This window comes from Oceanobacillus manasiensis (genome assembly GCF_000724085.1).
Lineage (GTDB): Bacteria > Bacillota > Bacilli > Bacillales > Amphibacillaceae > Oceanobacillus_B > Oceanobacillus_B manasiensis.
Genome location: NZ_CCDL010000002.1, coordinates 461,374 through 875,389 on the forward strand (window position 1 = coordinate 461,374; position 414,016 = coordinate 875,389).

A 414,016-nucleotide genomic window follows, 5' to 3' on the forward strand; every position below is an offset into this window, starting at 1 on the left:
ATTGGATTAAATGTAAATCAGGAAAATACAGAAATACCAGACTCCATTCATTACAAGGCAACTTCCTTAAAAATGGAAACAGAGAAAGAATGGCCGATCGTAGAATTAGTGCAACAAATTCTTGAAGCACTTGAAAAAGAATACAATGCTTTTTTAGAGAACGGTTTTCCAAGTGTAAAGACAAAATGGGAAAACTATGGGTTTAGAATTGGTGAAAAAATTTCTTTACATAGTGGGAATAAACAAAAGAATGCCATTTTTACAGGCATTGCTGAAGATGGTGCACTATTGATAGAACCAACAAAAGGAAAAACAGAGAAAATTTATTCAGCTGAAATTGATTGGTTTGTGGAATAATAATAAATAGTCTTATACTGTACGGAAAATAAGGCAAAGACAGTTAGAGGGAAAGTGAGGTGGTCGAGTGGAACGTTTTGTCGTAATCGACCTAGAAACTACCGGCCATTCAGCAGTAAAAAGAGATAGAATTATTGAGGTAGGTATTGTGGTTATTGAACAAGACGAAATAGTTGATAGCTATGGCACCTTCCTCAATCCAGGTAAATCTATTCCAGAATTTATATCAAGTCTGACAGGTATTAAGGACGAGGATGTTCAAGATGCACCAACTTTTGACCAAAGGGCAGAAGAAATTGCTGCCTTATTTGAGAATAGTTACTTAATTGCACACAATGTCCCGTTTGATATGGGGTTTCTTAATGCGGAATTTGCCGCGGTAGGTATGGAAATTCTTACAAACCCAGTTTTAGATACGGTAGAGCTGGCTCGTATACTTTATCCTAAAGCTCCTAGCTATAAATTAGGTCAACTTGCAGAGTATTTGGGAATTCAACATGAGGACCCACATAGGGCATTGTCTGACGCCTATGTGACTGCCAAGCTTTTCTTAAAGTTACGGGAAAAACTCGGTAGTCTTCCTTATGAGACGATATCACATTTAATTCGTCTAGAAAAAATGTTTAAATCAGATCTATATGAATTACTTGCAGCTAGAGAAAGTGTTCTCGCCTTTTCAACTGATGAGAATCCTGAGATAGAGACTTTCCAAGGAATGGCATATAAAAAAATTAGGGAAGTAAAGCAACTCCCTCCATCTGAATTAGGTTCCTATGGGGATTTTTTAGATGCAATCTATGAAGATGGGGGATCACTTTCTCAGCAAATGTCGCGATATGAAAAAAGAGCAGGCCAGCGTGAGATGTCAGAAGTCATTTATAATGCATTTGAATCTAAAAGCCATGCCTTAATAGAGGCAGAGACTGGTACAGGAAAATCATTAGCTTACATACTCCCTGCAATTTTTGAGGCTGTTAAAACAGATCAACGATTGGTTATAAGTACCTTTACCACACAGTTACAAACACAGCTATTGGACGAGGAAATGCCACTTGTACGTAACCTTCTTCCTTTTCATTTTAAAGTGGCATTATTAAAAGGTAAAAGCCATTATATTAGCCTAGAGAAATTCGAGAGGGAGCTTTCATCCACAGAAAAGGATAATTATGATATTACACTAACGAAAGCTATGATCTTAGTCTGGTTGACCGAAACGACAACTGGAGATATCGACGAGGTTCAATTACCTTCTAGTGGCTATTTGTTCTTCAAACGTATTTCTACAGATACAGAAGCCAGTGTGGATCCACAATCTCCATGGTTTTTAAGATCCTATTACCAAAAAGCAAGAAAAGCTGCTCAGCAAGCTGATGTTGTGATTACTAATCATGCTCTCCTTGCAACTGACATGTTTCGTGATTATCAGCTATTGCCTAGTTATGAAAAAGTAATTATTGATGAAGCACACCATTTTGAGGAAACAACTTCCAAGCATTATGGCCTCAAACTTGATTATATGAATATGCAATACACTCTTAATCAAATAGGGGAGACCAACGATCCAAAGTTTATTGGTCATTTAATAACAAGGTACAGAGAATATATAGAAGAGGAATTTATTGATAAGTGGGACGACCTTATAATCGATGCAAAGTATGAAACCGATGATTTATTCCGTGGTATTTTCCAGTATGTTGCCGAACAAAATAAGCATCAAAAGTCACTAAGTGATATCGGGCGGACGCAATATCGATTTGAGAACAGTAAGGAAGATACTGCAAAATGGGATACTATACTGGAAATGACAAATCGATTAATGTTTTTCCTCCGCGACCTGATTTTTATTTTAGCAAGGCTAGATCAGATACTAGAGAAAGAATACCAGGATAAACATGATAAAAATGAAGTTCAGCAGTATATTGAGCAACTGCAAATATATATGGACCACTTGGAAAGCCTCTTTATAACCAAAGATTCGCCAATGCATGTTAAATGGATAGAAGTGGAAACATATGGAGCTAAAAATGCTGTTTATATATATAGTGAGCCCACAGATATATCTAGCTATCTTTCCAATGATTTCTTTGCAAAAAAGGAAAGCGTCATTTTAACTAGCGCTACTCTTACGATGAAAAACTCTTTTGCATTTATAAAAAAACGATTAGGACTAGAAGATGAAGATGCAAGGGTAGAAACAAAGAAAATTCCATCTCCTTTTTCATATAAAGATCAGGTGCAGCTTATGATACCGACTGATTTTCCTGATATTAAACATGGCAATCAAGACGAATTCATTTATGCCACCTGTGAGGCTATCTATTCACTTGCCGAAATCACAAGCGGGCGAATGCTTGTTCTGTTCACTTCCTATGACATGTTAAAGAAATCATACTACCTATTGAAAGAGATATTGGACACATCCACCTATGCTTTAATAGCGCAAGGGATATCAAGTGGGAGTAGGAGTAGGCTAAAAAAGAACTTCCAAACTTTTGACCAATCTATATTACTTGGAACAAATTCGTTCTGGGAAGGTGTTGATATACCTGGAGATGACTTGTCTAGTTTGGTAATCGTCCGACTACCATTTCAGCCACCTGACCATCCTATATTTGAAGCTAAATCTGCAAACTTAAAAGAAGATGGAAAGAATGCGTTTATGGAATTATCATTACCAAATGCAGTTATTCGCTTTAAACAAGGATTTGGCCGACTAATACGTTCGAACACAGATAGAGGAATTGTTTTCGTTTGTGATTCTCGAATCATCAACGCACGCTATGGCAAGTACTTTCTAGACTCTATTCCTGAGATCCCATTAACGAAAGATACCACACAACGTTTAATGCGAAAAGCCGAGGACTGGTTTTAACACTTGTCCTATTATTAGGTTGTAAAAAAACTACTGATGCGTCAATTGTGCATCAGTAGGAAAGATGGTATGGTATAGGTTGGAATTAATTTATTGAATTCAATAAAACAAAACACAATTGTTCGCTTACTTGGTATACTGTAATTGTGCTTTATCTTACATCAATATATCTATAGTATAAGCAAGAAGCCCTTCGCTATGTCTAACAAATTTTGATAAAAAAAGCAGTTCTTTAACTGGAGGGGAAAAGATGGATAATAAAATACAAACACTGTCTACAGTCAAGCTCCAATATTCATCAGATCTTTATAAAATTGTCGATTCATTAAATCGTACGCTTAAAGAAAATGATTTAATGTTCGGCTTAACCTTGGATGAAAATGATGAGAATCAGGCAATTTTCACCATATACAAAACCTAGCTGGCTAAAATGGAGCTTGCTGCTAGTGGGCATTGTGGTAATTGCAATAGGGATTTATGCTGCATTTTTGTATCATGACATAAACGAGAGTCGAACTGCCGGATATGAAACAACAAAAAAACAAGTCTTATCTGCTACATCCGTGACGGAAATTGAAAAAGTTGTCACTTTTAATGGGGCAGAGAGTTACCACGTCGTATTTGGAAAAACCGAAAAAAATGAGGGAAGACTTGTCTTTTATCCTTTAGAGGGCAATGAGAAGACTTTAACAACCATGAACGAAGATGAAATGGTAAGTGAAGAGAATATGCTACAAGAGTGGAGTAGCAGGTGTACAGATTGTAAATTTATTAAGATTGTACCAGGTATTGTTGATGAAAAAGTGTTATGGGAAATCACCTATCGTGATGCTTCAGATCGATATGTACTAGACTATTATGCCATTGAAGATGGTAGCCAGTATGAACAATATCGATTAAAACAAATGTTTAAATAGAAAGGTGTAAAAGTGAATGAACTTAGCGAAAAGAGTAAAAACATTATCACCATCATCCACTCTTGCCATTACGGCAAAGGCGAAAGAATTAAAACAACAAGGACATGATGTAATTGGGCTTGGAGCTGGAGAGCCTGACTTTAATACACCTCAATATATTCTTGATGGTGCTATTAAGGCCATGAAGGATGGCAGAACAAAATATACGCCATCTGGAGGGGTTCCAGAATTAAAAGAAGCCATCGTTAATAAGTTTCAGGCGGATAATCAACTTGGTTACAGTTCAGACCAGATCATTGTAACCACAGGAGCTAAACATGCTTTATATACATTATTCCAAGTGTTATTAGACGAAGATGATGAAGTTATCGTCCCAGCACCATATTGGGTAAGCTATCCAGAGCAAGTTAAGTTAGCAGGAGGGAACCCAGTTATTGTAACCGCTAGGGAAGACAACCATTTCAAAATGACGCCACAAGAACTAGAGGCAGCAATTACTGATAAAACAAAAGCGGTTATTATTAATTCTCCAAGCAATCCTACAGGAATGATGTATTCACAGGAAGAATTGCAGGCCTTAGGAGATATTTGCCTTAAGCACGATGTTCTTATTGTATCTGATGAGATCTATGAAAAACTTATTTATACAAGTGATAAGCATGTTTCAGTTGCCCAGTTGTCTAAAAGATTATTTGAAAATACCATTGTTATTAATGGTGTAAGTAAATCACACTCTATGACAGGATGGAGAATTGGATACGCTGCTGGTCCTTTGGAAATTATTAAGGCTATGACAAATCTTGCTTCCCATTCAACATCGAACCCAACTTCTGTTGCTCAATATGCAGCTTTGGCAGCTTATGAGCAGAGTGAAGACACATTAGATGAGATGAAAAGAGTATTTGCAGAACGATTAGATATGTTACACGGTTTATTAATTGAAATACCTGGAATTACATGTATTAAGCCTAAAGGTGCCTTTTATTTGTTTCCTAATGTGAAGGAAGCTGCAAGCAATTGTGGCTATGCTAATGTAGATGATTGGGTAGCAGCATTATTAGAAGAGGAAAAGGTTGCAGTTGTACCTGGCTCTGGATTTGGCTCAGAGGATAATATTAGGTTGTCTTATGCTACTTCAACAGAAGCACTTGAGGAAGCAGCTGAAAGAATTAAACAATTTGTTTTAAAACACCAATCATAGTTGCAGGAGGTAGGAAAGTGAAAATAACCATTTCGCAAGCACCAAAAAATAATGAACAAACGGTTACCATCGGAGCATGGTTGTCGAACAAACGTTCCAGCGGTAAAATTGCATTTTTACAGTTACGTGACGGGACAGGTTTTATTCAAGGTGTCGTTGTAAAAAACGATGTCAGCGAGGAAGCTTTTCAGCTCGCTAAAAATATAACACAGGAATCTTCCATGTACATAACTGGTAAGATAGTGGAAGATACAAGGTCACCCTTTGGATATGAAATGCAAGTAAGTGACATTGAATTAATTCACGAAGCAACAGATTATCCCATTACACCAAAAGAACATGGTACAGAATTTCTTATGGATCACAGGCATTTGTGGCTTCGTTCAAAGCGCCAGCATGCTGTTATGAAAATTCGTAATGAAATAATTCGTTCCACATACCAATTTTTCAATGAAAATGACTATGTAAAAATAGATCCACCAATCCTTACTGGATCTTCCGCAGAAGGAACAACAGAGCTATTCCATACAAAGTATTTTGATGAAGAGGCATACTTGTCACAAAGTGGACAACTTTACATGGAAGCTGCAGCGATGGCATTTGGAAAAGTATTCTCATTTGGACCAACCTTCCGTGCAGAAAAATCGAAAACGAGAAGACATCTTATTGAATTTTGGATGATCGAACCAGAAATGGCTTTTGTAGATCATGAGGAAAGCTTAGAAATACAAGAGCAATATGTAAGCTTCATTGCACAAAATGTGTTAGAGAACTGTAAATTAGAGTTGGATGTTCTCGAGAGGGACACATCCAAGTTGGAAGCCATTAAAGCTCCGTTTCCAAGAATCTCTTATGATGATGCAATTAAATTACTTCAAGAAAAAGGATTTACAGATATTGAGTGGGGCGAAGACTTTGGAGCTCCACATGAAACGGCAATAGCAGAAAGCTTTGATAAGCCAGTTTTCATTACAAACTATCCAAAAGATATTAAGGCCTTTTATATGAAACCACATCCTGATCGTTCAGATGTCGTCTTATGTGCAGATTTAATTGCTCCAGAAGGGTACGGGGAGATTATTGGTGGTTCACAGCGTATCGATGATCTAGAGTTAATGCAGAAGAGATATGAAGAGCACGGTTTAACTGGACAGGCTTATAAATGGTATTTAGAGCTTCGCCAGTACGGTAGTGTTCCACACTCAGGCTTCGGGCTTGGCTTAGAAAGAACGGTAGCTTGGTTATCGGGTGTCGACCATGTACGTGAGACTATTCCGTTTCCACGCTTACTAAATCGTTTGTATCCATAATTGTTTGATTGAATTTAAGAGTATAAAATCCCTTGCCTAGTACAGTGCAAGGGATTTTTGTTCCACTATGAAGTATCATTTTTAAACCCACAAAAGAGCAATGTAATATCGCAGAGTTATTCGAGTATTTTCTCACAGTGTCGTGCTATAATTATAATTGAGGTGCTACTATGAAAAAATCTTTACAGATTCAACAAATTTTATTGGATCAGATTCATATTCCGATAAAACTTATAACATCCTTCCAAACGTTAGGGCTTGATGAAAGAGATGTTATGTTAATTTTACAAATTCAACAATTTCAACAAAAGGGCATTGGATTTCCCACACCAGCTGAACTTTCCGCTAATTTGACAATGGATGAAAAAGAGTGCTCCAATATATTGCGTAAGTTTATTCAAAAGGGAATACTTGTCATTGAGCAGGATACCGGTTTAGCTACAGAAAAAATTAGCGAAGTTTATTCTTTAAATGAATTGTGGGAAACGTTATACAGTGAAAAGGAAGCTAAAAAGGAAGAGGAATCCACAGATGGCACGTTATTCATCCTTTTTGAGCAAGAATTTGGTAGACCATTATCTCCTTTTGAAATCGAAACGATTAATGGGTGGCTTGATGAAGACAAGCAGGCTCCATCTTTAATAAAAGCAGCCTTAAGAGAATCGGTTCTTATGGGCAAGTTGAATTTTAAGTATATCGACCGTATTTTAAGAGAATGGCAAAAGAAGGGGATTCATTCCGTAGAGCAAGCAAGAGATGCAAGTAAAAAATTCCACGGTAATCAGACTACTAAACAAGAAATCCCTCGTACCAAACGTGATACATCCTTTTACTATAATTGGCTGGAAGGGGAGGATTAGCCAATGCTAAATAAGAAACAGATTCGTTTTTGTCTTGATGAAATTACAAAAATGTTTCCAGAAGCTGCATGTGAATTAACTCATAAAAATCCTTTTGAACTCGTTATTGCCGTGTTGTTATCTGCGCAATGTACAGATGTACTCGTGAATAAAGTTACAGCGGAGCTTTTCAAAAAATATAAAACACCAGAGGACTATTTAGCCGTATCACTTGAAGAACTACAGCAAGACATACGTTCCATTGGTTTGTATCGTAATAAAGCCAAAAATATTCGCAAACTGTGTGATGTTTTAATTGAAGAATATGGTGGGGAAGTTCCGAGAACAAAAGCAGAGCTAGAAAAACTAGCAGGTGTTGGCCGTAAAACAGCGAATGTAGTGGCTTCCGTTGCATTTAACGAGCCTGCCATTGCGGTTGATACCCATGTAGAAAGAGTATCTAAACGATTAGGAATATGCAGGTGGAAGGATTCTGTAGTGCAGGTAGAGGAGACGTTAATGCGAAAAGTACCTATAGAAGAATGGACGGATACCCATCACCGATTAATTTTCTTCGGCAGATATCACTGCAAAGCACGTAATCCTGAGTGCCATACATGTCCGTTACTTGATCTCTGTAGAGAAGGTCAGAAACGAATAAAGAAAGAAAAAGAGGTAAACGCATAGAATCGCGTTTACCTCTTTTTTTAGCTTGAAATAGAAATTCAATTCTATTCTTCGTTGTCCCCATCATCAGAACCAGTATCACCGTCCTCGCTTTGGTCATCGGTACCATCTCCATCTTCGTCATTATCCGGGGTGTCGTCATCCTCATCATCTGACCCTTGGCCCTCGTTTTCTTCGCCGCCACTATCTTCATCGTTACCCTCGTCATTATTACCGCCATCTTCTTCCTGTGGTACAGTAACGCTTGTTGATTGGGATTCTCCCTCAACGCCTTCGTTTGCACCATTTTGGCCAATAGGTGTTACAACGATGTCATAAGTTTGGCCTGGGGTTGCACCACCAATCTCAATACCGTTTGCCTCAACTGTTTGTGATTGATTATTAACCGTAACTTTAAAGGCTGCGGGTGGGCCATTATAATTCCACGAGACATCAATGACACCATTATCTTCATTGTATTGAGCAGATAAACCACTTACAGGTGGAATATTTCCTTCTTCTTCTTCTTCGTCACCATCTCCAGGGATAGTAACCGAAGTTGTAGCAGCTTCACTTCGCATATCTTCATCGTTACTCGCTGCTACTACCTGAATTGTATAGGTCGTACCTGGCTCTACTTCTGATATTTCCATAGAGGTATCTTCTGTGGTAGAAAGACTTTGCATTTGCCCGTCATCTACCTGTGCACTAACTTCAAAGGAGACATCAGCTTCTTCATCATAGTTCCATGAAACTTCTATTGAGTTATTACCTTCATTGTAACTTGCAGACAACCCACTTACAGCATCAAGTTCATCAAATTTCTCCGATGTATCATCTGGTTCTGTACCCTTTACAAATAGCTCTGTCACAATTTGTGATGAAGGGGTGTATTCACTAGGTTTTGCTGCAGGGCGGGAGCCTTTTTCTACTTTCGCCTCCACAACAGAATTTGGTTTCACAAAATCACTATTATCAACATTCTTCGATATCTCTGCCATCGTATTACTGAATAGGGCATGCGGTATTCTCGTTTGCCCATCTGGAATGGCCGATCGATTACCTTCCTCGTTTGTATAACCACCAGTCCAGACAGAAATAGTGTAATTCGTTGAGTAGCCAGTAAACCAGGAGTCGGGACTCCCTGACTCATCAGGTAAACTTGTTGTACCGGTTTTTCCTGCAACTGGTACTCCAGGTACATTAGCAGCAGTACCAGTTCCGTCTGTAATTACCGTTTTTAACATATCCGTAATCATGTAGGCAGTGTAATCTGCCATTACGGCTTCAGCTTCCGGTTTTATTTCAACCGTTCTGCCATCCGGAAATTCCACACTGGTAACAGCATATGGATCGTTATATAATCCTTCATTTCCAAAAGCTCGGTAAGCTCCAGCCATTTGTAACGGTGTTACATTTGTTTTGCTTCCTCCAATGGCGTCACCTACCACGATAGGATCATTAGCGAACTCAATGCCTAGACCCTCCGCAAAACCTTGTGCTTTCTTATATCCAACTTCTTCTAATGTTTTAACAGCAGGAACGTTAAGAGATTGATTTAGTGCATGTCTTGCACTCATCCAACCTGCATAGCTTCGGTTCCAGTTTCTAATTGGATTACTACCGCCATAATCAAATGGTTTATCATCGTTTATTTGATGGTAGGTGGACATTTTATTGTATTCGATCGCTGGACCGTAAGCAACAAGTGGTTTCATGGTCGAACCAGGCTGTTGACCACCTTGTATAGCAAAGTTGTAACCAGTACCATCTCCATTCCTGCTACCACCGATTGCTCGAATCGCACCATTTTTTGTGTCTAACACTGTCATTCCAGCTTGCATTTCATCATCAGGATAGGGGATAGGGTTTTCTTCACTATCTGTAAGTAAGAACTCCACATGGTCTTGGATACTTGTATCAATGGTTGTATGAATTTTTAAACCATCTGAGTAAATATCTGCACCATCTACTTTTTGCTCCACTTCACGCTGTACTTGTTTTAGAAAGTCCTTATAAGGAATAGAATTTTCGCTTACTCCTACTAGCATGGATGGGATATCCACTTCTCTTGCTTCATCCGCTTCTTCTTGGGAAATCTTTCCATGGCGTACCATGAGAGTAAGCACTGTGTTCATTCGTTCTTTCGTTAATTCAGGACTTTCATAAGGATTATAAGCAGTTGGTCTTTGCGGAAGACCTGCTAATATAGCAGCTTCTGGAAGGGTAAGCTCACTCAAATCTTTCTTACCAAAATATACTTCAGCTGCTCTTGCTACTCCATATGCATTACTACCGTAGAAAATTTTATTTAAATACATTTCCATTATTTCCTCTTTGGAGTATTCACGTTCTAATTTCAAAGCAAGCCATTGTTCTTGAACCTTTAAACTGACTTTCTTTTCAGCTGATAAAAAGGATTTTTCTACGACCTGTTGGGTAATGGTACTTGCGCCCTCTGATCCAAATCCATTTTTAAAGTTAGCTAGAACTGCTCCGCCGATACGGCGCAAATCAATACCGGAATGCTCAAAAAATCGGGCATCCTCTGTGGCTGTAACGGCATCCACGAGCACCTTTGGTAAGTCGTCGTAACTAACTTTTGTTCTTTTCTCATCTCCTAAAGTTGCAAAAACTTCACCATTCATATCTAAAACTTGTGATGCCAGTGGATCGGAAAGTTTTGATTCATCAAGATCAGGAGCCGTAGCAATCCAATAAGCAGCTGTTGCTCCTGCTCCTAGTCCCATTATGACAAAAATAAGTAGCAATATAAGTAGGGTTTTTTTCCAAACTGGTTTTTTCTTCGCTTTTTTTTGTTTTCTTCTAGCTGTACGAGATTGGCTATTGTTGGCCATAACTCATTCCTCCGTCTCTAATAATAAAGCTTATCTATGATAGCTAAATAATCAATTCTTGCCTTGTATTGGAAGGGGATAATATAGCCCTCCTGACATATCTGTTCATAACTAATTGACTTTCTTCCGCCTTTTAATTTGTCGTCCCAGTGCTTGAAAAGTTTCTCTGCTGGTAACAAATATGTTTGTTGATATACAGTAAATCGGATCAATAAGAAGCAAATACCACCATGCTCCACAACGGAACGCATATGAGCTACCTGATGGTTATGAATATTAGCTAATGGAAATAAGGTTTTGTTTTTCGTTTCCTTTGCTTCAAAATCTATATATTTATTTCTGTACACTCCATTATAATCAGTGGTTGAAGCCTGTTTGAAATATGCTTCTGTTATTACAGCAGCACTCCTTTTTGGGTAATTCACTTTTACAATTTGTAAAGGTGTAGGTTTCTTATGGATAATTGCCATGTTCATATCAAGGTAATAACGGTTGGTATCATTAATATCTTCTTCTAGTGTCATTCCTCTGTTACTAAAAGCTTGGTTCGCTGCACCACGCCTGTCTGGGGCAGCTTTTCCTGACGTCCCTTTTTTTCCATTGGGGTAGTTCATTGATAATATCCTCCTTGCATATTACAGTATCATATCAAATATAAGCGAAAATGATAACTTTAAAATGCATCATTTGGATGAGAAAGAGACAAAATAAAGAAAACGAAAGCAGGATCATCCATGTATGGAAAAGAATCGTTGGATTCATATATCCATTATATAATAAACACTACAAATAAGCATAATAAAGACAATATAACACGGACAAAGGCCTACTTGAACTTTTATATGGATTGCCCAGAGATTAAGTGGGCATTCCTGGCGAGCATGGTTTCTAGAAATGCTGGCTGGAATATGACCGATCTCCATTTACCACCTTTTAAAAAAATGTTGGGGAGAGAAGAGAGAAACCAGTTATTCATGACATATGAGAGAGCAAATTGGCTAATATTCTCAGATGCATTTCCTCAGTTGTTAGTTTATAAACTCTCAAAACAAATAGGAAAACCAATGTTTCATTTACTGAAATGGTTACATGTATCTAAATTTATGGTGAACCAATGGAAGCTATTTTGGAAAAGGCAGGAACAAAATAGGCTTATGCTTTCCCTTATTATAAATGAACAAAATGTTATCCAGGGACCTGTGGTGAAACATACGTACTTTCAGTATCATGTTTTTAAACAACTTCCATACATGATGCAGAATTTTTTACGTTTGAATGCTGTATTATTGCCAACTAGTAATACAGAAATATATGGAGCATCAGTTCAGGGATTCACAAATATAACAAAACGGATCAGGCTAGGAGTCCAACTAGCTAATATACTCTATACCCCGAATGTCTATGATAAATTCTTGTTATTTGCTAAAACCCAGGAACATACTGGTTCACGTAAAGATTATGAAACCTTTTTTGATTCCCATTATTCGCATGCTCCCATCCTACGTGTACTCTACCCAGTTATTAAACATCAAGATAATATTCGGGAAGATTGGTGGAAGATAGGGGGTGTGCCATCTAAATGGTGGCATGAACCAAAAGTTACTGCTTTAGAGGATATGAAGAAAACGTATTACAGAAAACGAGATTTATTATATGGCTATTATTATATGAAGTATGCAATTAAACCCGACTGGTAAGAATTCTCCCAGTCGGGTTTAATGGTGTTTATCCCAGAGCCACCGTCCGTAAGACTCCCACTTCAAAGCATGAAGGGAAACCGTAGTTTTGAGTGGGAGTCAACGGACGCTAACACCCCGATTCGTTCAACTAACAATCAGTGGGGGATGAAAGAAAACCCCCACTGATTGAAGTTTCACTTTATGTGGAAGGACGGTTAGGACCTTGCAGCTTTTTATCCCCCGTTTTAAGGGAGTGTGATTTTTCACTTTCTGCTTTTTGCTTTTGCTTTTTCTTATTCATCTTTATCCCTCCTTTGCATCTTAGTTTGTCTCATTATCGCTAAAAGATAAGTAATTTCACTTGTTTTGTTACCTTCTTTCTAGTTTTGTCGAACAGGCAGGACACTTTAGTTTAAGAGCGAATAATACAAATACCAAAGGAGAGAGGTGTGTTTAGATGGGCCTAGCGATTAAGTACGTTGACAATAAATTTAACGGAGTAGAAAAGAAAATTGTGGAAATAAAGTTACAGGGTCTTGCTGACCAAGTTAGAAGGATGGATCAAAGAATAACAACACGTGTAGATCGGTCAATTTGCGAAGACTTTGAAACACAGCAGCTTGCAATCAGTTATAGCCGTTCATCCATTAGAGGAGCGTTTAGGTAAAGTGGCAGGTGCAATTTATCTAAATAGATGATAAAGTATTGATGAAGAGTTATGAAGCTAAAAGGCGGTTTTTTAATATGGAATTACTTAAACAGACAGAAAGATTACAACAATATCTAACATCATTGAGAGACAAATTTGAACAAAGTGAACCACCTGAGAATAAAAAAGATAGAGAATTTTTCATTCTAGTTAAAGAGGAAACAAAACCTATTTATGAACTTCTTAACAAGTGGGAGGAACATGCATTACATGCTGTGAAGAATAGGGAAGTACAAGTACACCCGCACCAGGTTTCTTCCACTAGAGAAAATATGGAATTATTACTTATGCATAGCTACTATATTGATGCGAGACGTAAACGGTATATGGAACTATACAAATCTATCCTATATGTATTGGACCAAATTCATCATGAACTAAGTCAGTCATAGTTAAATTTCTGTACCGTTTTACATATATTAGAACTTATCACAGGGGGCTACAATATGACAAAAGATCAATTGATTGAAGAAGCATTACAGATGAGAGAAAAAGCGTATATCCCTTATTCTTCTTTTCCGGTAGGTGCTGCCTTGTTAACTAAATCTGGCAAACTATATACGGGTTGTAACATTGAAAATGCTGCATATCCTGTTACATGTTGTGCTGAAAGGGTTGCTATATTTAAAGCTATTTCAGAAGGAGAAAGAGATTTCGCAGAGATGGCTGTTGCAGCAGACATGAAGCGACCAGTACCTCCGTGTGGATCATGTAGACAGGTAATGAGTGAATTTTTTGATAGTGAGATGGTTATCCACTTGACGAATAATGAGAAAATGGTTAAAACTGTAACGATGGAAGAACTACTTCCATTCTCATTCCAACAAGCTGATATGGATAAGTAAATGTCATCACTTAAATAAACTACTTAAAGGAGGGGGCTGATTTTTCAGGTTCCTTTTTTAGTGGTAAACTGGTACCATAAAGACACGAAACAATTAATTTGTTTTTAGATGTATAAAATAAGTTTCGGATAAATAGACTTTACATTGACAATAAGTTTGTGTTTTGATTATAAAACAAGCATGTAAATAGGATGAGGTGATGAAATTGAGTTTAAATCAAGTTCAATTTAGTGGGAAAGACATACTTGAAAAAGAATTCAAGACGGGGATGCGAGGGTATAATCAAGAAGAAGTGGACGAGTTCCTAGATAAGATTATTCAAGATTATGATTTATTGAAACAAGAAATTGATCGCCTTCAACAAGAAAATGAACGACTAAAGAAAACAAGTTCCGATCATACTAGAACCAGATCTGCTCAACCAGCTCCACAAATGAATTATGATGTATTAAAGAGATTATCAAACCTCGAAAAAGCCGTATTTGGGAAAAAGTTTGCTGATACGGAGAACGAAGGTTAAATAAAAGTATTTCTTGTCGAAATAACAAATTAATGGTATAATGTTAGAACTGAATATAAATACTCATGTAATCGCTGCATGCTACATGCAGAGGAAAGTCCATGCTCACACAAACTGAGATGTTTGTAGTGTTCGTGCTTGACGAATTCATAAGTCAAGGTAACCATCATGGTTAACGGCAGGTCGTATTCCTAAGTCTTCGGATATGGGATACATACCTTGAAAGTGCCACAGTGACGTAGCTGAATAGGAAACTGTTCAGGTGGAACGAGGTAAACCCCACGAGTGAGCAACCCAAATTTTGGTAGGGGCATCCTTCAGTAGGGAAATGAACCGAAGTAGGGACAAGTTATATACTTGTAGATAGATGATTACAACCAATGTACAAGGCTGACCACCGTTTGTAGTACGTTGGATACAGAACATGGCTTATCGAGTATTTATGGGTCCATCATAAAACAAATGAAACCTTGCTTACAGAAAAAACTGTTAGCAAGGTTTTTTATTTGGCTCACTTGAAATCCTTCGACAAGGACACCATGCCGAAGAAAGCAGTTTCACGTAATAGATATGAATTCATCTTTTACAAACGATTGTGATAAACTATAAAAGAATTAATTTCGAGATATGAAAGGATACATTACATGCAGAATGTTACATTAATTGCAACGGCAGCAATGGGACTTGAATCAATTGTTGCGAATGAAGTAAAAAGCCTGGGGTATGAGGTGCAAGTAGAGAATGGCCGTGTCATTTTTGAAGCCCCGGTTTCCGCTATTCCACGGTGTAACCTATGGCTTAGAACAGCTGATAGGGTCCGATTACTTATAGGAAGATTTAAGGCCTCCACGTTTGATGAATTATTTGAAGCGACAAAAGCCTTGCCATGGGAATACTATATTTCTGAAGAAGGACAGTTTCCGGTATCAGGGAAATCAGTTCAATCAAAATTATTTAGCGTTCCAGACTGTCAGGCGATAACTAAAAAGGCAATTGCTGAACGACTTAAGCTTAAACATGGTGTTGCATCTAAAATGCCAGAGACGGGGGCTCTTTACAAGGTTGAAGTTTCCCTACTAAAGGATGAAGCAATGTTAACCATTGATACATCTGGTGTAGGTCTCCATAAAAGAGGGTACAGAGTTGGCCAGGGAGAGGCACCGCTTAAGGAAACGATGGCAGCAGCACTAGTACTATTAACAAATTGGAAACCCGAGAACCCATTAATTGATCCATTCTGTGGTTCAGGTACCATCCCGATTGAAGCAGCTATGATTGGTCAAAACATAGCTCCAGGTTTTAATAGAGAGTTTGCTTCAGAAGGTTGGTCCTTAATTAAGTCGAAGTATTGGGAAAAGGCTTTTGAAGAAGCGGAAGATAAGGCTAACTATGATCAAAAATTAGATATAACAGGCTCTGATATTGATCATAAATTAATCCGAATTTCTGCGGATAATGCAATGGAAGCAGGTTTTGGTGATTTAATCTCATGGAAACAAATGCAAGTAAAGGACCTAACTATAAAAAAAGAAAACGGTTATATTATAGGCAATCCACCATACGGCCAACGGCTTAGTGATAAAGATGCTGTTGCAAAAATCTATAAAGACTTTGGGTCTGTTATGCAAGACCATCCGAGCTGGAGTGTTTATATCCTAACTGCTTTTGAACAATTTGAAAAACAGTACGGACTAGCTGCTACTAAAAAAAGGAAGCTGTTCAACGGTTTTATTAAAACAGACTATTACCAATACTTTGGAAAGAAGAACAAGGGGGAGAAGTAATTGGAAAATACGTACTTAATTGAAAAGGACTTTAAGGAACTATTAAAAGAACAAAGTGCATACAAAGAAGCTATATCTCTTGCACATTGGGACATGAGAACCAAGATTCCCAGAAAAGGTGTAGAACAACGCTCAGAGGTAGTAGGTTTTCTAGCTGAGAAGTTACATCAGTTAGAGACTTCTGAAAAAATGAAGTATTTCATTGACGTACTTAAGGATAATACAAAAGATGAAATTATTCGAAAAACAGTCGAAGAATGTGAACAAAATTATGAGCGTAACCGTAAAATACCACATGATGAATACAAAGAGTATGTCATGTTGCAGTCAAAATCTGAAGCAGTTTGGCAAGAAGCAAGGGAAAAGTCAGATTTTTCCCTTTTTCAGCCATACTTAGAAGAATTAGTAGAACACAACAAAAAGTTCGCGAATTATTGGGGTTATGAGAAAAATATATATGATGCTCTGCTACATAATTATGAACCAGGTGTTACAACGGAAACATTAGATCAGGTGTTCCCTTCGTTACGAAACTCGCTAACAGGATTATTGGAAAAAATAAAGCATAGCAGTGTAAAGCCAGATCCTCAAGCACTTAAAGGACATTTTCCAAAAGCGAAACAGGAAGCATTTACGTTAGATATTTTGGAAAGAATGGGCTATGATTTCAGTTCAGGGAGATTAGATGAAACTATTCACCCTTTTGCTATTTCCTTAAATATGAACGATGTACGTGTTACAACTCGATATGATGTAGAGGATTTTCGTATGGCAGTTTTCGGTACGATCCATGAAGGTGGCCATGCGCTTTACGAACAAAATATTAACCCTAATTTAGCAAATACACCATTGGCAACTGGAACTTCCATGGGCATTCATGAATCACAATCCTTATTTTGGGAAAACTTTATAGGGAGAAGTGAATCATTTTGGAAGAGCCACTATGATCTATTTAAAAACTATGCACCGGATGGCTTTCAAACTGTACCATTAGATCAATTCTATCGGGCTGTTAATGAAGTGAAACCATCATATATTAGAATAGAAGCAGATGAGTTAACTTATCCACTTCATATTATGGTACGCTATGAGCTTGAAAAAGCACTAATGAATAATGATATACAGGTGAAAGACTTACCAGGTCTGTGGAATGAAAAGATGAAAGACTATTTAGGGATAATACCACCAACAGATAAAGAGGGTGTATTACAAGACATTCATTGGTCTGGAGGAGATTTTGGTTATTTTCCATCCTATGCTTTAGGTTACATGTATGCAGCACAATTTAATCATACGTTGAATAAGGAAATGAATGTAAACAACTTGATTGCTTCAGGAGATTTTCAACAAATTCGAGAGTGGTTTACGAAACATGTTCACCAATTTGGTAAGATGAAAAAACCATTAGAAATTGTTAACGATGTTACAGGTGAATCTTTAAATGCAAAGTACCTGGTCGACTATTTAACAAAGAAATATAGCGGTATATATCAGTTTTAATACAAAATTTATTAGAAGGTGCGCTATGACATATATTTGTTCAACAGGAATAGGTGTTCCAACCAATACTATTACTCAGGAGGAAATTACAGAGCTGGTACAAGATATTTTTCTTGACTCTAGTAGGCATATCACAAAATTGTTACCCGTGTTTCAAAACGCCGAGGTTAAAAGAAGGCAATTTGTTGTTGAAAAAGATTGGTTTCGCACAGAGCATAGCTTCCAGGAACGAAACGATCTTTACAAAGAGCATGCAGTGACCACTTCTCTTGAGGCAATTGATCAATGCCTTACAAACGAAGTGTTTTTAGAGAGTGATATTCCTCACTCGGCAATTGATATGTTATTATTTGTTTCTAGCACTGGTATAGCGACACCTTCTATTGACACGTACCTATTTAATCAAAGAGAATTTCGTAGTGATATTATACGAATGCCATTATGGGGCTTAGGATGTGCTGGAGGGGCTATAGCTTTAGCACGTGCCCATGATTGGATCACAGCTAATCCAGATAAGACAGCGCTTGTGGTTTGCTGTGAGCTATGTAGCTTAACTTTTCAAAAAAGTGATCTTAAAAAAAGTAATATTATAGGTAGTGCGTTATTTGGTGACGGAACAGCTGCGGCCTTATTAATTGGCGAAAACTCACCTTATAAAAGCAATCTCAAGCTTAACCCCGCAAAAATATTGCAAACAAGCTCTAAAACGAAAAAGAACAGCACGGATGTAATGGGGTGGAATGTAACAGATCAAGGACTTGAGGTTGTCTTTTCTAAGAGCATTCCATCCTTGGTTGAAACTTTCTGGCGTGAGCATTGTCAATCATTTTTTAAAAAAACTGATTTAGAAGAGAGCAGTATACATAACTACATCGCCCATCCAGGTGGTAAAAAGGTGTTAGAAGCGATGGAGAATGTTCTAAAAACGTCAAAGAAGAAACTGAATCACTCTTATAGTGTCTTAAGAAACCATGGGAATATGTCTTCAGCTACTGTTATATATGTTTTAGGTGAAGCGATGAGAGAACAAAACCCTTCGAAAGCAAGAAGTGTACTCTCTGCTCTTGGACCTGGTTTCAGTTCAGAATTACTTTTGTTGGAGTGGACATGATGTTACCAGGCCTATTATGGGGATTGTTTATCTTCTTAATTATCCAACGATTGCTTGAGGTTTATATAGCGAAGCGGAATGAGCGATGGCTTAAAGCCCATGGGGGAATAGAACGAGGAAAAGAACATTATAAATGGTTTATCATTGTGCACACTCTCTTCTTTATATCTTTACTATTGGAAGTTTTTATTAAACAGGAAGTAGTACATAACCCTGCGTTCATACTAGTTACCCTCTTCATTCTAACGCAAGTGTTTCGGGTTTGGTGTATTACGTCGCTTGGGAAGTTTTGGAATACGAAGATTATTGTTTCTCCAAACTACCCACTGATTAAAACAGGACCATATAAATACATTGCTCATCCTAATTATGTAGTAGTTGGGATAGAGCTCTTTATTATTCCACTTATGTACGAAGCTTATATTACTAGCATTGTTTTCCCTATCTTGCACATTCTCCTGCTCTTGATCCGTATACCAGCAGAAGAGCGAGTACTCCGGGAGACGACGGTATCTAACTCATGGAGCAGTCAGCGTTAAGCTAGCTGTTCTTTTTATATTAATCGAAAATATTAATTGAATATGCTTCTATCATGATCTCATAATTTACGAAATGATTGCTCATACTAAACCGAAAAGTAGAGTAGAGGAGAGGGTTTTCGTGTTCGTACCTTGGATGTGGTTTGCGATACTTGGATTAGTGGTCGAAAGGATTGCTGCCACTCAAATTTCTAGCAGGAATGAGCGGTGGCTTTTAGAGAAAGGAGGGAGAAGCTCCATTGATAAGCATTACCTCGGCTTACTATTTGTCCAATATTTAAGTTTTGGAGCTATCATGGTTGAAATATTATTTATTAAGCAAACAGCAATGTCATTCCACGTTTTCTTTTTTGTTTGCTGTGTTATTGTTCTTTGTGCGAAATGGTGGTGTATTCGATCTGCAGGAATGTTCTGGAATGCAAAGAAAATCACATTACCGCGGGTACGGTTGTTTAAACAAGGACCATATAAATATGTGAAAGAACCAGAGTATCTTATTACGTTATTTGAAATTGCTTTTATTCCCCTCTTTTTTGGAGCGTATATTACAGCATGTGTTTTTCCGCTTTTATATATGTTCTATTTCAAAGCTACCCAAAGCGGGGGAAGCAAAGTATATACGAATGCATAAAAAAAGCCAGCATTAGCTGGCTTTTTCGTTATTCATTCTTTTTGCGATATACATAAATGGAGTATCTATTACTGCAACAATAAATTTAATAACATACGTCGTTAAGAGAATCTCAAGCCATACGGACAATGGAAATTGACCATAAAAAGCTATTGTACAGAACACGACGGAATCCAGCAATTGACTTATTACTGTACTACCATTATTTCTAATCCAAAGCTGCCGATCAGATGGAAATAACTTCCTTAGCTTGTCATATATCCATACATCGAAATATTGACTAACAATATATGCTGCAAGGCTTCCGGCAGCGACACGCACTACCAACCCAAAAATCGTAGCAAGTGAACCATGTGCAATGTCATCACCAGCTGGTTGAAAGGAGAGGGAGAACTGCATGACAACCGTCATAGTTATTAAGGTAGCAAAACCTATCCATACCGCTTTCTTTGCTTCCTTTTTCCCATACTTTTCGTTGAGAATGTCGGTTGCTAGATATGCTGTTCCATACATGATATTTCCCAAGGTTGCTGTCAAACCAAGTAGTTCGACAGTCTTGAGTACTTGCATATTTGCGACGACAGTTGACATTCCAATCCACACAAATAAACCTGTTTTACCAAATAGTCGATAAAACAAGAGTAAAAGAGAGAAATTAATAATTGCAAACAAAATCCATATAAATTCATTTGACATAAAAATGCCTCCTTAGTTTTGATAACGCGGGAGTTTGCGAACCGCGAAAGTATTATTATAGCATATTTTCCGTTTTATGTGCGAAATAGATACAGAAACAGAAAAAGCGGTAATCCTTTTACAGATTACCGCTTCTATATACAGTACACTTATTTTTTTGTTACATTAGCAGCTTGTGGGCCACGTTCGCCTTCAACTATTTCAAAAGAAACTTCTTGTCCTTCTTCTAATGATTTGAAGCCTTCCTCTTGAATTGCAGAATAATGTACGAATACATCATTTCCTTCTTCTAATTGGATGAAGCCATAGCCTTTTTCTGCGTTAAACCATTTTACTACACCGTTTTCCATGAATATAATCCTCCTAGAAACTTTCACGCTTACAATAATGAAACGTGTTAATACAAAGTAGAATTATGGAACATAAATAAAGGCAGCATCTATAGAGGAGTAGGATCACGTTACATCCACTTCTATAGAAGCTGCCTGTGTCATTAAGGATCCATACATCTTCTTTGCTTGTACCTAATATAGCTTATATAGACTTGTCAGTCAAGAAGTAGCCATTATTTCTTCTAGGATTTTTATAAAAGTACAGGTATAATTAAACCGTTTCAACATATTCAACAAACCACTAAGACAGAAGGGAATAATGAGAGTGAAATCAGACATTGAAATTGCCCAAGAAACAACATTAAAACCAATTCAAGCTATCGCATTACAACTAGGTTTGACTGATGAAGACTGGGAGCCCTATGGAAGAACAAAAGCAAAGCTTTCCACTGGACTTTTAGAGAAATTAGATGAGCGACCTGAAGGGAAAGTCGTTTTGGTTACGTCCATTAATCCGACAGCAGCTGGTGAAGGGAAATCAACCGTAACTGTTGGTTTAGGACAGGCATTAAACAAGCTTGGAGAAAAAGCTATTATTGCCTTGCGTGAACCTAGTCTTGGTCCTGTAATGGGATTAAAAGGCGGAGCAGCTGGGGGTGGGTACTCGCAAGTTCTTCCAATGGAGGATATTAACTTGCATTTTACTGGTGACCTCCATGCTATTACGACAGCAAACAACGCATTGTCAGCACTTATAGATAATCATATACATAGAGGAAATAAGCTGCAAATTGACCCACGAAGAGTGGAATGGAACAGAGTAATCGACATGAACGATAGGGCATTAAGAGAAGTCGTTGTAGGGCTAGGTGGACCAGCCAAAGGCGTTCCGCGAGAAGAAGCGTTTAGCATTACAGTTGCATCAGAGATTATGGCTGTTTTGTGTTTGGCTAAAGACCTAAAGGATTTGAAACGCCGACTTAAGAAAATTGTAATTGGCTACACATATGAAGAAAAGCCCGTTACGGTTGAGGATCTAGAAGTGGAGGGGGCTTTAACTGTTTTGCTTAAAGAAGCTTTAAAACCAAACCTTGTCCAAACAACAGAAAATACGCCTGCCATTATACATGGAGGTCCATTTGCAAATATCGCCCATGGCTGTAACAGTATTATCGCTACGAAAACAGCTGCAAAACTAGGAGATTATGTTGTGACCGAAGCTGGATTTGGAGCAGATCTTGGCGCAGAGAAATTTTTAAATATAAAATCCAGAGCTGGGGAAATTCAACCAAGCGCTGTCGTTATTGTTGCTACAATCCGTGCTTTAAAGATGCATGGAGGAGTTGGGAAGTGTGAACTAACAACAGAAAATGTAGAAGCTATTTCAAGTGGTGTCGAAAACTTAAAGAAACATATGGAGACGATTGAATCCTTCGGTCTTCCATATGTTGTAGCAATTAATAAATTCCCAACAGATACAGAAAGAGAAATAGACTTTTTGAAAGAATGGTGCTCCACTAATAATGTGGAGGTAGCATTAACAGATGTTTGGAAAAACGGAGGAGCAGGTGGTTTCGACTTAGCAAAAAAAGTCATACAAAAAGCAGAAGAGCCGGCCACAAACTTAAAATTTACGTATGACCTACATGACTCTTTAGAGGAAAAGATTAGGAAAGTAGCGCAAACCGTATATGGGGCAAATGATATTGTTTTAAGCGCTAAAGCACGTAATCAGTTAGCGTTTTTTGAAAAAGAGGGTTGGGGGAACTTACCTATTTGTATGGCAAAAACCCAATATGCTTTATCTAATGATCCTTCACAAGTAGGCCGTCCAACGAATTTCACCATTCAAATTCGTGAGCTTCGAGCCTCTGTCGGAGCAGAATTTATTGTTGTCTTAACTGGGGATGTAATGACAATGCCGGGCTTACCTCAGCATCCTGCAGCATTAAATATGGATGTTACGGATGATGGTAAGATTGTAGGGCTTTTCTAATGGATAAACACAAACAATTATCCGCTATTCGAGAATATGTGAAAGCTCTTTTTATAAATGAACGCACAGGCCACGACCTATACCATTTACAACGTGTAACACACACGGCGAAATTAATTGCTTGTGAAGAGGATGCTAACTTATTTCTAAGTGAGGCTATCGCATGGCTACATGATACGACAGATCATAAACTTGTTGAAAGCGAAGAACAGGCCAAAATCACACTAAGAAAATTTTTAGACTCTATTCTTTTGTCTGAATCGGAGATAGAAGAGATTTTGGAAGCAATCACCACTATTTCGTTTAGCAAAGAGGAAGAGCCCTCCACGCTAGAGGGTAAAATAGTACAGGACGCAGATCGCCTGGATGCAATGGGTGCTATTGGTATTGCAAGAGCTTTTACTTATGGAGGCGCTAAAAAAAGGTTTATGTATCATGAAGAGGAAAAAGATCACACGATTCAACATTTTTATGATAAATTATTAAAGCTGAAATCTACTATGCATACAGCCTCTGCAAGGACTATAGCTGAGGAAAGACATCTATTTATGCAACAATTTCTTGATCAGTTTTATAAAGAATGGAACTAGAAAAAGCAGGCATCTTTATAAGGATGTCTGCTTTTTAATTTCTTTTTATCGCAAAATGCCTTCTCTTTTAATTTTTCCACTTTGAATTAACCAATTATGCTGAAAAATCTCTGTGATAACGAGAAGGACTGCTGTCAGTATGGCACCAAGTGGTGTAACACCAGTATTAGCAAACACCCATGCACCGATATAAATACCAACAGCGGAGATAACAAAATCCAATGCCAGAACAGAACCTTTCGTTTTTTTACTAAGTAACATTAACTCGGCAGTATAGCCGATAACGGCAAGCAATGCTCCAATTAAGATTGGCTGATACCAATAAGCGAATTGCACATTTGGTAAGAGCCAGGAGGCAATAATAATTCCTAAGGGTGTGATAATTAATTTTAGTAACATGCCAGTCATAGAACCCACCTTTTATTCATTTGATAGGTTAGTATATGTAGCCCATGATTTTCTATACTACTTAATTTCGCTTATTGTATTACACGTTTTACACCGATGTATCTTTCTTTCCAATAACTGTTTTCTAACTCAGTAATCTGAACACCGCTTGATTCACTGGCATGAATAAATTTACCATCACCAATATAAATACCCATATGGGATGGACCAGGTTTATAGGTTTCAAAGAAGACCAAATCTCCAACAGACTTTGATTCTACACTTGTGGAAAAATTCCACATGTCACTTACTGTCCTTGGGGTTTCAATTCCCTGTATATTGAACACATATTGGATAAAACCACTGCAGTCAAATCCATTGGGTGTCGTACCACCCCAAAGATAAGGAACGCCAATAAAGGACCGGGCCTCGGTAACGAGATTTCCACCATTTATCCCTTTAACGTCTACCTCCTTGACCTCGTTTACTTCTTCTTCTTTTTCATTGTTATCTTGTTCGTTTGATACACTATCTTCTGACTTTTCTTCTTTAACTTTCTTATGTGTCTTAACTTTTACTGCTGGTGCTTCTGCTAACTTAATACCATCATGTTCTCCACTAGCGATAATAAGCGCTTCTTTTGTAAGAGGACCGTAAATTCCATCAACGTTTCCTTTGTAATAACCAAAATACTGTAGGGCGTGTTGAATTGTCTCTATCTTATCTCCAGTTAGCCCAGGATATACTTCAGAAGAAAGATTTTGAACTTGTTTTAGATAAAGGTCTTTTTCGGTTTCGATTAGAGCGAGTATCGTTTCCTCATCTGCCTGGCCATTAATTTTTATATTGTGATCCGCCTGGAAATTTTTTAAAGCATGTGCAGTCATTTCACTAAATTCTCCATCGAAGTTAGAGTCAGTATAATTAAGTTTGTTAAGCTTTTTTTGCAGAAGCTTAATCGATTCTCCATGTTCTCCAAATTCTAGCTGCTCTGTCTCTATTAATAGTTTATTTTGCAGTTCAGGGTATGCATCAACGTAATTAACGAGCGGTTGGCTAAGTACATAACTATACAATATGGAATGTTTTACTACATGTTCCATTGTCCCATTCAGCATGCAACTATCCCCTTTCCCGGTATGTTAGCTCTTAACAGATTTATGTAGAAAATTATATTTTCATGCGTTACGAGTATGTTACAATAAGATGAAACTTCAATCAGTGGGAGGGGCATGCACCCACAATCATGGTTGGTACCTCATGGGGATGACTTAATGGCCCTTGAACAGAATCAGACATCTACTGGCAGTTTAGCCCCCAATTTCCCATCATAGATGGAGGTGGGTGTTTTACTGCCATTAACATGCTTGATAAATATTAATTTTAGAACATATAAAGTGAGGAGATCATAATGATAAATGGTGAACAGGCTTATTTAGACTTATGTAAGCATATTTTAAATAACGGTACAAAGAAAGAGGACAGAACAAATACTGGTACATATTCAGTATTCGGTCACCAAATGCGATTCGATCTTAACAAAGGCTTCCCATTATTAACAACAAAGAAGGTTCCATTTCGTCTTGTTGCTTCAGAATTGCTGTGGTTTATTAAAGGGGATACGAACATACGTTTTCTATTGGAACACAATAATAATATTTGGAATGAGTGGGCATTCGAAAAATGGGTAAATAGTACGGAATACAAGGGTCCGGATATGAAGGACTTTGGTAACCGTAGCCAAGTAGATCAAGGTTTTAACGAACAATACCAAGAGCAAATGAGCCTTTTTAAAGAAAAAGTCTTGCATGATGATGAGTTTGCGGCTACATATGGAAGTTTGGGTTCGGTATATGGAAAACAATGGCGAGAATGGAAAACTTCTAGTAATACGACCATTGATCAACTAAAGGATGTTATTACATCCATTAAACAGAAGCCGGACTCCAGAAGACACATCGTATCCGCTTGGAATCCAGAGGATGTACCGACGATGGCTTTGCCACCATGTCATACACTTTTTCAATTTTATGTAGCAGATGGAAAGTTATCTTGCCAGCTTTATCAGCGGAGTGCAGATGTTTTCCTTGGTGTTCCTTTTAATATTGCAAGTTACGCATTACTAACACATCTTATTGCATATGAATGTGGGCTTGAGGTTGGAGAATTCGTGCATACATTAGGTGATGCACATATATACTCCAACCATATTGAGCAAGTAAAAACACAATTAAAAAGAGACATTCGCACGATGCCTAAGTTAAACATTACAGCAGACAAGCACTCGATTTTTGATTTTGATATGAACGATTTTTCTGTAGAGGGGTATAAACCCCATCCGTCTATAAAAGCACCAATAGCAGTTTAAATGAAGAAAGGTGGGATAAAATGATATCTCTTTTATTAGCTATGGACAGGAACAACCTTATCGGTCGAGACAATGATCTTCCCTGGCATTTACCTAAAGATTTACGCTTCTTTAAAGAGAAAACGTTAGGTCAAACTATCATTATGGGCAGGAAAACATTTGAATCAATTGGATATCCACTACCTAAGAGACAAAATGTAGTGATTACTAGTAATACAGAACTTCCTAAAGGGGTAACCTGTATCTCTGATGTAGCGACAATTAAGAATTGGAACGAGTCAAACCCAGATAAAGAATACTTTGTAATAGGTGGTGGGCGCTTATTTGAGCAAGTCTTGCCATTTGCTGACCGAATGTATATTACATTAATCGACGAAGCGTTTACTGGAGACACTTATTTTCCTACGTACTCTCAAGAAGAATGGAAAGAGACTTCTAAAGTTAAGGGAGAGAAAAACGAGACTAATCCTTATGATTATTATTTCATGCAATATGACCGGGTAAACTAATTGTTCAAAGAATGCATGAGATTGTAAGAAGTGTTTAAACTAGAAGAACAACAGAAAAGCTTGTTCATGGAGGGGCTTCCATGGTAAACTAAGGAAAACTAGTCTGTACCATCAAGACATAACTTTAAAGAGTAGAGAAGGTGTTTAGATGTTATCAAGTATTGGAATTCCTGGGTTAATTCTCATCCTTATTATAGCACTCGTTATCTTCGGTCCGAAAAAGCTGCCCGAAATTGGAAAGGCTGCAGGCCAGTCATTAAGTGAGTTTCGTAAATCTACTCATGATCTAACCCATGATGACTCAACTGAGGAAAAAGATGCTAAAAGAAGCGAGACAAAATAAATCTTGGGAGTGAATTGAAATGTTTAGTAGTATCGGCATCCCGGGTCTAATATTAATTTTAATAGTTGCATTAGTCGTTTTTGGTCCATCAAAGCTACCAGAAATCGGAAAAGCTTTTGGTACCTCTCTAAAAGAATTTAAAAACGCAACAAGAGACATTGTTTCAGACGAAGAGACCACAACTAAAAGCAATAATCATACATCAACTAAAAACTAATGAATGAAGGTGTAAGGTACATACCCTTGCATCTTCTTTTGTGTCTGCTAAGATATAATTCAGGAGTGTGGAATATGTCGGACAACAAAACGGAATTTAATGAAAAGGAAATGAACGTAACAGGCCATCTAACAGAGTTAAGAAACAGAATTATAGTTACAGCAGTTTTCTTCATAGCGTTTTTCGCACTAGGGTTCATATATGTGAAAGATATATACCATTTTTTCACAGCTGATCTTAGTTTTCAGTTAAATATTATCAGCCCCGGAGAAACGATATGGCTATACTTTACGATGGCGAGTCTAGTTGCTATAGCTGGAACCATACCGGTATTAACTTACCAAATTTGGGCTTTTGTAAAACCCGGATTGACTGATGTTGAAAAAAAGGCATCCATTGCATACATACCTACAGTCTTTTTACTTTTCATCGGAGGCTTAGTATTTGGTTACTATTTATTCATTGAATTAATTTTGCCTTTTTTACTTGGTCTAAGTGAAGGTATGTTTAACGAAATGTTTACAACGGAGAAGTATTTTAAATTCATGCTTAGGGTAACCTTGCCATTTGCAATATTGTTTGAGATCCCGATTATAGCAATGTTTCTTACAACTATCGGGGTACTAACCCCAGAATTTATGCGGAAGACACGGAAATATGCCTATTTAATTTTAATCATTATTGGTACTATTGTTACGCCACCTGACTTCTTATTACAGCTAGTTGTAGCGGTACCGTTGATTATTTTATATGAAATTAGTATACACCTGTCTGCTGTGGTATACCGCAAGAAATTGAAAAAGCATCAAGAATTTATGGAGCAGGAGGAGCAGGAATAGGGGGGATATTTTATGCGCTCTTTTTATCATTTTTTACTAACCTATCGTGGAAAGAAGAAACCCGATGAAAAATCAAAGCTTGCTGATTGGGCTTTTTTTGACCATAACTTTCCTAAGCATTCAACAGATTATGATGAACTAAGTAGCTACCTTGAGTGGAATAGCCCTTTTACTAGTGCTTTGGTGACTTTTGATACATTGTGGAATGAGTATACAAGATAACATTTAAAAAACGTAAGGGCTGCTAATAAAGGCAGCTCTTTTTATATCACAAAAATCAAACAAACGTTTGATCAATATTCTAAATGTAACCCTAACGCGCATAAATACAATAAACGTTCTTCATTCGACAAAATAATCTAATGAGTAAGAGGAACCTGTTGAATCATGCGGTTGCCCGGGAAATATTCCTTTGTATTTCCCTTAACAGTTAGCCTACACCTTTTTCTTTTCGTGACGTATTCTATAAGTGATGCAAATTCTAAAATCATAAAATAAAGGGGAAGTGCAGCATGGTATTTCCATCACCTCGGGGCCAGCAATTTCAGCGTCCAATAGAGCATAGGCAAAATCCATTTATGTTTCCCAATCGTAATGTAAGTCCTTCTAGACAAGGCTTACCTTCACTTTTAGGTAAATTTACGAATCAGCAAGCTTCAGCTGGATTGATAAATAAAGGAGTGGGGGGGCTCTCCTCGACATTAAACAATGTGCAACAAGTCTTAAAGGTGGTACAGTCCACAGCACCAATCGTGCAGGAATACGGTCCAATGGTGAAAAACTTACCATCCATGTATCGTATGATGAAGGCGTTTAAGGATTTGGAAGCAGAAGATAAAAAGTCAGATGATAAACCAATTGAATCGAAAGACAACAAATATGAGAAAGAACAAGTATCAAAAAGCCAATCTAGCAAACATATTAAAAGGGAAACGAGCGGTGATTCTAAGCCAATTTTATTTATTTAAAGAATATAAGGCCCCCGACTTGATTTTTTCACTAATAAACGAAAAAATAGAGATAAGCTGAAATATTGCAATGGAGGTAATAGCATGAGTTCAAATAAAGAAATTGCAACATTTGCCGGGGGTTGCTTTTGGTGTATGGTAGAACCATTTGATGAACGACCTGGAATTCATAGTGTTGTATCCGGATATACTGGTGGACATGTAGAAAATCCTACTTATGAACAAGTTTGTTCAGATACTACAGGTCATGTTGAAGCTGTTCAGATTACATTCGATCCTGAAGTAATGCCATATGAGGATATTCTTCAAACTTTCTGGCAGCAAATTGATCCTACAGATACTGGAGGGCAATTTAATGATAGAGGAGAATCCTATCAAACAGCCATCTTTTATCATAACGAACAGCAAAGAGAAATAGCAGAGCAATCCAAACAAGAGTTAGACCAAAGTGGTAGGTTCTCCAAACCAATCTTCACACCAATTCTTCCAGCCAAACCATTTTACTTAGCGGAAGAAAAGCACCAGGACTACTACAAAAAACAGTCTTTTCATTATCGGCTCTACAAAAAAGGTTCAGGACGCGAAGATTTTATCAACAACAACTGGAAAAAAGTAATAAACAAAGAAGAATTAAAACAAAAGCTTACTCCTATTCAGTACCATGTCACGCAAGAAAACGGTACAGAAAGGCCATTTCAAAATGATTACTGGGATAATGAAGAAGAGGGGATCTACGTCGATGTAATCACAGGAAAGCCATTGTTTTCATCAAAAGATAAGTATGATGCAGGCTGTGGGTGGCCAAGCTTTACCAAACCAATTGATAAATACCAAGTAGAAGAAAAAACAGATTCCACTCATGGTATGATTCGAACTGAAATAAGAAGTAAAGACTCCGATTCTCACCTTGGACATGTTTTTGAAGACGGCCCTATGGAAGCTGGTGGGCTTAGGTATTGTATGAATTCTGCAGCAATGCGTTTTGTACCTGTTAGTCAAATGGAAAAAGAAGGATACGAAAAGTTGCTACATTTATTCAAGTAGACCATAATAATATTATGTAAACAAAGCGAGGAAAAATAATGATTCATCTAAATTGGGAAAATAGAGAAACAGTAAAACAGATAAAGTGTGTGCATGCTGATGCTAAGAAATTTATAGTACACAATAAGTTAACACCAGGGAAAACCTATGATGTAAAGAATGAAACAGATGAGTTTTATTTTATCATAGACAATAGTAATCGAATTGGTGGCTTTCGAAAAGATTACTTTGAAGAGGTAAAATAACAGGGGTAATCCCTTGTTATTTTACCTTTTTCTTTTCTGCTTATAAATATAAATTGGCTAGCATGATTCCTAATTTTTCCTGGTAGATTTCCTCGAATTGTTCAATTGGTAATGGGTTCACACCACTCCCTAATTCTACTGTAAACCCCGGAAGTTGAAACTCTTGAATAAACCAATCCTTATAACCAGCGTAACTATCAATATATTGGACAGGCTCATAACCGCTAACCCTAGCATATTCCATTACGATTTGTTCTGATTCTGGTGGCTCAAAACCTTCAAAACCCCAGTAAATTTCCTCTCCTTGTGTATGAAAAGCATTCATTCGTGCAAATTGACGTAGTCTTGCTAGTTCAGCCATTGCGATCGCTTCAGGTTCGGTTAGCGGGGCATATCCAGGGAAATCCCTTGGCTCAGGGGTAGTCGGTTTCCGTTCCGCTTCAACATTCCAAAGTGCAGGGTATTGGTTATTTAAATCGACTCCTCTAATGTTTGCTTTCCAATTTGAAAAATCCGCTTGTTGATTATTTATTTCTAAAACTTCTTGTTCTCTGTCTTCTGCTGATGAAGCGCCGTTTATAACGAGGTTTACACCGTCCGGATTAACCATTGGAACAATGGATAGCGTGGTGTCAGTAAACAAAGGTAGGGCAAATATACCTCTTATAGGTAAATGATTCGTTAGTGCAAGTGCATATTCATTTAGAAACCGCATGATAACAGATGTTGTAATCCATTCATTTGCATGAAAGGAACCATTTAAGTGGACTTGTTTTGTACCATTTCCAACTTGTAATTCTATTAAATCTTTACCCATTACAGAATTCCCTATGACGTTTTGCCGGATAAAAGGGTAAACAATCAACAATGTCTCCAAATTATCAAGCATTTTATCATACGTATAGTTATCTGGATCAGTGAAGAGCATAGCATTTACTTTTCGAGGAACCTGTAGTATCTGACCTTGTTGCAAATTATTTGGATTAAGCAAGGTATTTGCCAAAAACAACATATCCAATGGCACGTTATTACGTATCGAAATAGAATATAATGTATCTTGTTCCTGTATGCTGTACGGTTCTGTTACGTAACCGGGAATTTTTATTTCCTCACCTATGGATAACTGATTGGGTGACACGCCTGGATTTGACTGTTCTATAAGAATCAGAGGTATACCAAATAACTGGCTGTAATACCAAAGTGAATCCCCTTGTCGTATTGTAACCTCCATGCATTTCTCCCCCTTAACATGTATTACTAAATAATATGGTTATATATTTCAAAAGTGCATCTAAACGATTTTGGATACTCTACTACTATGCATTAATAAACGAAATAATGTTAATAGAAAAAAAGAGAGAAGGATAAGGGTAAGTTCTAGGTTTGTCCTTTTAATTTTTGGTGAAAATAAGTTATAATAGCTTGTAGCAACCAATACGCAACGGATATGGAAAGATTAGAGGAGGAAATGGTTTTATGGCTTTTGTAATAACTTCACCATGTAAGGAAGAAAAAGCAGGCGAGTGTGTAGAAGTTTGTCCTGTAGACTGTATAGAAGAAGGAAAAGATATGTTTTATATTGATCCTGAAATTTGTATTGACTGTGGGGCATGTGAAGCTGTTTGTCCGGTTGAGGCTATATACATGGAAGATGAGGTTCCAGAAGAGGAAACCCCTTATATTGCGATAAATCAAAAGTTTTTTGAAGAAAAATAATTTAAACAAAGATCAACTGGACTTCCTCCAGCTGATCTTTTTGTTTCTTTAGGCTATCTTGTTTGAAAGCTATCATAGCCATTATTTTCTTTGTTTGTCACATACATTTGTTCGACACGTATAAACTTGTTCAAACCTTTATCAAGATCCTGTAGATAAGCATTAAGCTTTTCTTCTTGTCCTTCTACCTCTAATTCTACAGTACCGTCATCTTTGTTACGAACCCATCCATTTAAGTCCATCTCCTTAGCTTTCACCTGTGCAGAACGTCTAAATCCTACGCCTTGAACACGTCCACTTATAATTACATGCTTTCTCATATTTTCACCTCTCTACTCTTTTCTAATTACCTGTTTACCTGTGAATAAAACACATATATTCTACAAAAATAGCTAATAATACTACTAACCAATAGTGAAGAAGAGGAGACAAAAGTGTGAGTGAAAATCAATTACCACAATTTCCAGAGCCGTTTTGGCGAGAAACAGAGCTACCCACTTTCAAAAAACTGGATACATCTATAAAAGCTGATGTTGGAATCGTAGGAGGGGGGATAACAGGAATTACTACCGCCTATTTATTATCCAAGCAAAACTTTAAAGTAGTTTTGATTGATTCTGACGAAATACTTAATGGTACAACAGGTCATACGACAGCTAAAATAACGGCACAGCATGGTTTGATTTATGATGAATTCATAAAGCACATGGGTGAAGAAAAAGCAGCAAAGTATTACAAGGCTGCTATGAAAGCAAAAGAACTTATTGAGAAGTTGATAACCGAACACAAAATTGATTGTGATTATGAACAACAAGATGCTTATGTTTACACAAGTGATGATGGTTATATGATGCAGCTAGAAAATGAGATGAAGGCTTATGAGAAATTACAAATTAGCAGTGAATTCCTTTCAGAAATTCCTTTAAAGCTACCAATTAAAGCAGCAGTGAAAATGCATGACCAGGCACAATTTCACCCTTTAAAGTATTTAAAAGAACTTGTGCAAGAGTGTAAGAAAAACGGTGTTCTCTTCTACGAAAATACAACTGCTGTAGATATTGAGTATAATAAACATCCTAACATTGTGACAAGAGATGGACACCGTATAACATGTAACCATGTAATTGCTGCATCACATTTCCCGTTTTATGACAAGCAAAGTTTTTATTTTGCTAGAATGTACCCGCAACGATCGTATGTTCTTGCTATTACTTCTAAATTAAAATTCCCTGGAGGAATGTACATTAACGCAGAGAATCCTACAAGATCAATTAGAACTACACCAGGTGATAAAGGACCTTTATGGTTGATAGGAGGAGAAAGCCATAAAACAGGCCAAGGGGAATCTGTTATCCACCATTATGAAAAACTAGAACAATTCTCTTCAAAGCATTTTGATATTCAAGACATTGTCTATCGGTGGTCTGCTCAGGACTTAACAACAATTGATAAAGTACCTTATATTGGTCCGGTCAGCAAGGGAGAAGAAAATGTATATGTAGCAACCGGTTACAGAAAATGGGGAATGACGAATGGAACGGCTGCAGCAATGATGCTTGCTGATAGAATAACCGAGACTCCAAACGAATTTGCAGAAATATATGAGCCATCGCGTTTTCAGCCAGATCCGTCAGTTCGTAAATTTATGGAAATAAATGCAGATGTAGCAAAACATATGTTAAAAGGAAAATTGGATTTTTCTAACAACAAATTAACAGAACTAAAAACTGACGAAGCAGTGGTAACACGCATAAATGGGACAAGAACTGGAATTTATAAAGATAAAAAGGAAACGTTACATGCTGTAGATACAACTTGCACACATTTAGGCTGTGAAGTGGAATGGAATTCTGGAGATCGAAGCTGGGATTGTCCATGTCATGGGTCTAGGTTTACCTATGAAGGTAGTGTAATTGAAGGACCTGCCAAAAAACCTTTAGCTAAAGTTGAAATTCCAAACGAATAAGTTAAATAAAAAACTACGCCTATAAGAAAGTTTTGGCGTAGTTTTTTTAAAATATCTCACTATCTCAAGTATACTTTGGTATTAAGACGCGAAAAGTAGTTTTTGCTATAACTTCCTATAATATATATTATGTAAACTAGAAAAGAATAAAAAAAGCAAGGTTATATGATTTAACATATTGTTCACCTCGCCCTACTTTTTATCCGATATTCGAAACCTAACTTATGCTACTTTTTATGACGATAAAAGATGGTCTTCTTTTTTCATTGATCAACTTGGGCATTTTTTGTAAGCCTATTGAATTTGACTGTGGTTCAATTATTTTTTCTATTCTTAATCCATTTTTTATGAGCGTATTCATTAATGTTGATACGGTACGATGATAAATAATGACACCCTCAACATACCAATTATGCTCCCGTTTTCCTTCTTCTTGATAGTTGTCTACAGCCCAGTGTAACTTTTCACCATCGACGTCCTTAACCCAATTGTTAGCTTCATTTCGAGCTGTGACAATAGGATGTTCGGTTGAAAATATGAATTCTCCATTTTCCTTTAGTAAGCTTTTTATCTTTACAATTAAATTCGAGTAATCTTCTATATAGTGTATTGCTAATGAACTAATTATTAAATCAAAAGTTTTCTGAAAATCTAGTTCTTCTATTGGCTTACATATATACTCAATTCTCTCATGATTGTTCTCTAGTTTGGCTAGATTTATCATATTCTTTGAAATATCTACCCCAGTAACAGTTGAAGCACCTTCACTGATACAGTATTTAGCGAAATAACCTGCCCCACAACCTAAATCTAATACGGATCTATCTTTAAAATTTGGCATAACAGACTTTATGGCTGGTTGCTCAACAAAATCATTATACGTTATTCCACTTTTTCGTAAGGATATATATTCCTTAAAAAAATCATGGTTATCATAAATGTTTTGCATGAATGTTTTCACTCCCCTTTTAGCCTTTATTCGTACAGTTATTTACAATGTTATGTATTTTAACTGATTCCATAGTTATCATGAATTTGGCTCCTTATGGTCCTTCATATGGAGGATTTAGCAATGATCTGCAAAAGTCTCTTTCTCTGTAGCGTGTTTGTTTTAAGAATTCTTTCAGAAGCTCTTTTTGAGTCATACGCTGTTATCAATTGTTAAAGTTTTCTGTATTAATCTCACATTCTTCCTTAGTAAAATAATCTCAATCCAATTATAATTATCATAATATCTGCACATATATGGATAATCCATGACGCCCAGATGGTTCTATTCTTCTCATTTACTATATGGAAAACTAAACCAATTAACCATAAACCAAAAAAGCAAAGTAAGACAATTTCAGCTGTAAACCACAGCATAATCATTGGAATATGGTAAGCTGCAAATAATAGCGGACTATATACATACCCCCACTTACGCGGCAATTTAAAAAATATAAAACCCCTGAAGAAGTACTCTTCAAGTAAAGAGTTCCCAAAGGAAATATAAATCCCAACAAAAATAAAACCAGCTGCTGTAATGCCGAGTCTCTCTGTTAAGTCTTGTTGAATCAGGCTAAGATCAATGTAAGGTAGAAATAACAAATAAGCAGTAAGCACAATACCTGCTGACGATAAACCGAGAAGCGTTACCTTCAGCCAGTCTCTCTTCCCTAACTTAGATAATGCAAGTACATCTTTAAAACGAAAATCCTTAAATATCATTTTATAAGTCCATACTACAAGGAAAAAGAAGCTAACCTTACAAATCGTCTTTATAACATAATTAATCTCTAACCCATGCTCAATAAAGGCAAGTAGACCACAGGTAAATAATGTACTTAGCAAAATATAAGCGATTCTCCTATTCATGTTCTCCCCCACTTACCTTCCAATTACTGCAAATAAATAACTAACCTTTTAATTTTAAGTCAAAAAAGACTATCTTTATTTTAACATAACAAATATTCAAAAATGTTATCCAATTAAAAAAGCCTGCTTTCCAAGAAATACAGGCTTTTAGCTATATATTCAAATCTATAAAATGGTTTTTAGTTTTTTGGACTCTTACTATTTGTGCTTATAAGGTCCTGTCTTTAAAAAAAATTACGCATAATCGTCTTCAAACAAATTCATACTTAGATATCTTTCACCTGTATCTGGTGCGATACAGACTACACGTTTCCCTTTCCCTAAGCGAACTGCTTCATCTATAGCTGCTGAAACTGCAGCCGCTCCTGACAAACCAATGAATATTCCTTCCTTTTGTGGGAGCTTTTTATACATGGAAATCGCAGTCTCGTCATCTGTTTGTACAATTACATCATAAATGGAAGTATTTAAAATGTCTGGAATAAATCCTGGACTTGTTCCTACCAGTTTATGGCTTCCTGGCTTACCACCTGAAAGAACTGGAGATCCCTTTGGTTCTACGACAGTTATTTTTAGATCAGGCAGCTTTTCTTTTAATGCTTCACCTGTCCCTGTCACCGTTCCTCCTGTCCCGGCAGTACATACAAATGCATCAAGCTTTCCTTCCATTTGTTTTAAAATTTCTGGAGCAGTTGTTACACGGTGTACATCAGGATTCGCCATATTTTCGAACTGCTGAGGAATAAAGCTGTTTGGTATGTCTTTTTGTATTTCCAATGCTTTTTGAATCGCACCTGGCATTTTTTCTTTACTTGGTGTTAATACTACCTTTGCACCAAATGCTTTTAAAAGGTTTCTCCGTTCTTGTGTACTATTATCAGGCATAACTAGAATTGCTTTGTACCCTTTAGCAGCAGCATTCATAGCTAATCCGATACCCGTATTTCCACTAGTTGGTTCTATAATGGTATCCCCTGGTTTAATAAGTCCCTTTGCTTCTGCAACTTGGATCATATTATATGCAGCTCGGTCCTTTACACTTTTACTCGGATTAAACATTTCCATTTTAATATACACATCTGCTGCTCCATCTGGTACAAGACTGTTTAGTCTTACCATTGGTGTTTCTCCAATTAATTCTGTTATATTCTCAACAACTTTCATTCCGATAATCACCTCTACATACTCTACATTTCACTTTATTTTACCACCAAAAAGTTAATATAAACAAGTGAACCACTCGGGATTAATTGGAAGTAATTGGCATATATAGAGAGTGAATAAAATTGTTTTATAAGGTTAAAATACTTCATGTAATTGCTATGTGGCAAACAAAAAGCCTGCCATGTAGAAAAAAATAAAAAGGAGTGTTAGCGATGAGCAACAATAACAATAACAATAACAACAATCGTCAAAACAACCGTAACAACAATCGCAATGACAACAACAATAACAACCAGGAAATTAACAATGTTGAATTTGCAAATGAATTTTTAGACGATAACAACAATAACCGTAACAACAATAACAATCGCAACAACAACAATAATAATAATAATAATCGTAACAACAATCGCAACAAATAGTCTAACACTAAAAAAGCTGCTTCCTTTGTGAAGCAGCTTTTCCATATTTATTAGAAAAGTAATCAAGATAAATAAATCTTCATCACCTTTACTTATCTAAGCTTTTTAGTGACTCTACTGCTGGACCTTCGATTACTTCACCCGTTCCACTAAATCGTGAACCGTGGCAAGGGCAATCCCATGTATTATCTCCGTCATTCCACTGAACACCGCAACCAAGATGTGTACATGTGAGATCCACGTAATGAAGTTTTCCATTTTCGTCTTTGTATACTCCTACATCTTCCCCATCGCGTTTCGTAATCATCCCTTGGTTATCAGACAAATTTTCAGGGTTATTTTCTTCACTTGCACCATCATATTGATCTGGATTTTTTTCTTCAGGTTCTACAGAGGTGCTCTCCTGTATGTTTCGATTTGGTGAGAATAGCGATTGATATGGATTTTCTCTCTGAAGAATAGTATCGGTCAGAATTTTAGAACCAGTAGCAGAAATGGCTAACCCCCATTTACTTAATCCTGTCACAACTAATACATTAGGCTGATCTTGGGATAGTACACCTATAAATGGAAGTCTATCCTCTGAAATATAGTCATGTGCGGACCAGCGATTTATAATTTCTTTCACTTCGAAAGTTTCTTTGGCGAAATTCTCTAGTTCATGATAGCGTTCAGCAGACGATTTACCGTCCCCGGTAGAATGGCTCTCTCCTCCGACTAATACAACCCTTCCTGTTTTACTATCTAACCCACGTAATGTACGTTTCGGAAGATCGGCGTTTATATACATACCATCCGGGAATTCGTCTTCTGTTTTCACTGCAAGTGCATAAGAACTTTCTGGATTGTTCTGTTGGGAGTAGAAATTTCCTTCCGGCTCAAGGATAGGTAAGTGTGTTGCCTGAATAACCTTACTAGCTGTTACCTTCAGTCCGTTTTCTGTCTTACATTGAATTCGGCCCCCATCGTCTGTTATATCCATTACCCTTGTTTGATCGTAGATTTGACCGCCAAGCTTTACAAACTCGTCTAATAAGCCAGATAGAAATTTAACTGGATGAAACTGTGCCTGATTACGCATCATAATTGCCGCTTCAATTTCAATATTTAGCGGAAGGTCTTCAATAAATTCTCCTTCAATACCTAATTTTTCATAGGCTTCTATTTCTTTTATGACTTTATTACGATTTTGCATTTTTTGTGTATAGACAAAAGCCTCTCTTTCTTCTAATTCGCAGTCAATACCATACTGGTCAGAAAGTTCCTTAATGGAGGCAATGCCCTCCATATTCGCTTGATAGAATTGCTTAGCTGATTCTTGTCCATATCGGTTTATTAATTCATCATAAATAAGATTGTGCTGTGCAGTCAGTTTTGCTGTAGTAAAACCGCTTGTACCACTAAACAACTCTCGTGCCTCTAGTAAGGCTACTTCTTTTCCTTCTTTGGCAAGCTGATAAGCTGTCATGACACCCGCTATACCTGCTCCAACTACTGCAACATCCGTGCTAATATTTTCTTTTAACTCACCAAATGAAGGAACCTTACCTGTATCTCTCCAATATGATTCAATTTCCTTAGGTAAAATAGATGTTTTCTCATTTTGTTTCAATGTAATACCTCCAGGTTAAATACTTGATTATGTTATTCTAATAACCTGTATTGGTAAGGTATAAACCACCAACGAAGCAGTTTCTATTGCAATAAGTGATTTATATGGGACCGAATTCGCGCAACATATGAAGGTGACAATATATCCGATGCTCCACGCAAAATTTCATTCGCATACCTTTCAGTTGGTTTAGTTTCAGTGTGTTTATCCACACTTACAAAGGTAATTCCATCTACTTCTTCCCCTTGATTTAATGTTAGCTTGATAATCGTCGGGCGATACCTTTTACTATAAACTCCCTCTCTCTTGTACAAATAATCGATTGCTTCTAATGGTACTTTGTAAACCACACCTTCTACTTTCTCCAATGGCGATACGATAATATCTGCTTTTCCACCATCTTCACTCGATCTCGTGAAGCGAAAACCATAATTCTCTAAGACTCCTTTTCCAGCTATAGATGTAAAGTATTGATCAACATTTGCCATTTTAAAACGATTATCATCCATACAGGACCCATAAGCGAAATAGTATAGAGTTTCATTTTTTAAATAACGATAAACCTTCCAGTCACCAAATGGTACTTCTTCCAATTTGTCCTCATTATTTGGTTCTTCTCTATATATGAAGGCGTTATATTGCTCATCTGTAGAAGAACTTACAGACGTGTTAGATCGTTCGCTGTTCAATTCTTCATCAAGTTTTTCTAAGTTTTCCTCACTAATCTCGACTAACTCTCCATATGTTGATGCATCCTTGTCATCAACTAAATAGGGGCTCCCGTTACAATCGTAAAGCTTTCCAGTTACCCATACTTGCTCATCTATACTAGTAGCATGTTTTTTTAGTGTTTCTGTTTTATCTGTTCTAAGATCTCCGTAGATAAATAATAAACTCATAAAATCTCTCCTTTCTATATTCCATTCCTTTTGAAGGGTCTGATAAAACGAAAATGACCTGTGGGTATAGATTCTTTTCCTTTGATAAAAATAAGGTAAACCTCAATAAAAAAGTAGGAGTTTGATAAAACATGAAAGCTGTAACATATCAAGGTAAATATAGCGTAGCAGTAAAAAAAGTCCCTTTTCCAACAATACAGGATTCAGAAGATGTCATTATTCGCATTACTTCTACAGCTATTTGTGGGTCTGACCTTCATTTATACCAAGGGAATTTTCCATTACCGATCGGGTATACAATTGGCCATGAACCGATGGGGATTGTAGAGGAAGTCGGCCCAGATGTAACAAAAGTAAAGAAGGGCGATCGTGTTGTCATTCCTTTTACTGTAGCCTGTGGGACATGTCCTTATTGTGCTAATCATCAAGAGAGTCAGTGTGATAACTCCAATCCACACTATGATTCAGGAGGATATTTTGGATACTCCGAAAAATTCGGCGACTTCCCTGGTGGACAAGCGGAATATTTACGCGTCCCTTATGGAAACTATACCCCCTTTTTAATTCCAGAGGATTGTGAATTAGAAGATGATCAATTGCTTTTCTTATCCGATGTTCTCCCTACAGCTTATTGGAGTGTCGAACATGCCGGTGTGAAACAGGGAGATACTGTCATTGTCCTTGGATGTGGGCCTGTTGGATTAATGGCTCAAAAGTTCGCCTGGCAAAAAGGTGCTGAGCGCGTTATTGCCATTGACTATTTTGATTACCGCCTCCAACATTCTAGGCAGACAAACAAGACAGAGATCTTTGATTTTACAAAATATGATGATATGGGTGAAACGTTAAAAGAGTTAACAAAAGGTGGAGCTGACGTCGTAATTGATTGTGTAGGGATGGATGGAAAGAAGTCAGCTTTGGAATTTGCTGAGCAAAAGTTAAAACTTCAAGGCGGGACATTAGGACCTATTCAAATTGCTACAAAAGCGGTTAAGAAGTGGGGTACAGTCCAATTGACCGGGGTATATGGCGGGCTCTACAATATGTTTCCATTGGGGCCATTCTTCACAAGAAATATTACCCTAAAAATGGGACAAGCCCCTGCACGAAGTTATATGCAGGAGCTTTATCGCCAGATTACAACAAACGAAATTGATCCAACCGATATTATTACTCATAAGTTGCCATTAGATGATGCTGCGACAGGATATAAACTATTTCAGAATAAAGAAGAAGACTGTATAAAAGTTATATTAAAACCTTAATCCTTAAATTAATTTGACGAGATTTTTGAACTCAAGCTCGTCAAATTTTTTCTCTATTTTATCTTTATCATAGTTCCATAAAGCTCCATCTAGTTCACAGGATATCGGTACGTCGCATTTTATTTCAGCGAGTGATCTAGATAGGTGTAACATATCTAAGTTCGCTTTAATTTTAGTCTGGACGCCTTTTGGTAGCGAGTCTATATTAACAAGCAGTTCGTCTATTGTTCCATGCTCTTTAATAAGCTTGAGAGCGGTTTTTTCCCCAATCCCTTTAACACCAGGATAATTATCAGAGCTATCCCCCATTAATCCTTTTAAATCAATGACTTGTCTTGGGGTAATTCCCTTCTTCTCATAAAAGTTTTCATTTGTGAAAACCTCATAATTGCCTTGTCCCTTACGCATAATAGCTACTTGAATATGTTCCTCTACTAGCTGTAGGATATCTTGATCGCCTGTTAGGATTGTCACATCATTCTCTGTAGCATATGTTCTGGCTAGTGTGCCAATGCAATCATCCGCTTCAAAATTTTCTAACCCAATATTTGGCATATCAAATGCCTCGACAACTTCTTTAACCAGGTCAAATTGTGGGACCAATTCTATTGGTGGGGCATCACGGTTCGCCTTATAGCCTTCATACATTTCTGTACGGAACGTTTTACTCCCCATATCCCAGCAGCATACTACATGTGTTGGTGAGAAAGTTTCCACGGCATCTAGAAAATAGCGCATAAATTGGTATACACCATTCGTAGGAACACCTTGTTTGGTAACCATAAAGTTACCTCTAAATGATGTTGCGAAAAAGCCCCTGAATAAAAGGGCCATTCCATCGACGAGCAAGATTTGTTTTCTATCCATAATTTTTCAATCCTTTGTAATTTGATTCGTTAAGATGCGTTCCATTTTCTGAATTTTTTCTGTCAGTACTTCCGTGTCCAATGGGGAGGTTAACATGGCAAGGGAATCCTCCACATACTGTGTGACTTTCATATGGAGATCCTTTTGTACTCTTGTTACATTTTCTTCCCATTGCCTTGTATATTGTTTTTCCAACAGTCCTTTCATTTCGTCTAAATAAGCTGATGCTAGAGGGCGAATCTGTTGGAAAAGAGCTTCCTTCATTTGTTCTTTTTCATTCTTTGCAAAGAAAGCTTTCGTGCCCCTGTATGTTGCTAACACAGCATGAAAATCTCTTGTGCTTACAGACTGAAGCCCTTTGTTGAGTGTTGGTGTCTCTAGATGAATTGTATCTAAATCAGCTATACGGAATTGGGTATCTTGTTCATTCAATTTCGTATAGAGTTCCTGATAGACTTCATGAAGTAGCTTATTCAACAATGCTTCAATCCTTAACGACACCGCTTGTATTTCCTGTAGTAGTTCAAACGCCGTATAGTCAAGGAGCTGCTGCAACGCCACCTTTAGTTCTGACTGTGCAGTCTTTCCGGACTGAGTAATGGTAGTAGGATTAAATGTTTCCTTAAACATGTCATGAAATCGAATCCCAAACCGTTCTAGTACATGAAATAACTGTTTGCTTATTTTTTGCTGAATTTGCCGAGACAGAACATCTGTTTCATATACTTTGATAACCTTTTCCATCTCATGCTTTTTACGAGAAATAGCTAGTTCATGTTGTTCTTTCTCTTTCTGACCCAGCTTGCTAGATTCCAATAAATGAACCAAAGCAGATTTTGCTCGCTCTATATCTCTTGTCGCTGAAGCTATCGTAAGTGAGCTTAAATCCTGCTTAATAAAGGATTGAAATGCATTTTCAAATTGTACCATCTTTTTATTCAGTGGCACAGCCTGCCTCTTTTCTAGAAGTGACTGTTTGCTTGATATTGGATAGAGCTTTGCAAAGCGAATTCCTAATTGATTTAATTGATCTTCCACATAGTCTGTAACAAGTTTAAGTTCTTGCTCATCTTGTGCTAGATCAGCAGCATTAACTAAAAAGAACATTTTATCAAGCTCAAATGTATCTTTAACGCGGCCAAGCTGCATAAGGAAGTTTTTATCTGCTTGAGATAACGCATGATTATAATATGTCACATATAAAATAGCATCAGCATGTTTGATATAGGTAAAAGCAGAGTTTGTGTGCCGGGCATTAACCGAATCAGCCCCTGGTGTATCAACAAGCGTAATGCCCTGTCTTGTAATTTCACAATCATAGTAGAGATCAATGACATCAATATAACATGCTTTCTTTTCGTCCGTAACATATTGACTTAAATCGTCTAATTCGATTCGGAGTTGTCCACCAATATACCTTGCCATCCCATCATATCCATCAAGGATTGCCTGAAGGTAGGATTGGTATAATGGGTTTAATTCCTCGCTGTGTTGCAATTCATGCTTTTTCACCCAAGTTAGTAGCTCTTCAAAGTGTGCATCAGGTGGCTGAAATATCTTTAAGATCTCTAATAAGTCTTTCTCAAGGTCTGTTTTTTTCTTCAAGGTAATGTATACATCACCATGTAAAACTTTGTCCGTGATTGGATTTATCCTATTTACAGCTGCTGTAGTAGGGTTCGGGGAAACAGGCAGCACATGATTTCCAAGTAATGCGTTAGCAAAAGAAGATTTCCCCGCGCTAAAAGCACCAAATAACGCCACCGTGTAAGATCGGTCTTCCAAACGCACTTTTTTCTGTCGAAGGTCTTCGAGGAGATGTTTAACACCTGGTACATCTTCTAATACCTTCATTGTCTCTTCCAATTGAGGGAGAACATTTTCTTGGCTAGATGTACGCTTTTCACCAGGTTGCTTCTCTATTTCCTTTTCTACATTCTCTTTTTGTATAGAATAATTTTGATCTGCTGCCAAAGTTTGCTTCCATTTCACTTTTCGCTTTAAATGGGCATTTTCAAGAGATTCACTGGATTTGAAGAAAGGCTGGTCTGTTTCTAATTGTGTACGAACCCATTCTTTTTTTTCAGCAAGCTCTCTTTCTAACCTCAGAGTGCCTTCCCTAGCAGATGCTTCCCTCTCAAGCTCACTGATGTCCCTTTCCCATTCCTTTACCTGCCTGCTATATTGCTCCGTTAAAGCCTCTTTTACTTGGTCCGTGAGGATTTTTGCTCTACCTTTGTATTTAGATTTGATATCTGATGATACATCGTTTGTGTAATTTAATAAATAATCCCCGTTCAACGTTGCGCCTGTTTTCATCAAACGGATTAGATCTTTATCTGTATAATTTACTGCGATGTCTTGGATCTTTTGGAAAAGAACAGTATCATGTATCTGATATTGGGATAAAATTGCGGATAGCTTTTCCTTCAACCGCCATTCAATTGAGGACTTAACCGACTTATTTAACTCCTCTAAAAAAGCAAAAAGTCTCGCTTCCTGTTCTGCCTTCGTTTTTTTCTTCGAATTGAAAAGACCTACCTTATAATCAGGCTGGTGAGAAGCAAGAAATTGTTCAGCCTTTTCTCTTAGGGTAGCTGGCATAAGATATGCATTTTTAATTGTCTGCTGTGTTTCTATCATTAATTGATCCTGAATATGTTCTGGCCTCTCTGTTAATGCATCCTTTTGTTCAATGAGGTAATGCTTCTTTTGTTGGATTTCCTCAAGAGAATGCTTTTGGTCAGTAAACGGCATTCTTTCTCCATATAGGCTATCAAGATAGTCTTCATGTGCTCGGACGAGCGTCTCTAGCGAATGGTCGGTCGTGTCATAGGCTTTTGGCTCATTTCCAATTAAGTCGTTAATAGTCTTTTTAAGGACTGAAAATTCGTTGCGAATAGCAGCACCGTTCGTTAAGGAAGAGTAAAATATACGTTGGGGTAATATGCCCCACTGTTCAAACGTTTGTTTGATACTCTCCTCAAATGAAGCAAATGAAAGCTCTGATTCGTCATGTTTATCAATCTGATTAATGACCACATAATATGGAATACGTTTGTCTTGAAGCGACTCCAGAAATTGTAAATTGACTTCTGATTGCACATGATTGTAATCCATAATATAAAAAACTACATCAACCAAATGCATAGCAGATTCTGTCATAAGACGGTCGGCATCATCCGCTGCATCAATTCCTGGTGTATCCATAATAACTGTTCCTTTTGGAAGCCCGCCCTGTTTTAAACGTATATCAAGCTGCTTTATTTTATCTCTATCCTTTGAATATTGCTTAATCAATTCGAGGTCATATGGTTCTTCTATTTCTAGAACCTCGCCATTATGATAGTGGACCCGAATATAGCCATCCCCATGAGAAATGGTCACGATATTTGCACTTGTTGGTACAGGACTTTTTGGAAGGAGATCCTCATTTAAAAGCGCATTAGTCATAGAGGACTTACCAGCAGAAAAGTGACCAGCAAAACTAATGACAAACTGATCGTTCTGTTGTTTTTCATAGAGATCGAGCAACTTCTCCGCATTTATATTATCTTTTTGGTCAACAAAATAGTGATATAAGGAAGCCATTCTTTGTATTACCAACTGTTTTTCTTCTTTTTGCATGAGCAATTTCATGACCCTTTCTTTAGAACATTCTCCATCATCATTATACGCCCTTTAAGCTCGATTATCTACACCAGCTTATGACTTACTCATCAACAGCTTGATCAATTAATTGTGTTGTAATATAACGAATTAAATCTCCGCGGCTGATTACCCCAATGACCCTATTAGCCGGGTTTACGACTGGTACCTTTTTGATATGATGTTTCGAGAAAACATCCATTGCTTCATCAATCGGACTTTTTGGATTAACTGTAAAAATATTCTTCTGCATGATTTCTTTTACTGGTCGATTCAATGAATAGCGCAAACGGTCAGTAAGATCTGCCTGCTCACTAACTAAAATTAAGGAAAAGATGTCATAAACCGTTCTTCCTTTTGGTTGTATATGCCTTATTACATCACCATCTGTGACCATTCCGAGTAGCTTGCCTTCCTCGTCGACAACTGGGACACCAGTAATTTTATGGTGGACAAGCTTTTCAAGAAGTGACTTAATGGTTGTTTCTTTGCTAACACTAATAACGTCTCTAATCATAAACTCTTCAATAATCATTATGTACCCTCCATCTCATAGTTCTGTTACGGTTTATTATTCTATTTTTTCTTGGAATGTCAAACACTAGCCATTTAAATTATTCTTTTTATTGTTTGTTTACATAATACTATTATGGTCTACTACATTACTCCATATGTTTGTCCTATCTAGGATATAAGATATCAATTTTTTCAATTTTTCCGATTTGCATTGGGTAGCTTTCTTGAATCGGTCCATTCGCCTCCACTGAAATATAATCTCCATTCTCTATACCATTAGCGGCATTGTCATGAATTGTAATAAGCTTCAACCCATTAATCTCTTCAAAATAGTCATTATAACTTTGTTCATTAACGTCATCACTCTGTGTCATCTCAAAAAAATCTTCGTAGTAACTTTTAAAATGGTTGTCCATATGATAAAAGTATATATCCTCGGCATCATTACTCATTTTTTCTCTTTCATCTAAAAATCCAAAATAGTAATACCCCTTTAATTCAATTTGATGCTGTTGGCTACCACCTGTATTAGGTATATCTTCAGAATCATTTTGACCTTTATTGTTATAACTATTTGAGTCAATTACTAATAATACTGTGCTTAATATAATGATAAAACTAAAAGCAACAAACAGTAACTTCTTCATAAAAACCCTCCCTATAATTAAATTAGTCTCTTATTTCAAAGTACAGTCTTCATTTTAATTAAAGCACTTTTTGGATTTAGTTATGAATATGTCGTTTTAATCTCCTTAATGGAGGCTCATTTAAATTCTTCGCCACTACAGCCATAACTTCGCAACTTAAAAACCAGAGGGGATATGTGCCACCTCTGGTTAAATGCTTTTCTTATACAGGATAAACTCCGTGCTTTCTTTCTGTGAATGTCACATTTTTAGATTCATAAAGAGTAAAACGATTGGACAGTTCTTCTCTTAAATTTTCAGGATCCACCACATCATCCACAATCATTTCTGAAGCCATCCGGTAAATGTCAATATTATCTTTATACTCATCTTGTTTCTCCTTAATAAAAGCAGGTCTTTCAGACTCAGGTAGTTCTGCGATCTTATTTGCATAGACCGCATTCACAGCAGCTTCTGGTCCCATGACTGCAATATGAGCTGTCGGCAATGCAATACAGCTATCCGGTTCAAATGCTGGACCTGCCATTGCATACAAACCAGCTCCATATGCTTTTCTGACAATAACAGATATTTTAGGAACAGTTGCTTCACTCATCGTTGCAACCATTTTAGCCCCATGTCGTATGATCCCAGCCCGCTCCACTTTCGTACCAATCATAAAGCCAGGTACATCCACTAAAAATAAGAGCGGAATATGAAAGGCGTCACATAACTGAACAAACTTTGCAGACTTATCTGCTGAGTCAGGAAAAAGTACTCCACCCTTTACCTTAGGTTGATTGGCAATAATACCAATTGGTTTGCCATCAATTCTTGCTAATGCTGTAATTAGTTCAGGAGCAAACTTCTTCTTTATTTCACAAAGGCTATCCTCATCGATTAATTTATCAATCAAGTCATACATGTTAAATGGCGCATTTTGGTTTTCCGGAATAATATCTGTTACAGACTTTTCTATGAATTTCGCTTCTCTTGTTTCAGTTGCCTTAGGGTTTTGCCTAAAGTTAGTAGGAAAATAGCTTAAGTATTTTCTAGAAAATGATATAGCCTCTTGCTCCGTTTGAACCAACACATCGCCTACCCCAGAAACACTGCAATGCATGTTGGCTCCCCCCATTTCTTCAAGGCTCACTTTTTCTCCAATTACTTTTTCAGCCATTCTTGGTGATCCAAGATACATAGAAGCATTGCCATCGACCATGACTACAATATCACAAAATGCAGGGATATATGCTCCGCCAGCTGCTGAAGGACCAAATAACAAGCATACTTGAGGAACGCGTCCCGACAGTTTAATTTGATTATGGAAGATCCGCCCCGCTCCCCTTCTTCCTGGGAACATTTCTACCTGATCCGTAATTCTCGCTCCAGCTGAATCTACTAAATAAAGCATTGGAATTTCCAACTTCATTGCGGTCTCTTGTATACGAAGGATTTTCTCAACCGTTCGTTTTCCCCATGAACCCGCCTTAACTGTGGAATCATTTGCCATAACACAAACCGCTTCACCGTTAATTCTTCCAATTCCTGTTACCACTCCATCTGAAGGGAGCGTATCATCCATACAATTGGCAAAAAAGGCGTCCTCTATTTTTACCCCTTCATCAAATAGCAATGCAAGCCGTTCTCGGACGAATAATTTCCCCTTTTCTTCATTTTGTTTGTGGTACTTTTCCTTGCCACCACTTTTTATCGACTCGATTTTTTGGTTTAACGTATCTCTATAATCCATATCTGCCCTCCTGCTTATACTAATGTCCTTTGAATTGTGGTTTTCTCTTTTCTTTAAATGCAGTAAGTCCTTCTATTCGGTCCTTTGTAGGTATCGTATTCTGATATGCCAAGTGTTCTACCCTTAACGCTGTTCTAATATCTACCTGCATACCAGCATCAATGGCAAGCTTTGCCTGGCGTATGGCGATCGGTCCATTTGAGGCAATTTTTCTTGCCATTTCTGTTGCCTTCTCAATTACATTTTCCGGCTCCGTTATCTCTTCTACTAATCCGAGCCTATATGCTTCAGAGGCACTAATCGGATTACCTGTGTAAATTAATCTTTTTGCCTGGCCCGGTCCGATTAAACGTGGTAAGCGTTGGGTACCTCCAGCTCCAGGAATGATTGCCAAACTAGTTTCTGTCAGTCCCAATTTAGCTTGATTTCCAGCTATTCTTATATCACTGGCTAATGCAAGTTCCAATCCTCCACCATAAGCAGCCCCATTTATTGCCGCTATAATTGGTATAGGTAGGTTTTCTAGTGCTGTGATGGTTTCTCCGATATAGTTTACTGCTTGCATGACTTGGGTTTCTGTCATTTCTTTACGTTCCTTCAAATCAGCTCCAGCACAAAATGCTTTATGGCCAGCCCCTGTGACAATGAGACAACGAATAGAAGGTGATTGACTTATTAAGCGAATATGTTCACTCAATTCATCAAGAAGTTCTCTTGATAAAGCGTTTGCCGCTTTTGGCCTATTGAGGGTAATAACCCCTATGCTTTCGTCTATAAGATGATAGGTTGTAACGCTCATAGATACCTCCGCTACTAACTATTTAATAGTTTCATTTGATGGCTTGAAAGTGCCGGTACATGCTGTGAAATATAAGTTGCTGCTTCACTAACTTTCTCTGAATTTATGCCTGTGTGAACACCCATTCGATGTAACATATATAAAAGATCCTCTGTTGCTAAATTCCCTGATGCCCCTTTTGCATAAGGACATCCACCAAGACCTCCGACCGTGCTATCAAACTTGGAAATACCTAAGTTCATTGCCGTAATTACGTTAGCCAAAGCCGTCCCTCTTGTATCGTGAAAATGCATCGCGATACGATCTTTAGGAAAATGATTTAGTAACGCTTTGGTAACATTCTCTACATGTAAAGGGTCTGCAACGCCAATAGTATCGCCAATAGATAATTCTTGCACTCCCATTTCTAATAACTTGTCACAGATAAAAAGAACCTGGTCGATAGAAGTCTCCCCTTCATATGGACAACCGAACACAGTAGAAATATAGCCTCTGAGCTGTTTTCGATTTTGTACAGCCTCGTTTGCTACTTTATCAATAATAGGAATTGTATCTGCAATGGTTTTATTTACGTTTTTTAGATTATGCGTCTCACTAGCTGATATAAAAACACATACTTCATCTATGTCTACCTCTAGTGCCCTCTCCAGCCCTCTCTGATTTGGGACAAGGGCAGCATACGTAACATTAGGGTCCCGTTTAATCCTTTTCGCAACCTCTGTTGCATCTTTTAACTGTGGAATCCATTCTGGTCGGACAAAGGAAGATATTTCGATATAGGACATTCCAGTTTCACTTAATAAATTAATCCATTCTACTTTTGCGTCTAGCGGAACAACCGTTCGCTCATTTTGCAATCCATCCCTTGGACCAACTTCTTTAATTGTCACCTCTGGTGGAAAGTTCATGTACAACCCTCCTTCTAATCAGCTTATTCAATTACAGCCAGAACGTCTCCTTCGTTTACAAAATCGCCTTCTGCAACATTTAACTTCTGCAAGGTACCTGTTTTTTCTGCGGGTATTGGTATCTCCATCTTCATTGACTCCAGAATGATAACGTCCTCTCCCTCGTTCACAGAGTCACCTTGCGCTACATTTATTTTCCATACACTTCCTGCCATGCTTGCTTTTAATTCCATTTACAATTCCTCCTTATTTTGCATTAATATTAGGTATATAGTGTTCTTGAACATATGCTGTTGTGACATTGCCTTTTCTGAAGATTTCATCCTCGGAAATGTACTGAAGCATCGGTAAGTTCGTTTTTATTCCAACTACTCTATATGTTTGCAACGCTTTTGTTAGTTTGGCAATTGCATCCTGTCGATCCGTTCCATGTATAATAAGCTTTGCGATCATCGGATCATAGAAGTGGGTTATATCACTCGGCCCCGTAATTGCTGGTTCATTACGTGCATAATCTTCGTTAGGAAATGTTATCTGGCTTACATGTCCTGGTGAAGGCATAAATGTAACTGGATCCTCTGCATAAATACGCACTTCAATGGCGTGCCCATTCGTATAGATATCTTTTTGGGAAATGTCCAAAGATTCACCTGCAGCAATTTTAATCTGTTTTTCCACAATATCGATCCCTGTTATTTCCTCAGAGACAGGGTGTTCTACTTGGACTCGGGTATTCATCTCAAGAAAATAAAAGTTTTCCTTGTTATCAACTAAAAACTCTATTGTACCTGCATTGGTGTATTCAAGCGCCTTGGCTGCATTGATTGCAGCTTCCGTCATGCGTCTCCTTGTTTCTTCAGAGATAAAAGTGGACGGCGCTTCTTCTACTACCTTTTGATTACGACGTTGGATAGAACAATCTCGCTCAAATAAATGGATCACATTCCCATTGTGATCTGCTAGAATCTGTACTTCTATATGTCTAGCATTCTTAAGTTTCTTTTCCAAAAACATGTCGCCGTTCCCAAAAAATGTTTTAGCACGTTTTGCATTACTTTCAAAAGCACGAACTAACTCCTCATCGTTTTCAACAACTTGCATACCAATTCCTCCACCACCAGCAGATGCCTTCAGCATAATGGGATACCCAATATCTTGTGCGGCATTTAATGCTTCTTCTGCTGTAGCAAGCGCCTCCTTTGTTCCAGGGATTGTTGGTACCCCAGCCTTTTCCATTAACTGCCTTGCTAGCACTTTACTTCCCATTTGTTTCATTACAGAGGCTTTAGGACCGATAAATGTAATTCCTGCTTCTTCACATTTCCCTGCGAACTGATCGCTTTCACTTAAGAAACCATATCCTGGATGTATCGCATCCACCTTTGCCTGCTTAGCTATAGAAATTATTTTTTCAGCATTTAAATAGCTTTCATTTACTCTTGGTGGTCCAATTAAATAACACTCATCAGCCATTTTTGTAAAATCTGCTTTTTGGTCAGCTTCCGAATAAACTGCCACAGTCGTAATGTTCATTTGCTTACAAGTTCGAATTATTCTAGCAGCAATTTCCCCTCTATTTGCTATCAGTACCTTTTTAATCATGGAATCTCTCCTATTGCATCAAGTTTTTTCACTGCTTCTTCTCTCAATTTGAATTTTTGAATTTTGCCACTAGCTGTCATAGGGTAGGAGGAGACAAATTGAACATATTTCGGGACCTTGTGTCTTGCAATATTTTCTTTACAGTACTTTTGAATATCTTCAACTTTAACCTGTTCTGTTTTCTTTAGAATGATCGATGCAAGTACTTCCTCACCGTATTTCTCATCAGGCACCCCAATGACTTGCACATCTAGAACGGCTGGATGCTGATATAAAAACTCCTCAATTTCCCGTGGATAGATGTTTTCCCCTCCACGAATAATCATATCTTTCATTCTCCCGGTAATTTCTAAATAGCCATTTTCGTATTGAACAGCAAGATCTCCAGTATGGAGCCAGCCCTCTTCATCGATTGCTTCAGCGGTAGCTTCTGGGTTTTTATAATAGCCCTTCATTACATGATAGCCTCTTGTTAGTAACTCTCCTGGTAGCCCTCTTTTTTGCTCCTCTTCTGTACCAGGAATTACAATCTTCACTTCCACATTCGGATGCGGCTTTCCTACTGTACTGACCTTTCTTTCAATCGGATCATTTGTCCTCGTTTGTGTAATAACAGGAGAAGATTCAGTCTGACCATATGCAATGGTAATTTCTTTTGCTCCCATCCTTTCCATCACCTTTGTCATAACTTCCATAGGACAGGTCGAGCCAGCCATTATTCCCGTTCGTAAAGTGGAAACATTATACTTGTCAAAGTCAGGATGGTTTAATTCTGCAATAAACATCGTCGGCACACCATGTAATGCCGTACAATTCTCGGATTCAACCGCTTTCAAAACAGTCCCTGGATCAAACTGTTCAAGGAGTACCATGGTTGTTCCTTTCGATACTGCGGCCAATATGCCTAGTACACAACCAAAACAATGAAAAAATGGTACGGGAATACACAATCTATCTGCCGTTGTTAATTCCATACAATCTGCAATCTGATTACCGTTATTTACTATATTATGGTGTGTAAGCATCACACCTTTTGGAAAGCCAGTGGTACCCGAAGTGTATTGCATATTAATAACATCATATGGATCTAGCGAATCGCTACGTTTCTTTAATTCTTCTACGTTTACAATACGCCCTGCTTGGTTAACTTCTTGCCAGCTATAAGCGTAATGTGGTACTTGTTCTTCTAAAACAATAATATTTTCTAGGTTTGGTAGATTTTCAGAAAAAACATTACCTTTGTCACTCGCTTTTAATTCTGGGCAAACCTTTTCTAAAATATCTAAATAGGATGTACCTTTATAAGATGTAGCCATAATTAATGTCTTTGTATCAGATTGTTTCAGTAAATACTCTAGCTCCATTGCTTGATAGTTAGTATTTACAGTTACAAGAACAGCGCCGATTTTTGCAGTAGCAAATTGGGAGATAAGCCACTCTGGTTTATTATCAGCCCATATGGCAACATGGTCTCCTTTCTTAATTCCTAGAGCTATAAAACCTTTTGCTGTTTCATCAACCATTTCATTAAATGCTTTGTAGGATTTCCTAAAGTTTAATTCTGGATAGACTACTGCTTCTTGATGAGGATGTTCATTCACTTGCTTCTCTAAAAGTTCACCAACTGTTAAGGATATTAACCCCATGAATTATCTCCTCTCATCGTTCTTTCTTAACTAGCAGCCTAGTTGTCTAGCAATTACAAGTCGTTGCACCTCTGATGTCCCTTCACCGATCTCAAGTAATTTAGCATCACGTAAATATCTTTCCACTTCATATTCCCTCATATATCCGTAGCCACCATGTATTTGAATTGCTTGATTTGCTGCTCGAAATGCTGTTTCGGTTGCATAAAGCTTGGCATAAGCCGCTTCTTTACTAAACGGTTTATCCTTATCTTTTAACCAGGCAGCCTTATGAACCATATTCCGCGCTAATTCAATCTCCATCGCCATATCCGCAAGCTTGAATTGAATAGCCTGGAAACTAGATATGGTCTTGCCAAATTGTTTTCTTTCTTTAGCATAGCTTAAAGCTTTATTCAAAGCTCCCTGGGCAATTCCTACTCCGAGTGCGGCAATCGAAATTCTTCCACCGTCAAGGGTATAAAGAAATTGATTAAATCCTTTATTTGGATCACCAAGCAGATTAGCCCGCGGTACGCGTACGTCTGTTAGCACAATTTCCGCCGTATCTGATCCTCTAACCCCCATCTTTTTGTATTCACTCGAAATGGAAACGCCTTTCGTGTCAGTTGGGACGATAATTGCTGAAATGATATTTCTTCCTTTTTCATTTCTCCCAGTAACAGCTGTGACAATAAGGGTTTTTGCAAAGCTGGCATTCGTAATAAAACATTTTTCTCCATTTATAACAAAGTCATCCCCATCAATGATTGCCGTCGTCTTAGTACCTCCAGCATCAGATCCGGCATTAGGCTCTGTTAAACCAAAGGAACCGAGCGACTTACCACTTGCGAGCGGTTTCAAGAATAGCTCTTTTTGTTCCTCTGTGCCAAAATAATAGATTGGACTTGCTCCTAACGAAACAGCAGCAGCGTAACTTAAGCCGGTACTTCCACAAACACGACCAATTTCTTCGACAGCAAGTGCATAGGAAAGGGTGTCGCCACCTGATCCACCTAACTCTTCCGGGAAAGGAATTCCAAGCAGTCCAAGCTCTCCCATTTTATCGAATATATCAGCTGGAAATGTTGCCGTTTCATCGATCTCAATTGCTCGTGGCTGAATAACCTCATCAGCAAAGTCTTTTACCATTTTTTTAATCATGGATTGTTCTTTTGTGAGTTCAAAGTTCATAATAAACCTCCTTTGAATTGATCAGACCGACTGGTTGGTCTGTTGAGCCTAATAAAAAAATATGCAAAGACGCATACATTTAAAACATATTTTCAAAGGGAGCGTATTCTACTTCCTTATTTAAGACAGACCGGAGAATAAGATCAACGAAAATATCTCCAATTTCATTAATAGACTTCTCCCCAGATTGCTTATACCATTTGTACGTCCAATTCACCATTCCTAAAATGGCCATACTAGTGATTTCTACTGATAGGTCTTGGCGAAATTCACCTGCTTTTTTTCCGTCTTTAATTGCTTGTATAATCATTTCTTTGAATAGATTACGTTTCTCATTTATAAGTTTCGCATAGTGGGGTTTTAAGTAAATGTTCTCCTGGTAAAATACAGAAATATGTGGTTTGTAAAGATCAAAGACCTTTACAAAATCTTTTATGATAGCTTGAAGTTTTAATGTAGGTGATGTATGTATCGCATTAGCTATCGATGCTTTTTCTAGGACATACGATATGAAAGTATCATGTATTACATATAATAATTCATCTTTTGAAGAAAAGTGGTGGTAAAATCCACCCTTAGATGTCCCAACATTTTCGACGATCTGTTTGACCGTAACACCATGAAATCCATCTTGTTCAAACAAAAGCAGAGACGATTCTATAATTTTCTGTCGTAGCTCCGTTATGGCCCCTCCTTTCTCCTCTTACAACAAACTTTATCATACTTTTCTGATTAAAGAAAGCGTTTTCAATAGTTAAGAAAAAGAACAGCCCAATTAAGAGCTGTCCTTCCTTTATTCATTTGTTTCTTCAAAAGGCTTCCGATATTCTGCTTGCTTCCATGCTTCGATAACTTCACCATCATGGTCTGCATCAATTACAAAGGAACCATTGCTATAACGATCGCTTGCAGAAAGGGCGAGTGGATAGATGTTATGGGTTTTTCCATTTGCAGTATTATAGCAAATCGTATCATGATCATCTACTACAAAAAAGCCTTGTATACGATGTGGCTTGCTCTTTAACTCCCTGAGCATAAGCAAACCACGTTTAGCTCTGCTCGTTTTTTCAAATTCTTGGAGCTTCATTCGCTTGCAAGCCCCACGTTGGGTAATAATTGCTAAGGATGGGGTTGTCATATCATCAAAAACCTGTCCATTTACTACATATTCTTGCTCTTTTAATTGAATTGCTTTTACTCCTGCAGCTCGTTGTCCAACAACTGTAACATCGGATTCATGATACCAAAGTCCATAACCTTTGTTGGAAGCTAAGAATATATCAGCATTTCCGTTTGTCTGGAAAACATTTACCACTTCATCGCCTTGTTTTACGTTTAGGGCGATCAAAGCTTTAGAAAATCGTTGAGAGTCATATTGGGCAAGCTCACTACGTTTAATCATCCCATTTTTTGTAAAGAAGAGGAGATAGTGACCCTCCGAAAACTCTCTTATTGGTAATACTTGGATGATACGCTCATCTTTATCTATTGAAGCGATATTGGAAATATGCTGTCCAATGTCTTTCCAACGAATATCTGGAAGTTCATGGACAGGTATTGGCAAGTATTTCCCTTTATTGGTGAAGAGGAGAACTTTATCAGTCGTATTTAACTCCACTAAACCAACTAAGTGGTCTTCATCCTTTATTGCCAAATCATCGCCATTTGAAGCGCCATAAGAACGTAGACTAGTCCTCTTAATATAGCCATCCTTAGTGACAGAAACAAGTACGTCTTCACTTGCAACCATTACTTCTATATTAATTTTTAACTCTTCAATTTTGTCTTCAATTAAGGTTCGACGTGAAGTAGAAAACGTTTTTTTAATTTGCTTTAAATCTTTTTTTATTGTTTGTAGAAGTTTTTTCTCACTTTGGAGAATAGCTTCAAGCTCTGTTATACTTTTTCTTAATTCCTCTGCTTCTTTTTCAAGTGATGTAATGTCAGTATTTGTCAAACGGTATAATTGTAGCATCACGATTGCTTCAGCTTGTGCCTCGGAAAAAGCATAGCTTGCGATAATGCGCTTTTTGGCATCCTGCTTGTCCTTTGATGCACGAATAGTGGCAATTAGTTCATCTAAAATTGAAATTGCCTTAATGAGGCCTTCAACAATATGTGCTCTATCCTTTGCCTTACGTAAATCAAAATTAGTTTGTCTTGTTACGACTTCCTTTTGATGTTCTATATAGGCATCAAGCATTTGTGGGAGCGAAAGAAGCTTCGGTGTTTTATCCTGAATAGCCACCATATTGAAATGGTAAGTAATCTGTAGGTCTGTGTTTTTAAAGAGAAAGTTTAAAATTCCTTCACTGTTTACATCTTTTTTCAGCTCTACAACTACTCGTAAACCAGTACGATCTGTTTCATCACGTACTTCAGCTATTCCTTCAACTTTACGATCTATGCGAAGTTCATCTATCTTCTTTACCATATTTGCCTTATTTACTTCATATGGAATTTCGTCTATCACAATTTGCTGTCGGTTACCGCGGACTTCTTCTATCGAAGTTCTCCCCCGAACAATAACCTTACCTTTTCCTGTCTCATATGCTTTCTTTATTCCTTCAACTCCCTGAATAATACCGCCTGTTGGGAAGTCTGGTCCTTTCATTACTTGCATCAATTTGTCAACAGGTACCTCTGAATCATCAATTCTCATAATTACAGCATCAATTACTTCAGAAAGATTATGTGGTGGTATGTCAGTTGCATACCCGGAAGAGATACCGGTAGATCCGTTAACTAATAGGTTAGGAAATTTAGCAGGTAAAACTACTGGTTCCTCAATGGTATCATCAAAGTTTGGGATGAAGTCCACCGTTTCCTTATCAATATCCCGTAACAATTCAGAGGAAATACTAGAAAGTCTTGCCTCTGTGTAACGCATTGCTGCTGGTGGATCGCCATCAATACTCCCATTATTCCCATGCATTTCAACAAGTACATTGCGAATTTTCCAATCTTGGCTAAGTCGAACCATTGCTTCATAAACCGATGAATCACCATGTGGATGATAGTTACCAATTACTGTACCAACCGTTTTAGCAGATTTTCGGAAGTTTTTTTCAAAAGTGTTTTTCTCAACATGCATTGCATATAAAATTCTTCGCTGTACTGGCTTTAAACCATCTCGGGCATCAGGTAAGGCCCTATCTTGAATAATATATTTACTGTACCTTCCAAATCTATCGCCAATTACTTCTTCTAATGGAAGGTCCAGAAATGTCTCCGGTTGTGACAAATGAAATCCCCCTTAATTCTTAAAACATTAGCTTTCCTCATGTATCCGTTCATTTTCTAGTATGTTGGTGTCTTCCTGAAGTCCAAATTCTACATGGCCTTCAATCCATTTTCTCCGTGGCTCTACTTTATCTCCCATAAGGGTAGTGACTCTGCGCTCTGCCCTGGCAAGATCTTCAAGCGTTACTCTAATTAGCGTACGAGTATCGGGGTTCATTGTTGTTTCCCATAATTGATCAGCATTCATTTCACCGAGACCCTTGTAACGCTGTATCATATAACCGTTTTTAAATTCAGCTACCGCTTTTTTCATTTCAGCTTCATCCCAAGCGTAAACAATCTTCTCTTTTTTACCTTTCCCTTTGGAAATTTTAAAGAGTGGGGGTAGAGCTATATAAATTTTACCAGCTTCGACAAGTTGTCGCATATAACGATAGAAAAAAGTAAGCAATAATACCTGAATATGTGCACCATCTGTATCAGCATCAGTCATGATAACAATCTTGTCGTATTGCACATCTTCCAGGTCAAAGTCGCCACCTACACCTGCTCCAATGGTGTGTATAATCGTGGATATCTCTTCGTTTTTAAAAACATCTTGTAGCTTTGCCTTCTCTGTATTAATAACTTTTCCGCGCAGTGGAAGTACAGCTTGGAATTTTCGGTCCCTTCCCTGCTTTGCAGAGCCACCAGCTGAATCACCCTCCACAAGGTATAATTCGTTTCGTTTTGGATTTTTCGACTGAGCTGGAGTTAACTTTCCACTTAGTAGTGTATCTTTTCTGCGTTTTTTCTTGCCAGAACGAGCTTCATCACGCGCTCTTCTCGCAGCTTCCCGAGCTTCCTTCGCCTTGATCGATTTTCTAATCAGCTGACCAGATACTTCGGGATTTTCTTGAAGAAAGTAGGCAAGTTTCTCTGATACTACACCATCTACCGCCGATCGAGCTTCGGAAGTACCCAATTTCCCTTTAGTCTGCCCTTCAAATTGTAGCATTTCCTCGGGTACACGTACTGAGACGACTGCTGTAAAACCTTCCCTTATATCAGTACCTTCCAGGTTTTTTTCTTTTTCTTTTATGAGTCCGTTTCTTCTGGCGTATTCATTAAAGGTTCTAGTGATCGCTGCACGTGCTCCAGATTCATGGGTTCCCCCATCTCTTGTGCGGACATGGTTCACGAAGGAAAGCATACTCTCTGCATAGCCATCATTAAACTGGAATGCAAAGTCAACTTCTATCCCCTGCTGTTCCCCTTCGAAGGAAACAACTTGATGCAATGTATCTTTTTCTTCGTTTAAATAACTGACAAACGATTCAAGGCCCTCGGGATACTCGAATACTTCTTGAGTGTCCTGTCGAAGATCATCCAATTGGATTGTCAGACCTTTTAGTAAGAAAGCCGCTTCACGTAGTCGTTCAGATAAGGTTTCATAATCATATACGGTTACGGAGAAGATGCTAGGATCTGGTTTAAAGTGAATTATTGAGCCTTTTTTCTTGGTTGGGCCCTTCTTCTCGAGTGATCCAACTGGCTTTCCACCGTTCTCAAAACGCTGGTAATAAGTATGCCCGTCACGATGAATTGTAACATCAAGCCACTCTGAAAGTGCGTTTACTACAGAAGCTCCTACCCCGTGAAGACCTCCACTCGTTTTATATCCACCTTGTCCAAATTTACCACCTGCGTGTAGGACAGTAAAAATTACTTCCGTTGTCGGTCTCCCTGTACTGTGCATACCAGTGGGGATTCCTCGTCCATTGTCTGCTACAGAAATACTATTATCTTTATGAATCGTCACTTTTATTTTATTTCCATAACCAGCAAGTGCCTCATCTACTGAATTATCGACGATTTCAAATACTAGATGGTGTAAACCTCTTGTATCCGTGCTACCAATATACATACCAGGTCGTTTGCGGACAGCTTCGAGTCCTTCTAGTACTTGTATAGAATCATCACTATATTGTAATGGTTGCTTAGTCAAAATATCTTACCCCTTTCAAATACCGCTTTTTTCCACACATGTATGTATTATCATAGAACAAACGTTTCGATCTTGTAAAGACTATAAACATTAGGATATGAATTAGAGTTGATGAGAAAGCCCTATACGTCTTCCTCTAATTGGAAACATGTTATTAAGTATACTATAAAAGAAATCAGCTTGCATAGGTGAATCGCAATGCTAGACCTTTTCAAACTCATTTCGAGTACAAAAAGCAAGTAAAAGGATGGCATCATCTGATACCATCCTTTAATAATTAGGATTTTACTAGAACGGCATGAACCACTTTAATACAAAGGTCCATAATCACAGTAAAATCATTCTCTTTAAGATAATCATAGGCCTCTTGGTTAACGATTCCTTGTTGGGCCCAAAATATATTACAGTTTGTTTGCGTCGCTTCTTCTGCTATTGCTGGTAAGAATTCGGGCCTTCTAAAAACATTAATAATATCAATGTCTTCAGGTACATCTTGCAAAGAAGGGTAGGCTTTCTCACCCAAAACTTCCTTAACTGTTGGATTAACCGGAATGATTCTATATCCCTGTTTCTGCATAGCAGCAGAAATTTGGTAAGATGTTCTTTCTTGATTATCAGAGAGTCCAACTACTGCAATTGTCTTTGCGTTTTCTAAAATTTGTTTTATATTCTCATTTGATGGATTTTCCCAAGCCAATGATTATACCTCCTATCTATTCAATTAACCCTTCATTTCGTAAATATTCTTCAGCTACTTGCCGTGGTGAACGGTCTTTATAATCTACTTCATAATTCATCTCACGCATTTCTTCATCGCTAATTTGTCCACCTAGTTGATTGAGTATATCCTTTAACGCTGGATATTCTTCTAATGTTTCATTACGCAATAATGGCGCCCCTTGGTATGGTGGAAATAGGTTTTCAGGGTCATCTAATGTAACAAGGTTCAATTCTACCATGTAACTATCTGTCCCATAAGCGTCAATTATATCAACTTCTCCCTTTGCTAAAGCATCCTGTCTAATCCCTGGTTCCATCGTTCTTATGTTACTAATATCTAGGTTATACACATCCTGCATGCCTACATACCCATCATAACGGTCATTAAACTCTAATGTAAAGCCTGCAGTCAGCTCATTCTCTACTTCTTGTAAGTCTCCAATTGTTTTAAGATTATATTGTTCTGCAAGTTCCTCTGTAGTAGCAACAGCATACGTGTTATTAAATGCCATGGGCTGTAATAAAGCCATGTTATATTTTTCATCCATGCCATTTCTCGCCTGTTCATAAACCTCTTGAGCATCATTGCTTTCGGCTTCTGCTTCCATATGTGTCACAATGGCTGTTCCGGTAAATTCTGGATAGATATCGATACTACCATTATCTAAGGCATTAAACACGAAGGAAGTTTTCCCCAGCCCTGTTTCTAATCCAACATCTAAATCTGTGTCCTCTTCAATTAAGAGCTTGTACATATTAGCTAATATGGCTGGTTCAGAACCTAGCTTACCACCAATAATAATATCTGCCCTTTGATTGCTGTTAAATATAAATGGGGACGTAACAACAAGAGCAGCTATAAGTAACATGATAACCAAAGATTTAAAACCAGCTCTTTTTGAAACACGTTCAAATCCGCGAAGAATTAAATCAAGTATAATAGCCAGTAATGCGGCCGGTATAGCCCCGAGAAGTATTAAATTAATATCTGCTCCTCGATCAATTCCCAAGAGAATCAGTTCACCAAGCCCACCTGCTCCAATTAATGCAGCGATTGTGGTGGTGCCGACGATGAGTACCATAGAGGTACGTATCCCTGCCATTATTACCGGCATGGCAATTGGAAGTTCTACTTTAGAAAGTCGCTTAAATGAGTTCATTCCCATACCGATAGCTGCTTCTTTCAGCGCAGGGTCGACCCCTATAATTCCCGTATAGCTGTTCCGCAATATTGGAAGCAAACCATAAGCAGTTAGTGCAATGATGGCAGGTACTTTGCCTATACCCAAAAATGGAATAAGAAACGCTAACACTGCTAAGCTTGGTATGGTCTGCATTACAGCAGATATGCCTATTATTGGCTCAGCAACTCGAGGATATCTTGTGAGTATAAGCCCTAAAGGAACGGCTATAAGAATTGCGATAAGTAAACTTATTAGTGAGATTTGCAAATGTTCCCAAAGCGTTTCTAGTAATTGTCCTTTTCTATCCTGAAAAACCGTAATAAAGTCTGCCATTACTGAATCACCCCATTTTCTAGGGTTGTTTTACTTCTTAGATAGTCTAAAATAATCTTATTACTTAAAACTCCAATAAACTTTCCCTGTTTAACAACAGGAAATAGTTCCTGATTTTCATTTTGCTCCATCAACCCTGCTGCTTTATAAAGTGGAAGATCATTTTCCAAAGTTAAAAATTCATCGTGGATGGAACCCTTGCTGACAGTTGCTTGGTACATACTATTTTCATCGGTAACGATGTAGGATAAATGTGGTTCAAACTCCCCTTGTTCAACATTTTCTTTTGTTATAACACGTTTTTTTGATTGGTCGCAAATAACATCTACAGCTGTTTGCCAAGGTGATTTCCTTTCTCCAATAAAGTTCTTCACAAACTCAGTTTTAGGATTTAGAATCAGCTGCTGTGGCGTATCAAACTGGACGATTTTTCCATCCTTCATTAAACATACCCTGTCCCCAAGTGCCATTGCTTCATCCATATCATGGGTAACGAATAGAATGGTCTTTTTTATTTCTTTTTGCAATGTCCGGATGTCAGTTTGTAGTTGCTCTCTGCTAATCGGATCGAGGGCACTAAATGGCTCGTCCATTAAAATAATATCTGGATCGGCTGCAAGCGCCCTTACGACACCTATCCGCTGTTGTTGACCACCAGATAGCTCTCTAGGCATTCTTTTTTGATAAGTAACAGGGTCTAAACCTACCATTTCCAGTAAATCATCAATCCTGTTTTTCACTTTATTTTTTTTCCATTTTTTCATCTCAGGTACAACAGAGATGTTTTCCCCTATAGTCATATGTGGAAATAATGCTATTTCCTGAAGAACATATCCAATATTCCAGCGAAGTTCGTTAATGTTATATGAATTAATTTTCCGTTCATTTATGTATATATCACCAGCCGATGGTTCAATTAAACGGTTAACCATCTTCATCGCAGTGGTTTTTCCACAACCACTTGGCCCAATTAGCGTAACAATTTCACCAGGCTCAACCTTTAACGAAAAATCACTTATAGCTTCCGTGCCATCTGGATAAACCTTTTTCACTTTATCAAATTCTATCATCTATTTTATTCCCCCTAATAGTAAACAAACCTCAACATCTCTAATCCTAGATACCATACCCTATCTTACTTGAATAAAAACTTTTCTTTCAATGTTTCAGTTTGAAAATGCTAAAAATGGTTCTTTCCCTACGTACTTCGTGCTAGAATATAAATAGATTTTTTTTGCTATATACTAACCAGAGAGAAGGAATGACTATGGAATATGTTATATTCGCTATTGTTGCTTATTTATTAGGATCTATTCCAACAGCATTGATTGTTGGAAAGCTCGGGTATAATTTGGATATTCGTGAACACGGAAGCGGTAACCTTGGTGCCACTAATACATTTCGTGTACTTGGATTTAAGGCAGGGAGTATCGTAATTGTTACAGATATATTGAAGGGAACGGCCGCTACGTTGGTTCCTCTTCTTTTTAATGCAGATGTGTACACGTTAGTAATTGGACTTTTTGCTGTTATCGGTCATACCTACCCATTGTTTGCTAAGTTTAAAGGTGGTAAAGCAGTCGCTACCTCAGGTGGAATTATTTTAGGAATAAACCCGTTACTATTTGTGATTATGATTAGTACTTTTTTAATTAGTCTCTATTTATCGAAGTATGTTTCAATGTCTTCCATTATTACGGGATTTGTTGCAATAATCGCTTCTTTACTTTTTCAAGATACTGGATTAATTATCGTCACTTCCTTGCTAACACTGTTTGTCGTTTACCGTCATAAAGCAAACATTAAACGAATTAGGGATAAGACGGAGCCAAAAATCACATGGATGTAGTAACGCTTAAAACCAATGAATTGAATAATAATAGGTGCTCACGTATACTTGTTTACACATGAATAGAAAGGGGACTGCGTCGTGAATACGAAAATCTTCCCACTAAAACAACTGCCCTCAAAGGCAGAACGACATAAATTATTTGGTTCAGTATTACCAGTTCCGAAAACAAAACCAGTTGAAAAAAGTCAGATGGCTGACTTACAAAATACAAAAAAAGATTTTCTTTTTGATTTGGATGCTGTAGGGATTTCAAATGTAAAACATCCTGTGTCTGTTACTGGTAACCTAGACCCTAAAGTACAATCCAGTATAGCTAACATTTCCTTTTCAACTAGCTTGAAAAGCACAAGTAAAGGGACGAATATGAGCCGTTTTACAGAGCAGCTAAGCACCTATTACAGGCAAGGTGGCTTTCAAGCTGATTGGCAAACATTAAAAACATTCACGAAAGAACTAGCAGATCGACTTGATCAACAGGATGCAACCATCGAATTGCAATTTCCTTGGTTCTTCGAACGGCGTGGACCTCAAAGTGATCTTGCAGGATTAAATCACACGGATATAACCATGAAAGTAATCTATGACTACCAAACAGGTTATACCCTTTCAGCTTCTCTTTCGGCATTAATTACCACACTTTGTCCTTGTTCCAAGGAAATTAGTGAATATAGTGCTCATAACCAAAGAGGTGTTGTAACAATAGAAGTGGAACTAAACGAAGGTGCAGTCAGCACGGATATGGATTGGAAAACAATGCTCTTAGAAGCAGCAGAAAGTAATGCTAGTGCACGTATTCATCCGGTACTTAAGCGACCAGATGAAAAAATGGTAACAGAGCAGGCTTATGAAAACCCTCGATTTGTGGAGGATATGGTTCGTCTAGTCGCGGCTGACCTATACGAAATGGATATAGTTGATAAGTTTAAAGTTGCTTGTCGAAATGAAGAGTCTATCCATATGCATGATGCCATTGCTTCTGTTAGTTACGATAAACGCACTGAGAACCTCGGGTAATAAATATGAAACATTTATTCATTAGGCTTATTACCTTTTACCGTAAAGCAATAAGTCCATTCACCCCTAGAACATGTCGTTTCTATCCAAGCTGTTCTGAATATGGCCTTGAGGCATTTAATAAATTTGGAGCCATCAAAGGGGCATATCTAACAGTAAAAAGAATTAGCAAATGCCACCCATTTCATAAAGGCGGAGTTGATTTAGTACCGGAGAAAAAACAAAATCTTAGGAAATAGTTGCAAAAGGAGTTGTCTCAATTGATGTTGCAGGTTAGCAAGGAAGTTGCTAAATGGTATAAAGAGGAATTGGAGTTAGAAGAGCACAGCACATTACGTTTTTATGTTAGATATGGTGGTGTAGGTGGAAATCTTCCTGGTTTTTCCCTCGGAGTTGCGGTTCAAGATCCGGAGAACGAGCATACTTCTGTTATAGTCGAGGGTATTACCTTCTACGTAGAAACGAAGGACGCATGGTACTTTGAAGACAAGGATTTAAAAGTACAAATGAATAATAAACTTGCAGAACCTGTATTTAAATATACGTCCCTTAATAATTAAAAGGTTTAACAAAAAACAACAGCACAGGAAAGCTCCAAGTGCTGTTGTTTTTTTACTTATTCATTAAATTAAATTGTTCTAGTTGCTTCCATTGCTTTTCGGAAATTAAAACATCCCGCTGTCTTTCTCCAAATAAATCATAATGGGGAAACCTTTTGTCTCTATGAACCCATTCAGCTTCTAAACCGTATTGACTCCCCCATTTAGTTAGTTTCTCAAGATCGTTACAGCCAACTTTTGTAACGGATGTACACCCAGGAAATCGATTATCGAGCCAATAATGTGTCAAGATTGCAATTTCTCCGGCAAGTACTTTCTTCTTCCAAGAAATTAACTCATCTCTTTTCAACCCAAACGCCATGCCTATTATCCCTCTTTCAGTTTGTTACTGTATGCTTCATGCCACTCTGGAAAAGCTTTTCTAAGTGAAAGTGGACGAAAACTGTCTTTCTTCACAATTACATGTTCCGTCTTACCACTAACTGCTATATCCCTTTCTGAATTAAGAACTTGATACCCATACACCGTTCGTAACCCATCGTAACTTTCCAGCCAGGTTACTACAACTGTATCTTCTCCGTAGCGAATGGGCTGTTTAAAGCTAATTGTAGCATCGGTTACAGGTGAAACCACCCCCTGCTCTTCCATTGCTCCGTATCTCAACCCGAGGGATTCTACAAATTTTGTTCTCCCTATTTCAAACCACACTAAATAATTGGCATGGTATACGACGCCCATTTGGTCGGTTTCCTGATAACGTACTTCAATTGGTGTTTGCACTTTATTCAACAGTAATTCCTCCAATACAGCTTGTTACACCTTATATCCTATCATATCTTCTAAAGACTTCGCCTAACGAAACACTTATGAGAGTAGAAGGAAAATGTAAAACCAAAGGAAAAGTCGAACGAATGTTCAAAACCTATACTAAGGGTTCGAATTCGTCCGACTTTATCTACTGTCTAAAATTATTAAATGTAATTTTCAATGTCTAATCTAACGCATTATACTCATCTTTAATTTCGTCACGCATTGCATCAATTGCTTCTTCACGTCGTTTATTCTTGGCTTCAATTTCCTGCTTTTCTTCCCCATCTGTAAAACGCATGGTTTCATGTGACTTCTCGATGTTTTGAATCGTATCTTGTACCATACTTTGCAATTTTTCTACATTATCGCTACGATCATCTGGCTTTGGTTTGTTTGAATGTTTATTAGCCATGTTAATGCTCCTTTCCTTTTCTTTTTTATTCTGACTTAATCTTAGAAAGCTATACCTCAAAAAGTATGGCGAATTTAAGATAAACATCCGTGTTATACGCATTGACTCTTATTAGCTCAACAAAATTCAATTAAAAAACTCCCCTGAGACACAGGAGAGTTTACACATTTAAGATTCTTTCCGATTGAGAGTTTGATTCATTTTCATTTCTATGTCTCTCTCTATCCTCTCCAATAAAGAGGAATCTTGCAAAATTTGCTTTTTATTTTCCTGTACCAACTGCTCAAAGGAAATCTTCTTTTTTAAAGAAATGGTAACTCACTCCTTTTTTAAATAGAAGTATTACCATTTCTTTTTATTTTCATACTATTACTCCATATTTGAAATACTTTCTTCCATAAACTCATATGTCATCGGCCCCGATTTGCGAGGCATTGCTATTCTACCATCTGTTCCGATAAAATACGTTGTTGGTACGGTAAATACATTATATGCAGCACTAATTTCACCCTCAATATCAAGTGGCATAGGATAAGAATATGCAAATTTCTCATTAAATTTTTTAACATCATTTTGCCCACTAGTCTCAGTTTTGGTCATATTAACAGCCAATACTTCAACTTCATCACCATACGTTTCATGAAATGTTTGCATCTCAGGCATTTCTTCCTTACATGGAGGGCACCATGTTGCCCAAAAATTCAGAAGAACTTTTTTCCCCTTCAGCTCAGAAAGTTGAATTTCTTCTCCGTTTAATGTTTGCAGGGTGAAATTTGGTGCCATTTCACCTGGTTCCAGTCCAGCGCTTTCTACAGGGGCAATAGCGCCGCCTTCAGAGCTTGTATTCTTTTGACTGTAATCCTCTGTCTCAGCTTCTTTTTGATCTTCAACAAAATTAAAAATGACAATCCCCGACAAGACAAGCAAAACAAAGGTTCCTAAAAACTTTTTTATCATATTAAATCTCCTCTTATTACACGTTTAAATGAATTCGATTTACTATTAATGTTAGATAGAAAGTGACTATTTGTAAAGAGTCATTTCTAATTATATTCTTATTCAAAATTTCAAATGAAATCTCAAGGATGATACCACTATACTAAAAAACCGCATCTACACAGTATCACTGTGTAAAGCGGTTTTTTAGCGATATGGCTCTATTTCTAATTCTTTATCATGAAAACTACATTATTTTTCAAGCTTGTCGCGAAGTACCATTTGCAAAATACCACCATGACGATAGTAGTCAATTTCGACTTCACTGTCAAAACGAGCAACTGCTTTGAAAGTGGTAATTTTACCTTTTTCATCTGTTGCTGTAACATTTACAAGATCATGTGGCTGTACACTTTCATCAATTTCAATGTTGAATGTCTCTCTACCAGTTAGACCAAGTTTTTCAGCACTTTCACCTTTTTCGAACTGCAATGGAAGAACACCCATCATAACTAGGTTTGAACGGTGAATACGTTCAAAGCTTTCGGCAATTACTGTTTTAATACCTAAAAGGTTTGTACCTTTGGCTGCCCAGTCACGTGATGAGCCCATGCCGTAATCTTTTCCACCCATTACAATAAGTCCTGTGCCATCTTGTTGATATTTCATTGCTGCATCATAAATTGGCATAACTTCTTCTGTAGGCCAGTAGGTTGTATAACCACCCTCTGTACCAGGGGCAAGTAAGTTACGAATACGAATATTGGCAAACGTACCACGCATCATTATTTCATGGTTTCCACGTCGTGAACCATAAGAGTTAAAGTTTCGTGGAGAAACGCCTTTCTCCTGTAAATGCTGACCAGCTGGCATATCTTTGGCGATCGCTCCTGCAGGTGAAATGTGGTCAGTTGTAACTGAGTCTCCAAACTTTCCAATAGCCCGTAAATTCACTAATGAATGTACTTTACCAGCTTCTTCAGTTAGCCCCTCAAAGAATGGTGGGTTTTGTATATATGTTGAATCTTCATCCCACTTGAATAATGGCTCATCTGTTGTATCAATTTCGTTCCAACGCTCGTTGGAATCAAATACGTTTTCGTACTCTTTACGGAAGATTTCCGGAGTCACAACATTTGCAACCTGTTCTTTTATGTCTTCCATAGTTGGCCAAATATCATTCATATAAACTGGCTTTCCGTCTTTATCTTTCCCAATTGGCTCTTTCGTTAAGTCTACATCAACTGTACCAGCAAGAGCGTATGCAACCACAAGTGGTGGTGAAGCCAAGTAATTTGCTTTTACTAGTGGATGTATTCTTCCCTCAAAGTTACGGTTACCCGAAAGGACAGAGGAAACCAATAAGTCGTTATCCATGATGGATTTCTCTATTTCTTCACGCAATGGACCTGAGTTTCCGATACAAGTTGTACAACCATAACCAACAAGGTTGAAGCCAAGCTTATCAAGATAAGGCATTAAGCCAGAGTCCTCTAAATAGCGAGTTACAACTTTAGACCCTGGTGCCAGAGATGTTTTTACATAGTCAGGCACGTTTAGGCCTTTCTCAACAGCATTCTTTGCCAGTAGCCCGGCACCAAGCATTACATATGGGTTAGAAGTGTTTGTACAAGAAGTAATAGCTGCAATAGCTAGTGCTCCTGTTTTCATAACGGAAGTGTTACCATTTGGATGGTTAACCGTTACTTCTTTATCAAACTCTTTCTTATCCATACCGAAACCTTGATTTCCTTCCGGTGCAGTTATTGCTTTATTAAATTCTTTCTTCATATTGGATAATGATATCAAGTCTTGAGGACGTTTTGGTCCAGAAAGGTTTGGTTCTAAATCAGATAGGTTAATTTCTACCAATTCGGTATATTCCGGGTCTGCCTGATCAGAGGAATACCAAAGATCATTTTCTTTACAATATGTCTCTACAAGATCTATTTGCTCTTCGCTTCGACCAGTTAGACGAAGATAGTTTAATGCTTCTTCATCTACAGGGAAGAAACCACAAGTAGCTCCATATTCTGGTGCCATATTTGAAATAGTTGCCCTGTCAGCAAGAGGCATATCTTTTAACCCTGGTCCAAAATATTCAACAAATTTACCTACCACATTTTTACCACGAAGTACTTGAGTAACTTTTAAGGCTAAATCTGTTGCGGTAGTACCATTAGGGAAACTACCCGTGAATTTAACACCTATTACCTCTGGCGCTGGGAAAAAGGATGGTTGACCAAGCATACCAGCTTCTGCTTCTATTCCTCCAACTCCCCAACCTAGTACACCTAGGCCGTTTATCATCGTTGTATGCGAGTCTGTACCAACTAGTGTATCTGGAAATGCATCATACTCACCATTTTCATTTTCAAGACCATGTACAACATTAGCAATATATTCTAGGTTTACTTGGTGAACAATACCTGTAGCAGGTGGCACGGCACGGTAGTTATCAAAAGCTTTTTGAGCCCAATTTAAAAACTCATAACGCTCACCATTCCGCTTAAATTCAAGATCCATATTTGCTTTAAGTGCATCTGCTGTTCCATATTTGTCTACTTGTACGGAATGGTCAATTACAAGATCAACCGGAACTTCCGGATTGATTTTATTTGGTTCTCCGCCCATATCTACCATGGCTTTACGTAATGATGCTAAGTCAACTACAGCAGGTACTCCTGTAAAGTCCTGAAGGATTACTCGTGAAGGTTTAAAAGGAACATCTACCCCTTTTCCCTCTTTCGTGCCCCATTTTGTTAATTTTTCTACATGCTCATCCTTAATTTGACGACCATCATGCTGACGTAACAATGACTCTAGCAATACACGTACAGAGAATGGTAAACGGCTAATTTTACCGTGTCCAGCTTCTTCGAGTGACTTTAAACGATAATAGTTGTACTTTTTACCATTTAAATCAAACTGCTTCTTCGCATTATAATTGTTGAAATTCCCCATTTTGTTTCCCCTTTCATTCATTGCTTCATTTCACATTTCGCATATACTACAAATTTCGACTGCTTTTACACTATTATTCTATTAATCATATAAAAGCGATTTCCTTACAGTTATATCTTAAAGGATAATCGTGGAGAAAACAAACCATTCCTTCCTTCTTGCGTATATTAAAATCTTATGTAGAGTGATAAGCAATACTTATTAGATTGTTTTAAAAAAACAAGAGTATCAAATAGCAAATTACTTATGAAAAACGATAAAGAACGTACTCCCACCATTCTCATTTTGACTAATCTCTAGTTTAGCTTGGTGTGAAGCAAGAATTTGTCTAGTGATCATAATCCCAAGGCCAGTTCCCGTTTGCTTGGTCGTGAAAAAGGGCTCACCTAATTTATGTATAATTTCTTCTGGAATGCCGGGACCTTCGTCAACAATACTAACTTTAACAAACTTCTCATTGTCTTCCACCAAAAACGTAATTAATCCTGGTGTATCCATTGCTTCTATCGCATTTTTCAATAAATTTATAAGAACTTGCTTAATTTGTGATCGATCACAATTAATGCGTGCTTGTCCTGAACTTATTATCTTAATGTCTATATTTTTAATTTTAGCTTGAGGACCTAGTAAAACCGTAACATCGTGAATCATATCATCAATCGATTCTATTTTTCTATTATCCGTTAAAGGCTTGGAAATAAAGAGAAGTTCTGAAGTTATCGTTTCAATTTTCTCTATCTCTTCCGTCATAATCTGATAATACTCCTCTTTTCCATTAACACCTGCTTGCAAGAGCTGAAGAAATCCTTTAAGAGAAGTTAAGGGATTGCGTATTTCATGTGCAATACCTGCAGCAAGCTGTCCAGCTACTGACATCTTTTCAGAACGAATCATCATTTCTTCTGCTTCTTTTTTATCTGTAATATCTTTTAATGTCGAAATATAGTACTTTCTGTTAGAAGACTCATCTGTTAACTTGGCAACATTGCACTCCGACCAAATATACTTGCCACTATTATTTAAAATGTTTACATTAATTTTTTGAAAGGAGTCCGATGCCCTTTCCAACCTTTCCCTAATATAGCTAACATCTTCGGCAGATATTTTTTCATACCAGTAGGTGCCTCTTAGTTCAGAAGTGTGATAACCCAACAGCTGTTCTATTGAACTTGAAATGTAAATCACTTTACCACTCTCATCCCAAACTGTCACAATATCATGGTTGTTTTTCTCTACCCAATCTATCATGTATAGGGGTAACTTCGATAATGCTTCATAGGTATCCTGTGTATTGGCGGGTTCTGCTTTTTTTACAGTATTATTAGTTTTGTATTTACTTTCATTTCTGTCCTTAAAAGCCATATTACTCCCCCTCTTGTCATTATGTAACAACCATTTAGCGTCTTATAATTCTATGTCTATGAGATAATATGAGATAATATGTCGATTGTATCCAGTAATTTTTACTATTATAATATGATATAATTGTTTTACTTCTTTTCTATTTAAAATATATACCCAATTATTAGTAATATTACTATAACTGCGTTAAAAAATAAATCACTAATGTAAAATGCTTGTAACATTTTGTAATTTCATTAAATAATTTGAAGAAATAGGTGACATTATGTCAGGAATTGTAGATTATTCCATATTAATTTTATTATGGGGACTTTTCATGATTGTGTTTATGGCAATCGGCGGCTTTTTTATGTTTCGTAAATTTCTAAAACGTCTTCCCAAAGAAGATGGCAAGTCCATAATGGATTGGGAAGAATATTATATGGAACAAAGCCAGGACATGTGGAAAGCAGAAGAAAAAGAACTTCTCGAAGAATTGGTTTCTCCCGTTCCTGAGCTATTCAGGGATATAGCAAGACACAAGATTGCGAGTAAAATTGGAGAAATTGCTATTAAGAAAGAAATGAGTTATATCAACGAGGAAGTTCTGATTGAAGGGTACATTTTAGCAACACCTAAGAGGGATCATAAATTCCTACGAAAGAAACTTGCGGAAAAAAATATACAGGTGGCTCCTTATGAACATTTATTTTTAATGTCGAAAGAGGATTATGAATCTGATTGGGAAGCACGCATAAGAAACAAATAAAAAGAAGTCCGAACCATTCGTGTTTCGGACTTCTTTCTATGCGTTAACGTGTAACTGTTTTTCAAGTTGAAGAAATTTAAACAACATACAGCATCTCCATGTGAAGATCATGCCGAAAGCTAGGATAAAAAACATCCCACTTGTTTCCCCAGCGGAAATACTGCCACCGATAATCAACTTCATCACAATTCGAAATACCAGTAAACCAAAGAGAATAAAAATAAATGATTTAGAAGGAATTAAAAAAATTGCTTCATCACGTATTTCAAATCTTGAAGCTTTGACTAGAAAAATAGAACAAACCATCCCTACAATGAGAGCTTCAAGAAATTGGCTTAAGCTTATTTGAAATACAGGAAATATGAACATTAATGCCCCTGTACTCATAAAAAGAGGGGGTAACATTATTTTTTTTACAGAAGCCGGCTTCTTAGCTCCCCTAATACGAATAAAAATCATAGCCACAGCCATACATGCTGCAATAAGTGTACTGGCTACCAACCAAAACATAATGGCATTACCTCATACTTTCTATCAGGTTATTTTCTAGATGCCGTTTCACTACATGATTCGATTAACGGTTTCTAGGACCTGGCTTTCATCAAATGGTTTGACAATAAAGTCTTTTGCACCTGACTCTATCGCTTCCACCACAACCTTTTGTTGTCCCATTGCTGAACAAACAATTATAGTAGCATTGGGGTCATAGGCCTTAATTGCCTTAATAGCATCAATTCCATTCATGACAGGCATTGTTATATCCATCGTAACGAGGTCAGGATTCAATTCTTTGTAGAGCCTTACCGCTTCAGCACCATCTCCTGCTTCCCCTGCGATTTCATGCTTTTCTTTTTTTAGTATAGTGGATAATGTTACCCTCATAAAATTCGCATCATCAACTACCAATACTCTGGCCATATTATTCCTCCCCTGATCGTTACTGATCTTTTGCTATGGTTAGAATGATTGTCATCATTACTCCGATTACAGTGAAATAAACACCTAGATCAAAAAGCATTGCGGTTGCCAATTCAATCTTACCAAACAAAGGAAATGTATAGTAATCAAAAGTTTGGGATAAGAATGGGACACCGAATATGAATGAGCCTATGCCTGTTCCAAGTGCAATGGCTAAACCAATTGGAATTAGCATCATAAAATTAACTGGTAGTACTTTCTTAACAGCTTCCACCCCATATGCTATGTACATAAGCAAAATGGCAGCTGATGTCATAAGCCCACCGACAAATCCACCACCGGGAGAGTTATGCCCTGCAAGCAATAGATAAACTGCAAAACCAAGCAGGATAAAGGCTATCAATGATGTGGTAGTACGTAAAATTAGATCATTCGTTTTGTACATGTAAAAGCTCCTTTATACCTATATATCTTAATATTAATATACTCCGTTAATAAAATCCATTAAAATCCTGTAAAACCGAACAAGCCTGCAAGATAGGATGTTAGTTTATATATCCAGTCAAAAAACAAAGCTATACCAATTGCAACCATCAAATACCCGCCAACTTTTACAATAATAGGACTGTGTCTTTTAATCCACCCTAATTTCCCCACAAAGAAGGATAATACAAAGAAAGGAACCGAGAAGCCAAGAACATAACTGATCATCATAATCATTCCTGATTGCGGCTCTGTTGAAGCAAGTGACAGAACTATACCCAGTATAGGGCCAGTGCATGGCGTCCATCCGAGAGAGAAAGCAAGACCAATGATGAAAGAACCGACAAAGCCAGCTGGACGGTTTTTAAACTTAATTTGTTTGTTCTTCATCAAAAACTCAAAATTGAGTACTCCAGCAATTACTAATCCAAAAAATATGATTAGAATTGCGCCAACTTGTCTGATTAATTCTTTGTATGTATTAAGAAATTCGGAAATATACAGGCTGGTAAATCCCATCATAATAAATACGCAAGAAAACCCTAGCAAAAAGAACAAAGTATGTATCATGCTCTTTATATTAAAATTTCGGTTATCCTCTTTTAATTCATTTACACTCATTCCTGTTATATATGAGATAAAAACAGGAAACAAAGGTAAAACGCAGGGAGATATAAAAGATAAAAAACCAGCGCCAAATGCTATAAAAATATTTACTTCAGACATATTCTACCTCCTTCACAACTAACTTATCACAGTATAACTAGAAAAGTATTGTAACATGCATTAAATTTATGACGATAATTCGAAAATTTTTAAGACAATTAAAAGCAGATTACGGCATTCTGTTTGAGGCTTTTAGTCCTAGACAATTTGTCTCTCGCTCCTCGGGCCACTTCTATATACTATGCCTTCAGTTGAGGAGTAGTCAAAAAAAGCCCCTTACATTATACAGTAAGGGGCACTTGTGCGGATGCTTCCAGCTAAATTATAAAATAATTGCTTATTTACCAGCTTGGTTATTCATTGAACGCATCATTTGATTAATCTTCTTCTGGGATGGTTTTTGTCCCATTTGCATCATTAACGTACGAAGCATTTGCTCATTAATTGGTGGATTCTTTTTTAAATAGCTCATCATATATTTTCTAGCAATGAAAAATCCAAGAGCAACACCAGCAATCAATGCTGCTACAGCAATTAGTACTACCCAAATCGTGCTCATGTCACGCCTTCCTCCTTCGTGTTGTCTCTTTTACAGTATAGTAAATTAATGATAATAATACAATCAAATATGAAAAGAACGTCATAAAAAATCGTTTAACGTCAATATATCACTGATTTTACACTTTTATAGATAGTTATTCAAACACATGAAGTTTATATTTCAATGCTACTATTTTACTATAAAGATTTACAAAAGCGAAAACCAGCCCTTACAACAATATCTTAAATTACAATTTACATTTTAAGAAGTGATGAAGTGGTGGTTTGTTATTCTCGCTATTTTAGTAATAAGAATAATTGTCACTAACCTTAATGGGGATAACACAACTGAAGAAAACAGAACGGCTACCGCTCTAGGTAGATAAAGAAAATGAAAAAGCTAGTCAAAATAGGAAAATTTATCTTTTTAGGTTTTAAAAGAAGGCAGCGCTCAAATTACGAAGTGCAATGTCCTGAACTTTATACATTAATTTAGTAGATAATCATCGGGAAGCTTTCCTTTATAAAGGATTTCATAATTAGAATAATTATGCTCTTTGCATCTAACTAAGGTCATATTAATCAAATCTATTTTTTTTACGAAAACAGTAATATCAGTAGTATCTGCGAAACAAATTACTACATCACAGTCAGAATTTAAAAATTGACCTAAAGTCTTCATACTAGTATGGCTTATATCGTTGTTAAAGTAGACTGAAAATGTTGCATTTATGATGTAATAATCTTCTGAGGAATACGCATGCTCTTTCATTTGTTCATTTGTAAGTATTTTTTTATTCAGCAGCCTGGCCCTACTATCAACTGGAGTGGTTAATTCCTTCGAAGCTCTTATATTCTCAATATCTTCTTCATACAAGATTTCGTGAGAATCCCCTGTAACCCAGACAGACGGAAACTGCATAAAATCTTGGAATAACTCAAACAATATTTTGCCAGATTTATTTTCAACCTCAAGTTTTACTCCTATTTCGTTCATCTTTTCCTCCTCATTACAAGGCTTATAGTTACCTTCACAGAATTAATGATAAGAATACAATACTTGTCCACTTTTAGGCTCACGTATACGAACAACTGGGGAAACCCAGCCATACTGAGCTATATTTTCTCCGATGATAAAAAAGGTAGAATCTATCTCCCGTAATATCGGAAACAATACCTCTTCAGCTTCTAATATTGTTTTACAACGGAACTTCAGATGGTTCTCACATATATGTAAGGGAATGTTTGTCGAGTTTTTAACTAATCGTAAATTGTCTGCAGATTCATACGAAACCATCGAATTATCCATCTTTTCTTCTACTATTTTACAAAACTGTGTGCCTGGGAAAGGGTATGTACTATAATCATACTGCATTTGTAACTCTGGTCTTTTTTGATACTCTTTTTGGTAATGTTTTATAAATCGATAAAGAATATCACTTTTGTGAAAGTAGTGCCAAGAGAATTCTTCCTTAATCCGGAAAACAGTATATTCATACATCTAAACTTCCCCCTTTTCAAACTATTATAAAGGAAGGTCTTATAAAAAAATGTCAGTTTCTCTGCAGAATGATAACTAGTTTTGTCGAGAAAAATTTACTATTCATCTTCTAAGGTTTAATAGAAAGTTCTTAGAATGGCAGCAACTCAATTTGTTTTCTAAGCATAAAAAAAGATGACCTTCATAAAAGGTCATCTTTTTAATAAAATTACTTGGTAAGTGATTCTACATGTTCCACTACATTCTCAACTGTAAAACCATATTCCGCAATAACTTTGTCTCCATTAGCAGAAGCACCAAATCGATCGATGGCAATAATCTTCCCATGATCTCCTACATAGCGATCCCAACCAAAGGATGTTGCCATTTCGATTGCTACTCTATTTTTTACAGATGATGGTAATACCTTTTCTTTATAAGCTGCATCTTGAACATTAAAACGATCCCAAGATGGCATACTTACAACACGAGCATCAATCCCTTTTTCTTTTAATGCGGATTGCGCAGATACAGCTAGTTGTACCTCAGAGCCCGTAGCTAAAAGCAATGCATCGGGTGTTTCTTTATCGGCATCACTTACGATATATGCCCCTTTTTTCACACCTTCATACGCATACTCTTTTGTGCCTTCAAGAGTAGGAAGGTTTTGACGTGTAAGCACAAGTGCTGTTGGTTGATTGGTTGATTCAATAGCAAGTCTCCATGCAGCCTGTGTTTCATTAGCATCTGCCGGACGGATTAGAGACAGTCCTGGCATTGCACGCAATGCGGCTAGTTGCTCAACTGGTTCGTGTGTTGGGCCATCTTCACCTACAGCAATGGAATCATGCGTGAATACATAGGTCACTGGTGTATTCATGATAGCAGACAAACGAACCGCTGGACGAAGGTAATCACTAAATACAAAGAAAGTACCAGCATAAACTTTCAACCCACCATGTAGAGCCATACCATTTAAGGCAGCGCCCATTGCATGCTCCCGTACACCAAACCATACATTACGGCCAGCATAATTTTTACGAGAGAAATCCTCTTCATCATTCATCATTGTTTTATTGGACCCTGCCAAATCTGCACTACCACCAAAGAAATTTGGTACAGCTTGTGCAATAGCATTCAATACTTTTCCAGAAGAAGCACGAGTTGCAAGCGTATCTTTACCTGCTTCAAAAACAGGAAGTGATTTTTCCCAATCGACAGGAAGTTCACCTTTCATTGCTAATTCGAATTCCTTAGCTAATTCAGGATACTTTTCATTGTATGTTGCCAATAAAACATTCCAATTATCCTCTGCTTCAGCACCTTGGTTTCCAATCTTCTCTTTAAAGTCTTCATAAACTTCATCAGGAACATGGAAATCTTGCTCGTATGTCCATTTATAATAATCTTTCGTAAGTTTTACTTCGTCAGCACCCAAAGGAGCTCCGTGAGAAGATGCTGATGCTGATTTATTAGGAGATCCGTAACCAATAATAGTTTTCACTTCAATTAAAGTAGGTTGATCTGTATTCTCCTGTGCTTGCTTTATTGCTTTTCTTAAATCATCTATATCATTACCATCTTCAACACGAATTACTTGCCATCCATAGGCTTTAAAACGCTCTTCTGTGTTTTCAGAGAAAGATTGGTTTAGATCGCCATCTAATGAAATATCATTGGAATCATATAATGCGATAAGTTTTCCAAGTCCTAAGTGACCTGCAAGTGATGCCGCTTCATGTGAAATACCTTCCATTAAATCTCCATCACTTACAAGCGCGTAAGTATAGTGATCAACAATCTCAATATCTTCTTTGTTAAATTTACCTGCAAGATGTGCCTCTGCCATTGCCATTCCAACAGACATTGCGATACCTTGACCCAATGGACCTGTTGTAGCTTCCACACCGTCTGTGTGGTGTACTTCTGGATGGCCAGGTGTTTTAGAATCCCATTGACGGAATTCTTTTAAGTCATTCATTGATAAATTATAACCAGATAAATGTAGCAAGCTGTATAGAAGCATAGACCCATGACCTGCTGAAAGGACAAAACGGTCTCTGTTAAACCATTTTGAGTTTCTCGGATTATGGTTCATAAAGTCTGTCCAAAGCGTATAGGCCATTGGAGCAGCACCCATAGGAAGTCCAGGATGGCCAGAATTTGCTTTTTCAATTGCATCAATAGATAATGTACGGATTGTAGCGATTGATTTTTGTTCTATGTTGTTTAACATATTGTTTTAAAACCCCTTTCAAGAATAACTGCTTGTAATTACCTTCTCATTCTATAACGAAACCCATCCAGGAACAAGTTAAATGGACAGGCTTCCTTATAATGAGGTTAGTTTCGGTTTAAGTGTGGTACAAAATTAATGTTTTTTATTTCTATCCTGTAAGTCTTTCACTTTTTTGGGGGTTACGTCATTCCCTTGAGGATCTACAACTGTCATGGATTTAAACTGGTTTTTAAAAGAGCTTCTTACATTGTTAAGATATTCTTCGCGAAGCTCTTTTTGTTCCTTTTTCTCTTTCTCAGTTAAGCCCTTAGCTTTAGCTTTTTGGGATAGTACATTAATTCGTTCAATTTTATCTTTAGATAACATTTCGCTACCTCCTCTTCCTTAATCTATTAGGTAAGACCCTTAGCTTGTCTTATGTTATAAAGCTGCAATAATTTAACTTAATCTCAGCACTCGCCAAATTAATTTACTCGGATCACCAATTCCTTATCAACAGACAATTACTGTTTAAATTTGAAAAACATAAAAAACAAGAGCATTAGCCCTTGCTTCATTATTTTACGCCTGTTACAGCTTATATTCAAGTATCTTGCAATTCCTTATATCTTCGATGAACAGTTGCTTTGGAAACATTGTATCCCAGTCCATTTAATGTGCTTGTAATCTCTTCAAATGTAAGTTTCTTCTCTCTGAGCCTCACGACTTCTTCAATTGGGAAGTCGAGTCTATCGCGGCCTGGAGCGAGATGCTGATTTCTTAGATTATCGGCAGGATTATATCCTTGTTCTACAGCACGTCTCATCCCTCTTTTTATTTTTGCATTGTGTATCTTACGTTGATATTCTTCCACAATCCCAACAATTTGCAATACCATAGAGTCTGACTCTGATAGTTCAAGCTCTCCATCATGCATTGCGGTGTAGACAGAGATATTAAGCTTATGAAGTTGGTGGAACAACGCAATTTTGGTGTTTCCCCTGCCCAGCCTTGTTTCATCTTGTATAAGTAAACAATCGGCATCTTTGGCGCCAAATAAATCTAGCATTTCAAATATACCTTCACGTTCTATTTCATAACCGCTCTTTTGTTCCTCTATACATGCTACAACATTAAAGTTATATCGTTCAGCTAATCCTATTAATTCTACCTTTTGTCTAGCAAGAGAGGTCTCTTGGGTATGTTTGTCCGTGCTCACACGGCAATAAATAATGGCATTCAACACGCTTTCTCCTTCTTATACCTATTAACTTGTAATCATAGTAAAGTACAGGAATCCTAGCGTCAAGGCAAAGGCAACTATATAAAACAAATCCGTTTTAGTAAGTTTACTAAACATAGTCTCATTCCCCCCTTTTCCATAAACAAGAACTTCTGTTCGCTTTTATAGTTTGATTATAACAGAACATATGATCTTGTCAACCGTTTATTCGAACGAATGTTTGCTTTTTGTGGAATCAAATGGTAAACTATTAATAATTAATCTTATGGGCGAGGTGAAACATTTATGTCAAAACTATCAAAACGTCAGCAAATGATTTTAGACTATATTAAAGATGAAGTTACGAAAAAAGGATATCCGCCTTCCGTCCGGGAAATAGCTGAAGCAGTAGGACTCGCTTCCAGTTCTACAGTACATGGACATCTATCTCGAATTGAAAGCAAGGGATATATTCGACGTGACCCGACCAAGCCGCGTGCGATTGAGATAATTGATTTGTCGGAAGGAAATGATATTCCGAGAGAAGAAGCTCGATATGCTCCAGTAATTGGGAAAGTCACTGCTGGTCTTCCTATTACAGCGGTAGAAAACATAGAAGAATTTATCCCATTACCAACAACAAGTGCTGGCCCGGATGATAATCTATTTGTATTGGTTATCGAGGGAGAAAGTATGATAGAAGCAGGAATACTTGATGGTGATATGGTTATAGTAAAACAACAAAACATAGCACAAAACAGTGATATCGTTGTAGCGATGACAGAAGATAATGAAGCTACTGTGAAACGGTTCTTTAAAGAAAAAGATCATATACGTTTACAGCCTGAAAATGCAACAATGGAACCATTAATTTATGATAATGTAACAATACTTGGTAAAGTTATTGGTCTGTATCGCAACATACATTAAAAAACAGCTGCTCAATAGCAGCTGTTTTTTATTATTTCTCCATTATTTTTTGAACTGATTGATATAGAACCTTAACAGCCGGTAATAATGTTTCTTCATTAATATCAAATCTTTCATTATGATGACCAGCCGCCAATTCTGTTCCAAATACACAATAGGTTGCCTGTCCTCCATTTTTCTGTACGGCTTTCATAAAATAAGTGGCATCCTCCGACCCTCCTGGTGTATTATCCTCCAGTCTACTTTTTTCGATATCTGGGGATGCTTCCGCACACTGATGGAGGATTTCTGCTAGGTCTAACGAACATTTACAGCTTAGTGCCTCGCCTACTGTTTCAATCTTATGTTCTACCTGGTACATGGTAGCCGCTCCACTGACGATGGATGTCACCTGTTCTTTTACAAAATCATTAATTTCAGAAGTCTCTCCTCTTGTTTCTACTTTCATACTAGCATGATTGGCAATTATATTTCTTCCTGCACCAGCTTCTAACTGCCCAACATTTACCCTGGTAGCTCCTCCTGAATGGCGAGATATACCATGAAGACTTAGCACACTAGCCGCAGCTGCTAAGAGTGCATTCTTTCCTTCTTCAGGGCTACCTCCGGCATGTGCTGCTGTTCCTGTATAGGTTATATCTAACTTGGAGGTAGCAAGAAAGCCACTATTGGCAGCAATGAATTGCTTATGCGGAACACCGACCCCAATATGGGTAGCAATGAAATAATCAACATCTTCTATTACATTTGCTGCTGCCATAGCTTTTGCACCACGTGTACCTTCCTCAGCTGGTTGAAATATTAGTTTTATCTTTCCCTTAAGCTGATGCTTGTTTTCAATAAGAAGGGTAGCCAGCCCTAGTCCCATTGCGGTGTGGGAGTCATGACCACAAGCATGCATTTTACCGTGAAGTTTCGAGCTAAATCCTTCATTTAGTGGGAAATGATCGTTACTGTCTGATTCTAAAATGTCCAATGCATCCATATCAAACCGATAAGCAATGGTTGGACCTTCCTTACCTGAATCCAAAGTAGCTACAATTCCTGTATAACCTTCAGAAAATAAAGGGAGATAGTCTTTTTTCGCTCCATTTTCTTTCGCCCATTGATAATGTTCTTTTGTTTCTTCGTCAGTTGGCTTTCCCATGCAGTCTTGCTCAGACATTACTTTTTTCCCCATTTGCAAATAGAAACCAAGCTCATCTAAAATGGATGCTACAATAGAGGCTGTCCTCATCTCTAAAAATCCTGTTTCGGGATATTGGTGAAAATCTCGGCGCCACTGAATTAATTTATCTCCTAATTGTTGCATACTGCTCTCCTCCTTCTATAAAAGTGGGTATATTCCTGGACCAAATGGTAGACCAGAATAGTAAAATACTAGAATTAGTATAATCCAAGTAGTTAAAAACGCAATACTATACGGTAGCATTAATGAAATATAAGTACCTATACTTGCTTTTTTATCGTATTTTTTTATAAAAGCCAAAATGATAACCATATAAGGAAACAATGGAGTAATAATATTTGTTGAAGAGTCAGCTACTCGATAAGCTACTTGTGTAAAGGCAGGGTGGTACCCAAGCTGCATAAACAGAGGGATAAACACAGGTGCCTCTAACGCCCACTTCGCAGAGCCTGACGTTATTAGGAAGTTCATTAGTGCTGTAAAGATGATATAGCCAATAATTAACCAAATACCTGTAAAGTTAATATCTTTCAGATAATCAGCTCCATTAACAGCTACCCAAGTCCCTAGATTTGACCAATTAAAATATGCAATAAACTGAGCAATGGCAAAAACTAAAACGATATAACCCGACATGTCTTTAATAGAATCGGCCATGTAGTCTCCTACATCCTTACCAGATCTAATTTTACCTACTGTTATACCAAACGTAACACCAATTATCACAAAGAATATTAAAACGATTGGAACAATACCATCTAAGAAAGGAGAAGGAACAATACTACCATCCTCACTCCTTAATGGGCTATTTGGTAAAAGTATGATCGTCAAAATAATCGCTATGTATGCTAGGCCAGCAATAAGCGCATTACGAAACCCTTTCCCACCATTTTTTAACTCCTCGCTGTTCTCTTCTTCAACGGCTCCTCCTTTGTATTCTCCCAAACGGGGTTCAACAAATTTAGTAGTAACGAGTCCGCCAACAATTGTCATAATAAAGACAGAAACAATATTAAAGTACCAGTTATCTACAGGTGTGATCACCAGAGAATCATCAAGGATGGCTGCTGCTTCTGTGGAGATTCCTGCTAACAATACATCTGTTCCTGCGATAAAGATATTTGCCGTAAATCCAGCTCCTGCGCCGGCAAACCCTGCAGCTAATCCAGCTAATGGATGCCGTCCTACTTTATAAAATACCATCGCAGCAAGTGGTGGTATCAATACAACTGCAGCATCAGAAGCAAGGTTCCCAAGAATTCCCACAAATACTACCGTATAAGTAACTAAACTTGGAGGTGAACTTAAGATTGTTTTTCTGATTGCATAATCCATCAGTCCAACTTTTTCAGCTAGACCAATTCCTAGCATCATAACAAGAACTAGTCCCAGTGGAGCAAAACCAGTAAAGTTATCGAGCATGGAAGATAAGATAAACTGCAACCCTTCACCTGATAGCAAATTTTGAATCTCTAGCTCTTCCCCTGTACCTGGATGTACAACGGAAGCATTAAACAAACTAAATATATAGGAAACAACGATCATTAATAGTGATAAGCCAATAAATAAAACAAACGGATCCGGTAGCTTATTTCCTACCTTTTCCACTAAATCTAAAAATCTTTGAAATAAACCACGCCTCTTTTCCATAATATCCCTCTCATTCTACATTAATATTACTAACAAACTATTTGAAAAGCCTATTTCTCATGCAACTTTGAAGGAGTTACACCCTCAGGAATAGGATTGCTGTAAGGATTAGCTTTCTTAAATGCCTTGAATTCTTCTTTTATGTTTTCTAGATCTTCTGGGCTATCAAATAGCTGAATACCTGCTAAGGCCATTGTTTCTGAAGCGCGGAACATGCCATTTAGTGCATAGTTTCTTAATCCCTGTGTCGTCATTTGCCATGTGTGTAAAGCTGTACCCAGCACTGAAGTTGATGCTGATAATTGAGCTGTTGGTACGACCCAGCTTACATCTGCAACATCTGTAGATCCAGCAAGGATTTCCTTGGATTCATGATAAGGGGAAATAGAGTCAGAATAATACTTACCAGCAAATTCACTACCATCTCCTACATAACCAAAGCCTTTCATTGGGTCTAGGAAATTTTCTTTTTCACCGTCTGTAAAGGTATTCCATATTTTCTCTGCAAATGCATTCTCTTCATCTGTTGGCTTTTGTACCCCAACCTCAGTAAATTTTTTATATAAGATCTTTTCCAGTGAACGATTGGGAATATAATTAGAACATGCCTTATCAAAATCAATTGTTACTTCAGTTTCTGTCATGAGTGCAGCACCTTCGGCAATTTTCTTTACTCTTTGGAAAATGCTGTCCACTTGCGCCACCTTTGGAGCTCTTACCAGGTATAGTACCTCGGCGTTTGCTTGAACCACATTTGGGGATATCCCCCCTGTGTTTGTCACAGAATAATGAATACGTGCCTCTGATACAATATGCTCTCGTAAATAGTTGACACCCACGTTCATTAGTTCAACAGCATCCAACGCACTCCGACCCAAATGAGGCGTGTTTGCAGCGTGAGATGAAATGCCTTTGAATTTAAATGAAACTTGATAGTTTGCTAAGCTTGATAAACTCATAATTGCATTTGCAGGAGAGGGATGCCATGTAAGCGCAGCATCGACGCCATCAAACACACCTTCTCTTACCATAAATGTTTTTCCAGAACCACCTTCTTCTCCTGGACAGCCAAAAAATTTCACAGTACCTGGCAGGTTATTTTCTTCTAAGTATTTTTTTGCAGCACATGCAGCAGCAAACGCTCCTGTACCTAACAAATTATGACCACATCCATGTCCAATATCTTTCTCTAAAGGTTGATAGCTCGTTTTATTAGGCTTCTGACTTAAACCTGAAAGTGCATCAAACTCTCCTAGATATCCTATTACAGGCTTACCTTCGCCATATGTAGCAATAAATGCCGTTTCTATCCCAGCAACATTACGTTCAACAAGAAAGCCTTGTTCCTCGCAAACCTTAGCGAAATAGGACGCTGATTCATATTCTTCAAATCTTGTTTCTGGATGGTGGTAAATATAGCTACTCACCTGTTCAAAAGTATTCCTATTGGTAGATAAATAGTTTGCTACAAATTTATTCATGTAAGTTCCTCCTTTGTTAACCTTTAAGAATGATTAACGACATATTCAACAACATTCTGAATTTTCATCTTGCAATTTAAGTCGAGAAATGTAGATTTATTTTACCATTAATCTAAAATATTTGACAAATGAAATCATTAGAAGCATAGGAATGTTTTGACATCTTAGGTAAAAAAGATAGAGGGTTTGTATCATAGGACACCTGCTCTACCTCCCTTTATTTTCAAAACGATCAAGAAATTAGTATAATTTTATTAAAAATACCGCCCATATATGGACGGTATTTTTATGCATTTAATATAATACTTCCAAGCTTCCTTAATGCTTAGTATGTGCTTAAATATTGTTCTCTTTCCCATGGATGTACCTGCGTACGGAACATATCCCACTCTATTTCTTTTGCTTCAATAAAGTGTTCAAACAAGTGCTCACCAAGTGAATTTACAATTACTTCATTTTTCTTCAATTCTTCTAGTGCTTGAGCTAATGTACTAGGCAGATCTTCAATTCCAGCTTCTTCACGTTCTTCTTTTGTAAGAACATAAATATTACGGTCAACAGCTGGTGGTGTTTCCATTTTCTTCTCAATTCCATCTAACCCTGCTGCTAGCAATGAAGAAAGTGCCAAGTATGGGTTTGCTGCCGGGTCAACACTTCTCGCTTCTACTCGCGTGCTAATTCCACGAGAATTAGGAATACGCATTAGACAGCTTCGGTTAGAGCCAGACCATGCAATGTAGCTTGGAGCTTCATAGCCGGGAACTAAACGTTTGTATGAGTTAACTGTTGGATTTGTAACAGCGGTAAAACTCTTTGCATGTTTGATTGTGCCTGAGATAAACTGATAAGCTGTTTCACTTAATTGCATATCTCCATTTTCATCATAGAAGGCATTTTTTCCGTCTTTGAATAAAGACATGTTCACATGCATTCCAGATCCGTTAACACCAAATAATGGTTTTGGCATGAAAGTCGCATGAAGATTATGCTTTCTAGCAATTGTTTTAACTACTAGTTTAAAAGTTTGAATATCATCTGCATGTTTTACAGCATCAGAATATTTAAAGTCGATCTCATGCTGTCCAGGTGCTACTTCATGATGGGATGCTTCGATTTCAAAGCCCATTTCTTCAAGTTCAAGTACGATATCACGACGGCAATTTTCACCTAGATCGGTAGGTGCTAAGTCAAAATATCCACCTCTATCATTTAATTCTAGAGAAGGGTCTCCTTTTTCATCTAATTTGAAAAGGAAAAATTCTGGTTCTGTCCCAATGTTAAAAGCGTCAAACCCTAGCTCTTCCATTTTTTTAAGGTTTCGTTTCAAATTATAACGAGGGTCTCCTTCAAATGGTGTACCATCAGTCTTGTAAATGTCACAAATAAAGCGAGCTACCTTTCCTTTTTCTGAAGTCCATGGGAATACAACGAAGGTATCCAGGTCAGGATATAGATACATATCAGATTCTTCAATGCGAACAAATCCTTCGATAGAAGAACCGTCAAACATCATCTTATTATCCAATGCTTTATCTAATTGACTTAGAGGGATTTCAACGTTTTTGATTGTCCCTAACATGTCTGTAAATTGAAGACGGATAAACCTTACGTTCTCTTCTTTAATTTGTTTCAGGATTTCATCTTTTGATAATTTCTTTCCCATTCTTTCTCCTCCTAATAATTTATATATTTGAATAAAAAAATGGTTATATAAGCTAGGCTATGTATCCATATTTTTTATACATTATTAATGATTTGTAAAGAATCTGGATAATTCACCTTGGCGTAGATTCGTCTTCCCATGTCTGCCCGCATCGGTAAGTTCTGTTCGTAAAATTTTCCGAAGCTCCTTGTCTGTCAATTCATTGGAGGTAGGCTTGGGAGACTCTTCAACTATTCCGGTAACATCCTCTTGAAGCATTAGCTTTATGCCTGCTATATTTAATCCTTTATCCAGCAGATCTTTTATTTCTAGTAATCTGTCCACGTCATTAAATGAAAACAATCGTTGGTTTCCACCTGTTCTCTCTGGATGAATTAAATCATGCTCTTCATAGTACCTTATTTGTCTTGCAGTCAGTTCTGTAAGCTTCATTACAATACCAATTGCAAATAAGGGCATGGAACGTCTGTCTTGATCATTCAATTCATGACCCCCTTGTAACGAATTAGTTATATTATATGCAATGTCAGGTTACACGTCAACCTTATGTAAGGTTTTCTAACATAAAAAATAAAACAAAACTTGTTTTATTCAGTAAAAGAAGCATCTAGCTTTTTTTATACCCTAATTTTTATCAATCAAACCTTGTTTCATAAGTGTCTCTACTGAGGCAACAAGTGCTAGTTTAACATGGGAATAGGTTAACCCACCTTGTACAAAGGCTGTATATGGTTGTCTTAAAGGCCCGTCTGCTGAAAGCTCAATGCTGGCACCTTGTATAAATGTGCCTGCTGCCATAATCACTTTGTCTTCATAGCCCGGCATCTCACTAGGGTATGGGGTAACGAAAGAATTTACTGGTGAATTACGCTGGATTTCCTGACAAAAGAGAACCATTGGCTTTTCTTCCCGAAAGGTTACAGACTGAATAAGATCAGTTCTTTTATCGAGAAAATGAGGGCTTGTCTCAAAACCAGCCAACTCTAAAAAGCGAGAGGTAAAGACTGCACCTTTCAGGGCTTCTCCTACAATATGTGGTGCAAGGAAAAACCCTTGATACATTTCCTGAAGTGTATGGAAAGTAGCTCCCGTCTCCTTTCCTAAGCCAGGAGCAGTTAAGCGATTAGCGCACTGTTCGATCAAGTTTTTACTGCCTGCAAGATAACCACCAGCTCTTACGATCCCACCACCAGGGTTTTTTATAAGGGAACCAGCGATGATATCAGCGCCTACATGCAAGGGCTCTCTATCCTCCACGAATTCTCCGTAGCAATTATCAACAAAGATAATAAGATTTTCATTAATTCCTTTAACAAATGCTATCATCTCTTTAATTTCATCAATGGTGAAGGATGGGCGGTCGTCATACCCTTTAGAACGCTGGATTCCAATTACCTTTGTTTGGCTATTAATAGCTTCCTGGATTCCATTGTAGTTGACTGCTCCATTATCCTTCAGGTTCACTTGATTGTATGAAACTTGAAAATCTTTAAGCGAACCTGTGTTATCACCACGTATCCCAATAACCTCTTCTAACGTGTCATATGGTTTTCCCGTAATATAAAGCAATTCATCATCAGGCCTTAATAGTCCAAATAACGCTGTTGTAATAGCATGGGTACCTGATACAATCTGGGGCCTAACTAGCGCATCTTCCCCACCAAAAACTTCCGCATAAACAGCTTCAAGCGTTTCTCTTCCTATGTCATCATATCCATAGCCACTAGTTGAATGAAAATGACTATCACTAACACGGTGCTTTTTAAAAGCCTCTAGTACCCTTTTTTGATTCATTTCTCGAACTTCTTCTATATTTTTATACTGATTGGCACAATCTATTTCTGCCTGCTGTATCATGTCTTTGATCATGTAATGTCTTTACTCCTCTAAAAAGCCCCTTAATGGGTGATCTTGTTTTATATAACCTTGTAGTATATATCGATTTATTGATTCATCAAACTCTTTGTGCATAATAAGAGATCCTTGTTCAAGCTTGTTCAATTGTTTACCATCCTCAGGGTTTAATTGGACATTGTAGGGTTGCCATATTTCCTGTAAGACAGCTTCCACTTGAATTAACATTTTTTCAATATCTTCTTGCTTATATGCGCTCATAAAAAAGTAAGGATGCTGCATAGGTATTACTTCTTCTCCATTTAGTCGATCCTCTTTGTTATAGATAGTTAGCATAGGAATAGAACCAGCATCCAATTCATCCAATAGCTTTATAACTGTATCTTGTTGTTGTTCCTGGTCAGGGTGGGACACATCCACGACATGTAATAAGAAGTCGGCTTCTTTGACCTCTTCTAATGTAGAGCGAAAGGCAGCAATTAGAGCTGTTGGTAGATCCTGCATAAAACCTACTGTATCTGTAACAAGCGCTTGAAAGCCAGATGGAAGCTGAAGTTGCCTAGTTAAAGGGTCTAATGTAGCAAATAATTGATTCTCCTCTAGAGAGGAACTATTCGTCATTCGATTAAACAATGTTGATTTCCCTGCATTTGTATAGCCTACGATGGCAATTTGAAAGGCTTCATTAGATTTCCTGCGTTTTCTGTACTGCTCCCTTTGTTGTACGATCGTTTCCAATCTTCTTTTTATATCATAGATTCTTCTTCTAATATGACGTTGATCGGATTCAAGCTTGGTCTCACCCGGTCCTCTTGTGCCAATTCCCGCGCCTAGACGAGACATTTCAATACCTTGCCCGCGGAGTCTAGGTAACGTATATTCGAGTTGTGCCAATTCTACCTGAAGTTTACCTTCCTTCGTTCTAGCCCGCTGGGCAAAAATATCAAGGATAAGCTGACTCCTATCGATAATCCGCACACCAAATTCTGCACCAAGGTTTCGCAATTGGCCAGCTGAAAGTTCATCATTAGAAATGACTAAATCTATATCAAGTTCTTGAATAGCTTCTTTTATTTCTTCCATTTTTCCTTTACCAATATAATGAGCTGGATCGATTCGGTCCCTGTTCTGTGTCATAACCGTCTCAACTTTCCCACCTGCTGTTTCACTTAGGGAAATAAGCTCATCTAAAGATGACTGGAATCTTATTTCATTTTGCTGTTTATTAATTACGGCTATAATTAGAATTTTTTCGGACATAACTGCAACCTTTCTTTGCGATGAGTGTTTTTGTTATCAGCATTGTAGCTTTATCTTATCAAAATTGGCAATTGAGTACAAAATTGAGATGGACTAGTTACTACTCGACACGTCCTCTCTTGTTAAATGAATTAAGTCTTGTGTCGAAAAATGCTCTTCCGTTAAAAGCCTTACAGCATGCATACGAATAGCATGCTCTATCACATTTCTAACATACCGGGCATTGGAGAAGTTCCGCTCTTCATCTAGCATCTTTTTTGTTAATTGCTCCCTAAGTTCATATTTTGCTTCCTTTGTAAATCGATATTCACGTTCGGCTGCCATTTGGGTAGCAATCTCCATTAATTGGGATACTTCATAGTTATGAAAATCAAGTATAAATGGAAAGCGCGATTTAAGTCCTGGATTTAATGATAAAAACCGCTCCATCTCATAAGGATACCCAGCCAAGATAAGGACGAAATCATTTTGATAGTCCTCCATATGCTTTACCAGTGTATCAATAGCTTCCTTTCCGAAATCCTTATCCCCACCTCGAGCTAACGAGTACGCTTCATCTATAAATAGGACACCACCCATCGCTTTTTGGATAAGGGCCCTTGTCTTTTGAGCTGTCTGCCCGATGTATTCACCAACTAAATCCGCTCTTTCTGCTTCTATAAAGTGTCCTTTCGATAGTTGGCCCATATCAAAATAAATTTTAGCTAATTTCCGAGCTACTGTTGTTTTTCCGGTGCCAGGATTACCTTTAAAAAGCATATGAAGTACTTGTTTAGAACAAGTTAAACCTGCTTGCTTTCTCTTTTCGTTAATTATTACTGTAGCATAGACTTCTTTTATTTTTTGCTTCAACTCATACATGCCGACAAATGAGGAGAACTCACTGTCAATGTGTTTAAAAGAGTTATTATCAGCCATTCGACTTTGTTTTTTTGAAACTGCCTTTATTTCTTCTTTTCTATCCTGTAGTATAATGTTAATTTGGTTGCTCTTACTACGCATTAACTGTGTTTCCATGCCATCATCCCTCCGTCCTTTATTATACGCGGAGGCATAAAAGGTGTGACATTAGCCTAGTTATGCAACAGTTTTACTTTTACTTCAAATGAAAAACGGGCGCCTATTAGCACCCGTGTAATTGCTTATTCTTTTTCCAATGTTACATTTTTGGCAGGAGCGAATGTGGAAATTGCATGCTTAAATATCAGCTGCTGTTTTCCGTCGGTTTCTAAAAGAACGGTGAAATTGTCGAATGCTTTTACGACTCCCCGTAACTGAAAACCGTTTGTCAGAAACACAGTCACCGCAATATGGTTCTTTCTCAATTGGTTTAAATATTGGTCCTGGATATTTACTGTTTGCGCCATTTTCCTTCCTCCTCTTTTCTATCTATATAATCATTTCTACTTTTGTTTTAGAAATCCTGCAATATCACGTAAAATTAGTCTAGATTTTTCGCTAGCATTTTCGGGAGTGAGCGAATACCAGTTTACTTCCATTTTGTTTCTAAACCAGGTATACTGTCGCTTAGCAAATCTTCGAGAATTCTGCTTAAGTGTGTCAATTGATTCTTCAATTGACCGCTGATGTTTGAAATAAGGAATTAACTCCTTATAACCAATTCCTTGCATTGCCGGCTTATCTGCATATCCTTTTTCATAAAAAGACTGTACCTCTTCCACTAAACCTTGGTTAATCATTTTGTCTACACGTTGATTAATGCGGTTATACAAAATCTCTCTATCCATCTCCAACCCAATTAATTGTACATTATATGGAGACGTTAACTGCTGTGATTTTTGCCATTCTGTCATGGTAATTCCTGTTGTTTCATAGATTTCAAGAGCTCGAATTACACGCCTAGCATTATTAGGATGTGTTTTTTCCGCCTGAATAGGGTCCAACGCCTTAAGTCTAGAATATAAAGCAGCTGCCCCCTCTTCTTCCATCTGCTGTACAAGCTGCCTTGTGACAGTAATGTTTCGCTTATTATCAGCAAAATTATAATCATATAAAGCTGCTTGCACATACAGACCGCTTCCTCCCACAAGAATGGGCAATTTACCTCTTGCTGTAATGTTCTCTATGTGCTGTTTAACTCTCGTTTGAAACTCAGCAACAGAAAAGGATTCCCAAGGCTCTTTGATATCAATCATATGATGAGGGACACCGGCCATTTCTTCTTTTGTTACCTTAGCAGTTCCAATATCCATTCCCTTATAGACCTGCATTGAATCCCCACTAATGATCTCACCATCAAATTGTTTCGCTACTTCAAGACTAAGATTTGTTTTACCTACCGCAGTGGGCCCAATAATTGCAATAACTGTTTGTTTCATAATTATCCCCTAAATTCTCAATGTTTAATCATATGCCATGTACGCTCTAAGCATCCAGCATCTTTTCTCTGTCTTAGCTTGGATTGCTAGCAACAAATCTTCTGTAGGTCCATCTTCTAACTCTCTTGCAAGTTTAAGGCCACTTGATTGGATTTCCTTTACTAACTGTATAAAGTCATCATATAACTGACTAATTAGTTCACTCTCTTTATCATCTGCATTAGCTTCTACTAGTGTCGCCTCTTTAATATATTTCACCATAGTTGCTAGCGGCTTGCCTTCTATCATTAAAATTCGCTCTGCGATTTCATCCAAATCTTTTGCAATATCCGTATACATTTCTTCAAACTTCTCATGCAATGTAAAGAAATGTCTTCCTTGCACAAACCAATGATATCGATGTAACTTTACATATAACACAAAATGATTGGACAACAATTGATTGAGAAAATTAATTAGTCTTTGATTTTCCACCTGAATGCACCTCGTTATTCTTTTTTATCTATCATCGGCGAGGTGCATACGGTTTATTCACTTTTACATTACTCTTTTAAACATTTTTTCAAGCTCATATGAGGAAAAATGCACGATAATCGGCCGTCCGTGTGGGCAAGTAAAAGGATCTGTCGTTTTTCTTAAGTCTTCTAACAGGCGAAACATATCTTCTTGTCCTAAATAATGGTTTGCTTTAATCGACCGTTTACAGGACATCATGATTGCGGCTTCTTCTCTAATTGATTCGATATTAATTCGGTCATCTGCCATTATTTGTTCAAGCATTTCCCTAATTACTTCTTCCTCAAAACCATCCGGGAACCAATTTGGATGAGATCTGATTACATACGACTGGTGGCCAAATGACTCAAAAAACAAGCCTACTTTTTCTAACTCTGCTTTATATTGCTCGATGAAGATTGCTTCTTGTTTAGAGAAATCAAATGTTAAAGGTAACAAGAGCTCCTGTGATTCATTGTGCGTGCTTCCAAGCTTTGCTTTAAAAAATTCGTACTTTATACGCTCTTGGGCAGCATGTTGGTCTACCATATATAATCCATTTTCATTTTGTGCCATTATATAGGTTCCGTGCAACTGTCCAATGGGATACATTATTGGAACTCGCTGCTTTTGTTGAATAGTATCCGTGTTATCTGATTTAATAAATGTCTCATCTAATCTCTCGTCTGTAGTAGTTACCGACGTACCACTTTGTTCTTGTTCTATACCGCTATTGTAATTCGTGAAAGGAGAGGATCCAGCTTCAAATTGTTCTACTTGCTTTTCTTTCGCATTTTTCTCGCGAATTGTATTCATCTTGCCCCAAGCTTCTTCTGAAACCGATTCTGCTTTCTTTTGCTCGAAATCCATTGTATGTTGAAAAGATTTTTCCCTGGCTACAGGTTTCGATTGTAATTCAGGTATTAAAGTTAATTGTCTAAATCTTTCCCGTATTGTTTCTTCAATGAGCTGAAATAATTCTTTTTCTTTACTAAAACGCACCTCCAATTTAGTCGGATGAACGTTCACATCCACTAGAATTGGATCCATTCTTATATCCAAAACAACAATGGGGTTCCGTCCAATAGGAAGCAATGTATGATAAGCCTTCAATATAGCTTGTGACAATGGGATGCTTTTAATATAGCGACCATTTATCATAGTAGAAATAAAGCTTCTTGAAGCCCTTGTCACTTCAGGCTTGGCAATATAGCCTTTAATCGAAAAATCCAGCGTTTCCTGCTCTATCCATAGCATCTGCTTCGCTATTCCCATGCCATACACATTGGAAATGACCTGTAAAAGATCACCTGTACCAGGAGATTTGAAAAGACCTTTTTCATTATGAGTAGCTTCAAAACGGATTTCTGGATGGGAAAGAGATAAACGGTTTAATAGGTCTGTAATATGCCCAAGCTCTGTATGAATTGTTTTCATATATTTAAGTCTAGCAGGTGTATTAAAAAAAAGATCCTCTACTAAAATCTCTGATCCTTTTCTTGCATCGCTTTTGGCTTTACGAATGACCTTACCGCCTTCTAGTTGAAGCAAAGTACCCGCTTCCTCTCCCTGGGAGGTTTGTATCGTTAGTTTGCTGACAGATGCAATACTTGCTAAAGCCTCTCCGCGAAAGCCCAAGGTTCTAACATGGAAAAGATCGTTTTCGTCTCTAATTTTACTTGTAGCATGACGTAAAAAAGCCCGTTCGCAATCATCCTCTGCCATTCCGTCACCATTATCTGTAATTTTAATTTGCTGAAGTCCAGCCTCCAGCAGGTCTACTTTTATCCATGTGCTATTTGCGTCGATGCTATTTTCTACTAGTTCTTTTACGACAGAAGCGGGACGTTCAACCACTTCACCAGCAGCAATTTTATTTGCTAACACATCAGGCATCTGCACAATGCTCATACTAAACAACCCTTTCTACTTCACACTCTTTGCTTGCTTCTGCAATTGATACAATGTATTCATGGCATCCATTGGTGTCATGTCAAATAAGTCAATCTCTTGCAACTGTTTTAATAGCTTGTTATCTAGATTTGAGGATCCACTAGGCGCGCTCGATTCTTGCCGATTCTCTTCTACAAAAAAGGATAGTTGGTCAGATTCTAGCGCATCTTCTTGCAATATTGCTTCTTTTTGTTCTCCTTCTAGTTGCTGTAGGATAAGCGTAGCACGGTCAATCAATGTCTCTGGCAGGTTGGCAAGCTTTGCTACATGGATACCATAGCTTTCGTCTGCTGCTCCTTCCTTAATTTGATGAAGAAAGACGACATTTCCTTCGTATTCTTCTGCACGTACATGTATGTTCTTTAAGCGATCAAGTGAATTTTCTAAGCTAGTTAGTTCATGATAATGGGTAGAAAACAATGTCTTGGCTTGGATATTATCATGAATATATTCCACAATTGCCTGCGCAAGTGCCATTCCATCATAAGTGCTCGTACCACGGCCTATTTCATCAAGTAATATCAAGCTCTTATCTGTTGCATGCGAAATTGCATGGTTCGCTTCAAGCATTTCTACCATAAACGTGCTTTGACCGGAAACAAGGTCGTCTGCTGCCCCAATTCTAGTAAATATTTGATCAAATAATAGGAGATCAGCTTCCTCACAAGGAACAAAGCAGCCAATTTGTCCCATGATCACTGTCAAGGCAAGTTGACGCATATACGTGCTTTTTCCTGACATATTCGGACCTGTAATTAGCAACATATTCTTTTCTGCATCCATGGTTACATCATTAGGTACAAAATTACCATCACGCATAACCTGTTCAATAACAGGGTGACGACCACTTTTAATGGCAAGCTTCTTCGTGTTAAAAGTCGGCCGCTTATAATTATTCATCTCACTAACTGTAGCAAAGGTTTGAAGTACATCTATTCGACTGACGATATCAGCCAAGTATTGAATCTCTGGGATATGTTGTTTAATTTTTTCTCGAATTTCTAAAAAGAGTTGGTATTCTAGATCAACGCTCTTTTCTTCTGCTTCTAATATAAGTTGTTCTTTTTCTTTTAATTCAGGGGTGATGAACCTTTCTGCATTGGTTAATGTTTGTTTCCGTTCATATTTATTCTCGGGTAGTAGGTGAAGGTTCGCCCGTGTTACCTCAATATAATAACCAAAGACCCGATTATAGCCGATCTTCAAGGATTTAATATTTGTCTCCTGTTTTTCTCTCTTTTCTAGTTCGGCGATCCACTGTTTACCATTTCTGGAAGCATAACGGTACGTATCAAGTTGCTCGTTATACCCATCTTTAATAATAGATCCTTCTTTTATAGAAATAGGTGGATTGTCTACTAAACTATCATTTAATAATGCTACTAAATGTTCTGGATATCGTAAATCATTTGCAAGGTTCCCAATTTCTTTTTGTCCTATTTGATTCAAGGTATCCCTAATGGCTGGGATCTTTTCTAGTGACAACTTTAATTGCTGAAGATCTCTAGCATTAACATTTCCAAAAGCAATCCTACCAGCAAGCCTTTCAAGGTCATAGACTGATTTTAATGTCTCTCTTAAAGTATCTCTTTCTAAAAAATGTTCATAGAATGCTGTTACTGCTTCCAGTCTGTCCTCGATTTTATCCTTATTTAATAAAGGACGTTCGAGCCATTTTTTTAGCATGCGAGATCCCATTGCCGTTACGGTCTTGTCTAAAACCCAAAGCAGGCTTCCTTGCTTTCCCTTTTTCATAATAGTTTCGGTCAATTCAAGATTTCGTTTAGAGTACATATCCAGTGAAAGATAATTTCTTCGGTCAATAATCTCCGCTTGTTGTAAATGACCAAGGGATCGCTTTTGCGTATCCTGCACATAATTAAGTAGTCTACTAAACGCTGTCATTAACCTTTCATCATTCAAATTTTCACTAAGATCACGATATTCCGCACTAAATTTAACCTCATCTTGGTAGGACAAGGTCACCTGTAAGCGTGTTCGAAGCTGACTTTGCAGTCCTTCAGGAAGAGATGATGGAATCACGATTTCTTTAATAGGTTGATTGTATAATTCATGAATGACCGCATCAAACCCCTCCTCAATAAGGGCAAGTCGATTTTCTCCTGTAGACAAGTCATTATACGCAATTACAAACGTTCCATCTTCAAAGTGAGAAAGACTTGCGATATAATTATTTTCTCCTTCTGTAAGCATCGCGCTCTCCATGACTGTACCAGGCGTTACAAGTTGAACGACCTCTCTTTTCACGACTCCCTTAGCGGTTTTCGGGTCTTCCACTTGCTCACAAATCGCTACTTTATAACCTTTTTCTACAAGTGTTTTTATATAATTTGCCGCAGCATGGTAAGGGACACCACACATTGGAATTGGTTCTTTTTGTCCAGAGTCTCTCTTGGTTAGGGTTATCTCTAACTCTCTCGCAGCTTCTATTGCATCATTAAAAAACATCTCATAAAAATCGCCTAACCTAAAAAATAGAAAGGCATCTTTATAAGCTGCTTTTATTTGTAAATATTGCTCCATCATGGGTGTATGCTTTGCCATGTTTCATCCTCCAAAACTACTTTATACTAAGTTATATTATAGCATATACACCCTTTCTCATACGAATTTCCAAAAAAGCTACTTCTTCTGGCTGTATATTGCCTTTACCATCGGGTAACAAGAAATGTGCATGTCCAAGTGTACATGACAAAAAATTACGAGAGAGGTTATCCCTCGTAATTTTCATTAGTCTTTATGGTGAAGAAAATCTGGTTCAACTTGCTCTAGTTCATCATCAGTCAACTCAAAGTCCCAGTTGTCATCATCGTCATCATAACTGTTTTCATTAGGATCAACGCGGACAGCAATTTTGGTTTCACCAATAATCTGCACAACAAACTCTCTTTCAATCTCTACGACAATCTTGTGTCCCTTGCTAGCAATTTTACATTCCAAGCAATTTGGCTGCTGTGTAACCTTTGCAATTACATCAAACTCATCATTGATACAATTATTATCTTTAACAGATAGTGGAATTAAATCCGTGTAGGTAACTCTTTCTGTTACAACCTCTGTTTTGGTATTATCATTATAGGAATACCATACGTTGATATCGTAGCTCCCATTAATTTCTACCGTGTCTTCAGACTTTTTCTTCGCATTGTATAAATGATTGATCACCCAGCAACCTAAGATGCTTGATGGTCTATGAGATGGCGTAATGGAATGTGAAGCTTGCGTAAACTTTTTTCCTTTTCCACAAACGGCTTTTGTAATGATTTCTCTATAGTCTTTTTCAAGAAAAGTCATAATTACTTTTACCTCCTCTTTTTTCATTCTCATTTTATGCAAGACAAATACCTAAAGTGCATAAGTTATTTGATGAAATTAAGAAAAGTATTTAGTTTCGGTTGATTAAGAAGGCGTGGTGTGAGTTTAAAATAAAAAAAGGAAGAGGGCATAATGCCTCTTCCAATATATAATTAGTTACCACAACTGTGATTCTTTTTTGCTTTTGAGCCAGTTTCTCCTGCAAGAAGGTCGCCACCAGTCGATTCAATAACATTATTCGTAACTTCCCTTGCAATAGTGCCTGACACTAATTGTAATACATCATTTACAACAATTTGTGTTTCTTTAAATTCCTGAACAACTGGAATTTCATCAATCTCACCTTGCAACCTGTCAATCTCTTCTTCAATACGTTTTAAAGCTTCTCTTTTTTCGTAAGCTTGGAAGTTCACTGCTTGTTTCTGCAATGCTTTTATCTTCGTAATTAGCTTCTGTACTTTTTGGTTTTCATTTATTTTTGCTTCAACTTGCTTAAAACGATCGATTTCTTCTGTATTTGCAAGCATCGAAGCGAGTTTTTTCGCTTCCTCTAATACTTGCGAACGTGTGTATTCCGCCATATTAATTCACCTCAACTGTATTTTCTACCATCACGCCATTTAAAGACCATGTTTTTGTATCCGTTACTTCTACTTCGACAATACTACCAATTGCAGATTTTGGTCCTTTAAAATTAACTAACTTGTTTTTCTCCGTATATCCCGCTAACACATCAGGGTCTTTCTTACTCTCCCCTTCTACAAGAACTTTTACTGTTTTATTTTTATACGTTTTCATGGATTCGGCCGATTGCTTATTTACAAGATCATTTAAACGATATAGGCGTTGCTTTTTCACTTCTTCAGGTACATCGTCTTTTTTCCTAGCAGCTGGTGTTCCCTCACGTGGTGAATAGATAAATGTATAAGCAGCCTCAAAACCAACTTCTTCCACTAATGTCATGGTTTCCTCGAATTGCTCATCTGTTTCATTTGGGAAGCCAACAATAATATCAGTGGTCAATGTTGCATTTGGCATTGCAATACGAATTTTTCTTACGAGTTCAAGATATTCTTCACGTGTATACTTTCGGTTCATTTTCTTTAAGATTTCACTGCTTCCAGATTGAACTGGCAGGTGAATGTGATCAAGTAGATTACCACCTTTGGCCAGCACTTCAATTAAACGGTCATCAAAATCACGCGGATGGGAAGTAGTAAAGCGAACGCGTGGGATATCAATCTTGTGCATATCATTCATTAAGTCACCAAGACCATACGTGACGTCTTCAAAATCTTTTCCATATGCGTTAACGTTTTGCCCTAATAACGTTACTTCCTGATAACCTTGTGCTGCTAGGTGTCGCACTTCCTGTATAATATCTTCAGGTCTGCGACTTCTTTCCTTACCGCGAGTCATGGGAACAATACAATAGGTACAAAACTTATCACATCCATACATGATATTTACCCATGCCTTAATTTTCCCTTTCCTTGCTTTTGGAAGATTCTCTATGACGTCGCCTTCTTTAGACCACACCTCTATAATCTTTTCTTTACCAAACATTGCTTCTTTTACTAAGTGTGGTAAACGATGAATATTATGGGTACCGAAAATTAAGTCTACGTGCTGGTGCTTTTTAAGTATGCGGTTTACAACGGATTCTTCTTGTGACATACATCCACAAACACCTAATATAAGATCAGGTTTTTCTAGTTTCAAAGGTTTTAAATGACCAATTTCACCAAACCCCTTATTCTCCGCATTTTCTCTAATGGCACAAGTATTTAATAAGATAATATCTGCTTCATTCGTATCAGAGGTCGACTCATACCCCATTTCGGTTAAGATCCCTGCCATTACTTCAGTATCGTGCTCGTTCATTTGACAGCCATATGTACGTATTAAAAATTTCTTTCCTTCACCAACGCGCTCCATGTCTTCCGGGATAGCAAAGTCATAGTGAACGTTTACTTTGTCTCGTCCACGCTTCCGAGCCTTATTTAGATTAGGTGGTTCATAAGTAGTTTCAAAGTATTTCGCGAAATCAGCACTCGTTTTTTCCTGTAAAGGCTTCTCCTGTCCGGATTTTCTGTCCGCGGCATCTACCTGGTTAATTTGCGACTGTTCTTTTCGTTGCTGTTCATTCATTTAAAAGACTCCTTTCGTGTGTTGCCACATCAAACTATACCTATACAATACTACAGTATAAATGGTACAAGCAAAATATACAATATTATTAAACAAAAGCGTAGAGCGCCTGTTTAAAAACGTAGCGACTGGAGTAAATCAACTGAGATAAAGGAATTATGCCCCTGCAAAAGGGGTATGTCGGCGTTGGCCGGCAAGGCCGATTTTAGTCCGACCTACTTTAATTTAGAAATCGATAATGACTTTCACCTCTCTGGGTATAAGTGCGACCAAGCCTCTGGTTAACACCAGTCGGCAAGTCTTCTATATCGTAAGGCAATTTGCGAAGTAGCCTAGTTTTTGGCGCTCGAATCTAGACGATCAAAAGCGGAGAGCGCGAGATGGGAGTGGGGCTGTTTTTTTGGAGCGTTTAAATTAGAAGATACTATTTTGTCACTAACATATACTTTAAAACAAAATAATTTTCATAGAAAAAATAAAAACCTCCCTGGATCTCGGGGAGGTAAATAATCTACTATTATTTATCTAGGTTCTACAATAAGCTTAATGGCTGTTCTTTCTTCATTATCAATCATAATATCTGTAAATGCAGGAATACATATTAAGTCCACGCCACTTGGTGCTACAAATCCTCTTGCAATAGCTACAGCTTTTACGGATTGGTTTAATGCACCCGCCCCGATTGCTTGAATTTCTGCTGAGCCACGTTCTCTTAGGACATTCGCAAGTGCGCCTGCTACTGAATTTGGACTTGATTTAGCTGAAACCTTTAATACTTCCATTACTAGTACCTCCTTTATTGGCTATTGTAGTTCTATTGCTACTATATTCTTGGAGATGTTAGCTTATTACAGTATGGACAAATAATTCAAAGAATCAATGAATCAACCAAAAAAAGGGTGATCTTCGTTAATTATGATCCGCTCTACATTAGTAGATTTCCCACTATTCTTGTCAATTGAAACCACTAAGCCATTTAATTGTGTTCTTCCCTCTTTTGTGATTTCAAAACGTACCGGCATGGATGTGAGAAACCTTTTAATTACAGCCTCCCTATTAACTCCAAGGATTCCGTCATATGGCCCAGTCATCCCAACATCTGAAATATATGCTGTACCTTTTGGTAATATCCTTTCGTCTGCTGTTTGTGTATGCGTATGGGTTCCGACGATAGCACTTACCCTTCCATCTACATACCATCCCATTGCTTGCTTTTCACTGGTTGCTTCTCCATGAAAGTCGACAAAAATAATGTTAGTCCGCTGTTTTGCCTCTTCAATTAGAAGATCCATTTTTGTAAAAGGATCATCAATGGCCGGCAAAAATGTGCGACCTTGCATATTAATAACGGCTATTTCTGTACCATTAATATTCAAATATACTATCCCTTTTCCTGGATTGTTTTCTGGAAAGTTCGCTGGACGAATCATGTATTTCGCTTCATCAATAAACTCAAAGATCTCTTTCTTATCCCATGTATGGTTTCCCATCGTAACGACTTGTGCGCCCCATTCTAAAAATTGCTTATAAATTTTCTCAGTTATTCCTTTACCAGACGCTGCATTTTCTCCATTAATTATCGTAACAGTTGGGCGATATTTCTCTTTTAGTTTTGGTAAATACTCTTGCACCATATCTCTTCCTGGCGAACCTACGACATCACCAATAAATAGTATTTTCATAACTCGTTCATCCTATCTCTATTAGATATATTTAGTTTTTCATATATGATTACCGTTGTCAAAATGTAGCTGATTTTCTAGACACCTAAAAAAGCAAACAATCATACTGGATTAGGTGACATGATTTTAGTAAGTTCTTTCTTCTCAAATAAAAAAAGCGGTCAATGACCGCTTTTTTTGAGAAGCTATACATTATTTTGCATATTCAACTGATCTGGTTTCTCTAATTACCGTAACTTTAATGTGTCCTGGGTAATCAAGTTCACCTTCAATTCGTTTTCTAATATCTCTAGCAATACGAACTGATTCGATATCATCTATTTCGTCAGGTTTTACCATGATTCGAATTTCTCGACCTGCTTGAATAGCAAAAGATTTTTCTACTCCTGTAAATGATTCAGAAATCTCTTCTAGCTTCTCAAGCCTTTTAATGTAATTCTCAAGTGTTTCACTTCTTGCACCAGGTCTAGCAGCAGAAAGTGCATCTGCAGCAGCTACAAGGACAGAAATGATAGAAGTAGGTTCCTCATCACCATGATGTGAAGCAATTGAGTTAATCACAACTTCGTGCTCTTTGTATTTCATAGCTAGTTCTTTTCCGATCTCGACATGACTACCTTCTACTTCATGGTCAATCGCTTTACCGATGTCATGCAGTAATCCGGCTCTTCTAGCCAATGTTTCATCTTCTCCTAATTCAGCTGCAAGCAAACCAGACAAATAAGCAACTTCTGTTGAATGCTTCAAGACATTTTGTCCATAGCTTGTACGATATTTCAGTCGACCAAGTATTTTCACTAGATCTGGATGGAGACCATGAACGCCAACTTCGAATGTTGTTTCTTCACCAATCTCTCTTATATATTCGTCCACTTCACGTCTAGATTTATCCACCATTTCCTCAATTCTCGCAGGGTGAATTCTTCCATCCTGTACGAGCTTTTCAAGTGCCAAACGTGCAGTTTCGCGTCGAATTGGATCAAATCCAGATAGAATTACCGCTTCAGGTGTATCGTCTATAATTAGATCAATTCCAGTCAATGTTTCCAGTGTACGTATATTGCGTCCTTCTCTACCAATAATACGTCCTTTCATTTCATCATTTGGAAGATTCACTACAGAAACGGTTGTTTCCGCAACGTGGTCTGCTGCGCAGCGTTGCAGGGCAAGGGATAAAATGTTCTTCGCCTTCTTGTCTGCTTCTTCCTTCGCTCGATTCTCAGCTTCTTTAATCATAAGTGCAGACTCATGTGCAACATCTTTTTCAATACGCTCTAAGATAACCTGTCTAGCTTGGTCGGTCGTGTATCCTGAAATGCGTTCAAGCTCTGTTTGCTGCTCCTGCTTCATAGCTTCCACTTTGCTTTCCATTTCTTCAATTTGTTGTTGTTTTTCTGTTAGTGACTGTTCTCTTTTCTCTAACATGAGCTCACGCTTGTCTAATGTATCACTTTTTCTGTCCAGATTTTCTTCTTTTTGCATCAGACGATTTTCTTGCTTCTGTACATCTAAGCGACGTTCCCGCAACTCTTCTTCTGTCTGCTGACGAAGCTTATGGTTTTCATCCTTCGCCTCAAGAAGTGCCTCTTTTTTAGCGGCATCTGCATTTCGATGTGCTTCATCCACTATTTGTTTAGCTAAGGTTTCTGCACTGGAGATCTTAGCTTCAGCAATAGATTTACGAATCCAATAACCAACAACAATACCGACGATTAGAAGCAAAATGGAGATGATTATAAAGATAGAATTGTCCATAATTTCACCTCCTATTGCTATTAAATTTTACAAATCATTATTGTCGGCGTTTACCGTTTTCAAATGCTAAAGAACAATAATTCATATAATATAAATTATAAATTTATACATTTTTAATTTTAATTGTCTATATAAGGAATGTCAAGGAAACGTCACAAACTATTTACGTTCCCTTATATAATATAGAAGAAACACATTTAATTAGCTCTACATATTTTATTTTCCTCACGAATAATTCAGTTGTAAAGGCTTCTCATATAAATTAGGAGTGTGAATGGAAATACATTTCTATATCCTTAGTTTCATATACTTATATTCAAAAGAAAACCGGACAAATTCGACACAGCTGTCGAATGATCGTCCGGTTTTCAAAACTAATTAAGAAAATGCTTCCTCTTTATACATCAAAGCTTTCCTGGCCAACCTCTTCTTCTTCATCAGGCTCCTCATCCAATTTATAATGTTGACGAATTGCCTCATGGATTTCTGCCATCATATCTGTATTTTCTTTTAGGAATTGCTTCGCATTTTCGCGACCCTGTCCTAGTCTTTCTTCATTATAAGAATACCAAGCGCCACTTTTTAGTACGATGTCCAGATCTGATCCAATATCTAGGATTTCACCTTCTCTTGATATACCCTCACCATACATGATATCTACTTCTGCTTGTCTAAAAGGTGGAGCTACTTTATTTTTTACAACTTTAATTCTAGCTTTATTTCCCATAATATCATTACCTTGTTTTAAGGTTTCCGCACGGCGAACTTCTAGTCTTACAGATGAATAGAATTTAAGTGCACGTCCACCTGGTGTCGTTTCAGGGTTACCGAACATAACACCTACTTTCTCACGGATTTGGTTAATAAAGATAGCAGTCGTTTTTGATTTGTTAATCGCTCCAGATAGTTTTCTAAGTGCTTGAGACATTAGACGTGCTTGAAGACCGACGTGAGCGTCTCCCATTTCACCTTCTATTTCCGCTTTAGGTACAAGGGCAGCTACCGAATCCACTACTACGATATCTACTGCACCACTTCGTACAAGAGCTTCTGCTATTTCCAATGCTTGTTCCCCGGTATCTGGCTGAGACAACAGTAATTCATCAATATTTACGCCTAAAGCCCGTGCGTAAATTGGATCAAGAGCATGCTCAGCATCAATAAAAGCAGCTTGTCCACCTTTTTGTTGAGCTTCAGCAATAGCATGTAAAGCAACAGTCGTTTTACCTGAAGATTCAGGACCATATATTTCGATAACACGCCCGCGTGGATATCCCCCTATTCCTAAGGCCACATCTAAAGCTAGTGAGCCACTTGGAATGGTAGCAATCTTCCTTTGCTCCTGCTCACCCAATTTCATTATTGATCCTTTACCAAATTGCTTCTCTATTTGTCTAAGCGCCATATCTAACGCTTGTTTTCTATCACTCACAACGTATTCCTCCTTCAATTCTTCTATTTACATCATACATTGTTTTTTTCCTTTTGCCAAGAAAAAAACGAATAAATGTTCCCTTTTTTTAAGTGTGTTCTATTGAGGAAAATATCATTTTACTATGTAAAGTAATACTATAATCAGTTTCTCTCCTAAAACAAGCTATTCAATAGAGGATTTTAAATATTTATAAAAAAATTCTAATCCTTTTAACGCAGACCTGCTCCTTACCGTGTTACGGTCCCCTTGAAGATGATAGGCTTGTGTTTCATGCCGGTTACTCAGTTGATCATAGATGGAAACAAACACCGTACCTGGTTCTTTATTTTCAATCGAGCCTGGTCCTGCAACTCCTGTTAGCGAGATTCCATAAGTACTTCCTAAAAGAGTGCTTACTTTTTCTGCCATTTGCATTGCACAAGCTTCAGAAACAGCGCCCTCATTTAAAAGCACTTCATTAGAGACTCCTAGTACATCCTGTTTCACACTCGTATCATAGCATACAATGGAGCCCTTGCAGACCTGTGAGGCGCCGGGCACGGAAACTAGTTTATCGGTAAACATACCACCTGTTAGACTCTCTGCCCCTGCTACCGTTCTACCTTTTGACTTAAGTAAATCTATTATTTGATTTTCAAGTGTTTGCTCGTTCATACCATAAAGATAAGAGCCAAGGCGCTCCTCTACTTGTCGTTTCGTATGATCTAGCAACTGATCTGCTTCGGCTTCAGAACTATGTTTAGCAGTAAGCCGGATTACTACACCACTATCTTGCGCCAGGGGTGCAATAGTAGGGTTAGTTTGATTTTGAATTAAATCATAGAGTTCATGTTCAAGCTGAGATTCTCCAATCCCGACAAACTTCAAGATCATAGACTTGATAACCTGCTTATCACCTGTTAATCGTTGTAAATGTGGAAAAACAGCTTCACTGGCCAAACTTTTCATTTCTCGCGGAACACCAGGAAGAAATATCCATGTCCTTCCTTCATACGTGACAATCATTCCTGGAGCCATACCCGTGTGGTTTTCCAACACTGTGGCATCAGCAAACACCCGAGCCTGTTTCCGGTTATTTGGTGTCATTTTTGTTCCACGTTTTTCGAAGAAAGCAACTATTTTATTCATAGAAGGTTCATGCTCCACAATTTCCATCCCCGTCATAGACTGAAAAGCTTCCCTTGTTAAATCATCGTCTGTCGGTCCGAGGCCCCCTGTCACAATAATTACATCTGAACGTGCATGTGCTTGATTAAACACTGTTTCCACTCGTTGCAAATTATCTCCTACTACAGTGTGATGGTACACATTCACCCCAAATAGGGCAAGTTGTTGTGACAGCCACTGAGCGTTGGTATTTGAAATCTGTCCAAGCAGAAGTTCTGTTCCAACAGCAACGACTTCCGTTTTTAGTTGCTTCATCATTTAGAATCCCTCATTACATGCCAGTTTTTTATAAAATAGTCAACTCCAGATATAACCGTAAAGATTAGGGCGGCATAAAGCATGACTGTCCCAAAAGGGAATCCAATATATGAGAATGGAAATTGATGTAAAAGCAAAATAGCAATTGCAATCATCTGTGTCGCAGTTTTAAGCTTTCCCATGCTCCCGGCAGCCAGCACAATACCTTCACCTGCTGCAACCAGACGTAATCCAGTGACAGCGAACTCTCTACTTATAATGATAATAACGAGCCAAGCTGGTGCCATTCCCATTTCAACTAAAAGAATGAGTGCAGCTGATACAAGAAGTTTATCAGCAAGCGGATCTAAAAATTTCCCAAGATTCGTAACAAGGTTATGTTTACGTGCATAATGGCCATCTACCCAATCTGTGGCAGCAGCTATAATGAAAAGTAGTGCTGCTATAAAATGTGTTAATGGGAGTTCCGTTTCCCCAATGTCCCACGAACCCCAATTAAACGGGATACTTAGTAAAATAATAAAGATAGGTATTAACAATATTCTTGAAAGCGTAATTTTATTTGGTACATTCATTTGTACATCCTCCTACTATGTCTACTATAAGTGATAAAACCCTTCCGTGTATAAAAAGGAAGGGCTTCTCTACAATTATTCTGTTTCCTGATTAATTTCCAGCCAAATATCCTGACGAACTTTTGCATTCGCATCGACCGGATATTCCATCTCAACACCATTTATTGTGATGGTTAGGTGAGAGGCATTTCCTATTTTAAAAAATATACGTTCTTTTCCACTCATGTCGATTTCTAATGGAGATTGGTCACTTGTAAACATTCCTTCTTGAAAGAATGTCTCTCCATCTTCAGATTCCACAAGAAGCCAAGTATCATTTTCCGCCTCAAGGGTAGCTGTTACTTCCTCACCCGCATTATCTAACGCAACAGTAGATCTCGGGGTAGAACCAGTCCCCTCCTCTACTACAGAAAAGGTAGGATCCGGCTGATTTTCTTCTTGTTCTTCCGCATTGGAACCTTCTTGTTCGGCATCATCACCAGTGCTCGACTCGTCTTCATTGCTTTGATCCTCTTCATTTTCTGAAGCATTATCCTGTGAATTTTCAGGGTTTGTAATAATAATCTCTTCATCATCTTCGTTTTGCGTATTGTTGCTATTATTATTCCCCATTGACTGCTGAATAAAATACCATGCTGCGAAAAGAATACCTATAACTAGTACAATCGTAATAATTGTAGGCAGAATAGAAGAATTAGAATTGCTTTTTTCACTATTTCCGGCTCGCTTCGTTCGTTGCATACGAGTATATTGAACCTCTTCTTGCTCTTCAGTTTTTGGGACTTCTTCTTTATATTCTTCTAACAATTCGTCTGGATCTAATCCAACTGCATTGGCATATTCTTTAATAAATGCTCTTGCATAAAACTTACCTGGAAGAATCTTCATATTCCCTTCTTCTATCGCCACAAGATAGCGTTTCTGTATCTTAGTTGATTCCTGAAGACTCTCTAAAGAAATATTCTTTGCTTCTCTAGCTTCTTTTAACCGTGCACCAATTTCCATATATAACACCATCCATTTTAAAAATCAAACATCGAAAAGCCATCGTCCTGGCTAAATTCTTGCCTTTCAATCGGCTCATATGTAATAACCTCATCTTCGTGGCTACGAAGTTCAATGATATAATCGAAATCATCAATTTTATACTCCGTTGCCTGTACAAAAATATCTGGGTGCTCAACTACCTTAATAGAAGGGAGTTGCATCACCTCTCGTATTAGTTGCCAATGTTTCTCATTTGCTCTGTTTTTCGATACAACACCATCAATAATATAGATATTATCGGGGTTATATTCGCCTTCAATCAATTTACTGCGCACTGTCTGCTTGAGTAATGTACTTGAAACAAACAACCACCGTTTGTTAGCACAAACACTCGCTGCAACCACTGATTCCGTCTTGCCAACCCGAGGCATCCCCCGAATCCCGATTAGCTTATGGCCTTCCTGCTTATATAATTCGGCCATAAAATCTACTAGTAAACCGAGTTCATTACGAACAAATCGAATGGTTTTACGGTCATCAACATCCCTATGAATGTACTTTCCATGTCGAACAGCTAATTTATCGCGGAGTTTTGGCTTTCTAATCTTTGTCACATTAATTGTATCCATTGTTTGTAAGATTGTTCTAAGCCTTGTAATATTTTCATCATACTTGGAAAGGAGAAGCATCCCTCTCCGAGAGTTTTCCACACCGTTTATCGTAATAATATTTATTGACAACATCCCTAACAAAGAAGAAATATCACCAAGTAACCCGGGTCGATTTATTTGAATTTCATATTCAAGATACCATTCTGTTCTATCCATAAAATTACCCCTTAGTAAATAACATCAAACGATCTAACATGTCAATCTCTCTCTATATATAATAAATGATTTTAACGTAAGTGAAAAGAGATTATCCTCCATTAGTAAAAATAAAAATTAAAAAGCGTAGCGACTGGAGCGAATCACCTGTGGTATCAATGCTTCGTATAAAAAAAGAAAAAGGAATTGTATTTATTTCTCAACAATTCCTCTTTCTCATGTGTTTTCATTTGCCTTTTACTTTTGAACAAGCTTGATCATAGTGTTTGCAATCGCTTGTTGTTCCTGTTCAGAAGCAGCATTCCAAAGTTCACGTAACACAGCCTCTTCTTCATTCTTAGCTTCTACGCTTTGCGAAAGGTAATCGCCTACTTCTTGTGCTACACTTTGGATTGTTTTTTCACTCATACCTTGTTGCTGGGCCTGTTGTAATTTATTCGATAAGAAACCCTTCCAGGATTCAAAATTATCCAATACTGACATACAAATGCCTCCTTCCATATTATACATCCATAGTATTTGATGAAAAGGAGGCTTTATACATGAATTATGGAATTACCATCCACCAGTCATGTTAATAATTTCACCATGAATGTAAGAAGACTGCTTCTCAAGTAAAAATGCAACTAAATTTGCTATTTCTTCAGGCCTGCCTGCACGTCGTAACGGAATCTCATCCATAATAGCTTCCTTTTCGTCCAGGTCTAGCTGTCCATTCATTTTAGTTTCAATAAACCCAGGACTTATCCCATTAACTGAGACTCCTGCTGATCCGACCTCTTTTGCCAATGCTCTGACGAAGCTGTTTTGCGCTCCTTTTACCGAAGAGTAGACGACTTCATTGCTAGCCCCTTCTTCACCCCATATGGAAGTGATAAAAATAATGTTTCCATCATTATTTTGAATCATTTCCGGTAGCAGACGCTTAGTGAGCTGCCACGGGGCTTTGACATGCAATGTTAACATCTCGTCCATTACCTTATCCGGAGTTTGCTGAAAGACCCCATGGTAGGAACGACCACCAGCAAAGATAACACTATCCACCGAATAGGCAAGCTTATTCATAAATTCTTGTATGGCAGAAGGGATAGCAAAGTTTGCCTCCAACACATCTAAAACAACTTCTGGTTTATGTTGCATTCTAAACTGATGCAGCCTCGATACATTTTGATGTCCATGTAAAAGAAGAGTATAACCGCTCAGGGCGAGTTTTTCAGCAATCGCTATCCCTATATCTCCACTTGCACCTATAATCAATACTTTCTTCCCCATTATATCTCCTTATTCGTTTGTAATCACATGTGTTGTCATCTGTTCATCTGAAATCCACTCATTTAAAAATGCATGTGCATCTTCTAACTTAAACGCCTGAATCTCGGGAATCAAGTTGAAAAAGTCAATTCCAAGCATGTGATAATGCGTATATTTACTTGCTATAAATTCAAGAGAATTCATTGATCTTAATAATTGACCAATCTTTTTCTTCTTCATTCTGTTAAAATCTTCTTTTTCTAATCCGATATCCCTCGTTGAAAGAAGCATTTCTTTTACCTTTTTGGCGAAAGCTTCAGGCTTATGTGTATTGCTACCAATAAGGGTATAACCAAAATTCCTTTCCAAGTTGGTTTCATAGAAAAAGCTATCATCAATTAATTCCGATTGATATAATTCTTGGTAAAAATCTCCACCTTTAGAGAAGTAGTGATCTAATACCATGCTTTGCAGGAGTTCACGTTTTAAAAATTCCTGCTCTGATAATGTAGAGACTGTGTCTTTTATACCAATGGTGCACTTTGGTACGGAAACCGACATCGTTTGCTCCGAATTTTCACTCGCTACTTCTAGCTTTTCTTCAGGGAATTGACGTTTAATTTCATCCATTTTTTGGAAAGATTTTGCATTTTGATTTGTTTTAATCAATTCCATCATCGATGTTGGGTCAAAATTTCCCGCTAAAAAGAAAACCATATTTTCTGGGTGATAGAAAGTATTGTAGCATGTATACAAATCATCTTTTGTAATAGTGTAAATGGAATCCACTGTTCCAGCAATATCAATGTTTACAGGGTGTTCCTTAAACATGCTTTTAATGGTCCCCATAAAAGATTGCCAATCAGGCTGGTCGTCATACATTTTTATTTCTTGTGCGATAATACCTTTTTCCTTTTCGACCGATTCTTCTGAGAAATATGGATCTTGAACAAAGTCTAAAAGGGTTTCGACATTCTTATCAATATGATTCGTTGCAGAAAATAAATAGGCTGTTTTCGTAAAAGAAGTATATGCGTTAGGTGAAGCACCCTGCTTACCAAAATCTGCAAACACATCTCTATCTTTTTTTTCAAATAGCTTATGTTCTAAAAAGTGGGCAACCCCTTCCGGAACTGTAACAGCCTCATTAGAACCAATTGGTGTAAAGGTCTGATCAATGGAGCCATAATTTGTAGTAAACAGTCCGTACGTTTTTGCCATTTCTGATCTCGGTAATAAGAAGACCGTTAGTCCATTATCCATTTTTTCAGTGTAGAGGGTTTCTGAGATCTCTTCATATACTTGCTTATTCATTTCCTTCACCATCCTTGCTAGTCAGTAGATAAAGGGTATCAGCTTCTATTTTTTTCGCCGCAGTGATAACCTCATCACGTTTTACTGCTTTGATTCCCTTGATTAACTGCTCGGGAGACCGTTCAGTTTCAGCTAAAACTTGTTGGTAAAGAAGCTCTACCATTCCTTGAGGGTGATCCATTGTTTCTCGTAACTGATTAACAATCAGATCTTTTGTTTCTTCTAATTCTTCTTCCGTAAAATCGCCGTTTTTCATAGCTTCAAGCTGCTCGTTCATTATTGTACTAGCCTGTTTGTAATCCTTGGGTGCAATTCCACTAAATACAATCAAAAGTCCCTTTTGACTTTCAAGACGGGATGAAGCATAATAAGCCAAACTATTTTTTTCCCTAACGTTTATAAATAGTTTAGAACTCGGAAAGCCACCAAACATTCCATTGAATACCTGCAATGCATAATAACCTTCATCACGATACGTACAATTAGTACGGTAACCAATATGCAACTTTGCCTGTTGGATATTTTCTTTTTCCACTACTTCAGAAAATTCTCTAGCATTTTTTTCACTATTTGTTGTTTCCTTTTTAACTGGAGAATTCACTTCTTCTCGCTTCAATTTGGCGACAAGCAGTTCTTGCAAAGCTTTTTCATCAAAATCTCCTTGAACATAAACATCGAGCTGATTTTCGGAAATTGCCTGTTTATAATAAGTATAAAGATTTTCAGGTGTAATCTTCTCGAGGTCCTCTTGGTAACCGTGTACATGGAGGGAAAAGGCTTCTCCTTTGCACATTTCATCAATTAATCGCAAATTTGCATAACTCATTTTATCATCTTTTATGGCATGTATTTTCTGTTTCAGAGTATCCTTCTCACGTTTTACAACTGACTTACTAAATGCTTCGTTTTCTACGTTTGGTTCAAAAAGTAGCTCACCTAGTAAATTTATCCCTTCTTCTACAATCGCTGACTCATTCGGAATAAACTTCTCATTAGGCACTTCCAAACGAAAGCTTATAATATGTTGCTCTCCTTTTTTTGAACCATCGACCGAGAGTACAGCACCGTATAATTCATCCAATTTACGTTGTAGTTCCTTTTTACCTGGATAGTTAAGCGTTCCTTGTTGCAAAATATAAGGTAGTAATGCTCTATGGGTGATCGTTTCCCTTTCCAGTGGTGCTTTCAGTTTCACAACTATATTGATGGTTTTGTATTTCTTATTATGGATAAAGTGTAAATTTAATCCGTCTGAGTGGACGACGTTTTCTGTAACAGCTTCCATCCTGTTTTCCTCCTGTTCTTTTATACGTAACTTTCTTAGGTACTTAAATTATTCTGTTCATTTTTACCACTTGTAATCCATTATAAATTAAAAAAATCTGACTTGCTACTAAATGCAAGTCAGATTTCTGAACAGATTTTATCTGCTTCCTTTTATATATGGCTCACCGTTAGCTCGTGGAGCCTCAGAGCGACCGATAAATCCAGCCAGAGCTAAAATAGTCAGTACATATGGTGCAATTAATAAAAATACCTGTGGTACATCAGCTAGCAACGGAATTCCCGCACCGATCACACTTAGGCTTTGGGCAAATCCAAAAAATAATGCTGCGCCCATCGCGCCGAGGGGATGCCACTTACCAAAAATAACTGCTGCTAAGGCCATAAATCCTTGTCCAACGATAGTAGCGTGTGAGAAATTAAGTGCAATGGTTAAGGCAAATACAGAACCACCCAATCCACCAAATGCTCCAGAAATAATGACAGCTACGTAACGCATTTTTGTAACGCTAATTCCATTGGTGTCTGCAGCCATTGGATGTTCTCCAACTGCACGCAGTCTTAAACCAAATGGGGTTTTATACATAATATACCAGCAAACTAGTGCTAATATAATGGAAATATAGGAGATAACATAGATCCCTTCAAAGAAGATAGGCCCTAAAACTGGTATGTCTGACAAAAGCCAAATATCTGTTGTGTAAAACGGTTGTGTGACCATGTCGGTCTGTCCCTTACCATAAAATTGTTTGGTTAAAAATATACCGAGTCCTAGTGCCAGGAAATTAATAGCTACACCACTTACAACCTGATCTGCTCTAAACGAAACAGAAGCTACTGCATGTATTATAGAGAAGATTGCAGAAACAACCATGGCAACTAAGATGGAAACCCAAGGCGTCCACGCACCTAGAACGTCTGCAAAAGTTAAGTTAAACACAATACCGACAAATGCTCCCATAACCATTAGCCCTTCAAGGCCAATATTAACGACACCTGATCTTTCACTGAACACTCCGCCAAGCGCTGTGAAAATAAGCGGCGCAGAGAAGAAGAGTGCTGGTGGTATGACCGATTGTAATAGCTCAATAAACCCCATCTATTTCTCCCCCTTTTTAAAACGAAGTAATACCCAGCGAATAATATAGCTTGATGCAACAAAAAAGATAATGAGTGCAATGATAATATCAACTAACTCGTTTGGCACTCCCGCTTCTGTCGGCATGTTCAAAGCTCCAACTTTTAAAGCACCAAAAAGAAATGCCGCCAAGATAACACCAATTGCTGTATTAGCACCTAATAACGCTACAGCAATTCCATCAAATCCAAGGTTTGTAAAGCCTGAACTAACAGACATATTTCCATACGTTCCGAGACCTTCCATAGACCCAGCAAGACCAGCAAATGCTCCTGATATAACCATTGCTAAGACTATATTGCGAGATACATTCATTCCTGCATATTTCGAGGCATGTTTGTTATAGCCAACAGACTTTAATTCATACCCTATAGAAGTGCGCTCAATGATAAACCACATTAATACGGCAGCAAATAAGGCAATCAAAATACCATAATGCATTCTTGAGAAAAAAGTAAGATTTTGTAACCATTCAGAAGCAAGTGAAGCGGAAGAAGAAATTTTTTCAGTTTTATCTTGATTATCAGATAGTACTGACCGAATTAAAGCGTTAGAGCTATATAGCGCTACATAATTTAACATAATGGTTACGATTACTTCATGAACTCCAAGTCGTGCTTTTAAAAGACCTGGAATAAATCCCCAAACTGCGCCAGCCAGAGCAGCAATGACAACTGCAAATGGGAGATGAAGGTACATTGGTAAATCAAATGTAATACCTACCCAAATTGCAGCAAGCCATCCCACAATAACCTGGCCTTCTGCACCGATATTAAATAAGCCAGTACGAAAAGCAAATGCTACTGCCAATCCGGTAAGGATATATGGCGTTACTTGCCTGATTGTTTCACCTACAAAATACATATCACCAAAGGCGCCTTCCCATAATGCAGCATATCCCTCGATTGGGTTGTATCCAAAAGCAAGCATGATAATGGCACCGGAGATAAGCCCGATGAACACTGAAATAACCGGAACCAAGATGTTAAACAATTTATTCGAGGTCATCTACAACACCCACCTTTTCTTCTGAACTTCCGGCCATCAGCAGTCCAAGTTTTTGTTCATTTGTTTCTTCTGGTTTGACATTTGCTACAATTTCACCATCAAAAACAACTGCAATTCGGTCACTAACATCAAGGATTTCATCGAGTTCAAAGGAGACTAATAATATTGCACGTCCTTTATCTCTTTCTTCAATCAGCTTTTGATGAATAAATTCAATTGCTCCTACATCGAGTCCTCGTGTAGGCTGTGCAGCAATTAATAGATCTGGTGAACGGTCTACCTCACGACTGATAATCGCTTTTTGCTGGTTTCCACCCGATAGTGCACGGGCTTTTGTATAGACACTAGGCGTTCGAACGTCATATTCCTTAATCAATTTTTCTGCTTTATCGTAAATTTCTTTGTAGTTTAATACTTTGTATTTAGAATAAGGCTTTTTATAATAGGTTTGGAGCACAATATTTTCGCCAATTGGAAAATCTAGAACTAATCCAAACTTATGCCTATCTTGCGGAATATGTCCGACACCACTTTCCGTCACTTTACGAGGAGATAAATTTGTGATTGCTTTTCCATTTAACTCGATGGATCCTTTTTGAGCTTTTTTTAATCCCGTAATGGCTTCGATTAATTCACTCTGTCCATTACCATCCACACCTGCAATTCCAACAATCTCCCCTGCACGCAATTCTAAGTTCAACCCTTTTACCATATCAACTTTACGTGAATCTTTTACATGTAAGTTGTCAATTTTTAAAACCGTTTGTTTAGGCTGAGCTGGTGTCTTTTTTGTTTTAAAGGAAACATCCCTACCAACCATTAGGGAGGCTAATTCATTAACAGAGGTCCCCTCTACATTTACTGTGCCAATACCTTTCCCTTTTCTTATTACCGTACAACGGTCACATATTTGCATAATTTCTTTTAATTTATGTGTTATAAGAATGATAGATTTCCCTTCTGCAATTAGAGACTTCATAATCTGCATCAATTCAATAATTTCTTGTGGTGTTAATACAGCAGTAGGTTCATCAAAGATAAGTACATCTGCTCCACGGTATAAGGTTTTCAAGATTTCTACCCGTTGTTGCATTCCAACAGAAATATCTTGGATTTTTGCTTTTGCGTCCACTTTTAGACCATACTTATTGGATAACTCTTGTACTTCTTTTTCTGCCTTCCGTAAATCAATTTTCCCCATGGCAGTCGGTTCAGTACCTAAAATAATATTTTGCGTAACAGTAAAAGGCTCTACAAGCATAAAATGTTGATGTACCATACCAATACCATGGTCATTCGCGACATTTGGATCGGTCATGTTTACCGGTTTCCCCTTAACTCGGATTTCTCCTTTTTCCGGCTGATATAAACCAAAAAGCACATTCATTAATGTTGATTTTCCTGCACCGTTTTCTCCAAGCAATGCATGAATTTCACCTTTTTTTAGCTGTATGGTAATGTCATCATTCGCTACAATTCCTGGAAATTCTTTTCGTATATTTAACATTTCAACAACATAGTCCACCAAACATCAACCTCCTTATGAGCAGAATAGTCTGAATAAATCTTTACATTGAAAATGAAGATCGCCAACTGAAGGAGCGGGATACACATTCCTTCAGTTGAAGATCTTCTTAATAGAACACCACATAATGGCAATGGTTAAATTTACAACCTTAATTTAATAATGAAAAAGGCTGTCTATCAGCCTTTTTCACGTTTTCTATTACCTTATAATTCTTCTTCGAATGCTTTTAGTTCGTCACGTGTTTGTGGAACCTTTACATCACCATTTTTAATCTTTTCTTTCCATTCGTTAACTGCTGTAGCAATTTCTTCTGTATATGCTTCTTCATTTGTTTCAGCGATCCCGATACCTTCATCCTCAAGTCCGAATACGAGTACTTCTCCTCCTGGGAACTCTCCGTTAAGTCCTTGATTACTTACTTCTATTACAGAAGTATCTACACGCTTCACCATAGATGTTAACGTTACGTTATGATCACCGATTGCTCCTTCTTCATATTGGTCACGGTCAACACCAATAACATAGATCTCTCTATCTTCATCTTTTTGTTTTAAATCTTTAGCCTGTGCAAATACACCGTTTCCAGCAGCTCCTGCAGAATGGTAGATTACATCTGCACCGTCATTGTACATACGTGTTGCAATTAATTTACCATCAGCTGCAGAGCTAAAGTTACCAACATATTGAATGTCTACTTCAATATCAGGATTTACAGACTTAGCACCTGCTACGAAACCGGATTCAAACTTATTAATTAAAGCTGAATCTACACCACCAACAAAACCAAGTTTGTCTGTATTTGTCTTCATTGCTGCTGCAACACCCGTAAGGAATGAGCCTTCATGTTCAGCGAATGTAATACTTGCTACATTCGGAGCTTCTACTACTGTATCTACGATTGCAAAGTCATTGTCTGGGTTTTGTTTAGCAATTTCAGTAATTGCATCCTCTAATAGAAAACCAATACCAAATACTAGATCATAGTCATTACGAACAAGTCTTGTCATGTTTGGAAGATAATCAGATTCGTCCTCTGATTGGGCATAGTCAAAACCAGCACCTTTTGATAATCCATGCTCTTCGCCCCAAGCTTGTAAACCTTCCCATGCAGATTGGTTAAATGACTTATCATCTACGCCACCTTCATCTGTTACCATACCTACATTATATTCTGAAGAACCTTCTTCAGAAGTGCCTTCATCTTCTCCTTCATTGTCACTTCCTGATTGATCTTCACCGCCACCACATGCAGCTAATACAAGACCAAGACTTAGCAATAATGCAAACAATAAGATAAATTTACGATTTTTCAACATTGTTACCCCCTGTTTTTCTATAATATTTTGAATATAGTGCTCGCAGTTCTCGTAAACTATCACCTCCCTAAATGCTTCGTAATTCATTACATTCTTTTTCGCAACACGTGAAAACTAAAGACATCGGAACGAAAATAGTTTGCAGAATAAAGAACTGGTTCGTCTGCTTCAGTGTAATGCATTTGCTTTAGCAATAAGAGAGATTGTTCAGGTTCACAGTTAAGAATACTGTAAATCCTGTCATGATAGCTAACTGGTTCAATATAGGTAACGGCATAAGCTACACGCTTGTCTGTATATTCCTCAAGTAATTGAAAAAGTGAATCTTCTTCGTGTACCCTTTCCATTGGAATCAAGTGTGATGGAATCTTATCAATACAGAAAACGACTGGCTTATTATCAGCAGTTCTTACACGTTCTATCTTTGCAAGAATGTCAATTTGATCAGGTGCAAATTTGCTCCGTTCATCCTCGGTTGGTTCAAGAAACTCTGTGGACAAATACTGTGAAGCAGCCTTCTTACCTGATTGCTCGATCATATCCGTAACACTAGTTAATTGTTCTATACCTGATGAAAAAATCGGCTTTTGATTAACAAATGTTCCAACACCATGTCTTCTTGTTACCACATTATCTTCTTCTAAAATACGTAACGCTTCCCTAAGTGTAGCTCTAGATACTCCAAGAAGCTTAGACAACTGAAACTCAGAAGGAAGCTTCTGCTTTTCTTTATATTTACCGCTTTCAATATCCTTTTTAATTTCGTCTATTACCTGTAAATATAGATGTCTGGAATCAATTTTTATAGACATGGTTAGCTTCCTCCTAACTGTCCGGATATGTATGGTTCATAGAGATCAGACCTCTGACGTTGGACATATTTCTCATTTGTTCGAGATAAATCATACCATTAATAGTCGAATAAATAAATAGTTATAGGACAAATTCCTTAAATAATTTGCTAACTATTCGACGTTTTTCTACAATAAGCATATTTCTATCATATCTGTCTTAGGAATATTATGATAGCGTTTTCTTTTTATGGGTAGGATCTTAAAATCTATCTCAAACTTCCATATACTTATTTAAAACGTTTAACTACACTTTCTAGATATGTTTTAAGAATTATCAAGCACCATTACGATTGTAAATCTCAAAAAAACAGCAGGCCATTCTCTGAATGACTGCTGTTTTTTAAAAAGGATACGCTTCGTTTAGGATGATTTTTCTTCTGATTGTGTGACAAGTACTGTACGCGGTTTGCTTCCTTCATATGGTCCTACGATACCTCTATCTTCCATGGCATCAATTAATCTAGCAGCCCTGGTATAGCCTATTCGAAATCTTCTTTGTAACATAGAGACACTTGCACTTTGCATTTCAACGATTAATTGGACAGCTTCCTCATACAATTCATCTCCAACTTCTTCTTTCACATCATTTGTATCATCAGGAATCATTTCTTCCTGATAAGAAGCCTTTTGTTGGTCAATACAGTGATCTACTACCCTTTCTACTTCTTCATCAGATAAAAAAGCACCTTGAACTCGAGTAGGTTTAGAAGCACCGACTGGAAGAAAGAGCATGTCCCCTCGTCCGAGTAGCTTCTCTGCACCACCAGAATCAAGAATTGTTCTAGAATCTGTCTGAGAAGAAACACTAAATGCAATCCTGGAAGGGATATTAGCTTTGATGACTCCAGTAATAACATCTACAGAAGGACGTTGTGTCGCAATAATTAAATGGATTCCAGCTGCCCGGGCCATCTGAGCAAGACGAGTAATCGCATCCTCTACATCGTTAGAAGCAACCATCATTAGATCGGCCAACTCATCGACTAGTACAACAATATACGGTAAATTAGGCTGGGTATCCTCAGTAGTTTGATTATATTTTCTTATATATTCATTATACCCCTCAATATTGCGGGTGCCCGTATCTGAAAATAACTCATATCTTCTTTCCATTTCGGATACTACTTTTTGTAATGCTCTAGATGCTTTTTTTGGATCTGTCACTACGGGAGCCAAAAGATGAGGAATACCATTATAAACATTTAATTCCACTTTCTTTGGATCTATCATCATCATCTTAACCTCGTGTGGTTTAGTCCGCATAAGAATGGTTGTAATAATTCCATTTACACACACACTTTTCCCGCTACCGGTTGCTCCTGCGATAAGCATATGCGGCATTTTATTAAGCTCTGCTACCACCGCTTCTCCCGATATATCTCTTCCGAGCGCAAACAATAATTTTGATGTTTGGTTTTGTAACGTTTTATCTACCACTTCACGAAGGCTTACCATCGCAACTTCCTGGTTAGGCACTTCAATCCCGACTGCTGACTTTCCAGGAATAGGCGCTTCAATCCGAATATCCTTTGCTGCAAGAGCGAGCGCTAAATCATCATGTAACCCGACAATTTTACTCACCTTCACCCCCGCTTCTGGATACACTTCATATTTTGTTACAGCAGGTCCAACATGAACCTTAGTGACTCTAGCCTTAACACCAAAACTATGAAACGTTTTTTCTAGTTTTCTAACTGTAGCTTGAATCTGAGATTTCTCCTGTTGCTGTGAGTTGTTTGCAGGTTCTGCTAATAGCTTAGGAGATGGAAGCACATATTCGTGGTTTTCTGGCTCCGTCATAGGCATATTTTCCATAATATCGTCTACACTAGTATCTTCTTTTTCAGCATCATCAATCTTTTCCTGAGGAGCATCCTCTTTTGATAACTCTGAAGCAGCGTATGTAACATCAGTGAAGTCCTGTATAACTGGCTCTGTTTCATATGCTTCTGCCAGTTCTTCTGGTTCCTCATTTCGATTATACGCTTCCTCCTCTTTTTCCTTCTTACGTTTCCGTTTGTCTTCTTTATTACCTGCTGTTTTTTCTTTGTAATTGCTTATGACTTGGTTCAATTTTTTTCCTAATTTGGAAAATAAGTCACCAATCGAGTATTCAGTCATAAAGATTATTCCAATTAAAATTGAAAATACGGAAACAATTTTTGCTCCTACTAAAGAAAACAAATAATAGCAAAATGTAAAAAGTAATGCAGCAACCATTCCTCCCCCAAGCATAGAGCTACTGACCTCTCCATTTAAATGGGAAATAAAACTATCCCATGAAGCAGCTAAAATGGAGACATTACCTGTCAAAATAACTTGTTCGAATGCCTGGATATGTGTTAGCAATAGAACACCTGCAAATATGATATAGAAGCCTATTAATCTTTTGTTTGTAAAATCTGGGTATCTACGTTTTACAACAAGTAACACTCCAGTAATGAGTAATAGAAGGGAAGCAACAAAGTACCATATTCCGAAAAAGAAACGGAAGACATGTTCAAGTCCGCCCGGTATAGCACCATCGCTTATCGCACTTGCTCCGCTACCAAGAATCGCTAGAAAAATAAATAATAGACCTAGCAGTTCAAATTTTAATTGTGTTTTTAATTTACTGTTTCGTTTCTTTCTTCTTTTTTTAGCCATTTTCTCACCTCTGTCCTACCATGCAATATGACGATGAAACCCCTGCCGCTTAACGACAAGGGTTATTCCTTCATTTACCTCTATTATATCACAAAATACTTATTCTAAGATAAAGTGAACATTAACTAGGTAGCATTTTATTCATTCCCACTAATAGTTAATATAATAAAGCTCTATTTGGTTGGGGAGTTCCCTACTTTTCACCAAATGTTAGTTAGCTAAAAGCGGATGCTAAACCCCAGTACATTTAAGATAAAATCGTTCCAGGGCTAAGCGAATCGTTCAGGTAATCCTGGGGATCTGTTGATAGCAGCTGTAGCAACTGATAGGATCCATCTTCCTTTTGCTCTACATACATGCTTTTCCCTTGATGCACAACACATTGGCGCTTTGCCGTGACATCTTCCTGTTGTGGAAAAATCTCCTCCTGTGACAATGGTGTATAAAGTATCATTGAATCACCTGATTTTCTTCCATTTTTGGACCAATCAATTCGTTGATTTTTTGCATCGCTTCTTTTACTCCACCTACACTATCGATCAAGCCATATTCCACAGCATCCGTCCCCACTACATTTGTGCCAATATCCCTCGTTAGGTTGCCTTTATCGAACATTAGATCCTTAAATTTTTCTTCTTTTATGTTGGAATGGCTGACAACAAAATTGATTACCCGCTCTTGCATTTTATCGAGGTATTCAAACGTTTGCGGCACACCGATTACCAAGCCAGTTAACCTCACAGGATGGATGGTCATCGTTGCCGTCGGTACAATAAAAGAATAGTCTGTTGCAACTGCTATTGGTACTCCGATGGAATGACCACCACCGAGGACTATGGAAACAGTTGGTTTGGAAATAGAAGCAATCATTTCAGAAAGAGCAAGTCCAGCCTCTACATCTCCGCCTACTGTATTTAACAGAATAATTAATCCTTCAATTTTCGGGTTTTGTTCAATAGCAATGAGCTGAGGTAATAAATGCTCGTACTTCGTAGTCTTGTTTTGCGGTGGTAGTTGAATGTGTCCTTCTACCTGACCTATGATGGAAAGTACATGTATATTTGAGTCTGGCGCCTGTGGAACATTTGATTGTCCCAGCTGTTGAATCTTTTGTACCAAAGCAGAAGAGTTTTGTTGCCCATCCTGATTTTGATCTTCTTTTCTACCTTCTTTATTCATTTACGAACACTCCTTATCACTAGTAGCTCTTACTAGTATGAACGTAAATTAGTGACTCCATGCAAAAAACAAAATACCAGCTTAAAGAACTGGTATTTTGCAACATTACCTATCCATTTTTTCTTTTAAAACACTTCGTTCTTCATCTGTTAACGGAAGAAGTGGCAATCGTACACCGCCTGATTCAATACCCTTCATTTGTAAGGCAGCTTTTACTGGTGACGGAGATGGGGCAGTAAATAATGCATTCATAACAGGAACTAACTTCCTGTGCTTGGCAGCAGCCTGTTTAACCTCCCCGGTTTCGTAATGATTCACCATTTCTTTCATCTCATTACCGACAATATGAGAAGCTACAGAGATAATTCCATTTGCCCCGATTGATAGCATTGGCAATGTCATGCTGTCATCACCACTGTATAAACTAAAATCATCACTTGTGTTCTCAATAATTTCAGCTGCTTGATCGAGATCACCGGTTGACTCTTTAACTGAAACAATGTTTTGGATTTTACTAAGTTCTATTATCGTCTCTGCTGTGAGCTTTACTACAGACCGACCTGGTATATTATATAGCATGACTGGCAAAGTGGTTGCATTTGCAATTGTTTTAAAATGCTCAAACATGCCTCGTTGATTTGGCTTATTGTAATAGGGAGCTACTAGCATAACCGCGTCTACCCCAGATTTTTCTGCTTCACTCGTTAAATCAATTGAAGCTTTCGTGCTGTTGCTACCTGTACCAGCGATTACAGGAACACGTTTATTTACAACTTTAACTACATGCTTAAAAAGATTTACTTTTTCATCCATTGATAAAGTTGGTGATTCCCCCGTGGTTCCAGCAATAACTAAACCATCAGTGCCGTTCTCTAGTAAGTATTCAATTAAAATGTCAGTTTGATCATAATCAATCTCTCCATTATGATCAAAAGGGGTTACCATTGCTGTTAAAACCCGACCAAAATTCATTTCTATCACCTTTCTCTTTCTAATCTTATCTAGGATTGTTACTGTAAACCACTAAGCTCAAATACATCATGCAATGCATTTACTGCAGCCCTTAAATCCTTGTCATGTACAAGAACCCAGATCGTTGTATGACTGTCTGCAGATTGCAGGATCTGTACCCCCGCATCAGTTAGTGCTTGAACAATCATCGAAGCAACACCAGGTACACCGGTCATCCCTGCTCCAACTGCAGAAACCTTGGCACAGCTTTCCGTAATTTCCGGATAAAAACCTAATGTCTTCAAAATATGCACAGCCTTCTCCGTATGTCTCTCTGGGACCGTGTAAGCCACTCCTGATGGGGAAATGTTAATAAAATCTACAGAAATACCGGATTCGGCCATTGCTTTAAAAACTTCTGACTGTAAACGATATGCTTCTTCTTTCGTCTGAACTCTTATCTGGGTAATGGATGATATGTGTGCAATACCCGTGATAAGCCGTTCTGTAACATCCATTCCTGCTTCTTGTAGTCTTGAAGAAGTAACAAGTGTGCCCTCTTCTTGTGAATATGTTGATCTAACACGCATTGGAATTTTCGATTGCATTGCTATTTCAACTGCCCGTGGGTGAACAACCTTAGCCCCCTGGTATGCCAAATTACAGATTTCTGTGTAAGTCACCACATCAAGAGGTCTTGCAGATTCCACCACCCTGGGGTCTGCCGTCATAATACCATTTACATCCGTGAAAATCTCTATACGCTCAGCTGCAAGCGCAGCTCCCAATGCAGCAGCAGTGGTGTCACTCCCACCACGACCTATTGTCGTTATTTCACCTTCTTCGGTCTGTCCCTGAAAGCCAGCAACAACTACCACATCATGGTTTTCCAATTCTTTAAGAATTCTTTCTGGATGTACTGCTTTAATTTTCGCTTGATTAAAATCATCATTTGTAATAAAGCCTGCTTGAGCTCCTGTTAATGCAGTGGAGGTAATATGTTGTTTTTTTAGTTCATTTGACAAAACGACAGAAGAAATAACCTCACCACATGAGAGAAGCAAATCAATTTCCCTAGCAGAACTTTTACCAGCAGGATAATCAACCAGACCTAGCAATGTATCTGTTGCATATGGGTCTGGTTTTCTTCCAAGAGCTGAAACAACCACTACAAGTTTATATTCTTGCATTAACGCATTTTTTATATGTTTTACTACATGTTCTCTATTTTTTTCGGACTGGACTGATGTACCACCGAATTTTTGAACAACTATTTGCATTGTCACACCTCTAGTACTTATAAGCCTTTATTTTCAATTAAAGTTTCTGCAATTTGCACCGTATTCCACGCTGCACCCTTCATAAGGTTATCAGAGACAATCCACATGTGAAAACCATTGTCTAAGTCTGGGTCTTTACGGACACGTCCGACAAAAACCTCTTCCCTATTTGCTGCACTTAACGGGGTCGGATATGTTTGAGTCTTTGGATCATCTTCCAATATGACTCCATCAGCATCGTCTAATACTTTTTGAATATCTTCTACGGATAAATTAGTACTGTTTAATTCTACATACACGCTCTCAGCATGTGAAGTAAAAATTGGCAAACGGACACAAGTTGCCGCAACAGATAAGTCAGGCGCATGCATAATTTTCTTTGTTTCGTTAATCATTTTCATTTCTTCAAATGTATAACCATTATCCTGAAAAACATCAATTTGTGGCAACGCATTAAATGCAATTGGGTAGTGTTTTTTATCACTTTTTACTGGTAAAATTTCAGCATTCATTTCTTCATTATTTAAATGACTTGCAGATTGATTTTCAAGTTCTTTGTTTGCACTCATACCAGCTCCAGAAACGGCTTGGTAAGTAGACACAATTACACGACTAAGTCCAAATGCTTTTTGCAATGGCTTTAATGCAGCAACCATCTGAATTGTAGAACAGTTGGGATTAGCAATAATTCCATTATGCTTTAAGATATCTTCTTTATTCACTTCTGGTACGACTAGAGGGACATTTTCATCCATTCTATATGCACTCGTATTGTCAACAACTACCGCTCCGTGTTTAACTGCTTCAGGGGCCAGTTGTTTTGAAATAGAACCACCAGCTGAAAATAATGCTATATCTACACCTTTAAAACTCTCAGGTACAGCTTCTTCTACTGTGACTTCTTTGCCATTAAATAACACTTTTTTACCGGCTGATCTGCTTGAGGATAAAAGCTTGATCTCATCTATTGGAAAATTCTTTTCTTCTAATAATTTTATGATTTTTTGACCTACTGCACCTGTTGCTCCTACTACAGCTACATTGTATGCTACTTTATGCGACATCCCCATTTCTCCCTTCACTTATAAAAATATTTCTCTACTAGCTATTCATTCTACCACATTCTAATCCATATGCGGAATAATAACAGGTTGTAACTGGCGATGTTCTAAGGCAGCTTCTACTGTATCACTCAGAAGGTCCATTTTTGCTACTAATGAATTGGGTTTTTTATAAGGGTCATCCTGGCCGTAAGGAATAAAGTAAATATATTTGCTTGCCATTAGGCGCATTAAGTTTACTCCATTTAAACCAAGAGCATCATTTGTGGAAATTCCTAAAACAACAGGACTTCTGTTACGCATTGTAGCTTTAGCAGCCATTAATACTGGTGAATCTGTTAATGCGTTAGCCATCTTGCTTAAAGAATTTCCCGTTAGCGGGGCAATCACCATACAATCAAGTGGAGCAGTTGGACCCAGTGGTTCTGCCTCCTGCATAGTGGAAATAACTCGTTTTCCTGTTATAGCTTCAATTTTTTCAATATGATCTTCTGCTTTACCAAACTTTGTACTGGTATTTCTCACCGTATACGTCACAATTGGAACAACCTCTGCTTTTTGTTCCATTAACTTCTCCAACTGTGGAAAAACTTGGTCATATGTGCAATGAGAACCCGTAACTCCAAAACCAATTCGTTTTCCTTCCAAACTCATAAATAATACCCCTTTTCTGCTAATTTCCTATTTTTGCGTGTTTTCTTGAAGAAATTGCTTTATAACGTCCGCTAGTATCCTACCCGATGTTTTAGGTGCCACGATCCCCGGTAAACTTCTTGCTAAAATGGCTTTAATGCCTCGTTGCTTTGCATAATCAAAATCTGTTCCACCTGGTTTTGATGCTAAGTCGATAATGATTGCATGTGTCGGAAGGCGTTGAATGGTTTTTCGATCTATAACAGTTGCTGGAATCGTATTGATAACCACATCGTATTCATTAGCATAGTCTGCCATCTTATCAAGGTGGATAGCAGTTAGCGCCATTTCTGAAATCCTAGCAAGTTCTGCACTGCTTTTTGTGGCTACAGAAACCTTCGCACCCAACGCAGCAAACTTGTTGGCAATCGTTTTCCCCACTCGGCCAAATCCAGCAACCATTACACGAGACCCATGTATGGTATAGTCTGTATGTTCTATTGCCATCATAATGGATCCTTCTGCTGTTGGTATGGAATTATAAATCGCTACATCGTCTCTGTTTAATAAAGGAATTAATGAAATATCTTCTTCTGTCGTTACTTTTTTCAAATAATCACTTGAAATACCAGTAAAAATAATAGCCGTATCCTTTAATCGCCGGAACCATTCTGGTGCTATGTGAATCGTCTCATGAGAAAAAACTGTCTCTACATTTCCTTTATTATCTGTCCCTGTAATTGGTAAAATGAGGACATCAAGCTCTTCTGGTTTTAGCTCACTAAACTCCAATTGTTTTAATCCGGTAAACCCTTGTTCTAATCTATCAAAGCCGACAAGATTAATGTTCGCACCTGAAATAGCCTGTAATTGACGAATCAATTCCAGATAGCGGGCGTCGCCTCCTATTACTGCAATTGTATGACTCATTATTTTGAACACCCTCCAAACATCGAGTTCCTTAAATCATTTCCATATAGCTTATGAAATGGTCGATTGTTAGTGATTGGTTATTTTTAAAAAATAGGAAAAAGGCTGATACCCTTGTTTGTAGGTCCAGCCTTTTCTTTCAAAATAAATGAGTTTTACAACTTAATTGAAACGATCCGTGTCAATAATGATCATATCTTCTCCAATCTTCCTTATTGCCTCCCATTTAATTTTCGTTTCCTCCCCTTCTTTTTTCAAACCAAACCATTTATAATTCGGTATGATGAAGGATTCAATTTGTCCGGTATGTTCATTAATCTCCAGGTCTGTCTGACCAAGCACTCCCAAACGAGACCCTTCATTTACATTTACAATTTCTTTACCACTAATATCCTTATATCGCATTCTTGTCACCCTCCCAAATGCTCGTTATTTTTATTTCTTTAAACCTTATTAAGTCAACTAGCTTGATCATACTTACAGTTCAAACAGTAAAAAATAGCTTATCCTTACTAGTATAGTAATAGACATAAAAAAAAGAACCTATGGTTTACATAGGTTCTTTTGTTGGAGCAATTAATGCACTTGAAGAAGGTTTTTCAAAAACGGTATCGATTACCTTCCTAATCGACTCATGGTCTACTGCATCAATTTCTTGAATCATTTGATCCATTGTTCTGTGGCGACCAAGAAGTAACTCGTTTTTTCCATTACGGCTCATTCTGCTGTTTGTGCTTTCTAAGCTGAGCAAAAGATTACCTTTTAATTGTTCTTTATTGTTTTTAAGTTCTTTATCGGTTATGCCATCTTGGATTAATTTATTCACAGTAAGATCTATCGTCTTCCTTAATTGTGGTAATTGGTCATTGCCCGTTCCTGCATAGATAGTCAACATTCCATTATCCAAAAAAGAAGAATGATAGGAAAATACCGAATAAGCAAGACCTTGCTTTTCTCGAATATCTTGGAAAAGTCGAGAACTCATACTACCACCTAGAACATTATTCATTATAATAAGACTATATATCTGATCATGCCCCGTTTGTAGTCCATCATAGCCAAGGCAAAGATGCGCTTGTTCTGTATCTTTATTCCGCTCAAGATTATTGGCTAGAAATTCAGGCTTCACAAGCGAGCTAGGCTGGTGGTATGACTCATAAGAACCAAAATATTCATCCACTTTGTTTATAAAAGCACTATCAACATTACCTGCAACCGAAACTACAACGTTTTCTGGGTTATAACATTCTCGCATGTAATCTTTTAATGACTGTGGCTTAAAGGAACGCAACTGTTCTTCAGTCCCTAAGATTGGATAACCTAAAGGATGGCTCCCGTAAGAGGCTGTTGCTAGCAGGTCATGAACGATATCATCTGGAGTATCTTCATACATTTTTATTTCTTCATATACTACTTTCTTTTCTCTCTCCATTTCCTCTTCATCAAATGCAGAGTTAAAGAACATGTCAGCCAAAATTTCTAAAGCAAAATCTTTATGTGTATCAACAACTTTTGCATAATAGCAAGTGTATTCTTTGGATGTAAAGGCATTTACCTGCCCACCAATTGAATCAAATGCTTCAGCTATATCTTGAGCTGAACGAGTATGGGTTCCTTTGAAAAACATGTGCTCTAAAAAGTGAGAAATTCCATTATTTGTTTTCATTTCATTTCTAGAACCGGTTAATACCCATATTCCAATCGTAACAGATCTTACAGCAGGAATATTTTCTAGAACAACCCTCAGGCCGTTTTTACTCTTGTGTTTTTCAATCAACGTATTTCCTCCTATGCTAGATATGTAAGATGAACGCTTGATTATCTTTCAGGGCTAACTAATTGTTCCACTGTACCTATTTTGTAACCTTTATCCTTAACTGAATCTATCAATTCATCAAGGCCATCTGCTGTTGAAGCTGTTGGATGCATTAAAATTGTTGCCCCCGGATGCAGCTTACTATTCACTCGGTCAATCATAACAGATACTGTTGGATTCTTCCAATCAATTGTGTCTGTTGTCCAAAGCACTGTTTCCATTTTGAAATTATGTGCTGCATCAACAACATATTGATTATAACTTCCACTCGGGGGAGCAAACCAAGCAGGTTTATCACCCGTAATAGCCTTTAGAATATCATTGGTTTGGTTTATTTGCTCAACCATTTGTTGGTTCGTTAAACGTGCCATATCGGGATGATTATATGCATGATTGCCAATTAAATGGTTCTGGTTTTTTATCATTTTAACAAGCTCAACATTCTCCTTAGCCCATTTCCCTTCGATAAAGAATGTAGCTTTAACCTGCTTATCTTTCAGTATGGCTAATAATTTTGGGACATATTCCGTGCCCCATGAAACATTAATTAATAAGGAGACCATTTTCTTTTCTGGATTACCTCGATAGATCGGCGATGGGGGCAAGTCATCCAGAGAAACACTTGGAGAGATTTGCTTGAAGACAAGCATGCTTTCATCAAATTCACCTTCTTTTTTCATTTTTTCATAAGATTTAGTAACATCCACTTCCACTCCATTACGGCCAGGTGTTTTTTTCCATACCTCGTCAATGTACGGATCCACAGGTTCTTCCTTATACTCTTTAGCCTGTTCTTCTATTTCCTTATAAAGCGTTTCATTTGTTTTTGCTGTCGGCATAAAGGTTGTACTACTTTCCATCGAAAATGGATTATAAGAAGTATTGAATGAAATACCAACTATAATTAGAAAAACGATTATATGTGTTATTTTACGTAATTGGTCCATACTTACCCCCTCCTATTTCAAACTTATGTTGAAAGAGGACAAGGTATGCTTGAAACTATATAGACAAGTAGGGAGAATTAAATGGTTTCCTAATTCTTCTCGTACAGCTTTCCAATTAAAAAATCCGAGAAGCATTTTAAATAGCCTCTCGGATTTTTCTTCGATATTCATTTCAACCCATAATTTAAAAGCAAATTTTAATTAAGAGTTCGCTTTTTCTTGTTTTTCTTTTTCCTCTTTTAATACTGCTTTTCGAGAAAGGTTTACTCTACCTTGGTTATCAACCTCTTTAACTTTAACCATGATCTCATCACCGATAGAGACAACATCTTCCACTTTATTGGTTCGTTCTTCAGCCAACTCAGAGATATGAACTAGTCCATCTTTTCCTTTAAACAATTCTACAAAGGCACCGAACTTTTCAATACGCTTCACTGTACCAAGATACATTTGTCCAACTTCCACTTCTCTTACTAGGTCTTCAATGATTTTTTTAGCTTTATAGTTCATTTTGGCATCTGTTGACGAAATGAACACACTACCGTCTTGTTCTATATCAATTTTCACACCAGTTTCATCAATGATCTGATTTATTTGCTTACCGCTTGGTCCAATAACATCACGGATTTTGTCAGGATTAATGGACATCGTAAGGATCTTCGGAGCATATTCAGATAATTCTTCTTTTGGCTCCTTAATCGTAGCAAGCATAGAATCAAGAATTTGCATTCTTCCTTTTTTAGCCTGGTTAAGTGCTTCTTCAAGAATCTCTCTTGATAGGCCATCAATTTTAATATCCATTTGTAATGCTGTTACACCTTTAGATGTACCAGCTACCTTAAAGTCCATATCACCAAGTGCGTCTTCCATACCTTGAATATCCGTAAGAATAGAATAATCTTCCCCAGATTTAACAAGACCCATTGCAATTCCTGCTACCGGTGCTTTAATGGGTACACCTGCTGCCATCATTGCTAGTGTGCTTGCACAAATACTAGCCTGTGAAGTGGAACCATTAGATTCTAGTACTTCAGATACAAGGCGAATAGTATATGGAAAGTCCTTATCTGAAGGAATAACTTTCTCTAATGCACGCTCTCCTAATGCACCGTGTCCAATCTCTCTTCGACCTGGTCCTCTAATTGGACCCGTTTCCCCTACACTATACTGCGGGAAATTGTAGTGATGCATAAAGCGTTTAGATTCCTCTAAATCGAGACCATCCAAAATTTGCACATCTCCGAGTGCACCTAATGTACACACACTTAATGCCTGTGTTTGTCCACGTGTAAATAACCCAGAACCATGTGTTCTTGGCAATACATTAATACGTGAAGATAATTGGCGGATTTCATCTATTTTACGGCCATCTGGACGAACTTTTTCTTTCGTGATTAATCTGCGGACTTCATCTTTAACCATTTTGTCTAACACAGATTTAACTTGTTTTAGGATGTCAGCATCCTCTTCATCTTCATAGGACGCAAGGACCTCTTCTTTAACCTTACTGATAGCATCTTCTCTGGCATGTTTTTCTTTCACTTGGATAGCTGCTATAAGGTCTTCTGCTGCTTCAGCTTCAACCTTCTTCTTAATTTCTTCATCCAAATCGAAAAGCTTTACTGCAGACTTTTCTTGTCCAACAGCCTTTACAATTTCTTCTTGGAACTCAACAAGTCGAATAATTTCTTTATGCCCAAACATGATTGCTTCAAGCATTACCTCTTCAGGTACTTCATCTGCTCCTGCTTCTACCATGTTAATAGCATCTTTTGTACCGGCAACTGTTAGTTCGATATCACTTTTTTCTTCCTGCTCAATAGTTGGATTTATAATAAATTCTCCGTCAACTCGTCCAACATTAACACCAGCAATTGGCTCTGCAAATGGAATATCTGAGACGCTTAAAGCAATAGATGAACCAACCATTGCAGCAATTTCTGATGGGCAATCTTGATCCACGCTCATCACTGTACTAATAACTTGGACTTCATTTCGAAAGCCATCAGGGAACAGTGGACGAATCGGACGGTCAATTAGACGTGAAGAAAGGATTGCTTTTTCACTTGGACGTCCTTCTCGTTTTATAAAACCTCCTGGAATTTTCCCTACTGCATATAGACGCTCTTCATAGTTAACAGTTAATGGAAAAAACGGCAGATCTTTCGGTTCCTTTGAGGCAGTCGCAACAGACAAAACAGACGTATCGCCATAATGGATCATGCAAGCACCGTTCGCTTGTTTTGCTAATTCCCCTATTTCAACGGTGAATTTTTGACCTGCAATTTCTGTAGAAAATATTTGCTTCTCTTCTGGCATTTGTAGTACTCCTTTCAATAAAATCATGCCCATGTTGAGCATTGTAGTAGCTTACTTAAGATAATCACGGTTAACAATTTATTGATTGCCTTATGGCTTACAAACTGTTTACCCGTTATAAAAAACACTCCTAATATTATATTATAGTTTATAAGCAGGAATGTAAATTTTATGTAGAAAAATCTTGTCGATAATGTCGTAACGTTTCTTTTTTTAAACTGATTTGTACTTATTAACCACTCTCAAAAACAGATGTGAAAAATTTTACTTATAAAAAAAGCAGGATTTCTCCTGCTTTTTGAATAATTATCGGCGTAAGCCAAGATTTTTAATTAATTCACGATAGCGGGTAACATCTTTATTACGTAAGTAGTTAAGTAAATTACGACGTTTACCAACCATTTTCAAAAGACCTCTACGTGAGTGATGATCTTTTTTGTGAACACGAAGATGTTCATTTAGAGTTGTGATTTCTTCAGTAAGTACAGCGATTTGTACCTCTGGAGAACCAGTGTCACTTTCATGAACCTTGTACTCGTTGATAATTTCATTCTTACGTTCCTGTGTGATTGCCATATGGCGCACCTCCTATAGAATATTGAATCCCCATTCCCCTAGCAATCGTCGGAGTTACGAATTGCCAAGCGATGGTTTTACGTTGTTAATATTACATCTTTTTATGACAAAATGCAAGTAAAACATAGGTAGTATTGATCTGTGTTTAAGAGTTAAAGTAAGTTCTGACTTCTGTTTCGTCCTTAGCAATTTCGTGAACTAGTTCCTCTACGCCAGAAAACTTCTTTTCCTCTCGAATAAAAGCATGCCATTCTACCCTTAATTCTTCCCCATAAAGGTCGTTGTTATAATCAAAGATATTGACTTCCAGGACCGGTTCTTCGATTTGATCTGTGAAGGTTGGTTTAAAACCTAAACTCGCCATCCCCTCATATACTTCATTTTTATAAAGTACTTTAACGGCATATACACCGATCATAGGTAGTAATGCTTTATCGCTAACCGCAATATTTGCTGTTGGATACCCAATTGTTCGGCCTCGTTGATCACCTTTAACTACAATACCTGTTACAGATAATGGTCTACCGAGTAGTTCTGTCACCTTATTCATTTGCCCTTCCCTCATTAAACTGCGTACCTTGGTTGAACTAATTTTTTCTTCGTTTAACAAAACTTTATCGACCTGCGTTACAGTGAACGCACCATCTGCATGCTCTTGAATAGTCTCCATATTCCCTTTTCCTTTGTGCCCATATGAAAAATCGAATCCAGCAACCATATGTTTAATATGAAGTCCAATTAAAAAATGATCAACAAATTCTTGGGGAGATAAAGATGCAAGCTCATGATTAAATTCAATAATATAAAGTCTGTCCACCTCAAGTTTTTGCAATATCTCCTGCTTCTCGCGTAATGGTGTAAGATATTTTACATGTTGAATATCTTTTTTTAACACAACAGTTGGGTGTGGATAAAAAGTAATGACTGCACTTTCCATCCCTTTGTCTTTTGCTTCTTTTACAGCAGTTTGAATGACTTTCTGATGCCCTTTATGTATTCCATCAAAAAAGCCGATGGCTGTAACAGTTTCAGGTAGTTCATTTAACATCATAGAATGTGGGTATGTTAGTTCAAAAGTCCTCATATTCCTCACCTGCACTTTTTATCCGTTAAAAACACGTACGGGTTTAATTTCCGCAGGTTTTTCCGGATGGGTTTGATAGATTGCCAATAATTCATTCTTAAACATTATTACAAATGGCTCTTTCAATATTTTATCAGGTTTTAAAAGTTTTTGCCCGTTTCGTACTTTAACTGCTGTTTCTTCATCTACTTGTAAGTGTTCTAGATGCTCTAAACCTCTTTGGGCAGGCAATAATAGAGAGGATGGTTGTGTGGTTTTTAATCTTTCTTCAACCTGTTCTAGTGTAATAGCTTCCTGCTGAGTGAACGAAGCGACCTGTGTCCTTTTAAGACCAGACATATGGGCTGGATACCCCAATTTCTTTCCAATGTCCACACAAAGTGTGCGAATATAAGTACCTTTTGAGCACACTACGTGAAAAGAAATACTGTTTTCCTCTGGCCTTATAAAGACATTTGAAATGGAGAAAATTTTAACCTGCCGTGTTGGTCTCTCGACAACCTGATTAGCCCTAGCATATTCGTAAAGTTTTTTGCCATTCACCTTTACTGCTGAATACATTGGTGGAACTTGCGTGATTTCACCAATAAAACCATTTAACACCTCTTCTATCTGGCGCTCAGCTGGAAATTTATTAACAGTCTCTTCTTCAATCACTTTACCATGTGCATCTTCTGTATCAGTTGCCACTCCTAGTTTGAGCTCTGCAATGTATGTCTTATTTGTCTCTGTTAGAAAGGGAACAATTTTTGTTGACTGCCCAATACAAATTGGTAAGACTCCTTCTACTTCAGGATCTAATGTACCTGTATGGCCAACCTTTTTGGTTTGAAATAATTTTCGAATCTTAAAAACACAGTCATGGGATGTCATTCCCTTTGTTTTCCACAATGGCAAAATTCCATTCATATCTTCACCTCCATTTAACACAAATATTGAAAAAGAACCTCTCTTTATACATATAAACAGAATTACAGCTTTGGATACACATGGAAAAAATCTGGCTCAATAAAAGAGCCAGATTATCCTTTTACCTTATTTATTTAAATCACGTAATATTGTTTCAATCCTATTGCCATATTCAAGGGCTTCGTCGAATTCAAACATGAGCTCAGGTGTTTTGCGAAGTCGAATTCGCTGTCCTATTTCGGAGCGAATAAAACCTTTCGCTTTAGCAAGACCTAATAGCGTGTCCTGTTTTTGTTGTTCGTCACCTAGTACAGAAATAAACACTTTTGCCTGCTGTAGGTCCCCTGTTACTTCTACATCTGTAACTGTAACAAATCCAACCCGAGGATCTTTAATTTTTCTGGTCAAAATTTCTCCCAGTTCTTTTTTCATTTGCTCTGCGATTCGGTTTGCTCTCATTTCTGCCAACTCATTCACCTCTTTAAAAATACGCACACAACTCGTCTGTTAATCAATCGAACATCTACATTCTTTCAATCGTGGTTTGTGTTCTTTCAAGTTCCACGTACGTATCAATGATTTTCAACACTTCTTGCATGACCTTTTCAGAATGTCCGTAGTCATTAGAAATGGTCACAATGCCAATCTTTGTTCGTTGCCATAAGTCATGGTAGTCAAGCTCTGTTACAGCTACATTAAATGTGTTCTGCAGCTTTGCAATTAACTTTTTTAAAACAGACCTTTTTTGTTTAAGGGAATGCCCATCATACATCATACACTCCACTTCGGCGTATACGATCATTTACGTTCAATTTCCTCCATCACATATGCTTCAATAATATCGCCTTCTTTAATATCATTAAAGTTTTTAATTGTGATACCACACTCATAGTTCTGTGCAACTTCTTTTACATCATCTTTAAAACGTTTTAATGCATCGATTTCTCCTTCGAAATGAACAACGCCATCGCGAATCAATCGAATTCCAGCATCTCTTGTAATTTTACCTTCTGTTACATAACTACCAGCTATTGTACCGATTTTAGACACTTTAAAGGTTTCACGAACCTCTGCTTGCCCTGTTACTTTTTCTTCAAATTCCGGGTCAAGCATTCCCTTCATAGCAGCCTCAACTTCTTCAATCGCTTTATAAATAACACGGTGAAGACGGACATCTACTTTTTCGGATTCTGCAGCCTTTTTAGCATTTGCGTCAGGTCTTACGTTGAATCCAATTACGATAGCGTTTGATGCAGAGGCTAAAATGATATCTGATTCAGTAATTGCACCTACACCAGTATGGATAATCTTAATATTAACTCCCTCTACCTCAATCTTTTGTAAGGAAGAAGCTAATGCACCAGCAGAACCTTGAACATCTGCTTTTATAATAATATTGATTTCCTTCATTTCCCCTTGTTTGATTTGTTCAAACAAGTCATCCAGACTAACTTTTGTTTGTTCAGTTCTGTTTTCCTGAATTTGTTTTTGTTGACGGGCTTCCCCAATTTGTCGTGCCTTCTTCTCATCGGTAAATACAAGGAACTGGTCTCCAGCTTGTGGGACTTCATTTAATCCTGTGATTTCAACAGGAGTAGATGGGCCTGCCTCAGTTACCCGTTGACCAAGATCATTTACCATAGCGCGTACTCGACCATGGGTATTCCCTACTACTAGAGAGTCTCCCACATGAAGTTCTCCATTTTGTACTAGTAATGTAGCAACAGAACCGCGCCCTTTATCCAACTGTGCATCAATTACGGTACCAAAAGCATTTGCCTTAGGATTAGCTTTTAATTCTTCCATTTCAGAAACGAGTACGATCATTTCTAACAGGTCATCAATCCCCTCATTTTTGATGGCTGATAAGTTCACAAAAATCGTGCTACCGCCCCAATCTTCAGGGATTAGTTCATATTCCGTTAATTCTTGCATAACACGGTCCGGATTGGCGCCTTCTTTATCCATTTTGTTAACTGCAATAATGATTGGTACTTCAGCAGCTTTTGCGTGGTTAATTGCTTCCACAGTCTGTGGCATAACACCATCATCTGCAGCAACCACTAAAATAGCAATATCTGTAACTTGCGCACCTCTTGAACGCATGCTTGTAAAAGCAGCATGGCCAGGTGTATCAAGGAACGTGATTTTCTTACCATCGTTTTCTACTTGGTATGCTCCAATATGCTGTGTAATTCCACCAGCTTCTCCAGCTGTAACTTTTGTATGGCGAATAGCATCCAATAATGTTGTTTTTCCATGGTCAACGTGTCCCATAATGGTAACAACAGCTGGACGTTCTACAAGATCAGCTTCTTTATCTTCTTCAAGGTATTTATCAAAGTCTGTATCTTCTAAAATTATTTCTTTTTCAACTTTAACGTCAAACTCGCCACAGATTAACTCAATTGCATCATCATCTAGGTCCTGGTTTTTTGTTGCCATAACACCTAGGAACATTAATTTCTTAATAATCTCTGAAGCATCTTTGTTTAATTTAGCAGCAAGATCACTTACAGTAAGTGTTTCACTATAGGTGATTTGCTTTGGTGTTTCTTTCACCACAGGTTGTTTAGGAGCCTGGTGTTGTTGATTACCTCTTCTATTCCCTTTTTGCTTTTTGTTTTGGAAATTTGAATTACCATTGTTTCGTTGTTGATTGGAATTCGGCTTATTTTTCCCTTTATTCCCTTGATTATGATTTTTTTTAGTCTCCGATGTATTAGTGTTCACGTTTTTTGTCCCACCATTACCGCCTGATGTCTGGTTTGGTTTCTCAGATGTCTTAGGCGTTGAGTTGAATTTTTCATCTAGCTTACTAACGGTATCAGCTGAAATGGTAGACATGTGGTTAGACACTTCTACATTAATTTCTTCTAAATAATTGATAACATCTTTACTAGGTTTATTTATTTTTTTTGCATATTCATATACACGCATTTTACTCATACGTTCACCCCCGAATTTAATTACCCGAGTAACGATTGAATCTTAGTAGCAAATCCTGCATCTAAAATCGCAACAGCTACTCTTTGGGATTTTCCAATAGCTTGTGATAGTGTCTCTCTATCATCAACTATCTCATATGGTACATTGTACGATTTGCACTTGTCCGTGAGCTTTTTTCTCGTTTGCGGACCTATATCACTAGCCAAGAGGATAAGCTTTGCTCTGTTTTGTCTAATATCCTTGACAATTGCCTCTTCTCCCAAGGAAATTTTTCGCGCTCGGTATGCAAGTCCAATCATATTTAAGTACGAATTATTATTATGATTCATTTTTTTTACCTTCAACCAATTGTAATAAGTCCTCGTAGATCTTTGCGTTCACTTCTGTATTCAATTGGCGGTTTAGGACGCCGGTTTTCTCAGCTTGTCGGATAACTTCAGGATCCCTTGTTAAATAAGCCCCGCGGCCATTTTTCTTACCTGTCTCATCCACAAACACCTCGCCATCCTTATTGCGGACAACGCGTATAAGCTGTTTCTTCGGCTTCATTTCATTTGTTACGACACATTTACGCTCAGGTATTTTTCTTTTTTGCACCATTGGACAGCCTCCTACTCGAACAAGTCTTCCTCAGTGTCTGGTAGAACCTCTTCCTGTTCTTTTAACAAGCCCTCTTCTCGTGCCTCAGATTCACTCTTAATATCAATCTTCCAGCCAGTAAGTTTAGCAGCAAGACGAGCATTCTGACCACGTTTTCCGATAGCTAGGGATAGCTGGTAATCTGGAACTATAACCGTGGTAGCTTTCTCTTCCTCATTCACTAACACATCTACCACTTTAGAAGGGCTTAGAGCATTGGATACATATACTACTGGATCCTCAGACCACTCGACCACATCAATCTTTTCACCTTTTAACTCGTTTACAATCGCTTGTACACGTTGACCCTTTTGACCAACACATGATCCTACTGGGTCTATTTCTGGATCTGGTGCGTGCACAGATATTTTAGAACGGTCCCCAGCTTCACGTGCAACAGACTTAATTTCTACAATACCTTCATAAATTTCTGGTACTTCCATTTCAAACAAACGTTTTAAAAGGCCTGGATGAGATCTAGAAATATAAATTTGTGGACCCTTGCTCGTATTTTCTACTTTGGTCACAAACACTTTCAAACGGTCGTGAACATAGTATTCTTCTGTTGGCATTTGTTCAGCTTCAGCTAGCTTCGCCTCTATTTTACCAAGGTTTACATACACAAATCTTGGATCCTTACGCTGAATAATACCGGTCATTACATCCTCTTCACGGTCAGCATACTCAGAGAAAATCACTCCACGTTCTGCTTCTCTAACTCGTTGTGTCACAACTTGTTTCGCCGCTTGTGCTGCAATACGTCCAAAGTCTTTAGGTGTTACTTCAACTTCTACCACGTCTTCAATTGTGTAGTTAGGATCAATCTTTATCGCTTCTTCGAGGGACATCTCTTCTTGGTTGTCTTCGACTTCCTCGACAACTGTTTTTCTAGAAAAGACACCCATCTTGCCAGTTTCTTCATTAAGTTCTACTCGAACATTTGTAGCGGATTTAAAATTCTTTTTATATGCAGAGATTAAAGCTGCTTCCAGTGCCTCTAGAAGAATATCCTTGTCAATCCCTTTATCCTTTGCCAAATAATCAATCGCTTCAAACAACTGATTGCTCACGTTCTTTTTCCCCCTTCTAAAACATTACAGCAAGTCGTGCTTTTGCTATTTTATCGTATGGTAGTTCTACTTGTTTTTTTCTTGTTTTTTCCTTGTACTCTATTGTTAAGAGATCATTGTCAAAGCTTTTTAGAATACCTTCATATTCCTTCTCACCTTGTATTGGCTCGTAAAGTTTTACAAAGATATTTTTTTCAATGTTATTTTGGGAATCTTCTTTTTTCTTTTATGGTCGCTCTACCCCAGGGGAAGATACTTCTAAAAAATACGCTTCCTTAATAGGATCTGTGCTATCCAGTTTCTCACTTAGTTCTTCAGAAACTTCACCACATTCGGTAATATCTACTCCGCCTGGTTTATCAATATACACACGTAAGAACCAGTTTTTTCCTTCTTTTACGTATTCTACATCAACAAGTTCCAGTTTTTTGGGTTCCAAAATCGGCCGCAATAATTCCTCTGTTGTTTGTATTACTTGAGAACTCACCATTCATCCTCCTTTATTCAGTTGTTTTGCTGCCTATCAGCTAATATTAGCCGTCTTTTCTGATAGTATGAACCATCACACTACTTTTCATTTGATCATGTTCTAAATCAATAGAAAACCCCTGCCGTAATGCGGTGGCAAGGGGGAGTTTACGCGAAGTTGAAAAGAAGTATGAAGAAAGAGTGGGCGTATACCCACTCTTTTAACCGTTCGTATCATTACTTACCAAAAAATAGTATATCATAAAGGTTTATCTAATGCAAGATGAGGGGGCACGTTTATAGTATAGCCGTAATCGTTAACTCTTAAACGAAGAGAGCACCTTTTCCTCTTTATCTTTATTGGTGAAAAGTCCTAGAGCTTGTTGAAGATTCCCTGTTGTTTTTACTTTTTCACCGAAGGATACGTCAAACGCTATGATCTCTCGAACAATATCTGGTCGTAATCCGGTTATCGTTGTTTCACAACCCATCATGGAAATACCATCAAGTAGTTTAAGGAAATAATGTATTGCCTCTTTATCCATTTCTGCAATTCCTGAAAGATCCATAAGTAATTTCTCGACATGATTTTTCCCAATTTCCATAAGGACCTTTTCTTCGATTATTCCTGCTCTATATGTGTCAATGGTACCAATTAAAGGTAAAATACTTGTGTTATTCGTAATTGGAATAATTGGCACAGATAAATTCTCAACAAGCTTTCGCTCTTTCTCTAATAACTCTTCCTTATAATCTGAATAAGAAATAAAGAAGCCTTGAAAGAACTCATCAATTAATTTATTTATTTTGATAACCATCTCATAAGAGTTTTCACTCAATGGCTTCATATCATAGGTTTTTTCATATTCATATAAGAAGCTCCAAAAAGATTTTCTGATTGCTTTTACCCATTCAAGCTTAAATGATAAGGTGAGTGTCGTTTTCGCCCAGGCAACACCTTCTTTTTTGGCAAAGTCTATCACTTTCTGCTCCTCGTTATTAACGAACATAAGAATAAGATGATAAGCATTTTCCACCAGATTAATACCACCGATAAGCTTAATTTCTTCTATTTTATCATAGCCAATTGATGCTTCATTAAGTAGCAGTGCTTCTAGTTCCTTTCTGTTTTTTATAATAAAATTTTCTAAATCAGCTTTATTATTAAAAATATAACTCATAAATAGCTGCATCTCCTTCATCTTATGTATAGTACCGCCAAGTAAATTCTTTGAATATTCTGCACCGATTATATCATAACATCTTACATCCACAAAAAAAGAAATAGGTGGACCCTACTTCCAAATATAGGAAAAAGGGTAGACTAGCTACCCTTATTTTCCCTCTTTTCTATAATTTAAAACAAGGATAATTGATTTTTTTCTGCCATTCCTTCAAGGCATCCATGGTTATCAAGATATTCTAATACTGTTTTAGAAATTTTACTTCTTTCACGTAAATCTTCCTTCGAGAGAAATTCCCCTTCTTCTCTTGCTTTCACAATATTGAGCGCAGCGTTTGTACCCAAGCCATCTACTGCATTAAACGGGGGTAATAAGGAATTGCCATCTACAATAAATTCAGTAGCACTAGATTTGTAGAGGTCAACCTTATTAAAGTGAAAACCACGTTCACACATTTCCAAAGATATTTCCAGTACTGTTAGAAGACTTTTTTCTTTTGGAGGTGCTTCGTTCCCCTTGGCTGTAATGGAATCAATCCGTTGTTTAATAGCAGCCGGCCCTTTTATCATGGTATCTAGTTCAAAGTCATCCGCTCTTACAGTGAAGTAAGCAGCATAGAAGAAGATCGGATGGTGGACTTTAAAGTAGGCTATTCGAACAGCCATCAAAACATAAGCTGCGGCGTGTGCTTTAGGAAACATATATTTAATCTTTTTACATGATTCTATATACCAATCCGGCACACCGTGTTTCTTCATTTCTGTAATCCATTCATCCTGCAGCCCTTTTCCTTTTCGTACAAATTCCATAATTTTAAATGCCAAAGAAGCTTCCAAACCTTTATGCATTAAATAGACCATAATGTCATCACGACAACCAATCACGTCCGGCAGCTCACATATTCCATCGTTAATCAGTTCCTGTGCATTACCAAGCCAAACGTCTGTACCATGTGAGAGACCAGAAATAATGACCAGCTCCGCAAATGTACTTGGTTTTGTATCTTCAAGCATTTGTCTTACAAATTTAGTACCAAACTCTGGAACCCCTAATGTACCTGTTTTACAATAAATTTGCTCTGGTGTAACCCCTAATGAATCTGTACCTGAAAAGATCTTCATTACCTCAGGGTCATCTGTAGGAATTGTTTTAGGGTCAATTCCGCTTAAGTCTTGTAGCATCCGTATTACCGTAGGATCATCATGACCTAAAATATCAAGTTTAAGCAAATTATCATGTATGGAATGGAAATCAAAATGTGTTGTTCTCCATTCACTTTTACGATCATCTGCTGGAAATTGAATTGGGGTAAAATCAAAGATTTCTTTATCATCGGGTACAACAATAATGCCACCAGGATGCTGACCCGTCGTGCGTTTAACACCAGTCGTTCCTTGTACAAGCCTGTCTACCTCAGCATTTTTATATACAAGCTGTTTGTCAGAAGCGTAACCTTTCACATATCCATAGGCGGTTTTCTCGGCAATCGTTCCAATGGTACCTGCTCGGTAAACATTATCAACCCCAAATAATTCTTTAGTGTAGTTGTGTGCTTGTGGCTGGTATGCCCCTGAGAAGTTTAAGTCAATATCAGGGACTTTATCCCCTTTAAAGCCAAGGAAAGTCTCAAATGGAATGTCCTGGCCATCTTTAGTAAGGGGTATGTTACATTGCGGGCAATTTTTATCATCAAGGTCAAATCCGCTTCCCACAGAACCATCTGTAATAAACTCATGGTGATGACATTCTAAGCATACATAATGTGGCGGTAATGGGTTTACTTCTGTAATTTCCGTCATTGTTGCTACAAAAGATGACCCTACGGAGCCACGAGAACCAACAAGATACCCGTCGTCAAGCGACTTCTTCACAAGCTTATGAGAAATTAAATAAATAACCGCAAACCCATGTCCAATTATACTTTCTAGCTCTTTCTCAAGGCGATCTGTTACAATTTGTGGCACCGGTTCACCGTATATTTTCTTTGCTCTGGTATAGCAAAGATCACGCATTTCCTGGTCAGCACCTTCAATTGTAGGAGTGAAAAGACCATCTTTCACTGGTGAAATTTCGTCAATTTCATCGGCAATTTTATTTGAGTTTTCCACCACAATTTCATTCGCTTTCTCCTCACCAAGAAAATGAAATGCCTTTACCATTTCAGTAGTCGTACGGAATGGTGTTTCAGGAAGTGTTTGACGATTGAGTGGGTTACCAGCTTGAGCAGCTATCAATATTTGTCGGTAAACCTTGTCATGGTCATCTAAATAATGTACATTACCTGTGGCTACAACAGTTTTACCCAAACGATCTCCCATATCCACTAACTTTTTTATAATATCTAGAATTTGAGCTTCATTCTGTACGAGGTCTTTCTCAATTAAGTGTGCATAGTTTGCAGGTGGCTGTACTTCAATGTAATCATAAAATTCGGCCACACTTTCCGCTTCTTCAGCTGATTTCTGCATCATAGTTTCAAAAACTTCGCCTTTATCACATGCAGAACCGATAAGCAGACCCTCTCGGTACTTTTTCAAAAGAGATCTCGGTATACGAGGGACCCTATAAAAGTAGTCGATATGCGCATGGGAAACGAGCTTATAAATATTTTTCAACCCTTCATCTGATTTTGCCATTATGGTGCAATGAAATGGTCGTGAACGCTGGTATGCATTGCCTTCTCCCATATGGTTATTCAAGTGAAGATGATTTGCGATTTCTTTTTCCAAAAGCTTTTGCACAAGCTTCCATAATAAATAACCTGTAGCTTCTGCATCATAAATAGCTCTATGATGCTGTGTAAGCTCAATGTCAAGGTGCTTACATAATGTATTAAGTCGATGGTTTTTTAATTCAGGGAATAAAAATCTGGCAAGCTCTAGCGTATCCATTACAGCATTTTCAGCCTTAGGATAATCTATTCTTTTAAAACCTTGGTTTAGAAATCCCATGTCAAAACTAGCGTTATGCGCAACTAAAATATCCTTACCCATCCATTTATGAAAGTCTTTGAGAACAGTCGATACTTCTGGTGCATCTTTTACCATGTCATCTGTAATACCAGTTAAGTCTGTCGTTGTTTGTGACAAGGGGTGATGTGGGTTTGCGAATGATTCAAACCTATCAACAATCTCTCCGTTGCAAACTTTTACGGCAGCAAGTTCAATAATGGTGTCATACACTGCAGACAATCCAGTCGTTTCCACGTCAAAAACAATGTAGTTGGCACTTGCTAGATCAATATCCTGTTCATTATAAGCAATTGGTACGCCATCATCTACAAGATTTGCTTCTACTCCATAAAGGACTTTAATTCCATTCTTTTGACCCGCAGCATGTGCGTCAGGGAAACCTTGCACACCTGCATGATCAGTAATAGCAACTGCCTTATGACCCCACTTTGCTGCCTGGGCTATTAAATTACTAGGCGAAACAACAGCATCCATTTGACTCATAGTGGAATGAGCATGTAGCTCTACCCTTCTTTTATCTTCAGGAGCATCATCCATCCGTGTTTCAACTTTTATTTCGTGAATGTCATTTGCCATCATAGCTAGCTCATTTGTATACATATCTGTTTGAATGCTACCCCTAGCTTTAATCCACATCCCTTTTTTCACTGTTTCAAATTTTTCAGCATCTTCATCACCTTTAGAGAACATTTTAATTTGTAGGGAATCCGTGTAATCTGTGGCTTTAATAATTAAAAGACTTCTACCAGAACGTAACTTGCGAATGTCTACATCAAAGATGTAACCCTGGATGGTAACGCGGCGTTCTTCGTCTTGTATCTCTTGGATTTGAAGAGGTTCATCTTGTATTTTATAGCCCAATGTTAGAGGACGATTGTCTTGCTGTATTTTCTGAGTATCTCTTTTCTCTTTTTCTTGAACAGTCTTAAGAACGAGCTTCTGATCCTCCATCGCTTTTTGTTCTTTAAACTTTTTTAGTGCTTCTTCCTCAGCTTTGACTTCTGTTTCAATTGGATAATAACGAAGACCAGCTTTTAAGCAAAACAATTTAAAATCTGGATCAAGTCGTTTTTTCAGGGCAGAGCCTTCTGCTTCATTTCTCACAGTTAACATAATCTTATTACTGTTTACTTGAGGTATTTGCTCATGAATTAAGTCCTTGTAAGCAGGCGACAAATCTGTCTTACTTCCTACGAATAGTTTCCAGTATGCTGTAATGGTCTCTTCATCACAGCTATTATCTTCTGTTAGAACAGTTAATTCTGTAGTGGCGACATGCTCAAAAGTGTCATTTAATTTACCAGCCAAAAGCTGGTAAACCTGTATTGGCAATACGCGTTCTACATATATATGAAAATGCCACGTTTTGGTTTTTTTATATATTTCGAGTTTTTCTAGATAACTATCATTAAAAAAGGCTTCTACATCTTCTCCAGCAATTTGCAGCTGTTTTAAGAGAAGACGCATTTTTTCTTTTTTTGTTAAGTCCATCATATATCCCCCTGTTACAGCTGTGAATCGTTTTTTGACTCCTCAACATATTTTACCAAAAAAACGAGGTAAAATCAGCGAGAACCTTTGTCGATTTCAAGACAAAGGTTCTCAACTCTTGCTGTATTATTTGTAGTTCACTGTGAGGCAAATACTGCGCTAACTTGACGCAATTGCTACGTACATTTCAGCCTTTGAATAATTTAGTAGCGATTTCTATTTATCAGTCTTAACGCTTAAATATCTATAATCCTACAGGAATAAGCGTTGGATATCGTTCCAAGTTACGACGATCATGAGTAACATTAATAATGCAAAGCCAACGAAGTGAAAGATCCCTTCTTTTTCAGGCGCAATTGGTTTGCCGCGAATCGCTTCAACTCCGACAAACAATAGTCTTCCTCCATCAAGTGCAGGAAGCGGAACGAGATTGACAATACCAAGATTAATACTTAATATTGCTGTCCATAAAAGGAAATTCATAAAACCAGTTTGTACAACTTGGTCTGTAGCATCATAGATACCGACCGGACCCGACAACATATCAATAGAAACCTGTCCAGTAATTAACATACCAAGATTCGTTAAAATTAATTTTGTTGTGTCATAGGTTTGGGTAAAACCATATTTGAGTGTACCAAGTACTGATTTTTCATAAGCTAGATTCACACCTAGTTGACCAATTGTTTCTTTCCCATCTACACCTTCCACTTCCAACTCTCTAGGAGTTACCGTTAGTGGAACTTGTTCGCCATTACGCTGGACAATAATATCTAATTCTTGACCGGGGTTGGCTCTGACAATTGTAGTAAACTCATCCCAGGTGGACACAGATGTATCGCCTATTTTCACCACTTCATCATTTTTTTGCAAACCTGCTGTTTCAGCCGGACTACCTTCTTCTATTTCTCCCATTTGTGCCTGATCAACAGGTGCCCCTTGTATAATACCAAGAATGAAAAAGATCACCATTGCCAAAATAAAGTTCATCATAGGCCCAGCGAACAACTGCATTGCTCGCTTTCCAACACTTTTAGAAGCAAACTGTCTGTCATATGGCGCGATTTGTGTCTCTCTTTCATCCATAACAAAGAATGCTTTTCGGTCTACTTCAAATTGTAGTTTTTCATCATGATCGTCTGGCTCATAACCTTCGATTACTAAACGATGATCCAAATCAGCATACTCAATCTCCACGACCCTAGCATTAGGATGCTTGGACTTATTATTCACAATAATGCGATTCACTTTGCCATCATCATTAAATTCAAGTCCAACATGGTAGCCTGGTTTTAATTCTATTATCTCAGGGTCTTCTCCTGCAACACGTACATATCCACCGATCGGTAATAGACGTATTGTATAAACTGTCTCATTGCGAGTAAACGCGAAAATCTTGGGTCCGAAGCCAATTGCAAATTCACGTGCTAACATGCCAGCACGTTTGGCGAAAATGAGGTGACCCCATTCATGTATAAACACGAGTAGTCCAAACATGAAAATAAATGCGATAACTGTGTTCAATAAAAACACCTTCCTTTAACCGATATCAGTATATGATGATCAGGAGATTGTCATTATTTCGTATTGGGTGACTTTTAAGTATACGATGACCGAGTCATAAATATTTCTATAATTATACAAAGCCTATGAAATGCAAGACAGGTAAAACAAACAACATACTGTCAAACCGGTCTAATATCCCGCCATGACCTGGTAGTATGTCCCCAGAATCCTTCACCCCATAATGTCGTTTAAATGCCGATTCTACAAGATCTCCAACTTGGCCAAAAATGGAGGCTAATACTGTCACTAGTACAACCACTAACATAGAATGCTGTTGAATTGGACTAAACAAATGGAATATGATGGCTACAACACATGCTAGTAACACACCACCAACTGCGCCTTCCACTGTCTTATTAGGACTAATCTTCGGCCAGAGTTTTTTCTTTCCAAATGCTCGTCCAAAAAAGTAAGCCCCTGTATCTGTTGCCCAAATAACAAGGAATACATATACAATTGTTGCAAGGCCATCCGTTGTATAATTTCTTGTTTCAATTAAGAACGAAAAGCCCATTCCTACATAAATCGTTGCAAGTAACACAAATCCTGCATGGTCAAAAGAAAACCTGTTCTTAACAAGAACAGTATAAGATAATAAGAGCAATACAACTAACATAATAACATCTGATTTAATGAATAGCGACTCGGGTATTGAAATAAATTCAAATCCATTTGCTGGAAGCATGAGCATCCAAAGTAATAAAATCCCTAACGCTGAAGATACAGAATACTTTCCAATCTCCCTCATGCGCATAAGCTCTATTAACCCAATTGTAGCCATTAAATAGACAAATAATTCAAAGGGTAACCCTCCAAATATGACAAATGGTACAAAGATAATTAGTGCTATAATTGCTGTCAGTATTCTTTGTTTCATAATACTTTAATCACCTAAATTCCTCCGTAGCGGCGCTTTCGCTGCTGATAATCATTTAATGCTTCTACAAAAACAGCTTCACTAAAGTCAGGCCACAATACATCAGTAAACCAAAACTCTGTATAAGCTAGTTGCCAGAGCAGGAAGTTACTCAATCGTTGCTCACCACTTGTACGTATTAATAAATCTGGGTCGCTTAATCCCTGCGTATATAGGTAATCAGAAAAGGCCTTTTCATCCAATGTATCAAGCGAAATTTTCGAGCAATCAATATCGGTCATGATTCGCTTAATGGCCTGCATGATTTCATACCTACTACCATAGTTTAATGCAAAATTTAATAATAATCCATCATTATTCTTTGTTTTATCTTTTGCATATTGAACTGCCTTTTTAGTATGAGCGGGCAACGCATCAAAATCACCAATTGTTTCGATTCGAACATTTTTTTCCATTAATTCTGGAAGGTAGATATGTAAGAATTCCTTGGGAAGTTTCATTAAAAAATCAATCTCAGATTTTGGTCTTTTCCAGTTCTCTGTAGAAAATGCATATAATGTAAGAACTTTTACGTTGTAGTTACTAGCAGCACGTACAACTTTCATAACAGCACTTACACCTTCTTTATGCCCGGCAATACGTGGTAGTGAACGTTTTTTTGCCCACCTGCCATTACCATCCATGATGATGGCAACATGGTTTGGGACATTTTCTATATCCTTTTGTTCTATTGGATCATCTATTTGTTTCGTTTTTAAAAATGGAAGTTTCATTGACATCTTATGTCCTCCGAATGCAGTTGATTATCCATACCCTCTCGCACACACTATATGTTTATGCTTGGATCAATACATTCTATTCAGTATAGGTGGTATGAATTATCATTATATCATTAAAAGCCATGAGAATTATATCGAAAAAAAGGAATACGTTATGTAATCTTTTCATTGAATCCTTTATCATAACTACTCTCATACATCTTTTTAGTTTTTTATCGTAATTTCTTTCTATTACTTTACTGGTAGTTCATTTACTGACCGGTAAACCTTCTTTCCACTATACCATGATTTATACAGATATGATACGAATGGTACCTTCTAGGTATGAACCTGCATATAGATGGAAGAAAAGAAAAGCCCCCTTATAAGAAGAGGGCTATTACAACTTATTGTACAGAAAAAGGTATGAATTAAACTTCCGTAATTTCTTTTTCTTTGTCTTTTGCAAGTTGATCAATACGAGCAATGTGCTGGTCTGTTTCCTTTTGTACATCATCTTGCGCAGCGCGCACATCATCTTCTGTTAAGTCATCTGACTTTTTCAGCTGATCATTGGCATCTCTACGAATATTACGAATTTGCACACGAGATTCTTCTGCATATTTTCCAACAACTTTAATTAGGTCTTTACGACGTTCTTCCGTAAGTGCAGGAATATTAATACGGATAACATTTCCATCACTAGACGGAGATAATCCTAAATCTGCTTTTTGGATTGCTTTTTCTACTTCTTGAATCGCTGATTTATCATATGGTGTAATAACAAGCAGCCTAGCTTCTGGAGCATTAACTGAAGCGAGTTGATTTAATGGAGTGGAAGCTCCATAATAATCCACATAAACATTATCCAAAATACCTGGATTAGCTCGCCCCGCACGAACAGTAGCCAAGCTCTTTGAAAAAGCCTGCACTGCTTGGGACATCTTATCCTTCATATCTTTCATAATTGATTCTGACATTATTATTTCCCCCTTATTGTTGTGCCAATGTTTTCACCTTGGACAACGCGTTTTATGTTACCTTCTTCCGTTATTGAGAAGACAATTAGTGGAATATCATTATCCATACAAAGAGTAGAAGCTGTTGAATCCATTACACCTAATCCTTCATTTAGCATTTCCATATAGGATAGCTGCTCATACTTCTCAGCGTTTTTATTGACTTTCGGATCATCAGTGTAAACACCGTCAACATTATTTTTGGCCATCAAAATTACTTCAGCTTCAATTTCTGCAGCTCGTAACGCGGCTGTTGTGTCTGTAGAGAAATACGGATTACCAGTACCTGCCGCGAAGATAACAACTCGCTTTTTCTCCAGGTGACGAATAGCTTTCCTTCTTATGTAAGGCTCTGCAACCTGACGCATTTCAATGGAAGTCTGAACTCTTGTTGGTATACCAATGTTTTCAAGTCCATCTTGCAATGCGAGTGAGTTCATGATTGTAGCAAGCATCCCCATGTAATCGGCATTTGCACGATCCATACCCATTTCACTTCCAACTTTTCCACGCCAGATGTTACCACCGCCAACAACGATCGCTATTTCTACATCTAATTCTGAGATTGCTTTCACCTGTTCAGCAACGGATTTTATAATCTTTGGCTCAATGCCATAACCCTGTTCACCACTTAAGGCTTCTCCGCTTAACTTTAGTACTATTCTTCGGTAACGAGCTGTTGTCATAATAACCTCCATGAATAAATAAGATTTTATAGGGTTTCCCTATGCAAAATTGGTCTTTGTTTGCTTTTTTGTTGTAGATAAAAACAACAGAAGCAAAAGAAGAGTAAAGTAATTTGGAGAAATAGGGAACAACGAGTGCTCCCTATGTGGTTTATTATTTTTTAATTTGGCTCATTACTTCATCAGCAAAGTTTTCTTCACGTTTTTCCATACCTTCTCCAACTTCATAACGGATGAATGTTTGAACAGTCGCACCTTTATCAGCTACAATTTTCTTAACTTTTTGGTCTGGATCTTTAACAAAACTTTGTTCTAAAAGACAAATTTCTTCAAAGAATTTCCCAAGACGACCTTCTACCATTTTCTCAACGATATTAGCAGGTTTTCCTTCATTCAATGCTTGTGTTTTTAATACTTCGCGCTCATGATTTACCTCATCTTCAGATACTGCGTCACGAGATACATAACGAGGGTTAACTGCTGCTACATGCATAGCTACATCTTTTGCAAGATCTTCGTCAGTTGTACCTTCAAGCAATGATAGTACACCAATACGTCCACCCATGTGAAGGTAAGAACCGAATGCATCATTATCTGTTTTTGTTAATACTGTGAAACGACGTAGAGAAATTTTTTCTCCGATTGTTGCAACAGTAGAGTTAATAAACGTCTCAACTGTATCCCCATTTCCATGGAGCTCTTGTTGAAGTGCTTCTTCTAGAGTTGTTGGCTTTTGGTTAACAATATGTTTACCAAGTTCTGACAATAAATTCTTAAACTGATCATTTTTTACTACGAAGTCTGTTTCACAGTTTACTTCTAAAAGAACAGCACTATTGCCTACAACTTCAATGTATGTAGACCCTTCAGCAGCAATACGATCTGCTTTTTTAGCAGCTTTCGAGATGCCTTTTTCACGAAGATAGTCTGCAGCTTTATTAATATCCCCATCTGTTTCTGTAAGTGCTTTTTTACAATCCATCATTCCTGCACCTGTTTTTTCACGTAGTTCTTTAACCATTTTTGCTGTTACTGCCATTGTAATTCCTCCTTGTTATAAGTCATTTCTAGGTTTTTCGCTGTAAAAAAGGGTGATAAAAGGCTCTTATCCTCTTATCACCCTCACCTTTTACTTGAATTTACTCTTGATTTGATTCAGTAGCAGTTACTGCTTCTTCTTCAGTCTGCACTTCTTCTGTTTCTTCGCCTTGTTTCACTTCCAAAATAGCATCTGCCATTTTAGATGTCAAAAGTTTTACTGCACGGATGGCATCATCGTTTGCAGGAATAACATAATCAATTTCATCTGGATCACAGTTTGTATCAACAATTCCGATAATCGGAATGTTCAATTTGTGTGCTTCCGCAATTGCAATGCGTTCTTTACGTGGATCGATAACGAACAATGCATCAGGCAATTTGTTCATTTCTTTAATTCCACCAAGGAATTTAACTAGACGATCTTTCTCTTTTAAAAGATCTACTACTTCTTTTTTAGGCAGTACTTCAAAAGTACCGTCTTCTTCCATACGCTCAATGTCTTTAAGACGGTTGATACGTTTACGGATAGTTTGGAAGTTAGTAAGTGTTCCACCTAACCAACGTTGGTTAACATAGAACATTCCAGAACGAGTTGCTTCGTCACGGACAGAATCCTGTGCTTGTTTTTTTGTACCAACGAAAAGTACTGTCCCGCCATTTGACGCGATTTCTTTCACGTAGTTATAAGCTTCATCAACCTTCTTAACTGTTTTTTGTAGGTCAATGATGTAGATGCCGTTACGCTCTGTAAAGATGTATTTTTTCATCTTTGGATTCCAACGGCGAGTCTGATGTCCAAAATGTACACCAGCTTCAAGTAATTGCTTCATAGAAATTGCTGACATAATATTTTCCTCCTAAGGTTTTATTCCTCCGTTCAGGTCATCTTTATATAGAGACTGTTATACAGCACCCACTATATAAATCACTAAACGTGCGTGTTATCGTACCTCGTTCAATTTTATGAACATAGTATTTACACCAAAAGTTAATATATCATACCATTTAATACTAAGCAAGTATTATTCTCCATTTTTTGCATGCAATTTTATCATTAGCTCAACTTCTGTCTTTCCACAGTCTAATTGCTTCGCGATTTCGGTATTGCTTTTTCCAGAATGATGTAATTGAAGAATTCTGCTTTGTAAAGATGCTTCAACATAATCTTCTTCCACAGGTGATGGTGGAGTGTACAATGTATCTTCTTGATCCGGCTGCGACGATGTAATAACTTCATCCTTTATTATTGAAGACGAATTCGCCTCATTTCTTTGAATAGTCTCCTGCAGCCTATCATTTTCTTCTTTTACTTCCTGAAGATACGTTTCTAATAAAGCGACCATGTCTTCTGTATGGGAATCGTGTTTAGGTTGAGACTTTTGTTTAAAAAGCTGAAATAGAATGGTAAGTGTCACAATATGTAATAAGAAACTAATAATTAGTAAAAAAGATTCCATAAAATTAAAATTCTCCCTACTATCCGTTGAAATCTATCCTCTGCCCTAGAAAAGGGTGAACTTCCTTTTCTAGAAGTTGTTGTTCCTTCTTTTCCTGACGATTTTGCAATTCATCGTTCGTATTATTTTCCTTCTTTATCTTTTCCGTATCCCCGAGCTTATTTACCTGTTTTCGTTTCATCACTTGCTGCTTTAACTGTATTCCAGCTAAGGACTCTTGAAAATGCTGGGGCTGCTTCATCTGTTGTTCCTGTAATTTGCCTACATCTTGGGTTCTCGGCAATGCCACTTGCATCTCTATCGAGCGCCAACTCATAACAACACTTCCCTTTTGTCGGGTGAATTCACTGAATCCGCTGAATAATGGATGTGTTATGAATCATTTTTAGTTAAACCAAATCCCTATATAATCCTAAAAACTTACTCTTAGATGCTTTCATCCATTTACTCACTGTAAATAGATTCGCCGTCGAAACCTCTAATTCCTTTTTTAAATAACTATTCATTTTCAGACATCTAGAGTGAGAGGGATTGCAGTCAATTAACAGCCTGTATTTTCTTAAGTGTACTTCTTAATTTCACAATAGACTTTTTGTGAATTTGCGAGATACGTGAAGTAGTTAAACCCAGCACTTGTCCGATTTCTGTTAAAGATAGTTCCTCATGATAAAACAAGCTAATGACCATTTGCTCATTGTAATTCAAACTACTAATTCCTTCTGTAAGTTCCTTTTTTAACTCGTTTGTTAAAACATTAACCTCTGGTAAAACGGTTGTTTCATCAGGTACAGCATAGCCAATTCCTTCTTTCAGCTCGCTTCTTCCATCTTTTGGTTTTTCTTCAATAGAAAGTACATTTGCAAATAAAGAATCATTCAATATAGTTTCCACTTCCTTCACTCCCAGTCCAGCCATTTCTGCAATTTCTTCAGTTGTCGGCATACGCTGAAGTGATTGTTCTAGGGAATGACTTAGTTGCTCCAGCTTCTTTGTTTTCTCGCGTAACGATCTTGGAAGCCAGTCTTCTCTTCTTAAACCATCCATGATTGCTCCCCTGATACGAAAAGATGCATATGTATCAAACTTTAGATCACGAGCCGGCTCAAACTTTTTAAGTGCATCATACAACCCAAGCAAACCAAAGCTCTTTACATCATCTTTATTAACACTGCTTGGCAAGTGACTGGAAATACGTTCAGTATGATAGTTTACAAGATACATATATATTTGGATAAGCTCATTTGCAGCATCATTATCTTTTTTATTTTGCCAATCATGCCACAATTTTTGTTCCTGAGAAGACTTGTTCACCGCCATCGTTAACTCCTCCCTCTAAATTAATAAACAAATTAGCTATCATTAAATCAGTTGTTCCTCTTTACTGGCTTTCTTAATTTTCAGCTTACTTGTGTCTGGGTTAAACTCTATTGTTCTCCCCACGTTACCGCCAATATCTGAAGCGATCACAGGTATACACATATCCTGTAAGATAGCTAAAACGGCTTCAGAATTTCTCGGGCCGATCCGCATGATATCGGAATTAGATGTAAAATGAAACATTTGAGCCCCACCAGCGAGCTTGGCCTTCAATGCATACTTCCTGGCCCCATCATCTATCAATTTATTAACTAAGACTGGTATGGCTGTATCTGCATACTTGAATACATTTATTTCAGCCTGTTTAGCTAAACTTGATTCTGGCAGAAGGATGTGTGATAGTCCTGCGATTCGCTTACCTTCATCATATATAACAACCCCTACGCACGATCCAAGTCCGGAAGTCCGTATAATTCCCGGTGCTCTAACTATATTTAAATCTGCTATTCCTACTTTCACAATCGTTTTAACATCAGTCATAGTCGGTAATCCCTAATGCCTGGAATAGCTTCGTTAGTGAAGCAGGGTCAGGTATAAGTAGGAAGTTTCCTCGTACACCTTTTTGCTCTTCCTGCTCATTAATTTTAGTATCAATTATAAGAGCATAATCCGAGACCTGAGACAACTCCAGTAACCCAACCGTCAAAATGGCCCCTGCCATATCAATGCTTAAATAGGGTACAGATGGCTGCATGTTTATATTAGTAAAATCAGATAGGGCAGATAAATAGGATCCTGTTAAAATGTTACCTGCTTCCTGAAGAGCAGAGATTGCAAATTCATTGGTGGAATCTCCAAATAGACTAACCTTATTTCCTGGTACAATTTCATTTACCAAGAATTCTGCCTCTTCGATAGATAATATAAAATATACTGTTCCTGGAGCTTCTCCTTGAATACGAAAAAAAACTGTAGCAATTAATTTATCTGGCCCTCCAATTAATTCCATTACTTCATCGAAACTAACCACTTTAACGGAAGGGACTTGCATATCAATCTTTTTATTTAGCAATTTCGCCATAGAAGTTGCAGCATTTCCTGCACCTATATTACCAATTTCCCGTAGCACATCTTTTTGTACATTGGTTAGATTTGTATAGTCCTGCATTTGTTAAGAACCTTCCACTCCATGTAATTCTTTAATGTTGTCTTCGGTCAAGACCTTTTCAAGATCAAGGAGAATAAACAATCGATCTTCCAGCTTAACAACACCTTCGATATAGTCTACGTCTACTGTTCCAATCACTTCTGGTGCAGGTTCAATTGCCTCCTCGGAGATATCCAATACATCATTGGCAGCATCCACAATTAGACCGACTTCCATGTTCTCCAAATTAATTATAATGATTCTAGTAGACTCATTGTAGTCTGTAGCTTCTAGGTTAAATCTAACGCGTAAATCGATAACCGGGGTCACTACTCCTCTCAGGTTTATCACACCCTTAACGAAGTCAGCGGTTTGAGGAACTCTTGTAATAGGAAGAACCCTTTCTATTGCTCCTACTTGCTGCACTGATACTGCATATTCTTCATCACATAATTGAAAAATGATGACTTTTCTATTGAGAGTAGTAATTGATTCCATACTTGACGCCTCCATAATTAATTATTTTTTAATGTTAATATAGTTACTTAAAACTGTTTTGTAATTATTTATAAAACTATTAATCAAGAGTTAGTTTTTTTAGCGTTTCAGCTACTTGATTTAGTGCAACAACGTGATTAACACAATTGGTTTTAACAGCAGCCTTTGGCATTCCGTATATAACTGCCGTCTTTTCTGATTCAGCTATGGTAATAGTTGAAGGGTCCTTCATTTTCAGCCCCTTTATTCCATTTGAACCATCGCTTCCCATTCCAGTTAAAATGACAGCAATTTTATTTGTTTGATTCAAGTCACTTGCAGATTCAAACAGCACATCAACAGATGGCCGATGCCCATTGACTGGAGGGTCTTGAGATAATTCCAATAGCATAGTTGTTCCATGCTTCTTTATTCGCATATGGTAATCGCCTGGTGCTATATATGCTGTACCATTCTCGAGAACTTCTCCTTGCACCGCCTCTTTAACATTGATTGGCGAAAGCGAATTCAGGCGCTGTGCTAGAGACTTGGTGAAACCTGGGGGCATATGCTGGACAATTAAAACTGGAGCCGGGAAATCAGCCGGTAGCCCTGGAATCACTTGTTGGAGAGCTCGTGGACCTCCAGTTGATGTGCCAATAGTCACGACTGTCCGACTATATTGTTGTAAACCATTTTGGACAGGCAGCTCAGTAGATAGAACATGGTCTTCTTCTGGACCTTCAATCATTGTCACACCGGACGCGGCAATTACTTTGTTTATAATTTCTTGTACTATTTGACCATTCTCCATCGTTAAATTGCTTGATGGCTTTGTTATAAAATCAACAGCCCCATTGGAAATAGCTTGTAGCGTTTTTTCTGCACCTTCTGCTGTGGCGCTAGACAACATTACAACCGGAACAGGGCATTCATGCATAATATGCTGAAGTGCTGTAATACCATCCATTACCGGCATATGTACATCAAGTGTAACAACGTCTGGTGATAATTTTTTTATTTTATTTATTCCATCCTCACCATTACGGGCTGTAGCAACCACTTGGATATGCTGGTCAGATTCCAACATATCCTTAATAATCTTTCGCATAAAAGCAGAATCATCAATTACCAGAACACGAATGAGATTCATCATAATCCGTTACCTCTCTGTCATAAGTTGTTTTAATTTTTGTAAGAAGTTCTTACGGCCAGATTGCTGAAAATCTTGCGGCATATCATCCGCATAATGATAGGCTAACTGTTTCATAGCCTTACTAACAGGAGCGTTTTCATTATATAATGTGTACGGTATCTGCCGAATAACGGCCTGCGTTACGTGCTTATCATCAGGCAAGATGCCAAGAGCGTCTATTTCTATTTGAAGAAAACGTATTACCACATCGCGAAAACGTTGTAAAGCACGCTTGCCTTCTTTCACACTGGGAGCTCTATTCATAATAACTTTTAAAGGCATGTCCGGATTGTTGGTTACAATGTGTTTTATCATACCATAAGCATCTGTAATTGACGTCGGTTCTGGAGTGGTAACAACAATACATTCATCAGAGGCCAAAATAAAAGACATCGTATCTTTAGTGGCACCAGCACCCATGTCGAAAATAATATAATCATATGATGAAACAAGCTTATAATACTGTTCAAAGAAATAATCTCTGCTGTTGGTATCAAGAGAAAATAACTCATTTAGTCCTGAACCACCTGCAATGTAGCCTAAACCAAGTGGGCCAGTCTCAATTATATCCTCTATGGCCTCATAGTTATGCAGGAGATTCACTATTGACTTTTGTGCCGGCATTCCCATTAAGATGTCTATATTTCCCATGCCGATATCCAAATCAAATAATAGCACCCGCTTGTTCTGACTAATTAATTCTAACGATAAATTGAGTGCTACATTTGATTTCCCTACGCCGCCTTTACCACTAATAATTGAAACGGTCTTCGCCTCTTTTATCTTCTGGGGAGGACTCTTTTGCTGTTTCAATCTTTCCCGCAGGTTTGCTGCTTGATCTTCAAGCATGTCGTAAACCTTCTATAATATAATCACAAATTAGGGAAGGTGTTAACCTGACTAGATCTTCAGGGACATCCTGACCATTTGTTGCGTAAGCAATCCCAGTATTTTTGCCAAGTGAAATGTTTAGAAGACTACCGTATTGTCTAGTCTCATCGGTTTTTGTAAAGATTACTTCTTTGACACCGATTGGAGAAAACTGATCATAAATGGTACTAATATCTTCTGATTTTGCAGTTAATGCTAGTACGAGATATGTATCCATGTTCCACTCCGGACGGGTAGACTCTTTTAACTGTTTTATATACTGCTCATCTCGAAAATTTCTCCCTGCTGTATCGACAAGGATGACATCATACTCTGCAAATTTTTCAAACGCTTGCTTAAAGTCTTCTGCTGTATAAGCAACCTCCATTGGAACTTCTAGTATCTTGGCATATGTTCTTAACTGATCTACAGCAGCTATACGATACGTATCAGATGTGATAAGTGCTACTCTTTTCTGTTCCTCTAACATACATTTCGCTGCTATTTTGGCAATTGTAGTTGTCTTACCAACACCAGTTGGTCCCACAAATTGCGCTATTTTTTTTGTTCCATCTAAACCATTATAAGAGAGAGCAGACAGTGCTGATCTTAATTCCTTAGCTAAAACATCCACTACATCTTGATAGTCGAGATCTTGGGAATCAAACTCCCCTACTGTCTCTAAAACCTTATCTACAAGCTGGTGTGCTAGGTGAGGATCAACTTCTTGTTTAAGAAGACCTTCATATACAAGGCGAAAATTCGCTGGGTAATTTTTAGTATTATCCGTTGTGTAATCAAGCATTTTCTTTAGCTGCTTTATTTCCTCAAGCACCTGATTATTAGAGTTGTTCCTCATTTTAACTTGGTTGCTCTCAGGCTTTATATTATCAAGATATTCATTTTTAGGTTTGGTGTTGCTTGCTCTAATAGGATCGGGATCATGGGCTGCCACTACTTCAATTCTGCTTTTTTTAAATAGACCCATAAAACCTTTGCTTTTAACTTCTTTGGAATTTAAGATGACAGCACCTGTACCTAATTCCTTTCTTACCTGTTTCATTGCTTCCGGCATAGTAGCCGCTGTGTATTTTTTTACCTTCATTGAATATTCACCACCCCTACACTTTGTACTTGCACTGTTGGTTCCAATTCGTTATAGGATAGTACTACAACCTGAGGAAGAAAGCGTTCAACAAGTTGTTTTAAATACATTCTTACTGCAGGTGAACAAAGTACGATCGCGGTCTCTTCCTGTAACGATAGTTTTTCTGTTTCACTGTGAAGGGACTTTATAATTTCTTGCTGCGAATCAGGATCCAGAGCTAAATAGTTCCCATGCTCTGTTTGCTGGATGCTTTCTGCAATAAGCTTCTCAACTTTCCCTGAAACTGTCAGTACATGCATGGAAGAATCACTTTCTGCATATTGTTTGGTAATTTGTGTCGATAAAGCTTGTCTTACATATTCACCTAGCAGTTCTGTATCATTTGTTAATTTGGAAAAGTCAGCCAGTGTTTCGAAAATTACGGGTAGGTTTCGTATGGAAATATTCTCTTTCAACAATTTAGCCAGCACTTTTTGAATTTCTCCAACAGATAAAGGCTCTGGTGTAACTTCTTCCACTAATATTGGATAGCTTTCTTTTAAATGATCGATTAATTGCTTTGTTTCCTGGCGCCCTAATAGCGTATGTGCGTTCTTTTTTATAACTTCGGTAATATGTGTGGAGACAACAGATGGTGGATCTACAACAGTATAACCAGATAATTCAGCTTCATCTTTCATTTCTTCATTTATCCATTTAGCAGGAAGGCCAAATGCAGGTTCCTTTGTATCAATACCATCAATATCGTCCTCTGCCATGTCGGGAGACATAGCAAGGTAATGATCAAGCAGTAATTCTCCTTCTGCCACTTCGTTTCCCTTGATTTTCAACTGGTATTCATTTGGATTAAGTTGAATGTTATCTCGTATACGTACAACCGGTATGACAATTCCTAGTTCTATCGCCAATTGTCTTCGTATCATAATTATTCTGTCCAACAGGTCCCCGCCCTGATTTGTATCTGCTAGGGGAATTAGAGCATAACCAAATTCAAATTCTATCGGATCCATATTGATTAGACTAACCACATTTTCTGATGTCTTCATGGCACTGCTTTCTGTCTGAACCTCTTCTTCCACTTCATCAACTTCTGGCTGTTCGGCTTGCTTCAGTAATAAGTAGCCACTAAGCGCTAGCACACCAGCAATAATAGTAGTAAGAAAGAAGTTAATTGGTGTTAAACCAAGTAAAAATATCGTTCCAGCTGCAATAAAAAGTAACTTGGGGTATTGCAGAAGCTGTCCCGTCACATCTGTTCCAAGGTTTCCTGTACCTGCCACACGCGTTACGACAATACCTGTCGCAGTTGCGATTAATAACGCAGGTATTTGACTAACGAGTCCATCCCCAACTGTCAGTCTCATATATGTATTAATTGCTTCTTCAAATGGCATACCCAGTTGTACCATGCCAATAACTAAGCCGAAAATAATGTTAATGAGAACGATTATAATACCAGCAATAGCATCCCCTTTTACGAACTTACTTGCTCCATCCATTGAACCATGGAAATCTGCTTCATTCTCTACTTTCTCCCGCCTGTCTTTTGCCTGTTGCTCAGATATCAGTCCGGCATTCAGATCGGCATCAATACTCATTTGCTTTCCTGGCATGGCATCAAGTGTAAACCTTGCTGCCACTTCCGAAACGCGTTCTGACCCTTTTGTTATAACTAAAAATTGAATGATAACTAGTATAATAAATACAACGAATCCTACTAGCGGATTATCGCCAATTACAAATGTACCAAACGTTTCTACGACGCCACCAGCTTCAGCCTCCGAAAGGATAGACCTGGTGGTAGAAACATTTAATCCTAAACGGAAAAGCGTTAAAAGCAGTAAGAGAGATGGAAATATAGAAAACTGCAATGCTTCCTGGGTGTTCATAGATACAAGTATAACGATTAATGCAAGGGTTATATTACTTAAAATGAGTATACTTAATAGCCATCCCGGTAATGGGATGACAAGCATTACAATAATTAATATAACACCTAAAAGAACGGATAAATCACGAGCTTTCATTATTGTCTCTCCTTATTGCTTAAGCTTTTTTCTCTAATTTATAAACATACGCCAGCACTTCAGCCACAGCCTGGAAAAAATCTTCTGGAATGATATCCCCAATCTCTGCAGCTTTGTATAAGGATCGTGCCAGAGGCTTGTTCTCAACGGTGGTTACCCCATTTGCCTTTGCAACTTCTTTTATCTTCAGGGCAATATCATCTGAACCCTTTGCAACAATATACGGGGCATCTGCCTTTGTCTCATCGTACCTAATGGCAATGGCAAAGTGTGTTGGATTGGTAATGACCACATCAGCATTGGGAACCTCGCTCATCATTCTTCTGGTTGCCATTTGCCGTTGTCTTTCTTTTATTTTCGATTTAATTAAAGGGTCACCCTCAATATTTTTATATTCATCCTTAACATCCTGTTTAGACATTTTCATATTTTTTTCAAAGTCGTAACGTTGGTAAGCATAGTCGAAAACAGCTAAAAAAAGTAGTGCTATCGTTGCCGAGATAGCCATAATAACCGTTACCCTACCAAAAAAGGCAAGTGCACCGTCAACCGATTTAAAAGACAACATCATCATGTCATCCTTATAAATCCAAATCACAAGAAATGTAATAGCACCAATAAAGACGATTTTAAGTAATGATTTCAACAATTCTACTAACGCTCGTATAGAGAAGATCCTTTTAGCCCCTTGGATAGGATCTATTTTTTTTAAGTCAAATTTAAGTGGCTCTGTAGTAAATAAGAACCCAATCTGCAAAAAATTAGCTGCTAACCCTGCTATTATCGCAATTAGCATGACTGGTGCTAGCATTTTAGTAGCTTCTATTGCAGCACCTGTGAAAACTTGATGAACCGTGTTTTCCGTAACATCCCATTGTACAAATTCAGAAAAGGTATGTTCAAAGAAATCCATTAAACTATTCTTTATCGAGTTCCCAAAAACAATGAGAATAATGAAAGTAAAAAGTAGCAATATCGCTGTATTAACGTCCTGGCTCTTCGCAACCTTTCCTTTTTTTCGTTCATCCTGACGCTTTTTCGGAGTCGCTTTTTCGGTTTTTTCACCTGCGAAAAATTGTAAATCAAGCTTAAGCAAGTTACGCACCCCCGAATAGCTGCATTAGTCCCTGCATGGTCTGAAACAGGTATGTAAATAAATTTTTCACAAGCACTATATAGAGGCTTAAAAATACGAATAATGTTAAAAAGCTAACTAAAATCTTTAATGGTAATCCGACAACAAATACATTGAGTTGTGGGACTGTTCTAGCAATGATTCCAAGTGCTACATCTACTAAGAATAAGCATCCGACAATCGGGATAGCGATTTGGAAAGCAATTAAAAACATTTTATTAAATGTTTCAATAACAAAATCAGCGATTGATTGATTTCCAAATGGTATATATGTATCAATTGGAATAAATGAATAGCTATTATAAATCCCATCGATTAATAAATGATGACCATCTACAGCTAATAAAAAAAGCAATGAAAAAATATAGAAATATTGACCAGTTAGTGGACTTTGAGCACCAGTTTGCGGATCTATAACGTTTGCTATAGCAAATCCCATTTGAAAATCTATAAATCCGCCTGCGATCTGAACTGCAGAGAGAATGATATAAGCAAGTAAACCAATTAACAGTCCGACCAAAGCTTCTTTAATTAAGAGCAATAAGTACATTTCATTAAATATAATATCTGTTGGCCCTATTGTATAAAACATAATAAATGCTAAAAAGAAACTAAAACCAATCTTAAATGGTGTCGGGATAGTTCCATAAGCAAACAATGGTAGTGTGACAAAAAAAGCTAACACTCTAACAAATACAAGAATAAAAACTGGCAAACTATTTATATTAATTAATTCAAGCATGGATTACCCTACAAACTGATTTATATTTTGAAATATGTCTGCCGTAAATTTAACCATTTCTGTTAGCATCCATGGTCCAAAAAAGATGAGGCCAACTAGAACTGCTACAATCTTTGGTATAAATGCCAGAGTCTGTTCCTGTATCTGTGTTGTTGCTTGAAAGATACTTACTAGCAAGCCAACGGCAAGCGCTAGTATCAATAAAGGTCCTGTGACTAAGATAATGGTATAAACACCTTTTTCAGCAAGGCCTAATACAAATTCACTGCTCACCTAAACCACCTACTTTTCTTTAATGTGCAAATTAGAAACCATCCAAAAGAGAATGCGTAATCATATACCATCCATCGACTAGTACAAATAATAGAATTTTAAATGGCAAGGAAATCATGACAGGTGGCAGCATCATCATACCCATTGACATAAGAACACTGGCAACAGCCATATCAATAATTAAAAAAGGCACGAAAATCATGAAACCCATTTGAAAGGCAGTTTTCAACTCACTTATGGCAAACGCGGGGACAAGCGTTGTTAGTGGTATTTCCTGAACAGTTTCCGGCTTTTCTAATTCAGCATAATTCATAAATAAAGCAAGGTCTTTCTGTCTTGTATGCTCTGCCATAAAGTCCTTCATCGGAGTACTTGCTCTTTCATAGGCTTCATCAAGCGTTATTTCTTCATCAAATAGTGGTTGCAATGCTTCGTCGTAAACCTCTGTAAATACAGGTGCCATAATAAAAAATGTTAGAAATAAAGCAATACCAATTAATACCTGGTTCGGTGGCATTTGTTGCGTTGCTAATGATGTTCTCACAAACGATAAGACAATAATAATTCTAGTAAAGCTAGTCATTAAAATTAAGATACCGGGTGCAAGAGACAATACTGTCAATAAAAGTAATAGTTTTACCGATGTCGCTATATTCGAAGGATCTGAACTTGAAAACATGTCTACGAATTCATTCATGACTATCTTCCTTTTGCTTATGCTGTTGAATCAATTTGCCGCGATTATTCTTTAGCTTTTTTAATTCAGTTGAGAAAAGATCTTTAAAGTTAGAACTATCTGATTCAGAAGCTGAAGGAGAACCCTTTTCTTTTGAAGAAAAGATATCTGCTAAAACTCCACTAGTTCCTTGTTGCATTTCACCCTGTCTTTGTAATTCAGCCTTCACACTGGCATCTGTGATTTCCTGTAAGAGATCTACATTGTCCCCCACCCCTAACAGGTAAAAACGATCTCCAAGACGAATTATTTGAACAGATTTATTTTGGCCAACCGATACTCCTCCAAGGCTTTCTAGTGCTCTTACCTTAGAAAATAATTTATTTCGCTTATTTAGGAATTTTAAAAGCACATAGATAAGAGCTAAAACAAGTACTAAAGCAAAGAATAATCTAATTAGATCAAACAGCATAGAGCCACCTTCCTCGTCTTGCCCCTGTTCCAATTGTTCGTCTTGATTCATCTGTTCTTGGTCAGTTTGACTATCCTTCCCATTCTCCTCTTCATTCACCCAGTCTGTCACATTGGCAGTACTTGCTATGGCTTCATGAGAAAATATAGAGAAGGATAGTAATGTCATGAAACAGATAACCATACAAATTTTTTTAATCAACATACTCACTCGTTTCTTAATTCAGTGCCTTCTGTATTGCTTCAATTACGCGGTCAGACTGAAACGGCTTCACGATAAAATCTTTTGCGCCTGCCTGAATAGCATCAATCACCATTGCTTGCTGCCCCATTGCAGAACACATAATGATTTTCGCATTTGGATGCTTTGTTTTGATTTCTTTTAATGCTGTAATGCCATCTTTTTCTGGCATGGTAATATCCATCGTAACCAAGTCAGGTTCTAATTCATTATATTTTTCAACAGCTTGTACACCGTCCTGTGCTTCTCCTACTACATTAAATCCATTTTTAGTCAAAATATCCTTAATCATCATTCTCATGAAAGCTGCATCATCTACAATCAAGATTCGTTGTGCCATTTGAAAATCCCCCTAAGTAAATTACTATTTAAGTTTTCTTAGCCGATCTGACTGGCTTAATATGTCTGTTACCCGTACACCAAAATTCTCATCTATTACTACTACTTCTCCTCTGGCAATAAGCTTTTCATTTACGAGAATGTCTACAGGCTCCCCAGCTAATTTATCTAACTCTATAATTGAACCGGCAGATAAATCTAAAATATCACGGATTGTACGTTTCGTTCTTCCTAGTTCAACTGTTACTTTCAACGGTATATCCATCAACATGTCCAAATTACGATGTTCCGATTTGTTCAATTCTACTGGCTCAAAACTGGAAAAAGCTGCAGGTTGAACAGTGCTATGCTGATTCGCGGAATTACCTAGTATGCTTGGGTCCTCGTGTTGCGAGTGGTGTACCTCATTGTATTGGTGTACAGTCTCTGCCGGCTCAGATTCATAGTTTCTTTCAAGCTCTTCTACTGTCACTGCGGCTTCGGCTTCGGCTCCTCCGTTAAGTAACTCATCTACTAGTTTTCTTGCAAAGCTCATCGGCATAAGCTGCATAATATTTGAATCTATTAACTCGCCCACTTTCAACTGAAAAAAGACCTTCACATAGGCATCTTCTGTAAACCTATCCTTGGTGTGATCCCCAGGGTCTTCTAATAGTATGTTTGGTGGTGAGATATCAACTTTCTTGTTGAATACTGTTGACATACTTGTTGCAGCTGCCCCCATCATTTGATTCATTGCTTCCTGGACAGCACTCAAGTGAATTTCATTTAATTCCTCTGCTGGTGAAGTTCCATCTCCCCCTAACATAATATCAGAAATAATTGCTGCATCTGCTGATTTTAGCACAAATACGTTTTTTCCAATAAAGCCATCAATATAGCTCACTTCGACACTTACTGGTTCAAAGTTAAACTCTTTTTCTAGGTCTGTCTTCTGAATTACAGATACGGTTGGTGTTGTGATATCTACTTTTTGGTTTAACAAGGTTGATAGTGTCGTTGCTGAACTCCCAAAAGAGATATTTCCAATCTCCCCTAGTGTATCTTCTTCAATTGTAGTTAAAGTCTGATGTACAGGTGTATTGGCATCAGCATCATCCGCTTCATCTTCACCAATCTTTAATAATGCATCAATTTCATCCTGTGACAGCATTCCATCATTCATCATCTATGTTCACCCCTTTAATTTCTTCCATTATTTGCACTGACAATTTATTTTTTTTCTTGCCAGGCTGCACATAAAATTTTGGCTTATCATTAACTTCAAGTATAAGTGGATCTTCGATTGTCTGATCCAGACCGATCACATCATTCGGCTTTAAATTAAGAAATTGTTCAATATTTATATTTGTTGTTCCTAGCAACGTTTTAGCTTCTACTTTTGCAGTTTCCAGATTTGTAGACAATTTACTATATGCTTCGTCGTCTCTTTCTTTAGTAGAAGTTTGCATCCAATAATGGACAGATAGTTTCGAAATAATTGGCTCAAGGACAATATGAGGAATACAGATGTTTATTAATCCACTTGTATCACCTATGGCAGTATTTAAAGAGACAACAACTACCGTTTCATTTGGGGAAACCATCTGTAAAAACTGTGGATTTACTTCAAATTCTTCCATAACAGGATCAATTTCTACGATCGAAGACCAAGCTTCTTGCAGGTTAACAATTGCCTTTTCAAAAGTTTGTGACATGAGAATGGTTTCTATTTCAGTCAGGTTGTCAACTTTATTTGCACTATATCCCTTGCCCCCGAGTATTCTGTCCAATAACGCATACGCGATATTTGGGTTAATTTCCATCACTATTCTTCCATCTAGTGGTGCCACACTGTATGTATTAAGTACTGTCATCTTTGGAACTGACCTTATAAATTCTTCGTATGGTATTTGATCTACAGATGCAACATTAATGTTTACATATGTCCGCAATTGAGCAGAGAAAAATGTTGTAAGCATCCGTGCGTAGTTTTCATGAATTCGAGAAATACTCCGTATTTGATCTTTTGAAAAACGTAAGGCACGCTTAAAATCATATATACGAACTTTTTTCTCTTTCTCTTCTTTTTTAAGTTCTTCTGCATCCATTTCGCCTGACGTAATAGCAGACAGGAGAGCATCTATCTCATTTTGTGAAAGAACTTCATCTACCAATTAACTCACCTCCATGCTGGAGTTTTACATCCATATTTACTGCAAAATCTTATTTATTGTATAAACATCGGTAATCTTTCCATCTGTCATCACTTCGTTTAACTTGGATTGAACGGTCCCTTCTAAATCAGATAGTCCTGCTTTGAAGTCCTCTTCATTCAGTACAGCTAACTCTTTAATAAGGATGTTTTTGAGCTGGAAATCTCGTTTGCTTATTTCTTCCTTGGCAGCTTTACTGTCTGTCACAATTTGAAATTGGATACGCACAAAACTTCCATCCTCCAAATCTGTTGTTATCTCAGGTGATTCGTAGGAATGCTCTACAATATCATCGATCGTCTTCGCTTTACCTTCGTTTTCGTCTTTATTGAAATTAACGATTACTAAAAATACTGCAGCTGCTCCAACAATCAGTATAACTATAGAGGAAAGCATCACCTTAACTAACTTACTCATCTTTGCCTTCACCTGCTTTATTTAAAGATTGTTGCAATCCAATTTTGTTGTAAAAATCGGTTGCCATTTCAATTACCGTTTGTTCCTTTTCTTTAACGACAACTTTTTTGCCGTTTAATAACGTAATGGTTGTGTCAGGGAATGCTTGAACCTGTTCGATCATTAACGCATTAAGCGTAAATGTTTCATTATTTAAGCGTCTCAACTCAATCATAAAATGGGCGGGAGTGCCAAGATATGGCACTCCCTACCTCCTTATCGTTTTAGATTTACTAGCTCCTGAAGTATTTCATCTGATGTCGTAATAATACGTGTATTAGCCTGGAACCCACGTTGTGCAGTAATCATCTCTGTGAATTCTTCTGAAAGATCAACGTTTGACATTTCAAGTGAACCACTAACGATGCTTGCTGTTCCTTCTGTTTCAGGAGCAACTAATCCCCCTTCTTGCAACCCAGCATTAGTACTGTCTAAGAAAAGATTACTTCCGGCTTTTTCCAAACCAGCAGGATTAGAAAAAGATGCCAATCCAATTTGTCCAGCATCTTGTGGTTCTCCAGCTGCATTAATATAGGAGACTGTTCCATTGCTTTGAACACTAAAGCTTTGTGCATCATTTGGAATACTTATTTTTTGGTTATTTAAATCTTGTAGGTAATAACCTTGTGAATTTACAATATCGCCACTTTCATCCAAATAAAAATTACCTGCTCTTGTGTAAAACGTTTGATCACCATTTTGAACAACGAACATTCCGTCACCTTCCAATGCAAAATCCAGCGGATTATTTGTTGTCTGTCTAAAGCCTTGTGTGTGGATGTTGTCAATTGTTCCAAGCTGTGAACCAAGCCCCACTTGGGATGGGTTAACTCCACCTCGTGTGCCATCTATAGCACCCTGTGCACCAGCTGTCGTTTGACTCATCATATCCTGAAAGGTTACCCTTCCTTTTTTAAAGCCTGACGTGTTTACATTGGCGATGTTGTTCCCAATTACGTCTAATTTATTTTGAAAGCCTTTCATACCTGAAATACCAGCATACATTGAACGTAACATTATACATTTCCCCTTTTTGGTTTTTTCGATTTCGCTGTATCTATCCATCAACAGCGTTTGGCCTCCCATTAGGGTCCAGCCTAGTTATCTAACAGAATCGTTCCATTAATATTTGTAAATATACGGCTTGAAGCTTCTTGTCTATTCATTGCAGTAACCACTGTATTGTTTTTCGCACTAACTAGCAAAGCTGCCTGATCTGTAAGGACTAATGAGTCTGTTATCCCTTTTGACTTTGCTTCCTTTACTTTGTCGCCAATTTGTTCCCATTGCTTTTCATTAATCGTAATGTTTCTTTCTTGAAGCCGCTCCGAGGCATGCTTGCTAATTTTTAACCCTGTCTGTTCTGTTAAAACATCTTTAAAACTAACGGTTGGTGTGGAATTTGGTTTCCTAACAGGTGCAGTTACATTTAGGGCATGCTGGTGCGGCAATTGATGAATACGGTGATCCATCGTGCTCACATCCTTTTTCTACCATTACGCTTTTTCTTCTGTATCTTCGGTTGGATCACTTACTTGAATGGCAGCATCCGCATAAATTTTATCTCCGTTTTTCAGTTCAAGAACTGCCCATCCCTCATGCTGACTCACCGAAACCACTTGACTTGAAATCTCTTCACCTTTTTCTCCGGTTTCTTCATCAACAGCCCGATAGCTTACTTCCTTTCCAATCATATGACTATACTGAATGACTGGAGAAATCATTTGACTCTCTACTAGTCTATCTATCGATTTTGCCATATTCATTGTCTGCTCTAGTGAAGAAAATTGGGCCATTTGCGAAATAAACTGCTTGTCATCCATCGGGTTGCTAGGATCCTGATTTTGTAGCTGTGCCATAAGAATTTTTAGAAACTCATCTTTTCCTAGATTCGTACTTGGTGTCCTGTCATTAGGTTGATTTTTTAAATACAAGGACGGGTCTAGATTCACAGACATTATTTCCACCTACACTTTCTCGTTCATTATTAACTCATGAAACTGTGTTGCAAAATCATCTTCTGGTTGATCATCTTCTTCCTGCCTTGTATCACTAGATCGGTTTTGGTTTTGCTCAGAGTGCTGGCTATCTTGGTCCTCTTGCAAATTCTGAGTTTGTTGAACTGTCGGATCCTGTTTCTCTATTACAACTTGGTTTGGTGAGAACATATTGCGCAACTGGTGAATATTCCCTTCCATCATCTCTTTTGTTGCCTGAGAAGAAACAAGTATTTTCACAGTCATTTCACCATTTATTTGTGTAAGCTTTATCATCATATCACCAAGGTTTTCAGGTCGTAATGAAATAGAAAGCTGTGTCGTTCCATTTGATTTAGCCGCAAATTTGCTTGAGTGGATAAGTTGTTGAAACTGCTCGACTAATTGTTTATCTGGTGACTTTATAGCTGTATGGGAAGAGTTGATGTGAATAACAAGCTGTTCCGTTTGACTCATTGGCCCAGTTAATGTAAATGAGCTCTGCCCTGCACCTTCCACTTTAGTGGTACCTTCTGTCTGTTGTGCTAATGCGTTTGTGACCCACTTCGCAACATCACTACTTGTTACCTTGGAATCAGTGTTGTACTGATTCTTTGAAGCCATCTGGTTACGTTTTTCAAAAGATTGTAGTAATTCCTTCCAAACCCCTTGTAACCCAGATGTCTCCTTTTTCATTAGGTTAAGTACAGTATCTCCACTTTTCTCTACGCCCGACTTCTTATCCAACGACATCCATTGTTGTAAAAAGTGTAATAACGTTGGCGCTGCTTTTTCTGCATCTTGTTTAGAAGATATTTGGGATAGAACAGAATTTACCTCACTTAACAATTGAGCGAATTCACTAAATAAGGGTGGCAGGTTAGCCATTTCATTCAGTTTTGCCCCTACATCTAACTTTTCAGCATTACTCTCGGATTCCATTAGGGTTGCTAAGAGATTCATAAGCTGCTCCTGCTCTTCCTCAGTCAATTCAACTCTTCCTCTTATCTCACCAACCTGAAATATAATCGCTAAATCTGGTTGTAATACATTAGAATCTATCTCCTGGTCGGTCCCATTTGGAAGCTCAGCTGTCTTGTTATTGCTATTTTGTTCTGTTTGCAAAAGCAATTCTCCTAATTCATTCGCTTCGTTGCCATGCTCACTATCTAGCATTGCTTGGAACAACCCCCCTTTGCCTGGCGTCTTTTCAGAGGTCGCAGGTATCTTAGTGAATTGTGCTAGATCTGAAAACATCCCGATCGCATTCATTTTATATCACCCCCTCTCAAATCTTTTAGTTCCCTGCGTCAATGAAACGTTTTGTTAAGTCTGCTGCTTTTGCTGGTTCCATCTCTGCCAAGATAGCGCCTCTAACTTTGTTGGAAACTTCCTTTAATATAGATATAGCTGTTTGATTATCTAGATCTTGTATAATTAAAGCTGCCTGTTCGCCGTCCATGTCTTTAAAAGAACTTGCGATTGTCTGAATTGTGCTGTTCGCCGTTTCTTCTTCTTCTTTATCCATTTCAGCAGTAGCCTCATTTTGCTTATTCCGATTTTCTAATATTATGGCTTCCTCTTCTAAGCGATCAATTATTGCTTTCATGTCTTGTACTTGTTGGTTAAGTTGTTCAATTTCTTCATCTTTTGCAGTCAATTGTTCAGCCGTCTGCTCCAATGCTTCTTCGCCTGACTCTTTTTCAGGCTCCGTTATAAGCGAAGAAACAACTGGAACGCCACTCCCTTTTTCCTTTATCCAGTCCATTACGTTTACTCCTGCCATACTAAAGGCAATTGCCGCAATGACTAATGCGATAAGTAATGGAATCACAATCGCAAAAAGGAACCAAAGGAATGGATTTGTTTTCTTTTTCTCTTCTTTTAATTCTTTTTCCATTCCATCACCTGTTTATATGACTTAAATATTGCTGAATTGAGACTTCATCCATCGAGGATTTCTCCATTTTCTCCTGGATTACTTTCTTCTCTTCCTGTCTCATTTCAATAATCTTATCGAACTTCTTCATTTCTACATGTGCTTCGGTAAGTAAACTTTGCTTCAATTCCATATCATTTCTTGCATGCTGAACAGCATTTTGCATGTCCATAATTTGCTTATTTAATCGCTCAATATATGCATTTTGCTCTCTTATTCTATCAAGCGTTATAGCTTGTTGAATCGCATCCTCATAATCTCTTTCAGCATTTTCCTTCTTCTTTAATAACTGGAACATTTTTGTGGCGATGTCCTCAAAAAATTCAGTCGACTGATGATAGGCTTTCTGTGCATCATTTTTTTCTTTTTCCCGGACATTACGAATTTTAGATAAAGCCATTAATTCCGCCATTAGTTCGTGCCTCCATTTATTAATGCTGACATTTGTTCAATTGATTCATTTCGTGATAAAACCTCGTTTACGTCTTGTTTTAAAAAGGATTGTATCTTTGGTTGATATGAAATTGCTCTATCTATTAATTGGTCTGTACCTCGCTTGTAGGCACCAATATTAATTAGTTCACTATTCTCTTCATATTTTGCCATTAGTGAACGTATTTCCTGGGCTATTTGCTTGTGTGCATCCCCAGTAATTCCATTCATCACACGGCTTATAGATTTTAAAATGTTAATTGCCGGAAACTGACCGCGCTCTGCAAGCTTTCTGTCCATTACAAAATGTCCGTCTAAAATACCTCTAACAGTATCCGCAATTGGCTCATTCATGTCATCACCATCAACTAATACTGTGTAAAATGCTGTAATTGTTCCATTTTTGTTTGTACCTGTTCGTTCAAGTAATTTTGGAAGTGTAGCAAATACGGAGGGTGTATATCCTTTTGTTGTTGGTGGTTCCCCAGTAGCAAGTCCAACCTCACGTTGGGCCATGGCCACTCTTGTAACAGAATCCATCATAAGGTTCACATTATAACCCTGGTCACGGAAGTACTCACTAATAGCTGTTGCAGTATAGGCCCCTTTTATTCGCATTAACGCTGGTTGGTCAGAAGTGGCGACCACCACAATGGAGCGTTTAAGTCCTTCTGGACCAAGGTCCTTTTCAATAAATTCTCTTACTTCTCTTCCTCTTTCACCTATTAGTGCTATAACATTAATATCTGCATCACTATTTCTAGCTATCATACCTAATAGTGTACTTTTCCCAACACCACTTCCAGCAAATATTCCGATACGTTGCCCCTTCCCTACCGTTAGAAGGGAATCAATAGCTTTAACCCCGACCTGAATTGGTTCAGAAATGGGGGGCCTCTCCATTGGATTTGGTGGAGACTGATCAGTTAGATAACGGGTTAAACCTTGTGGTAGAGAAGAATGATCTAATTTTTCTCCTAATGAATCGACTACATTACCAATCAGGCCTCTGCCCACTTTTATCCTGAGGGGTTTTCCTGTGGACTCCACAAGACACCCAGGTCCGATTTCATTCACTTCAGCGTAAGGCATAAGGATTATTCTTTCATTATTAAAGCCAACAACCTCTGATAATATAGGAGAACCACTTTCAGATGAATGAATATAACAAACTTCTCCTATATTGGCAGCAGGACCTTGTGACTCTATCATTAAGCCAACCACCCGGAGTACTTTCCCGTAGCGTTTATATGTATCTGCTTGTTCTACTGCTGAGAGGTATTGTGAAATGTTCATTGTTTTTGCTCCAATACAATTTCATGTAATACTTCCCTAATTTGCTTTAATTGAGTATCTATTCCAATGTCTAACTCACCAAAAGGATGTTGGATCCGACATCCATTTTCTTCAATGGTATCCTTTAGATAGATTGCAAGTTTTGTATCATCATTTAATATTTGTAGCAATTCTTCTTTTTGCTGAACTACAATCTCATAGTTCTTAGGATTTAGATAAATGGAAATGATTGATTGATCCTCTAGTTCCTGAATCGCTTTTTTTATAATTTGCAAAAAAGATGTAGGTTCCTCTTTAATATGTTGGTCTATTATTTTTTCAGCAGTATGTATTGCTATATTTATAATTTCATCCGTACTTTTTTCTACAGTTTGCTCGAATTCTTTCATTGCACGATCTGTTAACTGGTTCACCTCATCTAGTTTTGCTTCATAAGCCAACCAGCCTTCTTCTTTTCCTTTATTAAACCCATCTTGGTATCCATCATTGCTAGCCTGTTCAATTAGGAATTTCTTTTCATCTTCCCAACTTAACCTTGCTTGCTCAATCTCTTTATGCGTCTCTTCTAGCATCTTCGTAGTCTTTTCCTTTATTTCAACTAAAGACTCCTGTGCGACTTGGAGTTCTGCCTGGACTTGTGCTTCAGTATCAAGACCTTTTTCCACATCGTTGCTTGTTCTTACTGGCTTTATCTTAATCAACCTGCCACCAGTCACGTGTGAATCAGACAATGATATCATCTCCTCCACCTCTGGCAATGACTATCTCTCCTATGTCTTCCAATCTTCTAATCGTTCCAACAATTCTTGTTTGTGCTTCCTCTACATCTCGTAAACGTACAGGACCCATGTATTCCATTTCTTCTTTAAAAGTCTCTGCCATTCTTTGGGACATATTTTTAAATACAATATCTTTCACTTCATCACTTGCTACTTTAAGAGATAAACGTAAATCATCGTTTTCTACTTCTCGAATCACCCGTTGAATTGCTCTATTGTCAAGAATAACAATATCTTCGAATACGAACATTCTTTTCTTGATTTCATCAGCAAGCTCTGGGTCTTGGATCTCAAGTGCATCTAATATGGTCCTTTCTGTACTGCGATCTACGCCATTGAGTACTTCTACAACCGCTTGAATTCCACCCGTTTGTGTATAATCTTCTGTCACAGAAGAAGATATATTCTTTTCTAAAACCTGTTCAACCTGGGTAATGATCTCAGGTGAGGTAGAATCCATTGTTGCGATTCTTCTTGCTATATCAGCCTGCATCTCTTGTGGTAGCGCAGATAAAATTTGACCAGATTGCTCTGAGTCTAAATAGGATAGAACAAGTGCGATCGTTTGCGGATGTTCGTTTTGAATGAAATTCAATACCTGCTGTGGCTCTGCTTTTCTTGCAAAATCAAATGGTCTTACCTGCAAGGAAGAAGTAAGCCGATTTATTATATTGGAAGCTTCCTGACTCCCAAAAGCTTTTTCTAAGACTGTTTTCGCATACCCTATTCCACCCTGTGAAATAAAATCTTGCGCTACAGCAATTTGATGAAATTGATCTAAGACATCTTCTTTTAAAGAATTATCAACTTTTTTTACTGAAGAAATTTCCAGGCTAAGCTTTTCAATCTCTTCCTCGGTTAAATGCTTGTACACCTGAGCAGACACATCTGGACCTAAGGAGATCAGAAGAATCGCTGCTTTTTGTTTGCCTGTTAAAGTGCCTTTTTGTCTCGCCATTTAATCTCCTCCTAATCTTCCCCAATCCAGCTACGTAATAGTTTTGCAAAATCTTCTGGCTTGTCTTGCGCAATCTTTTCTAATTGCTTTCGACGGACTTCTGATTCTGTTTGTTCATTCTCTGGTAAATCTGGTATTTCTACCGGTGTTTCTTCTGACGTATAACTTTCCTCAATAATTTCTTCTTCTTCCCCACGGTTACGCAGCAACATAATAACTAATACAATAATGATTAGTAGTAAGGCTCCCCCTGCTACATACATCCATAACGAAATACTAGCAGTTGTAGGTACAGCAGTATTAGCTTGTTTTCCACTAAACTCTTGGAAGGTGATTGATACATTCCCTTCAGGAGCAGTTTGCTCAAACTCTGCGTCAATCGTGGTGGTAGTAATGGAGTTTAATATAGAAGAGATGCCTTCTTCTACAGTAGTCTGTTCCTGTTGTGATAAATATTCTACTGTGTCTCCATCGTCGTTTTTAACATTATTCACAGCTACCTGTATTCCAAGGTTACGAACTTTATAAGGACTTTCTACAATTTCTCTTTGAATCCGGTTATACTCATTGTTTACCGTTTCTTTAACAAGCTCGTAATCTCCGTTTTCGCCTTCTGCTGCACCTTGATAATTTGCTATATCTTCATCACCAGTACCAGCATTTCCGCCAACAGGAGGATTACCACTATACGTTTCTTGTATTGTTTCAACACTGACTGGCAAGCCTTCCATATTCTCCTCGTCAGCAGGTTCTACAAGATTTTCCGTTCTGTTTTCTTGAGTAAAGTCAATATCAGACGTTACAGATACGATTACATTCTCCCCGCCAACCATGGCACTAAGCATCTGTTGTAGTCTTTTTTGGATATCTCGTTCTATGTCTTTCTTTACTGATTGTTGATATGTATGTGCATCCTGTGTTCCATTTGCTGTCTGACTATTTCTATCAAAGTATTCAAAGTACTGATTCATGATCACGATATTGTCTGCAGGTAGATTGGGTACCGCTTTTGATACTAAATGATAAAGCGACTCCATTTGGTTACCTTCAAATTGATATCCAGGAGTCGTATTTACGACAATGGAAGCACTAGCCTCTTGAGCCGCGTCACTAACAAAGACTGGATCCTCTGGCATATTGATCATAACTTCAGCACTTTCTATCCCGTCAATACCTTTCATCAAGTTAGCCAATTCAGTTTGCATCGCATCTAGCTTCATTACATTAAATTCATTATCTGTCACACCCCAAGATGCATTTTCACTAAAAAAGGAATAATCAATATTCCCGCTATTTGGCAGACCCTGTCCTGCAAGATCAACAAGCAGAGTATCCACCTGGGTTTCTGGAACATTTATAGATGTTCCCCCATCTTGCAGCTCATATTGTATACCTCTCGTCTCAAGCTCTGTCTTTATTTGTCCCACTTCTTGTAAAGAAAGATTGCTGTATAACGGAACTAATTTAGTGCCAGGCGACAAAAATAATATCCCACTTATCAGCAGGATGACTAAAAATATAGATCCGATAAAGACTCCTTTTTGCGTATTGGAGCGCTTTTTCCAGAAACCAGTCGTACTTTCTTTCCAACTCATTATCTTCTCTTTCATATATTCCCCCACCATAGTGCCAAAGTTGATAAAAACCTCTAACCATACTATGTACATTACTATACCTAATTAGTATTTTGATTAAAGTTCTTTTTTTGAATTTAAATTGTTTGTTAAGAAGTACACAAGCCTGTCCCCGCGTAAAAGGAAATTAAACCTGCATTCGCATAATTTCATTATAGGCATCTATAGCTTTTCGTTGCATTTGAACACTCGCTTCCAATGTAATGCTTGCCTTTTGTGCTGTTATCATTACATCGTGCAAATCATCAATTTGGCCAGAAGCAAGTGCTTCGGTTTTTTTGTCTGAGGCTATTTGCTGGCTGTTCACATTATTAATAGCGGCCTTTAAAGTATTCGCAAAGCTTGCTTGTGCTTCGCCTGGAGTTACTGCAGCCTTGCTAATTGGTTGATTTGCCATATTTCCCATTGTTATGTTATTAATCATTATTTATAGCTCCCAACATAATTATTTTCCAATTTCTAATGCTTTCATGAGCATTCCCTTGCTTGCATTTAAAGAGGTTATATTTGCTTCATATGATCTGGTAGCACTCATTAAGTCAACCATTTCTTTTAAAGGATCAACATTTGGTGTTTGAACATAACCAGTATCATCAGCGTCTGGATGTGTTGGGTCATATATTAATTTAAAAGGGGTTTCATCTTCTGTAATACCTGTGACCTTCACGCCATTCCCAGTTCCGTTAACTGTTCCTGTTGCTTTATGTAAAAAAGATTTAAAACTTCCGCCGTTCGGCTCAACCGAAACCATTTTTCTTCTATAAGGCTCGTAATCACCATTTTCATTGATTGTCGCTCTAGTGGTCTGCGCATTAGCTATATTTGAAGAGACGACATCCATTCTAAGTCGTTGTGCGGTAAGCGCACTTGCGCTTGAATTTATTGCATTAAAAATGGACACTACTAATTACCTCCCTGTAAAACTTTTTGCAAACTACCAAACTTACCATTTATCCGATCCACTAATGCCTGATAGTAGATTTGGTTTTTGGCAAGTTCTGCCATCTCTTTGTCTACATCCACGTTATTTCCGTTACTATTGTAGGATGTATTGTTTTTTGTCATTATTTGGTAAGATGAATCAGAAGTACCATTAAAGGAAAGGTGCCTCTCATGTGTCCTTTTTGCCTCTACATTCTGTGACATGCTCTCATTTAATATATTTTTAAACACAGCATTCTTTGCCTTGTAATTCGGTGTATCGACATTTGCTATGTTATTAGATATGGTTTGGTTCTTTGCTGACGCGTACTGCATTGATTTTTCCAAAGTGGAAATAGTGCCTCTAAACAGATCCATCCATTCCCCTCCTCAATCTTTTTTTCGACGGTCAAAAATATTCTTAACATACGAATATTGTAATTTATAAAGACGGCAAAGTCTATCACTTTTCGACATTTTCCTTATTAAGAACATAATATAGTTAAATGTAACTAGGTCTTATTTATCAATAAATTGGCTTTTTAATTGTTAATTTTCCTTAACTTTACTTTTTTCCATATAATTTTATCCCATTTTCGTCGAAAAACATTAAAAAATGTAGTAAATTTTTTTCAGTTTTATTAACCAACAAAAAAGACGCCCCGTCTAGACCAAAGTCTGACAAGGCGTCTTCTAAAAGTTTATCTTGAGCGAAGTTTCTCAAGCTCAACTAAAAATTTACTGTTTAGTACTTTAATATATGTCCCTTTCATTCCTAGTGAACGGGATTCAATTACTCCAGCACTTTCAAGCTTTCTAAGGGCATTAACGATAACTGACCTTGTGATTCCTACACGATCCGCAATTTTACTTGCAACAAGCAAGCCTTCATTACCATTTAATTCTTCAAAGATGTGATCGATTGCTTCAAGTTCACTGTATGAAAGAGAGCTGATTGCCATTTGTACTACAGCTTTACTACGTGCTTCCATTTCAATCTCTTCCGTTTTCTCATGAAGGATTTCCATTCCTACTACAGTCGCACCATACTCTGCAAGTAATAGGTCATCATCATTAAAGCTATCTGTTAACCTTCCAAGCACTAATGTACCTAATCGTTCTCCACCGCCGATAATCGGCACAATAGTAGTTAACCCAGTTTTAAATAGTTCACGATTCTCAACAGGAAATACTGTTTGCGGGCTGTCCATATCAAGGTTTGCTGTTGTTTCATGAATGTTGAATAACCCTTCTGTATACTCTTCAGGAAATTGTCTTTGTTCTAACATATCCTTCATACGTTCGTTTTCTATTTCTTGATTGATCGCGAAACCTAATAATTTACCTCTTCTGCTAAGAATGTAAACATTCCCTTTGATTACGTCACGTAAAGAAGCTGACATATCGTTAAAATTCACTGATTTACCTGTAGCCTTCTGTAGCATTGCATTAATTTTTCTTGCGCGTCCTAATAATTCCATTAATGATCCTCCATTCAATTGTTTGATATTATAGTATAAATTGACTTAAGTCCTTGTTTTTAGCAATAGTACTTAGTTTTTCATCCACATAAGCTGGTGTTATTTCGATTTGCTCCATATTAATTTCAGGTGCTTCAAACGACAAGTCTTCCAAAAGCTTTTCTAGGATAGTGTGCAGTCTTCTCGCACCAATATTATCAGTCTCTTGATTTACCTGATAGGCAATCTCAGCTAATCTTTCTATAGCTTCGTCTGTAAAAACAACTTTTATACCTTCCGTTTGTAACAATGAAGAATATTGTTTTAGTAAGGCATTAGAAGGTTCACCTAAAATCCGTTTAAAATCTTCTACTGATAGTTTATCCAATTCCACTCTAATAGGAAATCTTCCTTGGAGCTCAGGGATAAGGTCAGAAGGCTTTGCCATATGGAAGGCGCCAGCTGCAATGAAAAGCATGTGATCTGTCTTAACAGGCCCATGTTTTGTCACAACAGTTGAACCCTCAACAATTGGAAGAATGTCTCTTTGTACACCTTCTCGAGATACATTTGCATTGTTATCTTGCTTACCAGCTACCTTATCAATCTCATCGATAAATAGAATACCGGATTGTTCTGCCCTTTCTACGGCAATTTGAGCAGCTTCCTCTAAATCAATCAGTTTACCAGCCTCTTGTTGGGTCAAAACGTTTCTTGCTTCTGAAACAGGAAGCTTTCGTTTTTTCTTCTTCTTAGGCATAAATTGGCCAAATGCGTCCTGCATGTTCATCCCCATTTGTTCCATTCCCGAACCTTGTAGCATATCAAACATGGAAGGAGGAACTTCCTCTATCTCAATTGTGACCATGCTGTCTTCTAGTTCACCTAGGGCTAACTGGTGCTCAACGCGTTTTCGTTTGTTTTTAATTTCCTCATCATTTTCTTCCTTGCTCTCAGACTGTTCATCGTCATTTCCGCCAGAGAAGAGCATCTCAAAAGGATTCTTCATAGAAGACTCTTTTTTTGCCTGGGGCACGAGTAATGCGACCAACTTTTTATTGGCTTCTTGTTCTGCTTTAGCCTTTACTTCTGTCATTTTCTCTTCTTTTACCATACGTAGTGACATTTCTACAAGGTCTCGAATCATCGATTCAACATCTCGACCGACGTATCCTACTTCTGTAAACTTGGTGGCTTCAACCTTAACAAACGGCGCACCAACCAATTTTGCTAATCGCCTGGCGATTTCCGTTTTTCCTACTCCTGTAGGGCCAATCATCAAGATATTCTTAGGAACTATTTCGTCCTTTATTGTATCATCAAGCTGCATCCTTCTGTAGCGGTTGCGCAAAGCTACCGCTACAGATCGTTTAGCACTCTTTTGACCAATTATATATTTATCCAATTGACTGACAATCTGCTTTGGCGTGTAATCAATACCCATTGTCCAAAGGCCTCCTTTTAGTCAAGTACCTCTAAGGTTATCTGGTCGTTTGTATACACACAAATCTCACCTGCTATTTCCAATGCTGATCTTGCTATTTCTTTTGCAGTTAAATGATCAGCCTTCCTGGCAAGCGCTCTACCAGCACTCAAGGCATAATTACCCCCAGACCCTATGGCCAAAATGCCATCATCCGGTTCAATTACTTCTCCAGTACCTGAAACTAAAAACATATTCTCTTTATTCATTACAATTAGCATGGCTTCCAGTTTACGGAGTACTTTATCACTTCTCCATTCCTGAGCCAGTTCAACAGCAGCCCGTGCTAAATTACCATTAAAGGCTTCCAGTTTTCCTTCAAACTTTTCGAAAAGCGTAAAAGCATCTGCTACAGAACCAGCAAAACCCGCTAGTACTTGACCACGAAATAATGTACGAACTTTTTTAGCCTTATGTTTCATAACAACTGCATTTCCAAGTGTCACTTGACCGTCACCACTCATTGCACATTGTCCATTATGGTTGATGGCAAATATAGTCGTTGCATGCATCTCGTTTGCCAAATTAATCACCTCTTCTAGTCATTTGACTGGTTATTTGCCCTTGGGTGGCTATTCATATAGACACTGCGCAAATAATCCTTTGTAACATGAGTGTAAATTTGTGTAGAAGACAGATTTTCATGCCCAAGTAGTTCCTGCACACTACGCAAATCAGCCCCTTCATTTAATAGATGGGTCGCAAACGTATGTCGTAACTTATGGGGATGAACGTGGACTGTTAAAGCAGCTTTTTCAACCATTTTATTAAGAATTAATCTTATTCCTCTAGCCGTCACAGGATTTCCACGTGCATTTAAAAAAACAGCTTCGGTCTGCTGTTCCGTCTTTTTCAGTAGCAATTGTCGCCCCTCATTTATGTACGTTTCCAAAGCAATTTCTGCAAATCTTCCAAATGGAATGTACCGTTCCTTTCTTCCCTTACCTCGTACAAAGATAGTGCCAATTGTAAAATCGATATCCTGTAACCTTAATCCTTGGCATTCACTTACCCTCATACCTGTAGCATAAAGCAATTCAAGCAATGCTTGATCTCGCTGGCCAGTCGGCTCGCCGAGATCGTTAACGTCAAACAGTTTTTCAAGTTCCTGCTTGTATAAGAAACCAGGAATAGGTTTTTCGGTCTTGGGAAGAGAAATATGAACAAAAGGGTTGGAAAGAAAAATATTTTCTCTTTCTAAATACTTGTAAAAGCTCCTCAACGTAGAAATTTTTCGAGAAACAGACCTCCTGCCTAGCTGATTGTTATATAGCATTGTCAGGTATATGCGCACAACTTTCTGGTCTACATCACGCAGATCAACGATACCTTCCCCTTGTAAAAAACGAAAAAATATTTCCAGATCATTCTGATAATATTTCACAGTATAAGGGGATGCGTTCTTCTCAATCTGCAAGTAGGACGTAAATGCTTTAATTGCTTCATCGAAATTCAGCAAAACTTCACCCCATTGATTAGCGAATAAATCATATCATAGAAAAACTTGAAGTGCAATAAATTTAACAAAATTGCAACAAAATTCTGAATTACTCCATGGCTATCCTACACTCTTCAATCAATATATTTAAGTTCATAGCAATTAAACACCCATAAGACGTAGTCTTTGCTGTCAAGGCATTACACTTACCAAGGCGTAATTATAACTGTTTCCCTAATGATAGTCAACAATCTTCCCTTATAAGCATATTAATCTTTCTTAACATATTTATTTACTAGTCCCTTTAGATATTATTTGGCTTTAAACGTTTTCTTTTAAAATCTAATTGATGAAGCCTTCACAGCAATACAGTCAAGTTATCAATAGGGTAGCCTTTTTGTGCCATGCAGATGTTAAGACTTCGATAACATTACCAATAGTTACCAGTTAATCGAAGAGGTATAGCATTACTAGAACTCTATCTGGTTATAGAGCGCCACTAATATAGAGTGAAATGTTTTTTTAGAAAATAGTCTATAGAAGCAATCTTCTTTTCTTAATATCGTCCAAATATAACTAGAGTATTCCTAATTCACCTATTTTTTCCTTTGTTTTATCTGTTCCTAATTTATAAACTTTACGATAAACAGTTATGAGATGATCATCATAGCTGTTTCGTTCATCATCTGCGCCCCATTCGTCAAAAGGCTTGGATAAATATTCTACTGAGTTTTTAGCATTTTTATTTTCGTGAAGAAAAAGCTCCCGTATTTCTTCAACCTCTTCATTATTAGCCACAATTTCGTATTCTGCAGAACGATCTGGTATGGACACCTCATTAATTTCTTTTTCCGTTATCTTTACGAAATAATGTTTTCTTTGGTCCACTAGATTACCTCCTTCAAACTTATATTAGCTACTGTTCCCTTTTTGCACGGACAAAAAACACTTAATAGACTATACACTCATGTAAATTAGCTTAAGAAAAAAACTGCCCACTCAATTTGCGGACAGTTTTTTTACATTGCGCTCTATGCTTGCGCTGTTTCTTTATATTCACAATTTGTACATTGTATTTGTGTTTCCTTCTTACTTTTCTTTTCTACTAACAGAGATTCACATTTCGGACACGGTCTTGAAATTGGTTTATCCCATGAAAGGAAATCACATTCCGGAAAACGATCACAGCCATAGAAGATTCGACGTTTTTTTGATTTTCTTTCAACGACATTTCCTTCTTCACATTTTGGACACTTTACACCAATCTCTTTAAGAATTGGTTTCGTGTTTCGACATTCAGGAAAATTAGAACAGGCAAGGAATTTTCCATACCTTCCCATTTTATAGACCATCTCATGCCCACAGTTCTCACAGTCTATGCCTGCTGGCTCATCACGAATTTCAATTTTTTCCATTTCCTTTTCAGCTGTTTCCAAGCGCTTTTCAAAACCTTTATAAAATCCATCAATGATAGTGATCCATTCTGTCTTACCCTCTTCAATGGCATCCAGATCACCTTCCATTTTAACTGTGAAGTCCACATCTATGATTTCTGGAAAGAATTCTTTAACCAGATCCAATACGATAGTTCCAAGCTCGGTAGGTATAAAACGCTTGTTATCAATCGTCACATAACCTCTCCGCTGAATCGTATCAAGTGTGGGGGCATATGTGGAAGGTCTCCCTATTCCTAATTCTTCCATTGTACGAACAAGTCTGGCTTCTGTATAGCGCGGTGGTGGCTGTGTGAAATGCTGATTTGGTTCTATTTCTTCGGATTTAACTGTCTGTCCTTCATGAAGGTCTGGGAGAAATTTATTTTCCTCTTTTTTATTATCATCCGTTCCTTCAACATATACCTTCATAAACCCTTTGAATTTTACTTTTGATCCAGTCGCTCGAAATTCTACTTGGTTATTTAAAAGGTGAACAGTCATGGTATCTAAGACTGCAGGTGCCATTTGGCTAGCGAGAAATCGTTCCCAAATTAATTTATATAGTCTAAGCTGGTCTCTCGATAAGATAGCTTTTAAGGACTTTGGTGTACGAAGGGCTGAAGTTGGCCGAATTGCTTCGTGAGCATCCTGTGACCCTTCCTTCTTTTTAGTAGCCTTACTTGTTCCCAAATAATCTTCCCCATAAGTCTCTTCTATATAATCCTTTGCTTCGTTTTTGGCTGTATCTGAGATCCTTGTGGAATCTGTACGCATATACGTTATAAGTCCGGTAATACCACCTGATTTTTTTCCTAAGTCAATTCCTTCATACAATTGCTGAGCAACCATCATGGTTTTTTTTGCACGAAAATTTAGCTTTCTAGCGGCTTCCTGTTGCAAAGAAGAAGTAGTGAACGGCTGGGATGGGTTTCTTTTCCGCTCTCTTTTATTAACCTTATCAATTGTAAAACCTTCTTCATCGAGCTGGTTGATTATTTGTTTCACATCATCTTCTGTTTTTAGCTCTTGTTTCTTACCATTTACACCATAAAAAGATCCACTAAATAACTCTTCATCTTTTTTAAAGCTTCCTTCTATCGACCAGTATTCCTCTGGTTTAAAATCCTCTATTTCTTTCTCTCGATCAAGGATCATCTTCACTGCTACAGATTGTACACGGCCTGCGCTTAGTCCTTTTTTCACCTTTTTCCAAAGTAATGGACTAATATTATAGCCAACCAACCTATCTAAGATTCGGCGTGCTTGTTGTGCATCTACTAGGTCTGTATCAATTGATCTCGGATTTTTAAAAGATTCTTTAATAGCTTCTTTGGTGATTTCATTGAAAACAACACGGCACTTAGAGTTTTCGTCCACATTAAGTATATGGGCAAGGTGCCAAGCAATTGCTTCTCCTTCTCTATCGGGGTCGGCAGCAAGATAGATTTTTTTCGCTTTTTTGGCTGCTGTACGTAATTCTTTTAATACATCGCCTTTTCCACGAATTGTAATGTATTTTGGTTTATATTCGTCTTCTGTATCAACGCCCATCTGACTTTTTGGCAGATCACGGATATGTCCCATTGATGCTTTTACTTTATATTTTTTCCCCAAATAACGTTCTATCGTCTTCGCTTTTGCTGGCGATTCTACGATTACTAGATAATCTGACATTATATTTTCCTCCCACATGAGGTTACAAATAATTTAAATTGGAAATCTTCACTAATAGTAAATATATACGTTCCATTTGTCAAACATACAATTTAATGAAGAAGTTGGCTTTCGCTTCTTTCCCTATCACTAATCCCTGCTAATCGATGCAAAATAAGAACCTTGAGTATCCCAGTCCTCAAAAATACATTGGGCATCGATTACAAGTTTCGCACCTTCCTGTATCATACGATGACATCCTTTGGTTTGTGCTACTAACGGGGAACCTGGAATGGCATATACTTCCCTTCCTTGATCTAGTGCTTGATCAACTGTTATTAACGTACCGCTTTTTTCAGTTGCTTCTATTACAAGGGTACCAAATGTCAACCCACTGATGATTCGGTTGCGCTCCGGAAAATGGAATCGGCTAGCTGCTGCACCAGGTGGATACTCTGAAAGGACTATACCACTTTTACTAATCTCTGTAAATAATGCATGGTTTTCCTTAGGATAAATATGGTTGAATCCACTTCCAAGTACAGCAATCGTATTTCCATTATAAGCTAAAGCTTCCTGATGAGCATAGGTGTCGATTCCTCTTGCCATTCCGCTTACAATAACCCACCCCTTTTCCACAAGAGGCTGCACGATTAATTTTGTTTTTTTTCTTGCTTCAACTGTTGGCTTTCTTGTTCCAATTACACTAATAGAAGGAACTCTTGATAATAAATTTAGATTACCCAAAGTATACAAGACCAAGGGAGGATCTTTAATTGTTTTTAAACTAGTGGGGTAAGCTTGATCAAAAATAGAAATAATGGAATATAGTTTTTTATCTTGCTTAATTTGATCAATGAGGTCAGAGTTATGGAGATCTTGATATAGAGGAATTGCTTTCTTTTCAGGGATGTGAAAATATTTTGTAAGGTCTTTTGGGGATAGATAGTAAATCTCTTTAAGTTCAATATCTTTCTGGATAATATACGTTAACATACGTCTGGTCATACCTTTGCTTCTTGATAGATGAATTAATCTATCACTTTGTCTACTCAATATACATCATCCTTTCATGGAGAAAAAGCCCAGGAATTTCATCATTCCAGGGCTTCTTCACTAGTTCTTTTTAATGCGTTTTACATTTCTCTTTTAAACCGTTCTCTTCTAATACACGGATCATCGTGTCACCCATTACAGAAGGTGTTTCTGCTACCTGAATTCCGCATTCGTTCATAACTCGAATTTTTTCGTCAGCAGTGCCCTTTCCACCAGAAATAATGGCACCAGCGTGTCCCATTCGTTTTCCTGGAGGGGCAGTAGCACCACCAATAAATCCTACTACCGGTTTTTTCATATTGGCTTTCACCCACTCTGCTGCTTCTTCTTCAGCAGTACCGCCAATTTCACCAATCATTATTACGGCTTCTGTTTCACTATCTTCATTAAATGCTTTTAGTGAATCGATAAAATCTGTTCCATTTACCGGGTCCCCACCAATTCCTACTGCAGTGGACTGACCATAGCCAGCTTCAGATAATTGATGAACAGCCTCATAGGTTAACGTTCCTGAACGTGAAACAACGCCAATATGACCTTTTTTGTGAATGTAGCCAGGCATGATACCAATTTTACATTCTTCCGGGGTAATAACTCCAGGGCAGTTTGGTCCAACCAGACGAGTCTTTTTCCCTTCCATATAACGTTTCACTTTCACCATATCCATTACAGGAATATGCTCTGTAATACAGATAGCTAAATCCAGCTCAGCATCTACTGCTTCTAATATTGCATCTGCAGCAAATGGGGCCGGAACATAAATAACGGAAGCATTTGCTCCAGTTTCTTCAACTGCTTCTTTAACTGTATTAAATACAGGTACGCCTTCTACTTCAGAGCCGCCTTTTTTTGGTGTAACCCCTGCAACGATATTAGTACCATACTCTAGCATTTGCTTTGTATGGAATTTTGCTGTACCACCTGTAATTCCTTGTACAACTACTTTTGTATCTTTATTAACAAATACACTCATACTTGTCCGTCCTTTCCATGCAAACTATTACGTTTTTATTTTACTAGAGAAACAATTTTCTCAGCGCCGTCTGCCATTGATCCAGCAGATGTAATATTTAAGCCTGATTCCTCGAGAATTTTCTTTCCTAATTCAACGTTTGTTCCTTCCAGACGAACAACAAGCGGAATTTCCAAACCAACTTGCTTAGTTGCTTCCACAACACCTTCTGCAATTACATCACATTTCATAATTCCACCGAAGATGTTAACAAAAATCCCTTTAACATTGGCATCAGATAAAATAATCTTAAATGCTTCTGTTACTTTCTCTGCTGTAGCACCGCCCCCAACGTCAAGAAAGTTTGCGGGGTCTCCGCCATAATGCTTAATGATATCCATTGTGGACATTGCAAGTCCTGCACCATTAACCATACAGCCAATATTACCATTCAGAGAGATGTAGCTAAGATCGTATTTGCTTGCCTCAATCTCTTTTTCATCTTCTTCATCAAGATCACGCAATTCCTGAATATCTTTTTGACGGAATAAAGCGTTATCATCAAAGTTCAATTTAGCATCAAGAGCCAGTACTTCTCCGTCGCCAGTTGTTACCAATGGGTTAATTTCCGCGATGGAACAATCCTTTGCAACAAATGCCTCATAAAGCGCCATCATAAATTTCACAGCTTTGCCCATTAATTCATCTGGAATATTAATGTTGAATGCAAGTCTACGAGCCTGATAGCCTGATAGTCCTACTACAGGATCAATTACTTCTTTAAAAATCTTTTCTGGTGTAGCTTCTGCTACCTCTTCAATCTCTGTTCCACCTTCTTCAGATGCCATCATTACAACACGAGAAGTGGCACGGTCAAGAACCACACCAACGTAGTATTCTTTTTTAATATCGCAGCCCTCTTCAATAAGCAAGCGTTTTACTTCTTTACCTTCTGGACCAGTTTGATGTGTTACTAGTGTTTTTCCAAGTATCTCATCAGCGTATGTACGCACTTCATCCAAGCCTTTAGCAACTTTAACACCGCCCGCTTTACCGCGACCGCCGGCATGGATCTGAGCTTTAACTACTGTTACATCAGTACCTAGTTTTTCAGCCGCTTGTACAGCTTCATCAACTGTATAGGCAACATAACCATTAGGAACGTTTACACCATACTGACGCAAGACATCTTTGCCTTGATATTCATGAATGTTCATCCTTTATCCTCCCATCAAAATTCACTGCATTTCTATTGTATTAAAAAAAAAGAACTTTCACAAGAATAATAGAATACTTGTAATCACAATATTTGAAAATAGGGTTACGATTTATCCAATTTACGGTCCACTCTATAGACGAAAGCAAACACTTCTGCTACCGCTTGGTATAATTCTTCAGGAATAGTTTCATTAATATTTAACTCTGCCAATATCTCAACCATAGAACTGTCTTCCATAATAGGTACATTGTGCTCTTCGGCTTTTTGTATGATCGCCTCTGCCCTCATCCCTTTACCTGCAGCTGAAACGATTGGGGCAGTTCCTTTTTGTAAATCATAGGATAATGCTGCTGCTTTTTTTCTATTTTCTGTCATATTCGAAAATCAACTCCTTGATACGAGGCAGGATGTGATTGCTGCCGTTTTGACGTAATCAATTCCTCTTCTCGAGCAGGCTTAAACATCACACTTGATAAATGATAATCTAGTTCATTCAGACCTTTTTTTAAAACAGCCTGATAGTCTTTGGCTAAAGGTCTTATTTCTTCTTCACTTTGACTGTATATTGTAACGGAAACATTTCTGTTTTGTACCGTCATATCAATAATTGTTTGATTTAAGTTAGCTAAATCCAAATAAAACAAAACCCGACAATGACTAGAATCTATTTCCCCATCTTCCGTTTTTCTCCCCTCAAACTCTAGCTGAAGGTCTGTAGCTAATCCTAACTTTTCGCCTGGCAGTTGCAAGCTAGCATACATCGAATTACCTGTATCCTGAACAGATTGTAACTGAAGACCGTTAATAAAATGAAGGAGTTGTTTGCTTTGTTCGGTTGTATTGTGGTCGCCCTGTTGGATGAACTGTAGGAGTACACCTTTTAAAGAAGTTTGTTCCTGTGTTACCTTGTTTGCCAAATCATGCTCATACGAATATCCTGTGAAGGAAAGCGTGTGTTTAAGATGCTGCAAGAATTGATCCTTTGGCGAAGCCGCCATTAATAGATTTACATCTCGTAACTGCTTCATAGTAACTTCTAAGCTTTCTGGAGTATCGGAAGCCGCATTTTGCAAAAATTGATATACTTGGGATAGAGCATGGCGATTGTTTTGCAGCATAGAAGATACTGGGAAAGTAGTATCCTTTGGCAGATATTGGAGTACAGACTGGGTAAACTGCTCCTTTAATCGTGAAAAAAGTTGGATATCTAAGGGTCTTTCATTAGCAATGGACTGTGATAGATTATGGAAGCTATTTAAGAGAAGCTTTGCATTCTGTTGCAAGATGGCTTTATTTTCCATTACAGTTTGCAGATTTCGCAACTGTGCTTCTGAGATTTGGAAAGGTGTATCTTGTTTTCCACCATGTTCATTTGCAGTATTAGCCTTCCATGCATCAAATGTTTGGGCAGGATCAATAGCACCTGAAAGTTTTAGTAGGTGATATAGATTCTGATTGTTTATTCTCTCCCCCATTAACTGGCTTTCTTTTGAAATGACTGATTGATTGCTGACTAACCTGTTTAGATTTTGGCTTATATTTGGTTGGAAATTAGCTCGGTTCAATTCTGGCATAGCGTTTGCTAAACGATCCGAAAAGCTAGAATTGGATACAGCCTGAAGAGCATCTAGCACATTTTTGGTTATGGGCAGACGATTTGCAATCATGTCTACAAGTACCTTTCCTGTCAATTGTTTATCTTTCGAGCCTTCAAGAAGTTGTAAAGATTGTGTGAGCTGCGTTTTTTCAAATGGAATCTTCTTTGTGAATAGCTGTTGCAGAAAAACAATGTTCCGCTTGGATGCCTTTAGTCCGAGCTGATGAAGCAAGTGGAGACTATTAAGATGGTCCTGCTGTTGTAATTGGTCCCCTATCACTTTTAATTGAATAACAGGATCTGTTGATTGCACCATAAAGTGATACTTCCCACCAGCAGAGAGAGAAGCCTCTAATTGAGCAACCATTTTTTGGGATCCCAGCTGTATTTCAGCTTTATTTTCTGGATAGATCTTTAAAATACTTCCCTTAATAACTTGTCCTGGTTTAATTGTATTAGGCGTTGGTTGAAGCACACGTAAACTCTCACCTGTTTTTTGAATGCCCAATGGATTGTCCTCCTATTTCACTTCTACATTACCGACCGGTGCGAATGACCTACGATGGTATGGCGTTGCACCTTCATTCCTTAATGTCTCCATATGGTGTTTCGTTCCATAACCCATATTAGAGGCAAAATCATATGCAGGATAGGTCATATGTATCTTTTTCATAAAACGGTCCCTTGTTACCTTAGCTAAAATGCTGGCAGCTGCAATAGAAATACTTTTCGAATCTCCTTTTATGATGGATTCAGATGGGCAATTTAACCCTTTTAATGGAACAGCATCTACTAACACAAAATCGGCAATTGGATCCAATTGATTAATTGCCTCGTTCATAGCAAGCTTGGTTGCTTCATAAATATTCACGCTATCGATTACGTTATTATGGATAATGCCAATTCCATAACTAATAGCATTATCTGTAATAACTTCATAATAAGATTCTCTTGTAGACTCACTTAACTGCTTTGAATCGTTCAACCCTAGTAGCTTAAAGTCTTGCGGCAAAACTACGGCAGCGGCAACAACTGGTCCTGCCAATGGGCCTCTTCCCACTTCATCTACTCCAGCTATATTCACATAACCATTATTCCGGAGCTTAAGTTCAAATTCTGACATGGCTAAGAATTGTTGCTCTAATGCTTTCATTCTATCCTGCTTCACGTCATATCGTTTAAGCAATGTTTGAACGCCTTTGCGCTCATCCTGCCGCATTTCTGCTATCTTTTGCTCCGTTAATTTATCTTCTTCAAATAACTGTTTTAGCAAAGCTATTGAATCTTTTTGCATACATCTACCTGCTTTCTTCCTTTTATCGGTTACTAAATAGTAAAAATGAAACAAAATGCCCTATTTTGCAACCCCAAAGCTGAGATTTATAAATTTTAAAATTACCATGTTAAACTTTAACAAGATAGGCTGTTAACGGGCAAATGAAAATCTAATAAGCAAAAGGCCGCACTAAAACCCTAATGATTACAGATCAGGTTTTAGTACGGACAGTTATTCATTGTTAGGTAATTAAAATTAGAACAAACTTAAGCGGAGGAAAAATGCAAACCTTTTCGCATTTTCTGCGTGCGATGAGTTGCTAATGTAGCCTTACTTGTCCTGTGGGAACAGCACGAGTCTTAAGGCCCCGGAAGACAGGGAAGGAACAAAGGCTAAGAGCGCCACGTCCTGTGGCAACGCCTTCGTGACCCACATCCTGTTGGCCCGAGACTGAGGCCGTGCCCACGGAAAGGTAGTATTTTCCATAGCGGTGATTTAACAGTCCTTTGGATTTTCAAAATGAAAGGAATGTTATGTCACTGCCTCTCTATTCTTCAGGGTTCTCTAGCGTAATGTTACCAAGTCTTCCTGTGCGTAAGTCACGTATCACTAGATCTGACACTTTTTCAAAGTTAACGCCCCCACCACTTTCCAAGGCTCCACGTTGTTTTCCTATTGCTTCAAATATCTCCCACATATCTGTCATTTCACGGTCTATCGGATAGCGTTCCTCTAATCTTTCAGGATAATGTTTTTGTAGATAAGAAATAACAAAAGCGACGATATCCTGCATGGAAAGAAGTTGGTCTTTGATTGTACCTATTGCAGCTAATCTATAACCAACAAGCTCATCTTCGAATTTTGGCCACAAAATACCTGGTGTATCAAGTAACTCAAAATCTTTTTTTACTTTAATCCATAATTGCTGCTTTGTTACACCTGGTCTGTCACCTGTCTTTGCGATTTTCTTGTTGGCAAGTCTATTAATTAGGGTAGATTTACCCACGTTCGGTATCCCCACAATCATGGCTCTTGATGGACGCGGTTGAATTCCTTTTTTAATAAGTTTGTCCAGCTTTTCTTGTCCAAGGTCTTTCGCAAGTTGAATTACTTTTTTTATATCTGATTTGTCATTTACATTAATTGCTATAGCGGGGATGGACCGTTCTTTAAAGTATGAAATCCATTCCTCTGTTTGGCGATTGTCTGCCAAGTCTTTCTTCATCAGGACAACCATTTTTGACTTCTGTTGTAGAACTTGCTGAAGCATAGGATTTTGCGAGGACAAAGGTGCACGAGCGTCCACAAGCTCCATGACAAAGTCTACAAGCTTTAATTTTTCTTCTACTTCTCGACGTGCTTTCGCCATGTGTCCGGGAAACCATTGAATTGTCATAATAATTTTACTCTCCTAATTTCATAATATCTATACGATCAAATGGCCAATAACGTAAACTAGTTTTTCCGACAACTTGATCCATTGAAATCATTCCTAAAATACGGCTATCTGTAGAATTCCCGCGATTATCACCCAACACGAAAACATGGTCTTCAGGAACAGTATTAAATTCACCCGGAAGTTCCTCGAGCTCAAAATCATTCGTAAGGATTTCATTACTATAACCGGTTAAAAAAGGTTCCTCTATTGGTTCGTCATTTACATACAGTACATTATCCCTTACTGCAATATGTTCACCTGGTAGTCCGATGACTCGTTTTATAAAATCCTTTTTATCAGAAGCGTGAAAGACAACAATTTCAAAACGTTCTGGCTCGCCAAAACGATAGCTAAATTTATTTACAATCATTTGATCTCTATCATGCAGTGTTGGGAGCATGGATGGCCCATCTACTACAATAGGTGCGAACAAAAATGTCCTTACAATAAAAGCTAACCCAAAAGCTATTAAAAGTGCCTTCAGCCAATCTAACCACTCATTTTTTTTCTTATCTTGCTTTCCCATTCTATCTCCTCCACGCCAAGCAATCTACTGTTAGTTTAGTCCGACCTAATGCAGATAATACAAATGTAAGTCTTATTCTGTTTTCTAATAGCAAATATGTATGTTCAATTTCTAGTTTGTCCTTCATTCCCCTTTAAAAGGAACGTATAAAAGCAAAAAGGAGCTTGTGCATATTGCCAAGCTCCTTTCCAATAATTTTTGTTACAACAGCTGTATTCAGCTTTAACGGCGTTCTTTAATACGCGCTGCTTTACCACGTAGATTACGTAGATAGTAAAGTTTAGCACGACGTACAATACCGCGACGAGAAACTTCAATTTTATCAATACGAGGGGAATGTACTGGGAAAGTACGTTCAACACCTACACCGTAAGAAATTTTTCTTACAGTAAATGTTTCACTAATTCCACCGTTTTGACGTTTGATGACAACACCTTCGAATACCTGAATACGCTCACGAGTACCTTCCACAACTTTCACGTGGACTTTTACAGTATCTCCTGGACGAAAATCAGGATGATCTGTACGAAGCTGATCTTTTGTAATGTCTTCAATTAGTTTTTGCATCCTGTTACACTCCTTCCAAACCAATGTTCATCCCCATTAGATGACAGCGGAACATCGTTTATAGTACAAAAAGTCGACACTTTTAGCACAAAATTAAATATACCATAACCTAACAAAGACTTCAAGGAGTTTTATTATAAAACTTATAGAATCTTATTAAGAGTTTTCTTCTGATTTAAATTGCTTTAAATAGTTAGTGTCCTCTTCAGACAACTCCTTATCTGTAAGCATCTCTCTTCGGCGTTCATAAGTTCTTTTAAGTGCCTGCTGTCTTCTCCACTCACTAATTTTCGCATGATTACCAGACAATAAGACATCAGGTACCTTTATCCCTCTAAAATCAGCTGGCCTCGTATAGTGCGGATGCTCTAGTAATCCAGTAGAGAAGGAATCCTGTGGTGCGGAATCTTGATTGCCTAAAGCATCAGGTAACAAGCGGATTACGCTGTCCATCACTACCATCGCTCCTAGCTCACCACCCGTTAGCACATAATCCCCTATCGAGATCTCGTCTGTAACCAAGTGTTCGCGTATCCGCTCATCGAAGCCTTCATAATGACCACAAATAAATACCAAATGATCCTCCTCAGCCAATTCTTCTGCCTTCTTTTGATTGTAGGGCTCTCCCTGGGGACACATTAACACCACACGCGGTTTTGTGGAGCTTTTGGAAGTAATGTCATCAACTGCATCAAAAATAGGTTGTGGGGTCAGTACCATGCCAGCACCACCCCCATAAGGATAATCATCCACCTTGCTATGTTTGTTCTGCGTATAATCTCGAAAGTTGACCAGATTATATGAAAAAGTGCTTCTTTCGTGGGCTCTTTGAAGAATAGAAGACTGGAAGACACCTGCAAACATTTCTGGGAATAGTGTCAGAACATCAATATGCATTAGTCAAGCAACCCTTCCATCGGCTCAATGACAACCTTTTTATCCTGAATGGATACTTCTTTTACCACATCATCAATATAGGGAATTAACAAATCCTTCTCTTTCGGGCGCTTTACCACCCAGACATCATTAGCACCTGGAGACAAAATTTCTTTAATAACACCCAAGCTTTCACCGGAAGCTGTAACAACGTCACAGCCGATGATCTCATGGTAGTAATACTCATCACTGTCTAACTCTGTTAGTTGTTCCTCAGAAATCTTTAGGTAGCTTCCTTTAAAATGCTCCACATCATTTATGTTTGCGTAATCTTCAAATTGAAGAAGGTCGAACCCTTTGTGAATCCGATGTGCAGCTATGGTTAATGCAACTGGCTCTGCTTTATCTTTTACTACAAAGACTTGGTTTCCAACGGCAAAACGTTCTTCAAAGTCACTAATTCTAACTACTTTTACTTCACCACGAATACCATGCGTATTTACAATTTTTCCGATGTTATACATTTCATGATTCATTTCATCACCTGCTATTCATCAATTCTTATTACCACATTATCTTTTATAATAATGGTTTTCTCTCCCATGATTTCATCCCAATGCGAGCCTTCGGAAACTTCAACAAGAGCTTCAACTTCTTTTTCCGTGATCTCACTGCCTAATTCCAGCATATCTAGTTGTTCTAATTTAAAATCGACAAGTTTAATTTTTTCTTTTCGATTATTTATTTCTTGTTGAAACTTGTGACTGATATCCTGTTTGGAAACCTTTGATTTATTCTCAAATTTCCGTTGCTCAAACAGCAATTGTTGACACTCTTGTTCAAGCCGCATTTTATGATTATAGAAGTTTGTATGCAATAATTTTTTACTATTCTCTGTGACTACTTGTTTCACAATAACTTTCGTAATAATTTTCACGTTATATCCTCACTCTCAAAAATGATCTTCCTTCAGAAATTCCTGAGGTGTTAAGAAAAGCGCAGATCCCCCATGTCAATGAATGCAATCTGCACATATATTATACTTTCTCACATGTATAAAAAGGGAAAGGTTTCCCTTTCCCCTTTACATAATATCCAAATAAATACGTTTCTTAGTGTCTGTCTTTGCAGCATAGACAACTGTGCGTATCGCTTTGGCAATACGTCCGTTCTTGCCGATAACCTTTCCGACATCATCCGGATGAACAGCTAAATGATAAACCAATTTGGCATCTTCTTCTGTCTCCGTTATTTTAATATCCTCAGGATTATCTACCAATGACGAAACAATTGATTCAATTAGGGCTTTCATGATATCACACTACTTTACTACTGATTTTTCTGGTCGTGGAATTTCTTCATGATGCCTTCATTTGAAAATAGGTTACGTACTGTATCACTTGGTTTTGCTCCATTAGTCATCCAGCTAAGTGCTTTCTCTTCATCAATCTTCACTTCAACCGGGTTTACAACAGGATTATATGTTCCAATTTGCTCGATTTGACGTCCATCACGTGGAGCACGAGAATCAGCTACAACGATACGATAGAAAGGATTTCTTTTAGATCCCATACGTTTTAAACGAATTTTAACAGCCATTTATTTGCACCTCCAAATATTAATGTTTTACACAATTTAAGATTCTATCAGAAACAGGGAAGTCTGTAAAGTGTTTTTACATTACAATGTTAAATTCCCTTTTAAATAGGCTTCTTTACATGAATGGGAGTTTCATCCCTTTGCCTTTTTTTCCTTTTTGCATGTTTGTCATTTGTTTCATCATTTTTTTCATTTCGTCAAACTGTTTAAGCAATCTATTTACCTGTGATACAGAAGTACCTGAACCTTTTGCAATCCTTTTTTTGCGACTCGCGTTCATCAGTCCTGGATCCTGACGCTCTTTCTTAGTCATGGACTGTATAATTGCTTCCACGTGGGAAAGCTGTTTCTCATCAAGCTGTGCATTTTTTAGGCCTTTCATCTTGCTAGCCCCTGGGATCATGGCCATTAGATCGTCTAGTGGTCCCATGTTTTTAACCTGACCCATTTGTTCAAGAAAGTCATCGAAGGTAAAGGACATTGTTCGCATTTTTTCCTCAAGTTCCTTCGCCTGTTTCTCATCCACATTTGTCTGTGCTTTTTCGATTAGGGACAACACATCACCCATACCGAGGATTCGTGATGCCATTCGCTCAGGGTGGAATGCTTCCAGCTGATCCAGTTTTTCACCCATACCAGCAAACTTAATTGGTTTATCGGTGACAGCTTTAATGGATAGAGCCGCACCACCCCTAGTATCGCCATCGAGTTTCGTTAACACAACGCCTGTTAAATCTAGCTGCTCATTAAAGCTTTCAGCAACATTAACAGCATCCTGACCAGTCATGGAGTCAACCACAAGAAAGATTTCGTCAGGCTTTACAGCTGTTTTAATTCCTTGAAGCTCGTCCATGAGTTCATTGTCTACATGCAAACGACCTGCTGTATCAATGATCACATAATCATGATGCTCTTCTTTAGCTTTTTCAATTGCTTTTTTTGCAATATCGATCGGGTTTGCCTCTGTGCCCATTGAAAATACAGGCATTGTTAATTGTTCGCCCAACGTTTCTAACTGTTTAATTGCTGCCGGACGGTAAACATCACAAGCTGCTAGTAAAGGGGTACGATTATGTTTTTTACGTAGTAGGTTCGCCAGCTTACCAGTAGTCGTTGTTTTTCCGGCTCCTTGAAGCCCCACCATCATAATGACAGTGGGAGCACGGTCAGCTACAGCTATCTTGCTGTTCTCTCCACCCATTAATTCAGTTAATTCTTCTTTAACTACTTTAATGACCTGTTGACCTGGAGTCAGGCTTTCCATTACTTCTTGTCCAATAGCCCGTTCTTTAATACGCTTTATTAAATCCTTAACAACTTTGAAGTTAACATCTGCCTCTAGTAAAGCAAGACGAACCTCGCGTGTCATTTCTTTTACATCTTGCTCATTAACTTTCCCTTTACCTGTAATTTTTTTTATCGTACTTTGCAGGCGGTCGGCCAGTCCTTCAAATGCCATAGAGGGTGTCCTCCTAATCTAATTCTTTTAATTGGTTAAGCTTATCAATGATTACCTTATCTTTACTTGCAATAACTGTCTCTAGTTCTTTAATCAAAGAATGCCGTTGTTGAAATTTATCATATAGTTGAAGCTTTTCTTCATAAGATTCCAACATGGATTCCGTCCTCTTAATATTATCATAAACTGCTTGTCTGGAAACCTCGGCTTCCTCAGAGATTTCTCCAAGTGAGTAGTCTTCAAGATAATACATTTCCATGTAGTTTCGCTGTTTAGGGGTCAGTAACGCCTGATAAAAATCAAATAAATAATTCATTCGCGTAGTTTTTTCTAGCATCGGGTACTCCCCTTGTTAAGTGAATTTGCTTTACATTCCATGATAGCGAAGTGTTACTAGAATTGTCAAGCAATGGTTTATTCTGCTTCTTCAAGCATATCTGCAAATAAACCATAAACAAACGCGTGTGCATTAAATTCCTGCAAGTCGTCTATTCTTTCACCGAGACCTACATATTTCACAGGGATATTCAGTTCCTTACGTATAGCTAATACGATTCCACCCTTGGCTGTTCCATCCAATTTTGTTAGAACAATCCCAGACACATTTGTCGACTCCGAGAATGTCTTTGCTTGATTAAGCGCATTCTGACCGGTGGTAGCATCTAAAACAAGGAGCACCTCATGTGGAGCATTAGGCACCTCACGCTCAATTACTCGTTTTACTTTAGAAAGCTCATTCATTAAGTTTACTTTGTTCTGCAGTCTACCAGCTGTATCACATATTAGCACATCTGCATTTTTAGCTTTGGCTGATTTTATACCATCGAAAATTACAGCTGCAGGGTCACTTCCTGCACCTTGCTTAACAACATCGACACCAGCTCTTTCACCCCATACTTCTAGTTGTTCTATAGCTCCTGCCCGAAAGGTGTCTCCAGCAGCAAGTACAACTTTTTTCCCTTGTAACTTTAATTGGTTTGCCAGCTTTCCAATGGAAGTTGTCTTACCCACACCATTCACTCCGACAACTAAAATGACAGACAGTTCTTTTTCTTCTAGCTTAAGACCTTCAATTTTTTCGTCATCTTCACCATAATAGATTTCTACCAGCTTTTCGGAAATGGTTTCTTTTATGTCCTTTGTGTCTTTAATATTTTGTCGCTTCACTTCCATTTTGAGCTCTTCCACTAAATCCATGACAGTCGTTACCCCAACATCTGCGGAAATAAGAACTTCTTCTAGTTCTTCAAAAAAGTCTTCATCTACTTTTCGATAGCGTGCAATTAAATCGTTTATCTTACCCGAAAAAGTTTGTCGAGACTTTTTCATTCCTTCTTTATATTTTGTAGAGACTTCTTCCGCTTCTTCATTTTGTTTAAAGCGATTTTTTAATTTATCCATAAATCCCATAGTTATAACCTCCTTATGATTTCACTAGTGATTTCGTATCTTCTAGCCGGACAGACACCAGCCTTGAAACACCTGATTCTTGCATGGTAACCCCATACAGTACATCAGCTTCCTCCATTGTACCTTGACGGTGGGTTATCACAATAAATTGCGTGTTTTTACTATAATGATTGACGTATTTCGCAAAACGAGCAACATTTGCTTCATCCAAGGCAGCTTCTACTTCATCCAATACACAAAAAGGAACCGGCCGGACTCTTAGAATAGCAAACAGCAGTGCAATAGCGGTTAAAGCTCTTTCGCCTCCGGATAGAAGACCAAGGTGTTGGAGTTTCTTACCAGGGGGCTGTGCAATGATATCTACCCCTGTATCTAACAAGTTTTTGGGATCAGTTAGCTTCAATTCCGCATGACCGCCCCCGAACAGCTGGCGAAACACCTCCGTAAACTCTGCTTTAATCTTGGAAAATGTTTCGTCAAAACGCTTTTTCATCTCCTCGTCCATTTCTGCAATAACCGTATATAATGTTTGCTTTGCTTCCACTAGGTCGGTTTGCTGATCTGTTAGAAAGGAATAGCGCTCTGATATTCGCTCATATTCCTCAATTGCCCCTAAATTCACTGTGCCCAACCTATCTATTTCAAGCTTTAATTGTTTAACATTTTCTTTAGCTGCTTCCATATCCTCTGCTTTTTTATAGGATTGCTGCGCTTTTTCAAACGTAATCATGTATTCTGTCTGCAAATGAGTTAGTCGATTTTCAAGGTCAACATCTACCCGGTTAACCTTCACTTCTTGTTCATTTATCTTCTTAACTTGTTCTTGATGTGCATTGTTCTCTTCCTTTAGTTCTTTCTCTTTTTCTTGCAATAACTTGGCTCTTTCGTGTCGTGTTGTACGTTCTTTCTGAATGTCCACTGTTAAGCTTTGTTTTTCTTCGCTTTTTCTTTCAATTGTCAACTCAATTTCTTTTTCACTTTCTTCTGATAGCTCATATTCCAATAAGTCATTCAATTCTCTAGCATAGCGATCATATTGCTGTTTTGCTTCTGATAATTGTGTTTCTAAACCATCAGATTTTTCTCGTTGGTTCTTCATGCGTTCTTCCTGTTCAGCTAACTGTACCTGTTTTTCATGGAGCTCTTGCTGCATTTCACCATAATTCTCTTTCATAATTGCTTCCTTGTTGGAAAGCTGATCAATCTCTGCCTGAATATTTTCTAATGATTGTTTAATCTGATCTAACTCTTTTAAAAGCTGATTTTCTCGAGTTTTAAAGTAATCTCTATCCTCATCAAATTGTTGTTTGTCTTGATCATAAATCGTTAGGTTGTCATCCAATGTTTCCTTTTTTAATTGCAATTCTCGTAATTGAGCATGTGTCTCTTGCATTAATCTTTGTTTCTGTGAAAGTTCCTCTTCTTTGCTAGGAAGCTGTTTTTCAAGCACTGCAACATGTGATTTTTGTTCAGCAACTTGCTTTTCAAATGCGATGGTTTTCTCTTGGAAAGTGTTTAGTTTGCCTATCATTTCCTGTAAATCTTTTTCCCGTGAAAAGAGGGATTGATTGGTCTTTTTCTGAGCCCCACCTGACATGGCCCCTCCTGGATTAACAACATCCCCTTCCAAGGTTACAATTCTATACCTACGCATCACCTGTTGGGCTATGTCATTTGCATCTTTTAATGTGTTTGCAATAATAACGTGGCCCATCAAGTGATTTACAGCACGTTGATAGGTTGGATTTGTTTGAACGAGCTTAGATGCTATGCCAATAAACCCAGGGTGATTCTCAATCTTTGCTAATAGGTCGTTGGAAATAAAACGCTCCTGAATAGACTCTAGCGGAAGAAATGTGGCTCTCCCATTATTTGTTTGCTTAAGCCAGGAAATTGCTTTGCGCGCAGCTTGATCATGCTGGACAACGATATGCTGTGATTGACCACCCAATACTGTTTCCATTGCTGTTATATATTTTTTGGGAACATCAACAAGCTCGATGACCGCACCATGAATCTCTTGTAGCTGATTTTCTTTACGAGCTTTTAAAACTGCTTTAACGCCTTGGAAAAAACCTTGGAAATCCTCTTTCATTTCTTCTAGCATTTCTTTTTTTGATTTCAGTTTCTCTATATACTGATAGCCTTGATAGAGCTTAGTCTGTTGTTCTTGAAACGTATTCCTAGAAGTACGGAGCTCTGCCTTAATGGATTCCATTACATCTTTATGTTCTTTGAATTCTTTTTCCTGTTTTTGATAATCAGCTTCATATGCTTGAAGTTTCTCGAGTAACTCCTGTCGTGATTTTATAAGATCTTGGAATTTCCCAACCTGCTTGTCCCTTTTACCATTCATTTGAAGCATCTGTTTGGCAATGGATTGCTTTTCGTTTCGCTTTGCCGCTTGCTTGTTAAGATACTCAATATACTCAGATTTTAAGTCTTCAATTTTCTCTGCAATGTCATCCTGACTTGTTGTTAAATCTTTTTCTAAATGTTTTACACGCTTAGATGTTTCCTTTCGAAGTTCCTGAAGTTCATGCAGGTTCTTCCGTTCTATAATTAATTGTTCGTGCAAAGTCCCAACACGAGAGGATGCTTCCTGCTTTTGTGCTTCTAGCTTTTCTTTATTCTCAGAAAAATGTTTGGACCTCTCAAAAAGCAACTGCTTTTTCCCTTCATTTTTTTCAAGCTCTTCTGTAGCAGAGAGTAGCTGGGCTTGCATTTCCTCAATCTTACTGTCAAGACGATTTATTACCTGTTGGTCTTCTTCTATTGCTGCTTCTTTTTGTTGAATGCCTTGTTTCATTTCCAACTCAACGTGCTTATTTTTCTCTAAATCTTCTAGCAAACTTTTCCATTCACTGTGCAAATTCTCAATATCTGTAATTAGGAAAGCAATTTCTTCTTGTGATAACTTTTCCTTTAGTTCCACATATTTCTCTGCCTTGTCAGCTTGAGTCTTTAGTGGGTTTACCTGTTGCTCTATTTCATGAATAATATCTTCAACACGATTTAAGTTTTCTTGTGTTTCCGCTAGTTTGTATTCTGCTTTTTTCTTTCGTTGCTTGTACTTTAGTACACCTGCAGCCTCTTCAAAAATGGTACGTCTTTCTTCCGCCTTTGAACTCAAAATCTCTTCAACTTTACCTTGGCTAATAATAGAAAATGCTTCTCTACCAAGCCCTGAATCCATAAATAGATCCACAATATCTTTTAGCCTACAAGCTTGCTTATTCATGTAGAATTCACTGTCACCAGATCGATAAACCCTTCTTGTGACACTTACTTCTTCATAATCCACTGGCAAAGCCCGATCCTGATTGTCCAAAACAAGTGTCACCTCTGCAACGTTCAGTGCCTTTCTGGAATCACTACCTTGGAAAATAATATCTTCCATTTTGGAGCCCCGTAGTGATTTAGCCGATTGCTCCCCAAGGACCCAACGAATTGCATCAGTTATGTTACTTTTTCCGCTGCCATTTGGTCCAACTACTGCTGTAACTCCTGGAACAAAATCCACAGAAATTCGTTCAGCAAATGATTTGAAACCTACACTCTCCAGCCTTTTTAAATACATATACATTCTCCTATTTGAAAAGTTTGGTAAACGGCACACAAGTTAAAATTAAAGGAATAAGGCATCTCCATACATCCACTTGTTGTAAATCTGGAACCAAGACCTTTATTTAATGTATCCTTCTAAGCATTCACTTATCTTGTATTTACTTTACCAAACATTTAATCCTCTTTATTGAACACTTACGTTTATATAAAAAACCATTATGCTACCTCTTAGTGTATAAATTTTAATTGCCCTCCAGACTACTATAAATAAACTAATTTATATACCTCTTTAAGATAAAACCGCGTTTTTTATATGCTTGTCATGTTTTTATGTAGTTTTTACCGCATTTATTTTACCACAATCATAGCATACTGACATGTTTAGAAAGAAAAAAAGCCTAATGTCCGAATGTTTGATTGTACTTCACAATGTTCACTTATGTTATGATAAGACTTATGATAATCATTTTATATGGGGTGTTGTAATGAATTTAGAAAATCCAAGCAAAGAAAATATGTCTTTTATTCTTGAACAATTAGGAGAGCGACTTGATGTAGTTAACCGATCAATCTTAGACCCGGAAGACTACGATTTAAATAAATATGATGACCTCAAGCTTATGTATGAAATTGTTGAACAAAAAGGTCGACTAAGTGCTTCTGAAGCACAAGCATTTATTGAAGAACTACGCTCTGTGCGAAAAAACTAACGAGACAGACAAAGGCTGTGAGCATTTAAAACTCACAGCCTTTTATGTTTTAACAAGATTGTTGCTCTCTGTCCAAGAAAACGGCCCGGGTCTACTTTAAATACTTTCTACACGAGCAATATTAATTTACTATTTTATGGATGATAACGATCAAGTGCAGCTTTTGCTGCTCTTTGCTCTGCCTCTTTTTTTGTTCTTCCTTTACCTGTACCTGTTACTTCTCCACTCACCTGTACTTCGGCTGAAAATTCCCTATTATGAGATGGCCCTGTTTCATCAATAATACTATACGTAATCGTTTGATGCTTATATTGTTGCACAAGCTCTTGTAGCTGGCTCTTATAATCCATCGCATGCGAAAAAGCACCTGTAGTGATCTTCGGGAAGACATGACGCTCTAAAAAGTTTAAAGCCTCTGAAAAGCCTTTATCCAAATAAAGAGCTCCAAGAAATGCTTCAAATACGTCTGCAAGTAGAGCAGGACGTTCTCTCCCACCTGTCTGTTCCTCTCCTTTTCCGAGACGAATAAATTTACCAAAATCCAAATCTCTTGCAAAATTTACAAGGGAAGGCTCACAGACTATTGCCGCTCGGAGTTTTGTCATTTCACCTTCTGGCATTGCTTCATTTTCTTTGAACAAGTACTGGGATACACCGAGTTCAAGTACAGCATCACCTAAAAACTCCAAACGTTCATTATCTACACCCGTTTCATTACGATGCTCATTCACATAAGATGAATGTGTAAAGGCTTGTTTAATTAGCTCGTGATTCTCAAAATGAATCGCTAACTCTTTTTCTAGTTGTGCAATATCCATTTTATTTCACCTCCTTGAATATTATTGGTTATATACGGAAAGTCCCGCTAAAATGCGAGACTTTCAATTTTTATACTTTTGGTTGGAGTGAAACTATAAACTGTTTATGTAGTTTACAGCGTCACCCACTGTATTAATTTTTTCAGCTTCTTCATCAGCGATTTCCATATCGAACTCGTCTTCAAGTTCCATAACTAATTCCACAACATCTAAAGAATCTGCCTCAAGGTCATCTTTAAATGAAGCTTCCATTGTTACTTTTGACTCGTCAACGTCTAAACGATCTACGATAATAGCTTTTACACGATCAAACACGTCTGCCATTCTCTCTTCACCCCCTTTCAAAGATCTCTCATTTGGAGAATTGTTACATTACCATTCCACCGTCAATATGAATGGTTTGTCCAGTTATATAAGAAGCATCTTCTGAAGCAAGGAATCGTACCACTTTAGCTACTTCTTCAGGTCTGCCTAATTTACCTAGTGGTATCATATCTAGCATTCCTTCTCGTTGTTCCTCTGTTAGTGTATCGGTCATATCAGTAGAAATAAAACCTGGTGCTACAGCATTCACACGGATGTTTCGAGAAGCCAATTCTTTAGCGGTTGTTTTTGTTAGACCAATAACTCCAGCTTTCGCTGCTACATAATTGGCTTGACCAGGATTACCGCTCACACCCACAATAGACGCCACATTAATAATTTGGCCTGATTTTTGCTTCATCATTTGACGAGTTACCGCTTTTGTACAAACAAATACACCTTTTAAATTGGTATTAATAACCTGATCAAATTCTTCTTCCTTCATACGCATTAATAAGTTATCTCTTGTGACACCAGCATTGTTCACAAGAATATCCAACGTTCCAAATTGAGCAATAACTTCTTTTATCATTTCTTTGACATTAGCTTCATTGGCAACATCTGCTTGCACCTTAAAAGCGTTACAACCTATGGCTTTAATTTCATCGACGACTTCTTGTGCTTTTGCTTCACTACCTGAAAAATTAACTGCTACATTTGCACCTTGTCTTGCCAGTTCTAATGCTATTTCTCTTCCTATACCTCGTGAAGCTCCGGTTACCAAAGCGCTTTTCCCTTGTAACATTATGCTTCCTCCTTATACCAGGAAATGAATTCTTGAAGTGATGCTGTGTCTTGAACAGCAAACGTTTTAACACGTTTATCAATCTTTTTCACAAGCCCACTTAACACCTTACCATTTCCTACTTCAACTATTGCATCTACATCTTCATCAAGCATGTGACGAATAGATTCTTCAAAACGAACTGGTGAATATAATTGTTCAATTAATAACTCTCTAATCTGACCACTATCTGTTACAGGTTTTGCGGAAACATTTGCATAGACTGGGATAGATGCATCCGTGATCTTCACTTCATCCAAATAATGTGAGAATGCTTCACTCGCAGGTTGCATTAATTTCGAATGGAATGGACCACTTACATTCAACGGAAGAACCCGTTTTGCACCATGCTCCTTTAGAAGGGAAGTAGCTTGCTCAACACCTGCCTGTGATCCTGAAATGACCACTTGTCCTGGACAATTAAGATTAGCAATATTTACCGTCTCACCCTCCACTTTTGCAAGGGAAGCGGCAATTGTTTCTTCATCAAGACCTAGAACAGCCGCCATTGTGCCTTGCCCTTTAGGAAAGGCCTCTTCCATAAGTCTTCCTCTTGTGGCAACTAATGGTAAAGCATCCTCAATAGATAATGATCCAGCAGCAACTAAGGCACTGTATTCCCCCAAACTATGCCCTACAGCCATAACTGGCTGTATTTCCTCTTTAAGTAACAATGTATGTAAAGCAATACTTGATAGTAGGAGTGCTGGCTGGGCGTTTTCTGTTTCTGTTAATTCTTCTTTCGGTCCTTCAAACATTAAGCCAGACAGGTTTTTATTCAGTACTTGATCAGCTTCCTTAAACAATTGTCGAACATCAGAATATTCTTCATGAATATCCTTACCCATTCCAACAGCCTGTGATCCCTGCCCTGGAAACATAAGCGCTATTTTTTTCATTCGTTATCCTCCTTATCTATTCCCAATGTTTCGATTGTTTCTTTTATCGTATCTGTTACATTAAATTCAACCATATGGCATGCTTGTTTAATCGCATTATATATTGCTCTACTATTAGAAGAACCATGTGCCTTAATCACAGGAGCACCAAGCCCAAACAATCCGGCCCCACCATATTCTGAGTAATCTAGTTGATTTTTTAGTTCTTTTAAATCTTTTTTCATTACACCTGCTGCAAGCTTAGTTTTGAGTGATCCCATAAATACTTGCTTTAGCATAGAAAACATAGACTCAGCAGTTCCTTCGATTGTTTTTAAAGCAACATTTCCACTAAAGCCATCTGTTACAACTACATCTGCAACCCCAGTTAGTAAATCTCTTGCTTCGACATTGCCAACAAAGTTAATTGGTGCTCCTTCCAAGAGGGAGAATGCCCGTTTTGTCAAATCGTTTCCTTTACCGCTCTCTGTGCCAACATTCAGCAAACCAACTTTTGGTTGTGCAATCCCTCGTACTTTCTGAGCATATACAGAACCCATGATAGCGTACTGTAAAAGGTGCGAGGGTTTAGCATCTACATTTGCACCTACATCCAATAACAAAAAACCCTTTCCGTCTAAGGTCGGGAGTGTAGGACTTAGTGCTGGACGCTCTATACCTGGAATTCTTCCCACAACAAACAACCCAGCGCTCATTAAAGCGCCAGTGTTGCCAGCGGAGATACAAGCATCTGCTTGATTTTCTTTCACTGCTTTAGCCATTAACACTAAAGAAGCATCTTTTTTTCTTCGGACCGCCCTTACTGGTTCATCATCACTTGTAATGACTTCTGTAGTATGTACGACATTAATTTTTGGGTTCGTCGTTAAATATTGGTTAATTTTTGCTTCATCACCATATAACGTGACATGCAAATTGTCAATATCGGCAACTGCTTCGACGGATCCACGCACAATTTCTTCTGGGGCATGATCTCCACCCATTGCATCAATTGCTAATCTCATTATCTCGTTCTCCCTTGTGTCCACTAGTTTGGTACATATGGAATACACCTGTGAATACCAGTTCATTTTCTACAAAGCTATTAACACAAACAATTGACTGCCCTTTGTCATCCTTGCCTTCAACAGTAGCCTTAGCTATCACTCGTTCTCCCTGTTTCACCTGACGTATGAATTTAAGCTCCGTTTTCACTGTAAGAGCAAGTTCATCGTTAATAACGGCGACAGCAAGTGAATTAGCCTGGGCAAACAAATGATGGCCTCGAGCAATTTTATTTCTTGAGAAGACAAGATCACTGCTAATATCCAAAATGGAAATAGCCCGCTGGTCTAGTTCAAGATCAATAACCTCCCCAATCACTTCCTCAAGCGGCAATGCTTTTACCGTTTCATTCCACTGGTCGGTTGCAACTGACTTAATTCTCTGGCGTAACTCAGGTATAGATAGTTCTAATCTGTCCAATCTAATTGTTTGGATACTCACAGAAAATTTTCTAGCAAGCTCTTCATCTGTAATAAAAGGTGTTTGTTCAATTGTATCTTTCAGCATCTGCTGACGTTCTGTTTTGGTTCTTCGCATTGTGACACCGTCCACATCGAATTAATTACGTATCTAGTTACGTATTAAGACTTGGTACTAATAGTAATATATAATACGTTGTCCATTTATGCAAGGATCTAATCCAACTTATCCGTAAGTGCGACGTCTTTTTCCAAGGTTTTTTTCAAGGGCAAATAATCAGGATTATTCTCCAGCAATCCTTTTTCTATAATTTCTTGTGCATCACTCCGAGCTGTTTCTAAGGCACGATAATCATGGATCATATCAGCAACTTTGAATTCCGGCATCCCACTTTGTTTCTTACCAAAAAAATCTCCCGGTCCTCTCAGTTTCAAATCTTCTTCAGATAATTCAAATCCATTCGTTGTCTCTGTCATAATGCGCATTCGTTCTTTTCCTACTTCACCCTTTGGATCGGCAATTAAAATACAGTAACTCTGCTTATCACCACGACCGACTCTTCCTCTTAGCTGATGTAATTGAGAAAGGCCAAATCGTTCAGCATCATAAATTACCATTATTGTGGCATTTGGGACATTCACTCCCACTTCCACCACTGTTGTGGATACTAGGATTTGAATATCATTTTTAGAGAACTGTTGCATCACTTCCTCTTTCTCATCAGTATGTAGGCGCCCATGCATTAACCCAACCTTCACTTCAGGTGGATAAAATGCCTCAAGTTGTTGATGTAATTCTACAGCGTTTTGAATATCTAGCTTGTCTGATTCTTCTATAAGCGGACAAATGACATAAGCTTGTTCCCCTGCTGCTACTTGTTTTTCGATGAACCGTAGCACTCTGTCTAATGTATTTTCTTTAGTCCAATATGTTTCAATTTCTTTTCTTCCTACAGGCATTTCATCGATAACCGAAACATCCATGTCACCAAATGCTGTAATAGCAAGCGTACGTGGAATTGGTGTTGCTGTCATAAACAATACATCTGGATATAGCCCTTTTTCTCTCAGTGTACGTCGTTGAGCTACACCAAATCGATGCTGCTCATCAACAATTACAAAACCAAGATCCTGATATCTAACTTCCTCTTGTATAAGAGCATGGGTTCCAATAACAATATCTACATGTTTCTCTGAAATGGCTTGCAACACTTCTTTTCTTTTCTTTCCTTTTACAGATCCAGTTAATAAAGCAATTTTAGCGTGCTCGCCAAACATATCACATAATGATTGATAGTGTTGCTCTGCTAAAATTTCCGTCGGTACCATTAAAGCCCCTTGTTTCCCTGCTGTAATGGCGGCTAATAAGCAGATTGCTGCCACAGCAGTTTTACCTGATCCAACATCTCCCTGAAGCATTCGATTCATCCTGTATGGGGATCGCATATCATGCAAGATTTGCTCCAAAGCCTTTTGCTGGGCATTCGTTAAGGGAAAAGGTAATGTTTCAATAAAAGCTTCGACCTGTTGCTCATCATATTTTTGGGCATTTCCGTCTGTTGCTTCTCTTTTCCATTTTCGTAACAGTTGCATTTTTAGCTGGAAAAGAAGGAATTCTTCATAAATAAATCTTCTGCGTGCATGCTTTAACGCCAACCTATTAGCCGGAAAGTGCATGGAAGCAACAGCCTGCCTTCTGCTAGGCAGTTTATACGCCTCCAAATAATTTTCTGGCAATATCTCTAATATTTGATCACCGTACGTCTCCAATGCTGCTTTCACGGTTTTCTTTAAGCGAAATGGCGTGATATCCCCTTTCACAGTATAGACTGGTTGTATTTCAGCGTTTGATGCAGCTGGCCCTATCTTATATTGACTCACCGTTATTTGCAGGCGATGTGCATCCCATTTTCCAACAAGTGTTACAGTATCCCCCGCATTAATTTGTTTCTTTGCAAAGGCACGATTAAACATGATCGCCTTGACCGCGATATTTTCTACTTCTAATGTGAACGAAAGTCTGGATTTCTTTTTTCCAAAGAAAGAGAGGGAAGGATCATGTACTACCCTTCCCTCAATCGTCACTTTGTCATCATGGACAAGTTCAGCGAGTGGCTTTACTTCAAACACATCAAAACGGTATGGAAAATAAAACAGCATATCCTCAATTGTTTTTATATTCAGAGTCGCCAGAGACTCGGCATATTTTTCTCCGACTCCTTTTAAAGCTTCGATTGATTCATTCAACATATGACTAACACTTCCTATACAGACATACCAAATATTTTTTCTTTTAATAACCTGCCAGTCGGAGTATCCGCTAACCCGCCTTCCCCTGTTTCTCTTAAACTAGAAGGCATTTGCTTTCCAATTCGGTACATGGCGCCTATTACTTCATCACACGGAATACGACTTGTTACACCAGCTAAGGCCATATCCGCCGAGACAATTGCTAAGGAAGAGCCTGCTGCATTACGTTTAACACACGGAACTTCGACTAATCCGGCAACTGGGTCACAAACCAAGCCAAGCATATTTTTTAAAGTAATAGCAAATGCATCTGCAGACTGTTGTGGAGTACCACCTGCCATTTCAACAATTGCAGCAGAAGCCATCGCCCCCGCAGACCCCACTTCCGCTTGACAACCCCCAGCAGCTCCGGAAATAAAAGCATTATTTGCAACAACAAACCCAAACGCTCCCGCTGTAAATAAGAAACGAATCATTTGTTCACGAGTCGGATTCAGCTGCTCTTTTACCGCAAAAAGTGCTCCTGGCACACAGCCTGCACTACCAGCAGTTGGCGTAGCGCATATTGTCCCCATTGCTGCATTTACTTCATTTGTTCCCATCGCTTTACTTACAGCATCTAGCATTAAGTTTCCCGAAAGCGGTTTTTTTTCTTTCATATACTTTTGAATTAAGACCGCATCGCCGCCTGTAAGGCCAGTAACCGACTGGACTCCTTGCAACGCATCCTCAATTGCTTTTTCCATGACTTGAAGGTTTTTTTCCATTTCTTCATAAACTACTTCACGGGTTGTATCTTTCACGTCCATTTCTTGTCTTATCATGACTTCGGACAATTGTATTTCTTCTGTTTCTGCTATCTCCACCAATTCCTTTACTGTACGAAACATGTGGATTCCCTCCCTCTTGACATACTTAACTGTCAATTTTAGCTATCTGTATTATATGATCAGCACTGTTCAATTCCTTTAAGATGGTATCTTCTAAATTTTGATCTACTTCAATAACCATCAAGGCTTCTTTACCAACATCTTTGCGGTTTACTTCCATGTGTCCAATATTTATTTCGTGTTTGGCAAGTATCCTTGTAACAGAGGCTATGGCTCCGAAGCGATCATTATGCATAATTAAAATAGCTGGATGATTACCTGAAAGCCGTAATTCAAATCCATTTAACTCCGTAATTTCCACTTTACCGCCACCAATAGAAATCCCCACAAGCTCCAGTGACCCTGTCTCATTTCCAATAATTAATCTTGCAGTATTAGGATGATCTACCGCAGCACTGTCCTCGATGAATTCAATATCTAAATTAAGTTCTTTTGCTGTAGCTAAGGATTGGCTGATCCGTTTGTCATCTGCTTCATAGCCTAGTAACCCACCCACTAATGCAAAATCAGTCCCATGACCTTTATAAGTCTTAGCAAAAGATTCATAGAGATGTATCTTAGCCCATTTCGGCTCCTGACCAAATAAATTTCTCGCAGCTTTTCCTATCCTCGCTGCTCCTGCAGTATGTGAACTAGATGGTCCAATCATTACCGGACCGATAATATCAAAAACTGATTTATATTTCATTATCTCACCGCCATTTAAACGTATAGGTTATCGTTCTATTGTAAATTATAACAAAAAAGTGTAGAATAATCATTTGTGGATTATGGGCAAAGTACAAGATAATGAATGTTTTAATCAAATTTAGAACATTCACAGGGTACCTTGCCATGATCGGGTGGGAGAGGGATGTAAGTACGATGAGGAGATTTTATGGCTTTTAATAATAAAAGACCAGACAAGAAAGGGACACATAGTCTTCGTACAGAGCTAGTTGCAGGATTAATCGGATATCTAACTACCGTCTATATTGTTGTAGTAAACGGCTCCATTCTTAGCGAGGCTGGTATTTCTCTTGAGGCTGGTATGATTGCTACAATTCTGATTAGTTTTCTTGGTACAATGTTAATAGGACTTTATGCTAAACTTCCTTTGATTCTGATACCAGGCATGGGAATAAATGCATTATTTGCCTATTCTATTGTAGAAGGGACTAACCTAACTTTTGAAGAAGGATTAGCTGTGGTTTTAGTTGCCGGTTTAGTATTTTTGCTTACAGCATTTAGCAGACTGGGCATTCTCCTAAAAGAAGCGATACCAGATTCCTTAAAACACGGAATAACTGTGGGGCTCGGATTCTTCCTAATTTTAATTGGCCTAGAGAAAAGCGGCCTTGTAGTGAATGGAGAAAACACAATTTTAGCTTTTGGTGATTTCACATCACCAACGGTTCTTGTTAGTTTGCTTACTTTATTTCTAGCCATCTTTCTTTTTGTTAGAAATGTACCTGCAAATTTTCTCATTACAATGATCGTAGGCACAATTCTTGCTTCACTCTTTGGGGTTTTGGAAAGTGGTAGCAAGGCACTTCATATTGATTTTACAGAAGTTATTTTCCTACCATCATTTTCAGCAATCAGTGATTTAAGTTTCTGGCTAGCCGTATTTCCTTTAGCGATCATTCTTATATTTGAAAATATGGGATTACTAAACGGACAGCTGCAGATGCTTGATAAGGAAAACTCATATGTAAGAGCATATAGAGCAACAGCTTTCTCTACAGTAGCTTCAGCATTTCTAGGTACTTCTCCGACAGTATCCGCAGCTGAAAATGCAGCGGTTATTGCTTCAAAGGGAAGAACTGGCATAGCTGCCGTTACCGCTGGTCTGTTGTTTTTGGCTACATTGTTCTTAATACCTTTCATTACAATGATACCAAATTCAGCATTAAGTCCGATTTTAATTATTGTTGGTTTCTTAATGGTACAAAGTATTCGCCACATAGGTGTGAGTGATTTGGCAGAAAGTCTTCCCGCATTGCTTATTGTCGCAATGATACCTTTCACATACAGCATAGCAGATGGTATGGCTTTTGGTTTTATCGCTTATCCGATTGTAAAAATTGCGACTGGAAAACAAAAAGAGCTTTCGATTCCATTAATAATAATTTCAGCATTGTTCTTGTTTGACTTCGTAATGAAAATAACAGGTATATAAAGTGAAACTTCAATCAGTGGGGGTTTTCAATATCCCCCACTACTTGTTAGTTGAACGAATCGGGTTGTTAGTGTCCGTTTAATCCCACTAAACATCATTGTTTCACTTCATGTTTTGAAGTGGGAGTCTTACGGACTGTTGCTCCGGTATAAACTAAAATCGCTCTTATTCCATTCGGAATAAGAGCGATTTTTTGTTTATTCAACAGAGAATATATAAGAATAGATTGGCTGGTTCCCTTTGTGCACTTCGATTTCAATATCTTCAAATGTTTGCTCCACATAGCTTTCAAGTTCCGCAACGTCCTCGTCCGTTACATCTTCACCTTGAAGTATTGTTAGAATTTCATCATCTTCAGAGATCATTTCTTGTAAAAGCAATTTCACTGCTTCCGTTTTTTCTTTATGAGTAGCTTTTATTTTCCCATCAAGTATGCCCATGTAGTTTCCGTTTTCGATCGTGATGCCATCTATTTGTGTATCTCGAACCGCGTAGGTAACCTGCCCTGTCTTCACATGACTTCTCGCTTCATCCATTGCTTCCTTATTAGCATCAATATCTGATTCAGGATGGAATGCAAGCATAGCACTAATCCCTTGAGGTATGGTTTTTGTAGGAATCACCCGTACATTCACCTCGGCTAAATCAGCTGCTTGGTCTGCTGCCATTAGGATATTCTTATTATTCGGAAGAACAAGTACATTTTTAGCGTTCGTTTCCTGAATTGCGTTAGCTATATCCTGTGTACTTGGATTCATAGTTTGTCCGCCTTCAATTACAACAGTCGCGCCTAAACTTTCTAACAATACTTTTAATCCTTCACCCATTGCTACCGTAACAATACCGTATTCCGTTTGTTTCTTTGGCTTTTGCTCAGTTGTTTTATTTCCAACAATCGCTGTATGTTGTTCTCTCATGTTTTCAATCTTCATATTAATTAAGCTGCCATATTGTTGCCCTAGTGTCATACAAGTTCCCGGATATTCTGCATGTATATGCACTTTGACAATTTCCTCATCAGAAACAACCAAAAGGGAATCACCGTGTTTACTAAGCTCATCACGGAACGCTTCTTCATCAAAAGGATTTTCCTCAATTTTTTCATCTTCAAATTTAACCATGAATTCTGTACAATAACCAAATTCAATATCTGATGTGTCCATGAAATCCTGCGTGATTTTATGATGTTCTGCGTTAACCATATCTGTCATATCGATTTCAGCAATATGATCAGGAAGTTCCTCACCCTTTAATGCAGAGAGAAATCCTTCATAGACTGTAACTAACCCCTGTCCACCTGAATCAACTACACCTACTTCTTTTAAAACAGGCAAAAGATCAGGTGTGCGCTTCAAGGATGCTTTCGCTTCATCTAACACACTTTCCATTAATTGGATGATGTCATCTTCTTTTTCGGCTGCCTTTACAGCTTGTTTGGCTGCGTCTTTGGCCACTGTAAGAATGGTGCCTTCCACCGGTTTCATAACAGCTTTATATGCTGTCGTAACCCCAGTATCAAAAGCTTGTGCAAGGTCCTTTGTTGTTACAGTGCTCTTTTTGTCCATTCCTTTAGAGAAACCACGGAATATTTGAGAAAGGATAACTCCTGAGTTACCCCTTGCCCCCATAAGCAATCCTTTAGCAAAAGAGTTAGCAACTTCATATATTTCATCGCTGTTTTGCTTTTTAACCTCATTTGCTCCAGAACTCATAGATAAATTCATATTCGTACCAGTGTCCCCATCTGGTACCGGAAATACATTTAATGCATCTATTTTTTGTGCATTATTTGATAAATGGTGCGCGCCAGCTAATACCATTTGAGCAAATGTACTGCCATCCATTTTTTTCATTGTCACTACTTCCTCCTCTTGAATCAAAAGCGTGAGCGCTTATGAGCGTTCTGACACTTCTATCAACATGGAAGGTCAGTAATTGCTAAAATCTCCTTGAAGCGCTTATTCTACAAAATTGATACGCAATTGTTCGATGCTAGCTTTTAAATATTTTAGTTTGTTTTCTTAATCTTGTGCAACCCGTACACCTTGTACAAAGATGTTGACAGAATCAATCGCTAGACCAAGTGATTGACTAAGTGTATACTTCACCTGTGATTGTACATTATGAGCTACTACTGAGATCTTTGTTCCATAGCTTACAATAATATACATATCTATATCCAGTCTTTCGTTTTCCTGGCGAACTACTACACCTTTAGAAAAGTTCTCTTTACGAAGAATTTCAGCGATACCATCTCTAATTTGACTTTTAGAGGCCATCCCAACAATTCCGTAACACTCTATTGCAGCGCCACCAGCAATTGTAGAAATAACTTCGTTTGTTATGGTTACATGACCATCATTTGTATTAAGCTCTATGGACATAACATAATCCTCCTTTAATACCTGCACAATTATATAAGCATATTCTACTACATGCCGAATCATTTTGAAAGCAGAGTTCATAATATGTAAAAATGTCCTCTATAACAATGGACGAATTACACTAATCTGTCAAGTGATTATTCTTTATAATAATATAAAACAATAATTGCATTCTCTCGTGACTTATGGTAAATTGTATAAGTATGAAATGACACATGTAAACAGTAAGGAGGGATTTGCATGGCTAGAAAATGTGTTGTAACTGGACGCCAGACACGCAGTGGAAACCAACGTTCTCACGCTATGAATTCCAACAAGCGAACTTGGAAAGCTAATGTACAAAAAGTACGTATCATGGTAGACGGAAAACCTAAAAAAGTTTACGTATCTGCACGCGCACTTAAATCAGGTAAAGTAGAGCGCGTATAATTTACGTGTCATACAGAACTGGAATTGTACGATAGAAAAAACACCCTATTAACAGGGTGTTTTTTTATGGCTCTATAATATATGTTGGGGTACAGAGAAAATTCAGCTAAATAAAACACGCAAACTCCGAATTTTGTTAGACTTGTTTTAACCACAAAACAATAACAAAAGGAGTTGCGTGTAAGTGAATTTTAACATTTCTTTCCCAGGTTTAGAAGAGTTTCGTATTAAAAAAACGATTGAAAATGGTGGAGTTTTTCAGCTGCATGTGGAACTGGATTCCAAGCCCCATCGTTGTCCAGCGTGTAATACCCTAACACAAAAGGTGCACGATTATCGCACTCAAAAGATACAGCACTCAAAACTGTTTATGAGAGAGACGCTAATTTTTTACCGTAAACGTCGCTATAAATGTGAACACCCACAATGTAAAAGGCGTTTTTATGAAAGTAATTCATTGGTAGAACGCTATCAACGGCAGTCCAAAGAACTAAAGCAAGCTATTGCGTTAGAGCTAATTCATGGAAAAAACTTTAAAGCAATTGCCTCTCGATTTAACACTTCTGCAACTACTGTAATGCGTAGGTTTGATGAAGTGGGATCTAGCTTTTTGGAGGAAACACGAGAGTTACCTTCTGTAATCGCTATTGATGAATACAAGGGAGATTCAGACGGAGAAAAATACCAAACTATTATTGCCGATCCGGTGGATCGGAAGCCCCTCGAGATATTGCCGGATAGGAAAAAAGAAACGGTAGAGGCTTATCTAAGAGAGCATGGTCAGAAAGTAGAAAAAGTTGTAATGGATATGAGCCCTTCATTCAAAGCAGCTGTGGACCAAGCATTAGGGAAACCTATTGTAGTAGCTGACCGTTTTCATTTCTGTCGGCATATTTATTGGGCACTTGAGCGTGTAAGAAGAAAAGAACAAAAGCATTTTAGCGACTACGACCGTAAAAAGTGTAAGCGGATGAAACATGTGTTTAATAAGAAGCATGAAGATTTAACGGAGAAACAACGCTGGTATCTGGAACGTTACTTGAAAATGTCTGATACCTTGCGGACAGCATACCAATTAAAAGAAGCTTTTCGGTTTTGGTTTGAAGAAGCAAAGGCCCTAGGTCCTTCTAATTTAACGGCAGTCAAAGAACGTTTGTATGAGTTTTACGACTTGGTAAAAGCGTCTGGAATTGAGGAATTTAAAAAGGCCATGGAAACCTTTCAAAATTGGCAAAAAGAGATTATGAATAGCTTTGCCTTTAATTTACATAATGGCTATGTGGAGGGGATTAACAACCAAACGAAAGTAATAAAGAGGAATGCTTTTGGATACCGTCGTTTTGATCGGTTTCGAATGAGAGTATTATTACATCATCAATATAAAAATATAAATGGGCGAGTCGCATAAAGAAGGAGTGAGCGTTAGCTCACCCCAACATTTGACTTAGAACCTTTTTTTTTTTTTTATTGCTATAATACTAGTTTCATGTAAATAACAGCATGTCCTTGTAAATACGTCCATTAAGAATCAAAGCATAAATATTTAATACTTTGAGCCTAAATGTCACAAGCTTTGTGCAGTCTCTAAAAAAATCCATAACGGTTTTTCACATTAGTAAACAGACCATTTTCATGGTTTACTTGAGTGCAAAAAAATCAGCTTCTGTCAATCTACTGACAAAAGCTAACAGGTTTTACTTATCCTTTTTGAACACACCAATAACCACTTTGACAAAACCACCGATAAATCTTGGGAGCTTAATAGTATAAAATTTCATGAGTTCGCCCTCCTCTTCTACATGCACAGCTTACCTTTGAATCGTATCACGACTCTTTATTAGTAATAGTATGCCTTCTGTAAAAGAAAAAGTACCAATATTTCCAATAAGTCTGTTTGAAATACATAGGGTGGACCCCCATGCTACCGTTTTATCTGATAAGGGATAATAGAAGCCATTTAACGTCAACCCTTTAATTGTTGGAGAGAAAGGGATAAACGAAATATTAGTGTATAACGCACTGCCTTCTACGGTGTACTCCCCAGGTTTATATAATTCCACCAGATTGGATTGATCGACAATCGTGCCACGCACTCCATTTTCATTAATGGTATGCAGTAATTGAATGTTAATCATTTCATGATCCAAACGGCCTCCTGTCACGCCGAAAAGATAGAGATGTTGAGGTTGCTTTTCTAACGCCTTTAGAAGGGCAATTTCTAGGTCTGTTTCATCCTTTTCCGCCGGATATTCCTCAAATTGCTTCGCATGCGATCGTACATGCTCTTTTTCGTCTTCTGTGATAGAATCAAAATCTCCAACTGCTAGATCTATCGGAATATTATTATTCAACAAAGCCAATGCGCCTCTATCAGCGGCAATCCAAAAATCAATTTCTTCCTTAAATGGTGCGAAATCCGGGTAATGCTGAGGTCCGTTCCCAATAATACCAATTGCTGTCATTCTCTTATCCCTTCACAGCATCTTTAATCTCTAAGATGGCTTCTTGTCGATTAGTCGGATTAAAAATTGCACTGCCTGCAACCAACACATCAGCTCCCGCCTCGGAACATTGCTTTGCTGTGGTTACATTAATGCCACCATCCACCTCTATTTCAAAAGATAGGTTATTTTTTTCTCTAAAATCCGCAACCTGTTTAATTCGCTGTATTGTAGATGGGATAAATGACTGTCCACCAAATCCTGGATTTACAGACATCAACAAGACAAGATCTACTTCAGGTAAAATTGGATAAAGCATTTCTACAGGTGTGCCAGGGTTGATGACAACACCAGCTTTCACCCCATTATCCCTAATTAATTGGATAGAACGGTGTATGTGCCTGCTTGCCTCCTGATGAACCGTAATAATATCAGCACCGGCTTTAGCGAATGCAGGTATATAGGCGTCAGGGTTTTCAATCATCAGATGTACATCGAGTGGAAGGGACGTGATAGGCCGTATACCTTCTACTACAAGTGGCCCAATTGTTATGTTTGGAACATAGTGTCCATCCATCACATCAACATGGATATAATCTGCCCCTCCGTTTTCTACTTCTTTTATTTCTTCTCCCAGTTTGGAAAAATCAGCTGAGAGGATTGATGGTGCTATTTTTACCATATTAATACCTCGGCTTCCTTGATTGGATTTCTTCTAAAAAAGCTAAATAATGCTCATATCGATATTTACTAATTTCTCCGCTTTCAACTGCCTCTTTCACAGCACATCTTGGCTCCTTACGGTGCATACAGCCACGAAACTTACATTCACCTTTACGTGAGCGCATCTCGGGAAAACAATCACCAAGTTCTTCTGCTTCAATTTCTTGAAAATCAAGCGCACTAAATCCTGGTGTATCAGCTACAAGCCCATTGTTAACCTGAACAAGCTCTACATGCCTTGTCGTGTGTTTCCCCCTACCGAGACTTTCAGAAATAGCTGCTGTTTTTAATAACAACGATGGTTTTAACGCATTGAGAATAGAAGACTTGCCTACTCCTGATTGGCCAGCAAATACGGTGACTCCATCGGAAAAATAGTTTTCAAGAGGTAAAACCCCACCACTTGCCTTGGAGGAAATTAATTCTACCTTATAACCAATTCTTTCATAGTCATCACGATAGGCTTCTATCGCTCTACGTTCCTCAGCTGAAATCAAATCCATTTTTGAAATAAAGATTATCGGCTCTATGTTCTTTGCCTCTATTAATACAAGAAATCGGTCCAGCAGGGTTGTACTAAAATCTGGCTGAATGGCAGCATTTACGATAATGGCCTGATCAATATTTGCTATGGGTGGCCTAACTAACTCATTCTCTCTTTGCTTAATCTCAATTATATACCCCTCATCCGGTGAATCGGCTTCAAACTTCACGAAGTCCCCAACAAGCGGGGTGATTTTTCTTTTACGAAAAACCCCTCTGCCGCGGCACTGAATTACTTCGCCATTCTCTGTTTTTACATAATAGAAGCCACTTAAAGCTTTAATAATTCTTCCTTCTGACATTTAGCCACCTTCTTCATATGACACGGTTTTATTTGTCAACACTTCATCATCTCGTTTTATTATATACTCTGCTTGATCATCAGGCGCGATAGTCAACGTAAAGGTAAATTCCTCATCTTCTGTAATCGTTTCTTCTCGATACACTTCTGACAAATCATTGTTCATGTCATCAATATAAATTTGCACAATCTGCTCTACTGGCTCTTCCCCTTCTTCCTGCTCTGAATCCACGTTATATGGAACTGTGAACGTAATACTATGTGGAACTGGTGGCTTTTCTCCAGGTCCAGTTGAAGTATAGACATTAACCGTAGAACCTGGCTCTACTTCTGTATTTGGAGAAGGGCTTTGTCGTATAACATTTCCTTCAGATACATCTTCAGAGGTTTCTTCAACTTTATTCATTGTAAGATTATTTTCCTCCAAATAACTGCTTGCTTCCCCTTCGGTCATTCCAGATAAGTCTCTAAGCTCTACCATTTCGGGGCCTTCACTCACCTCGAAAATCACTTTAGTATCTCCTGGCACTACCTCGCTGTCTGGAGCTGGTTGAATTTGCGTTATAATCTCACCAACAGGGCGATCAGAATGCTTTGCATAGGAGATGACATCACTGTAATCCTCTTCCAAGAGGCGCTTAACCTGACTAAAATCTCTCCCTACATAATCTTTAAATACTTCCTTCTCTTTTCCATCACTGACCATTATGGTCACCGTAGATTCTTCCTTTACTGTTCTATCGGCTTTTGGATTCGTTTCAACTACTAAACCTTCTTCTACATCTTCGGAGAATACGTACTCTCTTTCTGTGTTTAGGTTAGCCAATTCCAATTTATCTACAGCCTCTTCATAATCCAACCCTGCTACATCGGGTATTTGCACATCTTTTGGTTGTAGGATACCAGGTATTAAAAAGAGTGCAGCTACTCCTGCCGCCAATATGAAAAATAAAACAATAAGAATAATTAGCCATTTCTTCTTTTTGTTCGTTTTGTCTTTCTTATTTTTCTTATTCTTATTCTTCTTCTCTTTTTTCTTCTTACCTGTATTTTCTGCTTTTTCAGGTTTATCCTCTGCTGTATAATTTTTCGTCATATTATTTGTTTGATGTACAATTGTATCTTGATTCGTATCATGTAGTTGGTTATCCGTTATGATAGGGATGGCCTTTGTTTCTTCCCCTGCTTCTACTGGTGGCTTATATACTTCTTCATTTAATTTGCTTGGATGTAAAGCAGTTTCAAGCACATCTTCCATCTCATATACGGTATCAAACCGATGGAAAGGATCCTTGGCAGTTGCCTTTAAAACAATATTTTCAACACTTTGCGGAACATCCTGATTAAACCTTCGAACGGAAGGTGTATCGCTTTGTAAATGTTTAAGAGCAATAGAAACAGGTGACTGTCCGGAAAAAGGGAGTCTAGCTGTTAGAAGCTCAAACAACACAATTCCGATTGAATAAATATCCGATTTCTTAGTAGCCATGCCACCACGAGCCTGTTCTGGAGATAGATAATGTACAGACCCTAGAATAGAGTTTGTTTGTGTGAGAGATGTAGCACTTAATGCTATGGCAATTCCAAAATCAGTCACTTTTACTTGTCCATATGTATCAATCAGTATATTTTGAGGTTTTATATCACGATGCACAATGTCATTGGCATGTGCATGAGCGATTGCAGATGTAATTTGTTTCAATATCTCCAAAGCTTCCTGGACACCGAGTGGGCCATATCGCTGAACGTATTCCTTCAAAGTCATACCATCTACATATTCCATAACCATATAAAGGATATCGTCTTCTTCACCAACGTCAAAAATGTTAACGATATTAGGGTGAGATAGACTTGTTGCAGACTGTGCTTCGCGATCAAACCTTGCTATAAATTCCTGATCATTAACGTATTCCATTCTTAGTACTTTAATTGCGACATCGCGTTCAAGGATTTTATCTCTTGCTAAATAAACGTTAGCCATACCACCGCCACCAATAGTATTGATTATTTGATAACGTTCATTTAGTAAATGTCCTTTTTTCAGCATTAACCTTCACCATCTTTCTTTGGTGAGTCATACATCACAATGATGACGGAGATATTGTCCTCTCCACCCCGAGCATTTGCTAAACGGATCATTTCAATTTCAATCTGCTCAATTTCTTCATCAGTAGAAACAAGCTGGTGGAGCTCTTCGTCCATAACTTTATTAGATAAACCATCTGAACATAAAAGAAGTCTATCTTTTGATTCCCACCCTAGTGAGAAGACCTCCGGAATCACGGATTGTTCTGTTCCTAACGCCTTTAATAAGACATTTTTTCTAGGATGTTGTTCGGCATCATCCTTAGAAATTTGTCCAGAACGGACAAGTTCATTAACAAGGGAGTGATCCACAGTTATTTGCTTAAACCCACTCTCACTAAGCATATAGCATCGACTATCCCCTATGTTTGCAACCGTAATAAAGTCACTAGTACATGCTGCTACCACGAAGGTAGTACCCATACCTTTACACTCCTCTTTTACTAAGGAATGCTCAAACACTTTCCTATTTATCTCCTCAACAGCAAGTTTAATCCAGTTTTCAGCCGCCTCGGGACTGTTCAATTGTTCTGCATCCAGCCATTTCTCCTCTATTAACGATGTTGCCATTCGACTCGCAACATCGCCTGCCTGGTGGCCACCCATTCCATCAGCTATGACTGCAAGCAACTGACCATGCTTATTATAAAACACACCGCCTGCATCCTCATTATGGCTTCTGACCAGTCCTTGATCTGTCATAAATTGACCTTCCATTTCTTCACCCCTCCACCATTTACGGATGTATTTGTAATAAGTATTACACAAATAAGGTTAAAAAAGAACATTTTTCCTGTTACGGTCAAGCATATATATGTTTTTATTCCTTCTTTTTAATAGCAATTATTACTTCTACAAAGAAAACAGCCACCTTATTCCGCACGAAAACAATGTAGAATACTGGTTCCAAGCGCCCCTTTAAATTTTCTTGATACGTGTTAGAAAGAAGCCGTCAGTATCCTCATCTTGTGGGAACAGCTGTAAACCATATTCTGTAATACCTTTTGCTTTTTTTAAGCTAGCGGGAAGTTCCTCAAAAAAGTCTTCATCAACTATATAATCAGGGTTATTAGCAAGAAATGATTTAACTACCCCTTCATTCTCTGAAGCTTCCACGGTGCATGTACTATAGATTAATAAACCATTCTTTTTAAGGAGTGGTGCTGTGCTTTCTAAAATATCAAGCTGAATACCGGCTAATCTCTTAATGTCAGCTTCCTGCTTATGATATTTAATTTCTGGTTTACCTCGCATTACACCTAGACCTGAACAAGGTGCATCGACTAAAATACGATCAAAGCTTTCTACCTCGTGTACATCTTGCAAGTTCCTTGCATCTTGAGGAGATGCATGGATAATTGACAAGCCTAGATCAGAAGCTTTGTACTCTATTCGCTTTGCTTTCTTTTTGTGCAAATCATAGGCATCTATCCGACCCTCGTTTTGCATTTTCTCCGCAATATGGGTAGCTTTTCCTCCTGGTGCACTGCATGCATCTAAAACATGCATACCAGATTGTGCTTGCAATAATTCCCCAACAAGCATCGAGCTCTGATCCTGAATTGTAACCTCTCCTTTTTTAAATAAAGAGGATCTTAAGATATTACCTTTGCTCACAATAATCCCTTGGGAAGACAAGCTGGAAGGTTTAACCTCATAGCCTTCCTCCCTCAGTCTGTCCATTGCTTCATTTCTTGCAATCCGCAATGGTTGAACTCGGATGGCAGTATGTTTTCTAGTTATATTTGTTTCACACATTTCTTTAACTGTTTCAAAGCCATATGTGTTTACCCATCGCCCAACTAGCCACTCTGGATGACTTGTTTCAATAGAAAGACGTTTAACACTATCTTCTATTAAAGAAGTAGAAGGAACACCTTTACGTTGTATGGTTCTTAAGACACCATTAACTAAAGATGCAATCCCTTTATGGCCACGGCTTTTAGCTATTTCAACGGCTTCATGAATGATGGCATGATCTGGGATCTTATCTAAATAGACCATTTGATAAACTGACATTCGCAAAAGCATATGTACCCAAAGATCTAATTTTTTTCGTTGATCAATAAAGCTTTCCAGGTAATAATCCAACGTCAATTTATATTGCATCGTACCATATACAACTTCTGTTAAGAGTCCTTCATCTTTCGCTTGAATGCTTTGCTTCCTTAATTCATTATCAATCAATAAGTGACTGAAGCCATTGTCCTTCTCTATTCTGATTAAAATATCTAGAATTGTATTCCTCAGTTGATAATTATTCATTTAACCACCCAATACTTTGCCTGTTTTTATTCGATCGGAAGAACCTTGTAAATAGTCTTTTACAGTCATCCTTTTCTTCCCTGCTGGTTGTATTTCTGTAATTTTAATAACATTTCCATCTCCACAAACAACATGGAACCCATCATCTGTTTTCTCCACAATCTCTCCTGGATTTCCAGAATATTGCTTATCTTGTATTTCTCCCCACCAAATTTTCATATTTGCCTCATCATAGGTGGTAAATGCTACAGGCCAAGGGTTAAGCCCACGTATATGGTTATATATCTCTAGGCTAGATCTACTCCAGTCAATTCTTTCCTGCTCACGTTTAATATTTCCTGCAAATGTAGCTTTCGCCCCATCTTGTTTCACGGGGGTAATATCCCCATTGAAAAGGCGTGGTAATGTATCCATCAATAACATAGAACCAGCTTCAGAGAGCTTGTCATGTAAAGAACCCACATGATCCTCTTTATCAATGGGAACAGTTTGTTGTGTTAAAATATCTCCTGCATCAAGCTGTTCCACCATATACATAATTGTGATGCCTGTTTCTTTCTTCCCTTGCATAAGCGCGTAATGAATCGGTGCGCCCCCTCTTAATTCAGGAAGTAAGGAGGCATGAACATTAATACATCCAAATTCTGGACCCTCTAATAAACCATTAGGCAATAACTGACCATACGCTGCAGTAACAATCAAATCCGGTTTATAAGCTAATATTTCCTCATATGCTTCTTTTAATTTTTCAGGCTGGTATACTGGAATACCATGCTTCTCTGCTTCAGCTTTAACTGGTGGTGGTGTTATCGTTCGCTTCCTACCTTTAGGCCTATCCGGTTGTGTCACAGCAAGTACGACCTCATATTCTGATTCAACTAAATTATGTAGGATGGGAACGGAAAAATCCGGTGTCCCCATAAATACGATACGTTTCAAATGAAAACCTTCTTTCTAATACAAATTTATTATAACTGTTATCAATCATGTTAAAAAGTAAAACTTCTATTGGTGGGGGGGTGCCTCTCCACCTCCCCTGCTTTGAATGCATGCTATCCCGATCGCATTCTTGTAGTGAAGGTCTAACTAGCAGTTATGTCGATATAAATTATTTACATAAGGTGGTGTGGTTGCATATCAACTGTTATAAGTAGGTCGCCTTTTTGCGTTTCATCTTTAAAATGGTCCATAATGTCTGAAATTACATCCCGAAGTTGTGGCTCATTTTTGTATTTTATCATGCATTGGTACCTATATCTATCTTTTATACGTGGTATCGGGGATGGCGAAGGACCAAGCACTACCGTGTTATGCATAACATTGCGTAGTAAATGCTGTACGATGTGACTTGTCGATTGAGCAGCTGAAACTTTGTTTGTATGGGATACGGTTATCAAGGTTAGAAAGAAAAATGGCGGGTATTGGAATGTTTTTCTTGTAGCCATTTCTTTTTTATAAAAACCTTCAAAGTCATATTGGCTTGCAAGCTCTATACTGTAATGATCTGGAGTATACGTCTGTACAATGACTTCCCCAGTAAGCTCATGTCGCCCTGCCCTACCACTTACCTGTGTCAATAACTGAAAGGTCTTTTCTGAAGATCTGAAGTCTGGCAGATGTAACATGGAGTCTGCGGTGAGAACCCCTACCAACGTTACATTTTCAAAGTCTAAGCCTTTTGCTATCATCTGTGTACCAAGAAGAATGCTTGCCTCTTTATCAGCAAATTTACGCAATAGTGCTTCATGTGATCCTTTTCTTCTGGTTGTATCCACATCCATACGGATAATACCCGCTTCAGGAAGCTGTTTGGTTAACGCTTCCTCTACACGTTGTGTACCTGTACCAAAATAACGAATTAAGTCACTTTCACATTCTGGACATGTTGTAGGCATTTGTTCTTCATAAGCACAGTAATGGCATTTTAAATGGTTTGTATTTTTATGATAGGTTAATGCGATATCACAATGCGGACACTCTTTAACATGACCACAATCTCGACACATAACAAAAGTAGAATAACCCCGCCTATTAAGAAGCAACACAATTTGTTCTCCTCTTTCTATGCATCGTTCCATTTTTTCCATTAATGTACGGGAAAACATTGTGCGGTTACCAGCATGTAATTCTTCCCGCATGTCAACAATGTCTACCTTTGGCATATCCTTTTCATTGGTTCTCTTACTTAACGTAGAAAGCTGGTAAACACCTTTCTGAGCTCTCGCAAATGATTCTAATGTTGGGGTGGCACTTCCTAAAACAACAGGGCACTGGTGTGACTTCCCACGTTGTATGGCAACATCCCTAGCATGATATCTAGGCTGGTCCTCTTGTTTATATGTTCCTTCATGTTCCTCGTCAATTATGATAATTCCAATATTTTCAAAAGGAGCAAAGATGGCAGATCTTGCGCCAACCACAACTTGAACTTCTTTTTGATGTATTCTTCGCCATTCATCATATTTTTCACCTGCAGAAAGCGCACTATGCATGACGGCAACCTTTGAACCAAAGCGACCCTTGAAACGATTAACCATTTGTGGGGTCAAGGCGATTTCTGGCACCAAGACGATGGATTCTTGTCCTTTGTGTATAACTTCCTGAATGGCTTGAAGGTAGATTTCCGTTTTTCCGCTCCCTGTAACGCCGTGCAATAGAAAAACCTCGTGCTCATTATTAGTAATTTTTTCCTTCATTGGAGCAATTGCCTGCTCTTGTTCATCTGTTAAGGTTAAAGCGGTGGTTTTACTAAATTGCTGCTGTTGGTGAGGATCCCGGTAAACTTCAACCCGGTTCGTTTCCAATAACTCTTTATCTACCAAGGTTTTAATAGTACTTGAGGTGGTTTCGTATTTTTTAAGTAATAGTCTCTTTTCAATTGGTTCAGGGTTCTGAAGGAAATATGCTAATAACTTACGCTGTTTTAAAGCTTGCTTAGATAAATCCTCAAATGCCTCTTCCAATAAATGGGCTTCTCTGGCTGGTTGAACCATGGTGATATATTTTTTTGTTATTTTGGAGTGCACCAAATACTTAACCGTAATGCTTCCGTCCTGAACTTCCTTTTGCAACTGATAGTAACTTAAGGTAGAGCCTTCAAACTCCTCAAACCCTATTACATCTCTTCCTGCAAAAAGGTCTTCCATTTCGTCTGAAAGCCTCTCCTCTGTATTTCGGACTAGTTCCTTCTTGTATTGTGCTTTTAACACTTGTGGAAGCATTGCTTGTAATGCGGTAATGTAAAAGCTTACGGTTTCTTTTGCAACCCATTTACCTAAATCAAGTAACTCCGAGGTCAGTACGGGGGTTAGATCAAGCACTTGTTCTATTTCCCGCAGTTTTTTAAATTCAGATTGCGAGGCCTTACCTACTACAAAACCCATAATCTTACGGGGGCCGAATGGCACAGTAACCCGCATTCCAATCTGTAGTATATCTAGAAATCTGTCTGGAATTAAATAATCAAATGTCTGATTTATTGAACTAACAGGTACGTCAACGATTACGTTCGCTATCTTCACATGGCTTCATCCTTCATGTCTCTCACTATAAGCTGAATGATTGACTTAGCAACCTCTGATTTTGCAGCTAATGCAATTTCTTCTTTTTCCTCTTGTTTATTTACATATGTCACCATATTGGTATCACTTTCAAACCCCGCGCCCTGTGTTGAAACATTGTTAATGACAATGGCGTCTAAATTTTTCGATTGAAGTTTTTGCAGTCCATATTTTAATGGTTCATTCGTTTCTGCCGCAAACCCCACTAGGAACTGCTTGTCTTTTTTATTTCCTAAAGACTTTAGAATGTCTTGTGTACGTACCATTTCCAATTCTAAATTCCCGTCTTGTTTCTTCATTTTTTCTGTGAAGACATGCTTTGGTTTATAATCAGCAACAGCTGCTGCCTTAATTACAATATCACTTTCAGCATAATAGCGATGCATTTCCTCAAACATTTCTTCGGCTGTTACAACATTAATCCGTTGTATGTGCTGCACATTCAGTACCTGCTCAGATGGACCTGCAACCAATGTAACATCTGCGCCCTCTGTAGCTGCTGCTTCTGCTAACGCAAAGCCCATTTTCCCAGATGATCTGTTTGTAAAATAGCGAACTGGGTCCACCTTTTCCCTTGTAGGTCCTGCCGAAATAAGCACTTTTTTACCTAATAATTTTTTCGACACCTTTTGTTCTAGGTGATGATTAATGGTTTCTATAATAGTTCCTGGTTCCTCTAATCGTCCTTTGCCTACATAACCACATGCTAAGTATCCTGCACCAGGTTCAATGAAATGATAATTCCATGCTTCTAGTTGCTGCATATTCTTCATTACTGCTGGATGTGCATACATATGTACATTCATTGCTGGAGCAATATATACTGGTGCTTCACTTGCAAGCAAAGTAGTGGAAAGCATGTCATCTGCAATGCCATTTGCCAATTTTGCTATTATATTAGCGGTTGCCGGGGCTAATAGGATAAAATCTGCCCAGTCAGCTAGGTCAATATGAGCTATTTTGCTCGGATCCTTTTCATCAAACGTGTCTGTGTAGACAGGATTTCGTGAGAGTGCCTGAAACGTTAAAGGGGAGACAAATTCAACCGCACTTTTAGTCATAATCACTTTTACATCTGCTCCCTGCTGTGTCAGCTTACTCGTAAGAGCACAAGCTTTATATGCAGCGATCCCGCCACTAACTCCAAGTAATATCTTTTTATTCTTCATCATTTGGCAACGACCCCCTACCTAGCTTTTTTCATATTTCGCTACATCAGTTATAACATAAGCGAAACTGCTTATGCTTTTAATATGAATTACTGTAGAATGAACAAAGTCCCCTCATATGCTATGTGAGGAGACTTCTTTAATGTTTATTCTTCCGTAATATAAAGCTTATCGGCTTGAACTTCTTCTAGTGCCATACCGACAAATTTATGGGATTTTGGATTATCCACTAATACCTTTTTCGTTACACTCATTTGCCTTGCACGTCTTGCAGATAGTGTAACAAGGGTATATTTTGAATTAATCTTTTCCTGTAGTGAATCAATTGACGGTTCTAACATTACAACTCATCCTCCAATAATTTCTTATATTGTTTTGCTACACGCTCACGTTTTAAGTGTTCACTTTGAATAATTGATTGTACTTTACTTACGGCATGTTCTACTTGGTCGTTCACTACAACATAATCGTAAGCATCCATCATTTCAATCTCTTTTCTTGCTTCCTTAAGACGGTTTAATACTAAATCAGATGATTCGGTTCCACGGCTAACAATTCTATTTTTCAATTCTTCCAGACTTGGCGGGAAAAGAAAAATAAATACACCTTCTGGGAAGTTCTCTTTTACTTGCAAGGCACCTTGAACTTCTATTTCCAAAAAGACATCATAACCAGCTGCTAAGGTCTGTTCCACATAGGTTCTTGGTGTACCATAATAATTATTAACATATTTTGCATATTCTAACAGCTCGTTTTGGTTAATCAGCTCTTCAAATTCTTCCTTGGACTTAAAGAAGTAGTCCACACCATCTGTTTCTCCGTGACGAATGTTTCTCGTGGTCATTGAAATAGAATATTTCAGTTCAGTTGCCTGGTCAAATAATTCTTTTCTAACCGTGCCCTTCCCTACACCGGAAGGCCCAGAAAGTATAAATAAAATTCCCTTCTCTTCAATCAAAATTGTTCCTCCTATACAAATCCATTAATTCTCATCTGTTATTTCTTCATGGCTTAGCACGCGCTGTCCTACTGTCTCTGGCTGGACAGCTGAAAGTACTACATGGTCACTATCTGTTATAATAACAGCTCTTGTTCTCCTGCCGTACGTCGCATCAACCAGCTTATTATTGTCTCTGGCTACCGTAATAATACGTTTGATTGGTGCCGATTCTGGTGAGACAATCGATATAACACGATTTGCAGAAACAACATTACCAAATCCTATATTTATCAATCGTAGACTCAACTTGCTTCCCCCTTAGTCATGCATGAACCTCTATAATATTAGCAGGCTTAGTCGTTCAATTACTTATACTATAATTATTATATGAAAAAAGATAGACCAAACTCAAGCTTTATTCTATATTCTGGACTTGCTCTTTCATTTTTTCTAGTTCACTTTTTAAATTTACGACATGCTCACTCATCACAGGATCATTTGATTTAGCACCGATTGTATTACCTTCCCGCTGCATTTCCTGAATAATAAAGTCAAGCTTTCTACCAACAGCATTCTGTTGCTTCAATGTTTCAAGAAAGTGGTTAATATGGCTCTTTAGTCGCGTCAGTTCTTCCGTGACGTCCCCTTTTTCCCCTAATAAAACAATCTCTTGATGAATCCTGTCTTGATCTAATTCACCTAGTGCAGGTAATTGTTCCATGACTCTCTTCCGGATTCTTTCTTTATAAGCGTTTATGACAGCTGGTCTGTGGGCTCCAATCATGTGAATTATTTCGTCGGCCAACTCAAGTCTTTTTCTTAGGTCTTTCTCTAAGAACATTCCTTCTGTCTCTCGCATCTCCTTCACTTGAACTGCAGCAATTCGAATTGCCTCTAAAAGAGGAATACGGAAACTTTGTGTAGCAAGTTTTGGTTCTGATACAGTAAAAATCTCAGGCAACAGTGCCATTGATTCAACTGATACTTTTCCACCCAAGTCGTATCGTTTCTGGGCTATTTTCATCTGAGATATATACTGATCCAACACATCCCAGTTGGTATGTACTTCCCTAGCGTTTAGTTGATCGTCATCAATTTGAACTAAAACCTCAATTTTACCTCTCTGAAAGAAAGACTGAATAATTTTCCTTATATCATCTTCCATCTTAGTGGACGAGCGAGGAACCTTTACATTTAAATCAAGAAAACGATGGTTTACACTACGAATCTCAACAATTATTGAACCGTCCATATATTCGAATACATGGCTCCCGTATCCAGTCATGCTTTTTAACATACAATCACATCCGTTAACTTCCATTATACCTTGAATCCTACAAAATGAAAACATAAAAGAAAAGCGCTGATTAGCGTAAAGTAATGTAGCTACAGGATTGAAACAAACGAAATTAAGGAGTCTTGCTCCTTCCATTAAGTTCGTGTACCTAGTAAATCGAAAGATGGAGCGGTTAAATAGATGGGGAGTCCCTGCCTGATTGTTATGTGTTATCTTCTACTTAACCATCTCTTGAACTAAAAAATAACCACGCACCTCCAAAAAAAGATACGTGGTAATTGTTTTATTTTTTAGTGAAGCCAAACAACACTGTTGGCAATGCGCTTAACCCAATAATTAGCATCCAATCCCTTAGTCCTAAATAGGTGGTATGGAAAATTGGTTGGAGTGGCTCCCAATATATAACGACAAGTAATAAGAGTAGTGATGAAAGTACCGCAAACACTAGATAGATATTTTCAAAAGGGTTTCTGGAAAACACAGATTTCTCACTACGGCAATCAAATACGTGAATTAATTGTGCCATCACAAGTGTTGTAAAGGCAACTGTTTGTCCGTAGATTAGATTATCAGGGTTGTTTTGGTATGTTACCATAAATCCTATTAAGGTTACAATCCCGATGAGAATTCCTCTTGATATAATTTTATAGCCAAGTCCTCTTGCAAATACTCCTTCACGGGGATTCCGTGGGGATTGCTTCATAACATCCCCCTCAGATTTATCCAAACCGAGTGCCATTGCCGGTAATCCGTCTGTAACCAAGTTAACCCAAAGGATTTGGACTGGGATAAGGGGTAGAGGCATTGCAAGAAGCATGGCAAACAACATAACTAAAATTTCTCCTACATTGGATGCAAGTAAATAGCGGATAAATTTCCTTATATTTTCATAGATGTTTCTTCCCTCATGAATCGCTGATTTTATTGTAGCAAAGTTGTCATCCATTAAAATAAGAGAAGAAGCTTCTTTTGTCACATCTGTTCCACTAATTCCCATACTGATTCCGATATCACTTGCTTTAATTGCTGGAGCATCATTTACCCCGTCACCTGTCATGGCAACGATATGCCCTTTTCTTTGAAATGCTTGTACAATTTTTAATTTATGTTCTGGTGTAACTCTTGCAAATACATACGTATCATCAATTACTTCTTCCAAATCTTCTATCGACATTTCTGATAGCTGATACCCTTCCAAAACCATCCCATTGTCAGGTAAAAGTTTTAGGTTTCTAGCAATAGCCCTTGCTGTTTTTACATGGTCTCCTGTTATCATTACTGTCTTGATACCAGCCTGGTTGCACTCTTCTATAGCAGCTTTTACCTCTTTACGAGGTGGGTCAATCATTCCATATAAGCCAATAAAGGTTAGATCTCTCTCGAGAAAAGCATCATCTAAACTTTCGTTTTTGTTCAATGGCTTAATGGCAACTGCTAATGTTCGTAATGCCTTCTCGGCCATGTCACTTACTGCCTTGTCGATCCTCTCTATGTCAGCATCTTGTAAGATACTCCTGCCTTGTACATTTCCTTGGTATTTAGACCTTGGTAGTAAGACATCTGGGGCACCTTTCGTAATCAGATAGCGCATCCCATTTTCATCTTGAACAATAACACTCATTCGCTTACGATCTGAATCAAAAGGGATTTCTTTTATAATGTGATATTTCTCCTTGGCCGCTAAGGTTATACCGAGCTTACGTGCAGCAATAATAAGCGCCCCATCGGTAGGATCTCCATCAATGTAGTGTTTTCCTTTTTTAACCTGAAGTGTGGCGTTATTGCATAAGGATCCATAGAGTAACATTGCCTTTAAATTTGAGAAATCTTCGTCAACCTTCTCGTTATTTAGAAAAAAATCTCCTTGAAGATTATAGCCATCTCCAGTTACATATAACTGGTTTCCTCCCAAGTAAAGTTCTTTTACTGTCATTTTGTTTTCTGTCATGGTCCCCGTTTTGTCACTACAGATTACGGAAGCACAACCAAGGGTTTCCACGGCAGATAGTTTTCTTACGATGGCTTTTTTTCGTATCATCCTTTGCACTCCGAGCGAGAGGGCAACTGTTACTATCGCAGGTAGGCCTTCTGGTATCGCTGCTACAGCTAGTGATACACCTGCAAGAAACATATTGTATACAGGGTGACCCTGCATTACACCAAGCATAACGACAAGCGCAGTAAGGAATAAAGCAACAACAATGAGTATTTTTCCTAGTTCTGCTAATTTCCTTTCCAGTGGTGTCATTACTTTTTTTGTATTTGCCATTAAGGAGGCAATCTGACCCATTATGGTATTCATGCCTGTCCCAACGACTATCCCAATTCCAGATCCTCTTGTGACAAGCGTACCCATGAAGCCCATATTTACTTGATCTTGCGCTTCTAATTGATCTCTAGTAATTGCTGTTGCATGTTTGGATACTGGGAGGGACTCACCAGTAAGAGCGGACTCTTCCGTTTCCATGCTATTCGACTTCACTATTCGTAGGTCTGCAGGAATTCTGTCCCCACTTGATACTTTTACGATATCTCCAACTACTACTTCCCTTGAATATACCTTTTCCCACTTTCCATCTCGTAACACTGTTGCAAGCGGAGCAGAAAGTTCTTTCAATTTTTCAAGCGATTTTTCTGCTTTTTGCTCCTGGAAATAGCCGAAACACCCGTTTACGAGAACGATGATCATGATCGCGATAGCATCGATATATTCCCCTAGCAGACCGGCAATTAATGTAGCAGCCAACAGGACAAGAACCATAAAATCTTGAAACTGCTTAAGGAAAATGAGCCATTTGGATGTACTTTTCTGTGTTTCTAATTCATTATAGCCTTGTTCTTTACGTCTTTTTTCCACTTGTTTCGTAGTTAATCCCTTTTTTGATGTTACATGAAGCTTTTGTTCCACTCGTTCAACATCCAATTGATACCATTTCATCGGCATTCCTCCAAATAAGCCTGTAATTAATTGTTTTGTATGTCACCTTTTTTTGACAGATGACTCCTTGTGTAACTAATATCTATGCAGACTTGTCCTCAAAAATGCTATAATTACTCAGGAGGTGATCTTATGCCGTTTGATGGTATTGTTACAAGAGCAGTAACAGAGGAATTGAAACAACAACTTTTACCAGGTAAAATAACAAAAATATATCAGCCTACCTTGACTGAAATTGTTTTTACAATTAGAAGTCATGGGAGTAACCATACCCTACTCTTTTCCATACACCCAACTTACGCCAGGTTCCATTTAACAAATGATAGCTATCAAAATCCTGCTGAAGCACCGATGTTTTGTATGGTATTAAGAAAGCATTTATCTGGAGCAATTATTGAGGAAATCTCGCAGCATGGGATGGAACGAATAGTGGAATTTTCAATTAAAACACGTAACGAAATTGGAGACATTACCCATAAAACACTTATTATGGAGTTAATGGGCAAACATAGTAATGTTATGCTTGTTGATAAAGAAAAAGGCCATATTGTTGATAGCTTGAAACATGTCTCCATGGCACAGAATCGCCATAGAACGATCTTGCCAGGTAATGAATATCAACTTCCTCCATTACAAGATAAATGGGATCCATTACAGATAAACGGAGAAGAGTTTATTAAAAAAATTGACTTCAATGCCGGTAAAGTAGACCAACAAATTGTTAACACACTCACAGGCTTTTCTCCCTTTATAGCAAAAGAGCTAGTAAACAGGACGCATCTCGGATCTGCCACAACCTATGTAGAGAAATTCACAGAACTTCAAACTCAAATGATAGAAAATCAGTACGAACCTGCTATCTACCGGGATAAAAAAGAAGATTTTCATGTAATTCCGTTGACTAACTATTCAGGTGAGAAAAAGACTTATGCTACTACAAATGAAATGCTGGATACTTTTTACTCTGGAAAAGCAGAAAGGGACCGGGTAAAACAACAGGCAAAAGATCTTTATCGATTTATTAAGAACGAAAAAGACAAAAACATTCGGAAATTAAAAAAACATAATCAGACTATAAAAAAAGCGGAAGGTGCCGAAAAGTTCCAGAAGCTGGGTGAATTGCTTACAGCCCATATTCATATCGTAAGACCTGGTGCAGACTCGGTTGAGGTCACTGATTACTATGATCCCGAGGGTGGCACCTTAACGATTGAATTGAATCAAAATAAAACAGCAAGTGATAATGCTCAAGGCTATTATAAAACCTATCAAAAATTGAAAAAATCGAAGCAGGTAATTGAAAAAGAAATTCTTAAAACAAACGAAGAAATAGCTTATTTTGATCAGTTATTACAGCAACTCGATGTAGCTGCAACTGAAGATATTGAAGAAATTCGAGAGGAATTGCAAGAAGAAGGCTATTTACGGAAACAAGCAAAGAAGAAGAAACAGAAGACAAAACAATCAAAACCTGTTCCAGAAGCTTATACATCCAGTGATGGTACTGCTATATTGGTTGGAAAGAACAATAAGCAAAATGAGTATGTCACGATGAAACTAGCTCGTCGTGATGATATTTGGCTCCACACGAAAGACATACCTGGCTCACATGTTATCATTCGTGACAGTGAACCTAGCGAAGAAACTCTTAGTGAGGCTGCACAAATTGCTGCATACTTTAGTAAATCACAGCAATCCTCTTCAGTACCTGTAGATTATACACTTATTCGTCATGTAAAAAAGCCAAATGGTGCGAAGCCAGGCTATGTGACGTATGATAACCAAAAAACACTTTATGTTACGCCAGACGCTAATATAGTTGAGAAACTAAAAAGTCCGAAAAGCAATGGCTGATGGAATATGCAATAAGAAGTTAAAAAAGGCTGTCGAACAAGTCGACAGCCTTTTTCTTAAACTTATTATTTTACTGTAGGATTTAATTCCACTTCGATGTTGCCTCTTGTTGCCTTTGAATAAGGGCAAAACTGATGAGCAGCTTCTGCTAACTTATCTGCTTCCTCTTGATCAACGCCCTCGATCGTAATGTTTAGTTTTACACCGATTTTAAATCCCCCATCTTCAGGATCTTTTAAGAAACTAACTTCTGCATTGGTTTCAGAGTCGATTTCTTTTTTTTGCTCACGGGCAACATGGTTTAATGCTCCGTCATAACAAGCCGCATATCCTGCAGCAAAAAGTTGCTCTGGATTTGAACCTTTATCTGAACTATTCTTTGCTGGGTTAACCAGATTAACATCAATTAAACCATCATCTGATTTCACATGGCCGTCACGGCCATTTTTTGCTGTTGCGCTAGAAGTAAATAATACGTCACTCATTAACTAAACACTCCTTTTTTTGTTCTACTGGTAATGTTCCTCTTATTGTCACCTGCTAAACATTCATAGAAAAGTTTGTCTGGACATCGCGTTAATGAAATGATCAACCTGTGGTAATTTTCGAACCCCTTCTTGATAACAGATCCAAGTATCACGTGTTACAGGCTCTCCATTAGTACGTAATGGAAGGTGTGGATATTGCTCTTTCATAGAATCAGAGACACTTTCAGGCAAAACAGCCATCCCTAACCCCTGTTTCATCAATTGCTTGCACGTTTCAATTTGGTCCACTGTTATTGTCTTCATCGCTTTTATGTCATTCTGTTGGTAAAGCCAGTTATCTACTAACTCATGCATACTATCATCACTTTTAAAAGAAATAAGCGTTCTTTCCTTGTTTTCATTGGAAGGAAACGGTTGGGAATCGAACAGATGGAGTGGGTCTGCAAAGAGTCGTTCGCAATTACTTTCCTTTAACTTTTCTCCCCGAATTATACAGACATGGTACTGTTTATGGTGTCTTTTTATATCCTCACTTATCCCTGTTACAAGATCAATTGCCACTTTTGGAAAACGTGCAGTAAACTCTCCTAAGATAGAAGGGAGAAATCGTTGACTAATAAGAGATGAACAGGCAATGGATAATGTACCTTGCACTTCTTCACTAGAACTAGCTAATGTATTCTTTATTTCCTGTTCTCGATTAACAACCTGAGAGGCATGATTCAATATCAACTCGCCACTAGGTGTTAATAACAACCTTTTAGGTGTCCGAATAAAAATGGTTTCACCAAAGTAATCTTCAATATATTTTAGTCGCTGTGTAACAGCAGGTTGTGAAATTAAAACTGCTTTTGCAGCCCCACGAATCGTACCAATTTCGTTAAGCTTGAGCAAAAGAGCATAGTCATCTATTTTCAATCCGTTTCACCCTTTTGATAAGTAATTGTTATTACACTTAATTATAAATCAATATTTTAATTATTGCAGTATTTAAGTTATATTAAAAGAAAGATAGGGGTGATGGTAATGAAAGACATTGAAAAGCGTCTTATTGAAAAAGTATTTACCGACAATAAAGAAGCCTATGTAGTAAGCGAAACACACGCATTCGGGGCTGATCTTAAAGCAATACCAGAGTGGCTTGAACTTACACGTGAGGACAAAATTCTAGATGTAGCAACAGGTGGAGGTCATGTGGCTAAAACACTCTCTCCTTATGTAAAACAAGTTTACGCAATTGATTTAACAAAGGAAATGCTTGCTGAAGCGAGGAAACATCTTGAGAACTTTCAAAATATCCATTTTATCATCGGAGAAGCCGAGGACTTACCTTTCTTGGATCATACGTTTGACCATATTATTTGCCGAACAGCCGCACATCATTTCACTAGTCCTAGGCACTTTATTGAGGAAGTGACTAGGGTTCTTAAACCAGGTGGTTCTTTTTTGCTTATTGATAATATTTCGCCAGAGGCTCATTCTCTTGATACTTTTGTTAATAGTTTTGAAAAAATGCGTGATAATAGCCATCACCGTGCACTGAAAATATCTGAATGGAAGCATCTTTTTCAGAAGAATCAGCTTTCAATCTATAAAGAAAAACCTCGTAAAAAGACACTTCCTTTTGATGACTGGTTGCATCGTACACAACATGATCGCTATATGAGACAACATGTGTCTAACTTTGTACTAGGAGCGAATCATGAGGTTTTAAATCATTTTCAAATTGACATCCGAGAACAACGCATTCACAGTATTGCACTCGACGAATGGATGGTATTAGTAAAGAAAGAGTAAATGTGACAAAAAATAACCTGAGAACCATAACAATGGAGGTTCTCAGGTTTTTTGGGTATTATAAGCTGTTTCTCCAATCTATTAGCTGTTTATGCTCAGACTTTGTTAGTCGGTTGTCAGCTTGCATTACATCTAATAGCTCGTCATAGCCTGTAATGGTTTCTAGCGTGATCTTTTCCCTCGAGAATAACTGATCAGATTTTTCCAACCCATAAGAAAAAATGGCATGAACACCGAGCACTGTTGCACCTTGCTCTTTCAAAACTCTAGCTGTTTCTAATGAGGAGCCACCAGTTGAGATAAGGTCTTCTATAACGAGAACCTTTTGCCCATTAGTGCAGGCACCTTCTACTTGATTTCCTTTTCCATGCCCCTTCGGCTTGGAACGTACATACACCATTGGTAAATCTAATTTATCAGCTAGCCACGATGCGTGAGGAATTCCTGCAGTCGCACAGCCAGCAATGACCTCAGGCTTTTCTGGCAGTCTATCGATCATCTCCATAAAAGCTTTTGTGATTTTTTTTCTTATCCTTGGATAGGACATGGTTAGGCGGTTATCACAATAAATTGGTGATTTTATTCCTGATGTCCAAGTAAAATATTCAGATGGATTTACCTGTACTGCTTTTATATCCAGTAAATCTCGCGCCAGATCATACGATACTACCATTTGTCCACTCCTCTACTACTCTCTCATATGCCTTTTTAGGGTTCTCAGCGTTCGTTATGCTTCTACCTACCACTATGTAGTCTGTGCCTTGGCTTTTGGCATATGCTGGTGTTGCTATCCGTTTTTGGTCATTAACTTCTGTACCGCCTAAACGAATGCCTGGTGTAACAGTTAAAAAGTTATCTCCACATTCAACTTTAATTTTCTCTGCTTCATAAACAGAGCAAACAACACCGTCTACTCCATTACTTTGGGAAAAGTGAGCGAAGTGACTTACCTTATCATCCACTTCACCTGGTAAAAGTAATTCATTATTCATTGTCTGTTTATCCATCGAAGTTAGAATGGTAACCGCGATTAATTTTGTCTTATTAGGATGGCCTGTGGTTAGGCCCTCCTTCGCTCGCTTAATCATCTCTGCCCCGCCCAATGCATGAACATTGACCATTTCCACATCAAGCTTTGAAATGCTCCGCATTGCTTTCATGACGGTTGTTGGAATATCGTGTAGCTTTAAATCAAGAAAAATTGAATGGTTGTTTTCTCGTAGATTTTCAATTACTTTTGGCCCTTCTCTATAGAAAAGCTCCATTCCTACTTTTACCGGTACACCATTTAATTGATTAGTTTGAAGAAATTGCTTTGTCTCTTCCCAACTAGGGAAATCTAATGCTAGATAAACGGATTGATTCATGTAAGGATCCCCTTTCCAACAACCTCTTGAACAGATTGAAAGCCATATCGCTCTAATACTGCTGGTAATACTTCGATAATTTCTGGGCAGACAAACGGATTTTGGAAATTTGCTGTCCCAATTGCAACTGCATTTGCCCCGGCTAGGAGAAACTCCAATACGTCCTCTGCATTTGTTATACCACCCATTCCAATAATTGGAATGGAAACATGTTGTCTAACCTCATAAATCATACGGATTGCGACTGGCTTTATAGCAGGACCTGATAAGCCTCCCGTTTTGTTGGCAAGCAATGGTTTACGGGAAGGTAGGTGGATTTGCATCCCAGTAAGGGTGTTAATCATAGATAATCCATCTGCCCCGGCCGATTCAACTGCTTTTGCCATGGCTGTAATATCTGTTACATTCGGTGATAATTTCACATATACCGGAAGATCACTAGCCTTTTTCACCCGATCTGTTACCCGTGCAGCCATAACAGGATCTGTGCCAAATTGGATTCCACCTTCCTTTACATTTGGACAGGAGATGTTTAATTCTAATGCGGCAACCTGACCAGTCTGATTAAACGTGCGAGCAACATGCTCATATTCTTCCAAGGAACTCCCAGCAATATTAGCAATAATGGGAGTCTCGTAATCTGCTAAAAATGGGACCTCACACTCAAGAATACTCTCTACACCTGGGTTCTGAAGGCCGATGGCATTAAGCATACCGGATGCCGTTTCCGCAACTCTTGGTGTCTGATTTCCAAATCTCGACTCACCGGTTGCTGCTTTCATAATGATGGCACCAAGTTTATTTAAGTCATAAAACTCACTGTACTCACGGCCAAAACCAAAGCAACCAGACGCAGGCATGATAGGATTCTTTAAGCTTAAACCAGGTAATTCTACATGTAATGGATTCATAGACTTACCTCCTTGTGATGAAATACTGGCCCGTCTTTGCATATTTTTCGATAACCACCATTATTATCAGTAGGGATAACACAAGCAAAGCAGGCACCAACACCACACCCCATTCTCTCTTCAAGCGATATATATCCATTCTTATGTTCTAAATTTGAAGATACTGATCTTAGCATAGGGATAGGCCCACAGGAATAGTAACTATCAAAATCTCCAATATTTTTTAATGCGTCTGTAACAAATCCCTGTGTTCCATAAGAGCCGTCATTAGTGACAATATGCGTCTCACCAAGCTCCTGAAATTCTTTTTCGTAAAACACATAATCCTTTGATTGGAATCCAAGTATGGAAATTATTTTTCTCTGTTTATCCAACAATTGTTTTCCAAGGTGATAAAGTGGTGGTACGCCGATTCCTCCCCCAATTAATAGAATCGTTGATGATTCCGAGTCTAGCGTAAAACCATTTCCAGCAGGTCCAAGTGCATTTAAAACATAGCCAGGTTGATAGCCTGCCAAATGCTTCGTGCCCGACCCATTGATCTTAAACAAGATCGTAACAGTGTTCTTTTCTTTATCTACACTTGCAATGGATATAGGACGTCTTAACATATGGCCATCAAGTTGGAGGTGAAGAAATTGACCAGGCTTTGCTGTCATGCTAACGAAGCTGTTTTCTAGCACCATTTCGTATGTTTCCAGCGCAATCTCTTTTAAGTCCTTTACGATCAATTCTTCTTTTTTCATTATAAAACGACCTCTTTTTGTTTTATTTCCTTTGCACTAAATGTTGTGGAGTCAATGACATTCAAAATAGCATTTGCTGTATCCATGTTCGTTAAACACGCGATGCCATGTTCTACTGATTCCCGGCGAATAATAAAGCCATCAGATCTCGGCTGCTTACCTGAAGTCAATGTATTTACAACAAACTGAACGTCTCCATTTTCAATAATGGAAAGGACATTAGGTTCTTCGGATCCAATCTTAGCGACCTCAGAAACAGGTATTCCAGATTCTCTTACATAAGATGCAGTGCCTGTTGTTGCGTAAAGCTGGAAGCCGAGTTGATGAAAACGCTCCGCTATTTCGAGCATTTCTTTCTTGTCTTTATCTGCCACAGTCAACAGCACAGCACCTTCTTGTGGAACGGTTAGACCTGAAGCAATTAACCCTTTGTATAAAGCTTTTTCTAATGTTTTATCATAGCCAATTGCTTCACCAGTTGACTTCATCTCTGGCCCGAGAATTGTATCCACACTGCGTAACTTTTCAAATGAGAAGACAGGTACTTTCACAGCTACATCATCGTTTTCCGGTAAAATTCCTGTTTTATAACCTAGATCCTTTAGTCTTGTACCGAGAATACATTTTGTAGCAATATTAGCCATCGTCACACCTGTGATTTTACTTAAAAACGGAATGGTTCGACTCGCTCTAGGATTCACTTCTAGTACATATACTTCATTATCTCGAACGATAAACTGTATGTTTATCAAGCCTTTCACATGTAATGCCTCTGAAATTCGCTGTGCAGCGTTCATGCATTTTTCTTTTACTGGTTCACTGATCCGCTGTGGTGGGTAAACGGCTATGGAGTCACCAGAATGAACCCCAGCACGCTCAATATGCTCCATAATACCTGGCACGATGGTTGTTTCCCCATCACTTATTGCATCTACTTCTACTTCGATCCCAGTAATGTATTTATCAACTAGTATGGGGTGTTCTGTATTAATGTTTGTTGTCTTCGCAAGATATGCATGTAATTCGTTCTCATTGTAGACAATTTCCATTCTACTTCCCCCGATTACATAGGAAGGTCGAACTAATACCGGGTAGCCAATTTCGTTGGCAACATCTATTGCCTGCTCCATTTTCTTTACAGCTTTCCCTTTTGGACGAAGCAAGTCAAGTTCATCTAGTAATATTTCAAATTTATCTCTGTCCTCCGCACGATCAATTGCTTCTAAGTTTGTTCCGAGGATTTCTACACCTCTTCTTTCAAGTCCCGCAGCTAAATTAATCGCTGTTTGACCTCCAAACTGCACGATAACCCCTTCAGGTTGCTCTAAGTCAATAACATGCATAACATCTTCAAGTGTAAGCGGCTCAAAGTATAGCTTGTCACTAATACTGAAATCCGTTGAGACTGTTTCTGGATTATTGTTCATAATAATTGCTTCATAGCCCATCTCTTTAATAGCTAATACAGAATGTACCGTAGCATAGTCAAATTCAATTCCTTGTCCAATGCGAATTGGACCTGAGCCAAGCACCAGTATTTTCTTTCGGTCAGAAACGATCGATTCGTTTTCTTCTTCATAGGTGCTATAGAAATACGGTGTTTCAGACTCAAATTCAGCTGCACAGGTGTCGACCATTTTATAAACTGGACGCAATCCTGAAGTAATCCTTAGTTGATAAATGTCATCTACAGTAAGCTTCCATAAGCGAGCAATATGGGAGTCAGAAAAACCTACCTTCTTCGCTCTCTCTAATAGTTCCATAGATTGTGGATTCTTCTCTATTTCTTGTTCTAATTTAATTAACCTTTCCAGTTTTACAAGGAAGAAACGGTCTATCTTTGTATGACCAAACACTTCCTCAATTGACATGCCCCTACGTAGAACTTCAGCAAGCACGAAGATTCGTTCATCGTTCGCTTTTTTAAGGCTAGAAATAAGGAATTCATTATTTTCCTTTGTTAAACTACTTAGCCAAAGCTCTTCAGTGCCGATATCAAGTGAGCGGATTCCTTTTAGTAAGGACTCTTCAAAGTTTCTACCGATGGACATTATTTCTCCAGTTGCTTTCATTTGCGTACCTAGCTTCCGATCCCCTGTTACGAATTTATCAAATGGGAAACGTGGGATTTTCGTTACAACATAATCTAGTGCTGGTTCAAAGCATGCATACGTTTTTCCTGTTACCGGGTTTATAATTTCATCCAAAGTTAAGCCAATAGCTATCTTTGCTGCAACTTTTGCGATCGGATACCCTGTTGCCTTTGATGCAAGTGCAGAGGATCTACTTACACGTGGATTTACTTCAATAATAAAATAATCAAAGCTGTCTGGATTAAGCGCTAGCTGAACATTACAACCACCTTCAATTTCCAGTGCACGTATTATTTTTAAAGAGGCATTCCTCAACATTTGATACTCTCGATCACTAAGTGTTTGAGACGGTGCTACAACAATAGAGTCCCCTGTATGAATGCCAACGGGATCCACATTCTCCATGTTACATACAACGATAGCCTGATCGTTTTTGTCGCGCATTACTTCATATTCAATTTCCTTATAACCAGCAATATTTTTCTCAATAAGGCATTGGTTTACCGGGGACAATGTGAGACCATTACGCGCAATTTCTTTTAGTTCATCCATACTATGGCACATGCCTCCACCAGCTCCACCCATTGTATATGCTGGCCGTACAATTAACGGAAATCCGATCTCTATGGCAAAATCACAGGCTTGTTCTACCGTGTTTACAATCATACTATCCGGGACTGGTTCTCCGAGCTCCTTCATTAAGGAACGGAATTTTTCTCTGTCTTCAGCTTGTTGAATTGCGTTTAAAGAAGTCCCTAACAATGTCACATTATAGTTTTTTAATATACCTGTTTCTTCAAGTGCAACTGCTAAATTTAATGCTGTTTGCCCACCAAGAGTTGGAAGCAAGGCATCAGGCTGCTCTTTGCGAATGATCTTCGTTAAAAATTCTACTGTCAAAGGCTCCATGTATACTTTATCCGCAACTGTGTGGTCTGTCATAATTGTTGCCGGGTTGGAATTTGCTAAAATAACGTTGTACCCTTCTTCTTTTAATGATTGGCAAGCTTGTGTACCAGAATAATCAAACTCTGCAGCCTGACCAATAACAATGGGACCTGACCCGATGACTAGTATTTTATGAATGTCTGTATTTTTAGGCATAAGCTTCCTCCTTGATTTTTCTCTGGAATTCGTCAATCATATTTAAAAACTGATCAAATAAGTGGTTCGTGTCATCCGGCCCTGGAGAGCTCTCCGGGTGATATTGTACTGAAAATGCAGGACAATGCTTATGCTTGATCCCTTCAACAGTTCCGTCATTCAACGCGATTTGTGTTAGCTGCAAATCCGTATTAGCAAGAGATAATTCTTTTACTGCATAGCTGTGGTTTTGTGAAGTGAGATATGTTTTGCCTTTTTCTAAATCCTTGACTGGATGATTGGACCCTCTGTGGCCAAACTTCATCTTCTCTGTATCCGCTCCACAAGCAAGTGCCAATAACTGATGTCCCAGGCATATTCCGAAGATTGGTACTTTTCCGATCAGCTGTGTAATCATTTCAATTGCTTCTGGCACATCTTTTGGATCCCCTGGTCCATTCGTTAGCATGATGCCATCTGGTTTTAAACGAATTATATTTTCTGCACTATAATTATACGGCACTACTGTAATGTGACAATTCCGTTTGGTTAGTTCCCGAAGAATACCATGTTTCATTCCAAAATCAACTAGCACTATTCTTCTTCCTCTACCTGGAACGACATATGGCTTAATGGTAGAGGTTTGAGGCACTTGATCTGTCGGTAACTCATGTTTATGTAATGTTTCAAGTAGCATCTCTACAGGTTCATCTTGACTAGTGATCATCGCCTTCATTGTCCCATGTTTACGAATTATCTTAGTTAGCATTCTAGTATCAATTCCGGAAACTCCCGGAATATCATGAACCTTGAGGTAGCTGTCCAGATTTTCTTCACTACGAAAATTAGAAGGAACCTCACAGACTTCCTTTACGATAAAGCCATGAATAAATGGATGAACAGTTTCAAAATCATCTCGATTGATCCCATAGTTACCTACAAGTGGGTAAGTCATCGTAACAATCTGCCCACAGTATGATGGGTCTGTAATTATCTCTTGATAGCCTGTCATCCCTGTATTGAAGACTATTTCGCCTATCATGTTGCGGTTACTGCCAAATCCTTCCCCTTTAAATACTGTTCCATCTTCCAATACAAGCTGCTTTTTATTCATGTTCATCCTCCTTGTACGCAATATTTCCTTCTGCAATTGTTAAAACTGGAAGACCCTGTACTTCCCATTCATGGAATGGCGTATTTTTTCCTTTTGATAGAAAACTAGCTTTATCAATTTTATGCTGTTTCTCAAGGTCAATTAGCGTTAAATCTGCTGCAACCCCCTCCGTAATTGTTCCATAAGGTAGGTTGAACACTTCTGCAGGTCTCACTGTTAACCAATCTACTAGCAGGTCTAACTGAATTTTCCCAGTTTGAACAAGGTGAGTATATAGTAATGGGAATGCCGTCTCCAGACCTACAATGCCAAACGGTGCCCCTTCGAAACCTTTAGCTTTCTCATCTTCAGCATGTGGTGCATGATCTGTCGCAATAAAATCGATCGTACCGTCTAACAATCCCTCTAGCAATGCTTCTTTATCAGCTACAGCCCTCAATGGTGGATTCATTTTAAAATTTGCATCATCCTCCACCACAGCCGTTTCGTCAAGCAAGAGGTGGTGTGGTGTCACCTCCGCAGTTACGTGAATACCCGCTTTCTTAGCATCCCTAATAACACGAACGGACTCCTTTGTACTTACGTGGCACACATGATAATGACACCCAGTTACTTCAGCTAGCAGTACATCTCGGGCAATTTGAACAGATTCACTAAGTGAAGGGATACCTGGAAATCCTAACTTTTCACTTACTTCGCCATCATGCATTACCCCTCCATAAACAATGGAATTATCCTCACAGTGTGCCACAATTGGCATGCCACAGGCAGCTGCTTTTTTCATTGCTTGAAGCATATAATCAGCTGTCTGAATTCCTACCCCATCGTCTGTAAAGGCGAACACCCCTTCTTTAGAAAGCTTGGCAATGTCTGTTAGTTCCTTTCCTCGCAAACCCTTTGTTATAGCGGCATATGGAAGGACTCGAACTTCCGCGTCCGTTTGAATTTTCTTTAGAAGAGCTTGTACAGACCCCGTATCGTCTGGTACTGGATTTGTATTTGGCATTGCACAGACAGTCGTAAATCCACCTTTTGCTGCTGCCTTTGTACCTGTTTTTATTGTTTCCTTATGCTCACCACCTGGTTCACGTAGGTGAATATGGACATCTATAAATCCTGGTAGTAGTAGGTTTCCTTGACAATCGATGATTTGGTCCGCCGCCTCATCTAATGACTCGCCAATCTTGGAAATTTTATTATCTTCTATTAAAACCTCATACGTTGATGTTTCAGATGCTGATGATAGCTTTTTGGCGTTTTTCAATAGTAGTTTCATTTAACTTTCCCCACTCCCCAAGTGTTTTTTTTATAATAGCCATTCGAATATAAACCCCATTTTTCATTTGTTTAAATATGCGTGACCTTTCGCATTCCACAAGAGAAGCATCGATCTCAACATTTCGGTTCACAGGAGCCGGATGCATAATTATGGCGTGAGGAAGCATTTGCTTCTCTCGTTCCTTCGTTAATCCATAGCGCTCCAAGTAATCTACATAGTCTCCTTCATCACAATGTCTTTCATGCTGTATACGCAAAAGCATCACAATATCACTTGATCGAGCAGCTTCATCCATGCTGATATATGGGTATGGATGAGATGCTTCCATAAATTCAGGTGCGGCGCTGAAAGAGACAATTGCCCCAAGCCTACTAAGTGCGTCAGCATTTGATTTAGCAACCCTGCTATGTTTGATATCTCCAGCAATGGTAATCTGCAAACCTCGGAAACTACCAAACTCTTGATAAATCGTTAATAGATCAAGCATACACTGTGTCGGATGCTCCGCCTTTCCCGCCCCTGCATTAAGGATTGGAATTGAAATACCATTCTGTAATTCCTGCATCCAAGAATCAGAGGCATGTCGTATAACGAGCATATCTGCACCAATTGATTCAAAGGTTTTTGCAGTATCATATAGTGTCTCTCCCTTTGCCGCACTTGAACTGTCTTGGTGAAAATCAAGAATTTCCATACCAAGTTTTCGTTCTGCTACAGTAAAGCTCATTTTTGTACGTGTACTAGGTTCATAAAATAGATTGGCCACGAACAGCTGCTTTTGAAGAGGTAAAGGATTACCCTTTAAAGCCTCTGCCATTTCTAAAAGTGAATAAACTTCTTCTTTAGTCAACTGATTTACTGATGTAAAATGTTTCATTCACACATCTCCTTCACGAAATAGTGATCCGCAGTAGCTAAAGGAAAGTCCGTTTTCAGACAATAAAAAAACCTCTTTGCAATGATTGCAAAGAGGTATACGTGTACCGTTCTAGAACACACGTCTCCTATAGCAACCTTGCAGATCTCACTGTATCTGATTAAAGGTTCTATTTAGCAGGCACTTCCTGCTATTTTTCATAAATGGTTACAAGATCACGTTCATCCGTTTCCTGAAACTCTACTGTAATTACTTCTTTCTCTGAAGTAGGGATATTTTTACCCACATAGTCTGCTCTGATTGGAAGCTCACGATGTCCTCTGTCAACAAGAACAGCTAACTGAATTTGGGAAGGTCTTCCTTTATCCATTACAGCATCCATTGCTGCACGAACTGTTCTTCCTGTGTATAGAACATCGTCTAGGAGAACAACCTTTTTACCTGAAAGATCCACGGAAATATCTGTTGCATTCAACAGAGGATCTTCCTCCGTTACTTTATCAAGATCATCACGATACAGTGTGATATCCAACTCACCGGTTGGGACCGTAATGTCTTCTATTTGACGTATCTTATCTTGTAGTCGTTTGGAGATAGGCACGCCACGGGTTTTTATACCGATAAGAACGAGCTCTTCTCCCCCTTTATTTTTCTCTAAAATTTCATGTGCAATCCTCGTGATGGCCCTATTTATTGCAGCCTGATCAAGAATTTCAGTTTTTTTCTTCATGTTTTCCACTCCAAGCATAGAAAAATCCCTTTCTCCATGAGGAAAAAGGGATACAGTTCTACTGTTATTTTACAACCGAATCCTTCTAAGCCTCACTGGACTACTTTAAAGGGTCAACTATTCATTTGGTTTATTATTACAAAGTTCAACAGTTATGTCAATACATTTTCTTGATATAGTCTAAAACCTCTTCGAAATATGATGGTAAAGGTGCTTCAAACTTCAAACGTTCTCCTGTTTTAGGATGTGTGAAGCCAAGAGACTTAGCATGGAGGACCTGTCCATCTGTGTCCATTGTTTTCCTTGGGCCATACTTTGGATCTCCAACTAATGGGTAGCCAATATAACGCATATGCACTCGTATTTGGTGGGTTCGACCTGTCTCTAGTTGACATTCTATATGTGTATAATCTGGAAAGCTTTTTAACACCTGAAAATGCGTGATAGCAGGCTTGCCATTATCAACAACCCCCATTTTTTGTCTGTCTTTCGGATCCCTTCCGATCGGTGCATCAACCATTCCTGTTTCATGGGGGATTTCTCCATGAACTATTGCCTCATATTTACGTTCAATCGTTTTATCAGACATTTGTTCTGATAAATGTTTATGGGCTACATCATTCTTTGCTACCACTAAAAGGCCACTCGTATCCTTATCAATTCGATGGACAATTCCTGGTCTTTCCACCCCATTTATCCCTGAAAGATCTTGACAGTGGTAAATAAGAGCGTTAACCATTGTTCCTGTTTGATGCCCTGCAGAAGGATGAACAACCATGCCTTTTTCTTTGTTGACAACAAGCAAATCTTGATCTTCATAGATAATATCTAGCGGAATGTTTTCTGGTAGGATATTTGTTGTCTCCGTTTCGGGAATCGACCACTCCAGCATATCTGCTGCCTGGCATTTATAATTTGCCTTTACTTCCTGTTGATTTACTCTAACTAGTCCCTTACTGATCCAGGTCTGTACTTGGGACCTAGAGGTTTCCGGGTTAATTTCTGAAAGTAGTTTATCCAAACGTGTACCTACTTCAGAAGCTGTTACGCTATGCTGAAATAAACTCATTTTTTACCTTTTCCTTTCTTTAACTCATCTATTATAGTAGCGATAATAATAAAAAACACACCTATTACAAGAGCCGAATCTGCTATATTGAATATCGGAAAGTCATAACCAAAGATAATAAAATCAAAAAAGTCGACTACTTCCTGACGAAATAAACGGTCAATAAAATTACCGATGGCCCCACCTAACAGAAGACTAAGTGCAATCGCTAATCCACGACTATCCTTGGCATAACGCTGCATATAAATGATAATTCCAATAACAACAGCAACAGTCACAACGTAAAAGAAAATCATTTGTCCTTCTAATATACCCCAAGCTGCTCCTGTATTTCGGTGAGAAGTTAAGGAGAAAAACTGGTCAATTATGGTAATCTCTTCCCCGTACTCCATGTTTTTAACAACCAGCCATTTAGTTAGTTGGTCTATACCAATTACAATAAGCGCAAAAATATAATATATGTACATGCTTTTTCCTCCGATTCTCCGATAAGGGTCCTTCTTATCTTAAACGTAAATGAATAAATTTTCAATTACATGATAATGTAAAAACACTCCCCTTTAACAAGAGGAGTATTTTATAGAACCTATGCAGTATAATGTTCTTTTACTACATTTGCACAACGTGTACAAAGAGTTGGATGATCCTGATCTTCACCCACTGTTTCAGAGGCTACCCAGCAACGTTCACATTTTTCACCAGGATGTGCTTCTACAGCAACATCAACATACTTGTAAGCTTTCGTATTATCCGCGCTTGTTTGTACTTCTGCTCCTGAAACAATTAAATATTGATGCAATGGATCTATTGCTTCTAATACATCCTTTGTTTCCTGATATTTAGGTACAATTATAATCTTCGCTTCAAGCGACTTTCCTATTACTTTTTCATTTCGTGCTTCTTCTAAGGCCTTTAGTACGTCATCCCTAACCTTCATGAAGTGATCCCATTTTTCGGATAGAGCAGATTGTTCGTTGCCTGCGACTTCTGGGATGTCCGTCAATTGAACACTTTCTTCATTTGTACCTGGAATATACTCCCAAACCTCATCTGTTGTATGAGGAATAATAGGTGTTAGAAGTTTTACCAGCGTTGTTAAGATTTCATAATATCCTGTTTGAATACTTCTACGTCGATGACTTTCTTTAGCCTCAATATATAAGACGTCTTTGGCAAAATCCAAGTAGAAGGAGCTTAAATCAACCGCACAGAAATTGTGAATCTGATGGAAGATTGGTGAAAACTCATAGTTCTCATAATTTGCTCTCACGTCTTTCAACAGTCGCTGCAAGCGTTGAAGCATATATTGATCTACTTCTTCTAAATCATTATGCGCAACCTTGTCTGTTTCTGGATTGAAATCAGAAAGATTTGCTAGCATAAAACGGAATGTATTACGGATTTTACGATATGCTTCAGAGATCTGTTTTAGAATATCATTAGAAATACGAACATCTGCCTGATAATCTACCGAAGACACCCACAGACGTAAGATATCTGAGCCAAGTTGCTTTTGTACTTTTGATGGAATCATAACATTTCCAAGTGATTTACTCATTTTTCTACCATTACCATCTAAAACAAAACCATGGCTAATCACTGTTTTATATGGAGATTTTCCAGTTACGGCAACAGCAGTTGATAGGGAAGAGTTAAACCAGCCACGGTATTGGTCACTACCTTCTAGATAGACATCTGCAGGACGTTGAAGATTTTCACGTTCTGCTAACACTCCTTCATGAGAAGAACCAGAATCAAACCATACATCCATGATATCTGTTTCTTTGGTGAATATATTATTCGGGCTGTGCTCAGACGTAAATCCATCTGGCAATAAATCTTTTGCATCCCATTCAAACCAAATATTTGATCCATGCTCTTTAAATAAATCTGAAACATGATTAATTGTCTCATCTGATATAATAGGCGTGTTATCTTCCGCATAAAATACTGGAATTGGAACTCCCCAAGTACGCTGGCGGGAAATACACCAATCTTCCCGGTCACGAACCATATTGTAGAGACGTGTCTCTCCCCAATTTGGGTACCAGTTTACTTCTTTAATCTCATCTAAAATGTTCTGACGGAAGTCTTTAATAGAAGCAAACCATTGTGATGTTGCACGGAAGATAGTTGGTTTTTTTGTTCTCCAGTCATGTGGGTAGGAGTGTGTAATAAAATTAAGTTTTAGTAAGGCCCCCACTTCTTCGAGCTTTTCTGTAATTACTTTATTCGCTTCATCATAGAACAGACCTTCAAATCCTGGTGCTTCTTTTGTGAATACACCCTTCTCATCTACTGGACATAATGCATCAATGCCATAGCTGCGGGATACATAAAAGTCGTCTTCCCCATGACCAGGAGCAGTATGAACACAACCTGTTCCGGCATCTGTAGTTACATGATCTCCTAGCATAACGAGGGAATCCCTGTCATAAAACGGGTGTTTCGCAACAATCCGGTCAGCTTCATGTCCTTTAAACGTTTTAACTACCTCATAGTTTTCCCATTCTAATGTTTCAGCAACAGACTCTACCAGTGCTTGTGCAAGGACATATTTCTCGTCCATTGCCTCTACTACTACATACTCCAATTCAGGATGTACACTAATCCCTAAGTTTGCAGGTATAGTCCAAGGTGTAGTGGTCCAAATAACGATTTTTTCACCACCATCAAGTAGACCTTTTCCGTCCTTCACTTCAAACCCTACATAGATAGAAGCAGAACGCTTGTCATGATATTCAATTTCAGCTTCTGCAAGAGCTGACTCAGAGGATGGAGACCAATAAACAGGTTTAAGGCCTTTGTAGATATACTCCTTTTTCGCCATTTCACCGAATACTTTAATTTGTGCAGCTTCATAATCCTTTGTCAAGGTAATGTATGGGTTATCCCAATCTCCTCTAACCCCTAGCTGTTTAAATTGTGTGCGCTGGCTATCCACTTGACCTAAAGCGTAATCAGCACAAAGCTGTCTAAATTCAGCGATACTCATCTCTTTACGCTTTACTTTCTTTTTCTTTGTTAAAGCTGTTTCAATTGGTAGACCGTGTGTATCCCAGCCTGGCACGTAAGGTGCATAATAACCAGTCATCGATTTATAACGTGTAATAAAATCCTTTAATATTTTATTAAGTGCATGCCCGATGTGAATATCGCCATTGGCATAAGGAGGTCCATCATGTAAAACGAACAATGGTTTATCCTTAGACCGTTGTAAGCTCTTTTGATAAATATCTTTCTCTTCCCAATCCTCTTGGCGTTTTGGTTCTTTATTTGGTAAATTTCCACGCATTGGAAATTCTGTCTTAGGCATTAATAATGTATCCTTGTAATCCATTTATGTTCCTCCTTCAAATAAATAAAAAAAGCCCCTCTATCCCAAAAGGGACGAGAAGACTCGCGGTACCACCCTTATAAACTTAAAACCCCTTAAGGATTTAAATTCACTCGATATCCGTAACGAGGATAAAACGTTCATTACTACTTTCTTTCGTAATGAATTACTCTGGAGTGATGTTCTAGAAGGATCTTTACCGGGCTCCCACCAAATCCGGCTCGCTAAAATCAGAGTGCTCTTCTATACTGTCTCCGTCAACGTATACCAATATAAATTCACTGTGTTTATGTTTATGAATTATATGTAAAAAACGTGACGCCGTCAAGGCTTAAGATTCATTTTCCGCTAATTCAAGTTCTTCGCCGATCTCTGCGTCAAATAGTTGTTCCCAATCATCTGTACCAATCATATCTAATTGGGCTTCCACAAGCATCTTCAAACGGGTACGGAAAACTTTTGCTTGTTTTTTAAGCTCTTCTACATCCATTGAGATACGTCTTGATTTACTTAAAGCTTCGTTAATAATGCGATCAGCATTCTTTTCTGCTTCTTTAATTATTAATTTGGACTCTTTTGTAGCATTTCCTTTAAGCTCTTCTGCGGTCTCTTGAGCAATAAGGATAGACTTATTAAGTGTTTCTTCGATATTAGTAAAATGACCAAGTCTTTCTGTAAGTTGCTCCACTTTTTCAGCAAGGTCCTTTTTATCTCTAATTACAATTTCGTAATCTTTAATGACCTGATCAAGAAACTCATTGACCTCGTCTTCATCATATCCCTTAAATTTTTTTGTGAATTCCTTATTATGAATATCTAGTGGCGTTAATGGCACTTTGGCCACCTCCTCTTAAATAGTAAGCTTTACATTAGTAAAATTATAAATAATAGCTAATTATTTATAATTCTTTTTAATGAATTCGACAAAAATCGGTTAATTCCTGCATACGTATGACTTTATTTTAGCACAGCAATCGTGATTTTCAACTTATCTTTTTTTGTTGTGCCGTTTATGGCAGTTAGTTTACTTCTCCCCTTTCCTCTAAGAGACAACAAATCTCCTGCCTGAAGACCATACTTTCCATCTTCTACTATTTTGTAATTTACTTTTACTTGCTGTTTTGCTATGTAAGCCGAAGCATCTTTTCTCGACAAATGATAAATCTCTTTTAATACCGTATCTAATCTTAGAGAAGAGACCGTTTTATCAAAAAAATCCCATTGCTGTGTAGTTTTCAACCCTTCAGATAATGATTTTTTTTCAAGTGAAATCTTAGCTTTTTTAATCGAATTCAAATTTGTTGTAACAAATGGTGTTATTTCATCAGCCAAAACAAATTGCAAAATCCCATTTTCAACAGCAATATCTCCAAGCTTCTGCCTTTTTATTCCAAGGGATAAAAAGGCACCCATAACATCACGATGCTCAACTGTGACAAATTTACTTTGATATGTTGCTTGACATAATGTCAGCTGGAAATCTTCTCGGCTTATTTCTTCATAATAAGGAGCTATAATGGCACGCCTTCTTTCAGCATGGTCTGTTCCCCCATCTAAGGAAAGCTTTAAATCTGAAGCATCCCCGCCAACTAACATTTGCACAATTTGCTGTTCCCTTGGATCAAGAAAATCGGTAAGCTTCGGTTGAAAGTTCCGCTCGACCTGTTCCTTCCATGTAAGCACCTTATCAATAAAGGGTTGTTCATCCTTTCTGAAATGCTGATATATATCCATATGTACCACCTAGAATAAAAACATCCGGAAAAATTCTAATAAACCACTTCTGGCTAAATAGATAACAAATATTCCAACGATCGGAGAGAAATCAATCATGCCTATAGATGGTATGAATTTCCTGAATTGTTCTAAATACGGTTCACAAATTTTAGTCAGAAAGCTTCCAATACTGGACTCTCTTGCACCAGGAAACCACGACATGAAAATATAAACAATCAGGGCAAAACTGTAAACCATTAATGCTGTATCTAATAATTGATATAACTGAACCATCTATCTACCATCCCTTTTCAAATTCATTTTCTGAAAATGCTTCTGATATTGTACCAGAAATATTTACGTTATCCGGAGTACAGAGGAAAGTCTCTGCTCCTAGTTTTTGTATATCACCATTTAAGGCATACACCGTACCGCTCAGAAAATCAACAATTCGTTTTGCTTGCTGGTGATCTACTCGTTGCAAATTGATGACAACAGCCCGGCGATTAATAATATTATCAGCGATTTCTTGCGCTTCATTATATGTTCTCGGCTCACACAAAACAACCTTCGAAGAAGCCTGTTGCATACTAGTAAGACTAACTACATTCTGCTTCTCATTCTGTTTCTTTCCATGCTGTGTTTCTCGTTGTTCTGGTTCCTCATCAACAGGGACATCCACATATTCATACTCATATTCTTCGTCCATGGTAAAATAATTTTTTAATTTATTTTTTATACTCATTTTTTTCACCCCACTAGTTTGGTTCCGATTCGGATATGTGTAGCACCTTCTTCAATTGCCAGTTCAAAGTCATTACTCATACCCATTGATAAATAAGCACATGGCGCGCTATCATAACCCTTTTCCTGAACTTCTTTTCTTAAAGAAGCTAGTCTTTTAAATACTTGACGCAAAGCTTCTTTATCTTCAATATGTGGTGCCATCGTCATGAGGCCAACCACTCGGATTCTTGAAAAATCACGCAACTTTCCTATAAAAGTTAATACCTCTTCCGGCATGATTCCATGCTTTGACTCTTCCTTGCTTACATTTACTTGGACAAAGCAATCTATCGTTTTTTCGGCACGCTTATTAATCTCTTTAGCTAAAGAAAGTCTATCTAGTGAATGAATCACATCAACCTGGTGAATCACTTCCTTAACTTTTCTTGATTGTAAAGTTCCAATGAAATGCCACTTTACATCGGTTTCTTGAAGCGAATCGTATTTTTCTTGAAAGCCTTCGAGCCGATTTTCTCCTAAATTGCAGATCCCCGCTTGAATCGCTTCCTTTGTTCGTTCTATTGTAACATATTTCGTCACTCCGATTAGGGTGATATCCTCCACTAGTCGATTACTTTTTATACAAGCACGTTCTATTTTGTGATTAATTTCTTCAAGGTTTGCAGCAACTTCCATGCTTATCCCTTCTCCTCCTTCACCTGAGCTAATCGGAAAAGCCAATAAATCCTAGCATCCTTCCAGTTTTCCCGTTATCCCTCCGATGAGAGAAAAACAGCTCCCTGTCCTCAAAAGTGCAGTAATTAGATACACCTATATTATTACGTAATACCCCAGATTGTAAAAGAATATCCTTATTTAGTTGCTTTAAATCAAGATTATAGCGACCATTTTGCTGTGCAGTTACACTATTCGAATGGAATTCTTCGGCTATATGGGTTATTACCTGCTCGTCCACCTCATAATGTGTCTTAGAAATACACGGACCGATCGTAACTAGTATATCAGAGGCGGTGCTTCCGAGACTGCGAAATCTATTGATCATTTGCTCCGCAATTCCATGAACCGTTCCTTTCCAACCAGCATGTGCAACTCCTAATAATTGTTGCTTTGGATCTAAAAAAAATAGTGGAACACAATCTGCAAAGAAGGCTGAGCAAAGTATACCTTTCTCTGTCGTTATAATTCCATCTATATTAGGTAGCGAAGTTGTATGACTGGTTGCACCGCTTCCTTTATCATCATTTGTGACAATTTTAATATTTGTGCCATGAATTTGTTCCCCACCAACCCAGTTTGATAGGGGAAAAGAAAGCAGTTCTGCTAGTTGTTCTCTATTTTTTATAACGTTATATTGGTCATCTTGAACGTGTAGTCCCATATTTAGGCTCTGATAAGGTGGCTTACTGAATCCACCTACGCTTGTAGAAAACCCGACTGTCAATGATGGCAACAGATTTTCCCATTTTTTAATACTCAGATAAGAAGCATGCTTCCTGACAAATGGTTCACTCATGTTTTTACCTCCCCCATGTTCTTGCACCATTTTACCACATTTCTTATCTTTTCAACCGTTATGACCTGTAATAAAGTTACTCGAATATAGTTTTGGTTCTCCAACATTTTTAACCAATATAACGTCTGAACCAATTCTTACAATTTGATCCCAATGAATTACCAATTCATCTGATTTCCCAAAAAAACCGCCTTTTTTATCTTTTATCGTAAGTACAATTGCTACAATTTTCCCCTTATCTGTATCAATTTCAAGGTCTGTTATATGTCCAAGCCTTTTGCCGTCATCCACAATAATAACCTCTTTAACTTGTAACTCTGATAGCTTCATCATTTTCATTCCCCCTATTTATTCTAAATATATGCAATAAATCAAGGACACTTTCACAGTAATTTAAATTAAGAACAGAAGCGGATATAACTATATTAAAAAGCGCCTACTTATAGCATAGGCGCTTTTATTTATTCAAACATCTGTTTATTCATTTGTTTAATTGCTGCTTTTTCAAGCCGTGAAACTTGAGCTTGTGAGATGCCAATTTCATCTGCAACCTCCATTTGGGTCTTTCCTTGAAAAAATCGCTTATTCAGTATCATCTTCTCCCGTTCATTCAATTGATGCATTCCTTCTTTTAATGACAGTTTATCAAGCCACGTTGAATCCTTGTCCTTGTCATCACTAATCTGATCCATAACAAAGATGGGGTCCCCACCATCATTATATATAGGCTCAAAGAGGGATACAGGATCTTGAATAGCATCCATAGCAAACACAATATCGGAATGCGGAACACCCATTTCTTCAGCTATTTCCATAGGTGTCGGTTCCTTAGAAGTTTTGTTTATTAATTTTTCTCTAACCTGTAATGCCTTGTAAGCTATATCACGTAAAGATCTGGAAACCCTTATTGGGTTATTATCTCGGAGATATCTTCTAATTTCTCCAATAATCATTGGAACAGCATACGTCGAAAATCTTACATTATGAGATAAATCAAAGTTATCAATGGATTTCATTAAGCCAATGCAGCCGACCTGAAACAAATCATCAACATATTCGCCGCGATTATTAAATCGCTGAATAACACTCAGTACAAGTCGTAAATTTCCATTGACCAATTGTTCTCTGGCAGAAATGTCATCCTCCTGCTGCATCTTTATAAATAATTTTTTCATTTCGTCATTTTTTAATACGGGCAATTTCGATGTATCAACACCACATATTTCAACTTTATGTCTAGTCACTACAATTCAACCCTCCCTGATGGTGATGCTGTTCAAGGACAGTTTCTCCACCTGGAGGGCTTTTTATGCAGTGAGGTCATTGACTTACCAGTTTAAAATGGGGTTGAATCTTAGAGTGATAAGGCTAGACCATTTTATTAAATTCTTTTTTCAGACGACGAATGATTTTTTTCTCCAGTCTGGATATATAAGACTGTGAAATACCTAACATATCAGCTACATCTTTTTGTGTTTTTTCCTCTTGACCAATTAAGCCAAATCTTAGTTCCATGATTTGTTTTTCTCGATCATTTAATTGGGAAAGAGCACTTTTTAAAAGGCTTTTATCTACATTTGATTCAAGATTTTTGGTGATAATATCATCATCTGTGCCTAATACGTCAGATAAAAGTAACTCATTTCCATCCCAATCAATATTCAAAGGCTCGTCAAAGGAAATTTCAGATTTAAGTTTATTATTCCTTCTAAGATACATAAGGATTTCATTTTCTATACACCTTGAAGCGTAAGTAGCTAACTTGATTTGTTTTTCAGGATTAAATGTATTGACAGCCTTTATTAAACCAATTGTTCCTATACTAATTAAATCTTCTATATTTATACCCGTATTTTCAAACTTCCGGGCAATATATACTACAAGCCGAAGATTTCGCTCTATCAGAACCGCTCTTGCTGCTTTATCCCCTTTAGGAAGTAAAATTAAAAGTTCTTGTTCCTCTTGTTTGGATAGTGGTGGCGGAAGAGCTTCACTTCCACCAATATAATAAATTTCATCTGATTTAATTCCTAATTTAATGAGTAGCTTATACCACCACAGACGCAGACGTAGTTTAACAGATTTCAATTTTAATCTCCCCTTTTTATGCAGAACTAATAGCTGCTAGTTTTATAATTTGTGGATGTAACAGACAATGGTAACTTCCATCCCTCACCAACTCTGCAAACTGGATTCCAATTAAGACATTTGATGTTACTAACTTTTGATCACCATAATATACCATTAGCTTTTCCGGTCTTACTGTAAAGAGAAATTCACTTTTTCCTTGCACCCCTTGATATGGAACAATTTGAATAAATCTCTCCCAGGTAGTTGGGAGTTGCTCAAAATCCAGACTCTCATAAGATGATTTAAGTAAATGCCAATCTTTTTCAGTAAACCAATTCTTAAGAAAGCTTTCATCACATATGACTACCGGCCTTTTGGTAATTGGATCAGTCAACTGATTTCCGCTATCAATGTATCCTTGAGTAGAAAGGGATTCGTTGTTTAACTGAATTGTCACCATACATAATTGATCATAACGAATTTTTTCAGCGGCATGCTTGTCCATTCGATTCTTTGTAAACAACCAAATAATTGGAAATCCGATAACAACAAACACCCAACTAACAGGGTCTCCATAGCCTCCATTAAACGTGAGAACACTGCTACCAGAGATGGTTACAGGATTCTGAATGACAAAATGTACGGCTAGTAATCCACCACCTATAGAAAAGGTAGAGAAATAGAAAATTAAAAGCAATTTCAAAGTACGATAAATGGACTTAAACCCGAAGGTACTCCATATAATAAACACGGAATACAAAACTTTCCCAAACACCCCTACAAAAAATGATTCAGGAAAATAAAACGTTATAGGCACCAATAGAGATGCTATGAATGCTCCAATAAGAATCCTCCATTTTTTGGTTGCTTCTCTGCAGAGAGCTTGTGTTAATAGGAGTAACATTGCATCAAGCAGGAAGTTCAACATCCAGACAGCATCTAAATAAATGATCAAAACAGTACTTCCTTTCAGCTGGAGAATAAATAAGATAGAACTTCAAACAGCAGATGTTTTCTCCTAAAAAGATTGTTGGTTAAGCAATTTGATTTTCACTTGTAGTTTAATCACCCTCAAATCCATCTCATAAGTATATAGAAGGTTTGGGCAGTTTCATGCAAATTAAAAAGTATGGTAGGTAGGAGTATTTAGATAGTAATGAAAGTATACCGAAGCAAGAAAGCAAAGTCTGTCATTTTTTGTATGCGTAAAGGGGCTAATTTAAACTAGTTATCAAAGAATATGTCATCCTGAAATAAGTTAGTAGGAAATTAAATAAAAATGTTGTTTGTCAGGAAAAGAAAGTCCAGGAGTAGTAGTTGGTTCTAGCGCCTCATAGTTATTTAGACAAATTTAGCGAATGGAAGAAACCAACTGAAAAAGTGGTATGGAGAGAAAATGATAAATTGATCTAATAAAGATTTTTGTGCCTAAGCTCTAGTTAATCAAATCAGTAAGTTTGCTTGAACGTAAAGTAAATGTGGGTGTCGACTAATTGCTAGATGCCAGAGTTAGATCTCATTCTTTTAGTTTGTTATTATTTTTAGTGTTGATCTAAAATTGCCTAAAATAGCAATAAAAAAATGAACCCTGAATAACAGGGTTCATTTTCACCACCCGAATTTAACGGTTGCGGTTTCGATTTCTTAAGAACGTTGGAATATCCAATGTATCTTCTTCTTGCTTTGTACTGCGTGGTTGAGAGTTTTCTCTAGCTGGAGCCTCATCATTTGCACGAGTAGCTGCATGTTGATTATGGTTAATTACAGGGCGCTGTGTCTGTTGTTTAGGTTGCTTTTCTGCTTTTTGTACAGCCTCATCAAAACCTGTAGCAATTACCGTAACAACAATTTCGTCCTTAAGGTCTTCATTAATTACTGAACCGAAGATTACGTTAACTTCATTATCAGCCGCTGAAGTAACAAGGTCAGCAGCTTCTTGGACCTCATACAAGCTTAAGTTTGTTCCACCTGTAATATTCATTAGTATTCCGTGTGCCCCATCAATTGAAGTTTCAAGCAATGGAGATGAAATTGCTTTTTTAGCAGCTTCAGTTGCACGTGTTTCACCTGTCGCTACACCAATCCCCATAAGAGCAGATCCTTTATCAAACATAATTGTTTTAACGTCGGCAAAGTCGACATTAATTAAGCCAGGTTTAGCAATTAGGTCAGAAATACCTTGCACACCTTGTCTTAAAACATTGTCAGCCTCACGGAAGGCTTCAAGCATAGGCGTATTTTTATCAACGATTTCTAGCAATCTGTCATTTGGTATTACAATAAGGGTGTCAACACTAGATTTTAGTGCCTCGATCCCAGAAATTGCTTGGGTAGAACGCCTTCTACCTTCAAAAGAGAAGGGTCTCGTTACGACACCAACAGTTAATGCACCAAGGTCTTTAGCAATTTGTGCGATAACCGGTGCAGCACCTGTACCTGTGCCACCACCCATTCCCGCTGTAACGAAGATCATGTCCGCTCCTTGAAGTACTTCTTCTAATTGTTCTTTGCTTTCTTCAGCAGCTTTTTTTCCTACTTCAGGGTTTGCTCCGGCTCCAAGGCCACGGGTAAGCTTGCCACCAATCTGAATTTTAACTTCAGCCTTTGAAAGATTCAGTGCTTGAGCGTCTGTATTTACAGCGATAAACTCTACACCTTCCACTCCATGTTCTATCATACGGTTAACAGCATTGTTTCCGCCACCGCCAACGCCGATTACTTTAATTGTTGCTAACTCTTCCATATTTGTATCAAACTCTAACATATTCCGTTCCTCCTATATGCAAATTACATGTACTCCAGAAGCTCACTTGCCCTATATGTAAGGGGTTCGTTCCAATCTATTGTTTAGATCCAAACGATCATCGAATTCTACCATATCTCAATGTTAATAAAAATTATTACATCAATCAAAGAAATTCTTGAACAAGTTTGCTATACTAGAATCCTTTTTCTTTTTTTCTTTCGTTTCATTGTATTGAGTTTGCTTTTTAGTTCTTTTTGGCCTTTCATCTTGGTCAGGCACAATAACAGAAGGAAATAACTCTTTTCCCTGTATTTTCGCATTTCGGTATGCAAATTGCAAGATTCCTACTCCTGCGGTAAATTGCGGTTCCCGAACACCTATGTAATCAGGAATTGCTATTCGGACACTTGTATGGAACATATCCTGGGCTAACTCTAGCACACCAGGCATTGTCACTGTACCTCCTGTTAATACAAAACCACCAGGCAATTCGCCATAGCCTAATTTTCTAATTTCACGTTCTGCAAAAGCGTAAATTTCTTCTAATCTAGCTTCGATCATATCAGAGATTTGTAACTGGTTATACGTCTGCTTGGAATTACTACCTATAACAGACACCTCGAAGGTCTCTTCTTCCTGTGCGTTATTATAGAAAGCATGTCCATAATTACGTTTTACATCTTCAGCTTCCTCGGAAGTTGTCCGCATACCTATAGAGAGGTCCTTCGTAATATTGTCTCCTCCTAAAGGTATAACGCTGGTTGCAGTAAGATGATCATTTTCAAAAACAGAAACTGTCGAACAGCCGCCACCAATATTAATTAGCGCTACGCCCATATTCATTTCATCTTTTGATAAGGCTACTGTCCCAGCAGCTAAAGGCTGCAAGCAAATATCTGCAATTTGCAGGTTGGCTCGCTCTACACATTTTAAAATATTGTGGAGTACGGTTTTTGAACATGTAATAATGGTACCTTCCATCTCTAATCGTACACCGATCATCCCACGTGGGTCTGTTATTTCATCAAGCCCATCGACAATAAACTGCTTAGGAATGACATCAATAATTTCTCTTTCAGGTGGGATAGATATAACCTGTGCACCATCGATCACACGATTAATATCCTCATCACCAATCTCTCTGTCTTCACTTTGGACTGCCACCACACCATGGCAAGGCTGTAATTGAATATGATTGCCGTTTATCCCTACAACAACACGGTCAATTTGCATTCCAACCATCCGTTCAGCTTGCTCCACAGCATTACGTATGGACTGAACTGTCTGGTCAATGTCCACTATGGCACCTTTTTTCATACCATTAGACTTTGCAGACCCTACTCCAATAATGTTTAATGAGTCATTTAATACTTCTCCAATAATTACTTTGATTTTTGTAGTACCTATATCTAGGCTAACTAATATATCACTGTTGTTCAAAAGTAAGGCACCCCCTAAATTCAGCAATCTTCATCTGTTTTTTTTATATAGTATCCTAAATTTCTATCTGATAACATATCATTTTATAGTAATATACTAGAAAAAGAAATATATTATAGGTAATTCCACAAGAAATAGCTGATTCCTTTATTTTTCTGTTACTTTTTTTATATAATATTAGGTTTTATACTACATACTATACGTTTCGTACAACCAACACTTTATATGACTTTCATAAAGATTGGTTTTAGTCATTCAGCAGCTTCCTCACTACCCTCTTCAGTCTCTTCTTGTTCCGTTGAATCGTTGAAAGCTTCAAAATAAGCGCCTACCCCAATATGAATAATCCCTCTGCTTCCTTCTTCAAGCTGGGAAACAATGGACGGATATACTCTCATCTTTTCTGCAAAATCTCTGATTGTGCCATCTACCAAAAAGCCATCGTTCATGTAAAGCAAAATTTTATTAGTATTTTCATCGGTTGGTACCCAATAGATTTCCGAAATTAATTTCAGAATACTAGTAGGTAGCTTTTCAAGCTCAGCTGTCATCCTATGTAAATATTCTTCTTCCTTAAAATCGAGCAACAGGGGTGCATCTCCGTTTGAAGACTCCTGGCCAGCGGTATTTAAAACTGTACCCGTTCCTAATACTGGATAATAGTTACTATCTTGTTCGATATATCCAACCCGATTTAATTCATTTACTTCTATCAACACAGTACGTGGGAGCTGTCTGCTAACCTCTACCGAGTCTATAATGGGATTTTTAGTTAGATCTTCAAGAATAGCTTTTTTATTAAGGCTCCAGATATTCGTTTTTGTTGTAAGGCCACTCATTTCTACTATTTCATTATCGGATAAAAATGTATTACCTTTAATAGTTATGGTTTTTACATCACTTAAAGGCGATTGCAAATAAGCAATAATTGATATTAAAAAGAAAAAAATAGAAAGGTAGAATACTAAACGACGATTCGCTTTCTTTTTTCTTGCCTGTTTCAGTTTAGGGATACGATCCTCGATTGAAACAATCTTCTTTTGGCTCATCTCCATTTCTTCCTTTATAAAAAATTAACAAAGAGCTTCGACTAGAAATAGCCAATGTTTCCTGTTACATGAATTATATCACAAGTTCCTAATAGAAATGTAGTATACACTCATAGTTTATCAAGTTTTTCAGATTAATCATCTATTAAATTTTACCAGTTGAATTTCCCCCTCAATATTAACTTAAATTTTTGAATACCTGCTAATATTTAACAGTATCCCCACCGAACACAATGTGAGGGTTAAGGAAGAGCCGCCATAGCTTAGAAAAGGAAGCGTAATACCAGTAACTGGAATTAGACCAATTACAACACTAATATTTATCATGGCTTGGATTGCAAGCATCGATATTATACCAAGTGCTAGAAATCGAGCAAATCCATCTGGGGCTTCGAGTGCAATTTTTATTCCACGCCAAAACAAAAGAAGAAATAATGCAATTACTGTACTCCCACCAATAAAGCCTAGCTCTTCACCTAATATCGCAAAAATAAAATCAGTTTGTGGTTCGGGTAAATAAAAGTACTTCTGAAGACTTTCCCCCAAACCAAGCCCCATTAAACCTCCTGGCCCAATTGCATATAAAGACTGAATAATTTGAAATCCATCCCCTAGAGGGTCTTCCCATGGATTTAGGAAAGCGGTTATCCTACTAATACGATATGGTGCAGATGCGATTAGAACAACAAATCCCACTACACCGAGTGCAGCGAGCCCAAAGAAATGTGAATAACGAGCCCCTGCCACAAACACCATCACCATACATGTCAATACAAGCACCATTCCAGTCCCAAGGTCAGGTTGCAGCATAATTAATCCAAATGCTGTAAAAATAAGCATAATAGATGGAAAAAATCCTTTTTTAAACGAGGTAATATATTTTTGATTTGATGCAAGATAGGCTGCCAGGAATATAATCAATCCTAGTTTCATAAATTCTGATGGTTGAATGCTAAACGCTCCAACTCCGATCCAGCTTTGTGCTCCTCCTCTTACCATTCCTACACCAGGAATTAGGACAAGAAATAAAAGAACAAAGCATATAATAAGTAAAATATTTGCATATTTTTTCCAAGTTCCATATGGAACAAGCATTGTGGCAATCATTGCAATAATCCCCGCTACAGCAAATAACAATTGTCGTTTTAAGTAATACATCGAATCATCAAATTTATAATCTGCCCATACGTATGATGAGCTATACACCATGACAATACCTGCCGTCAATAGCCCAATAATTACTGCAATCAGTATATAATCAGGTGAGTTTGAATCCTTTACTATTTTACTCAATAAAAAAACACCCCTTCTTCTTAAATGAGACGGGGGTGTTATCCAGTAATATAAGTTCAAAACATACGATTGTTAAGACAAGCCCCCTATTTCAGTCTATGCACGGCTTGTATAAACATGTCTCCTCTTTCTTCAAAGGTTCTGTATTGATCCCAGCTAGCACAAGCTGGAGATAGTAAGATTACATCTTCTTCCTCAGAAGCTTCGTATGCCTTTTCTACAGCATCCTCTACATTATTAGCATTAATAATGGTTGAAATGTCAGCCTGCTTGCCTAACTCTCTTAATTTTTCAGAGGTCTGTCCAAAGACTACTAATCCTTTAACAAACTTTAAATAAGGTAAAAGTTCTTCAAAATCATTCCCTCTATCAAGACCGCCTGCCAGTAGAATAACTGGTTGCTTAAAAGAAGAAAGAGCTTTTTGAGTAGCTAATATGTTCGTTGCTTTTGAATCATTATAAAAGAATCGTTTCTCAATGTTATCTACAAATTGCAGACGATGCTTAACACCGGAAAAGGTAGTAAGCACTTCATAGATTCCTTCGTTAGTAGCACCACGTAACTTGGCAGCTGCAATTGCTGCTAAAATATTTTCAAGGTTATGCTCTCCAACCAAAACAATATCTGAGACGGGCATAACTTTTTCTTCACGGAAATATAAATAATCTTGATCCATCCAAGCACCATTTGTAAGACGTTGTTTGACAGAGAAAGGCACTTTTTGTGATGACGCTTTGTCAATCACACTTGCAATTTTTGAGTCATCGGCATTAAAAACAAGATAGTCCTCTTCCGTTTGGTTCCGAAAAATATTAAATTTTGCCTCCATATAATTTTCCATCGACTTGTGATAATCGAGATGTGCTTCAAAGATATTAAGTAACACTGCAATAGACGGTTTAAAACGTTGTATTCCCAATAACTGAAAAGAAGATAGTTCCAAAACAAGTGATTCTTTTCTGTCGACTAGCTGTGCTATTTCTGTTGCAACTAACCCAATGTTGCCTGCTACTTTAACTGGCAAATTACTTTTGGAAAGCATCTCGTTCGTTAGCGTTGTGGTCGTGGTTTTGCCATTTGAACCAGTAATGGCAATAATCTCTCCATCCGCTAATTGTCCAGCAAGCTCTATTTCGGTAATTATGGGAATATCCCTTCTTGTAGCTTCAATTAAAATATTATTGTCGTATGGTATTCCTGGATTTTTCACAACAATATCTATTCCATCAAGTACATGAAGCGGATGAGTACCTAGAATAACCTCTGCTCCTTTGGACTTCAGCTCCTCAACAGTTTCGTCGTCTTCTTTTGCCTGCATATCATTGATTCGCACATTACGGTTACTATCAAGTAATACATTAGCTGCAGCGGTTCCGCTTCTTGCTAGGCCAAGCACTAGTACGTTGGAGTATGGAAAATCTGTTAGCTGCTTCAATTTAATCCCACCTCTATATAAATACCAAGCGCGGCAAAAACAAGACCGATAAGCCAAAAGGTCGTAACAACACGCCATTCAGACCAACCTAGTAATTCATAATGGTGATGGATTGGACTCATTTTAAATACTCTTTTTCCAGTTGTTTTAAAAGATATAACTTGAATAATAACTGAGAGCGTTTCTATAACAAAAACCCCACCAATAATAACTAGAATGATTTCAAGTTTTGTCAAAATAGCGATAGCTGCAATGGCGCCTCCGAGTGCAAGCGATCCTGTATCCCCCATAAAAACTTTCGCTGGATGGGCATTAAATACGAGAAAGCCAAGTAGTGCCCCGACTACAGCTAATGAGAATATAGCCACCTCATTTTGCGGAAAACCGTACCACGCTAGAATTCCGAATGCTCCAAAAGCAATCGCCGCTGTCCCTGCTAAAAGTCCATCTAAACCGTCAGTAAGATTAACCGCATTGGAAGCACCGACTAGCATAACGATAGTAAGTATCGCATACCCCCAACCAAGTTCGACCTGTAAGGAAGTACCCGGGATTTGGATAAACGTATCAAATCCCTGACTCTGTAATATAAAGTAAAATACAAGTGCAATTACAATTTGCCCAGCCATTTTCTGCTTAGAAGTTAAACCAAGGTTTCGCTTCATTGCCACCTTTATATAATCATCTAAAAACCCTAGTACTCCATAACCAAACAAAACAAAAATTAATAGCCAGATTTCATAGCCTATACCTTCTGCTCCTGCTTTTAATGCCATAATAATGGAAGTAATCACAATACTGAAGACAATCATAAGCCCACCCATTGTTGGTGTACCTGTCTTTTTTTGATGTGATTTTGGCCCTTCTTCTCGAATGCTTTGTCCAAACTTTAATCTTCTTAAAAATGGAATAAATATTGGAGATAAAAGGACGGTAATTAAAAATGCTATAGCAATCGTAATTAATAAAACTGAAATTTTCACTGCTTCTCCTCCTTGTAGATTAACCGTCCAACTGGAATGGCTAGCTTATAGCCTCTACCATTGTTTCAAATTTTAATCCTCTTGATGCCTTAAACAGTATAAGTGTATCTTTATTTAAATATGGTTGAAGTGCCTCAATAAGAGCTTCCTTTGTTGTAAAATGCTCAATCGTTACACTGCTTTCTTTTCTTTCAAGTTCCAAACTAATCCATTTTGCACTTTCACCGAAGGTATAGACGGTATCAATTGGTGATTTAATAACTTCTGCCACAGAACGATGTAACTTCTCAGCGTGTTCTCCAAGCTCCAATATGTCTCCAAGTACTAAAACTTTTTTTGTGAAGCCCTCCATTTGCATTACTACTTCAATGGCAGCCTTCATGGATGTAGCAGAAGCATTGTATGCATCATTAATAATGGAAGCCTCTTGCTTGCCATCTAATAGCTGAAAGCGCATTGTAGTCATCTCTAAGTCCTGTAACCCTTGCTGAATACTTGCCTGTGAGACACCTAATTTCTCACTTACAGTCACGGCCAAAGCAGCATTTAACGCATGATGCTTTCCAAGTAAAGGGATCGTATAAGATTGACCATTTAACTTAAACGCCGTTTTATCCTGTTGGATGTTTACGGATGTAATGACATGCTTGTTACTAGGATTGAAACCGCACGTTACGACATTAGTTTGCTCATGCTTATGTGAAAGTAATGGTTCGTCGCCATCCATCAGTAGCGCACCTTCCGATTTCAGCCCATTTGCTATTTCTAATTTCGCTTTTGCAATACCTTCACGAGAGCCAAGATACTCAATATGTGATTCACCGATATTCGTTATAATAGCATAGTCTGGGTTTGCAATATGTGTAAGAGTGTCGATCTCCCCAGCCTGACTCATTCCCATTTCTAATACTAGCAGTTCTGTATCTCGTGCCATGGATAAAATGGTAAGAGGTAACCCTATATGGTTGTTGAAATTCCCCTGTGTATGGTGGGTTTTAAACGTTGTCTTCATGATAGACGCTACCATATCTTTGGTTGTCGTTTTTCCATTCGACCCAGTTATGCCTATGACAGTAGGGTCTATTTCATTTCTATATTGTAAAGCAATTTTCTGCAAAGACTTTAAAGTATCCTCAACTTCGTAAACAATAAAAGAAGAATCGAGATCCTTTGGTAATGGCTTGCTTTTATCCCAAATTGTCGCAACGGCCCCATTATCAACAGCTTGTTCTAAGTAGGTATGTCCATCGAAATTCTCACCCACAAGAGGTATAAATAGGGCATTTGTGGAATGCTTCCTACTGTCAGTTGTCACTTCGTATATTTCTAAATGGTTATCTGTTTCTGACATGGGTGTCAGAAACTCCTCAAGCCAATTTGTTGTAAACAACATTTCTAATTCCCCTTTATCCGAATGGCATGTCGCGCCACTTCGCGATCATCAAAGTCATATTTTACAAGTCCTATTTGCTGGTAAGTCTCATGACCCTTTCCTGCAATTAAAATAATATCGTCTTTTTCAGCTAGCTTTATCGCATGCTGAATCGCTTCTTTCCTATCTGTTATTACATCGTATTCTTCCTTGCTATTTAATAAGTCCTTTGTCATATCTTCTAGAATTTGTGTCGGATCCTCAGTACGTGGATTGTCTGAAGTGAAAATTGCCCGATCAGCATATTGTAGTGCAATTCCAGCCATTAGCGGCCGCTTTGTTCGGTCGCGGTCTCCACCGCATCCTACAACTACATATACCTTACGTTCAGCAAAATCCTTAATGGTCTGCAAAACATTTTCTAACGAATCGGGAGTGTGTGCATAGTCCACAATCACGGCATAATCTTGTTTTTCGTCGACAGGCTCGAATCTACCGTTTACCCCTGTTATGCTCTCAAGCGCATCTTTAATAACCGTTAGCGGAACATCCTTTGCAATTGCTGCTGTGCTAGCTGCAAGCATGTTATAAACATTGAACATTCCGATTAACTTGGAATTAATTTCGATGTCTCCCACTGGTGTTTTTAGTATAAAGGACGTTCCACCAGCATCTAAACGAATATTATGTGCTGTAACATCTGCTTCTTTTTTACAAGAGTAAGTTAAGACATGTTGAGCAGTGCTACGCTTAAGCACAATGCTTGCTGCGTCATCCTCATTTAATATAGCAAATTTAGGACTGTGCTTTACATAAGTATTCCCTAACTGAGCAAACAAAAGACTTTTTGCACGTAAATAATCATCTATATCTTTATGATAATCTAAATGATCCTGTGAAAGGTTGGTGAAAATAGCAATATCATATTCACATCCATAAACCCGTCCCATATCCAAAGCATGAGAAGAAACTTCCATTATTGCTTGGTCTACATTTTTATCTAGCATACTGCTAAAGAATTTTTGTAAACTTAACGAATCTGGTGTTGTATTATTAACTGGATAAGTTTCCTCCCCAATTTTCATTTGAATGGTTCCGATCACACCTGTTTTCTTATTATGCTTATTAAAGATGTTTTCGAGCAAGTATGTTACGGTTGTTTTTCCATTCGTTCCAGTCACACCAATCAATGGCAGATCCTTGGTAGGGTTCTTATAAAAACTGACAGCAAGCATTGACAATACTCTGTCAGTATCTCTAACTATGATCACAGGCACAGTTGTCTGAACTGGTTTCTCTGCAATAATAGCAATTGCTCCGTTCGTAACCGCTTGATCCACAAAATCATGGCCATCTTGGGTATAGCCTGAAATACAAACAAACAGACTATTCGGGCTAGCAGTCCGTGAGTCCATTTCTACGGAAGCAATTTCCATGCCTTCTATAGGAGCTGTTGTATGGTAAAAAGGTATTACTTTCATTAAATCTGTTAATTTCATAAATAACATCCTATCTTTCATAATGTCTACATATGTATTCTCAGTAAGACTCAAATTTAAGAGGGTGTTATCACACCCTCTTATTAAATTACATAATTATTTATCGATATAATTGTTAAAAAGTAGATTCTTCACTTATTAAAATATAAACCAATGTTTTTCATGCGTAACCATTATAGCAAATTTTTATTCGTTTAACGATCTTTTTCGTTTAAATAAATTCTCATTTTCGAGCCTTGTTCCACCTTAGTACCAGGACTTGGTGCCTGATCAATAATATAATCCCCTTCCCCACTTGTTTCAATAGAAAGGTTTGTCATATATTCTGTTAGTTCTTCTTTTGTTAAACCAATTAGATCTGGAACCTCTACTTTTGGTTCTTCGGGCCATTGATATTCTTTATCTATCCCCCCGGTACGTGGTTCAACTTCCATAGCCTGTAGACTGTCACCTATGATACTACCTACAATAGGGGCAGCTACTACCCCACCAAATTGAACAGTATTTTTTGGATTATCTACCGCAACATAAACTACAATTTCCGGATCATCAGCAGGTGCGAAACCTATAAAGGAAACCACATAGTTGTTTTCCATATATCTTCCATTAGGTCCAACTTTTTGAGCTGTACCGGTTTTGCCACCGACACGATAACCGTCTACATAAGCAGGACGCCCCGTTCCTTGAGCGACAACACTCTCCAAAGCGTAACGGACTTCTTTAGATGTTTCTTCAGAAATAACTTTACGTTTAACCTTTGGTTCATGATCATCTACAACATCATTTGTTTTTGGATCAATCCATGACTCAGCAAGATACGGTTCATATAAATATCCACCATTTATCGATGCGGCAACAGCCATAACCTGTTGAATTGGTGTCACGGATACTCCTTGGCCAAACGCGGTAGTAGCAAGTTCGACTGGTCCAACTCTGTCTTCTGCAAATAAGATTCCATTACCCTCACCTTGCAAATCAACACCAGTTTTTTCACCAAATCCGAATTGGTCGATATAGGAAAACAACTTCTCTTTCCCGAGCTTTTGACCAAGTGTAACAAAGCCGGGGTTACAAGAATTTTGAACAACTTCAAGATAAGTTTGCTGTCCATGTCCTCCACTTTTCCAGCAATGAAGTTCACTTCCATCAACATTTATAGACCCATCATCATTATAATGATCCTTTTCCAAGTCCACAACTGCTTCTTCTAAAGCTGCAGCCAACGTTATGATTTTAAAGGTAGATCCAGGCTCATAAGTACTCCAGATAGGTAAGTTTCGATCAAAAATATTAGAGTCTACTTCTTGGTAATTTTCCGGGTGGAAATTTGGTCTAGAGCTCATCCCAAGAATGCCACCCGTCTTAGGGTTTACCGCTATAGCAAGTGCTCCATCTGGACTATACTTTGAAACAGCTAGGTCGAGTTCTCGTTCTATAATCGTCTGTACCTTAGAATTTATAGTAGTTTTTAAATTGAGTCCATCTTCAGGTGGTGTATAAACATCTGCTAAACTATCAAGTCTTCTACCTTTTGCATCAGAATAAAACGACAAACTGCCTTCCTTCCCTTTGAGCATCTCATCATAATATAGTTCTAACCCCATTAAACCTTGGTTATCAATTCCAGCAAATCCTAACACATGGGAAAGATCTTCACCATTAGGGTAATGCCTCTTTGAATCTTTAGCTAAATATATCCCATCCATATTCAATGTACGAATAGCCAGCTCTTGTTTTTCACTAATTTTAATTCCCTCTGGGCGCAAGTTTACACTGGAAGCATTTTTCGTAATATCAGCCAAAACTTTATCGACTGAGACATCTAAAATACTTGCCAAATTCTCTGCAGTCTTCTCTGGGTCACTAATCTGTCTGGGCACAGCTACAATAGATGGAGCTGTCACATTATCCGCTAACACCTCACCATCTGTATCTAAAATTTGTCCTCTTTCCGGCTCAAACACAATATCCCTTGTCCAAAGCTCATTAGCCTGTCCAACTAGTTTGTCACCTATTACAAATTGAACATATCCTAGCCTTATATCGATAATACTAAAGATGAGTAAACCAAAAAGAAAAACAGCAACAATTCGTTTTTTTACAGTGACAGTAGATACACGTTTCATTTTCCATCCCCTTTTCATAGGTAGGCTTGTATCCACTATATGATTTAAAAAACAGAATAGAACGCTGTTTCATGTAGTTTATTTATTCATCTTCTTGCTCTTCCTCGCCTGAGTCGTTATCTTCCTCTTGCTCATTATTCGGTGGGAGCAATTCTATACTAAGAGAATCCCCTTTTTTTATTTGCGTGCCAGCTTTTATACTTTGAGTAGTTACGAAACCACTACCTGTAGTATCTGTTTCCAGCTCTAATAGGTTAGAAAGTTGAAGCACTTCTCTTAACGACCAGCCCTTAACATTCGGCATTTCCGGATTGTCAGTAACAAGGATAACATGATCATTGGCTAAAATAGTTTCTCCTTCTTCCACATTAGCAGCTATTACTTCACCGTTTCCTAAGGCTGTGGTGCGTATTCCTTTATCCTCAAAATCTTTAAGTACATCTTTTACTTTTTTACCTATTATGCTAGGGACTTCTATATGCTTTGTTTCTTCAGTGGTTTCGTTATCTGGACTAATATTTAAGTAATGCAAGCCATTTTCCATAACGTTTTTAAAGATAAATGATACAGGATCAGCTCCCGTCTCGGTTGGCTCTAGTTCTGGCTGCTTGACTGTTACATACATCATTAACTGTGGATCATCAATAGGCGCCATTCCAAGGAAGGAAAAGACATGGTTTTCTTTCCCGCTCATATAAGCTCCCCCACCCGGTTCATTGTTCGGTATTTGAGCTGTCCCGGTTTTGCCACCAACTGTGTAATCGTCAAGTTTATACATTTTTCCTGTACCATGCTCGCCATTCACGACGGATTCAAGTAATTTTAAAACATGGTTTGCTGTATCTTCGGATATTGGCTTGCCTACTACGTTCTTCGACTTTTCTTCAACCGTCTTCCCTGTATCTGGATCGACTATTTTTTTAATAACGTATGGCTGTAACATTTCTCCGTTATTCGCAATTGCTGTGGCTGCCTTCAATTGTTGTATTGGGGTCATTGTACTTCCCTGACCGAAAGAAGAGGTGATTTTCTCTAAAGGCCAGTTATAAAGGATCTCACCCTTCACTTCTCCTGGTAAGTCTATCCCTGTCACTTCATCTAACTGAAAGGCTTTTAGATATTCCAAAAATGTATCTGACCCAATCTTTTCCCAGGCTAATTTGGCCGCAGCTACGTTAGAAGACCGTTGAAACCCTTCGTCATAAGAAATAGGTCCCCAGCCTTCTCCTCGATTATGATCACCAATTGATTTTACTTGCTTGTTAGGCCGGTAGCTACCTGATTCAAAGCTTTCCTCTCCATTATAGACACCTTCTTCAATTGCAGCAGCCCACGTAAACATCTTAACAGTTGAGCCTGGCTCAAAGGGGGTGGATATAACATCGTTATACCAGTTCTCTACATTACTTGGATCGTTGGGATTATAACTTGGACGATTACTCATCGCCACAATCTCGCCGGTTTTCGGATTCATTACAACGGCACTCATTCTTTCCGGGTTGTACTTTGAATCAACTTGCGTCATCGCATCCTCAAGTAATGTTTGAATTTTTTGGTCAATCGTTAAGTAAATGTCATCTCCATTTTCCGGTGTTGTTACCACTTCACTAGGATCTAGTAGCTTTTTATTATATTTATCCCGTTGATAAGTAATTTTACCATCAATACCTTTAAGGATATCGTCCATTACGTTTTCAATTCCGGCAATCCCTTTAATTTCATGTAACGTGTTGCCATTTTCATCTTTAACTTCAGTATCTCTTGCAAACCCAATAACCTGGGAGGCAAACATACCATTTGGATAATAACGCAATGCTTCTTCCTCAAATTTAATTCCTGGAAGTTTCTTCTCTGCTATCTCATCTTTTTTTTGTTGCGACAACTCTTTTCCAGCATTTCCGAATTCTACTTGAAAACGTTTCTTTTCTATCCCACTTTTTATCGTTTCAAGCAACTCTTCTTCCTTAACATCCAACAATGGTGCTAACTCTTTTGCTGTTTTTTCAGGATCTACTACATGCTTTGGCTCTTTTGCTTCACCAGTGTAGGCTTCATCTAGAATTGCGTACATACGAAAGGTGGGCCTGTCATACGCTAATGCCATGCCATTGTTGTCGAAAATCTTTCCACGCTCGGCAGCCATTGTATAAGAAGATGTACGTTTCTGTTCTGCCCATTCTTCTAATGAAACATCGTTTATCTCACCAGTAGCCTGGATATAAAGAAATCTACCAGTTAAAAGTAAAAAAACACCGACAAAAATAATGATTAAAATACCAGCCATAAAATGTGTGGTACGGTTTTTCCTCATATCTTTCTCCCCAGATTACTCAGATTCGTTATATGCGGTAGTTTGCTTCACTTGTGCATCCTGTATTTTAAGCCCGTTTTCTTTTGCAATTTTCGTAATACGTTCTGGTCTGCTTAATTCTTTCATTTCAAAAGTTAATCCTTCATTCGTCATTTGTTGAGTTTGCACTGTTTGTTCAAGTCGTTGAAGATCTCGGTTTAAGGTATCTGTAGTTGATGAAAAAGAAACGACAAATATGCCAGTAGCAACTAGCATTGCTCCTACTGCCGAATAAATTATCTTTTCTCCTTTTGTAATCCAACCTTGCTTTTGAACTTTTACAGCAACTTTTTGTTGGTCCGGTCTTTCTTGTGTCCTTGGCTGTTGCCATTGACGTGCATGATTTGCGCTCATTATTTCTTCCACCCTTCCGCATAATTGAATGATTCATCCCAAACTTTTACTTTTTCAATAATTCGCAGTTTCGCTGATCGAGATCTACGATTGGCTTCAAGCTCCTCGTCTCCAGCGATCACAGGTTTTCGTGTTACAACCTTAAACGGGGCCTCATGAGACTCAGGTATTATAGGCAGGTTTTTGGGTGTTGGTTTAGCAGTACTCCATTTCTTAAATGCTTGCTTACATAATCGGTCTTCAAGTGAATGAAAGGTAATTACAACAATTCTTCCGTGCAAACTAGTCATTCTGGCTGCTTGATGCAAAGCGTTATTAAAGACTTGCAATTCATCGTTTACCGCTATTCGCAACGCTTGGAAGACTCTTTTTGCAGGGTGCCCCCCTTTACGGCGAGTTGCTGCTGGGATACCTTCTTTAATAATTTCTACAAGCTCATGTGTTGTTTCGATTGGTTTTTCTTCACGATACCGTTCAATTTTACGAGCAATTTGTTTGGAAAATTTCTCTTCTCCATATTTAAAAAAGATGGAGACAAGTTCGTGATAGGACCAGTTATTAATGATTTCATATGCGTTTAGCTCATTGCTTTGGTCCATTCTCATATCCAAAAGCGCATCATGTTGGTAGCTAAATCCTCTTTCTCCTCTGTCCAATTGTGGAGAGGAAACACCTAAATCAAACAAAATGCCATCCACTTCTTTAATTCCGTGTTCAAGTAGGGCTTCTTCAAGTCCACTGAAATTAGAATGAATGAACAGAATACGATCTTCATATGCTACTAGCCTTTCTTTGGCTGCTTGCAAAGCGTCCTTATCCTGATCAAATGCAATTAATTTGCCACCCTCTTGGAGCTTTGAAGCAATAACTTCCGAATGGCCACCACCACCGACTGTACAATCTACATATGTACCAGTAGCTTTAACTGCCAAACCTTCTATTGTTTCTTGCTTTAATACACTATAATGTTCAAACATGTCATCCACCTACTTTTGTTAATTCCTTTTGCCTTGTGGGCTATTTAAATGTCAAAATCCATTAAATTCTCAGCGATTTCTGCGAAAGATTCTTCAGAGTCATTAAAATAATCCTCCCAGTTTTCGCTAGCCCAGAACTCAATACGATTAGAGACACCAATTACCACACACTCTTTATCCAGTGCCGCATAACCTCTAAGTGGCTGTGGAAGGTTTATTCTTCCCTGCTTATCCACTTCACATTCAACTGCTCCAGAAAAGAAGAACCTCGTAAAAGCTCTGGCATCTTTTTTGGTAAGTGGGAGTTTTTTTAATTTATCTTCTAATAATTTCCATTCATTCATGGGGTAGGCAAACAGACATTTGTCTAGTCCACGCGTTACAATAAATGTCTCACCAAGCTCATCACGGAACTTGGAAGGAACGATAATTCTTCCTTTTGCATCAATGTTATGCTGGAATTCGCCCATGAACATACAGTTCGCCCCACTTTCATATTTACATGTTACCACATCTCCCCACTATTCACCACTAGTTTCCCCATAATTATTAATTTGAAAACAAATATTGTTTTCAAGGAGGATATGCGCACAAGAAAAAAGCTGCCACAGCAAGGCTGGGCAACTTTTTTCTTAAACAGATCATTGGTGGGAGAAGGTGGTGCTTATAACCTTACCACATAATGAGGTGTTTTTATGGATAGATTTTCGTTTGTTAAAACTTCGATAAATTTAATGCCGTGATTATTCAACCAAAAGATAGGGTTCCAAATTCTTTCTTGGAAACTCCCGTCAGGCTTTAGAGACATCGTAATTAAATCGAATTCTGCTATTTCTCTTGCATATTTCTCCTCTACGGCTTTCTTAAGTCTTTTTTCTAAAAAGTGAACTGTGTCCTGTAAGTATTGTAGATTTTTATCAGCCAAATCTCCCAGGTCAGGTCGCATTTCTTTTGCCATCTCACGCAGTGGTTTGTGTACCTCTGTGATTTTTTGCCTAATCTCTTCGCTTAGACTATCAATAGGCGGGTTTTGCTTATTATCTAACCATTCCTGTTTCATGACTTCAACACCATTATTCACGGCATTCTCTACATTAATATTATATTTCATTAACGCTTTTTCAACACTCCGCTCAACAAATGTAAAAGATAATCGAGGCAAAACAGGAGGCATCTTAATTTGCATTGCATCAAACGCTGGCTTTAATACAGACCAATAGCCGATCTCACCTGGACCACCAATAAAGGCAAGAGTTGGTAATACTAGGTCCTGCATAATTGGACGAGTGACTACATTATTGCTTAGATTGTAAGGTTGTTCCATAGCAATCTGTCGTAATTCCTGTGTGGTTAATTTAATCTCATTTTGTTTACCAGACCACGTTCCCTCTTTATCTTTAACTAAAAGTATTCTTTCTCCGCCATCATGATAGAAAAGATGGCCATCTTCTTTGTCTAGTTCTAGGGAAATAGAATAACCCAAATGGTTTATTTCCTTACTAGTTTTAAAAACTTCTTTACTTATTTCAGGCTGTACCTTGATAAGTGAGTCAAAGTGCTTACCCTCTAACTCTCTCAAAGCTTTATCAGAAGAGTTAATTAACACAAGTCCTTCATTTGGAAACAACTTATAAACAAGACGGGCAAAAAAGTCTACATAGGACTTCGCCAAATCAAGACAGGATAAAATTGTCTTGTGCAAATCCTTAGTATTACTAGTTTCTTCAAGCTGTTCAAACAATTGGTTCACCCAGCTCTCTGCCCCTTCTTTTTCCAACTCAATATCGGAAACGGATTGCTTGCCTAAAGCTTGCTGAAATAACTTAAACTTTTTCATTTTTGGCATTTCAGGTACAAAAATATGGTTGATCTCAGCAAAATCATGGTCCTCCCCGGCGATCCAAAAAACAGGGATGACTGGGATATCCAATACTTCTTCTTGTTGCTTTGCAAGTTGAATAATAGAAATAATTTTATTAATCGTATACATAGGACCTGTTAAGATTCCTGCTTGCTGCCCCCCCACAACCACTACACTTTCTTTTTGTTTTAGCCTTGCTATATTAGCTATAGAGGATTCTGGAACTCCCCATTTGCTATTCATGTCATTTAATAATTGACTAAGCTTATCCCTGTCAAATGACCGGTCTTTAAGCTCTGATAAACGTTGTTTAAAATCATCGTACGGGTGGTATTGAAAGAATTGCATAATATTTGGGTCGTTATTACGGTAATCCTGTAATAATTTATTTTCTTTATGTATTTGAACTGCCTCAACCTGCATAGACCCCGTGCTCCTTTTATTTCATAATCTCCAATATGTATTGTACATAAATTCAAGCAAAAATTCATGTATTCTGTTTTACAGCTTTTTTAGTAGAAAAAAACTCGGTGAATTAACCCATATACAATTAATAGAAGATAAAGAAAAGAAAACAACAAAAAGCAAATACGACACAAAAGTTTTAATGCTCTCCCTAGTATTACCTCCATATTATATTTCCACTGTAGAAACATAATTATCATCATCATTCCGAGTAGAACGATCACTACTACTCCAGTGACGTTCATACCAAACAAGTGTGATATTAATAATACAGTAGCAATTATATATAGTGGGGTACTTATATTCACCGCTACATGAAAAGCACGTCTTTTTTGTTTGTATAACTTTAACGCACCCAGATAAATCAACCAGGTTGCTAAAAAGGGAGCGATAATAAATATACTGCTAATATACGTTAATAAATGCGCCATAATTTCTAAACCCCTTCTGCTATTATTCTTGTTATTCTAACCTATATGAGAACGATGTGATACCAAAGTGAACTAAAAATTAATTCATATAGTAGTATTTCTATTCGACATTCACAACCTCATAAACGCTATTCTCCCGGCAATTTAATAAAAAACAAGAAAGAAACTGAAAAGAGTTATTATTTATTCCTTTCAATTCCCTCAGAATTTTTCTATAATATAAATATATCATAACCTTCACCATCTAATAAAAAGCTCTTTTACCAAAGTTGCTAAACAGCAAAACCAATATGGTAAACGATTACATTAGTGTAATCACATGAAATGTTGGGTAAGTCTAGAGAGAACATGACAAAAGGGGATGTTTTGGAATGAAACAAACTGTAGAGAATTTATTAATTAATTATAAGACACTTGAAAAATTTAAGTATTTTAAAGAATACGGGAACCAAGAACTTTCTATGCTTGAAGACTTAGAAAACAAAATGGTGGAAAATTATAATGACTCTCCTTTCTATGGAATTTATATTGGAGATAATCTCGTCGCGAGAATGAGCCTTTATAAAGTATCAAAGAAATATGACGCTTACTTCGAACCACCACAGGACTATCTAACCCTGTGGAAGTTGGAAGTATTGCCAGATTATCAAGGTAAAGGCTTTGGGAAGGATTTAGTAGAATTTGCCAAAAGCTACAACCTGCCAATTAAGACGAACCCAAGAATTAATTCACATGGATTTTGGGAAAAAATGGGGTTTCAAAAAGCACAATATGATATGGAGCGGGACTTGGGAGAAAACCCGCTCATCTGGATGCCAGAAGGTGTGAAAGAACAAGAATCGAAGTAAATAGATTTTATTATAACATTTCAAAAAGACATGAATGTGTATACCATTCATGTCTTCTTTATGGTTAATATTATAATTGCTTTGTGAATAAGACTGATAGATAGTTCGCTTTTTGAAGACATTCTAGTTAGACGACCCTGTCTTCACCCAATCCCAAAGTTTCCCCATTTCCTTCCAAGCATTATCATACCTTAACAATCGTTGGCGAAGCTGCTCATTTTCCTGCTGCAGACGTTCCATGAGCTTTTCCTGCTCAACTTTGTTACTTGATACCTCTTCTATATATCCAGTTCTCATCTTCTCTAGTAAAGAAATTGCCGTCTCAATTGTATCACGTTCTGTGTTGCTGCCCTCAGAGTGGGCCCAGGATTGTTTTTTATCCCCTTGTTTTCTTTCTTCCTTGGCATATTGAATAGCGTCTTGATAATGTTTTCGAATGGTGGCGTTCCATCTAAAACCACATGCGGCCGATGTCCTCGAGAGTTGTTTTGCAACTTCCTTAAAAGCCTCTAACTGTGTTTTCCCTTCCCTTATATGTCGAAGTACTGTTTCAGCTAAAATAACATCTTCATCCTGCGTCCATGCATCCTGCCTTGTCGCATTCATACCATCCCTCCTTATACGTTTGCTATCAATGTATGCAAAAAATAGGAGTGATAGAATATGATATTGCCTTTTGAGCCTCTTTTTTTCTTTTTAATCTAGTCCATGTAATCGAATCTTTATTTCGTTACACAACAAAACCTGGACTACCCACCACTTTATATCTAGAAATATCTTAATATTTTCTGTATTCTAGCATCCCTATTACACTGGTGTGAGGCTTAGTGATGAAACTTATGCATAAAAAAAACAGGACACATTCTGTGCCCTGTTTTAAGCATACTATTTATTAGCTGCTTACTACTTCTTTACCATCATATTGCCCGCATGCTTTACAAACGTGGTGAGGCTTAGTTAACTCTCCACAATTTGAACATTCTACCATGCCAGGTACGTGTAATTTCTTATGAGTACGACGTTGGTTTTTAACTTTTTTAGACGTTCTTCTTTTAGGTACTGCCATGACTTACACCTCCTTCATAAAAAGAAAACAGTTCAGAACAGTAATCTTACTTGTCTTCCTTTTTATCTTCAAATAATGACTCTAGTTTTTTGAAACGTGGGTCGATCGTCTCTTCTACTGGTTTCTCAGAAACAAGCTCCCATCCTGCACCAGAAGCAGGTGCGGCATCTTGACCACTTGTATCCTCAGCAAAAACCCGAAAAGGAACCTCTAACAGAATATTCTCCTTTATATAGGGAGTTAAGTCAAGTACCTCCCCGTCAATTGGATGAATTTCTTCCTCTTCATCATAGTAAGAAGATGTTGTGAACAACTCATCCACTTTGATATCAAAGGGATAATCGACATCCACTAATGTACGTGCACATGGCAAAATCATCTTTCCGCTTATTTTAAATGAAACAATAATTTGTTCACCCTGCAAGAAGCATTGGCCCTGAACTCGGACCCGGTCGATTTTTCTAATATCATTGTTCATCTCTTCCAGTTCGGAAACGTTCACCATTTCATCAAAAGCAAAAGGTTCACTATAAGCACTTTTTCTAATTTGCGCCAATGTTAATTTCATTGTAATCACCTCTAGGCAACAAGAGTTATTTTAAAAGAAAAATAGACTTTTGTCAACATATTTTCTTTACACAATCCCATGATAACATATCTTATTCATTACCTATTTTAAATAAAGAATTGCATCATACTATACTTGACATTATTCCCTTTCATAATGGGGGCTAATCGTGCGTAATTCGGCTTTTTTTGATACAATAATTACCATCTTATATACAGGGGTTGTTATAATGCAAGCTTGTGGCTTAATTGTAGAATATAATCCTTTTCATAATGGACATGCTTACCATATTAATGAGGCTCGTAAAGTATCTAATGCTGACTGTATGATTGCTGTAATGAGTGGCAACTTCCTACAGAGGGGAGAACCTGCCATAATGGACAAATTTGCTCGTACTAAAGCAGCACTTTCATCAGGAATAGATATCGTATTAGAACTCCCCTTTGCTTATGCTGTGCAAAGTAGTGACCTCTTTGCAAAGGGATCGATTCATACATTGCATGAGATCGGTGTTACAAGTATTTGTTTTGGAAGTGAATCAGGAAATACGACCGATTTTACAAACAGTTATGAGTTTTTAAAGGGAAGAGAGGAACCATACCGTAAAACGCTAAAAGTAGAATTGGCTAAAGGACTTTCTTTTCCTGAAGCTAGCAGGCAAGCTTATCACCAGATCGGTCTTTCACATGAACGTATTGACTTAACTAAGCCAAATAATATTCTTGGCTACAGTTATGTAAAAACAATTCTGGAAAATGATTATAATATAGAACCATTCACCATTAAGCGATCAAACAGCGGTTATCATGACGAGACTATAGCTGGTTCTATTGCAAGTGCAACTAGTATCAGAAAAGCTATCCATTCCCATGGAGGCCTTACGGATGAAGCAATTCAAGCAATTCCCACTAGTACGTATAATCAATTACACGACTACAAAAGTAAGGCTGGACTTTGGCACACATGGGAACAATACTTTGAGCTTCTTCACTATCGTGTTATGACCATGAGCCTAAATGAACTTGCCAACATTCATGGCATCGAAGAAGGACTAGAACATCGAATAAAAAAAACCGCAATTCAGGCACGCTCATTTCATGAATGGGTAGAAGCAATTAAAACTAAGCGCTATACCTGGACGAGACTTCAACGTGTATTTGTCTTTATTTTGGCAAATGTAAAGAAAGATGATATTGCTATTTTAACTAGTAACAGTAATGTACCTCATGTTCGTTTACTAGGTTTGAATGAAAAGGGCCAAACTTACCTTAATGAAGTAAAGAAACAGCTAAATGTCCCGCTCGTTTCTAAACTATCAAAAAAGGACAACCCATTACTTCAATTAGAAGAACGAGCAAGTGATGCATATTATAGTGTCCTTTCTCCAACTCGTAGACAAAAATTGAAAAAGCAGGAGTTAATGTCACCAATCCTTATTCGCAAATAAAGACGCAAAGAAGGTATCTCCCCTTCTCTACTTGCAAACAATAAAAAGTATACAAGTTAAAACTTTTGCTCATAGCGTCTTCAAACTTATGTACGATATAAAAAATGGCCAGACAACAATACGAATTTTTTCCTAAGAATCCGTATTGTTGTCTGGCCTTACCTTAATATCTTATCATTCCATTATAATATCTACTTTAAATCAAGCTGCTCGAGATACTCAATTGCGTCTTGAAATGTTTCAATAGGTACAACTTTCATTTCAGTTCCAATTTCCTCTGCAGTTTTGGCTGCTACTTGATAATTGGAGTTCTCTTTACCATTTTCGTTAGGTGCAAAGAAAATGTCCACCCCTTCCTTATCTGCAGCAACTACCTTCTTATCAATACCACCGATTCGGTAAACCGTTCCGTCATAATCAATCTCACCAGTTCCCGCAATTTCAAACCCTTTTGTTATATCATCCTCTGTCAGTTGATCGTAAATTTCCAGGGAAAACATTAAACCAGCACTTGGTCCGCCAATACTCCCACTTGAAAACTCTACTGACGGGTCAACAGTCACACTACGATCTGTTACTAATTGAATGCCAATACCGATTTTATTTTCAGCACCTTCAAATGTTTTTAACTGTAATTCTTCAAACCGCGTACTCTCGTCGCGTACAAATTCCACTTCTATCGTATCATTTGCGTTTTTACTTTCAACGTACTTAATTAGATCGTCCGCCTCTTTAACATTTACCCCATCAATTCCGATAATTCGGTCCCCCATTTTCAATTTTCCATCTGCAGGCATCCCTTCCACTACCGACACAACAAACACACCATTATAGTCAATTGTTATATCCTTGTCCGCAGCTTCGTATGCCACTACGGTGGACGCTTCCTGAGAATTTTCCATCATTTGTAGCTGTGCATGCATATACTCATCATCCGAGATTCCTTCAGGTCGAACTTCTTCTAGTGGAAGAATCTGGTGGTGGGGAAGTAGCTTCGCCCAGACAAACTGAATTGGAGTAGCTTGTCCTCCACTTACCGTCACAAGATGCATGTCTCCTGTACTTTGATAGCCATTTTCAACAGACACAATTGGATTAAGAGCATCAGCGCCACCTGGTTTATAAATATAATATGGTAGCTTAAACGCAGCTAGAAAGTACGCAAGTATAACAACGATCACAAGGGCTACTACCTGCTTTTTTGTAAATTTCATAATAAGACTCCTTCCAGTTCCCTCCGCTGCCTGAAAAAAACATCATTAAAACAAGATTTCTCTTTAAAGAACGCGTAATATCCATGCGCTGAATCAATATAATGGTTGTTTTTTCTAGCAAAAGAAATATAGGTGTTGTACTAAAAAAAGTGTATGGCATAAAAAGCCTATGTATGTGCGTATATTGATATAAGCTTGTACAAACCATTCATCCTTCAACTTATTAAAGAGGATAGCATTATTCTACTACTATCGGAAAAATAAGTACAGAGCAAGGTTTATCACATATAGGGGGCTTTATATATTGAAACAATTAGTTAAAACAATTGTCTTAGCCAGTTTAACTACCTTTGTTGCATTCTCACTTATAGCTTTTCCTAATGACTCCTTTGAGGCAAGTATACGAGGATTAAATATATGGTGGGAAGTAGTTTTCCCCTCCTTACTTCCCTTTTTTATCACTTCTGAATTGTTAATTGGTTTCGGAGTGGTTCGTTTTATTGGCGTCCTATTTGAGCCTATTATGCGACCATTATTTAATGTACCTGGCGTAGGGAGTTTCGGATGGGTGATGGGAATGGCAAGCGGCTATCCAACAGGGGCAAAAATCGCAGCACGTCTGCGTGAAGAAAAACAAATTACAAGAGTGGAAGCAGAACGCCTTGTTTCTTTCACTAACGCTTCAAGCCCTTTGTTTATTATTGGAGCTGTTTCTATCGGATTTTTTCATGATGCAAAACTAGGTGTTTTGCTTGCTGTCTGTCATTATGGGAGTAATGCACTCGTAGGCCTTTGCATGCGTTTTTACGGAAGAGCAGAAGAAAGGAAAAACACTAAAATCCCTTTAAAAAAAGAGAGAAGTTTTTCTATAAAAAGAGCTTTTATTGAAATGCATGAGATGAGAACGAGTGATGACAGAGCACTGGGACAAATTTTGGGAGATGCTGTCATAAACTCGATTAAGACACTTGTAATGGTTGGTGGTTTCATTATCCTTTTTTCTGTTTTAACGAAGTTATTTTTCTTAATTGGCGTTTCGCCGCTCATTGCTAACGTGTTCCAGTTTATTTTATCAATCTTTTCTATCCCCATTGAAATGGCACTGCCTTTATTTTCAGGGCTATTTGAAATTACGATTGGCGCCCAAATGATCTCCCAGAAAGTAACAGAAACCGTCCTTCCACAGGCTGTCCTTGTAAGCTTTATCATGGGTTTTAATGGTCTTTCAGTGCAAGCACAGGTCGCTAGTATTCTAGCTGGAACAGATATACGTTTTAAACCTTATTTTCTTGCTCGCTTTTTACATGGTGCACTCGCCAGCATTCTTACGGTTATTTTATACATCCCTCTCTATTTAAATAAACAAACCTTTGAACTTAATGATATACCTGTTTTTAACCAGAACGGAGAGAGCATATGGATTGCAATTATGTCCACGATGCAAAGCATTGGACCTGTCATCACACTATTCTTCCTTTCCTTAGCCGTTTTCTTACTATATCGCAAAACCATTAAAACAAAAGCATAGAGCGCTGAAACGGTAAACGCCGACTATGTACAACCCGGCCTAGGTCAACGTTGACATGACTTAGATCTTTCGGGCTCACGTAGTGACAAATTTATTCTTTTACTTAGAAAAAAATGATCCCACATTAGTAGGATCATCTTTTTATTACTCTATTTTTTAATAAAGTTACTTCTTAGCTACGATATTTTTTGTTAAGCGCTTCTTCAACAGGCTTCGGTACAAGATCAGACACATTTGCTTTATATTTAGCAACTTCCTTAACAATACTTGAGCTCAGAAATGAATATTGATTATTTGTCATGATGAAAAAGGTCTCAATATCCTCGACAAGCTTTCTATTCATGGAAGTTATTTGCATTTCATACTCAAAATCACTCACTGCCCGAAGTCCGCGAATAACTGCTTGGGCGTTCTTTTCCCGAGCATAATCCATTAACAGACCATGGGAGTGATCTACTGTAACATTCGGAATATGTTTTGTAGATTTTTCTATTAACTCAATCCTTTCCTCCACACTGAATAATGGAGCTTTTGATTGATTATTAAATACTGCCACAATGATGTGATCAAAAACTTTTGCAGCGCGTTGGATAATATCTAAATGCCCTAGGGTTAAAGGATCAAAGCTCCCTGGACAAACAGCCATTCTGGTCACAGTAAGTACTCCCTTCTAACTCTTTTGTAAAATAGTTATTCCAATTGTTCCACCGTAGTTATCCTGTTTTAATAAAGTAAATTGTTCGTGATCAAAAGCAATGCTTTCAGCAGGGTCATGCTCGCAATAAATAATAGCAGACTGATTTAATATGTCTAGCTTTAAACTATCACGAAGTATTTGTTCATAATCGAACTTACCATAAGGCGGGTCAAGTAAGAGCAGGTTAAATTTCAACTCTCTTTTCGCAGTTGCTTGTAGAGCCCGAGAAGCTTCTGCTCTATATACCTCTGTACAGTCCTCTAATTTTAACAGACGAAGATTCTCGCCAATAGTATGTATTGCTTTAGGATGCTTATCAACAAATATTCCAAAATCCATCCCTCTGCTAAGAGCTTCTATGCCGAGTGAACCACTCCCTGCAAACAAATCCAGTACAGACCCGCCGTCAAAAAAAGGCCCCATCCTTTGAAAGATTGCTTCCTTTACTTTATCTGTAGTCGGCCTGGTTGATTTTCCAGGTACAGCTTTTAATTGTCTTCCTTTATGTAATCCTGCTATTACGCGCATTTTTCCACCTCTGTCCAGCAGTTCTCGAAATTAATCCTACCACATATAATGCTTTAGGAAAATAGAACGTTTATGAATTAAAAATAAAAACAGCTACGTGCATGTATATATTCTGTTTACTTGACCATAATAGCATATTGAGACAGCTAATGGTTAGTTTGGTTGTTTCAAAACACGGAGAAGACTTACACTTCCCCATAAGTTCTTCCTCCGGTTTCTCCTCTCCCTTTGCCTTTTTGTTTTCTATTTGGAAGCAACAAAGGGACCTGCAGACATTTGTTTGCAGGTTTTTTTATTTTTTAGTCTTTGATTTATCTACTGGAAAGTTATAATGTATACAAAAAAACTGAATAACTTTGTTTTAAAGTTATTCAGCAAATTTACTGGCTATTCGGTGACGAGTCTTTAGATGCCCATCTTATAGTCATACTGTTTTGCCTTATCAGGCTTTGCATTTTCATAATTCGTCTCAACAAAAGGTTTATAAGACCTCTCTACCTTAGATACATAAGATAATTTATTGAGTTTATGTTCTACCTTTTCTAGTTCCTCTTGGTTCACATAAAGCACAGCATATTTTAGACGCTTAGAAGCATATAGAAAATGTCCATAACGTTTAATATGCTTTAAATTTTTCATATGCTGGAACCAAACAATAATACCCTGGCGCATCGTTCGCATAGCTAATTCCTCACCATCTTTATTTTTTCTAAAAAGGGTTCACCTGATTAAGATGCACAGCCACAACCGCCACCACTTCCGCAGCCACAGCCACTATCAGTTAAAGCCCCTCCTTCTTTAGGAGCCTTAATTTGCTCACTTACGCTTAGTGCCACATGCCCACTAATATCGTCTAGCATTTTCTGAAGATTACGTTCTGCTATTTTAAACGAAGCAACCTTTTCATTCATGTCCATCTCACGTTTAACAGAACGAACACTTTTCATAATATCATTATAATCAGGATGATATCTTCCAAATCGTTGTACATCCTCATAATGTACTTTTATATCTTTAAAGGCCTTAATAAGCCTTTGTGCTTCCTTATCTTCATTTAATTCCTGCAGGGAGTGATTGTATGCTTCCATAACGTCGGATTCAATTACCATTTTCCCTAACAACTCTGATCGATCAAGAATATCAACATATTCTAAAGTAGCAATCATGCCTAAGCACCTCCACCCCCATTCTATCATTATATTTCCATTATGAAAATATATTAATCCTTCATAGCTCCTGCAAATTGTAGCATCATACCTACCATATTCATCTGATTGCTAAACCTCTCCACCCTTTGTGGTATTGTCTTGCCATAATAAACCTTTGCTTCTTTTGGCAATTCACTTATTCTGGATGGCTCTCTAGAGAGGTATCTATACCATTCGGGATTATATCGAACAAAGCGAGCAATCTGCGGATTCTCTTCAAGGTATAGAAGACATGACTTTTCCATTTTATCCTCCTTAATCTTTAAACCAGCCTAATCCATTCTTCGTTGCAGTTTCAGATGAGGTCTCAGATTGTTTAAACTGACCTAACAATTCTTGAATAACAGAAATCGTATTGTTAAATGAGTCAATTTGTTTTTGCACTTTGTTTAAATCCATATTCTCCGTCATTTTTATTAGGTTGGAAAAAAGCTCTTTATTTTTCTCTACTGACCCTTGACTCTCTTTTTGGTCTGCTTGTTCCCCCGTGTCTACCTCTTTATATTCATCCCAGACTGAATCATCTTCTCCAAGCAGGGCCCATTGTTCATAGTATTCCTGCCAAGACCTCCCACTCTTCCTAATTTTCTTGATCAGCGCTGGGTGCTTGTTAATAAATGTTTTGAATTCAACCACAGAGGGGTGTAATTTATGGCTCAACCTATTCACCTCCAGCAATATAGTCATCAGTACTATAATTTATGCCTTTAAAATGATACTGTGAAGGCGAAATTAAAAAGAAATTGAACCTGAGTATGAGATATACAGAAGTTTAATCAAGCATCACATTAATAAAGGCATAAGAGTATGCTATGCTAAATAAATAAAACAGAAATGCCAAACAACCAACAAGAGTCTAATCTCTTGATTGATTGTTCGGCATATGAGCCAGGAACTATGTTATATGCTTGTTATTCTGGTCGTTGCAAGAAGTTTTGAGTATAATATAATCGGTAGACCCCCACACCAAGATGGGTATAAGATTCGTTTAATAAGGCTTCCCTGTGACCCTCACTATTCAACCAGCCTTCCATTGCTGCCGGAGCATCCGTATATTGCGCAGCAATATTTTCTCCTGCTGATGAGTAATAAACATCTTCTAATGCTAGTCTTTCTTTTAATCCTGAACCGTCCTGACTATAGTGAGAGAAATAGTTGTTTTCTTCCATATCCTTACTATGTTTAAAAGCCACTAATGAGACCGAATTTTCTTCTTTTAGAGTCGAACGCTCATGATTTCTCCGAATAACATTTGTCATATCATAAATCTGCTTCTCCATTCCCGCTTCTATTTCTTCCCATTCCTCATCAGAAAAAGAGGGATCCTCAGGAATATTACCTCGATATTCTAAGCCATATGGACGATGTCGTAATAAAACATCACCTGTCATAATTCTTACGGAAGATAATTGATTAGTAAAGGTATCAAAATAAGTTTGCAGAAATAGATTATCGGTTAGCTTGATAAGTGGGCGCTTATTAAAATCTTCCTCAGACAGTTGAAAACGATATGAGGAAACACCTGCTTCATATGCAACTTCTTTTTCATATTGAAAGTCCGTTTTTATAGTGGCTAACGCATCCTGAACAGCTTGGCGCGATTGGCCAATTTCAATGGGAGCCATATCATTTCTTTCACCTGTAGCAAAAATGGTTTGAATTTCATCCTCTTGTATTCCAAATTGAAGATATTGATTCCCATCATTTGAATAAACCCACCAGGTATAATGGTATGCACTTTTATCTTTTCTTATAGGATCGCCAAGCTGTTCTACTAACTCTTCTGAACTCTTTCCAATCCATTCAAACAATTCACCACCATTAGTAAGCACTGGCATTTCAGGGACGACTTTGGATTTTAGTAAACTTTCTCTACCTTTTATAAAAATGTTATCTAATTCATTTATACTCGATTTTGTTGATCTATCAGATTGTTCAAGTAAGTAGAATCCAATCATAGTAAAAAGTAAAAGTGCTAAAATGATACGAATATAGCGCATAGCAAATCCTCCTAACTTGTATATATCTATCTATATGAACGAGAAGTAGAAACCATTCTTCTTTCTCTATTATTTAACACGTTCCACATAAAAAAATCTATTTATAAACCTACTTATTGAAAACGAAACCATTGTAATCAACATCCCTTGCAACTTGGTCCGATTCATACTATTATAGTTTAATGAGGACAAATATGTGAGGTGAACGAAATTGAGAATCGAAAACACTGGATTTGAAGACGTACTAATTGATTTAAAACCGCTGGATCACTTAACTGCAAAACATGCTTTTGTTCGTGCAGGCCAATGGGATTATGACCGTGTCACCTATGATTACAGAATTGATTCCAAAGAAAAAAATGTTACATACTATATCCGCCTTCAAGGTTATGCCACGGAAGGTGATGTAGATCGTGGAAATGCCGTAATCAAGATGATGACTCCACTACTTGGAAAGCATTACTATCCACATGGTGTGGAATATGGTGAGAATGAAAACTTCCCAGAAAACCTTGTGGAACGTGCTCAAAGCATTGTAAAGAAAGTCAAAGAAGAATTGGAACATTATAAAAACTGACAGATGAACGAACCAACTACTAATTTGTAGTTGGTTTTTTACGGAACTATGCTAAACAACCATGTTAGGATTTTCTAGCCATAACATTACATAATTTACTTTAATTAAACTGTTCAAAACAACGAATTAATGCTATATTTTTAATAACCATACATAAAAAGCTGTATTGAAAGGAGCTATCGTATACCGTTGCTGCGAAATATTAAAAAGCACCATTGGACATTAATTCTTCTTGGAATAGTGTTGGTGATGGCAATTATCTTTATATTGCCAATTTCTATCCCATTAGTAGTTGCTTTTATTACAGCACTTATTTTAAACCCTTTGGTTCGCTTACTACAAAAAAAAGTAAGACTTAGCAGAAAAGCTTCTGTTACAATCATCTTCTTGCTCTTTCTTCTAATAGTAGGTGTAGCTGGAACATTTATTGTAACGAAAACAGTAACACAAGTTGTAAATTTTGCTGAAGACGTGCCCTCCCATATAAATAAATTAAATGAGATTTATAAAGATTGGGAAGCTGATTTAGAACAATACACTGATAATTTACCTTCTGAATTTGTTAATCAGGTTTCTGAGAGTATTGAGCAGAATCTAGTCAATTTGAGCACCACTGCAAAAGAAAAGATCACCTTAGATAGAATCGCTCAAATTGTAGCACAAGTTCCACAATATTTGATTAGTTTTCTCGTATACCTAATTGCATTATTCTTATTTATGCTTGAGCTACCAATCCTAAAAGCGAAAACATATAATTTGATGACGACACAGACCGCTAAAAAAGTATCATTTATGAATAAACGTCTTTCTCATGTAATATTAGGTTTTTTTAAAGCTCAATTCCTTGTTAGTTTACTCATTCTTGCAGGGTCCCTTATCGGTCTATTTTTAATTGTGCCTGAAGTAGCGATTGTAATGTCACTTATAATTTGGGTAGTTGATATTATACCAATTATTGGTTCCGTTATAGTACTAGGGCCGTGGGCTTTAATTATGCTACTTGCAGGGGATGTCTCTACAGGTATTCAATTATCAATATTGGCGATTATACTGCTAGCGATACGACGAATAGTTGAACCGAAAGTTATGGGACGCCACATTGGTCTCTCGCCTTTAGCTACATTAATTGCTATGTTTATTGGCTTAAAGCTACTGGGTATCCTTGGTTTTATACTTGGTCCACTGCTTGTTATAGCATTTAACTCAGCCAAAGAGGCTGGTATCATAAAATGGAAGATAAAAGTTTAATAAAAGAAAAGCAAAAAGTGAGCCCTTTTAAAAAACAACGGCTCACTTTTTTATGTTTTACTTTCTAAATAATACTTTTAAAAAATATTTGGCTTAAGAGCCTAGTATGGCTTTTATCATGCTAGTAGTACCGCCACCATCATATAATATATAAAGTAATAAATAAACCATTACCCCAGTGATTGCTGTGAAGAACCAAATGATACTAGTAACGGGGCCGATTTTTCTATGTTTTTTTATATTCCGCTTAAAGGCAAGTGTTAATGTTACCAGGCCAAATACAGCTCCTGTGGTCGCGAGAATTATATGAAAAACAAGAAACAATGTATAATAAATTTCTAACTCCTCTGGACCACCGAAGCTTGTGTTTCCAACAAAAACAGTTCGCGATACGTAAATTATAAAGAATATCAAGGCACTGATAGCAGCTGCAATCATCGTTTTCTTATGTGTCGCAGCTTTTCCCTTTGCTATAAATCTCCAGCCGAATGCAACCAAGATAGCACTCAGTACGATGAAAAAAGTACTTACTGTTGGTAAAAGAGGCATAATTGATAATTCCTTTCCATCTAGAACTCATGTAACGAAAGCTTAATAGTTGTGTGTTTCAGCAGGAATTGGGTCCACCTTCAAACTTTCCGTGTTAAACCATCCATAAAAAATCCGTGCTAAAATAACACCGTACGTGATTTCTTGCATGATCTTCATGATGATACCACCCAATTGTTGATCCTCCAGTGGGCTCATATTAGAAAACATCTGCGGTCCAGACAATTGTCCACTTAGCCCTTGAAGAACATCTCCTGGGACACAAAGCTGCATTGCTTGTATCCAAGCCCCACCTTGCGAATATGTATCAAATAACGTATGATCTGCAAAGATAATTAATACACATGCAGGTGTTATCAGTACACTATTTGCAAAAATGTAGCCAATTTTCAATAAAGGTTTAATCGTATTTGTTTCTTTTAGTGGAGATAAAATTGGCCACCATACGATAAATGCAGCAACCAAAATAACGATCGATATCGTTGTATGTGCAATCTGTGAAGACTTAGCGAAATCAAAAATGATTGGCATGTGATAAACAGAAAACAACGTATTAAATAATAATAACGAAATTATCGGTTTAGTTAGCAAATTGAGTACTGGGCGTACAACTGGTAAATAAACAACCTTACGCCAAATCCATGCTGGGATCCCTTTAATCAACAATATAGGAAACACCAAGTAATAAATAGCCATTTGTGCCATATGTGCAGAAAGCATAATATGTGTTAGTAAGTCAATCGGTGATCCTTTCACAATGTATAATAGAGCAAAGGCAGTATAGACAAATACTTTTTGTTTTTTAGTCGGTTCCTCATCCCCACCAAACTTTCTGCGGAAAGGCCCTGTTATTAAAAAGTATGCAATAGCTAGTCCTAATACAAAGAGGAAAAAGTAAGGGCTCCATAATGCCCGGAAGCCAAATATCTGAAGTTCAAGCCACATTATTACCCACTCCAAAGTTAGATTATCTTTATCATTATAACGTACTCTCTAGCAAGATACACGCTTATAATGTGACGATTTTAGAACGAAAGTATTTTTTCGAAATTGCACTTAATGTGTTGACGAAAAAGAAAGATTATTTCGGTCTATTTCTTAACCATTTAAAAACAGTAAAAAAAAGGCTGGGATTTCTCCCAGCCTAAATATTTATTACCACCATACGATAACACTAAGTGCAGCTATGGTTAGTAAAGCAGCAAATATTCCACCATAAATCATCATTGAAGGTAACTCATGTCCCTTATCCTTCATATGCATGAAATAATAAAACTGGAATGCAACCTGCACTACCGCTAGAAGAAGTAGCACTGGAACGATGAACATTTTGTCCACAATTACATCTGTAGCTACGATACCGAAAGCAATGATTGTAAACCCAATCATAAGCGCAAAGGAAATAAGCTGCTTTTTCATTTCATCCTTACTCTTTTGTTTGTGGTATGAATTTACTTTATTGGTATTGGTGTTATCAGCCATTGGTTAACCCACCTTTCCCATTAAGTATACAACTGTAAAGATAAACACCCATACAACATCAATAAAGTGCCAGTATAAGCTAAAAGTGTAGTATTTCGGCGCGTTGTATAAATTAAGTCCTCTTTTCGCATTACGTACCATCAGAGCAATCAGCCAGCTAAGCCCAAAGACAACGTGGCCTCCGTGAAATCCTACTAATGTGTAAAAAGCAGAACCAAAGGCAGAAGAGCGAAAAGTAAACTCGTACTCATGAATATAATGGTAAAACTCATATATTTCGCAAGCAAGGAAAGCCATACCTAGCAAGGCTGTTATTCCTAACCAAAGTTGCATTTTTTTGAAATTGTTATTTTTCATTTGATACATTGCATATACACTTGTCAATGAACTTGTTAACAACAACATTGTCATTACAAATACAAGTTCAAGGCCAAATAGATCTGTTGATGCAGGGCCACCTGCTGTGGAATTTCTTAAAGCAAGATAGGTACCAAACAAACTGGCAAATAGGACGGTCTCTCCGCCAAGGAAAAACCATAAGCCTAAAAATTTATTCTTGCCTTCCAGGGTGGCCTTTTCCGGTTCTTGTGGCATTGTTTCTGGATTCAAGGAATGATCTTGACTCATATCAGTCAGCCTCCCTTTCAAGGTCTTCTTTGTGAATATGGAAACCGTGGTAATCTTTCAGTGATCTAATTAGCATGCAGATCAGCGCTATGCCTATACCTATAAATATTGCTGCCAGCCATCCACTGTGATCAACTTGATAGATAAACCCGAACCCTGCTACAAAAAATCCAAATGACATAATGAACGGTAAAATAGAAGCGTCCGGCATATGAATATCACCTAGAGGTTCTGCAGGTGTAATTTTACCTTTTCCTTCTGTTTTCTCAATCCATAATGGATCAAGCCCACGAATAAGTGGTGTTTGCTTAAAGTTATAAAATGGTGGTGGAGAAGGAATTGCCCACTCCAAGGAACGACCATCCCATGGATCAGCAGAAGCTTTTTCTCCTTTAACACTTGTATAAATAATGTTAATGACAAAGATTAATCCACCGATTCCCATTAGAAATGCACCAATGGTACTAATTAGATTACCATTATCTAGTCCTTGGTCTTCCAAGAATACCCAATAACGACGCGGCATTCCCATAAGCCCTAGAAAATGTTGGATAAAGAAAGTTAAATGAAATCCGATAAAGAACAACCAGAAAGATATCTTACCTAGTGTTTCATTTAAAATTCTGCCAAACATCTTCGGCCACCAATAATGTAATCCTGCAAGTATACCGAATACTACCCCACCAACAATTACATAGTGAAAGTGTGCGACAACAAAGTAGGTGTCATGATATTGATAGTCAGCCACTGCTGAGGCAAGCATTACACCAGTCATACCACCAATTGTAAAAGATGGAATGAATGCAAGCGTCCAAAGCATTGCTGAGTTGATGGTAATACTTCCACCCCACATTGTAGCAAGCCAGTTAAATATTTTAATACCTGTTGGTACTGCAATCGCCATTGTAGCAATTGCGAATATCGCGTTGGCTACTGGCCCTAGACCTACTGTAAACATGTGGTGTGCCCATACCATAAATCCTAAGAAAGCGATTAGTATTGTTGCGAATACCATTGCCGTATAACCAAACAACCGTTTTTTAGAGAAAGTCGAAATAATATCACTGAAGATACCAAAGGCAGGTAATATCAGAATATATACTTCAGGGTGTCCAAATATCCAAAATAAATGTTGCCAAATGACTGAATTTCCTCCCAATGTAACATCAAAAAATGCTGCACCGAACATACGGTCAAACATTAATAGGAATAATCCTACTGTTAAAGCTGGGAAAGCAAAAAGAATTAACACACTAGTTACAAATGTAGTCCATGTAAATAGTGGCATACGCATGTAAGTCATCCCTGGCGCTCTCATGGTAACAATTGTCACCAGAAAGTTAATTCCACCTATTAAGGTTCCGGCACCCGAGATCTGTAGACCCATTATGTAAAAATCTACACCATGTCCAGGTGATTGAATTGATAGAGGTGCATAAGAAGTCCAACCAGCATCAGGCGCACCGCCTAAAAACCAACTGCAGTTTAGCAAGACTCCACCAAACAAAAATAACCAAAATCCTAACGAGTTCAAAAATGGAAACGCAACGTCTCGTGCCCCGATTTGTAAAGGCATTATAGCGTTCATTAAACCTAGTAATAATGGCATGGCTGCAAGAAATATCATTGTTGTTCCATGCATCGTAATCATTTCATTGTATAAGCCAGCAGTAAGGAAATCATTTTCCGGGCTTATTAATTGTATACGTATAAATAAAGCTTCGAGTCCGCCTAGTAGGAAAAAGAAACCACCAGCAAATAAATATAACTTAGCTATTTTCTTATGGTCGACTGTTGTTAAATAATCCCACACGGCAGCCATAAAACCTTTCTTCTGAGCAGCTGCAATACTCAAATTTTAAACCTCCCTTTAACATCTTCCATCCCGTTTTAGTTTTGTTTTTACTTCTAGTTCCCTGCGCTTTCAGGAGAAATATCTGAAGGCTTTAATTGCAATAAATAGTTAGCAATCTGCTTTGCTTCTTCCTCTGAAACCTCAGGGTAATTACCAGTCATTTTATTTCCTGGTTTAATTGCTTCAGGATCCATTAACCATTCGACTAGATTTTCTTCTGTTGGCTCAAGATACCCTGCAATTTTGGAACGGTCACCGAAGTTTGTAAGGTTAGGCCCGGTTGCATTTGGAGAAGATCCAATAGCATGACAAGCCACACAACTTTTCTCCTCAAATAATGCTTTTCCATCTTGAGCTACTGCATCTTCTGGTTCAGCCTCAGGGTCAACACTTTGCATATCAGAAATCCATTGTTCGTATTCCTCTGGGCTCACTGCTACAACTTTGAAATCCATAAGTGAGTGAGATGGGCCACATAACTCAGCACATTTCCCCCAGTAAACGCCTTCTTCGTGTGCTTGTAAGTACATAGTGTTTACATTCTCAGGGTTGACATCCATTTTCCCAGAAATACTCGGAACCCACAGTGAGTGGATAACATCTGAAGATATCATGTTTAAATAAACTCTTTCACCTGTTGGAATGTATAAATCCTGACTTGTTTGCACTTCATCACCTTCATAATTAAAGTGCCACCAGTATTGATTCCCAGTTACTTCTACATTAATGCCATCTTGTGCCTCTGATTTATCAGCAAGGTCAAACGTTGCTGCAACTGTAGGCACTGCTAGAATAAGTACTAGAATAATCGGGATTACAGTCCAAACAGTCTCTAGTGTTTTATTACCTTCAACTTGTTTCGGAATAAAATCCTCCTGCCCCTTCTTTTTACGGAAGCGAACCAATGTAATGACATATACGAGTAATACAATAGCAAAAACAAACGCCATGATAATTATAGAAAGAATAATTAGATTCATGGATGACTCAGCGCCATACCCTTTTGGTTCAAAAGCCGTCAGATTTTCTTTCCCACATCCGGCAAGAAGTAATGCCAGCATACCGAAAAGAAATAAAGGTTTTCTTTTTCCCATCCAACCTATCATTTATTTATACCTCTCTTTCCTCATGTTGTTTCCTTATATATATTTATTATTAAGGACAATAACTAACTAAACGGTGAATTGATGGTTACTAGCACCATCACAAGGCAAAGAACTGTCAAATAATTTAACGAATAGATGAATATCATATTTGCCCATTTCAGATCATCTTTCATAAAGAAACCTCTTATTGCAAGTGCAAGCCAACCCACATTTAAAATAGAAGCGACTATAATAAACACAGTTCCTAACTCAGATAAGTAAAAAGGAAGTGGCAATAAGCAGGCGATATAAATTGCAATCTGCCGTTTAGTAATTTCGAAACCTCGCACAACTGGAAGCATCGGGATTCCAGCTCCTTTGTATTCTTTGCATTTTTTCATAGCTAATGCAAGGAAGTGTGGCGTTTGCCAAATAAACATTATGATGAAAAGGCCAAATGGTACAATATGAAAATTTGGATCTACTGCTGCCCATCCAATTAACGGGGGTGCAGCTCCTGAAAAGCTCCCGATTGCAGTATTAAGTGTGTACCTTCTTTTTGACCACATTGTATATAACACCACATAGGTAAACCACCCCATAAAAGCAAATAATACTGCCTCTAATGTGGTAAACATTAATAAACCAAATCCTAATGCTGTGGCGATTATTCCCAAAGCTAATGCTGTATTCAAAGATATGTTACCGGTTACGGTAGGCCTCGTCTTCGTTCGAGCCATTTTGGGGTCAATATCTACATCATACCAATTATTTAAAATACAACCACCAGCGATAACGAGTGTACTACCAATTATTGTTAATAGAAAGACATCCCATTTCGCCATAAAAGAGGTGTTTGTAAAATAAAGAGCTAACCAGAACCCTGTAAAAACAGTTATTAAGTTTGAGTTCACTATTCCAACCTTAACGAGTGATTTCACATCAGCAAATGTAACATGATTTTTTTTATCAGATACACTTAATGTTGCTACTTCTGGTGAAGATGTTGTCTCAATTTTATCCATTTTGTCTCCCCCCTTCATATACCAGTTAGATGGCCTAATATAGCCATTTACTTTTCTATTAAAGTTCTTAAATTGTAATAGACCATTATTTTTATTGTATCACGGAATTGTTTAACAATCTAATAACTTCAACATTATTTTAAAGTAATCAGGGAACAATTTATGTGACAAATTTATGAATATTAGGAGAAGGCTTACAAAATATCGCCTTTCTTTTCGTATCAAAATGGTTAACTATATGGCTTTAATCATGTTAAATTATGTAGAAACCACAAAATCATCTAGTCTATTTCTAGCAAACAACGACCAACAATGCAAGGTTTTTTGTAAATCCTAAGTGAAAAAACAGTCTATTCATGGTACTATAGCTATTGTGTCCGGCAAATTTTTGTCTGGTTAGACTTTATGTCGAATTAAACACCCAGCAACATTTACATATTTAACACTAACATTTTCCATTATGAAGTGGGGTTGTAAGATGATTAAAACTTTAAAAAGCTTTTCCCTTATTGCCACAATAGGGATGCTTCTAATACTTCTCGGTGGTGCACTGGTAACAAAGACCGATTCTGGTGATGGTTGCGGAAAAAGTTGGCCATTATGTGAGGGACAATTTATTCCTACCAACATTTCTATTGAGCTGGTCATAGAATTGAGCCACCGTATGGTATCAGGAATTGTCGGAATCGCTGTTGTAGTGTTAGCTGTACTTGCATGGAAATATTTAGGGCATGTCCGAGAAGTTAAGTTTCTTTCCATATTGTCTGTATTCTTCCTTGTATTACAAGCTTTAATTGGCGCTGCAGCAGTTATGTGGGGGCAATCTGACTTTGCATTGGCTGCTCACTTTGGAATCTCGCTTGTTTCATTCGCCTCCGTATTTCTACTTACGCTTCTCATTTTTGAGATCGATAAGAAATTTGATGCTAGGTCATTATTCATCAAAAAAAAGCATCGTATTGAGATTTATGCTTTAACTGTCTATACAATTTGCGTTGTATATACTGGAGCGCTCGTTCGCCATACAGAATCAAACCTAGTTTGCGGTGATTGGCCCTTCTGTACCAATACTTCACCATTTGCTTTTAATTTATACAGTACAGAGCAATGGATCCAAATGGGACATCGACTTGCAGCCGGTTTACTTTTTCTTTGGACTTTAACTTTAGCAATCCGAATGGTTCGTCAATATCGCGATAAAAAGGTTATGTATTGGGGATGGATTGTTACCCTTTCCCTAATTGCCTTACAGGTATTTACTGGAGCAATGATAATTTTCACCGTCTTAAACTTAGGTATAGCTCTACTACATGCTCTCATTATTTCCTGTTTCTTTGGTATGTTAAGTTATTTTGTCTTACATGCTACGAGAAGCTCAAAGTTTGAAAAAGAAAAACCTAACACATCCACTAAGAAAACAATGTAAAAAATGCGGCAGTTCCCATCTGGGTTTCTGCCGCACTTTTGTTTTACCTTATTCAAATTCAATCAAAAGATCATCCACCGCAATTGAGTCACTGTTCGATACGTATACCTTTTTAACAACCCCATCAAACGGAGCTTGAACAGTTGTTTCCATTTTCATGGCCTCTGTGAGCAATAGGTGATCCCCTTTTTCTACTCTGTCACCGTTGCTTACCATTGCTTTAATTACCGTTCCTGGCATTGTTGCACCAAGTTGTTTTTCATTATTTTTTTCCGCTTTTTGTTTTACTGCTAATTTAGATTTAATACTTTCATCTTTGACCACAATTTCTCTTGTTTGGCCATTTAATTCAAAATAGACAACACGTGTACCATCTTCCTGTGCTTCTGATATTGATACTAATTTTACTATCAAGGTTTTCCCCTGCTCTATCTCTACTTCAATTTCTTCACCAAGTTTCATGCCATAGAAGAATGTAGGGGTACTAAGGACAGACATATCACCGTATTTCTCATGGAAATTATGGTAGTCCATAAATACTTTTGGATACAAGGCATAGGAGATCATATCAAAGCTGGTAACCTGTCTATCTAACTTTTCAAACAACTCCTCTTTTAGCTCGGAGAAGTTTACTGGATCAAGTAACTCTCCAGGACGAACCTCTATAGCCTCTCTCCCCTTTAAAATAATGTCTTGTAATTTTTTCGGGAAGCCTTGATATGGTTGTCCAATATCTCCTTTGGCAAATTCAATAACAGATTCTGGGAAATCAATGGATTCGCCGCGCTCGTAAATTTCTTCCTGGGTAAGGTTGTTCTGAACCATGAATAAAGTCATATCCCCGATCACCTTTGATGATGGAGTCACCTTAACAACGTCTCCAAACATATCATTTACCTGTCTGAACATAGCCTTTACTTCATTCCATCGTTCTTCTAAACCAACCGCTTTTGCTTGCTGCTTTAAATTACTATATTGTCCGCCAGGCATTTCATGCTCGTATATTTCTGTATGTGGTGACTTCATGCCACTTTCAAAATCGCGGTAATAATCTCGAATACCTTCCCAATATTGTGACAACGATTCATATGCTTTTACATCCATATTAGGCTGCCTGTTCGTCCCTTCTAGTGCATGATATAAAGACTGTGCACTAGGTTGAGAAGTCATTCCAGCCATAGAGCCTGCCGCAACATCTACTGCGTCTACACCGGCCTCAATTGCCTTTGCGTACATAAATGTACCATTTCCACTCGTATCATGGGTATGGAGGTGAATAGGTAGATCTACACTCTCTTTCAAAGTGGAGATAAGCTGATAAGCAGCTTCAGGCTTTAATAGACCAGCCATATCTTTTATACCAAGTATATGTGCTCCAGCACTTTCGAGCTCTTTTGCCAAATTCTTATAGTAGGTAAGATCATATTTTGAACGCCCTTTATCAAGAATGTTCCCTGTATAACACATAGCCGCTTCGGCAATCTTATTTGTTTCTCGAACTGCCTCAATAGCAGGAGTCATTCCTTCGACCCAATTTAAGCTGTCAAAGACACGGAATACGTCAATACCGGCATCAGCGCTTTTCGTTACAAATTCACTAATTAAATTGTCCGGATAATTTTTATAACCAACAGCATTACTCGCACGTAGGAGCATTTGGAATAAAACGTTTGGCATCCTTTCACGCAACTTAAGAAGGCGATCCCAAGGGTCTTCTTTAAGGAATCGATATGCAACATCAAATGTCGCTCCCCCCCACATTTCTACTGAGAATAGATTCGGCAAGAGTGCCGCAGTAGGTTCAGCTATCTGTAACAGGTCTTTGGTTCTAACTCTTGTTGCTAACAAGGATTGATGTGCATCTCGAAAAGTAGTGTCTGTCAATAAGACTTCTTTCTGTTCTTTCATCCACTTGGCAAGTCCTTCAGGTCCCTGTTTATCTAGAATTTGTTTTGTACCATTTGTGACTGAAGCTTGATTGTACCCTTTAGGTACTGTTAAACCTGAGAAATTTGGTTTCTCTTTTTTCTGCAAGCCCTCTCCACCATTTACTGTGGTGTGTGCAATGTAGCTAAGCATCTTTGTTCCACGGTCTTTACGTCTTGGGAACACAAATAATCCTGGTGTCTCATCAATAAAAGTTGTATTGTACTCTCCAGAAAGAAAACTGGGGTGTTGGATGACATTTTCAAGAAATGGAATATTTGTCTTTATTCCGCGAATCCTAAATTCTTTTAAATTTCTGACCATTTTGAGTGCAGCTTGGTCAAATGATAAAGCCCATGTCGAAACTTTAACTAATAATGAATCATAATGTGGCGATATAACCGCCCCTTGAAAACCATTACCTGCATCGAGTCTTACGCCAAACCCTCCACCTGTTCTATATGCCATGATTTTTCCTGTGTCAGGCATAAAGTTATTCAGTGGATCTTCCGTTGTTACACGTGATTGAATTGCATAACCATTTGTCTTAATTTCATCTTGAAATGGAATTCCAATTTCTACTTCATGAAGATTTTTTCCCTCTGCCACTTTAATTTGTGTTTGTACAATATCGAAACCAGTAATTAATTCTGTAATTGTATGCTCAACTTGGACTCGAGGGTTAACCTCAATAAAATAAAATTCATTATTCGTTACAAGGAATTCCACCGTTCCTGCGTTTACATAGTCTACATTTTTGGATAACTTTACAGCAGCTTGACATATCTCCTGCCTAATTTCTTCTGTAAGTGATGTGCTTGGAGCCACTTCCACTACTTTTTGATGCCTTCTCTGTACAGAACAGTCTCTTTCAAATAAATGTACTATATTACCGTGTTGATCCCCAATTATTTGTACTTCAATATGCTTAGGGTTTTCTATAAGTTTTTCGACATAAATTTCATCATTTCCAAAAGCTGCTTTTGCTTCTGACTTTGCCCTGTCATAGGCCTCATGCAATTCTTTTTCATTACGTACAATACGCATACCACGTCCACCGCCACCGAGAGAAGCTTTGATAATTATTGGATAATCATGCTCGCTGACGAAGTTTTCCACTTCCTCTAGTGAACTAACTGGGCCATCACTTCCTGGGATAACTGGTAATCCCGCCTCGATTGCCTGTGTGCGTGCTTTCACCTTATCTCCAAACATTTCTAAATGTTTACTAGTCGGGCCAATAAATAGTATGCCCTCTTCCTCACAACGTTTAGCGAACTTTATATTTTCAGATAAAAAACCATAACCTGGGTGGATGGCATCTACCCCTACCTCTTTCGCCAGGTCAATAATTCCTTCAATATCCAAGTAAGCATCAATAGGCTTTTTACCTTCTCCTACTAAATAAGCTTCGTCCGCTTTAAAACGATGATATGCGCTTGTGTCTTCTTTCGAATATACAGCAACTGTTCGAATATTTAATTCCGTGCAGGCACGGAAAACACGTATTGCAATTTCCCCTCTGTTTGCGACTAATACTTTGTTTATCTGCTTTGATTCTGCCATTTTCTTCCTCCTCCAGTAAAATGAGCTGCATTTCTTTTGCCAGTAGAGTGATCATGCGCTTGATTGTGATTAACATCTTGCTGTTCTTGTTGTTTTACTGTTTTAGCAATATTATTTAAAACCCCCATTGAAATCATAAGAATCAACAGAGATGAACCACCATAACTAATAAAAGGTAATGTAACGCCAGTAATAGGAAGAATTCCACTAATAGATCCAAGGTTAATAAAAGCCTGAATACCTACCATTGAAGAAATTCCTAATGCAAGCAATGCTCCAAAGCTATCTTTACATTTACGAGAAATAAAAATGCCTCGGAGTACAATTAAGGCAAGCATTCCAATAACAATCAGGACACCGATAAAGCCAAGTTCTTCGGCAACAATTGCCATTATAAAGTCTGTGTGTGCTTCCATAAGATAACCAAGCTTTTGGACACTTTGTCCTAGCCCTTCACCCGTAAGGCCTCCAACACCAATTGCTAAGTAAGATTGAATGAGATGGTAACCGTCTGTATCAGGTGTTTGAAAAGGTTGATATGCTCCAGTGAATCTAGCAATACGCACATCTGTCACCATGTAGGGAACCACAAGTAATATAAAAAGGACTCCAACTCCTGTTAATAGCAATAAATGCTTAAGGCGAATACCTGAACTAACAATAATTGTGCTAACGATCAAAAATATAATCGACGCTGTCCCTATATCCGGTTGCATTACAATTAATCCTAAGACAAGAATAGTCAAAACTAAAGGAGGTAAAACCCCTTTACTAAAATCGTTAATATAGTCTTGCTTCTTAGAATATACTGAAGCGAGATACATGATTAATCCCAATTTCGCAAATTCGGCAGGTTGTAGATTGATAGGTCCTATAGAGAGCCATGAAGTAGCATTATTTCTAGTATCTCCTAGTAAAACAACGGCTATCAGGAGACCGATAACACCTAACACAATAATTTTGATAAGCTTGTGGTAATATTTATAAGGAAAAATACTACATGCAATAAAGCCAATAAGCCCTAAAGAGAACCACTGTAACTGACGAAACAGATAATATGTACTCTCGTTCCCCTCAACCACTGCAGTGACCATACTAGCGCTATAAACCATGACCGCGCCGAAAGCTGCTAACAGTAATGGGGTAATAATTAAAATAAAATCGTAATCTCTAAGTCTATGTAACATCTTGCTTCTCCCCAATATATGGTGATATGCACCATCTAATATTTTTCTATTATAACATATCCTGTAACCGAGGAAAAAAATCAAAGAAAACGTGCATTCCATAACTCTTTCAGTATATTTACTAGCTACTCTATTCCCTTTCTACTAACTTATTAACCTAACTATACAAAAAAACCTTGCCAATAAATACGCAGGCAAAGTTTTTACGAATCGTTAAACGCTTAAAACCCTGATTAAACAGAGTTTTGCGCTGCTTCGTGCAGTATATTAAGCTGCCTCTCTAAATTTTCGAGAAGTGCTTTTCCTTCATCCTCGCTGATTAAGTTCAAACGCACAGCAAAATCAATTTCCCTAGAGAGGCCGAACATTTGGGTGTCAAGGACTTCCTCATATAAAGGGCATTGTGGCATTGTTAGATTTTCTATTTGAACTTCTATTAGTCGCAAAATTTTATCAGCATCAGCCTTAAGAAGGGCATAGGCTTTTTCACGATGATTAACAGTCACCTCAGGCATCAAATATATCCCCTCCGCTAAAAGACTTTCTTCTATATTATATTATCGTTACACCCAAAAAAATGCAAATAAAATTATATATTTTTGTAACTATAAAGTGAAATTCTTTATTATCTCTGCTATCCTTATAAAAGATACATATAAAGAGGTGAAAAAATTGATCATACCAATCAGTGGAAACGTTACCTATCCGATCACATTAGATCCGACAGTCTGGATATTTGATGATCGAAAAATATTGTTAGAGGAAGCGTTTGATAAAAAACAAGAAGAACAAGAAGAAGACAACGAGCTAGAGAAAGCTTCTAAGCGCTGGAACAGAGAAGTTTATCAACAAAATATAAAACCCCCTGTCAACCAGAGTATTAAAAAGTTTGAGCGTGAAAAAATATTAACAAATTCCTATGTTATACCACTTAAAGATTTTATTGCTAACACAGAAGTAAATGCGTCAGCTGAAAACGCTATTTTGATAGCCGGAGAAAAAAAGATTAGAATTTCTCTTGATTTATTAAAGGATAGTTATTTCTTATTTGCTGTTGATGGAAAACCTCTGAAAGATGACGGCCCAGTTCATCTTTATTATAAAGATGGTTCAAATCGTGGAGAACCAATTAAAAATATTACTAAAATTATAATTGAGTAATATGAATCTTCGCTCATAAAAGACACTTTGTCTCTCAACTAAATAAGCAATCGAGTAGGAGACTAATCATTAATTGATTAGTCGACCTCTCACACCACCGTACGTACGGTTCCGTATACGGCGGTTCAATAGTTTGAGTATGTGCGCTCATATAAATGGTTAAGGTCTTTCAGACCCCATTGTATGAGCGTTTTAAGTTTAATCGCTTTATGGAGAGTTTCGCTATGCGAAACTCTCCAGTAACCTTTTCGGGTATTGGCAACTTTCCAAGCTTCCTCTTCCGTTATTCCTAACTGTTTCAATCGGATGAATCGGGTTTTGATTTTCTTCCAACGTTTCCAAACAAGCTGTCTTAGTCGGTGGTTTAACCACTGGGCCGTTTTCTTTATAAAACTTTTCATAAAGCTGATTCCATAATAGTTAATCCACCCAACGGTGACTTGGTTAATTTCTTTGGCGATTTCTTCGAACTCTCCTGGGCGGTTCCGTCTAGTTAGAGTCTTCAGCTTTGATTTAAATTTCTTCTTTGCAGATTTATCGGGACGGCATCTTACTTCTTTGGCTGTACGGTGTATACAGAACCCCAAGAACTTGATTTTTGTGGGAGAACCGACCTTGCTTTTCTTACGGTTAACCGTTAGTTTCAAGTCTGTTTCAAGGTATTTTGTAACACTCTCTAGCACCCGAAAACCCGCTCTATTGCTATTAACGTATATGCAAAAGTCGTCCGCATAGCGTACGAATTTGTGCCCACGTTTCTCTAACTCTTTATCAAGCTGATCCAAGTAGACATTGCTCAAAATCGGTGATAGATTTCCACCTTGAGGTGCCCCCATATCCGAGGAGGAAATGAGTCCCTTCTCCATAATGCCGCTTTTAAGAAATTTCCATATCAACTTTAATACCACTTTGTCCTGTACGAATACCTTCAGGTATTCCATCAGTTTTTGGTGTTGGATTGTATCGAAATAGCTTTTCAAATCACAGTCAACTACCACACGGTAACCTTTTTCGTAGTATTTTGCGGCTTGTTTTATTGCTTGTTTGGCGTTTCTCTTTGGTCGAAACCCGTAACTGTATTGGGAAAAATGGGGATTTATCCTTCCTTCAATGACTTGATAGATAGCTTGTTGAACTACTCGATCGAGTACACAAGGAATGCCCAATTTCCGTTTAGATCCATCGGGTTTAGGAATCTCCACCCGTTTTACAGGTTGAGGCTGATAAGAGCCATCTCTTAATTTCCTTTTAAGTGGCTTGTAGTATTTCTGCATGTGACCAAAAAGCTCGTCTACCGTTATACCATCAATGCCAGGGGCTCCTTTGTTCGCTCTAACTTTCTTGTAAGCTAGATAGAGGTTGTTATCCTCTACTACTTGATCAATTAAACGCATACCATCTCGTTGATTTATTTCTGTGTGGATTGTACTACACACTTCTACATACTCTTCGGTTTCCAACCTATCCCTTTGTAGATAGCCATCTTTCGATGTATTCGGTGGTCTATGCATGATCCACACCTCCATATTTCTTCAAGATTACTATTGTTCAGCCCTTCATCCTTTAGGATTACTATGGCCTCTGCTGACTTCTTACAATTCATCTAGACATCACTGTCTACATTGTTCCTGTGGGAAGTTCCTTCCCTCTTGTCGGGAACCCTTGTAAGACCTCCCCGGGTAAGAGCTATAACCTTCCTCCCATGTAACTGCTGTATTTACTGTATGGAATTCGTGCAGTATTGGACTTCGTTTTGAATTGCAAACTTATCCGTTCCAATTCAGCCTTGTATACAGTTTCTGTTCGTCAGTTCGGGATTTTGCCTCCGGCTTCCTTCAGATTCTACCTCACGGTAGACACCCTTGCCTTCAGCTAACAGTTCCTACTGCCAAGCCTGTAGTGGACTTTCACCACCAAGTTATAGCCCATGCCGGGCACACAACGTTTTATACAACGGAAACTTCCGTTGTATATTTTTTTGGTTTGCAAGCAAAATAATGGTATGAGAAGTATGAGGAGGGTTTTAATTGAAGGTACCTTTTGTTCTTATTTTATTGGGAAGTTTAGTATTCACTTTCGGATGCCAGCAATCAGAAGAGGAGCCGCTTGCCTCAGAGGACGACAGCAATCGTTATATTCAAGTTAAAGATTCAGATCCCGCTGAACGAAAAAACTTAAATAACAGCCAAATTGCAACTCATTTGGCTAACATTGCCAGTGATGTGCCGAATGTTAATGATGCAGCAGCTGTAGTCGCTGGACCATATGCCGTTGTCGGAATTGATGTAGATAAAGATTTAGATCGCTCACGTGTCGGAACAATAAAATATTCTGTGCTAGAGTCTCTCTATCATGATCCTTATGGTAAGTCAGCCATTGTAGTTGCTGACGCAGACATAACCGAGCGTATTCGTGGTATGGGTAATAAAATACAACAGGGACACCCAGTACATGGTGTTGTAGATGAGCTTGCCGCTATTGTAGGCAGGTATATGCCAGACTTCCCTATCAATGAACATCAGCCACAAGAACCAGATCAGAATAAAGAAGTTATACCTGAAGAGGATAAACGTAAGCTTGAAGAAATAGAAGGAGAACAATCCAATCACCAAGATGAGTAAATAACCTTTAGAAAAAATTTATTTGAAACAACATAGCCGGACAACCATCCAAGCCTAGTGGATAAGTGTCCGGCCTTCTTATATTATTTGATCTATACTGTAGCCTGGCGGGTTACTCCTCCCTTTTAATTTCCAGTGGACAGTTCGCCGTTAAGTCAAAGCTGTTGATTAGTTTTGCTGGTTTTCAATTTCATTGTCGTTTTTATACTCATTGTAATATTGAACCCCAAATTGTGATCCTTCTGAAACCATTTTAGCATTTTCAAATTGTGCTATATCCTTATTATTTGATTGGTCTGGTGCACCAGCATCTTCAAATGTTTCATCATTGCTTTGCATTCCCAATTTTCCCGGCACTTTACGCACACCTTGTTTAAATCTTTCTCTATTTGACTTATCTTTTAAAAAATACCCTGCAGTTAAACTTATTGCTCCTATTGCACTTGCGGTTGATAGCATCGTACGCTTTTTCATAAAATCACCTCTGTAAGTTTTATTTCTACATGTTCTTTTCCCTAGTTATTATTTTACAAAACATCTTCCCTATTCTTCTTAGAGTTTGTCATAATATGTTATACTGTAGGGAAATGCATCATGACATTAAGTTAGAGGTGATATCTATGCAAGTAAAATGTGCTATATGTGATCAAGTAGAAGATATAGAAGATAACTCGCTTCAAGCGAAAAGATTGAGAAATCGCCGAATTCATATGTATTTATGTAACCCTTGCTATGATAGAATTGGTGAGAACACTAAGAAAAGACTTGCAACTGGCCGATTTAGACTAAAAGAAGAAAAACAGCATTCAGATGATCTTATTTAAGTAAAATCGAATTAATTTACTCGATACTGATTATTCTTTTTTCAAATTAGATCAAAACAAAATATGAATAAAAGCCAAACGGGTAAACTTTTCAGCAATAAATCAACCCGTTTGGCTTTTTATATGCCCTTTTAGCATAGGCGTATTCTTAATTTCTTTCACGATGCAGCCTGAATCGGTATATGCCCAATACTAGTGAGACGACAATAAGGCTCTCCGTAATGGGTAGCTTTAAAATACTAAAAATAGTTAATATGTATACTCCGACCGCAAGCATAATATAGACAAAAATCGTTTTAACTAGTGGTAATTTCCTGGCAAATCCTAGTTTGAAAGCGATAGCTCCGAAAATTAAATTTAATAAGTAGAATGACAGATAAATATTATCTGTCCCAAAATATTCAATGTACATATCAAATAATATACTAAAGCTTGTATCCATTAAAATCCCCCATCAATCCCGTAAAATAGCGTTTATCATACCTATTCTATCATACAAAATCCTGATCATACATTACAATACTCGAAAAGTTACATAAAGTAAAACTTCAATCAGTGGGGGTTTTCATTTTTCCCCACTGATTGTTAGTTGAACGAATCGGCATGTTAGTACGTTTACTCCCACTAAAAACTAACTGCTTCACTTCATGTTTTGAAGTGGGAGTCTTACGGACGGTTGCTCCTGGATAAATAGTTTTTGAAACAAATACTTATATCGTTTATACTATGGAAGGGTAGAATAGAGGTGTATGTATGAAAGCGATTAATTTCCCTATGCTATTACTTGCCATTCTCGTTATTCTGATGTTTGTAGGCTGCGGTGTAGCGATTGCTTTACGTAATGTTTGGCTTATAGTCTTATTTATCTTATTAGGTTTTGCACTTATGGGATTTGGAATCTCTCTAAAAAAGAAAAAAAAGTGATATCCCTCGGACATCACTTTTTTCCTTTTATTAAGAAATCGTCTAAAATTTCTCTTTGTACGGAAGAGTTACTTGTGAAGACGGAATTTTTTGTTAGCATATTGATCGGCTCTCCGTCCGTAGTAATAGTTGCTCCACCAACCTCGTGTACAATGACCATGCCTGCAGCAATATCCCAAGGCGCCAGGCTCATTGTTAAATAGCCATCAACTATCCCCTCTGCAGTATAAGCAAATTCCAGTGCCGCAGATCCATATGTACGTGTCCCGCGGACTGTTTTAACTAACCTTTGCATTTCTTTCTCATTTACCAAACGATTTTCACATAACCAGAAATGATTTAGGCTAAGAATGGCTTCCTTTAATGGGACGCTAGTATCTAACTGAGGTATTTTTTCACCGTTTTTGTACGCTCCCTTTGTACGCTGAGCACTATAGAGTACATCTTCCATCACATCGTATATTAAGCCAATTTCGCCAATGCCGTCGTGATAAACCCCAACTGAGATTGCAAAATTTCTCTTCTGATGCACGAAATTCATTGTGCCGTCAATTGGATCGATAATCCATATGGTTCCATCCATGCTGGAAAGTTCATCACCAAATCCTTCTTCACTTAATATATAATGATCAGGATAGTTTTCTCTTATTTTCCCTGCAAAGAAGGCTTCCGTTTCTTTATCCATTGTAGTCACCAAATCATTAGGGTTTGACTTCGTATCAACTTTTAACGGGTCATCTATTTTTGTTCGAATGGTGGTTCCAGCATCCATTACCCACTCTTTTGCCTGTTGAAATAATTTTTCTCGTACATCCGCGTTCATCGGGACACCTCCACTCAATTTTAAACTATAATATAATAGTATCAAATTAAGAAGAGTGCGTCATTCGAAATGGGTTTGATGCTAAATCCAATATAACTTATTTGATGTCTTCATCATCTTCTATTTGCATTAATTGCTTTCTCAACTGCTCAAGCTTTTCCTTTGCTTTAATTATTTCCACTGTATCCTCTGCTTGTAGTGCATCATAAAGTGATACTAACTCGTAATCAATCTCCATACGGATTACCGGAAGTTTTTCCTGTGCTTCTTTACGTCGTAAGGCCTCCATTACATATTTCACTTCTTCCACAACCTTTCAGATCACTTTTAATATATTTATGAGCCAGCCTTGAATTTGGTTCAACAATTTTCTGAAAATCAACTATTTACTTGATAATATTCCCCATATTATGCTTGTTTAAAACATGGGAACGCGACCATTCAATTTGTCAGTGTAGAAAACTTGACTTGTATAGCTATTTACTTAATAATAATTATTATAATCTACATATTGATACCCATCATTGATGGAGAGAATTTAGGAGGTTTCTATATGTCATTTCAGGGGTTTACACAAGAGGATTTCAATACTTTTCATATAGAAGGTTTGGAAGAAAGAATGACTGCAATACAGGAAAGAATTCAACCAAAGTTTCAAGAAGTTGGTAGTCTATTGGCAGATTTCCTCGCTGCAGAGCTACAAAATGAGATGTTCTTACATATTGCCAAGCATGCTAGAAGAACAGTTAATCCCCCTCAGGATACTTGGTTAGCGATTGCTGATAATAAGCGGGGTTACAAAAAGCATCCTCATTTTCAGATCGGTTTATTTGATGACCATTTGTTTATTTGGCTTGCATGTATATATGAATTAGATCATAAGCAACAAATCGCACAGGCCTTTTCAGATAAATATGAGGAGTTAAGGAAGCTTCCAAATGATTTCGTTGTTTCATTAGATCATATGAAGAAACCATCAATTCCACTAAATGAGCTCGAAAATAAAGATCTCGAACGGTTTCGTGATGTAAAAAAAGCAGAATTTCTTATTGGTAGACATCTTTCTCCTACTGACTCGCGTGTTACAGACGGGGATGCTTTTATCGAAACTGTGAAAGAAACCTTCAAGCCTTTGCTACCTTTTTACCAAGTTGCATTAAATCAACGTTAGTTAATCTTTATAAATTACTTAAAAAACTTGCAGAGTATGACACATCATTCTCTGCAAGTTTTTTAAGTTACGGGAGGTATTTAATAGCCGAAATTTCAAATCTTAAATAAACGTTTTCCTACATCGAGAACATTTCGTCTTTCGTCTCTCTTGCTTTTTTCACAACTTTATAGCTTGAATAACCAGAGTCCCTTTCAAATGCTGCAAATACTTTTTTCTCCTCACTTTTTGACGGAATAATTTCCTTTAACCTATTATATAGTGCGAGAACATTTTGCTTTTTAACCTTGCCTTCATAGGCTTTTTCCATTAATGAAAAAAAGTTAACTACATCAATTATTTCTTCCTTTGTCCACGTTTCATCTAGTGGATACTGATAATTCATATATAAATCCTCCTTATTTCCATTTACTTCTAATTTGCTCTGCTTCTTTTATAATGAGATGGATAACTTCCTCTACAGATGAAATGTCTTTAATTCTAGCTGATCCTTGTCCTGCCCAACCAAACCCAGCTGTTTCATTACCTTCGTTAATATACCTTTGATTCGCTTTTCCGCTAATAAGCTCCTTCAACTGTTCATAACCCAGGTCTAACTTTTCTGCTTTTAATATTTCTTCGGTCCAAGGACTTCGTAACGCCCTTGCAGGTGCACCAAGCGAACGTTTAATCACGACAGTTGATTGCTCACCCGCATCTAATATTGCTTGCTTATAAGCCACATGTGCGTTCACACATTCTGTGGTAGCAATAAACCGTGTACCCATTTCAATTCCTTCTGCACCAAGCGCCATTGCAGCCATCATACCTTTTCCATCTACAATTCCACCTGACGCTATAACAGGTATCGATACATTTTCCTGGACATATGGGGTTAGAACCATGGTACCTATGTCTCCACGTCCAAGATGACCTCCACCTTCTTGACCGACAACCATAACAGCGTCAGCTCCAAGCTCTTCCGCCTTTACTGCTTGTCTCTTGGCGGCAACAAGTACTAGCGTCTTTATATTCTCCCCTCTTGCTTTGCTAAGTATGTTCTTAGGATTACCTCCCGTCACGCTAAGCACAGGAACTTTTTCTTCCAATACAACATCAAGCATGTGATCATATGGTCGACCATGCTGTCCTATAGCAAGATTTACACCAAAAGGCTTGTTTGTCATCCTCCTGACTTTTCTAATTTCCGACCGTAATTGTTCCTCATTAGGTAAACTCATAGCAGTTATTTGACCAAGCCCTCCTGCGTTAGAAACAGCAGCTGCCAAATCGGCATACGCAAGATAGGCTAAGCCTCCTTGAATGATTGGATACTTTATCCCTAAAAGTGAAGTGACCCTTGTTTGCCAATCCACTATCTCATCCCCTTTCCAAATCTACTTATATCCTATCATTACTTACATTGCCCTTGAAAGAAAATGAAGCTAGTATTTAGCAGATAAATTTGCTATAATACGTTAGTTATTTTATTTGAAAATGAGGTGCACCCTGTGAAGGACCAAACAAGAACGCCGCTTTTTTCTGGTTTATTAAAACATATTGATAATAACCCAACCCAATTTCATATACCTGGACATAAACAAGGAAATGCCACTGAACCAGCTTTTCGTTCTTTCCTTGGTGATAATGCATTTAAGATGGATTTAATAAATATTGAGCCACTTGATGATCTCCATCATCCAAGTAGTATTATTAAAGAGGCTCAGGAATTGGCAGCTGATGCTTTTGGAGCAGATTATACCTTTTTTTCCATTCAAGGGACAAGTGGTGCAATAATGACTATGGTCATGAGCGTGTGCAATCCGGGTGATAAAATCATCGTCCCACGAAATGTCCATAAATCTGTTACCTCAGCAATCATTTTTTCAGGCGCTATCCCTGTTTTCATTCATCCTGAGCTAGATCCACTACTCGGTATCTCGCACGGCATTACACCTAAGGCAGTAAAACATGCTTTAGAAGTACATCCCGATGCAAAGGCTGTACTCGTTATTAACCCTACTTACTTTGGAGTTTCAGCTGATCTTGAATCTATCGTAGAAATTGTTCATCATTACAATATACCAGTCCTTGTAGATGAGGCGCATGGTGTACACATCCACTTTCACGATAAGCTTCCGCTCTCTGCTATGCAGGCTGGAGCAGATATCGCTGCAACGAGCGTGCACAAATTAGGTGGCTCATTGACACAAAGTTCGGTTCTTAATTTGCAAGGTAATCGAATATCTCACGAACGCGTTCAGACGATACTGTCCATGTTAACTACAACTTCTACTTCATATATATTACTCGCATCTTTAGATACAGCAAGAAAGCAATTAGCAACAAGCGGTCATCCGCAAATTGATCAAGCTATTAACCTGGCAAATTATGCAAGAAATTCAATTAACGACCTTCAATTTATTTATTGTACTGGAGAAGAGATTTTAGGTACCGAAGCAGCATATAGTTTTGACCCTACCAAATTAATTGTCTCTGTAAAGGAACTGGGGATAACAGGCTATGATGCTGAGGTTTGGCTACGAAAAAATTTTAACATCGAAGTAGAACTATCTGATCTTTATAATATTTTATGTATTATCACACCAGGGGATTCCGACCAGACAATAGAAACATTAATTACTGCTCTTCGTCACCTTGAAAAAGCTATGCTACCTTTATCTTGTAAAAAAGACGTTAAGGTGAGGATTCCGGAGATTCCATTCTTAGCTTTGGCTCCTCGTGATGCTTTTTATGCTGAAACGGAAATCATCCCATTTGCTGAAGCTGCTGGCAGAATAAGCGCTGAATCAATTATGGTTTACCCCCCTGGAATTCCTATTTTCATACCTGGGGAAATTATTACAGATGAAAATATTCATTATATATGGGAAAATATTGAGGCTGGTTTGCCTGTTCAAGGTTTACAGGATGAAACATTGCAAAGCATTCGTGTAATAAAGGAATACAAAGCATTTAATTAAAAGATCCCGCATACATTAGTATGCGGGACTGTATTTTTAAACAAGCTTTCCTATTAAGTATGCGCTTTCTTTTTAGTCCTGATTACATCCTGAACATGTACCGTACAAGGTTGTAACTTTCTCCCCTTCAAAATGTTCAATAATCTCCTGACAGTCCTGACAAATAATTGTACCCATAGGAACAGCTCCCTCTCCAATTAAATGTTGTGTTACATTTCAATTATAATATGTCACAATCATTTTATCAAGACCAATTAGTATGTCCTATTTGTTTTTTAGTATCGTTTTGGTTTATAAACGTTAGTTGTTGCTTTTCTTCCGTATACCGTTATCTTTTAATCTTGAAAGTTAAGAAAGCAGGCTGCCACTTGGTATACATGGCAACCTGCTTTCTCCGTTTAATTTTCATTCTTTTTTGTTTGGATTAAGTCGGGATCAACCATTTCGTAGCCTTCTTCACGCAGCCCTTCAATGATATCTCCTAACGCCTCGGAGGTCCACTCCCTATCATGCATAAGTAAATTGGCACCGGATTTAAGCAAAGAATAATCCACCCCAGCTTCTGGCCCTTCGCCAGTAATCATCGCTTGCTTTAATTTCTCGGCATCCATATACGGTTCAAAATAATCATACCCATATGTCCAGTTCATAAGTGTCATTCCTTCGTCCTCTACAACCTGTTTAGAGTGCTCCGTATTCCTTCCGTGTGGAGCACGAAAAAAGGTTGGACGTTCTCCGATAATCTCCTCAATACGATCACTCACACTAACAATTTCCTCAGTCTGTTCCTCTTCTGGCAAGGTAGTCAGGTCTGGATGACTATATGTGTGGTTTCCAATTGGAAAGCCCATATCATGAATTTTTTTTAGTTTTTCTGCTCCCTCTTCTGTTTCAATGAAATGACCATTTACAAAAAAGATAGCACTAGCATTATGCTCTTTTAATGTTTCAGCCATTTTAATTGCATTTTCGTCTGGTACGTCATCGATCGTTAATAAAACCACCTTTTCATTTGTATCAGAATCTTGGTCGATCGGAACAATGGAAGAGGTTTCTTGATCTACTTTATATACAGGGTCTTTTGCAGTTTCTTCCTGTTGATCGGCCTCTTCAGCTGTATCGTTTTCAGCATCCTTTTCATCAGTACTAGTGCCTTTCTCTTGATTACTAACATCCTCTTCTTGCTCCGTTTTTTCCCCATTATCATCTTCTACTTCATTACTTGTTTGCTGACTATCACTACAAGCTACGAGAAGAAAAACAGAGAAAAGTAAAATGGATATAATAATATGACGCATTATGTAACCTCCTGTTGAATTTTATATAATTTTTACATACTTCATAATTATAAAGGAACTCCTACAATCATTACAATTCTTTTCTATTCTTACTTAATTTCCGTTTGAGTCTCTGAATTATGGGTATAGACTAAGGTCGACTACTATTTTCATTTCAGGGAAAACTATGTTTAGATTTGAACGATAGACAGGAATGTGTTTTAATACTTAGATGTATGCTTACATATTAAATAACTATTTAAAAAATAAAAGAAAGGGGAAATTATGAAAAAAGTATCGAATGTATTCTGGATATCGGCAATAGTCACAGTATTATTTATAGTATGGGGAATTATCCCACAAAGTGTCCTACCTACAGCAAATTTAGACAATATAACGACTATTATACAAAGTTACCTGGTTGACACTTTTGGTTGGTTCTATCTACTCACCGCAACCGGCTTTCTCATCTTCGCTATTTATTTAATCTTTTCAAAATATGGAAATATAAAATTAGGCAGGCCTGGAGATAAGCCTGAATATGGATACCTGACTTGGTTTGCTATGTTATTTAGTGCGGGTATGGGAATTGGGCTTGTATTCTGGGGTGCAGCAGAACCATTATCTCATTTCCATGAACCACCATTTGGTGATGCGGAAACAAGTGATGCCGGAAAAACCGCTTTACAATATAGCTTTTTCCATTGGGGATTTCACCCTTGGGCAATTTATGCCACTGTCGCATTAGCTCTAGCGTATTTTAAATTCCGAAAACAAGCACCCGGTGTGGTAAGTGCCATTTTAGAACCACTATTTGGTGAACGTATTCGAGGCAAATGGGGAACGCTTGTCGACTTTATCGTAGTCTTTGCCACTGTATTCGGTGTAGCGACATCACTAGGGTTTGGTGCTATTCAAATCAGCGGTGGTATAAGCTTTTTAACTGGTAATGAGCAATCAATTGCCCTTCAATTAATTATTATAGGGATCGTCACAATACTTTATATGACATCAGCCATGACTGGCTTAAATAAAGGGATTAAATACTTAAGTAATGCTAACTTAATTTTAGCCTTCTTATTGATGTTATTCTTGCTATTTGCAGGTCCTACAACATATATTTTAAATCTATTTACTAACACATTAGGTAACTATATTCAAAACCTGCCTAGCATGAGTTTTCGAATGACACCATTCAATGAAGATAATACAACTTGGATTAATGGGTGGACTATTTTCTATTGGGCATGGTGGATTTCATGGGCGCCTTTTGTTGGTACGTTTATTGCCCGTGTATCGCGCGGGAGAACCATCAGGGAATTTGTACTCGGTGTGTTGTTAGTTCCAACAATTTTTGGCGCACTATGGTTCACTGTTTTTGGAGGTTCAGCCATTAACTTAGAGTACTTCCAAAATGCAAATATTCAAGCAGATGTGGATGCAATTGGCACAGAGGCCGCGTTATTTTCTGTATTACAACATTATCCTTTTGCCATCGTTATGACCATCATCGCTATATTGCTGATTACAACTTTCTTTATAACATCAGCAGATTCAGCAACGTTTGTATTAGGAATGCAGACAACAAATGGCAGCCTATACCCACCAAATATTGTCAAGCTTATATGGGGTCTATTGCAGTCTAGTGCAGCTGCAGTACTCTTATGGCAAGGTGGACTGGAAGCCTTACAAACAGCTTCCATTATAGCAGCCTTTCCTTTCTCAATAATCATGATCTTGGTTGTCGCCTCCTTAATCAAGTCATTCAGAGCCGAAGCTAAGGATATCGACTTTAGTAAGAAGAGATAAAAACATCTTCTTAAAATCAAGAATAAAGCTGTAAATATGTATCTTTAAGTAAAAAATGTATAAGCAAGATATGTAGCCGAATGGTATCGAAACCTGTTGTATTATCCACAGCAGATTCGGATTGCCATTCGGCTTTTATTTTGGCTTAGCAGCACAGAAGTGTACGCTAGAAATCTCATCGGTATTGTTCAAAACCTAAATGGTATTAAAACCCCCTCTTTTCTAGAAACTTTATCGTGAATTTACAAAGTTAATTGTAGCTTGGAGTGTTTTTTTAACTTGTTTCTAACCAATTAGCTAACTCTATCAAATGCATATTATGATCAGCGAATTATCTCCTATATTTCTACTGTAAGTATGTAAATTTTATAATAAAAAAGGCTGCCCCAAATGTCGATTATCGACTTTTGGGACAGCCTCGTATTTAACCTACGTAACGTTTACGTAAAAAGTTATTATTTCATCATATGAATTGGTGTACCCATTGCAAGCTCTGCAGCTTCCATTGTGATTTCACCTAAGCTTGGATGCGCATGGATAGTTAGTGCAATATCTTCAGCAGTCATACCTGCTTCAATAGCTAGACCAACTTCAGCAATCATGTCACTTGCATTTGGACCAGCGATTTGTGCTCCAATAACAAGTCCATCCTCTTCTCTTGTAATAAGCTTCATGAAACCATCACTATCATTTAGAGAAAGAGCACGGCCATTTGCTGCAAATGGGAATTTAGCAGCTTTTACTTTGTAGCCTGCATCTTTTGCTTCTTGTTCAGATAAGCCTACTGTAGCCAATTCTGGATCAGAGAATACGACAGCTGGCATTCCGATATAATCAATTTCAGCCTTTTCTCCACTGATAGCTTCTGCAGCAATTTTACCTTCGTAAGACGCTTTATGTGCAAGTGGCATACCTGGAACAATATCACCAATTGCGTAGATATTGTCAACATTAGTGCGGCACTGCTTGTCAATTTGAACTAGTCCACGATCATCCATTTCGATACCCACTTGTTCAAGACCAAGTTCTTGCGTATTAGGACGACGACCGACTGTTACAAGGACATAATCAGCATCGATTTTTTCTTCTTTACCATTAGCTTCATAAGAAACAGTTACGCCATCTTTTGTTTCTTCTACACCTTTAGCCATAGCTTCAGTGATGATAGAAACATTTTTCTTTTTCAAGCGTTTTTTAACTACTTGCGTCATTTGTTTTTCAAATCCACCAAGAATATCTTTTGTTCCTTCTAAGACTGTAACCTCGGTACCGAAGTTAGCATATGCAGTACCTAATTCTGTACCAATGTAACCTCCGCCAATTACAACCATCTTCTTAGGAATCTCTTTAAGATTTAGTGCACCAGTAGAATCCAATACACGATCAGAGAATTTGAAGCTAGGAATTTCAATTGGTGTTGAACCAGTTGCAATAATACAGTTGTTGAACGTATATGTTTGAGAGTTTTTCTCATCCATTACTTTAGCTGTATTTTTGTCAACGAAATACACTTCACCACTAAGAATGTCTACTTTGTTTCCTTTTAAAAGTCCTTCAACGCCAGAAGTCAGCTTGTTTACTACACTGCCCTTCCATTCTTGAACTTTTGAAAAATCAACTGTAACGTTCTCTGTTTTAATACCAAGTTCTTCATTACCATGAGCATGCTCTGTAAGATGTCCAGCTTGGATTAGAGCTTTTGAAGGAATACATCCAACATTTAAGCAAACTCCACCAAGAGCTCCTTTATCTACAATCGTAACTTTTTGGCCTAGCTGAGCAGCACGGATGGCAGCTACATAGCCACCAGGCCCTGCTCCAACTACTAGTGTGTCTAGTTCAATCGGGAAATCTCCTACTACCATAATTTACGCCTCCATCATAATTAATTGTGGATCGCTTAACAATCGTTTGATTTGATTTAGAGCCAACTGTGCTGTTGCTCCATCAACAATACGATGATCAAAGCTTAATGACAATGCAAGAACAGGTGCAACGACAATTTCACCATCTTTTACTACCGGTTTTTCAGCAATACGACCAATTCCAAGAATAATCGCTTCAGGATAGTTTAGAACTGGTGTGAACCATTGTCCACCAGCTGAACCAATATTAGAAATTGTGTTAGAAGCACCTTTCATTTCATCTGGAGCAAGTTTACCATTACGTGCTTTTGCACCTAGTTCATTAATTTCTTGTGAAATGGTGAAGATTGACTTACGATCTGCGTTTTTCACAACTGGTACTAATAAACCTTTTTCAGTGTCCGCAGCAATACCGATATTGTAATAATGTTTCTCTACAATCTCGTTTGTGTTCTCATCAATATAAGAATTCAAGATAGGGAACTTCTTAGATGCTGAAACGAGTGCTTTGGCAACATATGGTAAATAAGTTAATTTAATTTCTTGCTCTGCTGCAACAGCTTTGAATTTCTTACGATGTGCAACAAGTTCTGTAACGTCAACCTCATCCATTAGTGTAACATGAGGTGCTTTTGTTTTGGAATTAACCATCGCTTTAGCGATTGACTTACGAATACCGCTCATCGCTTCACGAGTTTCTGGGTATTCACCCTCTGGTGCTGCCTGTGGTGCAGGTTTTTCTGCTTTTTCAGAAGCAGCCGGAGCTGGAGTATCAGCTTGAGTAGATGGCTGATCACCATTTAGGTAATTATCAATATCTTCTTTTAGAATACGACCATTTTTCCCAGATCCCGTAACAGAAGTAATGTTAACGTCATTATCACGTGCATGCTTTCTTACTGAAGGCATGGCAATGACACGTTTGTCACTACTTTCTTCTTTATCATCAGATTTAGCAGCTTCTTTTTGCTCTTCTTTTGGTGCTTCTTCTGCTGCTTCTTCTTCAGCTGAATCATCCTCATCAGAAGATTCATAGCCTTCTGCATCAAAAGTAATTAGTTTATCTCCAACTACTGCTACAGTTCCTTCTTCAACGTGAAGCTTTGTTACTTTACCTTCTACTGGAGAAGGAATTTCAACAACTGCTTTATCGTTCTGTACTTCACAAAGCACATCATCTTCTTTTACTTCATCGTCTACACTTACAAACCATTTAACTATTTCACCTTCGTGAATACCTTCACCGATATCCGGCAATTTGAAATCATATGCCATTATAACTACCTCCTGTTCACTTATTTAGAAATTCAATACAGTGTTTACTTTTTCTACGATGTCATTATGGTTAGGTAACCAAACTTCTTCAGCTGCTGAGAAGGAGTAGACTGTATCTGGTGCTGTTACACGTAATACAGGTGCTTCAAGATGTAGAATGGCTCTTTCTTGAATTTCAGCTACTACATTAGCACTTACACCAGCTTGACGTTGTGCTTCTTGAACCACTACAACACGATTAGTTTTCTTAACGGATTCGATAATAGTATCAATATCAATTGGAGAAACAGTTCTCAAATCAATTACTTCTGCAGATACGCCGTCTTTTTCAAGTTCTTCAGCCGCTTTTAGTGAAGCGTGTACCATTGCGCCGTAAGAAATTAAAGTAACATCTGTACCTTCGCGCTTTACTTCTGCTTTACCGATTTCCACTGTATATTCCTCTTCAGGAACTTCTTCACGGAAAGAACGATATAGTTTCATATGCTCTAAGAATAGTACAGGGTCATTATCGCGAATTGCAGCAATTAATAGACCTTTTGCATCGTATGGATTAGATGGAATAACCACTTTAATTCCTGGTTGTTGAGCAATTAAACCCTCTAAAGAATCAGCATGCAATTCTGGTGTGTGTACACCTCCACCGAATGGTGAACGAATTGTTACAGGTGCAGTATGATGTCCACCTGAACGGTATCTCATACGGGCAAGTTGTCCGCTAATTGAATCCATTACTTCGTAAACGAAGCCGAAGAACTGGATTTCTGGTACTGGACGGTAGCCTTCAAGAGCAAGTCCTACAGCTAATCCACCAATACCTGACTCAGCGAGTGGTGTGTCAAATACACGTTCTTCGCCGAACTCATCCTGCAACCCTTCAGTAGCACGGAATACACCACCGTTTTGACCAACATCTTCACCAAATACAAGCACATTCTCGTCGTTTTTAAGTTCTGTACGCATTGCATCAGTGATTGCTTGAATCATTGTCATTTGTGCCATGATTTACTTCGACTCCTTTTCTTTGTATTCTTCCATTTGCTCCTGCAAATTGTGTGGAAGTTCTTCAAACATATTTTCAATGAAGTCCGTTACTTTTTGTTTTGGATATTCATCTGCTTTTTTAATAGCTTGTTTGATTTCATCTTTTGCTTCTTCAATTACTTTGTTTTCTTCTTCTTCAGACCAAATTCCTTTTTCTTCAAGGAATGTACGGAAGCGTACAAGTGGATCTTTTTTCTCCCACTCATTATCTAGATCTTCTGTACGGTAACGAGTCGGATCATCACCAGCCATTGTATGTGGGCCATAACGATAAGTTAATGTTTCAATTAACGTTGGTCCTTCACCATTGATTGCACGTTCACGAGAATGTTTGGTAACAGCGTAAACAGCTAGCACGTCCATACCGTCAACCTGTATTCCTTCGATTCCAGCTGCTACAGCTTTTTGAGCAAGGGTTTTAGCATTCGTTTGTTTTTCAACTGGTACAGAAATTGCAAAATAGTTATTTTGCACAAAGAAAAGCGCTGGCGCTTTGTATGCTCCTGCAAAGTTAATTCCTTCATAGAAATCACCTTGAGACGTACCACCATCACCAGTGTATGTTACAGCAACAGCTTTTCTACCGCGTTTTTTAATACCAAGTGCTACCCCAGCAGTTTGAACGTACTGTGCTCCGATTATAATTTGAGGGCTTAATGCATTAACGCCTTCTGGCATTTGGTTACCATGGAAATGACCTCTGGAAAATAAAAATGCCTGGTATAGCGGAAGACCTTGCCAGATTAATTGAGGTACATCACGGTACCCTGGAAGAATGAAATCATCTTTTTCAAGTGCAAATTGACTTCCAAGCTGAGAAGCTTCTTGTCCTGCAGTTGGAGCATAGAAACCAAGGCGTCCTTGACGATTTAGTGCAATGGAACGTTGGTCAAGTATGCGTGTGTAAACCATTCTGCGCATTAATTCTTTTAATTCCTCATCTGATAGATCGGGCATATCATCTTTATTGACAATCTTTCCATCTTCATTAAGAATCTGGAACATTTCGAACTGACTTTCAACACTTTCAAGTACGTGTTTCAAAATAGTTCACCTCTTCCTTTCTTATATCCTTTTTAAATAATATTGTCCTTACTAGCCTACCCAAAACATAAAAAAACTGTACAAATTACCTAATAATCTTGTACCCTTTTTCATTTTCTTATAATCTTAAGTTTAATTTATCTTTCAAACTGTTACAGTTGGGCCATGACATTTATTAGTACAATAATTATTATACTTAAATACTAGCCTAAAATGTCTGTTTGGTCAAACAGTTTGTTTTTCTTATTTAAGCTACGTATTCTCCAAGTTATTCACTGAAAAAATAGTAGCTTATTATGGTATCTTTTAATCCTTGAATGCCTATAAAAAATTTCTTTCAGACCCCTAATCCGAATAAATTAAGAACTGTTATATTTGATAAGAAAATCTGTATTAATTTTTATTATACAGTTTTAGTTAGTAAACAAAAAACATCCTCATAAAAATGAAGCCGTGAAAAAAGCGTTAGATATATAAGAAACAGGACAGTTTTACAATTTGTTGATGGTTTATTAACAATAAAAAAAGAACTGATAAAATCAGTCCTTCGCATTGAAATTATTTATTACTCCGTTTCAGATTCACTTTCACCTGACTCTTCTTCACTTTGACCTTCATCTTTCTGCTCTGCGTTTTCATACTCTACTTCAATTTCAGCCTGAGAATAAAACTCTTTCTTTAAATCATTATAAGCAGTCGTACTTTGGTTAAATGATTCGTTTGCATCCAACACTTGTTGATAGCTATCATTAATAGTATTGATATGATTCGTTAGTTCTTCTTGTTCCGTCTCTTCCTCTTGCAACATTGCATATAGGTCTTTTTCTTGTTGAATGGCAGTTGAATATGCTTGGTAGAGCTCGTCATATGCTGAAAAGCGATCCATCATGGTAGAATACATATTATCTGCTGTTTCCGATAACTGCTCGTCCTCAATCTCTGCAATTAGGTCTTCTGTTTTCTCAAACTCTTCTCTGGCAGCATCAATGCTTTCTTTCTCAGCTTTTAGACTTTCTTCTCTTTCGGTCACAACATCTGTTGCCTCTTGAGAAAGCTTCTTAATTTGATCCATTTCATCTGTACCAAGTTCAATGATTTGGCTGTATAAGTCTTGTTCTTGAAGTTCGAGTTCTGTTATATTGCTCTGTTGCTCTTCAAATTCTTGCTCTTGAGCTACAGCCTCTTCCAAATGTCCATGAATTTGTTCTTCAGTTGACTCACTGCTACATGCAGATATGATGGCAAGCAAGCCAAATAATAATATGATTGATGTTTTCTTTAGCTGCATTCCTATATTCCCCTTTCATTCTCGATGTGTGCCAACAATTATAACATAAAACATTTGAAATCTCTGGTAAAAACATTACAATTAAGTAACCCAATCAAACATTATCGTTAGTCATACATATTATGATAGAATAAAACATTGAAATATATTCTATATACTAAATTTGCATGTAATCCAGCATTTTCATGACTCATACTAAACGGTAATTACAGTTCCATTAATTCAATTTTATTAGGCATGTAGGTAAAAGATACTAAAAACTTACCTTTAACACCAATTAAGCAGGCAGGAGTGACAAGTATGATTACAATGAAAGATATTGTGCGTGAGGGCCATCCTTCACTAAAAACAAAAGCTGAAGAAGTTAATATCCCCCTCCAACAAGGAGATCAGGATTTGCTTGAAGAGATGATGACATTTTTAAAAAATAGTCAGGATGAGGAAATTTCAAAGGAATATGACCTTCGTGCTGGCGTCGGGCTAGCTGCACCTCAGCTAGGCATTAATAAGCGTCTTGTTGCAATTCATTTCGAAGACTTTAATGGAAAGCTATATAGCTACGGGCTTGTAAACCCAAAGATTGTCAGCCATTCCGTTGAGGAAGCTTACCTTTCTTCTGGAGAAGGTTGCCTTTCCGTTGATAGAGCGGTTGAAGGATATGTAATACGTCATGCAAGAATAACTGTCAAGGCAACAGATATGAACAACAATCCACTAAAGCTAAGACTTAAAGGATATCCAGCAATTGTTTTTCAACACGAAATCGATCACCTCAATGGTATAATGTTCTATGATCGAATAAATAGTAAAAACCCATTTTTGGCACCTGAAAACGCAAATGCAATTGACTAGTGTCACACCTAAAATGCGAATACTACATTATAAGCTGCACGTATCGAAACCACTCTTTTGATGCGTGCGGTTTTCTTATTGCGCCACTATAATTGTCTACATGACCTATCTGGGTTGAATTATAGTAGCTAATGTATAAGAAAATAGGTTATGTGAAAAATAGAATATATCATGCTAACAAGCATTTCCATGTGAAATAATAAATATTTTTCCAACAAATAGCGTATTTTTATTTCAATATTCCTCAACTCGTACTATACTATAGCTAAGAGGGATTGGATCGGTAGGACGTTTTTGTTGCTTTTCTTAATATTCGAAAGGAGTTGCATTCGTATGTTAAAACGCCTAAAGGAAAAGCTCAAGAAACGCTGGAAAGACTTTTTAGGCCAAGGACGTGTACCTTCAACTTATAAAAAAGACTACCATTAAGGTTTCCCAATTACAGTGTGAAAAGGTACAATATCTAATATGAATGTTACGGAAAAATTACAGGTGCTCTTGTATTGCCCTATTTACGGATTGTTGACTCCTATGAGTCAACAGGCAATCAGGAATACAAATTGAATAAATAAAATGTAGATAGATTTACGTAAGGAGAGATGAGAGTGATTTATAAAGTTTTATATCAAGAATTAAAAGATGAGATTCCGGTTCGAGAACGTACGAAAAGTGCGTATGTAGAAGCGGATTCCATTCGTGAAGTTCGTTCCAGTTTAAATGAGAAACAATATAACATTGAATATATCCATGTTCTAGACGAGGCACATTTAGAATATGAAAAACAATCTGAAACCTTTAAAGTGGAGAATGCTTAGGATATGAAGTTTGTTAAAAATGACCAAGCAGCAGTTTTTGCACTTGGCGGTTTAGGTGAAATCGGAAAGAATACCTATGGTGTTCAATTTCAAGATGAAATTATCTTAATTGATGCTGGAATTAAATTCCCAGAAGACGAGCTTCTAGGTATTGATTATGTTATTCCCGATTACACTTACCTTGTGCAAAACCAAGATAAAATCAAAGGTTTAATCATTACCCACGGTCATGAGGACCATATTGGTGGAATACCATACCTTCTCCGTGAAATAAACGTGCCGATCTATGCAGGGAAACTTGCAATTGGATTAATTAGAAATAAACTGGATGAACATGGTTTACTAAGAAACGCAAAGTTAAACACAATTCAAGAAGACGATATCATCAAATTCCGTAAAACATCTGTAAGCTTTTTCCGTACAACACACAGTATTCCTGATTCTTACGGAGTAGTCGTTAAGACACCACCAGGAAACATTGTACACACTGGTGACTTCAAATTTGATTTCACACCTGTAGGGGAACCAGCAAACCTTTCCAGAATGGCAGAAATAGGCAAAGAAGGCGTACTTTGCTTACTTTCAGATAGTACTAATAGTGAAGTACCTGGTTTTACAATGTCTGAAAAGGTTGTCGGTGAAAATATCCATGATATTTTCGGTAGAGTAGATGGCAGATTAATATTTGCTACTTTCGCTTCCAACATCTATCGCCTCCAACAAGTTGTAGAAGCAGCAGTTAAACACAATCGTAAAGTGGCTGTTTTTGGACGAAGCATGGAAAATGCAATTAACCTTGGACAGGAATTGGGTTACATTCAAGCCCCTAAAGATACGTTTATTGAAGCAAATCAAATAAACCGTCTTCCTGCAAATGAAGTTACGATTCTTTGTACCGGTTCTCAAGGTGAGACTATGGCTGCCCTTTCTCGTATTGCAAACGGTACACACAGACAAATTCAGATCATACCTGGCGACACTGTTGTATTCTCTTCCTCACCAATCCCTGGAAATACAGTTAGTGTCGGTAGAACGATCAATAAGCTCTATCGCGCAGGAGCAGATGTGATTCATGGAAAATTAAGCAACATTCATACATCTGGTCATGGAAGCCAAGAGGAACAAAAGCTGATGCTACGCTTAATCAAACCGAAATACTTCATGCCAATCCATGGTGAGTATCGTATGTTAAAAGAGCATGTTAAGCTTGGTAAGCAATGTGATGTTGATCCAGCTAACTCCTTTGTAATGGATAATGGTGATGTGCTTGCATTAGGTAAGGATAATGCCATCATCGCAGGAAAAATACCATCAGGCTCTATTTATGTAGATGGTAGTGGTATTGGAGATATTGGTAATATTGTACTTCGAGACCGACGTATCCTCTCTGAGGAAGGTTTAGTCATTGTGGTAGTAAGCATCAATATGAAAGAATTCAAAATCTCAGCAGGTCCAGATATTATCTCACGTGGATTTGTTTATATGAGAGAGTCCGAAGACTTGATTAACGAAGCTCAAAAACTTGTCTCAAACCATTTAAATAAAGTGATGGAACGTAGAACAACACAATGGTCAGAAATCAAAAACGAAATTACTGATACCATTGCACCTTTCTTATATGAGAAAACAAAACGCAGACCTATGGTTCTACCGATCATAATGGAAGTGTGACATACAAAAAGCCCGGAATAGCATTTCCGGGCTTTTTTATATCTAAGTTTCTCTGTATAGATTCAATCTTCTATTACAAGGTTCTTTTCAAAGCGTGATATATCTTTATCCGCACCTATAACGATAAGAACATCCTCTTCTACTAATACATCTTCAGCTGCAGGGGAAACATTAATGTCCTTGCCTTGTTTAATTGCCACAACGTTACACCCATAGTTTGCACGAATATCAAGATCAATTAAGGTCTTTCCTACCATTTTGTTCCCTGCTTTTACCTCCACAATACTATGATCATCTGAAAGCTCCAAATAATCGAGTATATTATTGGAAATAATATTATGGGCAATTCTTTTCCCCATATCTCTTTCTGGATGTACTACATTATCTGCACCGATTTTGTTAAGAATCTTCTCGTGATAATCATTTTGAGCTTTTACTGTAATCTTCTTGATTCCAAGATCAGTCAGGATTACTGTAGTTAGAATACTGGCCTGAATATTATCACCTATTGCTACAATGACATGGTCAATATTTTTAATCCCCAACTCTTTTAAGGAAGCTTCATCTGTTGCATCTGCTATCACTGCATGGGAAGCAATATTCTTATATTCATTAATTTTATCCTCGTCGTTATCAATTACAAGCACTTCCATCCCTTCCATGCTTAACTCACGACATATACTTCCCCCAAACCGTCCTAGTCCAATTACTGCATAATCTCGTTTCATTGTTTTTCCTCCATCACTCATCATTGTCAATATAGCTATCATACATGATGAATTGAAAAAGGAGCAACCTCTTTTCAAGTTGCTCCTTTTTTTATTACATGGCATCAAGCATTTGGAATTGTGATTTAACTAAACCAAAGTACTCTCCACGCTTTTCCATCAACTCTTCATGATTACCATTCTCCAGAACTTTACCATTTTCCAAGACAAAAATATTATCTGATTCTCTAATTGTAGACAATCGATGAGCAATTATAATTGCTGTTCTACCTTCAAGCAACGTATTTAATGCTTTTTGTATTTTTACTTCTGTCTCTGTATCAATACTAGCTGTTGCTTCATCTAAAATAAGAATAGTTGGATCTGCTAAAAGCGCTCTAGCAAAAGATAGCAATTGTCTCTCCCCTGCGGATAAAATGCTTCCTCTTTCCTCAACCTCTGTTGCATATCCTTCTCCCAATCTTTGAATAAAGTCATCTGCACCAACTACTTTAGCTGCTTCCATGACTTCCTCATCCGTTGCGTTAGGCTTACCGAAACGGATATTTTCCATTATGGTACCTGAAAAAATAAAAGTATCCTGTAAAACGACACTAATTTTTTGACGAAGGCTATTGATTTTAACATCCCTTAAATCATGCCCATCAATTCTTACAACCCCTTTTGTAGGATCGTAGAACCTGCTAATTAAGTTAGCAATAGTGGATTTCCCACTACCCGTATGCCCTACAAGGGCGATAGTCTGCCCTTGCTTTATATCAAGCGATATTTCATGAAGAGCAATTCTTCCTTGTTCATAGGAGAATTCCACCTTATCAAATTCAATGTTGCCTTTCATATCTTCAATGTGATAAGAGGTTTCTTTTTCATCAACATTTGGTTTTTCATCAAGAAATTCAAAAATCCTTTCAGAAGCTGCCATTGCCATTAAGAGTTGATTATACATTTGACCAAGACGTGAAATAGGTTCCCAAAACATTCCAAGGAAAAAGGCAAATATTACAAATGTACCGAGTGCGATTCCACCATTGCCTTCACCAAGTAATATAAGATGTGCTCCATAAGCAATTAATATAACGGTACCAATGGCATTACACATCTCAACGAGTGGTCTAAACATCGCACTCTTTTTTGAAGCTCCACGAAAACTTTCAAAGAAACCGTGGTTCACACCATCAAAATATTCCCCATTCTCCTTTTCTTGAGAAAAAGATTGAGTGATCCGCATCCCTTGAATTCCCTCGTTTAAATGTGAGTTCATTCGAGATTGTTGAATGCGTACTTCTTGCCATGAACGACGTATATTTCTCCTTAGCTTTGTGGAAATGTAAAACATGATTGGCAATATAACCATGATGGCAAGCGCAAGTTTAGGACTTAGCACAAACAGAATGACGATAATGCTGACTAATGTCACAACATCCATCAATAGGTTAATGATTCCATTTGTAAACAGCTCCTGCAATGAATTGATATCATTCATAATCCTTACAAGAATCGAACCCGCTGACCGAGAGTCAAAAAAACGATGTGATAACCGTTGCACATGGGAAAACAAGTGCTGTCGTAAATCGTAAATTACATTTTGGCCCAGAATATTTACCCATTTGATCCGGAAAGTATTTCCCACAAAGCTTAATAAGTATAAGAGACCAATACCAATCACTAGATACGTTAACATCGTGGTATCTTCATTTTTTATGGCAACATCAATTGCAACTTTACCAATTAAGATTGGTACGATTAGTCTAACTGCTGTGGAAACGAACATGGCAATAATTGCCGCAGGTAGATAGTTTTTCGAATATGGTTTCAAGTAGACAAGCAAACGCATCATCTGTTTCCAGTTAAACTGTTTTTCAATTGCCTGATCAACTGTATAATGAAATCGCGTTAAATGTCTGTTTTTCTCGTTTTTCGTTTTAGCACTCGCCATCGAATCCCCCCTTTATATTTCTACTGTTCCTAGAATAGCTTCCCGGTCTTGATATTGAATATCGTAAATACGTTGGTATGGTCCATTATTAGAAACTAAATCTTCATGTACGCCCCGCTCTACAATTCCCCCGTCTTCCAGAACCAATATTTCATCTGCATGCTTTAACGAGGATATCCGGTGAGCAATAATGAAAGAAGTTCTCCCTTTCATTACTTCCTTTAATGCCTTTTGTATTTTAAATTCTGTTTCCATATCAACTGCCGAGGTAGCATCATCAAGTACGAGAATACTTGGATCCACACAAATAGCACGAGCTATAGCAATTCTCTGTTTCTGACCACCTGAAAGACCCATCCCTCTTTCTCCTAACATCGTATCGTACCCGTTTGGCATTTCCATGATAAATTGATGTGCTTGTGCACGTTTAGCTGCATCAATAACCTGCTCATCCGTCACATTCGGGTTACCGTAAGCAATATTTTCTCGTATGGAAGTAGAGAATAAGAAGGGTTCCTGTAAAACAAAACCAATACTGTTTCTCAATTTTTTTAATTCATAATCCGCCACTGGCCTTCCATCAATTAAAACTTCTCCTTGTTCTGCTTCGTAAAACCGGGTAATCAATTGAGTAATACTAGTTTTACCTGAACCAGTTGCTCCAATTAGACCAATCACTTTACCCGGAGGTGCATCAAACGAAATATTTTTTAATGCTGCATCGTCATCCTCTATATAAGTAAGCGTCACATCGTTGAATGTAACATGCCCTTTAATATCCGTTTGAATTGCATTTTCTTTTTCCACGATGTCTTCTTTGGCATCAAGAATCTCTAGTAATCGTTCTCCAGAAGCTTTCGCCTGTGAAAACTGATTCACAACAAACCCTAGGTTCATGAGGGGGCCCATAATGTACCAAACCAAACTAAAGAATGCAACAAGTTCACCAGTTGCTAAGCTACCCGAAATTACAAGATATCCTCCAAAGGTCAGTAAGGCTACCGCACATACATCTCCTATAAACTCCATAAATGGAAAGTATTTTGCCCAAATGCCAGATGTCTTTAAATAATTTTGGCGATAGTTATCGTTATTAGTAGAGAAACGATCAATTTCAAAGTCCTCTCTTGATAATGATTTCACTGTGTTCATACCACTTATATTTTCCTGAACCCTTGTATTTAGCTTCCCAAATGATTTTCTAATGCTTCTAAATGCAGGGTGTACTCGTTTATCAAACTTAAATACGACGATAATTAAAAAAGGCATAGCTGCCATTGTTACCAAAGCTAATGGAACTGAGTAGTAAAACATAACTGCTAAACTAAGACCTATCAACAGTACAATCCGAATTAATTCTGCAAACCCTGCTGATAGAAAAAATCGGAATCCCTCCACATCTGCTGTCAATCGAGACATGATATCACCTGTTTTAGCGTTGTCATAGTATTTAAAAGACAACTTCTGTAATTTTTCATAGAGGGCATTTCTTAGTTTATAAACAGATATAATTCCAAATAAATCTCCTAGATATTGATGAAAATATGTTGCAACTCCTTTAACAATCATCAATGAAATAAAAACACCCGCAATGTACGGTATCAGTGAGTATTGATTCCCATATACAACATTATCAATGGTTTGTTGTAATATAATTGGATAAACTACCGTAATGGACGTCATGAATAAAAGAAATACAAGCGATATAAAGAAGTATCTCTTATTTGGCCAATAAAATTGCTTTAGTTTTTTAAACGTGTTCAAACGATTCCCTCCCTTAAGATGTTTATTTTCCGTAATTACTAATATAACGGGTTCCGAAATAAATATCTACTGCTTTTGCTTAATTTTTTAAATTTTTTTCAAGTTCGATTTATTTCCTATTTATTTTTTTGATGATTAGTTGTATTAGTATCACATCAACAATTATATACAAAAATCACCAAGGCAGATTCTTTTGGTTTCCGCCTTGGTGATCCCTCAATTAATATCTTCAAATGTATTAGAAATGACTCTCCTGTACCCAAAATATCTATTGCATTGTTGCTGATTCAACAAAACGTTCTACTCGTTTCTTAAGTAGTTTTCCTGAACCACTACTTTGCTTATATCTTAGTTTCCCACTTCCATCAAACAGAAAATAGGCAGGGACAGTACGAACATTAAAATGTTTTGAAAGTACATCGTTATCATCCATCGCAATAGGATGGGTTATGTTGTATTTTTGCGTTTGTTGTATGACCTTTTCAAGTTCTTTATCTTTTTCCGAACGAGGCATATGGACAGCAATAACCTCCAGTCGCCCTCGATGTGTGTCCATCAGAGTTTGGATAAGGGGTATATTTCTTTTGCAGGAATCACAACTTACTGACCAAAAATGAATAAGAACAGGAATTCCTTGGCATAATTTCTCATTTTTAATTTCCTGATGAAGCCAATTTGTTGCACCAGATAGGTCCGGAATCGATTCTCTTAATTGCATAACGTTCCTCCTTATTTTTACTTTTTACTCCTTTTATCTATATGTATTCCCCTCCTATTTTGGTGCCTGAAAGTAAAAACAAACAATGGATATTAAGGATTATCTTTAATTTTTTCAGGATTACTAGAGAATAAGCCCGGCCTGCTGTTAGCTGGGTCAACGGGACCCTTTACTGACAATTGTTCTCCCACTTAGAATGCTTCATTACTACACCCCTCGGCTAACTACCGGTGAAGTTGGCTAAATGTTTCCGTTATACGCAAAAAGAAAAGCCCTCCTATTGGAGAGCTTTTGCTTTTTAAAATGCTTAACTAAGCTTTTGGTTTACCTGGTTACAAACAGTTTCTGCATTTGTTCCCTGTGCATTAATAACTGGACCTGAAATGATTGTATCAGCCATACCCATCATATCTTTGTCTTGCCCAGAAATTACGCAACAATCACAATATGCTGCATCCTCTGCTGACCTTAAGTCAACTACTTCATGTCCCATTTCCATTAGAGCAACCTTCACATCAGATAATGTGCCTTCAACACCAATTCGAGCCATTATAAAGCCTCCCATATAGAAAATCTCCTATATAGTTTCTGCATATATATTTATGTTATGCATGGCTAGTTGCTAATTTTGCAATGGTTTGCACTACCGCTCTTACTCCAACAGATAATGCATCCTCATTTGGGTTAAGTTGAGCATGATGTAATCCGTGAGGAGAGGCTACCCCGAGCCAGAACATGAACCCAGGGATTTCTTTTAACATGTAGCCAAAATCCTCTCCCGTCATGGCAGCAGGGGCTGTGTTAAATTGAATATTATGCTCTTCCATCACTTGGGAGAATAGATCCACATAGAAAGCTTCATTGTACACTTGATAATAGTTTGCTCCAAAATCCACATCTATTTCACATTCATAGGCAAGTGAGAAACCATCCATTAACTTTTGCAGCTTTTCCTTGATAATGGGCATAGTTTCCGGGCTAAGTGTCCGAATAGTGCCTTCAAGTCGGGCTGTTTCTGCAATAGCATTTTGTACAAAGCCACTTTCCATCTTGCCAATCGTTATAAGGGCACTTTCCAAGGGATCAATTCCTCTGGATATAATTTGTTGAAGTTGTACAACAAATTGACTTGCGGCAACCGTCATATCTTTAGCCAAATGTGGGTATGCAGCATGGCCACCTTTACCTTTAAAATCGAAGAATAGTTCACTTGTATTAGCAAATAGCAGCCCTTCCCTACTCGAAACCGATCCGACTGGTAACTCTGGTGCAATATGTAATGCAAAAATGATATCTGGACGCCATTCTTGAAACGCCTCTGATTGAAGCATAGGAAGAGCCCCCCCCGGTCCCTCCTCTGCTGGTTGAAAAACAAACAAGAGATCGTCTACTGGGGGATTCTCAATATAGTAATGGATAGAACCAAGTGCAATGGTCATGTGAAAGTCATGCCCACATGCATGCATTCTTCCTAAGTGGCTAGAAGAAAAGGCAAGTCCCGTCTCTTCCGTGATAGGAAGAGCGTCTATGTCAGCGCGAAAACCAATTGTCTTCTTAGGATTTGTCCCTGAAATGCGAACAAGTATCCCGGTTTTCCACTTCTTTATTTGAACGCGTTCTGTCTGCCATTCCATTAACTTTCCTAGTAGGTACTTTTGTGTTTTAAATTCTTGAAAGCCAAGTTCAGGTATTTGATGTAAATCTCGCCTTATCGAACGCAGGGATCTTTCTTCCATCATTTCAACCACCTAATTATCTAGCTTACGTAGCTCTTGCTTAATTTCAGTCTTAGATTTTGTATTTTCATCGATTTCTTTAAGTACTTTTGCTGGTGTACCGGCAACAAGTGTATTTGGCGCCACATCTTTCGTTACGATAGCACCAGCAGCGACGATTGCGCCTTTCCCTACAGTCACTCCTTCAAGTACAACCACATTAGCTCCAATCACCACGTCATCCTCGATTACAACAGGTTTGGCTGAAGGTGGTTCAATAACTCCTGCAAGGACTGTTCCAGCTCCTATATGGCAATTTTTACCAACTGTAGCTCTTCCACCAAGTACAGCATTCATATCAATCATCGTACCAGATCCAATAACAGAGCCAATATTAATACTCGCTCCCATCATAATCACGCAACCATCACCAATTTCTACTTGGTCTCTAATAATTGCTCCAGGCTCTATTCTCGCGTTAATTCCTTTTAAATCTAGCAACGGAATTGCTGAATTTCTTCTATCATTTTCGACTACATAATCTTCAATAGTCACTTCATTTTGGTCAAGTATAGACTTAATTGCATTCCACTCACCAAATAAAACACCGCTTTTATTTTCAACAAAAGCTTGTATGTCTTCACCAAACTGCAATGTCTCTAGGTTATCACCTTTTATGTAAACTTTAACAGGTGTACTTTTCTTACTATTAGAGATAAAACTAATAATTTCGTTTGCATCCATCATTTTCAAAGTCTCTTCCTCCTAATACTTTAATAACTTTACTTTAGCAGACGCTTTTTACTCAAGCAATAATAAACTATTTTCATGGAAAAACAAGGTAATTAAACCCATTTAAAAAGCGGTAATTCTCAAACTTTTCTAGAGGTTTACCGCTTTTTTTATACTTCATGTATTATGCTTCATATAGAGATGTATAGATATCTTTCTTAAGCCGTTTAAGGATAGCTCTTCTTGTTATAATTCCATCGAAATATCCCTCTTCATCCACAACGCAAACAAAGGGATGATCTATAACTGCATTCAGTCCGCCCATTATATTATCTTCTTTTTTTAAGCAAGGCAGCCCTTCATTCATTACGTCCTTTACTTCCATGTGAGCAAGCTTCTCCATCTCAAAGCGCTCAAGACCAAGGATTTCATTCAAAATTTTCGTTTTACCTATTGTTCCTTGAAGTCGGTAGGATGGGTCCAACACAGGCACCGCTGAGTAGCCAGATTTTACTAAGACCAGTAAGGCATGCTCCAAAGGATTATTCACTTGAACATGCGCTACCTTTTCCGATGAAATCATTAAATCCCCTACTGTAACAGCAGTTAATTGATTTGCTTGAATCATACTCATAGCATGCGCTCCTTTAACATCTATCTTCTCAATTAACAATTATTTTCTAATTACATATCAAACGTAAAAATTTCCAGTCACCTTTTAGTCTACCATAACTGAACAAATAGAAAAAATATCTTAACATATTTCTTGATAATTCACACACACTTATATTATTATATGAGCATATAATCATATAATAAAGGAGATTGAAAAATTGAACTACAATCCAATTGATGAAAAATTAATAGATCAAGTTTCCTTAACCTTTAAAGCACTTGCTGACCCGACCCGCATAAGAATACTCGATTTATTGTTTCAGCATGAATGCTCAGTAAGTCAAATTGCACACACGCTCAATATGAATCAGTCTGCTATATCACATCAGTTAAAATATTTGAAACAACTCCGCCTGGTAAAAAGCAGACGAGACAAAACTAAATACTATTACTCGCCTGATGATTACCATGTCATGAATTTGCTTGAACAAGCAATAGAACATGCTAAGCATATTAATTAGGAGGAGATACAAAATGGGACACAACCATTCACATAGCCATGATCATGGGCATTATCATACCTCGAATAAGAGGGTACTATTCTGGAGCTTTTTAATCATATTTACATTTATGATCGTTGAAGCTATAGGAGGATACCTTACCAACAGCCTAGCCTTGCTATCAGATGCTGGCCATATGTTAAGCGATGCTGCAGCGTTGGGACTTAGTTTGCTTGCGTTTAAAATTGGGGAGAAACAAGCTACCTCTGATAAGACATATGGATATAAAAGGTTTGAAATTGTTGCAGCATTTATAAACGGTCTAACCCTTATTATTATCTCTCTCTATATCTTTTATGAGGCCTATCATCGTTTTCTTGAACCACCGGAAGTTAATGCCGGAATGATGGTAATTGCGATTATAGGGTTGCTTGTAAATATTTTGGTAGCTTGGATGCTTATGCGGGGGGATTCCCATGAAAACTTGAATATCAAGAGTGCACTTCTACACGTTTTTGGAGACTTATTAGGATCAGTGGGGGCCATAATTGCAGGTGTTTTAATTATGCTCTTTAGCTGGAACATTGCCGACCCAATAGCAAGTGTGTTGGTGTCTGCTTTAATTCTTTACTCTGGCATTAGAATCGTGAAGGATTCTTTACACATCTTAATGGAAGGCAAGCCAGAGAATCTAGACGTATCTTCTTTAAAAAAAGCTATCGAAGAGCTTGAGGGTGTTTGTGATGTACATGATTTACATGTATGGTCCATAACTTCAGAGTTTCCAGCAATGAGTTGCCACGTTGTCGTAAAGCACGACACAAATAGAGACCAGTTACTCACTAAAATAAACAGTTTAGCAAGTACTACGTTCCACATTTCACATTGTACAATTCAAGTCGAGGGTATGAATACAGCTATCCATTCAAACTGTCATCCGTGTGAATAGCACTAATTCCAGAACCTCCATTTTTTGTGGAGGTTCTCTAGTTCTCCCAAGATATCATATTTATCTAGAACGGAAATTTATTCAACCATTGTCCTCCATCTAGTGTGATCACTTCTCCGTTCATATACGCTGCTTTTTCAGACAGCATAAAAAAGGCCAAGTCGGCTATCTCTTCTGGTTTACCTAATCTCCTTAAAGGAACAGATTCTATGGTTCTCTTTGCAGCTTTTTCAGATTCAAATAATTTGTCTGCTCCTCCTGTACGCTCTATAGGACCAGGGGCGATTGCATTCACTCTAATTCCATATTTAGTCCCCCACTCCACGGCTAATGTACGTGTCATATTCAATACTCCAGCTTTCGCCGCAGAGGAATGAATAACCCCCGCACCTGCATTCCATGCATATGTTGCTACCATGTTAATAATCGAACCTTTAATATTTTGTTCTATCCAGTATTTCCCAACTTCCCTGCTACAATAAAATGTGCCATTCAAAACAATGTTTATGACAGAATTCCAACCATTAACCGATAGTTCTTCAGCCGGTACAATAAAGTTTCCAGCTGCATTATTAACCAAATGATGTATTGCACCAAAATGTTCTACCGATTCTTCAACAACTCTTTTTACAGAGTCCGGATCCCGTACATCTAATTGAACAGCATGTATGGAACCATCAACTTGATCTAACAACTCCTTTTTAACCGCTTTCAATTTTTCGCTATCTCTACCTGTAATAACCACGTTTAACCCTTCACCTGCAAACTTTAAAGCCATGTGTTTACCCATTCCACTCGTGCTACCAGTAATAAGAACTGTTTCATTTTGTTTTTTCATTTCCCAACCCCCTCACTATTCATACTATTCGGAATTAAACTCAAAGTCAAAGAGCAAAAGTTTAGTTGAATCTCATTAATAACTGAAGTGCAAAACATGTTATAATTTATATTTAATGTATGTATAGAAAGGTTTGACCAATATGAATCGACGTTCCTTTATAAAAAGATCAATTGGCAGCCTCCTTGCTCTAATTGGTATCGGTGGTGGCACTTACTATTATGCTAGAGATATTGAACCAAGGATGCTACAAGTCCAAAACATAAAAATTATAGATGATACCCTCCCTGCTTCGTTTAATAAATTTAAACTTGTGCAATTTTCTGATACACATATTGGGTTCCATTATAGTGTAGAACAACTACGAGAGTTAGTTAAAAAGATTAATAGTATGAAACCTGACCTTATAGTATTTACAGGCGATCTAGTAGATGAGCCACATAGGTATTCATGGAATAATAATTTAATAAATGTTCTTAATTCTCTTGAAGCATCTCAAGGCAAATATTGGATTTACGGGAATCATGACCATGGAGGCTATGGTACAGAAAAGGTAAAGGAGGTTATGGAAGCTTCTGGTTTCGCTCTTTTACAAAATGAGCATTCCGTAATTGAACTAAACAATGAGCGAATCATTCTTTCGGGAATTGATGATGTTATGCTAGGAAGACCAGATTTGGGGAAAGCTTTAGAAAATGTAAACCCGGATTTATTCACATTATTACTTGCACACGAACCAGACTTTGTTGAAACAGCAGTAGACTATCCGGTTAATGTACAACTATCAGGTCATAGTCATGGCGGACAGGTTCGCTTACCTTTTATAGGACATTTATACACCCCAAAATATGCAGAAAAGTACGTTGAAGGAAAATACTTATTAGACGATGGAAGATTGCAGCTATTTGTTAATCGTGGAATAGGTACAACCAGGCTACCCTATCGTCTTTTTTGCAAACCTGAACTTCATGTGTACACATTACACAATGAGTGATATTAACCCATTTTATATTACTTGCATAGACTAAAAGGAATACAAGAATGAAAGGGAGATTAACTTGCATTATCACCAGTATATACCATATCGTAACGATCAGTCTCAAGATGATACGCGATTTTTCCCTGTCCTTCCTTTTTTAACAGGCCTTGCTTTCGGCCCACTATTATATGGTGCCTTTCAGGGTGGAGGATATCCTTCATACCCTCCGTACCCTCCATACCCCCCTACACCATATTACCCATATGGATATGGTTATAACCAAGTACCACCATACTATCAGCCATATTAAAATCCATATTATCATAGCAGCAATCGATTCTACCTAGTCGACTGCTGCTTTGTTAACATTTTGTACATGGTTTTTTATTTGCCTTCATGCTAAAATTAATAGGATTTAAAAAGAATGGAGGACATACATATGCCCAATAAGTATAAACTGATATTACCATTCCTCGGACTATTATTACTTTTGACAGCTTGTGGTGAGGAAGACTATAATGGTGACTTTTCATATAATGTAAAGGATTTCACTTATACAAACCAGGATAACGAAGAATTTAATAGTAATGAATTAGAAGGTAAGTTTTGGGTTGCTGATTTTGTTTTTACAAATTGTGAAACAGTTTGTCCAAACATGACTTCTAATATGGCCGATTTGCAAAAAATGTTAAAAGAAGAAGGATTAGAGGACGTAGAGTTTGTCTCATTTAGTGTAGATCCGGAAAATGACACACCCGAAAAACTAAAAGAGTATGCTGCCTCAAGGGGAGCTACTTTTAATAATTGGAACCTTCTTACAGGGTATGAATTTCAAGATGTTAAAGAGCTTTCCATTAAATCTTTTAAAACCGCTTTAGAAAAAGCACCAGATTCTGATCAAATGATGCATGGTATTAGCTTTTTCATAGTAAGCCCAGAAGGAAATGCTATTAAGAAGTTCGATGGTAGGCAACCCGCTGAAATGGAAAACATTGTACAATACCTTAAAGAAATTTACTAATAAATACTTTACTTGCTAGGAAGCGTTAAAACATAACAGAGAAATTTTTTAACCTATGATTTAGAGAAAGCTGAACATATTCGGATGCTAATATCCCGATTACGTTCAGCTTTTTTGTTAGAACAGTTCATATAATCAGCAAGCTTAAACCCTTCTATTTCTACTGATGTAATCTTTTATACATCTTGCGAGATGGGAGACTTTAAGGTAGGATGTAGACAAGCTATATATCATTTAAAAGATTATAATATTTTTCTGGTTATAAGCAAATACAAACCTAAGAAAGGAGAGAGATTATGAGGAACCAACAACTTAGAGATATTGCTCAAGCCTTATATACTGTAAATAGACATGCCAAAACAGCTCCAGAGCCTCAACATCTATATTATATAAAAAAAGAAACCATAAACCGACTACTTAAAGAAAAGAAGGCAGACAAAGTTGGACTACATTTTTCAGATCATCCAAAATTCAGCAATCAACATTCTACATTACTTGTTAAAGTAGAGGATTATTATTTTCATATCCCGCCTTCAAAGAAGGATTTCCAACAATTGAAACATTTAGGTGCACTTGATGAAAATTATCGCAATCCACAATGCAAAATGTCCCTATCACAAGCTAAAAAAGTGATCTATGAATATATTGACTGGAAACCTCATTCTCCGTCGATAACCACAACCAAAAAATCAACCTACTATACTCCCTCTTCCTTGGGAAAAATGGAATGGCCACCGAGCAGAAAAACACATCGCTAGTTAGATGATGTTTTAAACCCTCTTTTATAAGGAATATCTTTAATAAAAGGAGGTCTTCCAAATGACTGAATTGAAAAATTTTATGTATGAATTGCACCGTTATGCTGATCAAACTCATACATTAAAAGATGCATATGAAAAATTGTCGCAGGAGGAAAAACAGCAAGTAATGGATACGGCACCGTCATCTATTAGGTCCCCTGAACAATTCTTTCATCCTGTCTTTTCTTGGTTAGAATCAATGCACAATGAATTTGAGGTTAAAAATGAAGATTAAAAAGTTTTACTACTCGTACGCAAGAAGATTCTCAAAGTAGTTTAACCCCTAATAACCGAACAAAATCGAAATTTAACCGAATGGGGTACCCCCCGAAAAGTTAAAGCATTCGAACTTTTGTTCGGTTAACGCTGTTATAAAGCATATTTAATAGAATGGTCCAGATAATATAAGGTGTCTACTTCACTCTAATAGGAGTAGAGTATTTTCACTTTTATTAGCTGTATTTTGTAAAAGCTATTTTCATTAGATTCCAAAGAACCAAACCTCCGCCAAAGCATGCTAAAGTCTGCAACAAAGCTTTTAAAGAAATATGAAACAATTCTGTTGATAAACCTAACAAAAAATATATAGAAGAAACAACCGTAAATAGAATAAAACTGATCATAATATAGCTTAATAGTGTATATGTTTTGTGTTTTATGAACCACTTAATAACTGGTTTAATCGATACATACCCAAGAACTAAACCAAGTGTTACTAGAATATAGAGTATATAATTTGGTTCCCCTGATTCATATTTTTGTGTGATTGTAATGATATGTATGAACAATGCTATACTTCCTTTCCTACTTCTTTTTAGCATTGTCCACGATAATGGTAGAATTTATACCAAAACTTTCCCTACCTCCAAAGCATAGTTTAATTATGCCCTGTCTTAATTTGTGCTTAATGGGTTGTTTTGTTCTAATTTCTTTTTTTGCAAAACCTTATCAGATTGCCTTTTTTCCAGTCGGAGTTCAATTTGGGATATTTCCCTTTCATCATCTAGTAGTTCTTGCTTATTTTGCTGGAAGAGTTGTTCAAAGTTTAACGTTTTTGGTCGCATATGATACACTCCTTTTAGGATTCTATATCAGTATACCCCATCTAGCGTAATTTACATCTAAATTTTTTGAACATTTTATAACATTTAAACAATGGAAAACTTAGGAGGATATAATGGAACATTTGTTAAACCAAAAATTAAAGCAAATTGAAATATCTGGTATAAGGAAATTTTTTAATATGGTGGCAGGAGAAAAGGATGTTATTTCTCTAACAATCGGGCAGCCTGACTTCCATACACCAGACCATATAAAACATGCTGCGGTAAATGCTCTTACCTTAAATAGAACAAGCTATACTCATAATGCTGGAATCCTAGAATTACGAAAAGCTATTGCTGCATATAATGAAGAGAAGTATCAGTTGAGCTATAACCCAGAAGATGAAATAATTGTTACGACTGGAGCCTCCCAAGCGATTGATATTACTTTTAGAGGAATATTAAATCCTGGAGATGAAGTTATTTTACCTGGACCTATCTACCCAGGGTACGAGCCACATATCAAACTAGCCGGCGCAAACGTAGTATACGCAGATACAACTAATGATGGATTCAAATTAACAAAAGAAAATTTACTCAGTCTCATTACAGAACGGACAAAATGTGTAGTTCTTCCTTATCCGTCCAATCCAACAGGCGCTTCTTTTACCAAGGAAGAGCTTAATGAATTAGTATCTGTATTAGAGGACAGAGATATATTTATCCTAGCAGATGAAATATATAGTGAACTAGTCTATGAAAGAGCACATTATTCTATAGCCCGCTTTGATTCTATGAAAAACAAAACAATTGTCATTAATGGTGTATCCAAGTCCCATTCTATGACGGGTTTTCGTATTGGCTATTTGCTTGCGCCAGCTTGGTTGGCCAAAGAACTGTTAAAAGTGCACCAATACAATGTTTCTTGCGCCTCTTCCATTAGTCAATATGCGGCACTCGAAGCATTAACAAATGGAAAAGATGATACTATAATCATGCGAGAGGCTTACAATGAAAGACGGGAATATGTGTATAAAAGATTGGTTTCAATGGGGATGTCTGTGAATAAACCAGAAGGAGCATTTTATTTCTTTCCGAAATTTCCTACGGAGAATATAGACTCTTTTCAGCTTGGTTTGGAGCTTGTTCGAAAAGGTAAAATTGCATTAGTTCCAGGTAGTAGCTTTTCACCTGTCGGGGAAGGATATATGCGATTATCTTACGCATATGATATAGACACAATTAAAAAAGCTTTAGATCGATTAGAAGGATTTTTACAACAGTAAAAGAAGACTTAACTAGTCAGCTTTGCGGGAATTTTGATTCTTCATATTATCATAAAGATTTAGTAGTCGATCAAGTTCTTGGCTTATTGCTACTGATTCTAAATTTGTAAAACCTTTTTCAAGAGCGACTTCGGTCATTTTTTTACGTAGAAATTCGATACGTTTCAAAAGCTTGTCTAATGCACACATTATCGTCGATGGTCTTCCCCCTTCTAGTTAATTTACTTTACTTTAGCATAAATTTACAGATTGTGACAAGTAATTTTATACAATATTGTTGATACTTATAATATATTTCATTTCTTATAACTAGAAGGGTTTTGAAACTCGATAACTATTACACACTATGCTACTATTAGAGAGAAATGTATTTTGGAAAGGATGTCTTCGGTGACCGAGCGAAAAAAGAAAAATGAATGGTTAGAATGGGCCAAAGCCATCATTATAGCTGTTTTAATTGCTCTTTTCTTACGTACTTTTCTATTCGCAACATCTATTGTAGATGGCGAAAGTATGGATCCAGCTTTAAAGGATGGAGAAAGAGTAATCTTTAATAAGTTAGTTTATCTCGTTGGTGAACCCGAACGCGGAGATATCGTCATCATCGAAAGGCCTCTAAAGAATTATGTAAAACGGATTATTGGTCTGCCTGGCGATACAATTGAGATCAATGGCAGTAGCCTATATATAAACGGGGAAAAATACGAGCAAACATTTCTCAGTGAAGAAGCAGAAATGCAAACAGGTAGTTATGGGCCAATCGAGGTACCTGAAAACAATTACTTTGTAATGGGAGATAATCGTGCGATTAGTAAAGATAGCAGGAATGGGCTCGGTTTTATAGAAGAGGAAAACATTATTGGAAGATCTGAATTTATCATCTTTCCTTTTGATGAGTGGTCGCTAACAAGATAAGTTCAACTCGCTACCTTGAAATTAGGGCCTTACTTACTGTTATGGCGGAATAAAAAAAGACAGACAAGCGGTCTGTCTTTTTTTTATCTCTCATTATCATATAAACAATAACCAATGTTCAATAAAAGGATTCCAAAACAAACGATTCCAAATACTGCCTCCACGCTAAGTGCACCCCCCTGAAAACAAATCTTATACCTAGCGACCTTACCTATTGTTTCCCTACTATCATATCAATATCTTCTCCCTAAATAAAGCAAAAATGTGATAAAATGAGGTTATATACTTGCATATGACAAACTTCAAGAGATTTCGGGAGGCTATCATGCTATATTGCCCTTATTGTGGATCATCTATAAAAAACAACGAACATTATTGTATAACATGTGGTGAAAAACTACCTCTAGATTTAAATGAGCGGTTTATTTCATCTAAGAAATTCAACAAACTATGGTTGCTCCCTCTTTCCGTTTTCTTTGGAATTATATTCTTTTCTGGTGTATTCTATTTAATTCTAGAAAATAAGACAAACGAGGCGGAGGCTTTATTTGCGAATGGTGAAGAACTTGTTTTAGAAGGGAAATACTCTGAAGCTGAAAAGGCATTTAAAACAGCGTTAGACTATAAGCCCCATTTCACACAAGCAGAAGTTTCTTTAAATTTTATGAATGAAGCGATCAAGGCAGAATCCTCACTCGAGGAGGCAGAAAAGCTTCTTAATGAAAATAATTTTCAAGAAGCACTATCCCTTATTAATGATTCTGAGAGCAATTTAAATACCTTTAATGGGCCTGGTGTAAATCGCCTCATTTCAAAAATCGGTGAAACAAGAAATAATATTAAGCTTGAGCAAATAAAGACTGTACTCAACAAAGATTCAAATATAGATGAATTAAAAATATTACTCTGGGATGCGGAAGCAATAGATAATACAGAAGCGAAAGAGATAACTACAAGCATCCGAGATCAAATAGTGGATTTCACTTATACAAAAGCGAATGAGCAATTAAACGGCAAACAATTTAATGACGCTCAAATTATCGTGGAGGACGGACTAAAGTATGCGCCTGATTCTGAGAAACTCCAAAGCCTGAAGACAACAATTGATAAAGAGCAGGTAGCTTTTGAATCAGCACAGGAGGAAAGAATTGAACAAGCTATGACAACAGCTGAAGAAGAAAGACAGCTGAATGAAACAAATGCTATCGAACTTGTGAATGTTGACTTGTCAAAGGATGATCAAGGAAAACTTGTTGTGCAAGGTGAAGTAAAGAGCATTGCGACAATACCTGTTAATTCTGTCTTAATAAATTATACTCTTAAGACAAAGGAAGGTAATGAAATACTAACTAACGAGGTGTTTGTCTTTCCGGATAAACTATATCCTGGCGAGAAGGGTAAATTCGAATACACCCATTTTGATATAGATGAAAAAGGAAAAAATTTGGATATTGAAGTACAAAAGATTACATGGTACACAGATTGATTTACTCTAAATGAGGTGTTTTTATTGCAAAAAAAGAAGTACGTACCAATTATTCTTTCTGTTCTATTACTCACGGCAGGAATCGTACTCACAGTTATGATATACAATTCATGGGATAAGGAAGACTTAACAGTCAACAACCCAACCATTAACAAAGTTAATGTTAATGTTCAAACATTAGATCTGAAATCAATCATTCATGAAGCGGAAAAAAATGTTATCCAAATTGAAGCCCAAAATGAAGAGAGTACGCTTACCGGTTCTGGATTCTTATATAATGAAAAAGGAGATATTATTACCAATGCTCACGTAATCCATGATGCAGATACAATATACGTGAGAACTGCCAACGCCCAAATATATCCAGCCGCCATTGTCGGTCTTGGCGAAAATCTCGACATCGCTGTCATAAGAGTTCCCCAACTCTCTGGTAAGAATTATTTAGAGGTTGAAAAAGATCTTGATGCAGAAATAGGAGATGAAATAATTGCCTTGGGTAGCCCTCATGGTTTTCAAAATACTGTGACCTTAGGCATCATATCAGGTGCTGAAAGAAATTTCTCAGTTGATGGATTTGATTACTCTAATGTTTATCAAATCTCTGCCCAAATTACTCATGGTAATAGTGGTGGCCCTTTAATTGACAGAAATACAGGAAAGGTTGTTGGCATTAATTCTGTAGGCACTGAGGATGGGACAATTGGATTTAGTATTCCGACAAAAGAAGTAATCGGTGATATAGAAAAATGGTCTAATGAAGCACAAACAGAGAATCTTGATTTCACAAGCACCACAGATATCATTGATACAGATAGTCCTGAGCAATTTGTAGAAGATGCCGAATACTTAATTGACTACTTCTTAGAGAGTATCGACATAAGGGATTATGTCAATGCTTATACCCTGCTCGGTAGCAATATGCAATCCCAGACATCGTATCAAGAATTTCGTGAAGGTTATATTCATATAGTAAAGTTAGAATATAGTGACCTCAACAGTGAGACCACCGAAAATGGCGTAGTCAAAACCACAGTGGATGTAGAGGTGGAGAGTAAACTCGAAAACAAAGAGAAAACAGATAAGAAGAAACTTACGTTCGAATTTACAATAGATTATGAAAATGACCAACTAAAAATTGTGGATATTACTGACCATCAAGAAAGTTAACTCCCCACTTACCTGTAACCTTATTTCGGTTACAGGTTTATTTTTTTAACTGGGTATTCGTCTATACAAATCTAAACTCTATACATATAGTATAACTGTAAGAACAAGGGGAGGTGAAAAGAATGGGTTACGGCTATGGCGGATTCGGCGGCTCATGTTGTGGCGGCGGAGGTAGTGGTTATGGAAATAACTTTGCACTAATCGTAGTGCTTTTTATTCTTTTAATCATTGTAGGTGCAGCTTTTTACTGCTAATAACAAGCTTGTGCTATTGTAATAATAGCACAAGCTACTTTTATTTACCCTGCTGACAATAACTGGGCTAATTTTCCAGGTGGAAGTGGTTTGCTAAAATAATAACCTTGCATTTCATCACAATTTTCTGCTATGAGAAATTCAATTTGGTCATGTGTCTCTACCCCTTCAGCAATTACCTTCATATTCAAAGAATGCGACATATGAATAATCGATTTCACAATTGCTTTGTTTTGCTTTTGTGATTCATCCATAAACGTTTTATCAATTTTCAATTTCGTAACTGGGAACACACTTAAATAACGTAATGATGAATATCCTGTTCCAAAATCATCAATGGAGACAAGCACCCCTAGCTCCCTTAATTGCTTTAAAGTTGTAAGAATATACTTTTCGTTAGTCATCGCCATACTTTCAGTAATTTCCAGTTCAAGGTATTTTGGCTCTAATCCTGTTTCCTTGAGCGTTTTCATTATCTTTGTGACAAGATTCTTTTGGTGAAATTGTTTCGCTGATAAATTAACACTGACAATGACCGGCTCATACCCTTTGCTTTGCCATAGTTTATTTTGTCTACAGGCCTCATACATAACCCAGTCACCAATCTCAATAATTAGCCCGGTTCTTTCTGCTAGAGAAATGAAATCCAACGGTGGAATATAGCCTTTTACAGGGTGTTTCCATCTAAGTAACGCTTCCATCCCTACTATTTCCCCTGTAAGTAAGTTCTTTTGAGGTTGATAATGTAACTCAAACTGATCTTTTTGTAATGCTTTTCTTAAATCACTTTCCATAGTCAACATTGACTTAAAGTTTTCTGAAATGGATGTTTCAAACATTTTATAATTGTTTCGGTGCTTTTCTTTAATTACATGCATCGCTGACTGCGCATGAGTAAGCAATGCTTCAGGTGATCCCCCATTATTTGGATAAACACTAATCCCGATGCTAATGGATGTATAAATGTCATTTTCCCCTATTTTTACCGGTTTCTCGAATTCTGCGATGAGTTCCTCAGCAAGCTTTACGGTATGCTCCTTTGTCTTTATTCCGTTTTGAAGCAATAGAAATTCGTCTCCGCCAATCCGAGCAATGAAAGTATCCGGCCCTAGAAAAGACTTTAATTTTTGGCTCAATGCTTTTAATAACTTATCACCAAATGAGTAACCGTGGGTCTCATTAATCTCTTTAAAATAATCTATATCAAGAAAATAAACTGCAGCAAGTTTCTGTTCAATTTTTGAATTGACTATTGCTTCATCAAGTATTTTCATAAAAAAGTTACGATTTGGTAAATCTGTTAACTCATCATAATATGCCATGTATTCAATCTGCTTTTCATTCTTTATCTTTTCTGTCACATTCTTTATCAGGAAAATTTTGGCGTTCTTTTTTGCATGATGATTAGCATAATCTATTACTTGAATATAAACAGGTGCACCGTTCCTTTTCCACCCTGTGATGATTCCGTTTTCTGGACCCTTCCACCAATTAACGCTTACTTTCTCCTTATTAAGCTGTAAAATCTCGCCTAAGCTCAGTGTTTTCAACTGGGCTCTCGAATACTGGAAGATTGACGCGAATGCATCATTACTGTCCAAAATTCGGTCTCCAGAAAGTATTAGTAAACCATCACTTTCATTTGCAGTATCATCTAGTTTAGAAGACACTGAGTCAGGAACAGAAAGAGATTTAAGAAGAATTCCAAAAGCCCCCTTTTCTAAGGGGATACTCTTGGCTTCAATAATGGTCGTATGATCACGACTTAATGGCAAAATGCAAGGGAAGTTCTCTGAAGCTTTTAATTTATCGTAATTAAAGTACTCCCTAATGTCTGCTGAAACATTATCTACATCGTATCCTATTAGATCATACGCTGAGTCAGTTCCTGCCAAAATTTCACCACTTTGACTGACAAACAGTATGGGCTCTTTTAAATTAGATAGCAACTCTTGATTAAATGGAAATAATTTGTCCCCCATTATTGTGCTCCTTCCACATTAGCCAATGATAATTTTCTCTTTAGGAAAACGATACTTACCGCTTTTCTTTCTGTTTTTAAAAGTAAATAATAGCGTAATGATCCCTACTCGTCCTATAAACATTAACAACATCAATATTATCTTACTAATTGGCTGTAAATCACTGGTGATGCCTAAAGATAAACCTACTGTACCAAAAGCGGAAGTGACTTCATATAAGATTTGGGATAATGAAAATGGTTCGATAATCGACATGATAAGCATGGACACGAACACGATCACGATGGCCAATAGTGCCACTGCCACTGCTTTAATCAAGTCTTCATCATACACTTCTCTTTTAAAAATACGAATACTGCTTCCACCGCGTGCATATGTAATGATAAAAATCACCACAAGGGCAAAGGTTGTAGTCCTGATTCCGCCCCCAGCACTGCTTGGAGAAGCACCAATAAACATTAATAACGACATAAACAAATGATTGGACTCCGTTAATTGGGTTACATCCATCGTCGAAAGTCCGCCACTTCGAGTTGTGACAGATTGGAACAAAGCGTAGAAAAAAGACTCATGCCATGATTTTCCTGCAAAAAAATGGTTAAAATCAAGAATATAAATGAATAACGCACCTATGACAACGAGCACAGAAAAAGTAAAAGTTGTTAATTTCGTGTACAAACTAAATCGCATTCTTCTCCTGTTTTCTTCCTTTTCAAATAGATACTCCTTAACCTCAATAAGAACAGGAAATCCAATAGCTCCAAAAATAATAAGTAGTATATTAATAAACTGTACAAAGTAATCATGCCGATAAGGGATTAAAGACTGGCCCGTTATATCAAATCCACCGTTAGTTATAGCACTAATCGTTCCAAAAAAACCTTGTAAGTATGCCTCAGCAGGTGAATCAAAATAACGTAAGAAATATGTACCCAAAACAATAAATCCAATTAGTTCAATGGTAAGTAGTACGAAGACGATTTGCTTAATTAAACGAACCATTCCTTCGAAAGTAGTCTGATTTTGATCAGCCATTATAAGCCGACGTTCTTTTAAACCAATCTTTTTTCCCAATAATAGCCAGATAAATGTACCAATAGCCATAATCCCCACTGCACCCAGTTGCAAAATGAAAGCTAAGATAAAAATTCCAGGAGTGCTAAGGGTGTTTGCTACAGTAATTGTACTAAGACCCGTAACACTTAAAGCACTTACTGCAGTAAATAAAATATCAATAAATTCAACACGTACATTCTCTTGGTAAACAAAAGGAAATGACATTAAAATTGTTGAAACAATTACCGCAAAAAAGTAAAAAACAAGTAACACCTGTACAGGTGATAATTTATTTATCCATTTAAATAGTGGATTCCAATACTTCATACTTCAAACTCCTAACGCTTAAAAAGATACCAATTGCTCACTTTTCTTTAAATATAAAGTCACTAACATTATAACAGTCAGTGATTAGAATTGCTTGTCATTTCGACAATTTTAGCCATTCATGAAAAAGGACTTCCTCACATTATCCTTTGCTTAAATGCTGGTAATAGGGACTTTCCCAGGTACCCTTCCTCCACTAAGGTAGATAGTAGTGTCTCTACCTTGCTCGTTTTATGGTCGACAAGTCTGCCAAGAAATAATACGTTCAGATTATCACCAATATCATTTACGCCTGTTATCGTTGTAATAAAAATGGCAGGTTCATTGCTTTCTGTTGTTATTTTTGCTCGTATAATAATTTCATTTTTTTCATCAAAAAGTCTGCGTAAAAATGCAGAATACTTGCGATTGACGTAAGCTTCTATCGTCCATCTTAACTGATCATCTTCTCTATTTATTATTAATCCATCCAATAAGTCTACTGAGTGGCGAATAATATCTTCTTCATTTGGTTCTAAAATTTGTAGGCTTTTTAATTTAAAGGTTTTCATAGTCTTCTTCCTCCATTTCAAATAGATAAAATTGAAACTTCATTTTGTGGGGGGCTTACTGCCAGTGAAGGCTAGATAAAGGCACTTTTTGATTAACACTAAAAGTGTATCAGAAAAGCGTTCAATTGAATATATTATTATAATTATAAAATGTTTTGGGCGCTTGGCAGTTGGGTAACTAATTAATAAAGGAGGCTTCATTGGGCGGGGCGTTCTTTACCTCCCCCACAAAAGAAGTTAAACGAATCGGACCTTTACTGGCAGTTAATGACCCAGAAAATGCCTGAATCCCTCTTTTTTTGAAATGGGTTCTAACTGACATTTAAGGTGGAATAAAAAAGCTGTGAGGAGAGATTAAAATGTCAGAACTATCATCATATAAGATACAATTGAATCAACATATTCACACCCAAGACATTGTAAAAATTAATCATTACGCTGTTAAGAACGATGTAAAAATGTACCTGTACCGTGATCACCTTATCGCAGATGCAAAAAAACTTCCAAAGATCTTGTCTTTTTTTCTACTATGTCGAAAAGATCAATCGCTCGTTCTCATTATTGATGGCGAGGATGCAAAAGAAGTATACCAAACGATTACACAATTACTTGATAAAACCATAAACACAGAAATTAGAAAAGAAAACATAATGGAAACAGATAAATCCATCCTTATTTAAATACATTACTAGACAAACACATTTTAAAAACGAGCCCAGTTTTATAACTGGGCTCGTTTTTTAATTCAACTTTAACTCTTCAACATGCTCGATGTTTATCCTTTCCATACTTTCCGTAAATAATCTTGCTTTTACATATAAAGAACAGTTTTTAATGTTTTTGATATTTGGAAGCACAATTGGATCTTGAGGGTAATAAATGTTTCCACTGCTAAGTTTTTTCGTTACCATACTCCCTGTAAATGTATGTTTCTTATCCTTTAGGGCAACAGAAACCAATGGTGACTGATGTTTAATTTCTATTGATTGTTCACCAATATATTGAATAGATTGTCGAACTTCTATCCCTTCCTGTACTTGGTTTACACTAATATGTAAAATAAAATCTCCGTTTTGCTTTGAAAAAGATTTAGGTTCTACCAAAAGCGTATTCCCCCTTACAATTTGTTGGTACATTAATATAGATAGACACAAAATAAGAAGTATACCAAAGAACATATATATTTTTTTCATTGTATCGCTCCTACTAAAAAGTGAAATGTAATGATTAGCTTTATAGTAAGACGAATAAACAGGTTGTAATGTTTCAACTTTTACAAATTATTAATAAAAAATGGAGATAAAAGGAAATTAATTGACGGTATATATCTCCCTCTTCTTAAGCATTATAAGTAGTGACATTCTCATGAGGAGGACACACAAATGACTGTTGGTAGCCAAGTAAAACAGACCATTGCTGGATTAAAGAGTGCTCAGGCAAGTTTTGAACAGTTTGCCTTACAAACAGAAAACAAACAAGCAAAAAAGTTATACGAAAGCGCAGCACAACAAACAATGTCTATTCTGCAATCTGTTGAACCTAGAGTTCAACAAATGGAGAATGAAGAACCACAATATAAAGGATTTTAATATATTTATGTCAAAGGATTGGTTTACCAATCCTTTGACTATTCCTTAAAGATTGGGTGAGAAAATGACCATAAAAAAATGGCTGTTTCTTATCGGCCTACTTTGTATACTTAGCAGTTGTGGGAACGAATCAGCACTAGAGCCTTCTAATAAAGCGAATGAGAAATTGGATTTGACTCATATTTCTACCAAGAATAACGATACGAGTCAGCATCCGGCTAACCAAGCTAAAGACGCATTGAGTAAATATAAAGAAATTACAGAGGTTAAAGCTGTAAATACTACAAAACAATTAATCATAGCTGTTCAAGTAGAACAAAATAAACGATTTAACCTCACCTCAATACGTAAGCAACTTCAGAAAGAAATGAAAAAAAAGTTCCCAGACCACAAAGTGGAGCTTACTACAGATAAAAAGATTGTAATTGAGTTAAAGAAACTGGAAGAAAAGTTGCAATCTGAGTCAATATCGAAGAAAAAAGTGGAAAAACGTGTGAAAGAAATTATAAAGCTATCCAAAGAACAGACTTAATGAAAAGAGTGAGGTAAAATGGCAGATAAAAAAAAGAAAAATTTACCACCAGAAGCTCAGAACTACCAAGCTTTTCAGGAAGAACGTGAAGTGAAACGTCCCGTATTGCTAAATTGCATAAAGGCATTCCTTGTTGGTGGTTTCATATGCTTTATCGGCCAGTTAATATCAACCTTCTATATATATTATTTTCATTTTACTGAGCAAACAGCTGGAAATCCTACCACTGCAACATTAATCTTCATTACTATGCTACTTACAGGATTTGGTATATACGATAGGATTGGTCAATTTGCTGGAGCAGGTTCTGCTGTTCCTGTTACTGGTTTTGGTAACGCGGTAATTTCATCGGCAATTGAATATAAAACAGAAGGATTTATATTAGGTGTAGGAAGTAATATGCTTAAGCTTGCCGGACCTGTCATTGTATACGGTGTTTTCTCAGCATTCCTCGTTGCCTTAGTAAAAACCCTTCTAATAAAATGGGGGGTTATCTGATGCTAAGTGGACACCAAACTTGGATTTTTGAAAATAAACCAACCATCATTTCCACTGGGGTTGTAGGGGGGCCTTTTGAAGCGAAAGGAAATATTCCGAAGGATTTTGACATTCTCCATGAAGATATGTGGCTTAAGCAGGATTCTTTTGAAAAAGCACAGCAGATGCTGATGGAAGAATCTTGTCAAATCGCATTAAAAAAGAGCAATATCGAGAAAGAACAGGTACAGTTTTTTATTAGCGGTGATTTAATTAATCAGATCACTCCTACTAGCTTTGCTGCAAAAACAATTGGTATCCCTTACCTTGGTATTTTTAGTGCTTGTGCAACTTCGGCAGAAAGCCTTGCACTCTCAGCTTATCTTATTAACAGTGGGGGTGCAGAGTATATACTTAGCGGCACTTCTAGTCACAATGCAACAGCTGAAAAGCAATTTCGTTACCCAACTGAATACGGTGGTCAGAAGCCCCCCACTTCACAATGGACTGTCACTGGGGCAGGATGTGCACTTATAGCTAAAGAAGGTGGAGGTCCTGTGGTCACCTCTGCAACAATTGGAAAAATCATTGACATGGGGATTACAGACCCATTTAACATGGGAGGAGCGATGGCCGCAGCTGCTGTAAACACAATCGAGACTCATTTTAAGGAAAGGAACGTTGACCCATCCTATTATGATCTGATTGTAACTGGTGATTTAGGACATATTGGAAGAGAGGTATCGCTTGACCTCCTTAAGCAGAGAGGTTTGAACATTAAGGATGCCCAATATGTTGATTGTGGTTTAACAATATACAGAGAAGGACAGCCGGTTATGGCAGGTGCAAGTGGCCCTGCATGTTCGGCTGTTGTAACATACGGCCACTTTTTGAACAAGCTGAAAAGGGGAGAGATCAAACGAATGTTGCTCGTCGCTACAGGGTCTTTACATTCCCCGTTAAGCATTCAACAAAAGGATCCTATTCCATGTATTGCACATGCCGTTTCCATTGAGTCAGGAAGTGATGGATTATGATTTTCTTCTGGGCGTTTGTTATCGGTGGAGCAATATGTGTTATCGGTCAGATTTTATTCGATGTATTCAAATTGAATCCCGGACAAACATTAACCATTCTGGTTGTAGTAGGAGCCATTTTGGACGGAGTGGGGTTATATGAGCCACTTATTGATTTTGCTGGCGCTGGAGCAACTGTTCCTATAACGAGTTTTGGTAACTCTCTTGTGCACGGAGCTATGCAAGAGGCAGAAAAGCATGGATTGGTTGGTGTTGTAACAGGTATGTTCGAAGTAACTAGTGCTGGTATATCAGCTGCCATTATATTTGGTGTAATTGGCGCTATAATCTTTAAACCAAAAGGATAGGAGGTGCCATCATGACAGTAGGATCCCAAGTTAAAACCTGTTTTGCTTCCGTAAAAAGTGCGGAAGCATCCTTGCAAATGTTAGCCGAGAAGTCCTATGATCAAAAATCCTATCAGGCCTTCAAGGAAACGGCAGTCATTATATCCGAGATAAAAAGTGACTTACAGAAACAGGTCATTTTACTAAGCAAAGAAGAACCACAATACAACTAAAAATTTTGGAAGGAAGAAAACGAGATGCCAGATTGGGTCATAATTATCGGAAAATCGCTTCTTCTTATTACCGTTTTATTTTTTCTAACCAAGTGGCTTGGGAAAAAGCAAATTTCACAACTCAATATATTTGAATACATTTCGGGAATTGTTTTGGGAGGCATTGTGGCAATTCACACAATCGATCCCGAAAGTAATATTTTTTATGGATTAATCGCCATGTCAGTATGGTTTTTAATTCCCTTTGCTGTAGAGTTTATTTCCTTAAAAAGTAAGTCATTTCGTAACTTTACTGAAGGAAAGAGTACTGTGTTCATTCAAGATGGAAAGATAATGGAAGACAATCTCAAGAAGGAAGGATATTCGACAGATGACCTGCTTGAAAAATTGCGGGATAATAATGTCTTCCTTGCTTCTGATGTTGAGTTTGCAGTTTTGGAGCCTTCCGGTACATTAAGTGTATTACCCAAAAAGGAAAACCAACCTCTGACAGCTAAGGATCTAGGTTTAAAATTAGCCCCCCAGAAAGAACCCCAGGCAGTAATTATGGATGGAAAAGTCTTATTAGAGCCTTTAGCAAACTTATCTTTAAACACAAATTGGCTAGAGACAGAACTAGATAAAATGAATGTCAGTATTGAAAATGTCTTCTTAGCTCAAGCTGATAATAATGGTCAATTAACAGTTGATCTATATGACGATAAGATTGCGGTCCCCGAGCCAACTGAGAAGCCACTTCTATTGGCAACCTTGAAAAAGTGCCAGGCAGATTTGGAACTTTTCGCACTAGCCACGAATAACGAAGAAACAAAACAAATGTATGAAAAGAACAGTCAAAAGCTTAAGACTGCAATCGATCTTGTACAGTTCTATCTAAAATAATCTTTTACAACTTATCTTTTTCGTGTAAAATGAAGAGCGGCATTCTTGCAATTAGACGAAAAGGACTGAATAGAAATGAAAGAAAAAATGAAAGCATACCGCTTCCCTCTTATCCTCCTTATTTCCATTATTATTGGATCTATTATTGGATTGGTTTTCGGGGAAGATGCTACGGCCATTAAACCGTTAGGAGACCTATTTATAAATTTACTTTTTATGATTGTTATACCCTTAGTATTCTTCACCATATCTTCTGCCATTGCTAGTATGAATAGCATGAAACGACTTGGTAAGATTATGGGTTCTATGATGGGCGTCTTTGTTGTAACAGGTATTATTGCGGCAGTTTTCATGCTCGTAGCAACGGTTATCTTCCAGCCAGGTCAAGGCGTAGATATTCCGCTAGAGACTCCTGAAAGCACTGAAGAAATGACACTTTCTGAACAGCTTGTCAACACATTTACTGTGTCTGATTTTGTAGATCTATTTTCTCGGCAAAATATGCTTGCACTTATTATATTTTCTGTATTAGTAGGTATTTCAACAGCTTTAACCGGAGAAAAATCAGCTGGTTTTAGCAAATTTCTGACAAGTGGCTCTGAAGTTTTCATGAAACTTGTCCAGCTAGTCATGTATTACGCACCAATTGGATTAGGGGCATACTTTGCAGCACTTATTGGAGAGTTTGGAGCAGATTTAATAGGAGATTATGCAAAAGCGGTAATTGTATATTATCCAGTGGCTGTTTTGTACTTTGCCATTGGTTTCACCCTATACGCTTTTATAGCTGGCGGTAAGCTTGGGGTAGTTCTGTTTTGGAAAAATATCCTTTCCCCTGCCGCAACCTCTTTAGGTACAGGTAGTAGTATAGCATCTCTCCCTGTAAACCTACAGGCAGCAAAGCGAATTGGAGTGCCCAAGGATGTTAGAGAGACCATTTTACCACTAGGGGCAACCATTCATATGGATGGCTCCTGTCTATCTGCCATGTTAAAAATTGCTTTCGTTTTTGGTGTCTTTAATATGGACTTTAGTGGTTGGGATACCTTCTTCACCGCGATTGGTATTTGTCTTCTCTCTGGTATTGTTATGAGTGGTATACCAGGAGGCGGTTTCATGGGTGAGATGATGATTATCAGCCTTTATGGGTTACCAATGGAAGCTTTACCAATTATTTCTGCCATTGGTGTAGTCGTGGATCCGCCAGCAACAATGGTAAATGTTACAGGAGATACAGTTTCGAGCATGCTTGTAACAAGGCAAATAGAAGGAAAAGATTGGATCAATCAAGCCGAAGTAAATTAGAGAAGAAACAATTTTTAAAAAGGGAATCAGAACGTAGTTTATACTACATTCTGATTCCCTTTTTTATTTGCATATTAAAATGTTATAGCAATTTTGCCAAATTGTTTATTTACCTCTATATAATCAAACGCATTCTGCATATCTTCAAGTGTAAAAGACTTATCAACAACAGGGTGCATTTTGAAATTTTTGATGTGGTCCAAAAGTGCTCTCAGTTCTTGTCTACTTCCCATGGTAGAACCAATTAACTGATATTGCCCATAGAAAAAGGAGCGTAGGTCAAAGTCGATGGTATCCTCTGTGGTTGCTCCGAAAACAACCATGCGTCCACCTTTCTTCAATACATCCAGGGAACGCTTAAAGGTAGCCCGACCAACACTATCAATAACTAGATCGACCTTCTCTTCTTCAAGTTGCTTTACCCAGTCTTCACTATCAAGTAGAGCAATATCTGCACCTAGTGATTTTGCTTTTTTTAGTTTCTCTTCACTTCTTGATGTCACAATAACTCGCGCACCTACATTTTTGGCGAATGAAATAAGATATGTAGATACTCCACTACCGGCTCCTGGGATAAATACCGTTTCCCCTTCTTTAATTTGCCCCTTTGTAAATAATGCTCTATATCCTGTTAAGGCAGATAACGCGAGTACGCCCGCCTCTTCCCAGGATAAATGGGATGGTTTGTGCTCTACTTGTTCACAGGATATTACAATCTTCTCAGCAAAAGTCCCATTGTCTGGCATGCCTAAAATATCAAATTCAGCAGGTGGGGCATCACTGTTTTCAAACCAACGCAAGCCAGGGTTAATAATTACTTCATCCCCTGCTTGCACATTTTGTACTCCACTGCCAATCGCTTCAATTACACCAGCACCATCTGAGCCCAAGATTAACGCCTCTTTATTTTCTCCTCGACGATTTGGAATATATAGATCCCGCCTGTTTAACCCTGCTGCTTTTATAGCCACCACAACTTGTCCTTCTCCTGGGGACGGTTCCTCCATATCTTTTACTTTTAACTCACCATATTCATGAACAAATGCTTTCAATGTTTTATCCCCTTTCTAGATATGTACTAAATTCTGCTAGACCTCTTCTACTCATTATATCTTCTGAAAAAAGCGGTACAAATACGAACTTTTGATCTTTAAACATCTTTTTAATTTTATGAATGTACTCTTGCTCATGTGCCCGGCGCTTTTCCAAAAACACTCCATCAGCTTCAACAGGCAGAATTTTATTCACAATTAACGAGTTCACATGTATGCTGTATTGTCCAAGCAAGTCTATTGCTTTTTTTGTTTCCAAAATAGGAAGTCTTTCCGCGTTTAACACAAAGTAAAATTCCGTTTGCGCTGAATCTAAAAGAATCTCTCTAACTTTCGAAAAACGGGCTTGCCTCGTTTTAAGGACATCATATATTGGATCCTCTACCGGCTCTCCATCATTTAGCAATTGTGAGTAATTTTTGTTTGCTTTTTGTCGCTTTTGGAGAAGCCCTTCAATCCAGACACCCATTAATTCTGGAAGAGAAAGCAATCTGATTGTATGACCTGTAGGAGCCGTATCAAATACTATTCTATCAAAATTTTCACTTTCCTCCAAAATAATTGAAATTAATTTATCGAATAAAGCAGCTTCATCTGCCCCAGGTGATGCCTTGGCTGTATCAAGCTGTCGATGCACCTCCTCTATCATTCCCACATGGACAATACCCTTAATATTAGATTTAACACGTTGTATATACGTTTCTGTTTCAATATCTGGATCAATCTCTAATGCAAATAGTTTAGTAGTAACACTTTTAATGCTTCCACCTATTTTACAATCAAAAATATCTCCTAAATTATGTGCAGGGTCAGTGGATACTAATAATGTTCGGTAGTCCTTTTGGGATAGATTCCAAGCCATGGCTGCAGCAGAGGTAGACTTACCAACACCTCCCTTGCCGCCTACGAATATTATTTTTTTTGTTTCTTCTATCAATTTATCTTCTCCTTTAAAAATAAATTTTAACAGCATCGAATTCCTGATAATGGTGATTTCTCCATTCCCATACGTAAATGCCAATCATGGAATTTCTCAATCATATATGGATAGAGCTCCAACGTATAGTAATAGACCGGGTTCGGAATACCTATCATTTCAGAATATAAAAGTAATAGGAACACATCGTCCTCATTCCGTAGTTCTCTAGCTATTTCTTGTCGATGTGGCATACTTAGAACCTCTTCATAATAGTCAATTAGTAGCTTGATCTTCTCTAGCATTATCCTATCTCTCCTTAAAACTTGCATACATTAGCTGCTATTTCTCTTACTACATTGTGTGAAAAGGAAAGGGGGCCAGCTAGCTGGCCCAAAACTATTTCCTATCTTCATCATCAATTGTTGTGTTCTTTGACTCTGTCAAAACACTGAAAGCCGTTAAGATAATCCATACTGCAAACACAAAGATGATGGCTCCTAGTACAAATAAAAGCGTATTTGATCCTGTTCCAAACCAAGACCATTCAAATATCACTTGCTGGAACATGGCATATAGTGTCATAAACATAAGAAATATCATTGGAATAAGCACTACTGCATAGTTCCTGCCCTGTCGTCTTAACCACACCGCGATTAACAACAAACTTATTCCTGCGAGCAATTGGTTGGCAGTCCCAAACAATGGCCAAAGCTGGTATCCTCCAGAACCAAAACCTTTTGGCCCTTCAGGCAACAACACTAAAGCAGCACTTGAGACAACTGCTACTGTTGTAGCTACATGTGTTTTGGTAAGAGCTGGCACCTTATATTCAACACCAAGTTCAGCTATAATATAGCGCATTAATCTTACTGATGTATCTAACGTGGTGGCAGCAAAGCTAACTACAATAATGGAAACGATTGTGGTCGCAATATCAGGTGGAATGGCTATCCCTGATGCTAAATTAGCTGCACCTTCTATAAAAACTCCTAGTCCCGCACCATTTGCATCTGTAAAGCTAGAATAGGTCGCAAAGAATTCATCAGAATTCGCAAAAAACGTGGCTACAGCAATAATAGAAACAAGTGCAAGAATCCCTTCACCTACCGCACCAAAGTACCCAACAAATCGCGCGTCCGTCTCTTTATTTAACTGCTTGGACGATGTACCAGATGACACCAAACCATGGAAACCAGAAATAGCGCCACAGGCTATTGTAATAAATAGGAGTGGAAGCCAAGGTGTATCCGGGTTCGCATTTGTTATTGGAGCAGTCATTTCAGGATTTAAAAATAAAAGACCTAAATACAAAATACCAAGCCCAACAACAAGTTGGTGGGAGTTTATAAAATCCCTTGGTTGTAACAACTTCCATACAGGAAGAGTAGAAGCAATATATACATAAACCATAAGCACAATAATCCATATAAGAAAAGCAGAAGAAGTCGCCCCTAAACCAAATAATCCAGCCGCTCCCTCCCCACCAAAGTATGATACAAGATCAATTTGTAAGAAATCCACTCTGCTTGCAATAATTGCAGTTAGATACATTACTCCTAAAGCTAATAGCGACGGAATAAGCATTTTTTTACTCCGCTTGTATGCAGCATAGCCTATCCATATTGCCAGCGGAATCTGCACAAAAACTGGAAGAACACTTGCAGGGTAGGAAATAAATAAATTTGATATCACCCATGCAAAAACTGCGTTCACCATTAGAACAAGGATAAGTATAATAAAAAGAAAAAGAATTTTAGCTCGCTGTCCTATCAACCGATGAGCTAACGTCCCAACAGACTGACCTTTATTTCGAACCGATAAAACCAAAGTTCCAAAATCATGAACCCCAGCCGCAAACACTGTTCCTAGTATTACCCATAAGAAAGCTGGAAGCCATCCCCAATAAACGGCAATTGCTGGCCCTAAAATAGGAGCAGCCCCAGCAACAGAAGTAAAATGATGGCCCCAAAGTACAAATTTATTTGTTGGCACAAAATCAACACCATCTTTATACCGGTGAGCTGGAGTTACATAATTTGGATCAAGCCGAAAGATTCTCTCTGCTACAAATTTAGAATAGTATCTATATCCTAATGCAAAAACAACCATACCTATTAGTGCAACTATAATTCCTGACATACCTAATTCCTCCTCTTCTAAGTGATAAATTACAACTTCATTTGGTTAGGGTTTCCTTAGTCCCAAACAATTGTTGGTTGAACGAATCGAACCTTTACTGGCCTGGCAGTTACCCCACTGTTAGTAAATGATTCCCCCTCTCGAATTCTTGAATTATGGGTTTACTGCCAGTTTATGCGGGATAAACACATCAAATTAATTAATAAGACATGTTTCTAATACACATATGTGTAAGCGCTTTAAATTAGTATGATTTTAACTTAATTTTAGAATATTGTAAATTGATAATCTATAAATATAATTTTCTACTAAAGAAAGATTTTATTAGTGAGCTGAGAAAAACTATCTGAACATCATTCTTTAGTAGATTCTAGCTTTTCCTCCCTTCTATTTCCAAAGAAAAAAGGACACTCCTAAAGAATGTCCTTTTTCCATATTATAAAGTGAAACTTCAATTGGTGCGGGTTTCCTTACATACTCCATTAATAGTTAAATGAACCAAAGTTCGACCACGACTGGCAGTTGCCCAGCACTTAGAACGCTTTAATTTAGGGTCTTACAGCCAGTTCAGGCGAGATTAAGTTACGATAACAAATAGATGGCTGACAAAATTTAATAAAGCTTGCCTTGCTTAAATAGTATGGTAGATAGCTTCATCACGGAGTGGATATAACAGTTTTGCCTTAAAGGAAAGGCGTCTCCAAAAAATTGAGGATAGACCGTTTCAAAGGTTTGTTGCATTCTGTCATATAATTTATTGTAAACTTGATCCTCTGTGTAAAATTGTGTTTCTCTACCTTGAAGCCATTCAAAATATGATACGATTACCCCTCCAGCATTTGCTAAAATGTCAGGTATAATAATTGTCCCTTGTTCACTAAGGTATTTGTCTGCATCACCCGTAATCGGCGCGTTAGCTCCCTCCACGATAATCTTTGCTTTAATTTCCTTCATATTCTCTTGATGAATTTGTCCCCCTAACGCTGCCAATACCAATACATCTGCATCAATTGTGAGCAGGTCTTCCCTGTCACAAATAGTCGCTTTAATATTGGCTGACTGAAGCCTTTCCTTATCAATTGGCAAATCACCATCGTTGGCCTGTGTATATTTGATCAGTTCCGTAATGTCGAGGCCATCAGAATTGTACAGTGTTACATTTCTGTCACTCACTGCTACCACTTTATTATTTAAGAAGTTACATTTGTCAGCTTCCATTGCTACAACGGACCCTACATTACCAAAGCCCTGGATTGCAATACGCAATGACTTGTCTTTATGATCAAGGGCTGTTTTAGCAAAAATATTATTTCGTTCGCTTAACCACTTATTTTGCTCTTGAATAAAGTCATCTAGCATATAGCGAAGGGAGAAATAAACTCCCTTCCCTGTTGCCTGTCGTCGCCCCAAGGAACCACCATTTACGACACTTTTACCTGTAAAGCTACCCCGATACTTCATACCAGGGTGTATACTTTTATACTCACCCATCATCCAGTCCATTTCACGTTCACCTGTCCCAACATCTGGAGCAGGAATATCTTTTTCCGGTCCAATAATCTCACTAAAATACTGTACATACTTTTTGCAGATCAAATTTAGTTCTTTAATCTTAAATTCACGTGGATCAATTATCACCCCACCTTTTCCACCTCCAAAAGGTACTTCATGCAGGGCGTTTTTTAATGTCATTAACGCAGCTAGATTACTCACTTCCTCTTCATCCACTGATTGGTGAAATCGAATCCCTCCTTTATAAGGTCCTATAATGTTATTATGTTGGACACGAAATGCAGGGATTCTGACTACTTCACCATTTTCAAGTGAGACTCTAAGAAAGGATTTATGAATATGATTTGGAGTGGAGAGTATGGAGGTAAGAGAAGTAAACGCTTTTTCCCTCGCTTCTCCGGAAAGTTCTGGCAAAAAAGATGAATCATCCAGCAATGCCGTAAGTGACTGTTCTACGATAGATGCAGTATTATTTCCCATTTCAGTTCCTCCTGACTACTAATTATGCAATGGGTTCAGTCCAGATATTGAAAAATAATAACCCTTAGCGTGTTAATCCTTCATCAACTAGAAAGCGCGCTATTCGTTAGTAAGACATTTATGACTGACAAAACCCACTTTTGTATTATTCTAACAAAAATAGTCAGATAGAACTATGAAAACGGTTTATCACCAAAGGAAAATACCGAACAGGGTTGCAGCAAGAAGCCCTAGAATAACTGGGAGGAAGTTTTTTCGAACCAGTTCCATTACAGATATACCGCAGAATCCCGCTATAGCAATAAGTGACGACCAAGCCACTATTGTCCCACCACCAGTCCAAATAGATCCCATTTGTCCAATAGCTGCTAATGTAGCTGCATCAATTGTGCCATTCTCTAAGGACGCTGCTAGAGCTCCTGTTAAAGGGAGACCCGAGAAACCTGAGCCGTCCAAACCTGTAATGATTCCAATTATTAGTATGCTCATAGCAGCTAGTAGCGCATTCTCAGGAAGAAATCCTTGGCTGGTTTGAACAAGATCAAATAGAAGAGCAGGTTGATTCTCCTCATTTCCTAAGATGCTTCCTGAAAAATCAGAGCTACCTAGAAAAAAGAAACCTGCAATAGGAATAACTGGCCCCATTGCTTTAAAGGCAAACACAAAACCATCCGTTATATGTGTTGTAATATAATCAAGGGAATGTTGTTTGCCAAAGGCTATGGTTGATAGCAATAGAAGAATGACTGCCACTCCACCGACAAAGGCAGCGCCATCTCCACCTTCAAGCCCGCTCATTCTACCAGCCAGCAACTTTTCATAAATCATATATATAACGACACCAAGTAATGTTAAAGGGACAACTACTGCAAAAATTCTACTCCAAGCTGATAAATTGTTCGTATGTGCCTTATTTTTTGATTCTTTTATGGATTGCATATTCTTCAATTCCAAGTCTATTAATGGATCGTTTCTACCTCGTATTGTTTTTCGGTAAATCAGGTAAGCTAATGAGATTGCCACTACTCCAGCAATAATAGACAGGACTAACGCACGATCTGCAACCACCGCTGTTTCCAATCCCGCTGCTGTCGCTGACAGGCTGGGTGCTACCTGTACGATATAGTCTGAGGATAATGCCATTCCTTGCCCAGCTAGTGCAATGGCAACTGCAGCCATCATAACCGGTAATCCTGCTCTAATAGCTGCTGGAACTAATAATGCGCAAATTAGTGGCACAGCAGGTGTTGGCCAGAAAAATAAAGATATGACATAGGTAATAATGATAAGAACAAAATAGGAAACATGCCCATTTATCATCATCTTTTGAATTGGCTGGATCATCCGCTTATCTGCACCAAGGTCACGTAATGAATGTAACAGTGCAAGCATAAATGTGATGATTAAAAAGATACTGAACAATTCCTGGGCTGCAATAAGATTCGCGTTAAAAATGGCTTTAAACCCTGCCACAATACTTCCATTGTATACCCACGCCACCACAAATGTGCCAAGTAGTGTAGGCAACACTACCCCTTTGCGAAATATCATGGTACCTATAATTAACAGAGTAAATAGACCATATATCCAATGAGAAATCGTAAGCTCCATTTCGACCTTCCTCTCTACAATGGTTGTATAGCCTATGCAATAAGGGAATGTTTAGTTCTTTGCTTACCGGGAATATAAAAACCATAGAACATTATGAGGAGGCAGAAAACACATGAAACCATTTATTAAAGAATACACAAACGATGAAGTACTAAAAACAGATGTAAGTATTTTAAAAGACAAAGGGATTAACAGAGAAGATGTCTATGTGTTATCCCATGATGATGATCGTACAAAGCGACTCGCCGGAAGTGCTGATGCCAATACAATCGGAGTAAAAGAAATGGATTTTGGCAACGCAGTTGGAAACTTGTTTAACAGTAAAGGTGACGAGCTTCGCACGAAATTACAAGAAATTGGTTTTTCACAAGCTGAAGCCGAAAATTATGAAGAAGATTTAGATGAAGGTAAAGTATTATTAATCGTAACAAATAATGAAAATGCAGCTAGCTATTTAATGTAGACTTTCAATATCTTACATTTAAATCAAAATAAAGAAGAGCATGCCTACCATTATTGGTAGGCATGCTCTTCTTTATTGTAAAAAGGTAATCCCCCTTTTAAGTGAGATTACCTGTCTGTGAGCAGATTTTTAGATATTAATTTGCATTCATTAAAGTTCTTGGCTGCTTATGGAATAAGAAAAAGACCAGTACAGCACTTAGTATCATAGCAGGTAGCATGTAAGAGCCATTATATAATAAGGAATATAACCATACAGGTTGCCCTTCTGGTGCGTACTCACCGAAGAAGACAATACCTCCAATAAAATGTGCAGTAAATCGAAGGAATGCACCTAAAAATGTTCCTAGCAATATAAAAGTTAGCATATTCGCCGTCTTTCCCTGTTTCGTAGCTGACATAACTTGATTACGGAATAGCCCAGCAAACCCTAGCACTGTAAAGGCAACTGCATAATCCAGGAACGCTTGGAGTGGCACAAAGATACGGGGTTCAATTAGTAACTGCATTACCCCCCAAAGAAATCCTGCAAGTAGCCCCCCTTTTAGTCCCCATCTAAATGCAATTATAAAAATAGGTATCATAGCAAGTGAAATGGATCCACCTTGTGCCCAAACCTTGAATGACAAAAACGGAATAATATCCAGCAACAGAGCAAAAGCAGCGAATATGGCTACCTCCACCATAAATAGCGTACGTTTTCTTTTCATTTCTCTCTCCCCTTTTTAAAGCGATTTAAACAAAATAAAAAAAGCAATGCCAAGGGGAAGACTTCCTGATGGGAATCCGCTCACATTGCTTTTTAATCCATCAAAAAAGCCACCATCCCTACGCTAGCACTAACTAACAGGTTCAAAGGGTAAGAACAAAAATGTTCACTCTCAGCCATTGGCTCCCCCTGTAGGCTTTTCAAACTATGCTTTTTTTATTGCTTCTATTGTAACGCACAAGTAAGAACGTTACAACTATTGCGTAAGTTTGATAAACTCTTCTACGTCTTCCACACATATCTGGATAGCCGACTCCCAAAAGTCAGGCTTTGTTAAGTCAACATTCATATGCTTCATAGCAAGATCTTCTACATTCATTCTTCCAGTATCACGTAATAATGCTATATATGCATCCTCGAAGTCCTCCCCTTGTTCTTTAGCTGCTGCATAAATTCCAAGACTAAATAAATAACCAAAAGTATATGGGAAGTTATAAAATGGAACGCCTGTAATATGGAAATGTAATTTAGAAGACCAGAAATTCGGGTCGTATTCGTCAAGCGCATCTTGATAAGCTTCTTTCTGTGCCTCTACCATAATCTCGTTAAGGCGATTAACTGATACAAGTCCTTCTTTTCTTTCCTCATAAAATCGGTTTTCAAAGATAAAACGCGCATGTATATTCATAAAAAACGCAACACTACGTTGGATTTTATCTTCAAGCAAACCAACTTTATCTTCTTTATTTTGTGCATTTTTAACGGAAGCATCTGCTACAATCATTTCAGCAAAGGTTGACGCTGTCTCGGCAACATTCATAGCATAACGTTGATTTAATCCGTTTACGTCATTCATTACATGTTGATGATAAGCATGCCCCAATTCATGCGCTAAAGTCGCAATATTAGAAGAGGTACCAGAAAACGTCATGAAAATTCTAGTTTGCTCACTATCCGGAAAGCTAGTACAAAATCCACCAGGACGCTTACCAGGACGATCTTCCGCCTCAATCCAACGTTTGTCAAATGCCATCTGAGCAAAGTCAGCCATTTTAGGACTAAAATTACCAAAATGATCTACAATAAATTTGCTTGCTTCAGTATAACTCGATTTTTTTACTGTATTTGATAATGGAGCTCCGATATCGTACATACTCATTTTTTCTAACCCAAGGAGTTCTGCTTTTTTCTCAAGATACTTTACAAAATGTTTTTTATTATTCGATATAGCTCCCCACATAGCATCAAGCGTCTCCTGTTTCATACGATTAATAGCTAGAGGTTCTTTGAGGACACTATCCCAATTACGATGCTTATACGTTTGCAAACGAAAACCACCTAAATGATTCAATGTCTGTCCAAAAAGGTCTGACTGCTCTTTCCAAGCCTCACCTAATTTTTTAAAAACATCTTTTCTCACTTCACGGTTTGGGTCACCTAACTTATTGGAGGCTTGGCCGACAGATAAAGACTTAACCTCATTGTCTTCCTCTATCTCTACGGTCATTTTTCCGACGATTGTATCATACATTTGGCTCCACCCGTGGTAACCATCAACTGCCAGGTCATTGATTAAAACTTCCTGCTCAACAGAAAGCAGTTCCTTTGCCTGTTCTCTGTATTCGTTAAGCACAAACGAAAGTTCTTGTAACGCCTCATTTTCAAGTAGTGCAGCCCACGTATTATCTTTTATTGCTACAAGCTTCTGTTCAAATTTTGACATTATGGCATCTACTTCCGCCCTTAAGTCACTTCGCTTCCCAACTAAAAGACTCGCTTTTTCGTCTGTTACGTCTTGTGCACTCAGACAACTAATAAACGCTGAAGCCTCTCTTAATTTTTTCATAACCTTTTCAAGATTGGTGACTACTTCAGTTAACTCTTCAGCACTCACCTCTTGTTTCTCTGGTGTGAATGCCTCTACCACAGAAGAAAATGTTTCTTTTTCTTTTTCAATCTCTTTAAGATATGTACGAAATGCTTCCGAGTCGCTACCCCCAGGAAATATAACATCCAAATCCCATGTCGGGTCAAACGTCTGTTGCATAAAATCTCTCCTCATTTTAGTTATTTATAGTTATTTCATTTTATCCTATCTTTCTATTATAACGAAAAGTTAAACAATTTTCACCATAGAGAATTTTCCTTTTTATTCAATGATTAAGATAGAGTTAGATGAATAGCTCCCAAAGCAGGCGCTAAGGGAGAAATATTAGTTAGGTTTCTTTTTAGTTAAACCACTATTTTCCAGAATTTCTCTTTGTTGTTTACCTTTTTTCGTGATGTAATTATTTTTAAACCAGGCAAAGACTGAAGATACAACAGTAAATGTTACAGCAACAAATTGCTCTACTAATTCACTGCTTAATGGTAGTGGCGATTTTCCAAATATAACAAGAATTTGATTAACCAGCGCTACAAATAAAACGGCGGATCGAATGAACGTCCCTTTGTCCACTTCTTTTCTCTCCTTTCCTCTATTCATATTACGATTTTGCTAATCAATTGGAACGGCAAACCACATTTAAAAAGAACAAGAAATAAGATATGTTTATTTACTTGACAATACGAGTTTATAATTTTATACTAAGTAACATAAAGTAACTAACGTAACGATTACTTAATTTTGGAGGGATTTTTAAGATGACAAGAACAGTATGGAACGTAGACACAGTACACAGTGAAGTAAGTTTTTCTGTTAAACACATGATGATTTCAAAAGCAAAGGGACTATTCAATAATTTTGATGCTGTAATTGAAGCAGATGTCGAGGATCTTACCGATTCTAAAGTAGAAGTAACCATTGATGTTAATAGCATTGATACAAGAAATAAAGATCGTGATGATCATTTGCGTTCAGCTGATTTCTTTGACGTAGAAAACCACCCAAATATCACATTTGTTGCAACAGACATTAACAAGAAGTCTGACAGTGAATATGACGTAACAGGTGATTTAACAATCCGCGGAACAACCAAACCTGTCACACTTGATGTGGAATTCGAAGGACAAAGCAAAGACCCGATGAGTGGAAACATTGTAGCTGGTTTTAGTGGAAAAACAAAAGTAAACCGTAAAGAGTTTGGCCTTACCTGGAATGCGGCTGTTGAAACAGGCGGCGTTCTAATCGGAGAAGACGTTACAATCAGCTTTGAAATTGAAGCACATAAAGCAGAATAGTTTAAAAAAACAGCAAGCACTTAATCTTGAGTGCTTGCTGTTTTTTGTTTATTAATTGACAACACCATCTATGATTCTCCTGTAAAAGGTCCTACGGAGTCCGAGGAAAGAATTCTAACCACCATTCTTCCGTTATTAGCATGTGCTCTTATTAATAAAGGCTGATTATATTTGTTTTTAAATACAAAATCCGGCCCCCACCAACTAACCGTAGCATCTCTTCCTTCAGGTACGTACGGTACCCTTCTACTATGCGCGTAACGCTCTACTATTTGAATCCCTTTTAGATCAACAGCATTAAACAGCGTAGAGGATACTTGGCAAATACCTCCGCCAATATCTTCCGCAAGTTCTCCTTTAACAATTACGGGTGCCCTTTTGTACCCTCTTTCGGCAGTTCTCTCCCCTACAATATTGTTAAAAGAAAACGATTCTCCTGGAAAAATAACGCTACTATCAATCGCTGATGCGGCCAGTGCTATATTTTCTGACCTCTCTTTGTTGTTTTTCTTGTAATAGGTGATATAACTCCCCAATTCTTTAGCCTGAATCTCCTCTAGTAGAGATCGATCAACCCGGGGATAAACCGGTATTGTTGGAACGTTAATATACTCTATGTTGCCATCGTAATAAGCACTTCGAAAAAGTACTTCAAATGTTTCCCTGTCCAATGTTCTACCTGGTTTTTCCGCAATAAGTTCATTGTCTGCTGACCAATATGCATTCTTTGGCAGTAAAGATACTTTTTCTTGTAAATCTCGCATTAATATTTGCATTCTACCCTCATCAATAAACGGAGAATCTTTAGCTGGAAAAAGACCATATTGCCTTATCTCTATTTTGTCCAGCCTTACATTACTCGAAGCAAAAACATTAGTAGCCATTAAGCTTAACAAAAAAACAAGTATGAAAAAAATCCGCATTGTTTTAACCTCCCATACTTAGTATGAGGAAACAAAGCGGGTTACATTCTTTATTTCAAATAAAGGTAAATAAAAAAGGCGAGCAAAGCAAGTGTTATGGTTATCGTATAAATCCAAATTTGTATACGTACGTTAGACTTTAAGGAAGCAGACTCATACTCCAAGGAACGAGCCAATTGATTCTCTGTTGTGTCGCCTTCCTCTTCATACTTTTTCATTTTATTCTCTTCTTGCCTAAGTGCAAAAAACGTTCCTATTATAGCTAGTATAAATAGAAAGATTAAGAAAATAATTAAACCTGTATGCATTCGACTTCACCTCATAGTAAAAAGCCATCCAGCTATACTGGATGGCCCCGTTTTATTTATCTAAAATCTCTTGAATCTTCCGTGTAGTCACTGAGTAATCTATACCCTACCAACGAAGCAAGTACAAGTAAAAACCCACATAATGTTTTATTCTTCATTCATTACTACCTCCTCGTAATTATCTCGCTCAAGTATGACTATTTTCTGTTGTTATTAGAACGGGCGGAACTTACCTTTTCTAAGAACCAGCTTAGCGCCACCAAGTAAGAATAGGGAACGGTTATCAACTACTTTTTTCATTGTAGCTGCTGATTTCCCAGAAAGTTTATACCCTGATAGGACGTTACCAATTCCGTCAGAATGTCCTAGAGATGCAACAGTACCTTTATCACTAAACTTGAAATCTTGAAGCGGTTGATTTGTGATTAAAGCTTTTAGGTTAGCTGCAACATAGTCAGCTTCTTGCATTGCCAATTGGGCAGTTGATGGATAAGGACGATCTGCTTCCTTATTCCAAACCCATGAGCAATCACCGATAACGAACATGTCTTCTATACCTTCAGGACGAAGATCACTATTTACGTTTACTTTCCCTTTTACTAACTCAAAACCTGATTCGCCAAGAACGGAGCTTGCTTTTACGCCACCAGTCCATACGATCGTGCCAGCTTTGATTAGTTCTTTGTCATCACCAACAACAAACCCTTCTGCAGTAGCCTCGGAAATCGCGGCCCCAATTTTAAGCTCTACTCCACGATCTTCAAGAGACCTTTTAGCATAATCTACAAGTTCTTTATCGAACATTGGAAGAATAGATGGTGCTGCCTCCACATTAATAATGCGGACCTTACTACGGTCGATATCATACTTTTTACAAAGCTCTGGTACTTTTTGAGCTAGTTCACCAACAAACTCGATTCCAGTGAACCCTGCTCCCCCTACAAGGATATTTAAGCTTTCTTCGCTTACATTCTCTTCATTGTTGTATTTAGCAAACTGGTATTCAATGTGTTCACTAATTAGACGGCTAGAATCAATGTCTTCAATGGCGAAAGCATGTTCAGCCATTCCTTTAATCCCAAAGTCATTTGATTCGAAGCCTAGTCCTACTACTAAATAGTCGTATTCAATTTCACTGTTCTCTAGAACAACGCGCTTATCGTCTTTATTAATTTTAACTACAGAATCATACACAAGTCGCACACGATTCGGATTCACCACATCGCTAATCATAACGCGTGCTTGATTTGGGTTAATAGTCCCTGCTGCTACTTCATGCAGCCATGTTGTTTCATAGTGGTAGTTATGTTTGTTTACCAATACGATTTCTGCCTGTTCTGCTGTTAGTTGTTTTGTTAGTCGTTTTGCTGTAGTGAGACCTGCATATCCAGCTCCCAGTACAACTATTTTTGGTTTACTTGTACTCATTAAAAACTTCCACCTTTCTTTGATAAACTCTATAAATTAAAAGTTAAAGCGGTCAAAAAAATAAATGATTTGCTAGAATCTTATCCTATGTCGCTAAAACCTTTTTATATAATACCTTTATAATAGCAAAGATTTTTTAAATAGGCTAATAATCAGTTGCATATATACATGAGAAGACACATAGAAAAGGTAAAGGTTAAACTCCTTGCATTGCCTATTTTATGGGTTTTCTTTTGCATCTTCCCCTTGTTTTTGGTTCTCTTTTTTTCCTTCTTCCTTTCCTTCTTCCTCTTCTTCTTTTGGTTCCTTTGGATTTTCTTTTTCTTCTTTTTCTTCTTTTGCAGGTTCTTCAGAGTTGGCAGGTTTCTCAGGCTGTGTCGGTTCTTCAGAAGGCTTGTTATTTTCTTCTACAGGTTTTTTAAGGGACTCTTTTCCTTCTTTAGAGTTTTGCTTGGATTCTTGATCTGTGGCACCCGTGACTTTAGTTCCATCACCTGAATCCCCTGTTGGTTTCGTACCCTTCTTGTTCCCATTTTCATTTTTCTTAGCAGGATTGCTATTTGTGTCCTTGCTCTCTTTCTGAGAAGATGATGATCCAACGTTATCAGTACTGTTGCTTGAATTAACAAAAGCGGTGGTGTTGGCATCTGACTCATCTTCTATAGGAAGGTCTTCCTCAATTTCGTCATCGGCCAGTTCTCCCTCTGTGCCTTCTGCAACAATGCTTGCTTCTTTTAATGTCTGGATAAAGAGCGCACTATTTTGCCTCATAAGCTCCCCTGCAGCCGTCGTTCTTATTTCTTGTTCATTCTTCTCCTCTACAGGTGTAATGGTAAGTGCTTCTTCCTCTTCTTTTTCTTCAGCTTCATTTGATTCTTTGGCTTTGTCTGTTGTTTCTACTCTTTTCTCTTCTTCTCCAAATTTGCTCTTCTTTAATTCTGCTTGGTAAATACCAGTTAAAACAACAGCTAAGAATGCTGTCAAGGTGAGCAAATTAATGACGACTAGTTTTTTATTTTTCACAACACCGCTCCCTCACTATATGTAAATGTATGTCAAATTCCCACGAACATTGGTATCTATTATTATTGTAAGCATATTCGCCTATTTTTTACAACGATTTTTAGTAATTATGGAAGAATTTTCTGCCTCCACTACTTCTTTCTATTATATGAAGCAAAAATTGCTCTCTTTTTCTAACTTAAAAAACACATTTTAAAAAAAGAATTGACAGCAAAGTATTTATACGTAATAATTAATAGAATAAAAATTACGGTTACCTTTAATCCAGTCCAGTGAGGCTGGCAAGGTGGAACAGATTAGGTCTGTTATAGGAAGAAACCTACGAGAATATCTACGGTTTCTTCTTTCCATGAAACACCTTGCCATTTAAAGGCAAGGTGTTTTTTTCTTGGTTCCTAGGTAACTCGTTAACTCAAGGGGGAAATATAGATGGCAACTTATCGTGAAATTAAGGTAGATGAACGTCTGCCAATATTAAAGAGCCTACCGCTCAGCTTTCAACATTTATTTGCAATGTTTGGATCCACCGTGCTGGTCCCTGTTTTGTTTGGGGTTAATCCAGCCACTATTTTGCTTATGAACGGTATTGGCACATTAATTTACTTATATATAACCAAAGGAAAAATTCCAGCATACTTGGGCTCAAGCTTTGCTTTTCTCTCACCTGTAATGGTCGTATTAGGCAATTATGCTGGGGGTGAGGGATATAGCTATGTTCTCGGTGGATTCCTCGCAGTAGGGATTGTATTGACATTGGTTGCCTTCATTGTGAAATTGGTCGGAACAAGCTGGATTGACGTCATTTTCCCTCCAGCAGCAATGGGGGCAATCGTGGCAGTTATTGGACTTGAGCTTGTTCCTACAGCAGCTGAAATGGCAGGATGGATTGCCCCAGCAGATGCTGGAGCTGATTGGACGATGGATATGAATGTGGCAATTGTTGCATTATTAACGCTTGCTATTACGATTGTCTGCTGGGTTACACTCCGTGGATTTTTAAAAATCATTCCAATTTTAATCGGAATTATTGCTGGTTATATTATTGCATACTTCTTCGGCCTAGTTGATTTTACACCTGTGAAGGAGGCTGCTTGGATTTCATTACCCGATTTTTACCAAATGAAGTTTGACTGGTCAGCAATCGTAGTTATTCTTCCTGCGGCACTCGTGCTCATTCCAGAGCATATCGGTCATTTATTTGTAACAAGTAATATTGTAAAAAAGGACCTGGCAAAAGACCCTGGCCTTGACCGCTCATTAGCTGGAAACGGGATCTCCACTATTATTTCTAGCTTTTTTGGTTCTACACCGAATACAACGTATGGTGAAAATATTGGTGTACTTGCAATTACACGTGTTTATTCAACTTGGATCATTGGTATAGCAGCAGTTATTGCAGTGGTTCTATCTTTCGTCGGAAAGCTGGCGGCATTAATCTCTTCCATCCCTGCTCCCGTTATGGGTGGTATCTCACTATTACTATTTGGTATTATTGCAGCAAGTGGTCTACGGATGCTAGTTGAAGCAAAAGTGGATTATAATCGATCAACCAATTTAATTCTCACCTGTGTGGTATTAGTTATTGGAATTAGTGGAGTAACAATACAAATAGGTGAAGTTGCCTTAAAAGGAATGGGACTAGCAACGATTGTAGCAATCCTCTTAGGAATATTCTTCAAATTGCTAGAAACTTTCAACCTATCAAATGAAGAAAAATAATAGATGAAATAAAGCAAGCAGGCTGTTAAGTTTTTCAGCCTGCTTGCTTTTATTAATAAAACGATTTATTTGAAATCCATTTTCCAACTATAGTAGTCTTTCTCAGCATTTTTTTCATAGGTTAGATAGGCATTAAACTTTTTACCCTTTTTACTTGTTAATCCTTTTATAAAAGCTTTCCGCTTTGTTAGTAAATTTTTCACTAATGTTTTCGTAGGTTTCTTTCGCATTGCAGCTAAATACTTGTCATTTTTCCAAATGATAAAGTTGCAGCCTTTTTTCCATTTATTACAGGCAAAACCCATGTAAACTTCTGTGACAGTTTCTCCACATTCTGGGCATTTCCCTAGTGGTTCATTGGAAATCTTGGCAGGAGTGATTTCATTAATAATCTCACTTTCATCCGCCTTTATCTGATTAACAGAACTTGTTGTAAACTGTGAAATCACCTGAAGGAATTCCTGCTTGCTTTCATTCCCCTTTTGAATATCTGCCAGTGACTTTTCCAGGCGACCTGTAAACTCTAGGTCAAACAATTGCTTTACTGGGAAGGTTTCTACAAGAGTCTTTCCCAGCTTTGTACAAGTTAGGTTTTTCTGTTGTGCTGTTATATATCCTACATCTTTCAGTTTTTTTATTGTTTCAGCCCGTGTGGCTGCTGTACCAATACTAAAACCATCTAAAACTGCCTCCACATCTGCTTCACCGTCTGATTCTTCCTTTATGTGCTTGCCGCAAGTCTCCATCACTCGTAGTAATGTCCGCTCTGTATGCTGTTTTGGTGGCTTTGTTACATGCTTGGTAACTTCCGATTTTATCACTGACACGGAAGCCCCCTGCTCTAACAGTGGCAATAAAGTATCCTTGGAAACTATCTTTTCAACCTTTTTCCAGCCTTCTATAAGCTGCACTTTACCTTTGGTGTGAAACTTGGCTTCTAGTTCCGCAATAGTGGTTTCCAACTTCGTTTCTTCATATTCCGCTATAGGCATGAACTGCATAATAAAGCGATTTTTAATTGCCGTATAAACAACTCGCTCATCAGCTGTCAGACGTTTCGGAAGCAAGTACGTTGGTGTAATGGCACTGTGACTTTCCACTTTTGCATTATTAAATATGCGTTTCGTCTTTCGGAAAGTTATTTCGTCTTTATAAGGTAGTTCTTGTATATGATTATCCAATACTTTTTTCATTTTCCCTGTAAGACTTTCTTCTAATGCAATGCTGGAAGTTCTTGGATATGTAATATACTTTTTTTCATATAGAGATTGTGCTACCTTAAGAACCTTATCAGAAGTCCACCCGTTAAATTTGTTGGTTATATAACCTTGCAAGTTTGATAGATTAAATAGAAATGGAGGAAATTCTTTTTTCTTTTCCACTTGCTTATTTGTTACACTTCCTTCTTTTCCTTCTAAAACACGTTGGAATTCATCAAGTGCACTTCGTTCCTTAAACTTCTCCTGTTTTCCTTTTTTATATGTTCCAGTGTATTCTTTTCCGTCTTTTGTATGAAATGTCGCATGTAGCTTAAAGTAATCTTCAGCAACAAAGGATTCTATCTCTTTGTCACGGTCGTAAATAATTTTCAAAGTAGGCAAAAGAACTCGTCCTATATTAAGCGCCTTCCCTTTCCCTTTTTGATACTTTAATGTCGCTACAGAAGTAAGATTAATTCCGATCATCCAGTCTGCCCATTGTCTACTAATTCCTGCATCTCTTAATGGTTTCATCAAATCATTTTGCTTCACTTCTTCTAATCCCTTAACAACTTCTGCAGGTGTCCACTCGTTTAAAAGTAGACGGTAAACGGTTTTGTTGGGTTTACTGCCTCTATAAATAATACTATCACCAATCAACTGACCTTCCCTGTCATAATCACATGCTGAGATAATCGCTTCTACATCATTTCTCTTCATTAAACGATGTATTAATTTTAATTGCTTAGCAGCTCCGCCGTCTGTCTGACTTCTGTTACGAGGGTTGCTTTTCACTTTGTATTTCAATTGAGGAGGAATAAAGGGGAAGTTGTCCATTTTCCAACGTGCCATTTTGCTGTCATAATCCTTTGCATCATAGAGCTCTACTAAATGGCCGAACGCCCAGGTAATGATATAGCCGGAACCTTCAAAATAACCATCATTTTTTGTTTTCACTTTTAAAGCATCTGCTATATTCTTTGCAACAGATGGTTTTTCTGTAAGAATTAACTTCAATATAAATCACCTTTTTTCAAATTATTGGGGGTTTATTACTGGAGAGAAGTATCGGAGCGATTAACCTATTATACTATATATCTATTATGAGTGATAGCCACAATACCCGTTTACAAATAAGAGTTGTTTTTCTCTCTTTAAACGTACAAAAAAACAGCTCAATTAAAAGCTGTCTTTCTGTGAATGTTTGTTTACTTACTTAATTTTTTGGTTAGCGGGTACACTCCCACGCTTTGGATAATGAGTGATAATAGAATGGCTGCAAAAGTTAGGGAAATAAGCATGCTACTTCCATTATTCTGTGCCTCTAATCCCATTAATAATGCTACTGACATGGTTCCTTTAATGCCTGTCCATGCTATTAATGTGGCATCCTTCCCAGAGAAGTCATTTCTCCATTTCGGGACCCCTTTAAATGTGGCCAGAAGGACAATATAGCGAGCCAACACGGATACTACGAAAATGAGAAAGGCAAGCCCCCAGCCATTAAATTGTAAATAATCAGCGGATTGGACACCAATCATCAAAAATAATATAGCCAGGACACTTGGTTCAACGATATCCCAAAAACCATTTAAAGAACTTCGGAAATGTCCCTCTTTAATGTTTCTACCAAACTCATAGGACAACATTAATCCTGCTGTAACGGTAGATAACACACCAGAAACGCCGATCCCTTCTCCTATATAGAAGCTTCCGTATGCCACGATAATACTTAGCATGACTTGATATTCTCGATGGTGTGTAAAATGCACTAGCTTGCTCATTAACCAACCAAAAATCGCTCCTATTGCAACACCTCCAAGGGCTACATAAAGGAACTCCGTGACAAAAGACCCGATAGAAAAACCAGTTTGATGCAGGTACATCTCTAAAAACACTGTAAATAAGACGATACTTGTCCCATCATTTAGTAAAGATTCCCCTTCTACAATATCGGCGATCTTCTCGTCACTAGATGACTTTTTTAATATCGAGACAACAGAAACAGGATCTGTTGGCGCTAAAATTGATGCTACCAGTAAGGAAGCTGTCAAGGAGAGAGAGACAAAGAAATTACCAATGAAATAAATAGATATTCCAAGTACTCCGACAGTTAGTAGTAACCCTAGTGTACCTAAACTTCCAATTACCCACTTATTTTCCCTTAATGTTTTAACAGGAAATCGGTATGCCGATGTAAATAGCAAGGCTGGTAAGAACACCATAAAAATGAGTTCCTTTGAGATTGATAAACTACTGAAATATGGAATAAATGAAAGACCGATTCCTAGTAAAACAAGTATAATTGGAACCGGAAAAAATTTTTGTTTTTTGTCTAACGAAAAAACGATATAGCCAATTACTAATAAGATTAATAGTTGATGGGTGTTCATCTTGCAAAATCTCCTTCTTATTTCTTACCAAAATAGAATAAACCTACTACTGCTCCAAGAAGGCACATTACGACTGACACGATTAAAAATGGTATTGCTCCAAATTGGAAGATGAGTGGGACAGATAGGGCCGTTACAAGGCCTCCCCCTAGGAATGGTTCGTATATAAGCTGCTTGTACCCAAATCCTTCAAAAGATGGAGATTTTCCGTCAGGATCCGCGACACGCATAAGGAGTAAACCAGTTGCAGTGATACCCATTGATTGTCCAAAATCACCGATCCCACGTTCAAACCAATAGGAAGGTATAATCCGCGGAGCCAAGAATAAGAACCCGAGCACGTTCCAGGCGATACCTACTCCTGCTAGTAATAAGAATGGGACAAAATATTCCCCAATAACATCTAGAGAAACCGTTCCAATAGCAGTTAGGATTAAAATATCTAGGGAGAATCCTTGTATTCGATTAATCATTCTACGATCTAGGATCTCAGTTTGGTCGAACTTGCTAAAAATAACTTGAATGATTATTCCCCCGATCATCGCTAATGGGAACAATGGAATATACGTCATAAATTCAGAATCTGTCGCTGCTCCCCATGATACACTTTCTAAACCAATTAGCCCTTGTAAAATTAGCCAGCCTACTAGTATTGCAAGCCCCACCATAGCAAAATGTAAGGATAGTGGTTCAATTGATTCTGGTCTGACCGTCATATTAGCAGCAGGTTCTCTGTTCTGGAATTCCATAACTCCTTTTTTACGGAGACTGGAAAAATCCTCTACATCTTTTATTATCTCTGTTTTTTTCCTTCTTACGGCCCAATTAATCAGAAAGATACCAATTAATACACCAGAAAGCACCCCAACTGTTGCTAGACCTATCGCCAGATCATAAGCCTCCGAAAAGCCTAGATCTTCAAAAGTCCCTGCCATACCAGCTGCTGTTCCGTGACCTCCTTCAAATGCAACTTCAATTAAAGCTCCTGCCATTGGAGGAATATCAAAGAAAGGTGTAAGCACAAGTATAGTAAGTAGAACACCTATCACATATTGTCCCCACCCTATTGTCCACCCAAAGGCAAGTTGTGGTCCACCGTAATTCCAAACTTTGGATAAAGTTGGAATAGTTGCACCAAGGAATAAGGTAGCAAATACAATGTTAATCATTAATCCAGGTAGTGCTCCCCACACTTCCATTACTTCTCCTGTCATAATGCCGTTTATCCAAAAGGAATCTTCACCTGTAAAGTTCCCAAGAATTCTTCCTAATACTTCTGGGCCCATTAATAAAGCTAGAAAACCACCTATAATGGACGAAGGAAGAAATAAATTCTGTAGCCATTTAACACGCATGCGGATCCATTTACCTATAAGTAGAAAGAAAGCTAGATATAGTAATGTAAAGCCAATTTGATCTGGTGTCATGTTTCCAGCTCCTTTTTTCGCTTAGTTGTTTGTTTTTTCCCTCCTTAAAAATTTCTCAAACACAACTTAAAATATAAAAAAACTCTCTATCTTCTAAGCAGAGAGTTTTTTATATGTTTCTATTTGGTATCAGGGTCGGGCAGATCATCTGACTTGCGCATTGCCCATGCTGGTGTATTAAAAAGATAAGGAGGAGCCGGTGGAAGGTGCGGTGCTGGGGCAAACGCAACAGGTCTATCAACATAATTAAAAGTACCACAGCCATCCATACTCGGTCCATGCGCCCATCTACCTTCAGCACTTGCGTCTCCTTGTGAGAAGTTAAATAATGTATAGGCGACCTGCTGTACCTCTAGTTCTCGAGGGAAAGTACTTGGGACGACGATGTTTTCTTTTTCTTCCAGCTCTTTAATTGCAGCATACCACTGATTTTGATGGGCAGTATCTCGTGCTATAAGCCAAGATAATGTATTTCTAACTCCACTATCATTCGTCATCTCATATAAGCGAGCAACCTGAAGCCTTCCCATTGACTCTGCCATTAAATTGGCTCGAAAATCTGCAATCAAGTTACCACTTGCTCCAATATAACTAGCTGTCCAGCGATTACCCACACTATCTACCGGCATTGCTCCTAACCCTGAGACAATGGCATGCTGTGGATTAGAACCGCCCAATATAGCAGCTACAACTGGATCATCCACAGCATCATCTAATTCTATATCTGGAGCGTTATCCAGAAGACGTGCAATTAATGTTGCTAGCATTTCCACGTGTGCTATTTCCTCTGTTCCGATATCCATTAATAAATCCTTGTATTTCCCATTCCCTCTTACGTTCCACCCTTGGAATAAGTACTGCATCATAACCGAAATTTCACCATATTGGCCGCCTAGAACTTCTTGTAGCTTTTTAGCAAAAACAGGATCCGGACGATCAGGCTTGGCATGATACTGTAAATCTTTAACGTGATAAAACACTCCACTCACATCCTTTTTAGTTTCACAATAGGCGAATATCCGCCCCTTTTAGATGGTATGCGGATAGCTAGGCCATTGTTCCATAAAATTTATACAGAAGTAGGAGTGCTCGTTAATATGTATGTATTCAATGAGGTCGGTTTGTCAGCTTTGAATGTCGTTTTATCCTCCATATTGCTGTCTTATCTGCCTCGAGCTGGCATCTCGATCAAGAGACATATTAATTGATGATGATCATTTCACAATTGACCAATAAACATTAAAATACTCCCACTTTCTTGGATTAAAGTGGGAGTTTCTAACTTGAATTAAGATAGGAGGGTAGGGTAGCGGGAGTTCAGTTTCTTCCCCAAATACTTCGCTACCTCCAGCATTCCATAGGTGCCATACTCGGCTTCCGCATCAGCATTATAATTTGTATTTGTATTAATATCGTACGTATATATCTCACCGTGCTCATCTTCTATAAATTCAATTCCTGCTATTTGGATGTCGTTTCCTGCTAGCACTTGTTTATATTTTTCTAGAACAGAATGTGAGAAACCTTGTCTCACCTGAAATTTGGCGGGTTTTTCTTGTTCTTCTGCAGGGCAAAATAAATCTTCGATAGTACATGCATCTGCCGGGCAAAGTTCAAATCCTTCTGATGTATCAACCCTTACTGCATAAACAAATTCCCCGCCTACAAATTCACATCTCGTGATAAAAGAATCTGGTGACTGAATATATTCCTGTATTAGCGTGACACCGTCAACTGGTTCTTCAAAACCTTCCCCTTCTACATATTCCTGCAAGGCTTTGACTGAATGAAATAATTGAACACCAAGTCCCTTCCCAGCTCTATTATGCTTTGTAATGAAAGGTTTTCCTGCAAAGCTTTCGGCTACTTCAATCAATTTTCCCTTCCCCACTGCAGCCGTTGTCTTTGGTGTACGGACTCCGTATTTTTCCAGCTCCAAATATTGCTTCACCTTACTAAGCTCTAGATCAAGTGCCCTGCTCCCATTCACAACGGTCCTGCCGTGATGTTCAAGCCAGGATAACACGGCACTTGTCAGCTCTGGAGAAAAGCGGTTTCCCCTTGTGTGAGATGATGCGCTCATTCGATTATAAAAAATGCCTTCAGGCGGTTCAGCAGCCAGATCAACCTCCCCACTCGTTAGTAGCCAATCCTCATAGGGAATCGCTAATTCTTCAAGTCGTTTAAATAAATGTGTCGTCCATTCTTCATTTTCATGAATGACATATAATTTCGTCATGATTACATCTCCTATCCTCTGCTTAGTAACGCTTTTTTCAATTCATCGACCTTTGGCATAACGTTTTTGGCGAAGTTTTCTAGCTCCTCCAATTGCGGAGAGCATTGCAACAATAATAGATCCACTCCAGCTTCTTCATATGCTATAATTTGCTCGGCTATTTGCTTTGGTGTCCCTACAAGATTTGGACGTAGACCCCTGTTCGATACGGAATAATCCTGCAGTTTGACCTGCTGTTCCAGTTGTGACATTGTTGTAAAGTCCTGAAATCCAGCATATGCATCCGATTCTTTTACAGTTGTAATTCTCTCAAGCTCTTGTAATGCCTCTTCTTCTGTTTCACGACAGATGACATAAGCGGCCATGCCAAACGACTGGAGGGGTTCCTTACCTGTATGCTCTCTCCGCTCTTTCATATCGTTTATTTTTTGTCTCGCTTCTTCTACTGTATGGCCATGCATGACATAGGCATCACAATACGTGGAAATAACCTCTTTTCCTTTGTCACTTTCACCCCCTGCATACAACACTGGGTTTGGTCGTTGGACAGGTTTTGGTGAAAGCTTTGTATTTTCAATTTGATAAAATTTTCCATTGTAGGAGAACGACTCTTCCGTCCACAACCCTTTTAACACCTCAAGAAATTCTTCTGTTCTCTCATAACGGGCATCATGCTCAGTAAATTCTGCTCCATATTGCTTCGCTTCCTCTGCCCACCAGCCGGATACGACATTTAATGTAAAACGCCCATTGCTAATATGATCAATGTTGGCCGCCATTTTGGCTGTAACAGCGGGATTATGAAAGACAGGACGAACGGCCGTCATAATCTCTATTTTTTCGGTTACAGCAGCTAGTGCTGCCGCCGTTGACCATGCTTCAATTGAATCTTCTTTTGTCCCTTTAATATCATTTAAATAGAGTTCAGCAATTAATGTCGTGTCATAGCCCCACTTTTCTGCTGACTGAATTATTTGCTTTGCATAATCAAAAGTTGGTGGCATTTTCTCATCTTCTACATTACGTAGCCAACCTCCAAAAATCGGTAACCAAAATCCATATCTCATCTTCCCCACTCCTATTCCCCAAAATTGAAAACAAATGAAAACAAAAAAACTCTTTCCTGAAGAAAAGAGTTGAATTCAAATAGAACTTCCTCCTCTTATCTTCCAAGCAATTGCTTGGTGGAATTGGCACAGTATCTGACTAAACAGACCTGTTGCCGAGGCTTCAAAGGGCCATATCCCTCCACCTCTCTGGATAAGAAACATCCTTATTTAATTATTACTTTCTAGATTAGAACAAAATGTTTGAACTGTCAATAAATTAAATCATCCGAGAGAAAACCGAGACTTAAGGTATTTTCACCATAATACGAACAAGCCTATCTTCCACCTCTTTTGCAACTTCTTCATCAAGCACATTATTAATCATAATAGAAAAAATATAATTTTCCCCTGAAAGGGTCTGTAAATAACCAGATAGTGTAGTTACTCCAAAGATTGTTCCTGTTTTAGCTTCAACCTGGACGTCTCCCAATCGATTCCTTAGTGTGCCCCCAACCATTTTTTCTGTCTCCCCTGCTACAGGGAGTGCATTCTTGAAGGCAGGAAACCACGGCTTATCCTGTACGATGAAAAGTAGTTTACTCAGTTCGTTTGCTGGAATGAGATTGACATGAGAAATGCCCGATCCATCTCTAATCAATAAAGTACTTTGATTTAACCCAAGCTTTTCTAGCTCCTCTTCCATAACCTCAAGCCCTTTTTCCCAGCTGCCCTCCTTGTTGACATGCTTTCCCATTTCTTTAACAAGAACTTCCCCGTGCACATTGTTGCTCAGCTTCATAAACGGTACAAGCAACTCTTTTATTGGTATAGATTTGTTTTGAATGAGGAGAGAACCTTTTTCCGGTGCTTTCCCTATCTTCACTTCTCCAGACCAAGTGATACCTTTTGCTTGAAGGGCATCCTGAAAGAGGGCCATGGCATAGCTTGTCGGATCCCATACGGCCATATATTCTTTCACCGTTTCTGCCCCAGCTGGAACGGTGCCCGTAAGCGTGATTTCGTTTGACCCATGTTCTCGCTCCACAGTTAAATCCTCTTCCATATCGTTGGGACTTGTCTCAGCTCGGTTATGTATTGTTACATAGTTTGTATCAGGTGACACGGTTACGAGTGGCTTCTCCCCTGGCTCTGTACTTGGTGTTATATGAAGCGTAACACTTCCCGCATCATAGTCTTGGTCAGGTGAGGCAGTCAGCGCCGAAATTTGCGCCCCGTAATGAAACGATTCGTCGCTCCAAATTAAATCCGGGGAAAGGCGTGCGTTATCATACCAAGTATCATCTCCAATAAGATCGCCCTCAACATGGGTGATCCCTAGGTTTTGTAGCCGCTCTGCGAAACCAGCGAAATCTTCAGGTGTCAATGTCGGATCGCCTTTTCCTACAAGGTAAAGGTTCCCTTCTAACTGTTCAACTCTTTGAACGCCGTCCGTCTTTATTTCGGTAGGAAAGGTATAGTCTTCTCCAAGAATTTCTAATGCTGCCGCTGCTGTTAAAAGTTTCATATTGGATGCTGGACGAAGTCTTGTATCTCCATGTTTTCCATATAGAAGCTTGCCAGATTTAGCATCCCGCACACTCATCCCAACTAATGCACCATTCAACATTGGTTCTGTTTCTATTATGCTATCCAAACGCTGTTTCATTGTCCCCCGCTCCTCTATCGCATGTACTTTTTTATCTATGGGCACAGAAGCAACTAAGCAAAAGATGAGCAAGAGCATCCATACACGGCTGACATTTCTTGTTAACATCATGTAAGCACCTCTTACATTTTATTGATCAGGCCCTATTCAGTATTTCCACAAAATGAGACGGAAATCCTTGTTATGAAAAAAATGTTTATCCTTTATTCTTATGAACAATCCGGTATTCAATGGTTAAAAAAGGTACCAAGAAAATGCGCATTTTATGTGTCGCTCTCAATCTCCCATCCTGTTCTTCCCCTACAACAAATGTCTCTTCCAAAGGAAGCTTTATTACCTGCCTGCCAATAGCCAAATAGATACCTGCTTGTGGTGCATTTTCTTGTTGTTTACTTGTTAGTTGCAGGGTGCCATGCTTATTTTGCAAGGCTAGAATGCCCATCATAGTAGAGCCTGGAAGGGGGAGGGCAATGTTCATGGAGGTACGGCCCTCTCCTTCATGAAAAGAATAAATCGCAACAAATACTGTCTCCTCGTCCACCTTTCGCAGCCAGACCCGTGGTTTTGTTCGTCCATCAACTGTTTCGCTTACCCCGATGATTTTTCCCGTCATCTCTACTTCTTTAGCAGAGAAAGGAAGATTAAGCTGTCCAATCCGCTTACTAATATGTTGATAGATCCAAGCAAAGGGCTTAAACCATCCGTGCCATTTCACTTGCGAAAAAAGCCTGTAATCATTGGTGTTTTCATAGAAATCAATCACCGAATTTGATAGACTATCTCTTTCAATTTGTGGCTCGTAAATGTGCATGGAATCAACTAGCCCATTGTATGTATGTTCTGTTTTTATGTTAGCTAACATTTTTTCTCCAATAACTCGCTCTCCCCTTATCCAACTGACTGGAAAAGATCGATGACCCGCATGCGCCCCGGGACAACTGATCATCCAGCCAATTAGCCCAACCATGGCAAATACGACTCCATTCATTACACCATGGAATCTGAGCATAAAGTCAATACTTACATAAAACACACCTGTCATATTACCAAAGGCGTAGCATAGGGAGAACAAAATGGATATTCCCAACGCAGAAAAGGACAGCCGAATGAGCCATGCCTGTATTGGGCGGGAAAAGCTAGTTTTCCATGCTAAGATGATCAAGCTGTAGATCCCTATCATATAGAGGATCACACCAATAAACTCTAGTACTACTGCATAGGAAATACCGACTGCTACAAGAATGGGCGCCAATAAGATAGCTATACCAGCCATTTTATAAAAGCGGTTTTGGTTTAGCCTTCCTAAAAAACCTGCAAAAACCGGTAACAAGAAGGAAGCATAATGAAAATGGATGCCTGTTAACCATGTTAAAATCGGAGAAAAACCAGTATCTAGCTGAACGACACTAGCGAAATACCAAGCCCCTCCAATTGCAAGGTACATGCAACCTATATCAATCATAAATTCTTCAAACTGTGCAAACCCACGCTGTAATAGTCGCTTTGCCCCAAAGCAAGCCACAAGTATCGTAAAAGCTAGATAAAAAAGCGCAAGGACGATATCCCAAGGTGTGCGCTGTGTCATTTCAAGCAAGAAAACAGCAGTTAGTCCGAGAAAAGCTGCATACGGCAGGATACGAAAAAATCCTTGCTCCGCTTGGCCTAACAAGTGGAGAGTTAGTGGTACAAATACTAATTGGGCAATACTTAGCAATAAATAATACCATGGCCCAGTACCGAATAAAGTAAGAATTAAAAATAACACAATCATGCCTATTGCTACTTTATTAAATGTCATAATGGCGAAACGCTCCCTCATAGGCGAAAAGGCTTCCGATCAGCGGGTTTTTAACGTGCACGCTAATCGTGTACGCCTCTTTTTCCTCTATGTATGCTTCTTTAACAGTTGCTTTCCCTTGAAAAATGCTTGGCAATGGAACCTCAACTGGACCAAGCAGCAAGCGCTGTCGCTTGGAAGTGATGATGAGTGCTCCATGATCGACCGCCAGTTCCAGATCCGAATAAACAATGGGCGGTTCTCCCAGATAATCCTCGATAATAGCCTCTTTTGCATTAAAACGCATTAAGGCATTAAAATAGCGTCGTTTTTTACCAAAGTAAAAAACACGCTCCCAGTGTACTTGTTTCTCCCCATCTCTTCCGATGCCTGGTGTGTTTTTTAACGTAAAAGGAATCCCTTCTCCTCTCTCTGGAAAAAGTAATTTTCTTTTTACACCAAACCAGCCAAGCGGCAGTAAGCCTTTTGGCACACCTTTTATTCGTTTCATGACACCCCTTGCTTCAAATGGACGGTCTTGTAAAAATGTATAGCGTTGTTGGAGTTTTGGGTGTAATTGGTAAAACGCTTGGCCTAATATTTGTTCGTATATCGAGACAGTCATGTTAATCTCCTTGCTTTCTTTTACAGTTTTTTGCAGTTGGCACCCCTCGACTTGCCATCCAGCCGACCCAGGTTAAAACAAGCAATGTCACGTTAAAGGTTAGGGCATTGAATGGCGCGGTAAGCTGCTCTGGAGCAGCAAAAATTGCTCCTACTGTTAGGATTGGAAAAGCGATAAACTGCAGTCTGTACAGTTGACGTTTCTTTCGATAGAATAGCCAGCCTAGCCCGAATAGTACTTCCAGTGCTCCAATTATCATCACGAGCATGATCGCTGTTTGTGCATCTACTGGAGCCACCTGTTGTAGCATGGACAGTTCTGCCGAATGCTGGTTTATGACCTTTGGCACTAAACCATGATAAATCCAGACAAAAGCGAAGAGAATACCAGTGATCCAGTGAGTAAAAAACCGTGTATACTGTGCCCATGGTTGTTCCCCTTTTTCTAGCCATCGCTTTACAACATCAAAACTAAGCGCTGTAGCCCAGCCGATTAATGGGCGAAATAATAGCATATCAAAGAGACTTCCAAGCTTGCCAAAGCCTGTTTCATAATTATATTGGGTGAGGAAGGTGACGGTGTTATCATTTTCTGGCTTGTACTTCCAATAACCTCTTCCTTCTCGAATAAGAGAAATTTTCTGATCCGTGCCAAAATGCAGTGAAGACGTTCTTGCATCGTCCTTTGCTTGATAGCTGCCCACACTTTCGCCCCAGCCTTTAATCCGTACTCCAAATCCAATTTTTGTTTGATACGAAAACTGCTGGGGCTCGCCTTCCTTTTTTGGTAAATATGTAATAGAGGAAAATCGCAAATCCCATTTTTCATGAAGATCAGGTCGCTGGGTAGCCTCCCATAATGATTTCATGTCTGTATGTATTGGTATTTCGACATAGATTGGTTTTGGCTTCATAATACCTCCCCTTAGAAATATGTTTATTTCAAATATAACATAAATTGCGTTATCTTTTTTTCTGTTTTAGAAGCTGGCGGAATAAGTAAGGTTTTCCCTACTCCCCCACCAAATGTTAGGTCTACAAATCGAACCTTTCATAAATTACCATTGCTAAAACTAGGTCGATTGGCATATACTATTAGAACAAACGTTCTACAAGAGGTGAAAGAAATGGACTACTCCAAATATGCTCGCAATGATGTGCTCTGTATTGATATGCGCTCCTTCTATGCAAGCGTGGAGGCAGTAAAAATGCACCTAGACCCTATGACTGCACTGCTGGCCGTTGTCGGGGATCCCGATCGACCGGGAAGTATTGTCCTGGCTGCATCGCCAGCACTAAAGCAAAAATACGGCATCAGCAATGTTAGCCGTTTCTTCGAGCTACCAAAACATGACCCCGAGTTGCACATTGTGCAGGCACATATGGCAGACTATTTATACGTTTCATCAGAGATTACGAAGCTGCTATATCAGTACGTTCCAAAAGAAGCCATCCACCAATACTCTGTGGATGAAGTTTGGGTAACCGTAAATGGACTGGAAAAATTGTTCGGGACGCGTTGGGAAATCGCTGAAAAAATAAAAGAAGATATCTTAGAAAACTTTGGCATCACTTGCTCTATTGGGATTGGGGATAATAAGTTCCTCGCAAAAGTGGTGATGGATTTGCATGCAAAAAAAGTCGGCATTGCCGAATGTCGCTATGAAGATGTAGAAGAGAAGCTTTGGCCCTTCCCTGTGGAAAAAATCTGGGGGATTGGCGGCAGAATGAAGCGTAATTTAAATCGTATGGGAATTGTCACGCTTGGCCAAATTGCCCGTTTCAGTCTGGATCAGCTGAAGAAACGATTTGGTGTGATGGGAGAGCAGCTGTACTGGCATGCATGGGGAATCGATCTTAGCCCGGTGTTTGGCAACTTTACGAAAACCGAACAAAAAGGCTTTGGCCATGGTATTTCCCTCTTAAGAGATTATTCGGCAGAAGAGGCCCCTATTTGCATCCTGGATTTATGTGAAGAGGTATGCCGTCGTGCCCGCACAGCTGACCAAGCTGGGAGAACGATTCATCTTGGAATCTCTTATTCAAAAGAAACAGGCGGCGGCTTTTCCAGGTCCCAATCAGTCAGTATTCCGACAAATGTAACGATGGATGTTTATGGCGTCTGTCTTCAGCTTTTCCGCAAATTTTATGATGGAAAAAGCAATATTCGCCATGTCTACGTCACATTGGGTAATCTATTTGCCAAAGGCGAAACCCAGTTGGATCTGTTTGAAGATCGCCCCAAGAAGAACGATATCGGCTATGCCATGGACGCTATTCGCGATAAATTTGGAACTACCGCTATCCTCCGTGCCACTAGCTATACAAACGCAGGTATCACCATTGGTCGGAGTAAGAAAATCGGTGGACATAGAGCATAGAAATTCAGATATTAGTCAAAAATATAGCGATAGAGGCTGTTTTACCCCTATCGCTCTTCCAAAAAGACCTTTTGTCATTAAATTATACAGAGTGATCAATACAAGTTATTAACCTATTTTCAATATCAGCTGCAAATTCCTTTATTGATTCGTCATTTACCATTTCGATTAAAGCTGTAGGTTTCGGCATACCTATTTTAACTTTTTCAGTTTCCATATCGTGATAAACAACAATTTTGCAGGGAAGGAAGTATCCGACCAGCTGATTTTCTGACAGTACGCGTTTGGCTTCAGCAGGATTACATACTTCTAGTACCTGATAAGGCTGATTAAAATCAAAACCTTTCTTTTGGAGGGTTTCCTGAATATTGAACTGCCAAAGCACCCCAAATTGGTCATCCTTCAAATTCGTCTCAAGGGATTTTATTGCCTCTTTCATTGATTTATTTGTCTCAACAGTATAATGAAACACAATGGTCATCTCCTTTTCCAAATAACGGGTTATTTTAGTTTTATAGGTCTTTTCCCTTCATCAAATATTTAAACCCAAGCGCTCATGCCGCCTTTTACATTAGAAACTTTTTCAAACCCTTGTTTCTTAAGGATTTTAGCTGCCTTCATACTCCTCATTCCACTTTGACAAACCATTACAACCTCTTTATTTTTATCAAGATCCTTTGACCTGTCTGCTAACTGTCCCAACGGAATGTTTCTAAATGGTTTACGATGATTAACACGGTATTCACCTGGTGTCCTAACATCCACAAACTGAATTTCATTTTTTTGCTTGAATTTATCCTTTGCTTCTTGAGCTGTTATATTCGTTATCCCCTTTGCAGGTAAGAAACGATACATAAAAAACCAGATAATCACAGCCAGAATAACAACTTGTATAATTAATTCCATTTTGGCACTTCTCCCCTAAATGTTATTTCCTTACTCTCTTTAGTATTAGGCCAATATCTCCAACCATATCTTTATAGCCGTGGCGAGAATTAAAATTGCCAAAACCCACTGGAGTATTTTGGTGTTTATTTTTTGCCCAAATTTTGCACCAATCGGTGATGCTATCAGACTTGCAATAATCATGATTACTGCCGGTATAAATAGTACCTGACCGGTAAGGAGCTTACCTGTCGTTGCACCAATTGAAGAAATGAACGTAATTGCGAGTGATGTAGCGATTGTCATTCTGGTTGGTATTTTTAAGACGATTAGCATGATTGGTACCAGGATAAATGCCCCGGCTGCACCTACAATACCCGCTCCTATACCAACGAGCAGTGCAAGCCCCGCTGCAAGCCACTTATTATAAGAAACTTGATCCATCGGTATATCATCCAGTCCCTTTTTAGGTACAAACATCATCACGGCAGCAATAGTTGCCAGTACACCGTAAACAAGATTTATCCCTGCATCCACCATAAACTGGGATCCATAGCCACCAATAAAGCTTCCAATTAAAATACTGATTCCCATGTAAAGTATAAGTCCTTTATTTAAATAACCGCCTTTTCGGTACGCCCAAACTCCACCAATAGTAGCAAACAATACTTGCACAGCACTTATACCTGATACCTCGTGCGCTGAAAATGCAGAAATGCCTACTAAAGCAGGGATATAAAGCAGCATTGGATATTTAATGATAGATCCACCAATCCCAACCATTCCAGATATGAAGGAACCAACAAACCCAATTAGAAAGATTGTAATAATAAAAATTAAATTATATTCCATTGCTCGATCCCCCCTAACAAAGGGAGCCCACAATAGGTGGGGCTCCTTTAACCTTTTTTAATCCAAAACTTGAGTACGTCATCTTCTTCTGTATCCTTTAGCAGTTCATGTCCGCCTGACTTCGCCCATGCTGCAAGGTCACTTTTTGCACCTTTATCTGTTGCTTGAACTTCAAGCACGTCACCGCTGTTAAGATCGTTCATTGCTTTTTTTGTTTTCACGATAGGCATTGGACATGCCAACCCTTTTGCATCCAGAATTTTTGTTACATCCATTATTAATTCCTCCTTCGTTATTATCCCTGAACCGCACAACGGTTTGGTCCAGTTTCCATTTCTCTTTGTTTTTCATTTTCAGGGTTAACTTTACCCATGTTTGTTTCGCGAATTTCCTGGTAAGCATTCGGTTGTGGTGGAAGATTTTCCGTTACCATTTTCCGGAATGCATTCTCATCTTCTACCTGCAATCCCTCATTCTTGTTGTAAAGGTCACCGAGTCTTGCTGACACGCTTCCGTCATTTCCCAACTCTTCGGCAAATGAATAGTGTGCTGGAAGGACAATCAGATTTTCAGATAGTTCTTTGTAACGTGAGTAAAGCGTATTACGTAAATCGCCTACCCAGTCCTCCGCTTTACCAGCCAGATCAGGTCGTCCAATTGATTTAACAAATAGAATGTCACCTGTCAGTAGAAACTGATTATCAATAATTAAAGATGTACTTCCGATCGTGTGACCTGGTGAATATATCGGTTGTACTGTTATAGTCGTGTTTCCTACTGTAATATAGTTACCTTCTTCAAGTGGTGAATAGTCAAACGTTACCTCTTCAGCATCTTTAGGTGGAAGATGGTACGTTGCCCCTGCTTTTTCGGCCAGCTGTCTACCACCTGAAATATGGTCAGCATGCAAATGTGTATCCAGGGTATGCTTGATTTTAACTCCATTTTCAGCTGCAAAACCCTCGTAGTTTTCAATCATACGGTTGACGTCCACTACTGCTGCCTCTCCATTAGACTCGATAAAGTATGATAGGCAACCTTTACCCAACCGAACAAACTGATAAAGACTACCGCCGTCTTTCAGATCACCGATTTTAACTGGTTCAAGGTGTTCACTCCATGCTTTCATTCCGCCCTCAAGGCTGTATAAATTTGAATAGCCCGACTCTTCCAAAAGGTCCGCTACAAATTCAGATGATCCGCCTTTAGCACAGACAACGATAACTTCCTGGTCTTTATTAAATTTACCTTCTACAGGTTCGATGCCTTCAAGCAGGTTGAAATATGGTTCATTGATTACTTCAACCTTTCCACCTTCAATTTTCCAATTATCAAATTCATCTGTATTCCGAACATCTAGAATCAAAGTTTCTTCGTGATTAACAACTTTTTTTGCCAATTCATTGGTTGTTATGGTTTTAGCCATACATTTCCCCTCCTGCTTAGAATGTTAATGAAATATTTGCATCCTTTGCGTAATTAACAAATGACGCAGCTTCGCGAACTTCAATTCCTTCTAGTTGTTTTTATTTGTTGGTCCTTGCCATTCAGCCATACCAGGTACTACATTACTAACATCCTGAAAACCTTTTTCGGTCAGCTTTTGTGCTGCGAGGTCACTTCTGCTGCCTGTACGGCAAATGACGAGTACTTCACTATCTTTATTTAACTCACTGTAACGTTTTTCTAAATCCCCTAAGGGTATATTTACCGAACCAGGAATGTGACCGAAAGCAAACTCTGCAGGTTCCCGAACATCCAGAACGGCTATATCTTCTCCCTCTTCAATCTTCCTGCGAAGTTCTTCCAAATCAGTAACGGCGCCATGCTTTGTTTCTTTTTTTGTTTCTTCATCACTAGCTTTACGCAGATAATGTTTCAGGACATCGCTGTTTTCAACGGTCCCTAGATATTGGTGACCAGTACTTTCCGCCCAAGCCTTTATATCAGCCGTGGAACCTTTGTCAGTTGCCTGGACCTCTATTACTTCACCAGGCTGCAGATTTTTGATTGCCTTTTTCGTTTTAACAATTGGCATTGGGCAGGCAAGCCCCTTTGCATCCAAAATTTCGTTTGCTGAAATATTCATCAGAAAATCCTCCTCGTTTTTATTTTTCAACCTCACCGTTCCAGTCAAACATACCACCGGCCATATTGGTTACATCATAACCTTGTTCCTCCAAAAAGGTACAAGCCTTACCACTACGGCCACCTGAACGGCACACGAGGTAGTAATGATTATTTTTGTCGACCTCATTGAGCCGATCCGGAATCTGACCAAGAGGGATGTGTTCTGCACCTGGAATTTTTCCCTGTGCAATCTCTTCATCCTCACGAACATCAATAATGTTTAGTTTTTCCCCAAGCTTTTTGTTGCAAGTTCTGCTGCTGAAATTTCACGCATTCTAGTTCCTCCTAATTCATAATTATTATACCCTATAGGGTATTTATCAAACTAAAAAATATTATATAAATAAAGTTATATTTCCATCCTCCGAGTCACCTATATACGCTGCGACCCCGGCATATTCAATTTCATCCAACAATTCCTCTTTCTGAAGTCCAAGAAGATCCATTGTCATGGTGCAAGCAATCAGTTTAACTTCCTGCTCCTGCGCCATGTCTACCAATTGAGGAAGTGGCAGTGCGTTGTGTTTTTTCATTACATGTTTAATCATCTTTGGTCCCATACCTAAATAGTTCATTTTTGAAAGTCCCATTTTATCTGTGCCTCTAGGCATCATCTTTCCGAACATCTTTTCCAGTAAATTTTTCTTTACCGGAACCTGATTGTCCTTACGAAGTGCATTCAACCCCCAAAAAGTGTGGAAAATAGTTACTTCATGGTCATATGCAGCAGCACCGTTCGCGATGATGTATGCTGCCATTGTCTTGTCATAATCTCCGCTAAACAAAACAATCGTAGTTTTCTTTTTATCTGGCATATACATTCTCCTTTATATTTCAATAAAATTATACACATACCGGTAGGGGTATGTTAACTTGTTTAAAAAATAGGGTTAATATGTTTCACTTAACCCAAATTATATGCTAACTATTCTTTAATAATTTGTCAAATCAATGATTTATCTACTTTTAACAAGCAGGTTGACTGCTTCTTTGATGATGTCCTCTGAACTTTCGCCAGCTTCTTTTTCTTCTCGGATACATTGTTCTAAATTTTTACTAACTATTAATGCAATAGTCCGATCCATAGCATTTCGTACTGCAGACATCTGTGTAACCACATCACGACATTCTTTATCTTCTTCCATCATCTTTAACAAACCTCTAACTTGTCCTTCAATACGTTTCATTCTATTTTTGACTTGGTCATCGTATTTCATAAAGCGATTGCTCCTTTCTTTATCTTATTAGATAGTATCCGACAACCTAGATGCCTTTTCGCTTCAATAAACGGATACTGAGATTCTTATCAACATAATCTGATGCCACTATAATGACATCTTTATTAGGAATATATCGAAAGTGTCTGTTCAGATATGCTAGAGGCAAACAGTAAGCTTGCTCTATTGCATTCTTGAATGATGTCTGATAAATCAGTGTGTCGACTATTGTGACCTGCTAGTCGTGCTTTACAGCAACTTTACTTAATTCTATTTTCCAAACTCCCCGTACATGGACATATCTGCTGGAAAAAATGAGATTAAAATTACAATTGCTATAGTCATTAATTCTCCCACTTCATAATAACAGTATGACTACATAATATACCCTAGAGGGTATGGTGTCAACCCTAAAAAGTTTAAGAAAGAGAGGGAGAGTTTTACAAAACATTTATATAACTCTTAAATCGCCTAGCGTAACGGAATCCGAGCTTACTGAAAGCATTACACACAATGAGATAATCAATTTTATGAAAAATAACGGTGTATTGCACAGGTAGTAATATCGCTCGATCAACCCCATATGCGATTGATCAGTCGACTGATCTTGAGGTAAATGAAGTGGTGATTAGACCGTTGGTCCAGCTTGTTTTTTAATGTGTAAATATTAGGATAACAAGCTCGTTAGAGGCTTCTCAATTTTACTTTGAATTATAGGGTGGGGTGGGACTCGTATGGATCCTTTCTATAAGTTCCGACTATTTGGGATGATTAAAAGCACCTGGCCTTCTATTGGCCAGGTACTCTCTCTGTAAACCTATTCTGTCAGTAGTGGATAATATCCTTCTTCATTATGTGTTTCTGTTCCGACTAGAGGCGGATTAAACACACAGACCATGCGCATTTGCGTTTTCGCTCGTAAATGATGTTTATCATTTTTGTCTAAAATATACATCGTCCCCGGCTTCAGTGGATGCACTTTTCCGTTCTCTACCTCTTCAATCTCCCCTTCTCCTTCAATACAGTAAACTGCTTCAATATGATTCTTATACCAGAAGTAGTTATCCGTACCAGCTTTAATAATTGTATCATTCATACTGAATCCACAATTATCTTTCTTCATCAAGAATCTGCGACTCGTCCAGTTCTCACCAGATGTTTCGTCCTCTGTTCCAATAATATCTTCAAGTGATTTTACAATCATGGGTAATTCCCCTTCCAAATTTATTTCTATTAAGCGATCACATGTATTATGCTTTCTTCTAATATAGACAGTCCTTTTTCCAGGCCTTCCTTATCAATAACTAACGGTGGGAGAAACTTTACAACTTCATCATTTGGTCCGGAGGTTTCCACAATTAGCCCGCGCTGGAATGCTTCCGCACAGATTTTTCCGGCAAGTCCTTCTTGTTCAATAGCAATTCCCTGCATCAAGCCTCTGCCTCTGGCTTCTCCTTTTAGCTGGGGGTATTTTTCAATTAGATTCTCTACTTCTTCTCGCAAGAAGTTTGCCTTTTCCTGCACTGCTTCACTGAATTCTGGGCTCTCCCAGTTTTTCAATGCTTCCGTAGCTGCGATAAAGGCAAGGTTGTTTCCACGGAAAGTACCATTATGCTCACCAGGCCCCCATTGGTCGTACTCTGGTTTAATCAGAGTTATAGCCATGGGCAAACCAATACCACCAATTGACTTGGATAGACAAACCACATCCGGTTCAATGCCTGCAGGCTCAAAGCTGAAATAAGTTCCCGTTCTTCCATTGCCAGCCTGTACGTCATCAATAATCAACAAGATATCCCAACGCTTACAAAGTGCCTCCACTTTTTTGAGCCAGCTCATTCTTGCTGCATTAATGCCACCTTCACCTTGGACGGTTTCTAGTATAATAGCAGCTGGTAGGGCTACACCACTTCCACTATCCTCTAAAAACCTTTCCAAATATACAATAGAGTCTTGATCTTCGACATAATCATCAAAAGGCATAGATACTGTATGATGTAGTGGTATACCTGCTCCATGTCGCTTAAAGGAGTTCGCAGTAACCGAAAGGGAGCCAATCGTCATTCCGTGAAATGCGTTTGTAAAGCTGATAACCGAATCTCTTCCTGTTACCTTACGAGCAATTTTCAGTGCACTTTCCACGGTATTTGTCCCTGTGGGTCCAGGAAACATAATTTTATAATCGAGATTACGAGGTTTTAAAATCACTTCATTGAAGCGTTCAAGGAAGTTTTTTCTAGGAGTCGTTCCCATATCGAGGCTGTGAATGATCCCGTCATTCTGTATATATTCAATGATTTTCTCCTGCATTGCTTGATCATTATGACCATAGTTTAATGTTCCAGCACCAGCAAAAAAGTCAATATACTCTTTACCATCTGTATCCCAAAGCTTATATCCTTTGGCTTTGTCAAAAATAGTCGGCCAGCCCCTGCTATAGCTTCGAACTGCCGATTCCATTTCTTCAAACGTTTTCATTTTCGTATCTTGTATCACTGCAGTAGTCATGAAATCATCCTTTATCATTTTTTGGTTGGACCTATTTTAAACAATAACTCATCTTCATGGCCATCACGTGGGAAATCCGCGGAGGAAAAATAGTCTGTGATGATACAGTTCGTATCCAAATCCCGAGCAAGACCCTTAAAAAGATTAGTAGATGCTATATTCGACGGGGAGACTGTTGCCTCAATGTATCGTACCTCATTACATACAGTACGATTCAATAAATCCCTCAACATGCTGGAAGCCAGGCCTTTTCCCCTTCCTGAGTCATGAACAGCCACCTGCCAAATAAATAACGTATTAGCTTTTTTGGGATGTAGATACCCAGAAATGAAGCCACATACTTTTCCCCCATCTATTGCGACAACGGATGTATCGGAGAAAATATCACACCACATTAAATAGCTATAAGAGGAATTTAAATCCAATACACCAGTATGTTTAATGAGCTCCCACACCGCAGCGCCATCTTTCTTTACAGGGTTACGAAATGTTACATTTGTTTCTATCTCAGCAGTGCTTGCTGCCGAATTTACCTTCTGATTATAAATGCTCTCACCTCCTGTTTTTCTGTAAAAACACGTACTTTATAAGACTAATAGGAATCGATTCGAACGTCAAAACGGATTAAGCATGGTATAGCGTGGTTAATCAGGGTATAGTGGGCTAAGAGTAAAATGAGTATAACGATGCTATGATTATCTGGAAAATAGTAGCGAATAGAGCGAATTTTACGTATTTAAGAGTAATAGGGATAAATCAATTGGTCTAAGTAGGGGATTTTTTAGAGATCATGCTATACTTGTATAAGAAAAAAATTAAAGAGGTGACCTACATAGATGTATTCATTACGAAATCGGTACAAGCTGCTGATCGCTTTTCTAGCTATCATGTTGCTTATTGCCCTCCTGAACGGTTGTGGCAGCAATAATGAAACAGAAGAAAATGATACAGAACAAGATAACGGGGACGAATCCACGAAAGATGTCACAGATTATCCTGAAGTGGATGAGAACCCAATTGTCACAATTACAATGGAAAATGATGACCAAATTATCGCAGAATTATATCCAAAAGTCGCTCCTAATACGGTGGCCAATTTCATATCACTTATTGAAGACGGTTTTTATGATGGTCTGACTTTCCACAGAATTGAACCAGGCTTCGTCATTCAGGGAGGAGATCCTGATGGAAATGGTACAGGTGGCCCAGGCTATTCCATTGCTGGTGAATTTAAGTCTAATGGAGTAGAAAATGACTTAATCCATGATAGGGGCGTTTTATCGATGGCCAGATCTCAGTCACCTGATTCGGCCGGTTCCCAATTTTTCATCATGCTAGAAAGTTCTCCTCATCTGGACGGAGACTATGCAGCATTTGGTGAGGTTACAGAAGGAATGGATACAGTCGATGACATTGTTGCTTCAGGAGATACAGCTGTAATGAAGAAAGTTGAAGTAGATACACATGGATATGATTATCCTGATCCAGAAAAACAATAATGGTTTTTGCATATAAAAAGAACAGAGACGCCATCATCCTTTGCGCGTCTCTGTTCTTTTTTATCGGTCTATAATCTCTTTTAGAAAGCTTTTTCCCTCAGCAGTGGAAGGAAGTTTAAAGAAATCACAAAAGGTAGCACCAACATCTGCCATGGTTGATCGTTCACCAATCGACACCTGTTTTACCATGTCACCGAATATCAGGATAGGTACATATTCTCTAGTATGGTTAGAATGGCCAATTGTAGGATCATTCCCATGATCCGCCATCACAATAAGAATATCTTCTTTTGCCATTTGTGGTACAAAAGAGTCCTGTAGCCACTGATCCGTTTCATTTAATAGTGCAGCATACCAATCTACATCTTCAGCATGTCCCGCCAAGTCTGTTTCCTGAATATTTACCAGGAAGGCAGCCTCCCCATCCTCCTCTTGATACGTCCCCGAAACCGTCTCTAGTAATTCCCTCGTATTGACAAGTGGATTTCCAGGTCCTTCTCCATGTAGTACGTCTGCTGTTTTCCCTAATCGATAAACTTTTAGCTTGTTGGCAGCTGCAATCATTGGAAATTGCTTGTCTATTTCAACACCGTATCCCATGTGAAATACATTGTAACCTTCACCATATACGTGCGCTTTAGGGGTATCCACCCCCCACTGTCCATTATGCTTTTGTTTCACACAGGAAAGAATATGCTCAATTGATGTGAAAGGTCCTCCAAATGCGATGACCCTTGTCGTGTCAACATTATCGCGGACAGTTTGGCCAAGTTTTTTCACTTCATCAAACGCCATTTTTTTAAAATCAGCTGTCACATTGACAATATTACCAACAGCTGATTCGAGGTTATCTGCTACCACTGCTGCATTATTTACTAAAAGTACAGGACAGTTGGTAATGGGATAAGTTACCGAATAACCACCTGCTTCCAAAGCTTCTTTTAAATTTCCATGAATATCACGCATTAATCGTCTATTTGACTTCTTGGGACAGCTTCCCGCAATCTCTTGATGACCAAGATACGTGTCAGCTCCATGGTGAGCAAGCCTAGCATAGCCGTAAGCATTTTTAGGCGTCGGCTCGTTATCTACCAATGTCCCTAATCCAGCTCCATACATGAACGGAATTTGAAGCCCATCCTGCTTCGATTCTCTAATATGCTTATATGTGTTTGCACTGCAATCAGATGGTACGAACTCCTCACAGTCGTCCATGGCGCCAATCCCGAAGCTATCAATAACGATAAGTGTCATTTTCGCCATGTACTACCACTTCCTTTCCAGATGGATGAGCTTTGGTTCTCCTAGTTGTATTCCTTCCACTAATGCTACGTGAGCACGAGTAACAAAAATTTGCGTCCGAAAAGAAAAAATAGCTGTATCTCCAATATCGATTGTAAATCCACTTGGAGCATCAATCATTCCATAATAGTCTATAGATTCAGGGTTTAGCTCTTGGACAGTTGTCTGCTGTTTGAGAAGTGTAGCCGGGTCGTGCCCAACGAGACAACCTTCCATGTTAGACCGACCGTAATACCCACCAGCTATTACCTGATAGTTTCCCTTGTACGTATGAGAGACTTCCGATACATAAATAATGGCGGGATCTTCTGGCAAATCCTTAAAAGCATGAAGGGGCGTTGTCCCAGTCAGCCCATGCCCCGGTTCACCATGGGTGACTCCTTGTCCTGCTAAGAATGGAATAGTCTCAGAGCTAGTTCCGCTCGGACCATTTATTTGTTTTATTGTGACACCTTTTTGTTCTAAAATTCTTTTTGCTCGTAATAATGTGGATAGATTATTAGTTGGAATCATTTTTGATTTGTCTGATGCTAGTTGTAAGTTTGGAAAACTCGTTACCCCAACAATTGCCACGTTAGAGAGCTCTTTGATGCGGTCTATCGTTTCTTCCAACTCTTGTAGTGGTATTCCACCTTCCTGAGCAGGATATATGCTATCATCGTTATCCATTACTTTTAAAATAATGTCTTGTTCGACACCAATTGAGGCTGCTGCTGTTGCTAGCTGCACTGCACGTTCGTAAGAAAAAATAGTTACAACCTCTGGCCTCCAGCTAAGAACTTCCTTCCATTGATGTTTACCTGGTTGTACAAGATGCCCAATATTTCCTATAGGGATATTGTTGTCGGCAAGTACTTTACCTTCATCAAAATCAACCGCTACTGCCTTTATAATGCCACTTTGTTTAATTATATCTGCAATTTTCGGTAATCTCCCCAACTGCTTACTCATAAAGTAAAGTTCCATTCCGTAAGATGAAGCGACTTTTTGCAGCTTTCTTGCATTGCTTTTTAATACATCAACATCAATAATATAAGTGTTGGGAGGAATTTCTCCATTTTGATGAAGGGACAAGCCTGCTTTTATTAATGCAGGGTTTCGTCTTTTCGTTACATCTAAAAACATGGAAACAACCTCCTATCTTTATGTCAGTTCAATTAGTAGTTTATATTAGTTGTCCATTATTGTGATCTACTAGCCTGAATTGCTTTATCTAAAACTTGCAATACAGTCTCTGCTCCAGATTTCATAGGATTAAGACGCAAACCATATTTTTTAAGTCTAGGTTGTGCTTCTATAAAACTTCCAGAAACTCGGTAAATCATTGGTATAATCTCATATTTTGACTCCGCACCCACCGGATGTGTTGCAGCGCCCAATTCATTGCTTTTCCTAATAACTTCCTGCGCAATTGGCTCTTGCAACTCGACAATAACATTTTTGGATTGTGCATTCGTCATATAGGCTGTTTCAATTCCTGCTATCGCACCTTCATTAAGTCTCCTACACACTGCTTCAACTTGCTCGTTTTGAGTTGCTAGTGAAACCGGAGCAAAGGTCATCATCCTTAGTAATTCCATTGCTTCATAACCCTGAACTTGGCCTCCCCCGGAATAGTTACGTTGCTGCAATAAATCAATAGCTTCTGCTTTTCCCACAATGACTCCAATTCCTTCTGGTCCTAACAACTTAAATCCACTAAAGGTTGAATAATCCGCTCCATATTCCACACCAATTCCATATGCCTTCATGGCACAGTAGTTATCATCAACAACAACTGGAAGGTCTGGTCTAGTCTGTTTTACTGTGGAAATTACTTTTTTTAGATCGTATGTGTCAGTTGGCTGTTGACGTGCATGCTGGATATAGAAGACGCGGCACTCTTCGTCGTCTTTCACAGCCTCAGTAATAGCTTCCAAATCATTGTAGTCCACAGCTTTCGTTTTCAGACCTAAAATACGCAAGGTATCTTTCGTTGTGGTGTAAACTGGCGCTGTATGAGTAAACATAGTGTCACCAGCTGCCATTAAAGTGCTAAGAATAATACGGATTGCTCCTGTTCCAGCCCCTCGAACTAGGGCTGCTTTTTCTGTAGCAAAGAAATCCGCCAATACATGTTCTACTCGTTCCGTTTGCTCTGGTTTTTTAAATCGGGGGGAGACCCCAAGATCACCCATTGAAAGAAATTGATCTCCGGTAAAATGGATACTCATTTTATCAACTAGTTTAAATTGTAATAATTGTGCCTCGTAAATAGATAGTGTTGGCAGGACAGAATCGGCATACTTTAATTTCGTTGTATCATAGCCCATTTATCCTACCTCCTTTATTGCAAATGCATTTGCAGGATTATAAATAAGTAGATCTTTTATTATTTCTTCCGTAACACCGCGTTTACGAAGCTCTGGAATGAATTCTTTTAAAACAAGATCGTACCCAGGCCCGCCATGTTTATGCCAATGCGATTTACGTGTAAGATCTGCAGACAAAAGTACTTGTTTATGAAATCCTCGTGCAATAAAGTCAAGTAGGAAAGCAATTCTTTCTTCATCTGCACGATAGTTATTTTTGCCAATCGTATCGAAGCCAATATATACTCCCGATTGAAGAACATCTAGTACTTCTTCTTTATTCGGGTTTAAATCCTGGTGTCCAATAACAATTTGCTCTTTAGCTACTCCAAGACCAAATAACATCTCCACCTGTTTACTTCCAAGCGTGCCAAGTGAAGTGTGGGTAGATACTGGCAGACCAGATTCCCTTGCAGCATGCCCTGCTCCTAGGATTAACTCCTTTTCTAGGGGTTTTATCTCATTTATACTTGTGCCAACTTCGCCGATCACGCCAGGATAAACGCCAGTTCCTTCTATCCCTTCCTTAATCTCTGTTAAAAAATGTGCTGCAAATTCGTCTCTCCCCCAGCTTGCTGCAAATGTGGGTATGAATGGATCCTTATAAAATCCCGTACAAGTTACGATATGGACACCAGTCTTTTCACTTAATCGCTTAAGGCGGTTAACATCTCGTCCCATCCCGGCATTAGTCAGTTCTACCATTGACCTACCTTCCGCTTCATAAAAGAACGATAGCTCTGATAACATTCCTTCCTCATCATCTAAAATGGTGTCAGGGTCTCCTTTAATCCTGGACAAGTCGATGGATAGATGCTCATGTGCAGCACATATGCCAAATGCTTCTTTCTCAATTTTCCCTAATACAGTCTGTATCATCAAGTAACCTCCTAGGTATTATTGCGGTAATGTCATAATCCCCGTTAGCACCAAAATGTTTGCGATAACCCCTACTGCAATGGCGCCGACAGGTCCTACAGCCATCCGTACAATTGGTCGACCGGCAATTTCATTTAGCAGGTAAAAACCAGCTATAAAGAAGAATCCGAATCCTGGCGCAATCATATTTGCCGCATTGGCACCACCAATTAATAAAGCAACTTCTAGTAGTTTAGTCATCGCACTTCGAATATTCTCCCCAGAGTTACGAACTCCCGGATATTTATCTAGGAATCTAGCAATAACACTTAGCAGCATTACTTCGAGGAAGATCACAATAGCACCAACAATGACAGCAATCCATACATTAGGTACAAAAAGCCCGACGACGAAAATTAAAGTAAAGCCTACAGGACTATACACCCCTGTAGCAATGGCTGTACTGGCAACGAGCGGAATAAAACCAATCGCTCTTGCAGCTGCTGCAATCCCTGCATCAGCCTGCTTTCCCTCCGCAAGAAGGCTTAAAGAAATAGGATCACCTGCCATAAGTAATAGGTTGGTCGCCCCCGCAATCAATGCTCCAATAATCATGAAGAACACAACATTTTTCTTAATTGATTTAACCTTTTCACTGAAAATAGAAGCAAGGTCCACGGAACTGCCTTCCTCTTGTTTTTCGCGCATTGCAAAGCCAAACAAGAAGATCATTCCTGCAATCAGAGCCATCCCTTCTTGGTTAAGAGTAATAGCATTGCCGCCAATTGAAAGAAAGCCACCTTCATTCACAAATACAGCAAGCTGCCTTACGATTGCTGCCACAATAAAGGTTAGAACACCTTTTTTAATCGTGAACTGCATAGCAACTGCCAATGCTGGAAATGCCATAAAGGTAACTACAACAGGGGTGCCAACTTCACCCATTTCTTCAAGGAAATTGACTGGCAAATATTCGAATAGCTTGACGAATCCTTCCAGTCCGACTAATAAGCCCCAGCCATATACTGCCCCAACAGCTGCTGCCAAAGGTGTGCCCCATTTGTTTTTTGGAGTGATGAGCCCGATTATATCTGTTCCCAGCAAAATACTATGAATTAGAATAATACTTGCCGTTACCGTAAATGGAATACCAAACCCTACCACGAGCCCAAAGCTCATCGCAAATGCTGTAAGCCCCAATTCCCTGCGTTTCAACCTGCCTTCTATATGCTCCCCAACAATCGGTCGCAGTCCATCATTAAAGACCGCAATATTCATATTGGCAAGCACAGCTGCCACTGCCCCAATTAAAATAACAAAGATCATTTCCACTTTAACTTCCCCCTTTTGTTATTTATCCCTTGTTTTTTAATGCATTTATAATCATAGGAACGGCTTTTTCCATATGATCACCAGTAAATCCGAATGCCTTTTTACCTGCATTTACGGCTTCAATAACTTTTTCCTCCTGTGGCTGCTTCCCAGGCATGGATACGGTTTCACAATTGTCCCGACCAATCATCGCGATGGCCATTGCTAATGCTCCGCCACCACCAGTATGGCAAGCACCAACATAATAATCCGCCTGCCCGGTTTTAATAGCCATTGCTGCGTCCAAATCTGACTTTACAGATGTTTCAATGGATGAGTCTAATTCTTTAATTAACCCTTCAATTGCCTTTTTTTCTACTTGTCCCCCGATAACAATTTTCATCTTTTATCTCCCCCTTGATTTGCTTCTATTATAGTAGTATAGTGCATTGATAAAAACGCTTTCTCTTCTTCCGGTAGTGTGTGTCCCCATATATGCTCAATATTTTTAATGTGATTTTCCGCAGTGGGATAATAATTTGAATTTCTTACTTCTTTCATAATCTCGGAAGATGGGCCTTCCAGTGTCTCGCCTTCCCCAATCCGAGTAATTGCGGAAGGCAAATGGGTAAACAGCATCTCCGATTGTTCCAAATCTTCCGTTTTTAACTCTGTCAATAGATGATCAAATGCTTTTATTGTAACCTCGCAAGCCGGCTTGGAAATAACATCTCCTAAAGCTAGGATGTGTAACCTGTCCTTCAATTGCTCTCTATTCATTCTTAATCCTCCTTAATATACAGTTTTTTGTATATTGGTTGAAAAAGAAAAAGCGCTTAACTGTGCTTCTTAATAATGCGGCAATTTCTCTTTTCTAACTACCTTCTTTTGTGTTTCTACTATTTCATTTACATCTAATCTTTCCAAATAGTTCTTTACATCCTGTCGAGCTTTTTCCACTAATATAATGGAACTAGTTGCTTTTACAGAAATTGATTTGGCTTGTGAAGAACGAAAAGTCCCTACACCCATTTCACCTTTTGTACGGTTTTCATCAGCATTCCATACTGCTGCATCGATATCACCGCTCATTAGCATATCGAAAAGTTGCATATAATTGACCGGTACCAAATCAACCTCCAGCCCTTCACATTCGAGCAAAGTGATTTTGGATTGATCGATCGATGTATAATCCACCCCAACTCGCATACCATCTAAAATTCTATCATTCTGTTTATTCGCAAAGAAAATTTGATGTGTTGTTACATATGTTTGAGGCCCAAAGTTAACTGCTATTTCTAAGTTTCTGTTTATGTCCATTTCTTCTTCAGCAGCGAGTTGTGACATGATAATAAAGTCATAGCGCCGAGTTTTCAGAGCATCTAACCGTTGTTTAGAACCTCGCATATATGCCAAATCTATTCGATTCATCATAGCTTCAGATGCCTCAATCAATCCCGTAGCAAGGCCTTCATATTTGGTAGAATACGGTAGCGGCATAGCACCAATAAATGAACCAACACCTGCAATTTCTTTTAATAAATGCAAGTCTTTTTTTAGCAGGTATGTTCCCATATGCCCCCTTGCTTCGAGTTTTATAGCATGAATATTGTCCAGGACCTTAAGAGCTCCTTGAACTGTACCATTACCTATTGAGAATTCCTCTGCAAAATCACTTACTCGTGGGATACGTTCCCCTTCTCTTATAAGCATCATTTTACTGGCAATTTCTTTTGCAGCTAACCCATTCTTAGAATATAAGCCCTCTAAAATCCTACTCATTAATGACTCCTTAATTTTACAGAATATTGTATACTGTAGATTATAACGCTTTCATATAAATCTTGCAATGGAATATGCTATTTATAAAAATAAATGTACCTTTATTAATACTAGGATTAGAAATGAATTTATTTGTTTGCGTTGTTATTTATATTCGTTGCTGTAATAAAGTATAAGAAGAAGAGACCAAGCAATTCGCCTTGGCCTCTACTTATTTTGTTTTCTAGGGACTACTTAGCAACAAGTCCTATCCTGCATCCAGCTCCAAATTATCAGGTTAATAGTTTCTCCAATTCCTTCATTACTTCAAACGCACCTTCCGATTCATTCGAACACACTACAATACTTATAGAATTCTCTGGGTAGTATACAGAACGGAAGTTGCAACCTGGATCATACCCCATTAGAATATGCTTTTTCACTTTTCCCTGCTCCATATCCACATAGCCACCATAGCTGTAATAAAGATCTTCGTCTACTTCTATTTGTGGCTGGAAAAGCTTTTCCGTCATTTTTTTGGACAGTAACTGGTAGTTGAAAAGTGCATCCCAAAAGGTGACCATATCTTCTGCTGTTACAAAAGCACCGCCATCTGCTCCACCTTTTGCTGGTACAGAAAATATATTTGTTTTGTAACTGCCATCAGGCTCTTCAATATATCCGAGTGCAGTGTTTTCTGGCAGTTTATCCATTTCGAAGTAGCCTGAATGTATCATTCCTGCCTTTTCAAAAATAAACTGCTCCACATAATCAGTAAATGGCTTCCCGCTAATCTGTTCAACAATTAGACCTAATAAGATATACCCTGCATTATTGTAATGAAAGTCACCATCTGGTAAAGACGCCATTTCTCTATTCTGGAATAATGGAAGAAAATCATGTAGGCTACGAATTGCGTAAACTGGATTGTCTATCCAAAGTTCTTCGTAATCATCCATCTCTTCCTCATCAAAATAATCTGGAACACCAGAAGAATGTGTCAGCAATTGATGAATGTTTACTTCTTTGCTGTAAGCAGGAAAATCAATAGGCAGGCATTCATGGAGCTTTGTTTGGAAACTTAAAAGTCCCTGCTCAACAAGCTGACAAACTGCGATAGACGTAAAAATTTTACAACCTGAAGCAATGCCAAATCTCGTTTGACTGTTATTTTTTATTTGGTCGGAACGGTTTGAAAAACCAAAGCTTCCGCTATAATCGATCTCATTCTTCCTCGCATGATATACCCCTGAAAAATACATTTCCTTTTGTAGTAATTGAATTTTACCTTTTACTTCATTAGCATTCATTTAAATCCCCCTCAATTTTTAAGTTTTTATTAGAGAGGGTTAATTAGTACATCCCTCACATTTGAATGGTAATCATCATGTTCATCAACTCCCTACAGATTTAAAATACTCCTTAATATATTAGCACATAATTTTGAATATAGTTAAAAAAATAAAAAAAGACTTCATATGAAGCCTTTCATTGTTTATAATACGTCATTGTTATTTTGCTGCGCTTCTTGGACCTGTTGTCTAATATCATGCAGTTCCTCATATGCTTGTTGGAATTGCGGATTTTCTGTTAGCTCAGTTCCTTCATTCGATTGTAATGCTTGCAATGCTTGTTCCGCCTGTATTAATTGCTGCTCAGCTTGTTCAATCAATTTGTTATTCGCACCTTGTGCATCTAGGACTGCCTGCTGTGCGCTTATGATTTGTTTATGTGCCTGCTGAAGCTTCTGATGAGTATTCTCTTCCACCACATACATCCCCTTTATTTAATTAGATTATTTATAGTTTCCCAGAAAATAACCTATTTATGCACGGGTGCTAGTGTATGAATGTAATACGTATCATAGGCTCCTGTTGCTACATAACCAAGCTTTGTAGCTAATTTAGCTGATTCGGCGTTTGCAGCATCCCAGCTTGGATATTGTCCTCTTTCAAGACAGTCCACTATTAAGGCAGCAGCAACACATGTAGCAAGACCTTTTTTACGATGTTTGTCATCCGTTACAATTTCAATTTCAATTCCTTCATCATATATACTGTATGATGCGGCAGCACTTACTACTTTTTCACCAAATAAAATAGCAAAGCCAATGCCTCTGTCAAGGAAATCTGCAATCGAATCAAATTGCTTTATAAAATCAGGAGATACTTCAAATAAAGAAGGGATATTTACAATACTTTCATCTATCTTTCTGAGTTCATATCCTTCGGGCAAATTTGCAATGAGGTGTCGGAGATGGTCTGTATCTAAATCTTCCTGTCTTTTCCGAAAACCATACCGCTGAATCTTTTCTGCGCTATCATTATGTACTTCCTCAATGCGCATTTTCCATTCATCATTATCGACTATAGCGAGTATGTGTTCTGGGACGTTTTTCAGAAGATCTTCTACCCCTTCTGCAGCAGGATTACCAGCAAAAAATGTAAAATCACCTACCATTATTTGTGCAGCCTCTGGATTCTCTCTGTTATTAACCCACGCCTTCCCCATATGTCCCTGCAAGCAGGAAAGGATAGTCGTATCTTGCATTCCATTAAATAATGTTGCGATTTTTCGCTTCGTTTCTTTATCTGCTTGTTGTAGCATCATGCTAAACCCCTTCTCTCTGTCAGTTTTCAGTAAGTTTGTCGTACGCTTTTAATGATGTTTGTAACATTCCTTTATCATAACCAGAATAATAATAAAGCTTTTCCACCCATTGGTCTATATCTTTGGATACAGGCTCATCAATTAATCCTTCCCATGTAGAAAGGAAGCTCTCCCAATTATAAAATTCCCAGTGAGCTTTATCTTGATTATACGGTATCCGGCATTCAAAGAGAGGTTGAGGTTTTATCAAACGTTGAGACTGGTCGGCCGCCTGCAAACATTTATTTATCTCAATAGGCTTCAATTCAAAAGTTTGTTTAGAAGCTTTCCCATTTGGCCGGTAATATTGTACTTCTAACTCTTCGCCACGCTGCTCAAACTGAATCTCAGCTGCAGGAAAATGTCCTTTAAGCCTGCGACCATCATAAACTGCATCAATCGGCAAAGGATTAAGCCATTGGTCACCTAAATCACAAAGATAGCGTCCTCCTTTATCGTCCAGCGCTATGACAGCTATGTGAGCATGTTCGCTTCCCAGATGATGACCTATTGGATATGCTGGTATTCCCGCTTGCTTGAATTCATCCAATAACCATAGAGAAAGATCAAAGCAATTTCCCGCAATACCATATTGCTCCCGATGCTCTCTCATTTCGGTAACTTCTCGTTGCCTCCCTCCTCCTTCTTGCAAGTGAACCCAAATCTTGGTTAAGGTTTCCATGGGGAATTTATCAAACTTTTCCCATACAGATTGAATATGCTCAGGTACGTGAAGCATCTGGCAATCTCCTTTTTAATTCATTATATCAAAAGTAATACTATAATTAGTATTCATAATTAAACTAACGTTTGAAACGATTCTACATTGCTGTCATATTAAACGTATAGTTCCTGTAAAATATATGGATAAAAGGAAAGAGGGTGAGCAATTGCTTAATGGAATGAAGATACTTATTGCTGGCGGTGACGCAAGGTATATTGAAGTCATTGATATGTTGATGGAACTAAATGCCCAGCTTTACCTCGCAGGCTTTTCACAACTGAATCTAAATAAACAAGGGGTAACGAAGGTTGACGATTTACACCAGCACATAGAGAAAATGGATGCGATCATATTACCAGTTGCCGGAATAGATGATGAAGGAAATGTAGAAGCCCCATACTCTGATAAACCAGTGAAAATAACCAATGTGTTATTAAATATGACCCCTGAACACTGTAGAATTTATAGTGGAACCGCAAGGCACCAACTAAAAGAGATGGCTAAATCAGCAAATCGAAAACTAACAACACTATTCTCCAGAGATGATCTTGCCATATATAACTCTATTCCGACCGCTGAAGGAGCATTAAAACTAGCAATAGAGAATACAAAAGAAACAGTGCATGGTGCAACTATTACCGTCCTCGGTTTTGGAAGGGTTGGTGTAACGGTAGCCCGGTTATTTACGGCTGTTGGAGCAAACGTAACCGTAGCGGTCAGAAAAAAAGCGGCCTTTGCACGCTTATATGAGTTAGGAATAGAAGCAATAGATATGTCAGCTCTTGAGCAACATGCTAGCAAGACGGACATTTTTATTAATACAATCCCCGCACCTGTGCTTACAAACAGTATAATTTTAAAAATGAAACAAAGCGGTCTAATTATTGATCTTGCATCAAAGCCAGGAGGCACAGATTTTAACTTTGCAAAAGAACAAGGAATACATGCATTGCATGCACTAGGTTTACCAGGGAAAACTGCTCCTAAAACAGCAGGGAAGATAATTGCTACTATTCTTCAAGATGAACTACTGTCTGATTTCTGACTATAGGTAGCTCTAAAGTAATGTACCATTTTCAAATTCTGTACAATGTAACCAAAATAATTTATTATCAATAATAGATTTAAATCGTAATTATATTCTAAATTTATTGTACACTATCATTTGGAGGTTTCAATATGTATGCAATTACAAATGCAATAATTTATGACGGAAATGGAAATGTACTGAAAGACCATACAATTCTCGTAAAAGAAGGGAAATTTAAATCCATTGAAACCTGCGTAGCTGTTCCCGATGGTTATGAAGTGATTAATGCAGAAGGAAAAGTAGTCACACCTGGCTTAATAGATGTACATACCCATTTAGGCGTATCAGAGGAAGGTGTAGGTCGTGAAGGTAGTGACTTTAACGAGACTAGCGATCCAATTACACCGCAGGTTCGAGCTATTGATGGAATTAACCCAATGGAAACTGGTTTTGCCGATGCCAGAAAAGCAGGAATCACAACTGTTCAAATAATGCCAGGAAGTGCAAATGTTATTGGTGGTGAAATGGCTGTTTTAAAGACGAACGGAAATATAGTGGATGAAATGATTCTTCGAGCTCCTTCTGGAATGAAAGCAGCTACAGGGGAAAACCCTAAAATGTTTCATGGTGGTAAAGGAAAGATGCCGACTACCCGTATGGGTGTTGCAGCAAGGCTTCGGGAGAAACTAATTGAAACACAGAATTACATGGACAGAGAGAAAAAAGAGAGAGATCTAAGTCTCGAAAATCTTACAAAGGTATTAAAAAAGGAAATACCGTTACGGGTGCACGCCCATCGCGCAGATGATATTGTAACAGTTTTACGTATTAAAAAGGAGTTTGGTATAGACATTACCATCGAACATTGTACGGAAGGTCATAAGATTGCCGAATATATCGCACAGCATGATGTATGTGTTTCAGTTGGTCCTACGATGTCAACGCGCTCAAAAGTAGAATTGAAGGATAAAGGTTGGTCCACGGCGAAAGTACTCATGGATGCTGGTATTTCCTGCTCTCTTACAACTGATCATCCTGTGGTAGGAATTGAATATTTAGTAACAAGTGCCATCCATGCCATAAAACATGGTTTAACTGAGCAACAAGCATTGCAAATGCTCACAAGCAATGCTGCAAAGCATCTTGGTGTTGAAGACCAAGTTGGCTCCATTGAATCCGGTAAAGATGCAGATCTCGTCATTTGGAACGGTGACTTGTTTGATTTGCGAAGTAAAGTTGAAACAGTGTTTATTAATGGGGAAATAGTTAATACCAAAAAATAAAGAAATGTCAGCAGGCCTGCTTAACAAGCTGCAGGTATTTCTTCTATAACAAACAAAAAAGGTTATGCATATAAAATGCATAACCTTTTTCCATTTGCCTGGCGGCGTCCTACTCTTGCAGGGGCAAAGCCCCAACTACCATCGGCGCTGGAGAACTTAACTTCTGTGTTCGGCATGAGAACAGGTGTGACCTCTCCGCTATTACTACCAGACCTACAGGTCCTTCATGAACCCTATTAGGTATACCTTATACCCT

Annotated in this window: 417 protein-coding genes, 1 rRNA gene, 1 other RNA gene, 3 pseudogenes, 2 riboswitches and 1 other annotated feature (1 of these 425 cut by a window edge); of the genes and pseudogenes, 88 read left to right on the forward strand and 334 right to left on the reverse strand. The window is 38.0% G+C overall.

Going from position 1 to position 414,016, the window contains the following annotated elements:
• The 8 genes from BN985_RS11550 to nth all read left to right on the forward strand — a co-directional run.
• Positions 1-357 carry the 3' end of a biotin--[acetyl-CoA-carboxylase] ligase gene (locus BN985_RS11550; RefSeq protein ID WP_042223611.1) on the forward strand. Its footprint begins 627 nt before the window's first position, so 357 of the gene's 984 nt are visible here — the last part of the coding sequence; its start codon lies off the left edge, out of view; its stop codon occupies positions 355-357.
• A gap of 67 nt (positions 358-424) precedes the next feature.
• Positions 425-3,229, forward strand: a complete 2,805-nt coding sequence (gene dinG / locus BN985_RS11555; RefSeq protein WP_042223612.1) for an ATP-dependent DNA helicase DinG — start codon at positions 425-427, stop codon at positions 3,227-3,229.
• Between the two features lie 250 nt (positions 3,230-3,479).
• The gene (locus BN985_RS11560) at positions 3,480-3,650 is read left to right on the forward strand and encodes a YpmA family protein (protein ID WP_084157533.1); all 171 of its coding nucleotides are present in this window, start codon (positions 3,480-3,482) and stop codon (positions 3,648-3,650) included.
• A gap of 25 nt (positions 3,651-3,675) precedes the next feature.
• Positions 3,676-4,146, forward strand: coding sequence for a cell wall elongation regulator TseB-like domain-containing protein (locus tag BN985_RS11565; protein ID WP_052360676.1), 471 nt, complete (start codon positions 3,676-3,678; stop codon positions 4,144-4,146).
• 16 nt (positions 4,147-4,162) lie between these two features.
• Entirely contained in the window at positions 4,163-5,347 is a 1,185-nt protein-coding gene (locus BN985_RS11570) for a pyridoxal phosphate-dependent aminotransferase (protein ID WP_042223614.1), read from the forward strand.
• Positions 5,348-5,364: 17 nt separating this feature from the next.
• Positions 5,365-6,657: an asparagine--tRNA ligase gene (gene asnS, locus BN985_RS11575; RefSeq protein ID WP_042223615.1), complete on the forward strand. Its 1,293-nt coding sequence runs from the start codon at positions 5,365-5,367 to the stop codon at positions 6,655-6,657.
• Between the two features lie 170 nt (positions 6,658-6,827).
• Entirely contained in the window at positions 6,828-7,517 is a 690-nt protein-coding gene (locus tag BN985_RS11580) for a DnaD domain-containing protein (protein WP_042223616.1), read from the forward strand.
• A gap of 3 nt (positions 7,518-7,520) precedes the next feature.
• A complete protein-coding gene (gene nth / locus BN985_RS11585; RefSeq protein WP_042223617.1) occupies positions 7,521-8,183 on the forward strand; it encodes an endonuclease III in 663 nt (220 codons plus the stop codon).
• A gap of 44 nt (positions 8,184-8,227) precedes the next feature.
• On the opposite strand, the gene BN985_RS11590 is transcribed toward nth, so the two are convergent.
• Both BN985_RS11590 and recU read right to left on the reverse strand, forming a co-directional pair.
• Positions 8,228-11,020 (reverse strand): PBP1A family penicillin-binding protein, encoded by a 2,793-nt coding sequence (locus BN985_RS11590; protein WP_042223618.1) that lies wholly within the window; start codon positions 11,018-11,020, stop codon positions 8,228-8,230.
• A 17-nt stretch (positions 11,021-11,037) separates the two neighbouring features.
• On the reverse strand, positions 11,038-11,634 hold the full coding sequence (gene recU / locus BN985_RS11595) for a Holliday junction resolvase RecU (protein ID WP_042223619.1): 597 nt from the start codon (positions 11,632-11,634) through the stop codon (positions 11,038-11,040).
• A gap of 120 nt (positions 11,635-11,754) precedes the next feature.
• On the opposite strand from recU, the gene BN985_RS11600 reads away from it, so the two are divergent.
• The 11 genes from BN985_RS11600 (at position 11,755) to BN985_RS11650 (ending at position 20,338) form a co-directional block, all read left to right on the forward strand.
• Positions 11,755-12,717 (forward strand): DUF2515 family protein, encoded by a 963-nt coding sequence (locus tag BN985_RS11600; RefSeq protein ID WP_042223620.1) that lies wholly within the window; start codon positions 11,755-11,757, stop codon positions 12,715-12,717.
• Positions 12,718-13,156: 439 nt separating this feature from the next.
• On the forward strand, positions 13,157-13,366 hold the full coding sequence (locus tag BN985_RS11605; protein ID WP_042223621.1) for a hypothetical protein: 210 nt from the start codon (positions 13,157-13,159) through the stop codon (positions 13,364-13,366).
• A 77-nt stretch (positions 13,367-13,443) separates the two neighbouring features.
• On the forward strand, positions 13,444-13,800 hold the full coding sequence (locus tag BN985_RS11610) for a DUF1798 family protein (RefSeq protein WP_042223622.1): 357 nt from the start codon (positions 13,444-13,446) through the stop codon (positions 13,798-13,800).
• A gap of 54 nt (positions 13,801-13,854) precedes the next feature.
• Entirely contained in the window at positions 13,855-14,253 is a 399-nt protein-coding gene (locus BN985_RS11615; RefSeq protein ID WP_042223623.1) for a cytidine deaminase, read from the forward strand.
• A gap of 205 nt (positions 14,254-14,458) precedes the next feature.
• Positions 14,459-14,773 (forward strand): cell division regulator GpsB, encoded by a 315-nt coding sequence (gpsB, locus tag BN985_RS11620; RefSeq protein ID WP_042224080.1) that lies wholly within the window; start codon positions 14,459-14,461, stop codon positions 14,771-14,773.
• A 59-nt stretch (positions 14,774-14,832) separates the two neighbouring features.
• Positions 14,833-15,210: RNase P RNA component class B (gene rnpB / locus BN985_RS11625), an RNA gene on the forward strand.
• Between the two features lie 207 nt (positions 15,211-15,417).
• Positions 15,418-16,557: a THUMP domain-containing class I SAM-dependent RNA methyltransferase gene (locus BN985_RS11630; RefSeq protein WP_042223624.1), complete on the forward strand. Its 1,140-nt coding sequence runs from the start codon at positions 15,418-15,420 to the stop codon at positions 16,555-16,557.
• Entirely contained in the window at positions 16,558-18,057 is a 1,500-nt protein-coding gene (locus tag BN985_RS11635; protein WP_042223625.1) for a carboxypeptidase M32, read from the forward strand.
• 25 nt (positions 18,058-18,082) lie between these two features.
• A complete protein-coding gene (locus tag BN985_RS11640; RefSeq protein ID WP_042223626.1) occupies positions 18,083-19,168 on the forward strand; it encodes a type III polyketide synthase in 1,086 nt (361 codons plus the stop codon).
• On the forward strand, positions 19,168-19,707 hold the full coding sequence (locus tag BN985_RS11645) for an isoprenylcysteine carboxyl methyltransferase family protein (RefSeq protein ID WP_042223627.1): 540 nt from the start codon (positions 19,168-19,170) through the stop codon (positions 19,705-19,707). The genes BN985_RS11640 and BN985_RS11645 overlap by 1 nt, the downstream gene beginning before the upstream one ends.
• Before the next feature lie 121 nt (positions 19,708-19,828).
• Positions 19,829-20,338, forward strand: a complete 510-nt coding sequence (locus tag BN985_RS11650; protein WP_042223628.1) for an isoprenylcysteine carboxylmethyltransferase family protein — start codon at positions 19,829-19,831, stop codon at positions 20,336-20,338.
• Positions 20,339-20,350: 12 nt separating this feature from the next.
• Here the strand turns inward: BN985_RS11650 and BN985_RS11655 are convergent, their stop codons facing one another.
• Both BN985_RS11655 and BN985_RS11660 read right to left on the reverse strand, forming a co-directional pair.
• Positions 20,351-21,034: a queuosine precursor transporter gene (locus tag BN985_RS11655; RefSeq protein WP_042223629.1), complete on the reverse strand. Its 684-nt coding sequence runs from the start codon at positions 21,032-21,034 to the stop codon at positions 20,351-20,353.
• Between the two features lie 149 nt (positions 21,035-21,183).
• A complete protein-coding gene (locus BN985_RS11660) occupies positions 21,184-21,384 on the reverse strand; it encodes a cold-shock protein (RefSeq protein ID WP_036572880.1) in 201 nt (66 codons plus the stop codon).
• A 301-nt stretch (positions 21,385-21,685) separates the two neighbouring features.
• On the opposite strand from BN985_RS11660, the gene BN985_RS11665 reads away from it, so the two are divergent.
• Positions 21,686-23,362 (forward strand): formate--tetrahydrofolate ligase, encoded by a 1,677-nt coding sequence (locus BN985_RS11665; protein ID WP_042223630.1) that lies wholly within the window; start codon positions 21,686-21,688, stop codon positions 23,360-23,362.
• Complete coding sequence (locus BN985_RS11670) at positions 23,362-23,952, forward strand: HD domain-containing protein (protein ID WP_042223631.1); 591 nt, start codon at positions 23,362-23,364, stop codon at positions 23,950-23,952. The genes BN985_RS11665 and BN985_RS11670 overlap by 1 nt, the downstream gene beginning before the upstream one ends.
• Before the next feature lie 45 nt (positions 23,953-23,997).
• Here the strand turns inward: BN985_RS11670 and BN985_RS11675 are convergent, their stop codons facing one another.
• Both BN985_RS11675 and BN985_RS11680 read right to left on the reverse strand, forming a co-directional pair.
• A complete protein-coding gene (locus BN985_RS11675; protein ID WP_042223632.1) occupies positions 23,998-24,360 on the reverse strand; it encodes a DUF2512 family protein in 363 nt (120 codons plus the stop codon).
• A gap of 71 nt (positions 24,361-24,431) precedes the next feature.
• Entirely contained in the window at positions 24,432-25,457 is a 1,026-nt protein-coding gene (locus BN985_RS11680) for a C40 family peptidase (RefSeq protein ID WP_042223633.1), read from the reverse strand.
• Positions 25,458-25,750: 293 nt separating this feature from the next.
• On the opposite strand from BN985_RS11680, the gene BN985_RS11685 reads away from it, so the two are divergent.
• The 9 genes from BN985_RS11685 (at position 25,751) to BN985_RS11725 (ending at position 30,872) form a co-directional block, all read left to right on the forward strand.
• On the forward strand, positions 25,751-26,707 hold the full coding sequence (locus BN985_RS11685; protein ID WP_042223634.1) for a thymidylate synthase: 957 nt from the start codon (positions 25,751-25,753) through the stop codon (positions 26,705-26,707).
• 20 nt (positions 26,708-26,727) lie between these two features.
• A complete protein-coding gene (locus BN985_RS11690; protein ID WP_042223635.1) occupies positions 26,728-27,216 on the forward strand; it encodes a dihydrofolate reductase in 489 nt (162 codons plus the stop codon).
• Between the two features lie 148 nt (positions 27,217-27,364).
• Positions 27,365-27,559 (forward strand): twin-arginine translocase TatA/TatE family subunit, encoded by a 195-nt coding sequence (tatA, locus tag BN985_RS11695; protein ID WP_042223636.1) that lies wholly within the window; start codon positions 27,365-27,367, stop codon positions 27,557-27,559.
• A 19-nt stretch (positions 27,560-27,578) separates the two neighbouring features.
• Positions 27,579-27,776: a twin-arginine translocase TatA/TatE family subunit gene (locus tag BN985_RS11700; protein WP_042223637.1), complete on the forward strand. Its 198-nt coding sequence runs from the start codon at positions 27,579-27,581 to the stop codon at positions 27,774-27,776.
• Positions 27,777-27,850: 74 nt separating this feature from the next.
• Positions 27,851-28,615, forward strand: coding sequence for a twin-arginine translocase subunit TatC (gene tatC / locus BN985_RS11705; protein WP_042223638.1), 765 nt, complete (start codon positions 27,851-27,853; stop codon positions 28,613-28,615).
• 12 nt (positions 28,616-28,627) lie between these two features.
• A complete protein-coding gene (locus tag BN985_RS11710; protein WP_042223639.1) occupies positions 28,628-28,837 on the forward strand; it encodes a YozE family protein in 210 nt (69 codons plus the stop codon).
• A gap of 290 nt (positions 28,838-29,127) precedes the next feature.
• On the forward strand, positions 29,128-29,583 hold the full coding sequence (vrrA, locus tag BN985_RS11715; RefSeq protein WP_042223640.1) for a VrrA/YqfQ family protein: 456 nt from the start codon (positions 29,128-29,130) through the stop codon (positions 29,581-29,583).
• A gap of 84 nt (positions 29,584-29,667) precedes the next feature.
• Positions 29,668-30,627 carry a peptide-methionine (R)-S-oxide reductase MsrB gene (msrB, locus tag BN985_RS11720; RefSeq protein ID WP_042223641.1) on the forward strand — a complete coding sequence of 320 codons (960 nt, stop codon included), beginning with the start codon at positions 29,668-29,670 and terminating at the stop codon, positions 30,625-30,627.
• A 38-nt stretch (positions 30,628-30,665) separates the two neighbouring features.
• Positions 30,666-30,872, forward strand: a complete 207-nt coding sequence (locus BN985_RS11725) for a DUF6501 family protein (RefSeq protein WP_042223642.1) — start codon at positions 30,666-30,668, stop codon at positions 30,870-30,872.
• 40 nt (positions 30,873-30,912) lie between these two features.
• Here BN985_RS11725 and BN985_RS11730 read toward each other — a convergent pair whose 3' ends face one another.
• Positions 30,913-32,103: a M14 family metallopeptidase gene (locus BN985_RS11730; protein ID WP_042223643.1), complete on the reverse strand. Its 1,191-nt coding sequence runs from the start codon at positions 32,101-32,103 to the stop codon at positions 30,913-30,915.
• A 245-nt stretch (positions 32,104-32,348) separates the two neighbouring features.
• On the opposite strand from BN985_RS11730, the gene BN985_RS11735 reads away from it, so the two are divergent.
• A complete protein-coding gene (locus BN985_RS11735; RefSeq protein ID WP_036572900.1) occupies positions 32,349-32,588 on the forward strand; it encodes an indolepyruvate ferredoxin oxidoreductase subunit alpha in 240 nt (79 codons plus the stop codon).
• A 53-nt stretch (positions 32,589-32,641) separates the two neighbouring features.
• Here BN985_RS11735 and BN985_RS11740 read toward each other — a convergent pair whose 3' ends face one another.
• Positions 32,642-32,908: an acylphosphatase gene (locus BN985_RS11740; protein ID WP_042223644.1), complete on the reverse strand. Its 267-nt coding sequence runs from the start codon at positions 32,906-32,908 to the stop codon at positions 32,642-32,644.
• A 116-nt stretch (positions 32,909-33,024) separates the two neighbouring features.
• Here BN985_RS11740 and BN985_RS11745 point away from each other — a divergent pair, with 116 nt between their 5' ends.
• Positions 33,025-34,554 (forward strand): FAD-dependent oxidoreductase, encoded by a 1,530-nt coding sequence (locus BN985_RS11745; protein ID WP_042223645.1) that lies wholly within the window; start codon positions 33,025-33,027, stop codon positions 34,552-34,554.
• A 217-nt stretch (positions 34,555-34,771) separates the two neighbouring features.
• On the opposite strand, the gene BN985_RS11750 is transcribed toward BN985_RS11745, so the two are convergent.
• The 6 genes from BN985_RS11750 to BN985_RS11775 form a co-directional block, all read right to left on the reverse strand.
• Positions 34,772-35,533, reverse strand: a complete 762-nt coding sequence (locus BN985_RS11750) for a class I SAM-dependent methyltransferase (RefSeq protein WP_269635341.1) — start codon at positions 35,531-35,533, stop codon at positions 34,772-34,774.
• A gap of 215 nt (positions 35,534-35,748) precedes the next feature.
• Positions 35,749-36,411: a CPBP family intramembrane glutamic endopeptidase gene (locus BN985_RS11755; RefSeq protein WP_052360677.1), complete on the reverse strand. Its 663-nt coding sequence runs from the start codon at positions 36,409-36,411 to the stop codon at positions 35,749-35,751.
• Between the two features lie 234 nt (positions 36,412-36,645).
• Positions 36,646-37,575 carry a cysteine synthase A gene (gene cysK, locus BN985_RS11760; protein ID WP_042223647.1) on the reverse strand — a complete coding sequence of 310 codons (930 nt, stop codon included), beginning with the start codon at positions 37,573-37,575 and terminating at the stop codon, positions 36,646-36,648.
• A 329-nt stretch (positions 37,576-37,904) separates the two neighbouring features.
• Positions 37,905-38,063 carry a hypothetical protein gene (locus tag BN985_RS19045; RefSeq protein WP_198030001.1) on the reverse strand — a complete coding sequence of 53 codons (159 nt, stop codon included), beginning with the start codon at positions 38,061-38,063 and terminating at the stop codon, positions 37,905-37,907.
• Positions 38,064-38,085: 22 nt separating this feature from the next.
• Positions 38,086-39,609: an FAD-dependent oxidoreductase gene (locus BN985_RS11770; RefSeq protein WP_042223648.1), complete on the reverse strand. Its 1,524-nt coding sequence runs from the start codon at positions 39,607-39,609 to the stop codon at positions 38,086-38,088.
• Between the two features lie 83 nt (positions 39,610-39,692).
• Positions 39,693-40,508 carry a gamma-glutamylcyclotransferase gene (locus BN985_RS11775; protein WP_042223649.1) on the reverse strand — a complete coding sequence of 272 codons (816 nt, stop codon included), beginning with the start codon at positions 40,506-40,508 and terminating at the stop codon, positions 39,693-39,695.
• 131 nt (positions 40,509-40,639) lie between these two features.
• Here BN985_RS11775 and BN985_RS11780 point away from each other — a divergent pair, with 131 nt between their 5' ends.
• Positions 40,640-41,773 (forward strand): zinc-dependent alcohol dehydrogenase, encoded by a 1,134-nt coding sequence (locus tag BN985_RS11780; RefSeq protein ID WP_042223650.1) that lies wholly within the window; start codon positions 40,640-40,642, stop codon positions 41,771-41,773.
• A 3-nt stretch (positions 41,774-41,776) separates the two neighbouring features.
• Here the strand turns inward: BN985_RS11780 and BN985_RS11785 are convergent, their stop codons facing one another.
• The 17 genes from BN985_RS11785 to BN985_RS11865 all read right to left on the reverse strand — a co-directional run bounded on the left by BN985_RS11785 (position 41,777) and on the right by BN985_RS11865 (position 63,848).
• Positions 41,777-42,640 (reverse strand): 5'-3' exonuclease, encoded by an 864-nt coding sequence (locus BN985_RS11785; protein WP_042223651.1) that lies wholly within the window; start codon positions 42,638-42,640, stop codon positions 41,777-41,779.
• 6 nt (positions 42,641-42,646) lie between these two features.
• A complete protein-coding gene (locus BN985_RS11790) occupies positions 42,647-46,267 on the reverse strand; it encodes a dynamin family protein (RefSeq protein WP_052360678.1) in 3,621 nt (1,206 codons plus the stop codon).
• A gap of 85 nt (positions 46,268-46,352) precedes the next feature.
• Positions 46,353-46,823, reverse strand: a complete 471-nt coding sequence (locus tag BN985_RS11795) for a CBS domain-containing protein (protein ID WP_042223653.1) — start codon at positions 46,821-46,823, stop codon at positions 46,353-46,355.
• 145 nt (positions 46,824-46,968) lie between these two features.
• Positions 46,969-47,451 (reverse strand): DUF3221 domain-containing protein, encoded by a 483-nt coding sequence (locus BN985_RS11800; RefSeq protein WP_042223654.1) that lies wholly within the window; start codon positions 47,449-47,451, stop codon positions 46,969-46,971.
• Between the two features lie 202 nt (positions 47,452-47,653).
• A complete protein-coding gene (locus BN985_RS11805; RefSeq protein WP_042223655.1) occupies positions 47,654-49,183 on the reverse strand; it encodes an acyl-CoA carboxylase subunit beta in 1,530 nt (509 codons plus the stop codon).
• Between the two features lie 19 nt (positions 49,184-49,202).
• On the reverse strand, positions 49,203-49,982 hold the full coding sequence (locus BN985_RS11810) for an enoyl-CoA hydratase (protein WP_042223656.1): 780 nt from the start codon (positions 49,980-49,982) through the stop codon (positions 49,203-49,205).
• 14 nt (positions 49,983-49,996) lie between these two features.
• A complete protein-coding gene (locus tag BN985_RS11815; RefSeq protein ID WP_042223657.1) occupies positions 49,997-50,890 on the reverse strand; it encodes a hydroxymethylglutaryl-CoA lyase in 894 nt (297 codons plus the stop codon).
• Positions 50,891-50,913: 23 nt separating this feature from the next.
• On the reverse strand, positions 50,914-51,123 hold the full coding sequence (locus BN985_RS11820) for an acetyl-CoA carboxylase biotin carboxyl carrier protein subunit (protein WP_042223658.1): 210 nt from the start codon (positions 51,121-51,123) through the stop codon (positions 50,914-50,916).
• Between the two features lie 13 nt (positions 51,124-51,136).
• A complete protein-coding gene (locus tag BN985_RS11825) occupies positions 51,137-52,492 on the reverse strand; it encodes an acetyl-CoA carboxylase biotin carboxylase subunit (RefSeq protein ID WP_042223659.1) in 1,356 nt (451 codons plus the stop codon).
• A complete protein-coding gene (locus tag BN985_RS11830) occupies positions 52,489-54,138 on the reverse strand; it encodes an AMP-binding protein (RefSeq protein WP_042223660.1) in 1,650 nt (549 codons plus the stop codon). Before BN985_RS11830 ends, BN985_RS11825 begins: the two co-directional genes overlap by 4 nt.
• 30 nt (positions 54,139-54,168) lie before the next feature.
• On the reverse strand, positions 54,169-55,311 hold the full coding sequence (locus tag BN985_RS11835; RefSeq protein WP_042223661.1) for an acyl-CoA dehydrogenase family protein: 1,143 nt from the start codon (positions 55,309-55,311) through the stop codon (positions 54,169-54,171).
• Between the two features lie 79 nt (positions 55,312-55,390).
• The gene (locus tag BN985_RS11840; protein WP_042223662.1) at positions 55,391-55,996 is read right to left on the reverse strand and encodes a TetR/AcrR family transcriptional regulator; all 606 of its coding nucleotides are present in this window, start codon (positions 55,994-55,996) and stop codon (positions 55,391-55,393) included.
• Between the two features lie 108 nt (positions 55,997-56,104).
• The gene (gene parC / locus BN985_RS11845; RefSeq protein ID WP_042223663.1) at positions 56,105-58,555 is read right to left on the reverse strand and encodes a DNA topoisomerase IV subunit A; all 2,451 of its coding nucleotides are present in this window, start codon (positions 58,553-58,555) and stop codon (positions 56,105-56,107) included.
• 27 nt (positions 58,556-58,582) lie between these two features.
• Positions 58,583-60,541, reverse strand: a complete 1,959-nt coding sequence (parE, locus tag BN985_RS11850; protein WP_042223664.1) for a DNA topoisomerase IV subunit B — start codon at positions 60,539-60,541, stop codon at positions 58,583-58,585.
• A 277-nt stretch (positions 60,542-60,818) separates the two neighbouring features.
• Positions 60,819-61,238 (reverse strand): CoA-binding protein, encoded by a 420-nt coding sequence (locus tag BN985_RS11855; RefSeq protein WP_042223665.1) that lies wholly within the window; start codon positions 61,236-61,238, stop codon positions 60,819-60,821.
• 16 nt (positions 61,239-61,254) lie between these two features.
• A complete protein-coding gene (locus tag BN985_RS11860; RefSeq protein ID WP_042223666.1) occupies positions 61,255-62,778 on the reverse strand; it encodes an ABC transporter permease/substrate-binding protein in 1,524 nt (507 codons plus the stop codon).
• Complete coding sequence (locus BN985_RS11865; protein ID WP_042223667.1) at positions 62,778-63,848, reverse strand: ABC transporter ATP-binding protein; 1,071 nt, start codon at positions 63,846-63,848, stop codon at positions 62,778-62,780. The genes BN985_RS11860 and BN985_RS11865 overlap by 1 nt, the downstream gene beginning before the upstream one ends.
• Positions 63,849-64,045: 197 nt before the next feature.
• Here BN985_RS11865 and plsY point away from each other — a divergent pair, with 197 nt between their 5' ends.
• The 4 genes from plsY (at position 64,046) to BN985_RS11885 (ending at position 66,204) form a co-directional block, all read left to right on the forward strand.
• On the forward strand, positions 64,046-64,627 hold the full coding sequence (plsY, locus tag BN985_RS11870) for a glycerol-3-phosphate 1-O-acyltransferase PlsY (protein ID WP_042223668.1): 582 nt from the start codon (positions 64,046-64,048) through the stop codon (positions 64,625-64,627).
• Positions 64,628-64,708: 81 nt separating this feature from the next.
• Entirely contained in the window at positions 64,709-65,644 is a 936-nt protein-coding gene (gene folE2, locus BN985_RS11875; protein WP_042223669.1) for a GTP cyclohydrolase FolE2, read from the forward strand.
• 5 nt (positions 65,645-65,649) lie between these two features.
• Complete coding sequence (yidD, locus tag BN985_RS11880; RefSeq protein WP_084157536.1) at positions 65,650-65,883, forward strand: membrane protein insertion efficiency factor YidD; 234 nt, start codon at positions 65,650-65,652, stop codon at positions 65,881-65,883.
• A gap of 24 nt (positions 65,884-65,907) precedes the next feature.
• Entirely contained in the window at positions 65,908-66,204 is a 297-nt protein-coding gene (locus BN985_RS11885) for a HesB/YadR/YfhF family protein (RefSeq protein ID WP_156960131.1), read from the forward strand.
• Between the two features lie 52 nt (positions 66,205-66,256).
• On the opposite strand, the gene BN985_RS11890 is transcribed toward BN985_RS11885, so the two are convergent.
• From BN985_RS11890 to BN985_RS11920, 7 genes are all read right to left on the reverse strand, one after another.
• Positions 66,257-66,565 (reverse strand): hypothetical protein, encoded by a 309-nt coding sequence (locus BN985_RS11890; protein WP_042223671.1) that lies wholly within the window; start codon positions 66,563-66,565, stop codon positions 66,257-66,259.
• 5 nt (positions 66,566-66,570) lie between these two features.
• Positions 66,571-66,993 (reverse strand): acyl-CoA thioesterase, encoded by a 423-nt coding sequence (locus BN985_RS11895; RefSeq protein WP_084157537.1) that lies wholly within the window; start codon positions 66,991-66,993, stop codon positions 66,571-66,573.
• Between the two features lie 202 nt (positions 66,994-67,195).
• Complete coding sequence (tlp, locus tag BN985_RS11900; RefSeq protein ID WP_042223672.1) at positions 67,196-67,426, reverse strand: small acid-soluble spore protein Tlp; 231 nt, start codon at positions 67,424-67,426, stop codon at positions 67,196-67,198.
• A gap of 168 nt (positions 67,427-67,594) precedes the next feature.
• Positions 67,595-67,738: an FbpB family small basic protein gene (locus BN985_RS19500; protein ID WP_084157538.1), complete on the reverse strand. Its 144-nt coding sequence runs from the start codon at positions 67,736-67,738 to the stop codon at positions 67,595-67,597.
• 57 nt (positions 67,739-67,795) lie between these two features.
• Positions 67,796-68,383, reverse strand: coding sequence for a TlpA family protein disulfide reductase (locus BN985_RS11910; RefSeq protein ID WP_042223673.1), 588 nt, complete (start codon positions 68,381-68,383; stop codon positions 67,796-67,798).
• Positions 68,384-68,614: 231 nt separating this feature from the next.
• Entirely contained in the window at positions 68,615-71,326 is a 2,712-nt protein-coding gene (acnA, locus tag BN985_RS11915; RefSeq protein ID WP_042223674.1) for an aconitate hydratase AcnA, read from the reverse strand.
• A gap of 240 nt (positions 71,327-71,566) precedes the next feature.
• Complete coding sequence (locus BN985_RS11920) at positions 71,567-72,688, reverse strand: ATP-binding protein (protein ID WP_042223675.1); 1,122 nt, start codon at positions 72,686-72,688, stop codon at positions 71,567-71,569.
• A 265-nt stretch (positions 72,689-72,953) separates the two neighbouring features.
• Between BN985_RS11920 and BN985_RS11925 the strand changes: the two genes are divergently transcribed.
• On the forward strand, positions 72,954-73,436 hold the full coding sequence (locus tag BN985_RS11925; protein WP_042223676.1) for a DUF2621 family protein: 483 nt from the start codon (positions 72,954-72,956) through the stop codon (positions 73,434-73,436).
• Positions 73,437-73,472: 36 nt separating this feature from the next.
• Here BN985_RS11925 and BN985_RS11930 read toward each other — a convergent pair whose 3' ends face one another.
• From BN985_RS11930 to BN985_RS11975, 10 genes are all read right to left on the reverse strand, one after another.
• Positions 73,473-73,946 carry a CcdC family protein gene (locus BN985_RS11930; protein WP_042223677.1) on the reverse strand — a complete coding sequence of 158 codons (474 nt, stop codon included), beginning with the start codon at positions 73,944-73,946 and terminating at the stop codon, positions 73,473-73,475.
• 51 nt (positions 73,947-73,997) lie between these two features.
• Complete coding sequence (locus BN985_RS11935) at positions 73,998-74,354, reverse strand: response regulator (protein ID WP_042223678.1); 357 nt, start codon at positions 74,352-74,354, stop codon at positions 73,998-74,000.
• Positions 74,355-74,373: 19 nt separating this feature from the next.
• A complete protein-coding gene (locus BN985_RS11940) occupies positions 74,374-74,799 on the reverse strand; it encodes a Na(+)/H(+) antiporter subunit B (protein WP_042223679.1) in 426 nt (141 codons plus the stop codon).
• Positions 74,800-74,858: 59 nt separating this feature from the next.
• Positions 74,859-75,563, reverse strand: coding sequence for a cytochrome c biogenesis CcdA family protein (locus BN985_RS11945; RefSeq protein ID WP_042223680.1), 705 nt, complete (start codon positions 75,561-75,563; stop codon positions 74,859-74,861).
• A gap of 277 nt (positions 75,564-75,840) precedes the next feature.
• Positions 75,841-76,062: a YneF family protein gene (locus BN985_RS11950; RefSeq protein ID WP_042223681.1), complete on the reverse strand. Its 222-nt coding sequence runs from the start codon at positions 76,060-76,062 to the stop codon at positions 75,841-75,843.
• 468 nt (positions 76,063-76,530) lie between these two features.
• The gene (locus BN985_RS11955) at positions 76,531-77,040 is read right to left on the reverse strand and encodes a DUF2691 family protein (RefSeq protein WP_042223682.1); all 510 of its coding nucleotides are present in this window, start codon (positions 77,038-77,040) and stop codon (positions 76,531-76,533) included.
• Positions 77,041-77,082: 42 nt separating this feature from the next.
• Entirely contained in the window at positions 77,083-77,544 is a 462-nt protein-coding gene (sirA, locus tag BN985_RS11960; protein ID WP_042223683.1) for a sporulation inhibitor of replication protein SirA, read from the reverse strand.
• A 208-nt stretch (positions 77,545-77,752) separates the two neighbouring features.
• Positions 77,753-79,759, reverse strand: coding sequence for a transketolase (tkt, locus tag BN985_RS11965; protein WP_042223684.1), 2,007 nt, complete (start codon positions 79,757-79,759; stop codon positions 77,753-77,755).
• Between the two features lie 135 nt (positions 79,760-79,894).
• Positions 79,895-80,128: a DUF896 domain-containing protein gene (locus tag BN985_RS11970; RefSeq protein ID WP_042223685.1), complete on the reverse strand. Its 234-nt coding sequence runs from the start codon at positions 80,126-80,128 to the stop codon at positions 79,895-79,897.
• 217 nt (positions 80,129-80,345) lie between these two features.
• A complete protein-coding gene (locus BN985_RS11975; protein ID WP_042223686.1) occupies positions 80,346-80,984 on the reverse strand; it encodes a YneB family resolvase-like protein in 639 nt (212 codons plus the stop codon).
• A gap of 285 nt (positions 80,985-81,269) precedes the next feature.
• Between BN985_RS11975 and lexA the strand changes: the two genes are divergently transcribed.
• Positions 81,270-81,893 carry a transcriptional repressor LexA gene (lexA, locus tag BN985_RS11980; protein ID WP_042223687.1) on the forward strand — a complete coding sequence of 208 codons (624 nt, stop codon included), beginning with the start codon at positions 81,270-81,272 and terminating at the stop codon, positions 81,891-81,893.
• Between the two features lie 31 nt (positions 81,894-81,924).
• On the opposite strand, the gene BN985_RS11985 is transcribed toward lexA, so the two are convergent.
• The 121 genes and pseudogenes from BN985_RS11985 to smc form a co-directional block, all read right to left on the reverse strand.
• Complete coding sequence (locus BN985_RS11985; RefSeq protein WP_042223688.1) at positions 81,925-83,205, reverse strand: amidohydrolase; 1,281 nt, start codon at positions 83,203-83,205, stop codon at positions 81,925-81,927.
• A 15-nt stretch (positions 83,206-83,220) separates the two neighbouring features.
• Positions 83,221-84,732, reverse strand: a complete 1,512-nt coding sequence (locus BN985_RS11990; RefSeq protein WP_042223689.1) for an AbgT family transporter — start codon at positions 84,730-84,732, stop codon at positions 83,221-83,223.
• A 50-nt stretch (positions 84,733-84,782) separates the two neighbouring features.
• Positions 84,783-86,213, reverse strand: coding sequence for a M20 family metallopeptidase (locus BN985_RS11995; RefSeq protein ID WP_042223690.1), 1,431 nt, complete (start codon positions 86,211-86,213; stop codon positions 84,783-84,785).
• 325 nt (positions 86,214-86,538) lie between these two features.
• Positions 86,539-87,876, reverse strand: coding sequence for a type I glutamate--ammonia ligase (glnA, locus tag BN985_RS12000; RefSeq protein WP_042223691.1), 1,338 nt, complete (start codon positions 87,874-87,876; stop codon positions 86,539-86,541).
• 84 nt (positions 87,877-87,960) lie between these two features.
• Entirely contained in the window at positions 87,961-88,359 is a 399-nt protein-coding gene (locus BN985_RS12005; RefSeq protein ID WP_042223692.1) for a MerR family transcriptional regulator, read from the reverse strand.
• Between the two features lie 141 nt (positions 88,360-88,500).
• Positions 88,501-89,745, reverse strand: a complete 1,245-nt coding sequence (locus tag BN985_RS12010; protein ID WP_042223693.1) for a methionine gamma-lyase family protein — start codon at positions 89,743-89,745, stop codon at positions 88,501-88,503.
• Positions 89,746-89,754: 9 nt separating this feature from the next.
• Entirely contained in the window at positions 89,755-90,990 is a 1,236-nt protein-coding gene (hflX, locus tag BN985_RS12015; RefSeq protein ID WP_042223694.1) for a GTPase HflX, read from the reverse strand.
• A gap of 93 nt (positions 90,991-91,083) precedes the next feature.
• Positions 91,084-92,007 carry a stage V sporulation protein K gene (spoVK, locus tag BN985_RS12020; protein WP_042223695.1) on the reverse strand — a complete coding sequence of 308 codons (924 nt, stop codon included), beginning with the start codon at positions 92,005-92,007 and terminating at the stop codon, positions 91,084-91,086.
• A 125-nt stretch (positions 92,008-92,132) separates the two neighbouring features.
• Entirely contained in the window at positions 92,133-92,357 is a 225-nt protein-coding gene (hfq, locus tag BN985_RS19235; RefSeq protein ID WP_042223696.1) for an RNA chaperone Hfq, read from the reverse strand.
• A gap of 36 nt (positions 92,358-92,393) precedes the next feature.
• Positions 92,394-93,329 (reverse strand): tRNA (adenosine(37)-N6)-dimethylallyltransferase MiaA, encoded by a 936-nt coding sequence (miaA, locus tag BN985_RS12025; RefSeq protein ID WP_042223697.1) that lies wholly within the window; start codon positions 93,327-93,329, stop codon positions 92,394-92,396.
• A 24-nt stretch (positions 93,330-93,353) separates the two neighbouring features.
• On the reverse strand, positions 93,354-93,803 hold the full coding sequence (locus BN985_RS12030) for a Dps family protein (RefSeq protein WP_042223698.1): 450 nt from the start codon (positions 93,801-93,803) through the stop codon (positions 93,354-93,356).
• Between the two features lie 63 nt (positions 93,804-93,866).
• Complete coding sequence (gene mutL / locus BN985_RS12035; protein ID WP_042223699.1) at positions 93,867-95,735, reverse strand: DNA mismatch repair endonuclease MutL; 1,869 nt, start codon at positions 95,733-95,735, stop codon at positions 93,867-93,869.
• 15 nt (positions 95,736-95,750) lie between these two features.
• Entirely contained in the window at positions 95,751-98,342 is a 2,592-nt protein-coding gene (mutS, locus tag BN985_RS12040) for a DNA mismatch repair protein MutS (protein WP_042223700.1), read from the reverse strand.
• Positions 98,343-98,528: 186 nt separating this feature from the next.
• Complete coding sequence (locus BN985_RS12045; protein ID WP_042223701.1) at positions 98,529-99,092, reverse strand: outer spore coat protein CotE; 564 nt, start codon at positions 99,090-99,092, stop codon at positions 98,529-98,531.
• Positions 99,093-99,265: 173 nt separating this feature from the next.
• The gene (locus BN985_RS12050) at positions 99,266-99,694 is read right to left on the reverse strand and encodes a RicAFT regulatory complex protein RicA family protein (RefSeq protein ID WP_042223702.1); all 429 of its coding nucleotides are present in this window, start codon (positions 99,692-99,694) and stop codon (positions 99,266-99,268) included.
• 1 nt (position 99,695) lies between these two features.
• The gene (miaB, locus tag BN985_RS12055; protein ID WP_042223703.1) at positions 99,696-101,264 is read right to left on the reverse strand and encodes a tRNA (N6-isopentenyl adenosine(37)-C2)-methylthiotransferase MiaB; all 1,569 of its coding nucleotides are present in this window, start codon (positions 101,262-101,264) and stop codon (positions 99,696-99,698) included.
• A 521-nt stretch (positions 101,265-101,785) separates the two neighbouring features.
• On the reverse strand, positions 101,786-102,046 hold the full coding sequence (locus BN985_RS12060) for a stage V sporulation protein S (protein WP_042223704.1): 261 nt from the start codon (positions 102,044-102,046) through the stop codon (positions 101,786-101,788).
• 102 nt (positions 102,047-102,148) lie between these two features.
• Positions 102,149-102,946, reverse strand: a complete 798-nt coding sequence (locus BN985_RS12065; protein WP_042223705.1) for a TIGR00282 family metallophosphoesterase — start codon at positions 102,944-102,946, stop codon at positions 102,149-102,151.
• Between the two features lie 192 nt (positions 102,947-103,138).
• The gene (rny, locus tag BN985_RS12070; RefSeq protein ID WP_042223706.1) at positions 103,139-104,701 is read right to left on the reverse strand and encodes a ribonuclease Y; all 1,563 of its coding nucleotides are present in this window, start codon (positions 104,699-104,701) and stop codon (positions 103,139-103,141) included.
• A 397-nt stretch (positions 104,702-105,098) separates the two neighbouring features.
• Entirely contained in the window at positions 105,099-106,133 is a 1,035-nt protein-coding gene (recA, locus tag BN985_RS12075; protein WP_042223707.1) for a recombinase RecA, read from the reverse strand.
• Positions 106,134-106,298: 165 nt separating this feature from the next.
• On the reverse strand, positions 106,299-107,561 hold the full coding sequence (locus tag BN985_RS12080) for a competence/damage-inducible protein A (RefSeq protein WP_332257488.1): 1,263 nt from the start codon (positions 107,559-107,561) through the stop codon (positions 106,299-106,301).
• Positions 107,558-108,136, reverse strand: coding sequence for a CDP-diacylglycerol--glycerol-3-phosphate 3-phosphatidyltransferase (gene pgsA, locus BN985_RS12085; RefSeq protein WP_042223708.1), 579 nt, complete (start codon positions 108,134-108,136; stop codon positions 107,558-107,560). The genes BN985_RS12080 and pgsA overlap by 4 nt, the downstream gene beginning before the upstream one ends.
• A 75-nt stretch (positions 108,137-108,211) precedes the next feature.
• Positions 108,212-109,141, reverse strand: a complete 930-nt coding sequence (locus tag BN985_RS12090; protein WP_042223709.1) for a helix-turn-helix domain-containing protein — start codon at positions 109,139-109,141, stop codon at positions 108,212-108,214.
• A gap of 17 nt (positions 109,142-109,158) precedes the next feature.
• On the reverse strand, positions 109,159-109,950 hold the full coding sequence (locus tag BN985_RS12095; protein WP_042223710.1) for a DUF3388 domain-containing protein: 792 nt from the start codon (positions 109,948-109,950) through the stop codon (positions 109,159-109,161).
• 237 nt (positions 109,951-110,187) lie between these two features.
• Positions 110,188-110,433 (reverse strand): DUF3243 domain-containing protein, encoded by a 246-nt coding sequence (locus BN985_RS12100; protein ID WP_042223711.1) that lies wholly within the window; start codon positions 110,431-110,433, stop codon positions 110,188-110,190.
• A 72-nt stretch (positions 110,434-110,505) separates the two neighbouring features.
• The gene (gene ymfI / locus BN985_RS12105) at positions 110,506-111,222 is read right to left on the reverse strand and encodes an elongation factor P 5-aminopentanone reductase (RefSeq protein ID WP_042223712.1); all 717 of its coding nucleotides are present in this window, start codon (positions 111,220-111,222) and stop codon (positions 110,506-110,508) included.
• Positions 111,223-111,231: 9 nt separating this feature from the next.
• The gene (yfmH, locus tag BN985_RS12110) at positions 111,232-112,515 is read right to left on the reverse strand and encodes an EF-P 5-aminopentanol modification-associated protein YfmH (protein ID WP_042223713.1); all 1,284 of its coding nucleotides are present in this window, start codon (positions 112,513-112,515) and stop codon (positions 111,232-111,234) included.
• Positions 112,508-113,800 (reverse strand): EF-P 5-aminopentanol modification-associated protein YfmF, encoded by a 1,293-nt coding sequence (gene yfmF, locus BN985_RS12115; RefSeq protein ID WP_042223714.1) that lies wholly within the window; start codon positions 113,798-113,800, stop codon positions 112,508-112,510. Before yfmF ends, yfmH begins: the two co-directional genes overlap by 8 nt.
• 138 nt (positions 113,801-113,938) lie before the next feature.
• The gene (locus BN985_RS12120; RefSeq protein WP_042223715.1) at positions 113,939-114,898 is read right to left on the reverse strand and encodes an ABC transporter permease; all 960 of its coding nucleotides are present in this window, start codon (positions 114,896-114,898) and stop codon (positions 113,939-113,941) included.
• Positions 114,899-115,945 carry an ABC transporter permease gene (locus BN985_RS12125; protein ID WP_042223716.1) on the reverse strand — a complete coding sequence of 349 codons (1,047 nt, stop codon included), beginning with the start codon at positions 115,943-115,945 and terminating at the stop codon, positions 114,899-114,901.
• Positions 115,932-117,470, reverse strand: coding sequence for an ABC transporter ATP-binding protein (locus BN985_RS12130; protein WP_042224087.1), 1,539 nt, complete (start codon positions 117,468-117,470; stop codon positions 115,932-115,934). Before BN985_RS12130 ends, BN985_RS12125 begins: the two co-directional genes overlap by 14 nt.
• Positions 117,471-117,676: 206 nt before the next feature.
• Positions 117,677-118,786: a BMP family lipoprotein gene (locus BN985_RS12135; RefSeq protein ID WP_042224089.1), complete on the reverse strand. Its 1,110-nt coding sequence runs from the start codon at positions 118,784-118,786 to the stop codon at positions 117,677-117,679.
• 89 nt (positions 118,787-118,875) lie between these two features.
• Positions 118,876-119,601, reverse strand: coding sequence for a GntR family transcriptional regulator (locus BN985_RS12140; protein WP_042223717.1), 726 nt, complete (start codon positions 119,599-119,601; stop codon positions 118,876-118,878).
• Positions 119,602-120,003: 402 nt separating this feature from the next.
• Positions 120,004-122,289 (reverse strand): DNA translocase FtsK, encoded by a 2,286-nt coding sequence (locus BN985_RS12145; protein ID WP_042223718.1) that lies wholly within the window; start codon positions 122,287-122,289, stop codon positions 120,004-120,006.
• Positions 122,290-122,536: 247 nt separating this feature from the next.
• Positions 122,537-122,743 carry a YlzJ-like family protein gene (locus BN985_RS12150; RefSeq protein ID WP_042223719.1) on the reverse strand — a complete coding sequence of 69 codons (207 nt, stop codon included), beginning with the start codon at positions 122,741-122,743 and terminating at the stop codon, positions 122,537-122,539.
• Positions 122,740-123,468: a ClpP family protease gene (locus BN985_RS12155; RefSeq protein WP_042223720.1), complete on the reverse strand. Its 729-nt coding sequence runs from the start codon at positions 123,466-123,468 to the stop codon at positions 122,740-122,742. Before BN985_RS12155 ends, BN985_RS12150 begins: the two co-directional genes overlap by 4 nt.
• 105 nt (positions 123,469-123,573) lie before the next feature.
• Complete coding sequence (dapA, locus tag BN985_RS12160) at positions 123,574-124,440, reverse strand: 4-hydroxy-tetrahydrodipicolinate synthase (RefSeq protein WP_042223721.1); 867 nt, start codon at positions 124,438-124,440, stop codon at positions 123,574-123,576.
• A 38-nt stretch (positions 124,441-124,478) separates the two neighbouring features.
• A complete protein-coding gene (gene dapG, locus BN985_RS12165; RefSeq protein WP_042223722.1) occupies positions 124,479-125,699 on the reverse strand; it encodes an aspartate kinase in 1,221 nt (406 codons plus the stop codon).
• Between the two features lie 17 nt (positions 125,700-125,716).
• A complete protein-coding gene (asd, locus tag BN985_RS12170) occupies positions 125,717-126,763 on the reverse strand; it encodes an aspartate-semialdehyde dehydrogenase (RefSeq protein ID WP_042223723.1) in 1,047 nt (348 codons plus the stop codon).
• 60 nt (positions 126,764-126,823) lie between these two features.
• The gene (dpaB, locus tag BN985_RS12175) at positions 126,824-127,414 is read right to left on the reverse strand and encodes a dipicolinate synthase subunit B (protein ID WP_042223724.1); all 591 of its coding nucleotides are present in this window, start codon (positions 127,412-127,414) and stop codon (positions 126,824-126,826) included.
• A 27-nt stretch (positions 127,415-127,441) separates the two neighbouring features.
• Positions 127,442-128,323 carry a dipicolinic acid synthetase subunit A gene (gene dpaA / locus BN985_RS12180; RefSeq protein WP_042223725.1) on the reverse strand — a complete coding sequence of 294 codons (882 nt, stop codon included), beginning with the start codon at positions 128,321-128,323 and terminating at the stop codon, positions 127,442-127,444.
• A 162-nt stretch (positions 128,324-128,485) separates the two neighbouring features.
• Entirely contained in the window at positions 128,486-128,728 is a 243-nt protein-coding gene (locus tag BN985_RS12185) for a YlmC/YmxH family sporulation protein (RefSeq protein ID WP_042223726.1), read from the reverse strand.
• Between the two features lie 145 nt (positions 128,729-128,873).
• Positions 128,874-130,100, reverse strand: a complete 1,227-nt coding sequence (locus BN985_RS12190) for a M16 family metallopeptidase (protein ID WP_042223727.1) — start codon at positions 130,098-130,100, stop codon at positions 128,874-128,876.
• A 41-nt stretch (positions 130,101-130,141) separates the two neighbouring features.
• Complete coding sequence (locus BN985_RS12195; RefSeq protein ID WP_042223728.1) at positions 130,142-131,086, reverse strand: polysaccharide deacetylase family protein; 945 nt, start codon at positions 131,084-131,086, stop codon at positions 130,142-130,144.
• A gap of 201 nt (positions 131,087-131,287) precedes the next feature.
• Complete coding sequence (gene pnp / locus BN985_RS12200; RefSeq protein WP_042223729.1) at positions 131,288-133,405, reverse strand: polyribonucleotide nucleotidyltransferase; 2,118 nt, start codon at positions 133,403-133,405, stop codon at positions 131,288-131,290.
• Positions 133,406-133,711: 306 nt separating this feature from the next.
• Entirely contained in the window at positions 133,712-133,981 is a 270-nt protein-coding gene (gene rpsO, locus BN985_RS12205) for a 30S ribosomal protein S15 (protein WP_042223730.1), read from the reverse strand.
• A 145-nt stretch (positions 133,982-134,126) separates the two neighbouring features.
• Positions 134,127-135,065 (reverse strand): bifunctional riboflavin kinase/FAD synthetase, encoded by a 939-nt coding sequence (locus BN985_RS12210; protein WP_042223731.1) that lies wholly within the window; start codon positions 135,063-135,065, stop codon positions 134,127-134,129.
• A gap of 18 nt (positions 135,066-135,083) precedes the next feature.
• Positions 135,084-135,974, reverse strand: coding sequence for a tRNA pseudouridine(55) synthase TruB (gene truB / locus BN985_RS12215; RefSeq protein WP_042223732.1), 891 nt, complete (start codon positions 135,972-135,974; stop codon positions 135,084-135,086).
• 126 nt (positions 135,975-136,100) lie between these two features.
• Entirely contained in the window at positions 136,101-136,442 is a 342-nt protein-coding gene (gene rbfA / locus BN985_RS12220) for a 30S ribosome-binding factor RbfA (RefSeq protein ID WP_042223733.1), read from the reverse strand.
• A gap of 55 nt (positions 136,443-136,497) precedes the next feature.
• Entirely contained in the window at positions 136,498-136,776 is a 279-nt protein-coding gene (locus BN985_RS12225) for a DUF503 domain-containing protein (protein WP_042223734.1), read from the reverse strand.
• A complete protein-coding gene (gene infB, locus BN985_RS12230; RefSeq protein WP_042223735.1) occupies positions 136,773-138,923 on the reverse strand; it encodes a translation initiation factor IF-2 in 2,151 nt (716 codons plus the stop codon). Before infB ends, BN985_RS12225 begins: the two co-directional genes overlap by 4 nt.
• A gap of 20 nt (positions 138,924-138,943) precedes the next feature.
• On the reverse strand, positions 138,944-139,252 hold the full coding sequence (locus tag BN985_RS12235) for a YlxQ family RNA-binding protein (RefSeq protein WP_042223736.1): 309 nt from the start codon (positions 139,250-139,252) through the stop codon (positions 138,944-138,946).
• On the reverse strand, positions 139,242-139,523 hold the full coding sequence (rnpM, locus tag BN985_RS12240) for an RNase P modulator RnpM (protein WP_042223737.1): 282 nt from the start codon (positions 139,521-139,523) through the stop codon (positions 139,242-139,244). The genes BN985_RS12235 and rnpM overlap by 11 nt, the downstream gene beginning before the upstream one ends.
• A gap of 11 nt (positions 139,524-139,534) precedes the next feature.
• Entirely contained in the window at positions 139,535-140,632 is a 1,098-nt protein-coding gene (gene nusA, locus BN985_RS12245; RefSeq protein WP_042223738.1) for a transcription termination factor NusA, read from the reverse strand.
• 16 nt (positions 140,633-140,648) lie between these two features.
• A pseudogene (gene rimP / locus BN985_RS12250) lies at positions 140,649-141,119 on the reverse strand (ribosome maturation factor RimP).
• A 298-nt stretch (positions 141,120-141,417) separates the two neighbouring features.
• Entirely contained in the window at positions 141,418-142,281 is an 864-nt protein-coding gene (locus BN985_RS12255; protein ID WP_042223739.1) for an STAS domain-containing protein, read from the reverse strand.
• Positions 142,282-142,457: 176 nt separating this feature from the next.
• The gene (locus BN985_RS12260) at positions 142,458-146,747 is read right to left on the reverse strand and encodes a PolC-type DNA polymerase III (RefSeq protein WP_042223740.1); all 4,290 of its coding nucleotides are present in this window, start codon (positions 146,745-146,747) and stop codon (positions 142,458-142,460) included.
• 252 nt (positions 146,748-146,999) lie between these two features.
• A complete protein-coding gene (gene rseP, locus BN985_RS12265) occupies positions 147,000-148,271 on the reverse strand; it encodes an RIP metalloprotease RseP (RefSeq protein WP_042223741.1) in 1,272 nt (423 codons plus the stop codon).
• Between the two features lie 112 nt (positions 148,272-148,383).
• Complete coding sequence (locus tag BN985_RS12270) at positions 148,384-149,190, reverse strand: phosphatidate cytidylyltransferase (protein WP_042223742.1); 807 nt, start codon at positions 149,188-149,190, stop codon at positions 148,384-148,386.
• A gap of 14 nt (positions 149,191-149,204) precedes the next feature.
• Positions 149,205-149,969, reverse strand: a complete 765-nt coding sequence (locus tag BN985_RS12275; protein WP_042223743.1) for an isoprenyl transferase — start codon at positions 149,967-149,969, stop codon at positions 149,205-149,207.
• 410 nt (positions 149,970-150,379) lie between these two features.
• Positions 150,380-150,928, reverse strand: coding sequence for a ribosome recycling factor (frr, locus tag BN985_RS12280; RefSeq protein WP_042223744.1), 549 nt, complete (start codon positions 150,926-150,928; stop codon positions 150,380-150,382).
• Between the two features lie 2 nt (positions 150,929-150,930).
• Entirely contained in the window at positions 150,931-151,653 is a 723-nt protein-coding gene (pyrH, locus tag BN985_RS12285) for a UMP kinase (protein ID WP_042223745.1), read from the reverse strand.
• Positions 151,654-151,807: 154 nt separating this feature from the next.
• A complete protein-coding gene (gene tsf, locus BN985_RS12290) occupies positions 151,808-152,692 on the reverse strand; it encodes a translation elongation factor Ts (protein ID WP_042223746.1) in 885 nt (294 codons plus the stop codon).
• A gap of 100 nt (positions 152,693-152,792) precedes the next feature.
• Entirely contained in the window at positions 152,793-153,539 is a 747-nt protein-coding gene (rpsB, locus tag BN985_RS12295; protein ID WP_042223747.1) for a 30S ribosomal protein S2, read from the reverse strand.
• A 177-nt stretch (positions 153,540-153,716) separates the two neighbouring features.
• A complete protein-coding gene (locus BN985_RS12300; protein WP_042223748.1) occupies positions 153,717-154,151 on the reverse strand; it encodes a DUF6115 domain-containing protein in 435 nt (144 codons plus the stop codon).
• 19 nt (positions 154,152-154,170) lie between these two features.
• The gene (locus BN985_RS12305) at positions 154,171-154,467 is read right to left on the reverse strand and encodes a hypothetical protein (RefSeq protein ID WP_042223749.1); all 297 of its coding nucleotides are present in this window, start codon (positions 154,465-154,467) and stop codon (positions 154,171-154,173) included.
• 221 nt (positions 154,468-154,688) lie between these two features.
• Positions 154,689-155,468 (reverse strand): FliA/WhiG family RNA polymerase sigma factor, encoded by a 780-nt coding sequence (locus BN985_RS12310; protein ID WP_042223750.1) that lies wholly within the window; start codon positions 155,466-155,468, stop codon positions 154,689-154,691.
• Positions 155,469-155,510: 42 nt separating this feature from the next.
• Entirely contained in the window at positions 155,511-156,008 is a 498-nt protein-coding gene (locus BN985_RS12315) for a chemotaxis protein CheD (RefSeq protein ID WP_042223751.1), read from the reverse strand.
• Positions 156,001-156,636 (reverse strand): chemotaxis protein CheC, encoded by a 636-nt coding sequence (locus BN985_RS12320; RefSeq protein WP_042223752.1) that lies wholly within the window; start codon positions 156,634-156,636, stop codon positions 156,001-156,003. Before BN985_RS12320 ends, BN985_RS12315 begins: the two co-directional genes overlap by 8 nt.
• Positions 156,637-156,639: 3 nt before the next feature.
• On the reverse strand, positions 156,640-157,113 hold the full coding sequence (locus BN985_RS12325; protein WP_042223753.1) for a chemotaxis protein CheW: 474 nt from the start codon (positions 157,111-157,113) through the stop codon (positions 156,640-156,642).
• Between the two features lie 79 nt (positions 157,114-157,192).
• On the reverse strand, positions 157,193-158,248 hold the full coding sequence (locus BN985_RS12330) for a protein-glutamate methylesterase/protein-glutamine glutaminase (RefSeq protein ID WP_332257490.1): 1,056 nt from the start codon (positions 158,246-158,248) through the stop codon (positions 157,193-157,195).
• 6 nt (positions 158,249-158,254) lie between these two features.
• A complete protein-coding gene (locus BN985_RS12335) occupies positions 158,255-159,136 on the reverse strand; it encodes a MinD/ParA family protein (RefSeq protein ID WP_042223754.1) in 882 nt (293 codons plus the stop codon).
• Entirely contained in the window at positions 159,129-160,262 is a 1,134-nt protein-coding gene (gene flhF / locus BN985_RS12340; RefSeq protein WP_042223755.1) for a flagellar biosynthesis protein FlhF, read from the reverse strand. The genes BN985_RS12335 and flhF overlap by 8 nt, the downstream gene beginning before the upstream one ends.
• Positions 160,259-162,292, reverse strand: coding sequence for a flagellar biosynthesis protein FlhA (gene flhA, locus BN985_RS12345; protein ID WP_042223756.1), 2,034 nt, complete (start codon positions 162,290-162,292; stop codon positions 160,259-160,261). The genes flhF and flhA overlap by 4 nt, the downstream gene beginning before the upstream one ends.
• A gap of 19 nt (positions 162,293-162,311) precedes the next feature.
• Entirely contained in the window at positions 162,312-163,388 is a 1,077-nt protein-coding gene (flhB, locus tag BN985_RS12350) for a flagellar biosynthesis protein FlhB (protein WP_042223757.1), read from the reverse strand.
• A 1-nt stretch (position 163,389) separates the two neighbouring features.
• Positions 163,390-164,169: a flagellar biosynthetic protein FliR gene (fliR, locus tag BN985_RS12355; RefSeq protein ID WP_042223758.1), complete on the reverse strand. Its 780-nt coding sequence runs from the start codon at positions 164,167-164,169 to the stop codon at positions 163,390-163,392.
• 3 nt (positions 164,170-164,172) lie between these two features.
• Positions 164,173-164,442, reverse strand: coding sequence for a flagellar biosynthesis protein FliQ (fliQ, locus tag BN985_RS12360; protein WP_042223759.1), 270 nt, complete (start codon positions 164,440-164,442; stop codon positions 164,173-164,175).
• Between the two features lie 31 nt (positions 164,443-164,473).
• On the reverse strand, positions 164,474-165,139 hold the full coding sequence (gene fliP, locus BN985_RS12365) for a flagellar type III secretion system pore protein FliP (RefSeq protein WP_042223760.1): 666 nt from the start codon (positions 165,137-165,139) through the stop codon (positions 164,474-164,476).
• On the reverse strand, positions 165,132-165,791 hold the full coding sequence (locus BN985_RS12370) for a flagellar biosynthetic protein FliO (protein ID WP_198030004.1): 660 nt from the start codon (positions 165,789-165,791) through the stop codon (positions 165,132-165,134). The genes fliP and BN985_RS12370 overlap by 8 nt, the downstream gene beginning before the upstream one ends.
• Positions 165,792-165,807: 16 nt before the next feature.
• Positions 165,808-166,170 (reverse strand): response regulator, encoded by a 363-nt coding sequence (locus tag BN985_RS12375; protein ID WP_042223761.1) that lies wholly within the window; start codon positions 166,168-166,170, stop codon positions 165,808-165,810.
• Positions 166,171-166,194: 24 nt separating this feature from the next.
• A complete protein-coding gene (gene fliY, locus BN985_RS12380; protein WP_042223762.1) occupies positions 166,195-167,337 on the reverse strand; it encodes a flagellar motor switch phosphatase FliY in 1,143 nt (380 codons plus the stop codon).
• Positions 167,327-168,325, reverse strand: coding sequence for a flagellar motor switch protein FliM (fliM, locus tag BN985_RS12385; RefSeq protein WP_042223763.1), 999 nt, complete (start codon positions 168,323-168,325; stop codon positions 167,327-167,329). The genes fliY and fliM overlap by 11 nt, the downstream gene beginning before the upstream one ends.
• A 36-nt stretch (positions 168,326-168,361) precedes the next feature.
• Positions 168,362-168,781: a flagellar basal body-associated protein FliL gene (gene fliL, locus BN985_RS12390; protein WP_042223764.1), complete on the reverse strand. Its 420-nt coding sequence runs from the start codon at positions 168,779-168,781 to the stop codon at positions 168,362-168,364.
• Positions 168,774-168,995, reverse strand: a complete 222-nt coding sequence (locus tag BN985_RS12395; RefSeq protein WP_042224092.1) for a flagellar FlbD family protein — start codon at positions 168,993-168,995, stop codon at positions 168,774-168,776. Before BN985_RS12395 ends, fliL begins: the two co-directional genes overlap by 8 nt.
• 41 nt (positions 168,996-169,036) lie before the next feature.
• Positions 169,037-169,837: a flagellar basal body rod protein FlgG gene (gene flgG / locus BN985_RS12400; RefSeq protein ID WP_042223765.1), complete on the reverse strand. Its 801-nt coding sequence runs from the start codon at positions 169,835-169,837 to the stop codon at positions 169,037-169,039.
• 80 nt (positions 169,838-169,917) lie between these two features.
• A complete protein-coding gene (locus tag BN985_RS12405; RefSeq protein ID WP_042223766.1) occupies positions 169,918-170,292 on the reverse strand; it encodes a TIGR02530 family flagellar biosynthesis protein in 375 nt (124 codons plus the stop codon).
• Between the two features lie 24 nt (positions 170,293-170,316).
• Positions 170,317-170,778, reverse strand: a complete 462-nt coding sequence (gene flgD / locus BN985_RS12410; protein WP_042223767.1) for a flagellar hook assembly protein FlgD — start codon at positions 170,776-170,778, stop codon at positions 170,317-170,319.
• 9 nt (positions 170,779-170,787) lie between these two features.
• On the reverse strand, positions 170,788-172,068 hold the full coding sequence (locus BN985_RS12415) for a flagellar hook-length control protein FliK (RefSeq protein ID WP_052360680.1): 1,281 nt from the start codon (positions 172,066-172,068) through the stop codon (positions 170,788-170,790).
• A 25-nt stretch (positions 172,069-172,093) separates the two neighbouring features.
• Positions 172,094-172,696, reverse strand: a complete 603-nt coding sequence (locus BN985_RS12420; protein WP_042223768.1) for a MotE family protein — start codon at positions 172,694-172,696, stop codon at positions 172,094-172,096.
• A gap of 4 nt (positions 172,697-172,700) precedes the next feature.
• Complete coding sequence (gene fliJ, locus BN985_RS12425) at positions 172,701-173,147, reverse strand: flagellar export protein FliJ (protein ID WP_042223769.1); 447 nt, start codon at positions 173,145-173,147, stop codon at positions 172,701-172,703.
• On the reverse strand, positions 173,147-174,463 hold the full coding sequence (gene fliI / locus BN985_RS12430; RefSeq protein ID WP_042223770.1) for a flagellar protein export ATPase FliI: 1,317 nt from the start codon (positions 174,461-174,463) through the stop codon (positions 173,147-173,149). The genes fliJ and fliI overlap by 1 nt, the downstream gene beginning before the upstream one ends.
• Positions 174,460-175,194, reverse strand: a complete 735-nt coding sequence (gene fliH, locus BN985_RS12435; RefSeq protein WP_042223771.1) for a flagellar assembly protein FliH — start codon at positions 175,192-175,194, stop codon at positions 174,460-174,462. Before fliH ends, fliI begins: the two co-directional genes overlap by 4 nt.
• Complete coding sequence (gene fliG, locus BN985_RS12440) at positions 175,187-176,200, reverse strand: flagellar motor switch protein FliG (protein WP_042223772.1); 1,014 nt, start codon at positions 176,198-176,200, stop codon at positions 175,187-175,189. Before fliG ends, fliH begins: the two co-directional genes overlap by 8 nt.
• An 11-nt stretch (positions 176,201-176,211) precedes the next feature.
• Positions 176,212-177,810: a flagellar basal-body MS-ring/collar protein FliF gene (gene fliF / locus BN985_RS12445; RefSeq protein WP_042223773.1), complete on the reverse strand. Its 1,599-nt coding sequence runs from the start codon at positions 177,808-177,810 to the stop codon at positions 176,212-176,214.
• Between the two features lie 151 nt (positions 177,811-177,961).
• Entirely contained in the window at positions 177,962-178,258 is a 297-nt protein-coding gene (fliE, locus tag BN985_RS12450; RefSeq protein WP_042223774.1) for a flagellar hook-basal body complex protein FliE, read from the reverse strand.
• Positions 178,259-178,279: 21 nt separating this feature from the next.
• The gene (gene flgC, locus BN985_RS12455; protein WP_042223775.1) at positions 178,280-178,735 is read right to left on the reverse strand and encodes a flagellar basal body rod protein FlgC; all 456 of its coding nucleotides are present in this window, start codon (positions 178,733-178,735) and stop codon (positions 178,280-178,282) included.
• A gap of 2 nt (positions 178,736-178,737) precedes the next feature.
• Complete coding sequence (flgB, locus tag BN985_RS12460; RefSeq protein ID WP_042223776.1) at positions 178,738-179,133, reverse strand: flagellar basal body rod protein FlgB; 396 nt, start codon at positions 179,131-179,133, stop codon at positions 178,738-178,740.
• A 323-nt stretch (positions 179,134-179,456) separates the two neighbouring features.
• A complete protein-coding gene (gene codY, locus BN985_RS12465; protein WP_042223777.1) occupies positions 179,457-180,236 on the reverse strand; it encodes a GTP-sensing pleiotropic transcriptional regulator CodY in 780 nt (259 codons plus the stop codon).
• A gap of 28 nt (positions 180,237-180,264) precedes the next feature.
• Positions 180,265-181,659, reverse strand: a complete 1,395-nt coding sequence (hslU, locus tag BN985_RS12470; RefSeq protein WP_042223778.1) for an ATP-dependent protease ATPase subunit HslU — start codon at positions 181,657-181,659, stop codon at positions 180,265-180,267.
• Positions 181,660-181,676: 17 nt separating this feature from the next.
• Positions 181,677-182,222, reverse strand: a complete 546-nt coding sequence (hslV, locus tag BN985_RS12475) for an ATP-dependent protease subunit HslV (protein ID WP_269635329.1) — start codon at positions 182,220-182,222, stop codon at positions 181,677-181,679.
• Positions 182,223-182,236: 14 nt separating this feature from the next.
• Positions 182,237-183,157 carry a tyrosine recombinase XerC gene (gene xerC / locus BN985_RS12480; RefSeq protein WP_042223779.1) on the reverse strand — a complete coding sequence of 307 codons (921 nt, stop codon included), beginning with the start codon at positions 183,155-183,157 and terminating at the stop codon, positions 182,237-182,239.
• 555 nt (positions 183,158-183,712) lie between these two features.
• Positions 183,713-184,024 carry a hypothetical protein gene (locus BN985_RS12485; protein ID WP_042223780.1) on the reverse strand — a complete coding sequence of 104 codons (312 nt, stop codon included), beginning with the start codon at positions 184,022-184,024 and terminating at the stop codon, positions 183,713-183,715.
• Between the two features lie 143 nt (positions 184,025-184,167).
• The gene (gene topA / locus BN985_RS12490) at positions 184,168-186,246 is read right to left on the reverse strand and encodes a type I DNA topoisomerase (RefSeq protein WP_042223781.1); all 2,079 of its coding nucleotides are present in this window, start codon (positions 186,244-186,246) and stop codon (positions 184,168-184,170) included.
• 129 nt (positions 186,247-186,375) lie between these two features.
• Positions 186,376-187,281, reverse strand: coding sequence for a DNA-processing protein DprA (gene dprA, locus BN985_RS12495; RefSeq protein WP_232225586.1), 906 nt, complete (start codon positions 187,279-187,281; stop codon positions 186,376-186,378).
• Positions 187,282-187,351: 70 nt separating this feature from the next.
• Positions 187,352-188,254: a succinate--CoA ligase subunit alpha gene (gene sucD, locus BN985_RS12500; RefSeq protein WP_042223783.1), complete on the reverse strand. Its 903-nt coding sequence runs from the start codon at positions 188,252-188,254 to the stop codon at positions 187,352-187,354.
• A 35-nt stretch (positions 188,255-188,289) separates the two neighbouring features.
• Positions 188,290-189,450 (reverse strand): ADP-forming succinate--CoA ligase subunit beta, encoded by a 1,161-nt coding sequence (sucC, locus tag BN985_RS12505; RefSeq protein WP_036573087.1) that lies wholly within the window; start codon positions 189,448-189,450, stop codon positions 188,290-188,292.
• Between the two features lie 104 nt (positions 189,451-189,554).
• Entirely contained in the window at positions 189,555-189,827 is a 273-nt protein-coding gene (locus BN985_RS12510; RefSeq protein WP_042223784.1) for an EscU/YscU/HrcU family type III secretion system export apparatus switch protein, read from the reverse strand.
• Positions 189,824-191,557 (reverse strand): hypothetical protein, encoded by a 1,734-nt coding sequence (locus BN985_RS12515; RefSeq protein WP_042223785.1) that lies wholly within the window; start codon positions 191,555-191,557, stop codon positions 189,824-189,826. The genes BN985_RS12510 and BN985_RS12515 overlap by 4 nt, the downstream gene beginning before the upstream one ends.
• A 12-nt stretch (positions 191,558-191,569) precedes the next feature.
• The gene (locus tag BN985_RS12520; RefSeq protein WP_042223786.1) at positions 191,570-192,343 is read right to left on the reverse strand and encodes a ribonuclease HII; all 774 of its coding nucleotides are present in this window, start codon (positions 192,341-192,343) and stop codon (positions 191,570-191,572) included.
• Between the two features lie 529 nt (positions 192,344-192,872).
• Positions 192,873-193,721, reverse strand: a complete 849-nt coding sequence (gene ylqF, locus BN985_RS12525) for a ribosome biogenesis GTPase YlqF (RefSeq protein WP_042223787.1) — start codon at positions 193,719-193,721, stop codon at positions 192,873-192,875.
• Between the two features lie 7 nt (positions 193,722-193,728).
• Positions 193,729-194,289, reverse strand: a complete 561-nt coding sequence (gene lepB / locus BN985_RS12530; protein ID WP_042223788.1) for a signal peptidase I — start codon at positions 194,287-194,289, stop codon at positions 193,729-193,731.
• A gap of 222 nt (positions 194,290-194,511) precedes the next feature.
• Complete coding sequence (gene rplS, locus BN985_RS12535; RefSeq protein WP_042223789.1) at positions 194,512-194,856, reverse strand: 50S ribosomal protein L19; 345 nt, start codon at positions 194,854-194,856, stop codon at positions 194,512-194,514.
• Between the two features lie 156 nt (positions 194,857-195,012).
• Positions 195,013-195,753, reverse strand: a complete 741-nt coding sequence (gene trmD / locus BN985_RS12540) for a tRNA (guanosine(37)-N1)-methyltransferase TrmD (protein WP_042223790.1) — start codon at positions 195,751-195,753, stop codon at positions 195,013-195,015.
• Positions 195,753-196,268, reverse strand: a complete 516-nt coding sequence (gene rimM, locus BN985_RS12545; protein ID WP_042223791.1) for a ribosome maturation factor RimM — start codon at positions 196,266-196,268, stop codon at positions 195,753-195,755. The genes trmD and rimM overlap by 1 nt, the downstream gene beginning before the upstream one ends.
• A gap of 11 nt (positions 196,269-196,279) precedes the next feature.
• Positions 196,280-196,669: a YlqD family protein gene (locus BN985_RS12550; protein WP_042223792.1), complete on the reverse strand. Its 390-nt coding sequence runs from the start codon at positions 196,667-196,669 to the stop codon at positions 196,280-196,282.
• 147 nt (positions 196,670-196,816) lie between these two features.
• Positions 196,817-197,044 (reverse strand): KH domain-containing protein, encoded by a 228-nt coding sequence (locus tag BN985_RS12555; RefSeq protein ID WP_042223793.1) that lies wholly within the window; start codon positions 197,042-197,044, stop codon positions 196,817-196,819.
• 17 nt (positions 197,045-197,061) lie between these two features.
• Positions 197,062-197,331 carry a 30S ribosomal protein S16 gene (gene rpsP, locus BN985_RS12560; RefSeq protein ID WP_042223794.1) on the reverse strand — a complete coding sequence of 90 codons (270 nt, stop codon included), beginning with the start codon at positions 197,329-197,331 and terminating at the stop codon, positions 197,062-197,064.
• Positions 197,332-197,446: 115 nt separating this feature from the next.
• Positions 197,447-198,790 carry a signal recognition particle protein gene (ffh, locus tag BN985_RS12565; protein ID WP_042223795.1) on the reverse strand — a complete coding sequence of 448 codons (1,344 nt, stop codon included), beginning with the start codon at positions 198,788-198,790 and terminating at the stop codon, positions 197,447-197,449.
• 13 nt (positions 198,791-198,803) lie between these two features.
• Positions 198,804-199,127 carry a putative DNA-binding protein gene (locus BN985_RS12570; protein WP_042223796.1) on the reverse strand — a complete coding sequence of 108 codons (324 nt, stop codon included), beginning with the start codon at positions 199,125-199,127 and terminating at the stop codon, positions 198,804-198,806.
• A 77-nt stretch (positions 199,128-199,204) separates the two neighbouring features.
• A complete protein-coding gene (gene ftsY, locus BN985_RS12575; protein WP_042223797.1) occupies positions 199,205-200,200 on the reverse strand; it encodes a signal recognition particle-docking protein FtsY in 996 nt (331 codons plus the stop codon).
• A gap of 13 nt (positions 200,201-200,213) precedes the next feature.
• Positions 200,214-203,780, reverse strand: coding sequence for a chromosome segregation protein SMC (gene smc / locus BN985_RS12580; RefSeq protein ID WP_042223798.1), 3,567 nt, complete (start codon positions 203,778-203,780; stop codon positions 200,214-200,216).
• Between the two features lie 472 nt (positions 203,781-204,252).
• On the opposite strand from smc, the gene BN985_RS12585 reads away from it, so the two are divergent.
• Positions 204,253-204,477, forward strand: coding sequence for a DUF1128 domain-containing protein (locus BN985_RS12585; RefSeq protein WP_042223799.1), 225 nt, complete (start codon positions 204,253-204,255; stop codon positions 204,475-204,477).
• A 134-nt stretch (positions 204,478-204,611) separates the two neighbouring features.
• Here BN985_RS12585 and rnc read toward each other — a convergent pair whose 3' ends face one another.
• From rnc to sdaAB, 9 genes are all read right to left on the reverse strand, one after another.
• Entirely contained in the window at positions 204,612-205,295 is a 684-nt protein-coding gene (gene rnc / locus BN985_RS12590; RefSeq protein ID WP_042223800.1) for a ribonuclease III, read from the reverse strand.
• Between the two features lie 93 nt (positions 205,296-205,388).
• Positions 205,389-205,619: an acyl carrier protein gene (gene acpP, locus BN985_RS12595; protein ID WP_036573112.1), complete on the reverse strand. Its 231-nt coding sequence runs from the start codon at positions 205,617-205,619 to the stop codon at positions 205,389-205,391.
• A 43-nt stretch (positions 205,620-205,662) separates the two neighbouring features.
• Positions 205,663-206,403 (reverse strand): 3-oxoacyl-[acyl-carrier-protein] reductase, encoded by a 741-nt coding sequence (gene fabG / locus BN985_RS12600; RefSeq protein WP_084157540.1) that lies wholly within the window; start codon positions 206,401-206,403, stop codon positions 205,663-205,665.
• A complete protein-coding gene (gene fabD, locus BN985_RS12605; protein ID WP_042223802.1) occupies positions 206,403-207,341 on the reverse strand; it encodes an ACP S-malonyltransferase in 939 nt (312 codons plus the stop codon). Before fabD ends, fabG begins: the two co-directional genes overlap by 1 nt.
• Positions 207,338-208,345: a phosphate acyltransferase PlsX gene (gene plsX / locus BN985_RS12610; RefSeq protein ID WP_042223803.1), complete on the reverse strand. Its 1,008-nt coding sequence runs from the start codon at positions 208,343-208,345 to the stop codon at positions 207,338-207,340. Before plsX ends, fabD begins: the two co-directional genes overlap by 4 nt.
• A complete protein-coding gene (fapR, locus tag BN985_RS12615) occupies positions 208,329-208,922 on the reverse strand; it encodes a transcription factor FapR (protein WP_042223804.1) in 594 nt (197 codons plus the stop codon). The genes plsX and fapR overlap by 17 nt, the downstream gene beginning before the upstream one ends.
• 98 nt (positions 208,923-209,020) lie before the next feature.
• Positions 209,021-211,054: an ATP-dependent DNA helicase RecG gene (gene recG / locus BN985_RS12620; RefSeq protein ID WP_042223805.1), complete on the reverse strand. Its 2,034-nt coding sequence runs from the start codon at positions 211,052-211,054 to the stop codon at positions 209,021-209,023.
• 14 nt (positions 211,055-211,068) lie between these two features.
• Entirely contained in the window at positions 211,069-211,944 is an 876-nt protein-coding gene (sdaAA, locus tag BN985_RS12625) for an L-serine ammonia-lyase, iron-sulfur-dependent, subunit alpha (protein WP_042223806.1), read from the reverse strand.
• Positions 211,945-211,969: 25 nt separating this feature from the next.
• A complete protein-coding gene (gene sdaAB / locus BN985_RS12630; protein WP_042223807.1) occupies positions 211,970-212,632 on the reverse strand; it encodes an L-serine ammonia-lyase, iron-sulfur-dependent subunit beta in 663 nt (220 codons plus the stop codon).
• 189 nt (positions 212,633-212,821) lie between these two features.
• On the opposite strand from sdaAB, the gene BN985_RS12635 reads away from it, so the two are divergent.
• Positions 212,822-214,105 carry an NCS2 family permease gene (locus BN985_RS12635; protein ID WP_042223808.1) on the forward strand — a complete coding sequence of 428 codons (1,284 nt, stop codon included), beginning with the start codon at positions 212,822-212,824 and terminating at the stop codon, positions 214,103-214,105.
• A 197-nt stretch (positions 214,106-214,302) separates the two neighbouring features.
• Here BN985_RS12635 and BN985_RS12640 read toward each other — a convergent pair whose 3' ends face one another.
• Together BN985_RS12640 and BN985_RS12645 are read right to left on the reverse strand one after the other, a co-directional pair.
• Positions 214,303-215,964, reverse strand: a complete 1,662-nt coding sequence (locus tag BN985_RS12640; protein ID WP_042223809.1) for a DAK2 domain-containing protein — start codon at positions 215,962-215,964, stop codon at positions 214,303-214,305.
• A gap of 162 nt (positions 215,965-216,126) precedes the next feature.
• The gene (locus BN985_RS12645; protein ID WP_036573128.1) at positions 216,127-216,489 is read right to left on the reverse strand and encodes an Asp23/Gls24 family envelope stress response protein; all 363 of its coding nucleotides are present in this window, start codon (positions 216,487-216,489) and stop codon (positions 216,127-216,129) included.
• A 240-nt stretch (positions 216,490-216,729) separates the two neighbouring features.
• Here BN985_RS12645 and rpmB point away from each other — a divergent pair, with 240 nt between their 5' ends.
• Both rpmB and BN985_RS12655 read left to right on the forward strand, forming a co-directional pair.
• Positions 216,730-216,918 carry a 50S ribosomal protein L28 gene (gene rpmB, locus BN985_RS12650; RefSeq protein WP_036573130.1) on the forward strand — a complete coding sequence of 63 codons (189 nt, stop codon included), beginning with the start codon at positions 216,730-216,732 and terminating at the stop codon, positions 216,916-216,918.
• Positions 216,919-217,102: 184 nt separating this feature from the next.
• Complete coding sequence (locus BN985_RS12655; protein ID WP_042223810.1) at positions 217,103-218,326, forward strand: ISL3 family transposase; 1,224 nt, start codon at positions 217,103-217,105, stop codon at positions 218,324-218,326.
• A gap of 286 nt (positions 218,327-218,612) precedes the next feature.
• Here BN985_RS12655 and spoVM read toward each other — a convergent pair whose 3' ends face one another.
• The 15 genes from spoVM to BN985_RS12730 form a co-directional block, all read right to left on the reverse strand.
• The gene (gene spoVM, locus BN985_RS12660; protein WP_036573131.1) at positions 218,613-218,696 is read right to left on the reverse strand and encodes a stage V sporulation protein SpoVM; all 84 of its coding nucleotides are present in this window, start codon (positions 218,694-218,696) and stop codon (positions 218,613-218,615) included.
• Positions 218,697-218,726: 30 nt separating this feature from the next.
• Positions 218,727-219,380 carry a thiamine diphosphokinase gene (locus tag BN985_RS12665; protein WP_042223811.1) on the reverse strand — a complete coding sequence of 218 codons (654 nt, stop codon included), beginning with the start codon at positions 219,378-219,380 and terminating at the stop codon, positions 218,727-218,729.
• 4 nt (positions 219,381-219,384) lie between these two features.
• A complete protein-coding gene (gene rpe / locus BN985_RS12670; protein ID WP_042223812.1) occupies positions 219,385-220,041 on the reverse strand; it encodes a ribulose-phosphate 3-epimerase in 657 nt (218 codons plus the stop codon).
• A 1-nt stretch (position 220,042) separates the two neighbouring features.
• The gene (gene rsgA / locus BN985_RS12675) at positions 220,043-220,927 is read right to left on the reverse strand and encodes a ribosome small subunit-dependent GTPase A (RefSeq protein ID WP_042223813.1); all 885 of its coding nucleotides are present in this window, start codon (positions 220,925-220,927) and stop codon (positions 220,043-220,045) included.
• Positions 220,928-222,970 (reverse strand): Stk1 family PASTA domain-containing Ser/Thr kinase, encoded by a 2,043-nt coding sequence (gene pknB, locus BN985_RS12680; RefSeq protein ID WP_042224095.1) that lies wholly within the window; start codon positions 222,968-222,970, stop codon positions 220,928-220,930.
• A gap of 2 nt (positions 222,971-222,972) precedes the next feature.
• On the reverse strand, positions 222,973-223,728 hold the full coding sequence (locus BN985_RS12685; protein ID WP_042223814.1) for a Stp1/IreP family PP2C-type Ser/Thr phosphatase: 756 nt from the start codon (positions 223,726-223,728) through the stop codon (positions 222,973-222,975).
• A 201-nt stretch (positions 223,729-223,929) separates the two neighbouring features.
• Positions 223,930-225,276 (reverse strand): 16S rRNA (cytosine(967)-C(5))-methyltransferase RsmB, encoded by a 1,347-nt coding sequence (rsmB, locus tag BN985_RS12690; RefSeq protein ID WP_042223815.1) that lies wholly within the window; start codon positions 225,274-225,276, stop codon positions 223,930-223,932.
• Positions 225,277-226,215: a methionyl-tRNA formyltransferase gene (fmt, locus tag BN985_RS12695; protein ID WP_198030005.1), complete on the reverse strand. Its 939-nt coding sequence runs from the start codon at positions 226,213-226,215 to the stop codon at positions 225,277-225,279. It lies immediately after the preceding gene.
• 173 nt (positions 226,216-226,388) lie between these two features.
• Positions 226,389-228,797: a primosomal protein N' gene (priA, locus tag BN985_RS12700; RefSeq protein ID WP_042223816.1), complete on the reverse strand. Its 2,409-nt coding sequence runs from the start codon at positions 228,795-228,797 to the stop codon at positions 226,389-226,391.
• Complete coding sequence (gene coaBC / locus BN985_RS12705; RefSeq protein ID WP_042223817.1) at positions 228,794-230,008, reverse strand: bifunctional phosphopantothenoylcysteine decarboxylase/phosphopantothenate--cysteine ligase CoaBC; 1,215 nt, start codon at positions 230,006-230,008, stop codon at positions 228,794-228,796. The genes priA and coaBC overlap by 4 nt, the downstream gene beginning before the upstream one ends.
• A gap of 143 nt (positions 230,009-230,151) precedes the next feature.
• Entirely contained in the window at positions 230,152-230,346 is a 195-nt protein-coding gene (rpoZ, locus tag BN985_RS12710) for a DNA-directed RNA polymerase subunit omega (protein ID WP_042223818.1), read from the reverse strand.
• Positions 230,346-230,963, reverse strand: coding sequence for a guanylate kinase (gmk, locus tag BN985_RS12715; protein ID WP_042223819.1), 618 nt, complete (start codon positions 230,961-230,963; stop codon positions 230,346-230,348). Before gmk ends, rpoZ begins: the two co-directional genes overlap by 1 nt.
• Positions 230,964-230,987: 24 nt before the next feature.
• A complete protein-coding gene (remA, locus tag BN985_RS12720) occupies positions 230,988-231,251 on the reverse strand; it encodes an extracellular matrix/biofilm regulator RemA (protein WP_042223820.1) in 264 nt (87 codons plus the stop codon).
• 109 nt (positions 231,252-231,360) lie between these two features.
• Positions 231,361-232,266 (reverse strand): YicC/YloC family endoribonuclease, encoded by a 906-nt coding sequence (locus BN985_RS12725; protein ID WP_198030006.1) that lies wholly within the window; start codon positions 232,264-232,266, stop codon positions 231,361-231,363.
• 259 nt (positions 232,267-232,525) lie between these two features.
• Entirely contained in the window at positions 232,526-235,180 is a 2,655-nt protein-coding gene (locus BN985_RS12730) for a cation-translocating P-type ATPase (protein WP_042223822.1), read from the reverse strand.
• A 132-nt stretch (positions 235,181-235,312) separates the two neighbouring features.
• Here BN985_RS12730 and BN985_RS12735 point away from each other — a divergent pair, with 132 nt between their 5' ends.
• Complete coding sequence (locus BN985_RS12735) at positions 235,313-237,034, forward strand: Rqc2 family fibronectin-binding protein (protein WP_042223823.1); 1,722 nt, start codon at positions 235,313-235,315, stop codon at positions 237,032-237,034.
• A gap of 65 nt (positions 237,035-237,099) precedes the next feature.
• Here the strand turns inward: BN985_RS12735 and BN985_RS12740 are convergent, their stop codons facing one another.
• Positions 237,100-237,519 carry an organic hydroperoxide resistance protein gene (locus BN985_RS12740; protein WP_042223824.1) on the reverse strand — a complete coding sequence of 140 codons (420 nt, stop codon included), beginning with the start codon at positions 237,517-237,519 and terminating at the stop codon, positions 237,100-237,102.
• Positions 237,520-237,582: 63 nt separating this feature from the next.
• The gene (locus BN985_RS12745) at positions 237,583-238,440 is read right to left on the reverse strand and encodes a LysR family transcriptional regulator (RefSeq protein WP_042223825.1); all 858 of its coding nucleotides are present in this window, start codon (positions 238,438-238,440) and stop codon (positions 237,583-237,585) included.
• A gap of 102 nt (positions 238,441-238,542) precedes the next feature.
• Here BN985_RS12745 and BN985_RS12750 point away from each other — a divergent pair, with 102 nt between their 5' ends.
• Entirely contained in the window at positions 238,543-239,319 is a 777-nt protein-coding gene (locus tag BN985_RS12750; protein ID WP_084157543.1) for a class I SAM-dependent methyltransferase, read from the forward strand.
• A 58-nt stretch (positions 239,320-239,377) separates the two neighbouring features.
• On the opposite strand, the gene pyrE is transcribed toward BN985_RS12750, so the two are convergent.
• From pyrE to BN985_RS12935, 37 genes are all read right to left on the reverse strand, one after another.
• A complete protein-coding gene (gene pyrE / locus BN985_RS12755; RefSeq protein WP_042223827.1) occupies positions 239,378-239,992 on the reverse strand; it encodes an orotate phosphoribosyltransferase in 615 nt (204 codons plus the stop codon).
• A complete protein-coding gene (gene pyrF / locus BN985_RS12760; protein ID WP_042223828.1) occupies positions 239,976-240,686 on the reverse strand; it encodes an orotidine-5'-phosphate decarboxylase in 711 nt (236 codons plus the stop codon). The genes pyrE and pyrF overlap by 17 nt, the downstream gene beginning before the upstream one ends.
• Positions 240,683-241,597 (reverse strand): dihydroorotate dehydrogenase, encoded by a 915-nt coding sequence (locus BN985_RS12765; protein WP_042223829.1) that lies wholly within the window; start codon positions 241,595-241,597, stop codon positions 240,683-240,685. Before BN985_RS12765 ends, pyrF begins: the two co-directional genes overlap by 4 nt.
• On the reverse strand, positions 241,594-242,346 hold the full coding sequence (locus BN985_RS12770; RefSeq protein WP_042223830.1) for a dihydroorotate dehydrogenase electron transfer subunit: 753 nt from the start codon (positions 242,344-242,346) through the stop codon (positions 241,594-241,596). The genes BN985_RS12765 and BN985_RS12770 overlap by 4 nt, the downstream gene beginning before the upstream one ends.
• Complete coding sequence (gene carB / locus BN985_RS12775; protein ID WP_042223831.1) at positions 242,343-245,540, reverse strand: carbamoyl-phosphate synthase large subunit; 3,198 nt, start codon at positions 245,538-245,540, stop codon at positions 242,343-242,345. The genes BN985_RS12770 and carB overlap by 4 nt, the downstream gene beginning before the upstream one ends.
• Positions 245,533-246,633 (reverse strand): carbamoyl phosphate synthase small subunit, encoded by a 1,101-nt coding sequence (locus BN985_RS12780; protein ID WP_042223832.1) that lies wholly within the window; start codon positions 246,631-246,633, stop codon positions 245,533-245,535. The genes carB and BN985_RS12780 overlap by 8 nt, the downstream gene beginning before the upstream one ends.
• Positions 246,626-247,909 (reverse strand): dihydroorotase, encoded by a 1,284-nt coding sequence (locus tag BN985_RS12785; protein WP_042223833.1) that lies wholly within the window; start codon positions 247,907-247,909, stop codon positions 246,626-246,628. Before BN985_RS12785 ends, BN985_RS12780 begins: the two co-directional genes overlap by 8 nt.
• Entirely contained in the window at positions 247,863-248,789 is a 927-nt protein-coding gene (locus BN985_RS12790; protein ID WP_042223834.1) for an aspartate carbamoyltransferase catalytic subunit, read from the reverse strand. The genes BN985_RS12785 and BN985_RS12790 overlap by 47 nt, the downstream gene beginning before the upstream one ends.
• Positions 248,790-248,979: 190 nt before the next feature.
• Positions 248,980-249,519 carry a bifunctional pyr operon transcriptional regulator/uracil phosphoribosyltransferase PyrR gene (gene pyrR / locus BN985_RS12795; RefSeq protein WP_042224097.1) on the reverse strand — a complete coding sequence of 180 codons (540 nt, stop codon included), beginning with the start codon at positions 249,517-249,519 and terminating at the stop codon, positions 248,980-248,982.
• 157 nt (positions 249,520-249,676) lie between these two features.
• Entirely contained in the window at positions 249,677-250,588 is a 912-nt protein-coding gene (locus BN985_RS12800; RefSeq protein ID WP_042223835.1) for an RluA family pseudouridine synthase, read from the reverse strand.
• Positions 250,585-251,055, reverse strand: a complete 471-nt coding sequence (gene lspA, locus BN985_RS12805; RefSeq protein WP_042223836.1) for a signal peptidase II — start codon at positions 251,053-251,055, stop codon at positions 250,585-250,587. Before lspA ends, BN985_RS12800 begins: the two co-directional genes overlap by 4 nt.
• Positions 251,056-251,174: 119 nt before the next feature.
• Entirely contained in the window at positions 251,175-253,928 is a 2,754-nt protein-coding gene (gene ileS, locus BN985_RS12810; RefSeq protein ID WP_042223837.1) for an isoleucine--tRNA ligase, read from the reverse strand.
• A gap of 43 nt (positions 253,929-253,971) precedes the next feature.
• Positions 253,972-254,195 (reverse strand) — a binding site (T-box leader).
• 61 nt (positions 254,196-254,256) lie between these two features.
• Positions 254,257-254,760, reverse strand: coding sequence for a DivIVA domain-containing protein (locus BN985_RS12815; protein ID WP_042223838.1), 504 nt, complete (start codon positions 254,758-254,760; stop codon positions 254,257-254,259).
• A gap of 122 nt (positions 254,761-254,882) precedes the next feature.
• Positions 254,883-255,659, reverse strand: a complete 777-nt coding sequence (locus BN985_RS12820) for a YlmH family RNA-binding protein (RefSeq protein WP_042223839.1) — start codon at positions 255,657-255,659, stop codon at positions 254,883-254,885.
• Positions 255,660-255,668: 9 nt separating this feature from the next.
• Positions 255,669-255,935, reverse strand: a complete 267-nt coding sequence (locus BN985_RS12825) for a YggT family protein (protein WP_042223841.1) — start codon at positions 255,933-255,935, stop codon at positions 255,669-255,671.
• A 4-nt stretch (positions 255,936-255,939) separates the two neighbouring features.
• A complete protein-coding gene (locus BN985_RS12830; protein ID WP_042223843.1) occupies positions 255,940-256,386 on the reverse strand; it encodes a cell division protein SepF in 447 nt (148 codons plus the stop codon).
• Between the two features lie 5 nt (positions 256,387-256,391).
• On the reverse strand, positions 256,392-257,063 hold the full coding sequence (locus BN985_RS12835) for a YggS family pyridoxal phosphate-dependent enzyme (RefSeq protein WP_042224098.1): 672 nt from the start codon (positions 257,061-257,063) through the stop codon (positions 256,392-256,394).
• Positions 257,064-257,091: 28 nt separating this feature from the next.
• The gene (pgeF, locus tag BN985_RS12840) at positions 257,092-257,901 is read right to left on the reverse strand and encodes a peptidoglycan editing factor PgeF (RefSeq protein ID WP_042223845.1); all 810 of its coding nucleotides are present in this window, start codon (positions 257,899-257,901) and stop codon (positions 257,092-257,094) included.
• A 51-nt stretch (positions 257,902-257,952) separates the two neighbouring features.
• Complete coding sequence (locus BN985_RS12845; RefSeq protein ID WP_042223846.1) at positions 257,953-258,234, reverse strand: YlmC/YmxH family sporulation protein; 282 nt, start codon at positions 258,232-258,234, stop codon at positions 257,953-257,955.
• A gap of 128 nt (positions 258,235-258,362) precedes the next feature.
• Positions 258,363-259,145, reverse strand: coding sequence for an RNA polymerase sporulation sigma factor SigG (gene sigG / locus BN985_RS12850; protein WP_042223847.1), 783 nt, complete (start codon positions 259,143-259,145; stop codon positions 258,363-258,365).
• Positions 259,146-259,269: 124 nt separating this feature from the next.
• Complete coding sequence (gene sigE / locus BN985_RS12855) at positions 259,270-259,989, reverse strand: RNA polymerase sporulation sigma factor SigE (RefSeq protein WP_042223848.1); 720 nt, start codon at positions 259,987-259,989, stop codon at positions 259,270-259,272.
• Positions 259,990-260,005: 16 nt separating this feature from the next.
• Positions 260,006-260,926 (reverse strand): sigma-E processing peptidase SpoIIGA, encoded by a 921-nt coding sequence (gene spoIIGA / locus BN985_RS12860; RefSeq protein WP_042223849.1) that lies wholly within the window; start codon positions 260,924-260,926, stop codon positions 260,006-260,008.
• A gap of 666 nt (positions 260,927-261,592) precedes the next feature.
• Positions 261,593-262,735 (reverse strand): cell division protein FtsZ, encoded by a 1,143-nt coding sequence (gene ftsZ, locus BN985_RS12865; RefSeq protein WP_042223850.1) that lies wholly within the window; start codon positions 262,733-262,735, stop codon positions 261,593-261,595.
• Positions 262,736-262,876: 141 nt separating this feature from the next.
• A complete protein-coding gene (gene ftsA, locus BN985_RS12870) occupies positions 262,877-264,157 on the reverse strand; it encodes a cell division protein FtsA (RefSeq protein ID WP_042223851.1) in 1,281 nt (426 codons plus the stop codon).
• A gap of 251 nt (positions 264,158-264,408) precedes the next feature.
• A complete protein-coding gene (locus tag BN985_RS12875) occupies positions 264,409-265,206 on the reverse strand; it encodes a cell division protein FtsQ/DivIB (RefSeq protein WP_042223852.1) in 798 nt (265 codons plus the stop codon).
• 183 nt (positions 265,207-265,389) lie between these two features.
• Positions 265,390-266,490 (reverse strand): stage V sporulation protein E, encoded by a 1,101-nt coding sequence (gene spoVE, locus BN985_RS12880; RefSeq protein ID WP_042224099.1) that lies wholly within the window; start codon positions 266,488-266,490, stop codon positions 265,390-265,392.
• 95 nt (positions 266,491-266,585) lie between these two features.
• Complete coding sequence (gene murD / locus BN985_RS12885; protein WP_042223854.1) at positions 266,586-267,935, reverse strand: UDP-N-acetylmuramoyl-L-alanine--D-glutamate ligase; 1,350 nt, start codon at positions 267,933-267,935, stop codon at positions 266,586-266,588.
• Positions 267,932-268,918, reverse strand: a complete 987-nt coding sequence (gene mraY, locus BN985_RS12890) for a phospho-N-acetylmuramoyl-pentapeptide-transferase (protein ID WP_042223856.1) — start codon at positions 268,916-268,918, stop codon at positions 267,932-267,934. The genes murD and mraY overlap by 4 nt, the downstream gene beginning before the upstream one ends.
• A gap of 40 nt (positions 268,919-268,958) precedes the next feature.
• Entirely contained in the window at positions 268,959-270,311 is a 1,353-nt protein-coding gene (locus BN985_RS12895) for a UDP-N-acetylmuramoyl-tripeptide--D-alanyl-D-alanine ligase (protein ID WP_042223857.1), read from the reverse strand.
• Between the two features lie 2 nt (positions 270,312-270,313).
• On the reverse strand, positions 270,314-271,789 hold the full coding sequence (locus tag BN985_RS12900; RefSeq protein ID WP_042223858.1) for a UDP-N-acetylmuramoyl-L-alanyl-D-glutamate--2,6-diaminopimelate ligase: 1,476 nt from the start codon (positions 271,787-271,789) through the stop codon (positions 270,314-270,316).
• Between the two features lie 194 nt (positions 271,790-271,983).
• Complete coding sequence (locus BN985_RS12905) at positions 271,984-273,915, reverse strand: stage V sporulation protein D (protein ID WP_042223860.1); 1,932 nt, start codon at positions 273,913-273,915, stop codon at positions 271,984-271,986.
• 82 nt (positions 273,916-273,997) lie between these two features.
• Positions 273,998-276,226, reverse strand: coding sequence for a penicillin-binding protein (locus BN985_RS12910; RefSeq protein WP_042223861.1), 2,229 nt, complete (start codon positions 276,224-276,226; stop codon positions 273,998-274,000).
• Between the two features lie 15 nt (positions 276,227-276,241).
• Positions 276,242-276,619, reverse strand: a complete 378-nt coding sequence (gene ftsL, locus BN985_RS12915; RefSeq protein ID WP_042223862.1) for a cell division protein FtsL — start codon at positions 276,617-276,619, stop codon at positions 276,242-276,244.
• Entirely contained in the window at positions 276,619-277,596 is a 978-nt protein-coding gene (gene rsmH, locus BN985_RS12920) for a 16S rRNA (cytosine(1402)-N(4))-methyltransferase RsmH (protein WP_042223863.1), read from the reverse strand. Before rsmH ends, ftsL begins: the two co-directional genes overlap by 1 nt.
• 44 nt (positions 277,597-277,640) lie before the next feature.
• Complete coding sequence (gene mraZ / locus BN985_RS12925; protein WP_042223864.1) at positions 277,641-278,072, reverse strand: division/cell wall cluster transcriptional repressor MraZ; 432 nt, start codon at positions 278,070-278,072, stop codon at positions 277,641-277,643.
• A gap of 188 nt (positions 278,073-278,260) precedes the next feature.
• Positions 278,261-279,880: a bacillithiol biosynthesis cysteine-adding enzyme BshC gene (gene bshC, locus BN985_RS12930; protein ID WP_042223865.1), complete on the reverse strand. Its 1,620-nt coding sequence runs from the start codon at positions 279,878-279,880 to the stop codon at positions 278,261-278,263.
• A gap of 89 nt (positions 279,881-279,969) precedes the next feature.
• Positions 279,970-280,353 carry a DUF3397 family protein gene (locus tag BN985_RS12935; protein ID WP_042223866.1) on the reverse strand — a complete coding sequence of 128 codons (384 nt, stop codon included), beginning with the start codon at positions 280,351-280,353 and terminating at the stop codon, positions 279,970-279,972.
• Positions 280,354-280,724: 371 nt separating this feature from the next.
• Here BN985_RS12935 and BN985_RS12940 point away from each other — a divergent pair, with 371 nt between their 5' ends.
• A complete protein-coding gene (locus BN985_RS12940) occupies positions 280,725-281,201 on the forward strand; it encodes an N-acetyltransferase (protein WP_042223867.1) in 477 nt (158 codons plus the stop codon).
• 123 nt (positions 281,202-281,324) lie between these two features.
• On the opposite strand, the gene BN985_RS12945 is transcribed toward BN985_RS12940, so the two are convergent.
• The 3 genes from BN985_RS12945 to BN985_RS12955 all read right to left on the reverse strand — a co-directional run bounded on the left by BN985_RS12945 (position 281,325) and on the right by BN985_RS12955 (position 282,835).
• The gene (locus BN985_RS12945; RefSeq protein WP_042223868.1) at positions 281,325-281,807 is read right to left on the reverse strand and encodes an RsfA family transcriptional regulator; all 483 of its coding nucleotides are present in this window, start codon (positions 281,805-281,807) and stop codon (positions 281,325-281,327) included.
• 286 nt (positions 281,808-282,093) lie between these two features.
• A complete protein-coding gene (gene rpmF / locus BN985_RS12950) occupies positions 282,094-282,267 on the reverse strand; it encodes a 50S ribosomal protein L32 (protein WP_036573267.1) in 174 nt (57 codons plus the stop codon).
• A 46-nt stretch (positions 282,268-282,313) separates the two neighbouring features.
• Positions 282,314-282,835, reverse strand: coding sequence for a YceD family protein (locus BN985_RS12955; RefSeq protein WP_042223872.1), 522 nt, complete (start codon positions 282,833-282,835; stop codon positions 282,314-282,316).
• Between the two features lie 169 nt (positions 282,836-283,004).
• On the opposite strand from BN985_RS12955, the gene BN985_RS12960 reads away from it, so the two are divergent.
• Entirely contained in the window at positions 283,005-284,282 is a 1,278-nt protein-coding gene (locus BN985_RS12960) for a nucleotidyltransferase (RefSeq protein WP_332257494.1), read from the forward strand.
• A 191-nt stretch (positions 284,283-284,473) separates the two neighbouring features.
• On the opposite strand, the gene BN985_RS12965 is transcribed toward BN985_RS12960, so the two are convergent.
• The gene (locus tag BN985_RS12965) at positions 284,474-285,496 is read right to left on the reverse strand and encodes a SepM family pheromone-processing serine protease (RefSeq protein ID WP_042223873.1); all 1,023 of its coding nucleotides are present in this window, start codon (positions 285,494-285,496) and stop codon (positions 284,474-284,476) included.
• A 304-nt stretch (positions 285,497-285,800) separates the two neighbouring features.
• Between BN985_RS12965 and ylbJ the strand changes: the two genes are divergently transcribed.
• Positions 285,801-287,024 (forward strand): sporulation integral membrane protein YlbJ, encoded by a 1,224-nt coding sequence (ylbJ, locus tag BN985_RS12970; RefSeq protein WP_042223875.1) that lies wholly within the window; start codon positions 285,801-285,803, stop codon positions 287,022-287,024.
• Between the two features lie 172 nt (positions 287,025-287,196).
• Here ylbJ and coaD read toward each other — a convergent pair whose 3' ends face one another.
• The 7 genes from coaD to BN985_RS13005 all read right to left on the reverse strand — a co-directional run bounded on the left by coaD (position 287,197) and on the right by BN985_RS13005 (position 291,457).
• Positions 287,197-287,670: a pantetheine-phosphate adenylyltransferase gene (coaD, locus tag BN985_RS12975; RefSeq protein WP_408634689.1), complete on the reverse strand. Its 474-nt coding sequence runs from the start codon at positions 287,668-287,670 to the stop codon at positions 287,197-287,199.
• A 24-nt stretch (positions 287,671-287,694) separates the two neighbouring features.
• On the reverse strand, positions 287,695-288,249 hold the full coding sequence (gene rsmD / locus BN985_RS12980) for a 16S rRNA (guanine(966)-N(2))-methyltransferase RsmD (RefSeq protein WP_042223879.1): 555 nt from the start codon (positions 288,247-288,249) through the stop codon (positions 287,695-287,697).
• A gap of 405 nt (positions 288,250-288,654) precedes the next feature.
• Complete coding sequence (locus BN985_RS12985) at positions 288,655-288,930, reverse strand: YlbG family protein (RefSeq protein ID WP_042223881.1); 276 nt, start codon at positions 288,928-288,930, stop codon at positions 288,655-288,657.
• A 47-nt stretch (positions 288,931-288,977) separates the two neighbouring features.
• The gene (locus tag BN985_RS12990; protein ID WP_042223883.1) at positions 288,978-289,415 is read right to left on the reverse strand and encodes a YlbF family regulator; all 438 of its coding nucleotides are present in this window, start codon (positions 289,413-289,415) and stop codon (positions 288,978-288,980) included.
• 53 nt (positions 289,416-289,468) lie between these two features.
• The gene (locus tag BN985_RS12995; protein WP_042223885.1) at positions 289,469-289,702 is read right to left on the reverse strand and encodes a YlbE-like family protein; all 234 of its coding nucleotides are present in this window, start codon (positions 289,700-289,702) and stop codon (positions 289,469-289,471) included.
• Positions 289,703-289,712: 10 nt separating this feature from the next.
• On the reverse strand, positions 289,713-290,117 hold the full coding sequence (gene ylbD, locus BN985_RS13000) for a YlbD family protein (RefSeq protein WP_232225587.1): 405 nt from the start codon (positions 290,115-290,117) through the stop codon (positions 289,713-289,715).
• 251 nt (positions 290,118-290,368) lie between these two features.
• Complete coding sequence (locus BN985_RS13005; protein ID WP_042223887.1) at positions 290,369-291,457, reverse strand: CAP domain-containing protein; 1,089 nt, start codon at positions 291,455-291,457, stop codon at positions 290,369-290,371.
• 211 nt (positions 291,458-291,668) lie between these two features.
• Here BN985_RS13005 and BN985_RS13010 point away from each other — a divergent pair, with 211 nt between their 5' ends.
• Positions 291,669-292,034 carry a YugN family protein gene (locus BN985_RS13010; RefSeq protein WP_042223888.1) on the forward strand — a complete coding sequence of 122 codons (366 nt, stop codon included), beginning with the start codon at positions 291,669-291,671 and terminating at the stop codon, positions 292,032-292,034.
• 189 nt (positions 292,035-292,223) lie between these two features.
• A complete protein-coding gene (gene ytvI / locus BN985_RS13015) occupies positions 292,224-293,282 on the forward strand; it encodes a sporulation integral membrane protein YtvI (RefSeq protein WP_042223889.1) in 1,059 nt (352 codons plus the stop codon).
• Positions 293,283-293,375: 93 nt separating this feature from the next.
• On the opposite strand, the gene BN985_RS13020 is transcribed toward ytvI, so the two are convergent.
• The 7 genes from BN985_RS13020 to cyoE form a co-directional block, all read right to left on the reverse strand.
• Positions 293,376-293,831: a DUF420 domain-containing protein gene (locus BN985_RS13020; protein WP_042223891.1), complete on the reverse strand. Its 456-nt coding sequence runs from the start codon at positions 293,829-293,831 to the stop codon at positions 293,376-293,378.
• Positions 293,832-293,873: 42 nt separating this feature from the next.
• The gene (ctaG, locus tag BN985_RS13025) at positions 293,874-294,776 is read right to left on the reverse strand and encodes a cytochrome c oxidase assembly factor CtaG (RefSeq protein WP_042223893.1); all 903 of its coding nucleotides are present in this window, start codon (positions 294,774-294,776) and stop codon (positions 293,874-293,876) included.
• 210 nt (positions 294,777-294,986) lie between these two features.
• Entirely contained in the window at positions 294,987-295,313 is a 327-nt protein-coding gene (ctaF, locus tag BN985_RS13030; protein ID WP_042223895.1) for a cytochrome c oxidase subunit IVB, read from the reverse strand.
• 3 nt (positions 295,314-295,316) lie between these two features.
• A complete protein-coding gene (locus BN985_RS13035) occupies positions 295,317-295,940 on the reverse strand; it encodes a cytochrome (ubi)quinol oxidase subunit III (RefSeq protein ID WP_042223897.1) in 624 nt (207 codons plus the stop codon).
• Between the two features lies 1 nt (position 295,941).
• The gene (gene ctaD / locus BN985_RS13040; RefSeq protein WP_042223899.1) at positions 295,942-297,795 is read right to left on the reverse strand and encodes a cytochrome c oxidase subunit I; all 1,854 of its coding nucleotides are present in this window, start codon (positions 297,793-297,795) and stop codon (positions 295,942-295,944) included.
• 53 nt (positions 297,796-297,848) lie between these two features.
• Positions 297,849-298,901, reverse strand: a complete 1,053-nt coding sequence (gene coxB, locus BN985_RS13045; RefSeq protein WP_042223900.1) for a cytochrome c oxidase subunit II — start codon at positions 298,899-298,901, stop codon at positions 297,849-297,851.
• Between the two features lie 62 nt (positions 298,902-298,963).
• Positions 298,964-299,905, reverse strand: coding sequence for a heme o synthase (gene cyoE / locus BN985_RS13050; protein WP_042223902.1), 942 nt, complete (start codon positions 299,903-299,905; stop codon positions 298,964-298,966).
• A 478-nt stretch (positions 299,906-300,383) separates the two neighbouring features.
• Between cyoE and BN985_RS13055 the strand changes: the two genes are divergently transcribed.
• A complete protein-coding gene (locus tag BN985_RS13055) occupies positions 300,384-301,331 on the forward strand; it encodes a COX15/CtaA family protein (protein ID WP_042223904.1) in 948 nt (315 codons plus the stop codon).
• A gap of 48 nt (positions 301,332-301,379) precedes the next feature.
• Here BN985_RS13055 and pyc read toward each other — a convergent pair whose 3' ends face one another.
• The 3 genes from pyc to BN985_RS13070 all read right to left on the reverse strand — a co-directional run bounded on the left by pyc (position 301,380) and on the right by BN985_RS13070 (position 306,525).
• Complete coding sequence (gene pyc / locus BN985_RS13060; RefSeq protein ID WP_042223905.1) at positions 301,380-304,823, reverse strand: pyruvate carboxylase; 3,444 nt, start codon at positions 304,821-304,823, stop codon at positions 301,380-301,382.
• The gene (gene ftsW, locus BN985_RS13065) at positions 304,802-306,010 is read right to left on the reverse strand and encodes a putative lipid II flippase FtsW (protein WP_042223906.1); all 1,209 of its coding nucleotides are present in this window, start codon (positions 306,008-306,010) and stop codon (positions 304,802-304,804) included. The genes pyc and ftsW overlap by 22 nt, the downstream gene beginning before the upstream one ends.
• A gap of 233 nt (positions 306,011-306,243) precedes the next feature.
• Positions 306,244-306,525, reverse strand: coding sequence for a YlaN family protein (locus tag BN985_RS13070; RefSeq protein WP_036573332.1), 282 nt, complete (start codon positions 306,523-306,525; stop codon positions 306,244-306,246).
• Positions 306,526-306,673: 148 nt separating this feature from the next.
• Between BN985_RS13070 and BN985_RS13075 the strand changes: the two genes are divergently transcribed.
• The gene (locus BN985_RS13075) at positions 306,674-307,171 is read left to right on the forward strand and encodes a hypothetical protein (RefSeq protein ID WP_332257495.1); all 498 of its coding nucleotides are present in this window, start codon (positions 306,674-306,676) and stop codon (positions 307,169-307,171) included.
• A 125-nt stretch (positions 307,172-307,296) separates the two neighbouring features.
• On the opposite strand, the gene ltrA is transcribed toward BN985_RS13075, so the two are convergent.
• Entirely contained in the window at positions 307,297-308,565 is a 1,269-nt protein-coding gene (gene ltrA / locus BN985_RS13080; protein ID WP_198029994.1) for a group II intron reverse transcriptase/maturase, read from the reverse strand.
• A gap of 633 nt (positions 308,566-309,198) precedes the next feature.
• On the opposite strand from ltrA, the gene BN985_RS13085 reads away from it, so the two are divergent.
• Positions 309,199-309,792, forward strand: coding sequence for a YhcN/YlaJ family sporulation lipoprotein (locus BN985_RS13085; RefSeq protein ID WP_042223911.1), 594 nt, complete (start codon positions 309,199-309,201; stop codon positions 309,790-309,792).
• A 168-nt stretch (positions 309,793-309,960) separates the two neighbouring features.
• Here BN985_RS13085 and BN985_RS13090 read toward each other — a convergent pair whose 3' ends face one another.
• Positions 309,961-310,266, reverse strand: a complete 306-nt coding sequence (locus BN985_RS13090; protein ID WP_042223912.1) for a hypothetical protein — start codon at positions 310,264-310,266, stop codon at positions 309,961-309,963.
• A gap of 146 nt (positions 310,267-310,412) precedes the next feature.
• Here BN985_RS13090 and BN985_RS13095 point away from each other — a divergent pair, with 146 nt between their 5' ends.
• On the forward strand, positions 310,413-310,616 hold the full coding sequence (locus BN985_RS13095) for a YlaI family protein (RefSeq protein WP_042223913.1): 204 nt from the start codon (positions 310,413-310,415) through the stop codon (positions 310,614-310,616).
• A 148-nt stretch (positions 310,617-310,764) separates the two neighbouring features.
• On the opposite strand, the gene BN985_RS13100 is transcribed toward BN985_RS13095, so the two are convergent.
• Positions 310,765-311,058, reverse strand: coding sequence for a YlaH-like family protein (locus BN985_RS13100; RefSeq protein WP_042223914.1), 294 nt, complete (start codon positions 311,056-311,058; stop codon positions 310,765-310,767).
• A 311-nt stretch (positions 311,059-311,369) separates the two neighbouring features.
• Here BN985_RS13100 and BN985_RS19240 point away from each other — a divergent pair, with 311 nt between their 5' ends.
• Positions 311,370-311,540: a DUF5325 family protein gene (locus tag BN985_RS19240; protein WP_198030007.1), complete on the forward strand. Its 171-nt coding sequence runs from the start codon at positions 311,370-311,372 to the stop codon at positions 311,538-311,540.
• A 13-nt stretch (positions 311,541-311,553) separates the two neighbouring features.
• Here BN985_RS19240 and BN985_RS13105 read toward each other — a convergent pair whose 3' ends face one another.
• Both BN985_RS13105 and BN985_RS13110 read right to left on the reverse strand, forming a co-directional pair.
• Positions 311,554-312,363: an inositol monophosphatase family protein gene (locus BN985_RS13105; RefSeq protein ID WP_042223915.1), complete on the reverse strand. Its 810-nt coding sequence runs from the start codon at positions 312,361-312,363 to the stop codon at positions 311,554-311,556.
• A 97-nt stretch (positions 312,364-312,460) separates the two neighbouring features.
• Positions 312,461-312,664, reverse strand: coding sequence for a hypothetical protein (locus BN985_RS13110; protein WP_042223916.1), 204 nt, complete (start codon positions 312,662-312,664; stop codon positions 312,461-312,463).
• Positions 312,665-312,916: 252 nt separating this feature from the next.
• Between BN985_RS13110 and BN985_RS13115 the strand changes: the two genes are divergently transcribed.
• Positions 312,917-313,534 (forward strand): YktB family protein, encoded by a 618-nt coding sequence (locus tag BN985_RS13115; RefSeq protein ID WP_042223917.1) that lies wholly within the window; start codon positions 312,917-312,919, stop codon positions 313,532-313,534.
• Between the two features lie 118 nt (positions 313,535-313,652).
• Here the strand turns inward: BN985_RS13115 and BN985_RS13120 are convergent, their stop codons facing one another.
• Both BN985_RS13120 and BN985_RS13125 read right to left on the reverse strand, forming a co-directional pair.
• The gene (locus tag BN985_RS13120; RefSeq protein WP_042223918.1) at positions 313,653-313,919 is read right to left on the reverse strand and encodes a UPF0223 family protein; all 267 of its coding nucleotides are present in this window, start codon (positions 313,917-313,919) and stop codon (positions 313,653-313,655) included.
• A gap of 13 nt (positions 313,920-313,932) precedes the next feature.
• On the reverse strand, positions 313,933-314,889 hold the full coding sequence (locus BN985_RS13125) for an NAD(P)H-dependent flavin oxidoreductase (RefSeq protein WP_042223919.1): 957 nt from the start codon (positions 314,887-314,889) through the stop codon (positions 313,933-313,935).
• Positions 314,890-315,024: 135 nt separating this feature from the next.
• Between BN985_RS13125 and BN985_RS13130 the strand changes: the two genes are divergently transcribed.
• Positions 315,025-316,497: an aminotransferase class I/II-fold pyridoxal phosphate-dependent enzyme gene (locus BN985_RS13130; RefSeq protein ID WP_042223920.1), complete on the forward strand. Its 1,473-nt coding sequence runs from the start codon at positions 315,025-315,027 to the stop codon at positions 316,495-316,497.
• A gap of 72 nt (positions 316,498-316,569) precedes the next feature.
• Here the strand turns inward: BN985_RS13130 and BN985_RS13135 are convergent, their stop codons facing one another.
• Both BN985_RS13135 and BN985_RS13140 read right to left on the reverse strand, forming a co-directional pair.
• The gene (locus tag BN985_RS13135; protein ID WP_084157546.1) at positions 316,570-316,674 is read right to left on the reverse strand and encodes a GapA-binding peptide SR1P; all 105 of its coding nucleotides are present in this window, start codon (positions 316,672-316,674) and stop codon (positions 316,570-316,572) included.
• Between the two features lie 221 nt (positions 316,675-316,895).
• Complete coding sequence (locus BN985_RS13140) at positions 316,896-317,795, reverse strand: polysaccharide deacetylase family protein (RefSeq protein ID WP_042223921.1); 900 nt, start codon at positions 317,793-317,795, stop codon at positions 316,896-316,898.
• Positions 317,796-318,059: 264 nt separating this feature from the next.
• Between BN985_RS13140 and BN985_RS13145 the strand changes: the two genes are divergently transcribed.
• Complete coding sequence (locus BN985_RS13145) at positions 318,060-319,583, forward strand: glycine betaine uptake BCCT transporter (RefSeq protein WP_042223922.1); 1,524 nt, start codon at positions 318,060-318,062, stop codon at positions 319,581-319,583.
• A gap of 455 nt (positions 319,584-320,038) precedes the next feature.
• Here BN985_RS13145 and lpdA read toward each other — a convergent pair whose 3' ends face one another.
• The 5 genes from lpdA to BN985_RS13170 all read right to left on the reverse strand — a co-directional run bounded on the left by lpdA (position 320,039) and on the right by BN985_RS13170 (position 326,099).
• Positions 320,039-321,448, reverse strand: coding sequence for a dihydrolipoyl dehydrogenase (gene lpdA, locus BN985_RS13150; RefSeq protein ID WP_042223923.1), 1,410 nt, complete (start codon positions 321,446-321,448; stop codon positions 320,039-320,041).
• Between the two features lie 3 nt (positions 321,449-321,451).
• The gene (locus tag BN985_RS13155; protein WP_042223924.1) at positions 321,452-322,723 is read right to left on the reverse strand and encodes a dihydrolipoamide acetyltransferase family protein; all 1,272 of its coding nucleotides are present in this window, start codon (positions 322,721-322,723) and stop codon (positions 321,452-321,454) included.
• A 24-nt stretch (positions 322,724-322,747) separates the two neighbouring features.
• Positions 322,748-323,725, reverse strand: a complete 978-nt coding sequence (locus BN985_RS13160) for an alpha-ketoacid dehydrogenase subunit beta (RefSeq protein ID WP_042223925.1) — start codon at positions 323,723-323,725, stop codon at positions 322,748-322,750.
• Positions 323,726-323,728: 3 nt separating this feature from the next.
• Complete coding sequence (gene pdhA, locus BN985_RS13165; RefSeq protein ID WP_232225592.1) at positions 323,729-324,772, reverse strand: pyruvate dehydrogenase (acetyl-transferring) E1 component subunit alpha; 1,044 nt, start codon at positions 324,770-324,772, stop codon at positions 323,729-323,731.
• A gap of 604 nt (positions 324,773-325,376) precedes the next feature.
• Positions 325,377-326,099: a YkyA family protein gene (locus BN985_RS13170; RefSeq protein WP_042223927.1), complete on the reverse strand. Its 723-nt coding sequence runs from the start codon at positions 326,097-326,099 to the stop codon at positions 325,377-325,379.
• Between the two features lie 300 nt (positions 326,100-326,399).
• Between BN985_RS13170 and def the strand changes: the two genes are divergently transcribed.
• The 3 genes from def (at position 326,400) to rnjA (ending at position 329,437) form a co-directional block, all read left to right on the forward strand.
• Entirely contained in the window at positions 326,400-326,951 is a 552-nt protein-coding gene (gene def, locus BN985_RS13175) for a peptide deformylase (protein ID WP_042223928.1), read from the forward strand.
• A 605-nt stretch (positions 326,952-327,556) separates the two neighbouring features.
• A complete protein-coding gene (locus tag BN985_RS13180; protein WP_042223929.1) occupies positions 327,557-327,766 on the forward strand; it encodes a DNA-dependent RNA polymerase subunit epsilon in 210 nt (69 codons plus the stop codon).
• Positions 327,767-327,769: 3 nt separating this feature from the next.
• Positions 327,770-329,437 (forward strand): ribonuclease J1, encoded by a 1,668-nt coding sequence (gene rnjA, locus BN985_RS13185; protein ID WP_042223930.1) that lies wholly within the window; start codon positions 327,770-327,772, stop codon positions 329,435-329,437.
• Positions 329,438-329,499: 62 nt separating this feature from the next.
• On the opposite strand, the gene BN985_RS13190 is transcribed toward rnjA, so the two are convergent.
• From BN985_RS13190 to cbpB, 8 genes are all read right to left on the reverse strand, one after another.
• Positions 329,500-330,165 (reverse strand): potassium channel family protein, encoded by a 666-nt coding sequence (locus BN985_RS13190; RefSeq protein ID WP_042223931.1) that lies wholly within the window; start codon positions 330,163-330,165, stop codon positions 329,500-329,502.
• Positions 330,166-330,259: 94 nt separating this feature from the next.
• Positions 330,260-332,101, reverse strand: a complete 1,842-nt coding sequence (locus BN985_RS13195; RefSeq protein ID WP_042223932.1) for an ABC transporter ATP-binding protein — start codon at positions 332,099-332,101, stop codon at positions 330,260-330,262.
• Positions 332,102-332,113: 12 nt separating this feature from the next.
• On the reverse strand, positions 332,114-333,865 hold the full coding sequence (locus BN985_RS13200; protein WP_042223933.1) for an ABC transporter ATP-binding protein: 1,752 nt from the start codon (positions 333,863-333,865) through the stop codon (positions 332,114-332,116).
• A gap of 268 nt (positions 333,866-334,133) precedes the next feature.
• Positions 334,134-334,583, reverse strand: a complete 450-nt coding sequence (locus BN985_RS13205; RefSeq protein ID WP_042223934.1) for a TlpA family protein disulfide reductase — start codon at positions 334,581-334,583, stop codon at positions 334,134-334,136.
• 307 nt (positions 334,584-334,890) lie between these two features.
• Complete coding sequence (locus BN985_RS13210; RefSeq protein WP_042224101.1) at positions 334,891-335,133, reverse strand: YkuS family protein; 243 nt, start codon at positions 335,131-335,133, stop codon at positions 334,891-334,893.
• A 55-nt stretch (positions 335,134-335,188) separates the two neighbouring features.
• A complete protein-coding gene (locus BN985_RS13215; protein WP_042223936.1) occupies positions 335,189-336,319 on the reverse strand; it encodes an N-acetyldiaminopimelate deacetylase in 1,131 nt (376 codons plus the stop codon).
• Between the two features lie 12 nt (positions 336,320-336,331).
• On the reverse strand, positions 336,332-337,051 hold the full coding sequence (dapD, locus tag BN985_RS13220; protein ID WP_042223938.1) for a 2,3,4,5-tetrahydropyridine-2,6-dicarboxylate N-acetyltransferase: 720 nt from the start codon (positions 337,049-337,051) through the stop codon (positions 336,332-336,334).
• Positions 337,052-337,214: 163 nt separating this feature from the next.
• Positions 337,215-337,664, reverse strand: a complete 450-nt coding sequence (cbpB, locus tag BN985_RS13225; protein WP_042223939.1) for a cyclic-di-AMP-binding protein CbpB — start codon at positions 337,662-337,664, stop codon at positions 337,215-337,217.
• Positions 337,665-337,863: 199 nt separating this feature from the next.
• On the opposite strand from cbpB, the gene BN985_RS13230 reads away from it, so the two are divergent.
• A complete protein-coding gene (locus tag BN985_RS13230) occupies positions 337,864-338,166 on the forward strand; it encodes an ArsR/SmtB family transcription factor (RefSeq protein ID WP_084157548.1) in 303 nt (100 codons plus the stop codon).
• 13 nt (positions 338,167-338,179) lie between these two features.
• Entirely contained in the window at positions 338,180-339,094 is a 915-nt protein-coding gene (locus BN985_RS13235; RefSeq protein ID WP_042223941.1) for a cation diffusion facilitator family transporter, read from the forward strand.
• 64 nt (positions 339,095-339,158) lie between these two features.
• Here the strand turns inward: BN985_RS13235 and fadH are convergent, their stop codons facing one another.
• Positions 339,159-339,932, reverse strand: coding sequence for a 2,4-dienoyl-CoA reductase (gene fadH, locus BN985_RS13240; protein ID WP_042223942.1), 774 nt, complete (start codon positions 339,930-339,932; stop codon positions 339,159-339,161).
• Between the two features lie 142 nt (positions 339,933-340,074).
• On the opposite strand from fadH, the gene BN985_RS13245 reads away from it, so the two are divergent.
• Positions 340,075-340,926 carry a metallophosphoesterase gene (locus BN985_RS13245; RefSeq protein ID WP_042223943.1) on the forward strand — a complete coding sequence of 284 codons (852 nt, stop codon included), beginning with the start codon at positions 340,075-340,077 and terminating at the stop codon, positions 340,924-340,926.
• Positions 340,927-340,985: 59 nt separating this feature from the next.
• On the opposite strand, the gene BN985_RS19575 is transcribed toward BN985_RS13245, so the two are convergent.
• On the reverse strand, positions 340,986-341,150 hold the full coding sequence (locus tag BN985_RS19575) for a hypothetical protein (RefSeq protein WP_156960127.1): 165 nt from the start codon (positions 341,148-341,150) through the stop codon (positions 340,986-340,988).
• Between the two features lie 200 nt (positions 341,151-341,350).
• Here BN985_RS19575 and BN985_RS13255 point away from each other — a divergent pair, with 200 nt between their 5' ends.
• From BN985_RS13255 to BN985_RS13265, 3 genes are all read left to right on the forward strand, one after another.
• Positions 341,351-341,932 carry an SCO family protein gene (locus BN985_RS13255; RefSeq protein ID WP_042223945.1) on the forward strand — a complete coding sequence of 194 codons (582 nt, stop codon included), beginning with the start codon at positions 341,351-341,353 and terminating at the stop codon, positions 341,930-341,932.
• A gap of 296 nt (positions 341,933-342,228) precedes the next feature.
• Entirely contained in the window at positions 342,229-342,690 is a 462-nt protein-coding gene (locus tag BN985_RS13260) for a YkyB family protein (RefSeq protein WP_042223947.1), read from the forward strand.
• 61 nt (positions 342,691-342,751) lie between these two features.
• Positions 342,752-342,967, forward strand: coding sequence for a hypothetical protein (locus BN985_RS13265; RefSeq protein WP_042223948.1), 216 nt, complete (start codon positions 342,752-342,754; stop codon positions 342,965-342,967).
• Between the two features lie 217 nt (positions 342,968-343,184).
• Here the strand turns inward: BN985_RS13265 and BN985_RS13270 are convergent, their stop codons facing one another.
• Both BN985_RS13270 and BN985_RS13275 read right to left on the reverse strand, forming a co-directional pair.
• Positions 343,185-343,520, reverse strand: coding sequence for a hypothetical protein (locus BN985_RS13270; protein ID WP_042223949.1), 336 nt, complete (start codon positions 343,518-343,520; stop codon positions 343,185-343,187).
• 105 nt (positions 343,521-343,625) lie between these two features.
• The gene (locus BN985_RS13275) at positions 343,626-343,796 is read right to left on the reverse strand and encodes an FbpB family small basic protein (RefSeq protein WP_084157550.1); all 171 of its coding nucleotides are present in this window, start codon (positions 343,794-343,796) and stop codon (positions 343,626-343,628) included.
• Positions 343,797-343,909: 113 nt separating this feature from the next.
• Between BN985_RS13275 and BN985_RS13280 the strand changes: the two genes are divergently transcribed.
• Complete coding sequence (locus BN985_RS13280; protein WP_042223951.1) at positions 343,910-345,061, forward strand: aminotransferase A; 1,152 nt, start codon at positions 343,910-343,912, stop codon at positions 345,059-345,061.
• Positions 345,062-345,073: 12 nt separating this feature from the next.
• Here the strand turns inward: BN985_RS13280 and BN985_RS13285 are convergent, their stop codons facing one another.
• A complete protein-coding gene (locus BN985_RS13285; protein ID WP_084157551.1) occupies positions 345,074-345,250 on the reverse strand; it encodes an aspartyl-phosphate phosphatase Spo0E family protein in 177 nt (58 codons plus the stop codon).
• A gap of 201 nt (positions 345,251-345,451) precedes the next feature.
• Here BN985_RS13285 and lepB (BN985_RS13290) point away from each other — a divergent pair, with 201 nt between their 5' ends.
• The 4 genes and pseudogenes from lepB (BN985_RS13290) to BN985_RS19355 all read left to right on the forward strand — a co-directional run.
• Positions 345,452-345,976 carry a signal peptidase I gene (lepB, locus tag BN985_RS13290; RefSeq protein ID WP_042223954.1) on the forward strand — a complete coding sequence of 175 codons (525 nt, stop codon included), beginning with the start codon at positions 345,452-345,454 and terminating at the stop codon, positions 345,974-345,976.
• Between the two features lie 325 nt (positions 345,977-346,301).
• Positions 346,302-347,462 carry a zinc ribbon domain-containing protein gene (locus BN985_RS13295; protein WP_042223956.1) on the forward strand — a complete coding sequence of 387 codons (1,161 nt, stop codon included), beginning with the start codon at positions 346,302-346,304 and terminating at the stop codon, positions 347,460-347,462.
• Between the two features lie 15 nt (positions 347,463-347,477).
• Positions 347,478-348,629: a S1C family serine protease gene (locus tag BN985_RS13300; RefSeq protein ID WP_232225588.1), complete on the forward strand. Its 1,152-nt coding sequence runs from the start codon at positions 347,478-347,480 to the stop codon at positions 348,627-348,629.
• 176 nt (positions 348,630-348,805) lie between these two features.
• Positions 348,806-348,883, forward strand: a pseudogene (locus BN985_RS19355) (YjcZ family sporulation protein); the annotation flags it as partial.
• Positions 348,884-348,927: 44 nt separating this feature from the next.
• Here BN985_RS19355 and BN985_RS13310 read toward each other — a convergent pair.
• From BN985_RS13310 to BN985_RS13320, 3 genes are all read right to left on the reverse strand, one after another.
• Positions 348,928-350,865 (reverse strand): putative bifunctional diguanylate cyclase/phosphodiesterase, encoded by a 1,938-nt coding sequence (locus BN985_RS13310; protein WP_052360681.1) that lies wholly within the window; start codon positions 350,863-350,865, stop codon positions 348,928-348,930.
• 18 nt (positions 350,866-350,883) lie between these two features.
• Positions 350,884-352,248, reverse strand: coding sequence for a TrkH family potassium uptake protein (locus tag BN985_RS13315; protein WP_042223960.1), 1,365 nt, complete (start codon positions 352,246-352,248; stop codon positions 350,884-350,886).
• Between the two features lie 137 nt (positions 352,249-352,385).
• The gene (locus tag BN985_RS13320; RefSeq protein WP_042223961.1) at positions 352,386-352,799 is read right to left on the reverse strand and encodes a YwpF family protein; all 414 of its coding nucleotides are present in this window, start codon (positions 352,797-352,799) and stop codon (positions 352,386-352,388) included.
• A 359-nt stretch (positions 352,800-353,158) separates the two neighbouring features.
• On the opposite strand from BN985_RS13320, the gene BN985_RS13325 reads away from it, so the two are divergent.
• Positions 353,159-353,479: an HPr family phosphocarrier protein gene (locus BN985_RS13325; RefSeq protein WP_042223962.1), complete on the forward strand. Its 321-nt coding sequence runs from the start codon at positions 353,159-353,161 to the stop codon at positions 353,477-353,479.
• A gap of 60 nt (positions 353,480-353,539) precedes the next feature.
• On the opposite strand, the gene BN985_RS13330 is transcribed toward BN985_RS13325, so the two are convergent.
• Positions 353,540-353,902, reverse strand: a complete 363-nt coding sequence (locus BN985_RS13330) for a hypothetical protein (protein ID WP_042223965.1) — start codon at positions 353,900-353,902, stop codon at positions 353,540-353,542.
• Positions 353,903-354,181: 279 nt separating this feature from the next.
• Here BN985_RS13330 and BN985_RS13335 point away from each other — a divergent pair, with 279 nt between their 5' ends.
• The 8 genes from BN985_RS13335 (at position 354,182) to BN985_RS13370 (ending at position 359,180) form a co-directional block, all read left to right on the forward strand.
• Positions 354,182-354,388: a DUF1657 domain-containing protein gene (locus BN985_RS13335; RefSeq protein ID WP_042223966.1), complete on the forward strand. Its 207-nt coding sequence runs from the start codon at positions 354,182-354,184 to the stop codon at positions 354,386-354,388.
• Between the two features lie 64 nt (positions 354,389-354,452).
• Positions 354,453-354,920 carry a YhcN/YlaJ family sporulation lipoprotein gene (locus tag BN985_RS13340; RefSeq protein WP_042223968.1) on the forward strand — a complete coding sequence of 156 codons (468 nt, stop codon included), beginning with the start codon at positions 354,453-354,455 and terminating at the stop codon, positions 354,918-354,920.
• An 18-nt stretch (positions 354,921-354,938) separates the two neighbouring features.
• Positions 354,939-355,418 carry a stage V sporulation protein AC gene (gene spoVAC, locus BN985_RS13345; protein WP_042223969.1) on the forward strand — a complete coding sequence of 160 codons (480 nt, stop codon included), beginning with the start codon at positions 354,939-354,941 and terminating at the stop codon, positions 355,416-355,418.
• On the forward strand, positions 355,418-356,434 hold the full coding sequence (gene spoVAD / locus BN985_RS13350; RefSeq protein ID WP_042223971.1) for a stage V sporulation protein AD: 1,017 nt from the start codon (positions 355,418-355,420) through the stop codon (positions 356,432-356,434). The genes spoVAC and spoVAD overlap by 1 nt, the downstream gene beginning before the upstream one ends.
• Complete coding sequence (gene spoVAE, locus BN985_RS13355) at positions 356,431-356,781, forward strand: stage V sporulation protein AE (protein WP_042223972.1); 351 nt, start codon at positions 356,431-356,433, stop codon at positions 356,779-356,781. The genes spoVAD and spoVAE overlap by 4 nt, the downstream gene beginning before the upstream one ends.
• An 11-nt stretch (positions 356,782-356,792) precedes the next feature.
• Positions 356,793-356,993, forward strand: coding sequence for a DUF1657 domain-containing protein (locus BN985_RS13360; protein ID WP_042223974.1), 201 nt, complete (start codon positions 356,793-356,795; stop codon positions 356,991-356,993).
• Between the two features lie 24 nt (positions 356,994-357,017).
• Positions 357,018-357,875 (forward strand): DUF421 domain-containing protein, encoded by an 858-nt coding sequence (locus BN985_RS13365; protein ID WP_042223976.1) that lies wholly within the window; start codon positions 357,018-357,020, stop codon positions 357,873-357,875.
• Between the two features lie 75 nt (positions 357,876-357,950).
• Complete coding sequence (locus BN985_RS13370; protein WP_042223977.1) at positions 357,951-359,180, forward strand: dicarboxylate/amino acid:cation symporter; 1,230 nt, start codon at positions 357,951-357,953, stop codon at positions 359,178-359,180.
• A gap of 74 nt (positions 359,181-359,254) precedes the next feature.
• Here BN985_RS13370 and BN985_RS13375 read toward each other — a convergent pair whose 3' ends face one another.
• From BN985_RS13375 to BN985_RS13400, 6 genes are all read right to left on the reverse strand, one after another.
• Entirely contained in the window at positions 359,255-360,232 is a 978-nt protein-coding gene (locus tag BN985_RS13375; RefSeq protein WP_042223978.1) for a quinone oxidoreductase family protein, read from the reverse strand.
• A gap of 4 nt (positions 360,233-360,236) precedes the next feature.
• Positions 360,237-361,169, reverse strand: a complete 933-nt coding sequence (locus BN985_RS13380; RefSeq protein WP_156960128.1) for an ArsA family ATPase — start codon at positions 361,167-361,169, stop codon at positions 360,237-360,239.
• A gap of 26 nt (positions 361,170-361,195) precedes the next feature.
• Positions 361,196-361,453 carry a cory-CC-star protein gene (locus tag BN985_RS13385; protein WP_042223980.1) on the reverse strand — a complete coding sequence of 86 codons (258 nt, stop codon included), beginning with the start codon at positions 361,451-361,453 and terminating at the stop codon, positions 361,196-361,198.
• A 94-nt stretch (positions 361,454-361,547) separates the two neighbouring features.
• On the reverse strand, positions 361,548-363,290 hold the full coding sequence (locus tag BN985_RS13390; protein WP_042223981.1) for a carbon starvation CstA family protein: 1,743 nt from the start codon (positions 363,288-363,290) through the stop codon (positions 361,548-361,550).
• Between the two features lie 612 nt (positions 363,291-363,902).
• Positions 363,903-365,282, reverse strand: a complete 1,380-nt coding sequence (locus BN985_RS13395; RefSeq protein WP_042223982.1) for a Glu/Leu/Phe/Val family dehydrogenase — start codon at positions 365,280-365,282, stop codon at positions 363,903-363,905.
• A 189-nt stretch (positions 365,283-365,471) separates the two neighbouring features.
• The gene (locus BN985_RS13400) at positions 365,472-366,893 is read right to left on the reverse strand and encodes a hypothetical protein (RefSeq protein WP_042223983.1); all 1,422 of its coding nucleotides are present in this window, start codon (positions 366,891-366,893) and stop codon (positions 365,472-365,474) included.
• 112 nt (positions 366,894-367,005) lie between these two features.
• Here BN985_RS13400 and BN985_RS13405 point away from each other — a divergent pair, with 112 nt between their 5' ends.
• A complete protein-coding gene (locus BN985_RS13405; RefSeq protein ID WP_042223984.1) occupies positions 367,006-367,356 on the forward strand; it encodes a general stress protein in 351 nt (116 codons plus the stop codon).
• A 136-nt stretch (positions 367,357-367,492) separates the two neighbouring features.
• On the opposite strand, the gene thiT is transcribed toward BN985_RS13405, so the two are convergent.
• The 3 genes from thiT to BN985_RS13420 form a co-directional block, all read right to left on the reverse strand.
• Entirely contained in the window at positions 367,493-368,065 is a 573-nt protein-coding gene (thiT, locus tag BN985_RS13410; RefSeq protein ID WP_042223985.1) for an energy-coupled thiamine transporter ThiT, read from the reverse strand.
• A gap of 98 nt (positions 368,066-368,163) precedes the next feature.
• A riboswitch (TPP riboswitch) is annotated at positions 368,164-368,264 on the reverse strand.
• A gap of 56 nt (positions 368,265-368,320) precedes the next feature.
• Positions 368,321-370,111, reverse strand: coding sequence for a M3 family oligoendopeptidase (locus tag BN985_RS13415; protein WP_042223986.1), 1,791 nt, complete (start codon positions 370,109-370,111; stop codon positions 368,321-368,323).
• A gap of 165 nt (positions 370,112-370,276) precedes the next feature.
• Positions 370,277-370,522, reverse strand: coding sequence for a phage holin (locus BN985_RS13420; protein ID WP_408634687.1), 246 nt, complete (start codon positions 370,520-370,522; stop codon positions 370,277-370,279).
• A 185-nt stretch (positions 370,523-370,707) separates the two neighbouring features.
• On the opposite strand from BN985_RS13420, the gene BN985_RS13425 reads away from it, so the two are divergent.
• The gene (locus BN985_RS13425) at positions 370,708-371,244 is read left to right on the forward strand and encodes a YceI family protein (RefSeq protein ID WP_042223988.1); all 537 of its coding nucleotides are present in this window, start codon (positions 370,708-370,710) and stop codon (positions 371,242-371,244) included.
• 68 nt (positions 371,245-371,312) lie between these two features.
• On the opposite strand, the gene BN985_RS13430 is transcribed toward BN985_RS13425, so the two are convergent.
• From BN985_RS13430 to BN985_RS13445, 4 genes are all read right to left on the reverse strand, one after another.
• Positions 371,313-372,167 carry a VanW family protein gene (locus BN985_RS13430; RefSeq protein WP_052360682.1) on the reverse strand — a complete coding sequence of 285 codons (855 nt, stop codon included), beginning with the start codon at positions 372,165-372,167 and terminating at the stop codon, positions 371,313-371,315.
• A gap of 50 nt (positions 372,168-372,217) precedes the next feature.
• Positions 372,218-372,475 carry a hypothetical protein gene (locus BN985_RS13435; protein ID WP_042223989.1) on the reverse strand — a complete coding sequence of 86 codons (258 nt, stop codon included), beginning with the start codon at positions 372,473-372,475 and terminating at the stop codon, positions 372,218-372,220.
• Between the two features lie 213 nt (positions 372,476-372,688).
• Positions 372,689-373,903: an NAD(P)/FAD-dependent oxidoreductase gene (locus tag BN985_RS13440; protein ID WP_042223990.1), complete on the reverse strand. Its 1,215-nt coding sequence runs from the start codon at positions 373,901-373,903 to the stop codon at positions 372,689-372,691.
• A 219-nt stretch (positions 373,904-374,122) separates the two neighbouring features.
• The gene (locus tag BN985_RS13445) at positions 374,123-374,926 is read right to left on the reverse strand and encodes a hypothetical protein (RefSeq protein ID WP_042223991.1); all 804 of its coding nucleotides are present in this window, start codon (positions 374,924-374,926) and stop codon (positions 374,123-374,125) included.
• 429 nt (positions 374,927-375,355) lie between these two features.
• On the opposite strand from BN985_RS13445, the gene uraA reads away from it, so the two are divergent.
• Positions 375,356-376,645, forward strand: coding sequence for a uracil permease (uraA, locus tag BN985_RS13450; protein WP_042223992.1), 1,290 nt, complete (start codon positions 375,356-375,358; stop codon positions 376,643-376,645).
• Positions 376,646-376,710: 65 nt separating this feature from the next.
• Here the strand turns inward: uraA and BN985_RS13455 are convergent, their stop codons facing one another.
• From BN985_RS13455 to BN985_RS13500, 10 genes are all read right to left on the reverse strand, one after another.
• Positions 376,711-378,861, reverse strand: coding sequence for a type IA DNA topoisomerase (locus BN985_RS13455; protein WP_042223993.1), 2,151 nt, complete (start codon positions 378,859-378,861; stop codon positions 376,711-376,713).
• A 191-nt stretch (positions 378,862-379,052) separates the two neighbouring features.
• Positions 379,053-380,237: a cation:proton antiporter gene (locus BN985_RS13460; RefSeq protein ID WP_042223995.1), complete on the reverse strand. Its 1,185-nt coding sequence runs from the start codon at positions 380,235-380,237 to the stop codon at positions 379,053-379,055.
• A 17-nt stretch (positions 380,238-380,254) separates the two neighbouring features.
• Positions 380,255-381,664, reverse strand: a complete 1,410-nt coding sequence (locus BN985_RS13465; protein ID WP_042223996.1) for a sodium/glutamate symporter — start codon at positions 381,662-381,664, stop codon at positions 380,255-380,257.
• A gap of 119 nt (positions 381,665-381,783) precedes the next feature.
• A complete protein-coding gene (locus tag BN985_RS13470) occupies positions 381,784-382,644 on the reverse strand; it encodes a manganese catalase family protein (RefSeq protein ID WP_042223998.1) in 861 nt (286 codons plus the stop codon).
• Between the two features lie 308 nt (positions 382,645-382,952).
• Positions 382,953-383,903, reverse strand: coding sequence for an ATP-grasp domain-containing protein (locus BN985_RS13475; RefSeq protein WP_042224001.1), 951 nt, complete (start codon positions 383,901-383,903; stop codon positions 382,953-382,955).
• 11 nt (positions 383,904-383,914) lie between these two features.
• Entirely contained in the window at positions 383,915-384,970 is a 1,056-nt protein-coding gene (locus tag BN985_RS13480; protein WP_042224003.1) for an LLM class flavin-dependent oxidoreductase, read from the reverse strand.
• Positions 384,971-385,062: 92 nt separating this feature from the next.
• Positions 385,063-385,170, reverse strand: a riboswitch (SAM riboswitch).
• Between the two features lie 86 nt (positions 385,171-385,256).
• Complete coding sequence (gene dacB / locus BN985_RS13485; protein WP_042224005.1) at positions 385,257-386,729, reverse strand: D-alanyl-D-alanine carboxypeptidase/D-alanyl-D-alanine endopeptidase; 1,473 nt, start codon at positions 386,727-386,729, stop codon at positions 385,257-385,259.
• A gap of 85 nt (positions 386,730-386,814) precedes the next feature.
• Complete coding sequence (locus BN985_RS13490) at positions 386,815-388,416, reverse strand: YndJ family protein (RefSeq protein ID WP_052360683.1); 1,602 nt, start codon at positions 388,414-388,416, stop codon at positions 386,815-386,817.
• On the reverse strand, positions 388,406-389,020 hold the full coding sequence (locus tag BN985_RS13495; RefSeq protein WP_042224009.1) for a DUF4166 domain-containing protein: 615 nt from the start codon (positions 389,018-389,020) through the stop codon (positions 388,406-388,408). Before BN985_RS13495 ends, BN985_RS13490 begins: the two co-directional genes overlap by 11 nt.
• Position 389,021: 1 nt before the next feature.
• Entirely contained in the window at positions 389,022-389,933 is a 912-nt protein-coding gene (locus BN985_RS13500) for a DoxX-like family protein (RefSeq protein WP_042224010.1), read from the reverse strand.
• Positions 389,934-390,146: 213 nt separating this feature from the next.
• Between BN985_RS13500 and BN985_RS13505 the strand changes: the two genes are divergently transcribed.
• Positions 390,147-391,400: a DNA polymerase IV gene (locus BN985_RS13505; protein ID WP_042224011.1), complete on the forward strand. Its 1,254-nt coding sequence runs from the start codon at positions 390,147-390,149 to the stop codon at positions 391,398-391,400.
• An 82-nt stretch (positions 391,401-391,482) separates the two neighbouring features.
• On the opposite strand, the gene BN985_RS13510 is transcribed toward BN985_RS13505, so the two are convergent.
• The 12 genes and pseudogenes from BN985_RS13510 to ectA all read right to left on the reverse strand — a co-directional run bounded on the left by BN985_RS13510 (position 391,483) and on the right by ectA (position 399,540).
• Positions 391,483-391,872 (reverse strand): DUF302 domain-containing protein, encoded by a 390-nt coding sequence (locus BN985_RS13510; protein WP_042224012.1) that lies wholly within the window; start codon positions 391,870-391,872, stop codon positions 391,483-391,485.
• A gap of 68 nt (positions 391,873-391,940) precedes the next feature.
• A complete protein-coding gene (locus BN985_RS13515; protein ID WP_042224014.1) occupies positions 391,941-392,306 on the reverse strand; it encodes a rhodanese-like domain-containing protein in 366 nt (121 codons plus the stop codon).
• 45 nt (positions 392,307-392,351) lie between these two features.
• Positions 392,352-393,137, reverse strand: coding sequence for a sulfite exporter TauE/SafE family protein (locus BN985_RS13520; protein WP_042224015.1), 786 nt, complete (start codon positions 393,135-393,137; stop codon positions 392,352-392,354).
• A 47-nt stretch (positions 393,138-393,184) separates the two neighbouring features.
• The gene (locus tag BN985_RS13525; protein ID WP_042224016.1) at positions 393,185-393,412 is read right to left on the reverse strand and encodes a sulfurtransferase TusA family protein; all 228 of its coding nucleotides are present in this window, start codon (positions 393,410-393,412) and stop codon (positions 393,185-393,187) included.
• A gap of 20 nt (positions 393,413-393,432) precedes the next feature.
• On the reverse strand, positions 393,433-394,563 hold the full coding sequence (locus BN985_RS13530; RefSeq protein WP_042224018.1) for an MBL fold metallo-hydrolase: 1,131 nt from the start codon (positions 394,561-394,563) through the stop codon (positions 393,433-393,435).
• Positions 394,564-394,653: 90 nt separating this feature from the next.
• Positions 394,654-395,226 (reverse strand): sulfurtransferase TusA family protein, encoded by a 573-nt coding sequence (locus tag BN985_RS13535; protein WP_042224020.1) that lies wholly within the window; start codon positions 395,224-395,226, stop codon positions 394,654-394,656.
• Positions 395,227-395,245: 19 nt separating this feature from the next.
• A pseudogene (locus BN985_RS13540) lies at positions 395,246-395,541 on the reverse strand (rhodanese-like domain-containing protein).
• Between the two features lie 61 nt (positions 395,542-395,602).
• Positions 395,603-396,082 (reverse strand): DsrE/DsrF/DrsH-like family protein, encoded by a 480-nt coding sequence (locus tag BN985_RS13545; protein ID WP_042224023.1) that lies wholly within the window; start codon positions 396,080-396,082, stop codon positions 395,603-395,605.
• 141 nt (positions 396,083-396,223) lie between these two features.
• A complete protein-coding gene (locus tag BN985_RS13550) occupies positions 396,224-396,484 on the reverse strand; it encodes a metal-sensitive transcriptional regulator (RefSeq protein ID WP_042224024.1) in 261 nt (86 codons plus the stop codon).
• Between the two features lie 817 nt (positions 396,485-397,301).
• Positions 397,302-397,688 carry an ectoine synthase gene (locus BN985_RS13555; protein ID WP_042224025.1) on the reverse strand — a complete coding sequence of 129 codons (387 nt, stop codon included), beginning with the start codon at positions 397,686-397,688 and terminating at the stop codon, positions 397,302-397,304.
• 29 nt (positions 397,689-397,717) lie between these two features.
• Positions 397,718-398,992 (reverse strand): diaminobutyrate--2-oxoglutarate transaminase, encoded by a 1,275-nt coding sequence (gene ectB, locus BN985_RS13560; RefSeq protein ID WP_042224026.1) that lies wholly within the window; start codon positions 398,990-398,992, stop codon positions 397,718-397,720.
• A gap of 14 nt (positions 398,993-399,006) precedes the next feature.
• Positions 399,007-399,540, reverse strand: coding sequence for a diaminobutyrate acetyltransferase (ectA, locus tag BN985_RS13565; RefSeq protein WP_042224027.1), 534 nt, complete (start codon positions 399,538-399,540; stop codon positions 399,007-399,009).
• A 288-nt stretch (positions 399,541-399,828) separates the two neighbouring features.
• Here ectA and BN985_RS13570 point away from each other — a divergent pair, with 288 nt between their 5' ends.
• A complete protein-coding gene (locus tag BN985_RS13570) occupies positions 399,829-400,491 on the forward strand; it encodes a peptidylprolyl isomerase (protein WP_042224028.1) in 663 nt (220 codons plus the stop codon).
• 60 nt (positions 400,492-400,551) lie between these two features.
• On the opposite strand, the gene BN985_RS13575 is transcribed toward BN985_RS13570, so the two are convergent.
• From BN985_RS13575 to BN985_RS13630, 12 genes are all read right to left on the reverse strand, one after another.
• Positions 400,552-401,754, reverse strand: coding sequence for a phosphopentomutase (locus tag BN985_RS13575; RefSeq protein WP_042224029.1), 1,203 nt, complete (start codon positions 401,752-401,754; stop codon positions 400,552-400,554).
• 3 nt (positions 401,755-401,757) lie between these two features.
• Positions 401,758-402,918, reverse strand: coding sequence for a YhfX family PLP-dependent enzyme (locus tag BN985_RS13580; protein WP_042224031.1), 1,161 nt, complete (start codon positions 402,916-402,918; stop codon positions 401,758-401,760).
• A gap of 56 nt (positions 402,919-402,974) precedes the next feature.
• Positions 402,975-404,105: an aminotransferase class V-fold PLP-dependent enzyme gene (locus BN985_RS13585; protein WP_042224032.1), complete on the reverse strand. Its 1,131-nt coding sequence runs from the start codon at positions 404,103-404,105 to the stop codon at positions 402,975-402,977.
• The gene (locus BN985_RS13590) at positions 404,106-405,023 is read right to left on the reverse strand and encodes a phosphotriesterase family protein (RefSeq protein WP_042224034.1); all 918 of its coding nucleotides are present in this window, start codon (positions 405,021-405,023) and stop codon (positions 404,106-404,108) included. It abuts the gene before it with no gap.
• An 18-nt stretch (positions 405,024-405,041) separates the two neighbouring features.
• Entirely contained in the window at positions 405,042-406,328 is a 1,287-nt protein-coding gene (locus tag BN985_RS13595) for a YhfT family protein (protein WP_232225593.1), read from the reverse strand.
• Positions 406,329-406,356: 28 nt separating this feature from the next.
• Positions 406,357-406,716 carry a DUF2620 domain-containing protein gene (locus BN985_RS13600; RefSeq protein WP_042224037.1) on the reverse strand — a complete coding sequence of 120 codons (360 nt, stop codon included), beginning with the start codon at positions 406,714-406,716 and terminating at the stop codon, positions 406,357-406,359.
• Positions 406,713-407,093: a PRD domain-containing protein gene (locus BN985_RS13605; RefSeq protein WP_042224038.1), complete on the reverse strand. Its 381-nt coding sequence runs from the start codon at positions 407,091-407,093 to the stop codon at positions 406,713-406,715. Before BN985_RS13605 ends, BN985_RS13600 begins: the two co-directional genes overlap by 4 nt.
• 69 nt (positions 407,094-407,162) lie before the next feature.
• Positions 407,163-408,095 (reverse strand): GntR family transcriptional regulator YhfZ, encoded by a 933-nt coding sequence (yhfZ, locus tag BN985_RS13610; RefSeq protein WP_042224039.1) that lies wholly within the window; start codon positions 408,093-408,095, stop codon positions 407,163-407,165.
• Positions 408,096-408,367: 272 nt separating this feature from the next.
• The gene (locus BN985_RS13615) at positions 408,368-409,384 is read right to left on the reverse strand and encodes a serine hydrolase domain-containing protein (protein ID WP_042224040.1); all 1,017 of its coding nucleotides are present in this window, start codon (positions 409,382-409,384) and stop codon (positions 408,368-408,370) included.
• A gap of 185 nt (positions 409,385-409,569) precedes the next feature.
• Positions 409,570-409,851 (reverse strand): hypothetical protein, encoded by a 282-nt coding sequence (locus tag BN985_RS13620; RefSeq protein ID WP_042224041.1) that lies wholly within the window; start codon positions 409,849-409,851, stop codon positions 409,570-409,572.
• A 44-nt stretch (positions 409,852-409,895) separates the two neighbouring features.
• Positions 409,896-410,681, reverse strand: coding sequence for a GNAT family N-acetyltransferase (locus BN985_RS13625; RefSeq protein WP_042224104.1), 786 nt, complete (start codon positions 410,679-410,681; stop codon positions 409,896-409,898).
• 22 nt (positions 410,682-410,703) lie between these two features.
• Positions 410,704-411,462: a hypothetical protein gene (locus tag BN985_RS13630; RefSeq protein WP_042224042.1), complete on the reverse strand. Its 759-nt coding sequence runs from the start codon at positions 411,460-411,462 to the stop codon at positions 410,704-410,706.
• 151 nt (positions 411,463-411,613) lie between these two features.
• Here BN985_RS13630 and dpsA point away from each other — a divergent pair, with 151 nt between their 5' ends.
• Both dpsA and BN985_RS13640 read left to right on the forward strand, forming a co-directional pair.
• Positions 411,614-412,492 (forward strand): dipicolinate synthase subunit DpsA, encoded by an 879-nt coding sequence (gene dpsA, locus BN985_RS13635; RefSeq protein WP_042224044.1) that lies wholly within the window; start codon positions 411,614-411,616, stop codon positions 412,490-412,492.
• A gap of 134 nt (positions 412,493-412,626) precedes the next feature.
• Positions 412,627-413,760: an amidohydrolase gene (locus tag BN985_RS13640; protein ID WP_042224045.1), complete on the forward strand. Its 1,134-nt coding sequence runs from the start codon at positions 412,627-412,629 to the stop codon at positions 413,758-413,760.
• Positions 413,761-413,856: 96 nt separating this feature from the next.
• Here the strand turns inward: BN985_RS13640 and rrf are convergent.
• Positions 413,857-413,972, reverse strand: a 5S ribosomal RNA gene (gene rrf, locus BN985_RS13645).
• Positions 413,973-414,016 lie beyond the last annotated feature (44 nt).

Coding starts and splice junctions, on each gene's coding strand:
- BN985_RS13595 (WP_232225593.1), bottom strand. CDS start 406,328: ATGATCTTTGTTATTTTAATTGGGGCAGTGGCAGCTGTGCTTGCCAAT.
- nth (WP_042223617.1), top strand. CDS start 7,521: ATGCTAAATAAGAAACAGATTCGTTTTTGTCTTGATGAAATTACAAAA.
- BN985_RS13260 (WP_042223947.1), top strand. CDS start 342,229: ATGAGGAACCAACAACTTAGAGATATTGCTCAAGCCTTATATACTGTA.
- BN985_RS11780 (WP_042223650.1), top strand. CDS start 40,640: ATGAAAGCTGTAACATATCAAGGTAAATATAGCGTAGCAGTAAAAAAA.
- pyrH (WP_042223745.1), bottom strand. CDS start 151,653: ATGACAACAGCTCGTTACCGAAGAATAGTACTAAAGTTAAGCGGAGAA.
- BN985_RS13550 (WP_042224024.1), bottom strand. CDS start 396,484: ATGAAATACGATGACCAAGTCAAAAATAGAATGAAACGTATTGAAGGA.
- flhF (WP_042223755.1), bottom strand. CDS start 160,262: ATGAAGGTAAAAAAATACACAGCGGCTACTATGCCGGAAGCAATGAAA.
- pnp (WP_042223729.1), bottom strand. CDS start 133,405: ATGCCAGAAGAGAAGCAAATATTTTCTACAGAAATTGCAGGTCAAAAA.
- BN985_RS11940 (WP_042223679.1), bottom strand. CDS start 74,799: ATGTACAAAACGAATGATCTAATTTTACGTACTACCACATCATTGATA.
- sirA (WP_042223683.1), bottom strand. CDS start 77,544: ATGTATGAATATACTGTTTTCCGGATTAAGGAAGAATTCTCTTGGCAC.
- coxB (WP_042223900.1), bottom strand. CDS start 298,901: ATGATAGGTTGGATGGGAAAAAGAAAACCTTTATTTCTTTTCGGTATG.
- BN985_RS13395 (WP_042223982.1), bottom strand. CDS start 365,282: ATGGGAAATAATACTGCATCTATCGTAGAACAGTCACTTACGGCATTG.
- BN985_RS11615 (WP_042223623.1), top strand. CDS start 13,855: ATGACAAAAGATCAATTGATTGAAGAAGCATTACAGATGAGAGAAAAA.
- BN985_RS11600 (WP_042223620.1), top strand. CDS start 11,755: ATGTATGGAAAAGAATCGTTGGATTCATATATCCATTATATAATAAAC.
- tatA (WP_042223636.1), top strand. CDS start 27,365: ATGTTATCAAGTATTGGAATTCCTGGGTTAATTCTCATCCTTATTATA.
- BN985_RS12405 (WP_042223766.1), bottom strand. CDS start 170,292: ATGGATCACCGTATTCATCAATTGCCGCACCAGCATGCCCTAAATGTA.
- BN985_RS12155 (WP_042223720.1), bottom strand. CDS start 123,468: ATGAATAAAGAAGGTAGAAAAGAAGATCAAAATCAGGATGGGCAACAA.
- lexA (WP_042223687.1), top strand. CDS start 81,270: ATGTCAAAACTATCAAAACGTCAGCAAATGATTTTAGACTATATTAAA.
- fabG (WP_084157540.1), bottom strand. CDS start 206,403: ATGTTACAAGGGAAAAGCGCTTTGGTAACCGGAGCTTCACGAGGTATA.
- BN985_RS11685 (WP_042223634.1), top strand. CDS start 25,751: ATGATAAATGGTGAACAGGCTTATTTAGACTTATGTAAGCATATTTTA.
- BN985_RS13460 (WP_042223995.1), bottom strand. CDS start 380,237: ATGAACACCCATCAACTATTAATCTTATTAGTAATTGGCTATATCGTT.
- BN985_RS12255 (WP_042223739.1), bottom strand. CDS start 142,281: ATGAGTTATATTTTTAATAATAAAGCTGATTTAGAAAATTTTATTATA.
- BN985_RS13215 (WP_042223936.1), bottom strand. CDS start 336,319: ATGGAAGAAAGATCCCTGCGTTCGATAAGGCGAGATTTACATCAAATA.
- mraZ (WP_042223864.1), bottom strand. CDS start 278,072: ATGTTCATGGGCGAATTCCAGCATAACATTGATGCAAAAGGAAGAATT.
- BN985_RS13370 (WP_042223977.1), top strand. CDS start 357,951: ATGAAAGAAAAAATGAAAGCATACCGCTTCCCTCTTATCCTCCTTATT.
- yidD (WP_084157536.1), top strand. CDS start 65,650: ATGAAACATTTATTCATTAGGCTTATTACCTTTTACCGTAAAGCAATA.
- rsgA (WP_042223813.1), bottom strand. CDS start 220,927: ATGTCAGAAGGAAGAATTATTAAAGCTTTAAGTGGCTTCTATTATGTA.
- BN985_RS13505 (WP_042224011.1), top strand. CDS start 390,147: ATGGACTACTCCAAATATGCTCGCAATGATGTGCTCTGTATTGATATG.
- BN985_RS13365 (WP_042223976.1), top strand. CDS start 357,018: ATGCCAGATTGGGTCATAATTATCGGAAAATCGCTTCTTCTTATTACC.
- mutL (WP_042223699.1), bottom strand. CDS start 95,735: ATGAGCATTGTGCAGATGCCTGATGTGTTAGCAAATAAAATTGCTGCT.
- coaBC (WP_042223817.1), bottom strand. CDS start 230,008: ATGATGAAGAATAAAAAGATATTACTTGGAGTTAGTGGCGGGATCGCT.
- BN985_RS13255 (WP_042223945.1), top strand. CDS start 341,351: ATGCCCAATAAGTATAAACTGATATTACCATTCCTCGGACTATTATTA.
- tkt (WP_042223684.1), bottom strand. CDS start 79,759: ATGTTAAACAACATAGAACAAAAATCAATCGCTACAATCCGTACATTA.
- asd (WP_042223723.1), bottom strand. CDS start 126,763: ATGTCGCATAAAGTAGCATACAATGTAGCTGTAGTAGGAGCAACAGGT.
- flgG (WP_042223765.1), bottom strand. CDS start 169,837: ATGTTACGTTCAATGTATGCTGGTATTTCAGGTATGAAAGGCTTTCAA.
- BN985_RS13210 (WP_042224101.1), bottom strand. CDS start 335,133: ATGGCTCGAATTGGTGTTGAAGGCACATTATCTGATGTGAAGGTTGCT.
- BN985_RS12045 (WP_042223701.1), bottom strand. CDS start 99,092: ATGACTTTTCTTGAAAAAGACTATAGAGAAATCATTACAAAAGCCGTT.
- BN985_RS13325 (WP_042223962.1), top strand. CDS start 353,159: ATGTCAGAACTATCATCATATAAGATACAATTGAATCAACATATTCAC.
- plsY (WP_042223668.1), top strand. CDS start 64,046: ATGGAATATGTTATATTCGCTATTGTTGCTTATTTATTAGGATCTATT.
- ltrA (WP_198029994.1), bottom strand. CDS start 308,565: ATGCGTTTAATTGATCAAGTAGTAGAGGATAACAACCTCTATCTAGCT.
- flgB (WP_042223776.1), bottom strand. CDS start 179,133: ATGGATCTGTTTAGAGGCACTATTTCCACTTTGGAAAAATCAATGCAG.
- BN985_RS13265 (WP_042223948.1), top strand. CDS start 342,752: ATGACTGAATTGAAAAATTTTATGTATGAATTGCACCGTTATGCTGAT.
- rpsB (WP_042223747.1), bottom strand. CDS start 153,539: ATGTCAGCAATTTCTATGAAGCAATTACTTGAAGCTGGTGTACATTTT.
- BN985_RS12330 (WP_332257490.1), bottom strand. CDS start 158,248: ATGATGAATCTCATTCGTGTTCTGGTAATTGATGATTCTGCTTTTATG.
- fliR (WP_042223758.1), bottom strand. CDS start 164,169: ATGCTTGAATTAATTAATATAAATAGTTTGCCAGTTTTTATTCTTGTA.
- BN985_RS13135 (WP_084157546.1), bottom strand. CDS start 316,674: ATGGGTACAATTATTTGTCAGGACTGTCAGGAGATTATTGAACATTTT.
- BN985_RS13195 (WP_042223932.1), bottom strand. CDS start 332,101: ATGGCGAGTGCTAAAACGAAAAACGAGAAAAACAGACATTTAACGCGA.
- BN985_RS12060 (WP_042223704.1), bottom strand. CDS start 102,046: ATGGAAGTATTAAAGGTTTCAGCTAAATCAAGTCCAAATTCAGTAGCA.
- BN985_RS13055 (WP_042223904.1), top strand. CDS start 300,384: ATGATTAAAACTTTAAAAAGCTTTTCCCTTATTGCCACAATAGGGATG.
- rimM (WP_042223791.1), bottom strand. CDS start 196,268: ATGAATCATGAAATGTATAACATCGGAAAAATTGTAAATACGCATGGT.
- BN985_RS13120 (WP_042223918.1), bottom strand. CDS start 313,919: ATGAATTATCAGTATCCACTAGATGAAACGTGGACAAAGGAAGAAATA.
- BN985_RS12120 (WP_042223715.1), bottom strand. CDS start 114,898: ATGGGGTTTATTGAGCTATTACAATCGGTCATACCACCAGCACTCTTC.
- BN985_RS11630 (WP_042223624.1), top strand. CDS start 15,418: ATGCAGAATGTTACATTAATTGCAACGGCAGCAATGGGACTTGAATCA.
- BN985_RS13435 (WP_042223989.1), bottom strand. CDS start 372,475: ATGCATACAGGTTTAATTATTTTCTTAATCTTTCTATTTATACTAGCT.
- tsf (WP_042223746.1), bottom strand. CDS start 152,692: ATGGCAGTAACAGCAAAAATGGTTAAAGAACTACGTGAAAAAACAGGT.
- BN985_RS12725 (WP_198030006.1), bottom strand. CDS start 232,266: ATGGAAGTTAACGGATGTGATTGTATGTTAAAAAGCATGACTGGATAC.
- fliE (WP_042223774.1), bottom strand. CDS start 178,258: ATGATTAATAACATAACAATGGGAAATATGGCAAATCAACCAATTAGC.
- BN985_RS13585 (WP_042224032.1), bottom strand. CDS start 404,105: ATGGGCTATGATACAACGAAATTAAAGTATGCCGATTCTGTCCTGCCA.
- BN985_RS12875 (WP_042223852.1), bottom strand. CDS start 265,206: ATGAGCCAAAAGAAGATTGTTTCAATCGAGGATCGTATCCCTAAACTG.
- BN985_RS12820 (WP_042223839.1), bottom strand. CDS start 255,659: ATGGATATATATCAGCATTTCAGAAAGGATGAACAACCCTTTATTGAT.
- BN985_RS12780 (WP_042223832.1), bottom strand. CDS start 246,633: ATGAATAAAAAGCAGCTTGTATTGGAAGATGGAACAGTATTTAAAGGG.
- dacB (WP_042224005.1), bottom strand. CDS start 386,729: ATGATGTTAACAAGAAATGTCAGCCGTGTATGGATGCTCTTGCTCATC.
- BN985_RS12835 (WP_042224098.1), bottom strand. CDS start 257,063: ATGGAAGTTGCTGCAAACCTTGAAGAAATTAATCACAAAATAGAACGT.
- smc (WP_042223798.1), bottom strand. CDS start 203,780: ATGTATTTAAAAAGGCTGGAGAGTGTAGGTTTCAAATCATTTGCTGAA.
- hflX (WP_042223694.1), bottom strand. CDS start 90,990: ATGTCCGAAAAAATTCTAATTATAGCCGTAATTAATAAACAGCAAAAT.
- fliF (WP_042223773.1), bottom strand. CDS start 177,810: ATGAAAGAGAAGATAATGAGTTGGAAAGAAAGTACGACTGGTTTCTGG.
- fliL (WP_042223764.1), bottom strand. CDS start 168,781: ATGAGTAAGTTAGTTAAGGTGATGCTTTCCTCTATAGTTATACTGATT.
- BN985_RS12910 (WP_042223861.1), bottom strand. CDS start 276,226: ATGAGGAAAAACCGTACCACACATTTTATGGCTGGTATTTTAATCATT.
- BN985_RS12750 (WP_084157543.1), top strand. CDS start 238,543: ATGGTAATGAAAGACATTGAAAAGCGTCTTATTGAAAAAGTATTTACC.
- BN985_RS11920 (WP_042223675.1), bottom strand. CDS start 72,688: ATGGCTTTTAAGGACAGAAATGAAAGTAAATACAAAACTAATAATACT.
- BN985_RS13020 (WP_042223891.1), bottom strand. CDS start 293,831: ATGCCTCTTTTACCAACAGTAAGTACTTTTTTCATCGTACTGAGTGCT.
- BN985_RS11560 (WP_084157533.1), top strand. CDS start 3,480: ATGGATAATAAAATACAAACACTGTCTACAGTCAAGCTCCAATATTCA.
- BN985_RS13070 (WP_036573332.1), bottom strand. CDS start 306,525: ATGCCTGAGGTGACTGTTAATCATCGTGAAAAAGCCTATGCCCTTCTT.
- BN985_RS13555 (WP_042224025.1), bottom strand. CDS start 397,688: ATGATTGTAAAATCACTTGAAGATATTATTGGAACAGAGGACGAAACA.
- BN985_RS11660 (WP_036572880.1), bottom strand. CDS start 21,384: ATGGAAAACGGTGTAGTAAAATGGTTTAACGCAGAAAAAGGCTATGGC.
- BN985_RS11570 (WP_042223614.1), top strand. CDS start 4,163: ATGAACTTAGCGAAAAGAGTAAAAACATTATCACCATCATCCACTCTT.
- BN985_RS11590 (WP_042223618.1), bottom strand. CDS start 11,020: ATGGCCAACAATAGCCAATCTCGTACAGCTAGAAGAAAACAAAAAAAA.
- BN985_RS13535 (WP_042224020.1), bottom strand. CDS start 395,226: ATGAATATTTCAGCAAACGAAATTTTGGATGCAAAGGGGCTTGCCTGC.
- BN985_RS13545 (WP_042224023.1), bottom strand. CDS start 396,082: ATGCCAGATAAAAAGAAAACTACGATTGTTTTGTTTAGCGGAGATTAT.
- BN985_RS11755 (WP_052360677.1), bottom strand. CDS start 36,411: ATGAATAGGAGAATCGCTTATATTTTGCTAAGTACATTATTTACCTGT.
- BN985_RS13425 (WP_042223988.1), top strand. CDS start 370,708: ATGACAAGAACAGTATGGAACGTAGACACAGTACACAGTGAAGTAAGT.
- BN985_RS13140 (WP_042223921.1), bottom strand. CDS start 317,795: ATGCGTCATATTATTATATCCATTTTACTTTTCTCTGTTTTTCTTCTC.
- spoVK (WP_042223695.1), bottom strand. CDS start 92,007: ATGGAAACACAGTTAATGCGTAGTAAGAGCAACCAAATTAACATTATA.
- rpmB (WP_036573130.1), top strand. CDS start 216,730: ATGGCTAGAAAATGTGTTGTAACTGGACGCCAGACACGCAGTGGAAAC.
- BN985_RS11985 (WP_042223688.1), bottom strand. CDS start 83,205: ATGCAACAATTAGGAGATAAATTAATTCAGTGGCGCCGAGATTTTCAC.
- BN985_RS12825 (WP_042223841.1), bottom strand. CDS start 255,935: ATGGTTCAGTTATATCAATTATTAGATACAGCATTAATGGTTTACAGT.
- ctaF (WP_042223895.1), bottom strand. CDS start 295,313: ATGGCTGATAACACCAATACCAATAAAGTAAATTCATACCACAAACAA.
- sucD (WP_042223783.1), bottom strand. CDS start 188,254: ATGAGTGTATTTGTTAATAAAGATACAAAAGTAGTTGTACAAGGAATT.
- truB (WP_042223732.1), bottom strand. CDS start 135,974: ATGAATGGAATTTTGCCATTGTGGAAAACAAAGGGAATGACATCCCAT.
- BN985_RS12765 (WP_042223829.1), bottom strand. CDS start 241,597: ATGAATCCATTACATGTAGAATTACCTGGTTTAAGCTTAAAGAATCCT.
- yfmH (WP_042223713.1), bottom strand. CDS start 112,515: ATGAATAAGCAAGTATATGAAGAGATCTCAGAAACCCTCTACACTGAA.
- BN985_RS11885 (WP_156960131.1), top strand. CDS start 65,908: ATGTTGCAGGTTAGCAAGGAAGTTGCTAAATGGTATAAAGAGGAATTG.
- BN985_RS11950 (WP_042223681.1), bottom strand. CDS start 76,062: ATGAGCACGATTTGGGTAGTACTAATTGCTGTAGCAGCATTGATTGCT.
- flgD (WP_042223767.1), bottom strand. CDS start 170,778: ATGTCTGTGAATCTAGACCCGTCCTTGTATTTAAAAAATCAACCTAAT.
- BN985_RS12990 (WP_042223883.1), bottom strand. CDS start 289,415: ATGATTGCTACTTTAGAATATGTTGATATTCTTGATCGATCAGAGTTG.
- BN985_RS13465 (WP_042223996.1), bottom strand. CDS start 381,664: ATGACACCAGATCAAATTGGCTTTACATTACTATATCTAGCTTTCTTT.
- hfq (WP_042223696.1), bottom strand. CDS start 92,357: ATGGCGCAAACAGTAAATATCCAGGACCAATATTTAAACCAATTGAGA.
- BN985_RS12635 (WP_042223808.1), top strand. CDS start 212,822: ATGGCTTTTAATAATAAAAGACCAGACAAGAAAGGGACACATAGTCTT.
- BN985_RS13285 (WP_084157551.1), bottom strand. CDS start 345,250: ATGTGTGCATTAGACAAGCTTTTGAAACGTATCGAATTTCTACGTAAA.
- acpP (WP_036573112.1), bottom strand. CDS start 205,619: ATGGCAGACGTGTTTGATCGTGTAAAAGCTATTATCGTAGATCGTTTA.
- BN985_RS13390 (WP_042223981.1), bottom strand. CDS start 363,290: ATGTCAGGAATTATAGTTGCACTAATAGGTATGGTTGTTTTTGCATTA.
- cbpB (WP_042223939.1), bottom strand. CDS start 337,664: ATGAGTATGATTCAAGCAAATCAATTAACTGCTGTTACAGTAGGGGAT.
- rsmH (WP_042223863.1), bottom strand. CDS start 277,596: ATGTTTGAACATTATAGTGTATTAAAGCAAGAAACAATAGAAGGTTTG.
- BN985_RS11675 (WP_042223632.1), bottom strand. CDS start 24,360: ATGACTGGCATGTTACTAAAATTAATTATCACACCCTTAGGAATTATT.
- BN985_RS11860 (WP_042223666.1), bottom strand. CDS start 62,778: ATGGCAGACTTTATTACGGTTTTTCAGGATAGAAAAGGACAATTACTA.
- dapA (WP_042223721.1), bottom strand. CDS start 124,440: ATGAATTTTGGTCGGGTTTTAACAGCAATGGTAACCCCTTTTGATCAT.
- dpaA (WP_042223725.1), bottom strand. CDS start 128,323: ATGAGTCATACAATTGCAGTAATAGGAGGCGACGCCCGCTATCTGGAA.
- BN985_RS12100 (WP_042223711.1), bottom strand. CDS start 110,433: ATGTCAGTATTGGATAATTTTGAATCCTGGAAGGGTTTCTTATCGAAT.
- BN985_RS13570 (WP_042224028.1), top strand. CDS start 399,829: ATGTATTCATTACGAAATCGGTACAAGCTGCTGATCGCTTTTCTAGCT.
- pyrE (WP_042223827.1), bottom strand. CDS start 239,992: ATGGTAGTATCGTATGATCTGGCGCGAGATTTACTGGATATAAAAGCA.
- BN985_RS13340 (WP_042223968.1), top strand. CDS start 354,453: ATGACCATAAAAAAATGGCTGTTTCTTATCGGCCTACTTTGTATACTT.
- BN985_RS12315 (WP_042223751.1), bottom strand. CDS start 156,008: ATGACTGATGTTAAAACGATTGTGAAAGTAGGAATAGCAGATTTAAAT.
- BN985_RS13095 (WP_042223913.1), top strand. CDS start 310,413: ATGCAAGTAAAATGTGCTATATGTGATCAAGTAGAAGATATAGAAGAT.
- ftsW (WP_042223906.1), bottom strand. CDS start 306,010: ATGTTACATAGACTTAGAGATTACGATTTTATTTTAATTATTACCCCA.
- BN985_RS11800 (WP_042223654.1), bottom strand. CDS start 47,451: ATGAAGAAGTTACTGTTTGTTGCTTTTAGTTTTATCATTATATTAAGC.
- BN985_RS11890 (WP_042223671.1), bottom strand. CDS start 66,565: ATGGCGTTTGGGTTGAAAAGAGATGAGTTAATTTCTTGGAAGAAGAAA.
- cyoE (WP_042223902.1), bottom strand. CDS start 299,905: ATGGATAAAATTGAGACAACATCTTCACCAGAAGTAGCAACATTAAGT.
- BN985_RS12225 (WP_042223734.1), bottom strand. CDS start 136,776: ATGATCGTATACGCCGAAGTGGAGTGTATGATGTATGATGGGCATTCC.
- BN985_RS13475 (WP_042224001.1), bottom strand. CDS start 383,903: ATGACGAAATTATATGTCATTCATGAAAATGAAGAATGGACGACACAT.
- BN985_RS12510 (WP_042223784.1), bottom strand. CDS start 189,827: ATGACAGAAAATAGAAAAAAAGCAGCAGCATTATCCTATGATTTACAA.
- BN985_RS12420 (WP_042223768.1), bottom strand. CDS start 172,696: ATGGAAAAAGAATTAAAAGAAGAGAAAAAGAAAACAAATCCATTCCTT.
- ectB (WP_042224026.1), bottom strand. CDS start 398,992: ATGACTACTGCAGTGATACAAGATACGAAAATGAAAACGTTTGAAGAA.
- rplS (WP_042223789.1), bottom strand. CDS start 194,856: ATGCAAAAACTAATTGAAGACATTACAAAAGATCAGCTTCGTACAGAT.
- BN985_RS11785 (WP_042223651.1), bottom strand. CDS start 42,640: ATGGATAGAAAACAAATCTTGCTCGTCGATGGAATGGCCCTTTTATTC.
- BN985_RS13100 (WP_042223914.1), bottom strand. CDS start 311,058: ATGGATACAAGCTTTAGTATATTATTTGATATGTACATTGAATATTTT.
- BN985_RS11795 (WP_042223653.1), bottom strand. CDS start 46,823: ATGATTATTGAAGAGTTTATGATTAGAGACGTTATTAGTGTTAGCAAA.
- BN985_RS12305 (WP_042223749.1), bottom strand. CDS start 154,467: ATGAGTTGGCGCTCGATAGAGATGCAAGTGGCATTGCCGAGAACCCAA.
- BN985_RS11830 (WP_042223660.1), bottom strand. CDS start 54,138: ATGGGGTTAATATCCTTAACAGTTGGTGAACTTTTAGAGAAGCAAGTG.
- uraA (WP_042223992.1), top strand. CDS start 375,356: ATGGCAACTTATCGTGAAATTAAGGTAGATGAACGTCTGCCAATATTA.
- BN985_RS12965 (WP_042223873.1), bottom strand. CDS start 285,496: ATGAAATTTACAAAAAAGCAGGTAGTAGCCCTTGTGATCGTTGTTATA.
- BN985_RS13005 (WP_042223887.1), bottom strand. CDS start 291,457: ATGCGCTATATTCGTATCATTTTAGCACTTTTACTTTTTACTATGATT.
- spoVAE (WP_042223972.1), top strand. CDS start 356,431: ATGATTTTCTTCTGGGCGTTTGTTATCGGTGGAGCAATATGTGTTATC.
- BN985_RS13320 (WP_042223961.1), bottom strand. CDS start 352,799: ATGAAAACCTTTAAATTAAAAAGCCTACAAATTTTAGAACCAAATGAA.
- BN985_RS11955 (WP_042223682.1), bottom strand. CDS start 77,040: ATGAACGAAATAGGAGTAAAACTTGAGGTTGAAAATAAATCTGGCAAA.
- fliP (WP_042223760.1), bottom strand. CDS start 165,139: ATGAATGAATTCGTAGACATGTTTTCAAGTTCAGATCCTTCGAATATA.
- BN985_RS12395 (WP_042224092.1), bottom strand. CDS start 168,995: ATGATTGAGTTGAGACGCTTAAATAATGAAACATTTACGCTTAATGCG.
- pdhA (WP_232225592.1), bottom strand. CDS start 324,772: ATGTTCCAGATTCTTAATGAAGATGGAAAGATTGTCAATAAAGATGAT.
- tatC (WP_042223638.1), top strand. CDS start 27,851: ATGTCGGACAACAAAACGGAATTTAATGAAAAGGAAATGAACGTAACA.
- BN985_RS12275 (WP_042223743.1), bottom strand. CDS start 149,969: ATGTCAATGAAACTTCCATTTTTAAAAACGAAACAAATAGATGATCCA.
- BN985_RS13190 (WP_042223931.1), bottom strand. CDS start 330,165: ATGAAACGAGATTATGCAGTAATTGGACTAGGACGGTTTGGGGGAAGT.
- vrrA (WP_042223640.1), top strand. CDS start 29,128: ATGGTATTTCCATCACCTCGGGGCCAGCAATTTCAGCGTCCAATAGAG.
- BN985_RS13090 (WP_042223912.1), bottom strand. CDS start 310,266: ATGAAAAAGCGTACGATGCTATCAACCGCAAGTGCAATAGGAGCAATA.
- BN985_RS11740 (WP_042223644.1), bottom strand. CDS start 32,908: ATGAGAAAGCATGTAATTATAAGTGGACGTGTTCAAGGCGTAGGATTT.
- lpdA (WP_042223923.1), bottom strand. CDS start 321,448: ATGGTAGTAGGAGATTTCCCGATTGAACTAGACACACTAGTAGTTGGA.
- topA (WP_042223781.1), bottom strand. CDS start 186,246: ATGTCAGATTATCTAGTAATCGTAGAATCGCCAGCAAAAGCGAAGACG.
- BN985_RS13385 (WP_042223980.1), bottom strand. CDS start 361,453: ATGCTAGAGAAGATCAAGCTACTAATTGACTATTATGAAGAGGTTCTA.
- sdaAA (WP_042223806.1), bottom strand. CDS start 211,944: ATGTTTCGTACAGTAAAGGAATTGGTGGAGATAGCAGAAACAGAAGAA.
- BN985_RS12210 (WP_042223731.1), bottom strand. CDS start 135,065: ATGAGGACTTTTGAACTAACATACCCACATTCTATGATGTTAAATGAA.
- fabD (WP_042223802.1), bottom strand. CDS start 207,341: ATGAAAAAAATAGCGCTTATGTTTCCAGGGCAGGGATCACAGGCTGTT.
- yhfZ (WP_042224039.1), bottom strand. CDS start 408,095: ATGAGTAGGATTTTAGAGGGCTTATATTCTAAGAATGGGTTAGCTGCA.
- BN985_RS12050 (WP_042223702.1), bottom strand. CDS start 99,694: ATGGCGGAATACACACGTTCGCAAGTATTAGAGGAAGCGAAAAAACTC.
- BN985_RS12260 (WP_042223740.1), bottom strand. CDS start 146,747: ATGGACTTAACAAAAAAAGAAAAAATGCGTCTTCTCTTAAAACAGCTG.
- BN985_RS12830 (WP_042223843.1), bottom strand. CDS start 256,386: ATGAGTATAAAAAATAAATTAAAAAATTATTTTACCATGGACGAAGAA.
- bshC (WP_042223865.1), bottom strand. CDS start 279,880: ATGCAGGTTGAGGCAGTTCAAATACATAAAGAAAATAAATTATTACAG.
- msrB (WP_042223641.1), top strand. CDS start 29,668: ATGAGTTCAAATAAAGAAATTGCAACATTTGCCGGGGGTTGCTTTTGG.
- BN985_RS13205 (WP_042223934.1), bottom strand. CDS start 334,583: ATGCAATTAAGAGAATCGATTCCGGACCTATCTGGTGCAACAAATTGG.
- coaD (WP_408634689.1), bottom strand. CDS start 287,670: ATGGCTGTTTGTCCAGGGAGCTTTGATCCTTTAACCCTAGGGCATTTA.
- BN985_RS13245 (WP_042223943.1), top strand. CDS start 340,075: ATGAATCGACGTTCCTTTATAAAAAGATCAATTGGCAGCCTCCTTGCT.
- fliJ (WP_042223769.1), bottom strand. CDS start 173,147: ATGGCGGAATTAATGGCTTTATCTAAAATTCGTAATGTCCGGGAAAAA.
- BN985_RS13640 (WP_042224045.1), top strand. CDS start 412,627: ATGTATGCAATTACAAATGCAATAATTTATGACGGAAATGGAAATGTA.
- yfmF (WP_042223714.1), bottom strand. CDS start 113,800: ATGGAAGCTGTTACAGAAAACGTCGTCCACTCAGACGGATTAAATTTA.
- fliG (WP_042223772.1), bottom strand. CDS start 176,200: ATGGCGAGACAAAAAGGCACTTTAACAGGCAAACAAAAAGCAGCGATT.
- BN985_RS12235 (WP_042223736.1), bottom strand. CDS start 139,252: ATGAATCATAATAATAATTCGTACTTAAATATGATTGGACTTGCATAC.
- BN985_RS13160 (WP_042223925.1), bottom strand. CDS start 323,725: ATGGCACAAATGACAATGATTCAAGCAATCACTGATGCAATGCGTACA.
- def (WP_042223928.1), top strand. CDS start 326,400: ATGATTACAATGAAAGATATTGTGCGTGAGGGCCATCCTTCACTAAAA.
- miaB (WP_042223703.1), bottom strand. CDS start 101,264: ATGAATGAACAGCAACGAAAAGAACAGTCGCAAATTAACCAGGTAGAT.
- plsX (WP_042223803.1), bottom strand. CDS start 208,345: ATGAGATTAGCAATTGATGCAATGGGTGGAGATCATGCCCCAGAAGAA.
- BN985_RS13405 (WP_042223984.1), top strand. CDS start 367,006: ATGAAACCATTTATTAAAGAATACACAAACGATGAAGTACTAAAAACA.
- recG (WP_042223805.1), bottom strand. CDS start 211,054: ATGTTGAATGAATCAATCGAAGCTTTAAAAGGAGTCGGAGAAAAATAT.
- BN985_RS12730 (WP_042223822.1), bottom strand. CDS start 235,180: ATGAAATGGTATCAATTGGATGTTGAACGAGTGGAACAAAAGCTTCAT.
- BN985_RS13360 (WP_042223974.1), top strand. CDS start 356,793: ATGACAGTAGGATCCCAAGTTAAAACCTGTTTTGCTTCCGTAAAAAGT.
- BN985_RS11725 (WP_042223642.1), top strand. CDS start 30,666: ATGATTCATCTAAATTGGGAAAATAGAGAAACAGTAAAACAGATAAAG.
- fadH (WP_042223942.1), bottom strand. CDS start 339,932: ATGAAAAAACAAAATGAAACAGTTCTTATTACTGGTAGCACGAGTGGA.
- pgeF (WP_042223845.1), bottom strand. CDS start 257,901: ATGAGTGAACCATTTGTCAGGAAGCATGCTTCTTATCTGAGTATTAAA.
- sdaAB (WP_042223807.1), bottom strand. CDS start 212,632: ATGAAATATAAATCAGTTTTTGATATTATCGGTCCGGTAATGATTGGA.
- BN985_RS19575 (WP_156960127.1), bottom strand. CDS start 341,150: ATGGAGGGTACGGAGGGTATGAAGGATATCCTCCACCCTGAAAGGCAC.
- BN985_RS13145 (WP_042223922.1), top strand. CDS start 318,060: ATGAAAAAAGTATCGAATGTATTCTGGATATCGGCAATAGTCACAGTA.
- BN985_RS13280 (WP_042223951.1), top strand. CDS start 343,910: ATGGAACATTTGTTAAACCAAAAATTAAAGCAAATTGAAATATCTGGT.
- BN985_RS13105 (WP_042223915.1), bottom strand. CDS start 312,363: ATGAACGCGGATGTACGAGAAAAATTATTTCAACAGGCAAAAGAGTGG.
- BN985_RS12585 (WP_042223799.1), top strand. CDS start 204,253: ATGAATTTAGAAAATCCAAGCAAAGAAAATATGTCTTTTATTCTTGAA.
- BN985_RS11680 (WP_042223633.1), bottom strand. CDS start 25,457: ATGCTGAATGGGACAATGGAACATGTAGTAAAACATTCCATATTGTAT.
- infB (WP_042223735.1), bottom strand. CDS start 138,923: ATGAGTAAAATGCGTGTATATGAATATGCAAAAAAAATAAATAAACCT.
- BN985_RS11580 (WP_042223616.1), top strand. CDS start 6,828: ATGAAAAAATCTTTACAGATTCAACAAATTTTATTGGATCAGATTCAT.
- pgsA (WP_042223708.1), bottom strand. CDS start 108,136: ATGAATGTACCAAATAAAATTACGCTTTCAAGAATATTGTTAATACCT.
- acnA (WP_042223674.1), bottom strand. CDS start 71,326: ATGGGGAATTTCAACAATTATAATGCGAAGAAGCAGTTTGATTTAAAT.
- BN985_RS12065 (WP_042223705.1), bottom strand. CDS start 102,946: ATGAAAATACTATTTATTGGTGATGTCGTAGGTTCGCCAGGAAGAGAT.
- frr (WP_042223744.1), bottom strand. CDS start 150,928: ATGTCAGAATCAATTATGAAAGATATGAAGGATAAGATGTCCCAAGCA.
- ymfI (WP_042223712.1), bottom strand. CDS start 111,222: ATGGGGAAGAAAGTATTGATTATAGGTGCAAGTGGAGATATAGGGATA.
- BN985_RS12845 (WP_042223846.1), bottom strand. CDS start 258,234: ATGATGAAGCTATCAGAGTTACAAGTTAAAGAGGTTATTATTGTGGAT.
- BN985_RS12935 (WP_042223866.1), bottom strand. CDS start 280,353: ATGGCGCATTTATTAACGTATATTAGCAGTATATTTATTATCGCTCCC.
- BN985_RS12900 (WP_042223858.1), bottom strand. CDS start 271,789: ATGAAATTAACAGATTTAATGAAAGTAATACCTTTTTACCATACAACA.
- BN985_RS12090 (WP_042223709.1), bottom strand. CDS start 109,141: ATGGAAATTGGTGCACGGTTAAAAGAAGCTAGAGAAGCAAAGAATATT.
- BN985_RS13480 (WP_042224003.1), bottom strand. CDS start 384,970: ATGAGATATGGATTTTGGTTACCGATTTTTGGAGGTTGGCTACGTAAT.
- BN985_RS13590 (WP_042224034.1), bottom strand. CDS start 405,023: ATGATACAGACTGTATTAGGGAAAATTGAGAAAGAAGCATTTGGCATA.
- trmD (WP_042223790.1), bottom strand. CDS start 195,753: ATGCATATTGATGTTCTGACACTATTCCCAGAAATGTTTGCAGGTGTC.
- fapR (WP_042223804.1), bottom strand. CDS start 208,922: ATGCGAAGAACCAAAACAGAACGTCAGCAGATGCTGAAAGATACAATT.
- BN985_RS13335 (WP_042223966.1), top strand. CDS start 354,182: ATGACTGTTGGTAGCCAAGTAAAACAGACCATTGCTGGATTAAAGAGT.
- BN985_RS13580 (WP_042224031.1), bottom strand. CDS start 402,918: ATGTTTTTAGATGTAACGAAAAGACGAAACCCTGCATTAATAAAAGCA.
- ftsL (WP_042223862.1), bottom strand. CDS start 276,619: ATGAGCGCAAATCATGCACGTCAATGGCAACAGCCAAGGACACAAGAA.
- dpaB (WP_042223724.1), bottom strand. CDS start 127,414: ATGAGTTTGGAAGGAAAACGAATTGGTTTTGGAGTTACGGGTTCTCAT.
- ftsZ (WP_042223850.1), bottom strand. CDS start 262,735: ATGTTAGAGTTTGATACAAATATGGAAGAGTTAGCAACAATTAAAGTA.
- BN985_RS13155 (WP_042223924.1), bottom strand. CDS start 322,723: ATGGCATATGATTTCAAATTGCCGGATATCGGTGAAGGTATTCACGAA.
- BN985_RS13525 (WP_042224016.1), bottom strand. CDS start 393,412: ATGGATGTAACAAAAATTCTGGATGCAAAAGGGTTGGCATGTCCAATG.
- BN985_RS12940 (WP_042223867.1), top strand. CDS start 280,725: ATGAAACAAACTGTAGAGAATTTATTAATTAATTATAAGACACTTGAA.
- miaA (WP_042223697.1), bottom strand. CDS start 93,329: ATGAAACAAACAGTTATTGCAATTATTGGGCCCACTGCGGTAGGTAAA.
- BN985_RS12185 (WP_042223726.1), bottom strand. CDS start 128,728: ATGCGATATAAGGATATTAGTGGTAAAGAAATTGTAAATGTAAATGAA.
- BN985_RS12140 (WP_042223717.1), bottom strand. CDS start 119,601: ATGTCTATAAAAATTGATTCCAGACATCTATATTTACAGGTAATAGAC.
- BN985_RS11910 (WP_042223673.1), bottom strand. CDS start 68,383: ATGATAAAAAAGTTTTTAGGAACCTTTGTTTTGCTTGTCTTGTCGGGG.
- BN985_RS11945 (WP_042223680.1), bottom strand. CDS start 75,563: ATGTCTGAAGTAAATATTTTTATAGCATTTGGCGCTGGTTTTTTATCT.
- rpoZ (WP_042223818.1), bottom strand. CDS start 230,346: ATGTTAGAACCGTCAATTGATTCACTACAGGAAAAGATTAATTCAAAA.
- flhA (WP_042223756.1), bottom strand. CDS start 162,292: ATGAAAGCTCGTGATTTATCCGTTCTTTTAGGTGTTATATTAATTATT.
- BN985_RS11930 (WP_042223677.1), bottom strand. CDS start 73,946: ATGTTTTGGTTGGTAGCCAGTACACTTATTGCAGCATGTATGGCTGTG.
- rpsO (WP_042223730.1), bottom strand. CDS start 133,981: ATGGCAATCACACAGGAACGTAAGAATGAAATTATCAACGAGTACAAG.
- BN985_RS11735 (WP_036572900.1), top strand. CDS start 32,349: ATGGCTTTTGTAATAACTTCACCATGTAAGGAAGAAAAAGCAGGCGAG.
- BN985_RS12010 (WP_042223693.1), bottom strand. CDS start 89,745: ATGATCAAAGACATGATACAGCAGGCAGAAATAGATTGTGCCAATCAG.
- BN985_RS12995 (WP_042223885.1), bottom strand. CDS start 289,702: ATGGAAAAGTCATGTCTTCTATACCTTGAAGAGAATCCGCAGATTGCT.
- BN985_RS11640 (WP_042223626.1), top strand. CDS start 18,083: ATGACATATATTTGTTCAACAGGAATAGGTGTTCCAACCAATACTATT.
- BN985_RS13520 (WP_042224015.1), bottom strand. CDS start 393,137: ATGGAATATAATTTAATTTTTATTATTACAATCTTTCTAATTGGGTTT.
- BN985_RS11820 (WP_042223658.1), bottom strand. CDS start 51,123: ATGGAATTAAAAGCAAGCATGGCAGGAAGTGTATGGAAAATAAATGTA.
- BN985_RS11605 (WP_042223621.1), top strand. CDS start 13,157: ATGGGCCTAGCGATTAAGTACGTTGACAATAAATTTAACGGAGTAGAA.
- BN985_RS11710 (WP_042223639.1), top strand. CDS start 28,628: ATGCGCTCTTTTTATCATTTTTTACTAACCTATCGTGGAAAGAAGAAA.
- rnjA (WP_042223930.1), top strand. CDS start 327,770: ATGAAGTTTGTTAAAAATGACCAAGCAGCAGTTTTTGCACTTGGCGGT.
- BN985_RS11805 (WP_042223655.1), bottom strand. CDS start 49,183: ATGGATTATAGAGATACGTTAAACCAAAAAATCGAGTCGATAAAAAGT.
- BN985_RS11700 (WP_042223637.1), top strand. CDS start 27,579: ATGTTTAGTAGTATCGGCATCCCGGGTCTAATATTAATTTTAATAGTT.
- rny (WP_042223706.1), bottom strand. CDS start 104,701: ATGGACAATTCTATCTTTATAATCATCTCCATTTTGCTTCTAATCGTC.
- BN985_RS11865 (WP_042223667.1), bottom strand. CDS start 63,848: ATGATAGAATTTGATAAAGTGAAAAAGGTTTATCCAGATGGCACGGAA.
- BN985_RS13235 (WP_042223941.1), top strand. CDS start 338,180: ATGGGACACAACCATTCACATAGCCATGATCATGGGCATTATCATACC.
- BN985_RS12325 (WP_042223753.1), bottom strand. CDS start 157,113: ATGGAATCAATTACTACTCTCAATAGAAAAGTCATCATTTTTCAATTA.
- BN985_RS13495 (WP_042224009.1), bottom strand. CDS start 389,020: ATGACTGTCTCGATATACGAACAAATATTAGGCCAAGCGTTTTACCAA.
- thiT (WP_042223985.1), bottom strand. CDS start 368,065: ATGAAAAGAAAACGTACGCTATTTATGGTGGAGGTAGCCATATTCGCT.
- BN985_RS12375 (WP_042223761.1), bottom strand. CDS start 166,170: ATGGCACAACGAATCTTGATTGTAGATGATGCAGCTTTCATGAGAATG.
- rpsP (WP_042223794.1), bottom strand. CDS start 197,331: ATGGCTGTTAAAATTCGTTTAAAACGTATGGGATCTAAAAGAAATCCT.
- recU (WP_042223619.1), bottom strand. CDS start 11,634: ATGAACTACCCCAATGGAAAAAAAGGGACGTCAGGAAAAGCTGCCCCA.
- hslU (WP_042223778.1), bottom strand. CDS start 181,659: ATGGGTATTGATTACACGCCAAAGCAGATTGTCAGTCAATTGGATAAA.
- BN985_RS13600 (WP_042224037.1), bottom strand. CDS start 406,716: ATGAAAATTGTTATCGGGGGACAAGTAGAAAAAAAGGCAATTGAAGGG.
- BN985_RS12665 (WP_042223811.1), bottom strand. CDS start 219,380: ATGACAGCAATTGGTATTATTGGGAACGGACCTCAGCATTACCCGGAT.
- BN985_RS11995 (WP_042223690.1), bottom strand. CDS start 86,213: ATGAATAAATTTGTAGCAAACTATTTATCTACCAATAGGAATACTTTT.
- BN985_RS13400 (WP_042223983.1), bottom strand. CDS start 366,893: ATGGAGCTTACGATTTCTCATTGGATATATGGTCTATTTACTCTGTTA.
- BN985_RS11670 (WP_042223631.1), top strand. CDS start 23,362: ATGGATAAACACAAACAATTATCCGCTATTCGAGAATATGTGAAAGCT.
- ftsY (WP_042223797.1), bottom strand. CDS start 200,200: ATGGGATTTATGGATAAATTAAAAAATCGCTTTAAACAAAATGAAGAA.
- BN985_RS11825 (WP_042223659.1), bottom strand. CDS start 52,492: ATGATTAAAAAGGTACTGATAGCAAATAGAGGGGAAATTGCTGCTAGA.
- rsmB (WP_042223815.1), bottom strand. CDS start 225,276: ATGAATAATTATCAACTGAGGAATACAATTCTAGATATTTTAATCAGA.
- BN985_RS12300 (WP_042223748.1), bottom strand. CDS start 154,151: ATGGAATCTTTTTTACTAATTATTAGTTTCTTATTACATATTGTGACA.
- BN985_RS13515 (WP_042224014.1), bottom strand. CDS start 392,306: ATGGAATTAATTATACAAGTTGTTATTCTGGCTGTGATTATCTGGTTT.
- pyc (WP_042223905.1), bottom strand. CDS start 304,823: ATGGCAGAATCAAAGCAGATAAACAAAGTATTAGTCGCAAACAGAGGG.
- pyrR (WP_042224097.1), bottom strand. CDS start 249,519: ATGAAGAAAAAAACTGAAATTCTTGATCAGGCTGCAATAAATAGGGCC.
- BN985_RS13605 (WP_042224038.1), bottom strand. CDS start 407,093: ATGAATAGAGAGCAATTGAAGGACAGGTTACACATCCTAGCTTTAGGA.
- BN985_RS13500 (WP_042224010.1), bottom strand. CDS start 389,933: ATGAAGCCAAAACCAATCTATGTCGAAATACCAATACATACAGACATG.
- rpmF (WP_036573267.1), bottom strand. CDS start 282,267: ATGGCAGTACCTAAAAGAAGAACGTCTAAAAAAGTTAAAAACCAACGT.
- BN985_RS11775 (WP_042223649.1), bottom strand. CDS start 40,508: ATGAGTTTATTATTTATCTACGGAGATCTTAGAACAGATAAAACAGAA.
- BN985_RS13275 (WP_084157550.1), bottom strand. CDS start 343,796: ATGCGACCAAAAACGTTAAACTTTGAACAACTCTTCCAGCAAAATAAG.
- BN985_RS13490 (WP_052360683.1), bottom strand. CDS start 388,416: ATGACATTTAATAAAGTAGCAATAGGCATGATTGTGTTATTTTTAATT.
- BN985_RS11925 (WP_042223676.1), top strand. CDS start 72,954: ATGTCAGGAATTGTAGATTATTCCATATTAATTTTATTATGGGGACTT.
- BN985_RS13530 (WP_042224018.1), bottom strand. CDS start 394,563: ATGGCTAAAACCATAACAACCAATGAATTGGCAAAAAAAGTTGTTAAT.
- mutS (WP_042223700.1), bottom strand. CDS start 98,342: ATGGCAAAGCATACACCCATGATGGAGCAATATTTACAAATAAAAGCA.
- BN985_RS12785 (WP_042223833.1), bottom strand. CDS start 247,909: ATGAAACTACTATTGAAAAACGCCAAAAAGCTATCATCAGCATCTGAA.
- BN985_RS11815 (WP_042223657.1), bottom strand. CDS start 50,890: ATGAACTTTCCACCAGAGGTGACAATTAAAGAAGTTGGTCCAAGGGAT.
- rpe (WP_042223812.1), bottom strand. CDS start 220,041: ATGGTAAAAATAGCACCATCAATCCTCTCAGCTGATTTTTCCAAACTG.
- spoVM (WP_036573131.1), bottom strand. CDS start 218,696: ATGAAATTTTATACTATTAAGCTCCCAAGATTTATCGGTGGTTTTGTC.
- BN985_RS12735 (WP_042223823.1), top strand. CDS start 235,313: ATGCCGTTTGATGGTATTGTTACAAGAGCAGTAACAGAGGAATTGAAA.
- BN985_RS11970 (WP_042223685.1), bottom strand. CDS start 80,128: ATGTTATCTAAAGATAAAATTGAACGAATTAATGTACTATCCCAAAAA.
- BN985_RS13310 (WP_052360681.1), bottom strand. CDS start 350,865: ATGGGGGACAAATTATTTCCATTTAATCAAGAGTTGCTATCTAATTTA.
- BN985_RS12685 (WP_042223814.1), bottom strand. CDS start 223,728: ATGGAAGGTCAATTTATGACAGATCAAGGACTGGTCAGAAGCCATAAT.
- BN985_RS13575 (WP_042224029.1), bottom strand. CDS start 401,754: ATGGCGAAAATGACACTTATCGTTATTGATAGCTTCGGGATTGGCGCC.
- BN985_RS13415 (WP_042223986.1), bottom strand. CDS start 370,111: ATGCAACAGACGTTTGACCCGACATGGGATTTGGATGTTATATTTCCT.
- BN985_RS12150 (WP_042223719.1), bottom strand. CDS start 122,743: ATGATACTTTATACACCATTGTCACAGGAGGAGATTTTTCCACAACAG.
- pyrF (WP_042223828.1), bottom strand. CDS start 240,686: ATGAATCAATCCGTTTATCTAGCATTAGATTTCCCTAGTTGGGAAGAG.
- carB (WP_042223831.1), bottom strand. CDS start 245,540: ATGCCTAAAAATACAGACATTCATAAAATACTAGTCATCGGGTCAGGT.
- BN985_RS13440 (WP_042223990.1), bottom strand. CDS start 373,903: ATGAGTACAAGTAAACCAAAAATAGTTGTACTGGGAGCTGGATATGCA.
- BN985_RS13625 (WP_042224104.1), bottom strand. CDS start 410,681: ATGCTACAACAAGCAGATAAAGAAACGAAGCGAAAAATCGCAACATTA.
- BN985_RS11835 (WP_042223661.1), bottom strand. CDS start 55,311: ATGAACTTTGAACTCACAAAAGAACAATCCATGATTAAAAAAATGGTA.
- ileS (WP_042223837.1), bottom strand. CDS start 253,928: ATGGATTACAAGGATACATTATTAATGCCTAAGACAGAATTTCCAATG.
- BN985_RS11645 (WP_042223627.1), top strand. CDS start 19,168: ATGTTACCAGGCCTATTATGGGGATTGTTTATCTTCTTAATTATCCAA.
- BN985_RS11610 (WP_042223622.1), top strand. CDS start 13,444: ATGGAATTACTTAAACAGACAGAAAGATTACAACAATATCTAACATCA.
- BN985_RS12095 (WP_042223710.1), bottom strand. CDS start 109,950: ATGGATAGAACAGAATGGTATCTTGAATATGAAATTCAAATAAATCGA.
- glnA (WP_042223691.1), bottom strand. CDS start 87,876: ATGGGAAAGAAATTATCAAAAGATGAAATCCTGAAACAAATTAAAGAA.
- BN985_RS11730 (WP_042223643.1), bottom strand. CDS start 32,103: ATGGAGGTTACAATACGACAAGGGGATTCACTTTGGTATTACAGCCAG.
- BN985_RS12335 (WP_042223754.1), bottom strand. CDS start 159,136: ATGCTTGAAGATCAAGCAGCAAACCTGCGGGAAAGATTGAAACAGCAA.
- BN985_RS19240 (WP_198030007.1), top strand. CDS start 311,370: ATGAAAGCGATTAATTTCCCTATGCTATTACTTGCCATTCTCGTTATT.
- tlp (WP_042223672.1), bottom strand. CDS start 67,426: ATGGCTAATAAACATTCAAACAAACCAAAGCCAGATGATCGTAGCGAT.
- BN985_RS12645 (WP_036573128.1), bottom strand. CDS start 216,489: ATGTCCATAGAGCTTAATACAAATGATGGTCATGTAACCATAACAAAC.
- BN985_RS12520 (WP_042223786.1), bottom strand. CDS start 192,343: ATGCAAAAAGATTCAATAGCTTTGCTAAAACAGTTATTTGAAGAAGAT.
- fliY (WP_042223762.1), bottom strand. CDS start 167,337: ATGATGAATGATGGAATGCTGTCACAGGATGAAATTGATGCATTATTA.
- sucC (WP_036573087.1), bottom strand. CDS start 189,450: ATGAACATTCATGAATATCAAGGCAAAGATGTCTTGCGTCAGTATGGT.
- BN985_RS13115 (WP_042223917.1), top strand. CDS start 312,917: ATGTCATTTCAGGGGTTTACACAAGAGGATTTCAATACTTTTCATATA.
- BN985_RS11935 (WP_042223678.1), bottom strand. CDS start 74,354: ATGGCCAGAGTATTGGTAGTTGATGATGCGAATTTTATGAGGGTAACA.
- ylqF (WP_042223787.1), bottom strand. CDS start 193,721: ATGACAATTCAATGGTTTCCCGGACACATGGCGAAAGCACGTCGAGAA.
- BN985_RS12905 (WP_042223860.1), bottom strand. CDS start 273,915: ATGAAACGTGTATCTACTGTCACTGTAAAAAAACGAATTGTTGCTGTT.
- BN985_RS13315 (WP_042223960.1), bottom strand. CDS start 352,248: ATGAAGTATTGGAATCCACTATTTAAATGGATAAATAAATTATCACCT.
- rnc (WP_042223800.1), bottom strand. CDS start 205,295: ATGGATATTGCACAACTAGAAAAAGAGTTAGCGATTCATTTTGAGAAT.
- BN985_RS13170 (WP_042223927.1), bottom strand. CDS start 326,099: ATGCAGCTAAAGAAAACATCAATCATATTATTATTTGGCTTGCTTGCC.
- BN985_RS12790 (WP_042223834.1), bottom strand. CDS start 248,789: ATGAAACATTTTACATCAGTAAATCAGTTGACTAAAGAAGAAGTTTAT.
- BN985_RS11655 (WP_042223629.1), bottom strand. CDS start 21,034: ATGTCAAATGAATTTATATGGATTTTGTTTGCAATTATTAATTTCTCT.
- rnpM (WP_042223737.1), bottom strand. CDS start 139,523: ATGGTGCAAAAAAGAAAAATACCTGAGCGTAAATGTGTCGTAACAAAT.
- dapG (WP_042223722.1), bottom strand. CDS start 125,699: ATGCAAATAGTTGTTCAAAAATTCGGTGGTACATCAGTCCAGTCCGAA.
- BN985_RS12320 (WP_042223752.1), bottom strand. CDS start 156,636: ATGCAGGACTATACAAATCTAACCAATGTACAAAAAGATGTGCTACGG.
- BN985_RS13615 (WP_042224040.1), bottom strand. CDS start 409,384: ATGAATGCTAATGAAGTAAAAGGTAAAATTCAATTACTACAAAAGGAA.
- lepB (WP_042223788.1), bottom strand. CDS start 194,289: ATGGGAAAGCAAGATAAGAAAAAAAATGAGTGGTTAGATTGGCTGAAG.
- BN985_RS13295 (WP_042223956.1), top strand. CDS start 346,302: ATGCTATATTGCCCTTATTGTGGATCATCTATAAAAAACAACGAACAT.
- rsmD (WP_042223879.1), bottom strand. CDS start 288,249: ATGCGCGTAATAGCAGGATTACATAAAGGAAGACAATTAAAAGCTGTA.
- fliI (WP_042223770.1), bottom strand. CDS start 174,463: ATGAACATTTCACAATACCTCTCAGCAGTAGAACAAGCAGATACATAT.
- BN985_RS13430 (WP_052360682.1), bottom strand. CDS start 372,167: ATGCGGATTTTTTTCATACTTGTTTTTTTGTTAAGCTTAATGGCTACT.
- BN985_RS12570 (WP_042223796.1), bottom strand. CDS start 199,127: ATGCTAGAAAAAACTACGCGAATGAATTATTTATTTGATTTTTATCAG.
- BN985_RS12415 (WP_052360680.1), bottom strand. CDS start 172,068: ATGAATGCGATCGGGATGTTTTCAGATCTAGCACAATTCACTAAGATA.
- BN985_RS12555 (WP_042223793.1), bottom strand. CDS start 197,044: ATGAAAGCCCTAATTGAATCAATTGTTTCGTCATTGGTAGATAATCCT.
- BN985_RS12800 (WP_042223835.1), bottom strand. CDS start 250,588: ATGAGTTTATTTCAGCATAGCGTAACAGCTTCTGAAGTAGGTACACGT.
- BN985_RS12945 (WP_042223868.1), bottom strand. CDS start 281,807: ATGAATGCGACAAGGCAGGATGCATGGACGCAGGATGAAGATGTTATT.
- BN985_RS11665 (WP_042223630.1), top strand. CDS start 21,686: ATGAGAGTGAAATCAGACATTGAAATTGCCCAAGAAACAACATTAAAA.
- BN985_RS12125 (WP_042223716.1), bottom strand. CDS start 115,945: ATGACCTCGAATAAATTGTTTAACATCTTGGTTCCGGTTATTTCAGTG.
- BN985_RS12955 (WP_042223872.1), bottom strand. CDS start 282,835: ATGAAATTAACATTGGCGCAAATTAGAAAAAGTGCTTATAGTGAACCT.
- BN985_RS13035 (WP_042223897.1), bottom strand. CDS start 295,940: ATGAGTCAAGATCATTCCTTGAATCCAGAAACAATGCCACAAGAACCG.
- BN985_RS11690 (WP_042223635.1), top strand. CDS start 26,728: ATGATATCTCTTTTATTAGCTATGGACAGGAACAACCTTATCGGTCGA.
- cysK (WP_042223647.1), bottom strand. CDS start 37,575: ATGAAAGTTGTTGAGAATATAACAGAATTAATTGGAGAAACACCAATG.
- BN985_RS11810 (WP_042223656.1), bottom strand. CDS start 49,982: ATGAGCGTTACAACCTATCATCTTATAGACGAAAGCATAGGGGTTATT.
- BN985_RS12895 (WP_042223857.1), bottom strand. CDS start 270,311: ATGTTGTTTACAACAAATTGGCTTGAGGAGTTTCTGACACCCATGTCA.
- BN985_RS12740 (WP_042223824.1), bottom strand. CDS start 237,519: ATGAGTGACGTATTATTTACTTCTAGCGCAACAGCAAAAAATGGCCGT.
- BN985_RS12195 (WP_042223728.1), bottom strand. CDS start 131,086: ATGGACCAATTACGTAAAATAACACATATAATCGTTTTTCTAATTATA.
- BN985_RS13630 (WP_042224042.1), bottom strand. CDS start 411,462: ATGCTTCACGTACCTGAGCATATTCAATCTGTATGGGAAAAGTTTGAT.
- BN985_RS12270 (WP_042223742.1), bottom strand. CDS start 149,190: ATGAAACAAAGAATACTGACAGCAATTATAGCACTAATTATCTTTGTA.
- BN985_RS12080 (WP_332257488.1), bottom strand. CDS start 107,561: ATGATGAAGCAACTAAAAACGGAAGTCGTTGCTGTTGGAACAGAACTT.
- spoVAC (WP_042223969.1), top strand. CDS start 354,939: ATGGCAGATAAAAAAAAGAAAAATTTACCACCAGAAGCTCAGAACTAC.
- BN985_RS12310 (WP_042223750.1), bottom strand. CDS start 155,468: ATGGCGGTGAACAAGTCTTCTCAGGAACAAAAATTGTGGCATGATTGG.
- BN985_RS11990 (WP_042223689.1), bottom strand. CDS start 84,732: ATGGAAAAGAGGCGTGGTTTATTTCAAAGATTTTTAGATTTAGTGGAA.
- codY (WP_042223777.1), bottom strand. CDS start 180,236: ATGGAATTATTAGGACGCGCAAGAAAAATTAATGCAATGCTACAGAAG.
- BN985_RS12145 (WP_042223718.1), bottom strand. CDS start 122,289: ATGGCTAAAAAAAGAAGAAAGAAACGAAACAGTAAATTAAAAACACAA.
- ffh (WP_042223795.1), bottom strand. CDS start 198,790: ATGGCATTTGAAGGACTGGCCGACCGCCTGCAAAGTACGATAAAAAAA.
- spoVAD (WP_042223971.1), top strand. CDS start 355,418: ATGCTAAGTGGACACCAAACTTGGATTTTTGAAAATAAACCAACCATC.
- BN985_RS12985 (WP_042223881.1), bottom strand. CDS start 288,930: ATGCGAACGATGCGCCAGGGTATTATTGTTTGGTTCCAGCATATGAAA.
- lspA (WP_042223836.1), bottom strand. CDS start 251,055: ATGTACATATATTATATTTTTGCGCTTATTGTAATTGGTATAGACCAA.
- BN985_RS11790 (WP_052360678.1), bottom strand. CDS start 46,267: ATGCAAAAAGAAGAAAAACAGTTGGTAATACAAAGAATGGCTTCCTTA.
- BN985_RS13620 (WP_042224041.1), bottom strand. CDS start 409,851: ATGTATGTGGTGGAAGAGAATACTCATCAGAAGCTTCAGCAGGCACAT.
- ctaG (WP_042223893.1), bottom strand. CDS start 294,776: ATGTGGCTTGAACTTCAGATATTTGGCTTCCGGGCATTATGGAGCCCT.